Source organism: Flavobacterium sp. GCM10023249 (assembly GCF_042653365.1).
Lineage (GTDB): Bacteria > Bacteroidota > Bacteroidia > Flavobacteriales > Flavobacteriaceae > Flavobacterium.
Genome location: NZ_JBHSHZ010000016.1, coordinates 1 through 435,298, shown reverse-complemented (window position 1 = coordinate 435,298; position 435,298 = coordinate 1). Strand labels below are relative to the sequence as shown.

Sequence of the window (435,298 nt, the reverse complement as noted above, 5' to 3'; positions counted from 1 at the left end):
ATCAGGCGTGCATTCCATTTCATTTTGTCGGGCTTATAAAAACGTGAATATAAGAATTTTATACCGAATTCCCAACCCTGTCAGCGGCGGTTACTGAGCCTTTTGAAGTATCGTGGTGGCTGAGGATCTCGAAGCCACACTAAAGTCAAAAATCTTTCAATCCAACAATCCAATAATCCAACAATCCAAATTTCAATTTTTTCCTCTGTTGCAAGGTTTTTTTATGCCTTTCTTTGAATAGTTGTTAGTACACGGTAAATTAATACATCCACACACTTACAATTTTCAAACGCACAGTAAATTATTCCCTCCGCACGCTTACAATCATCAAACGCACGATACATTATGTCATCCGCACGCTTACCATTACCAAACGCACGATACATTATTACATCCGCACGCTTACAATTATCAAACGCACGATACATTATGGCATCCGCACGCTTACCATTACCATCCGCACGATACATTATGGCATCCGCACGCTTACAATTACCATCCGCACGATACATTATGGCATCCGCACGCTTACCATTACCATCTGCACGATACATTATGGCATCCGCACGCTTACAATTTTCAAACGCACGATACATTATTTTATCCGCACGCTCAATAGTATCAAATGCACGATAAGTTATGGTTTCCGTACTCTACTTTTTAACTCCCATCACTCCCAAATCGCAATCCCCAACCCGATCTCATTGCATACTCCGTCAAAAACAACGAAAGTACGCAGTGAGAGTGATCCGCGTAGCCGAGGAGGAACGACGAGCGGTTCGGGTCACGAAGTGCAGTACTGAGGTAGTTTTTAGGAGTAGACTATGCAGTCTTGACCTTTTGTTTCTTTTGTGTCAAGACAAAAGAAAAGAAAGCACGACGAGCGGTTCGGGTCACGAAGCGCAGTACTGAGGTAGTTTTTAGAATTAGAATAGGCAGTCTTGATCTTTGCCGTGTCTCGTCCCTAGACGAGATTTCTGCCTGTCTCGTCATCAGACGAGATGTCAAGGCAAAAGAAAAGAACATGAAAATAGTTTGTTTTTAGATCCCTATTACGTCATCCCAACGCCGACCTAATAGCATACTCCGTTAAAAACAACGAAAGTACTTAGTGAGAGTGATCCGCGTAGCCGAGGAGGCACGACGAGCGGTTCGGGTCACGAAACGGAGTACTGAGGTAGTTTTTAGGAGTAGACTATGCAGTCTTGATCTTTTGTTTCTTTTGCATCAAGGCAAAAGAAAAGAACATGAAAAATAATTTGTTTCTAGATTTTATTACGTCATCCCTCGGCCACAGATTCGCAGGCGAGGTTCCAATCATTGAAGAATCCGTAAAAAGAAAAGCTGTTTGAGTCTCGTCAGTCATGACGAGATGAGTTCTTTTCTTTTAGGATTCGAAATGAAATTGGACCGCCGAGAATCGAAGCCTTGACCTTTGCCGTGTCTCGTCCCCAGACGAGATTTCTGCCTGTCTCGGCCTCAGACGAGATGTCAAGACAAAAGAAAAGAATAAAAAATGAGTTAGTTTTTAGGAGTAGACTATGCAGTCTTGACCTTTGCTGTGTCTCGTCATCAGAAGAGATGTCAAGACAAAAAAGAAAAGAAAGCACTACGAGCGGTTCGGGTCGCGAAACGTAGTACTGAGTTAGTTTTTAGGAGTAGACTATGCAGTCTTGATCTTTGCTGTGTCTCGGCTTTAGAAGAGATTTCTGCCTGTCTCGTCATCAGACGAGATGTCAAGGCAAAAGAAAAGAAAAGAAGAACATCACGATTCGTTAGGAATTCGAATCAAAATCCATAAGCTCTTTCAAACGCAAACGACACACCTCCCGTAACTCTTCAAAAAACAGGGTAAACTCCTCCTCAAACTCAAGGTAAAATTCCTGTAATTCCACCATAGCATTTTGCATATGTGCACGATGTTTTGTTCGGTAATCCATCTGAAACAGTATCATTTCAAGTCCAGCTAATGAAGCATAACTCACCAGCCAATTCCGAGCAATCATATACGGCATCATATTTTGGGTTTTCTCAGTAAGCAGTTCGTAATGTTGCCGCAAAGATTGGTAAAAACGTTCCGCATACTCTTCCAAAGGTTCGTGATGATAATGACTCCAGTTCTTTGCCAAAAAATGGTCATAGATAATGTCCATAATCACTCCCGAATAATGACCATAACGCTCATGCAATCGGTGCTTGCTCTTTCGGTACGTCGGATGTGCATCGGTAAAGCTGTCAATAGTTCGGTGCAACAAAACACCTTGCTGAATCTCCTTCGGGAACTGAAGGTATTGGTTGCCACGAATGCCATCGGCCATGAAATTGCCAATAGAAATCAACTCGTTTTCCCCGGAAAGGTAGATGTGTGCCAAAAAGTTCATAGGTCGAATATAATCATTTCGTATTGAAATTTGAAATTCATATCATTTTTACTACCTTCCAAATTCATATCTTTGCTAGTAGTAAAAAAACGTATAACTCATAATTTAGAACTCATAATTTAGAATATGACATTAATAAAATCAATTTCAGGAATTCGCGGAACCATCGGTGGAAAAGTAGGAGACAACCTGACTCCTGTTGATGCAGTGAAGTTTGCTTCGGCTTATGGTACTTTTTTAAAACAAAATATTCAGAAAGACCGATTGAAAGTATGTATTGGTCGCGATGCCCGAATCTCAGGCCCTATGATTCATAATCTAGTGGTAAATACCCTTTTAGGTTTAGGAATTGATGTTATCGATTTAGGATTGTCAACAACACCAACTGTCGAAATCGCTGTGCCTTTGGAGCAAGCCGATGGAGGAATCATCTTAACGGCTTCTCATAATCCAAAACAATGGAATGCCTTGAAGCTATTGAATGCCAAAGGGGAATTCCTGAGCGGTGCCGATGGTGCTAAGATATTGGAGATTGCAGAAAATGAAGCTTTCGATTTCGTGGAAGTGGACTTCTTGGGTGAAGTAACAGAAAACGATGCCTACATGGATATCCACATCGATGAAGTGTTGGAATTGCCACTAGTGGATGCCGATTTAGTTAAAAAGAAGAAGTTCAAAGTCGTGGTTGATGGTGTGAATTCATCAGGAGGAATCATCATCCCGAAATTATTGGAACAAATGGGTGTGGAAGTAGTGAAGCTGTACTGCGAACCGAATGGCCATTTCCCACATAACCCGGAACCGTTGAAAGAACATTTGGGCGACATCTGTAAATTGGTAGTGGAAGAAAAAGCCGATTTCGGTATTGTGGTCGATCCGGATGTAGACCGTTTGGCGTTTATTTCTAACGATGGTGAAATGTTCGGAGAAGAATACACTTTAGTAGCAGTAGCCGATTATGTATTAAGTAAAACACCGGGTAATGCCGTTTCAAATATGTCTTCTTCTCGTGCCTTACGCGATATTACCGAAAAACACAACGGTAGTTACCAAGCCAGTGCAGTAGGAGAGGTGAATGTAGTAGAACTGATGAAAGCAAGTAATGCTATCATCGGTGGTGAAGGGAACGGAGGTATCATCTATCCGGAAAGTCACTACGGTCGCGATGCACTTGTTGGGGTAGCTTTGTTCTTAACCTATTTGGCCAACCAAAGTCAATCGGTTGCCGAATTGAGAGCGTCGTATCCTCAGTATTTCATGAGTAAGAATAAAATTGAACTTACTCCACAAATCGATGTCGATGGGGTATTGAAGACTATTTTTGAGAAATACCAAAATGAACAAATCTCTACTATCGATGGTGTGAAAATTGACTTTGCTTCAGAATGGGTTCACCTACGTAAATCCAATACAGAGCCAATTATTCGTATCTATACTGAGGCACCTACACAACAGGCTGCCGATGTATTGGCAGATCGTTTTGTTACCGAATTGAAACAAATAGCAGGTATCTAACATACAATATAATGTAACAATAACCCTGGGTTGATAACTCAGGGTTATTTTTTAAGGAATTATAGAATAAAATGTAACATTTCTGTATTTTTCCGACTTAAAGAGTGCCAACACATCCAATTATGAGTCCAATCCGTCTGTTTTTTTGTACCGCTTTAGCCAGTTCATTGCTGCTTATTTCTTGCGCATCCGTTGAAAAACACAATAAGAGAAGAAGTGAAAAAATTACTGTAGAAAAACTTCAGCATGATATCGACTATGTGGAACGTAAACTCTTCAAACTCCATCCAAGTCTTGATTTGTATATTACAAAAGAACAATTGAGCTTCAAATTCGATAGTATCCGAAATGTAGTCAATAAACCAATGACCAGCAAGGAATTCTATTTTGTAATCAGTCCGGTGATTGCATCTGTCCATCAAGGTCATATGTCAATGATTCCTATGACCAAACGATATTCCAGAAAAGAGCTCAAAAGATTGAAAAAAGCGGGGGAAGCACCTTTGTCGCAATTCAAATACGATTGGGAAAACGAAAAATTGTTTGTCATTAAAAACAATTCTAAGTTTTCAGATATTCAATTGGGTACCGAAATAGTTGCAATCAAAAATATCAAACCACAGGATCTTTACAATAAATACAGACAAAGTATTACTTCTGATGGATACAATACAACTTTTCCAAGGAAATGGTTTTTAAGAAGATTTCCAGTGCTTCTTTCGGATGAAATCGAGAGCAATGACAGCCTTAGATTTGAGTTCAAGTATAAAGATTCTGTATTTTTCAAAATGATCAATCGCAAGAAACCTCAAAAGAAGGAAAGATTGGCATCGGGTAAAGACACACTCAGTAAGTCTGTTCGTAAAGCAAATGCGAAATTGGAACGAAAAAAGAAAAAAATCTTTGGATATGATACTAAAACTAAAGAATATAGTAAGTCATTACAATTTTTAGGAAATGATAAATCAGTGGCGTATCTAAAAATTAACGATTTTACAGACGGGAATTTCCGAAAAGCGTATAAGATACTATTCGACAGTATCAAAAAAAGGGAGAGCGCAACTTTGGTTATTGATTTAAGAGATAATCCAGGTGGGAGGATGAACGAGATTATGAATTTGTATTCGTACCTGACCAATCAAGACTTTATTTTGACACAGCCGGCAATAGTAACCTCTAAAACGAGTATGTGGCAAGCGGGTATTTTTTCTAATATTCCGGTAATTACTTATCCTCTAGCAGGTGTGGCTTATCCTTTTTATATGGGATTCACCTATTTCAAAGTGAAAAAGAAGGATGACGGTACGTATTACAATACAATCAATTCATCGAAATTGCAAAAACCGAACCCCAATAATTTTGGAGGGAAGATTTATGTACTTATTAATGGGGGGAGTTTTTCGGCATCCTGCATTCTGTCCACAGCATTAAAGGCCAATAAGGATATTACTTTTGTTGGCGAAGAAACGGGCGGTGATTTCAATGGAACTGTCGCAGGCTTTATGCCGGTTTTGACGCTACCGAATTCGAAAATCAAATGGCGATTGGGTCTATTGGATATCCGTCCGGTAAATCAAACTAACGTCATTGGTCATGGTATATATCCGGATAAAGAAATAGTAAAAACGATTAACGATATAATAACCAATAAAGATCCTGAATTGGAATGGGTTTTAAAAGAGTTAGGGAAATAATGCAAATAAAAAAAGGGTAAGATTTCTTACCCTTTTTTTATTAATGCTTACCATGTTTTCCATGACCTTTACCATGTTTGTGATGATGGTCGTGGTGGTCATCGTGATCATAATGATGCACTTCGATCACTTTTACTTTTTGAGGTTTCGCTTTTTTGTATTTTTTGTACTTCACTACGTGAATTTGATTTTGTACATACGGACGTTCTCCAACAAAATCTAATTCGATTTGAGCACTTTTTCCTAGGTTAATGCCTACAAAGATTCTTGGTACAGCAGTTCGTACTACCCAGTTTCTTCCGCTTAAGTAAATGTAATTTCTAGAACGTAAATCATAGTACATATTTTCGTCAGGGAAATAGACATATCTTGTTTTTGCACGATACCCGTGAGCCGGTGCCCATGGCGGTGGTCCTTGAGCAAATAGATTATCAGGAACAATCAAAAACAGAAAAGCAGTAATAATAAATGTTCTAATACAATTTTTCATAATTTAATAGGTTAAGGTTATAAAACAGCTAAATATAGTAAATTATTGTGGCTGTTGGTCAAAATTTACCATCCAGTTAATACCGAATTTATCAACAAACATGCCAAAATAAGCACCCCAGAAGGTGTCAGCCAATGGCATGATGATTTTGCCACCAGCTGAAAGACCATTAAATAGACGGTCAGCCTCGTCTTTATTTTCAGTATTAATTGATACCGAAAAATTATTTCCAAAGGTTACCGTACCGCTTCCTTCAGTACTGTCACTAGCCATTAAAACTGTTTCTTTACTGATTGGAAGAGATACGTGCATGATTTTATTCGCCTCTTCTTCTGTTGGTGGAGGGCAATTGTCGTCAGCAGGCATATCTTTGAATCTACCGATAAATGAAAATTCTCCTCCGAAAACCGATTTATAAAAGTTAAATGCTTCTTCTGTATTACCATTAAAAGTTAGATAAACGTTTACAGTTGCCATAATTGATTGTTTTTTATTAGTTTTTTGATTTATTATTTATTCGGTATATTTTTTAAAATTATCTAGAATAGCTTGCCATCCTCCACGCTGTAAATCTACGCTGTGAACATTCTCAGGTTCAAAATTTTCTGTAAGGATTGTCTTTCCATCCAAAACATTAAATTTCACCACTACTTTTCGGCCATCACCATCCATGGTATACGCAATTTTTTGATGTGGAATGATTTCTGTGTAAGTTCCGGTGAAGTCAAAGCTATTGGCACCGTCTTTGGATGCCATAGTTGACTTGAATTGTTGTCCTACTTCAAGATTGTTTTCAGCATTAGGACAATGCCAGTCGTCTGTAGCGAAATTCCAATTAACAATATGTTCAGGATTCGTAAAATAGTCCCATACTTTTTCAACAGGAGCATCTAAAACGGCTCTAACAGAAATGGACTTGGTTTCGGGATTTTCAGCTATTGCTTTCACTTTTTGTAATGCATTAGGAAACATAGTGGTAAAAAAGTCTTCATATTCTTCAACACTTTCTACTTCGACATGTAAAGAAGTGGTGCCGTTTTCCCCAGTTAACACATATTGTTCGATACAACCAGACCATCTTTGAATGTTTTCATTGATGGGTTGTTCTTCATGATTTACAATTTCAGTGATGTGGGAAAAAGCCATGTTTTCAAATGGTTTTTTTGCCACTATTGTAGAAGCCATTCCTGAACCTTTCGGATCTAAAAAATGAATTTTATTACCTACTTCCCAACCGGATATTGCATGACTGCCCTCACAGAAAGCTTCCGTCCAGGTTTCGTAATTATCATCGTCCCAAAGTGAATACCAAACCTTCTCTTTCGGAGCATTGATTTCGACATTAAATTGAAATTTTTTCATAGTTTGTTATTGATTATATTGAATAGTAAGCTTTTTAAGCAGTGTGTTAATTTCGCTTTTTTTGAAAGAAAATGGATGTACACTGTTTTTAAGTGCTTGAAATTTAAAGTCTTAAATTTAGGATAATTTCAGTAATTTTAAGGATTGTTTAGTCATTATTTTAGATTCCATCCGTGTCTGATTAAAACGGTTTTACAACTGTTACAGAATTGGGTTTCTTCATTCAAAACATCTTTTCCTTCGGCATCACGCATAAAGCAATTTTTTATTGGACAATGTGGCAAGCCTTGTGTGTGACCCAATTCATGAATAGCGACTTTAAATAACTTTTCAGTTTTGTTTCCTTTCAATCGGTAGGTTGATGCAATACATGATTTTCCCGGGCGATAACCCAAACCAAAAATACCCCAGTCTGATTTGCCATCTTTGGATGTGCTGATATCTTTGGTGGTAAGACCAATTACCAACTGATTTTGCCCAGCGATATCTGTCAGATAGGCGATTAATGCATCAGCACGTCTGCGGGATTTGTTATGATTCCAGCTGCCTTCCGGAAAAGGGATATTATCAGCAACTTTTACAGAGGAATAAATAGTCTTCAGATTTTTTTGAACCTCATAAAGATATGCTTTTGGAAACGCATCAAAAGGTTGTAAAACAATAGTTACCTTTTCCTTTTTGGGTGAAGGATTTTGATTGCAGCCGGAAAGTAATAACATTCCCAGTAAAAAAAAGAGTGTATATTTCATAGATTAAGAACTACAGGATAACATGGAACAGCCCACTTTTTCTCGTGCCCAATCCGGCCGTTTAGCAAACCACTTTTCATGATGAGGTTGATCGTCATATGGTTTTTGAAGTAATGTAAATAATTCATCAATTAGGTGGTAATTCCCTTTGTCAGCTTCTTCAATAGCTAATTGTGCCATATAATTACGAAGAACATATTTTGGATTTACAGTATCCATTCTTCGTTTTCTCTCAGAATCGTTTGTAGTTTCCTGTTGCAGACAATTGAGATAAGAATGAAGCCATTCTGTCCAATAGATTTGAATTTGATCTTTGATTTCCTCAGGTTTGTAAAAAGCAAATGCTATTTTTTGAAAAGCGGTTGTGGTATCATCTTCTTTTTTTACATCAGATAGCAATCGGAAGAAAAGAGTATAATCTGTTTCTGTAAGTTGTAAAATTTGTACCAATTGATCGATTAAAATAGCGTAATTTTCGGTTCCAATGAAGAGTCCTAATTTCTCTTGCATCATTTTTTGATATTGCAATTCAAAGTCTTTAGGGTATTGTTCTAAAATGCGTTCTAAATCGGCAGTTTCATTGATGATAGGATACAACGCATTGGCTAATTGGTACAAATTCCATAAAGCAATTTCGGGCTGGTTACCATAACGGTATCTTTTATGTTGATTGTCGGTCGTATTCGGAGTCCAATTCGGATTAAAATCTTCCAACCATCCGTACGGACCGTAATCAATGGTAATACCGTGAATGGACATATTATCCGTATTCATCACTCCATGTACAAAACCCACACGTTGCCAATGAACAACCATGTTAAGTGTTGATTGTACTACATTTTCAAAGAAATCGACATACTTCTGTTTGCCTTCAGATTTTATTTCAGGGAAATATTCCTTGATGGTAAAATCAGCTAATAATTGCAAGTTTTTCAAATCATTTCTGGAAGCTAGAATTTCAAAATTTCCAAAACGGATAAATGATGGAGCCACACGACAAACGATGGCGCCTTTTTCATAAGCGGGATTACCATTGTATAGGATATCCCGTAATACTTCATCACCACTCAAAGCAAGTGATAAAGATCGGGTAGAAGGTACACCTAATGCATGCATAGCTTCAGCACACAAGTATTCTCGTATTGATGACCGCAAAACCGCTAATCCATCTGCAGTTCTTGAGTAAGGCGTTTTTCCAGCGCCTTTCAATTGCAATGTGAGATTGTTGCTTTCGAACAAATTGATAGCTCTTCCGTCACCTAATTGTCCGGCCCAAACCCCAAATTGATGTCCGCCATAACACATTGCATAGGGGTGACTGTTTTCATAAACTGTTTTACCCGAAAAAACATTCAGGAAATCTTCACTGTTCAAATCGTCTTCTTTTAATCCAATAATGAACGCTACTTCTTTTGAAGCATGTAGGAGACTTGGTTTTGAAGGTAGGGTAGGAGTTACCAATGAATAACAAGCTTCGAAAACTTTACGGACTTCATTTTTGGTTTCCGGATCGGCAGGAAGGGATTGAGTGAATTTATTTTGGATAGAAAGTTGCATAAATCGGTGTTGCAGATAAATTTGTTATAAAGCTCAAAAATAATGATAAATGAAAGATAGTAACGTTATAAAATTGGTAAAAAATGTATCTTTGACCCAAATTTCAACACAATGATTGCAACAGAAACTAAAACTTCGTTAGAACAGTATTTTCAACAGTTCAGAGAGAATATTATAGGGATTGATCAAGCATTCGAGTCACCTTTCGGTACTAAAAAAATAATTTATACGGATTGGACTGCCTCAGGACGTTTGTATCGACCAATAGAAGAAAAAATGATGAATGAATTTGGTCCTTTTGTTGCTAATACTCACACAGAGACGACGGTTTCAGGAACAGCAATGACGATGGCTTATCATGAAGCACGTCATATCATTAAGCATCATGTCAATGCCAATCAAAATGATGTGTTAATCACAGATGGAACCGGAATGACTGGAGTCGTGAATAAGTTCCAACGTATTTTAGGTTTACGTGTTGCTGAAAATTTAAAAGAATTCACCAATATACCGAAAGAAGTAAAACCAATCGTTTTTATTTCTCACATGGAACACCATTCGAATCAAACCTCTTGGTTGGAAAGTATTGCTGATGTTGTTGTAATTCCAGCCAATGATGAAGGATTGTTTTGTTTGGAAAATTTTAAAAAGTTAGTCAATCAATACCAAGACAGAAGTTTTAAAATCGCTTCGATTACTTCATGTTCAAATGTAACCGGAATTAAAACACCGTATCATGAAGTGGCTAAAATAATGCATCAAAATGGCGGTGTATGTTTCGTAGATTTTGCCTGTTCTGGCCCTTATGTTGATATTAATATGCATCCTGAAGATCCAGAGGCTTATTTGGATGCTATTTTCTTTTCTCCACACAAATTCTTAGGAGGTCCAGGTACTTCGGGAGTGCTTGTGTTCAATAAAAATTTATATAAAAACAATGTGCCGGATTGTCCCGGAGGTGGAACGGTATCATGGACTAATCCTTGGGGTGAACATAAATACATCGACAATATTGAAGATAGGGAAGATGGTGGAACTCCCGGATTTCTACAGGTGATTAAAACAGCTTTGGCTATTCAACTGAAAGAAAAAATGGGCGTTAAAAATATCCTGGAACGTGAACACGAGATTGTAGATTATGTTTTTTCTGAATTATCTCAGGAACAAAATATCAATATTCTTGCCGGTCAACACAAACAAAGATTAGGAGTAATTTCGTTTTACATAGACGATTTACATTACAATCTTGGAGTGAAATTATTGAATGACCGTTTCGGAATTCAAACCCGTGGAGGATGTAGTTGTGCTGGGACTTATGGGCATTATTTACTGCACGTAGATCAAGAAACATCCAACAGTATTACGTGTAACATAGATACGGGGAATTTGGAACAAAAACCGGGATGGATTCGTATGTCAATACATCCTACAACAACCAATTCGGAAATTCAATATGTTTGCGAATCTATTCGAGCGCTGGCTCAGCATCATAAAGAATGGGCAAACGAGTATGATTATAATCCTAAAAGCAATGAATATTTGCACAAACAAGCCAAACTTACCGAAAAAGATCTCGTAAAAAGTTGGTTTACGATATAAAAAAAAGCGCAGGTTGAACTGCGCTTTTTTTATGGAATTATTTTCTATGTTTCCATCTTTTATGTGTCCAAAGATAGTATTCCGGTGCTTCTAATATTTGTTGCTCTACCTTTCGAAGATAGGTTTCAGTGATTTCAAAGTCTGGAATCGATTGCGTGTTTCCATTGGCCAATACATCGAATGAAGCTTCATAATAACCTCTCTTTACTTTTCTGACTTTAAGCTGAATTACATTCATATCAAATTCTTTAGCCAAAGATTCTGCTCCAACGTGAACTGGAGTAGTAATCCCCATAAAGCTAGACCAATAATTTCTTTTGGACAATCTTGGAGTTTGATCACTTGCGAATCCATAAACGCACAATATGTTTTCTTTATGGTTTTTGACAATTGTTGCCTTGGTTTCCTTGGTAGTTACTAATTCGGCTTTGAATTTCGAACGAATGTCACGCACCAATTTATCAAAATGAGGGTTGGCGATTTTTTTGTAAATACCTATTCCTTTGAATTTTACATGTTTATTCATAGATATCACCCATTCGTAACTAGCATAATGCGAAGCCATAAGTGTGATGCTTTTTCCTTCAGATTCTAATTGTTTGTAGACTTCCAGGTTTTTGAACGTAAAACGACGCTCCATTTCTTTTTCGGATATGGTTAACGTTTTAATCATTTCCAAAAACATATCGCACAAATGTTGAAACGATTTTTTTTCTATTACCAATCGTTCTTCTTTACTCAAGTGAGGAAGTGCGATTTCAAGATTTTTTCGCACTGTTTTTTTACGATAACCGATAATATGATAGACGAGAAAGTAAACTACATCTGAAAATAAATAAAAAAGTCGGTAGGGTAGTATCGATATTAGCCAAAGTAGCGGATAAATAATGACAAAAACTAAGAATTGCATTGTTGAAAATTTTGTTACAAATATAGAGTTTTATTCTTGTCTGTGGTTTTATGCCTTTAAAATGGTTTTGCTATCTTTACTCTAAATTAAATTTTATGAATCTTTTTCTGATTGCAATTATTGCAGCTAATGTACTTTATAGCTATAAAGGCTTTAACGATATCTCTTTTTTTCGTAAAAACGAATTTCATACCGGTAGCATTCGTGCAGGGGAACAACATCGAATGTTTACATCGGCATTTCTACATGTTGACTATGTTCATTTGTTTTTCAATATGTTTACGCTTTACATGTTTGCTCCAGTTGTAATCTATGGATTGGGAACTTTTTCGTTTGTGCTGATTTATCTCGGAAGTTTGATTTCAGGCAGTTTGTTGACCATGTATTTTCATCAGAATGATTTTAATTACCGAGCGGTTGGTGCTTCCGGTGCTGTTGTGGGCATTATCTTTAGTTCTATTTTAATAAATGACAGTCTGTTGTTTTTCGGATTCATTCCAGGTAGTATTTACGGAGTAATTTATTTACTATCCTCCATCTACGGAATGAAAGAGAAGAATGATAATATTGGACATACAGCTCATTTCGGTGGAGCCATCGGCGGATATGCTATTACTTTATTTAAAGATCCTTCTTTGTTTGTGGATAATACCTTTATGGTCATTGTATTAGCAATTCCAATTGTTTTTCTTTTTATTTTAGAAAAGGCGGGGAAGCTATAATGGCACAACTTTTGAATACTTTCAAAACAAATTAAAAATAAATAGACTATGAAAAATTTAGTAGCAATCGTAATAACATTTTGTACCATGATGACTTACGCGCAAGATCAAAAATCAGTTCAGATTCCACAAATTAACGTTTCCGGAGAAGGAAAGATAAAAGTTACACCTGATATGGCGACAATCACAATAGGTGTCGAGAATACAGGTAAAGACGCTGCAACAGTGAAAAAAGCGAATGATGAAACTATTGATAAAGTGTTGAAATACATCAAGAAAAACGGTGTTCCTCAGACTGATTTTCAAACTACTCAAGTAAGTTTATATAAAACCTACGATTATGAGAAAAAGAAAAACAATTATGTAGCCAGCCAAACCATCACAGTTACATTAAAAGATATTAAGAAGTATGATGTTTTCATGATGGATATCACAGATACTGGAATTACGAACATTAATGGAGTTGAATTCAAATCTTCGAAATTGGAGCAATACGAAGCGGAAGCACGTAAAAAAGCGATTTTGGTTGCCAAGCAAAAAGCAAATGATTATACTAGCGCATTAGGCCAAAAAGTAGGAAAAGTGTTATTGATAACAGATAATTCAAATACTTATTATCCACATCCGGTAATGTTCAAAGGAGCTAGAGCAGAAGCCATGGATGCTGGTGCTCCAAGAGAAACACTTGCCATCGGCGAAATCGAAATTACAGCAAATGTCAATGTAACATTTGTTTTAGAATAAATGAAACCCCGATTATCGGGGTTTTTTTATGTCTGGTGTTTACGGTTGTACTTCCTTTGTTATATTTGTTGTAAGAATTTACTTTTACAACAATGATTTTAAATAAAGAATCGATAGGTTTAATTTTATCCGGTGGTGGAACAAAAGGATTGGCGCATGCCGGAGTTTTAAAGTTTTTAGAAGAGCAAGGAATTAAACCCGTTCAGATTGCCGGAACCAGTGCTGGAGCGATCGTTGCTGCGTTGTATGCCGGTGGTCAATCTCCCGAAGAAATCTTATCCTTTTTCAAGTCGATTTATTTTTTTAACTGGAAGCATTTTACGTTTAAAAAAGCGGGTATTATCGATTCCGAGGCTTTTCGACTCTATTTCAAAAGTATTTTTGAGGATAAAACATTGGGTGAGTTAAATATCAATGTACATATTACGGCTACTGATTTGGTCAAAGGGAAATTAAAAGTATTTGGTAACGATACAAAAATTGTAGATGCTGTTCTGGCATCGTCCTCCTTTCCCGGAGTTTTGTCGCCTTATGAAATAGATGGTAATTTATACAGTGATGGAGGAATTTTAAACCATTTTCCAACCGATATACTGCAAGGTCGTTGTGATTCCTTGATAGGTGTTTATGTGAGTCCGATTCAAAAGATTGAAGCGAAAGATTTGTCTTCCATCCGATCGGTTACCTCACGTGCTTTTGATTTGCTTTCTGCTAATTCGAATACGCATAAATTCAATATTTGTGATTGGGTCATAGAACCTGAAGAATTGGTCAAATTCGGCACTTTTGAGACCAGTAAGACAAAAATGGATATGATTTATAAGATTGGATATGAAGCTGCCAAGGAATCCTATCAAAACTTAATATAAGTAAAAAAGAAAAGCACTATCGAAATAATTTTAATGTAAAAGATTAGAAATATTTATTCAATTGAATATTTTTTCTGCTATTATTGAAAATCAATTCATAACTTTAATAACAATAAGTGTGAAATTCTGTTTTCCATTTATTTTCTGTTCTCTTTTTGTCCAAAAAAGACTTTATAACAAATTGGAAATACACAAAAACAGATTATCAATGAAAGCGAGCTCACCAGCGTTGGTCCTGTACATTGTATCAGGTTTATTATATTTTATAGCAGTTGTTGAAGGAATTGAAAATTTGACTCTAATAGTAAAGCCAATTATTATACCTTCTATTTTTTTTTATTATTGGCAAGAGAGTAGAGGGAAGATTAGTTTTTGGTCTTCAATGATTTTGCTGTTGTTGTTTGTTTCGGGGATTTTAAATCTTTTTTATGACGAAAGAAGTTTCTTTTTTGTAATACTATCAAACTTTATTGCCTATTGTATTCTTTTGTGTTTTGTTTTTAAAAACATTTTTGAAATTAAATTTCAATTTCCGGATAAAATAAATTTATCCTATATGATTTTGATGTTCTTGTTTTTTTTGAGCTTGTTATATTTTAGCTTGGTTTTAATGTTCGATTTACAACTTGAATTGTATTTACTAATTATTGTTTACGGAATCTCATCAGTAACATTTGGTTCATCAGCTACTATATTGTATACGCTGCAACAAAATCAAACCAATTTTTTTTTGATGATGACGAGTTTTACTTTTATTGTAAGCGATTTGTTTTTTGTAATGTATCATTTCTACAATAACTTTATATTTTTTATGGGTATAAGTATATTGAGTTATGTGGTATCGTTTTATGTTTTGGTGTATTACTTTTTGTTGGCTAAAAAAGATTTTGAGTAGTGAAGAAATAAATAATCTGGACTTAGTGGTTTTAGTAAGGTGGAATAAAAAATGAGAACCTTTAGGTTCGCCTTTATTGTGGGGAGAGCAGGATTACTGCACTTCGTTTCGTGATCCTGAGTAAGGTTTCCTTACTCAAGCTAATTAAAACAAAAAAGCACTCAAGTAAACTTGGTGCTTTTCTTAATTTAATTATCTTGTGGGGAGAGCAGGATTCGAACCTGCGAAGGTTTCCCAACGGATTTACAGTCCGTCCTCGTTGGCCGCTTGAGTATCTCCCCAACTATATTCTCAATAGTTTCGCTCTCAAAGCGGTTGCAAATATAGAATCATTTTTCGGGTTTCCAAACAAAAAATAAAGATAATTTTAAACTTTTTTGTAAGTGATTGGTAGTAAATACAATAAAAAAAGCCCAGCAAACGCTGGGCTTTTAATTTTTAGGATTTTAAAGGCTATTTTGCTAATAATTCTAACACTTTAGCTTTTAATTCGGCACCATAAATATCTCTTGCGACAATATTTCCTTTGGCATCAAGAACAAATGTGGAAGGAATACTTTCAATACCGTACAATTTTGCGATAGGTTCATCCCAGTACATTAAATTCGATACATGATTCCAAGTCAATTTGTCTTTCGCAATGGCTTGTTTCCATTTCGTTGCATCTTTATCCAAAGAAACTCCAATGATGTTCAATCCTTTTGAATGTAACTCGTTATAAAGTGCTACAACATTTGGATTTTCCTTACGACAAGGAGGACACCATGAAGCCCAAAAATCAATAATCGTAACTTTACCTAATGATTGTTGTAATGAGATTACTTTACCTTCAGGATTCTTTGCGCTAAAGTTGGGTGCAGGAGTCTCTTTTAGTTTACTTTTTTTTTTGGACCTGGTTGAGACTCTTGTAATGCTTTCTCGTAATCATCAAGATTTTTTTGAATTCTCTTACCAGTTGAAGTTGATTTTACACTACTGCTAAGGTTTTCAAAATGTTTTTTTGTTTTTGCAATATCAGCTTGTGGTGTTGCAAACAATTCCTGAATGATTAATAATGAAAGGAATGAATCTGGATTATTTTCAACAAACTTTGTTTTTACTGTAGTAAACTCTTCATTTAATTTTTTATAATCATCCGTCAACTTTTTCATTGTAGGAGTATCTTTCTTAGCCATTGCTTCCCCATAAGCCTTTTCGTTATCTTTTTCAAAAGCTGCTACTCTCACTTGGACTTTCATCAAGTCTTTTCTGTATGCATTAAGCTGATCATTAGTGGTACTTCCTGAAATAGTTGCAACACCAAGTGCTAAACTGTCTTTCGTTCCTTTTACATTAATGTTTCCTTTTTCAAGAATTAACATAAATCCACCAATTTGATCAAAACGTACTCTGTGCATTAAAGGCTCTTCTGCTTTTCCTTCAAATTCAAATTTACCATCTTTTACAACCGTTGTATCAACTCCTGTAATACCGGTTGTAGCAGATTCATTTTGTTTTTCTAAATAAACCTTAGTTCCATCAGGCATTCCTTTGATTTCTCCTGAAACTTTATACTTGCTACATGAAGCGGCAAGAACAGAAAGGGCAATAATTGCTAATTTTTTCATCAGTTTTATAATTTTGTTCGCAAAAATAAATGATTTGTTCAGAAATCAAACTACTTTTATACTTTATTTAATACTTGTTTTGTGTGATTCGGGAAAACGCAACATTTCAATTACCACCCAATACTTTTAAAAATACTTTTTGTGTATTCACAGAAGTAAATGTGTCAAATCTACAGGACAGAAGTCCGGATTTTGAGAGTGATTCTGGAAGTAAATATTATTATACAGAACAAGGAATGTACCGTTTGTCGAACCATTGGGGTAGATTAGGCAATTCCAAATGGCGTCTTATTGAAAACGGCGATTCAACGGCTTCAAAAGTAAAACTTGGTTATGCCAATTGGGAAGACTTTTTTCCGGATAACAAATACGAAGCCTTGTATTATGTAACTGTCGATTTTGAAACTCGAACAGTATTGTACCAACATAAATTAAGCAAAAATTATGACGATAAGGCCGTAGTGAGAAACAGCGATGATACAATGAAAAGGGTAAGACAGGCTCGTAACATTTTGCATTTGACAAATTGGGCAAAACATTTTCCAGATTGGGAAATAGAAGTACTCAGAAAAAAAATTGTAACCGATTTAATCTATACCAACAAAACTTTGGATGAAATTAAAAGACAGTATGCATGAGCAGAAATAACGACGAAAATCGAAACAAACACAATAGTAAGTTGCACAAAGCAAAAGCAAAAGCTGCAAAACAAAAAGTTGAGCGCAAGGCTCAACTTAAAGCTATTTTGAAGAAATTTAATGAGAATGAAAATTCTGATTTATAACAGTAATTCAATTCTCCTTTTTTATAATACTTTGCTTTGACATACAAAATCCGATTTTGGCAACTCAGTTTTGGCAATTGCGTTAAAGCCACCTTCAATTTCAGTAAAATTACGGTAACCGCGCGCTTGTAAAATGGAAGCCGCAATCATACTGCGATACCCTCCGGCACAATGTATGTAAAAATGCTCTGAAGGATCAATCTCGTTTATCCAGGTATTGATATAAGCTAAAGGTTTGCTATAGGCTTCATCAAGATGTTCAGCACTATATTCTCCTTCTTTACGGATGTCAATTACTTTGTCTTTTTCAATGTTTAATTCAGCAGCAAATTGCGTAGCCGTGATTCTTTTAACGGCATCCGTTTCTTTTCCAGAGTTTTCCCACGTTGCAAAACCACCTTCTAAATGCCCGAGTACATTGTCAAAACCAACACGGCTTAAACGGGTAATGGTTTCTTCTTCTTTTCCGGCATCACATACAATAAGTAGCGGTTGATTTACATCGGCAATCAATGTGCCAACCCATGGTGCGAAATCACCACCAATGCCAATATTGATTGACTGAGGGATGTGTTTTTTGTAAAATTCGGCAGGATTGCGCGTATCTAGTATCAAGGCATCGGCCGTATCCGCTAGTAGTTCAAAATCATTCGCAGACAACACTTTCATTCCGTTATTTAAAACCGAATCGAAACTGCTGTACCCTTTTTTATTCATGGCTACATTCATACCAAAGTAGGCTGGAGGTGGTGTTAACCCATCCAATACCTCAGTAATGAATTCACTTTCCGTCATGTTGGCTCTTAAAGCGTAATTTTTTTCTTTTTGTTCTCCAATGGTAGAAACGGTTTCTTTACTCATGTTTTTACCACATGCAGAACCTGCTCCATGTGCAGGATATACAATCACTTCATTAGGAAGTGTCATGATTTTGGAACGCAAAGATTGGTATAGAGTAGCTGCCAATTGTTCCTGAGTCATATCAGCGGCTTTTTGTGCCAAATCCGGTCGACCTACATCACCAATAAATAAGGTATCGCCTGAGAAAATGGCATGCTCTTTTCCGTTTTCGTCTAACAATAGGTAGGTAGTACTTTCCATGGTATGCCCTGGAGTGTGAAGTACTTTAATTGTGATATTTCCAATGGTGAAAACTTGATTGTCTGTTGCAATAAGCGCATCGAATTCTGGAGTAGCCGTTGGTCCATACACAATAGGTGCTCCGGTTTTGGTACTCAAATCCAAATGTCCCGAAACGAAATCGGCATGGAAATGAGTTTCAAAGATATATTTCAGTACAACACCATCTCTTTCCAAACGGTCAAGATACGGTTGTACTTCGCGAAGCGGATCAATAATAGCGGCTTCACCATTTGAGGTAATATAATAAGCTCCTTGAGCTAAACATCCTGTATATATTTGTTCTATTAACATACTACTATAATCTATTCTTTGTTTGCAAAAATACTATATAAAAACGTATAAAATTAATGATAATTGTCACTTTATAAAAAGCTCTTTTCCAATTATTAAAATTCCCATAACCAATACAAACCAACCAAAGGCCGATTTTAATTTGCCTCCTTCTACTTTTTTCGAAAGCATAGAACCAATGAGCATTCCAATGATCGCCATAAAAGTAATTGAAAGCAATACTATTAAGTTAATCGTGATGCCGTTGATGATGTCTGCGGAGAAACCAATAAGCGAATTAATGGCGATAATCAATAATGATGTGCCCACTGCTTTTTTCATTGGAATACCTCCAAAGAAAATCAATGCAGGAATAATTAAGAATCCACCTCCAGCACCTAAAAAACCGATGATAAATCCCACCAATAGTCCTATGGCGCCCAGTTTGTAATAATTGATCTCCGTTTTGCAAAGCTCGGTTTTGCGGCTAATCATGGCTTTGGACGCGAGCAGCATTACGACTCCGAACACCAACATAATTAAAAGATCTTTGGTAACTGTAATTGATCCTATTTGAAATAACGAATGAGGTATAGCCGGCAAAATAAATTTTCGTACAGTCAATAAGGAGAGCAAAGAAGGGATAGCGAAATAGAGAGCTTCCTTCAATTTTAAATTTTGAAAAAGGTAGTGTTTGTAGGAACCAATCGCAGCTGTAACACCAACAATGAATAAAGAATAACTGGTTGCTAATTCAGGATTCACTCGGAACAAGTACACTAATATAGGTACTGTAAGAATAGAACCACCGCCACCTATTAGGCCTAAAGTGATTCCGATGGCAACCGCCGCTATGTAACCAATTATTTCCACACGATTTATTTTGATACAAATTTGGGGTTTAATTGGATAGCAGTCAGTAACAAATGTCACACTATTTCAAGAGAGGCAAAATTTCAATATGACTACGGTGCAAATTCACCAAACCGCGTTGCTCCATTTTTTTAAGTAATCGGGAAACAACCTCACGGGAAGTGTTCAGTTCGGAAGCAATTTCCTGATGAGACAATTTAACATCGTTGCAACCGCAAGCTTTTTGATGTCTCTTCAAATAAAATTCCAAGCGCTCGTCCATGGCTTTGAAAGCGATATTATCAATAACCATTAAAACTTCTTCAAAGCGTCTACGATACGTTTCGATCACAAATTCGTACCAAGACCGATGATTGGCCATCCATTTTTCCATGATTTGTAATGGGATCATCACTAATTCTGCATCTTCAACCACTTTAGCCATGATCTGACTGGTTTCTTGTTTCGTAGCGCAAATCATCGAAATGGCACACGCTTGTCCGGGTTGTAGGTAATACATGAAAAACTCGCCTCCATCCTCATCTTCTCGATACACTTTTACCTTACCGTTTAAAATCAAAACCGTATTTTTAATGTATTGCCCGGAGCGAATCATTACTTCACCTGCCTTGACAGAGTGGATACTTGCATTTTTTTCCACTTCTTCAAGGAGTTGTGGACTAAAATTTGGAAAGAGTTGCTTTAGAGTTGCCTTCATGATGCTGCTGAATAATCCCTACAAATATACTATTCTGAAATTGGCTTGCCTTGTTATTGTTTCGTTAAAAATCCTATATTTGGCTAAACAGACTAAAAAACATGACAAATACAACAGGTAGAGAAGCCATTTTTAGGCATTTGGATGGTATTGTATTGATTCCGATTGCCTCTATTTTAAACAAGAAAGGAATTTTGAAGCATCTATTGGATGTGAAAACCACTTCACTTACTTCACTTAGTGAAACTTACAAAGCCAATGAAGGGTATCTGAATGTAGCATTAAGAGCTTTGGCCTCGCAAGGTTTTTTGGAATACCATGTGGATAATGTAGCCAATGAAGTTACCATTTCGATAAATGATTCCAGTGCCTACGCATTTTCTCAATTTTACAACTACGATGGAATCAGTCGATTGCTTTTCACGACCGATGTTTTTACAGCCAACACCATCACTTCAACTTCTATCGGGCAACTGAATCCGGAATTTGAGAATTACAAGAAACAACGCCAGCAGATTTCAGCTATTGACTCTTTTGAAGGCAAAATTCAGTTTCAGATTTTAAAACATATTGAAGGCTATTTGGCCGCTCCATTGATTGTGAACTTGGGAATGACGGGAATGTTTCATAAGTACTTTATGGAAACGTCTTTCAGTGCGGATGAATTTCATAAGGAACCGGAAGCTTTCACGAAAATGCTCGATTTCTTTACTGATTTGGGTTGGTTTACGGAAAGAAACGGTAAATATCAGTTTACTGATGAAGGACTGTTCTTTGCCAAACGTGCTTCCGCTTATGGTGTTACCGTGTCGTATCTTCCCATGTTGAAAAATATTGAAATGCTCCTTTTCGGTAATCCGAATGCTTTACGGGACATTGCAGTCAGCGAAACCGAAATTCACGTCAACCGTGAAATGAATGTATGGGGAAGTGGAGGAGCACACAGTACCTACTTTAAAGTGATCGACGAAATTATTATCGAATTGTTCAATAAACCGATTGCCGAACAACCTAAAGGAATACTAGACATGGGTTGCGGAAACGGGGCTTTTTTACATCACATATTTGATGTAATTGAAAGACAAACTTTACGTGGTAAAATGTTAGAAGAACATCCTTTGTTTTTGGTTGGGGTCGATTACAATCAGGTTGCTTTAAAAGTAACAAGAGCCAATTTAATCAAAGCCGATATTTGGGCCAAAGTGGTTTGGGGTGATATTGGAAATCCCGATCTGCTGGCCCAGGATTTAGCCGATAATTATAAAATTGATTTAAAAGACTTACTCAATGTACGCACCTTTTTGGATCACAACCGTATTTGGTCGACTCCAGACAACCAGCATGGAATTACAAGTCAGTCTACAGGCGCATTTGCATATCGTGGTGTTCGACTATCCAACAATCAGGTGGAAGCGAATTTATTGGAACATTTCCAAAAATGGTCACCATATGTACAACGTTTTGGTTTGCTTTTGATTGAATTGCATACAGTTGACTCCAAAATCACAGCGGCCAATATCGGAAGTACACCGGCAACAGCTTACGACGTCACACACGGATTGTCCGATCAGTATATTCTTGAAATTGATGCTTTTGTGAAAGTGGCAGCATTGGCAGGACTACAATCGGAACCAAAGTACTTCCAACGCTTTCCACATACCGATTATGCAACGGTGAGTATTCATTTGTTAAAAGGGTAGTAGAAGAAAAATTAGATAGGGATAGCCAAATTTTGCATTGCAAATAATCAAAGAAGAATAGTATAATTGGCTATCCCTACACTTAGTATTTAACCTAAATGATTACCATTAGGTTACACTCCAATTTTTTTCTTTGATTATACTATTAAAGTTACGGAATTTAATTGAGATGCAATGTGTTTTTTGTGTAAAAAACTGTATAGCTGTAGTTTAGATGTTTTTAGGTAAAAGTTTACTATCACGAGATATTGTAGTAACTTTGAATCCAAAATCGATACAATGCCAATTAATTTCACCGAATTAAAAATAAGAGTCCAAAAAGTTATTGACAGTATAGTGGCAAAAGAGCAGAAAGCGACGGATTTACGTCTCACTGAAGCCAGAGAATTATTGGAAGAACTTACTGATTTTGCGGATAACGATGAAGATTTGATCGAATTGAGTCGGTACCGTATTTTGTTGGATCAATTAGAACAAAAAAATGGCCAATAACTGTTATTGTGGTTCCGGTATTGCATTTTCAAACTGCTGTGAACCTTTTATATTAGGAAGTGACTTTCCATCAACCGCTGAAAAATTGATGCGTTCGCGTTACTCAGCCTATTGCACTCACAATGCAGCCTATTTGATAGCAACCACACACAGCAGTACCAGAAAAAATCATCATAAAGAAGATATTTTGAGTTTTGCCCTTGAGAATCATTGGGTGAAACTAGAAATTTTAAACACTTCCGAAAAGAAAGTGGAATTCAAAGCCTATTACCTTGACAGTAATTTAAAAGCTCATGTGCATCACGAAAAATCTACCTTCCAAAACGAAGAAGGCAGATGGTTTTATGTGGATGGTGAATGGTTTTGATCGACTAAGTAAATTCTAAAAAGACAACTGCAAACCGGTTAAAATATTCCCTGAAAAGAAGTTGCTATTACTGATAGTCTGATATCCTTTAAGGTTGTATTTTATCATTGGTTCTACATTCAATTTCATCATCTTGTTAATTGTATAATCGAAACCGAAACCAAAATTGATTCCAACAGTAGCATCCAATAGTCCTTTGGTTTTTCCTATTTCATAGTGGTTCCCATTACTGGTAATTGCAGCTACTTTATTTTTATTTAAATACAGAATACTGATGCCTCCAATCGCATTGACACCTATTTTTTTGTCAATGACTTTATATTTAACTTCCAAAGGAACCTCTGCATATGAAATTTCCTGAACTAGCGTCATTTTTTCCGATTGATTGGACTGATTGTAAATTACCATATTCGAGTAACCATTAGTGTAAGATAGGTTCGAATAATCTGTTGTATTCACCGGTACATCTTCAGTTTTAAAATTCAAGTTGGTAAAACCGATACCAATTCTTGAACTTAGTCTTCCTTCGGGCGTATAACACAAATAGGCACCATAACTCCATTGTACTGCAGAAGTTTTCGAATTGTTGTTTAGTCTGGTGTCAATCGTTGAGTTATTTCCTTTTGCAAACGAAAGTGTTGGCGAAACGTAGCCAAATACGCCCAATGGATATACTTTAATTTTCGGCAAAGAATCCTTTTTTTGAGGTTTTACTTCGGCTATTATTTTTTTGGTTTTCTTTTTTTCAACGATAGGTGTAGTAGACAAACTGTCTAATTTTTCTTCTTTCGGTTCCGTATTAGTCAACTGCAAAGTAACCGGATGGGTTTCGTTGTCATTTTTTGTAGCATCAGAAGTGGTATCCGATGAAGTACTTGGAACCGATTTAGTTGTACGCTTTGTAGCTGTTGTTGTAGACACCGCTTTTACCGGTTTGTTTTTTTTAGGCATTTTTTTTCTGACACCTACTTTGGTTTTCGGATGTGAAGTGCTAAACTGGTTCTTGCTATTCGTTGCTCCTGTTGTTCCAGTTACTTTTACTTTCACGGGTGCTTTTACTTTTTTCTTTTTTACCACATAACTATAGGTTTTCACGACTTCGTATTCGTCATACTCCGGAGTAGATTTTACCAATCGTTTTTTCGTAACCGTCACTTTTGTTGCCTCTCTGCTGTAGTAGGTTTTATCCGTTCCAGTTTTCGAAATCGGATGTAAAGAAGTTGTGCCTCCTGACTCTGCAATTCCGGTTTGTTTTTTGGACTTTATTTTCGGATTCTCCTGATCCGGCTGTAAAGTAGTCACTTCTTTTTCCGAAGTAGCCGTTGTTTTACTGTTGGAATTGGCCGTACTACTATTTTTAAGCTCGGTCGAATTGATAGCTTCCTGTTTGTTTTCTATAGTATTTTCAGCAGTGCTTTCCGTTTTCAACTGCTTTTCGTTTTCCGAACTTCCTCTTGTATTGCCTACCTTATTTGAGATGGGATTACTTTGATTGAATTCTGTACTGTAAAGTAAATCGCCCGCTTTTTTATTTCCTGTAATTGCTGGGAAGAAATAATACAAAGCTCCCGACGATAATCCTAAAATTAAAAGTGCAGGAAAAAGCCACACGAACGATCTGCGTTTCTTTTTGGTGTTTAAATCGTTTTCAATTTTAGACCATAACGCATCGCTTGGGCTTTTGTCCAAGTCTTTAAGTTTGTCTTTAAATGCGCTGCCTATATCTTTTTTATTTTCCATGCTGTTTAGTATACGTTGCGGAAGTAATATGGTTGATTTTTTCTTTTAAAATTTGTTTTGCCCTGTGTAAGTTCGATTTAGAAGTGCTCTCACTTATCGATAACATTACTGCAATCTCTTTGTGCGAGTAATCGTCTAATTCATACAAACTAAAAACTAGTCGGTACTGATTGGGTAATTCCTGTATGAGTTGTAAAATACTATCGGCAGGAATATCAAACTCTTCGACAGTTACCGTTGTGTCTTGTGTGTACTCGTCTTTAATGGGTACAAGAAAAAAGCTTTTACGGTACGAACTGATGGCTTTATTGATGACAATACGCTTCATCCAGCCTTCAAAAGAGCCTTTGTTTTCAAACTTTCGTATTCCCGTAAATATATCAATGAAAGCGTTGTGCAGATTGTCTTCCGCTTCCGCTTCATTACTGCAATATTTTAGGCTCAACACAAAAAGAGGCTGTTTGTATAAATGATACAGCTCTTCTTGTGCTTTCCGGTCTTGCTTGATACAATTTTTTATTAGTTTCTCTAAACTCAAAATGGAATAAGGTTTCTATTTGTTGTACCGATAGTTTCATCGGATACAACCAAAAATCGGTTAAAAATAGCGTATTACTCGGGTCTTTATGGTATTCACCACTGGAATTTTTGAACTTGTGTTAGTAATTCCTGTTGAAAAATCGATTATCACAGCGGTTGCACTATCGGCTTCGGTGGCACTCCAATAAGAAGTAGCACTAAAATTACCCAATTGTTGTGCATGTAAATTAGTATACAATGTATTCAATTCGTCAGCTGAAGGTAAAAACCAATCTTTAAACTCACTTGCAGCGATATGGTATAAGGCTTCTTTTGCGGCTACAGTACCATTATTTAGCGGATTGCAGACAGCAGGAGTTGTATAATAATCTACCAAGCTATCATGAAAATTGACAATATTGATACTGTTTTGGAATCCATCTCCTAGGGCACCCGAAGTGCTATTGGGCACCGAAGTGTTACTGCAACCCCATTCAAAAAAATCCAAATCGCTTGATGCAGCTTCCATATACCTCCAACCGAAGCTGTAATAGCCTTTATCATAGAACACAATGCCTCCGGCCGGACCAACATCGCCAATTGCGTAGGTGGTTGTCGTTTCGCAAACTTGGGAAAGTATTCTATTTTTCGGTTCATTGAAAATTACCAGAAAGTCATTACTGATGCCAACTGCACGATCGATATTCCAATAGGTAGCTACGGCAGAAGTTCCTTCAAGATTGATGTTGAGGTGCAGTTCATCGTTCACATACAAAAATGTCCAAGTACCCAAATACCGCTCGTGATTGTAAGTAAAACGCAATGTACCGTCATTATTGGTTTCAAATACGCCTCCGGCATAGGTATTGTCGCCGTTTCGAGTATATGGAACAGTCCAGGCACATTTTGTTGGGCTCGCACCACCACCAAATAATCCGGAATAATACACTAGGATATCTTCGCGTGAACAACTTTCTATGGCCACCTTTAACTCGTCATTATTGTTTACGCTGAATAGCGATCCATCAGCCAGAGTTGTTTGGATGGGATAACTGATACTGATCGCTTGATGATCAGGCAAGCCACCCAAAAACGAACTGAAATCATCATCTCCGGTGAGCGACTTTTCTCCGATAATTTCTTGATTTGAATTGTAGATAAAAACTTTGAACGGGTAGATGAAATCAATACAAGTAATTCTATCCAACGGTTCGTTACTGTCGGTGCTTATTTGCGACAGTAATTCAAACAATTCGGAGTCCTGAGTAATCAACGTTCCAGCTGAAGTTCCCGCTTCAAAAGGTTCAACCTGGCAACTGAAAAACAGTCCGCCAATTAAAAACAATAGGAAATAAAGAGTACGACTCCGATGTTTGAAACTACTTTTATAAGAACAAGTTTCAGTCATTATTTTCATAACTTAGGCTTTAAGGTTATCCTATAGTCAGAAAAAAAACGAAAGGTTGCGTGATTTTTTATTTTTTTTATCAGTTAGTACTAACGCAGTAAAACAAAAGAAATTGTGCCGCTACTTTTTTTTTTGGCGATTCAATAGTGTTCAACCAAAGTGAAGTGTCTGTTTTTTAAAATAATTTTCCCTGTAAAGCCTCCTTTTGTTCTCCACCAAAAACAAATTCCGCAATGCAATCAAACTGTTTACGGTCTGGATTGAAACGTCTCAAAGCAATACGATCACATAAAAAGGTGAGGGAGGGTGGGGCAAATAGAGCATAGGCCTTGGCAATTTGTTCTGGAGAAAGACGGCGTCCGATTGAGATATGGGGTTCACTGCTTTTGATTTCGGTTTTGTAACGAAACTCCTGATGAAACTCTTTCATTATTGTTTTTAGTCCCTCTTTACAGGAATCGTGGGGAGCCAGAAAAAAGGCGCCATTAGGAAAAGTATCGAATCGGTCAAAGTGCGTTGGAATAGCGGTCAGATAGCGGCAAATCGATGAGAGATGGTTTTGAATAGCATTGAATTCAGTGACTGGTAGCTCAAATTCATTCAGTGTGATGTGCGCCACCGAATTTTTGCTATTGTACCATCCGATGGTAGCCGCCAGTTGTTCTTTCATTTGTTGAACAGTACTGATAATTTCAGGAGAAGGATGCAATACGATAGAATACCGTTCAATCATGGGGATAAGCAATTTTGTATTATTCACAAATACCGTCTAGACTGCATGATTCGCCATCAAAGGAAAGCGGTTGCGGATTTTCAGATTTCCAATGACTAAAACGTTCACGAATTACCTGAAGAAAATCGGCTGGTTGTAGTGCGCCACTAAAAGTGATTTTGTTATCGATCAGAAAAAAAGGAACACCGCGTAAACCCATCGATTGCGATTGTCGGATGTCTTGTCGTACTTCTTCAGTATAGGCAGTGCTATTAAGTACTGAATGAGTTTCGGCAATGGGTAAACCTACTTCTAGGGCGATGGCTTCCAATTTGGAAAGCGAACCAATGTCTTCACCGTTACAAAACACGGCTTCAAACAATCGTTGCTCCAAAAGGGAATCCAATTGGAACTGTTTCGAAAACTGCAGTAAACGGTGGGCAGTAAACGTATTGGTCCATTGCATTCGATCCATATCAAATGTTATACCGGAACGAGATGCCACTTGAGCCACATAAGCATTCATTTGTCGCGCTTCTTCTACCGTGATACCTTTATATTCTGCCAATACTTCGTGTGCATTTCTTCCGCTCTTCGGATAAAAATCAGGAGCCAGTTGAAAGCTGTGCCACTCGATGCTAATTTGATCCCGCTCGGGAAACTCCGTCAATGCCATATCGAGATTTTTCTTCCCGATAAAACAAAACGGACATAGCATATCCGACCAAATAGCGATTGTCATTTTAGGTGTCATCGATAGTAGTTTTATGGGTGTAAAGTTCGGAAAATTTATGGCTAGTTGTTCATGGTTTATTGTTTATCGTTTGTTTTTGGGAATTAGAAAAAATTACGGTTTTTCCATATCAAAATTGGAGGTTTTCCCTCATACCGTGTAAGAAAAAGCGTATTATCTTTAATTGATTATTAACAAACTAAAAAACAACCTATTATGAAAAAGTATTTTGCGTTGGCAGTCAGTGCCATCTTCTTACTTGCTGCAACGGTTTCTTGTGAGAAGAACGATATCGAGCAGGAAGGCAGTTCAAAACAGCAAAACCAGAAAGCAACGGTACAAGCTTTAGCACCTTGTGCACCTGTGTATGCTTTGGTGTTATCCGGCTCAAGTGGTTCGCCTGTTCCTGCAGGTTTTGCCTCAACGATCTTTAAAGTGGATTTATGTGCCAGTCCGACAGGCTATAACTTTGTTTCTATGATCAATGTAGGAGGAGTTCCCGTGCGTTCGGTAACCGGATTGTGTGATATGCCCGGTGTTCCCGATTTTGCTTGGGCAGTAACCGGAGTGAATTCCAATTTTCCGAGTAGACTATTGAGAGTACAAATTTCCACCGGAAGTGCGAGCGTAGTTGCCACTACAACCGTTCCGTTACAGGATATCGAAAATTATGGCACTACCGGATTGTTTGTGGCAGTACGAGAAGGTACCTCTCAATTGATGAAAGTGTCTGTTCCAGGTGGTGTATGTAGTGTTTTTGCTCCTGCTGGACCTACACCGCAATACAATGGATTGACCGTAGTGGGGAATAAATTTCACGCCATTTCCGGTAACACCAATCTGATTTGCAATCCAACTTACGGCGATATTTTTGAGTACAACACGGCTGGGGGACCGTATGTAGCGAAGTATTCGTATAAAAATCTAACGGCAAATCCTAGTTGGACCATGAAAGAACTGGGATTCCATTTTGATGCATGCTGCGGTAAACGTTGGACCGTTGGAAGCTCCATGGGGATTATTTCGAACAATACCAATATTACACCTTGTGTATTGCCTAATCCTTCGTTCTTGTTAAATACGAGTACGACAGGTCAGAACTACAGATATATCTATGATTTTATGCAGAAGTTTTAAGTAACACAATTTTGCATGGGTAGCACCCAACCGGACAGGTACTTCATCAGTTCGGTTCGGGTGTTTTTTTATGGATTGCCTTACCAATTACTTTCAACACTACAAAGGGTACCGATTTACATTCGGTTAGTCAATTTAAGAAACATTACACCAGCAATAGAAACCATGACCACCAAAATTAACCAAGAGGCAGTTCTCACTTTTGGACTAAGATTTTGATTTCGTTGTATTTGGTAAAAAGCGTAGCCATTAACGACTAACAGTACCGCACCACAAATACTAACGATAGCCTTGTCGTCACAGGCATATACACCCAACATCATTGCCATGATTAAAAAGGAAAGTCGCATACCGTAGCGTTCCATAAAAGGCAACTGTTTTTTTTCGCTAAGAGGATGCAATTCCGCCAGCAATTGTGCAACGAGTTCTTTCTTTTCGATTTGTGTAACCACAACAATCGACTGTGCAGTTGATGTACCTTTAATTACAAAACTTCCATTGGAATATTTGATAATTTCTTGAATTTCCGATTTTGGGATTCGGATTGCTGGGGTATCTTTTTGCTCCCTCAAAACATAATCGGCATCTACCGTAAGAACATAACTCAATAGCGCTTCTTTCTGTTTTTTTAGATTTTTAGTAATACTGTTGATGAAAGTATACCCCATGACTACTAACGGAAGTACGTAGAAAAGGAAGTTGTCGTTCTGATTGTCCCTATTGATGTATAAAATCACTAGGGCAATACAAGAACTCAACCCCATTATAAGGAGCAATTGGTTGCGCATTTTTGTATGGATTTCAGGGTAACGATCGGGATCAATTTTGAACTGTTGCATAATTATAGAATGGGGGACAATTGTAAGACTAGCATAAAGAAATCCTAGCGTTCGCAAATATAGTAAAAGAAAAAATTGTCAGCTCGTTTTTTAAAATAGAGTACCAATTACGACGATAAAGGTCCATCTGTACCAGTACTGGAAAAGAACGGAGGATTGTCGTTTCTCCATTCGGTATAGTTATCGCTAATGATTTGCAGAAAATCGGTAGGTTGTGCCGCTCCGCTAAAAGTAAATTTATTATCTACTAGAAAAAATGGCAGGCTACGCATTCCAATGGTTAGCGAGTGCCTCATGTCTTTTTTTACGGCATCGGTAAAGTCGTTGCCTTTTAAAACCGAAAACGCATCTTGTACCGGAAGTCCGATTTCTTCCACAATTCGAAGCAGAGTTCGGACATCGCCAATATTTTCTCCATAGCAGAACACCGCTTCAAACAAACGTTGTTCAAGCGAATAGGCAGAGCCTAAAGGTTTCGACCATTGCAGTAAACGATGTGCCTGAAGGGTATCGGCCCATTGCAAACGATCCAAGTCGAACTGTATACCGGCTTGTTGTGCCATTTGAGTAACATACACACTCATTGCTTTGGCCTTGTCTAAGGAAACCCCTTTGTATTCGGCTAAAATTTTAGGTCCATTTTTTTTCGATCTGGGGTGAAAATCGGGCGCTAAAAGATAACTGTGCCATTCGATAGCCAGACTGTCGCGATCGTAAAATTGCAGCAGTGCGCTATCGAGGTTTTTTTTCCCGATGAAACAGAACGGACACATAAGGTCAGTCCAGATATCGATGGTCATCTTTGCACTCATGGGAGTTGGTTTTACTATTTTTTTGGTTGGATGTTCAAGGTGGGGAAACCTTGTTCTTATATAGAGTTGATTTTTTTTGAAAAGGTTGGATGTAGGTCAACATTTTTTTTGCCCGTGCTCCCGAGTGGGAGGAATTTGAATACAAAGTGCTGTATGTTAGTTCAACATCGGTTGGTGGAAGTATTCGAGAAAGTAAAAAAAAAATGTGGCGATTTCATTTTAAAACGAAATCGCCACATTGTATAATGGAATTTGAAATAGACCTATTCCTGATATTCAGCTACCACTTCCGCATCAAATTCCATGTGATCTTCCACTTCCGAAACCACCGGTTTGGAAGCTTTCAATGCGTTGAATTTTTCAATTTGTTCCAATCCGTCTTCCTCACCGCTGAAGTACGGGAAAACATCCATAATAGGAGACTCCGAAATGGCCGGAATCGTATAATCGCCCATGGTGTTTTTCATGGCAAACATTGTATTGTCAAAAGCCTCTTTCACATCATTCGCCTGTACCAGCAAATAAATATTCGTTTTACGTTCTTTGCCACTTTCCTCATCATAAGCAGTTAAGGCCACTTTAGAACGGAACCAACGGTCGGCATTTTCAAACGGATGAATCTCATTGTAATTGGCTACCTTGATGTTGGTTATCTTGAACTCCTCACTGATATAACTCATCATTTCCTGAGTAATTCTAGATTCCGCTTCCGTATAGGATAACGCATCCACCAAATACGGTTCGGTAGTTACCTTTTGGATACCGTTTTCGTCAATTTTTCTGAATTTTACTTTGCATTCATACCACGTTGCACTCATATTTTCACTTTTTAGGGAGGGCAAATGTAAATTTTAATTCAAAAAGAAAAGATTTGTTTTTTAAGTTTTTTTGAATGCCTAACCCTTACAGGGTTTTAAACCTTGAATGGGTTAGGCTTCATTCGATAATTATATTTTCGATGGCTGTAAGATCTTGTTCTTGTTGATGAAAAAAGATAAAGTTTTCTAAACCGTCATAGGTTTTTAAAACAGTTTCTCTATTTAATTTTGTTGGCTTTTTCGAAATAATTGTTGAATAAGAACTCCAAGGGTAATCTACAATACTTGTAACTAATCCATGGTGTACAGGATTGTTATGGATGTAAAACAGTAATTTTTGGAAATAGCTTTCGGAATCGACTAATTTTCTTTCGAATGTTCCTTCAAACAGACATCCTGTTCTACCGTATTTTTTATTGATAGCCTGTGTGTATGCATTGAACAAATGACCAAATTGCCTAGATGGTTGTTTTATTTTGAAATTGTTTCCATCGTTTTCATTTGTGGTATATTTTTCTATTTCCTCTTTGTCTTTGATACGAACTAAAATGTGAAAATGGTTTTTTAGTAGACACCAAGCATAGGTATCTGCGATGGGATTTATGTACTTTGAATACAATCTGAGAAAATAATTATAATTTTCGGTTTCAAAAAAAAGGGTTGCACTGTTGTTGCCCCGATTGTAGATATGGTAAAAGTGACCATATTCTAAAGGTTGTTTTAGGTGTGGCATTGTTTATTACTTTAATCATGGCTAGTATAGGTGCTAATTTACACTTTTTTTGTGTTTTGATATTGGATCTAGTTTCAAATCTTAAAGGATGGCGATCCATTGCCTAACCCTTACAGGGTTTTAAACCCTGAAAGGGTTAGGCTTCATTCAGTTTCGTTAAAAGCGTTTATTTTGAACAGCAATTGGAATTTGATCGGATCGTTTTTGGAAAAGGGGTAGGTTTCGTTCATCACCCGTTTCTCAAATTTTTTCATCAGTTTCAAATCCAAATCGTCCTTGACGGCAAACAGGATGTCATTGTGTGTTTTGCCCATATCGAATTCGACGATAATTTTTCCCGATTTGTTCGATTTTAGAAACAAATCTTCGAATATCGTATTGATTTTGGCCATAATTCGATTCAAATCTTCCACCGAAGTGTTTTCCAACAGCACCTCATCCGAACTCAGTAAAATCACTTTTTCCAGTTTGGTTTCCTTTTTGCCTTTGGGAACCGCACTAATTTCCACACCGTTTTGATAGATGTGTTCCTTTTTGGCTTGCGTACTCGCTTTCCATGGGGCTTCGTCCAACCACATCAATTTCAAGTCGTTGGGTAACAAATTCAAGATGTAATTGTGGTGTTGGGTTTCGACAATCAGTAATGGTTCCTCAATTTCAAAGGAAATGACCGACCAGTAGTACTGCAATTCCGATGGCGTGGCTTTGCGAATCTGAAAGTCGCCCGCAATTTCCTTACGCAATGCGTTCCAGATGATTTCGGAATCCTTTACACTCTGGCACATTTTGCCTTCGATTTCCAAATCGTTAACATGAAACGTAACCTTGCCTTCTTCGATCTTTTGAATCTCGGGATGGTCTTTGAAGCGCATCCACAATACCGGACCCACAATCAAATGGTCTTGCAATAGTGCCGACCCATTGCCTGATAAACACTCCTGAATGCGTTGTTTGGCCAGTTCAATTTTATCCGGATCACAGTAGTGGTATACGATGCCTTCCGGAATGCTGATGGTTTCTTTTTTCTGACCCGCAGCCGAACAGACTGCCAGCAGTACTAGAAAAAGGTGCGCGATTTTCATGAGAGGAAGCTTAGGATACTTACAAAGGTACTGAAAATCAGTTGATAATAGCGGAGTTGGGGAATTATTCTGTAGTGACCCATTGCAATTGAGTGGATGTTTGCGACAGTTCCGTATTCGCTTTACTACAAGTTGTGGTTAGGTACAACGTCTTTGTACTGAAAAGGGCGCTGAAATAAAACGATATCCCTAAAATAAGGAGCAGAAAGCTACCCCAATATAGTGATGATTTTGGGGTGTAAACCTTGGTGATTTATAGGAATAATCCTAACAAATACGATGTGGTTCCTACCCATCTTTGTACTCAACAATAACAAACTACATAAAAAAAAAGTACTATGAAAAAAATTATGTTTACAAAAGCACTATTGCTTTTATGGGGATTTGTCAATGCCCAGTGTTTAATCAATAATGGAAGCTTGAATAGTTCCATCGTTGGAGATGGCTTTAACACCAGCAATCCAACCGTTCCGAACTGGTTGGCAAGCCATGGAGACCCAACTGCTTTGGGAACTGTAGGGGGCAACACATGGGCCTGGATGTGGTCCCACAGCAACAGAGGAGAAGGAATTATGACCAACTACAACTTCCAGTCGGGACAAAATTATGTAATGTCATTCCGAGTAAGAGCCACGACCAACATTGGTAATCCTAACACAACGGTTTTGAACTCGACACTGAATGTGAAAATTACTTCGGGACTTACTTCTGGAAGCACCTATACGATGCCTACGCCCAGCAATGTACAAACCATTTGGAGCAGTACCGTAGCGGCAGTTGGACCCAATTGGCAAACAATCACGGTACCTTTTACCGCAAATAGCAACCAATCCCAATTGTGGTTGCATCCTTTAATGACGGCAAATTCCGGAAGTAACGGCAATGCACAAATCCAAATGGAGGTAGATGATGTAGCCATTTCACCGGCGATCAATCCATCTATGTATTTTCAAAATGCGGCCGGAACCATGAAAACCGACTTCTGTTTAGGAGAAAGTGTGTACATGAATGGGACCAACTCTACAAACGAAACCCATTATTATATCGATATCTCGAGAAGACCTATCGGTTCAACCGCCGCTTTCCAATGGCAAGCACAATTGGGTACCAACGGCTGGACAACAGGCCAAGTAGGCGTTTTGAATTTGTCCAATCTATTCGCAGCACAAAACTATTTTTTTGCCGATGGCTTTGAATACCAAGTAAAATTAGCCGTGGCGAGTGCCTGTATTCCATGGGTGGAAATGACACGAATATTCCGAATTTATACCAATTCTGTTTCTCCTGCTTTTACGTTCACCAGTACTTGTGCTCCCAACGGAACCATTCGAGTAACAGCAACCGCTTCCAACACTGCGCCGGGTATTAGTCAGTGGTGGGCATTAATGGAAACTACGACACCCGGGGCTACCTCAGATGCCGCTACAATAGGCCAAGTGGGTACTGTTTTAATGGGGAATACCGTTACATTTTCAGGATTGAGCCATACCAAAAACTACTACATCAAGCATGGTGTTTTCGGGAACTGTGTGAATTGGACCGAACAACGTACCGCGTTACCACAAACGGCAATGTGGGCCAACTATACCACCAATTTCAACATGGCGCCAAGTGCCAACCTGAACGGAACCGTTACCGTTACGGCGGCAGCGCATAGCAACCCTTTGTTGGTCAACCATCATTGGTCGATTTTTGAAGCACCCAACGGTTCTACTACTGGGAATACCAACGTAAGCGGGAATCCGGATCAGTGTTGTTCGAATGCCAGCGCCACCTTCTCTGCTAATTTGGTAGTCAATCATTGGTATTACATCAAACACGGTATTTGGAACGATTGCATACCATGGAACGAAACCCGCAAAGCCTTCCGTGTAGTTGTACAAGGTTTATTGGCCGATGGGTCTCCGGACTATGCCATTGAAGAATATATGATCGAAGAAAAAACCAAGGAAAGCCGAACTTCCGCATCAGCAACCACAGAAGATATCGTTTTGTATCCGAATCCGGTAGCGGCAGGAGCCACCCTACAATTGACCGTGGGCGAGAGAAAAGTAGCCGATGCTCAGCTAGTGGATTTTCTAGGCAACACCCATAAATTGGCTATAGGAAAGAACGCTACCCAATTGATAAGTATTCCTTTGAACGCGCAGTACAAACCGGGCATCTATACCCTAAGAGTACGTTGTGCCGACGGAGCCGTGATCACCAAAAAGGTAGTGATTGAATAAAATCGTTTTTTTTTCTAAAATCCGTTCAACGTCTGGTACTTTGAACGGATTTTTTTTGGAATAGCTTGTCTATTGCTGGGATACAATCGTTGCGGATTCACGAAGTAAATTCTCGCTATCGGAAAGTGGTTAGTATAAAAAGATGATTTTGTTCATGTTTTTGGTTTTAACGAACCGATGCACAATTGTACAAGGCATTATGGGATTGCATTGCGTTGGCGAATTCTTTGGGCAATGCGAGTTGGGTTTTGCAATAATCGGTTACGGTATACTGTTGGGTTTCGGCATCAAACACTACGACTTCTGTAGTACTCCAATCCGAATTGTACGTCCATATGTTGCCCTCTCGATCGACATACAAATTCCAGTAGTGGTAGTGGCTGAACATCCGGTTCATACTTTGTTGGTACACTAACTTCCCTTTGCGATTGGTAACACCAAAGAACAGCGAGCCATCGACACATTCTTTGAGGTGTAAATAGTTGAAATTTTGGAACATAAAATACCTTCCGGGTTCTTCTACAAATCCGGAACGGATGGATTGTATCGGCTTTTCGGAATAACGGCAAGAAACTAGGGAAAGTAGGAGTAGGAGGCATAGGGTTTTCATGAGTATGGGGTATTGTATTCGGTCGTAAAAATAGAAAAATATATTTTGAAGTGGCTGTAAGTGTCTCAATAAGCCATCACGATTTTTTATCTTTGTGAACAAGGCAATCCCAGTACATATAGTATTACCTTCTAGAACTCTAAGGATGTTATAAACAACAAGCCCCTTAGATTTACCTCTGAGGGGCTTACTTTTAGCTTTTACTTAAAACACAGAGTCTGAAAGCTAAAAAAGTACTACTTAATTAATGCCTGAGCATAGAAAATACAACCTAGGTCATTTTTATAAACGGTCACACCCCCAAGAGGTGTCCACCCTTCTAAAATTGCTTTATTGACCATTTCAACAAATAAATGATCATAATGTGCCTCAATAATTTTGTACTTTTCCATGATTACTTACCTTTTTTTGTGTTAGGATTCATTTGGGTTCCTCTATTCCCTTGGTTCTGGGCATACTGACGATTGACCCCATTAGTCCCTTTGTTGGCGTTTTGCATGTTAGCATTGTTGTTTGGCGGCAACATTTTTTCACTCATAATAATCTTGTTTTAAATTGTTAATAATTAATTATGGGTCAAATCTCGATCAAAAAAAACAGCTGATATAATCTTGAATCATATCAGCTGTTTATAAGTAATAAAAGCGTCGCTTTAAATAACAAGAGCGGTTATTTTAATATTTTTTTGAGAGCAGGAATGTAATTTTCAGAAACTGGAAGATGCCTCACCACAGGCAAATTTTGAACTCCATCAAAAATTTCTACTGCAAGTGTTTCTTTTTTTTTATCAAAACTTTTAATGTGATGCTTGTTTACACGATACGATTTATGAATGGTGACAAACTGCGACTTTTGCAGTCCTATTTCCTCCATTCGCGTAAATGAAAAGTCGATTAACTTTTCTGGTTTTTGATGGGTAAAATGAATCATCTTATTGTTCGACTCCGCCCCATTTTCTTTATCAGAAGATAGATAGACTATACTATTGGTCGCAATTTTTGTTCTACCTTTTTTACCCAAATGCAAATGCACATAATCAATAGCGCCAAAAAACTGAATTTCTTTCAAAAAACGATTCATGGTTTTGATGAAGTCATCACCTGTAAATGGTTTTGTAATATGCTCTACACACAATCCAAACTCTCTTTTTAAGTTTTCAATCTCTTTAATATATTGTGGTACATTACTACTAGCAAATATCACTGGTAACTTTAACACATACGCCACTTCCATACCCGTCATGTACGAATCGCCTAAATTCAAATCCAGCACCAGTACCTCAGGCATCGTTTTTTTTACTTCCTCCATAAAGGTTTTTGCACTGGTACAAGCTGTAACTACCATAGTGCTATCTATGCTTTTTAAGTAATTACAATTGCTTTGCAATTGTTCAGGATTGTCGTCGAGTAAAGCTATTTTCATTAATTTGTCTTTAAAACATTTAATAATTTAGACCAGACATTCTTTTCATTGTATCCAGAAACGCTTGCTTGAATGAATCATCTTTAGCTATTAAGCGATATAAGTCTAATTCATTCTTCCTTTGTTTAGCCATAATATCGTCAAATATTTTCAAATAAGCCAAATCTCTATTACCGGCATCGGGGTTTTTTGCTACTTTGGTTTCATAATCAGGATGAGACATCATCATTTTACTCAAAGAAATAAATTTTACTCTTTGATCTTCTGGTGTAACATCCCAGCCTTGGAACCAGCGCTCGTTAAAGCTTTTAATAATTACATCTAATTCGTCTTCATCTTCACCTGGACCATGAGCTCCTCTTGGATTTGGATTTTGTGGGTCTAATTCTGTTTCAGAATCTTCTAGTTCAATACTGGTATTTAATTTAACGCGTTCCAAACCATAGGTTGATAAATCAACTGTATCTAACAACCCGTCTAATTGTGCCATCGTATCAACGACAATAAGTTTTGGGATTAGAAATTTAAGAAACCAAAACAGCTTTTCCCAACTGATCATTTCATAAGGTAAAATGGCAGCCATTTGTCCATAGATTTTTACAAACTGCTTAGCTTTAATCTTAAAATCGGCTTTGTCTTTATCTTCCAGACCGAGTTCGTTATTAAAACGTTCTGCGGCCACATCAATGATGGGACTCAAAAATTGGGCATCTACTTTGTCGAAGTACTTTTGAACAAAATCGTCTACCTCGTATGCTTCATATACACCAACATCGTCTAAACTACCTTTTAATTCATGCAACACATTCACATCAGTTGCACGACTCAAAGTAGTTGAAGTGTAAAATGGATCAAAGGCCTCTTTAATTTCTTCCGTTGCATTAAAAAAATCCAAAACAAATAAATCTTCAGTTTTCTTTCCATATTTGTTTGCAGAACGATTTAACCTTGATATCGCTTGTACAGCCAGAACGCCTTGTAATTTTTTATCAATATACATTGCGGTCAGCTTAGGTTGATCGAATCCGGTGAGGTATTTGTTAGCTACCACTAAAATACGGTAGTTGTCTTCCTCAAATTTGTCTTTGGTGTCTTTCTCGGCAAATCCATTTAAAACTTCTTCCGAATATTCAATTCCGTTTATCGTTTTCTTACCAGAAAATGCAATGATCACTTCAAATGGATTTCCTTTGGTTTTCAATATGTCTTTAATTGCCAAGTAATAATTAATCGCTGATTCGATACTTTGGGTTACGACCATTGCTTTTGCTTTGCCTTTCAATAGTTTCTTATTGACTACCTGACTCATGAAGTGGTCAATCATAATTTCAGCTTTAGTCCCTATTGTTCTTGGATCCCGTTCTACAAAAGCACGTAATTTTTTTTGTGCTTTGGCCGAATCGAATAAAGGATTGTCTTCAATGGATTTATTAATTTCGTAATAGCTTCTGTAGGTGGTATAATTGGCCAACACATCAAGAATGAAACCTTCTTCAATAGCTTGTTTCATAGAATACAAATGAAAAGGCTTGAAGGAACCGTTTTCCTGTTTATTCCCGAACTTTTCCAGCGTATTGTTTTTTGGGGTAGCTGTAAAAGCAAAATAGGAAGCATTGCCTCGCATTTTACGCGAACGCATAGCTTCTACAATTTTGTCCTGTGCATCTTCCTCTTCTTCTATAGCGTTTTTACCCATAGCGCGATTCATATTGTCGGCTGTAGAACCACCTTGACTTGAATGGGCTTCGTCGATAATGACTGCAAAATTCTTATCACTTAAATCGGCAATACCGTCAATGATAAATGGGAATTTTTGAATGGTCGTGATGATGATTTTCTTGCCATTTTCGAGTGCCTCTTTTAACTCGCGGGAGGAGAAAGCAGGAGCGACAATATTTTTAACCTCTGAGAATTCTTTGATATTATCTCGAAGTTGTTTGTCTAATATTCTACGATCGGTTACTACAATTACCGAATCGAATAGGGGATTGCCTATTCCCTTATTTCCAGGTATGTTTTCGTTTGCAGGATAGGTTTCGATGAGCTGATAGGCCGACCAGGTAATCGAATTGGACTTACCCGAACCAGCAGAATGCTGAATCAAATAAGTTTGCCCTGTACCGGTAGTACTGGCATGGTTTACTAATTTACGTACCACATCCATCTGATGGTAACGTGGAAAGTATAAACTCTTTTTTGCTAAAAGATCATTGTCTTTGCCATCGAAACGGACAAAATGTTGGATAATATTCGCTATACTTTCACGAGTAAAGACTTCATCCCATAAATAAGCCGTTTTATGTCCAAATGGGTTGGGCGGATTCCCTTTTCCGTTATTGTTTCCTAAATTGAACGGCAAGAAAAAGGTAGAACCCCCATCTAATTTAGTGGTCATATAGGCTTCGTCGGTATCTACCGCAAAATGCACGATACAACGGCCGAAATTCAATAACGGTTGCGTTATATCTCTTTTGAATTTGTATTGGTTAATTCCATGAACTTTGGCATTTTGGCCTGTCCAATGGTTTTTTAATTCCATGGTTGCAAAAGGAATCCCGTTGATGAAGAACACCATATCGATTTCCTCTAATGGATTGGAATTGGAATATCGCAACTGACGCGTAACCGAAAACTCGTTTTTCTCAAAATTATCTTTGATTGCCTGACTACTGCTAGCCAACGGAGCAACATAAAATAAGGTAAAATGCGCATCGTCTACTTCCAAACCTTTTTTAAGTAAACGAAGAATGCCATATTTTTTTATTAAACGGTCAAAACGCTCTACTATCTTTAACTTCCAATCGGATTGTTTTTGCAGCTTAGCCAACTCATCCCCCTGAGTAGTTTCTAAGAAATGCCAAAATCGTTCTTCATCCAAGGCATATTTTGCGTTGAAATTGGAAGGATAGCCAATATAATATCCCTTGCCAGAACGGTATAGTTCTGAACGGTCATTTACTTCACCAGCTTGTTTAAGTTCTTCTACACTTGTGCCAGTCAATATTTTTTCTATGGCGGCTTCTAGGGCTTGTTCGTTGGTTAGGCTAGGCATAATTATTTGTCGTTATAATGCATTTTACAAGAATGAATTTTTATTTTTTTGTCAAGTACAGTATAAACAATCCTATCTTTTTTAACAATTCTTTTTGATCCTTGACCGCCACCCAAGTTTTCTGTTAGTCCCATCCCCCCAACAAAAGGAGCATTTCTAATGTCTTCAATCAATTTTTTAATTCTTATTATGTATCTTTTATCGTCATAATACCAAGAAATTATTTCATTAATTGCCCTAGGATCAAATTCGTATTTATCGATTGGGAATACTTTAATGATATTTTCATAAGAATTTAATGGAGTGTCTTCTGTCGTAATACTTTTGATCCAATCAACAAAATTGTGATTAAAAACACTTTCTGCACAAGAAAGATTTATTATATCTTCATGTGATGAACTTTTAGTAACGGTATTAGTAACTTTTAGATTAATCGCATCACTATCCCATAGAGGGAAACCAGTAATGCTGATAGTGGGTACTTCGCAAATATAAGAAATGGCTATACCTTCAGGGGAGGTTGGCTTTCCTAAATGATTATTTGTTTCAAACTGATTTACAATAAACATTTCGGCTTCATTACTATCTTCATCTGCAATAAAAGGATTTTTTGCTATAGATAGCAATAATATTTTAAAACTATTTGTAACCTCTGGATCATTTAAAAAAGAGCTAAAAGTATATCCTGATCCTAAATCTTCTGAATAAAAATTATTGTGAGTTCGTAAAATATTAAAATCATATTCTTTTAACGCTTTCATTGTTTCAATTAGCGTAAATATTTTGTGTTTTGACTCAGCAACAGAAGTACTTTGTGGTAAAACAGACATTTCATTAAAATAAATCTCCATCTTAAATCAGTTTAAAAAGTTGATTGCTCCATTCGTCAAGCATATTTTTGGGATATTCACTTAACTCTCCATTTTTATCTATTTTAATATCAGTTATTTTTGAGTGTTGTTCACTTGCTTCAACAACTTTATCGTAATAAAAAATAGCCACTTTATCATTATCAATATCACCTTCTTTTACAGCAACTCTAATACCATTTAATATATGATCACTATGAGTTTCAACAATTATCTGAACATCATTCATAGCTGTTTTTGCTATCAGTTTTCCTAATTCTGCTTGACCTCGAGGGTGAATATGTGATTCAGGATTTTCAATAATAATTAATTGCCCTGGTTTAGAAGCCAATAAAGTCGTGACTATAGGTAAACCATAAGTAATACCAAAACCAACATTTTCAGGTTTGAATCTATTTGTATTCCCAAAATTGGGTTGTTTAAAAACATACTCAAGTAAAACAAATTCAGATGAAATAGATGTTGTTCTCACATTTACACCAGGTGAAATTTCTCCCATCCATAAATTAATTTGATTAATTAAAGTTCTGTTAACAATATCAGTATTTGTCGTTGTATCCTTCACAATAGTATCCTTGTGCAATAAATTATCAAATAGAACTTCATCATTACTATGAATTTCTATATAATGAGCAGTATACTCACCATTGTTTCCAATGTTATTATCATTTACAACATTAGAATAGCTTTTACTATAAATTGATTTTGGTTCAACTCTATTTGCATTTAAATATTGAAAGTCTTTATTAAGTATTAAACTTCCAATTTTCTCTAATGCGTCATTACTTTCACCATACATGTTTAATTTTGGATTGAAGCTAAAATAATCAGCATCAATTTTGTAATCAAATTCCATTGAAAAAAAATCTGAATCATCAAATTGAATTTCAAAAGACAAATTTTCTCCTTTTTTTGCATATTGATACAATGCGTCTTTTGTTGTTCCAACATTTACATATTCTCCTTGTAAATTTAATTGACCACTTAAAAGACTTTTTGACTGTTTAAGTAACAAAATCGATTGAATAAATGTTGATTTACCCATACCATTTAGTCCTAAATTCAAGTTTAGATTCTTCAGATTAAATCTTTTATTCTTTATAGATTTGAAATTCCTTATTTCTAAAGTTTTTATCATTTTAAGCAGAAGTTATTTGGTTTATAAGTAATTCAATAGTGTTATGTCTTTTAAAAACCCTGTTTTTATCACCAGTAGAACTTGTAACTGAAGTAAAAAACAGGGGATCTTGAGCTAAGCTGTTTTTTAATGCTTTTTTAAATTGAGTTTTTCTTGACTTCAATATTTCTCTTTTTTCATTTGATAATAAAGCAAATTGTGTTGCAATTGCATCAAAAAGAGCTTTATTTATAGGCGGAAGTCGTTTGTAGTTATTATAGACTTTCCTAAATGCTTCTTCGCCAAATATAGCTTTAGATAACTTCATTGCTTCGCTAAAGTCTGATTTAATTTTTTCCAATTCTAAATCAGTTTTTTCGTTAATATTCGCCATAGCTTTACTCATAAAAGTATCTAAATCAGGAGTATACTCAGCATAACCAAATAAATAAAAACATAAAAATCTATTTGCAAAATCACGATCCAACATTCGATGCGATTTTATTTTATTTGCAGTAGCTTTTATAAATTCAGGATTTTTCGCTAATTCTGAAATGAAAATGGCTGGTTTTCCTTGAAATAAAGCATGTCTGATTTCTTGAGGTTCTAACACTAAACCTCCAGTGTTTATTCGTTTAAAAATATTAAATTTTACATCTGTTGGTGTACCCGGCATAATTTTATAAATTACAACCTGAGATTCTTCAATCAGTCTTTGCAAATCTTCACCTAAGTCATCCCAATATTTACCTTCCAAATGAGACAAAAACTCTAGATTAGTTAACTTTAGAGTTTTCGTAACAGCAAAATTCCTTATACTACTTAATCTTTGTAAACCATCTACAACAAGCCAATGATTATTATCTGATGCGTCAAAGAAAAAAGCAGGTAATGGGAACCTAATAAGTATTGATTCAATTAGCCTACTTTGCTTAACAGGATCCCATAAATCATCTTTTCGCTGAAAATATGATTCTGTATTCAGTTCAACAGATCTACTAGCAATTCTTTTTATCAAAGTGTCTAACGATGGTGTCTTTGTTTCTATGTTTATTTTAGTGGGATCAAATGGTTTTTCCATTAACAAAATAGAATCATCATTTATCTCCTCTTCAATAGGCTCTTGTTCTTCAGAAGATATATCTGAATTATTTGGTAGATTTATCAATGTTGGATCTATATTTTCTTCCATCTCTAATTCGGTTTTAAACAAAACTACAATATTAATTTATTTCAAAGTTAACTTAACTTAACAAACCCTCACCTTACCCGTTACCACCGCATCTATCAAACTCACTTTATATTCCTTTAATTTCTCGATTTCCTGCTCTTTGATAGAAACTGCTTGGTCGATTTTTGAGGATTGAATTTCAATATAGGCAACGATTTGTTTCTGTTCTTCAATAGATTGGGGTAAAACTATTTTAAAATCTTTCAACGCTTTATTACTTAATTCCATAAATGTGGTACCTGTCCCTAAACTATTTAAAACCTTTGAACTTATTGAAATTGAATAATAAATAAACAAGTTTATAATATCATTTTTTAACACAATCGATTTACATCCTTGATTCGTACAAAGTGCAGTCCCAGCTATACAAACCTTACCAATCGGTGCCCTCGTAGTTAAAATTATTGATCCCACAGGTACGAGAGAAGTTCCACAACTTTGGTAACCTAATTTAGTTATTGTTCTTTCCGATGAAAAAGCATAAGTTATATCATTTATATCAGTAGGAGTCAACCAATTAATTTCACCATTCCAATAATTTAAAATGCTAGATGAAGGCGTGGCTCCATTTACAATTTTACCCAAGATCTTCAACCTCTTCATCTCCCAATGTTCCGGAATCTGACCAATCCATTCTACGCCTGAGTCTTTGAGTTTGACGGTTGCATCCAAACCTTTGGTTACTGCTTCCTGAATGATTATTTGCTTGCGTTCTTTGAGTAGGGCAATTTGTTGCTCTTTGATGGCAATGGCCTGATCGATTTTAGTGGTTTTGTCGTCTAAAAAGTTAGCGATGGCGTTTTGTTCTTCGAAAGATGGGAAAGGTAATTTTAAAGAACGTAAATCATCTCTAGAAACTTTTAATCGTAAAGTATTATATTTTCCATCTCCTCTATCAATTGCAAGCAATCCCTTTCCAAGACTATACAAAACACCTTGAACCCTTTTACTTCTAAACAAATACTCATAAAATTTGGTAGTGGAAATTTTATATTTCCCAGTATATGTATAATAAACAGGACTTACACAACCAAAATAATTTGAAACACCAACTGCACCAACAATCATATTCATACTATTAAAAACTAGATCGCCGTCATAAGCTAGTTTATATTGGGTAAAATCATCTTTAAATCTGTCTAAATTTGTAGTTTTATCAGAATATAATGTAACTCCCTTATCAATTGAAAGTGATAATCTCTCTATGCTCTTTATAGGGTAATTTTTCTCATTTCGCTCCTTTAAAATATTTTTAAATGATTCAATATTCCAATGTTCTGGAATTCGTCCTAACCATTTTACTCCCGAATCTTTATAGACTTCGTAGCTGTTTTTAGTTTCTACCATCGCCTAAAAATTTAAGATTTCGTGAATTAAACCATCGCTTTGCTTTTCTAAATCTAAAATATCGGCCGTTACTTCCTCTAACGAGCGCAAGGCTTTGTGTTGGTAGAAGTATTTGTTGAAAGAGATTTCGTAGCCAATTTTGGTAGCATCGAGATTGATCCAAGCTTCTGCTACGTGCGGTTGCACTTCTTTTAAGAAATACTCATATATATATTCTTTGAGCGGTACGTTTTCGGTATCACGCAAATCGCTGTCGGTTTCGTAGGTGATGTATTCTCCTTTCTTGCCCCCTTCGACAAGCTCAGGGTGACAAGGGAAATAGCCGTAATTCGGTAAGTCTTCTATAGAACAATCTAATTGGTGTAGCAATTGATCGAGCTTTTCACCGGTTAACTTTACTGTACCTTTAATTACTTTTTCAGCGGTTTCATCGTACCAGCTTACTGCATTTAGAATTTGGTTCTTTTCAGTGGCGCTGAGTTTTATTTTTTCATCTTTTAAAATGTCATCAATTTTAGTTTTAAAAACATTAAAATCGTTGTATTCTTGGTTGCCTAATTTATTGAGTAACATCGTAGCGGTTTCAAATATAGCTAGTTGTTTGATCCAGGCATCCTTTTTCAAAAGCGTTTCTACCTGTTTTTTATTCAAATCAAAGCCTTCTTTTTCTACTAAGCTTAAAATTTCCTTTTTATAGGGTTTTAAATCCTCATAAACCTTTTCTCTATAGTTGTCGTAGACTTGTTGCATAACGTCTTTTAAGCCTTTGTCAAAACGCAAATCAGCAATACGTTCTGCTGTAAACTGCGCTTTTAAACGTTTCGGACGTTCGATAGTTACTTTGTAATACCCAAAATCGGCATTGTCAAATACTTTGGAAGCGATACCGTCTTCAGTAGTCCTTTCTACCGCCGCTAGGTCGGTATAGTTTTTCACGATTTCCATAATATGTTCCGGTGAAAACTCACAGTTTTTATTTCCTAATGCCTTACGAAGTTTACGGTATAGTTGTCCGGCATCGATCAGCTGTACTTTTCCTTTGCGGTTAGCCGCTTTGTTGTTGGATAAAATCCAGATGTAAGTGGTAATACCCGTATTATAAAACAAGTTGTTCGGTAATTGTACGATCGCCTCTAGCCAGTCGTTTTCGATGATGTAACGGCGGATATTACTTTCACCACCTCCGGCATCCCCAGTAAACAATGAACTCCCGTTATGTACCGAAGCAATACGGGAACCTAAATTACTTTGTGAAAGGGGTTTCATTTTGTTGACCATTTCCATCAGGAACAACAACTGACCATCGGAAGAACGCGGAATGGCATCGGCGTCTTCTTCAATGCCCCAATAGTTCTTTAAACGAATTTGGAAACGAGAGTCGATGACCTCTTTTCCGTCTTTGATGTATTTCTGTTCACTCGCCCACGATTTTCCGTACGGAGGATTAGACAACATAAAATCAAAATACTGCCCTGCAAATTCATCGGTAGACAAGGTAGAACCCACACGGATGTTTTCGGGATTGTTCCCTTTAATCATCATATCCGATTTACAGATGGCGTAGGTTTCGTCGTTGATTTCTTTTCCGTACAAATACACATCGGAATTCACGGCTTTGATTTCACCATCGGGATCTACAATGAAGTTTTGGGATTCGGTCAACATCCCACCACTACCACAAGCGGGGTCGTAGATGGTCATTACCGGTGGTAAATTGTTTTTAATCGGGTCGAAAACAATGTGCGTCATCAGGTCGATTACCTCACGTGGGGTAAAGTGCTCTCCGGCTTCCTCATTGTTTTCTTCGTTGAACTTACGGATTAATTCTTCGAAAACATAACCCATTCCTAGGTTCGTAAGTGCCGGTAATTTTTTACCATTGGAATCTAACTTTTCAAAAGGAGTTAAATTAATATCTGGTGAAGTGAATTTGCCCAATACATCGTATAAGACATCTTTACCCGCCATGTGTCTAATTTGTGATTTCAAATTAAACTTGTCGATGATTTCTTTTACATTGGAACTGAATCCGTTTAAATAATCTTCAAAATTAGCCAACAACAATTGTTGCGAGTTGGTAGCGGTATTGTGTAAGCGTTGTAAAGTCCACTCGCTCGTGTTGTAAAATACATAACCCGTTACATCGGTAAATCCTTTGTCGTCCCACTCGGTAAATCCTGCTTCATCGCGTTGAAAGGCCAATTCTTCCAGTACGGCTTCTTTTGTTGGTTCCAATAAGGCATCCAAACGACGTAGTACCACCATGGGCAAAATGACATCTCGGTACTTACCTCGAACGTAAACATCTCGCAAACAGTCGTCTGCAATTGACCAAATAAAGGAAACTAATTTATTGTGAACGGTATGATCCATGTATAATTATGTAATTTGTATATCTTTCAAACATAACCATAAATAAACACTTACACAATCCCCATATCTAGGTATTTTCATGTCTATTTGATTTTCAAAAAACCTGTGGCAAATAAAATTCTCAAAAAAAAGTTGCCACGGATTTCGTGGCAATAATTTTTTCAAAAAAAAAGTTGCCACAGAAAAAAGTGTGGCAAACTATTTGGGATAAAAAATAATTGCCACAAAATTGTAAGCAATGAAAGAAAAAGATTCACTCACAAAAATACTGGGAATATCGCAGGGAGAACTAGCCATAATCCTGGGAGTAACAAGAACACAATGGTCCATGTACGAATTAGGACAAAGAAAGCTGCCGCCGCATGCCGTATTCGAACTGAACAGCCTATTGCACTACATTCAGAAAAATGGTGCCAAAAAAATGCCCGTTCAGGATTTTATGATCGAAGAGGAGCAAGGATTCTATGATTTGCTGCACAAGAAAATGTTGGAAAATGAATTAATAGGAGAAAAGCTGGACAGGAATATAGAAAAAGCACAACTATTATATGATGAAGGGCTAGCCGCATTACGACTTGTGGAATATCTCGAGGCACAACCTGAAAATAAGCGGACAGCCACGATACAGAATGTTATTCAATGCAGAGCGAGGGCCAGGTTGAAAAGAAACCAAAAATTGTTAAAAAAGTACCAACATGATAAAGAATTACTCCAATTGCAAAATACGTTCATTAAAAAAGAAATGAAAAAATTTAAAAAATAAATCACTAATAATCAAGTATTTATAATTTAACACGTACGTTTTTTATGATTTTTTTAAGTTTTTGGCACGCAGTTTGTTTGTAGGAAAAGTAATATTAATCATTTAAAACGAATAGACATGGCTTATTCATTAGACAAGTTGACATCGGCAACAGATTGCGATGTAGTATTAAGTTCAGTTCAAAGAGAAAAAAGGGACTTAGAATTTAAAAAAATTGGGGACGTGAGGTTCACGGAGAATTTTGGTTTTAATTCGGTTGAAGTACAAGCAGAATTACAAGTAATTTTAGCGGAACTAGCCGGATGTGAAATAGCACTGGGAATGCTCGTTCCGGGCAAGAAAAGGGATGCTGAAATTTTGAAAAAAGCCAATCTCGAGCACAGAAAATTTGTGATAGAGCACAAAAAGAGCGGAGTGGCCTTAGTCGAAAAAGAACTGGAATTGGTTTGTATCGACAAAAAGTTGGAAGAGTACAATGCTTTCATCGCGGCGGTGACTGCTCACAAAGCGACTTTGCCGAACTAAGCTTCGCAAGAAAAAAAGAAAAGGGGTTTCATCAGCCCCTTTTTTGGTTGTATTAGGTAAAGCCTAAGCGTGAATCGAAGAAAAAATTAGAAATCAAAAAACGTACGATATGTATTCATTAACCAAAATTAAACAGACATCCGATTGTGATGCAGTATTGAATTGGGCTCAGAAGGAAAGGGCCGTTTTAGCCCAAAAAAAGAGTATAGCAGAAAGAGCAGCGCTTCAGCTCAATACCACTGCAGAAGCCATCGAAGAGCAACTTCAAAGACTGCCAGCCGAGATAGAGGCTACGGAAACCGTTATTGGTTGGCTACCGGATGGACCGTTAAAAGAGGCTGAACTCAAACGTAAATTCCAACTGCAGTACAAAAAGTTCCAGTTGGAATCCCGCAAGGAATCGCAAAGTTTTGTAGCACTAGTAAAAAAAGAAGTGCAAGTACAACTAATTAATAAGAAATTGAAAGAGTACGACGCTTTTATTGCTGCTTTAAATGCGCACAGAGCCACCTTGCCGAACTAAGTTTCGCAAGTAAAAAAGAAAAGGGGTTGCATCAGCCCCTTTTTTTGTGGGGTAATGTTTTGGGAATAAGTAATTATTTTATTTTCACTAGTACACAGATCAACCCTTAATTCATGAATTCCGGGATATAGTTTTTGGTTTTTTATTTACTGAGAGTTTTCTATCCGTCTTTTTGATTAATTTGTAGGAAATAACATCAGCTTTTATATTTTTGCTCAAATTTTAATTTCACTATGCGCCGTTTATTTCTCTTTACGATTTTTTCTACTGTTTTTACTTTTGGTTTGGGGTATGGGCAAGTAAATCATGTCAACTTACATAAACTTAATCCAAATGAATTATTCTCTCTTTTTTGTAAGAATGCAGGTAACGAGAAATATCAAGTAGAGATACTCAAAATCTATATGACAAAGGTGAAAAAAAATATAAAAAAGCCAATTGACATTGCAATTGGTTATTATATGCATTCTACTTTATATAAAGATGAAAGGGCAATCCATTATCTTGATAGCGTTATAAAATATTCAAAAAATACTAATCACGAATATTTTCCTTTAGATGCCTACCGGGAAAAGGCCTATAAATTAAGACAGCTTTATAGATATGATGAAGCCATACAAAATTATATTTTGGCTGAAAATTTAGCCAAGCAAACCAATTTGGATTTTTATTTTAAAATCAGATTGGATATTGCAGAAGTGAAGTCCGAAGAGTTATTACAGGTTGATGAAGCATTAATTCTTTACAGAGAGTGTTTGAAATATTATGAGAAAAAAGATACCAAGAGAATTGATTACTTTTATGGATATAACCAGGTTTTATTTGATATTGCAGATGCACATAAAGCATTGAAAAATAATGATTCTGCAACCTATTACAACCGAAAAGGATTTAACAATTGTGTTCTTACTAAGGATGATTATTACAAATATTTATTTGTGTTAAATGAAGGGGCAAATCTGGTATTAAAAAAGAAGTATAGTACTGCTATTGATAGTATTAATATTGCACTGCCTAAAATGATTGAGTTTAAAAATAAGATTAATATCATAGCAGGTTATTATTATTTGGGTCATGCTTATAGAGGATTAAACAGAAGTGAAAAAGCGATACATAATTTTAAATTACTGGATTCAGCCTATCAAATTGATAAAAAAATTTACCCGGAATTTGTTAGTGGGTACAATTATTTGATTGCACACTACAGAAAAAGTGGTAATAAGGAAATGGAGTTAAAGTATGTCAATCGGTTAATGGCAATTGATAGCTTCTTGTATAAAAGACACAGAAATATTGATAGGGTTATTCGTAAAAACTATGAAATTCCGCATTTGATGGAAGAAAAGGAAAGTAAGATTAACACTCTCGAGAACAAGTATTCTATTGCATTATATGGAATTGTCTTTTTTGTTTTGTCACTCTTGGGGTTATTTTGGTATAACCGTAATCAAAAAAAGATTTATAAAAAGCGCTTTACTACTTTAACATTAAAACTTAATGAACAGGTTTTGTCAACTGAAAACAATGAAGCAAAAAATAATTCTTCATCAAAAGAAACCATAATTGCTGATGAATTAGTCAATTCCATCTTAATGAAACTGGAGCAGTTTGAAAAGAAAAAGGAATTTCTGGATAATTCGGTTAGCATCCAGCAATTGGCAGAGAAGTTTGAGACCAATACTAAGTATCTGTCAAAAATAATCAACGAACAGAAGCAAGTTGGATTTGTCCAATATGTTAATGATTTGCGTATAGAGTATGCCTTAAAAAAACTGCAAAGTAATGCCAAACTGAGAAAGTACACCATAATCGCCTTGGCAAATGAATTCGGATTTAATACGGGAGATGCATTTTCAAGTGCCTTTTTCAGGAAAACAGGGATCAAACCGAGTTTTTATCTCAAAGAATTAAATAATATAAGTGGTTGATTATTAGTGATTAGATGTAAAGGACTTCCCCCGAATTCATGAATTCAGAGAAAGAGACGGTTTTAAACCAAGTAGGTTTTACGAGACAACTTTATATTTGCCCTGAATCTTAAAAACAAACTAGCATGAAAAAACAAACTAAAACAAAATGGGATTTTATTAAAACAACAGTGGTTGAATTGACATCTAAAAATTTACTGATAATAAAAGGTGGAGATAAAGACACAGGAGGAATTGATACAGTTACTGGTACTGATGGAGGAGGAAGTGGAGGAATTCTTAACCAAAATAAACCATAGAATTATATAACGTAATATAAATAACCTTTCATATTAATCTTTATCAAAACTATTAATGAAAAAAATTTTATTCATTCTTTTTGGTACAATTACCTTGAGTTGTAAAACATCTACTAATACAACAAAAAGAGAAAGTAAAATAGAATTTGGAAATTGGTATAAAGAAGATTTTACTTCTTGTGGAATACCTGGGATTTCATTATTCAAAGCGACATCCAAACTTAAAAGTAACAAGAATACAATTGTTGTTGCTGTTTTGGATACTCAGATAGATACAGCTCACGAAGATTTAAAAAAATCTTTATGGACTAATAAAAATGAAGTAGCTGAAAACGGCATTGATGATGATCAGAACGGTTATATTGACGATGTTTATGGTTGGAATTTTTTGGGTACTAAATCTGGCAATTACATTGTTTGGGGAAATTTTGAATATACTAGGATTGTACGCGAGTATGAACCTGTTTTTGGGAATAAAAAGCAAGAAGAAATTTTAAGCAAGGATAAAGACAGATATGAACAATACGTAAGAGCTGTTGATTACCAAAACAAATGGTCAAAATTTTATAAAAGTTATCTAAAATCGATGAAATATAATATTTCATTGTTTAAAAAGACTAAAGATACACTTCGCTACTTCTTTCCAAGAGAAGATTATACTCTGAGCCAATTGGATAGTTTATACAAAAAAAGTAAAGTCAATGATAAATCATATTATGAGCGAAGAGACAGTAATGACCAAGATTTAGGAGCAATGATAAATTCATTCATAGCTAACTTGGAAATTAACGTTAGATCGTATGATGATTTGATTGAACACAATGCTCAGAAAGATTCAATTTTTAACAAAAACTGCAATCCAGACTATAATGAACGATTATTTGTTGATGATAATTCAGATATTTTGACTAGTGGCTATGGGACTAATAAGATAAATGCCAAAATACATGGAATAAGAGTTTTTAATGATCACAGTACTAAGGTTTCCAGTATCATTGCTGCAGAAATAAAAAACGATAAAGGAATTGAAGGATTTAGTGATTCAATCAAGATAATGCCTTTGTCAATATCACCATCAGGAGATGAGCATGATAAAGATATTGCATTAGCTATACGCTACGCTGTTGATAATGGAGCCAAAGTGATTAACATGTCTTTTGCAAAAGAATTTACAATGTATCCGGACTTTACTAAGGAGGCTTTCAAGTATGCTGAAAAACATGATGTTCTTTTAGTACACGCAGCAGGAAATAATGGTTTTGATGCTGATAACAAACAAGTTTATCCAAGTGATTATTTTTATGATAACCAGCCTGAGGTTAGTGCCAACTTTATTAACGTAGGATCCATAAACAAAAACTACGGTGAAAAAATGGTGTCTCGATTCTCGAACTATGGTAAAAAAAATGTGGATTTATTCGCACCAGGAGAAGGTATTTATACGGCCATCCCTGATAACAAGTATGGTTTTGATTCCGGTACCTCACTAGCTGCACCGATGGTTTCGGGAACGGCAGCATTACTTTGGTTGCATTATCCAAAACTAACGGTGCAACAAGTAAAACAGATCATTTTGGAATCGGGAACTAGTCACGATATAGAAGTCATTGTACCGGGAACCAAAGATAAAAAAGTGAAGTTTTCAGAATTGTCCAAAACGGGTAAAGTACTGAATGTGTTCAACGCAATGCAGATGGCTGAGAAAATAAGTAAAACTAAATCATAAAAAATAAGATGAGGTTTAAAATTGCAATTGTATTGTTATTATTTATTTTTTCAGGAACGTGTTTTTCCCAAAATGATTCAGATTTTTCAAAAAAGCCCAAATTCTGGTATCATGAAGATTTTGCAATTAATAATATTCCAGGAATTAGCCTAAATAAAGCAATAAAAAGCAAAAAGAAACTGTCAAAAAAGAGACAAATCATTGTGGCTACTATCGATAACCTCATAGATTCCAATCATGAAGATTTAAAGAAGGCCATTTGGACCAATAAAAAGGAAATACCGGATAATAAAATGGATGATGATCAAAATGGTTATGTTGATGATGTTAAAGGTTGGAATTTCCTAGGAACAAAATCTGGAAATTATATTGTTTGGGGAAATTTCGAATATACAAGAATCATAAGAGAATACGAACCTTTATTTAAGAACAAAAAAATAGAAGAGATCCAAGCTATTGACCTTCCAAAGTATAATGAATACAAGAGAGCATTACTCTTTCAAGAATCAAAATATAAATTTTACAGTGGTTTTTTAAAATCATTAAAGTATTCAAATGATATCTACAGCTTATCTAAAGACACACTCAAATACTTTTTTCCCAGAGAAAATTATAGCATAAAGCAATTGGATAGTCTTTATAATAAGTACAAAACTAATGACAAAACATTCAAGCAACGAAGGGATTCAGAGGATAAAGATCTTGCTTCTTTAATTTTAACCATGAAAATACATCTTGAACTTGATTTAGGTTCTTATGAGAAGTTTATTGATCAATATAAACAAATTGATTCGATTACTAATAAAAACCTAAATACGAAGTACAACGAACGTTTATGGATTGATGGAGGGAATAATGGATTTGAAAAAGGATATGGTAATGGGAATATTACTCCAAAAATTAAAGGAATTCGAACCAATTATGCACATAATACGAAAGTTTCCAGTATCATCGCAGCGAACCGGAAAAACAATATTGGTATAAATGGATTTTCAGATCACATCAAAATAATGCCCCTTTCCGTTTCTCCCTCTGGTGACGAGCACGATAAAGATATTGCCAATGCGATCTATTATGCAGTAGACAACGGTGCCAAAGTGATCAATATGTCCTTTGCAAAGGAATTTTCCTTGCATCCTGAATGGGTTACAGCAGCCATTCAATATGCGGAAAAACACAATGTGTTACTTGTGCATGCGGCCAGTAATGAGGGTAAAGACAACGATACTAATCCATTGTATCCCAACGATTATGTATACGATGACAAACCCGAAATAAGTAACAATTTCATTAGTGTAGGCTCTATTAATAAAAATTACGGAGAGAGAATGGTTTCATCCTTTTCGAATTACGGTAAAGTGAATGTCGACTTGTTTGCGCCTGGGGAGGAAATTTATACGGCAATTCCAGAGAATCAATATGGTTTTGACTCCGGTACCTCACTAGCTGCACCCATGGTTTCGGGAACGGCAGCATTACTTTGGTTGTATTATCCTAAGTTAACAGTGCAAGATGTCAAACACATCATTTTGGAGTCGGGGACAAGTTATGATATAGAAGTCATTGTGCCGGGAACCAAAGATAAAAAAGTGAAGTTTTCAGAATTGTCCAAAACGGGTAAAGTACTGAATGTGTATAATGCGATGCAGATGGCTAAAGAAATGAATAAGAAAATAAATTAAAAGTTCTTTTACAAACATGAAATCAAATATTCAAATAGTACTGTTTTTCATCATCGCAGTCTACAATTGTTACGCTCAAACGACTACAGAAAAAACAAAATTTTGGCACCATGAAGATTATTCAACGACTAACATTCCAGGTATCAGTCTGGATAAGGCCATAAAGAGTGTTAATCGACCGTCTTCAAAAAAACAAATAATCGTGGCAGTAATCGACACACAAATCGATGCACTTCATGAGGACTTAAACACAAGTATTTGGACCAACAAGAAAGAAATTCCCAATAACGGTATTGACGATGATAAAAACGGATTCACGGATGATATTCACGGATGGAACTTTTTAGGAAATAAATCAGGCGGATACACAGTATGGGCTAATTTTGAATACATCAGAATACTCCGTGAGTATGCGCCAATTTTTAAAAATAAGTCAAAAGAGGAAATTCCTGCCGAAAATAAAGTCAAATACGAACAATATTTAAAGGCAATTGATAACGATAAAAAATACACCAAATATTTCAATAGTTACATAAAGTCATTACAATATGACATTTCATTGTATCAAAAGACAAAAGACACGCTGCGCCATTTCTTTCCCAAAGAGAATTATACCTATAAGGAATTGGACAGTTTATACAGAAAATATAAAATAAATAACAAAACGTATAAAGAGCGTAGAGATAGTAATGATCAGGATTTAGGGGCGTTATTAGGTGCCCATCTGTCCAGCCTGGACATAGGATTGGATAGTTATGCAAAATTAACAGATGCGTTGAAACAACACGATTCAACTTTAAATAAAAGTTGTAGCCTTTCTTTCAATGAGAGAAAGAATAGGGATAGCGAAATTTCAAATAGAGGCTATGGCAATAACAAAATACAGGTTGAAATAAAAGGAATACCTATTTTTAGTAATCACTCAACAGAAGTTTCGAGTATAATTGCCGCTAAAAGGGAAAATAATTTAGGCATAAAAGGTTTTTCCGATAACATCAAAATTATGCCTTTGATTGTGTGTCCATCAGGTGATGAACATGATCGAGATATTGCATTGGCAGTCAAATATGCGGTTGATAACGGAGCAAAAGTCATCAATATGTCTTTTGGAAAAGAGCTTTCCCTGTATCCTGAATTGATAACTGAAGCCTTACAATATGCCGAAAAGAAAAATGTACTTATAGTACATGCCTCAGGTAACAATGGAGTGAATATCGATGATTCCTCTTTTTATCCCAACGATTATTATTCAAAAAAAGAGGTTAGTACTAATTTTATCTCTGTCGGTTCCATTAACAAAAACTATGGTGAAAAAATGGTTTCTTCTTTTTCGAATTACGGCAAAGAAAATGTCGATTTATTTGCACCCGGAGAAGGTATCTATATTGCAATGCCCGATAATGAATACAGATTCGATTCCGGTACATCACTAGCAGCACCCATGGTTTCGGGAACAGCGGCATTACTTTGGTTGCATTATCCAAAACTAACGGTACAACAAGTCAAACAGATCATTTTGGAATCGGGAACTAGTCACGATATAGAAGTCATTGTACCGGGAACCAAAGATAAAAAAGTGAAGTTTTCAGAATTGTCCAAAACGGGTAAAGTACTGAATGTGTATAATGCGATGCAGATGGCTAAGGAAATGAATACGAAAATAAATTAAAAGTTCTTTTACAAACATGAAATCAAATATTCAAATAGTACTATTTTTCATGATCGCAGTCTACAATTGTTACGCTCAAACGACTACAGAAAAAACAAAATTTTGGCATCAAGAAGATTATTCAACTACTAGCATTCCAGGTATCAGTCTTGATAAGGCCATAAAGAGTGTTAATCGGCCGTCTTCAAAAAAACAAATAATCGTGGCAGTAATCGACACACAAATCGATGCACTTCATGAGGACTTAAACACAAGTATTTGGACCAACAAGAAAGAAATTCCCAATAACGGGATTGACGATGATAAAAACGGATTCACGGATGACATTCACGGTTGGAACTTTTTAGGAAATAAATCAGGCGGATACACAGTATGGGCTAATTTTGAATACATCAGAATACTCCGTGAGTATGAACCTGTTTTTAGAAATAAAACTGTTGACGAAATTTCAGAAAAAGATAAAACAAAATATAATCAATATTTGTCAGCACTAGAAAATCAAAAAAAATCATCAAAATATTACAATAATTATCTGAAGTCTTTAAAATATAATGCTTCTATATATCAAATAGCAAAAGATACACTCCGCCATTTTTTCCCAAAAGAAAATTACACCTATAACCAATTAGACAGTTTATATCGAAAACATAGGAGTAACGATAAGCCATTTTACGAACGCAGGGATAACAACGATAAGGATTTAGGAGCTTTACTACATTCTTACATTACGAATCTTGATATTAATTTAAAAAGCTACGATGAACTAAGTGATCGTATCAAGTACTACGATTCAATTAGTAACAAAAGTTGTAATCTATTCTATAATGAAAGGAAATTTATAGAAGATGATCAAAAAGGTTACGGTAATAATAAAATACAGATTGAAATAAAAGGGATTCCCACTTTTAGTAATCATTCAACAGAAGTAGCAAGTGTAATAGCTTCCAATAGAAAAAACAATATTGGAATAAAGGGGTTCTCGGATAACATCAAGATTATGCCTTTGACTGTATGTGCATCAGGAGATGAGTATGATAAGGATATTGCCAATGCTATATATTATGCGGTGAATAACGGTGCTAAAGTAATTAATATGTCTTTCGGAAAAGAACTTTCTTTACAACCGGAATTAATTAGCGAAGCCATACAATACGCTGAAAAATACAATGTACTGATTGTACATGGTGCAGGTAATAATGGGAAGAATATCGACAACTCTGCTTACTATCCCAATGATGATACATTAGAAGTCAGTAATAATTTCATTAATGTAGGCTCCATAAACAAAAAATATGGAGATAAAATGGTATCCTCATTTTCCAATTATGGTAAAAATAATGTGGATCTGTTTGCTCCTGGGGAAGATATTTATATTGCAATGCCCGATAATCAATACAGATTCGATTCCGGTACATCGCTAGCTGCACCCATGGTTTCGGGAACGGCGGCATTACTTTGGTTGCATTATCCAAAACTAACGGTACAACAAGTCAAACACATCATTTTGGAGTCGGGGACAAGTTACGATTTAGAAGTCATTGTGCCGGGAACCAAAGATAAAAAAGTGAAGTTTTCAGAATTGTCCAAAACGGGTAAAGTACTGAATGTGTACAGTGCTATGCAGATGGCAGAAAAAATCAATGAAGGCATTCAATAATCTTTGCTAAGATCACTAAAACCCTTAGAAAAAGGACAAGACCAAACCAAAGCGTAAGAATTTATCACTACTTTCGCTTGCCAACTAAAAAACAACAATCGCATGAAAAAGACCCTACTGCTGCTCCTAGTGAGTTGCACCCTAACCGGATGGGCACAAAACATTCCGTTTCCCAAGGAAAAGTTTACCGATAGTACCGCCATTGCCCAAAACATGGTCACACTAGCCGAAAAACTCATTCCGCTGTACCAAAACAAAGACAAAAAGGCCTACCTCGAGAATAGGTTTCGCCTGGAATTTTTGGCCAAAAGTTACCCCGCCATGGAGGCAACGCTCAAAAAATTAGAGATGGAAATGGTGAAGGATAGCGTGCACCTCAGCAGTTTTGGTTTCGGTCAAAGGGTGTATGTAAAAACCAGTAACCAAAAACCCCAAAACCAATCGGAATTCACCACGGCATTCAAAACCTTTTTTGATTCCTATTATGATACCATGGATATGGAAAATCAATGGTACGTTGATGATATGTACAACAGTTGGGTGGATGTGTTCAAAGATCGGTTTGCCAGCCAACTCAAAGCGGCGCAAGCCAAAGATAGTATCAGCATCAACGAAGCCGTAGCCTTGTGTAAATCGTATTCCAATGTACAGGCCTATGGGGGGACTTTAGCATTGGCCAAGCAATGGATCGCCAAAAAAGTAGCCGAGAAGTATGTCATTGATGAGAATATCCTCATTACTTTACCCAACGGAAGTACCATTGCCGGAACCTTGGTGCGCAGCAGCAAAGTCACCACACCCCAACCCGTAGTCATGCTATATAACATTTATGCCGGTATCGAATTGGGACTGTGCAAGGAAATCGCCAGTAGGGGCTATGTAGGCTTTATAGCCAATACCCGAGGGAAACGATTGAGCAATGACCCCATCGAACCTTTCGAGCACGACGGCGACGACGCCTATGCTATTCTCGACTGGGTGAGCCAACAACCGTGGTGCAACGGGAAAATAGGCATGTACGGCGGCAGTTACCTCGGCTTTAGCCAGTGGAGTGCAACCAAAAAGCTACACCCCGCACTCAAAACCATCGTGCCTCAGGTATCCGTGGGTATCGGTATCGACTACCCAATGCACAACGGGGTTTTCATGGGCTATGCCTTGTCGTGGATTCGTTTTGTAATGAACAACAAACTGACCGATGATGCCGATTTCGACAATAGCGAAAAATGGGCTAAGATTTATACGGAGTACTATAAAAAAGGGGCCAGTTTCCGCTCACTCGACAGTATCGAAGGCAGTGTGTCGCCCATCTTCCAACGCTGGTTGGACCACCCGAGTTACGACAGCTATTGGCAGAATATGGTACCCCAAAAAGAAGACTATGCCAAAATCAACATTCCGATACTCACCACAACCGGGTATTACGATGACGACCAATTGGGGGCTTTGTCCTACTACAAAGAATACCAAAAGTGGAACAAAAGCAATAACTATTACCTGTTGATTGGTCCGTACAATCACGGAGGGGCGCAAGCCTATCCCAGAAAAGTATTGGGGGGCTATGAAATCGATGCGGCAGCGCAGATCGATATCAACCAACTGGTGTTTGATTGGTTCGATTATACGCTGAAAGACGGGAAACGCCCGGAATTGCTGAAAGACAAGGTGAACTTTCAAGTGATGGGGAAAAACGAATGGCAACACGCAGCCAGTTTGGAAAAAATGCACAACAGTACACGTACGTTCTATTTGGGTAGCCAAAACAACCAAAAGGTATTGCTCCACCAATTGCCCAAAAAGCGTAGTGCAATTACCCAAACGGTAGATTACAAAGACCGAAGTGAAATCAACATTTACAAAAAAACCGATGTGTGCAATTTCCCGGCGGTAATCAACAAAGAGTTGCTCCTGGAAAAACAATTGATGGTGTTTGAAAGCGAACCGATGGAGGAAGCCATCACGATTAGTGGTGCCTTGGAAGCGGCGTTGAAAGTGCGATGCAACAAAAAAGACATTGACATAGCCTTGCAGTTGTATGAAAAGACCGCCAATAACGACTACTTTGCACTTACGAACAACCTGCAACGCGCCAGTTATGCCAAAGACCGAAGCCAACGCCAATTGTTGCGTCCGAATACGATAGAAACCATCCACATGAAGAATACCTATACCATTTCGAAACAGATTGAAAAGGGGAGTCGTATTGTGATTGTGTTGGGGATGAACAAGAACCCGAACTGGGAAGTGAACTACGGTACCGGAAAGCCGGTGAGTGAGGAAACAATGGCCGATGGGGAAGTGCCATTGGAAATCGAATGGTTCAACGACAGTACGATTACGCTTCCGATTTTGAAATAAGAGGCAACTCCAGGAAGTTTAGGAAGAAGCAAATAGAAAGGGTACCCATCGGTACCCTTTTGTTATTCTTGCGTAGCATAGTCATAAACAATAGTATGCAGTAAGGATCCGCCAACCAGTGTTTTTTGAAAGACCACATTGCCATTGGCATCGTACTGGTAATCAAAAATGTAGTTTTGTGTAGGTACTTCACCGTCCGGCTTATAGGTATAGGTACCCGGATTATTTGGCAATTGCGGTTCGTTAGTGAATTGCGATTGGCGAATGAGTTCCGGAATCTCCGACCATGGCGCCAACCAATCGTGGTGGTACAACGCACGTGGGTGATTGTCATAATTGTCGTAGGTTACGGTGACATCCTTTTTAGAAGTGTCGGCAAAGTCGATTCGTACCGAAGTACAATTGCCGATTTCGTTAAAATAATAACGGAAAACATACTCTAACCCTCCGCTACCATTGGTACATTGTACTATTTTGGTACCATCAGTATTGTGCGTCCAGTTGAACTCCTTACTCAATTGACCATTGTAGAACACTTCTTCTTTGGTCACTTTTCCAAAGCGATGGTAAAGCACATATTCGTAATCGGTTTGTGCCGGATCCGTATAATTGAAATTTCGGATTATTTTTCCGGAAGCATACGTATAGGTGATGGTACGGTTCAAACTGGCATTCGATTCGGTTATATCGATCTTCGAAATTCGGTGTTGACTGTCATAGGTAATAACTTTTTGATGGTTCATAGTCCCGTTTCCGTTCCAACGGGTTATTTTGACAGGCAAATCCTGAGAGGGCGTTGTCGGTTCATCCTCGGAACATCCCACTACTATAAGGAATGTTGCTAACCCTAATAATTTCGTTTTCATTGTCATAGTTGTTTTAATTTGATGAATTCAAAAGTAGTAGGGTAGGCTTCGCGGGTCAAGACGGAAAACCACCAAAATAAAAGTTGGCTGATTTCAGGGAGCTTTACACAAGGCCGTATTGGTAGGCTCTGGCAACGATGCCGGCCGAGTTTTTGGCTTCCAGTTTGCGCAAGAGGTTCTGACGGTAGGTTTCTACAGTATTCACACTCAAAAACAAACGTTCGGCAATTTCCTGGGTAGTGCATTCTGCAACAATCAGTAGCAGCACGTCTTTTTCCCTCGGACTCAATACCGGAATGATCGATGCTTGCGGTGGGGTCACGCCTTGTAGGTCATCAATCAACACGGCTTGTACGGCAGGGGAGTAATAGCGTTGGCCTTCACGGATGGTACGTATGGCAAGGAAAAGCTCGTCCTGATCGGTGTTTTTGAGTAAATACCCTTGTGGATTTTCTTTCAAAACGGTTTTGACCATAGCGGCCTCGTTGTGCATGCTCAATACCATAACGGCAATAGTCGGATGGCTACTGCGTATTTTTTTGAGTAGGCTAATGCCATTGATTCCCGGCATACTGATATCGGTAATGACTAAATCAGGAGCATCGGTTTCCAAACGTTCGAGTGCTACAACAGGATCGGTATACATTGCGGTAAGTGTGGCATCGTTCAGATTTCGAAGCAGCGATTCGAGTCCGTTCAAAAACATGGTATGGTCGTCAACTAAAACTATTTTGTAGGGTGTCATGTGGCGAATGGTATATTGAATTGTACTATGGTTCCGTTACCGGGTGAAGAATCGATCACCAACTCGGAGTGCAGTGCTTTGACACGCTCTCGAATGTTCTGTAAACCAATCCCTTCTGCCTTTTTCGTCGGATCAAAACCGATACCGTTGTCTTCGGCAATGATATTGATATAATCCCCAAAGCTGGTAATGAGTAGCGAAAGGGAAGTGCACTGGGCATGTTTGAGGGTATTGTTGATGATTTCCTGTAAAATGCGGTAGAGCTGACTTTTCTGATGGGTATCCAAACGGTCCAAATCGTTCCCTTCACTACAATACAACTGCAGGCTTGTAGCGGTCTGGCCTTCGTATTTCCGAAGGAGTTCTTCGATGACATGATGGAAGGAGGCCTGGGAAAACTCCGGTGGCATTAGGTTGTGCGACATACGGCGGACTTCATTGTAGGCGTCGTCCAACGAGGCAATCAACGAACTGTTTTTGTCCTGCTGTCCTGAGAAATGTGCCAAGGCCGAAAGCTTGATACCGGCCATAGTTGCCCCTAATCCGTCATGCAATTCCTGAGCGAGTCGTCGTCGTTCCATCAATTGCCCTTCCAGATTGGATTCGGCTTCTTTCAATTGTAAAGCGGTTTTGAATTGTATCTCCTGTTGTTGGTTGAGTAAGGTTTTGGTTTTGTGCTGACGGTACCAATACCAAGCCAATGCTAGGGTAAGAAGTACAACAATAGCCCCCATAAGTAGCATAAGGTTCGATTTTTTGAGCTTCGCTTCATTCAGCTGCTTTTGGTTTTCCAATAGGTTCAGCTTGGCATCCTGACGTTCCAATTCGAATTGGGCTTCGATCTTTTTAACGGCTTCACGGCTGCTTAGGGATTGCAGGGAGTCTTTCAACACCGTATACTGTTGCAGGGCGTTGAAGGCATTGTTCACATCGCCTGTTTTCTGATAGGCTCGGGATAATAGCTGTTGCAATTGGGTTTGGATCTCCAGATGCTTTTCGCTTTGCGCAAGGCGCAGCCCTTCTTTCAAATAACCGATGGCTAGCTGCGGTTGCTGCATTTTCAAGTGCAAATCACCAATGTTGAGGTTCGAATTCATCTCGTTAAAGGTGGATTTGACTTTTTGGTTCAACACAATCACATTCTTGTAATAGTACAATGCCGAATCGTACTGTTTAAATTCCGCATAGGCTTTCCCTAAATTGTTTTGTAAGTTAATGATGTCTTCAGGATCGTCTTGCAATTGTAGGGCTTTTCGATAATTCGTGATGGATTTCGCTTCGTTATTCTGATAGGAGTAAGCATTACCCAACATGGAATAGGCACTCGCCAATAACGAATTTTTAGCGTTTCCTTTTTTATAGTGTACTAGCGCTTGGTTGAAGCATTTGATGGCTTTGTCCAAATCATTTTGACTGCCGTGTACGATACCGATATTCAAGTAATTGGTGCCTAAGCCCACATCGTCATGCACCCCGGAATAATAGGCCAAATTGGAATGCAATAGTTGGTAGGCTTTGTTGCCATTGCCTTCCGCCAATTCAACCAAGGCCAAGTCGTTTTTACCGGAAGCCATCCCGCGTTGGTAATCCAACTTTTGGGACAACTGTAGTACTTTTTGGGCAAACTGTTTGGCTTCGGCATTGTTCACATAGAGCAGTTTGGCACTGATTACCGAATAGATATTCACCAATGTGGTATCAACCGTTTGCTTTTTTCGCGTTTCAGCCTTTGCTTTTAATGCTGCAACGGTATTTTTTTTGAGCGATTCTCGTCTCATATCCTGAGCCATACCAGAAAAGGTGAGTTGTAATGATAGTGCAAAGAGCAGGATTTGGAATCGCATGGTTGTTTTTTATTGGTACGTTACAAAGCTAAAAAAATTACGAAAAGAGTGCCGTTTTTTTAAAAGTGGTACTGAAATAAACTACAACAGCACTGTAAAAGAGTGCTGTTGTAATGGGTTGTTCCGTTTCGGCTTATTTTGAATGCCAACGTTGTGGGGAGAATCCTAGAGTGACTGCACCCCAATTGTGAAAGGACTTGCCTCCTTCAAATTCCCTGCTTCTCCCGGAATGCGAATACCGCAGGTAGAACACATCATAGAGCGTTAGGTTGAATCCGGCATTGATTTCAAACAACATTCTTTTCACATCGGAATGGTCGATCTTGTAAATACTGTTGTCCTTAAAAAGCAAGCCTTCCAAAGTGGCATTGTACCCAACAAAACGCACTGTAGGTTCGGCAAAAAGATTGCAGCGTATTTTTTTGGTTGTTGTTTCGTTTCGTGTAAGGGTTTCCAGATTGGGATACTGGTCTTGCAACAGTGTCGAATTCCAATTCAGGAGATTCAGTTTCAATCCGGCCTGGGCGTGTATCATATAATTACCCAGATCTACTTTTCCAACGCCATGAACCGCCAGCCATTGGAAATCGGAGTTTACCGAGTTTTTGGAAAATAGTGCTTTCTGAAAGCGGGTATTGTAATTGATGATGAAGCTTCCCTTGTAACCAATCTGATTGTTCCAACCTTTCGGTACCGGTCTTTCAGAACCGAACCAATGATTTTCGTGCAAGTACGCCTGTGCATTTCCGGGTAGAGAAGTACCCATGATACCCAATAGTACTTCCGACTGTAGCATTTCGTTGCGCACCAGATGGTAGGAATTGGCCCCGAAATTTACGAAGACCAGAGACGCATAGGGTCTGTCGCCCACCACAACCGCTTCGCTGCCTAAATCTTGAGGAGTATAGGCCGTGGCACCCATGCCGATACGGCTTATTGTAAGGGTATTTTCTCCTCGGTACTTTAGAAAAGGAAGTCCTTTCCCTTTGATTTCCTTGAAAAGCGTTTCCAATTTTAAACCGCCTGTATAATTCTCGTCTTTATTGGCAATGGTAAGGAAATCATTTTCATGGGTGATCAGCACCTGAAATCCTTCTTTGCCTTGAGCCGATAGTTCGAAGCAACCGAAAAGGAACAGTAAGGGTACTACAATTTTTTTCATCATTGGTTTTATTCAAATAAACCTGATAATACCTGCACTCCGAAAACGACTCTGCCGCTTTGCAATTCATGCACACCGAAGGTATTGGTCATCATGGAAAGACGCAAGCGATCCAGTACAGTGACTCCGACGGTAACCTGACCAAATCCGAAATAATTTTTCTGTACTTGCAAACGATCCAAGAAGGCATCGCTACCGGCATAGAGACCCCAATTGGCCGACGTATAAAAAACGAACTCTTTTTTGTCGGTAGCCACACTCAGGTACAACGAACCTCCCAGGCTTCCGTTTCCGGTAGAGGTATCCACATCATTACTGAATTCGGTAATTTCCATCGCTCCCTTGGCATACAAGGTGCTGTATACTTTGAAGAAATCATTGCCGTAATACAAGAAAGGAAGTTCAATGTTCATATAAATGTTACCGCCACCGCTCAATAATCGTTGAAAGGCTTCGGTATCATCGGCTTCTTTCTCATTGTCCGGTTCGTCACTTGCCTCCGTACCCGAATTACTCACTAATGTACCCAAGGATACACGCAAAGGTTTTAGGTAGGCAGCGGTAATTTCCGATTGGATGGTACTACCGGCACTATTCAATTGCAAGGCCGCATTGTTGACAAAGTAAAAATCATTGTCGGGCGACTTGCCATACAAGGTTTCGAAGAAAGCCTCTTTTTTGGTCGGTTTACTATTGTACCATGAAGGGAAAATCCATCTGAAATCTTGACTCTTAAAAGTGCTCAAGCTATCGACATATTTTTGTTGCTCTATGTAAAGACTATCAATACTTTTAGTGAGGCTAGTTAAAACGGCTAAGTTATCTTGATTATCCTCTTTCTTGCTCTCTTTGAATTTTGATTGAATTTGTTGTTCGACTTCATTTTTTTTTCTTTTATAGTAGTTATAGAGAATATTCGATTTGAGATAGTTGATTTCATTGCCACCGTTATTTTTCAACTCACTTACAAAAGGGTTGTCCTTTTCTTTTCCTGTAAAAAGATAGAGGTCGGAAGTGTCAGCGAGTGGTGCTTTGTTTTTGAAAACATCCAATTGTTGGCGTTGGTTGGCATCGAATAGATTTTGTTCAGTTGGCCCTTCCGCCTTTTTTTTAGAAGCCTCGTACGCCTTATCGTAGTCCGCTTTTTTAATTTTTATCAATACGGTTTTCGAATTGTCTTTATAGGGAATCATGGTTTTCTTTTCTCTTACGCTGGGTAATTGTGCGAAAACGGTGAGATGCGCCAATAACAAAAGGAAAAAGATACGGTAATGTCGTTTTGTTTTCATAGTTTTTAATTAGTTGGTTTACGTACTAAATGTAGGAATATTCCCTTTGTTTTCAAATTTTTTTATCTTCAACGGATGGTAAATGAAAACGGCAGTTGGGAGAAACGTTCCAACCTGCCGTTTTTTTTTAAGCGGCTTTCAATCCGTTGATCGATTCAGAAATAGACGTATTCATACTTTGAATGCCATTGTCGATTTGTTCTAAGATGGCTTGATAATCACTAACCATTTTCGACAACTCCGCTTCAAGTCGGGCCACTTCACTGTTGAAATTATTCGCTTTTAGGATGTGTATTGACGATTTGGTTTTCGCAATGGCATCATCATAATATTTACACGCATTGTCTCTTTCTTTTAGAAGTTCTTCACGCAATTCATCGTTGATTTTTTTGAGTTCGTTGGCTACTTCCGACTCCAATGAAAATCGCATTTCATTTTCTGCTTTTCCAATTTCAGACGTCATTTCATGACCTACGGTTTCCAGGTCCTCTTTTTGTTCGTTCAATTGTGTAGAAAGTTCTCTCAGGAAAAATTGTGGGAGCTTCAGTACGATTGCTGTAGTTTCCAATCGGACAACGGGTTTATCAAAAATGATTTCTAAGGTTTTGGAATTGAATTTTGGAATATCCGTTTTGATTTCAATGGTTTTCATGTAGATTTCCGGCTTGTTTCCGTAAACACAAGTCATTCTGGTGGTAACACTCATTCCTCGTACCACAACCTCCGGTTTTTTGAATAAACAAGCGCGAACCATTCGGGTGGCAGGGACATCGAATTTCATCGATTTTAGTTCCATAGTGACTTCCGGTACATCAAAACTGATGGTTTCTTTTTCCATGGAAAATTTCGGGATGTCAAATTGAATGGATGTTTCTTTCCATTTTACGTCAAAGGTAGCATTGATACCGGCCTCCAAACTGCTGGGTTCCGGAGAATCTTCAGAGATTTTTTTGATTTTTGCATTGCCGTTTTCTTGAATTTTGGCAATTTGTTCTTCAAAGCGTTTTTTTACTTCTTCCACTTTTTGTTGGATTCTTTCTTCGTTTGTTTGTGACATGATTGTAGTTTTTAAAAGTTAGGATTAAAATTTTTCACCTTTATAAAAGATAGGGATACACAAGGTGTAAATGATGAGTGCTATGGATGCCAGTGAGGCTACTGGTAGTTCGTTGGCAGTATCTTCCGGCTTGATTGGCGAATGTGTCGCGAGTGCCCAAATGAAAAACCCGATGGTGGAGAAAAAAAGCTGTCCTTTTTTCACCACATTGAATAGTTTGTACAAGTAGAGTGGAGTGATGAATACGAGTACAAGGATGACTGTCCACAAAATAGTCTCGTCATTTTTTATTTTGAAGCCTTCTATAATACCGGCAATGGTGATATAGGCTGTAACAATTTCGGTAGGGATTAATTTCAGTAGTCGTTCTTTGTAATCGTTGGGCGCTTTTACCACTTCAAGCTCCCTAACTTCTTTTTCTGATTTGATTTCTCGTGTCATCGTAGTTTTCGTTTTAAAGTTTGTATTTCAAAATTACTTCGAGACTTCTATGGAGGGTATAGGGGAAACCCTAATGGTGTAGCGTTTTTTCACTAGTCGTTAAATAACAGTGACTTGCCTTCTTTTTATTAAGAAAAAAGTGATATTTTAGCACTAATCCCTCTAGTAGGGAAAGCAGGAACCGGAAATAGGGTTTTCCCTAATGGCTGAAAAGGAAGGAGTAACCAACTTTGTAACGAACTATTAACTAAATATTGTGAACGATGAAAAAAACAGTACTATTGGCACTCCTAACTATGGTAATGGTGGGGTGTAAAGACAAAGAAAACAAGGATGGGGTTACGACAAAACCAGCATCAACAAAGCAAACCCTTACGGAATGTGAGGTTACCAGTTCAGAAGAATTTAAAAACCTACCTGTAGATTGTCAGAACAATGAGTTAATCCGTGGGCTATTATGTGCCGATGAACAAGATAGGGTAGCGTGGTTGCAAACCAATGGTCAGAAGATATGTACGCAAAACCTATACAAATGTATCGAACCGATTCATAGAATTAAGAATGCCGATACCTTTGAAGTATTTGCAGGAGCACATCCAGAAAATAAAGTGAAAATAAAATACTATGAAATTCCATGGAAAAGAATTAAGGAGACTTTGGCCGGCGTAAGCTGTTATGAAGCCTACTTGAGTTTTGACGCTGCAACCGATAAACTGGAATTGAAAAAAGTGAAGGACTTTACTACAGAAACGTCGTGCTATTCGTTACCTTTTTTAATCAGTTTGGAACAACTCTACCAATTGAAGGATACGGATACTCTTTATTTTACCAAAGCGAAAGTGGATGTAACCATCAACCAACAGTCAACAGAAATGGAAAAGATCATTTTCAAAATCGGGAAAGACAATTTAGAAGCGGCTTACTATGATTTATCCGATTTTCCCGGGTTGCTGGGCTATTATTTTCCTATAGGACTTTAAATGTATTGGAATACTGTTTCTTAAAACTATCATCGTATGCTGGATTTTTTTATACAATCGATCAATTGGGTTAAAATGTATGTGTTGTTCACACTGATTTTTGCCTTCACATTGGGGTTTCAAAAGGCGACCTACAAAATTTTGATTACTATACTGATGGTTAGTTTTGCCACTGAACTCATTAATTCAGCATTATTATTTGTAAAAAGACCCATTGGTTTTTCTTCTACAATCAATGTGATTTTGCACCACGGTCTTTGGTTGGTATTGCTCTACAGAAACAGTCAGTCGAAAAAAATGATGGAAATCATAACGCTTGTTTTTATCTGTTTCGCGGCTTTCAATTTGTTTTTTTTGGAAGGTACCGAACAATTCAATTACAATACCTTCATTTTTGGCGCTTTATTGTATATCGGAGCTTTTATTTGGGAAAGTTTTCGCCATCTGAAGCAGGAAAATTTTGATTTTTTTACCGCCAACAAATACCTGTTGCTGGCAGCTCCGGTTTTGTTCTTTTTTGGATTGAGTTTTGTCTTCGGATTCAAAAGTAAAGAACTGGCCACAACGGTGGTTTTCGATCATATCAAGCTCTATCCGCTGATTATGACAGTGGTGAACGCTTTGTATTATACTTTATTGAATAGTTACATCTACAAGGAAAAAAAACGCAAACATGTATAGCATTGCCTTCGGAATCATCATTGGTTTGTTGTTTGTACTTTTATTGGTGCTCTTTTGTATTTTGATAGTGAAACTCTATATCAATAAAGTAAAGAACTATACGAAGCTCATTTACCAAAAAGACATTGATTTCCAAAAGGCACTCAACCAAACCATATTGGAAACACAAGAACAAGTGCTTAATAATATTGCGCAGGATTTGCACGATGATGTGGGGCAACAACTGACGTATATCAACTTCCAACTGGAAAACCTGAAACTGGACAACGCCGAACTGAAAACCTCACTCGATCCGTTATCGCAATCGGTAGGGCAGGTGTCGCATTCCATTCGAAGTATCAGTCATTCCCTAAGCAATCAGTTATTGGTGCAACAAGATTTGATCAAAGCCATTGCCAATGAGGTGAAACGATTACAGAAAAATACCAAAATCCGTATTCAATCGACGATAGAAAACCATTCGGGGAAAGAATATTCAACCAATGAAAAGATAGTGGTATACCGTATTTTTCAGGAGTGCATCAACAACTGTCTCAAACATGCAAAAGCTTCCGACATCGAAGTGAACATCACCACAACACCCCATTTTTCCATGACAGTGAAAGACAACGGAAAGGGATTCGATTACCAGCGGATAGTCAATCATCCGAAAACACTGGGTATTACCAATATGAGCAAACGTGCAGCAATTATCAACTACACGTTTAATGTGAATACCGCCCAAGGCGAGGGCACTACCATACAGCTTGCTGAAAAACCATAAGAGAATGAAAACGAACACCACGATATGCATTATCGACGATCACGCCATCGTACGACAAGGACTCAAAGAATTATTGCACAAACTCAATAACTATGAGGTGATTCATGAATTTGACAATGGCGATGACTTTTTGGAAAGTCTACCTTTGCATCCGCCACCGGATATGTACATCCTCGATTATTCGATGCCGCATAAAAACGGGATAGAAGTGTTGCAGGAATTGGAAAATAAGGAAGGAGAATACAAAGTCTTATTGCTTACCCAACATTTTGATGAGAACATTATCAATGCGGCCTATCATCATGGTGCGCGAGGTTTTTTGCACAAGAACTGTAGCGCTGCCGATTTGCAGTCGGCCATCGATACTATTGTCAAAATAGGCTATAATAATATTACCGATATCCTGAAACGCATCCGGAACTATAACGCGCCAACACCATCGGAAGAAGCTTCCATTGTACTTTCGGATCGAGAGTTGACTTTTTTGGAATTGGTGTGCGATGCCAATGAATTGACCTACGATCAAATGGCGGAGAGGATGCATCTTTCGGTAAAATCCATCGAAGCGTACCGCACTGCTTTGTTTGAACGGTTCAACATCAAATCGAAAGTCGGATTGGTATTGTTTTCCCACAAATACCGACTAACGCCACCGTTTTTGTAATTTTTTTGTATTGAAGGTAGTAAGCATAAAAAAAAGCGGAGAAGTTCTCCGCTTTAGTAAGGTTGTATTACATTGGTGATTTATTCCTATTCGGTAAAGGTTGGATGGCTTTAAAAACGTGACTCAAGTCGTCTGGTTGTAAACCTCCGTTGTTGGAGTGGCACAAGAAACAACTTCCGCCTTTGTTGTAATCCGGTCCGTTTTGAATGTAGGTTTCCATAGTACTGTTGGCCAATTGACTGGTTCCAATAGCAGTTCCGGCTTGCGTGTTTTGTGGTGAATAACTGGTTCCATCCGGTCCGGCGCCACCATCGGTCCAAGTCGCTCCCAAAAATAAGTACCTTTTACGTACGTCATTACCTGGTAGTAATTGTTGAATGGCTGCATTGATGGATAAAATCTCAGTATTCGATGCAGCTGCTGTTGGGTTTTCTGCATTGGGTTGTCCCGAATATGCCACACCCCAAGGTTTGGTTTTGGTCGTGTTACTCGGACTAATGGTATAACCCGGTTTGCTCTTGATGTATTCGGTATTGTTCACTGTATCGGTATAGAACACCATGTGCGAAATATTAGCCGAATCTTTCGGATTGGTATTCAACAACCAATCGTCGCCACCTTGCGCAGGAACCGTAATGGTTTCTTTCTGAGTATTGATGTATTGGTAGGCTAAATTAGGAGCATTTTTATGGTGCTCAAATGTAGCCCAAATCATTTCCGGATGACCTGAAGTACTACCCACAATATGCATTCCGATTAACGCCAATTTCGCTTTGCGTTCGCCTTTTAATGTCCAAATAGAATCTGATTTTGTATAGGTAGGAATAATTGCATCTACGGTAACATAATCGCTTACATTTTTTAACGATTCTGCCAATACCCATGACGTTTTCAATTCAATAGCTAATGCATTCGGATCTTTTAAAACGACTCCGTTGGCTTTGGCATAATTGAAAATACTATCTCTTTCGGCTGCTGTGGTTGGAAATGTTTTTCCACCCATTTTATCATTTTTAACGGCAGTTAAGAATTGCGCATAGACATCATTCACCATAGAGATGTAATAGACTAAATTGCCATTACGATCCATTAATACATCATCGGTAGCCTGACCTTCTTCACTATTTACCATCCTGTCTTTATCAACATTGGCCAAAGCTCTTAATAATTGCCCTTTTTTATGAGGAACTAATTGACGTTCATTATTTTCTTTTGGGGAAACCGTATAGAAGGTTGACGATTCCATCGTAGTGCCGGTTCCTTCCGGTGAGGTAATCCACAAGAACATTTGTGCCGACCATTTGTAGAAATCACAATTGTTGTTGTGTACAAAATCGACACTGTTTGCTGCTTTTACAGCTCCATTTTCTTCGGCTTTTCCGTTGACGAACCAATTGTTGAATTCCGATGCAGAAACGGTACAGGTAGTATCCGCATCCGTTGGGATCATTGCAAATTCTTCACTTTTGGGTGTACAGGATGCTAGGAAAACCATAGTAAGTAGTCCCGTAGCCCACGTTAATTTTGTCTTTTTCATGTTTGTTTTATAGTTTTGATTGTATTACTAACAAATATATTGACCTGAACAGAATGGGGATAGCGTAGAAATACCTGTTTTGAAATAAAAAAACGACGCCTTTTGCTAGGAAATGCATCGTTTATTTTACGAATTGATTCAATGAATGATAAAGGCTACATCGCCACAAAAGTGGCTTGTTCGGCATCGTATTTCATCTGAAAAAGACCTAGATCGCTTAATTTTTTGATGGTATTTTTAACGGTGGTAATTCGACTTTGGTAATTCGCTTGGCCGATAGTGCATAGATTGGAATACGCTTTTTCATAATCGCCATTGGTGTTTAGTGCGGCGGCGATCCGATTGTTGGTACCGCGACCTTGATGACGGATGTCACACACTAATGCACATACTTTTGCCGGTGCACCATGTAAGCCGAATCGCGTATGATAGGACTTCATGTTTTTTTGATAATGTTCTACCGCTGTTTTGACTTGCAATTCGCGATGGGCTAAACTTGTACTTGACCAATGTACCATTCGAGCCGAACAGATTAACTCTTGATTTTCAACTTGGGATAACGAAGGATTAAGGTAATCCATTAAGGCTTGGGTACTACTGTCGCTTTCCAATAGGGTAAGAGTGCCATTGTTGGAACGGTAATGTATTCGGTTGTCTTTCAGTGCCAATTTTGGAAAATACGCCGAAGCATCCGGAAGTAATAGCAATTCTTTCAGGAAAACCACAAAATCACCATTGGGAACATGCGCCGCATATTGCATGAAACCAAAGGTAAATCGTGCTCGATCGTACGTATTCAAACATTTGAAGGAACCTTTACTTTCTGCCATGGCAGTTGGATAAAGGAAATAACTCCAGAAACCATACTGTGGGTAATTTTCCGGCAGATATATTTGACCTTCCGTTTGCAAAATATTGTACAAACCAAAATTACCTTCATACATTGTTGTATATCCAATAGTGAATTTATCTTCGTTACTGGATGTTTTTTTACCATAAAATACTTTTCTGCCACTGGACAAAACAGCACTGGATATTAAAAAATCGATAGCCATAGTAGTAGTTTTTTTGTTGTGTATTAATTTATTCGGAAGTATTGGTTACGGATGATTTACCAAAGCCATAATTAATTCCGAAGAGGGTAAATAGCGTATTGACCTCACCAAAATTTTTGCCGTAGGAACCGGTAAAATAGAGTTCGTCATTGATTTTGTATTGCAAGATACCCACCGTTCTTTGAAAGCGGATATCCGATCTGCCCGAATAATTGCGTTTAAGGTGTTCAATACCTAAGGAAAATTTTTTGATTTTGTATTCCAGTTTCATACCGATATCATAGCCTTTCTCTTTTTCAAAAGTCATGGCAATGGAATCTTTTAGTACATTGTCATTCAGATATCTTCCGGTAAACAGTAGTGAAATTTTATCGTTCAAATTTTCCTCATCCAGTCCCGAAAGATTCACCGTTCCGGTTAACCAAAAACCACTTCTGTTGAAGCGTTTGTTCTCCGATTTGTTGTCTTGGTATGCATCGGAATAAGCAAAAGCGGCATCCAATTGAAAAACGGGTGGTTGTTCTATGATTGTATAGTATTCCAGTAGTTTTTCATCCTTTTCGGTTCTTTTTTCCAATTCCTGTGTCGATAGTGTATAGGCAGCTTTGATTTGAGCTTCGGTAATTGAAAGTTCAGCGGTTAAGTCATTAAGTTGTTGCACCACCGCATCATAATCCGTTTTTATTTTTATCGCTGCATCGAGTTCTTTTTGTATTTGATTTTTCTCGTTTTCGGTAGCTGCAGTAGTCAATTTAATTTTATAATCGGCGATTTTCGAATGAATAGCTTCGATAGGTGTAGTGTTTTTGTACTCTTGTAAAACACTTATCTTGGGTAGTAAATTCGCTTGCTTTACCAATAATTCAGCCGGTGGCTCTCGCAACTCGTTGATTCTTTTATTGTAGGCTTTCAGCGCAGTGGTTATTGCATCGGATTGGCTTTTGGATCGTAGCGTCACAATATTGGTGCGGACTCCAAAAGCCAGATAGTTGGTTTTTTCCAAAAGGGTTCCTGAGGTGGAATCGTTGTAAACTGACGCCAGTGAAATACTCATTTTACGGTAAATACCACTAAAAGCATTGGAATTTCCTTGGGAATCTTTAATATTCAAATATTTGGTAATCGGTGCATGTTGATCAAACAGCCAAAAGGGTGCAATTTCCATGGCAAAATTCTTTGGAAGTATAGAACCATTGTTGGATAAACTCATCAAAGTGGCCGTGAATTCTTTAGGATTCGAAGGTTTTTCTATTAGTGATGGTGAAATGTCCAATAGTTGGAATCCCGGTGCGTTAGGTGTCTTCATGTTTTGAAGTTCGATTGCATTGGAATTTTCGGTTTCCTGAGCCAATGAATGCAAAGAAACAAACATGGCTAAAATCAGATAGGCTATAGGTTTCATGATTGTTGTTGTAAGAAAAAGCGTTTGTCAGTCTGGATTATTCGACCGGTATTGCTTTTGTGTTTGATATCTGTTTCTTTGTGTTTGTACTCTTCATCTTTCAGTCCTCCTTTCAATTTGTAGTTGATGACGAGATCATCATATGCATCATCCCAAAGATCCGGATCTACATATTTCAAGTTGATAACAACATCAACAGCCAATAGGCCATTGCTCAAATCGGACGCCTTGCCAATTAAAAAACTCGGATGGATGTCTGTTGTGTTTTCTTGTTGTTCTTTGGGAACTCGTTTGTTTCCAATGTAAACATCCACTCCGGGAGTGATTAATGCACCGAAAACGGTTAAGATCTCCATCTCTAGAAGAATTGGATTCTCATTGTTTCCTATTTTGTATGTTTCGATATTCATGATTTCAGCTTTAGTTTTTTTGTATTTTAACTTTGGATTTAAGTCATTTGGTGGTTTTCTAACTACCAATAAAATTCATCGGGAAACCCTTTTACCTCATTGAGGTTCAGTTCCAGTTCGGTACCATCTTCCAATCGGGCACCCACTACAAATGCTTCCCACGCACTGATACTCAATTCAGCTTTATTGTTTTTGGCTGTGGCAAACACAATTTCATTGGGAAACGTATCGTGAAGGAAGAAGGCTACATCACCTTGTAATGGTTGGTTAGCATCGGCTGAATAGACGGATAAGCGAATTCTACACAATCCTTCAAACGATTCGGAGGGTTGGTAAGAGGCTTCCAATACCTTGTTTTGCACGATTGATTTTCCGCCCCATCTGCCGAGTTGTAAATCATCGGAGTCTATTATTTTTTTGGATTTGTACAATCGTTTAGTTTCTTCCCGGAACGTCGTGTTGGGCTCATATCCTTCGTTATTTTCTAAGGTTTTTAGTTCGCTACTTTCAAGTGTGCTCACAAGGTTGTTAAGGTTGGTTTCATTGGCCATTTTTTGCACCGTGGTTTTTAAGGAGTAATTTTTTTCATCGATTACTTTATTTTTGGTTTCCAACTCTTCGTTTTTATCGCGTAATTCTTTGTTGCGTTTGCTCATTTCCAAAATATCGGAAAGACTCGTTCTACACCATAAATACAGTAAGCCGGAACCGGTAAGAAAATAAAAAACGATGAGTGCATAGGAAAAAACATAAAAGTTGAAATCGCTTCCAGGATTAAGGCTGTCGGCCATGGATTGAGCGCTTTCGGATAGCCAAGACATCACTGTACGGAATTTGATGAAGGATATCCCCACAATAATTTTAGTAATCCAATCGGAAATTTCTTCCAGATTGGTGTTGTCTGAATAGTTTTTCACAGCAGTGGTCGTACCATTGTCCGATTTGGCAATTACTTTTTCTGATTTTGGAATACCGAATAGGAAACCAATTGCGCCACCTCCAGAAAAACTGGCCACAGCAACCATAAGTAAGGTTAATACTCCGGTTATTCGATTTTCACTTTTAAAGAATAAAAATCCGGTACAAATAACCAGAGTTATGATAATTACAGTGTAAATCAGTAATCGGAAGAAGGCTTGTATATCCTGAAATCCAAAAAAGGTTGATGGTAATTTTGACATGACGTAATGTGTTTATAGGGTATAAAGTTACATTGGTTCTACTGTCTGAGTGGTAGTGAAAACACCTCTTTTAGATAGTGTTTTTCCTCTTACGAAATGAGGTTTTCCCGTAGGTTATATTGTAAAATAGGATTATATTGTGATAAGAGATAATTCTGTGGAGATAAGCATAAAAAAAAGCCAAAGAGATTTACTTCTCTTTGACTTTGTATTTTTTGAGTGATGGGAATTTTATCGTTTGAATTTTGATTTTCGAAAGGAGTCCATCATCTGTTTTCCTTTCGATTCATCGATATAAATCATGTTAACCGATAGGTCTTTGTTGCCAAAAAGGCGGTTAAACATGATGATTTTCATAGTCATATTGTTGGGTAATTCAACCTCCACAGCAAAAGTATGAAAATCCAATCCGTCTATTTTTTCTGTTGATTCTTTCTTTGTGATTTTTGCGCCAGGCATCTGACTTTTAAAAGTGTTATACATCACATCATTTACCGCTTTGCACGATTCGATGTAGTCGCCTTCTTGTGACGGATCAAAAGACTGATAATTGGCTTCAAAATAATGCGCTTTATCATTCTTAAAGACAAAAAGACTTTTTACCTGAGCGGTAATGGTAACTCCGGTTGTGCTCTCAAGAGCATCTTTACCTTTTTGCTCAATTCTGGCCTTTTCTTCTTCGCTCATGGCTTCAAAGCCTTCCGGAATCGATATGGTCCAGTTCAAGTCTTTGTTAAAAATTTCCCTTTCCTTGGCACCTTGTGCATTGGCTCCAATGACTAGTAAGGTTAGAAAGGTTACTATAAGCGATAGTTTTCTTTTCATGGTGTTTGTATAATGTTACTTTTTATCGTTGTATCCTTTTTTCGAGAGGAATATTCACGATACCACAGCCGTCTACCAACCAGGTATCGTTAACGTTTTTCATTTTTAAGTTGAGTTTTAACTCATTGGAATGTTTTCCTCTAAGGGTGATATAACCTGTTTTGGAATCGGTAGATACCACTTCAAATCCTTCTTCCGGATTTTCTTGAGCATCAAAAATAGGATTGAATTTAAGACCTGATTCGGGATTCTTTTGCAATGATTCAGTAATAAGATGCGTTAACGAATCTCTAAATTCTGGAGTGACCAAAGCGTTGGCACTAACCCATTGCAAGGTTTGGGCTTCATCCATGGAAGTGTAAACTTTAGCATATTCATTGACGAAGGCCAAAGCGGTAGTTCCACCGGAAGAACTCATCAATACCGTTTTGGTATCGGGGAGTTGTGGACTTTTCTCATCCAGATCAGAGGCAAATTGGCAGCCAATCGTGAGAAAACCAAGTGTTAAACAAAGTAGTGTTCTTTTCATTAGATTTAGGTTAAGATATTGTTTTTTACTTGTTTGGGGACAAGAGTGACAAATGTAACTAAAAGAAAGTTAATGCAAAATAGTGCGAATGAATAAGTTTAGTATTTCAATTGCTTTTTGGTGGCTTCTTAAAGCTTAGATGTCAGAGATTTACAGAATGGCGATAGTTTTCCGAGGGTATTTAACCATCAATTGCAAAAGTACGAGCTAAAATTATGTACTCTTTTTCTTAATTTTTCTTTTTAGAATCGAAAAATAAACCATTTATAGTACAGAATTCATTTACAAAAAATGCTTGCTTTCGGATGCGTTAGTACAAAGTATAGCTTGACGAATACTTTTTTTAAGGAATGGATTCGGCATAATGCCCATTTTTTCCAATGTAGGTTACTCTTCTGTTGGTTCCTTGTAATGTTGCTTCATAAAAATAAACTCCGGCAGCAGCAATAGCCTCCATAAAACCGGGATAATCCGATTTGCCTTGTTGGTTGTCTCTAATAGCCTGAATAGTCAACGCTTCACTAAACAGCGGTGCAATACTACGTATAGGAATGTTTTCTTGGTGCAGTATGGTTTCGCCTTCAGCAAATCGATAGAGAATTGATCCAGTGGCTGTATCTACAGTATAGGATGCTACACCGATGTTGTTTAATTTTTGTGCAAGATCTGGGTAATTGACTGCGTCATTATAACAATTTTTAATTAGCTCGTTTCGATTCATACAATGAAGTTTTGATTTCAATAAATATACGAAATACGAATGACTTCTTCAATCAAGATGAGTTAGCTATCTTAGTTATTGGCAATATAGTTGGTCACAAATCCCAAATGCAACAACCCACAACCTGTTGCGCAACATAGAAGTACCTCTCTTTGTACTAAGTTCCATACAGGCTCATTTTTTAACACTTTATAAAGTACAATTCCTATTATTCCGACGATTGAAAAAAGGAGCACGTAAAAGGAGAAAAAAATGGAAAAAAAGTTAAAGGAATAATTGGCAGAAGTACTGGTCATCAAAGTTAAAAGAGACGCTATTAGCAAGCTGGTTATCGCAAGTGATAATAGTATTCTAAAGAAAAAACGGAAACCATCAAATGTATTTCCAGTGCTATTGGTTTCCTCCATTATGTATAGATTTGATAGATGTAAAAGTACTAAAAACGAAGAAGAATTTGTATCAAATGCGATAGCTTCTAACAGTTAAAAATGTCTATTATAGTTATGTTGATGCATTTGGTTGGAATTTCAAAGCGTAGTATCTTTATTGAAAAATTGCCCCATGTCAAAGTATCAAGACCATTCCAAACTCTTTTGCCTCGAAGGAGTAAACGATGTAACCGTCAATCGAGAAAGCCCTATTGTCCCTTTTTTAGAAGGTTTAGCCCTTCAGCACGATATTACCAATATTTATAAAACCTGTGATAGCATAGAGGGAGTGGAAGAAAGTTTGAATGCTTTGCTCTATGAAGATCGCAATTTTAGGGATTATACCATTATTTATCTGGTTTTTGCAGGTAGGGATAATGCCATAGTTTTGGACAATTATTATTATACCTTAGAAGAAATTGCTGAAATTTTTGAAGGAAAACTCAAAGGGAAAATTCTTCATTTTGCCAATACGAAACTTTTGGATTTGGATGAAGAACAAGCACAGTTTTTTTTGGATGTAACGGGCGCTAAAGCAGTTTCAGGCTACCGAAAATCGGTGCCGGTTTTAAGTACAGTCATTGATCATCAGTTTTTCAGATTGTGTCAGGAGTATGATGATGTAGTGACCATTGTGGAAGAATTATACGAAAACCACTATGCTTTATGTAAAACGATGGGCTTTACCTTGTATTATTAGTTTCTACAGTCGTGTTAGACTTTTAAAACGTTTGTTTTTTCTCAATTTCTGGTAAAGCGGCATCAATTCTCTCGGCAAGTTCTGGAAGTTTGATCGTGGGAACAGCAGGAAATAGATGGTGTTCCAGATGATAAAACATGCTAAATGTAAGTTTGTTTTTCCAAAAACCTCTTTGTGTTCTGGCTAATTCAGGGCTGTCGTGGGTATCATGATGAACGGTCCAAACCGCAAAAAATGCCATCAAAAATTCCCCAACGAACATGACGATCATGTGATACATCAAAAAGTCAATTTGAAAATACACTACTAAACCTATCAATACAAAGATGGAAAGGAGTTCCAACAGTACATTTCGTTTGTAGTTTTTGTTGCCAAGCTGTAAGGTTACTTTATGAATCAAAAACATATGTACAGGCCCATATAAAATGGCACCATACCAAGTCATTGCAGCCGATTTTCCTTCGTAATCTTCTTCACCAAGACAATATTTATGGTGTCTGATATGATTGAATTTCACCGCATGAATGGATACCATCATGAGAAGACTATTGAGGTAGAGAGACAACCAAGTAAGGAACTTCGAGGTGCCTAGTGAATTATGAAAACCGTTGTGTACTTGACGAAGTGCAGTCAGGAAGAAAAATCCAGAGAAGGGTAGTGCTATTAGGTAATAACCGTAATAGGCTAATGACAGTGAAATAACAAACCAAGGAATAGTTAGGTTGTTTTCAATCAGCATTTCCTTTAGGGTTAAGTTTTTTAGGTCTTTCCATTCCACTTTTCGTAGTATTTCCTGATGCGTCATGTGATGTTTCGTTTTGGGTAAAATTGCGATTCAAATTTCTTTAAAAAAGCTAGATTTTCTTTTTGTTACTCTTCCGATTCTTTTTTTTCTACAATCGAATTGTAATGGGAAAATAACTGTTCGGTTCTTGTTTTGATTAGGTCAAAATAATTGCCAAGGGTAATGTTGGATTGTAGGTTTCCTCCCGAATTGTATTGGGGATTTTGCATAATTTCCTGGAATATTTTTTCACTAGTGCTGTAGTCCTGCCACTTCTTTTGAGCAGTTTCCAAGGCTACTTTATCCGTGTCATTTACTGCATTTCTCAACAGTAGATAATACTTGTCCATTAGTTTTTGGTAAGCCTCTGTCATTTCCAACACCGCGTTATTCATACCTTCGGTGGAAGGATCGTATTCTTGTCTTTTTTGGTTCTTCAGATGAATGGCAAAGGTATCTTTGGCAAATTGGATTTCTTCCTTTGTGAGGTATTCTTTATCCAGTTGTTGCGCAAACTCCACAACCTCTTTTTGTACTTCTTGTACAATTTGGTCATTCCTTGAAACGCTATACATTTTAGCCGTTTCGGAGGGTGATGCTTTAATTTGAGCTTCTTTTCCATTTTTGGTACAACTTAATAGAAAAAAACAAACAAAACCAAGGCAAATGACTTTTTTCATTGGAACAGAGTTAATACCAAAAGACAATTTTAAAAAACAATACTAAAAGAAATACAATGCAACCTAAAAAGAAAATGTTTTTTCCATGCATTCGGTCCATTTCTTGGTAGGAATTCACTTTTGTACCGTCCGGTAATGTCTTTTTTGATTGCCATAAAGCATACCCGATCGGAATTGCAATAAGTCCGCTAAGTACAGCAAGTATATACCCCGCAATTATCCATGGTTTTTGACCGGTTTCCGGTTTTGCCAATAATTCCAATCTTGTTTTTTTCAAGCCTTCCAGCAAATCGGTGTCGATGGATTTTCCTCTTTGAGTCAGAATTTTTTGTGCCAAAGCATAGTCAAATTCGCTCCATTCGTCAGATTTGAGTAGCACTTCGTACAATTCTTCATTGGTAAAACCAAACAAATAATGATCTTCATCAACCTGTTCAATTTCATTTTTAGCCAATTCATCTACGAGTTGGTTTGCTCTTTCAAAATCGGAAGGATGGATCTTAACTTCGTATTGGTGCTGCACGGTATTGCCCGAAAAGGTCGCATCGAATGGGGAAATGTTATCCGCAAGTTGTGATGCAATGTTATTTTGTTCCAATAAAGCAATCAGTTCCTGTGCTTGTTCTAGGGTTGGATATTTTCTAAAAACAGCATAGTTTTCCATGTAATGGTAAAGATTGGGAAAGGTTTATCGTCTCAAAGATACAAAAGAGTAATCGTTACTCGGTAGTAGCGATATAAATCTCGTGTTTGTATTTTGGAGTTGTAATTTTGATTTCTTTGGCTCTGCGTTCTTTCAATGTAATTTTTATTCCTTTTTTATAAATTGTTTCATTTTCGCTCTTGAAAGCTTCCTGGGTCGGATTTTCTTCTTCACAATTTTCGTATTCCATTTCTACGATCATTTTTCCACTCAGTAAATTAAAGTCAACGTTTTTCCAATATTCACAAATTTTGCCTGCGGTACTGGTGTACCCAATCAATAGAAACTCACCGTCCTGATAGCGGTATTTGTCGGTTTGGCTCCATTTCCAGCTACTTCCGCCGCTCTGACTGATAAGTAGCACGCCGTTTTCAATTTTCATTTCTTCGAACGGATCGCCCATCATACCACCATCACGACTACCGAATAAGGCTTGATTGGATTTTTGCCAAAGCACCCATTGTTTGTCTTTTTTCTTATAAATACGGAGTTCTCGAGGGACACCTTCAAAAACGTCTTCATTTTCTTCGGATGGTTCCTTTTCTTCATTCGGAACTTCTTTTTCCACTTTTTGAATGTCAAAGGCCATGACTAATTCATTGATACCGTCTTTGTCCAAATCGCCCGATATCTTTTCGATAAGTGCAAAATTTTTAGGAACGTGAATTTGTTGTGAGAAAGCGGTTCCCAAAGGGAATACTAAGTAGAGTAAGAGTACTGCTTTTTTCATACAGTAAGTAAAAGCATTGATTTTAAAATTGAATTATTTTTTGGTTTCATTTTCTTTTTTCTTTTTCCAAATGAGAATATCCGATTGGGCTTTCTTCCCATATTTTTGAGAATAGCCGAAACCGATGATAATTACCACCAGAAATAGGAAATACTGTGTCATTTTTTCTTTTGATTGAAAGGTGTTTTCACATTAGTTGGTAGTGCAAAAATAATCAAAAGTGTTTGATTTGATGGTCATCTGATAAAAAGAGAAACTATTCACCGAAGGAAATTTTCCAATTTCACTTTTTTTATCACGAAATCGTTTGACCAAACGTCAGTAAGTTGTTGTCGGGGTCCAACAAAGAAAACTCTCGTTGTCTCCAAGGTTTGTTTTCTAAATGACCGGCGGGATGTATTCGTACCTTGTTGTCCAACAAAGTTTGATACCAGGTATCAATGTCCTGGATACGGATATACACCTGACCGTAATTTTCTTTGGGTTCCAGTTCTTTGAACTCGAAAAAATGAATTTGAATGTTGTCTTTCTCAACCATTAAGTAGCCATCATAGTCCGAATCGCCAAATTCTTTGAATCCCAATTGATTCAAATAAAACGCTTTGGTGATGGCTTTATTTCGCATCGGTAATTTTGGATGAATGGCTGTTAGCATGGTAAAGCAATTAAGATATTTTCAAGTACATCCAAATTTACAAAAAAGAGAAGGCAAAAAAAAGCCGAAATCATGTTTCGGCTTTTCTATTTATTCGGTTTTCAAGATAATGTTTCTTCCGTCGGCTGAAAGTAAATTCAATTTGGTTTTGGTGATTTCCAAAAGAGTATATTTTTTATCCGGTTTTCCTTCGGCTTTCGTGGTTAACTCTTTTCCGTCTGCACTCAATGACCACGTTCCAGCAACTTCTCCATTCACATCATTGCGAAGCATGGAACCGTCACTTTTGTATTCTACACGAATTCCTGATATTTGCTCTAATACCATAGTTAATGTGCTCTCTTTTGTTGCTTCATCTGCTCCCATAAATTGCGGGTTTGTAGCCAACATAGTTTTGATTACCGGTTTCATCGCTTCTTTATCAATAAACCATTTGTTTACGATTAAGTTTTTGGATTCTGCCATTTGTGCTGTTGCAGTATTGAATGCAAAAGCAAACAAAAATACGGCAACAAGTTTTTGAATTAGTTTCATGATTGATTTTTTAATTGTTTGCAGTAAGACGAGCAAAAGAGGCTTTTGTTACAATTGATTTAGAATAAAAATTAATAGGAAATCCTTTAGGGTGCATCCCGTCCTATAAATCTTCCATGCCCTAGTAAAAAAGCAATGGCTTTTTTTACATTGTTATCGATGCTTTCTTCTGTTTTCAATGCAGCAATATACCGAACGATTTCTTTTTGTCTGGAAGGTATCAACGCGTTGAACACAGCGAACGCCTCAGGATTTTCATGTAATGCAGTTGTTAATTTAGGGTGGGGCGCAATGGTTCTTTCCGACGGATCGTAAGCAACAGTCATTTGGATGTTTTCCCCAATGCGTTGAGGCGAATCTTTGAGCATAGAGGTATTAATGTAAAGTCGCCATTCGCCTTTAAAAAACATCAAATTTTGTTGGTAAACAACGCCATTTACTGTGCCGTGAATCGGAATAGGACTTTTATTTTTACCCGCTTGTTCAAAAAGGGCAGCAAGAATTTCTTCTGGAACAAAAACAAAAGGATTGATGCCTATTCGTTCAATAGTGGCGGTAAATGGAAACATAGTTTAGCGGTATAGATGTTACCAAATATACAAAACAAATTGTGTCATCATTTCTTCGAATTGTGATTGAGAAACCCTTTACATGAGGGCAAACTAAAACGACTAGTTTAGACTTTTGCCATGCTCCGGACAAAAATCCCAGTTGCCTTTCATTTCTTCTTGATCAATAGGGCAATGTTTGATTGGAAGAACACTAGCAAATGGTAATTTCCATTTCAAAGTAGTCGAGTTCCAATGTAAACTAAAATTGTTTTTTTTGGAGATATCTAAACCGTCTTTGCCGTAAGTCTCGGGCATTTTAAAAACAATGATTTGCATACCTTCCCCAAATTGTCCTAACATTTTGGCTAACATGGGTTCAAGATCGGTGACTATTTTTCTTGTTAAATACGACATATCTTCGTTTTTAAGCGGAAAATGCTTTTTGTTGGAAGAATCCGTAAGTATCATAGTTTCCGAAATTTCACTTTTGGATTTAAATTTAAATAAAGGGAGAGTACTGCCAACTGTATAATCTACAACTGCAAAAATCAAATAATCTTTAGTGCCATTGGTAAGATGATCAACAACATTTGGCGTAAATTTCATTTGTTCACCAATGATTTGCCAAATTTGAGAAGGATACCATATTGCTATTTGTTTCGAAGGTAGTTCACCACCATTTTTGCTACACTCGATAATTAAATCAGATGTATTGATATTCTTAAGATTCTGTGCATTTACTCCTAATGAGAACAATAAAAGTGCAATTAAAAATGAGAAATGTAAGCGCATAAACGTGTAGAGGATAGATAAAAAGAACTTTGGGTTCTTGACTAAAATTAATTAATGGTGCAAAGATACTTTTTTCAATATATTTTCAATCTTTTTTTGAATTGTATTGATGTTGAAAGTATGTTTATTTTATTCCTTCAGAAGTGCTTCCAATTCTTGGTTTTTCGTTTTCAGAAGTCCGGTAGTTTTACTGTTCTCATGAATACTACGTTCTCTTCCTTTCCCCATTTTAATGCCTACGATTTCCGATTCCATTTCCACATAGTCAAGAAACAATAGAAATGCTTTTTCCTGCAAAGCTTTGGCTGCTTTATAATCAGGTATACTTTGTAGTATTGAGGGATCGTTATTTTTTTCAGCAATTTGAACGAACATATTTTGCTCGGTAATTTCAGGATCATATTGTGCCAAAATTTTTCGAGTCAATAGATCAAACTTTTTTCTTTCGATACACGCTTCGATACTGGAGCAAAAACTTATTTCTAAAGTGGTTTGCGCGGTATCACAGTTGCAAGTCGCATTTTGAGCATATCGCACCACTAAAGGCTCTAAAGTAACAATGTCATTGGCACATTCACCCAAATCATTCATCGAAATTTTACTAGCGTTATCTTCCTTTTTCTCAGCTGTTTTAGTGTTATCAGGAGCTGTTGAACTAGCCGCAGATGTTGGGACCACTTTTTCTATTTTTGAAGAAGTGTACTTTGTAGCGGCATACCATCCGATGGCAGTTCCAATCAGCAAACTTGTCAGAATAAGGATAGCGATTCTATATTTCATTTGGGTTTAATTTATATATAAGCAATGATCCGATAGTATTCATCAGTTCGGTGAGTATGAAATTCTCCAGACTTTTGGACCAATTGCGTTAGTTTTAGTATGTTTTCTGAATTTTCACTGGATATAGGAAAACAAATCCATTCTATTTCTTTGTATAATGTCCAACCGGGTGCAATCGGATTAGTAATCATGGCTTCCATGGCATTTTCATAGAAATCAAAATTAAACTGTTCCTCTCCGTTAATCATCAATTGCCTGATTTTGTCATCATAAATCAGTTTGACATCACAACGCGCTATACATTGAGCATTGTCTACCAATAAACGAATGAGCTTCAGCCATTTTGAATTGTTCATGAAGCTAGCCGTATAATTGGTCTGTATGATTTTATCAACTTTAGGATCCGGAATCATTTTATTTTCATCTACTTATTTAGCAATTACGACTCCCAAGATATTCGATGCATCAATGCAACCAATATATCTTGAATCTTCCGAATTATCTCGGTTATCACCCAAAACAAATAGTTTTCCTTGAGGAATTTTCAACGGACCGAAGTTGTCTTTGTTCCAATTCTGTTTGAAAACCGAAGCAATAGTTTTATCGACTTTTACTTTCGGTTCAATTATTCGATCCGCTATTCCGTATTTTTGAGCAACTGCATCTGCTAACGTTGCATTCATCGTGTTGAACCCAATCGATTCAACCCTATTCTCATCAGGGATGTTTTCCTCTTGACGGATTTTTTCATAATCCCGAACCGTTGTTTGGTATAAATGCAGTAAAGTATAGGCTGTATCGGTATTGATTCCGTTCAAATACAACACACCATTTTTGATTTCTATAGTATCATTTTCCATACCGCAAAGTCTATGAATTCGACTGTGTTTGCCTAAGTAGGGATCTTCATGAGAGTAGGCAATAAAATCGCCATTTTTGGGAGTTACCAGGTTAGACACGAAGAATTTGGAACCTATTTTGAGATTGGGTTCGTTGGCCATCGTTGAATTGTTGTACATTTTGAAAATTCCAAAGAAGGAAGTAATACTATACAATGTGAATATAACTCCTGCTACTATAAGTACTTTTTTAACTATTGGATTCATTGTGAATTGGGTGATTATGTACTGCAAACATAAGTAATCAAAAACATCTTTTAAGATTCTAAAAGCGTATTTATTTTAGGATTTGGGATAATTGGGAATAGTTTTGTCTGTAACACTACCGTAATGAATTGAATCTCGTTCAGACATAGGTTGAAAATAACGAAAGCACTCACTTTTTCAACTGTAATTTAGTATTGAAATTTAAATTTTTAGGTGTGGCAAAATTTAATATTAAAAAAAACAGCCACGAAAATTGTGACAAATTTTTCAATTAATTTTTTTTTGCCACGTGAAAAGTAGTGGCAGAATTTTATTTTTATTTTTTTTGCCACACATTAAAGCAATTGAAAAATACTTACTTATAAAAGAAGTAAGGTTGATAGGGTTTTCTTAAAAATTGGATGCCCAATTAAAGTGTAGTGAATTTTTTAGGTAGATTGATCGTTCCAAGTTTTCAAATGCCATTTTCCGTTTTTCTTTTCAAAAATGATATCCGTAAGAATTCCATTGTCAATACCACGAATCTCAATGACTGCGGTATCTTTTGCCTCTTTTGTTTTTTGAGTATATCGATCCAATTCTCGGGTTTGTGCCTCTTTGGGATACGTAAAATCCATCGTAACATATTCCTTTTTGTCTATTGTTTCTTGTATAGGTTCAAAGTCATCGTTAAGGGTCGTGATTTTTAGCGGAAATACGATACGGCTCATTTGGAATACACTATCTTGATTGAATTTTTTTAGAAAATCATCAAAATTTTCATTGATGTTAGTTGCAACTACTGTTGTTTCTTTTAGTTTAGGCACCGTACTATCGATAGTTTCATTTCGACAACCGAAACAAATTGTAAGAAGTAATAGAAGAGGAGTAAAAGCCTTTTTTTTAAAATTAGTCATGGTGCTTATCTTTTGTTCTTTTCCTGTTGCAGTATTTTCTTTATTGTTTTTTGGTAGTCCAATTCCGGATTTTTGGGATTGCCTTCTTCATCTTGACCCCAATACACTATGTCGTCAAACTCTTTGATGCTGTCTCCTTGAATTTTGTAGAAACCGGTCCAATCTCTCCCTGACATCACCGAGCTGTCGATTAAATTATACTCAGGTAAATTTTTAGGGTTTTTGATTTCTTCAAATCCTTTTATTTTCTTCAGTTTGTCTTTTTTCAAATCGACCAAGTACAAATAATAGGTCAGATTGCTTCGTACATCGGAGTCGTTCTCAATGAGAATGTCTTTTACACCATCATTATTGAAATCCTTGAATTGGATTTCGTTAAATCGTCGGAAAATAGAATCTCTATATATTTCTAGGTAGTTGCCGTTTTGTAACTTACTAAGAATAAAAACCGAGTTATTGACTGTTTCATCGTATCCTTTATCATCGTATTTGCTGAGTACTATCTTGAAACCTTCGTTGGGATAAATCGTATCGCAAATAATTTCGGTAGTACCTTCGGTATACTCATCTTTTGAAGGTATTGTAGTGGTCACTTTTTTTATATCTGCTTTGATCGCTTCAATTTGTTTTCGTTGTTTTTCTTTTTCTTGAGATGTGTTCTTGTTTTGACAGCTCAATACAAGTGTAACCATAGCAAACGAATACAGAAAATAGATTTTCATAAGTACATTGAAATTGGTAAGCGTTTAGGATTTAGAAATTTGCTGTATTTTTTGAGTCACTTCCTGAATTCTGTTCAACCAGTAATTTTTAGCATCCTCATTTGAAATAACGCCTGTTTTAGGGCGCAACTCAGCAGGAATTTGGCCGATATAATACCCGTGTTTACTGTATTCCCTATCTAGTTCGCTTTTGGTTAAGGGTTCGGTTCGGTTTCGCCAAAAAGAGAGTTGTTGGTTGTATTCTTCTAGAATTTCCTTCAAATAAAGTAGGAGCATTTCATTGTCTTTTGGGATATAGCCTGGTCCGGTACAACCACAGGAATGAAAGGTAATCCCAACGGTATAAAGCGCTTTTATGTGGTTCCATGCTTTACCATCATCCTTTTTCGGTGATTCGAAAGCCAGTCCCATGTTGGCCATGAGTCCATTACATTCAGGGCATTTGGCTTCTTTGGATGTTTTGGAGTCACGCTGTACATCACCCAATAGCCTGCGTTTAAAAGTCTTTTGACAAGTAAAGCAGGCATAATGAGGTTTGTAGGGATACATGGCATACCAGCACATGAAATGTTATAGTTTATTGTAAAGTGTAAAACCTAAATAGATGTTGTCTTCCGTAGAGGTCCAAATCTGTAATCCGTCTTTGTTTTTATCATAAATACCGTATTTGTATTTATCGCCTTTCACACTGAAATTTTTTCTTGTTTCGTTATTGCTTTCAATGAAAATTAATTCGAATTCGTTATTGTCTTTCGGTACGAAAGTCAGTTTTGAAGTAGTACCATCAGCAAACGTTTCGGTCCATGAGTTTTTGGTTACGACAACACTTACAGTAGTTCCATCATACTCTTTGTAGTAAAATTGGCCTCCTTTGGTAAATGAAGTAAAGTCTTTTTTGGCAATTTTTGAAATGGGTTTCTCCGTTAATTTAACCCAATCACTTTTGTTTTCTTCCAGAACACCAAGTAATTCAGTAAAAGCGGTACAATTTTTTTGCAGTCTATAAAAAATTCGAGTGCTTATCGAATCGGCTTCTGCCTGAGTAGAGACGTTGATTTTTTGAAAGTATTCCACCAAGTGTTTTTGGAAAGTAGCTTCAATTTTCTTTTCTCCTGAAAGATCACTTTTTTTGGAGAGTGTATTGCACATTTCAACACTCAACGAATCAATTTCTTTGATGTTTTGAGCAGAAACCGTAGAGTTGCCAATAAAAATAGTGAGGCATAAGAAGAAAAGTTGTTTCATAAATACATTTTGTTTTAGTGCAATTGACAAGATTATTGTATTGCAGGATTGGGGATTATTTTTGCTAAAGATACTAGTTTTGATGAGATGTGCATTGACAAAAAAAGATTTCCACAGTTTTTTAGTGGCAATGTCTTTGAATGAGTTCTTTTGGGTCATCTATATTGTATATGGCCTTCCATTTTTTTTGGTATTGATAGCCTTTTTGGAGAGCAATATTCCAAAATTCACAGGCTTTTTCTGTATTACCAAGTTCAAAATACGAATTGGCCATATTGTTATACGAATATTTGTCCGTGTCAAAATTTTCATCGAAGGATTGCCCCAGATTAATTTGTAACGCTTTTTCAAAATCGGCTATAGCTCCTTGGTAGTCTTTTGTATAATACTTACAAAGCCCTCGGTTGTTATACGATAATTTATCTTGATCATCCAATGCAATTCCTTTGTTAAAATCAGCAATGGCTTCAGAATACAATCCTTTTCTGAGTTTGACATCTCCTCGATTAATATAGGCACTGGTTGACATAGGATTCATTTCGATGGCTTTGTCGTTGGCTTTAATCGAAAGGTCTAATTTACCCCATTTATCGTACAACAACCCAAAATTGACCATTAAAGTTGCATTGTTATCCAATTCAGACGACTTCTTATAGTTTTTTTCCGCTAATTCGAATCGCTCCGTATTCTCGTAAGCAATACCGAGCCCCATCCAAGCTAGAGCGTTGGTAGAGTCTATTTGAACTGCTACATTTAAATTTTCTATTGCGATATCGTATTTTTTCAAGTGGATATAGCAAGTACCTTTAACCCGATGGTATTTTGATACTTTAGGATTTCGTTTAATGGCTTTATTAGAAAAATCCAAAGCTTTGAGGGCTAATTCTTCGGATAAGGAATTGTGAGTAGTATTGTTCAGAATTTCAAACGCTTCTTCATAGTAGAGTTCCGCTTTTTTATCGCCTTTTTTTTCTTTTTCTTGTCCATAACATAGTGCGGCAAAGAATAGAAAAAGATAGAGGTGTTTCATCAGTTGATTTATTATTTGTTGGAATTGTATCGTTTAGTGAATATGCTTTGGTGTGATTTTCCTAATTTATAAATTCCAAAAGCCGTAAAGAGCACTAAGGCAATATAAATAGAATAAAGAACAGTATATATAGTATTGAAAATATTTTCTTTGATTTCTACGGGAGAGATTGCCGATAATGGAGGATAAATGATCGTGCCTGAATCAGCAGATAATGAATCTGCAAATGATAAAATAGACGGGAAAATTAAAATAAGAATTAAGTTTAGGATTATAAAAATTCCTGAAACAAGACGATAGCTACCCTTTTGTATCATTACCCGTATGGCATAGAAAAAATGCAAACATGCAATACTATAATAGGGAAGTACGTCCATTTTATTGATGATAAAATAAGTGTCATGAATATTGATGTCAAAACTATTTTCAGTTTTAAAATTGGTAAGACCAAAAACAAAATGAAAAGTGATTAGAGTAAGTACTATTGCTGTAAAGAAATAGAGAATTTCTGTTTTCAATTTATTTTTCATAGTATTTTCAACTTCGGTTTAGGTAAAGATAGAATTCTCTCTATGTCATCTAGTTTATAGTATCAACCTATCGTTCTCAAAATTGCCATTCCTTCTTCCCAATTCGTGTGTCCAGAAGCTGCGTTGATGTGCCCGGCATTGCCGATAGTAATGAATTCGCTTCCCCAGCTTTCAGCAAAAAAAATGGCTCTTTCCAAGGAAACCCAAATATCATCTGCGCTAGCCACCACAAACGAAGGGAATGATAATTTTTGCAGCGGAATTGGAGCAAAGCCAGTTGCAGGAAAAGTATAGTGAGGTGCCTCTAAATCACTTGGAGCGACAAGCAAAGCGCCTTTGATTTGTTTTTGATATTTTACTGCCCAATGCGCAATAGCCGAACAACCCAAACTATGTCCAATTAACACCACATTGGATGCATCAAAGGCAGCCACTTTTTGGTCAATAGTGGTAATCCAGGATTCGCAGGAAGGAGCATCCCATTCTTCTTGTTCTATTCGGTGAAAATTATCGCCTGAATTTTCAAAATAGGTTTGCCAGTGTTCCGGTCCGGAATTTCCAAGTCCGGATACAATTAAATAGGTTGTCATTGGTTAATACATTTGATGTTGTAAATAACGGTATTATTCTTGAAATTCCATTCCGAAAATGCTTTTGGGCAATCCGTTATTGAGATTGATTTGTTGTGTCTTTTTTCCGCATTCTGTGTCATTGGTTTGGTGAACAATTAGAAAACCATTTTGCAGTTGTGTTGGCAGTGAACAGTAGTCCAAGATGTAGTAATTTCCAACGTATTGATTTTTAGTATTGAAAATCAATATTCTGTGTGTGGAACGGCACGACATACCCCAAGTCCATACCGAAGTAATTACTTTATAAACGATTCCCTTTTTGGTTTTTACATTTCCAAGATTGGTGAGTTGCGTTTCATTTTTGGTTTTGCCGTCGCATTCCCCAAAAGTATAAGTTTTTCCAATATTGCTTTTGCTTACTACCATTGCAATGTTGTCTTTCTCTGTTTGTGCAACTACTTGTAATGTCAGGAAGAGTAGGAGTAAAGTGGTTTTATAGTTCATGAAATAAGCAGATGTATAATTGTCTTCTTTTTTAACCTTCTTCATTCATTTCAAATTCGTTAAAATCTTTAATTTGGGTCAATTTGTAAAGTTGTTTTCTTTTGATTTTGGTCGTGGTAGTTTCAAAGATCTCATCTCCGCCTTCACTTTCGTCATTCGTATTTACTTTGGTCACTTTCTTTTTGGTTAAAAAATTGATGCTCGTTTCGACATTTACAATTGGGCCATTGTTTTCGCTTTGGTCGTAACCGATCAGTTCAAAATCCGAATTTTGGTAACGGAACGTATATTTCCAGTAACCATATCTTCCGTGTGCATAATGGATGTATAAATTTCCTTTCTCGATACTGACCATCAAATCGGGAGCGAAATATACACCACCGTCCTCGTTTTCAGAAGAAAAGCAGTTGTAATTTTTTACGGCCAATTCATAACCCTTATTCCGATTTAGCAAAACAATTATACCTCTTCGGTTTCGGTCAAGTTTACCTCGGTATTCATCAGTAACGAATTTGGACTGGTCAGTACCCTTTATAATTAACACGCAATCTTTTACACCATCTTTGTTTACATCGCCCAAAATTTTTTCAAAAAGGACAAACCCTTTAGGGATGAAATCAGTTGGATTCTGTTTGTATTCTGTTGTGGTACTGATGGTATCACGTTTCGTTTCTTCTTGGGTAGGAGGTTCAGGCATCGTTTGTGTTGTCGCTTCAGCTTTGGTTTCCTTACAAGCAGTAGTCATAAGAAACAATAGAGCAGCACCAATAAAAAAAGTATATCGTATCATATTTGTAATGTTGTTTAACGGAGGGGTTCGATCAAGTATAGTTTCTTTAGTAATTATTTTTTATTATTCAGTGTCGTTTGTATAAACATTCGGATTGAATAATTCCATGTACAACTCGGGTTGCGGGAGTTTTTGAAAACCGTATTTTTCATAGAGCCAATCGGCTGTGGAAGTTAATAAAATCCAACGTCGTAAACCTTGTAAATTGGGATGTGTCATGACTATATCCATTAGTTTTTTAGAAAGACCTTGGCCACGATATGAATCCAAAACATATATATCTCCCAAGTAGGCAATCGTGGAATAATCGGAAATTACTCTGGCAAAACCAATTTGTTTTCCCTGATGAAACAACCCAAAATTGAGGGAGTGATCTATTGAAGTTTTAACTCTTTCCAATGGAATATGATTGCTCCAACCGGAATGATTGGATAAAAAATCATGTATAGCAATAAGATCGAGTTTGGTTTTATCGGTAGTGATAACGAATTCTTCAAATTGATGTGTTACAATTTCCATGTTAGAGTGTTTTGTTTTGGTCGTTTATGCAATAACGCTGTTCTGCGTGGTTTAGTTGTGCCATTCATGTTCCTTTATAGATTCAAAAATCCACTTCGGAAGTAGATTCGCATCGTGCTTCGGTACTTTTTTCTTAAAGGTGTTTGGTTTTTGGAATAGGCACCGCTGATCCCATAATAGGAATCGCTTTTAAATTCTACATAACCGTAAATGATTTGTTTTTTTGTGCTGTCTGGAATTTCAGAGAGTATGATTTTGGTTTCGGTACAAGGTACTTCCAAACGATCAATCAGATCACTTTTTTCATCGTAGGCATAGGTAGGAAAGTCATCAGAACTTAGCATGTGGTAAAGATGGGCCTGATTGTTTTCGATGGCAATATGAAACCCGGCACTACCAAAAAGACCAAATGCACCATCAATGCCTAGTTTTCCGTCTTTCCAGAAATAAAAGGATTTGAAAAGCATTTTTTTTGACACATCGTTGTTTGAGAAGCTTAATGTATCATTTTCATAGAGTTCACACAAAACAGCATTTTCATAAATCTGCATTACGGATTTCATTGCTTCGAAATCTTCCGAAGCTTTTATATGGATTTCGACCTTTTCTTTTATGCTTGGATCAATGGTTAATCCACCAATTTCTAATGGATTGCTTGTTTGTGAAAAAACGGTCCAAGTAGATAAACAAAGCAATAGGTATTTAATCATAGTTGTAGTAAGAAATAATTGGGGAGTAATTGTAATTCATTGGAAAGTGCAGTTTTAGGCTGTAGTATCAATTCCATAACGAATCGCAGCTTCGAGTACGGTGCTATTGATGTCCTTCAGTGTTTTGAACTTAATGCAATAGCCCGTTACACTTGCTTTGCCTAGCTCTTTACCATAGGTTTCGCTCAAATACTTTTTATCATCAATACCCAGGATATATACTGAAATGCCGGTTTGGTTGGCACTGATTCCAACTTGATAGAACGTTTTGGTTTTTCCGTCGGCATAATGAATCGTTCGGATGCCATAGCCAATATTCGGATTGGAAACTATTTTATTCTCACTGTTCTTACCATCGAAAAACCAAAGCGTAGCATTAGGCATCAATTGAAGAATGCGCTGATGAAGTTCCTGCATTTCACTGCGTTTCGGTTCAGGTTGAGAGGCGATATAGTCTTGGATTTGCTCTTCTGTTGTCATACGGTGGGTTGATAAAGTAAAGATAATGGATTTTACGATTTCAACACGACAAATGCTGTTTGAAGTTATCGATTGAAATGCTATGAGCATAAGGGTAAATTTCTTAGGTGTTTTAATCGTCGAAGTATTCTTTACCGCTACTGTCGAGCCATCCCTTTACTCCGTTGGGTAATTCAAAACGCGCAAAATTGCCTTGAAAATCGCCGAGTGTTTTGTAACGGAATTGGTTTTGCAACGGATATACCATATACAAGTTGTTCTTTTTTAATTGGTAAAAAGGAGGAATATACCGAATTGACTGCAAATTTTGATAATTCGCTAGCTCGTTATTCGTAAAAAATTCATTTTTATAGTCGAGGTTGAGAAAATGGTTCAAATAATTCATGCCATAGGTGCCGTCTTTTTTTAAATAGGTAACAATTGAGTCGTAGAATGGAATTGGATTACTATTTTCAGTTGAATTTGAGGCAGACGAAGTTGGTCTGTACTTTTTTGACGTTACCAAAGTATCCAAGGCTTTAGTATTGATATACATTGCTTGAATATCGGAGGTGTTAATCAAAGGAATTGTGTCAGTCACCGTCGCTTCATTTTCTGAAGAAAAAAAAGGCAGATTCTTTATGGTAAGTTGATGATTCTTTTTTGATTTCGTGAACGACAGTTCATAGTAATAGTTTCTTGAAGTTGCTTCGTACAAATGAGTAAAAGTGTAATTCTTTGCTTTTTTTAACTCCTTTCCAGTCCAATCAATTAATTTAAGATGGTTGTTCTCGATGAGTTGAATGCTTCCGAGATTTATTTTTCCGCTTTTAACTGGAGTTGAATTTAACTTCTGCAAGGCTAAATTGTAGAAATCAATCGATTTTTGAGAATAGCCAATGATTATTTTTCCTAAAGTGATAGAGTCATACTTTTTGGAAATTAGAATTGCATTGTCTTTGTTTTTCAGTAGCACTTTTTTATCGGATAAAGTATCGATTTTGAAATACTCTTCTTGAAGTTCATAAAAAGCATGATTGGAAAAGTTATAAATTTCCAGATTGGTTAATGCGATTTTTTCAGCCTTTAATTGGGGAACATAATCACTATGCAATCCGAACAAGTTGATTTTGTTCTTAGCGGGTATTAGGTATAATTTTTCATGCGCATACGTGTAGATTATCTTCTTTTTGCCGAAGTGTAACAACAAATAAGGTAGGAATTCTTCACATCGGGTATGTATTTGTTTCTTTTCGGTATCATGTTCTTCTGAAAAGATAGCGAAGTAATTCGGGTTGAAGAGGCAAAACTTATAGAGCGTATAGTTGCTTTCGGTTGTATCTTCTTCAGAATAGATAAATTGCTTTTTTCGAAGTGCATCATAATTAAAATTGCCATCGATTTCGTTATAAGAAATGGATTCCTTTTTTTGAGCAAATTGAATCGCATCCTCTTGTGTTATAGGATGTAAAACCGACTTCAATTTAAGCTGTTGCAATGTATAATCGACGTCAATTTGGAGTTGGAAGTACGCATTGTTTTTTTTAAGAATTATTCCTTTAGAGGGATGAATGTACTGTAAATCACCATCAGTAACTTCATACTTTTTTTGCGCAAATGAGATGAAAGAAAAACTAAAAAATAGGAGATAGACGAAAGGTTTCATATCCAATAGGAAATCAAAGAGGTTTGAAGTTATAATTGAGTTGTTGGTTTACATCGTTTATCGCTCGATTATAATGTTCGCTGGGAAAATAGAGTTTACCTACTTCGGATTGAATCGTTTTGGTTATGATTTTAGCGTTTTTACTATCAGAGATGTAACATGCAATTTTTGAAGCCATTTCACGGTTGTTAAATACCGCTTTCTCCTCAAATTCTAAATACACAGGTTGGTCGTTTTCAAAATAGAAAGTCGTAAACCAACCACCACCATTAGTAAAATATTGATTATAAATGATTTTTTCGATTTTCTTTTTCTTTCGATATACCGTAATCGTATTGTTTTCAGAGGATGTTCTATTTGGAATATAGGTCTCTTTAAGAATTGTGGTTTTAAGGTTCGTATCCTTGTCAATTGCAGTAACCAATGTGTTTGTTTTTGTAATCAAATGATCATCAAACAATGCTATTCGTTTGTGTTGAATATCATAAATGACATATTTAAAATCATTTCCCACTTGTACTAAATAGATTCTCTGATTTTGGTAGGCAGCAGGTTTGTAGTGTAAAATGGCATAATGGTTAATTTGGTTTTCTGCCAAACAGTTAGAAATGAGTTGGGTTTCGTCTTGTAACTGTATCGTTATTGGCATCCAATTCAAAAGATTTTCATAGTTACGCAATTCGTTCTCCTTTTCGGTAAGCAAATTTCGGTACAGTACATTTTTTTTGTCTTGCTCAAGATTACCCGTACTTTTCACTAAAATGAAATTGGTCTCTTTTTGATAATAGTAAAAGTTGCCAAGCTCTTTGTTAATTAAGGTTTCCGCTCCCTCGTATTTCTTTTCTTGAAAAAAATGGATGTAGTTTTCGTCTATAATGCTGTATTTTCCTTGAGTTCTAGGCGGATTACGGTCCAATCCGCAACCCGGTATACGGTAACTGTAAAACGTACCGTCTGGGTTTAAAGTAAGGCCATGACCAAACTGAAAACCTTTGCTGGGTGGTTGTAACGTGTATTCTTCCTGTTGGTTCTCCGAATCGATTAAATTAGTACTAATCCACTTTCCTACAAGTTGCTGTGCTTGTAAATTTTGAAGCAAAACCAATGCGATGGTAAGTAGTTGTAGTTTATACATTGTTTTATTTTTATTTACTTAGAGATGAAAAACAATACAAAGGTTGGAATGGAAGCCTAATTTTTGAAAAAACAAATGAATTTAGTAAGACATTCGTACTTCCTGATTGGTTTACGATTATCCATTCCTTGGCAAAAAAGAAAGGGTTTCAACTCTAAGTTTTGACTTTTGCATCCGAAGATACTTCGTTTTTTATTATTATTTCATCAAAGAAAGGAAATAATAGCCATTGTAAAGCCTTTTTGGGGTTATTATTTATCTCGTTACGATTTCGTTTTAATCAATTCCGATTTTGTTTTCTGAGCAATCAATATACAAACTGTTGTTTAGGAAGATTTTGTTTCCCAGCATACCTGTCATACCTGAAAATTGCATCATTGCATATTGAATAGGAGAGTAACCTTCCACATAAGTGACATTCTTTAAGGGTATTTCGCTTTTGTGAAAATGTATTTTTTGGTTACTGTTTGCGGTAAATGTAGACAAAATTTTATCCCATGATTTCGATTTTTCAATTGTGATTTTTGAATTTTTTAGCTTCAAATTCTCCCAAACTTCTTTATTGGTAATTAATTCAAAAGCACTTGTTCCCGAATCAAATAAAAAACTACCTTGTTTACCTTGTACTTCTCCTTCAATAATTATTCTCCTTTTTTTGAATGTAAAATCAGTTAGTTTGTTTTGAAATGTAGCAGGTACTTTGGTTAAATTGAGAACCATATAGTTTTCTTTAAAATTGAGAACTGTTTTTCGTTGGTCCAATACATCAGTTCCCAAAGTACCAATTATGTTTAGCGCTCCCACAGTTTTTTTGATGTCATTTCCTTGATTGTAAATGCTGAATTGATCGGATGAGATTTTAGTTTTTCCTATAGAAAAGGAGGCTTTTGCTACGGTTCCCTTGGTTGTGATAGAAGGAAGGTTTTGTATGGATTGTGAGTATAAAATAGTATACGGCGAACCGGTGTCAAATTGCAAATAGTAGGTCGTAGTATCTTTTTCAAAATGTAGGGGAAGTAATAGCGCCTTCTTTTCCGTACCTTCCCAAATTAATGGAACGATACCACTTTCATTTTCAACGGTTAAATAATTTTCTTTAGGAGTAAATTTTCGGTCAAAATAAAGAGCGCCACCAATTGCGGCTACACCACTAATTGCCAAAAAGGCAAATACAATTTTTCGTATAATTTTCATTGGATTATTTTTTTACAAATTTCCTTTTCAAAAAGGGAAATCTTTGTAAAAAGCATACGCCAATTTTACGTCAATTTACGACAATCCTTATAGGTAATTGATTTTGAAGGCTTTGTGTAAGTCGTTTTGCTGGTTCAAACTTATTCCATTTACTATAAAAGCCACTAAATTTAAAGTAGTTAGTAAAAGTACAGGAATTAAAAATAGAGGAAATTGAAGTGATAGTCCTTTTTGAACAAACGGAATTGCGATTAAAACTAAAGAAATGACAACGGTTAGAAGTATTTGAAAACTTACGATGCATTTTCCCAGTTCTTTATTTTTGGGATCTTTTGTTTTATAGGTTAAAACCAATGGAAATAAAATACTTCCGAAAGGAATAATCAGTCCGGCTAGAGTTGAAAAATTGATCCATTTCGCTCTGTCAACTTTTAGGGTTTCATTGGTGGGAATCAACTTTTCAGGTTCGGTTTCAAAAACTTGCGCTAATGCTTTCAGCGTAAATCCTTTGGGAGTAGTTCCCGCTTCAATCCTTTGAATTGTTCTTAACGAAAGGCCACTCTTTTCTGCAAGCTCGGTTTGTGTTAAATTTCGCTCTTCTCTTAATTGTTGAATTATTGATCTCATATCCGAAGAATCTCCCGTTGATTTTACGATTTAGTTTTCCTTTTTTTGAGGTGTATTGACCATTAAACCCATCATCATAACCAATGCAGACAGAATGATTACTTGTATGATTAGCGATTTATTCACAAGAGAAATGGTTTGTGTTGGTTCGATAGACAAAAAAAGTAAAATGGTAATCAATCCTCTTGGAGCCACAAACAACAAAGGTTGTAAAGGTAGTTTAGACAGTTTTAATTGAATGGCACGAAAAAGGAAAATGAAAATTACAATTCCCAAAGCCCATGAAAGAGTGTCTAGATTCAGGACTTCCGTAGTTTCAATCAAATAACCGAATAACAGAAAGAACAAGGCTCTTACCAAAAAAGCAGCTTCAATGGTAATTTCTCTAAATTTCAATACCTCCTTGTTTAATTCATTAGGTTTGAAATGTTCAATCCATTTGAATTGTTTCAGTTCATCAAGGTTATTTAAGAATAATCCAAAAAGCAATATGAAAATTAATCCCGGCAAATGGTAGATTTTAGAAACGGCATAAATCAAAACGACCAAAAGAATAATGGGAACAAACTTAATATGATGTTCAATTTTACTGAGTAAATACGAAAGCCCAATGGTTGCAATGAAAGAAATAATAGTAATGAAAAGGATTTGCAAAGCAAAATGGCCAAATGATTCGGCATTGATAGTTTCATTAAGAGCAAGAAAGTTAAAAACGAGCACTCCTAAAATATCCGATAGGCTACTTTCGTAAATGATAAATTCTTTGTTGTGGGAAGACAGGTTCCGAACGCTTGGAATCGCAATAGCACTACTGATAACACAAAAAGGAATGGCATTAGTCAAACTGTCTTTAAGGCCGAAGTTTCCGAAATAGGTAAAAGCAAAGGCAAACAGAAAGGCTAAAGCCAGCATGGGTAGAAGAGCGCCCCAAAAAGATTTTTTGATAAGTCCTAGTTTAGAGGCATTGAGTTCGAGTTCGAGTGAACCTTCCAATACAATCAGAATAAGACCGATAGTTCCTAAAACTGGAAGAACACTGGAAAAGTCAGGAAGTTGGATGTTCAACCAATCGGTCATTTGTCGTACTGTCCAACCCAAAATCAGTAATAGAATTACAGATGGGATTTTTGTTTTGGAGGATGTTAAATCGAATACGTATGCAATGAGCAGTAATACGCAAAATGTTATTATGATAGTTGTTGTCATTCGTCCGAATTGTAGGTTTAGGAAATGCTAGTAGATTATGTTGGGTTACCATTGCTACAGCCATATCTGTTATGTCCAATTCTCGTAAATATAGCCTAAAAGAATTCAACTACAAAACGAAGGCTGAAATTAGGTTAGTCCTTCGGCTACATTTCAAAACCAGTAATCGCTGAGTTTGGGTTAGATCGAATCACTATCTATTCAATTCTTTTCTAGTTTCTTTTCCGGTATAATTTCAATTATGTGGTAATTGCATATAATAAAGATCAAATCCTTCCGCCCAGTAATCTTTGGTGATTTCAACTAGTTCAAATCCTTGTTTTTCATAAAATAGGTAAGCCACCTGAGAAGTTCTGACTACTATTTTCTGTATTGTTGGGATCGAATGCAAGTAATCGATGCGATGCTGCATTAATAAAGTGCCCAAAGATTTTCCCTGATAATCCGGGTGAAAAATATCCCAACTGATTTTCCCGATCGTAGTGTTGTCTGCAAAATTAATTCCACCACATCCGACTATTTTCTGATCGTACAATACCACATAATACAATTCCCTTTCATTTTCCAAATACAGGTTTAAATCTTCCTCTTCTTCTACGGCAAAATACTTCGGTATATTCAATCGAATCAAGTTGATGATTTCCTTTTTATCATTCGGTTCGTATTCGCGAATAGTGACTAAATGGTGCATTGGTTTTTATAATTGAGTACGTTTTCTTTTTTCGTGAGAGTGCAATTAAGTAGTAGATTGCTTTTCAAAATGCCATTCCGTTTGTAAGCGAACTCAATAATTCTTTAATTTTTACCAAAGAACTTGTTCCAAAATCCACTTTTGTTTTCCTTTTTACACGGCTGTACAATCTTGGCAATATTCAATTCAGTGTCATTTGTCATTTTGAATATTGCTTTATAGACTGGAATTGCTTGAGGCATGATTTCTTCGGTGGGCTGTAATGGGAAAAAGTTACCTTTAACATCCAAACCAATAGGAAAGCTAGTTCTTTGCACCCATTCTTTTTCTTCGAGTTCAGGAATAATAGTCATTTCCATTTTTTGGTCCAGACTGATTCTGGATTTTTCAATGAACTGTTCCTCCAAATTGTTGCCTCCTATTCTTAAAATGGTATTTCTAAAAAAGTCGATTCCGTTTGCCGGTATGTGTAATAAAAAAAACTGGGTTTTATCTCCTTTTTGGTAGATGTCAAGCACTTTAAAATAACTGTTGGTATTGATGGTATGCAACTTCCATTTTTCAGTGTCAGGATTAACTTTGTATAAGGGAGCAGCTTTGTTCGTTGCAAAAATGAACCTGCAATTTTTGGTTAATTTCCCTGCGTAATCGGAAACATCTACAAAGGTCTGAGAACGAAAAATTTGTCCCACAGCATATTTTTGAATTTCGTTTTGACTCAATTGTGAATCTCTGTAATACATGGTCAATCCCGAAAGTGTCCAATTCGCTATTTCTTCTATTTGTTCGTTTGTAAATTTAAAATCTTCCATTGGCTTTTATATTTGCTAACATTGAACTTTAGTTAATGTTTGATTATTGTTTGGTTATCAAAAGTATAATTTCTTTTCGCCCACATTTTACAAGGTTCAATCCATTCTGGTAAAGGTTGGAATAAAAATCCATGTTTCAAATTTGTATTCAATTCAATCTCTCTAAAGGTATTTATTTTTAGTGTAGAATTCTTTTTTCGTTGTACTGCAGAAACACCGAATTCATCTGATTTTTCATAGATGGTTAGGATATTGCCACAAAATTGAATTTGGGGATAGTTTTCGATATCACTTTCCCGAAAGCTACCAATGAATACAAAGTTCACGTCCGGATTGGCCATAAATGTAGCAACATATTGAGCAATATAGCCGCCTTTGGAAGTTCCCACAACAGTAATATGATTGGGTTGGACTCCTTTTTGTAGCAAACTATCAATTTGGGTTACTATTTTTTCGGCATATTTTTTAACATCGGTGTTTTTCTTTCTTTTTTCACTCAGCACAATAAAACCATCCTTTTTAAAGGAGGTAATGATTTCAAGATATTCCGCTTTGCCGTATTCGGGATGTTTGACATCCAAATCATTTTCTTCTACAAATCTATTGTGGAGAAAAAATAGGTAGTTATTACCGTTGGGATGTGTTTCTTTTTTGGATTGTCCACTACAAAGGATGCAAGTGAAAATGGATAAAATGAGTAAGAGATAGTTGGTTTTTTGCATCGTATTTTGTTGGTAATACATAGTTTTTATTGACATGAAATGGCTTCGGATCTTAAGTAGGTTGCTTCTTCAGTAGTTGAATAATAATACTTAGCGACTTCACATTCACAATTGCCCTTTTTTAAAGTGTAGTTGATAACTCTAGGGCCATGCGTAAAATTGCCTCGTCCCCAATGGATGATTGCAAATCCTTTTTCCTTTAAGATTTCAACCATTACCGCTTTTTCAATGCTATCCTCAGGAATTTCAGTAACAAGATCGTCATAAATGTCTTTCAGTTCGATTGCTCTATTGTTTTTTTGTTCAATCGCCATCGCAACGATTTTTTCCTCAAAGCTTTCGGAAGGATTAGGTTTTTCTTGTTTACAAGACACAAATGCTATCAAAAATAGGAGAGCAATTACTTTCTGCATGATATTTTAGCTAATTCTTGGTACCAACGAACTTATTATTTTTGAATAATTCATTAGTCGTAGCATCAAATATACAAAAGCTTATGCATTGCCTTTTATTTAAAATAATAATAGTAGCATTTTTATTCCTCATGAAATAGTCCAGTCCAATTCATTTGCCCGAGATAACAATTGAAAATGAGTGGTTCTATAGAATTTTAGTCGCCAGATGTAAAATATTCACTAGCCAACTTTGAAAACACTACCGAATCTTCATAACTACCATTATTATAGTAATGTTGTCGTAACAATCCTTCTCTAACAAAATGATGTTGTTCCATGATTTTCAATGACGGAATGTTAGTACTACCAACAAGTGCTTCTATTCGATGCAATTTCAATTCGGTAAAACCATAGTCAATTACAGCATTTACAGCTTCGGTCATAAAACCTTTTCTTTTGTAGTCCTCAATGGTAATATGGTAACCAATTTCAGCACGACGGTGTTCTGCAAACCAATTGTGAAGTCCACATCGTCCGAAAATGGTTTGAGAGGTTTTCTCTTCCAACAGAAAAAGAAGGAAACTACGGTTATAAGAGGCATAACCATTTTTTTGTTTGTATGCTTCCTTTTCGAACTCTTCCTCCGAACGGTGCCCCAATCGTTTTTGAATTTCCTCTTTCGAATAATGGTCAAATAGAGTAGTCATATCCTGAGGGGAATACCCTCTCAAAAAGAGTCTTTCGGTTTCAATGATGACGGGTCTTATTTCCATAGCAATGTTAAATTTAGTAATCCCTATAAACAAAAACACAAAACTCAATAATTATTACTGCAGTTTTGTGTTCTACCATTGTTTTTTGTACTTATCTGAACAAATTCAATTTTGTGGTTTTTCCTACTTTCACTTGAACAATCTTGTGATGACCATTCGAATTTTCCATAAGCACAACAGTATAATTTCCTGGATTCAGATCTTTGAATTTGACTTGCCCTTGATCAAATCGTTGCGTTGCGATAGCATAATTGTCCCAATATAATTCGGTATTTATATCAAAAACGCCAACATGCAGGTTATCTATCGGTTTTCCACCAAGCTCAGTAACTCCATAGGACGATACCACGAGATCTCCAGTGTATTGTATATCGTTGTTGTCACATGATGACCATAAAAGCCCCAATAAGGCTAGAATTCCAATTTTTTTTTTCATTTTCAGGTTTACTCTTTACTAATTTACTTTGTCTTGTCTATCGTTACCTACATAGGAGGTAGCATTGCTTTTAGTCGCGCGGAATAAGGTTTCGCAGCTATTCTAAAAAGCGTGCAAAAGTATGAAATTACTTCAAAAAAAACAGTTGTAATGCCTTTCCTAATTATTTCAACTATACGAAGCCATTGTAAATTATTGGATACCGATTTGAAATTGAAACACTTATGCCTTGTGTTTTTTATAGATTTTGATGGCTACAAATAATTCCATCAAAAATAGGCCAATAGCGATTAAAGCAATTGTCCAAAATGCTGTCGCTGTGTTGGCATTCTTGATTTGGCTATGGGTATCTTCAGGCATATGGATGTAACTCTGATTGTAAAAATAAAAAAACCGAGCGAGGTAAAGGAACGAAAGTATACTCAACGCATTGGTGATTAAGAATACAGTAGTTGAGAATTGATTTTCGTACTTCAATCGCACCATTCGATAGCCATAAAATACGGTATATAGCAAAAGGGTCAACTCCAAAAATCCAATCCAGGTTTCTACATAAAAATAAAGCGATGGGAAATCGATGACCGGATCTCTGAAATCAAAGACCAATTGATAACAGAGGATACTAAATAGTAGAGGAATGAGCAACCATAAGGCTTCTTTTTTGTATTTCATAGGGCAGGGATGTATTGTTTTTATTCTTCTGTTTCTTTATTGATCACAAGAAAATCGAATACTCCGAAGGCGATAAGCCAACCCGATGCGATATAACAAAACAATCGGACATAATCGAATTGGTATTTGGCGATTCCCCAAGTTGGTTTGGGTTCTGTGAATTTCCAGTAAAAGAGAAACAAACCTAAACCAATGGATAAGGTACCTACAACGTAATTCAGAATAATAATGGGAGAGAGTTGTAAAAGCGCTCTGTAAAGTAAGACTGCATTTGCGAGCACGTATACGATTTCAACACAATACAAAAGGGAAAAACCAAATTTTGAAATTAAACTGCAAACATCAATGCTGCAAAATACGATGATAAGGATTCTGGTAATAATCCAGAAGTAGTACGTTTTAGAGAAAATTTCTTTCATTCAATAGTATTTATCGTCCAACGAAATTCAAAAAGTATTTAATGTCCTTCATTTTTTAGATTGGGGAATTAAATAGGTTCTCTTTACAAATATAGTAAAATGGATGTAAGAAAAATCAAATAAACAGAGGGAGTCAACTATCGATGCATAGAAAAAAAAACAATCTCTTTTCGTTGATGCGCGCTCCATCATTCCAACTTTTAGGAGTTAATTTTTAATCGAAATCACGTAAATCTACCTATTTCCCATTTTAAATTTTGCCCTACTATTGTAAGCACTAAAGGACAGTAGGAAGAGGAACAACAAACGAAGCAACTAACTAAAAAATGAAATACAATGTTACAACGTAAAAATCTTGCAGACCAGGCCAATAGTGCCAAAAAGGTACTGACTAGTGATGGTCAGGAAGACCAAGGAATTTTGGAGAACTTGATGTCAGGCTATTCCAAACTCGTGATTGAAGATCCAATCCGTCCATTTTATGTGGATGATTTACAACAAGTAGTCAACAATGTAGATTACGGTATTTTGCAGGCATTGGAAGGCACCTGGGTAAGTTATAATAACAGTGCCCAAAGCCCAAGAAAAATGAACGGTACCGGTATTCACACCACGATTATGCCTTCACCGGGTACAAATACAGGGGAAATACCAGGGAAATACAGTTTCCTTTGTGAAGAGTATATCGAGAAACTAACCTTCGATTTGGTTCCGGGCGGTGTCCGCAATCGTGGAGGCGGAAGCGAACAATTCTGTGGCGCAGTGAAATACGAACAAAGCATTCAAAGTGTGAATGATGTCAATGGCCAATTACAATATACGCCCATTCACGAAGAAAACGGAATGTACTTGTGGTTGAGTGATGTTTTCAATCATGCAGCTACCGACCAATCGATTAAAGAAGACCGAGGGATTCATGCCGTTGCTCCGGATAATCCGAATAAAGATTTATACCCAAGCGGGTATCAGGATGAAACCTTGTTTCTGATTGTCAATGAAAAAGGCGAAAAGGAATATGTTACGCAGGAAAATCTGAACGGAAGACACTATACCGAAATCATTGCGGCCAAAGAATTGAAAAAGGGAGCCGGTCAAACGGGGCCTTACTTTATACCGGATTATTCCATCTCCAGAAGTGGGGTAATTCCACACGGGAGTACCGTAACTTTATTGGGCGATTTGGTACCGGGCAACTCAGGGTATTTGGTCGATGGTGCACCACAATTCCCTCATGGTGATGCCGCTTGGAAATACGATCATCTTTCCATTTCGAGAACAATGGGTGGAGCAGGAGCGAGCGAAACCAATCCGATCAACTTGGATCAAGCGCCACCGGCTTGGGTTTTCGAAACCTTGAACGATCAGAATGACCCGGGTGAGAATAAAATTTACACCCAACGAATACTAGCAAATCCATTGTATCCGTATTCGGTGCGTCCTGATTTGCGTTTGCGTGATGCTTTGGCGGAAGACAAAGTGAAAAATCACGTATTCATTCAGATGTCATCTAAAAATAAAACGGGAGCACAAGGCGGTATTTTAAATGTACCGTTTGTTAATCGCTATGTGCCCACTGTAGAAATGAACATGCGCATGTGGATTGAAACGGTGATTGAAGACGGAAGAGAAGTGCTACAATTGCAATACGAGCAAATCATTTTCTTTGAATTCCATTTTGGTGATGATGGTGGTACTACGAGCTGGCCCCACATTCAAATCAATACCCTTCGTAAAATAGAAGACGTTCCTGCCGATCAAAGGGAATTGATTGAACGACAATTTCCAACGTCGAAAACAAAAGCAGCTGCTTCTGGATGTCCTTATCATAAAGAGTAGTTCAAACTATATCCAATAAAAAACCGCCTCGAAAGGCGGTTTTGGTTTTTGCTTTGCGTAGGACTACCATTTAAAATCACAAGTGCATTTTACTAAATAATCTTATCGCTTTTTAGTTTTTTTATAATGCTATTGGCAGTATCTTCTGCGACAAAGGCAGGACCAAAGCCACTTTGCGACATGAACTTGGATTTCCATACTTCTTTTTGCGTCTTGGTATCAATACCGGTAATCTCATAATTGACATAATTAAGTCCACCACCTGTATTGTTCAAACCATATACCGTTGGTCTGAAGACGAGTATCAAATCCTTGTACTCCTTTTTCAAATTTTCATTAATCATAGCGTTGTAGTCCGTATGATTATTTAGTTGTAGTTCCTTTTCTTGTCGTTCAAATAAGACAAAAGTAACCTTAGTCTGATTTTCCTGAAATTTCTTCTCCAATTTCTCTTTTATTTTGATGACAAAATTCTGAGTCATGGATTTTTCATAAGGGATTAAGATCAAAGCGTTCTTGTAGGGCTCACTAAATAACGAATTGTCTACAACGGATTGGATAGATACACAACTCGAAAGACACAAACTGATAAAAAGGAAAACTAATTTTGTTTTTATTGACATGGTTTTCTGTATTTGGGTTCGATTCCTCCTGAGGGAGGAAAATGGCGGCGCAAAAGTAGTGTTTTAAAGCACTTAAAGCAATTTTTTTAGGGAACCAATCGCAAAGTAGTACTATCTTGTAAACAAGTGTATTGGTTTTTTTTATTGAATTGTAATTGTTATCGTATGCATTCGAATTTGTCGGATAATTGTCAGTATTCATTTAAAAAAGAAAAGGTTTTGCTCGGTGAAAAGGAATCCTAAATGCCTAACTTTTTTAATGTAACAGTAAAGTTTTTTCTTAATCTCTTGTTAAGGAAGAGGTAATATAGCGGCTCTAGTTTTGCAGGAAAATACTTAACTAATAACTACAATTATGAAAAAAACTTCTTTTTTGTTTCTAATCTTTTGTACCACTTTTGTGTTTGGACAAAGTGCTGTGAAGAGTAGATTGACTAAAATTAGTCACACGTACGAAAAGACAAAAGAAATTGAAAATTCAGGAAAAATGGATGCTTCCTTATTTCCTTTTTACCATGGCGTTGCCTCGGGAGATCCTACGACTACCAATGTTATTCTTTGGACCCGTGTTACTCCTAAAAATGATGCGGTTATTCCGGTAGCCTGGAAAGTGGCGCTTGATCCTAAAATGCAGCAAGTGGTACAAAATGGGACCTTTATCACCAACGATAGTAGAGACTACACCGTAAAAGTGGATGTTACCGGATTGCAACCGGGGAAAACCTATTACTATACCTTTACGGCCTTAGGGGTAACTTCACCAACGGGAAGAACCAGAACCGTTCCTACTCAAAATATAGAACAACTTCGTTTTGCCGTAGTGTCGTGTTCCAATTATCAGAATGGTTATTTCAATGTATACGACCGTTTGGCGGAACGTAATGATATTGATGCCGTTATTCATCTTGGGGATTACATTTATGAGTACGAGCAAGGTGGCTTTGGGTACAGTGAGGCTATTGGTCGCGGACATGAACCTCAAAATGAAATTATAACTTTAGACGATTATAGAGTGCGTCATTCGTTTTACAAATTGGATAACGCACTACGAAGAGTACACCAACAACATCCTTTTATCGTGGTTTGGGACGATCATGAGTTTGCTAACGATGCTTATGTTTCCGGAGCAGAAAACCATCAGCCGGACACAGAAGGCGATTGGAATACCCGAAAAAATAATGCCTGGAAAGCTTATTTTGAATGGATGCCGATTCGTGACAACGCCATTCGCCCGAACCAGATTTATAGAAAAATACAGTATGGCAATTTAGTCGATTTGTTATTATTGGATACCCGTATTGAAGGGAGAGATCAACCGGATCAATCTTTTTTGAGAACCGTAAAGAGTAAGGATTTCTCAAAAATGTCGCAAGAACAATCCAATGAATGGTTACTGCGCCACTTTTTGGAGACTACATTCCAAATGAATGAAGAAAATAAAGCATTGACTACAGCTGAATTTGATGCGTTGTATACGAAGTTATTAGGCTATTTGAATAAATACCAGTGGGATGCCAAGCGATTGGAAAACCCAATTTCCGACACCGAATTGCAAGCATTGCGAACTGAGATCTTTGACAAGCTACAAAGAGTTACTATTCAAGACAAGAAAGCCTCTAAAACGCTATTGGGAGAAGCGCAATTTCAATGGTTTACGCAGCAACTGTCTACTTCCAAAGCAAAATGGAAAGTGGTTGGAAATCAGGTTTTAATGATGCCTGTTTTGCCTTTGCAATTGAAAGATACTTGGAACGGGTATACGGAAGAAAGAGAACGTTTGTACAACTATATCAAATCCAATAATGTTAAAAATATTGTAGTCATCACCGGCGATATTCACATGACATTTGTAGCCGATTTACCGGAAACGTTGTTGAAATACAGTTCTTTAATCAAAACCGGTTCAATGGGTGTGGAGTTTGTGGCGCCAAGCGTTACTTCTTCCAATTTGGACGAATTTGTGGGCTTCTCGAGTTCTTTCTTAAATTGGTTGGTGGATACTTTCAATCCGCACATTAAGAAAGCAGATTTGAGCAATCACGGTTATTTTATTTTGGATGTAACCTCGGCAAAGGTACAAGCCGACTGGAATTATGTGGCGACTATAGATAGACCAAGTACCGATCAATTTTTCTCACACGGGTATTATGTTGCCGATGGAACTAAATTTTTAAAGAAAGCCAACAATCCGTCGGTGTTTACCGGAACAGCCAGTGCGCAGGCACCATTGCAAAAAGGATCGAACACAGCAACTTCTAGTTTGGTGGTTTTAGGCAATTACCCTAATCCTTCTGTGGGGGAAACCCATTTGCATTTCGGAGTATCGAATGCTGCTGCTATGCATATCGAATTGTTCAATGAGCAAGGCAAATCAGTTGGCGTATTGGTGCATGACAATGTAGAAGAAGGGGTGTATAATTTGGATTATGACCTGAGCTTCTTACCGAATGGGATCTATTTCCTACATATAGACAATGGTGTGGAAAAGGTGACTAAAAAGATCATCGTTTCAAATACTGGGAAATAATTACACGACACTAGGTGCAATGAACGGTTTGGATTTTTCAAACCGTTTTTTGTAGTATACAACTGGAACTAAGGCTTTTTAGCAGTATAAGTAATTGTTTTTTAAGCATTCGTTAAAGAAATAAACACAATGGCTAAAGCCTTGGATTTATTGAATTATAAGAATTTTACTATAAATTTTTCATAAAAAATGGTTTTTTGGTATGCAAATTGCATGTGGGTAGAAGATTAAATAAACATAAAACTTTTAAAAATGGGAACAAAAAACCAAATTAGTATCGAAATACCACAAGAGGTGGTGGATACAGTAAGAGAAAAATTGCAAGAGTGTAAAACCGCTTTAGCTCCGTACTTGCAAGGATTGACAGCAGAAGAACGCGCTACGATTTTTAAAATGGGGAACAAAACGGTAGCGACGGTGCAAAAAACCAAATCGTATGTAGATACCAATCCCGAGTTTGTACCGGCGTACATGGACAAAACAGAATTTTTAAAAGACGAAGCGTTGGTAAGTCTGTTAAGTCCGATAGCCAATTTAAGTACGCAATTGTCTACCGATGTGAATGATACCATCATGTTAGCCGGAAGTGAAGCCTTACAAGCCTCGTTATTGTACTACGGACAGGTAAAAGAAGCACACAGCAAAGGGATTGTCACCGCAAAACCGATTTATGAGGATTTAAGTCAGCGGTTTGCCAAAAGAACCCGCAGAAGTAGTTCTAATTAACAAGCTCCCGATTGTAATTATCGAAAAAAAAGACTCCAGTATTGGGGTCTTTTTTTGTTTTATACCTAAAAGGGTTTAATTAGAAGCTAAAAGGCTATAATTATAGCCTCCGAGGTATTAATTATAAGCAAAAAGGTATTAATTATAAGCAAAAAGGTATTAATTATAACCTCTGAGGTATTAATTATAAGCAAAAAGGTATTAATTATAATCTCTGAGGTATTAATTATAAGCAAAAAGGTTATAATTATAGTCTCCGAGGTATTAATTATAAGTAAAAAGGGATTAATTATAGTCTCTGAGGTATTACTTATAATCTAAAAGTTACTTTCAAACTCGTATAACACATTTTTATACCGCTGTTTAAAATCCATTCCGTTCTCATATTCAGCGGGGTCTATATAAGTTATGACACCAATATTCGAATTCAAGAATTTTTTTAATCTCAGATAATATTTCGCTTCTGTTTCAGGAGTCCCATTAAGCGTTAAACTAAAGACAATTTGATTATCCTCTGTAATGTTTGCTCCAACCATTATCTGATCCGGATTATCATTCAACTTATTCCAATATAAGGTTTGACTAACGTTAGGTGTATCAATGTAACAGCCAATCATTTCGTCTTCAGATTTGAATTCATAGTACTCATCATCTGGTTTTCCAGTATAATCAAGATTTATCGTTTCATAGTCGGGTATAAATTCGTTAAGTACCGAGTAAATCAACTCTTTCGATTTATAGTCAACAAGGACTTGACAGATTATATCTATAATAAATTCTTCCTTTTTAATTAAGTGCGTATAACATCCCGCCAGTTTTGTGCAGTAGCGGTTGCGTGGAACGATTAGTTCTGGCTAAGATAAGATTTTCAAGATGAAATAGGGTAGAGGTTAAAATTTTAAGGAATACTCAGAATTGGTATATGAAGTAAAGGTGTTTGTTGAGGTGCAGAAATCGAAGATTCAACGAAGTTAAGCAAGTTCAGTAGGACAAATGATAGGATTGTTTGGTAATGAACAAAAAGGTTGAATGTCCAAGAAAAAATAGTGAAATTTGAATATGAAAGGTATTTTTATAGTGTTGGGGATTTATTAAGTGTAGTATAACGTTTCGGTGGCTTTGTGTAGTAGCGGTTTTCCACTCACGAAACTTCAAAAATTTCCCCAAATAACCAAGCCACGCCATTACTTAAAACCGCCGTAATAGAGGTAATTGTCTGTTTTTCAATGATTTTATTATCTTTGTAATTATTCATTATCAAATATATGACAGAAACTTTACTTCATAAACCAGCAATTGAGTTATTAAAATTATTTGGAGCAGGAAATCATAAACCTGGTTCAGGTAGTGCTGCTGCTTTTGAAGGTATGTTAGCGGCTAAACTTTTAATGACTGTAATTTCAGTTACAAAAAGACCCAGGTATCAACCACGTTATGATATTGCATTACCTACCTTGTCAAGTTATTATAAAGAAATTGAAGAAAACATTTTTCCTGAACTTTACGAGTTATTTTCAAAAGATTCATTTGAATTTGATAAAGCTATTCAATTTAGATTGGCTAGACGAAAAGAAAAGGATCTTATAGAGAAAAATTTCTTGAGACGTCAAGAAATGGAGCAAATGAAAGTTGTTATTGATATTCCCATGAGAATAGCTAATCATGCAACAACTTTATGCGAAATGGCAAATTATGTATTTGACAATGCGTTTGAGGATGCTAGAGGCGATTCACATGTTGCATTCAGTGGAGCAGTAGCTGCTTTAGCAGGTTCATTAGCAATTATTAGACTTAATCTTCTTGAGTTTGGTACTGATGATTATAAATATTGTGAAATTATACTCCGTAAACTCCAAGATTTAGACATTACCTATACAAATTATAATAAGCTTGCAACTTCAAAAATTACTGTTTTGCAAAGAGAATACGATGTAAAACTCCCTTTCTACCTCGAATTACATGATTTGATTGATAATTTGAAGTCAAATAAGATTCATAGTGATGAAATGATTGAAGCAGGGATTTCTAAATTGCAAAAGTTAATTTGGAAACATCGCAATTTAATTTGGCCAGATAATCCACCTCAAGATTATAAAGATCTCTTAAATCCAGAGTTAATTTTGAGAGAAGTATTAGGGTATGACTATGTGTGTAGAGAAGAATTTGGAGTTTTAGATGAAAAGAATAATACGAAAGAAATTGCAGGAATAATACATCAAAGTAATCGTTTAGTGGTAGTTTCAAATAAATATCCTGTTCCAGTTCAGAGATTTACTGCAGCTCATGAATTAGCTCATGCTCTTTTCCATTTAGATGATACTCTACACAGAGATAATCTTGAGGATTTTGCTCAAAGTAATGGTACAAAATCTAAAACAGAGAAAGAAGCAGATAGAGGAGCAGTTTTTATTTTGATGCCAAGAAAATTTGTTATTAAAGAATTTACATCCAGATTTGGGATACCTCCTTTTGTAATTGAGGAGAATTCAACATTTAATTTAACTAGAGGGGATATTACTAGTTTAAGAAATGAAGTTAAAACTTTAAGAGGTCTATCGAAGAAACTTGCTGTTTCAGAGTCTTACAACCATATTTATTTTGAATCACTTGCTTCTTTTTTTAATGTTTCAATCGAAGCAATGGCAATTAGGCTTGAAGAGTTAGGACTAGTAAAGTTCTGAAGTAGGTATTATTTTTAACTTAGTGTTGAAAATTATTATCTATAGTATTCTACTGCTTGGCGCAGTAACGAAGCCAGCGAACTGATTAATTTCTGTTAAATATAAAGTTTTTCGTGAAGAAATAATCAGGTTAAGTAAAACTAGCGATTGAGCAAAATGGCTACTATGGACTGGTTTTATTCATCATTCTCCTCGTCTTCATTTTCACTAAAATAATCTTCAATTGTAGCTTTGTCATTCAAAAATTCTCGAACGATTTCATTGTTTTCAATCAGTTCGACAAATTTTTTCTGAGCATCCACAAATTCTTTCATAAGTTCTGACGGATCTGGAAACACAACTGTTAGATCCGACTTTTTGCTCAAGATCTTATAAAGTTCATTATTCTTTTTATCTCCAGCATAATATTTTTCTATGAAATCTGTATCAATTACAGGTTTTTTAAATTTTTTTTCTTTTGGAAATAGTTTCGATGTTTTATTTTCAAATGTCCAATTTGGATGATGAACAAGCATAAATGCTTTTGGATGCTTTAAAAAGTTTGCCCATCGTTTTACCTTTTGTAGTACTCTAAAATGTTTCATGCGATAACTTTCTGGAAGTTGCATAATTTCAAAATACTCGTGAATCATCTCCACTTGTAGATACAAAAGTAAGATGAACGTTGTAAAAGTTAAATTGTAGTCTTCAAATCTTCTATACTGAATTAAAAAATTAAATAATCTATCATTACTTTCATTTAGATTACAAGCAACACAATTATGGCCAGAAGCAAAATTTGAATGTATATTACAAAATAGAGATTCGTATTCCTTATCTTCATCTTCACATAAATTTCCAGACACAAAAGTATCCAAAGCCTCCTCAAATTTAAACCTTAAATTTGTTGTGTCTTTTCCTCTTGGAGCGTAAAATTCTTTGATTAATGCTTTTGTTTTCGGATTCATGATTTTTTAGTAGTTTGTGTGAAAACTTGACCATGACTTGACACCGACTTTAAGAAGCTTGGGATTTCGTGATTGGTTTTGTTTCTGTCAAAATAGAGATTTCCAGCGTAAAATCGGCAACCGGTTTAAACAACTACCCCACTTTCATGAAACCGCTGTTGTGTGCTGTACTTTTATTTGCTTTTCTTTTCCACTTTATCATTAATTGTTTTTAACTGTTTTTCCATTTTTTCTATTTTCATTTTATCTTTTTTATTCTGCTCTTGTAAATTTTTAATTTCAGTTTTAGATAAAAGTCCTCCTATGTATAATGCTAAAACACCCAAAATTGCAAATCCAATATTTATGATATAAGTTGGTTTTTTGAAATCTTTCCATTCTGATTTATCTTTAGAAATGTCATTTATGACCAAAGCAAAAAACATTACAAAGGATAATGAGATGGAAGTTATTCCAAGTAACTCAAAAATATTATCTCTATTCTTGAAAACTTGAACTTCTATTGATAAAAATGTGACAAAAGACGCAAATAAGCCAAATATCGTCAAAAAATCTCTTTTGATTTCTTGTCCTTCTTTTACGACATCTGATTTTAAAGAATTCACAGATGTTTCCAGTTCATCATTTAGCAGAGTTTTTACTTCATCTTTTTGTTGTTCGTTTAACGACATTTTACTCAAAAGAGAGGTCAAAATTTCACTATTACTATCTAATTTATCTTTTGGTTTTTCGTTCATTGTAACATCTTCCGAATTTTCGGAAAATATTTTTTTTTCATCAGTTTCTGTCTTTTTAACTTTTCCCATTTTAAAGTTCGATTTGAGGAAGTAAGACTTTCAGCGCAAACGTATAAATTAATCCAGTACTTTTTCCGACAACTGCCACGCCAGGCACAGTAGGACCACCAATTTGAAATGCGTTGCCAATTTCTTTTTGAAATGGCATATTTATAAAACCGTCAATCAAAATAAACCCAATTGGGTCATTTATTACACCTTGCGCCAATCTTAATTCAAGTGCTTTTTCAATTTGAGTTTTAAGTTGGTCGAAATTTAATACGCTCATTTTTTATTTTTTTTTATACTAGTAAAAGTAGTATTTTTTATTTAGTTCTTTTAAACACGATTTTTTCGGTAGTATAGCACACAATGTTCCCACGCTTTGCGTTCGTGCGGGTTTTCGGAGCACAAAACTGTCAACCTACCACAAAAGCCAAATTGGAAAACTGAACTTGAATGTAAGCACGTCAACCCGCATGACGCAAAACGTGTGTTGGCGGTTCGTTGTTTTCTCTCGGTAGTTGTAGTCCTTGTCATTTTGCTATTGCAGTTTTCAGTTCTTTTCTTTTGGAATTTTATATCTCAATTCTTCTATTTTATCTTTCCAAATAAATTCAGAGTCTTTTCCTGTCTTTAATACTCCTTCATTATTTGTTCTTTGTGTACTTGAAACTAACCAACAACCTTTTCTTGCTCTTGTAATTCCAACATAATGTAAATTTAAGTCTTGTATCCAGTCACCATATACAGGATTTTTAAAGTCGTTGTTTTTGCCAGGTTGTTTGTTTGGAAATACCCATTCGTACAAGTCTAAATTGAAAACAAAATCATATTCAAGTCCTTTTGATTTATGTAAAGTCAAGATATTGACTTCATTTTCATTTGCAGGCTCGTAAGATTTAAGTTCTATCGAATTGTCTAATACAGATTTTAATAGGTCTATGGATTCTTGACTTTTTGAATTAGGAGCAATTACTTTTGCAACATTTATAAATTCGGTAATTAGTTCTTCTTTATTGAATTCTAAAGCTGAAAATATTTTTTCAATTTTTTCTTTTGCATTTTTTAGTTTTTCCAAATCACTATTGTTGAAATTATCATAAGAAGTAAAAACTTCAATGACGTCTATAAATTTAAAGTTTTTATCATAACTAAAATACAACAGATTTGAGAAAATAGATGACCAAACATTGAGGTTCGTGTCAAGTTCATTACTGACAGAAAGTTTATGGGGTTCTTTCAACTCTGCGTTTATTATTTCCCCAGTTCTTGTTGTTCGTGTCAAAATTGCAATTTGGTTACGTTTCTCAATTTTAAAAGCCTCTTGAACAACTTTTATTTTTTTGTCTAACCAATTTGCAATCGCTTGTTCATTACCCTCAACTCTGCTAAAGAAAACGAGATTTTGTTCTGTAGAGATTAATTCTGTTTTAGGATTTAGTAAGTAGTTTGAATAATTAATTATTGACGGGTGGCAACGATGATTTTTGTCTAATTTAAAATACTTGAAGGTTTCATCTTTGGTTAACTCCTCCAAGAATTTCGCGTCCTTACCTGAGAATGCGTAAATAGACTGATTTAAGTCACCAACCGCAATTGCTTTAATATTTAAAAATTTTATTTTCTGAAAAATTTGATGTTGCTCAAATCCTGAATCTTGGTACTCATCAATATAAATGTACTTGTATCTTGCACGAATATAGTTTTGACAAGCAATAGAATTTGTATAAACGTAGTTTGCCATTACACCAATGGTTTCAATAAAAATTATTCCGTTGAGAAAATATGATTTTAATAAATCAATGTTTGCTTCTGACAGTTTTTCAAAAGTTAGATTTCTATTGAACCATTCAAAATTTTCACTTTCATCTTTCGGTAATGAAGAGAATTTTGTGATTTTAATTTGAATTTTAGGAATCCCAAAAAGATGTTTTGCAAAGGGAATTATTATTTCTGAAAGGTTAAATTTATCAATAGTACCAAAAAATGAACTCATTGGGTTTTCACCATTGGAAAGGCTTCTATTTTTTAGTTCCGTGCTTGCCTTGTTGGTGTATGAAATTGCAATTACACCTTGATGTTCAAGCAAGTTTTTTAAATTCCCTTTTATTTTTTCAGATATCACAAATGTTTTACCGCTACCAGGAGCAGCAATAACAACTGAATTACCATCGTAATCAAGAATAAGTTTTTGCTGTTCTGTTGGTTTCATTATTTCTGCATTTCTTCAATTATTTCTTTACATTTAAGCAATGGCATTGCTATTTTATCATCTGCTAGTTTCGCTAGACTTTCTTTATTGCTTCGCAAAAAGTCATACATAAAAGAAGCTTTTCTTTTCTGCATTTCGCTAATAATATCCGCTTCGTCTATATCGCTAAAATGATTTTTCAAATCATCTTTTATTTTCGTCTTAAATAAGTCATTTTCCAAATCCTTGTCTGATAAATAGATTTTATATCGTACAAGGTCTTTAATAATTATTGAAGCTGATTTAGTATTGATTTCAGCTGGATTAGGATTAGCAAAGCCCTGAAGATTGCTTTCATTTTCTTCTAGTAATTTGTCTGTCGTTTCATCTTTCTGAAAATAATCACGACAAATACTGATACAACGTTGAATGCCCGCAAAACGATATTCTTCTTTTTTAGGGATTTTGAAAATATCGTTGTCGGTTCTCAAAACCCATTCTATGTTTAGGCTGTTTAGTATTTTAATAAATGTGGAAAAACCAACCCCGTCAACCATTAAGATGCTAATATTAAGCCTATCTAAATCTACTTTTAGTTGAGTTGATAAGGTTTTATAGAATAATTCTTCGGAAATGCCTTCAACAAGAAAAACCACATCGGAAAAAAATGCTTCAGCCGGAATTATGCTTAACCTATAACCAAAATCTTTAAATGCTTTTTCTATGATTTCTGAACAACCATTTGAAGCGGCTTTAGTTTCTCCATTTTTATTGAATAGTCGGATAAGCGAATTTGGGCTAAATTCTGATGCAATTTGAGGTGAATGAGACGTTAATAAAACTTGACCTTTTATTGATGAGTTTAGATAATCTGCAAGTTTACGTTGTTGATGTGGGTGCAAATGTGCTTCAGGTTCTTCAATGCAAAAGATTGTAACTTCTTTCAGACTGTCTTTAGTCAGTTCATTTCTTGAAGCCCATAATGCAAGATAAATTTGATTTAACCGCCCATCTCCTCCAATTAATACACTTTGTTCATTGCTTTTTGAAGCAATAGAAACACTATTAATGAAATTATCTACATTGGAGGAACTTGCGTCAAATACAATTTTTTGTTTTGTGTGATGGAGCGACAATTTGGATAGTTCGTCATTTATAGTATTGGTAGCAGAAGATATAAAATTCAGTTTAGGTATTTTTTCATCCACATTTTTTAATTGCGATTGAATTTCAGAATAAAGCTTTTCGTCTTGAGTAACCTCGTCTTCTTCTCGATTTTCTTTGGCAATTTGAAATAAGTATCCTTTTTCTCGGTTTATGTAATTGTGTAAGTCTCGTCTGCTACTTATGTACTTTACATTTAATACCTTTCTGTAGTATCTGTCTTCAATTTCTTCAAGTAGGTCTTTTGTCGGTCCTGCAAATAATTTATATGTCTTGACTTTCGTAGTTTTGTCACGAAATGCTTGGTATGCTAAAACAAGTTTGTTGTCGTCACCAATTTTCCCCTTCAATTTTGAAACAACACAATCTTCTGTAACATCGTCAAAGTGTAGTTGAATTGTGAACATATTTGTTTCTTCAAAAGCATAGAAGTCGGTGTCTTTAGGTTCAATATCGTAATCTGATAAGCTTCTATCTAATAATAGTCTAATTGCCCAAAGTAAATTAGTTTTACCAACATCGTTCGCACCAATAATAAGGGATTTTGTAGCAAGATTTATTTTCGCTTTTTTGAAGTTTCTAAATCCTTGAAGTTTTATTGAAGCTAATATCATAATTATTCTTTGTCTTAATTTGTTTTGTCGTGGGTGAACTTTGATTTATGGGTGTCGTCCTATAATGACCGCCAACTTATTTATATCTATGATTTTGTAATGCAAACTTTTAATAAAAATTATGATTTGTATTCAAAATCCATGACAAGTCTTTCAAATATAATTAATTTCGTACAAACTTTACACTGAGTTAGTATACTTAAATGTACTATAATAAACCAAACCTACCCATTTCCTAAACAACATCCTATACGTGTTTCTACCTGTTTTTCAAACAACAAACCCTATCAAAGCGTTATACGCTAACAGGCTTACTACTCTAATTTCAAGAAGTCTAACAGTCTCAAAAACTAACATAGTGTATTGAATGATAGTTAAAAAAAAATAGGTATAAAAAAAGTCCCTGCCATGGGCAGGGACTTTATAACTAAACTTATAATAGTGTATTAAGCTAAAACTACGTTTGTTGCATTTGGACCTTTACGGCCTTCTTCCACGTCAAAACGAACTTCATCATTCTCACGGATCTTATCCGTTAGTCCTGAAACGTGAACAAATATTTCGTTACCACCGTCATTTGGTGTGATAAATCCGAAACCTTTTTCTTCATTGAAGAATTTTACTGTACCTTCTTGCATTGTAAATGTATTAATTTGTGCAAACGTAATCTATTTTTTTTTAAAATACTGATAAATAAGGATTTATTTGGTACTAGTTCCTTTTTGAACAATTCGGTTTTCGGGTGGAGTGGAGGTAGGGTTGCCGTTTGTATCAACAAATCCTGTCAGGTTGTGGAAACCTGACAGGATTATTATTCTTTTTGCGGTGTTTTTGAGCGGTACCTATTTTTTTATGTAGGTGATTATTGGTTTTAATTTTTCAGGATTATCCTTGTACGTAACTATTTGGCCAATATTTTGCAAGGTAAATCCAAGTAATGTTTCATTGGCTTCAGGAATCCTATTTTGTTCTTTTGCACGGATATTTTTATAAATATAAAATGGGGTTTTTATTATCCCCCACGGAACTCCCCACCATCCCAATAAACCAGATAATAGTATCGATTCCTGATTTTTTTTATCCAAACAGTAAGGACAACCAATTATCGGTTCTTGTTTCAAGAAGGAGAAGAAAACAAAACTTTTGACAGTGTACATAATTGTTCCGTTGAGTTTTTCGGTTTTGTCCCCGCACAAAGGACACGGTAAGCTTCTTATGATCTCTGCTAATTCTGTTAATTCTTCGAATGAATATTCCTTATTTTGAGCTTTTGCACCTTCTATAATGGAAAGATCCAAATTTCTCTTTTTAATTTCATTTTCAATTATTTCTAAAACACCAGGTCGTAAACCCGTTGCATTTTCCGTTGCAAATTGAATCAACTGCGCATCCGTTTTTTTGGAATACAATTCCGCTATAGATTTTAAATCAAAAACGTCACTCATACTGTCATTATTTATATATATTATTTATTTGCCAATCCTACAATCGAAGTAGTCTAACAATCTAAGAAGTCTAAGAAATCTAACTGTCTAAGAAGTCTATTTACCTATACAAAAATTCGCAAAGATATTCCCTAGCAACTCGTCGTTACTTACTTCTCCGGTAATTTCACCAAAGTAGTACAAGGCCTGACGGATATCAATCGCCATTAGGTCAGAAGACAAGCCCGATTGCAGTCCCCATTGTACCTTCTGGATTTCTTCCAAGGCTTTGAGTAAGGAGTCGTAGTGGCGTGTATTGGTTACGATGGTTTCGTTATTGCGTAAGGCTCCGGTATTGATGAAGGACAACAATTGGTGCTTTAAGTCGTCGATACCAAGGTTTTGTTTCGCTGAAATCGTTACCAGGTTTACACTCAGGGCTTCCAACTGTTCTTTAATCGCTGCTACATCAGCATCCGATAGCAAGTCAATTTTATTGATGACCACTAATAAAGGTTTTAGTGGGTATTTGTTTTTTACTTTTTCAATTTCGGTAATGTATTCGGCACTTTGCGATTTGAATTTTAGGCTTTCGAATAGGTACAACACGACCTGTGCCTGTTCCATCTTTTCGAAGGTTTTTTGAATACCAATGCTTTCCACCACATCTTTCGTTTCACGGATACCTGCCGTATCGATGAATCGAAAACCGATACCGTCAATCACCAATTCGTCTTCAATGGTATCGCGGGTAGTTCCGGCAATATCACTCACAATGGCACGTTCTTCATTCAATAAGGCATTCAATAAAGTCGATTTCCCTACATTGGGTTCTCCTACAATGGCTACCGGAATTCCATTCTTGATCACATTACCTACGGCAAACGAATCAATTAAACGTTTCAAGACAAACTCAATACGGTTCAATAGTTCTTTGAACTGGGTACGATCGGCAAATTCGACATCTTCTTCCGAAAAGTCCAATTCCAATTCAATCAGCGAAGCGAAGTTCAACAACTCCTGACGTAAATGGGCTATTTCATTGCTAAAGCCACCGCGCATTTGCTGCATGGCGATTTGATGACTCGCTTCGTTATCGGAAGCAATCAAGTCGGCAACCGCTTCCGCTTGGGACAAATCCATTTTACCGTTCAGGAACGAGCGTAAGGTAAATTCACCGGCTTGTGCCATACGACAACCTTTACGCAGTAATAACTGAATGATTTGTTGTTGGATGAAAGTAGAGCCGTGGCACGAAATTTCCACTGTGTTTTCACCCGTATACGAATGGGTTCCTTTGAATAAGGATACCAATACCTGATCCAATACTTTGTCGCCATCGACCACATGGCCCAAATGGAGGGTATGTGATTTCTGCTTCGCTAAATCTTTGTTGTGTATCGATCGGAATACTTCCGACGCAATAGTAATGGCGTCTTTTCCGGATAGTCGGATCACAGCAATAGCTCCAGCCCCCGAAGGAGTAGCCAGGGCAACAATGGTATCATTATGAATCATGTTTCTTCTTGAAAATGGATTGGGCAAAGGTAATGATTAGTTATGAATTATGAGTTATGAGTGATGGCACATAGTCCTTAGCGTTTAGTCCGGAGTACTTAGTGCATAGTACTTAGTGGGTTTTTAGTATTCAAATCGCTTTTAATTGGTATTGGTCGTTTAGGTAGCTGAGTTATGGTTACTGAGCTTGTCGAAGTAGCAAAGCCAAGTGGTACTAATCGCTTTTTAGACAGTACTAATCGCTAAGAACTAAGTGCTCTTTACTTGGTACTTATCACTCAATTAAAGTCACTAAGGACTAAGTACTATGCACTAAAAACTAAAATCACTAAATTAGCAGTAAAATTACTTCTATGAACTATTTACCGTTTTCAGTCGCAGCAATAACCCTAATGGCTTTTACTTTTTGTTCTTCCGATAAAGAAGAACTGAAAACTGTTTACAAGTTGCCTAAAGCACTGGAAGAAGTCTCCGGAATAGAGTGGGTGGACAGCTCGCTTTGGGCTATTGAAGACAGTGGTAATGATAACGACTTGTACCGTTTGGATGCGAATGGTGAGATAGCACACACAATCCGTATTACTGATGCTACGAATGTCGATTGGGAAGATTTGGCTTCCGATGCAACAGGGAATATCTATATTGGAGATTTCGGAAACAACGACAATCTCCGTCAAGATTTATGTATATATAAAGTAAGTAAGGAAACCTTAGGCAATACAACTACAACTGCCGCAGCGAAAACAACGTTCAGTTATCCGGACCAAACGGCTTTTCCTCCTCCAGCCAGTGAACGACTTTTCGATGTAGAAGCTTTTATCGTTTACCAAGATTATTTTTATCTGTTTACCAAAAACAGAAGTACGAATTCGGATGGTAGCGTAACAATATATAAAATTCCCAATCAACCGGGACCTCAAACAGCAGTTGTATTAGGGAAATTGAATAGTTGTACCGACTTTAATACCTGTGCGATTACAGCAGCAGCGATTAGTCCGGACCAACAGAAAGTGGCTATTTTGAGTCACAATAAGTTATGGCTCTTTAAAGACTTTACCTCAGACCAATTTCATGAAGGTACAAAAACCGAATTGTCACTAAACCATTACTCCCAAAAAGAAGCACTGACATTTATCAACAATTCGGTTCTATACATTGCCGACGAGAAAGTGAAAAAATCGGGCGGCAGGGTTTATGAATATACTTTAAAAGAGTAGTGAGTTACTAAGGAGCTAAGGTTTTAAACTCGTAGCAGCTTAGCATCTCAGTCCCTTTTTGTCTCAGATCAAACTAACTGTGCATCAAGGATAATTTCGGTATTCAGTAATTTAGAAATCGGGCATATCTCTTTCGCTTTTTGAGCAGTTTCCTGAAATTCCTCATTACTGATTCCCGGTACACTGCCTCTAAGGGTTAAGTGCATTTGAGTGATGGTACCGTCCTCAAAAGTAATCTTGGCTTCGGTATCCAAATTCTCAGGGGTATAACCTGCACCGCTTAATAAAAAACTCAGCTGCATGGTAAAACATCCTGAATGAGCCGCTGCTACTAATTCTTCTGGATTTGTGCCTATACTTCCGTCTTCAAATCGTGTCTTGAAGGATAATTGGGCGTTGTTTAATGTGGTGCTTTGGGTCGAAATTGTCCCTTTTCCTTCCATTCCGGTGCCTTTCCAATTGGCATTTGCTTTTCGTGTAAATTTCATGATGTGTATGTTTAAGTGATTATTAATTTAGTCCTTAGTTCTTAGCAATTAGTATATCTCATACTTTGCTTTACTCCATTTGTTTCGTTTTCAACGAGACTTGGGTTATAACTTGCAACTCTTTAAAATCCAAAACCTAACCCAAACGCAATCCTATTTCCGTCTGATCCGTTAAAATAGGTGATTCTTGCGGTTACTGCATTTAGTCCGTTCAGCCATAATCCACCACCTACCGAGTGATGCCATTGCTTCGAATCTTCTCCATCTAGCCAAACACGTCCATAGTCATAACCTCCTAAAAGGCCATACTGCATAGGCAATAAACTTTGGCGTATCTTCCCCAATCGTAGCCGTAAATCACTGCTCTGATAAAAGGATTGTTTTCCTAAAAAGCGTTCGGTTCGATAGCCTCTTAAATCATAATCTCCTCCTAATGTTGCGGCTTGGTAAAATTCATAATTGTTGTTGAGTACGGCTTTGGCCTTTACTAAAGTACCGAAAACCAACTCGCCTTTGGGCAATACTTTATGGCTAAAACCATAGGTGCCTTCCAAATAGGGGAAATTGCGATTTTGATAAGTAAGATTGGTTTTCCAACTGGCCAATACCGAGAACGTCATTCCCATAGTCGGATTGGATACATTGTCATAATTCTCAAAAGTGTATTTGAAATCGATTCCGGCAAACTGCTGGTACTCGAATACTTTTGGATTCACCGAACCAGGCATCGCAACAAAACGTCCCGGTGTATCTTCAACTTCTATGTTTTCAAAGGTGGGTTGCACCAGAACAGTACTACCGTTTTTCCCTTTTCGGATGAGCGATGGTGCTATTTTTAACAGTTGTATTTTTACCCGATTGTAATTCATTCCCGTGACATCATCATTGTTGTCGATTGCATTGCCATAACCAAAATAATTGATGCTGAAATTGGGCGTGGTATAACGGGCATCTAGCGCTAAATCCCAATTGCCTAAAATTTTGGCAAAAGTTCCTTTGTAAAACATCTCGAAACCTTCTGTAGCAAAATAATAGTTGCCTTTGAACTGATGGTTTTCCGTATACGGATTGCTATTAAAACCGTAACGAGTATAATTTAAGGTGACACCCAATTTCACACCGTCATCGGGATTGGAACCAATAGAAGGTAAGATCATCAAAGCATTCGGCTTTTTGTTTTTGCTGTAAAATTCGTTGATTTCGTAATTATCAGTCAGTGTCACACACGGATGACCATTTCCGGTCAAGGTAGTTTCTTTTGATTTGAAATCGTAAATACGTATTCTTTTGCCATTGGCAATGGTGTATTTGTCGTGATTTTGACCGCCGATAAGTCGGATAGGGATGAGGTTCGATCCTTTTCCATGCACTTCAAAACTATCTTCATCATCCAAACCATAAATAATGATTTCCTTTGTTTCATCGGCAGAGTAGGTTCTCGAAAACAGTTTTTCCTCTCCGTCTTTTTTAATTCGGAAGCGACTAATTGCCGTTATCCCGTTCTCTTGTCGTTCAATAACGAACTTGTCTTTTTTATCGGTTCCCAACAATAGCACGTTTTGGTTCAGTAGCTCACGGTAATGCAAAGCATAGGCTTCCAAATTTTGAAGACGGTGGCTAAGTTTACTTTTGATTTCAGCCGTAGTCGCATCATTATTCATTTCCTTTGGAAGCAAAGCAAAAGCTTGTGCTATAGCCTCGGGTGTAAGTTGACTAACAATATGCCTTGCTTGTTGTATCCATACGTTAGGATCATTGTTGGTAATGAAAGCGCTATCCATACCATTGGCTTCAAAATTGAACCACTTGGCATTGGGTAGGTTTTTTTTGAACGATTTCATATGACGGGCAGCAGGAACATTGGTAATCAATCCCAATAGGTTACCGTCAATTTTGGCAAAAGCCTGATCTCGGTCACGTGGAATGGGTTGGTAAACTATAGTGTTGCCTTGCTTGAATTCGGCCCAACGCCATTGGTCAGGATGACGGTCCCAATCGCCAATCAACATATCAAAAAGACGCGCTTTAATGTAACTTGCTTCATCCACCCGGTACTTTTCATCTTTTCGCAAATTGGCCATTACTTCATCCGATCCTACGATGGCATCGGGTTTTCCAAAGCTTTCAACATCTTTCTGTGAATCGGTTGGTCGTTCTTCAATCATGTACAATGCATCGCCGAAACCTTCATTGTATTGTCCCAAAGCCGGCTGTTTCGGAACGTAAAACAATTTCGGATTGGAATGAAAAATGCCTACTTTATCAGCTAAAGCGCCAACAATGAATGGGGTATACGGATGGGCCGTGGTATAGTAATCATATATAAAACGTTCGGCTGTGGTATTCTGAAAATCATTTTGAATGTTTTGCTCTTTGAATGCCACCGTTTGCAGAAAACGTTTCGCGCTTTTCTTTAAGGCGCGCATTACATATTCTTTACCGTTTTTATCTTTCAGTCGTAAGGATAATGATTGATGACCGCCTCCAGAGATAGTAGGTTGTAATCCACCGTAAAGCGTATCCAACTGAACGACTTGTGCTTCAACAGGCTTGCTGTAATACTCTCGGTAATGTTTTCCCCATAAAAACCGGTAAAAACCGCTCTTTTGGGTCATTTTTTGGTCATAAATGACGGCATTTACCGTCTTGCTGGTCTGTCCGGTATAGACTAACGGGGTTTCCTTTTTTTCTTTGATAATCTCCTGACGGAAGATTTCTTTTTCAGTAGTTCCTTCTGTACTGTAAAACACAACTTGGGCACTCCCGTTTTCCTTGACATTCAGAACGGCATAACCTTTACCGCCAAAGGAAAAGTTATTGGGATAAATGGCTCTGGCTGCCTCTCGTTTGGAAGCGGAACCACTCACAATCTGTTGGATGCCATCATGAGCAATGTACTGCAAATTATGTTCATGACCCGATACTACGATAATATTGTTTTTGTCCTGAATAATAGGCTTTAAACGATTGACAAATGCGGTATATTGCTTGTTTTGCATATCCTGCGGACTCACACCGGATGTTTTTCGTATCAAATTGACAAAGGAACCTAAGACAGGTAAAGGAATCGGAAAATGGGAAGGATATAATTGTTTTCGGAGTGAAAACTGCCCACCATGCGGACCATTAGTGAGTAAGGGATGATGAATGGCCAATACTAGGGTTTTGTTCTGGTTCTTATTGATCAAGCTTTCCAATTCTCCAAAAAATTGATCCCGGGTTTTAATATCGCAATTGTCATTGATGTAGGGTTGTTTGTCCCAATCTTCCAAGTACCATTGACTATCGATGGCAATTAATACCAAGTTGTCATTGAGTGTAAGACTTTCAATTCCGCAGCCTTTTCCTGGAAGAAAGGCTTTCTTTTGTTTCAAAAAATTGGATACGAATAACTCTTGTTCCTGTAATCCTTTTAAACCGTGATACCAATCGTGATTACCCGGAATGAATACTGTTTTTCCTTTAAAATCCTGTGTAATTTGGAGTTGATTGTTCAATTTGATTTCGGCTTCTTTCCGTTCTTGGGTTGTTTTTTCTACGGGCATGCCCAAAGGATAAATATTGTCTCCAAGGAAGAGTAACGTTGCCTTTTTATCGGCCTTGTCCAGTTTTGCTTTAAGTAGTGATAAAGTTTGCTGCGTTTGTTGGTCATCTGCATTTCCGGCATCACCCACCAAAAACAAAGTATGACTGTTTTTTATCGTGTCTTTTTCTTCTTCTGACTTAGTTGAGGTAGTAGAAGTACCGAATTGTATCGTATGGGTAGCACAGGCATTGAACAGGAATAGTAGGGCGGTATAGCAAAACAGTGTATAATTTTGTTTGATTGATTCGTTTACCCAAAACAATTTCATAATTTAGTAGTATTAAATGATCATTGTATGAATTTTATTCAACACGCAGAAGATTTCGTTTTCAACTTACTCAAAGATAATCTTTCTAATTTATATACTTACCATAATTTTAATCATACGCAAAAAGTAGTAGCCGCTGCTAAATTGCTAATCGAAAAGGAAAATATTCAAGGTAGCGATGCAGAAATAATTCAAGTTGCCGCTTGGTTCCATGACGTTGGTTACACTAAAGGCTGGGAGAAACACGAAGAAAAAAGTGTAACAATTGTTGAACAGTTTTTACGGGAAAATCAAAAAGAACAGGAGTATATCGACAAAGTAATTGGACTTATTCGCGCTACCGAAGTAAACTACGTGCCGCAGAATAGTTCGGAAATGATCATTAAAGATGCCGATTATTGCCATTTTGCAAGTGAAGATTATATTGCTACGAGTCAACTATTGCGCGAAGAATGGAAACTGACGCAAGATAAAGTGGTAACCGATTTGGAATGGCTGTCTGAAAATAGAAGAATTCTAGTGAGTTGCCATCGCTATTTTACTCCCTATGCTAAAACAGAATGGCAAAAAACAAAGGATAAAAATATATTGCAATTGCACAAGGAAATCCAAAAACTGTCAGATAACCCGGAAAATCTTTCCAAAAACAAACTGAAAAAGAAAAAACTGGAAAAGTTGGAACGCCCGGAAAGAGGTATCGATACCATGTTCAGAACGACATTGAATAATCATACTCGGTTGAGTGAAATTGCCGACAGTAAAGCGAATATTCTGCTATCCGTTAATGCAATTATCATTTCAATCGCATTGTCTACATTGATCCCAAAACTAGATAGTCCTGGGAATGTACATTTGATTGTGCCGACATTCATTTTGTTGCTTTTTAGTGTGATATCCATCATTTTTGCCATCATGTCAACCCGTCCGAAAGTAACTAGCGGTACATTTACTCGTCAGGATATCGAAGATAAAAAGGTAAATCTGTTGTTCTTCGGAAACTTTTATAAAATGCCGCTGGAGGAATACCAATGGGCTGTGAACGAACTGATGAAGGATCGTGAGTATCTTTACAATTCCATGATTAAGGATTTGTATTTTCTAGGTTTGGTCTTAAATCGTAAATACAAACTCTTGAGAATTACCTATACGGTTTTCATGATCGGAATCATTTGTTCGGTTTTTGCCTTTATTTGGGCATTCAAAAGATCCGGACTTTAATCCAATAAAACTTTAACACGGATGGCTTTTAATCCGGATACGCCTTGTAAATCTTCAACTTCCAAGTATTCGACCATAGGTTCTAATACTTTCTGGAACTGAAGGTATTCGATGTACTTGGTGTATTCTTTTTCTTCATCGGAATGCGAATAGACTATGGTGATTTTACCTTTCTCGGTAATGCGCTTTTGAGTGTTTTTCTCCAGTGCTTTATCTATTCGTTTTTTCACCACTTCATAACGGGCATTGTAGGATCCATCCACATCAAATCGTTTCTCGTCCATACGAAAACGAATCGTAATCGGGGAACTGAATACTAAAATCAACGAGGTCACTTCAAGCGGATAGGGCAAAGTGTCTTTTAATGCATAATGCTCTCTTTCCATCTCAGCCAGTACTTGAAGTTGCCACAAACGCATATTGTACAAGTAATTCAAATTGAAATTCGACTGTGGTGTAATTGAATTGCCAATGTAAAGATTGTGTTCAACGCCATCGGTGTTAAACCGTTCAAAATAATGTGGAAATATCGCTTGAGCTTCTTTTTGCTTGTTGTCTAAAACGACACTCAACTTTTTATTGATGGCTGTTAAAGTCGAATCAAACTTTTTTCTTTCCTGGTAAAAAGTACCGGTGGTTTCATCAATACTGTCGAAATAATTCGCTACCAATGCATCTTGACTCTCATTTTTAAGAATCGGATGGATTTCAGTTTCAATGTAGCGTTGAATTTGTTGCTCGGTATCGGCTTTTAGGTTGACAAACAAATCATTCAAATAGGTAACCAATTCGAATTTCCGTTGTTCAAGTATAGGTAATTTAGTTCGTTCGTGTAACGCTTCAATAATACTGATTAATGTACTCAGCTGGTTTTTCATATCATCCTGAGCAGCCCTGTTTCTGGTATCTGAAGATTCTTTGATGTCTATTTGTCCATACAACGGGTACACATCCTTGAAGACAATTTCCTTGAAAATATAATCGGGATTGGAATGTTCATTCACGATGTACTTTTTGGCTTCTTTCTGGAATTTCCAATAAACACTCGGATGAATACTGGTGTATTCCTTCTGGATAACGGCTTCTATTTTATTTTGAATTTCCGAATTATAACGATCGATAGTATCCACTATAAAGGGCATTACAATGTCCAGTTTGTTGGCATTGAGGCTGTTCAATTCGGATACTTTTGAGGAAACCAATTCCATGATTCCTAATAAATTGCCGTCTTTTACCACAGGAGCAAATACACAACTCATAACACCTTGTGCCAATAAATGATTGCCAAAGAAGCTGTTTTCCTCGCTTTTGACAAATTCGGTAACATTAGAGATGGCGACATAGTTTTTGTCTTCTATTAATGTTTTGTAAATACCACTACTTAAGGCTTTCTTACATTTCATTTCTGGTGAACCACAAAGTAGAAAACTGTCTACTTTCTTTTCCTTGTCCATAGTACTGAACTTGGTTTCGTCTTGGGCAAAAGTGGTGTAACCAATACGTAAATCGGGTATTTTGTATATGGATTGTAATATGCCTTTCAGAATTTCATTGAAATCTTCATTCTCTTCCTCATCATTCAAACGTAATAAGGTACTTTTAAGATTGGAAACGGCATTTTCGGTAGTTGCATCAAAAAGAACAACAATGCCAAAGCCTTTTAAAATCCAACTTTCTACCGGGAATTTTTCTTTCCAAATGGCAATATTGTCAAAACTGTCCATTAGTAAGGCAATATCTTCGGGAGTTAGTTGTACCGATTTATCCGTTGGCAATATTTCCAGAAAATCAGCATTGTACAATATTCGGTAATGTTTCATAATTCCCTCTGCATCCGGAATATCATAAAACAAAGGTTTGCTGAAATCAAGATGCTGATGATAATACACATTCAAAATAAGACAACAACTCATGATGTAAAATTGTCTGTCGTCTAAATCACGAATGGTTATGTCAAAATCAGTTCCGGCTTCTTTCAATATCTTCTTGAAACGTTCTGTATAGTTGAAGGTGATATTCACAAACGGAATCGTAATTGCTTTAATTTCATTGTGGGTTAAAGCAGTTGGAAACAAATCGGCCATCAAATGCTGAATGAGCTGTTCGTTTTCATGAATCTGACTCATACTGGTAATACCTTCTCTTAATTCAGGGTAAGGCGCCGTCTCAGCAAGCAAAGCTTTGGCATAATTGGAACGGTAATCAACATCCGAATCTGCGATTGATTCTAATGCCTCTAGTACTTTATGAAAGGATATCTTTATTTGAAAAGGATTCTCTGGGAAATTATTAAAATTCATAGCTATAATGAAAAGTAGCTCAAAGTTACTAAATAATCACCGTTAGGAAATTGCTATTTAAGGATAACTTAACTAAAACAGTCAGAACTTCTGCTTTTAAAGGAATTGTTATTCGCCTAAACGGTTACACTTTAAAACAATTACTAAGTTTAAACCAACTAGTATCAAAGTAGTATCAAAGCAGTATTAAAGTAGTATTAAAGTAGTATCAAAGTAGTATCAAAGTAGTATTAAAGTAGTATTAAAGTAGTATTAAAGTAGTATCAAAGTAGTATCAAAGTAGTATCAAAGTAGTATCAAAGTAGTATCAAAGTAGTATTAAAGTAGTATTAAAGTAGTATTAAAGTAGTATTAAAGTAGTATCAAAGTAATATCAAAGTAATATCAAAGTAATATCAACCTAGTATTGGATTATTATGTTTTTAGTTTATACGATTAGTAAACTCCTTGGATTTTGGATGTAAATACACATAGCATCAATGGTTCCAGACCCCGACAGTGCTTAATTCATGTGGCGTGCATCTTTCGATCCTTAATTTCTGCTATCGTTAAATCGAAGTAATCTAACAATCTCAATGCTGCTATTCTAGCAATTGGGCGAGTCTACATTAAAATCCCTCAAAAACACCCAATCCAAATAACGCAAAGTCATACTTTACAGGGTCATTGGCATCCAATAATCGAAGTTGGGTGTCCAATTCCAGCAATGCTTTTGCATCGTTTTGTTTTCGGGTTAACAATCCTAATTTTCGGGCTACATTTCCTGAGTGTACATCCAAAGGACAAGATAGGGAAGAGGCAGGTATGCTTTTCCATATACCAAAATCAACTCCTTTTTGGTCTTGACGACACATCCAACGCAAATACATGTTAATGCGCTTGGCTGCAGATCCTCCTAATGGATCCGGTAAATGCTTCTCTGTGCGAGGTAAATGATCAATTTCGAAAAATGTTTTTTTGAATTCCGAAATACTTTGTTGCATCGAACCTTTGGCATGGTGCTTTGAAAATACAGCCTCAAGTCCACCGTGATGGGTATAAATGTTTTTTAAAGCGCTGATAAAGCCTATAAAATCTTGTCCGTTAAAGGTGCGGTGAACAAAAGAGCGAAGTAATTCCAAATCTTTCTCCGTGTGATTCATAACAAAATCATAAGGCGAATTCCCCATGAGTTCCATCTTCTTTTGGGCGTTCTTGATAATCATCTTCCGATTGCCCCATGCTATTACCGAAGCCAAAAAGCCAGCAATTTCTATATCTTCTTTTAAAGTAAATGAATGAGGTATTTGTATGGGATCGCTCTCAATGAAATTAGGGTTGTTATACAACGCTACCTTCTCGTCAAGAAATTCGTGTAGTTCACTAAACTCCATGAATTATACAGAAACTTTTGTAGGGTTAACCGATTCATTTCGGATATCACCATCCACCATAGTTAGTTTCCTGTCGGCCATGTTCGCTAAATCTTCATTGTGTGTTACAATGACGAAGGTTTGCCCAAACTCATCTCTCAGTTTGAAAAACAGTTGGTGCAGGTTTTCAGCGGTATGAGTGTCTAAATTACCGGAAGGTTCATCGGCAAAAATAACCGCGGGCTTGTTAATCAGAGCACGAGCTACCGCTACACGTTGTTGTTCTCCACCCGAAAGTTCATTGGGTTTGTGGTGAATGCGATGGCCTAAACCTAAATACGTCAATAAACGAATGGCTTCTTCTTCCGTTTCCTTTTTGGGTTTATTGGCAATAAAAGCGGGTATGCACACATTCTCTAAAGCGGTAAACTCGGGTAATAATTGGTGAAATTGAAAAATGAATCCTAAATTGAGATTACGAAACCTTGAAAGTTCCTTGTCATTCATTTTCAATACGTTTTCTCCATTTATCTCAAGTAAAGCATTACTGTTTTTTGAAGGTTTGTCTAGGGTGCCCAAGATTTGCAACAATGTGGTTTTTCCTGCTCCTGATGCGCCAACAATTGAAACTATTTCGCCTTTCTTTATATGAAGATTTACGCCTTTCAATACCTGAAGTTGGTCGTAGTATTTTTGAATATTACTTGCTTTGATCATTCGTGTGAATTTCTACAAAGAAACAAAGATTTTCGGTTTTATAAAATCCGGGAGCGCATAATCTGCGTATATAATGATAAAGTTTCGTTAAGACCGAAACGGCAAGTCGCTAATTTTTTAATTTTGGTAAAAGAGTAATCATGAAAGCATTTTTTTTATCTTTAATATCTCTCATGACAATGAGTTGTGATTCGAAAGCAAAATCTATGGAAAGTATAGAACCTCAAGCTATGGGTATCTCCAATGGAAAAGAAACCGCAATTTTTGCTGGTGGCTGTTTTTGGTGTACCGAAGCTGTTTTTTTGGAATTGAACGGCGTGGAAAGTATTAAACCAGGTTACATTGGTGGCAAATCCAGTAATCCGACTTACGAGGAAGTGTGTTCTGGATATTCCGGTCACGCCGAAGCGGTAAAGATTGTATTTGATCCAACCAAAATAAGTTATGGTGAATTGTTGGAAGTGTTTTTTGCAACACACGATCCAACTACCATCAACCGTCAAGGTGCCGATGTGGGTTCCCAATACCGAAGCGAAGTATTTACTACAAATGCCCAACAAAAGGAATTGGCAACAGCCTATATAAAGTTATTGAACGATGAGAATACCTTTGGTAAGAAGGTAGTTACTAAAGTTAGTGATGCCTCTACTTTTTATGTAGCCGAAGATTACCACCAAAATTATTACAATCAAAATAAAGAAAAATCGTATTGTACTTACGTAATTACTCCGAAAGTAGAAAAAGTACGAAAAGAATTCAAGGACAAACTGAAAAAGTAATTTGGCATCTGTTTTGATACGATATAGGCATAAACTTTAATTTTTTGTGGAATGACAAAAGAAGTACAGGTAGAGGTTTCTGCTTATAAACCTCAGGCAACAACTGGTAAGTTGATTATCAGTTTGCTATTTGATGCATTGGGTATGCTTACGTTTGCAGTTCCCATTGTAGGTGATGCATTTGATGTAATCTGGGCTCCCATTGCTGCTTTCGCTTTATCTATGATGTATAAAGGGAGCGTGGGTAAAATAGGAGGTACCATTGCTTTTATCGAGGAGATAATTATTGGATTAGATTTTGTACCCACTTTTACGCTCACATGGTTGTACGAGTACTTACAAGATAAGAAACATAGTAAATAAAAGAAAAATCCCGAAAATTCGGGATTTTTTTATGTTTTGAATAGGAAGCCTAAGCCCATAGCTTTCAGCATCTTCTTTTCGAACTCCCAAAAGAATTTAAACTGCCCAAATATAAACCCGAAGCCTACCAAAAGAACTTGGTATACAGGCAATACAATTACAATCTTTAGGATAATATACAAGATATAAGGCATACTGTCTTTGGCAATACCAAAGAAATCCAATATAGGTTTAGAAACCATTACACTAGAAGAACCGGTGATGGCAAAAACGACAAAAATGACGGTCAACTGCCAATTCGATGTAATTCCCCAGCGTTGTTTTAATTTGTTCATAAGGCAAATATAAAAATTTACCTTGGTGGTACAATACCGAATAGGTTTTGTTTATAGGTATTTTGAAAGTAAACCATATAATTATAAATCAGATAATTTACTTCATATCCATATCGAATCCTTGGATCATAATTGATCTGCATTTCATAGAGTTTAGAATCATAACGTTGGGGTTGTAAAACTCTTCTGTTCCATTCCTCAACATACCAACGATTTTTATTTTCTAGAAAGATTTCACTATGATAACCTCGAGCAAAAGATCGAGATTGTAACCAATGAGTGAATCCTGGATCAATGATATATACAGAATACTCTATTGCATCGTTGGCAATTTTAACCGTGTCGCCCTTAATGACTTTAGCATTGGCAACTTCGTTGTTTGCGGTGATTTGAGCTTTTGTATTACATGAAACCAAACTCAGTACCACTACCATTAGTATCACTAAAGTTCTCATAATCGTAAAATAGTAAAAAACCACGCTATGAATAGCGTGGTTTGGTTATTATTATTTTCTTCCGAATATACTACTTAAAAGTCCGCCTAAGCCTCCTTTTTTTGTTGCTGCCGCTACGGCATCACCTACACCTAACTGACCATCTCCATCTTGATCCAATACAGATGTTAAAATAGAGCCACCTCCAGAAGGTATTGCAGCTGTTTCCGTGTTGTTTCCGCCAAGCAATCCGCCAAGCAATCCACCTAAATCAGTTCCGTTCTGCACATTAGAGCTTTTGGCTTTGCTTGCAAGAAACGACATTAAAAGTGGAGCTGCTATTTTCAATATCATTCCGATTTTATCAGTACTTACTCCAGTATTTTGACTTAATGCATTTTCAACACTGGTTTGATTTCCTCCCAAAACGTGACCGAGAATCTTGCCTCCATCTTCAACATCAACTCCGCCACCTCCTAGTAATCCTCCTAAATTATCCAATAACCCGCCATCATGCTTTCCGCCCATAAGTGCACCAAGCAATCCTCCGGCTCCTTCTTCTGAAGATGCGTTACTTTGCATTGCATTGACCAATGCAGGTAATGCTGATGTTAAAACAGAAGAAGTTTCAGTTTCCGATGTACCTGCCTGTTGACCTACAGTAGCTACAATTTGTTTGCCTAAATCACTATTTAATAAATCCATTAATCCAGCCATAATTTCTTAATTGTCTTTTAGTTAGTAAGACATAAATGTAAGAAATAATTTTAGATTTCGTGTTTTAATAATGTTATAATTTGCTCGGCCAATTCGGTTCCGATTCTATCTTGAGCTTCAACAGTTGCTGCTCCGATATGAGGAGTCATTGATATTTGTGGATGCATCAAAATCTGTACAGCCGGAGTAGGTTCGTCTTGAAATACATCCAATCCAGCGAAAGCTACTTTTTTACTATCCAATGCTTCAATCAAATCAACTTCATTAATAATTCCACCTCGGGAACAGTTGATAATTCCTACTCCGTCTTTCATGATTTCGAATTCCTTTTTTGCAATTAAATAGCCATCTTGCGAAGGAACATGTAGTGTAATGAAGTCGGAATGTTTCAGTAATTCTTCAACAGGCTCGGTTGAAATCTCTAAATCGATAAATTGATCGTTGTAAAATTCAACGCGTATTTGTGCCTTCCCTACAAAACTGTCGGATGCAATTACTTTCATTCCTAAACCTAAGGCCATTTTGGCAACCGCCTGTCCAATTCTTCCAAAACCAATAATACCAATGGTTTTTCCTCTTAACTCAATTCCGTTAGCATATGCTTTCTTTAAACCGTCAAAATTACTATCGCCTTCCAAAGGCATGTTTCTATTGGAATCATGTAGAAAACGTACTCCACTAAACAAATGAGCAAATACCAATTCCGCTACCGAGTTAGAAGATGAAGCAGGGGTATTGATTACCTGAATGTCTTTTGAAATGGCATAATCTACATCGATATTGTCCATACCTACACCACCACGTCCAATGATTTTTAAAGACGGACAAGCATCGATAATGTCTTTTCTGACCTTAGTGGCACTGCGTACCAATAATACGGCAATCTGATGGGTGTTTATATAGTTGGCTACTTGTTCCTGAGCCACTTTTGTTGTAATAACTTCAAATCCGGCGTTTTCCAAATGCGTAACTCCGCTTTTTGAAATACCGTCGTTTGCTAAAATTTTCATTGTAATTATTTATTTAGGAGCTATTTCCCGCTGTCCACTGTATCTTTTACTTGAGCCATTTTGAGTTCCTCAATAGCTCAAGTAAAAGGATGCCGTTTCCATCGGGGCTAATTATATGTTATTTTCCAATTCTTTCATGACATCAACTAAAACCTGTACACTTTCTAAAGGTAAGGCGTTGTACATCGATGCTCGGTAACCACCAACCGATCGGTGTCCTGTCAATCCGGAGATTCCTGCGGCTTTCCAAAGTTTGTCAAAGGCTTCGGCATGACTTTCGTCATTCAATACAAAAGTTGCATTCATGTTGCTTCTGTCTTCTGTATTGGCGGTTCCTTTGAATAACGGATTTCTGTCGATTTCAGTATAGAGTAAATTGGCTTTAGCTTCATTGATTTTCTCTATAGCTTTAATTCCTCCTAAATTTTTTAACCATTGCAAGGTAAGTAATGAGGCATAGATAGGGAATACCGGTGGAGTATTGTACATACTCTCTTTGTCGATATGTTGTTGGTAATCCAGCATTGAAGGGATATAACGCCCGGTTTTACCCAGAATTTCTTCTTTAACTACAACTAAAGTCGCTCCAGCTGGTCCCATGTTTTTCTGAGCTCCGGCATAAATCAAATCAAATTGAGAAAAATCCATACTTCTTGAAAAGATATCCGAACTCATATCACAAACCACTGGTATATCCAATTTTGGAAATTCTCTCATTTGAGTTCCAAAAATAGTATTGTTGCTTGTACAATGAAAATAATCGGCATCACTAGGTAAGGTATAATTTTTAGGAATGTGATTGTAATTTTCTGCTTTGGAAGAGGCTACTACAACTGTTTCGCCAAAATGTTTTGCTTCTTTAATGGCACCACTTGCCCATGTTCCCGTATCAAGATACGCGGCTTTCCCGTTTTCTTTCATTAAATTGTAGGGAACCATTAAGAATTCTAAGCTTGCACCCCCGTGTAAAAATAAGGCTTGATATCCTTTATTCTCCAATCCTAAAAGTTCAAGAACCAATGCTCTGGCTTCCTCCATCACTGCCACAAAATCTTTGCTTCGGTGGGAAATCTCTAAAATAGATAAATCAAGATTGTTAAAATTGAGAATAGCTTGTGCTGATTTTTCAAAAACTTCCTGTGGAAGAATACATGGACCAGCACTGTAATTGTGTTTTTTCATTGTGTTGTTTGTTGTATTTTAAAAGAAAAACACAAATTTCGTGAAAAGTGTTCAAAAAAAGCCTAATTGTTGTTAACATTAGGCTTTAGTTTATTAACGAAAACGTTTTCGTTTGTTATAAATTCAAAAGAAAATCCAATGTATCGACATTATCTGCATAATCCCAAAGTTTTGGCTTTTGTGTTTGTCCAAAGGCAATGCTATTGCCAATTAAGCCATTTGACACAATACATTGTATCGAATCAACATCGTTTTGCAATCTAGTTTTGACATCTTCAATATTTTCATAGAATTCATAAAAAACCGAAGAAATAGGAGAGGCGTAACTAGTGTCTTCTTTTATGGTAATGAAACCATTATCCAACAACTGATAAAGACTCATTAGAAAAACCGCTTTGTTGTAATCGTAATTGTTGGCGTATTTTTCATATTTGATGATATCCTGATATACAAAAATGGCTTCAAAGAAATTTTTAAAATCGTATCCTTTGGGTACAAATAGTTTGGAAACATTTCGGCAACCTAATCCGAAATAACGGAAAATATCTTCACCCAGATTGGTTAAATCTTCTTTGGTTTCATTTCCGTCTAAAACGGCAACCGAATTCCGATTTTTACGTATAATACTTGGTTTGTCCTTGAAATAATATTCGAAATAACGTGCGGTATTATTACTTCCGGTAGCAATCACAGCATCAAAATTTTCCAGTTTGCCTTCAGTAAATTCAATAAATTGCTTTAATTCAGGTTGTATTTCAATTAGGTAATTGGCTAAAAACGGTAATAAATGCTGATCGTTAGATGAAGTTTTAATAAGCACTTTGTGTCCGCTTATCAAAACGGATAAAAAATCATGAAAACCAACCAATGGAATGTTTCCTGCTAAAATTAATCCAACTGTTTTGACATTTGTTTTTGAAAAATCATAGGGTGCAACCCATGTACTTAAATTAGCTTCTGTTAATGCTTCGGCCCATGAATTGATTGAATAATACACTTGTTCGGGCGTAAACCAACCGTTATGCGACTGTGATAATTCAATCAATGAAACAAAGCGCTCAAAGTATTGATCGTTCTGTTTTACATCGTTAGCTTTTACCGAATTTTCCAATTGAAACTGACGTAAAAACTTTCCTAATTCAATAAAGGCATGTATTTTGTCTTTTTGTAGCATTTGTTTTTTGCGTATGTGTGGTTTACATTGTAATTTTGTGCAAAAATAAGTTTTTTAGCATTAAGCCGTATGCAATATGCTATAACCTTTTTATTTTAAAATCATTTTAACAGCTTATAGCTTATAGCTTAAGGCATAAAGCAGAAACGATATGGCAATTATAATAACAGATGAGTGCATCAATTGTGGTGCTTGCGAACCGGAATGTCCAAATACTGCAATTTATGAAGGCGCTGATGATTGGCGTTGGAAAGACGGTACTTCTTTAAGTGGTAAAATCATTTTACCGGATGGTACCGAAATCGATGCTGATGCAGCGCAAACCCCAGTTTCGGACGATATTTACTATATTGTTCCAGGTAAATGTACCGAATGTAAAGGTTTTCATGAAGAACCACAGTGTGCAGCTGTTTGTCCGGTAGATTGTTGCGTTCCCGATGATAATCATGTTGAGGATGAAGAAACATTACTGAACCGACAGGCATTTTTACATAATGAATAACTCAATGTTGTACCCATTGAGAAAATTTATACGATTGCATTCAATCCTATTCTCCGCAGCAGTGGTTTTAATAGGATTTTTTTATTTCAAAATAATGAATTTGAATAATTATAATTTCTACCCTGGGAAGGTAATTGGATTAGAAAAAATTCATTCAAAAGTTTCAAGTGCTGGAAAAATAAATGGAGGAAGTTATGTGGCTATTAAGAGAGACATTCCTAATGTGGAGTATTATAAAAACAATGATACGATAAGGTACGATCAGGGTGAACTCAGATTAGTTACTAATTTTGAAGTAAACGAGGAAATAATTGTTCTTGAAAATAAACAGAATGATAATAAAACGTACATCTATTCTGTCTTTTACTATTGGATAGATTACTATGAATTGGTTTTTACATTATTTGTATTTCTATTTATTCTAGGATTCATTAAAAATTTTGTCTAACGGGATTTATCTCAATTTGCATTTTTTTGTTTTAATCTTAGATTGATTGTATCACTTTGAGACTTTACAACTTTTAACCTATATTTGCACACTTTTAAAAATCAGAATAATGAAAGCAGGTATCGTAGGATTGCCAAACGTAGGAAAATCCACTCTTTTTAATTGTTTATCTAATGCAAAAGCACAAAGTGCTAACTTCCCGTTTTGTACGATTGAACCTAATATAGGTGTGGTAAACGTTCCAGATCCAAGAATCAACCGTTTGGAAGAATTAGTGAAACCTGAGCGTGTACAGATGGCAACTGTAGATATCGTAGATATTGCAGGATTAGTGAAAGGAGCGAGTAAAGGAGAAGGTTTAGGGAATCAGTTCCTTGGAAATATCCGCGAGTGTAATGCTATTATTCACGTTTTGCGTTGTTTTGATAATGACAATATTGTGCACGTAGATGGGAATGTAAACCCTATTCGCGACAAAGAAACGATTGATATTGAATTGCAGTTGAAAGATTTGGAAACTATTGAAAAACGTTTGGAAAAAGTAAACCGAGCTGCAAAAACCGGTAATAAAGAAGCTCAGGCTGAACAAGCTTTATTGAATAGAATTAAAGATGCATTACTACAAGCTAAATCAGCGCGTACTGTTGTTCCTCAAAACCAAGATGAAGAAGTTTTAATGGAAAGCTTCCAGTTGATTACTGCAAAACCAGTATTGTACGTTTGTAACGTGGATGAAGGTTCGGCTGCAACCGGAAATGCTTATGTGGAGCAGGTTCGTGAATTGGTGAAGGATGAAAATGCTGAAATCATTGTTTTAGCAGTAGGTACTGAAGCAGATATCACAGAATTGGAAACATACGAAGAGCGTCAAATGTTTTTAGAAGATTTAGGTTTAAAAGAACCAGGTTCTTCTGTATTAATTCGTGCAGCTTACAAATTATTAAACCTTCAGACGTATTTTACTGCAGGTGTGAAAGAAGTTCGTGCTTGGACTATCAATATTGGTGATACAGCTCCAAAAGCTGCCGGTGTAATCCATACTGATTTTGAAAAAGGATTTATCCGTGCTGAAGTTATTGCTTTTGAAGATTACTCCAACTTCGGTTCGGAAGCGAAAGTGAAAGAAGCCGGAAAATTAAGAGTAGAAGGAAAAGAATATGTGGTTAAAGATGGAGATGTGATGCACTTCCGATTTAATGTGTAAATCAAACTATTTGATACAAAGATATTTGAGCGAAACCTAGTGGTTTCGCTTTTTTTTGGCTCAATTTTTGATTTTCATTTGTAAACTATTCCCTATGAAATGTCAATTTTTTTTGGTGTTGCTCGTATTGCCTTTTTTGTCTTGTAAAAATTATTTGTCAGAACCGACAGAAAGCTTCGATTTATACTTTGAAAAACCCCAACCTGTAAATGATTCTGAATTGTCTAAAATCCCTTCTAGGTTTTTTGGATCCTACTGTATTAATGAAAATTTTTTCTTGGAGGTTACCAAAGATCAGATTGTAACCAAACATTTTGATACCTACAGATTTCATAAAAACTTGCTGGATTCATTAAAAGTGGAATTCCATGTCACCAAAGATAAATTCATTTCCAAAAATGATGCTGAGTTTCAATTTGATTATAAATTCGTTGGTGATTCTATCGAATTGTCAGATATTAACGTTAATACCCTTTTTGGTTTTTCAGATAGGCAGAAAATGAAAAGAGTTGGGAATTGTCTTATTTTAAATGAAAAGGATTCGGTTTTTTGGAAAGCAAAAATTGTGCGATTTGATAAAAAATCGGTTGCAATCGAATATATAGGTGATTGGAGTGATTTAGATCAATTTGATTCTATAACAAAAGTTAAATCCAAGAAAATTGATTCAACAAAATTCATCCTCTCACCGTCCAGAAGGGAGTTTAAAAAATATTTAGAACTCAGTAAGGAATCGCCATTCCATAAATTTAATAAAGATATATAATGGTCAAAATTAAAAAAGCGGCAAAATTCCTTCTAAAACTAGTATTGGGTTTCGTAGGGTTTCTACTAATTTATATTTTAGGTGCTTTTTTGCTACCTAAAATACCTGTGAATTCAAATATTTCAACCGAAGGAAAAACTATACCAATTTATATACTTTCAAATGGTGTGCATACGGATATTGTTCTTCCAGTGAAAAATGAATTGTACGATTGGAGTCAAAAAGTAAAATTTGAAAACACGATTACGAAAGATTCGACCGCTCAGTGGGTAGCTTTTGGATGGGGAGATAAAGGGTTTTATCTGGAAACACCAACATGGAATGATTTGAAATTTTCAACTGCCTTCAAAGCGGCTTCTGGATTGAGTACTTCGGCAATTCATGCTACATTTTATAAAAGTTTAAAAGAGAATTCAAATTGCAGACGTTTAGTGGTTTCTCAATCGGAATACCTGAAATTAGTTACATTTATTAATGATTCATTTGTAACCGAATCAGAGCAGTATAAGTTTATAAATACGAATGCTGTATATGGTAAAAACGATGCTTTTTATGAAGCAAAAGGAAGTTATAGCTTATTTCATACTTGTAACACTTGGGCTAATAATGCATTAAAAGCGGCCGACCAAAAAGCAGCTTTTTGGACACCTACAGATACCGGTATTTTGGATCATTATAGAAATTAAAAAGCCGCTCATTGAGCGGCTTTTTTTGTCTTTCAAATGGATTAGAATTTAACTCCTAATCGTACAAATCCATAAGTACCATTAGAACCCATTTGTACAGAGTCGAAGTTACCTCCGGTTTCTGTTTCTGTATCTTGAATATCTGGATAAACATTCAACAAGTTGTTAACTCCTAATGTTACATTGAAATTTTTGGTAATTTCTTGATTTATCGAAACGTCGGTAACGATTTTTCCTCCGTAATAATCGATTGTATCTAACCAATCTACTAATTCAACTGCACCAAAACGAGTAAATCTTACGTTAGCATTGAATTTTTTATTGTAGTTATAGTTGAAACTTAAACCAAATTTGCTTTCAGGGGCTGAAGCCAATAAGAAGTTTTGTTCTCTTCTTCCGAATAGTGTTTCTTGATCCAATCCAGTTCCACCACCGATATTACCAATACTCATTTTGTTGATATTACCAATGAAAGAAGTTCCTAGAGAACTGTTCCCGAATTTCTCATCATAGCTTAATACAAAATCAACACCAACAGTTTGAGTATTCAAAGCATTGGCAAAGAATTGTACATTGGCCACATTCTGACCTGGTATACCGCTTCCGTCAAATTGACCAGTTAAAACCACACGGTCTTGAATATCTACAAAATAACCATCAACTGTACCTGTGAATTTTCCTCTTTTGTAAGTGAAACCTAAACTGGCATTAAACGCTTTTTCTTCTTTCAACTCGTCAATTCCGAATGCTTTAGTAATTTCGCTATCGTTCGAAGCTAATAAGGTTTCAGATGGTACTCCACTGATATAGTCTGTGAATTTTAAGTTGTAGTATTTTTGAGCTAATGAAGGAGCTCTAAATCCAGTACTCATTGAATAACGCATTGAAAAATCTTTGGTTAGCTTGATGCGTTGTGCAATTTTAGCATTCCAAGTTGAACCGAAATCGCTATAATTTTCATAACGTACAGCTACTGCTAAATTTACATTATCGTTAAAATCGAATTCAGTATCAACATAGGCAGCAAAGTTGCTTCTTGATTTATCTACTTCATTGTCTGGGCTGTATCCTGGAAATCCTTGAGATCCGCCTGGTCTTGGATCACCGTTACCATCAACAACATAATCCGCTGGATCTGTATCTTCAGTTACTAAATCTCCGTTAACATCGTATAAAGCATAAGAAGCTTCTTCTCCTGCAAAAATTTTAAAGTTTTCGGTACGGTATTCAGCACCAAAAGCAAAGTTCATCCCTTTTAAAACACTATCAAAATTTCTGGTAAAATGTACACCTGTTGTATTTTGTGATAGTGAATGTCCACCAGCATCAAATGAAGTAGGTGAATTTTCTTCTAATGAAGCATTTAAAGTGTTGTGAATATCATATTTGAAATGATTGTTTCCATAAGTATTGTTGAAGTCTACATCCCAATTCGCAATTTTAGTTTTAAAACCAGCAGAAATTGATGCATCGGTTATTTTTGTACCGATTATTGGATCGAAGCCGTTAGGGTAGATCGCTGGAATATTTCTCGGACTGTCTGCAGTTCTTGTAAAAGCATACGCATCAGAATCTCTTAAACCAATACCTCCGAAAGCATAAATACTTGAATTATCGCCTACATTGTAAGAACCGTTCAAAAATACAGTTCCGTTTTTAGCAGCTGCATCTCCAAACTGATTTCTGTAGATATCGTATTTGTCTGAATTGGCTGGTCGATTCGTATGGTCTTTTTTCGATGCGTCTAATGTAGCATTTAAAAAGCCTTTATCGCCTAGCTTGAACCCATAATTACCATTTACCTGAACGGTTTGTCCGTCAAAACCATCCGATTTGATATCGTCGTCACCATAAGGAGTTTTAGAGTTGTATGTTCCATAGGTTACATTTCCATTGAATTCTTCAACATTATCTTTTAATACAATATTGATTACACCGGCAATCGCATCGGAACCATATTGTGCAGAAGCACCGTCTCTTAAGATTTCAATACGTTTAATGGCAGCTGCAGGAATGGCATTCATATCGGTTCCTGTATTACCACGACCTCTTGAACCGAAAAGGTTAACCAATGAAGATTGGTGGCGTCTTTTACCGTTAATTAAAACTAATGTTTGATCTGGTCCTAAACCTCTCAAAGTAGCAGGGTCAACGTGGTCAGCACCATCCGATCCAGATTGTTTACTTGCATTGAATGACGGCGCTAAATACTGAAGCAAAGCATTTACCTCAATTTGTCCCGTTTTAGTAACAACATCCTGCATATTGATTACGTCTACTGCTACAGGTGAGTCAATAATAGTTCGTTTCGTATTTCTTGAACCTACAGCTTGAATTGTAACTTCGTCCAAAAGCACACCGTCTTCTTCCAAACTTACAACTATCGGACTTTGGCTTGCACTAACTTCCATTTTTTTGTACCCCAAAGATGAAATAGTCAAAACAGAGTTGGAATTGGTTACATTGATTTTGAATTTTCCTTCATAATCTGTGGTTGTTCCGTTAGAAGAGCCTTTTTCTACAATATTGGCGCCTACCACTGGCTGACCGTTATTGTCGTTTACCGTTCCGGTAACTAATTTTTGGGAATATCCTATACATACCCCAAAAAATAATAACATAATAGTTAATACTTTTTTCATTGTTTTAGTTCGTTTAATTTGATGCTAATATAAATAAAAATGTAATGTTAATTTTTTGTGAAAATAATATTTATGAGAAATGAAGTGTTAATAAGTACTACTTGCTTCTTTGTCGATAACTTTATGGTTGAGCTATTTTATATCTATTGGATTTACTATATATTAGCGCAAAATCGATAATTTTCAAAATGCTAGAGCAAAATCAATATACCGAAGACAATATCCGTTCTCTCGACTGGAAAGAACATATCCGTATGCGACCGGGGATGTACATCGGAAAATTAGGCGATGGTTCATCACCTGATGATGGTATTTATATTTTATTGAAGGAGGTTCTCGATAACTGTATCGACGAATTCGTAATGGGTGCCGGGAAAACAATCGAAGTTACCGTGAAGGACAAGATGGTAACTGTTCGTGATTATGGTCGTGGTATTCCTTTAGGAAAAGTAGTGGATGTTGTGTCCAAAATGAATACCGGAGGAAAGTATGACTCCAAAGCCTTCAAAAAATCAGTTGGTTTGAATGGGGTAGGTACGAAGGCTGTGAATGCACTTTCAACTTATTTTCGAGTTGAATCGGTACGTGACAATCAGCAAAAAGCGGCTGAATTCTCTGCTGGTAATTTAACTATAGAAGAAGATGTAGTTGAAACAACCAAACGCAAAGGAACTAAAGTTTCTTTCGTAGCCGATGATACGATCTTCAAACACTATAAGTACCGTAACGAGTACATTGTAAAAATGTTGAAAAACTATTGTTACCTGAATACAGGGTTGACAATAATTTATAATGGAGAAAAGTTTTATTCCGATAATGGATTAAAGGATTTATTGGAGGAAACCATTTCAGAAGAAGATATGGTATACCCAATCATTCATCTTTTGGGTGATGACATCGAAATTGCGATGACACACAGTAAAACTCAGTACTCTGAGGAATATTATTCGTTTGTGAATGGTCAGAATACGACCCAGGGAGGTACGCACTTGGGGGCTTTCCGTGAAGCGATTGTTCGAACAATTAAAGAGTTTTACAATAAACCGTTTGAGGCTTCGGATATTCGTAAATCTATTGTTTCCGCGATTTCAGTAAAAGTGGAAGAGCCGGTTTTCGAATCACAAACCAAAACGAAATTAGGTTCTACCGAAATGGGACCTAATGCACCTTCTGTTCGTACGTTTATCAACGATTTTATCAAAACTAAATTAGACAACTTCTTACATAAAAATCCGGAAGTAGCCGATTTACTATTGCGCAAAATCCTTCAAGCAGAACGCGAACGCAAAGAATTGTCAGGTATTCGCAAATTGGCCAAAGAACGTGCTAAGAAAGCAAGTTTACATAATAAAAAGCTTAGAGATTGCCGCGTTCATTTAACTGATGCCAAAAATCCAAGAAGTTTGGAAAGTACCCTTTTTATTACCGAGGGAGATTCGGCATCGGGATCGATTACCAAATCCCGTGATGTGAACACACAGGCGGTTTTCAGTTTGCGTGGTAAGCCTTTGAATTCGTATGGAATGACCAAGAAAATTGTATACGAAAACGAAGAGTTTAACTTGTTACAGGCTGCTTTGGATATCGAAGAAAGTATGGAAGATTTGCGTTACAATAATATCGTAATTGCAACCGATGCCGATGTCGATGGTATGCACATTCGCTTACTTTTGATTACCTTTTTCTTACAGTTTTTTCCGGAACTAATCAAAGAAGGTCATTTGTATATTTTACAAACGCCATTGTTCCGTGTGCGAAACAAAAAAGAAACGATTTACTGCTACAGCGATGAAGAACGTCGTGTCGCCATAGATAAATTAAAACCAAAACCAGAAATCACCCGATTCAAAGGATTGGGAGAAATTTCTCCAGACGAGTTCAAACATTTTATTGGTGACGATATCCGATTGGATCCTGTTATGCTGGATAAAGCGACTTCCATTGAAAAATTATTGGAATTCTACATGGGTAAAAACACACCAGACCGTCAGGAATTCATTATCAATAACCTAAAAGTGGAATTGGATACTGTAGAGGAGTTGACGAGTTAAAATTACTTGATTGGTAATTTCTGAATCGAAATAAATAAACTGAGTACTGTTAACTGAAAAGTGTTAACTGAATTATGAGCGAAGAAAACGAAAATATAAACGAAGAAGAATTAACGCCACAAGAAGAAAATCATGCTGAAGAAATCCCTTCAGTGGATAGTAAATCTTTCGAAGGCGAACACTTTTACGAACACGACGAAGAAAATCCGGATGCTACCATTACGAAAGTAACTGGAATGTATAAAGATTGGTTTCTGGATTATGCATCTTACGTAATCTTGGAACGTGCTGTTCCGGCTATTGAAGACGGATTTAAACCTGTACAACGTCGTATCATGCACTCTATGAAAGAGTTGGATGACGGCCGTTACAATAAAGTGGCAAACGTGGTCGGTCATACCATGCAATACCATCCGCACGGAGATGCCAGTATTGGTGATGCCATGGTGCAAATTGGACAAAAGGATTTATTAATTGATACTCAGGGAAACTGGGGTAATATTTTAACCGGTGACGGAGCAGCTGCATCACGTTACATTGAGGCACGTTTGAGTAAGTTTGCTTTGGAAGTTTTATATTCTCCAAAAATCACCGAATGGGGATTATCCTATGATGGTCGTCGTGCTGAACCAATTAATCTTCCGGTAAAATTTCCTTTGTTATTAGCACAAGGTGGAGAAGGTATTGCAGTTGGTTTATCCACTAAAATTTTACCACACAATTTCAATGAATTGATTGATGCATCGATCAAAATTTTAAAAAATAAACCGTTTACATTATATCCTGATTTTCCTACTGCTGGTATTGCTGATGTTTCCAATTATAATGATGGGTTACGCGGCGGACGAGTGCGTGTGCGTGCCAAAATTTCCCAGTTGGATAAACAGACGTTGGTAATTACTCAAATTCCGTTTTCAACCAATACATCGTCATTGATTGACAGTATTTTGAAAGCGAATGAAAAAGGGAAAATCAAAATCAAGAAAATTGAAGACAATACCGCAGCTGATGTTGAAATTTTAATTCATCTTCCGCCGGGAGTGTCTCCGGATAAAACGATTGATGCTTTATATGCTTTCACAGGTTGTGAAACATCGTTAGCGCCTTTGGGATGTGTTATTGAAGACAACAAGCCATTGTTTATTGGTGTGTCGGATATGTTGAAAATATCGACGAACAGAACAGTTGATTTGTTGCGTCAGGAGTTGGAAATCCAATTGCAGGAATTGGAGACCAAATGGCATTTCTCGACTTTGGAAAAGATATTCATTCGAGAAGAAATGTACATCGATTTCAAACTGTACTCCGATAAAGAATCGTTATTCGAATACATGTACAATCGTTTCGAACCTTTCAAAAAATCATTTGTTAGAGATATAATTGACGAGGATTTGCAGAAACTAACGCAAATTCCAATGATTCGTATTACCCGTTTTGACTCGGATAAAGCGGATGAACAAATTGCTAAACTCGAAGAAGAAATGGAACAAGTGAAACATCATTTGGCTCATTTGATCGAATTTGCAATTGATTATTTTACCAGACTGAAAGAGAAATACGGTAAAGGAAGAGAACGACAAACGGAATTGCGTTCGTTTGATACTATCGAAGCAACCAAAGTTGTTTTGCGTAACACGAAGTTATACGTAAACCGCGAAGAAGGTTTCATTGGAACCGGTTTGAAAAAAGATGAATATGTAGCGGATTGTTCGGATATTGATGATGTGATTGTATTCTTGAGAGATGGTAAAATGGTTGTAACGAAAGTCGACGACAAAAAATTCATTGGTAAAGATATTATCCATATTGCTGTCTTCGACAAGAACGATAAGCGAACCATATACAATATGATTTATCGTGATGGGAAATCAGGTTCGTCGTTTATAAAACGTTTCAATGTTTCAGGTGTGACTCGCGATAAAGCGTATGATTTGACTCAGGAGAAACCGGGTTCTCAAGTATTGTATTTTTCTCATAATCCAAATGGTGAAGCCGAAGTAGTTACCATTTTGCTACGTCAGGTGGGAAGTGTGAAGAAATTGAAATGGGATTTGGATTTTGCCGATATTGCTATCAAAGGTCGTGCTTCTAAAGGAAATACAGTTTCAAAATATCCAATCAAGAAAATTGAACTGAAAGAGAAAGGAATATCGACTTTACGTCCGCGTAAGGTTTGGTTTGATGATACCGTTCAGCGTTTGAATGTGGATGGAAGAGGGGAATTGTTAGGAGAATTCCGACCTAACGATCGTTTGTTAATCATCAATCAATCCGGAAAATTAAAAACTATTATTCCGGAGTTAACGACGCATTTTGATGAGGATATGATTATTCTAGAAAAATGGCATCCTAAAAAACCAATTTCGGCAATTTATTATGATGGTGAAAAAGAACGTTATTTCATTAAACGTTTCTTAGTTGAAAATGAAAATAAAGAGGAAATCTTTATCTCAGAACATGAAAAATCGCAATTGGAAATTGTTTCTACTGACTGGCGTCCTGTAGCAGAATTGGTTTTTGCCAAGAGTAAAGGTGTTCAGAAAGAAAACCAAACGATTGATATGGAGCAGTTTATTGCCGTGAAAGGAATTAAGGCTTTAGGAAATCAATTGACAACAGATAAATTGAAACAGGTGAATTTATTGGAATCACTTCCGTATGAAGAACCAATTGAGGTTATACCTGAAGAAATTGAAGTGAATGAATCCAACTCAGAAGCTGGTACTGATCTAGCAGATTATAATATCAGTCTGGACGATGATGGTCAAATTACACTCAGTTTGGATTAAGTTTTATGAAAAAAGTAACAGTTTCGACTGTTACTTTTTTTATATTTGTTCCACAATATGAAAAAGAAATTAGTTACGGTTATAGTAGTATTCTTGTTCGGCATGTTTATTCTGCCTCAGGATAGCTATGCTTGTACTAAGAAAATGGATTCTACTTTTCATCAATCTATTACTCCAAAAAAGACTGCAGAAAAAAACTGCTGTGCTAAAAATTCTTCTGATGAGGAGAAAGGTTGTACCAAAAATTGTGATAATTCTAAATGTCATTGCAGTGCTTTCGGAAGTTGTTCTTCATTTGTTTTGAAAACGACTGAGAGTTTTACTAGTTTCTTTGTATCTACAGTAGTTAAGAAAGACAACTTTCACTATACTTCCTTGACCAATAAGGTCTTTCTATCGGTTTGGACACCGCCTAAAATAAGCTAAAGATTTACGACTAGCCATAATTGTATACTGTTGGGAAAGATTTTATCACTCTCATTTGCAATTATTTATCTAAATTTATACTAATTATAAGCTTTTATAAAGGCTTTAAATCTTTGACTTATGAAAAAATTAATCCAAAATATAACACTATTATTGAGTGTATCACTATTGTCTGTTGCTTGTGATGCACAAATCAAAAATGCGAAAAGTACGACTGTTACAATCAGTGGAAATTGTGAGATGTGTGAAAAAACAATTGAAAAAGCCGGTACCCTTAAAAAAGTCGCCACTGTAGATTGGAATAAAGACACAAAATTAGCTACAATTAGCTATGATTCTGGAAAAACCAATCCAGATGAAATCCTAAAGAAAATCGCTTTGGCGGGTTATGACAGCGAATCATTTTTGGCTCCAGATCAAACCTATGCAAACTTACCGGAATGTTGTCAATACAAACGAGAGTTTAAAAAAGAATTAGTAAAACCTACTTCAAGTGAAGTCTCACATCAACATGATACGCATACCAATACTTCTGAAGTTAAACAAGAAACCAATCAATTGAGTCAACTTTATGAAAATTACTTTCAACTAAAAGAAGCTTTAGTAAATTCAGATGGCGAAAAAGCTTCTTCACTTTCTAAAGAATTGGTTGCTTCCATCAAAGATGTAAAAATGGAATCGTTAGAAAATGAGGCACACATGGTTTGGATGAAAATCCAAAAGAACCTTACTGAAGATGCTGAACATATTTCTGAAACTAAAGATGTTAAACATCAAAGGGATCATTTTATGACACTTTCTAAAAGCATATATGCCTTAATGAAATCTGATAAATTGAATGAATCGGTTTATTATCAATTTTGTCCGATGGCCAATGACGGTAAGGGAGCGAATTGGTTAAGCAAGGAAAACAACATCAAAAATCCTTATTATGGCTCAATGATGTTAACTTGTGGAAAAACGGTGGAAACGTTGAAATAATGAAAATCTATATTAAGAATATGGTTTGCAGCCGTTGTAAACTGGTGGTTAAGTCCGAGTTGGAAAAACTCGGGCTTCACCTTCTTTCAGTTGAATTGGGCGAAGTAGAAATCATAGGTTCTTTAGACAATACCCAAAAGGAGTTGATCGTAAAACAACTCGATTCATTTGGTTTTGAAATGATAGATGATAAAAAAAGCCGTTTGATTGAACAAATTAAAACAATCATAATCGAATTGGTTCATCACAGCAACTATGAGATGAAGAGTAATTTATCCGATTATATTAGTGAACGACTTTCACTCGATTATAATTATGTGAGTAATCTTTTTTCGGAAGTTGAAGGTATTACTGTAGAGAAGTATTTTATTCTTCAACGTATTGAGAAAGCGAAAGAACTGTTGGTCTACGATGAATTGACTTTGAGTGAAATTGCATATCAACTGAATTATAGTAGTGTAGCGTATCTCAGTAATCAGTTTAAAAAAATTACAGGTTTCACTCCAACGTATTTCAAGCAACTGAAAGAAAAGAAACGGAAACAGATAGAAGAACTATAAAAATTACAATTCATTACCGAAATAGTGTAAAGCATTCTATGTCATCTGTTCGGAACTTTGTCATTACTAATCTTTTAAAATTATCTAATAATGACACACGAATATCAAATAACAGGAATGACATGTTCAAGCTGTGAAGCTAAAGTGAAATCGGCTTTATTTTCGATACCGAACATAACTAATGTAGAAGTTTCAAAAGAAACTAACTCGGCAATAATTTCAATGGACAAACATGTTTCATTAAAAGAATTGCAAAATGCACTGACTGAAAAAGACAGCAAATATCGAATTAATGTTAAAGAACATAGCGAAATAGTTGAACAAACAAAATCTTGGTTGGAAACCTATAAACCAATTGTACTGATTTTTGGATTTATTACAGTCGTTACTTTATTGATTCAATGGCAATCGGGTTTCTTTAATTTTATGGAATGGCTGCGCCATTTTATGGCTGGTTTCTTTTTAGTGTTTTCCTTTTTTAAATTGTTAAATCTGAAAGGATTTGCTGAAAGTTATGTAATGTACGATGTAATTGCACGAAAAATACCAGCTTGGGCCTATGTTTATGCTTTTGTAGAACTAGGTTTGGGTATGGCGTATCTGATTGATTTCAATCCGTTAATCGTCAATTTAATTACTTTTTTAGTAATGTCTATTAGTATTATAGGTGTTTTACAATCGGTTTTGAATAAAAAAAGAATACAATGTGCTTGTTTGGGAGCCGTTTTCAATTTGCCCATGAGTACAATAACCATTATTGAAGATGCATTGATGATAGGCATGAGTGCTTATATGCTACTTCAATTGTTAATTAATTAAAAAATGAGATTATTTATATATAGTATAATTTTCCTATCGATATCAACGGCCTTTGCTCAAAAGGTCGTTCGGTATGATTTATATGTGCGGGATACAATAGTGAATTATGCAGGAAAGGAAAAAAGAGCCATTGCTGTTAATGGTCAGATTCCGATGCCAACATTGACTTTCACTGAAGGTGATATTGCCGAAATATACGTACATAATGAATTGGAGGAAGAAACATCAATGCACTGGCATGGCGTTTTTTTACCCAATAAAGAAGATGGTGTTCCGTATTTGACACAAATGCCGATACAACCTCATAGTACTCATGTTTATCGTTTTCCTGTAATACAAAACGGAACACATTGGTACCATAGTCATTCGGGTTTACAGGAACAAATAGGAATGTATGGTTCATTGATTTTCAATAAAAAAATAGATGATCCAACTTTCCGTAAAGGAATTGATGATTTACCGACCTATCCAGTCATTTTAAGTGAATGGACAACTATCAATCCGAAACAAGTACACCGTATGCTTCATAATGCATCCGATTGGTTTGCTATAAAAAAAGGAAGCACGCAGAGTTATGCTGAAGCAATCAGGGAAGGGCAATTTAAAACAAAACTCACTAATGAAGGGAAGCGAATGTTGGCCATGGATGTGAGTGATGTTTATTATGAAAAGTTCTTCGTGAACGGACAATCAGAAAATCAATTCAAAGATATCAAAGGCGGGGATAAAGTGCGTTTACGTATTTCAAATGGGGGAGCTTCTAGTAATTTTTGGTTAACCTATGCAGGTGGTAAAATTACGGTTGTAGCTAATGACGGTAACGATGTCGAACCGGTTGAAGTTGACCGATTGCTTATTGCAGTATCGGAAACATATGATGTCGTGGTTGAAATTCCGGCAGTAGATACCGCTTTTGAATTTCAAGCCACCCCAGAAGACAGAACGCAATCAGCATCGCTTTTTTTAGGCAATGGAATTAAACAATTGGTTTCACCGCTGCCTAAATTGAATTATTTTGAGGGAATGAAGATGATGAACGATATGATGAAAATGAACGGTGAACTGAACGATATGGGAATGAACATGAGTCTGAATCAAATGGATATGAATGTGGTGATGTATCCTGAAATCACTGGCAATAAAATGGACAAAATGGACGAAAAAACCAACCATTCACAACATCGTTACGAAGCCAATAAATTATCAAACATAGTGACACTCAATTATGCCATGTTGAAATCAACTACTAAAACGGCTTTGCCCTCAAATGCTCCTGTTAAGGAACTTCGTTTTGAACTTACCGGTAATATGAATCGCTATGTATGGAGTTTAGATAATAAAGTGATTTCAGAAACCGATAAAATAAAAGTTAAAAAAGGAGAAATACTACGGATTACACTTTATAATGGTTCGATGATGCGACATCCAATGCATTTACACGGTCATGATTTTCGTTTAATCAACGGTCAGGGCGATTTTGCTCCATTAAAGAATGTGCTAGATATTATGCCAATGGAAACAGATACCATTGAGTTTTTAGCAAATGCAGAAGGGGATTGGTTTTTTCATTGTCATATTTTGTATCATATGATGAGTGGGATGGGCCGCATTTTTTCTTACGAAAATCAAAAACCGAACCCTGAATTACCCAATCCTAAAAAAGCCTATCGAAAGTTAAAGGCTGATGATCGTGAATTTCATTTTATGGCGGAAAATGATTTTGCAACTAATGGAAATGACGGTATGATGATGTTTCAAAATACGCGTTGGAGTTTCGGAACAGAATGGCGACTTGGTTACAACGACATGCATGGCTATGAAACCGAAACACACATAGGAAGATATATTGGTAAAATGCAGTGGTTTATGCCGTTTATAGGATTTGATTGGAGGTATCGAAAAATGGGACATGATGATGTCGAAAAGAATATTTTCGGACAGTACAATACCAAAGATAAACGAGCTGTAGTTAGCGCTGGAGCAAGTTATGTTTTACCAATGCTTGTTACTTTTCAGGGAGAAGTCTTTACAGATGGAACACTTCGTATGCAACTGATGAGAGAAGATATCCCTTTGTCTAAACGATTGCGTATGGCTTTCATGGTGAATACCGACAAAGAATATATGGTTGGAATGAAATATATCCTTAACCGATATTCTGCGCTATCCTCTCATTATGACAGCGATATGGGATTAGGAATTGGACTGACAATGAACTATTAAAAAAAAGCCCTGATAGTCAGGGCTTTTTTTTTAAATATTACTTTGTTTGATTAACAAGAAATTAGCAAGCCATTGGTAAGCTATAAAAGCAATGATGAAAATGCTGGTAAACAAATTATTGGGCATATTAAAAGAAAATGCAGTTAAAACAGCCAAAAGACCTATAGTTCCCAATACAATAGTGACAATAAGTGGTACATATTTATATTTCGAAACGGCAAACATAGAGCCGAAAGGTACCATCATTAAAAATCCAAATCCTGCCAAGATGATAAAGTTTTCATTACCTGTTATAAAATAACTAACAATTCCAATTAGGAAAATGATCAAGCTCACACCTACAAAATTAGAACTTTTCATTTCGTTTTTGTCAAGCATGTATTTGGCGTAAGGATTCATTCGAAATAATAAATTACTTAACGGATTGATTACCCATGTTGAAAAAGCAAATACCGCTAAAACTATGATGATTGGAGTCAAATACGGTTGAAGTGCTGTGTTAGATTGAGCGATTGATCTTAAAGCTTTTTGCAAGAAATAAAAACCGATAATGAAAATCCATTGATTCTTTTGAGTAAGATTTTGCATAAAAAACACATACTTTAAATAGCCTCTATAAATGATATTGTTCGCTTTTAAAGCTTGAATCATTCCGGATTGTGCGTATTCATTGTTTGGATCATTTTTTAAGGATTCTCTAAAATGTTCCAGCGCTTTTTTGTGATTTCCTTTTTCTAATAAACCCCAGCCATAATTGGAATGGGTGTAGGAATTATCAGGATCTTCACGCAAGGCACCTTCAATGGTTTCAAAAGATTCTTCTTTGCGATTTAATTTTAGTAATGCGGTACTTCTAGTATTTAGACCTAAAATATTTTCAGGATCCAATTCTAAGGATTCGTTGGCAAGTTGTAATGCGCCATCATAGTCCTTTTTTAGAAGTCTGAATTGCGCCAATTTCGCTTTAAAATCAGGATCTTGAGGATCAATTTTAATTGCAGTTTGCAATAACGGTTCTACTTCTTCGTATTTTTCAGCAGCCAATTGGATGCAAGCTTTAAAATAATAATAAAACGCGCCGTCAGGGTATAAATGGATTGATTTATCTATTAATTCATTGGCTTCATTGTACTCATCTTGATGAAATTTAATAGCCGACAACAAATAAAACAAATAGGGTTCATCTGCATTTTCAATCAGCAACTGATTAATTTCTTTTTGAGCCAAATCAAATCGTTCGGAATTGATAAGCAATTGTATTTTCTCCAGTTGTTCTGCAAACATCTTATTTCTTTATTTTTAAAAATTTCAAAATCTCATCGTACAATCCTGTTTCATTGGCGTACAACGCATAATTCTTGGCTGTATTAAACCATTCTTGTGTGCTGGGTTTGTGTTTCGAAGCGGCATTCAATAAATCTTTGGTTGTTAATGGCTTTGGAATCCCATCAATGAACGATTCTTCCAGTTTTGCTTCTATAGCAATATCAATAAGCGCTTCAATATCTGCGCCCGAAAAGTGTTCTAGTTTTTTAGAAAGTGTTTGGTAATCTATAGCATCAATCGGTTTGTTCTCCAATTTAATTTTAAGAATCGCTTCTTTGGCTTTTTCATCCGGTGGTGGAATGAAAACGATTCGGTCGAATCGTCCTGGTCTTCTAAATGCAGTATCTAAATTCCAAGGTGTATTGGTAGCACCAATAATGAGAATACCTTCATTATCACTGTTTATTCCATCCAATTCTTGTAAAAACTGATTGATTAAATGACGAGATGACGATTGCTTCATATCGCTTCGACTTGCACCTAAAGCGTCAATTTCATCAAAAAATAAAACGCAAGGTTTGTTTTGACGGGCGATTTCGAATATTCCGTGAAGATTTTTTTCGCTGTTACCAATCCACATATCCAGAATATCGTTTAGGCCTACCGTAAAAAATTTCGATTGAATTTGTCCTGCTGTAGCTTTCGCAATAAATGTTTTTCCACAGCCTGGAGGGCCGTACAATAAAATTCCTCCACCGATTTTTTTGCCGTACGATCGGTACAAATCCTGATGTACTAAAGGTTTAATGATTTTTAAATCAATTTCTTTTTTGACTTGTTCCATACCGCCAACATCGTTAAAATTGATGTCGGAGATTTGTAAAAACTGATTGGAGCTCAAAGTTTGTTTAAAATTAGAGTCGTCATCATCAAAATCATCATCATCATCCAGGTTCAAATCGAAGTTACCCAATCTCAAATTGGAATCGAGTACTTCGTCTTTGTATTCCGGATTGATGTCCAGTGCTCTTTGGTAATAGTGTTGTGCTTTTTGAATGGAATTTTCTTCCAGTAAAATTTTAGACAACAGAATCAAGCTATCGAAATGTTCTTCGGCATCTAAAACATCTTCCAAAATAACCAAAGCTTTAGAAAACTCTTTTTTAGCAAAATAAGTTTGCGCCAAACCAAATTTGTATTGATTTGAATTGGAAAGACGAATTAGTTCAATGAATTGGATTTCGGCTTCATCGTATCTTTTGAGTTTAAGAAGCGAATCGGCCAAATGAAATTTTAACGGAAGATTATCCGGGGAATATTTTAAAGCTTCTAGTAAGCTCTCAATTGTATTATTATCCATTTTGATTGTAAAATATTTAGGCAATATAGTAAAAAAGCCCTGAATTCACAGGGCTTTTTATTAGTTACTTTTGATATGGTGTTTTTTTAATATTTCGTCAAAGACTTTTTCTTTCCCTTCTTTTTTCAAGTTACCGTAAACCACATTAATCAACTTTTCTGCATCCGTTCGGTAAGGCGAATTTTGTTCCACATAAATATTATAGGCTTGACATAAATTGTCGAGTGCTTTTTCGTTATCAGAAAGGTTTACTGCATAAATTTGTCCAATTCCATAAAATACTTCCGGATTTTTAGGGTCAATTTTTGCCATTCTTTCATACGCTTTTATTGCCTTTTTAAACTCTTCTTTGTATTGATAAGCAATGGCAATATTTTGCAGTGGCATCATTCCGTTGGGATTTATTTTTAATGATTTTTCATACGCATCAATTGCTTTGTCAAATTGATTCAGTCTGCGGTAAGTAAGACCAAGATTATCAAAGGCAAAAGCAAAATTAGGATCAAAAACGGTTGCTTTTTTATAATATTCAGCCGCCTTTGCATAATTTTCATTTTGGGATTCCTTCAATCCTAAATTATAATATTTGATGGCTTCCGAATTGGCTCCTTGTGATGATGTATCATAATCGTTGGATGCTAATTTGGCTTTAACTGCTGGGCAATTGTCTACCAAATGGCGTTCCAATTCATAATAAGCCTCTTTGTATTCTTTAGAAGAAGGGTCGAAATTGATGGAAATATCAATTTCCTTTTTGCCATCTACTTTTTTTGCTTTTGCTTCCAAATCTTTAATGTTTCCTAGTTTCGAAGCAAGCATATAGGCACCAACTTTATCGTCGATGCATTTATTCATTGCAGCAGTCATCGAATCTCTTTTGATATCCGTTGGAATAGAATCAATGCATTTGCAAGCATTTTCAGACAATTCTTTCAGCATATTTTCTTTACTGAATTCGATAGGTTTTTCTTCTTGTGCGTAACCCATGTACGACAAGCAAAAAGTGGCAACAATTGCTAACTTTAATTTCATATGCTTTTTTTTAATTGGTGATATCATCGTCAGCCAACTTGCTGTCCATGATTTTGTTATTGTGTAATTGTACAGGGCTTCCTTTTTTCTTCATTCTCAAATTCAAGAACTCCACAAATAAAGAGAAGAAAATGGCAAAATATAAATAACCTTTAGGGATGCTATGTACTTCTGTTCCGCCGAAGAATTTCAATTCAGCTAGGTGAGAACCTTCAGCCAATAACATTACACCGATTAAGATTAAGAATGACAATCCTAAAATTTGAATAGTTGGATGTTCGTTAACGAATTTCGAAACCGGACCAGCAAAGATTAACATGATAACAATTGAAATGATGATCGCACCCACCATGATTTCCAATGCACCAGCAGGACCAAAACCAGTAGGTGGTTCAGCAGAACTTACTAAGCCTACAGCCGTCAAGATACTATCGAAAGAGAATACGATATTCAATAACGCAATTTGAATAATAGCACCAGAAAGAGAATTACTTGCTTTCCCCGCAGTACCTTCTTCTTCACCTTCTAATTTGTGATGAATTTCAGAAACCGATTTATAAAGTAAGAATAATCCACCCGCAAATACGATTAAACTTTGTCCGGAAATTCCACCGGCTACAAATCCCCAATCGAAATCAAAGAATGATTTTTTCAGGCTCATTACCCATGTAATACCGAATAAAAGGATGATTCTGAATGCCATGGCTAATAACAATCCGATTCTTCTCGCTTTAGGTTGGTCTTCAGCTCTTAATTTTCCGGATACGATAGATAGGAAAACGATGTTGTCGATACCTAAAATAATTTCTAAAAAGGTTAATGTCAATAATGCAATCCATGCATCAGGGTTCATTAGAATTTCCATAAGATTTGTTTGAATTTTTAAGTTATACGGAACTACTTAATTTTTGTTACAGTTCCTTTTTGTTTTTTTGCTTCGCCAACAAACGAATATTCAAAAACGTATTGGTTTTTATTGGTTGTCAGTATTTTAATATTGATGGCTTTTTTCTCTTGCCTATTCTTAGGATGCAGTTTTTGCAAAATATATTCACAATCATTAATCCATCGCACACTGGCTGTATCGGTTTTTCCGTTAAACGTTTCGATTTGGATCGAATCATTACGTTCAAAAACCGAAGTCATTTTTTTGCCTTCAATTTCTTGTGTGAACTCAAATTTACCAGTTTTAAAATCGCTGCAGTTGCGTTCTTGTTGATAACAAGAAGCTAGAGAAAGACTGAATAGGAGAAGTGTTTTTTTCATTGTATTTGGAGCTGTTTACGAATGCCAAGCGTTATTTTTGTAATTTATTCAATTCGTCATCGGTGAAATGGCGAACACTTTTCTCTTTAGAGAATTTATCAGCATTGTAATCGTTGGATTTATTTTTAGGGATGGACAAACTATTCCATTCGGATGTTTTTAGCATTTTGGCATAAAAAACAATTTGCCCGATATGGTAAGGATAATGCGCCAATTGTCTGTTAATGGCATCCATGGCAGTTTGGCCTTCATTACGGATATAAATAATTTGCGACAATTGTTCGGGTTGAAGCGAATTGATGGCAGTAAAGAAACAATCCCATCCTTTCTTCCAAAGTTGCAAAAGTTCTTCCTTACTTTCTGAACCTGTTTCAAATTCACCGTCTCGGTTGCGCCATTCTTTTTCACCGTCGGAAGTTAAGAAATCGGTCCAACGAGACAACATATTACCGGCCATGTGTTTGATAATAATTGCGATGCTGTTGGTGTCTTCATTGGCAGAAAAAAAGAGTTGCTCGTCTTCCAGTTGTTCCATTGCTCTTTCCGCAATCGTTTTGTAATACAGCATTTGCTTTTTTACACTTTCCAGGTAAATGGTATTAGTTTCCATCGAATAAGCTTTTCATTATCGTTTTTAAACCTTTAAATATAAGGAATATTGACAGTACACACAACAGTATGCCCAAACTCAAAATAGGGATGTACATAGGATGCTGTTGGTTTTTAAACGACATGTGAATTAGGGAAGGTCCTAAGAATAGGAGCGGTAGAGCGTATCCCATCCATTTTATTCCTTTGTATAGTACTACTTTATTGGTGGACATTTGGATTTTTAGATTATTAGATTGTTGGATTATTAGATTGTTAGACTGTTAGATTATTAGATTGTTAGAAATTTAATCATTATTATAACTTATAACTCATAACTCAAAACTCATAACTCAAAACGAGCTTCGCTCCGTTCGCTTTCGGCTCGGGTCATAACTTATAACTTTCCACTGCTTTTCTAACGCTACCGTGTTCTTTTAGTAATTTTTCAGCTTCTTCGTAGCTAACCGGAATTTCGTCCATGATCATGCGAACGCCTCTGTCGATTAATTTCACATTACTCAATTGCATGTCGACCATTTTATTGCCTTTCACGCGGCCTAATTGGATCATGGAAGCTGTTGAAATCATATTCAATACTAATTTTTGAGCAGTTCCGGCTTTCATGCGGCTACTTCCGGTAACAAATTCAGGGCCAACCACGACTTCGATTGGTAATTGAGCCGTTTGTGCTAGCGGACTACCTTGATTACACGTAATACAACCTGTAGCAATATTATTTTCGTTGCATTTTTCCAATCCACCGATTACATAAGGCGTTGTTCCTGAGGCTGCAATTCCGATGACCATATCATTTTCATTGATATTCCATTCCTGAAGATCTTTCCAGGCTTGTTGTTTGTCGTCTTCGGCGAATTCTACCGCTTTACGGATGGCGGTGTCGCCTCCAGCTATGATTCCGATGACCAAGTCGAAAGGTACACCGAAAGTGGGCGGGCATTCAGAAGCGTCGACAATGCCTAAACGACCTGAAGTTCCTGCACCGATATAAAACAAACGGCCGCCTTTTTTCATTTGATCGACTACTTTAGTCACAACAGCTTCAATTTGCGGTAACGCTTTTTCTACAGCTAATGGAACGGTTTTGTCTTCATTGTTGATGTTCGTCAATAAGTCATGAACCGACATTTGTTCTAAATGCTCGTATTTTGAGGATTGCTCGGTGGTTTTTGTGAAAGACATTGTTTATGTTGTAATGTTATAAAGTTTAAAGTTACAAAGTTTTTGGTTTGCGTGAGGGATAGCAGTGGAAATCCTTTTTCATGAGAAGCGCTAGCGGAGCATGGTAAAAAGATTGCAACGGATAGCCCGACCCTTGTGGTCACGCTCCAATTATTTTACATAAAATACGCCAGTACAATTCCCAAGATGATAGCGGACAGTTTGGCCATGTTGAATTTATGGCCTTCGCTACTTTCGAAGATAATTGTGGACGAAATGTGAAATAAGATACCAATAACAAACGCGGTGATTTCGGTTTGGAATTGAAGAAGATAGTTCGAATCGGTTGAAATTAATGTTCCTAGTGGTGTCATTACAGCAAAGGCCATCATAAAAATGAATCGGGATACTTTGTTCAAGTGCGATTGCATTAAGAAGGTGGTCAAGATGATAGCGATAGGGAAGTGGTGCACTGAAATTCCCCACGCCAAGTGATGGTGCTGGCTTACCGGCATTCCTTCCAATAAGGCGTGCAAGCACAAACTGATGAACAACGCCCATGGGATATGGTTCATTTTGTCGTGACCGTGTACGTGACCGTGTTCGGCACCTTGCGAGAAGTATTCCAAAACAATTTGGAACACAATACCTATCATGATAAAGATGCCTGTATTACTATGATAATGATCAGCACTTTGTGACGTATTGTAAACCGAATATACTTCGGGTAAAAGATGCGAAACGGTTAATGCCAGAAGGAAGGAACCGCTGAACGCCAATACGAGTTTCAGTTTCTTTTTGCTTTTCGGTTGGAAGAAAGTGGCAATCAGATACCCGAATACTACTGATAAAAAAGGAATTATATAGATCATAAAACGAGTTATGAGTTATAAGTTATGAGTTATAAGTTATGAATTATAAGTTGTTAATTATCAATTATCAATTATCAATTATCAATTATCAATTATCAAGTTATTATTTAAAAATCATGATTAGTCTTTCGGAATCGTTTTTATAGAATTTACGCAATTTGTAATCGCCAAAAATATCCAACAGATAAATATCGGCTTTTTCCATCATTTGTTCGAAATCCTGTAAGGTTAACGCTCTTACTTTTTCGGTGAAGTGGAATTTTTGACCGTTATCTTCAAAATCGATTTCTTTGTGAATGTGTCCGTCCTTTACATAACGTTTGATTTTGAAATCGATACCGTCTACCGTTTTTACTTCTTCCGGTACTAAGTTGTCAATGACATAGTTGGCGTTCATAAAATCGATGACACCGAAGCCATATTCAGTTAGGCTTTCCTTGATGGCCAATAAGGTTTTGAAATTGTCTTCCTCATTTTCAAAATAGCCAAAGCTGGTAAACAGATTGAACACCGCATCGTATTTTTCATCGGTGGCTTGGCGCATGTCGTGAACTTTGAAACGAAGCGAATCGTTGCTGGATTTTGATGCTTCGGCGATACTGTTTTCGGATAAGTCGACACCCGTTACATCATACCCTAATTGATTCAGGTAGATGGCATGACGTCCTTTTCCGCAGGCCAAATCCAATATTTTAGCTTCATCCGGAACATTCAGGTATTGCGTAAGATTGTCCATGAACAATTGCGCTTCGGAATCGTCGCGATCCTTATATAATATGTGGTAATACGGAGAGTCGAACCAAGTTTCGAACCAGTTGTTTGCTTGTGAAGAATTGTTTTCTGACATTTATTCTAATTTACATGCAAATTTACAGTAATTTGACAATGAAATTGTAAACTCCAAATAACAAATTTCAAAATCCAAATAAATTAAAGTACTTTTGTGGGCTAAAAAAATAACAAATCCCAAAATCAAAGATAAAAATTCTTCCCTCTTTTTTTGGAATTTAGAAATTGGAATTTAAAGATAATTATGGAACATAATTTCAAAATGATAGCCAAGACCTTATTTGGTTTTGAGGAAATATTAGCCAAAGAATTGCATCAGATGGGTGCTCAAAATGTGGAGATTGGAACCCGTATGGTTAGTTTTGTTGGCGACAAAGGATTTATGTACAAAGCCAATTTGGGATTGCGTACTGCCTTGAAGATTTTAAAACCAATTTACAATTTCAGAGCTTTTAACGAAGCGAGTTTATATAAAGGGATTCAAGGTATTGACTGGTCGAAGTATATGAACCAGAATATGACCTTTGTAATCGATACTACGGTACATTCGGATAATTTTAAGCATTCACAGTTTGTGGCGCAAAAGTGTAAAGATGCGATTGTGGATCAGTTTAAAGCGAAGTTTGGTACGCGTCCGAGTATTGACAAAGACTATCCGGATTTGCGTATCAATGTACATATTGATCGCGATCAGTGTTCGGTATCATTGGATTCTTCGGGGAATTCATTACACCAAAGAGGGTATAAAACCGCTACAAATATTGCTCCAATCAATGAAGTATTGGCTGCAGGAATGTTGTTGTTGTCCGGTTGGGACGGAAGTTGTGATTTTATCGATCCGATGTGCGGTTCCGGAACTATTTTGGCAGAAGCAGCGATGATTGCATGTAATATTCCGCCGAATATTAACCGTAAGGAGTTTGCTTTTGAAAAGTGGAACGATTGGGACAACGATTTGTTTGACCAGATTATGGATTCACTGATGAAGAAAGTGAAAGAGTTTCATTATACGATTACCGGTTATGACAAAGCACCGAGTGCGGTGATGAAAGCGAAAGACAATATCCGCAATGCCAATTTGGATGAATATATCAAAATTAGCGAGCGTAATTTCTTTGATACCGAGAAAGAGAACCAAGGACCGTTGCACATGGTATTCAATCCGCCGTATGGAGAACGTTTGGATATTCATTTGGAGCGTTTTTACAGAGAAATTGGAGACACCTTGAAACAAAGTTACCCGAATACCAATGCTTGGTTTATTACGGCCAACTTAGAAGCATTGAAGTATGTAGGACTGAAGCCTTCCCGTAAGATTAAATTGTTTAACGGTAAGCTGGAAGCCCGTTTGGTGAAGTATGAGATGTATGCAGGGAGTAAGAGAGCGAAGTTTCAGGATGCCAATTCTAAATCAGAGGAATAAATTCCAAATTCCAATGACTAAATTCCAATAACTAAATTCCAAATTCCAAATCAGAGGAATCAAATTAAAATAAATAGATTCCCGCCTGTGCGGGAATGACAAATAATAGATTATGAATAAAAGTACCAAAGCATTTATCTACAATTTGTTAGGTTTTGCAGTATTCTTTTTCCCGTTGCGCTATCTAATTGCAACCTATACCCATTTGGACGGACTGTGGATTCCATTGACCGCTTTAGTAGTGGGTACCATTTTGTCGCCTAAATTTCAAGCGGTTAAGACTAGAGATGGAGAGCGACTTTTTATGAAATGGCTATTTACTAAAGGACTTAAAGAGTTAAAGTAAAGACCAATTACTGATAGGATACGTTTTAAAAGAAAAGCCACATTAGTTGTGGCTTTTTTTGTTATTTCCGAGGCTTACTTTTTTAATCAAGCCTTACTTTGTTTGTTCCAAGGCTTACTTTTTCTGATCAAGGCTTACTTTTTCTGATCAAGGCTTACTTTGTTTGTTCCAAGGCTTACTTTTCTTCATCCAAGCCTTACTTTACTTGTTCCAAGCCATTTTGCCGTTGACCCAAGGCATTTTGCAGTTGGTCCAAGCCATTTTGCCGTTGGTCTAAGCCATTTTGCCGTTGGTCTAAGCCATTTTGCCGTTGACCCAAGGCATTTTGCCGTTGACCTAAGGCATTTTGCCGTTGACCCAAGGCGTTTTGCCGTTGACCCAAGGCGTTTTGCACTCGGTCTAAGCCATTTTGCAGTTGGTCTAAGGCGTTTTTCATTTGACCTAAGCTAATTTTCAGTGGAGCTAAGTAGTATTTTGACTTTCCTAAATCTTATCGGCTTTTTTAGAGTTTCTTATTACAATCGGTTATTTTTTAAGGTAGAGTAGATTAAAACACCCTTTATTCAGTTGTAAGCTTAACTGTTGGTTCAGTTTTACTTTTTTAAACCTGAATGTATCTTTGGTTTCAAAGGTATAGGTTGAACCCAATTTTTCATTTTTGAGGGTTACATCGTAACTGACGATAGTATCAGTATTGTTTTTTGGATGCCAAGCTTTGAGTTCCGTTACGGTTCCCGAAATAATTACTTTCTCGGGAGTTCCAATATTGGCATTGAAAAAGAGTACCGATTTTGAAACTACAAAGCGGGGAATGAAATAGATAGCGGCTGTCACAAAAAAGAAGAAAAGCAGTTCTTTACTCAGTATTCTCCATTTGTATACACCCTCTTTTGGGAAAGCTTTTATAAGGAAAAGCAAAGGGAGAATAAGATAAATGGGCAGGAAAATTCTGTCTACCCAAATGTTTTGTCTCCCATCTTCTCTATACCATAAACTTTCCGGGTATATTACAAAGAAAAAAGACAGGATTATAATTGCCAAAAAAGTGGCAAGAAACCAGTTTAAGGGGTTTTTCATTTTTTCTTTTTCGAGTCGGTTTCCTTGCTGGGTTTCGTGCTCGTTTTTGTTGTCTTTTTATAGATTGGAATCGAATACGTTAGGGTGTAATTCCATCCCACACCGAATTTTCCATCGTAGGTACGATTATAGCCCGGTATATAGAGATTATCGAAATTGTCCGGTTTTTTATCGGTAACCAAATAATTCATACGAACACTGAATCCGGCGTAGAAGTTCTTGAAAAGTTCCGCTTTCATACCCGCTACGACTTCGGTCCAATGAGCAGACAGCCCCTCGTATTTTTTTCCTGCAATGACATCGGAATTAGGAGGGAAGTAGCCCGAAGGATCATAGATTTTATAACTATTAAGTTCTTGGCTAAAAGAGCTCACCCCATAGCGAAATCCCAGGTGGATTGAGTTTTGCATATCGAGCCAGTTTTGGTAGAAGTTCCATTCCGGACCCACTTTCAGGTAGCTTCCTTTCGTTGTAAAATTCAGGCGATCGTCGTCGGTGGTTTTATTTTCGTTCCCTAATTCGGCTGCTAGGTACATTTTTTTGGTTACACGAAAATCGCCCACCAATTCTAGGCCTTTATAGTCTTTATCGTAGAGGCTACGAGCTAATTTGGAAAGATCGGCCCCGATGCGCAAACCGTATTTTTCGGTTTTCACCACCGAATCATTGGCATTGGTTTTCGATTGTTCTTTTTTGGTAACGTCCTGTGCAACACCTGCTACAGTACAAAAAAGGAATAACAGGTTAAAAATAGATTTTGACATGGACTTCATTTTCGTTGGCAATAGTATTGGTTTGTACCGTAATTTCTTCAATCCAGTTGAGCGCGTCCGGGTTGAGTACCATTCCGTTGGGATTGGTGAGTTCGAATACCGTTTTGAATCCGCACGCTCTAGAAATGTACACATCTTCTCGCGTATAATTGATGTCGATACCATCTGTATTAATTAAAGCAGTGTTCGCATTACCCTCATTAATAATGAAAGAATACTTTACGAAATCGGCGGTAGTTTTTAAAGGCAATTGCAGTTTATTTCCGTTGAAGCGATATTTTTCGTCACCGGTAGCATTTTCATTGAAAACGATTCCATTGGCTTCCCCATCGGCAATTACTTTTAGATCGGTTACACTTTTCAAAGCGGTAGGATTGTTATTGTCGTAAAACTCGATGATCATACGAGGTGTGGTAGGCGTACCTTCTTCGCAGATATCGTCTTTTTCACAATTCCATAGCGAGAATATAGTGGTGGCAAAAACAAGAACCAGTAACAACTTTTTCATAAAACTAGATTATCTTTTTTCTAAAAGTACAACATTTTCCACATGATGCGTTTGCGGGAACATATCTACCGGGCGCACTCGAGTTACTTTGTACATTTCATCCATTAGGGCAAGGTCACGCGCTTGTGTTGCCGAGTTACAACTCACATACACCACTTTTTCCGGAGCGATGCTCAAGATTTGTTTTACTACATCAGCGTGCATACCATCGCGGGGTGGATCAGTGATGATGACATCCGGGTGACCGTGAGCAGCGATGAAATCGTCGTTGAACACATTTTTCATGTCTCCTACAAAGAACTCACAATTGGTAATGTTATTGCGTTTTGCATTTTCTTTGGCATCGGCGATCGCTTCAGGAACCGCTTCCACACCGATTACTTTTTTTGCTTTTTTCGAAACGAATTGCGCAATAGTACCTGTTCCGGTGTATAAATCGTAAACTAGCTCGTTCCCTGTTAATCCCGCGAATTCTCTTGTGATAGCGTACAGTTCGTAAGCTTGTTCCGAGTTGGTTTGGTAGAAGGATTTCGCATTGATACTGAAGTTTAGTCCTTCCATTTCTTCCAAAATATAGTCTCTACCTTTGAAAAGGATGATTTCTTGATCGTAGAGTGTATCGTTTGCTTTTTGGTTGATTACGTATTGCAACGAGGTAATTTCAGGAAAACGTTCTGCTAAGAAGTTCATGACCAGTTCGATTTCTTTTTTATTGTTGTCGAAGAATTGGATTAACACCATTAGTTCGCCGGTTGATGCCGTGCGGATCATTAATGTTCTTAGTAAACCTTCGTGGTTTCTCGGATTGAAAAACGACAATCCATTCTCGTTAGCGAAGCTTCTGATTTCGTTACGGATGGCATTGGAAGGATCCTGTTGCAAGTGGCATTTTTGGATGTCCAGGATTTTATCCCACATTTTAGGGATGTGGAAACCTACGGCATTTTTATTGTCCAATTCGGCACCGCTATCTACTTCTTCTTGCGTCATCCAGCGAGAAGACGAGAAACCGAATTCCATTTTATTGCGATAGAAAAATTGTTTTTCAGAGCCAAGGATTGGTTCGAATTCCGGCAATTCGATTTTACCGATACGTTTAAGGTTGTTGAATACCTCTTGGTGTTTGTAATGCAATTGTTGGCTGTAGTTCATGTTTTGCCATTTGCAACCGCCACATACTCCGAAGTGATCACAAACCGGATCTACGCGGTGTTCTGAAAAGCTATGGAATTTGATGGCTTTTCCTTCAAAGTACGATTTGCGTTTTTTAAAGGTTTGTACATCGACTACATCTCCCGGTACTACGTTCGGGATAAATATTACTTGCCCTTCCGGGGCTTTTGCTACTGAAACGCCTTTTGCACCTGCATCAAGGACTTTTACGTTTTCGAATACGACTTTCTTTGTTTGTTTTCTTCCCATGGCGCAAAGATAATAAAATGAAATACTAAAATAAGGATTGCAATTTATAAGAATTTATTCGTAACTTGTAGTAGTAAGGTTGTGGTCTGCTTAAGACAGCCTTAGAGTGCGAAAAATCTTCTGTTATTCGCCATTATTGAGTACTAATTTTTTTTAAATCCATTCGTATGCTACCATTTAAAATTAGTTTTGTTTGTGTCATGGTGTTTGGAAATATGCTTTGGGCACAAGAAAAGAAAATTGAAGGAAAAGTATTGTCTGATGGTTTTCCGGTAAAAGCCATTGAAGTCATTAACAGTCGGAATAAAAACATGGTAAAGACCAATGCCAAGGGAGAATTTAGTATTCAGGCTGCCACCAATGATGAATTGATTGTGTATTCGGAACACTTTCAGTTAAAAAAGGTCAAATTGGATGAAAAAGACTTTGTGTCTACTCCTTTTCGTATTGAATTGGCCAAAAAGACGATTGAGTTGAAAGAAGTTGAAGTTAAGAAAGAAGCCGAACTGAATGTAGATGTGAGTAGTGATGCTTTGTACTATCAAAAAATAGAGAAGGAACAAGCCCGACCTAAACCGATAGGTGTTTACACTGGAGAGACCGTAAATGGAATTGATTTTGTGAAGGTTGGTGAAAAGATATTGGTTTTATTTAAAGACAAAAGTCAGAAGAAGCGTAAGAAAGAGGCGGTAGAAGCATTTCGGAGTCATGTAGCTTCCGATTTTTCGAAGGATTTCTTTATCAATACGTTGCATTTGGAAGAGCGAGAAATCCCCGATTTTATTGATTTCTGTAGTAAAGATTTTGCATCGATTCCTGTTCCTCAAAACAATACTTTGGATGTAATTGCCTTTTTGATTGAAAAAAGGAGCGAGTATAGGAAGTAGTTTTTTCGTTTGGCGTAGCCGTTCAATAGTAATTACTTTGTTTTTATTGGCTATTGGCAATAATGCTAGAAGTGAATTCGTTATTTTTGTTTAAAATTTATACGATGAAGCCAATTATCCAAGCGATTGTACTGTTTGTTATCACCTCAACTTCAGCACAGAATAACATTTTGGAGTTTAAAAATAAGATTTATACCTGTGAAAATAAATGGATTACTTATCCTTTAAAAGACAAAGAGACTTCTTACCTTTTAGGCTATGTTTATATTGACAGGCAGGCAGGTTTTACTTTTCATTTAGAGAAAAGATTTACGATATCTAATGAAGGTAAATTTATACCTGAAGCAAAAGATAATGTAAGCAGAATAATAGCCAGAATAAGTAATTTTAATACTGTTTGTGCCGTAATTCCTAAAGAAAAATTTGCGGAATTAGGAATAACTGAAACTCCTGATTTCATGAAGTCTTATATTAGATCTAATGAAGCTGAGGATTTGGTTTCAAGAGGTTTACATTATAATCATATCGGCGCTAGCTTCATGGCGATACCGCTTTTGGAAAAGGCACAAAAGATTAATCCTTCAACGAAAGGCTTATTGTTTGAATTGGCTTATGCGTATAACGACAGTGAGAATTATAAAAAAGCGATAGAATTACTACATACGGGAATTACTGAAGGAGAAACGAATCCGTTACTTTATAAAGAACTTATTTATGCCTTGGCTAAAGAAGGTCAGTTAGTGGAAGCAGCAGATGCCTTCACTAAGATGAAAAAAATAAAAGATGCTCAATATCTTGAAGAGGCGGCTTATTGTATTATGCAAGGTTATTATGTTAAAAAAGACGCTGAGAAGTTTGAAGAATGGGCAAAGGAAACCATGTCACTTATTACCTCAACAGAGTCTCCTATACTTAAAAATATGGATTTAATGCGTAAAGAATTAAAGCAATGAAAACACATTTAGCATTGCTTCGCGGCATTAATGTTTCCGGGCACAATATGATTAAAATGGACGATCTGAAAGGATTGTTGGAACGCATGGGATTTCAGAATGTGAGAACTTATATCCAATCCGGTAATGTATTTGTGGATAGTGAAGAAGCCCACGGACCGACAGTTGGTTTTCGAATCAAGCAAGAAATTTTCAAAGAATGGGGTTATGATGTTCCGATTATAGTGGTTACTAAAGAAGATTTAGAAGCGTGTCAGCGCAATAATCCGTATTTAAAAGAAAAAGACGCCGATACCAAAAAGCTCTATTTCACTTTTATCTCCAAAGAATTGAACGAGAACAGCATTCACGATTTGAAGATGAGTCAGGTAAAGCCAGATGAAGCCGTGATTGACAAAAACAGAATCTATGTCAAGTATGCAGTAGGAGCAGGGAAGACCCGTTTTGACCAGAAGTATATAGAGAAAAAGCTCAATGTAACGGCAACCATGCGCAATTGGAATACCGTTACCAAGCTTTTAGAAATGTACAACGAAAGCGAATTAGGTTAAGATTGCTATTGGTTGTACCGGATTTGTTAATTGGCCTACAAACTGCAAACTGTCTGTTGGTGCTGTTAAGTCCAGCATTTGTTTGTTGTTTTTCAATTGCAGGCGATTCAGGCAACACGAATCGAATGTTGAAGCAAACAAATCGTATTTGTTAAACAATTCCTCGTATTGCGGATGTTCTTGTTGGTAGTTCCTAATGCATTCCGAAACAAGATTCCAGAATTGCTTTTCCTCCAGCACTTGATGTTCGTCTAAAATAGAAGATAGGAATCGGAAAAAGTGCTGAAAAATGTCGTTTTGAATGCATAGTGTTTTTAACTTTTCAGGCATTTCGATGTGAATGCGTTTTGCTTTTTCCGGCAAAGGCGATTTAGGGTTGAATACCATGACTTCTTCCGTAACATCTTTCATGAATACCAATTGTACCGAATGGTTTTCCAAGGCTAGAATCAGATTTTCGCCGTGCGGCATGAAAACCATTTCATGCGCGTAGAAGCAATGTAATAATGGTGCCAGATAGGCATCCAGATAATCCCTAATCCAATCAGTTGCAGTGCGTTTTGAAGCTTTGATGAGATGTTTTACCAAAGGTTCGCCATTCGCATCTACGTGTAAAAGCGCCGCCATAGTCATGCATTGTTGCTTTTCATTAAGTTTGTTTAATGGACTTTCGCGCCAAAGCGTGGCTAACATTTTGTTGTGCGGAATGGCTCTTCCCAAAGGTTCAAATTGAAGATTGCGGTATCCCAAAGTGGCTATTTCACCCAATAGTGTAAAACCTTTGGATTGAAGGTATGGATCGTTTTCAACAGCATTGGCTACCCATTGTGTAATACTTGGAGTACTTTCCATATAATACGGAGACAAACCCCGCATGAAGCCCATGTTGATAACAGATAGTGCGGTTTTAACGTAACAATTCTTCGGTTTACTACTATTGAAGAAAGTTCTAATCGATTGTTGAGCCGAGTAATAGTCTTTTCCATAACCTAAAGGAATTAAAAAGTGATTCGCGATATCATTGGTGAAAATCAGACTCAGTTTATTGAACCACTGCCAAGGATGCACAGGAAATAGATAATAGTCATTTGCATTACACCCTTTATCGGTAATGATTTTTTGAAATTGATGAAAACTATCCACATCCAATTCCTGACCGATTATTTTTTCATAAGTAATCGAATCAATGGCGCTAAATGTAGCACGACTTTTATGTCCGCCCAACCAGATCAATTGAATTGGCGCATCTGCCTCAGGCGAATAATGAGCAAAGTCCAATGCGTTGAAACCATTTTTACCGCTATTGGCAAGGAAACACGGATGTCCTTCGGTCATAGCATGTTCTATGGTTTGGTAATCGGCGGTAACTAAATCTTCCGAAGAATACTTTGCATTCGCTAATTTATAGGTAGTAGCATAAAGAGTGCTATTGATTTCTTCTAAATAGTTAGGTAACAGCGTATCACTTATATTCAATTGATCTTTAAATTCAACTATAAAATCCAATAGATTCAACGGTAAGTTTTCCCCATTCGAATTCCTTTTTTGAATACTTTGAGTGTCAATACACCAATGATTCAGCGCCTGTAATTTGGCAGAAAAGAAATAACGCGCGTTTTGGTTAGGCGTTTCCAGTTGATATCCTTTTTGCATTTCGTTGTATTCCGGAGTTATTAAAAGTTCGTGAGCGAATTCGGACAATGCCTTACGGATTAAAATACGGTTTGCATGGTTCCAAAATTCCGGGCTAAGATGTTGAATACTCTCTGTTATATGAGGTGTAACTATTGGTTTCATGATTCGATGTGTTGTAATGCTAGGTAATAATTGGTTCGAGTGCAAAATTCAAGGCGTGCTTTTTTATGGGGTAAATCGATATACTTTTGAAACACGAATCCGGCTTTTTGGTTTAAGACATGAATTTTATGATTGCGCGCATCCGGTTCTACGACAATACGTTGTACTGTTGCATCACTAAAGATAAAATCCAGTATCAAGCAAAAGACCGTCCAAGTAAAACCTTTACGAGGGTCGGAGGTAGGAGCTACCAAGATATGCATCCCTCGATCGCCGGGTTCGACGGTGTAGAATGAACCAATCAAGTCGTTTTCTGGAAGATAACTTTCCATAAGGAAAGCACGTTTCCCGTTGTGCCATCCCATGTACACCGTGGTGTGAGATACAATTCTTTCATAGGCTTCTCGCACTTCTTCAATTGAGAAACCATTCATACCCCAATAGACTGCATAGGATTGATTCACCCATTGATGAATTTCGAAGATATCGTTATTCAAATCAAGCAGTCGCAATTCGAAGACACCTAATCCAGGAACAGTTTTTACGAACACCACAGGAGATATTTCGGTTTTTACATCATTTATCATATACTTTCAGTTGGAAGGATTACCGATTTATAAGGCGCTACAGGATTTGACAATCTCCCTTGGAATTGAAGTAGTGCTACCGGATCATCGAGATCGATCATCGTTTTGTTATTGTTCAATTGCAGGCGATTTAAACAGGAGAGTTCGAAATCTGGAGCAAACAAATCGTAACGTTCGAATTTATCGACCAGATGCGGATGCGCTTTTTGATAATCGGAGATGGATAAAGCAACCAGTTCCCAGAAGCGATTTTCATTGTAGCCCGTAGTTGTAACTAAAACAGCCGACATGAATCGGAAGAATCCGTCGAATATATCGATAAAAATTGACAGCAGTTTTACCTCTTCTGGTACTTCGGTATATATTCGGTCGATGTTTTTTGGAATTTCGACTTCAGGATTAAGAATTACCGCTTCTTCAGTAATGTCTTTTAGGAAGGAACGCACCGGAACATGATTTTCCAAACCGATAATTAAGTTTTCGCCATGTGGCATGAACACTAAATCGTATTGATAGAAACAATGCAATAACGGTGTTAAATACACTTTGAAGTATTCATAGAGCCATTCATCAGTGGAGAGTGGGGACGCTTTGATGATTTCCGGTAGTAAAGCATTTCCATCAACATCAATATGCAAGAAAGCAGCCATCGTCATTAATTGTTGTCCGTTTTTTAGGTAAGCCACCGGACTTTCACGCCAGAGAGAAGCGATCATTTTGTTGTAGGGATTGTGTTTTCCGAAGCTTTCAAAATACGGATTGACATAACTCACGGAAGCGACTTCCCCTAACATTCCAAAATTAACTTGTTGCAAGTATATATCATTTACTAAAAGCTGCGCTAACCATTCTGCCATTTCTGGTGCTGTTCCTAGATAATACACAGGAAGACCGCGTAAGAATCCCATATTAAGTATGGAAAGAGAAGTTTTGGTGTATAATTTTTGCGGATGACTTACATTAAAAAGCGTTCGGATTGATTGCTGCGCTTGGTACAAATCGGAACCATACCCCAAACAGATTAATTTGCCTTTCGCGATTTCGGGAGCAAACAAATTGGCCAGTTTGTTGAACCATTGCCAAGGATGCACTGGTATGAAATAATAGTCTTTGGGTTCAGCTCCTTTATTGATTATTATTTGATTGAATTTTTCCCTTGTTGTGGCATCTAGTTCCTGTTGGATTAAAGTATCATAATCCAGTTTTTGAGTTCCGGCATATACTGTTCGATCGCGGTGTCCGGCCAACCAAATGATTTGAAACGGGTTACCGGTTTCGGGAGTGAATGCTTTGTAATCCATGCTATTGAAACCTATGCGACCGTTGTTGGCCACAAAACCAGGGTGGCCTTCCGACATGGCTTGTTCAATCGTTTGAAAATCGGCTTTTGCCAATGCACGTGCTGGTGGATTGTTTTTCACCAATTTGTAAACACTTCCGTAAAGCGTACTGATGATTTCTTCAATATAGGATGGAATTATATCCTCGGATATTCCAATGCTTTTTTTGAATTCCAGGATAAAATCTACAGCATCTATTGTAACTACTACATTGTTTTTCCTTTTGATTATTGAATTTTCATCGATTGCCAAATGATTTAAAGCCAGTAATTGTGCGTTAAAATGGTATTTGATGGATTCGTTATCAGTAATCAGTATATAATTGTTCCAATTTCTGTCTTCTTTTATGATTTTGGGTGCAATTAAAAGCTCGTGAGAGAATTCACAAATGGCTTTTTTTACCAAGAGCAGATTGGCTTTGTTCCAACTCTTCGAGTCGATATGTTGAATTGCTTTTTCGGGAGTTTCTATTTGTTCGTTGTATTGCATACGAGTGTCTTTTACGTTAAATAAATCTACTTTTTTTATAAACTGTTCTCTGGTGCAGAATGCCAGTTTAGCAGTTTTATGAGGGAGTTTTATAATTTGATCCTCAACAAAACCGACTCGGCGACAGATGTCAAACATTTTCTGGTTTCGAATATCGGGTTCGACCACAATTCGTTGTACGGTAAGATCATTGAAGATGAACTTCATAATACTTGAAAAGATATGCCAAGTGAAGTTTTTCCTCGGAATTTCTGCTGGTGCGACAATTACGTGAATACCACAATCATACTCTTTGACTTGATAATAGTTTCCGATACTGTCTTTGCGAGGATCGTAGCGTTCAAGCATGAAAGAAATGGTTCCATTCACCAATCCTATGAACACTTCTGAATGTTGTTGGATGGTTTTGTATTCTTTTTTGATTTCTTCCAGATTTTTACCAAGAAGTCCCCAATATTTCGCATAGTCACGGTTAACCCAATCATGAATTGTTAGAGCGTCTGTTTCAAGTTGTAAGGGACGGAATTCTATAAGTCCAAGCTCTGGAACCGAATAGGTATACACAGTATATCTGTTCTCGTATTGTCCTATTGAATCTTTGTTCATTGTATGTTTATTTCCGGGTTATGATGAAACTAAAATTGGAGTATTTTTGGCTTTCTTCTTGAGAATTATAATTGCTTTTTGTAACCCAATAGTAAGAATGAGAAACAACGGAATTATAAGTAGCACAGTAAAAGCATCGTGTTTCCAAAATCCGAAGACATACATACCCCAATTGATAAGCGTCCACTGAATTACATACATTGATGTTACGTTCTTGCTACAAAAGGTGAATAAACGAAAGACAGGGTTTGTATTTTTTATTGCGGAAACCAATTGATGAACCAAGTAAAGGAAAATTAAATTGACGCCGATTAATACGATACAACCGCCTGGGCCTAAATGATAATAATCTCCGAAGTGGTATTCTGGATTAATGAAATTGAATATTCCGCCAAGAATTAGGAAAACCACTCCAAGAAAGGCCATTTTGTTAAAGAAAATGTTTTGGTTTTGATTGAGTTCTTTAAACCATCTCCCTAAAAACATTCCTATTAAAATGAAAGCGCTCCAAGGAAATACAGGGAAATAAACATTGAACTGGTTGCTAAAAAGCAAGTCAAAGAGATAGCTAATCACAGGAATTGCAACAGTGAAGCCACTGAATTCTTTAGATACAGTAACTACAATCAAAGCGGTTATCAATGGAATCCATTTGTTGTTGCTGTAATGGTTGATTATTGCCATTATGAAAAGTGTTATTCCCGCCAATTGCAAAATATCTCCAAGAAGTAAGAAAAACACTGCCGATTCAAGAGTTTGAGATGTTAATCCATAGGCTTTTACAAATGCAGTGGGCAATCCACCAAAGACATATTCAGGAACGAGAAATTTTAATATATTCATCCCATAGCCAACGCTTAAAATATATACCGCTCTTTTACAGACTGCAGTAAAAGTTTGTCTTCTCGATATAACAAAAGATATTCCCATTGTAATTAAAAACATTGGAGTTCCTCGTCCTAGCCAGAGCGTTATGGTTCCAGCAATTGTTTTGGTTTGTGTAGGAATACTTCCGTAGATAAGCATGGTGTGTATAACTATCATCAAGAGAACACTTAGACCACGAGCAAAGTCGATGGCCTGTATTCTGGAGTTTTTATTTTTTTGAATATTGTCCATTTTTGTTTTAAGAAATGAGTTCGAATGAGTTGGAATTGATTTTTTCAGCTTCTGAAACACCAAACTGTTGAAAAGCAATTCGTTTTTCAATTGGATAATATTCAATTCCTGTGATTTCTTTGATGATATACGAATTGCGATAACACGCCATTCCTAAATCGGGAGTTACAAAACCATGGGTGTGTAATTCGGCATTTTGAACAAAAATTTCATTGGCATTATGATCGATGGAATAGTTGCGATGTGCGGCAAATCGACCTTTGTGATCCCAAACAATTCTTTCAGCAATACCTTGGATGAATTTTGGCATTTCATAACCGTATCCTGTTGCTAAAACAAGCGCTTCTGTAAAGTGACGGTAGTTTTGGTCTTCTTCCACTTGATGCAATTCGATTTCAAAAGTCAGATTGTCTTCATTGTATGCTGTGCCGACACAAGCCGAATTTGTTCTTAGATTTACATCAATAGCAGCAATTACTTTTTTGGAATAAATGGTATCGAATATGTTTTCAATCAGATCTTTATTGATGCCTTTGTACAGTTGTTTTTGTTCAGACAATAATGAATCTCTTTTATCGGCGGGTAACTTATAGAAGTAATCGACATATTCTGGTGACGTCATTTCGAGTGTTAGTTTGCTGTAATCCATCGGGAAAAAGCGGGGAGAACGAGTAATCCAGTTCAATTGGTAGTCATATGTATCGATTTCCTGTAATAAATCATAGAAAATTTCTGCAGCACTTTGACCGCTTCCCAAAACCGTAATTGATTTTTTGGTTTGTAATTGTGCTTTGTGTTGTAAGTACTGTGAGGAATGAATGGCTTTTTCTTTCAAATTTTGACAGGATTTAGGAATATAAGGAGTTGTTCCGGTGCCTAAAACCAATTTTCGAGTTGCATAAATGATTTTAGTTTTATCTTGCGTATCGATTGTTGTGACTAAATAAATCCCGGTAGTTTCATCGTATTCGATATGAGTGACTTCGGTATTGAAAAATACATTCGTAAGTTTACTAATCGCCCATTGGCAATATTGATTGTATTCGTTACGAAGTACTAAAAAGTTCTCACGGATATAGAAAGAGTACATTTTTCCTTGTTCCTTGATGTAATTGAGGAAACTGAATTGGCTTGTTGGGTCAGCCAGAGTAACTAAATCGGCCAGAAAAGGGATTTGCAATGTAGTGTCTTGTAATAGCATGCCGGGATGCCAATTGAATTTTTCACTTTTATCGAAAAAAAGGCCGTTTACCTCTTTTAAAGGTTCGGTAAGACAAGCCAAACTTAGATTGAATGGCCCTACACCAATAGCAATAAAGTCGTATATTTTATTTTGCATGATAATTAGAAATTAGTTTATTAATGAATAGTCTTGTCCGTGTTGAATGATTAGTTCAATAACTTCTTCGATATCCTGCGTTGTAGTGAGTGGATTTAACAAAGTAAATTTTAAGAACACCTCATCTTTTACTTTAGTACTTGTAATTATTGCTTTTCCTTCGTTGAAAATTGCTTTTCGGATATAGCTGTTAAGATTGCAGTATGAAGCGTTATTTCCAGTGTAAGGAGTATATCTAAAAACTACAGCACTTATTTCGGGTTGATGGATGATTTCAAAGTCGTTTCTTTGGTTAAGATACGCTGCTGTGAATTTTGCATTTTCAATTGATTTTTCAAGATAACTACTTAATCCTTTGCTACCTATGATTCGTAAAGTAAACCAAAGCTTTAATGCGTCAAATCGGCGAGTAGTTTGAATTGATTTTTTAACCATATTAGGAATTCCTTCATCTTCTTGTTCTTTTGAATTCAAATAATCTGCGTGGTATTTGATATAATCAACAAAAGATGTATCTCGCATAAAGAAACCGCTTGAGCTTACCGGTTGATAGAATGTTTTATGGTAATCAATAGTGCAAGAATCGGATAGTTCTATGCCTTTGAGTTTTTCCTTGTGCGACTCACTAATTAACAATCCGCCACCATATGCAGCGTCAACATGAAACCATAGCTTGTTTTCTTGTGCAATTTGAGCAATTTCAGTTAACGGATCGATGGAACCAAAATCGGTTGTTCCAGCAGTTCCTACAATAGCAATTGGAATATTTCCTTGTTCTTTAAGTTGATTGATTTTGGCCTTTAAATCAGCGATGCACATTTTGAAATTTTCATCAACAGCAACTGTGACCAAGGCATTTTGACCTAAACCTAGTAGACTAAGGTTTTTTTTCAAACTGAAGTGACTAATTTCAGAACAAAGAATTTTAAATTTCGAAGCCTCATGAGGAAGACCTTCCATTTTGGGATCGATTGCATAATTGCTTTTGATGTAATGGTCTCTAGCTAATAGTAACCCCATCATATTGGATTGTGTTCCACCACTGGTGAAAATGCCGTCACCGTTTTTTGGATAGCCCAAAAGTTCCAAAGTCCAATCGATCAATTTTAATTCAATGAAGGTTCCACCAGCACTTTGGTCCCATGTATCCATTGAAGAGTTTAGTGAAGATATGAATGCTTCTGCAACTAAAGTTGGTATTAGAATAGGGCAGTTTAAATGCGCAATGTATTTTGGATGATGGAAATGAACACAATCATTTAGATATATTTCTTTTAATTCTTCAATTACATAGTCTAATGATTTTCCCTCATCGTTTTTGAAATCTATACGATTAATTCTTTTTTTGAGAATATCCATGGCTATTCCAGTAAATGGAGTATTTCTATCTTGAAGGTTTTTTGAGATCGCCTTGACTGCCTTTTTCATACTTTTTTTATATGCATGAATAGACTTAGTTTCATTGGAAAACAGATGTAAATTATAAATTTCGGTGTCTTTTTCCGTCAGTTTTTTTGGTTTGATTTGCTCCTTAGTGCTCATTTTATTTTTATTTAGATTAATTCTAAAGAATAAGAAAAGGCAAAGCTAAATTCTTAAAAGTGGCGAAACAATACAGTAATGAGGTTAAAATGAACTACCCTAATCAAGGTATGATTGGTGAGGAAAAGACACAGAAAAATTGTGGTTAAACAATTTTTTCTCGGATAGCATAGAGTATGAGTTCTGAAGTTGAATGAATTCCGGTTTTTTTCATGATGTTTTTTCTATGTGTACGAAAGGTGTGGATGCTAATATACATTTGAGCTGCAATTTCATTTGCATCACGTCCAGTGGCAATTTGTTGAAGTATTTCGAATTCTCTTGTGGAAAGTGTATTGTTTTTCTGGATTATGATGTTTTTTTGGAGAAAATCGATACAATAGTATTTTTTGTCAGCATTGATCGTTTTCATCATTTCTAAAATTGAATTTTCAGATGTATTTTTCGATAGGATTGCATCTATTTCTAGGTGGTTACTATTGGTATCTTTATTGAATTCATTATTATCAAAATTCAAACTTAGAACAATCAGTTTAATTAAAGGATGTTTTTTTTTGAAAGATATGATTTCTTTAAATTCTTGATTGTTAATAGTTTCAATACCAATAAATAAATAATTAATTGAGGTTTTTTTTAGTTTATATTCAGCTTGTTGCCAAGTTTCAAATTCTATGATTTTAACTTTGATCAATAATTTTTGTAGGTACGTTTTTAAACCGATTCTGTAGAGATTGGGAGAATCTAGTAAGATTATAGTTTTCAATTTATTTTTATTTAGACTGTGTAAAAATAACTAATTTTATACTTCCGAAAAAATATTAGTGTTTTCGTATAAGATTGAATAAAAAAACCTTCGAAGAAAATACTTTCCGAAGGTGATTCCTATAATGTTTTTTGGTATTAATCCGTCCTACATTCGATGTTTACGTAATCATATGTTGTTTCAATAATTTAATTATTGAAAGATCATTTGAATTGGCATTGGACATGGATTCTTTCTTGGTTTTATTACCTTAAATCTTATTGTTAACCCGTTAAGACGCTGCTGATTTATATTTAAGTACTAAATAATTTAAAAAACCTTTTTATAAAATGATTTCTTTGTTTATTGAATAGCTACTTTTTTGCATTGTTATTTTGGACTTCATCAGTTAAGGTTTTCAAAAAAGCAATCAACTCTGATTTTTCTGTTGCGCTTAAATTCAATGAATCAAAGGGAAGCGTTTGGAATTCAAGTTGTAATCCCAAACCGTTGCCACCGCCTGCATCATAAAAATCAATTACTTCTTCTAGGGTCGTATAGACTCCATTATGCATGTATGGCGCAGTTTTGGCAATATTGCGAAGGGTAGGGGTTTTAAAAAAATACTTCCTATTTTCAGTTTTAAATACCTCATATCTTCCCAAGTCCGAATCAATTTTTGGATGTAATTTGTTTTTTGAATTTGGAACACCAATAAGTTCTATTTCCGATTCGCGGTAACTACCGGGAACTGTTCCATTAAAAAGTGGGGCAAAATGACAGGTGGCACACTTTGCTTTTCCCATAAATAAATTAAAACCATTTATTTCCCTTTGCGTTAAAGTGTTTTCCTTGTTGGATATATTTTTGTCAAATTTAGAGTCGAATGGATTTAACGACAAGATATAGAGAGCTATAGCCGACCTGATAGTATAATCTGTAGGTTGTTGTTTGAATGTTTTTTGAAACATTGTGGAATAGATGGGTGATTTTTTCACATAGTTAACTATTTCATCCTGTGAATTGTGAAATTCATTAGGATTGGTAATTACATCTACAATTTGACCTTCAAGTCCACCTGTCCTGTTATCATAAAAGAAGCCTTTTTGAAGACCGGCATACAGTAAGGTTGGTGCGTTTCGTTTTGTTCCTGGCGACTTGGTTTTTCCGTCGGTAAACGCTAGTTCCGCTTTATGGCAAGAAGCACAGCTTATAGTTTTGTTTTCAGATAAGTTTTTATCATTAAATAATTGTTTACCAAGAGCAATTTTGTCGAAATTCGTTGGGTCATCCTGATCGGTAAAATGTTTGATGTTGAAAGTTTTTTTGTCGAACAATGACACAATATCATATTGAAAGGCTTGTTGAATTTTAAATTGTACTTTCCAATCGATAACAGTTTTGTTCCAAAGCTCTAATGAAAAATGGGTATGATTTTTAATAAATGTAAAACGGTTAAAATTATCAAAATCGGCATCCAATGCCTTTTGGGATGCTTCAATTTCAATTATCCAATTTTGAAAAAGCCTTTTGTCGGTAAAAGACGCTTCAAAAACATAGAGTATTTTTTTTAGCGATTCGTATACGGTTTTGCTGTCTTCCAATGAAGTAAATGCTGCAGTACTGTCAAATCCTGTAATTCCTTTTAAAGCCACTCTGTTTAAGGCATCTCTAATTATCCAAAGTATATGATGATGATCCAATTGAGACAATGAACTATTATTCTTCAACAGTTTTAATCGACCCGATGTAAGCTTGGCCTCTTTTTTTATTTTTTCATAGTCCGGTTTTGCATTATATATCTGTTCCTCCAATACTTGAAATCCAAAGGGATTACTAATTCTGATATTCGTTGCGTCTTCTTCAGTAACTTTGATAATGTTGGGTTGATTGATAGCCTTATAATTACTTTCATCAATAAATGCTAAAATGGGTTCGGCCAATTTGAAATTTTTTTTGGCTTCTTTGTAAAGCATTTTGAATTCCATAATAGAAGAAGCTTTTTCCATTTTTTCGAATGCCAATGAAGATTTATCAAGACAGACTTTATAATGTTTTTCAAGTTGTATAAACGCTTGTCTCGATTCATAAGTATTTTCATTTTTACAACTTGTAACAAGCAGTAAAAGGCTATTTAAAACAATAGCCTTTTTTATGAAACAAAAAATGTTTTTCATTTATCTTTCTAAACCTTTGATTAAGTATAATGTACTTCCTTCTTTATAGGTTGTAGAAGTAACAGCTTTTGGGTCAAAGAAACTATTGTTATTCCAACCATGATTTTGTGTTATGATAAGAAATGACCCATCGATACCAATCTTATCGGATACATCCACCATACCAGTAAATTCCCATGAAGTGGAAGTATTACCATACCCTTTACTTTCAGCCATTGTTTGATCGCATTCTAAAACCACTTTTAAAGCTCCTGTTTTTAAGTTGTACTGGTATAAATATGCATTGTGTGTTTTGTCAGCAGTATCTGGATAACCATTAGGATCTTCCATGATGTATAAGTAATCTTTTGTAGCTACTACATTGTCTGGACTGTGAAATTGCTTCGCTTTTCCCGTTAATTTATCACCATCCAATACACAAGTGATTTTACCGCTTAAAGGGTTATTAGGATCTAAAATCACTTTGTAAATTCTTCCGTAAACGGTTCCTTTTCCAATTAAGTCCGTTTTCTTTCTTCCGGTAACGGCAAAGTAAAATTCACGGTTATTTTCTGGTGATCCTTTTCGGTAATCAATATCTTCTACTCTTGAAAATCCCATGATTCCTTTTGCAGCGGATTCTGCTTCAATTTCATTATATGTTTTTTCATTGTATTCTACGAACGAAATATCATAAGAAGTTCCTTCTACCATATCCATTTCAAAATGTATTGCTGAATTATTTACTTTCAAACCATATAATTTTCCGTTATCTAAATCACCACGATTTCCTACATACATTCCTAATTGTCCTTTGGGTGTGAAATTATCAGCATAATCATCACCAATTAAAACGACTGTTTTATTACTATATGCGTCTTTTCCAAGTGGTACGGCATTTTCAACATCCCATTGACCTAATGCAGGAAGCGTTTTGCCAGTTCCCGCTTCGGTAGTGTTTTTAAACGGATCTGTGGCAAATACATTTTTAGAATTTCCATCCCATTCTCCACCAGAGAGGAATAATGGACCAAAACCATGTTCTTCTGGCGTTACCATAGTTCCAGAACACATTGCAGTGTTAGCTGTACCAGCAGCATTCAAAACATATTCTCCTTTGACAGGTTTGAACGTTTTATCAAAAGTTATGCGAGCTACCGAATAATGTGCTTCAATGTTATTTAAGAGTGAATACGTTCCATCGGAATTCTTGAGTAAACCATTTCCATCTGCCATAGATCCGTACACAAATTCTGGAAAACCCGATAACTTGTCTTCAGAGCTTAAAAGTGAATAAATCTCTAGTTTTTCAAAACCGGATTTTTTACTAATAAACACAGGTGTCTTTGAATGATTTTTTAATTCTACGGGATTTGGAGCTTTGTCTTCGTCAGAGTTGCAGGCAATAAAGGAACCTAATAAAGCCGAACTCAATAAAACTTTTGAAATTTTCATGTATAATTAATTTTGATTGCAATGCAAACTTAGATTGCCTTTGTTACGAAATTCTAACCTAAATATTTTTAAAATTGTAAGAAAAGGTTAACAATTTGATGGAAAGTAAGGAGAATGTAAGGTGAAAGTTGAATTAGTGGTTTTTTGAACTGTTTCAACCCAAAACTTCGAGAATGAATAGAAGATAAAGCGCCAAATTTGTAATTATGGGAGTTGTTATTTGTACTTTTGAAGTAAACTTTATTTCTAATAATTATGACGGATAAAGAAATTAAACGAATTGTTGATTCAGAAGATGATGCTGAAAGAACTTTTGGGCAACGTATTGCAGATAAGGTTGCTACTTTTGGTGGAAGTTGGACCTTTATCATTTCTTTTTTATTCTTTCTATCGCTGTGGATTTTTGCTAATATTTATTTTTTGGCTAACAAAGGATTTGATCCCTATCCATTTATTCTATTGAATTTAATTTTGTCCTGTATTGCTGCACTTCAAGCACCTATTATTATGATGAGTCAAAACAGACAAGAAGAGAAGGATAGAGAAAGAGCCAAGAAAGATTTTCAAATTAATCTCAAGGCAGAGGAAGAGATTCGAATTTTACAAAAGAAACTAGATCATATTTTGGAACATCAGCATCATGAATTAATTAAAATTCAAAAAGAACAACTACAACTTTTGCGTGAAATCAAATCGAATTCGCAAAAAGAGAATTAAGATATAGCTATTTTTTAAGTAATTCTTTTCCACTTCATTTGACCAATTTGAAATTTTGATTTTGGAATTTATATTTTCTACATTTGTAGCAATTAGCGGTTGATTTCTCACCTTAAGAAGGAATTGCGATTTTACCAATCAATAACAAATTATTATCATGGCAGTTTTAGAAAAATTAAGTTCAGCAGAAGCCATTGCATTAGAAGACAAACATGGAGCACACAATTATCATCCGTTACCGGTGGTATTAAACAAAGGGGAAGGTGTTTATGTGTGGGACGTAGAAGGAAAAAAATATTATGATTTCTTGTCGGCTTATTCGGCAGTGAATCAAGGTCATTGTCATCCTAAAATTGTAGGAGCAATGATGGAGCAGGCGCAAACACTTACGCTTACTTCAAGAGCTTTTTACAATGACAAATTAGGTGTTTACGAAAAATTTGTAACCAACTTTTTTGGATTTGATAAAGTTTTGCCTATGAATACAGGTGCTGAAGCTGTTGAAACTGCTTTGAAATTGTGTAGAAAATGGGCGTATGAGAAAAAAGGAATCCAAGAGAATGAAGCTCAGATTATTGTTTGTGAAAATAACTTCCATGGAAGAACGACAACAATTATTTCTTTTTCTAACGACGAAAATGCCCGTAAAAACTTTGGACCTTACACAGCTGGATTTATTAAAATTGCGTACGATGATATTGATGCTTTAGAGAAAGCAATTACATCTTCTCCTACAATTGCAGGTTTCTTAATAGAACCTATTCAAGGTGAAGCTGGAGTTTATGTGCCAACTGAAGGTTATCTGGCAAAAGCAAAAGCATTGTGTGAAAAGCATAATGTTTTGTTTATTGCAGATGAAGTACAAACAGGAATTGCTCGTACAGGAAAATTATTAGCCGTACAACATGAGAATGTACAACCGGATATTTTAATTTTAGGTAAAGCTTTATCAGGTGGTGCTTATCCAGTTTCTGCTGTTTTAGCTAACGATTCCATTATGAATGTTATCAAACCAGGACAGCATGGTTCTACTTTTGGAGGAAACCCTGTTGCAGCAGCAGTAGCAATTGCGGCATTGAATGTGGTTACAGATGAAAAACTGGCTGAAAATGCGGAACGTCTTGGACAGATTTTTAGAAGTGAAATCGGTAAATACATCGAAACATCATCTATTGCAACTTTGGTTCGTGGTAAAGGTTTGTTAAATGCTATTGTTATCAATGATACAGAAGAAAGCGATACAGCTTGGAATATCTGTATGAAATTAGCTGAAAACGGTTTATTAGCAAAACCAACACACGGTAATATCATTCGTTTCGCTCCACCTTTGGTAATGACAGAAGAACAATTATTGGATTGTGTTTCAATCATTATTTCAACGCTAAAGTCATTTGAGAAATAAATAGAAAAACCCCGAGAAATTCTCGGGGTTTTTTATTTGAAGAGTAAACAAGATTAGTTCTTTTGAAACTGTCTCAACATTTCCATTAATTGCTCTTGTTGTTCTACATCTTTTCCAGTAACTTTCATGTAAATGGCATAAACTAACGATAGTATACTTAAGACCAAACTAATGGTGTTTACAGTTTTCCATGTTTTTACATTTTGAATGTCGTAGTTTTCAGGATTTTCATTGTAAGTAGCTTCGTCTTTTTTGGCTAAATGAATTCCGATAAGTGATAAAATAATCCCCAATACACCACTTGTGCAACAGCAACCTACAAAAGAAGTTAGTGCTAAAATCATTGCTGATTGTTCGTTTGGTAATTTTTGTTTTTGCATAGTTCTGATTTAAAAGTTTGTTTGTTTATAAATATATGAAGTGACCATGATTATTGCATTAATAATGGCCAATACAATTATTATTTTATTATAATTTCTCGACTTATCAAAGAAATGAAAACCAATTGCCATAAAAAAAAGCAATAAAGTATAAATAGGTGGGTACATATAAAAAGCCTCTACAAATTTTCCTTGGAAAAGCAAATACAGTGAACGTTGTGTACCACACCCAAAGCATTCCACTCCAAATAGAGTTTTGTTTAGACACGGAATCATATATTGTTCAGCGCTCATAATTTTTAAATTTGACCAATTTTACAAAATATCCTACAAATTAAAAAACCTTTGACGTTAAATTGTATTTTTGAAAAAAAATAACAGTATGAAAAAGGTGATCATTTTTGTTTTAGTGATTTTGGTTATTGGAGTTTTGGTTTGGCAGCAAGCCTCAGAGGAACCTAATACTTGGGTACAAATTATGGGATTCGTACTTTTGTTTTATGGTATGATGCGTTTGAGCAGAAAAGTACCGAGTAAAAATCAAGATAATAAAGAATAATGTTTACAAAAGGAGATAAGGTTTCAGTTTTGGATGACGATATTAATGGTGTCGTTGTGAAAGTATTGGGTAATGAAGTGACAATTGAAACAGAGGAAGGATTTGAATTAACGTTCCAAAAAAAAGAACTTATTTTAATTGAATCTTCAGGAGATTTAATGAACAGCATAGCAAAAACCAATTTTGTATCGATTAAGAAAGAAAAGGAAATTGAAAAGCCTAGAAGTTTTATCAAAGAAAAAAAATCCAAAAAAGAGGATTTTGTTCTTGAAATCGATCTTCATATCGAAAAATTAGTCAAAAATAAAGGCGGAATGAGTAATTATGATATTCTCACCCTTCAAATGGATACTGCCAAAAGACAATTGGAATTTGCTCAAAGAAACCGAATTCCTAAAGTGGTTTTTATCCACGGCGTAGGTGAGGGTGTTTTAAAAGCAGAATTGGACTTCCTTCTTGGTAGATATGATAATATCAGTTTTCAAGATGCTAATTACCAGAAATACGGATTAGGTGCAACCGAAGTCTACTTTATCCAAAAGAAAAGTCTATAAAGAAGTATAATACACTCCAAATTCATAATCTTCACCCGGTTTTGGACTGTAATATTTTACTCCACGTCTAAAAGTAGTATTGAAAAGGTAAATGGTGTGTTTGAAGGTGTTGGGATCAATAGTAGCTTCTGTTTTTACTTTGATGATACCCGAAACATTGGTTTCTCCACTATCTGCAATCCATTCTTCAGATAAAGTTGGATTTGATGGTGGTATAGAGGAACAGAAAAATTCTTCATTCAATCCGCCACTGTAAACTCTATACACCACTCTGTTATTAGTAGAATTGATCAATGCAGTTCTTGGATTATCTACTGGAGTCACTGCGTTTATAAATAAATTGGATTTTACTACATCTAGTAATAAAACTTTATTGGAATTGTATTTGAAAAGCAAATTATTGGAATCGCATTTCAGAACTGCTGATGGAGAAGTGAAGTTAAAAGCCAAATCTGTTACATCAGTTCTGTAATTGCCAAACACATAGTTGTCATAAACCACCTGTTTACCTGGTGCTTGAAAAACAATATTTATAAATGTTATGGCATGGTTGTAACCGATGATTTTTGTCGGAACAACAGTATCATAGATTGGAGTTGATTTGATTTCTACTGTTCCACCGTCCAAACAAATCCATTCTTCAGTAACAGTTTGTGTTGGAGTTCCACAAATAGAAGAAGTTGCAACAGCTTGCGAGTATCTTCTATAGGTGATGGATGTACCACTTTCCACACTATAAGTTTGGGTTTGCGTTTGATTAGCAAATTTACTTTCCGGAGTTGTAAAAATTAAGGTTTCTTTATCGTTGATTTTATATAATGTACTGGTGTCTGTACATTTTTGTACGGTAGCAGTTTCAAAGTTGAAATTTTCAACAATGATATCACCGTCATCACAACCAGTTAATAATAAAACACTTACTAATAAAGCCCAAACGTATTTCATCAGAATCTATTTTTTAACAAAAATACTACTTTTAACTTCTAATAAAAGCTTTGAATGTCATTTTAAGAGAATTTAAACAAAATGCCTATATTTGGATACTAATCAAAAACAAAAAACTCATTTTTTATGATTTCTGAAACGCAAAAAACGAATTTTCCTGCGCTTTATACGTTAATAACGGTTTTCTTCTTTTGGGGATTTATTGCCGCAGGAAACAGTATTTTCATCCCTTTTTGTAAAAGTTATTTTTCGTTGGATCAATTTCAATCTCAATTGGTTGATTTTGCTTTTTACACTGCTTATTATATTGGCGCACTGCTACTTTTTATTTTGGGAGATAGAAGAGGAAAAGACATTGTCGGAACTTGGGGATATAAAAAGAGTATTGTTTACGGATTGTTATTTTCGGCATTAGGAGCTGGAGCTATGATAATTGCTGTAGAAGCTAGTGTATATGCCGGTATGTTATTAGGGCTTTTTATTGTTGCTTTGGGTTTTTCCCTGCAACAAACTGCAGCACAACCTTTTTCTATTTTATTAGGTGATCCTAAAACAGGGGCGAGCCGTGTAAATTTAGGCGGAGGGATTAATTCATTGGGAACAACCATTGGACCAATCGTTATTTCACTAGCTTTGTTTGGAACAGCTGCTTCGGTTACTGAAGAACAAATTAAATTATTGGAACTGAATAAAGTCATCTTTTTGTATGTAGCTGTAGGTTTACTTTTCATTGGTGCTGCTGCTCTGTTTTATTTTTCTAAGAAAGTGCCTTCTGGGATTTCTGATGAACCTATAGAAAAGGCTAATAAAGCGTTACGTACACTTGTGGTAATGACACTTCTATTAGCGGCTTGTTTTACCCCAATTTTTCAGAGCTATAAGAGTGAAGAGTCTAAAAAATTAGAATTACTACTGTCAGAAAAAGCCGAATTTGAAAATAATTTAAAAAATATGGAGATTACTGCTGAGGCGGCTAAAGAAACATTCGATAAGTATGATGCTCAAATCAAAGTAATCAAGGAACCTTTAGAACAAAAACGAATGCTTTGGTTGTCTGGAGCCTTAGTAGTAGTTCTGGGTGGTATTTTCTTCGCGTATGGTTCGGCAAAGAAAAATTCTGAAGGTTGGGGAGCGATGCAATATCCGCAACTGGTTTTGGGTATGTTGGCTATTTTTACTTACGTTGGAGTAGAGGTAGCAATCGGAAGTAATTTAGGAGAATTACTAAAATTAAAAGAATTTGGTGGACTTGAATCTTCAGACATTGCACCTTATATATCAATGTATTGGGGGAGTTTGATGATTGGTCGTTGGGCTGGTGCCATTAGTGTTTTTAATTTAAAAGGCAATAAGAAAATAATTGCGTTAATTGTTATACCGATAATTGCTTTTGCAGTGGTATTAGCAGGTAATATCATTACAGGTAAGAATATGTCACCATTGTATTGGTATATTGTGTGTGTTGCATTGCAGATCATAGCTACTTTTATCAGTAAAGATAAACCGGCAAGAACATTGATGATTTTCGGATTATTTGGATTGGGAGCAATGACTATAGGATTAATGACTACCGGAACTATTGCTATTTATGCCTTCCTGGCTGGTGGCCTTGCATGCAGTATTATGTGGCCAGCAATATTTAGTTTGTCAATTTTAGGTTTAGGGAAATATACGTCACAAGGTTCGGCATTTTTGATTATGATGATTTTAGGTGGTGGTATTATTCCTCCAATTCAAGGTAAATTATCAGACATCATTGGAATTCATCAGTCCTATATTGTTGCCGTTGTATGCTTTTTATACTTGACTTTATTCGCTGTTATAGTGAAAGGGATTCTAAAAAAACAAAATATTGATGTAGATGCAATCGAAGTGGATGCAACGCATTAAAATCTTAAAGAAATATTAATTTAAAGAATCGGAGAAAGGGAATTGAGTACTTTTACTCCGATTCTTATTTTATAGCCATGAAGCAATTTTACTTTGTAGTATTCTATTCATTTTTTAACCTTTCAGGTTATTCACAATCACTAAAAGAAATATACAATAAAAGTGTACAATGTTATCAAAATAAGGATTTTATAGGATTCTTGAATACAACAAAACAATTGGACAGCCTTCGTCCTTCACATCCCACCTATACTTACAATTTGGCCTGTGCTTATGCGTTGAATAATAAAATTGACGAATCTATTACTGCATTAAAAAAATGTATTGTGATGAATAATTCAATTGCATTTGAAAACGAAATTGATTTGGAAAACATAAAAAAGTCTGAGAAGTATGCATCACTTTTGACTTTGCAATCCGAATTGGCCAATCCTGTAATATCTTCGAAAAAAGCTCTGGTTTTATCCGAAAGAGATTTACATCCGGAAGGTTTACTTTACTTAAAAAAATCAAAACAATGGTTGGCAACAAGCATTCGAAATCGCAAGATTGTCAGTTTTGATAGTAAAACGGGAAAATGTAGCGATTGGTTTACTGATGCTAGTTTGTACTCAGTTTTTGCTATAAAAGCGGATAACGATGAAAAATCACTTTGGGTTACTTCTACTGCCATTCCAGAAATGAAAGGTTTCGAAAAAGACATTGAAGGAAAGTCTGTAGTTCTCAAAATTGATATTAAAACCAAAAAAATTGAGCAACGTTTCGAGCTGATTGGAAATCATGTATTTGGAGATTTAGTGATTGATAAAACAGGAAATGTTTTTGTTTCTGATAGTGGAGAGGCCACAATCTTTAAAATTACAAATAATTCAATGGAGGTTTGGCTGGATTTGAAAAAGGAAGCCTTCAATTTACAAGGATTGACTTTCAATGATAAAGAATCGGTACTTTTTGTTGCCGATTATTTGAAAGGAATTTTGAAAATCAATAGGGAAAATCCATCGGATAGAAATTGGCTTGCATTTCCAGAAAATGCGGCCTCAAAAGGTATTGATGGACTTCTTTGGAACAAAAAATCATTGTTCGCGGTACATAATGGAGTGAAACCGATACGAATTGTACAGTATTTACTAAATGATAAAAATGAAATTGCTTCTTTCAGAATAGTTGACAATAACCGCCCCGAATTTGAAGAACCTGCATTGGCTACAATTAATGATAACAAATTGTTTTTCTTCTCTAATGCTCCATGGAAAGCCTATTCTAAAGAAGGTGTTTTAGATGAAACTGTAATCGATTTTCCAACCTTATTTTCATACCAACTACCATAAAATGCAATTCAATAAATACTTTTTTTCTGCTTTTACATCTTTTTTTATCTGGGGTTTTTTCAGTTTAGCGCTTAAACCGCTACATGATTATCCTTCCTTAGATATACTATTTTACAGGGTTTTTTATGCCACCGTTTTATTACTTGTAATTAACTTGTTTTTTAGAAAAGACAAACTGAAGAAAGATTTTAAATTTTTTAAAACTTTTACCCAAAAAGACAAAAGAAAAACAGTTGCATTGACTATTTTAGGTGGATTCTTGCTCACATTTAACTGGTTTTTGTTTATGTATGCCGTAAATCATGTTAGTTTACAATCGGCTTCATTCGCTTATTTAATCTGTCCAATCATTACCACAATTTTAGCCTTTTTTATTCTGAATGAAACGCTGAGTAAGTGGCAATGGTTTTCGGTTTTACTTTGTATTGTCAGTTGTGGTATTTTATCGTATGGTCATGTAGAAGATTTGATTTATAGTTTGGTAATTGCAACCACATTTGCTTTGTATCTTATTAGTCAACGTAAAAACAATCAATTCGATCGTTTTGTGGTTTTGACGGTTCAAATGGTTATTGCTTCCTTAGTATTACTGCCGTTTTTTCCAGTTTATAAAGGAACAACACCTACAGAAGGATTGTTTTATATTTTAATGATTCTAATTGTTGTACTTTTTACAATTATACCTTTATTCCTTAATCTGTTTGCCTTAAAAGGAATGAATTCTTCAACGGTAGGTATTCTAATGTATACTAATCCACTAATCAATTTTATATTGGCAATTTTCTATTTTAATGAAAAAATAAATGCTGCCCAGATGATTGCATATAGCTTAATTATGACTTCCATTATCATTTTTAATGAGAAAATAATTTTCAAGAGAAAGTCGTTGTAGAATTGTCTGATTTCTTGTTATAATTTTGTGTTTTTGTTATTTTGTTGTGAAAAAATATTAATTATCGACATTTACAATCGATTAAGTGTTTGATAAAACCGACGAAATACAACGTTGTGATTTTTTCAAGAGCGTAAGTGTTTTTTTGTTAAATTTCTTTTGGTGAAGTTTATATATTTGCCCTCAATAAACTAAAAACCAATAAATTATGAAAACCAACCAAAAAACTTTATTGTTTTTAAGTGCTGCGGCACTAACTACGTTTTTCGCTTGTACGAAGGACGATTCGGCTCAAGGAGAGCAATCTTCAGTAGTTATTGAACAACCAAAAGGAATTGAAAACGAATGTAGTTATGTTGATGCTTATTGGCCATCATCTGCAGTTTTATCAACTACATTATCTGCGGGGGCAGGAACTTCTTCTGATGTAACTTTGATGGTAAATCAGAATACTGCAATTAAAAATTTCTGGAGAGGAACTTCAGTAGCTGCGCCTACTTTCCGATTTGTTCAAAATGGAACAAACTGGAGTTCAACGTACAATGCAATTTCATATAGTACTGGAAAAATTTACTACGGTGAAGGAATTTTCAGAGATGCTAAATCTAAAGATGCATCGAACTTAATTAATGTGATGATTTTAGCACACGAGTACGGTCATCAATTGCAATATGCTTTTGGATTACCATCAAAAAAAGAAAGCACAGCAAGACCTAATGAATTAGAGGCAGATGGTATGGCTGGATACTATTTAAGAAGAGGTTACGGTAAAACAACTTTCGCATCTATTGCAACAGGTTATGAATTTGCATTTTCAATTGGAGATTACCAGACAACTAGTTCAGGACACCACGGAACTCCTCCACAACGTCGTTCAGCTGTACGTTTAGGATTCTTATTGGCAGATCCTGCAAACGCAAAATTAACAGCTTCTCAGTTTGATTATAATTTCTTCTACTACTATAATGGAGTATTGAATGGAACTTATAGATTGGCAAAACCATCTAATATTTCTGAAGAAACTCACAACTATATCATGTTACACATGGATGAGTTAAGAAGAATTCAATCAGGCCAAATGTCTGATAATGAGTATTTCAACCTTCAATAAGTTGAATTCATTTCTTTGAATTGTAAAAGCCGTCCTTTGGACGGCTTTTTTATTTGAAATAATATTTTTTTAACTGTTCGATTTCTTCGATAAACGAATCAAATTTTTCGTTAGCAACTGAGTGGGTTATTTTCTTATTTTCTATATCAATTTCTCTCATTGAATCTTCAATTAAAATAATCATTTCTCTTACTACATTAGTCTTTTTTCTTCCTAATTGATAACCAGTTATTCCATTCTCATCAAAGGAAATATGTATGGGTTTTGTTTTTTTATTAGAAACAATATAATAATTGAAAAAATTGTACTCGTTTTTTTTGTCAAGTGTCTGGTATACTGATACAATTTCTATAATCTGTTTTATATTTGAGGACTTATTAATTGCTTCACAAATACGTATAGTATGATTTTGTCTTTGAATTGTTTTTAGATTGTATTTTTTTAAATCGATTTGACAAATTGTTTTGAGGTATTGAAGATTTTGTTTTACTTTTTCATCACTCACCATTTCATCATTTATCATATAATGAACTCCATGCTCTAAACTATCGAGTTTGCTTAGTTCTATAGATAAAAAGTTGTCTAAAGTGAACAAGTTTTGTTGAGAATGAACCGATAGAAAACAGTTCGTGAATAGTATAAGAATGATTTTTTTCATGACAGTTTTAATGTATGCCAAAGTTATGATTAATTATTAACGTCTGAAATTGTCATTTTGTCATATTGATTTTGACATATACTGCCAATTTTGATAAAATAAAGACTTGGCACAATCCTTGTCATTTTGCAATCCGTGTGAAGAACACTGCTCACTCGTAGAGGAGTAATCAAAATGAATTAAAGTAAAGGAGAATTATATTATGAGTAAAATTATCGGAATCGATTTAGGTACGACAAACTCTTGTGTTTCGGTTATGGAAGGTGGAGAGCCAGTAGTAATCGCTAATGCAGAAGGTAAAAGAACTACACCATCCGTTATCGCGTTTGTCGAAGGTGGTGAAATTAAAGTAGGTGACCCGGCGAAACGTCAGGCGGTAACAAACCCTACGAAGACTATTGCTTCAATTAAACGTTTCATGGGTAACAAATACACTGAAAGCGCTAAAGAAGCATCAACTGTGGCTTACAAAGTAGTTAAAGGTGATAATGACACACCACGTGTTGATATCGACGGAAGATTATACACTCCACAGGAATTATCAGCTATGACACTTCAAAAAATGAAGAAAACTGCTGAAGATTATTTAGGACACTCAGTAACAGAAGCGGTTATCACTGTTCCTGCTTACTTCAACGATGCACAACGTCAAGCTACTAAAGAAGCGGGTGAAATTGCTGGTCTTAAAGTTATGCGTATCATCAATGAGCCTACTGCAGCGGCATTGGCTTATGGATTAGATAAAGCAGCACATGACAAGAAAATTGCTGTTTACGATTTAGGTGGTGGTACTTTCGATATTTCAATCCTTGAATTGGGTGACGGTGTATTCGAAGTATTGTCTACAAACGGAGATACTCACTTAGGTGGTGATGATTTTGACCAAGTAATCATTGATTGGTTGGCTGATGATTTCAAAGCTGCTGAAGGTGTAGACTTACGTCAGGATCCAATGGCATTACAACGCTTGAAGGAAGCAGCAGAAAAAGCTAAAATTGAACTTTCAGCGTCCGCACAAACAGAAATTAATTTGCCATACGTTACAGCTACAGCATCAGGACCAAAGCACTTGGTACAAACTTTAACTCGTGCTAAATTTGAACAATTAGCAGATACTTTGGTAAAACGTTCTATGGAACCGGTTGCTAAAGCATTAAAAGATGCAGGTTTATCAACTTCTGAAATTGATGAAGTAATTTTAGTTGGAGGTTCTACACGTATCCCGGTAATTCAGGAGCAAGTAGAAAAATTCTTTGGTAAAAAACCATCAAAAGGTGTAAACCCAGATGAAGTAGTAGCTATTGGTGCTGCAATTCAAGGTGGAGTTTTAACAGGTGATGTGAAAGATGTATTGTTATTAGACGTTACACCACTTTCATTAGGTATCGAAACTATGGGAAGTGTAATGACGAAATTAATTGAGTCGAATACAACTATTCCAACAAAAAAATCGCAAGTTTTCTCAACAGCTGTTGATAATCAACCATCAGTAGAAATTCACGTATTACAAGGTGAACGTCCAATGGCAGGTGACAATAAAACAATTGGTCGTTTCCACTTAGACGGTATTCCGCCAGCACCAAGAGGAGTTCCTCAAATCGAAGTAATTTTCGATATCGATGCTAACGGTATTATTCATGTAACTGCAGTTGATAAAGGTACAGGTAAATCTCACGATATTCGTATCGAAGCGTCTTCAGGATTGACACCGGAAGAAATCGAGAAAATGAAAAAAGAAGCGGAATTGAATGCTGAGGCAGATAAATTAGCTAAAGAAAAAGCGGATAAATTAAACGAAGCTGACGGAATGATTTTCCAAACTGAAAAACAATTGAAAGAGTTTGGAGATAAATTATCAGAAGGTAATAAATCTGCGATCGAAGCTGCTTTGAATGAATTGAAAGCTGCTTACGAAACCAAAGAAATTTCAGCGATCACTCCAGCTTTAGATAAAATAAATGAAGCTTGGAAAAATGCTTCAGAGGAAATGTATAAAGCACAAGCGGAAGGTCAAGGACAACCTCAAGGTGAGCCACAAGCTCAAAATGAAGGTGATAATGTTCAAGATGTAGAGTTTGAGGAAGTAAAATAATTAAGCATCAAAACTTAAATGTTATTATAAAACCGGGATTTTTCCCGGTTTTTTTATTAAGAAAAATAGGTTATTTTTGCGACTCCAAATCAATATTTTTATTTAAATGAAAAAAACTTTTTTTTTAGCAGCTGTAGCTTCCCTTTTTCTTGGATGCTCAGGCGGATCAGATGACACTAATCACGGTACCATCTCAATGAAATTTAATGGCGAACAAATCAGTGCAAGAGTGACTTCAGCTACCTTAACGTATATTGATGGTGCAGGCAAAAGGTTTGACATCTCAGCAGAAAACAATTCCAATACATTTCAAATTGCTATTGCAAGTACTTCTATGAATGAGGAATTTAATACTAATGAGTATACAGATGAGAACGCAAATCTAGATGACAATCAGGGATTATTTTATACTTCTTATAAAGTCGGTGGAAATACGTATGGAGAACACATGCCATCTGATGTGTCAATTTATAAAACACAGCAAGATATTAACAATAATGTGATTTCGGGAACCTTTACATCTGTATTGGAGAAAGTAGGAGAATTACAAGATCAAGTCAATACTCCTGATGAAATTGTAATTACTGAAGGAAAATTTAATAATATCAAATACGATGTTATTCAATAATAAAAAAAGCCATTCTGAGGAATGGCTTTTTTTTTATTTTACTGCAATCATGGAGATTTCAATGTTTACATTTTTAGGTAATGTAGCAACCTGGACAGTTTCGCGTGCTGGTGCATTTGATTCATCAAAATACTTTCCGTAAACCGCATTGATTCTGGCAAAATCCCCCATGTTCATGATGAAAATCGTGGTTTTGATTACATGATCAAAAGTCATATCCGCAGCTTCTAAAACCGCCTTCAAATTTTGCATTACTTGTTCGGTTTCTACTTCAATATTGTCTAAAACCAATTCACCATTGGCAGGATTAATGGCAACTTGGCCGGAAGTGTATAAGGTGTTTCCGCTCAAAATCGCCTGACTATATGGACCGATTGGAGCTGGAGCCTTTTCGGTAAAAATTACTTTTTTGCTCATTACTTTTTAATTTTATTTAAGATAGATGTATGTTTTAGTTAAGTGTTCTATCGGGTACACTGCGTTTGTCCCACTTAATATCGCTTAATACGGAAGAACTTATTCCGATGAAGAAATACCATGAAGCTCTGTCACCAAATGGATTCCAATTAAAATCCATTCTCCAGCTCAATAAATCTCTTTGAAATCTTAATTGAGTATAAGTAACTCCTTTTTGTACAAAATCATATCCGGATGAAGCTCCAGCCTTCCATTTTGGGGTAATGTCTACATCTCCGGATAACATTAATGAACTTTGTGTGATTTTGTTTTCTCTTTTGGTGTTGGAATAGGTAAGTGAGTAAGCAAGTCGTAAATCCCAAGGTAATTTTGCATTGTAAAAACCATCGAACTTTTCTTCCTTATCATCATCGTCGAACTGGCTGTTTCTGCGATCACTAAAATCGGTTGTAGTTCCGAATAAATTATCTTCTCGACCTCCATTTCTTAAACCTCTATTATTAAAAGAATTGTCATCTTTTGATTTTTGATTTCTATTGGTAAGCGAATAATTTAAATTGAAATACGCTCTTGTCATTCGGAATAAGCTTCCACCATTGTCAATGTTGAACATTTCCATTAATTCTCCATTCGAATTGATGGCATAAGGATTAAATGAAGCGCCAAAATTCATGTTCATTTTATTTTCAAATAAATCGATTCCACTTTTTACATTCAAATCGGACCATTTGTTTTTTAAAGCGTTCATGTTATAGCTAACATCAAAATTTAAATTTTTAAGTAAGTATATTTTTTTAGGCTCAACTTTTGTGGAGTCTTTATCTCTTACCTTAGCTTCGAACGTATTGTTTAATGAGAAATTGACGATATTACTCATACTATTTGAAGGTCCGCCAAAAATTCCTTTTTCGAATTTGTTGTAACGCGCTATATTACCAGCAGCATCAATAATATAATTATCATAATACCTATCAAATGAAGGAGTGTAACTATAACTAAGAGATGGACTCAATGTATGTCTAATGGCTTGAATTTTATTTTTTTCATTGAATTTGAAAGTTCCATAAATCGTAGTTCCTAATCCTGTTGAAAAATTATAAGTTCTAAAAGCAGCAAATCCATTTTTCTCAACATCTTCAACAGAATTTTCGGTGGTATTGAACCTTTTCTCAATAGTTTTCATGTACCATGTTTCCAGATAATTTGAAGTTGCTGAAACATTAATGTATTTGAAAAGCTTAAAATTGGTTGTTAAAGGAATAGTATGTTGCAAACCATTTTGAGCATTTCTAAACATCTCAGGTTTGAAAAATAAAGAATCAACTGTAGAAATTCTGTTTTCACCACGTACACTATAGTTAAGACTAAGATTTTTTATGATTCCCTTTTTAGTTTGGTTTTTTCCTGCGAAAGGGAAAAAACGATCAACGTTAGCCTGAAATGTTGGCAAAGTCATGTTGATTACGCCTGTGTTTGTATTTTGTGAATGTGTGGCCGTTAAGGAAAGGTTTACTTGTGGAATAACATTAAACGTTTTGGAATAAGAAACAGAAGAGCTTAACGTATTATTCAAAAAGTTAGCATTATTCACTTGATTGAAAGAGCTTTGATAATATTTTTGACTTCCTAAATTTACTGAAGCTGAAAATCTCGAATTAGGTGTGGCTTTTGAATCTGGAGCATGGCTCCATTGAATATTGTAAAGGTTCGTTTTTGCATATCCAGGTAATCCTCTTTCACCTGTGATTTGATTTTCATATCTGAAATTGAAATTTCCTCTGAAACGATATCTTTTGGCATAACTGCTCTCAGCTCGGAAAGCGTAACTACCGTTTGTATAGTAATCACCTAAAAGGGCTAAATCAATTTTGTCACTTATCGCGAAGTAATAACCACCGTTTTGTAGAAAATAACCTTGTTGATTCGTTTGACCAAAAGTGGGAAGTATAATACCTGATGTACTTTCGTTCGTCATCGGAAAGAAAGCAAAAGGAACCCCAATTGGCGTTGGTACATCCGCAATAACTAAATTGGTTAAACCTGCTACGACTTTTTTTCCTGGTACTAATTTGATTTTTCGAGCAAGAAAGTAATATTCCGGATCGTCTAAGTTTTTAGAAGTAGTAAAACGGGCATTTTTGATAAAATATACAGAATCATTTTCTCTTTTAGTAATTTCACCTTTAACTCTGAATTCACCTTGATCAGTTCTAGAGTTCCAAATTAAAGCTTTCTTGGTTTTAAAATTGAATCGAATAGAATCGGGTTCTACAATATTTTGCCCTTGCTTGAATACAGGATATTGAGTAGGACCACCAGCCGAGTCTTTAATTTTACCGGCATAAACTTCATCTTTTTCATAATCAATAACGATGATACCCGACTTCAGTTCAATGTCTTTATAATATACTTCAGCTTCGTCAAAAAGTGTGATTTGCTTCTTTTTTTGATTAATTTTTGCGTACTTCTTGGATTTGTATTTTATTTTTCCATCCAATAAAGGTTTCTTTTTTCTGACAGAATCACTTTTAATTGTGTCTTTACTGCTAACAACATTCTTTAAACCAATATTTAGGCTATCTTTCTGTTTATCAGTAGATATTGAATTGTTTTTTTTAGGTAACTCTTGAGAATAAGTTTTTGAAACACCAAGAGTTAATAAAATTGGTAATAAAACGATATGAAATAAGTTTGTACGCAAAGCTATAAATGCTATTTTTGTAAAAATATGGCTTAATTTTTGAAGTGACAAACTTACATCTATTTTTAAAAATAATTAAGCATTTAATAAAATTATAACCTTTGGGTCTATATAAAAGATATTGATATGAAAATGACAGTAATTAAAAAGGCTTTATCGATTGTATCGCTAATTTTAGTTTCATCCGCTTTTGCACAAACCAATACAAAATTTAAAGTAACGCTTGATGCAGGACATGGTGATCATGATTTTGGAGCAGTTTACCACGGATTTGTTGAAAAAAATATTGCATTAGGAGTTGTGCTTAAACTTGGAAAAATTTTGGAACAAGATCCGTCTATTCAAGTAAATTATACTCGTAAGTCGGATGTGTTTGTAGATTTAGTGGAAAGAGCAAATATTGCCAATAGAGCTGACGCCAATTTATTTGTTTCCATTCACTGTAATGCCAACAAAAACACGGAGGCTTATGGCACAGAAACGTATGTAATGGGACTTTCGAAAAGTGCTTCAAGTTTAGAAGTTGCGAAAAAAGAGAATGCCGTAATTACTTTAGAGGATAACTATAAACAAAAGTATGCAGGATATAACCCGAATTCACCAGAATCTTTAATTAGTGCAACAATAATTCAGGAAGAATATCTTGATCAAAGTATTGAATTTGCACACCGTGTTCAAGATAATTTTGATGTGAAGTTGAACAGAAAAGTGCGCGGTGTTAAACAAGCTCCTTTCATGGTACTGCATAAAGCATTCATGCCGAGAGTTTTGATTGAAATGGGATTTATTTCAAATAAAGATGAAGGTGCTTATTTAAATTCGGAAGAAGGTCAAACAAATGTTGCAAAATCTATCGCAGATGCTATTTTTAGAATGAAAGTAGATCATTTTGGAGGAACTGTGCCAGTATTGGATATTCAGAAATCGGAAAGACCGGTTAAAAAGGATTCGATCAAAAAAGTGGTTGAAAACAAACCGGCAAAAGAAACTCTAGTAGTAAAGGAAACAACCAAAGAAGCAATCAAAGCGGTAGAAAATAAAACTTTGGCAATAAATAAAAACAAACCTGTTTATAAAATTCAGATTAAAGCAAGTAAAAATTTAATTGAATTGAAATCAGAAAATTTTAATGGTTTGGACAATATTTCGATGCTATTAGAAGGTGATTATTACAAATATTTGTATGGAGAAACTAATGACTATGAAGCTTCTAAAAAACTTTTGGCAGTTGCTAAAACAAAGGGATATGATTCTGCATTTATAGTTCCTTTTAAAAACGGAATTAAAATTTCATTGAACGAAGCAGTAAAGAATAAGTAATTGAAAGCTTTAAATTATTAATTTTGCTTAAAACAAGACGATTTTGAAATTAACAAGAGAAATTAAAACCGCAATACTAGTTATTGCGTCACTTTTATTATTTATTTGGGGATACAGCTTTTTAAAAGGAAGCAATCTGTTTAATAATCATAAAAAGTTATTTGTAGAATATGATAATGTTGAAGGTTTGGCACCTGCGGCTCCTGTAACCATAAGTGGTAAAGTTATTGGTAAGGTTAATACCATAACACTAAACCCTAATGGAAAGCTTTTGGTCGAAATGCAAATCAACGAAGAGAGTTTTCCAATTTCAAAATCCAGCATAGCTCAAATTTATGAGCCGGGATTTATCGGAGGTAAACAAATTGCAATTATTCCTAATTTTGAAGATAAAACTTTAGCGGTATCTGGTGATAAACTCTCTGCAGATATAAAGCAAGGACTTACAGCTTCTTTAGGTAATAAACTAGCGCCAACGCAACAAAAAATTGACGGATTGGTAACCAACGCTGATAAATTAATGATTAATGTTAATAGTGTTTTGGATGAGCAAACCAAAGCGAATATCAAAGCTAGTATTAATCAGCTTAGTAAAACATTGACAGAATTAAACAAAGCCACTGCTCAAGTTAATGCGTTGATGACTGAAAATAATCAAAAAATCAGCAATACTTTAACCAATGCTGAAAAAGCATCTGGAAGTATGGCTAAGATTACTTCTGATCTTGAAAAAGCAAAGCTTTCAGAAACAGTGAATAATCTGGAAGCTACTTTAGGAAATGTCAATAAAATGTTGACAGATATGCAATCGGGCAAAGGAACTATGGGGAAATTAATGAAAGATGATGCACTTTATACTAATTTATCCAAAACATCAAAAGAATTGGAGTTATTACTACAAGATGTACGTCTACACCCAACACGCTATGTGAACGTTTCAGTTTTTGGAAAAAAAGAGAAACCTTATAAAGCGCCGGAAGAACAACCTAAATAAGAAGTAAACAGACCAAAACATAACCAAATAAACCAATATGAATTATTTAAGTAGTATCGTATTTTTAATCATTCTTGCTGTAGGAGGAGGTTTCTTTGCTAAAAATGTAAAGAAAATCATCCGCAATATTAAATTAGGAAAACAAGTAAATCGCTCCGATAATTCTTCCGAAAGATGGAAGAATATGGCGCTAGTGGCACTTGGTCAAAAGAAAATGTTTACACGCCCAGTTCCGGCTTTGTTGCATTTTGCATTGTATGCTGCTTTTATGATTACTCAAATTGAATTACTTGAAATTTTAGTTGATGGGGTTTTTGGAACACATCGTTTTTTCAAACCTGCTTTAGGAGGGTTTTATACATTCTTGATTAGTTTTATTGAAGTTTTGTCTTTATTGGCTTTGATTGCAACTGTTGCCTTCTTGTCTAGAAGAAATTTATTGAAATTACCACGTTTAAATAAATCAGAATTATTAGGTTGGCCGATGAAAGACGCGAATTTGATTCTGATCATGGAAATTGTATTAGTTTGCTGTATTTTCACGATGAATGGAACTGATGAAGTGCTTTACAATATGGGGAAATCGCATTTTGAAGGACAAGGCTCTTTTAATTTTGCAGTTTCTCAACATTTAGGACCAGTTTTATTCGGCTCATTAAGTGAAGGAACTTTACACCTGTTAGAAAGAGTAGGATGGTGGGGGCACTTTATGATGGTAATGGCTTTCCTTAATTATTTATATTATTCGAAGCATTTGCATATTATTTTAGCTTTCCCAAATACTTACTTTGCCGATTTGAATCCACTGGGGAAATTTGATAATCTGGAAAGTGTAACAAACGAAGTGAAATTAATGCTAGATCCTAATGCTGATCCTTTTGCTGCAGCTCCAGTAGATGCTGATGCAGTTCCAAGTAAATTTGGTGCTTCGGATGTTCAGGATTTAAACTGGGTACAACTGTTAAATGCCTATACTTGTACAGAATGTGGGCGTTGTACTTCATCATGTCCTGCAAATCAAACTGGAAAAAAATTGTCTCCACGTAAAATTATGATGGATACTCGTGACCGTATGGTGGAAGTAGGGGATAATATGGATAAAAATAAAGGTGTCTTTATCCCTGATGGAAAATCTTTGTTGAACGATTATATCACTCAGGAAGAGCTTTGGGCTTGTACATCATGTAATGCATGTGTGGAAGAATGTCCTGTAAATATCAGCCCGCTTTCCATTATTATGGATATGCGTCGTTACTTAGTAATGGAACAAAGTGCGGCTCCAATGTCATTAAACGCAATGATGACGAATATTGAAAACAATAGTGCACCTTGGCAGTACAGCCAAATGGATAGATTAAACTGGAAAGACGAGCAATAATGAATACACAAGATTTAGATAAGAATTTACTTGCAGCGTCTGAGGATGGTCATGCAATCAGTCCCATCTTGCCTGAAGGAATTAAAAATTATTTAATTGATATTGATGGAACTATCTGTGACGATATTCCCAATGAAGAACCGGAAAGAATGTTGACAGCTGCGGTATATCCGGATGCTTTGGCTACTTTGAATAAATGGTATGATGAAGGACATATTATCTTCTTCTTCACTTCAAGAACAGAAGCGCATAGAGAATATACGGAAATTTGGTTGAAACAACACGGTTTTAAATACCATGGTATGATTATGGGTAAACCACGAGGTGGAAATTACCATTGGATTGACAATCATTTGGTAAAAGCAACCCGATACAGAGGGAAATTTACCGATTTAATCGAAAAACAAGTAACCATCGAAGTCTTTGACGACGAAAACGAGAATAGTTAAACCTAACCAAAGATTAAACATAAATTGTATGTCAGAAAATTTAATAGTGCCTACAATGGCCGAAATGTTAGCTCAGGGAAAACAGCCGGAAGTTTTATTTTGGGTAGGTTGTGCAGGTAGTTTTGATGATAGAGCTAAAAAAATCACTAAAGCATTTGTTCGTATATTGAATAGAGCAAATGTTGAATTTGCAGTATTGGGTACTGAAGAAGGTTGTACTGGTGATCCTGCAAAAAGAGCAGGTAATGAGTTTTTGTTTCAAATGCAGGCTTTCATGAATATTGAAGTACTTAATGCTTATGAAGCTAAAAAAATTGTAACAGCTTGTCCCCATTGTTTTAATACGTTAAAAAATGAATACCCTGAATTGGGTGGAAAGTATGAAGTGGTTCATCATACGGAATTTTTAAAAGAATTATTAGACGCTGGACGCTTAACTATTGAAGGTGGTCAGTTTAAAGGAAAAAAAATAACATTCCATGATCCTTGTTATTTAGGACGTGCCAATAAAGTGTATGAAGCACCACGCGATTTAATTGAAAAATTAGATGCCGAATTGGTAGAAATGAAACGTTCTAAAGCAAACGGTTTGTGCTGCGGAGCCGGTGGAGCGCAAATGTTTAAAGAACCAGAAAACGGTGATAAAGACATCAACGTAGAAAGAACTGAAGATGCACTGGAAACTAAAGCTGAAATTATTGCAGCAGGTTGTCCATTCTGTAATACGATGTTAACAGACGGAACTAAAGCCAAGCATCGTGAACACGATGTCAAAGTACTTGATGTTGCCGAATTGATTGCAAACGCACAAGATTTGTAAAATTTTTACTATTTATAGTTTACAATGCCAGAAGCACATTCTGGCATTTTTGTTTTTTACTTAATTTTCGTCGGTTTAATTTGTTTTTTGTCGATTTAATTGTTTTTTAACAAATTTTACGGTTTTTCATCGGGTAATTTATGAAGTTTGCTATTAAGGATGTAATTTTGAGTAACACAAATTTAAACAAAGGGTTATGAAAAAAAATTACTCATCGAAAATAGCATGCGTGGTATTCGTGCTTTTTTCACAAATGAGCTTTTTCGCTCAAGTTGGGATCGGAACTTCAACACCTTTATCGACACTTCATGTGGAAGGTACTATGAGAGTTTCAAACACTAGCAACACAACATCGACAACCAAGTTAACTGGTACTTGCAGCCAGGGAATTTTGGCTGATGTGAAAATTGGTAAGGGTCTTGCATTGTCATCCAATGAGTTGACTTCTAGTGTGAATACTGCTTTTTATGGAGTAGCTTCAGTTCCAATTATTACACCAGTATCCAATTATACTTTTGATAACCTGAATTTAAATCTTACTGGTGTAAATAGTGACGTGGTTATTTTTAGATTCACCGGAGCTACAGCTAACTTCAGTATTGCAGGAATTGCAGGAGGCTCAACAGGAAGACATGTAATTTTATACAATTCTTCTCCGGTAAATATGAAAATTGATCATTTATTGTCATCAACACCAGCAAATTCAATTGATACTATAGGTACATCAACCTCTACTTCTGGTATTGGTACTGTAGAAATGGTATACGATGGCTCCATTCAAAAATGGATTGTAATAGCAATCAGAGACTAGGTTTTTTTTATATTATTTTCTTTTTAGTTTGTTTATAGGTAGATAAACCATTGCGTCCCCAGCTCAATGGTTTATTTTTTTATGCTAAAAAATATTTAAGATTACTACATTATAATTCTAAAAGGCTATTTTTGTAATTTAGTTGGAAATTATGCTAGTAAACTTTGATACTTTACCCCTAGAATCCCGAATTTGGATTTACCAATCGAATAGAAAATTTACAGACGATGAAGTAGTTGAAATCGATGCTGCTTTACAAGATTTCGTGTCCAATTGGTCGGCACACGGAACGAGCCTTGAAGCTTCTTATGTTATTAAATACAATCGATTTATTATTTTCGCCGTAAACCAGGAAGTACAAGCTGCAACAGGTTGTTCTATTGATAGCTCTGTTCGGTTTATTCAAAATTTAGAGAGCAAATACGAAGTAGATTTATTGGATAAAATGAATGTTACTTTTAAAAATGGTGAATTCATTGCTCACAAAACTTTATTAGAATTTAAGAAAATGGCCAAAGACAAAGCGGTTTCTGGTTCTACCATTGTTTTCAATAATCTAATCAATACCATTCAAGAATTTAACGAATCATGGGAAATTCCAGCTGAAGACAGTTGGCATAGTCGTTTCTTTTAAAATATCATAATGAAAAATACCGGTTTTAAGTTACTTCTGATTTTTGCAATCACTTTTTTTGCTGTCAATTGTTCAGTCAATAAAAAAAGTGGTTTTAAAACTGTAACACCCGTTTCCGAAAATACAATTGTTCAAGAATTTAAAGATCCTTCTTTGGAAGGATTTAACTTGTTTGAAGATACTCCTAGTGAAAAAAAATGGGTAGATAGCATTTACAATTCATTGTCTTTTGATGAAAAATTAGGACAACTCTTTATGGTTGCGGCCTATTCAAATAAGGATACTGTTCATTTTAATGCTATTGATAAACTCGTTAAAAAATATAAAATTGGTGGATTGATTTTCTTTCAAGGTGGTCCGGGACGTCAAGCGAAGTTAACGAATCGTTTTCAAGCTTCTTCGAAAGTCCCTTTGTTTATTGGTAATGATGCGGAGTGGGGTTTAAGTATGCGCTTAGATTCGACCTACAAGTATCCATGGAATATGACTTTGGGTGCTGTTCAGGATATGAAATTGATAGAAGATTTAGGCGGTCAAATGGCCAAAGAAGCCAAACGAATGGGGATTCAATTTAATTTTGCACCAGTTTTGGATATCAATACCAATCCGAATAATCCAATTATTGGTAACCGTTCCTTTGGTGAAAATAAAGAAGAAGTTACGAAAAGAGCGGTTGCTCTAATGAAAGGTATTCAAAATCAAGGCGTTTTTGCGACAGGTAAACATTTTCCGGGTCATGGTGATACAGAAACTGATTCGCATCATACTTTACCAATGGTTAATTTTACTGAAGAACGAATCAATGAAGTGGAACTGTATCCCTATAAAAAAATGTTTCATTTGGGTTTGGCTTCTGTAATGGTTGCGCATTTAAATGTGCCTAGTTTGGAACCAAGAGAAAATTACCCAACATCGATTTCTTACCATGTTGTCAATGATATTTTAAAAGACCAATTGAAATTTAAAGGGCTGATTTTTACCGATGCCTTAAATATGAAGGGTGCAAGTAACTTTAAAAAACCAGGAGAAATTGATTTGGCTGCGTTTCAGGCAGGTAATGATATTATGCTTTTCGCAGAAGATGTTCCAACAGCGATACAAAAATTCACCCAAGCCTATAATGATACTTTAATTACTGACGAACGTATCGAGCATTCCGTTAAAAAGATATTAAAATTCAAATACAAAGCGGGGTTAAATCATTACAAACCGATTGATTTGACCAATATTGCTAAGGATATTAATACGCCTTACAGTAACGGACTTTTGTATAAATTGTATGAAAATGCAGTAACGGTAGTAAAAAACGAACATCACACTTTACCACTGACTAATTTAGCCAAAACTAAGATTGCATATATTAAATTGGGTGATGATTCCGGTAATAAATTTTTGACCACAATCAAAAAATATACTGAAGTAACAGAAGTAGCTCATCAAAATATAGATAGTTTGAACCTTGAGTTGAAAGGCTATGATAAGGTTATCATTGGCTTTCACGTTTCGGACAAAACATGGTGGAAAAAGCATGAATTTTCTGCAAAAGAAATTGAATTAATAGATAAAATTGCTCAGAATCATCATGTAATTTTAAATGTATTTTCAAAACCCTACGCTTTAATGCCTTTGAAAAACATGGACCACATAGAAAGTATTGTGGTTTCCTATCAAAATGGTGAAGTGGCACAGGAAGTTTCTGCTGAGATTTTATTCGGTGCTTTAGGTTCCAAAGGAAAACTCCCGGTTTCTATAAATGATGAGTATAAGGTTGGCCACGGATTGGAAACTCAAAAACTGAATGTTTTAGGTTTTACAAATCCTGAAACAGTGGGTATGAATTCGGAAAAATTGAAGGAAATCGATAAAATCGTTAATCAAGCAATTGTAGATAAAATTGCTCCGGGTGCTCAAGTTTTAGTTGCTAGAAAAGGAAAAGTTATTTATCAAAAGTCTTTTGGATATCATACTTATGGAAAAGATATTAAAGTAAAAAATTCTGATATCTATGATATTGCATCTCTTTCTAAAATTATCGGAACACTCCCAAATGTAATGTTGGATTATGATGATAAAAAAATCACCATGAATACTACTTTGGGTGAAATGGTAAAAAAAGCAAGAGGAACAGATAAAGACTCTATTGTGTTTAAAGATTTATTAACACATTATGCACGTCTTCAAGCCTGGGAACCCTTTTATAAAGCAACTATCGATTCGATTACAAAACAACCTTTAAAAAAATACTATCGTAATACAGCATCTAAAGGTTTCGAAATTCAAGTGTCGGAAAATTTATTTCTCTCTAATTCCTACAAGGATTCCATTGTTGCCAAAATCATGAAAAGTAAATTACTTCCAAAAAAGGAGTACAAATACAGTGATTTTACATTTATCTTGCTGAAAGAATACCTAGAAACGCATCATAACAAATCTTTAGATCAATTGGCTCAGGAAAATTTCTTTTCAAAATTAGGAATGTCGAGTACAACTTACAATCCGTTGCAAAAGTTTGACATGGATGTTATTCCGCCAACTGAAAAAGATACTTATTTTAGACATGACGTGGTCCAAGGATATGTACATGATATGGCAGCTGCTATGCAAGGCGGTGTTGCTGGACATGCTGGATTATTCTCAAACAGTATAGATATTGCTAAAATGATGCAGCTTTTCTTGCAAAAAGGAAATTATGGAGGTGTTCATTATTTTTCTGAACAAACCTTTGATGACTTTAATACATGCCATTTTTGCGTAGAAGGGAATAGGAGAGGCATTGGCTTTGATAAACCACAACTGAAAGGTGATGCACCTACTTGCGGCTGTGCCTCACTTTCAAGTTTCGGTCATACTGGTTTTACAGGTGGAATTGCTTGGGCCGATCCAGAGAAAGAAATTATTTATGTCTTTTTGTCGAATAGAACTTACCCAGATAGTAATGCTGTAAATAAGCTTTCCAAAGAAAATATCCGCGAAAAAATACAACAAATAATCTACGATGCGATTCTAAATTAATACGTTAATTTTAACCAAAAATTAAGTACGAGTTTTTTTTTATTGCCTAAATTCGTAACATGAAAATTGCAATAGTTTGTTACCCAACTTTTGGAGGTAGTGGAGTTGTAGCTACTGAATTAGGCTTAGAATTAGCCCGTCGTGGACATGAAATTCACTTCATTACTTACCGACAACCAGTGCGTTTGGCATTGTTAAATCCGAATGTACATTACCACGAAGTAAACGTTCCTGAATACCCTTTGTTTCATTATCAGCCGTATGAATTGGCTTTGTCCAGTAAATTGGTTGATATGGTGAAGTTATATAAAATCGACTTACTTCATGTGCATTATGCTATTCCGCATGCCTATGCCGGTTATATGGCAAAACAAATGCTGAAAGATGAAGGAATTAGAATACCTATGGTAACTACACTTCACGGAACAGATATAACCTTGGTAGGAAATCATCCATTCTATAAGCCAGCAGTAACTTTTAGTATCAATAAGTCGGATGTGGTAACATCGGTTTCACAAAGTTTGAAAGACGATACAGTTCGTTTGTTTGATTTGAAAAATGAAATTGTAGTAATTCCGAACTTTATCGAAATCGACGAAACCATAAAAGAAAATGTTACATGTAAACGTTCTGTTATGGCGAAATCCGAGGAACGCATTATTACGCACATTAGTAATTTTAGAAAAGTTAAAAATATTCCAGATGTAGTCAAGGTTTTTTATAAAATTCAACAAAAAATTCCAGCTAAATTGATGATGGTTGGTGACGGTCCAGAAAAAAGAGTGGCAGAAGAATTATGTGAAAAATTAGGTATTCAAGATAAAGTAATCTTTTTTGGTAACAGTAATGAAATCAATCAGATTTTAAGTTATTCCGATTTATTTTTGTTGCCTTCCGAAACCGAAAGTTTTGGTTTAGCAGCGTTGGAAGCCATGGCATGTAGTGTTCCTGTTGTTTCGAGTAATACGGGTGGACTTCCTGAAGTAAATATTAATGGAATTTCGGGATATTTAAGTAATGTAGGTGATGTTGAAGATATGGCAGTAAATGCTTTGAAAATACTTACTGATGATGCCATTCTAGCTCAATTTAAAACCAATGCTTTGGAAACTGCGAAACAATTTCAAATTGATAAAATTGTTCCAAAATACGAGGAGGTCTATCATCAGGCACTCAATTCAATAAAAAGTAAAAAGCCTTCTTTTTAGAAGGCTTTTTAATTATTAGAAACGGTATCTGATACCTAAAGCGATATCTGGACCGAAATCATCTTCTAATTTATCACCAAAATAAAATTCAGGTCTAAAGTCTAATGATAATTGGATAGGCACATCAAAATTGTATTCAATTCCGATATCTCCAGCTGCAAAAAGAACAGCTTCACTGTTGCCTTCATATCTATTCCCTCCAATGTAGTAATCATCAGTACTCCATGTACCTATACCAGCCCCAACTCCAGCGTACCAGTTGAAACCTCCATCAATGTTCCAAACCCATTGGTACAAACCTGCTAATTTCAAAGCGTCTACATGATTGCTGGTTCTCCATCCTAAATCAAATTCTAAACGGTTTTTCTTAGATAATCCTCTTTGATATGAAATTTCCCCACCAAATCCGTCATTATCACCCAAACGTAAACCTAAAGCGTTTTTGGAAATGTCTTGTGCTTGTGCACTAAATGCTAAACCTAATAACATAAAGGCAGATAAAAATAATTTTCTCATGATTTTTTTTGTTTAGTTTTCATTAACGAAAGTAAATTTACAAATATTGTTCCCGAATCAAAATTTTATACCGTAAAAAGCAACTGTTTTTATGATATTTAGAGAAAATAAATGCAATTACATATATTTCATGTTGATAATCAAAGGTATAGCATTTTACAGGGATGGTTTTACAAAATTTTAGAGATTTGTTATATTTTTAGAATGTTACAAATTGGTTAAGTTTTCCAACTTTAAACTTTAAAAGATTGATTAGAAATCTTATTTTTGTTTTCAAACAAATAAAATGGCTGGAAATTCATTCGGGACTATATTCAAGATAACCACTTTTGGCGAATCTCACGGGGAAGCTTTGGGTGGAATTATCGATGGTTGTCCTCCGGGTATCGACTTGGACTTTACTGCAATTCAAACAGAAATGCAAAGACGTAAACCAGGTCAGTCAACTATCGTTACACAACGTAAAGAAGAAGACGAAGTACAATTTTTATCAGGAATCTTTGAAGGAAAAACTACCGGTACTCCAATCGGTTTCATTGTTCCCAATACCAATCAGAAATCAGACGATTATTCCCATATTAAAGATACCTATCGCCCCAGTCATGCCGATTATGTCTACGAACAAAAATACGGAATTCGCGATTACCGTGGTGGTGGACGTAGTTCTGCACGTGAAACGGCCAGTAGAGTAGTAGCTGGAGCTATTGCCAAACAGGTAATTCCGAATATAAAAATAACAGCTTTTGTTTCCTCCGTGGGTGAGATTTTTATCGACAAACCGTATCAGGATTTAGATTTTTCAAATATTGAAGCGAATCCGGTGCGTTGTCCTGATTTAGCAGCTGCCGATAAAATGGAGCAATATATTAAGGAGATCAAAAAACAAGGTGATACTGTTGGCGGAACCGTTACGTGTGTCATTCAAAATGTGCCGATTGGATTGGGTGAGCCGGTTTTTGATAAACTGCATGCCGAATTGGGAAAGGCAATGCTTTCCATTAATGCTGTAAAAGGTTTTGAATACGGTGGTGGTTTTTGTAGTGCCAAAATGAAAGGTAGCGATCATAATGATTCTTTTAATGAAGACGGAACCACTAAAACTAACCTTTCAGGTGGAATTCAAGGCGGGATCAGCAATGGAATGGATATTTACTTCCGGGTGGCTTTTAAACCGGTTGCAACACTTTTGCAAAAGCAGGAAGTCTTAAACAATAAAGGAGAACTGATAGAACAACAAGGAAAAGGAAGACACGATCCTTGTGTTGTGCCCAGAGCAGTGCCTATCGTGGAAGCAATGGCAGCTATGGTTATGACCGATTTTTACTTACTAAACAAAATTTACCAAACAAAATAATGAATCATAAAGCCAATTTACCGGAAAAGAAAAAAAACATTTTTTCGAATTTAACTGTACAAATTTTAGTAGCAATGCTTTTGGGAGCAGTGTTAGGAATATTTGTTCATAATAATTATCTGCCAGAAACAGCAAAAGAATTTAGTGGGTATATTAAAATGCTTGCGACAATATTTATTCGTTTGGTACAAATGATTATTGCTCCGCTAGTATTTACCACTTTGGTTGTGGGTATTGCCAAATTGGGTGACATCAAATCTGTGGGGCGAATCGGTGGTAAAGCATTGGGATGGTTTTTTACCGCTTCGTTTATTTCATTATTGATAGGAATGTTCTGGGTTAATCTTTTAGAACCAGGAACTGGATTGAATTTATCGGATGTTGATTTATCAGCCGCTTCAGAAGTGACTGAAAAAACTCAGCATTTTTCTGCTCAGAATTTTGTGGAGCATATTATCCCCAAAAGTGTGGTTGAGGCAATGGCGACTAATGAGATATTACAAATTGTAATTTTCTCTATTTTCTTCGGATTGGCAGCTGCATCTATAGGAGATCACTCTAAATCGGTTATTAATGCATTGGATAAAACTTCACATATCATTTTAAAAATGGTAAACTATGTGATGAAATTTGCTCCTATTGGTGTTTTCGGAGCGATTGCCGGGGTTTTTGCTATTCGTGATTTGGAAGAATTACTGTTTACATATGCCAAATATTTTGGTTCATTCTTGGTAGGAATATCTTCACTTTGGATCGTTTTGCTTTTAATTGGGTTTTTGTTTTTGAAAAACAGAATGATGGTGTTATTGAAGCATATAATTAGTCCATTATTTATTGCATTTGGTACTACAAGCAGTGAAGCGGTTTTTCCTAAATTAACTGAGGAATTAGAACGTTTCGGAGTAAAAGACAAAATTGTATCGTTCATGTTACCTTTAGGTTATTCGTTTAATCTAGACGGAAGTATGATGTACATGACTTTTGCCAGTATTTTTATTGCGCAAGCCTACGGAATTCCTTTAGATCTTGGAACGCAAATGACGATGCTTTTGGTGTTAATGCTAACCAGTAAAGGAATTGCCGGTGTACCAAGAGCGAGTTTGGTTGTGGTTGCTGCAACCTGTGGAATGTTCGATATTCCGGTGGAAGGAATCGCATTAATTTTACCTATTGACCACTTCTGTGATATGTTCAGAAGTGCAACAAATGTTTTAGGAAATGCTTTAGCGACTTCAGTTGTAGGTAAATGGGAAAAAGAATAATGACCAGATATACAAAATAAAAAAGCGACCAATTGGTCGCTTTTTTGTTATAAAAATTTAGCCTTTAATTCGGGTGTGGGATTCATACAAGATTCTTTTTTACCATACCACTTGTATCTGTTTTTAGCAATATAATCATATACAATATCACTGATTTTGGAAGGGAAATACTTGAATATTGAAAGTAAACTGACAAATCCACCAAGTGTACCAGCTATTCTAATCGCTGCAGCCGATTTGTAATAATAAGCTCTTCCGGGTTCATACAATACAATACTATCTATATTTCTCTGGGAAATACCTAAATGTTTGATTATTTTTTGTCCAAGTTCAGATTGTAATGCTACAAATCGGTACAAATCATTTTTGTCATGTTTGATAACATATTGAACGGAGGTATTGCACAAATTGCATACACCATCAAAAAGAATTATTTTTTTATCTTGTGGTATTCCTTCCATATTACTTAGGCTGTATATATTCCAATTGGTCTAAACTTACTTTTGAAGTAAAGATACCATAATTCACTGTAGCTTTATTTTTTTCAATTGTATCAATCGTACCGATTGATTTCCCATCAATCATACGCACTCGATCGCCAACCTTAAGTATTACTTTAGGTTTATTTTCTTCTTCAATTTTAGCTTTTAGTTTCTTCTCTTTCTTTTCCTTGCGAATTTCTTCAACTTTAACTTGAACTTCTTCGATGACTTTTTTAACAATGACTTCTTTCTCTTTCTTCTCTTTTACAGTCAATTTTTTTCGCTTCGAATTTTCAATTTCAACCATTTTTAAAAATTCACCGATTAATTCTTTCTTATTTTTATTATTGAAATATTTCTCGGAGATATCATCGATTTTCTGACCCATATAGACCAAACGCTGATTAGCATCAAACAATTCTTGGTAGCGTTCTAACTTGTCTTGGATTTTAGCATTGATGTTTTCCATCTTTTTGCTTTCTTCTCTAGCCTTGGTTTCTTCTTCTTTTAAATTTTGAGAAGTTTTTTCCAATTTAGAACGTTCCTTTTGAAGATTGGCAATGGTTTTGTCAAAACGTACTTTACCACCTTCAATTTTCTTTTTGGCTCTGTTGATTAAACCATAAGGTATTCCATTCTTTTGCGCTACCTCAAAAGTAAAGGAACTTCCAGCCTGACCAAGAACTAATTTGTACATAGGTTCCAATGATTTTTCGTCGAAAAGCATATTCGCATTCGTTGCAAAGGGCAATTCGTTTGCCAGCATTTTCAGGTTGGAATAGTGTGTTGTAATAATCCCGAAAGCTTCACGATGATAAAACTCTTCAAGAAAAACTTCTGCTAAAGCACCACCCAATTCGGGATCGGATCCAGTACCAAATTCATCAATTAAAAACAACGTTTTATCATTGCACTTCTTGAGAAAGTAGTTCATGTTTTTCAATCGGTAACTATATGTACTTAGATGATTTTCAATGGATTGGTTGTCGCCAATATCTGTCATGATCCGATCAAACAAACAGGTTTCACTTCGTTCATGTACAGGAATTAACATACCCGACTGAAGCATTAATTGCAATAATCCAACCGTTTTCATAGATATGGTTTTTCCACCAGCATTCGGTCCGGAAATCACTACAATTCTGTTCTCAGGATTAAAATCAAAGGTTTGTGGATAGGTAATTTCCTTTTTGATTTTATTGGTCAAATACAAAATAGGATGGTACGCCTCTCGGAAATATATTTTGCGTTCTTCCGTGATAGTTGGCAATAATCCATTTATTTTTCTGGCGTATTTTGCCTTCGCGGAAATCACATCAATATCGCTTAAAAACTCTTGATATTGAATCAATAGGGATAAAAACGGACGAATTGAATTGGTCAAATTCTTTAGAATTTTGATGATTTCTTCACGTTCTTCGTATTCTAAATTAGCCAATTCTCTTGAGTAGCGTAATGTTGCTTCGGGTTCGATGTAGGCAATGCTTCCGGTTTTAGAACTTCCTAAAATAGAACCTTTCACTTTTCTTCTGTACATTGCTAAAACGGCAAGAACGCGTCGGTTTTCTACGACGGTTTCTCTGATTTCATCCAAATAGCCTAAAGAATTATATTGACTCAAAGCCAATCCGAAACTTTGATTTACTTTGCCGCGAATCGCATTCATATTACGACGAATTTCCAGTAAATCAGGAGTCGCATCGTCTTTGATTTCGCCATATTTATCGAGAACTGCATCGATACATTTAGTAATATCTTTTGTGATTTCTATCGCACTTGATTTCAAATGTAAAGCAGGATAATAATCCTGAAATTTCTTTAAAAACTGCAATAAAAGATTCGTGTTTTCAGATATGGAGTGGATTTTTCGAAAACTTGCCAATTCTAAAAAACTATCTTCAATGGCTAAGAATTTAATTTCATTTGTAATGGGTTCAAAACCGTGATTAGGTAAAGCGTTATTGTTGTCAAACGAAGCTCTATATTCTGAGGTTTGTAAAAGAGATTGCATTAACTCCTCTTTGTCTCTTATGGGGGCAATATGCTGTGCTTTTTCATTCCCGATATCGGTGATGCAAAGTTCTGCAATGGTTTCCAGAACAGTTTGAAATTGTAAGTCTTGTAGGGTTTTAGTATGTATTGAAATCATTTTTTAACAGAAAGTGATAAAGTAAGCAAAGTTACAAAGATTCAAAGTAATATATTTGCTTAAAATTCACAGAAAATGCAGATTAATGTACACTCTTCTTGGTACTCTTTTTTCGAAACCGAAATGCAGAAAACTTATTTTAAAGAATTGATGTTAGAGGTTGATGCAGAATACCAGAATACTATTTGTTTTCCGCCGAAAGCATTGATTTTTAATGCATTTAACCAGTTTGAATTAGAGGATTTGAAAGTAGTAATAATTGGACAAGATCCTTATCATGGAGTAGGAGAGGCAAACGGTTTGTGTTTTTCTGTCAATGATGGAGTGGCAATTCCGCCGTCATTGAAAAATATTTTTACAGAAATCAATAGTGAATATGATCGCGTTTTTTTTCCTACATCGGGTAATTTGGAACATTGGGCAAAGCAAGGTGTTTTGTTGTTGAATGCTTCATTGACTGTTCGCAAAGATATGGCTAATAGTCACAAACATTTGAAATGGAATGTATTCACTGACAGTGTCATTCACTACCTTTCCGATACTACTAAAAATGTTGTGTTTTTACTTTGGGGAAGTTTTGCTCAAAAAAAAGGCTCCAAAATTGATCGTGAAAAGCATTTGGTTTTGGAGAGCGGCCATCCTTCACCACTGAGTGCGAATCGGGGTTTTTGGTTTGGGAATGATCATTTTAAACAAACCAATTTTTATTTGGAAGAAAAAGGGAAAATCGGGATTGAGTGGTAATGCTTTAGTGATGAATAACTTATTTAGAAATAAATTGAAAATGAAAATTAAAAAAAATATTTATGCACTACTTTTTTTGGTGATTACATCGGTAAGTTATACCCAACAATTTATTGAAAGTCCGTATCAATCAGATTCCTTATATGCCAAACTAAAGATACGAACTATTAAGGAAAATGTAAGTATGACTTATGGGACTGCTGATATTTCCTACTTTAAAATCACAACCTTTAATGAGCTAGGTCAACCTTTGCTTTTGAAAAAGGTTAATTACAGAACGAATGTTCCGGTTACTAAAATTGGTGAATATAGCTATAATGATAAAAGATGTATACAATTCAATTCATTTGAAAATGGAAATATTGACAGATACACGGTATATAGTTACGATGCAGTATCCGGAAAATTAAGCAAAGAAGAAAGATTCGACTCGAAGCAGCAGAAAGTCAGCGAAACGAACTATTTATTCAACTCAACAGTAGTAGAAAAGACGGATTTCCTCAGTAATCAATTGTTTAAAAAAACAATAAAAACTTACGAACCGAATTGGCTGGAACGAGAAGTAACTCATGTCCAATTTCGAAATGGTGTCGAATCAGATCGCTTTTCAATAATGAGTAAATATGAATGGCAGAAAAATGAAACGGTTTTAGTTGAGTTCAAAACCGGTAAAAAGGTTAACGTAAAAAATAAATACTATTTCGATACCAATAAACTGTTATTGGAAAAGGAATTTTTTGATAAATCCATAAAACAAAAGTATGAGTATTTTTATGAGAAGGATATTAAGGAAAAATTGATTAAGAAAGTATTCCTTGATGAAATAGGCAAAAAGACAGATAGTCTAAAAGCCAGTAGAAAGTTTTATTATTATACGACCAATCAAATTTTTAATAACGGCTATATACTCGGAAAAAATATAGAAGGAAAGTTGCTTTCTAAAGTTGAATGTTTTGATATGGATTATTTTATTTTGGATGGGAAATGCATTATGTATTATCCGAATGGTAAATTAAAATTAGAAGCTTTTTTCAAAATGAATCAATTACAGGGAGAGCTTAAAGGGTACGATCAAAATGGTATTTTAATTCGATTGGAAATCTATGATGCTGGAAAATTAACATCCGGAAAATGTTTAGATGCTTCCGGAAAAGAAGTTGAGTTTACCCTTTTTGAAGTAAATAAAGCGGAATTAGGTGTTGAAAATTAATGGTTTAGAGTTTTTTAAATTAATTATTCAGTGTCAACTGTCCTAAAATGGCTTCACTCATAAATTTTCCTCCAGGATAATAAGCTGTATAATCCAGATTTAGCCAAATCTGACCGTGTTCGTCAATATGGTAATGGATTTCTTTTCCCTTGCTTTCTTCTTTGAATAGAACATCGTGAATCAAATATACTACATTCTCCAAATCTCTTTTGGTTCCTATTAGCATTTCAGGATAGATATGAGCATCGGTATGAATCAAACGAGGAACACCGCCTACAGCCTTAATTCCTGCAGCCATCAAAATAGCATGGTCGTCACAATCGCCGGAAAAATGCTGTAAAGATTCAGATGCCGAAGCGATATAATTGTTACCCAATGGATCGTTAACATAATTCCAATGGGTTTTAATTTCTTTGAAAACGGCAAAACATTGAATAATAGTTCTATAATCACGATAGCCTTTTTTTCCTTTACTATCGGTGAAGTGTTTTGTTGTGGCGTGTAAAGCAAAGTTTCGGACTTTTGGATTTTGAAAATCGATAGCATTAATAACCTTATATTTATTCGGAAAGGGAAGTAATTTGCTAATGATAATATCCTGTGGATAAGGGTTATCACCCATGGTGTACATCATCGAACGGTAATCATCGTATACCCTGTAAAAACTATAGCCACCAAATAAAGTTCCGTACAACAATATTAAGGAGTAGATAAAAACGCCGATAATTAGGTATTTTTTGATTTTACGGAGTAAAAGTTGGTATACAATAAGAATTGCAATGAAAAGTACAATGCGGTCAATTGGTATCTTTAGATCCAATTCTTGTAAATTCTGATGTGCAATTATGAAAGTTGGAATTGCTAACAGAATGTTCAACAAAAAGATAACAACCGTATCCCAAGGTCTTGGTACCGAAAGACGATCTTTATATTTGGCGTATAAATTTTGGAATGTGGTTGTTGTCATTGCTTTTAAAAAGGTAAAAATAACGAATTATTTAACTACCGATTCATAAGGCATTTTATTTTCAATTAAATTTAACGCTAACAATTGCTCCTGTACTTTATTAAATGTGTTTTTATCCAATTGTTTTTGTGACCAACGAGTTAGCTTCAACCATTCTTGAATATCTGTTAGTTCTTGATGATAACGCGAAGCTAAAGTTCTGTCGATACTCGGTATGATTTTAAATTCGGCTGTGGTATTGTTAATGATTTCCAAAATTAATTCTATTGTAGCTGAGTTGTTTTGTAAAAACTCGTTACGTACTGCAATCACAAAACAAGGCCATGGAGTAGGGCAGTCAGCAATTCTTCTGAAAGTACCATTGTCTACCAGTGGTTTGGTCATAAAGCGTTCCCACATGAAATAATCTGCCTTGTTGTTTTTTAATGCTTCCACTGCGCCATCAATTGTATTCACAATCTCAAACTGTAATTCAGATGTATTCCAATTTTGTTGTTGAGCATTCACATAACTCATTAAATGACTACCTGAACCAATTCTTGATATGGCAGATGTAGTTTTTTCTAAATCAGATAATTGCGAATAATTGGAGTTTGCATCAACATGAATTCCCCAAATTAAAGGGGATTGTACGTACACTTGAACAATTGAAGAATCATTTCCCGCTGTAATATCTTTGATGATACCTTCAGTAAGAATAACGGCAATATCTGTTTCATTGTTACGAAGCATTTGACACATTTTACCGGTTCCTTCGGGTACATCTGTCCATTGTAAATCGATACCAACTTGATCAAATTCACCATTTTCTATGCACAAATGCCAAGGTAGGTTAAAATGTTCCGGTACTCCGGCAATTCTCACTGTTTTCATTCCAAACGTATTTTAGTAAATCTATTAATTAATTGGAGGCGTACCAAACACATGGTACTTCATTATTCCAGATAAATTCGTTTTTGAGATTCAATCCAATTTTTTCTAAAATTCTTCTTGAACCCAAATTGTCAATATGTGCTGAAGCATATAAAACATCTACTTTGAGTTCGTTGAATGCGAAGTCGTACCAGGCTTTGGCTGATTCGTAAGCATATCCCTTTCCCCAAAATTCTTCACGAAAACGATACCCGATTTCATAAAAGTTGATATGGTTGTTTTCTTCTTCAGTGATGAATTTTATACCGGACCACCCAATAAATTCTCCGGTTTCTTTAAGTATAACAGCAAAGCGGGCGATACCATTATTTTTGTATTGGTTTTGAAGGTTTTCAATGTAACCGATGCTTTCTTCTAATGTTTTAACAGGATGGTTTCCCAAGTATTGATGTACATTCGGATTACTGTCCAATAAAAACATGCCTTCAGCATCAGTTAGTTCTATAGGTCTTAAAATAAGACGTTCCGTTTCTAATTTGATATTCATTACAATTTATTTTTCAAAAGATACCAATTGTATTCAATATCTTTTGCAATATACTTGTTCTCAAAAGTAAAACCAATGACTTTAAGCAAACTGTTGGATGCAGTATTTTCGCTTTCAGCATAGGCATATATTGTTTTCAATTTCATTTCATTCCATCCGTAGTGAATCCAAAATAATGCGGCTTCTTTAGCATAACCTTTTCGCCAGTAATTTTCTGAGAATCGGTACCCTAAATCATAGAAGTTAGAATGTCCATTTTCTTCAATATCTCTAAATCTTAAACCGGAGAGCCCTATTAATTTGTTGTTTTCCTTTAAAATGACGGCATATCTACCAATACCGTTTTTTGAATATTCATTCCGAGTTTTATCGATCAATGCTTTGGTTTCCGATAATGTTTCTATCGGATTTCTCAAATATCGATTGACATTGGGATTATTATTCATTTCAAAGATATCATCGGCATCCGTAATTTTCAACGGGCGGAGTAATAGTCGGTCGGTTTCAAATAGTAAATCCATTTAAAAATCGGTTGGTGTACTATTCCTAAAATAAGCCAACATTAATACAACAATAAGCATTTCTACGGCTATTAATTTCCAATATTTCACTTCCTTTTTTTGGAAGTAATAATCTGAAAACCATAAAAGTACTGCTATAGTGGGGTATATTAAAAAATAAAGTAAACTCCAGTCAAAACCTTCAGCTGCCATTTGGAGCATAGGAATACAATACAATATTGAAAATACACCTATAATTCCTGATGTTATATTGAATGGAGTATACTTATAATTCATTTATTCCGATAATTTCTTCAATGTATACGCAATAAGAGCGTCAACCGCTTTGTATGGGTCGGCACTAAAAGTACCAGTTGCTCTATTGGCGATAATTGCATTTAATGATAAGGTTTCGTGACCTAAAAGCTTTCCAAGTCCATAAATAGCAGCAGTTTCCATTTCCAAGTTGGTCATTTGAGTGCCGTTGTAATTGAAGGCGTCCATTTTACTGTTCAGTTCTGGATCTTGAATATTCAAACGTAATACACGACCTTGTGGTCCGTAAAAACCTCCTGCCGTTCCTGTGAAACCTTTGTGGATTTCCTCACTTTCGATAAATTTCTCCAATTTTTCAGAGCAAGCAACTACATAAGGTCTTCCTTTACGTAAATCCCAATTGGTTTGTTCTACAAAAGCAGTTTCGATGTCTTTTTCAGAAATGTCGTCAATTAAATATGAACGCAACATATTGTCCAGACCCAATCCGTATTTTGACATTACAAAACTATCACAAGGAATATCTGCTTGCAAAGAACCCGAAGTTCCAATACGAATAATGTTTAGTTTAGTTAAATTTTCTTTGGGTTGGCGTGTCTCAAGGTCAATGTTAACCAAGGCATCCAATTCGTTCATTACAATATCAATATTGTCAGGTCCAATTCCTGTAGACATTACAGTGATTCGTTTCCCTTTTAACGTTCCTGTTTGGGTTTTGAATTCTCTTTTTTGTGTTGAAAACTCAATAGAGTCGAAGAATTGGGTAATTTTCTCTACACGATGTTGGTCACCAACAAAGATAATATCATGTGCAATATGTTCCGGTTTAAGGTTTAAGTGGTATACACTTCCGTCTGGGTTCAGAATTAATTCTGATGATTTAATTTCACTCATTATTGTATGTTTTATCCGCCTACGCGTTTTACTTTAAATCCTTTTTCTTTTAAAATAGTCATAATTTTATCACGGTAATCTCCCTGAATAATGATGCTCCCGTCTTTAAAACTGCCACCAACACTCAACTTGGTTTTGATTTCTTTGGCTAATAGTTTAAAGTCTTCGTCTTCACCTTCGTATCCTTCAATTATGGTGATGGGTTTCCCTTTTCTTTTTTCGTACTTACAAATCATCGGTTCCTTTTGAACATACAATTCGTGTTCAGTTTCTTCAACTTCATCCGGTTCATTGGAAGGAATATGGTCAGGGAATAAATTTTTTAATTGGTCTTGTAAATCCATAGTAGTGTAAAATTACAAAAAAAGAAAAATCCCAAACCCCAAACAAGTTGGAATTTGGAATTTTAAATTATTGGAATTTATTATTTCTTGATCAATCCTAAATCAACCAAACGCTCATACAAGAATTCACCTGCAGTGATATCTTCATACAATTTTGGGTTGTTTTCATCGATACATTTGTCCAAACAGTTTAAAGACATGTCACCAACTGGGTGCATGAAAAACGGAATGGAAAAACGTGAAGTTCCCCACAATTCTCTTGGAGGGTTTACTACTTGATGAATAGTTGATTTTAATTTATTATTGGTGTGACGAGATAACATGTCGCCCACGTTAATTACTAATTCATCCGGCTCAGCAATGGCGTCAATCCATTGTCCGTCGTGATTTTGTACTTGTAACCCTTTTCCTTGCGCACCCATTAATAAAGTGATCAAGTTGATGTCACCATGAGCAGCAGCACGTACGGCACCGTCTTTAGGTTCGTCAGTAATAGGAGGGTAGTGGATTGGTCTTAGGATGCTGTTTCCGTCTTTGATGTATTGATCAAAATAGAACTCGTCTAATCCAATGTAAATAGCCAAAGCTCTTAATACATATACACCGGTTTTTTCCAACATCTGGTAAGCTTCTTTACCTACCTGATTAAATTTTGGTAATTCGGAAACTTCAACATTGGCAGGATATTCTTCTGCATATTTTGAGCCTTCACTCACGTATTGGCCAAAGTGCCAAAACTCTTTTAAGTCACCTGCTGAACGACCTTTAGCATGTTCTTTACCAAAAGAAACATAACCTCTTTGTCCTCCAATACCAGGTATTTCGTATTTCTCTTTCACTTCTAGAGGTAAGTTAAAGAAATTACGAACTTCGCCGTATAAATCCTCAACCAATTTGTCATCTAAAAAGTGACCTTTTAGTGCTACGAAACCAATTTCTTCGTAGGCTTTTCCGATTTCATTTACAAATTTTTGTTTACGTACCGGGTCATCCGATAGGAAATCACGTAAGTCAACACTTGGAATGTTTTGCATTGTACTTAGTTTTTGTTAATAACTTTTTTCAGGATAAAACCTTGATTTGACAAATGTAAATATAAATAAATTATATCTATTTTAAAAGTTATTAACAATGGCAAAAAATATCACAAAACCCGTGTTATCTGTTATTTTTTTTTAATTTTGGGAGCGATTTAAAAACCATACAAAGAATGGACTTCGAAAGAAAGAACTTAACCAACGAGCAGCTTTTAGATTTATATAAAAAGTTACTGAAACCGAGATTGATAGAAGAGAAAATGTTAATTCTTATCCGTCAGGGTAAGGTATCCAAATGGTTCTCCGGAATTGGTCAGGAAGCAATATCTGTAGGTATTACTTCGGTTTTAGATAAAGATGAGTATATTTTACCGATGCACCGTAATTTAGGTGTATTTACAACACGTGATATTCCATTACACCGTTTGTTCTCACAATGGCAAGGGAAAAGAAACGGTTTTACCAAAGGTCGAGACCGAAGCTTTCACTTTGGCACACAAGAATACAAGATTATTGGTATGATTTCACATTTGGGACCTCAAATGGGTATTGCCGATGGTATTGCTTTGGCGAACAAACTTCGTAAAAACGGCAAAGTAACTGCGGTATTTACAGGTGAGGGAGCAACTTCAGAAGGTGATTTTCATGAAGCGTTGAATATTGCTTCGGTTTGGGATTTACCGGTGCTATTTGTGATTGAAAACAATGGTTACGGATTATCAACACCTACTAATGAGCAATACAGATGTAAGCAACTGGCTGACCGAGGTGTGGGCTACGGCATGGAAAGCCATGTAGTAGATGGTAATAATATTTTAGAAGTGTACAATTTGATTGCCGAATTGAAAGCTTCAATGGTAGATAACCCGAGACCTGTTCTTCTAGAATTCATGACATTCCGAATGAGAGGTCACGAAGAGGCGAGTGGTACCAAATATGTTCCGCAGGAATTAATGGATATGTGGGCGGAAAAAGATCCGGTAGAGAATTATAGAAAATATTTAAAACTGACTGCTGTACTTTCGGAAGAGGAAGATGAAGCAATTCGTACTGAAATCAAGAAAGAAATCGATACCGATTGGGCTAAAGTTCAGGAAGAACCTGAAATTGTTGCCGATTTGGATGAAGAATTAAATGACGTTTACCGTCCGTGGGAATACGAACAAATTGATCATTTTGATGAATTGGAAAATATCCGTGTGATTGATGCTATTTCTAATGGTTTACGCCAGTCAATGGAGCGCCATGACAACTTGGTAATCATGGGGCAAGACATTGCAGAATATGGTGGTGCATTCAAAATAACTGATGGTTTCGTAGCGCAGTTTGGAAAAGAACGTGTGCGCAATACACCAATCTGTGAAAGTGCTATTGTATCGGCTGCCAACGGTTTGTCTATCAATGGCTTTAAAGCTGTAGTTGAAATGCAGTTTGCGGATTTCGTTTCAACTGGTTTTAATCCAATTGTCAATCTTTTAGCGAAACAACACTACCGTTGGCAGGAAAACTCCGACGTGGTAGTGCGTATGCCTTGCGGTGGTGGAACACAAGCTGGACCTTTCCACTCACAAACCAATGAAGCTTGGTTTACCAAAACACCGGGATTAAAAGTGGTTTACCCTGCGTTTCCATATGATGCGAAAGGATTATTAAATACTGCTATTAACGATCCTAATCCGGTGATGTTTTTTGAGCACAAACAATTGTACAGAAGTGTATACCAAGATGTGCCCAAAGATTATTACACACTTCCTTTCGGAAAAGCTTCGGTATTAAAAGAAGGAAATGATGTAACGATTATCTCTTTCGGAGCTGGAGTACATTGGGCCTTGGAAACATTGGCCAAAAATCCTGAAATATCAGCAGATCTATTGGATTTAAGAACCTTACAGCCATTGGATACGGAAGCTATTTACGCTTCAGTGAAGAAAACCAATAAAGTAATCATTCTTCAAGAGGACACTTTGTTTGGCGGTGTAGCGAGCGATATTTCTGCGATGATTATGGAAAATTGCTTCGAACACTTAGATGCTCCTGTTCGCAGAGTAGGAAGTTTAGAAAGTGCCATTCCGTTCATGAAATCATTGGAAGACCAATATTTGCCGAAACAACGTTTTGAAACAGAATTATTAGAATTATTAAAATACTAATATTTTATAGTTTATAAAAAAGCCGGAGTAATAGTTCCGGCTTTTTGTTTTAATATGTAAAGGAGATTATATCATTAACACACTTATATTTAACAGATGCTATCTCATTTTGGATTGGCTTGTATATTGATAGAATGCTAAGTAATCAACTACTGTACTGCATCGTCTATACAAATAGGCTTTAAAATTAAACCTTCTATAACTCGAATGATTTTAGTATTTTCTTTTTCTGACCCGATTGTTATTCGAAAAAAATCAGGTGAATTTCTAACTTTACCAATTGTTATCTCTGAATCAGTACATCGCCGTATAAATTCATTCTTTAAACTCTCATTATAAAACCGAATTGGAATAAAATTTCCATGAGATTTAGAAACCTTAACCTCCCCATCCAAAAGCATTTCATTTAAAGTATGATACATTTTTTCACGAGCTTCAATAATTTTTTCAATTCTAGGTTGAATAACTTTCTCAAAATTATTTAGTAAGACTTTGGCAGAAATGATAGTAAAAGGTGAGAACTTGAAGGGAAGATCATCTTTTTTCAATAAGTACTTGATAGCATCTGAACACATGGCATACCCTAATCTAATGGCTGCTGCTCCTAAAGCTTTCGAGAATGTTTTTAAAACAATGACATTGTTATATTTTTGAGTCAAATGTGCGTAGGAATCATTCGCAAATTCGGCATAGGCCTCATCAATTAAAAAAACACTAGAGGGATCGTTAGCTATTTCTGTTTCTACAAATATTGGATCAATTAAAGTTCCTGTTGGATTGTTTGGTGTACAAAACACATAAATTGAATTCTTACCTCTAGGAAACCCCGCATAATCGTATTCTAATTCATGATTAAAATCCCAATTAATATGGTTTAGATTGAACAATTTTGGACAAATATCAAATAGTTCGAAACTTGGATTTGGTGTAACAATTCTATTATAGTGCTTTGAAAGCTCCCCTAAGAATCTCATAATTAACCCGGAAGATCCATTACCCAGAATCAACGAGTCATTAGGAACATTATTCAATTGAGCAAGTAAAGCTATAAGTTCTTGAGACTCTGCAACAGGATATCTGTTCCAGTTAGAAGTTAATAACTCACTAATTACTTCTTCCTTGATACTTTTTGGTAGATCAGACGGGAATTCATTTTTATCTAAAAAAATCATACTATAAATTGAACTATTCTATTTATGGAATATATTTAACATGGAGCGAAAGGTATTATTAGGGTCGAACTTTATTTTACCAGCTGTCATCTCAGTCCATTGGTTTCCAAAGTGTACCGCCCATTCTTCTGGGTTTCCAGGTTTATTAATACTGTCACAAGGATATCTGTTTCCTCCATATTTTAAAGCAATCTGATACAATTGATTGTTTAGTTCACTTAAATAATTTATACGTTCTTTTGTGTTTGGATAGGCATTTCTTAATATTCCAATAAAGTAAAAATCTTCCTCAGGCTTTACAAATAAAGGAGTTTGAATGCTTGACGATTTCATTGGAATAAAAAGCACAGGGCCATCGCTCATATCTTCAGCTTTATGCATCGATTGAAATTCATTCATAAAACCAGAAAATTGTGAAAACGGGATAAAAGTAGCTAACTCTGGATGCGCTGTTTTCCCTTTCTCCTTTTCAGTAATTATTAAGGGTGGCTCTTTGGTTACATAGCTAAAAAAATCTTCTTGATAACTATGTTTTAAACCATGCAAAGGAATTTCTTTTTTTAAAAAAAATTGATCTTCATATTCGTACTGTACCAATTCTACAAAAAAGGTAAACTGCTCTTCTTTTTTGCACTTTTCAGCAAAGTAATCGGATTTTTCTGCAACAACGGTTTGTCTCATTTTCTTTTCAAATTCAACCTTTGTATTGGGAATTAAAAAAGCATGTATGCATTCAAAATCAGGTTCTTTTAGTAGTTGCGTATTTAAATCATGAAACTCCTTAGTAGTATCAATAAGTAATTTTGTAACGTGCATTATTTTTGGAGCACGAATTAATTTCATTTTTACCTTGGTAATTACTCCAAACTGCCCTAATCCAGACCTTACAAGGTTAAAAAGATCACTATTCTCAGTACGCGAACATATTCTAATTTCACCATCGCCTGTAACAACTTCTAACTCAAGAACATTATCTGCCTGGATTCCTGAATCATGACTCATAAAGCCCAATCCTCCAGTTGAAATGGTTCCTCCCACTGTCAATTTTTGCCAATCTGTAAGCGTGGGTGGGGTTGCATTTAGTTTTAACGTTTCTCTTACCAATTTTTCCCAAGTAATACCGCCTTCAACAACAACAGAACCCGTTTTTCCATCAAAATCTATGGAAAGAATCTGATTCATCGTCTTGATATTGATGACAATACCTTGATCTACTAAACACTGACCACTTGCGGAATGAGACATCCCTCTTGTGTTAACTGGAATATCGTTACTATTGCAATAATTTATTATCTTTTGTACATCTTCTGTTGATTTAGGGTTCAAACACCCGACAGAATTTACTGTAATTATTTGTCCAAAATCTGTTTTTACCTTTGCTAAGGCTTCTTCTTCGTTACTAAATTTGCCTTCGAATTTAGGTAACACTTGCTCTGTCATTAACATATTTATTTTGGTATTCTTTCATTATCATTTTCTCAGATTCCGTCAGTTCGTATTTTCCAACATTTAGAAGCTGTTCCAATATTTTAAACTCAACGCTTAATAAACGTTGAAGATCTAATAGCTTTTTATTTAAAGTTGTGGAAGGAATAAATACCTGAACACTCATTTTACCATTGATTCCATTTGTTATTAAAAACTGAAATTGCTTTTTAATTTCCCCTTCTAAAATCCATGTAAAATCAAGGGAATCATCTAAATTATGATTCGTATGGGTTACACTTATTTTTGTTTTTACTCCAGTAGAACTAGTAATTTCATAGCAGCTATCATCAATTACAACCAAATTGGTATGTACAGTCCAATATTTAAGATTAACAGGATTTTTTAAAAATGCTATTAGTCTTGCCTTTTCAGCTAAAACCTCTACGCTAAAAATATTAGTCATGCAATAAGGTTAATGGATAACCAGCATATTCTTTCTCTAACCTTATGGCTTCTCCTTCGATTGTAAAATCTAAATTCAAGGATTCAAGAATGTTTTTGCTTTTCTCAAAATTGAATGTTTTTAGTGCTAATTCTACCGGAATAACTCCGTTATGAGATTCCTGAATTTCACTTAAGCTCAAAAACTTATCCTTTTCATTAGGGTTGATCATTTTTTCACCTTCTATACTAAACCCCAAAATACTATTTAGGAACTTTCTTGCACTTTGAACTTCGGCAACGTTAATTTGAATATTATCAATTCTATCGACATCAATACTCTCTATAACTTCAAAATAATTTGTTTTGTCTAAAGATTTAATATCATCATCGTTTTTCAAGTTAGGATCATCTAAATAGGACTTCATTGTATTGGCTAATCCTGACATATTATCATGTGTAAAAAAACCTTGTTTCTCAGAAGTTTTATCTTCTGTTTCACTTTTTCTTTCTATCAACTCAATGAAAACTCCTGCATATTTATTCGAAATAAAAAATTGTCTCAATCCTGATAACGGATCTCTTAATATTTTATCTGAAGTCATTTCTATTCCTTTAGTAACTAATAGTTCGAAAATATCTTCAATATCATCTACTTCAAAAGCTACATGGTGTATACCTTGTCCAAACTTCTCATAAAACTTATGAAAAATAGACTCCTTAGTTAAGCCTTCAGTTACCACCATAACACCTTTTTCATTATTTGGCCAACCAAGAACATAGTTCAGCATATCATGCTTCCCTTCAGAGGCTGAACCTGCATTAACTAAAATTGTGTTTATTAATTTGTACCCTAGTACATTTTGATGAAAGTCAGAAACAACTTTGGCATTAGGTACAATCAAAGTATAATGATCTATATTAAAACATTGAATTGGTAAATCTAATTTTGGTTTAGTCATTGCAGTTTGTTTTTGAATTTAATTTTAATCTTTTTATATTAGTTTTCGCTTGTTTTCGAATATAACTGACTCCTAACTTTATTGATCATTTGCTCACTTTTTGAAAACCCTTGGGTTATAATCGAAAATTGCCCATTTGACTCAAGCAACACCGTAGGAAATGATCTAACCCCCATTTTTCGAGCAAATTCAAAATCTGATTTCACTAACTCTTTTATTTCATTAGACTCAAATTTTTCTTTAAATACTTCCTTCTTAATTCCAAATTCCTCCACAAAATCTAAGTATGCTTCAACATAATTTGTATTGCTATTATCTAAATAAAAGGCTTTTTGCACTCTCTCATAAAATTCATTTTCCACTTCAGGAGCAAGCGCTCTGATTACGACTACTGCTCTGGAAGGAGGTTCGGTATCAAGGATAAATGAATTATCATACAGTACCTTATTATTGATAGGAAGCCCAGTCATTTTAGCCAGGTTGTCAAAATGTGGTAGTAAATAATCTCTCATGTTACTAATTGGCTCTGTTCCATAAGGTCTAAGCCCGCCTAATACCAATTGAAAGTCTAATTCTCCATCAAACTCTTTTTTCAACTCCTTAATTTCTGAGGAAAATGCCAAACAAGTAGAGCATATTGGGTCTCCTACATAAATCAATTTCCCACTTTTACTATTTGATAATGTAGAGTCAATCTCATCATTGGAGTTGGGAGATATTGTACACATTCCAGTATTCACATCGCACGTAAAACTGTTTTCATAATCTGCTTTTTTTGTATTAGTAGTATTTCCCATAGCTTTTGAAGTTTCATTTTTAATTAGCGAACATCTAAGAATCATAACACAAGCCCCTGCTACAATCCAGAAAAATAATCTCGCTTTCATTTTTTTGTAATCTTTTACTCGTTATTTGGCGAAGTTAAATACAAATAGCATATTTTTGATATGAGTTTCCTATAGTAAACTAGTTTCTTGAAGGAAACTAACTTAACTAACTAAAATGAAAAGAGAAATTATACTAACACAACAGTGTAATCAAGAAATCAGAGCCATTTCAGATACTATGGAAATATTATCAGGTAAATGGAAGATCCAAATAATTGCTACTCTAATTGTTCATGGCAAAATGCGATTCATGGAGTTAAAAAAGACAACAAATGGCATTGGGGCTAAAAAACTATCTAAAGATTTGGAAGAATTAGAAATAAACAAACTCATTACTAGAACAGTAATGAACACTAAACCTATCACTGTAGAATACGAAATCACTCCATATGGAAGAAAAATGGAGCACTTAATTCATAAAATTACGGAATGGGGTTTAAAACATAGGGAACATATAATTAATGAAAATAACGAAATCCTGTAGTGTAATTTCCTGTTCTTGAAATACATTTAATTTTAAAAAACTTAAATAAATCGTTTAGCAGAACACTTTTATTAAGGGGAGCCGCAAATGTAATAAAAAGTATTATTGTATAGATTTGCTCAGAAAGCATTAGTGTTTCGAACAGGATTCCTTTTATTTTTGTGTGTCTTGTTTTTCAATCACTTCCAAAGTTGTTTTATCTTCATAATTCGCTATTGTATCGGTAATGATTTTTTTGATGCGTTTCCTAAAATAGTCCGGTTTAATAACTTCCAAACCACTTCCAAAACCCAATAGGATTCTCTCCAATTCAAAATTGACGATAACAAAAATATGAATGGTTACACTGCCGTCCTCGTGTGTTGCAATCAATCTTTGTGAATGGTGTATGGGTTTGGTAATAACATAAGGTGCATTAATGTGGTCAATCCAAAGTTCGATACGTACAGGTCGCAATCCTTCATTTACGGTAACACCCACTACGTTTTTATAATATTGTTCGGGATTGAAATTGTCCTGAATATAAGGTAAGCTAAAGTCATAATCGATAGCCATAATTCGGTCCAATGCTAAATTGGAAACAGGTAAATTGGGCCTTTTTTTTCCAACTAAAAACCAACGATTATTGAATTCTTTTAAAATAAATGGACAGAAATTAAATGTTTGTTCTTTCTTGGATTTGAATGACTTATAGGTAATTACCAGAACTACTTTTTTAATAATAGCTTGGTAAATTTCATCCAAAAAATGCAAACCTTTCAAATTGTCATTCTTATCCAAATGGATGACAGGTTGGGTATGTGATTTCTCGGCATAAATCTTATCTTCCAATCGTTGTAAAATATCAGATACATCACTAAACAATGAAAAGTCTTTGAACTGTTTGAGCATGGAAACTGTCTCGGTCAACACATTGATGTCGGTATCGGTTAAGGGAATATCCGTAATGGAAAAGTCTTCCTCTGCATAATGATAGAATTTTTTATCGTAGACTTCTATAGGTGCGTTGTAGCCTAATTTTTCGCTTCGCATCATTTGTATGTCCAATTGAATAGTACGTTTACTAACCGAACTTTCTTTTCCTTCGTATTCGAACAATGCATCACTACAGGCGTTCATCAAATCTTGCAATGTCCACCGACGGTATTTGTTCTGTAAACATTTATCAATGGTTTTATAACGAATAAGTGCGTTTTTGTTTTGAGCCATTTGTTATATTTTGGACTTCTTGGATTATTAGAATTAGTGAGCTTTTAGTTGCTTAAATAGGCGATTTCATGCTGAATGTTTTCCCGTGCTTTTGTTTCGTATAAACTCTGAAAGGTTTCGGTTTGAAAAATGAATGGATTGGTTAAGAAGTGAGCTAATGCTTTTTTTCTACCGGGTTTGTACATGAAATCTGGGTAAATACGATATTCCCTTCTGATTTGTTGTGCGTACAACAGATAATCGTCCCACTCTTTGGCCAATATTCTCAAATCGAAATCGATGAGCCATTTTTCATCGTCATTATTACTGCATTGATGGTCTTTTGTAGAGAGAATTAAATTGAAAACACGGTTTTTATCCAACGATGAATCAGTAGGTAGAATACTAATCGCATATTGGGCACTACGCAATTCGTTATTTTTTTTGGTGGTTTTATAGATGTAATCGTGATAGAAAATGGCATACAAGACTTCGTCAGGATGTTGCAGTAAATCGCGATAGTTTTTAAAACATGCTATCATTTCCTGTAAGTGTTTCAGGTTATGATAATAGCGAGATTTTGCGGAATAAGCTTTGTGCAATTCTTTCCACTTTGCTGCAGATTCAGCATCTGAAAAACCAATTTTGGCGAGCAAGTTCAAAAACAATTCCTCTAAATTCATGATTCCTTTTTATCAAAATTACTAAACTTATTTCACTGTTTAAAATTAAGCAATGGTATGCTGAAATTTCGTTGGTTTAAACTTTAAAATATGTACGAATTTTATTGTTATTTTTGAAGCGATTTATTTGTGCAACCTAATACTAAAGTTTTTTTTCAAGCTATATAAGAGTATGAAATCCAATTATTTTCTGCCGATTCTTACCTTGTTTTGTTTCGTAAAAGTATTTTCTCAAGATTTCAAACACTTTACAACAGAAGAAGGACTTCCTAGCAATGAAGTGTACGATGTGTTGCAAGATAAAAAAGGCTCGATTTGGTTGGCTACTGATAGAGGATTGTGCCAATACAACGGTTATGAGTTTAAAAAGTATGCTCCTAAAGACGGCTTAACCGATATTACGATATTTGATTTCTTTCCGCAGAAGAACGGTCAGATTTGGTGTGCAACGTTTAATAAGAAGATTTTTTATTTTGAAAACGGAAGTAATCGCTTCATTCCTTATCTATTCAACAATGTAATTGAAGCTTATATCAGGAAAAATAACAAAATTACCTTTTTTATCAAATCGATAGTAGTGGATAATAACAAGAAAGTGTATTTGTCTAATGGTGCAAATAGGCTGATTAGTATTGATGCAAAAGGAAAATTGACAGAGTATGTTCAATCGAATGGAAAGCAGGAAAAAAAGGGGAGAAGTAACAATGCTCCTTCTTATATTCATAGTCTAAAAGTAGACGAAAACTGTGAAATCTTATACACTTCCATCAATAGATCGGATTTTAAACTTCCTGATGGATCCGGTATACAAAGAAAACTAATGAATATTAAGCCTGAAACTCGGCTACTAATTGCCGATAGTATGGTTCGTGTTTTAAGCAAAAATGGTACATTTTTAGACATCAACATTGGTTCAGATTTGCCTGTTGCCGGCGGAAAATACGACTCCAAGCATTTCTGGGTAGGTTTCCGGAACAATGGCTTAAAAATTTATGATTTTAAAGGAAAATGTACCACTTTCTACTTGCCTCATGCCACTGTTTCTAATGTAACAAAAGACTGCTACGGAGGAGTATGGGTTACTACAACCGACTATGGGGTATATTATTTGCCTCCCAATCCCATCAGGAATTTTAATTTGCAAAATAACGTGATTCAATCGTTAACGAAAGACAAGCGTAATACTTTATATATAGGAACTTATAATGGTGATTTGTACCGAAAGGAATTGAATAAACCCATTATTCGGATACGGAAAGCTTTACAGAGTTTCCCCGCTAATGTTCAGTTTTTCGAAGGTAAAGACGCAGTGGTTTCTTGTAACGGCAGCCGACTTTTTTTTAATGATCAATTAGTGAGTAAAACCACAATACAGGTAACGAAGATGTCTGATGATAATCCTTCTGTTTTAAGCATGTCTCAATTTGGTTATTATTCCATTTGGGAAAAGGACAAATATGATGAGGGAATTATGGACTTCAGGATTCATGACATATCGAAAATTGGTAGTCGGTTTTATTTTGGAACTATAGACGGATTGAAAATAAAGGAAAAGGGTAAAATAATCCAAATGAAAAAGCCATTACTTCAGTACCGCATTGATGATTTGGATTACTCGGAAGCCAATAAAACGCTTTACATAGCAACATTGGGAAAAGGGGTGCTTGTTTATGATTTGGCCAAAGATCAGGTGTATGCAATCGATAAAAGTAAAGGGTTATCGGATGATATTGTTACCGAAGTATATCGTGAAGATCCCAAAACGCTTTGGGCTTGTACTAATTATGGTTTAAGTAGAATACGCTTCAGCAGTCCCACAAAATACACTGTTGATTATATAACTACAGCAAACGGATTGTTGAGCAACCAAATCAAGGATGTCGAGATAATTAAGGATTCTATTTACATTGCAACTACCAAAGGTTTAAGCTCATTATCAAAACAACAGTTTGAACGAATGCAGCTTCAAAAACATTATTTTTTGAGGCTAAAAGAGCTAAAAGTCAATAATACGTTTTATACCATTAGAAACGGACAGCCACTAAAGTTGGATTATGATGAAAATCAACTTGATTTTGGTGTAGAAGCCGTTTCTTTTAGTGGTAGTGAAAAGATCGAATACCGGTACAAATTAGAAGGATTGGACAAAAGCTGGAAAAATACCAAGGAACGAAAAATTTCATATTCCTATATTCCTCCAGGTGATTACAAAATGGTGGTTAAAGTAATGGACGACAACAGAAGTTATTCCAATGAAAGTATTGTAATTCCGATTCATATTTGTAAACCATTCTGGGAAACATTCTGGTTTATTGGATTTATACTGATTCTAGTAGTGACTGTTATTTATTTTTTCTTTAAAATACGAGTACTTTCTTATAATCAAGATATTGTTAGGGAGTTACTACGATTATTGCTGAAAAAAATCAAAATGAAAGACAACTATTTTTCTTTTAGAGAATCAGGAAAAGAAATTAGAATTAAAACCTCCGATATCTTATTCGTACAGTCTTCAGGCAATTATGTCGATATTGTTACCCCATTGAAAACTTATACTGTGCGTAGCAAAATAAGTGATTTTGTGTCACAAGTTCATGATCCTTTGGAATTTTTAAGGATACACCGTTCTTATATTGTTCGTCTGGATAAAATTGAACAAAAAAGTAAAAAAGCGGTTTATATTCTAAATCATGAAATACCAGTAGGTGAAACCTACATTGCCGAATTGGATAAAATTCTTTTTTAATTTTTCTAAAATAATTTCAATGGAGTTAAGTGCATTATTGCTTGTAAATAAATAATTGCAAAAGAATCTTATCCCAAAAAGTCCTGTTGGATCACATTTGAAAAAATACTGTAAGTAAATAAATACAAAATTCGTCACTATTATATAGGGGGTTCGTCACAAAGCTAGTTTTTAAAGGGGTTTATAGCTTGCAATGAAAATACATTTGCGACACAAACTTTAAAACTTTACCTATATGAAAAAAGTCTTTTTGACCCTGTCCATTGTTGTAGGACTTCTGCTGATTTGTATTGTTGGCTGTAGCGAATACGACACAAAAGAAGCTAACGAGGCCAATTTATCGAAAACTGGTCCAATTTCAATTCCATGTCATCCCGTGGTACAAAATTTCCCTTCTTTGGATGCGATCCAGTTGGAACATAAAACATTATACGATGCTTTTATAGCTGGTGCTGAAGAAGAAATCGTATTTGAGAACTATGAAATTGCACACAACAATTTCTATTCATTGCGAAAAAAGGACTATGAAATGACAGAGGGAATTATACCGAATGATCCCTCTTTTGATCCCTTCAATTACACCAGTGATAGTGTTTTGGAAACAATACTGAACAAAGACGGAATGGTGATCATCGCAGGTTACATTTACATTTGGTCTGATGGAACGGTAATCCACAGAGCTCCTTATTCATGTGCCAACTATTACAAATTGTTGGATTATTCTCAATTGATCCAATCACCCTATGCTAGTAATACAACTATCAGAAACTACAAAGTTAATTACGATATTGAAGATCTTGTTGTAGGGTTGGATCCACGTTACGATTTTGCATCACTATCGGAACAAGGTATAAAAGTAGACAACAGAAAGGAAACTCCGGCTAATCTTCAAAAAAACTCTTGTGGACTTGAAGCGGTGATGTCTCACGAAATGACAGCTTATAATCCTGTGAATAAAACGGTAAGATATAAGATTAGCGCTACAACAGCTGCACCCATTGGATTAAACCCAATTAATACCTTCACAATTCCAAATTCAGGTCAATACCAATCTGTAACCATTGTAAACAGTGATGGATACACAGGCTCTTGGGTAGATTTATATGTTGGTCAGTGGTTTGAAGTAGAAATCAATTTCAGTAACTATGCTACGTTAAACGAAGTACCAAAGGTAGAAGCTTACTTGACTTCCATTGTTAATCCAATTAGCTCCAATAGCTGTAGTGACACTTATTTTCAGACTTTCGATATTAAATGCCCGTTATCGCTTTCTCCTAAAATGTTGAACTTTACCACTGGGCTCTATCAGTTTAGTATTGAAGGATTGGATTATTTAGGTGTAACCAATAATTATACTATTACATGGTCTTTCGGTGATGGAACAACACAGGTAACAACGAATTCAGCAGTTGTGAATCACGATTATGACGTACCATGTTATTTAAAAGAGTATCCTGTTAATGCCTATATTACCACCAATACACCTTTATGTACGATTAAATTTGAAACATCGACGACTCTGGGGATTGGAGATCCGTGTAAGCGCGAATCCGCTACATGGAAGAGTCCAAGTAATGATGGAATTCATACCACAATCAACAGCAAAAAAGTAAGATTGGTTCAAAAAATTAAAAAAAGAGCCAGTATACTTGGTGGGGGGACCGTTTTTGTGAATAAGTTCAGATGTAGAGTTCCCAATACAAAAACGGTATATACTTATGGTCCGATTTCTAAAGTTGTTGGAAATACTTGTACAACTTTAAACATTGAATCGTTTATTACTCCAAACCCAAAAAACCGAACTGGAAAGGGGAGATTGAAACAACGATTTGCCAGTTCTGTGCTTTATATGTTAGATTTGAATGCTCCTTATAGTACAAAATTCTCACATACTGACAATTCGAATATTCCTGTATTGACTTACGGATTGACTTGTTCTCAATAATATTGAATTTCTTTATTTGAAAAGCGCCACTATAAAGGGCGCTTTTTTATTATATCTACTTTCGGTGCCGCTTTTGTTGAACCAATCAAGATGTATTTCCACTACGTAAAATAATTGCGTAGCAGGTTATCAACTTTGTAGTATCAAACTGAAAGCATTGTTTATGTCACTAGCCAATATTGTTTCGAAAGCCTACGCCGTATTTGATTATCCAAGACCGGAAAGTATTACTAATGTTTGTACAAAATGTTGTGTAAGTGCAGAAGATGCCCGAAAACTGATTACGCTACCGCTAAAGGAAATTACTCTGGAATTGATTAACGAATACAATGATCATGCGCAGGCAACGAACTATAATATGGAGGAATTCAAATACTTTTTGCCCAGATATCTGGATTTGTTACAGCATTTTCAGTTTTCTTCCGGATTAGATATTTCCCTGAGTCTGAAAAATCTGAATTTTAATAACGAATTGTTTTGGCAGAAAAAGGAAGAAAAAGAAGTGATAGAAGAATTTGCTTCGGCTTTCATAACCAAATGCCTGGCCATACCTTCAATACCGGATGGAGAAGGAATGATTGACCTGTTGAATATGTTTTATACCGCTCAGATTCCGATAGCACCGCTGTTGGATATTTGGAAAACTAATATAAATGAGCATGGCATGGGAATGATTTGTACTCTTTTGCTTTATGATATAAATGAAAAGGGAACGCGTATCTCAGGAGCATTTGTTTCCAGAGAATTATCCGATTTAGTATTGGACTGGATACGATTGAATAAACACGAGTTTATAGCGTTTATTGAAGATTTTATCATGAATTCAAACAACAAAGATAAATTTCAGGAGTTGAGCTATTGCTATGATTTCCTAAAGTATTTTTAAAAAAACTGTAGTACGTAAAATAATTGCGCAACAGTGTTTCAACTTTGTACAATCAAATAAAACGGCTTTGTATTTTGAAGTGAAAAACTTCGGTCGAAGCTCAAAAATGAATAATTTTAACAGTATGAACACACCAATCAACGGTAACGATTTATTAGCCATAGGATACCAACAAGGTGCTCCGTTGGGAATCGCTTTGAACATCAATAAAAAAAGACTGGGGTTTACCCGTGAGCAAATGATAACGCTCTATAAAAATGTATTGGAAACTCCGGAAAATTATCTGGATGATAAAATCTTTGCGAAGTTGGCTTCAGCACTAATTGAAAAAGCCAATGAAAAACCGGAAGACTTCATCAGTTTAAATCAAAATCCGAATGCATATGTACTTTTCGGGGCTGAACATATCGAAGACGGCGCCAAAAAGCAAATGGAAATCGCCATGAAATTACCGGTGACTGTGGCCGGCGCTTTAATGCCCGACGCGCATCAAGGGTACGGATTGCCTATTGGTGGAGTTATAGCGACTAACAATGCCATCATCCCGTATGGTGTGGGTGTGGATATCGGTTGCCGAATGGCCTTGTCTGTTTATGATATTCCGGAAGCTTTTTATTATGAGCAGGAAGCGAAATTCAAACGGGAATTGGTGGCACATACGAAGTTCGGTGCAGGTCATGGATACCACGGTCAATATCGTGCGGATCATGAGGTATTGGAACGTAAAGAGTTTGCCAACCATACTTTCATTAAAGAGTTGAAAGACAAAGCTTGGTCGCAATTGGGAACTTCAGGCGGTGGAAACCATTTCGTGGAATTCGGTATCATGGAGTTTGCTGAAGATGATGCTGCATTGAACATTCCAAAAGGAAAATATGTAGCCTTACTGACGCATTCGGGTTCGCGTGGTTTCGGAGCAACTATTGCCGGACATTATACTAAAATGGCCAAGCAGCTATGTAAACTCCCACACGAAGCACAAAATTTAGCCTACCTGGATTTGAATTCAGAATTAGGTCAGGAATACTGGATTGCCATGAATTTGGCGGGTGATTATGCCTCAGCCTGTCATGAAATCATTCATAACAAAATGGAAAGAGCCTTGGGAGCAACCGTATTGGCTAAAGTGGAAAACCATCATAACTTCGCTTGGAAGGAAATTTGGAATGGGGAAGAAGTGATCGTACACCGTAAGGGAGCAACACCGGCGGGTAAAGGCGTGATGGGGATAATTCCGGGGAGCATGACCGCACCTGGATTTTTAGTCAGAGGTAAAGGTGAGGAGCAAGCCATCAACTCGGCATCTCATGGAGCCGGTCGTCAAATGAGTAGAACCAAAGCCATTCAGAATATTAGACATCACGATATGCAAACGATATTGAAAGACCACGGCGTTACACTCATTGGTGCGGGACTCGATGAAGCACCTATGGCCTACAAAGACATCAATCTAGTGATGGCATCCCAAAAGGAATTGGTAGATCTTGTGGCAAAGTTCACACCAAAAATGGTTCGTATGGCCGATGATGGAAGCAAAGAAGACTAAAAAATAGGAGAGTAGGAAAGTAGTTTTCTAATGGGTTATTTGACAAAGTACTTTACGATTGCTTTGTAGGTGCTTTGACTATGTTTGTAGCAAAAATGGGAAGTAGTCATCTTTGCTACAATTGCATAGTTAGGCAATGTTTTACTTATCTATATAGATTGGGGACATTTCAAGTTCAAAAGTGCTGAAAGCAATTCAAAAAGGGTTAACTTCAACACTACTTTTCAGAGGCATCACATATCAGTAGGACAATACAGCGCCTCTGCTTCTACACAGGTGATTGTTGAGAGAACAATTACCTATGAACCGTTCGGGCAAGGACAAACAATGTATTCGTCATCACCACTGCCATTAATTCTTTTTTGCTCTTCTCTTGTGAGGAGTTGAACATTTTCTAGGTTTAAAATTCTTTCTTTCATAAAGTAAAGGTTTTAGTTTGTATTTAAAAACAACTAACTAATAATCAGTCAATTAAAGGTAATGAAAACTTTTTTTACTTTTTCAGGCGCTGCAAAAATTAACACTTATTCATTTACATTTCATATGAGATATCATTTTAAATTCTATTTTTACAATTGAAGTAAAAACCACCAATAAGCAATGAGAAAACTAGTGTTGTATGCCCTATTGTCATTCATCTCTTGCAAGAATGATGTAACTTCTCCTGTTCAGAAATCCCGCAAATCCACAGCTACGGTTCAGAAGACTGAAACAAAAGAAGTAGCTGCCGACTTTTCCGAAGGCTATGATTTTCTTGAAAAGCTAATTAGGGATGACATAGACGAACAGCAATACGAAGAATTGCAAATCAAAAAAATGCCCTTTTCGGTGCATTATCCCAATGATGGTGATCCGTACACGGTAGCGTTCTCAATAGTACAACGAACCGATCTTAACCAAGATGGCATTATGGACTATATTGTGGACCGAACTTCGGAAGGGATGTTAGGAGGCAATGCTAACTCCAATCAGCAACTTCTTTTTTACATTATGAAAGACCGACTGAATCCAAAAGAAGAGCATACACTTTATGGTTATGCGCCTTTCTCGTATAATGTCATTGACGATTATGAGTTTAAAAACAACAAGTTGGAAGTGAAGGTTTCACAGAATTTCAGAGTATACAATGCGGAGGAATTGGATTCGACCAAACCAACGTTTGTCTACCAAAACAACAACATGTATGAAGCCTCGTATTTGACCAATTGCAAATTGGCTCAATTGAAATCGAAATCCATTTTCAAAGCAATTCCAAAAGGAATTAAACGAAAAAGAACCATTGAAGGCCATAATTACACCGAAGTTTTTTCAGAATCGTATACCCAAAACGATACACTGATTACGGCAGAATTAAGCGGCTGTGACAACCTGCTACTGACATTTGAATCGACATTCAAAGTTGAGGAAGGAAAATGGGAAGATGAAAAGTTCAAGAAAGCAGCTGCTTTACAATTGCTAACTTTCCTCTCAAAAAATACACTATTTAATAAAGAACTGACTTTCGTAACCAACTATTGTAAAGAGCATCCTTTAACCGAAGACTACATCGAACTCAAAAACGGTTATAAGTTCAGAGTATTGGTTGATCAAAATGTAGATCGTTTCAGAGAGATGCGCATCCTGATCAACATCGATAAAATTACCAATCCGAATCAAATCGAAAACTGGGAAATCGTTACCAGAAAGAAATAGTCTTATTTTACAACGACTGCATAAATACTTTCGTGATAAAATTCTTGTGATATTTTAAAATATCACGAAAAAAATATCACAAAACTGTGATAAAAAATGTGTGATAATATATTTTATCACAAAAAAATTATCACACATTTAAAAAAAATAAAACATTTCTTACAGAATGTCACGGTTTTTGTTGAGCAATCATCATGGGAAAAATCAAACACAGAAACAATCATTTACGAGAAGCTTTAGGATTGACTCAGGAAGAGTTGGCCATTCTATTTAATATTCCGATCAGCTTGATAGCAATGTACGAAACCAAGAAGCGTGATTTGCCTTCAAAGGTTAGTTTAGGCATGACATTAATGAACATACATCTATTGGAAAAACAAAAGGGGAAATTCATACATCCAATTTTGAAAGATGAAAATACCAAAATCATTGCACTGTTAGAGCAAGAACTCAAAAAAAATGAATCGCTTCTCTTCAAATGTCAAAAGAAAATAGAAGATATGAAGGCTAAATACGAAAAAGCTATTGCTAATTTTCATTTAAGCGAATATTTTGAGACCAATGTGTTGGAGAACAATAAAGCATCCGTTGAAAATGCGAAGTTCTTAAACATTCTCGCTATGAGTAAGCTCAATCAAAACGGACCTGCAGCACAAAAGAAAGTGATACTCCAATTAGAAACCCTAAAATGGCAGCGTAATCAGTTACAAGAAGAACTCAAAATAGCCCAAAATTTCAAGAAGTAAAATAAAGAATTGATTAGTACGTAAAATAATTGCGCAGTGACTTTTCAACTTTGTACCATCAAAGAGATTAGTATATTTGTGAGTATGGGCAAACAGACCAACAGAGGGAAAGAAGCGAAAGACGATCAATTGTTTGGCGAAACGGTGAAAGCTGTTTTTACCGATGCTTTGCGCGATTTACATTATTTGCTTTCAAGAAAGTATTCCGAAAAAAATGCACTACAAGTGGTGGGTACTCGCTATCGCTTGACACAACGTCAAAATCGTGCGTTGCAATGCATGGGTGCCTCACAGGAACAATTGGATAGTGTAAAAGAGAAAGAATTGACGGTAGATAAGCTAGCTGGACAAGATTTAGTTCTTGACGGATTCAATGTGTTGATTTTGTTGGAGAGTTTGTTTTCGCAGGCGTACCTGTTCAAAGGACTTGATGGCTGTTATCGCGATTTGTCCAGCGTGCACGGAACCTATAAGAAGGTCAGTCAAACTTCTTTGGCACTCGAGGCTGTGTCTCGTTTTTACCAAGAAAATAAAATAAAGAGTATCCTTTGGATATTCGATAAACCGGTATCCAATAGTGGACGGATCAAAAAAATGATCGAAGAATGGGCGGCTTCTGAAAACATGAAGTGGGAAGTGCTTTTGGAAAACAATGCCGATGAAGCAATTATCAAAAGTGGAAAAATCACCGTGACTTCTGATGCGTATATACTTCGGAATTGTAAAAATTGGTTTAATGCCATCGGCTATTTAATTGTGGAAAAACAACTACCGGCAACTATTTTTGAAGTGGAATTATGAAGACAATCGAAACCCCGGAATTGGTCAATGCAATTGTACAACACTTCACGGAAGAATGGTTAGACGAATACGGTTATTGTATTGAATTAAAGTGTTTTACACTGTTTCAATTCAATCTTTTATCAATGTTAATTAAAGGACAGCCGAAAAACCGATTGCCATTGTATACAGAGGAAATTCATATTGATTTGTCGGAGACGATTGCACAGTTTCGAAAGTTATATGCCCAACAGCACGACGTAGACGATTTCAGTAGAGATTATGCAAAATTGCTAATGGAAATGCCTTTTATTCATTGGTTGGCTATAATGGGGCAACGGTTCACCGAATCGAGTGCTACCGATGTCTCTGCGTTGCCTCCTTCACGGGAAACGCTCATCAAAAGTTGTGCAGTAGCGTACAATAACGAAATTACAGTGGCCAGACGGGCTTGGGAAAAACACTTGGGACGAGGGCATACCGATTTCTGGGGAACTATGAAAGGGAATAACTATAAAAAGGAAAAGCAAGTACGTGAGTTGGTGGCACACATCATTGATAATGCCAGTTGGTGGAATGTGTTTTATCACTACAAACACGGTTGGGTGTATGAAATCAGAATCCCCAACGGTAATGGAATACGCTGGAATAGAGAAGGAACAGAATTAATAGGTTTTTTAGAACCGTTTATAGTGCCTTAATTGATAAAAGTGGAATGAAAAAAAAGTAATGGTAAAGGAAAGGCGAATCGGACTCGAACCCATATCTCCACGGACTCCGTGGCACTTTTTCCAATTAAGCGATCATCCTTTCCCGTTTTGCAAATATAGGAATACTATTATTTTATAGTATCTGAATATAATTTTATATTTGTTCACCAATGTCCCCCAAATATGCTTGTAGCCGTCGATGTTCATTATAAGGAAAGTTATGCCAAAACAGTATTGTTATTGTTTGAAAACTGGCAAAGTGAAATACCAATAGAGGTGATAGAAGTGAATATCGATCATGTTGAAGAATACATCCCCGGTGCATTTTACAAAAGAGAATTGCCTTGCATTACCGAAGCATTGAAAAAAATTGATTTGGAACAGGTAACGTTGTTCATTGTTGACGGTTATATTTATGTCGACAATAAAGGAGGATACGGATTGGGTGGTCACTTGTATGCCGCTTTGGGAGAGAGAATTCCGGTAGTTGGCGTGGCCAAAACCCAATTTCAAGCCAATAAGGAAACGGTTGTCGAAGTGTTTCGAGGAGAAAGTAAAAACCCGTTGTATGTATCGGCGATTGGCATGGACAAAGAATGGGTAGCCGAACAGGTTCAGAGTATGCATGGCGAATTCCGATTGCCGTACCTATTGAAACTGATGGATACCAAAACAAAGGAAGAATAAGCAATGAATACTACAAAAGCATTTTTAGATACGATATACCATTTGCGTACCGAAGAGCAGATCATTTTGTATGATAAGCTTATCGAAATACCCAAGCAGGAGGAAGCCGATGCAATGTTATTTTTGGAAACGGAATACGAAAAAGAGGCATTGAATTATCCTTACACAGCTCCGCCATTTAATAGCAAAGCGGCTTTATGGGCTGCTAAAACAGTTTATTTTGCAGCTCAGCTGTTTCTATATCGCGAACACAAATTGGAGGAATTGAAACCGATTTTGCCAAAATATGAAGGTACTATCGATGCTTCTGCTGTACTTTCGGCCGATATCTGTCTTCGTTTTCTTCCGCAGATTTATCATGAAATGAAATTGGTAGATGCTGATGATCCGGTAGTGAATATCTTTTCCGATTACCTGCATCAGTTTCATTATTCGATGATTGGTACAACAACGAACGCAATCGATTCGACCATAGTTTTTACAGATGATTGTCTCAAACAATTGTATTTGGATCGGATCGTAGAAAGAAAAGATAGTCGATTGGCTGCTATTCCGAGAATCAAAGCCGCGTTGTTGCACAGTTTTGGGGATTATCAAAAAGTGTATTGGAAAGAGTTTTAACGTAAACAAAAAAATATAAATGGAACACGATTTTTTTCAATTTATTCAAGAACCTTCAAGGGAAGCTTTTCTGAAATCAAGAGATTTTGTAATCAACCATGAAGAGTATGATCCGTATTCGGATGATTTGGATACTATAGAAGCGTTACTCGACGAGGGTAAATTTGAAGAAGCGGTCGATTACCATAACATCAATGTGCTTTTATGTCCGAAGGCGCATTTGTACAAGAGTTTTGCCTTGAAAAAACTGGGTAGAGAGGACGATGCTCGATCTGAAAGCATATTCGCATTTCGTATTATAGACAATCTGGAACTAACGGGTGACGGTTCTTTAGCATCGCCCTATGTGGTGACTCGTATTTCAGACGAAAGTGATTTTCTAATGCATTTGGAAGAAGGATTCGGTCATCAGTCTTTGGTAAACGACAGCGGGAAGTTTTTAGATAAAATTACAACACAATCGGGTAAAGAAATTCATTTTGACATCACCGATTGTTACAAAAGAATACAATACCTTATAGATTCCGGAAAAATGAAATTACCGTTTAGTGGTGAACAACCGGTAGAGGCAAAACGAGTGAAAAAAAGTTGGTGGAAATTCTGGTAAGCCTATGGTTCAACCGGAAGATATAATAGTAATGAAAATACAAGCATGAATCGCACAGAAAAACTAAACGCAGTACTACAAGACATAAAGGAAACCTTTGTGGGTAAAGATGAAATCATCGACTTACTAGGTATTGGATTATTGGCCAAAGAAAATGCTTTTTTGTTGGGACCTCCGGGAACCGCCAAAAGTGCTATCGTTCGTGCCTTGTCCAATGGAATTGAAGGAGGAAAAAACTTTGAATACTTATTAACCCGCTTTACCGAACCGAATGAAATTTTCGGTCCGTTCGATATCCGTAAATTAAAAGAAGGGGAGTTGATCACGAATACCGAAGGAATGATGCCGGAAGCATCGATGGTATTCTTGGATGAAATTTTCAATGCCAATTCGGCTATTTTGAACAGTTTATTGATGGCATTGAACGAGAAAATTTTCCGTAGAGGTAAAGAAACCAAAAAATTACCGGCACTAATGTTTGTGGGTGCTAGTAATGTACTACCGGAAGATGAAGCCTTGAATGCGTTGTTGGATCGTTTTCTGATTCGTATCCAATGCGATTATGTAAATCCGGATTTATTGCACCAAGTGTTATTGGCGGGTTGGAAATTGGAAGGTAATGCGACTACCAAAAAACCAACAATCACTGCTGATGAAATTCGGGCATTGCAATTAGAATGCCGAAATGTAGATCTTTCACCCATTCGAAACCAGTATGTGGATATCGTTCATAGCTTAAGAAATACCGGGATTAAGGTGTCCGACCGTCGTGCGGTTAAATTGCAAAACTTGATTGCTGCCAGTGCATTGATGTGTGGAAGAACTACTGCTGTTGTATCGGATTTATGGGTATTGAAATACATTTGGGATACCGAAGAACAAATTGAAATTTTGGAAGGAATCATCAACCAAATTATTGAAAAAGACGATTCAGGAAAGGCACATCCTCAGGCGTTGTACAATAAAGCGCCTAATGCCGAAGAAGTAATGAAAGAAGTACAGTATCTCGCAGCCAAATGGCAAGATGAATCGCTTTCTTTTGAAGAGCAAAATGTGATTAAAGACAAGTTGCGTTATGTGCAAACCCGATGCGACTGGGTTAAAAACAATGATCAAAAACAATACATTCAGAAGGAAATAGAAGCCTTATGGCAACAAATCCTTCAAACGGTTTAAAATGTACTATTTATCTCTACCTAAAGAACACAAAGACTATCTGGCCGGCATTCGGCATTGGGACAATCTTAAAGCTACGGTTCATGAAGAATTGATATGGATTAAGGATTTCCAGCCGGAACAAATTCATGCTGCTGAAATTCTTCAAATTCCTTTTCATTCGATGTATGAATTGAAAGACAATTTGTTATTTCCTGTCGGTAGTGTTTTGCCTTCAGGGAAATTACCGTCGGCTTTGCTATGGAGACCCATTCAGAATGTGTTGCCGGTAGAGCTTCCTTCGTTCAACTTTAATTATTTTGGTGTTCAACAAGAGCTGGCCATTCGTTTAAAAGTATCGGATGAATCAAGAGAAGCATTCGGTCTCTTTGTAACGCGAGAGGTGTTTGAAAAGTATATGAATACAGCCCCTGATTTTCGTTTGAAGCCTTTGCAATGGACCATGATGGATGAGGCTGTACTCATCCTGGGAACACCACTGTTGCCATTGCAAGGAGAAACAGTATGGCTTTCACAAGGTTTCTTATTGCCTTCGGGAATGGATTTCAATTATCCGGTGCTTACGCGAACATTACAGCAAAAGTTAAATCCAAATCAGGAAAACTGGATTGTCTTTCATACCGATAGTACGTATTCGGTACTTCCTAAAAACAGTTTTAAACAATTATCAATCAGTTCTTACCGACTGACACTTTCATAATAATGGACTTTAAAAAATATTTTCAATCCTACGATGACTATTTCTGGAAAGCAGAGTTGTATATCGATGACTTCGGTGAATGGAATTACATTTATGAGATTCCTGTCACTCAAGATACCATCGCGTATTCGGATTATATTTTGGAAATCCTGGACTTGTTATCCGTAGATACGATTCCGCCTCTTGGTTCTTTACTTTTAGCCATTATCGCTACCAATCCGGAAAGTGAAAATGGTATTGCTCAAATAGAAACGTTTTTAAATAGAAAGGTTGAAGAATACAATCTAAAGAATTTCAAATATTTAAAAAGTAGAACGATTATTGGTTTTTTAAAACAATTACAAGCGCTTCCCAACGAATATAAAGTAGGAGAGAAACGCATCCTTTTGTTTCAAACTATATTTAATGAGTGTCATAACCGTATATCAGGAGATTCAGCGAAAAAAATGCTGGCTCAGTTTAAAAATTACGAACAACACTTTTTTAAAGAGAATACGCCAATACCTTTCAATCAAGGGAACTTCATCAAAGATTTTAGAACAATCTCGTTGTTAAAAACGACTTTTCCATTAACGCAATCGATTATCAATGCGATGGAAAATCTGCCGCAGGAGGAATTGAACGAAAAATGGAACGAGGAAATTTTAGAGGAAACTTCAACGCTTTCCTCCGAAGAATTCATCGACCAATTAGTGCAGAACGAACAAACCTTTCCGGTAGGAAGTCTAATCAAACGAATTTGGTCGGGTCTAACTATTCCTTTACATCACAATACACCCAGCATGCAGCCTTTGGGCGGGATATCCGATCTAACCAATAAGGGCGATTTTGACAAGTTGCTCATTTCGGAGTTTGCAAATGATGATGATGTCTTTCTGTCGCGAATTGCAAATCATGAAGCCTTGTATATCCAACGAGAAATTCCGCCGCAACCGGATGATTTTAAACGGGTTTTATTAATTGATACGACACTGAGAAATTGGGGAAATCCTAAGAATCTTTCTTTTGCATCAGCACTGGCCGTAGCCAAGCACCCAAAAACTGACATTGATTGTGAAGTGTTTGCCCTTGGGGAAGACTATACAAAAGTATACATTAATTCTATCGCTCAAGTAATTGACGGTTTGGGGAAATTGAATGGTGTGTTGGATTGTGGTGCTGGTTTGGAATCTTTTATTACGGATCATGAAAAAGAAATCAAACATAGAGAACTATTCTTGTTTACGACCGAAGAAAGTCTAAAGCAACTGCCGATGCAACGCGCAATGAATAGTTATGGCGATACGATTAAATATGTATTTATGGCACAAGCCGATGGAATGATTCGCATTTATAAGAGTCAAAACAAAGGCCGCAAACTGCTGCAACAAATGATTTTGCCTTTGGAAGAATTGTGGGCACGAAAACAACAAAAATCGGCTAGTAAAAGCACGGTACTTGCACTTAATCCTTTGCATCCAATACCGTTGCTATACAGTATCGATCGAAATTACCAGGCTGTTTTTCACAACAACGGAATTTACTATGCCTATTTTAATCGAGGTCTATACCGTTTTTCAGAAGAAAAGTTTAAAAAAGGATTGACGAAAGTTGCTTCGGATTTACTTTTTGTAAACGGAAGATTTGCAATGGTAACAGACGCCAAAGGTAGAGATCAACTTTTGATCTACAATTATGAAGAGCCTTTGGAACTTGCCCTGATTGACCTGCAAAGCGGAAATATTATTGAGAAGAAGAAAGTGTTCGATACTAAATTATCCAATCAGAATCTTTTCTTCTTTAATCACAGAGAACGTTTGTATTGCAAAGATGACCAATCGATTTGGGAAATTGATGGAAATTTGAATTTAATGCAAGACAAGACATTCAAGACAAAAGAAGCTTATAACGAGTATGAGGACAGTTTATCGCAATTTGTAATGGAATACCAAAGAAGCAAGCCACGATACAATATCGTCAGGCGTTTGGATAGAATACAATTGTATGACAATGTATTCTATTTTAATTCTTTTATTTTCGATACGAATACGTTGCATTTTCATAAAAATGGATATCCTACTTTGAGTATGATTGCTAATCATGATACTAAATTTGAAATGAAAGTCAATTTGTATCTGAAGCGACCGAGTTTCAAGATGCTTCCGATGATCAAAGCCATTAAGGAAGAAGCTGGACTTAGTTTGCAAAAGGCAAATGAAATTGCGAACGAAGGTTCTGGACTTATCCTTTCGAATATTTCGGAAGTCAAGGCAAAAGCCATAAAAGAAGCAATTGAAAAAACCGGTGCCGTTTGTTTTACCGAAACTATTGGTGCCGAATCGAAAGACGGAAGTACAATTACGAATCAGAATGGTGTATTGGTATTCAAAAGCAGTAATGAAGAGATTCCTGTTTTTTATATTCCTTTTGTGATGAATTGTCAAACCGCAATGGCCAGTGAAAAAGATTTTACCGGAAATCCGTATTTTAAAGAAGAAGGAATTCAGTTGGATTTATCTCCCGAAGTATTCATTCAAAATTATTATAGACCATTCATTTATACCATTATAACGCATGCAACTTAAATTAAAAATACATACCAAATCACACTTTCCGAAACGTGGTATTTTTATCCGTAGTGCTTCGCTGGAACATTGGATAAGTGAAATAGATCGCATGGGTTTTGCTTTGGAACAACTACAAGTGTTTCCTGTGGCGGGTACAATTGCCAATCAGTTATTTGGTGTATTGGTAATGATGGAAGAAGAACAAAACGGAATCGACCTAGGTAAAAATTCGTATTTCCAGATGGTTGAAAATAAAGTATTCATTCCGGAGCGAACCGTATTAGTACCTGAAATGAGCGCAGAAGAATTTTCCACTGTTTTTTCACCGCATTTTCACCTGATGCATCCCGAAATCGGATTGTGCGAACTCGAAGAAGCGATCGATTGGTCTAAATTGCTGCAATTACCAGAAATAAAAGAATGCATCATTACAGCACCATTGCAGTCGGTTAAAATTCCTAAACAGATTACTTCATTGCAAATCAGTATTGATCAGGAAGCTTTGCAAAAGGCCTTAGAAAATCCGCTAACTGAAGAAGAAGCCTTGGAAAACCTGCCTTTTAATATTAAAAAAATCATGGCAGGTAATACCAAAGAAATTGACAAACTGTTGGCGTATTTGGAGAAACATCCTGAGAAAGCATTGCAATTGGGAATACCATTGGATGCAATTGGTTCGTCCAGAGGAGGAAATGACGGTCGTTTTATTTTTAACCGCGGTTGGAATGTCGACGGTTTTAAACTAGACATGGGTGGTATTGCGGAGAAAATTTCTTGGGTAATGTCCAATTATGGCGCTGTTCGTTTTGTGTTCGTAATTCTTTTTATTATGTCATTACGCAGCTGTAATGCTAACAATTTTGGGGAGGGATTGGGCATTTCGATTGGTTTTCTTACTTTGGTAATTTTAGGTGGTTTGTTGTATGCCCACCTTTTCGATTCCCATAATTTCAACACTAGAAGAACCTATGGCAACGGCAATGCTTTAATCGATAACCATCGTTTTGATGCGTTGCACCAACGCTATGAAAAGGTTGCTGAAGACTATTTGGCCAAAGGAGATTATAAAATGGCAGCCCATATTTACTACAAATTATTGAAAAATACGTATAGGGCGGCCACGATACTCGAAGAGGACGGATTGTATCATGAGGCTGCTGTAATGCAGTTGAAATACAACAACAACAAATTCAAAGCGGCTGAGTGTTATGAAAAAGGCTATGCCTTCAAAGAAGCATTAGCATTGTATACTGAACTGAACGAACACGAAAAAGCCGGTGATGTATGGGTTAAGATGGGTAATAGGGAAGAGGCCAATAAAAAGTACCAGTTGGTCGTAGACCAATACCTTTCAGGTGCTAAGTATATCAAAGCGGCATTGCTTTACAAAGAAAAAATGGTATTGATGGATGAGGCACGACAAACCGTACTTAAAGGATGGGACGAACAAAAAGACGCTGCCAATTGTATGAGCTTTTATTTTTCCACTTTCGATGCCATTGAAGAACTTTCCACCGAAATAGAGCGTATTTATGCTGAGAAAATCAATACAAATACGAATACTGTTTATTTACAAGTAATCAAAGGCGAATTTAAAAAACACCATGAATTGGAGCAGGTTACAAAAGAAATCGCCTATGAAATTGTAGCCCAAAAAATAAAGACCAATCCGCAGATAGTTTCGGAATTAGTCACTTTTAACGGCAACAATACCACCATCGTTAAAGATGTGATTCGATACAAACAAAGTCATAAAAAGAAACAATACTAAAAATCCCCAAAGCTTATTTTGAAATGGATTAACTATTTAGCAATTAAATTTTGATTGAAAAACAATACTTTTGTTCCCAAAACCCAAATTTTACTATGAAAAAAATTACACTACTTTTTTTACTCATCTATTCCTTGACAGCTCTTTCACAAGCTGGGACTTTAGACGTGACTTTTAATTTATCTGATTCCGGATTTGGAAATGGTAACACTTCAAATACTGTTATCTATTCTAGTGTGACACAACCGGATGGAAAAATTATTGTTTGTGGAAATTTCACAACGTATATGGGAATTTCCAGAAATAGGATAGCAAGACTTAATTCCGATTTATCATTAGATACAACATTTGATCCCGGTACTGGGGCAAATAATGCCATTCAAACTGTAGTTTTACTTGCTGATAGTAAAATTTTGATTGGGGGAAGTTTTACAACATTCAATGGAACTTCAGTAAACAGAGTAGCACGTCTTAATATTGATGGATCTTTGGATTCTACTTTTATAGTAGGAACAGGTACCAATAATACGGTCAATACTTTGGCAATACAATCCAATGGCAAAATTTTGATGGGTGGTAATTTCACTACTTATAATAGTTTATCACAAAACAGAATTGCCCGATTAAATGCCGACGGAACGTTAGATTCTACTTTTAATGTAGGGACTGGAGCAAATGCCAATATACATTCTATTAAAATACAATCTGATGGAATGGTGTTACTTGCTGGTAGTTTTACTACTTATAATAGCTTGCCACATAATAGAATCGTACGCTTGAATACAAACGGAAGTATTGATTCAGCATTTACAATTGGATCTGGATTTGATGCAACAGCTTATTCAATTGCTGTACAATTGGATGGTAAGATTATTGTAGCAGGAATGTTTTCAGTATACAATGGGACTAATAAAAATAGGATAGTAAGATTAAATTCAAACGGTGATTTGGATAATAGCTTCAATTTCAGTGCCCATAATTTTACCTCTTTAAGTGAAGGGATTCAATTTGTATCACTTCTTCAAAATGGTAAAATTCTTATTGGTAATCGTGATTTGGCTCCAACTAACCAGGAGTCTGGTGTTTTTCGTTTGAATACTGATGGTTCTGTAGATCCTTCATTTACTGTAGGATATGCTGCTTTAAGTATTTTTTATTCTGTTGAACCGCAACTTGATGGAACTATTGTTGTTGTGGGCAGTTTTACGAATTACAATAAAAAAGGTAGAAATTACATTGTACGATTAAATGATGATGGTACTCCCAATACTCCTTATAATCTAGGTACAGGAGCCAATGGAGGTGTAACTGTCATGCAAAAACAAACGGATGGAAAAATTATCATTGGTGGAGGATTCGTTGGTTATAACGGAGTTTTAAATTATAGACTGGCCAGAATTAGTAGTGACGGTACTTTAGATAGCGGTTTTAATACTGATACTGGAGCAGATGGAAATGTTCTTGATTTACAATTGCAATCCGATGGGAAAATAATTATTAGTGGAATGTTCAATAAATACAGAGGAACACAAAGAAATGCTATTGCCCGTTTAAATTCAGACGGATCTTTAGATGCTGGATTCAGTGCTGGATTTGATGCTCTAGACAGAGTTAATGTATTCAAAATTCAATCGGATGGTAAAATAGTTGCTGGTGGTGGTTTTGAATCGTATGGAGCTTATCCATTTAATGGTATAATTCGTTTAAATTCTGACGGATCATTAGATACTAATTTTAATTCTAGTGGTACTGGAGCTAATGGTGTTAATTCTATTTATGGAATGGATATTCAACAAGATGGGAAAATTATTATTGGAGGTGATTTTACAGCTTATAATGGTGTGTCTCGAAACAATATTGCCCGTTTGAATACTGATGGTACATTGGATACTTCTTTCAACTCTGGCAATGGTGGTAATACTACTTCAATTGATGAAATTATAATCCAACCAGATGGGAAAATCTTAATTGCTGGTCCGTTTACATCGTATAACAATTTCCCTATGAATGGTTTAGCCCGTTTAAATACTGACGGATCTTTAGATACAAGTTTTGTTATTGGAACTGGCTTTGACAATCCTGGAGTTTTTAAAATTAAATTGTTATCTAATGGAAAATTACTAATTGGTGGTTCTTTTACAAATTATAATGGTACTCCGGTTAAAAATATAGTTCGTTTAAATTCAGATGGATCATTGGATAATAGTTTTGTTACAGGTTCAGGCGCTGATAATAGGATTTCGGAAATTGAATTGACATCTGATAACAAAATTTTGATTGGAGGTTTATTTACTTCCTATAATGGAGTCGGTAGAAATCGTATTGCATTATTAGATGAACCGACGCTTTCAACTGATAACTACACTACAAATAATTTTAAAATGTATCCTAATCCTGTAAATTACACTATTAATTTTTCATCTGAAAAAAGTATCAATTTTATTGAAATTTATACAATTAATGGTCAAAAACTCATAGATATAAAGCCTAATTCTTTGCAATTTAGTTTAGATGTTTCTCAATTGAGTAAAGGAATTTATTTAGGAACAGTAACTTCGGGAGATGAAAAAACACCAATAAAAATAATCAAAGAATAACACCGATTCAATTAATGATCAGTATTTGAATTATTGGAGTTATTCCTTAGTTAAACAATAAAAAAAATCCCCAAAGTTTCCTACTTTGGGGATTTTTTTTATTGTCTATAATTTACCAGCTACCGGAAGCACCGCCGCCGTTAAAAGTGCCGCCACTTCCTGAACTGCTTGAACTATTGGAGCTACCGGAACTACTAAAACTACCGGAACTACTTCCTGAATTACTATTGAAACTCCCATAACCGCTAGCTCGATTGGAGAAAAAATTAATTGTATTGTTTACTCTGGTTTTGTTGTAAAAATTATTTTGTACACCATTACCGCCAATCGTAGTTCCTCTGTAACCAATCAGTCCTCTGCCTGTCGCCGCTCTTATAAGCGAAACAACGATAAAAATGAATGCTACCAAACAGACTAAAAGTAGCACAATAACTCCTGTATTGTCTTCTTTGGATAGTCCTTCACCGATTGTATAATCTTCTACTTGATTGGTTCCTGAAGTGGACCGACTTTCTACAATAAAATGCGCAAGTGCATCTGAATTCCCTTCATTGGTAAATTCATCTTTCAAAATACCAAATAGGGCTGTGAGCCCATTATTGATTCCTAAAAAATAAGCGTTGGTTTTAAAATAGGGTGTGATTTGCTCATCAATAATCTGTTTTGTTTTGGTATTGCTTACTATAAGTTCTATCCCACGACCGTTTTGAATGCTCATTTTTCGATCATCTATCGCAATTAACATGACAATACCATTATCTTTTCCTTTTTTCCCGATGCCCCATTTTTGGCCAATTTCCTTGGCATAAGTTTCTATATTGTTTCCATGGGTTGAGGAAACTAGCATCACTACAATTTCTGTAGTGGTATTTCGGCAGTAATATTCTAATTTACTTCCTAAAATAGTTCGTTCGTATATGTCGAGCGTGTTCGTACTGTCTATAACGAAAGGAATACGAGCCGGTCTTTCCGGGATTTTAATTTGTCCAATAGCAATTGTACAAACAGCAAGAAGAAAAAAGTAAAGCAAAAGCTTTTTAATCATACGCTTTTCGAAATTTCGTGATCAGTAAAAATTAAGAGTATTCGGTTCAAATGTACTTAGAAGTAGTAAAATAGCCTCATTTTAAAAATATTTATTTGAGTAAAGATCAAAAAAAATCCCCAAAGCCTCATTCCTTGGGGATTTTTTATGTAAGAGTCGCTTCTTAGGCGTCCATAGCACAAAATTGAGCTATAATTTGCTGACAGCTGTCTCCGTGTGTTACTACCAATTGGCCGTCAGGACAAATACAAGCCATTAGATCGTCTCCTTTTCCTTGAATTGATTTTTGCATTTCATTCGAAAGCTTTTGCGCTCCGTTCAGTTTTAAAATGTTTTTTAACATGATTTTTTTTTTTAGTTTGTTATTGAATACAATTCATTTGTAAGAATTGTGCTACTAATGTACTATTTTGGAATGAAATTGCAAATGTGCAATCATAATTTATTGTAAGAATTTTTTTGCTGGTTTAGTAGTAGTGATTCTCATCCAATGCTTTTCGGTGTGGTATCGTTTTTGTGATTATTCTTACATTTTAAAAAATAAATCACAAAAACAGTGATTTTAGTTTCTTTAAAAAAAAATAATCACAGTAAATAGTCATACCAATGATAGAAAAACATCCGTTAAGAGAATTATTAGGAATAACCCAAAATGATCTTTGCCTGTTACTGAAAGTGCATAAGAGCCAGTTGGCCATGTTTGAAATTGGAAAGCGAAATCTGCCAGGTCAAGCCATTACAAAGTTGAGTTCAATTTGTACAGAGTTACTGAATTTAGAAGCAAAACGTCCTATTTTTCCGGAGACGCAAGTGGAAAGTCAGAAAATCAAAAAGTTTTTAGAGAATGAGATTTTTGAGAATAAAAAGAGACAGATGCTGATTGAAAACAAACTCAGAAGAATTAAGACTAAATACGAGAAAGCCATTTCGATTATCCAATTTGCTGATTATTTAGAAAGCCATCCTTCTGACAATTGGAATATGGATATGGAACATGTAGACACATTAAAAAGTCAAGCCATGCATACCCTAAAGAAGAATAGTCATTTGCCTCAAACTAAATTACAAATGGAGCTGGACATCCTTACGCTAAAGCATGAAAGGTTGAAACATGAATTATTCCAACGTGGGAGTATGGATTCGGAACTAGTTCGGTTGGTGGAGTCTAGGTAGTGGTTGAGCGGCTAAAGTTCCTGAAAGTCAAAGAATCGAACAGTCTAATAATCTGGTAATCCCAACTTTATCCCGAAAAGTGCTCTAAATTACTATTTTATGACTATATTTGCCATCGATTGGTTTTCTGCCAGTGCTCGTCCTGATCTGCAATTTGTTATTTAGTTCTCTTCAGTTTTGGCGTTTCAGTTGCCTTATTAGTAATTAATAACAATTCCCTTTATGACTATTTATGTTGGAAAACTGAGCTTTTTAGCTTCAGTACCACAACTGTGCTACCATTCCTTTAGGTATCAGAAGCACCTCTCCACGAAAACAATACTGTTTTCCTCCATTTTGTATATTCAATAAAAGGTATCAGCGCACTGACTCTGTACCCAAGTACACCACTAATCACAATTTTTTTGTTGTATTCGCAAAAAATTGAGCAACGAATTCCAGTTTCGGCTTTCCCTGGTAATTCGCTTGACTTGTTTTTGTATTGCAACTACCTCAATAGGCACCACTTTGTGCCATTCAATGAAACCACTAACGCTACAAATGAGCAACGGTTTCTTGAAGTAACTCAAGTCGATTACGACTTATAATTTTTACACTATGACTTTTAAAAATTTAAATATAATAGATCCGATTCTTAAGGCACTAGAACAGGAAAATTATACAACACCAACACCCATTCAGCAACAAGCGATCCCTTTTGTTTTAAAGGGAAATGATGTAATGGGTTGTGCACAAACAGGAACAGGAAAAACGGCAGCTTTTGCTATTCCAATTCTACAGCAATTGGTGCAAAATCCACAGAAGAAACCCAATGCCATCCGAACGCTTATACTAACTCCAACTAGAGAGTTGGCGATTCAAATCAGTGATAATTTCAATTGTTATGGGAGACATTTAGAGCTAAAACATACTTTAATTTTTGGAGGCGTTTCCCCTTTTCATCAAATTAAAGCCTTACGTAAGGGAACTGATATATTAATTGCAACACCGGGAAGGCTATTGGATTTAATCAGTCAAAAAGAAATTGATCTTTCCCATTTGGAAATTTTTGTACTAGACGAAGCCGATCGTATGTTGGATATGGGATTTGTTCATGATGTGAAAAAAATCGTGAACCTTTTACCTGTCAAACGACAAACTTTGTTTTTCTCGGCCACTATGCCCGATAGTATTAAAAGTTTAGCGGCCAAGATACTTACCAATCCTCAATATGTAAGTGTTAATCCGGTTTCTTCTACTGCAGAATCTGTGGCACAATCGGTCTACTTTGTAGAGAAAAACGATAAAGAACAATTGTTAGCCACAATTTTGGACGACAGCGCAATTTCGCGATCTCTAGTCTTTATCCGTACTAAACATGGTGCAAACAGATTGGTGGAAAAACTAACCAAAAAAGGAATTACTGCTGCAGCCATTCATGGAAATAAATCGCAAAATGCACGTCAGAAAGCATTGGAAGATTTTAAACTGAATTCGTTGAGAGTATTGGTTGCTACCGACATTGCTTCACGTGGGATTGACATTGATGAGTTACCGCATGTGGTCAATTTTGATTTACCCGATGTCCCCGAAACCTATGTACACCGTATTGGTCGTACCGGTCGAGGAGGTAAAAGCGGAACTGCAGTGACGTTTTGTAGCGTTGATGAGAAATCAGACCTAAGAAACATAGAGAAACTAATAGGAGTAAAGCTTAAAGTTTCAGAAGTATAAAAAAAACAGTAGATACAGGGATGTGGAAATTTAATATAAAAAGTATGGCAGATTCATTTTTTAAGAAAGAAAATAGAAAGAAAAAAATCGTAAAGAAAAAGCTAAAAAGTCAAAAAAGAGAAGACCGAAAAGCGAATAATAATAAAGGAAAAGGGTTGGAAAGTATGATCGTTTACGTGGATGAAAACGGACATTTAACCAATACGCCCCCAGCATTTATGAAAACAAATGCAGAGACTGCATCAACAGATGCAGCAAGTCCCAAAATACAGAAGCCAGAAGCGGATCAAGCCTAAGCGTTTAAAAATAGAGGGAACAACTTTGAACTACTGAAATTAGTTCGGAGTACACTACACAACACTTGATGGATTTCAGCAATCTTTCAGGTGTTTTTTTTGCAATAGGTTTGAATTAAAATAGTTTTATCCAATTCAGGATAATTCTTTTTTGACAAAAACACTAGAATATATTTTCTACAGACGAATACAAACCATAAGTATTTTGTATATTCGGGACTCAAAAACAAGTAGTGATCAATGGAAGAGCATCTTAATACCAATCAAAAGCGCAAAACCACTTCTAGCACATCTAAAGTTATACTTTATGTAGCTTTAGTAGTTGGAGGGTTGTTCTTTGTCTTATCTTTTTTCGCTATAACAACGATGTTGTCGAAACCGCAATCGATGGATCTTGGAACAATCAATAAGGAAAAAACGGATGATGTGAAAGTTGCTCCTGAACGTACTATTACATTGTTAGTGGATAATACTAAAGTGATTCGCTATATCGGTACATTTGAGTTTCCAATAGAAAAACCTAAAGAATTTGAATATGGCGAAAATGGAATTCGCAAGGAACTGCTTCGACTGAAGTCTTCTATTACTAAAGAGGGAAAGGACAATAGAGTAGTTTTGATAAAGATGGCTAAGAATGTAGACTATAAAAAAATGGTGGAGATATTGGATGAAATGGCTGTTACCAAAGTACCCACCTATGCTTTAGTAGATATTACACCCGAGGAACAAATCGTGTTGAACACAAAATAAAATTACTTTTCATTTTTCTTAGAGTATATGACTCGAATTTTTCTATTGTTTTGTTGTTTTGGATTATTTTCTGCTTATCGCACTTCGGAATCAGATTACTGTATACCATCACTAGTACAAAAACAAGATCCACAGTACAAAAGAGGCGAAACCCTTTTCAAAAGGAATTGCGCTTCCTGTCATGCCATCAATATGAAACAGGTAATGACAGCACCTGCATTGGCTGGGATTACCAAAAAAAGAAGTATGGATTGGTTGTTTCGTTATACCACAGATAACTTTAAAATGAAACAAATGAACGATCCTATCGCCTTACAACTTTCCAAACAAGGGTGGGCTTTAATGCCTTCTTTTCCTATTTTCTCCAAGCGTGATTTACAGGATCTTTATTACTTTATCGAAAAAAAGGAATTTAATACAACTATCTATCAAACTGAATGAATTATGAGTTTTACTAATCTGGAATGGTTTACCATTTATTTGAGTTTTTTCTTTTGTACATTTTTGTTTTTTTCCAACGCCTGTTATGTTTTTTTTCTAAAGCGGAATCAGGTAGATATTGTCGAAGTTTCGTATTTGGCAAGCATCTGGAAGCCCCTGATGTCTGTTAAACGAAAAGGAATTTCCTATGCTTTGGGATGGATTCCATTAACATCTTATGTCAAGCCCAAAGGAATAGAGGAGGAGAATAATCCGTTATTATTCAAAGTCCTTCTGAATACGTTCGGTGTTTTTCTACTTATTTTTTTGGCTTCAATTACCTATTTATCAGTTAAAGAAGCCTTCACACCTTATATTACGTTGAACTGTAAAATTTACGATTTAATTTTAGGTAACCTGGACGCACAGACTTTCAGAACATTTTATTTGAGTGAAATGCTCATTCAGCCTCACTATTTTGCCATCCTTTTTACGTATTCTTTGTCTTTATTGTTAGTTGGAAATTTGGTGGTTCTTTTTCAAAAAATGAATACCGTTTTGGGGATGATTTCAAGTGTAGCTCTTTTGCTTTATTACACTATGATACTGTACCGACTAAAAGTACTACTGTCATTCAATATTGTGTTGTTTTTCTTGTTGACGCAATTGGTCATTTCTGCCGTGTATTTCGGAATGAGTGTTTTGCTGATAAACAATACACAAAAATCAAATTAATCATTTCATAGAATAAAATTGATTTAAATCAGTTTTTACCCTTAAAAAACAAGTATGCAAACACCAAAACGCTTAGCAATTATTGATGTATTGAGAGGTTGGGCACTTTTAGTGGTCGTTATTTCCAATTATTTGTATTATGCTTATAGTCCGGAAGGCGAAATCAATGGCAAAGGTTTTTGGTCATCGTTAATACAAATTGTTGAAAGCTATTTTTTTTCAGCCAAAGGATGGACTTTACTTTTCGTATTGTTTGGATTCGGATTTGGGGTTATTTACACTAGAATGCAACAAAAATCCTATTTGTTCCTTATCAGAAGATTACTGGTTTTATTGGTTTTCGCCTTTTTCAACAGTTTGCTTTTTGATGGCGATATCTTGAGAGATTATGCCTTTTTGGGCTTACTTTTTCTATTTTTCCTTCATTTCTCTGTCCGTAAATTAGGGATTACTATAGCTGCCTTTGTCTTGATTATTCCTTTTTTAGCCGCAAAAATCAATAGTATTGACAACTCCTATGTAACTGCATTGAGCAATAGTATAGCGCCATTGCGATTCAGTCATCATTGGTTCGACGTATTGCAGTACAATTTTTTAAGTTCGTATTATTTTGAAGTACTCAATTTACACTATTCGGTTACGGCACATTGGGTTATGTTTACTTGTATGCTGATAGGTTTGGCGTTACAAAAGAGTCATTTTTTTGAAAACCTACAGGATAAAAAGTCACTTTTTCGAAAAACAATGATTAGTTCATTAGTACTCACACTTGTTTTGTGGGCCATCCTAATACTTTCCAGTTCATTACAATGGAGTTATTTGAAATATTTTGCGTCCAATTATTGGATAGTTCTCACCACTATGCTATTTACAGCTTCCGGAATAGTCGTATTGTATAGCCATCAGAAATGCCAATTTGTATTCAACGCATTTTCATGGGTAGGAAAAATGACTTTTACGAATTATCTAGTGCAAAATATACTCAGTTTGTTGGTGTTTCAAGGTGTAGGTTTGCGCTTGTTTCATCATATGCCTTTGTACTTTTACTTTGTATTGGCGATAATAGTTTATGTACTTCAAATTCTATTTAGTTATTGGTGGTTGCAATCGCATAGCTACGGTCCTTTTGAATGGTTATGGAGAAAATGTAGTGGTACCTGGAAGACATCGAATACTTTAGTAATGTTACCTATTGCTTCTAAAAATAAAAAGCTTGAAGGGTAAAAAAAGAAGATAGGAGAGAAGTAGTAATTGTAAATCATTTTGTATTGTATGATTATTTTAGATTTTCTTAACATTTCGGTACAATTCTTGCTGCTTATTTCTTACGAACCAATAAACCAAATAGTATGAGCGAAGCAAGAAATGAGTTTGGCAGAAAATCCATAACTCCAAAAACCAAAAAATTACATCCTCGAATAGATTTAACCGCAATGGTAAGTGTATCCTTCTTACTAATTGTCTTTTTTATGTTGACTTCCTTTTTAGCACGAAATAATGCAATGGAATTGGGGATGCCGGATAAGGAAGATGAAATTGATCATTCGACTCACTGCTATTGGGGTTTGACCGATAATCGCACTATGACTTTATTATTGGGTAATGATAACAAAATAGTAAGTTATTTTGGAGATTTTAATGCTCCATTAGAAGGGCCAAATAAATTCAGTTATAATAATAACGATTTGACAAAAGAATTACTATTCAAAAATGAAATGCTTCAAAAATTAAATGGTGATAAAAGTGGCTTAACCGTTATAATTAAATCATCAAAACAATCCACTTATGGTAATTTGGTAAACGTTTTGGATAAATTAGCAATTGCCAGAACACCCACTTACGCAGTAGTTGATATCACTCCCGAAGAAGAAGCGCTGTTAGCTTCTAAATAACATTCAGGCTAAAAATTGCATTGTCTCACAGCCTAAATTAAAAAATTATCCTACATTTGCTACCGAAATGAAAACACAAAACAAACATATGGCTTTACTAAACAGAAGTTTAGACTTACGTTCAGGAGATCAATTTCCTGTGCAACAGGTGACGTTTGTTCGTTTTGATAGGTATCAGATTTGAAATAAATCGGTTTATCCACATAAAAAACAGTAAGCGTCCTCTAAAAAAGGACGCTTTTTTTATGGCTAAAATGCTGAAATGAATTAAAAAAGAATCGCACAAAGTAATAAAATACAAAAAAAAATAGAAAATGTTTCATGTATAAACAAAATAGAAAGTAATCGGTTTTGGATAGTAATCAGATGAGAGACAGCCATTTGAAAAAAACAAATTATCTGTAAGTATACGGACAGGATTTCTTATGCATATAAACGACCGTAAAATACTGTAAATCAGAAAAATAAATTGTAAAAAATAGTTGGAATTTATTTTTTTTTGACTTTATCTTTGCACCGAAATTATTACGAATTGAATTACAATCAACTCCTCAAACATTGGGCAGGAATAGTATAAAAAAATAAAATGAAAGCAGTAGCATCACATTATAAAACACAAAAAAGTATGAAAAATACATTCGTATCAAATGATTGCGATTTCAGACTGAGATTCGACTTAGCAGTTGAATTAAAACAGGTGTACCCATATAGGCAGTAGGATAGCAATATCCCATTGTAATGTATGAAGCACCTTTAACGAGGTGCTTTTTTTATGCTCATTATTTACTGGTTCCGTAACTCAATTGGATAGAGTGACTGCCTTCTAAGCAGTTGGTTACAGGTTCGAATCCTGTCGGAATCACAAGAAGTTCTTTAGAAAGGAACAGGCTTATTGTTGTAATGGTAACATGCCCGACTGTCTCTCGGGTGCCACGGGTTCGATTCCCGTATGAGCCGCAATTAGTACTAAATAATAGGAAAACTATATAGTAAAATAGTAAACAATTAATGTAAAAAAATAATAGTATGAGAACCGATATTTTAAAACGATTTTTAATGAACACAGACGAAACGGGTAGATTTCTAATGAAATCCCGTATTACTGGAATCACCTATTTTGTGGAGCCAATTTATAACGGTAAAACTCCTGAATGGGGTGATGTAGATCCTGCTACAAAAAAAATAACCGGTAACTATGGTTCCAAATACACGGGAGCCATTACCAAAAAAGAATCGCTGATTACCGAAGAGAACGGTTTTCAAAACATTGGATTCTTTAAAGGCAGTCCGTTCGGAGCGATTGATCTACGAGATAAAGAACATCAGAAACGATTAGGATTAGAATAATTTTTAAACAGTGCGCAGAATAATTGCGCACTGGTTTCTGAATCTTTGTTCAGCAATAAGAAAGAACATGAGAACAATTAAAATGTATTGTAAAAAGTGTGGTGTACTATTAACAGATTTACTTTATGAAGTAGATAGTGTTGCATTGCGATTTGAGGACAGAGCCACTATGATTGATAAGAATAAATTTTCAATCTACTCTAATCCATATTCTAAGGATAAAGAATTAATAATTGCAAGGGGTGATTACCACTTTAAAAATCATAAGGATAAGTACAGATTTTCAGGTTGCTGTGGAAGTTCCGGTTCAGATGGTATGAATAAAACATGTTGTAACGGACATGAAGTGGCTACTGAATTTTCAGATTGTTATATGCCACATTATATTTCAGTTACTATTGAAAATGTTCTTATTAAAGACTTTACAGATACTTACGAAGTAAAAACAATTCAATTATAACAATATCAAACAAGTCTTGTTGGGTGTTTCTGTATAGCACTATTGTAGTGAACGTTGCGCAAAGCGTATCATGATTTACTATGCAACTTGATTTGAAGGTTTCGACTATTTTCCAGAAAACAGCCACCATTTCTGTGGGTCGTGGGTTCGAATCCCGCTCCTGGCATTGTCGGGATAGTTCAGTTGGTTAGAACAATAGAATGTTACGCAGGTTCGAATCCTGCTATCGCTTAGGCGGTATAGCTTAGTCTGGTTAAAGCACTACACTTTTATGTAGCCTGAGTTTTCTCCCTCATTAAAAAGAGAAGCAATTTAAAATCTTCGGTTTGGAGTCGGTAGGGTTCAACTTGTTTGATGCTGCACTCTGCAACTGACCTGAAAGATGACTTTGTTTACTGAACCGTTATTTTGCTCTTGTGCTTGATTGATTTCAAAAGAGTGGAACACAAAAAACAGTACAAAACCATTATGATGCTTTAGTAGACATACATCTTTCCGTCCTTTTGAGAGGATTGCAATCCGGAGGTTTTTTATTATTAATAACTAAAAACAAAAATAATGATTCAAAGAATTAGAATAAAAGGATACCAAGTGGGATTGGTATTTAAAAATAGAAAATTGACAACCCTTTTGGAAGAAGGAACTCATTGGATTTATGGATTCAGAGAAGTCGAATATTTTGAAATGAATCAAGCCTTTATACCATCAACCGATTTGAACCTTTTACTTCAAAATGAAACACTACGATCGATGTTGGACGTGATAGAAGTAGCCGATGGTCAAATTGCATTGCAGTTCGTGAATGGTAATTTCAAATCTATCTTGAATATAGGTACACACGCTTTCTGGAAAGGAGTAAATGGGAATACATTTACAGTAATCGATTTGACCAAAGTATACATTACGGAAGCTATTTCTAACTATCTATTGGAATCTAGCCAACTTAGAAGTTTTACAAGACAATTTAAAGTGCAGGATTTCGAAAAAGGAGTATTGTTTGTAGATGGCAAATTTGAAAAAGAAATTGCATCTGGAACCTATTATTTCTGGAACAATATGACTTCAATAGAAGTAAAAACAGTGGATTTGAGACAACAGCAATTGGAAATTTCAGGACAAGAATTATTGACTAAAGATAAAGCAACTTTGAGAATCAATTTTTTTGTGAAATACCAAGTAATCCATGTGGAAAAAGCATTGTTGGAAAACAAAGATTTTGAAAAACAATTGTATGTATTGATGCAATTGGCCTTGAGATCGTTTTTAGGAAGCATTACATTGGATGAATTGTTGCTGAAAAAAGACAGTCTTTCTGAAAATATTTTGTCTGAAGTTGCTGAAAAAATTGCAGCTTTGGGTGTAAAAGCTTCTGATGCGGGTATTAGAGATGTTATATTGCCAGGAGACATGAAAGAAATCATGAATCAGGTGTTGGTTGCAGAGAAAAAAGCACAAGCCAACAGTATCATGAGAAGAGAAGAAACTGCTGCCACAAGAAGTTTGTTAAACACCGCAAAATTGATGGAAGAAAATGATATGCTTTGGAAACTGAAGGAAATGGAATATGTAGAAAAAATAGCCGATAGAATTGGTGAAATTACAATTTCCGGAAGTGGGAATATCATCGGTCAATTGAAAGAGATATTTGTAAAATAGAAGGAAAGTCTCCTTCATTAATGAAATTATAATGAAAACAACAGATAAAATTATTATTATCGATCTTGAGGCTTCCTGTTGGCAAGGTTCCATTCCTCAAGGTCAGGAAAATGAAATTATTGAAATCGGTCTGGCAGTTTTAGATACTGTTAGCGGTGAGATTTCGCAAAATAAGGGAATTTTGGTACAACCACAACGTTCCACAATCAGTCCGTTTTGTACTGAATTGACTACAATCACTCAGGAATTATTAGATGAGAAAGGGATTTCATTTGAAGAAGCTATCGAAAAATTGGTTAATGAATACCGTCCGGATGAATATACTTGGGCAAGTTATGGACAATACGATCTGAATATGCTGAAAAGGCAGTGTAAATCATTCGGAATTCCTTATCCAATGGGCTCTCATCATATCAACGTTAAGACTACCTTCGCTGAAGTATACGGTTTAGAAAAACCAACAGGTATGAATGGTGCTTTGCATATTTTGAATATTCCCTTGGAAGGAACCCATCATAGGGGGGTGGATGATGCCAAAAATATCGCCAAAATTTTAAATTGGATTCTTACCCAATAATTGAAAGCCGCAAAACTTTTTTGCGGCTTTTTAATTATTTACGGCCAAATGTAAACTAGCCGACAAAAGAATACCGCTATCCTATCTAATTTTATACAAAAATTTAATCATGAAAAAGATAGTATTTTTAATCATATCAGCATTCTGCCTGATTTCTTGTGAAGCCGATAGCGATTTATCACTAATACAACCGGTTGTATTGTCAGATGGTGAATTCGAAGCGACATCAGGAATTACAGTTACTGGTTTTGCTAAGATTTATAAGGAAAATAGCGATCGAAAAGTCGTTTTGGAAAACTTTAGTATTTCAGAAGGTCCAGATTTAAAGGTGTATCTATCTACTTCTTCAAGTCCCGAATCTTTTATTAGTTTGGGAGATTTAACATCGGCTACGGAATATTCCATTCCCAAAGGAATTGATTTGTCTGCTTATCCTTATGTACTCATCCATTGCGAACAATACAATCATCTTTACGCAATTGCACAACAGAATTAATAATAAGTTAAGAAATTTCTTAAATCATTAATCAAACCATCCAATTTCAGGATGGTTTCGTATATTTATAAAGTATTAAACTTCAATATATGTATGAAGAACTAAAGTATTGGTATTTACGTGACCATAAATTATTTCGAACGCTCAGTTTTGCTCAAATTAAACAATTGTGCATTATTGTTGGTTTTAAGAAAGCAAAAAAGGGCGAAATAATCTATTTTTCCAATTCAGAAGTACCAAGAATCTTTTTACTAAAAAAAGGCGCCATTAAGATTGTCTCTGTTGATGAAGAAGGCAATGAAAGTATTAAGGATATTATTCAAAAAGGGGATTTATTCGGTGAACTGACTCTTGAAAGTGATATCCAGGTCAATGAATATGCGAAAGCGCTCACCGATGAAGTAGCTATTTGTAGTTTTTTGCTGTCAGATTTTGAACACTTAATGCTAAAACATCCCAACCTTGCATTGTCGTATACGAAGTTTGTTGGATGGAAAATGAAGCGTTTGAAAAATAATTATGCCAACCTGATTTCCAAGGATGCCAAAACTCGATTATTGACATTTATTAAGGAATGGGCAGACAAAGAAGGGGTTTTTACAGATAACCAAGTGAGTATTGAAAATTACCTGACTCAAAACGATATTGCTCAAATTATTTGTACTTCAAGGCAAACCGCCACAGTGTTGTTAAATGAATTGGAAGAAAGTGGCTTAATTCAATACAATAGAAAAGAAATTTTAATTCCCGATTTTCAAAAATTATAAAAAATATAGCGCAGTTGTCGGGTAAATGACAAAACACGATTTCGGAGCGAACTAATTTTACAGTGTTAATTTAAAATCAATCGCAATGAAAAATTTATTGATCTGTTTCTTTTTTAGCGTTTCGATGGTGAGCTTTTCCCAAAGCACACCAAAAAGAGTAGCTAATTATAATCTGGAAAAAAAAGTAGCTTTAAGTGGTTATGATCCGGTGGCTTATTTTAAATCCAATAAAGCTGTAAAAGGTAGTAAAGAAATCAGCAATACACATGAAGGAGTAATCTATTATTTCAGTACCAAAGAAAATGCTGCATTATTTGCTAAAAACCCGATGGCCTATGAACCACAATACGGTGGATGGTGTGCTTTTGCAATGGGTGATTATGGTAAAAAAGTGGAAGTCAATCCGGAAACTTTTAAAATTGTCAATGGTAAATTGTATTTGTTTTACAATGCTTATTTCAACAATACATTAAAGAGTTGGAATAAAGATGAAAAAAATCTGAAAGTGAAAGCAGATGCGAACTGGAAAAAGATAGAGCAACCATGAAAAAGATTTCTTTAGACACTGTGCTGAAATTAGTGGTTGCTATCATTTTATTGCAAACGCTTTATTTCAAATTTACTGCAAAACCGGAATCGGTTTATATTTTTACTACCTTAGGTGCAGAACCTTACGGTAGAATTGGTTCAGGAATTGTAGAATTGATTGCTTCAATACTACTTTTCATAACCAGCACCCGATTATTAGGTGCGTTTATAGCAATGGGAACTATGTTCGTAGCTATACTTTCGCATTGTTTTATTTTGGGTATCGAAATTAATAATGATGGAGGAACACTGTTTGTTTTGGCAGTAATCACTATGGTTTGTAGTAGTGTTTTAATGTATCGATTTAGGAAAGATTGTCACTTTTTAAGATAAAATATATGGATTTCAGTTCGGTTAAAAAGACACTAGAAGAATTACAATGTTTATTGGTTCAGTTGTCAGATTCAGATTATGTTAAACCTATAGCCAATTTAAGTAATGCATCGATTGGCCAACATACCAGACATATTATAGAATTGTTTCAGTGTTTGTTGAATGCCTACGAATCAGGAATCTTGAATTATGATCATCGGGAGCGAAACAAAGCCATTGAAAATTATAAAACAACAGCTTTGTCTGCCTTGGATCAAATTATAGCCGAGTATCCTAAAGAAAATAAAAAGTTGCAACTGCATCAGTATATTGATTGTGAATCAATAGAAATTGACACCAATTATTTTAGAGAAATTGTTTACAATTTGGAGCATTGCATTCATCATCAGGCATTGATTAAAGTTGCTTTATTAGATATTGAGAATGTTGCGATAGATGAAAACTTCGGAGTTGCCCAATCCACTATAGCCTATAAAAAACAATGTGCACAGTAACTTTTGTAACTTCAAATGATCAGTTCATAATCACTTCCAATAGGGATGAGAAAATGGCACGACCAAAAGCGATTGAACCTAAAAATTATCGTATCAATCATAAAAATGTTTTTTTTCCAAAAGACGCTAAAGCGGGTGGTACTTGGTATGCCGTAGATGAAAATGCAAATATTATTGTATTACTGAATGGGGCGCGCGAAAAACATACTCGTAAGGAAAGTTATAAAAAGAGTAGAGGATTGGTGGTTTTGGACTTGATTGGTTCCGATTCTATTTTGAAAGAATGGCAACGAATAGAACTGGATAGTATCGAACCCTTTACTTTGGTTGTTTTTGAAAATCTCAATTTGTTCCAACTCCGATGGGATGGCCAAGAAAAAGAAACGCTGCAGCTGGACGAAAATAAAAATCATATTTGGTCTTCAGCTACTTTATATCCCAAAGAAATTAGAGAATCTCGAGCCAACTGGTTTTCAGAATTCATGTGTACACATGATAGTGTAAACGAGGAGAATATGTATCATTTTCATCGCTATACTCAAGAAAACGATATTCAGAATGGTTTGGTAATCAATAGAGATGATGTATTAAAAACACTTAGTATCACTCAATCTGTTATTGATAAAAACAAAGTAAGTCTTCATCATTATGATTTGGAACAAGACGAAAAATTCACGAATTCATTCATTGTAATTTAATCAATATTTATGCGATTATTTTTCCATAAGTTGACAAACTGGGAATATTGGCCTTTTAAAGTTGTCTATATTCCAATCTATTTTTTGTGGGCGTTTTATGCTGTAAAAGCCAGAACCCTTTTCTTTTTCAATGCCTCTAATCCTGGAATGAGAAACGGTGGTTTTATTATGGATAGTAAAAAAGAAATCTACGATTTGATACCCCAACAATATTATCCCAAAACGGAATTAGTTATTGAAGGTTGTGCATTTGATCAGATTGAGCAACTTATCAAGACTGCAGGCATAAAATTTCCATTAATTGCTAAACCCGATATTGGTCTAAGAGGTTCTGCCGTAAAGAAAATTAATACGCTACATGAATTGAAAGTCTACCATGACAAAGCCAATTTTGATTATCTGATTCAGGATTTAATTCCATATGAAAATGAAATCGGTATTTTTTATGTACGCTATCCAGAACAAACCAAAGGAAAAATCACAGGAATTGTTGCAAAAGAATATCTCATTGTAACCGGAGACGGAAAATCAACTATCGAACAATTACTGAAACAAAATCCAAGATATGAATTACAGTTAAACACCTTATATAAAGAACATAAAGAGGGTTTAAATGAAGTTTTAGATAAAGATGTAAAACGAAACCTAGTTCCATATGGCAACCATTGTCGTGGCGCCAAATTTATAGATGCCAGTCATTTGATTACTCCTAAGTTAGAAGAAGTTATTAATGAAATGTGTCTGCAAATAGATGGATTCTATTTCGGAAGAATGGATTTGATGTATCAATCTATCGAGGAATTGGAAGCAGGGCGTAACTTTTTAATGGTCGAATTGAATGGTGCAGCGAGCGAACCTACTCATATTTACGATCCTAAACATTCGCTTTTTTTCGCATGGAAAGAACTGTACCGACATATTTCCTATATGTTTGAAATTAGCATGGCCAACAATAAAATGGGCATTCCTTTTTTGAATCATAAAGAAGGAATGAAGCAATACAAAATGCATTTGGAGCAAAATGCCAAAATCCTAAATTTCTAATGTGGAAAGCTCTGAAAAATATAGTAATTGGTTTTGCAGTTAGTGGCATAGGTTCGATTCCTTTGGGATACCTGAATCTTATTGGCTTTCAAATTTATATTCAATCCAATACAGAACAATTGTTCTATTATCTTTTAGGTGTATTAGTGGTTGAAGCTATTGTGATATGGGGAACTTTACAATTAGCAGAACGATTGACTTTAAATCCAAAATGGAAATCTAGAATAAATCTGTTTTCGGCCTTTTTTTTGTTTTTTATGGCTTACTATTTCTATTCCTCGGATGTGAAAATTGCAGAGGACACGAATATTAAAAACGGACTATTTCATTTTCCTGTTTTTGTAACAGGACTGTTTTTAAGCGCCTTCAATTTCGCTCAAATTCCGTTTTGGTTGAGTTGGAATTTGTTATTAACGAATGGAAATTACATTGTTACAGAAAAATTTTGGAAAGGTTTGTATCTCATCGGAACTCTTTTGGGGACATTCTCCGGAATGTTATGTTTTATATTGGGCGTTCAAAAAGTAGCTACTTATAATGCCCTAAATTTAAGTACAATTCTGTCATTATTGCCTTTTGTATTTCTATTACTCGCTATATTTCAATTAATTCAATGGTATAGAAAGTTAAAAAACAGAGAAATACCACTGTAATGTATTTCCCTGTTTTTTTATTACTTACGCTTTAAATTGCCAATTGATAAGGGGTAATTTTCTTTTTCCGTTGGTATTCCATAATCCCAGTTGGATACCTCTTAGGTTTTTGGAATGATTAAATAGACCAATTTGAATGCCATTGTGATTTCTAGAAACATTTGATGGCGCTATTTGAATTCCGTTGCCATAATCGGTAATGTTTGCAATTCCTGCAATTGAAACACCATTGTACTTTTGGGTATCAATAACCGAAGCATTTAATGATAAACCATTCAACTGATTCATTGCAGTGATTACACTGATATTCAATCCATTAATTTTAGCGCCACCTAAAAAACCCCCCGAACTAATGTTTAGTCCATTAATTTCAATATAAGTTGCAGCATAATCATCCATAAAGGAAGAATTGCTTATTACGTTGTCATTAATTCCTGCAACCAATCCTTCAAATGGAATAGTAAGTCCTACACTTAATAACATAAGACCATTTGGGCTAGTCTCCAAATTTAAGCCGTTTACTTTCTGATACTTTATGTTCTTGTTTTCATAATGACCAAAACCCATCGTAAAGCCATTCACCCGATTTACTCTTCTTGAAATAGGAGACAAACTAAAAATTTTAATGCTATCATTTCGATCAACATTATCCGATTTCCATTTAAAATAATCGGTAACATTTCTTGTAGTGTTGGTTGCTACCGGAATTAACGTGTCTTGCGCATTGTTATCGATTGAAAAAAGAGTCAGCAATGCGAATAAAAGTAACTTTTTCATAGTTTTTAAATTTTGTTTTGCAGTTCAAAAATATTATGCTATTTGCAATTTTTATTGTGATAAAAAATTAATATTTTTAATATATTTGTGAAAATCGCAAAATGAACCCACAAGAACTATTACTAACGGCTATCCGAAAGCAACTCAAACCACAGCAATCTATAATTGATGAGGTTGCCAGCGTATTAAATATCAGTTATGATGCTTCCCATAGAAGGGTAGCTCTGAAAAGTAAATTTTCGATTGAAGAAACAGTAAATTTATGTCGGCATTATTCAATTGCAATGGATGGTCTTTTTGCTGATGAAAAGAAAGTAATCGTCGAGAAAACACATAGTATTAAATCAGTTAGTGATTTTAAAAACTATTTTGAGCAATCTTCATTTTTTTTGAAAAAATTCTTAAATGAAGAGGCGAATTTATATTATTCGGCCAAAGACATTCCTTTATTTTACACAATTGGAGGAAGTCTTTTGTCCAAATTCAAACTCTATGTTTGGTTGCAATTGTTGAGTAAGGAAGAAAAGCAAACTCCTTTTGATCATTTTATATTAGATGCACAGTTACTGAAAAGTACTTCCCAATTGAAAGCGGTTTATGAAAAAGTAAAGGTTACCGAAGTTTGGAATGACACAACGATTAATAGTTCATTGCAACAGATTTTCTACTTCTTTGAAGCAGGGTTGATTTCCTATGAAACCGCTCTAGCTTTATTAGAAGAGGTACGTAATGTGGTAACTTTAGTGGAAACCAAAACGAACCGTAACGACAATAGTTTTCAATTGTATTACAATGAATTATTGATATTGAACAATACGGTTTTATTAATGTCTGAACACGAAAAATCCTTATTTGTTCCCTATAATATGGTCGGTTATTTTATTACAGAAGATAAAGAAACCTGTATAGAAGCCGAAGGTTTTTTCAAACATCAATGTTACAATTCTAAATTATTACAATCGTCAGGGAAAAGAGATCGCAATCTTTTTTTTAATCGGATGCAATTGAAAATTGATTATTATGTGAATAAAATACAAAGTTTCATAAAAGAATGATGCCTCGATTGAGGCATTATTCTTTAGTATTTTCCACTTAGCAATTCACCTCCAATTGGCGCTTTGGCTTCAATTCCTAATTTCTTCATCATTTCGTAAGTAGTACAAACTGCTGCCGATGTTACCGGAATACCGATTTCCTTTTGAATCAAATCAATCGCTTCTAACGAAGGCATTTGCACACAGGCTGAAGCTACTAATACATCAACCCCAGTTAAATCCAGTCGTTTGTATATTTCCAATAAATTCATTGGATCTTGCGCTGCCACTTCTAAATTATCTGGGATTTCCAATGCAATAGAATCAACTACTTCAAATCCTTGGTGTTCAATATAATCTACTACTAAATCAGTTAACGGGCGCATATAAGGTGTAATCACCGCTACTTTTTTGGCACCTAACACTTTTAATCCATTGATTAAAGCTCCTGCAGAAGTCACGATTGGAGTAGGGAAATCATTTTTAATGGTTTCCTGATGCAAATTCACTTCAGAAACGCAATGATATCCTCGTCCCATGCTCATAATAGCAACCAAACAAGCATAACCCATAACATCAACATGCGCATCGGATAATTCGGTGGCACATTTTAAACTCATAGCATCCATGGCTTCCAATTCTTCTTTGGTAACCTTTTTCATACGCATTCGACTCGAATGGAAGGTAAAACGTTCCGGTAAGATAGTTTCGCGTGAACGGAAAACTGCCGGTATTTCAGTTTCCATTGTTACATTTGACGAAGGTACGATTTGACCTATTCTGTATTTTTTCATTTTATTTTCGTGCAATTACTATTAAATCTGTTGTGTTTGACCCGTCTGGCTCAGGGAATCTTTTCCGTTCTAAAGCTATGATTTTAAAATCATTTGCTAATAAAGCTTCTGATAAATACTCTTCTTGATGGTAATGAATGAAAATTTCATCCCCGGTACTTCCTTTTTTAAGTCCGGATTTGCTATAATCGTCTTCCATTGTACTTAGATACAAAATACCATATGAATTTAAACATTCGGCAGCATCTTTTATCAATTGAATGGCTTCTTCTTTTGAAATATATGGTAATCCGAAACCACAAACTATGCCATCAAATTTCTGATTCAATTGTAAAAAATCGCGACAATCCAATATTTGAAAAGTAGCTGTAGGATTATTTTTTTTGGCCAATTCAATCATGTTCGGCGCTAAATCAGTTCCTAAAACCTCAAAATCGCTTCGTCTTTGTAAAAAATATTTTGTAATGTTGCCCGGACCACAAGCCAATTCTAAAATGGAAGCATTTTCCTTTTCAATGCTATCACAAAACAAGTCGAAAGTATCATTGTACAAATCAAAATTCAAGAAACGATCCTGATATTGATTGGCACATTTATTAAAAACTTCAACTGCTTTTTGTGTTTTGTCCATTTGAAATTATTATATCTCCTTAATTGTGTTTACAATTGTTCCGATGCCTTCCACAGTCGCCTCAACCACATCACCATCGTGCATCCATTCTTGTGGATCGCGACCTGCACCAACTCCAGCCGGTGTCCCGGTTGCAATAATATCTCCTGGTTCCAAAGTAAAAACAATACTCAAATCTTCAATCAAATCGTTGATATTGAATAATAAAAATTGGGTATTTGAATTCTGTTTTTCAATACCATTTAATTTCAGAGATAAATTCAGATTGTGTGGATTTTCAATTTCGTCTTTAGTAACTAAAATCGGTCCCATAGGAGCAAAAGTATCTTGTCCTTTGGAAACGATCCATTGGCCTTCACGACGACAATCTCTTGCTGAAATATCATTGATTACGGTATAACCAAATACATAATCCAAGGCATCTTCTTTGCTTACGTATTTTCCTTTTTTTCCAATAATCACGGCCAATTCCACTTCCCAATCCAATTGCTGTGTAAGCTTCTTATTCTTAATGATATCTGTATTAGTAGCCGTTACCGTTGTTGGAGGTTTTGAAAAAATAATTGGTTTTTGAGGTAGTTTCCCTGTAGTGTCTAAAGTTCTGGCACTTTCTGCAACATGTTCGGTATAATTTAAACCAATTCCGATAATGTTCTTACGAGGTTTCGGAATAGGAGCCAAAAAGGTCACATCATTGACATCATAAGCTATTTCGGCAAATTGCTTTTCGCTGGTTTCTTCAATTAAGTCGTTGATTTCAGCAATCACATCAAAACCCATATCAATTAATTCTAACATCGTTTTGGGTAAAGGAAAATTGGATACATCACCAAAATCTTCCATGTCAATCACTTGATTGTTATGTATAAAACCCAAACGCGGTTCAGAATCTTCAATAGAATAAGTAAGTAATTTCATTTTTTATTTACGATATTTTTATTTTACAATTTGGTATCCGTTATTTTCAGTGTATTCTTTCTCCTGGTACAAACCTAGTTTCTCAATGACTGGTAAATCGTTAAAAGAGAATAAGCAGGCATCTTCGGTTTCGGATAAATTCACGTGTTCATGCCACGCCCACGAAGGTACGCAGAAAATATCACGTTCCTTCCAGTCGAAACGTTTACCATCAATGATCGAATAGCCTTTCCCTTTGGCGCACTGATAAACAAACGATCCGGTGTGTTTGTGTGCTTTAGTATGTTCTCCTGCTCGTAATAATTGCATGGAAGCACCCATTGTCTGCATGACATGACCGCCAGTTAATGGATTCGAATATTGCATGATAATGCCATCAAACGGAGAACCTTCATTGACTTTGGCCGCTTCTAACAACGCTCGATATACGTTTTTCCATGAGTATTTGAACAGTGGAGAATACGGTTTATCCCAAACAGCATCTGCAGGAATTAATCCGGTTCCACCATAGGATAAAGGCAAATGATTGACAGGAGCCTTCAAAGGTTGTTTCCCATCAAAAACAGCATAATCATTAGCTTCCAAAGCATTTACCAAAGGAATGTCCAATCCGTCCTGCCAAACACAGGTTTTACCGTTCTCAGCCACACCGTGTTCGTGCCACGTTGAATTGGGTGTAATCACAAAGTCATTGACTTCAAATGTCACTTTATTCCCATCTACCACGGTATAGCCACCTTCGCCTTCCATAATGAAACGTAGGGCAGAAGCTTTATGGCGGTGAGCCGATGTACTTTCACCTGGCCGTGTAACTTGAATTCCTGTATACAACCAACCCACAGCTGCTGAAACATCTTTACGTTTGTCATTGACTAAATATACCACACGACGGCCGGCTTGTTCAGGTGTGACTAACTCTGAAGATTTTAAAACCAAAGCTCTTAAATCTTCATATTTCCAAAGCATGGGAATAGAAGAAGTACGCGGTTCCCAAGGCTCAATATCGTTAGCAACTGTCCATAATGCTCCAGCACCTAAACCTTCCAGTTCTTTATAGTAAGCTTCGAGTTCGGGAGTGTCTTTTACTCTTGCGCGACCAATTACATCGTCACTATATTTATCTTCCATAGGTTTTTATATAGAGTTAGTGTTATCTAAATTTTTCAGTATCGTATTAATTTGTCTCTGATGACGCATAACATGAACAATGGCATGCTCCATCAGTTGTTCGATATCATAATATTGCCCCCAACTGGTTTTCATTTTGTTGGCTTCTTCATAAATTTCCAAATCAGTATCGCAAATACTTTCAAAAACAAAGACGGTATAAGCAAACATTTTGTCCAAATCATGTTGAAAAGAGATCACATCCGAGTGAAATAGCTTGGCAGGTCGTATTTCGTTATTCCCTTTGGAATTATAAATACTGATTGCGTAACTATAACCTGAATTAACCACATGAGCCAGAATGGTTTGCAATGAACGGCAATTGTCATCACTGGTGTTTGCATCTATAATCCTAATCAGTTTTTCACTACTGACAGTTGCAATACTTTCCTTTAAATGAACAAGCGTATTTTTATAGATAGCTAGCAATGCTGTAACTGCTCCTTTGTTTTTCATGATTATTTTTTTAAGAAATCGTCATGATTATCAATGAATGTAATTTTTCGGGTAGGAGCGACATTCACTCTCAAATCGAAAATATCAAAACGATTGTAATGTCCGAGAATATCATGCATTTGTTTCGGCTGAATACATTTCTGTAAATCGATTTCAGCATACACAATTCCTTCCTCATCGATTAACGGTTCGCCTATAACAGCTCCGTTTGGTCCTATGAATCCTGAAAAAGCTGAATTTTTACGCGTTAACAACTCTTCAATATTCGGAACATCTTCTTTTAATGCTTCCATAATTTCTTTGGAAATAGTTGAACAGGAAACAATGGTAAACAATTTACCTTCAAAAGAATGCGCAGCAGCACGTATTTTAATTGCTTCCGCCATATTATAATCCGGTGGTGCAACAGGTAACGAAATGTAATTTGCTATATGAATCAATTCACCTTGTGAAAGTAATGTAAATCGAGCTAAAGTGTTCGTATTCTCACCACAAGCTAATGTACCGATAGGACCAATTTCTGTATCGTAAACTTTTAATGACGAACCATCTCCTGAAGTCCAGGTTAATTTTTCTGCCCAAGTTGGAACCAGTTTACGGTGTCTTCCGATTAGTTTGCCTTTATTGTCAATGATTAGATTCGTATTGTAAATTTCTCCATAACTGTTACCACGTTCGTTGATTCCAATAACGATATGAATATCATTTTCTTTAGCCGCTTGATACAAACGCAGCATATCAGCATCTTCGGTTGTTACCGAATTTTTATACAATTCTTCATACCATTTACTGCCTTGAACGGGAGTCATAACCCAATTCCAATACGGATAACCGGCAACGAAAACTTCAGGAAAAGCGATTAGTTTCGCTCCGTTAGCAGCAGCATCTTTTACAAATGAAATGGCTTTATCAATCGTTTTTTCCACATTAAGAAAAACCGGTGACGTTTGAACTGTAGCCGCTTTAAATTTTTTAAATTCCATGATTATCTATTCTGTTATAAGAAAATAACTGATTTTTGCTCTCATTTGATCACTAAAGGCTTCCGCAGCAATTGTTTTTCTGTCATCAGCAATTTTTACGTTAACCAAAGTAACTTCTCCTTCTAAAATGGTTTCACCTAGCTGGTTTTTGAATAAAAAGGCGCAAAGTAGGGAAGAGCTTCTCAATTCTTTAACCCATAATTCTTTGATGATCACTTCGCCTAAGCGAGCTGCTTTTTTGAACTGTACTTTCAAATCAACAGTAGGAATTCCGTTAGTTTCATGCATTCTGGAAAAAGGTCGGTCAAGTGCTTCCTCAAACCAATCTTCCACTAATCCGTTTAGCATTTCCAGGAATCTAGGATAGAATACAATTCCTGCAAAATCTATATGTTGGAAACGAATTTTTTCTGTTTTTATAAAATACTTCATGTCTATAAAATTAAGTATTATTTCAATTTAAATCGTTGAATTTTACCGGTTTCGGTTTTGGGCAAAACATCAATAAAATTAATTACTCGAGGGTATTTGTAGGGAGCCGATACTTCTTTGAACCACTGCTGAATGTTTTTTACCAATTCATCGTTGCCTTTTGTTTTATCTTTTAAGACAATATGAGCACAAACCAACATGCCGCGTTCTTCATCCGGTAAACCAACTACGGCACATTCCTGAATGTCTTCGTGTGTTAAAAGTACGCTTTCTACTTCAATAGCAGCAATGTTATAACCTGAAGAGATAATCATATCATCACCTCGGGCAACAAACCAAAAGAAACCCTCTTCATCCTGACGGAATATATCGCCTGTTAAGTTCCAACCATTTTGTACATATTCACGCTGCTTTTCTTCTCGGTTTAAATATTTACAGCCTGTAATACCTCTTACAGCCAATTTCCCAGGCTCGTTTCTTGCAACTTCATTACCTTTATTGTCAATAATTCTAGCTTCATAACCAGTAATTGCAACTCCTGTGGCGCCAGGCTTCATATTGGTATCATTAGAAGAAATAAAAATATGGAGCATTTCTGTGGCACCAATACCATCAATAATTTTCAAGCCTGTTGTATTGTACCAATCTTCCCATACTTTTAGTGGTAAGGTTTCACCTGCGGATACACATTTGCGGAGACTGGATATATCGAAATCCATTGCTTTTGATGCCAAAACACGCCATGCGGTTGGTGCAGTAAAACAGATTGATACTTTATAATCTTGAATGGCTTGCAAAAGTAAATCAGGCGTAGGTTTTTCCATCAAAAAAGTTGATGCACCAAAATACATTGGAAACAAAACCAATCCGCCTAAACCAAAAGTAAATCCCAGAGGCGGACTTCCTGTGAAAACATCATCTCTTGTTGGTTGTAAAGAATATTGCGGAAAGGCTTCGCAGATATTTAGAATGTCTTTGTGATAATGCGCCGTCATTTTTGGTAATCCAGTAGTTCCCGAAGTAAAACCAATTAATGCGACACTATCTGATTTTGTATGAAAGTTCGAAAATGTTGTTGGTTTTGATACCATTAAACTTTCTAATTCCGAATTTCTGTAGTAACAGATTCTCTTGAGAAAAGGAGAATTTACCAATTCCATTTCTTCGGATAACGCACTGTCACACAATACATGGGTGATTTCTGCACAATCAATAATTGTTGTCAATTCTTTGGAACGTAATAAAGGCATTGTAGCGACAACAATTCCACCCGCTTTTAAAATGGCATACCAACAGGCTACCATCATTGGATTATTTGCAGAACGGATCAATACACGATTTCCTGATTTTAAACCTAAATCATTCACTAAAACATGAGCAATCTGATTGGCTTTTTCATACAAATCGTTATACGTCCATTTTTCATCAAATGTTTGAATACAAACAGCATCTCCATTTCCATTTTCAATGTGAACATCCAATAAACGTTCCACACAGTTAAGCATTTCAGGTTGGCTGAATTGTGGTAAATCTAAAAATGTGTAATCCGGTTGTAGGCTTGATTCGGGTAAATTATGGTGAGCGAAATTATCTTCGTAATGTTTCATTTAGTTGGTTGTTGGTCTGTAGTTTAAGCGATATCGTCAGAATGTTTAACGGAAAGAATCGGTTCTGCATAAGAAATGATCCCTTTTTCTTCATAATCATCAAGTAACGTTTTGATTATCTTATAATCAATTGCTTCTAGTATTTCAACAGAGAAAAAAGTATCGTTTAATCCTTCTGACAAGCATTTCAAGTCACGAAGTTCATCTCTTAAAATTTCTTTATTGAAACTTTCATCAGTAATTACTACTTGTACAACTGAGTTGCCTGAATATTCAACTACTTCCCTGAACATCAAGCATCCTTCGCTTTCATCAAATTCAGCATAAAAAATGTCATCAGTGGCAATTAACGGACCATAAAAAGGAATGCTGTCTAATTTATAAATTCCATTTTCTTCATCAAGGGTTTCTGCCCACATTGTTTCTACGGTTTCTTCTTCTAAGACATCGCTATAATATTTAAATAGTACTTTTTTGCTGTTATTATCCATGATTTTACTTCGTAATTATTTTATGACTTTCCGGTTTCAAAGCTTTTTTCATTCCTTCCACCATTTTTCTTTCCGAAGCTTTTAACGGATAAAGATGTGTAGTTCCTGCCATATATTGCTGAGGAATATCTGTTGGTCTGAAGTTTTCGTACGCTTGAGCGTTACGCACAAAGAATGGATCTAGTAACAACGGTCTTCCCAGTGATACTAAATCAGCACGGCCATTTAAAATAATCGTGTTAATTTGGTCGATATCCTGAATATATCCGGCAGTAATAGTTGGAATATGAACTGTATTTCTAACCATATCTGAAAATGGAGTCTGCCACATTCTACCAGTTTGTGGTTTTTGATGGGCAACCGTATTCCCGGTTGAAACACTTATAATATCTGCACCTGCATTCTTGAATGCCTCAGAAATTCTGATAACATCTTCTTCAGAAATACCATTATCAGCCCAATCACATGCAGATATACGCACAGACATTGGTTTGTCTTTAGGAAATACGTTGCGCATTTCAGTAAAAACGCGAATTGGGAATTTTAATCGGTTTTCGATAGAACCTCCAAATTCATCCGTTCTTTTATTGGTTAGTGGCGATAGGAAAGAGGCTAGTAAAAACCCATGATGCGCCTGTAATTCAATCATATCAAATCCGGCTTCATCAGCATTTTTGGTAGCTTGAACAAATTCCGAAGCAATTTGATTCATGTCGGATATAGACATTTCTTTCGGGGTGGCCAGTTTTTCATTGAATGGAATAGGGGAAGCTGAAATCAATTCCCATGGTTTATCAATAGGTTCAGAACTACCTTCCCATGGTTTTTTAATCGCACCTTTTCGTCCTGAATGTCCTAATTGAATTCCAATTTTTGTTTGTGTATTTTTATGAATAAAATCATTTATTTTTTTCCAGCTAACCATTTGATTTTGTGAATACAATCCATTACAACCTAGAGTGATTCTTCCGTTATTTGAAACGGCAGTCATTTCTGCAATAATCAATCCAACTCCACCTAATGCGCGTGTTGTATAATGTGCAAAATGCCAGTCGTTTGGGATGCCATCCTCTGCGGTATATTGTCCCATAGGCGACATCACAATTCTGTTTTGCAATGTTATTTCTCTTAATTTAAAAGGAGTAAAAGCGGCTGGGTTTTTACTGTCAGTTCCAATTTTTGCATTAAATTCTGCCAGTACTTTTTCCGGGAAAGAAGCATCACGAATTGCTAAATTTTCAAATGTAACTTTCTTAGATCTTGTCATGACTCCGAAGGCAAACTGCTGAAAATCATGCTGAACATGTCTATCCATATGCTCAAACCAATCCAAAGAAACATTAGCGGCATGTTGAATCATTTCCACACGGTTTCTTCTGGAATGTTCATATTGTTCAAATGCAGCAGTTGTATTATTTTGATTTTCAACAATAGCATCTGATAGTGCAATGGCACATTCCATGGCCAATTTAGTTCCTGAACCAATTGAAAAATGTGCGGTTGCTTTGGCGTCGCCTAATAAAACAATATTGTCTTTATACCATTTTTGATTGGTTACATGCGGGAATTGACGCCAGTGTGATTTATTGGTAATTAAGGGATGCCCATCCAATTCTACTTTAAAGATATCAGAGATTATTTGGACAGTAGTAGCTTCGTTTTCAACTTCAAATCCAGCTTTTTGCCAAGTTTCCTCTGAACATTCGAAAATCCAGGTACTCATACCAGCTTCGTATTGGTAAGTATGCGCAACGAAAGTGCCAAATTCAGTTGTTCTGAAAAAATAAGTAAAAGCATCTAAAGGCTTTGTGGAACCTAACCAAACAAATCTATTCTTTTGAAGTTTTACAGAAGTTCCAAAATCTGAAGCAAATTGGGTACGTATAGCACTTCCAATCCCATCAGCAGCTACAATTACATCACTATCTTTAAATTGTGACAAATCTTCTCTATTTTGCTCGAAATGAAGATTTACACCTTCTTCTCTACATCTTTGCTGTAATAATTGTAAAAGTGTTTTTCGTGAACATCCACAAAATCCGTTTCCTGAAACACTTACTTTTTCACCATCACGAGCTACGACAATATCGTCCCAATACGCAAATTTACTTCGTATTAATTCATAGGATTGTGTATCACGAGTTAAGAATTCACCTAGAGTTTCATCCGAGAATACGACCCCAAAACCGAAGCTATCATCTGCTTTATTGCGTTCGTAAACATCAATCTGACAGTTTGGAATTGCCTTTTTGGTTAATATGGAAAAGTAGAGTCCGCCGGGACCGCCACCAATTACAGTTATTTTCATATAGTTTTTGCTATCGCTTTTTATGGCGATTTCTTTAATTATTTTTTCATAAAATCGAAAGCACCTTTTCTGAGGTTAATTCCATATTCAAGGTATGCTTTAAGACATGCTAGGAAATTGGACCATCCGAATGAGTTACCTGATAACCATTTTAAACCAGCTTCATCATTGTCCATTTCCTTTTCGGAAATTGAAACTAAAGTTGAATTATTTACGCTTTCAGATAAAGTAATCTCGACTAAAAGTTCTTTTCCTGAATTTTCCCAATAGAAAGAAATGTATTTATCCTTATCAACTTTGTCTACGCGAACAGGGCATTCAAAATCAAACTCAGGGAATTTCCATATCAAATTTTTGCCTTCTTCCATCATCCCGGTACTTTGTGAGATGAAATAATTGGTCATTTTTTCTGGGTTAACAATGGATTCAAATACCTCATGCATTGGTTTTTGAATTTGCATTGCTACATTAATTTCTAACTTTTTAGTTGTCATGATTAGCTTCTTTTGATGGAGAAAATTTCTCCTAATTTGGAATAATTGGATCCCGCCAAACGAGCAACTGGTTTGTAGGTTTCCAGATTAATTCGTGCATTTTCCATTAGTATGGAATCGTCGATATGCATGGTTAAGATTTTGCCAATAATGACAGCGGCACCCCCATTTGTATGATCTTCTAAAAAATAATGATGTACCATTTCACATTCAAAATGTACTAAACTTTCTTTAACTCGATTGGGTTTAATATGAATAGAAGCAATAGGAGTAAGGCCGGCAAGTTCAAATTCGTCTATGTCAGGAGCCACTTGTTGGGAAGTAGTATTCATTTTTTCAACAACTTCTTCCGTTACTAAATTCACCACGAATTGCTTATTTGACAATACATTATTCAATGTGTCTTTGTTTTTATCACCCGTTCTTACAGTAGAAAACATAACATGCGGTGGATCTTCACCGACTGCGTTAAAAAAAGAAAAAGGAGCTAAATTGTTAATGCCGTTCTCGTCTACTGTCGAAATCCATCCAATAGGACGCGGAATTACAGTTCCGGTTAACAGTTTGTATAAAGTGGAAGCATCCGTATTTTGAGTATCGAATTGCATTAGTTGGGTTGGTTGGTTTCTACAAATTAAGTGAAAAAATATCCAATTTGAAATAGATAAATGCCCAACTTATTTTAATTTTACCGAATATCAAAAACATTTACCATGAGTTATTATAAAATTGAAAATCTGGAGCATTATTTTAAAATGTACAAGAAGTCGGTACGCGAACCCCGAAAGTTTTGGGATAAAGTTGCTGATGAAAATTTCACTTGGTATCAAAAATGGGAAAAAGTTTTTGACGTTGACATGCAGGAAGCTCAATTTAAATGGTTTATAGATGCAAAAGTTAACATTACCAAGAATTGCATTGATAGACATTTGGCAAGAAAAGGAGAAAAGACGGCCATCATTTTTGAACCGAATGATCCAAATGAAGAAGCTTTGCATATTTCTTATAATGAATTGTACAGAAGAGTTTCTAAAATGGCCAATGTTTTACGTGACCAAGGTATTAAAAAAGGAGATCGTGTTTGTATTTACTTACCAATGATTCCTGAATTAGCGGTAGCGGTTTTGGCATGTGCACGAATAGGAGCAATACACTCAGTGGTATTCGCTGGGTTTTCGGCGTCGGCAGTTACAGCCAGAGTGAATGATTGTGAATGTAAAATGGTCATTACATCGGATGGCGGATATAGAGGAAATAAAACGATCGATTTGAAAAGTATTGTCGATGAAGCACTTGAAAAATGTCCTACCGTTGAAAGAGTTTTGGTGGTAAAAAGAACCAACCAAGTTATTCAAATGAAGCCAGGAAGAGACATCTGGTTGCAACCTTTATTGGACGAAGCAATTGACAATAATGTTGCTGAAATCATGGATGCTGAAGATCCGTTATTTATTTTATACACTTCGGGATCTACAGGAAAACCAAAAGGAATGCTACATACCACAGCTGGTTATATGGTGTATACAGGCTATACGTTTAAAAATGTATTCAATTATGAAGATAATGATGTTTTCTGGTGTACTGCGGATATCGGATGGATCACAGGTCATTCCTATATATTATACGGCCCGTTATTGAATGGAGCTACAACTGTTATTTTTGAGGGAATACCTTCGTATCCAGACTTTAGTCGTTTTTGGGAAGTGATCGAAAAACATAAAGTAACTCAATTTTATACAGCGCCAACTGCGATTCGTTCTTTGGCTAAAGAAAGTATTGATTATGTTCAAAAATTCCCCATGAAATCATTAAAAGTAATTGGATCGGTTGGAGAACCAATTAATGATGAAGCATGGCATTGGTACAATGATCATGTTGGTGCAAAACGTTGTCCCTTGGTTGATACCTGGTGGCAAACTGAAACTGGTGGAATTATGTTATCGCCAATTCCTTTTGTTACCCCAACGAAACCAACTTACGCTACTTTACCATTACCTGGAATTCAGCCTGTATTAATGGATGAATTACGCAATGAAATTGAAGGTAATCAAGTGGTAGGAAGTTTATGTATTAAGTTTCCTTGGCCGAGTATTGCAAGAACGATTTGGGGAGATCACCAAAGGTATAAAGATACCTATTTTACTGCTTTCCCTGGAAAATATTTCACTGGTGACGGTGCATTACGTGATGAAGTTGGCTATTATAGAATTACCGGTAGGGTAGATGATGTCATAATTGTTTCTGGACATAATTTAGGGACGGCACCAATCGAAGATTCTATTAATGAACATCCAGCCATAGCAGAAAGTGCTATCGTAGGTTTTCCTCATGACATTAAAGGAAATGCACTTTATGGTTTTATAATTTTAAAAGAAACCGGCGAGACAAGAGACAGGGATAATTTATCCAAAGAGATTAATCAAATCATCACAGATCAAATTGGACCAATTGCAAAATTAGATAAAATACAGTTCGTGAATGGTTTACCAAAAACCCGTTCCGGAAAAATTATGCGAAGAATTTTACGTAAGATTGCTGAAGGAGATTATTCGAACTTCGGTGATACGTCAACCCTTTTAAATCCTGAGGTTATAGATGAAATTAAGGATGGTAGAATTTAATTTTTGATTTATATTTGCAAAAAAAATCAATGAAGCCATTTCAATTTATTCTATTCTTAAGCTTATTAATTCTTTTTGTTTCTTGTGATAATGATTCAAATACTAAATCCGATCGGACTATACATATAATAGGTAGTGAACGAAATAGTTCTAACGTTTATATTGCAAAATATTGGAAAGACGGAAAAGTTTTGAATTTGAGTGATGGCTCTAAAAATGAATTTACAACAGATGTCTTTGTGTATGGTAATGATGTCTATGTTGCCGGTTTTGAAAGAAATATAGATGGAACAAATCAAATCGCTAAGTATTGGAAAAATGGAGTTGAAGTATTATTAGGAGACGGAACTTATGATACATCAGCAAGTGCTATAGTTGTAGAAGGTAATGATGTTTATGTTTCGGGTTATAAAAAGATTAATAGCAATAATCCTTCGATTAATAAAGCAATTTATTGGAAAAATGGAGTTGAATATCTGTTAGAAGATGATGGAAATAGTACAACCAGTATATCAATGGTAAAAAAAGGAGAAGATATATTTATTGCAGGTACAGCTATTCAATTTACACCCAACTTAGTTCTTAAGTCAAGATATTGGAAAAACGGCATTTTAGTTAACCTTGAAGGAGATGAAACCAATTTTTCGCAAGCCTTTGGATTAGACATTAATGATAATGGAGATGTATTAGTTTGTGGCCTAACTGGTGATTATGCTAAATACTGGACAAATGGAGTAGGAACAGATTTGGAAAGTGATTATAGAGCTAAAGCAATTACCATAAGTGCTTCTGGAAATGATATACACATTGCTGGAATTGAAACTAAACCAAATACTACTATAGGTATTGCGAAATATTGGAAAAATGGAGTTGGTACTAATTTAACTAATGGAGAAAATTTTGCAGGTATCACTGAATTAAAAGTTTTTGACAATGATGTTTATGTAACTGGATATGAAACCACTCGATCAACGGGATATGAAATAGCCAAGTATTGGAAAAATGGAGTTGAGAAAAAGCTAACTGATGGAACTTCAAATTGCAGAATAAATGGAATTTTCATTCAAAAACTATAAAAAATAAGGGGCCATTTTGGTCCCTTTTTTTAAAATTCTATTTTTGCATAATTATCAAATAAACTATTGACTACTTTTTTACTAAAAAACTTAAAATGAATGATTACAGTACTCTCTTTGAAAGTAGAGCCAACAATTACCATCTTGCTATGCAGGAATACCCTAATGTAAGAAACAATGAGTTTGGCTCATTACTTTCAGGTGTTGATTTTGCCAATATAAATAAGGTCTTAGATATTCCATCGGGGGGAGGCTATCTAAAAAATTATTTACCTAATCACGTTACAGTTGTCTCAACTGATTTTTCAGAAGGTTTCGCAAAAGAGGATATAACACTAGTTACTCCGGAGAAATTTCCTTTTGAATCCGATTCTTTTGATGCCATATTCTCACTTAGTGGTATGCATCATTTGAAAAATGTACCTTTATTTGTAGAAGAATGTTTGAGAGTCCTCAAAAAGGATCGAAATTTTATTTTTGCAGATGTTAAGAAAGGAACTAATGTTGATTTTTTCTTGAATAACTTTTTAAATGAGCACAGTTCATTTGGGCATGAAGGCCTATTCTTCGAAGAAAATTATTTCGAAAAACACAGCCATATACAGAAAAAAATAGTTGATTGTCAGTATAATGAATATCCTTTTTTGTTTACTGATGAATCCGAAATGATTCGTTTTTTCAAACTCTTTTTTGGTTTGGACAAAGCTACTGATACTATTATTGCAGAAGGTGTTCGAGATATTTTGGGAATTGTAAAAAAAGAGAATGGATTAGAAGTTAATTGGGGGTTACTTCGATATACATTGAAAAAATAAGCTCAAGTTATACCCAAGAAACTAGTTTGTTTCTTGGGGTAATTGCATTAACTCACCAAATTCTGTATTAAATCTTTCAATTGAACTTCTTATCAACCCTGCATTCGAGAAAAAAGTAAGCTCGCCGAAAATAATTTTGCCTCCAATCGAGTACAAATCAACACGCATAAAAATAAAGCCTTCCGACAATTTTTTTGCAACTCGAATCATTTCGTCAAAATTTGATGGTTTCTCAAAATGTGCTTCTGAAAAAGCGGCTATATATTTTTCTGGTTCTATTTTATTCCATTCTAAGTCATAAAAACTTTTTCTCAGGTTTTCCTGTTTATTTTTTTGAACAAAAACATATTTGGGTTCACCATGAAAACAGTGAAACTTATAATCAACCAGCGCATCTCTATCAATTTCCGATATATATTTTTCAGCTATAATTCTTGGAGTAAGATTTTTATAAATCAATTCGCGAAATCTGTAATAATAATTATCCTTTAGGAATTGATTCAGTTTTATTTTGGTTTCTTGAAGATTTAACTCATTTTTATTTTTAACTATGATGTTATACCCTGAACCATGAGTGCCTTTAAGCACGAATTGATTGGGTAATTCATCAAAACTGATATCATCTACTTTAGTATAAATTCCGTAGACTTCATTAAGATACTCTTTCCCGATTTTTTCTTCGACATACCTTCTAACGTCATATTTATCAGCAAATTTCCCATAATCTTCCGTGTAGTAATACAATTTCAACCAAAGTGTTTTTTCCATAAACTCCTTTGGATTACGTAAATCAGGTTTTTTGTTGTTTTTTAGGTAATACTGTAAAATTGAAATTTTTTCATCACTACCACCAAAAGATTTAAGCCAACTGATTTGAAGTTTACAGTATTTTCTCTTCAAAATATTCATAAAATGTTTCTCCTATTACTATTATAAACCTAATTTACCACGCATTTTTAAATACGTCATGGCAATACTAAAGGCGTAATTGGCCGAAGTGGTTATATAGGGTGGGAGTATCTTATACGATTCGAAAATTTCCAAAAGAGAATATTGCCTATTATTCTGATCGATAATTTTTCCATGCATCACTTCAATATCCAATAAATCATTCTTAAGACGACCACTGTGTAATTTATGGAGATATTCATTCAAAATTTCAATATCATAATGAATGCGATGACCAATGAGTGTAGCATTTCCTATAAAATTAATTAGAGATTCTATAGCATGAACTTCCTGAAAGGTTAACTCTTTACTCTTTACAATTTCAATTTTATTAAGTTCAATTTCCAACGAATTTTCAAGCATAATTTGACCATGTTCAACCGAAACTGCTCCAATTGAAATGATTCTGTCTTTGGTTGGATTTATCCCGGTTGTTTCAAGATAAATAACCACTTTCCTGTTGGTATGATGCTCAAATTGAGCTGTATAATTTTTCCAAAAATCAGGATATTCCTTACCAATATTTTTAAGCCAATCCAGCATATTATGAAAATTGTGTTAATTGAAAAGTATCTTTGACAATTTCTTCCAAATCTTTTAAAACATGCAAAGATTCTTTGAGTTTATCTTTATCCGCTTTTGATAAATTTTCCACATCAATAAAGATACCAGTATTGTCATTTTTTAAACCTTCTAATGCTCTTAAACGCGAAACAAGTAGAAAAACATCAGCCGCATTAAGGTAAATTTCGGCATTTTGTTTCTCTTTTATAGCCAATTCTTTATACCTAGAAAAGGTATTGTTAATCCCTTTTAAACCATGATGAAAAGCCAACAAACGAGCAATATCTACCAATTGATCAATGGCTTTGGCTTTAACGTTAAATTTTCCATCTTCTTCTTCATTGAACTTTTTGAAGAAATTTAGAGGTGCAGGTTTATTAATCGCATCATTACCTAAGTAATCAAAAAAGAGAATTTTATTTTTAAGATTAAAAATAGTATCTGTTATTTCACTTTCCATGTTTTGATCACCAAAAACAAATTCGAAATCAAAGAAAATAGAGCAGTGCTCATTCGTATATTCTCCAGGAGTATTGATCCAATTTTCGTATTGTTTTACCCATTCGGATAATGATTTACACCAATGATGATTATAGGCATTATGGCCAAACTCACAATGTTTGAATCCAATTTTTTCTAAAATTTCATTAACTCGCTTGGTCATTTGATTAAAATAATCTTTAACATTGCGAACTTTTTGAATATCAACATCCTGATAAATTAAAAAATTGTCATGATCCGTCAGTAGTAATTGTTCTTTTCTTCCTTGACTTCCAATACTAAAGAAACCAAATGGGACAGGAGGTGAGCCCAATTCTAAAATAGCAATTTCGATTGCACGTCTGATAATAGCCAACGTAATTTCACCTGAAACGTTGAAAATATGATTAAGCGGGATGTTCTTGGTTACCGATTGCTGAATAATATCTGCTAATGCAAAGCGTACAGATTTCAATTGCTGAGCTGTCGCAGAACGTTTGATCTCTTTCAATAAAACCCCTGGAGAATTGGCCTGTGCCTGAACCAAATCATTTTGAGTAATTACACCTTTAACGTCGGTGTGCGGAGTACCGTCAATGGTTACGCACAAATGATGCACCTTATGCGAAAGCATAACAAGCTGTGCCTCAGCTAAAGAAATATTTTCAGTAACGGTTATGACCGGAAAAGTCATTATTTTGTCAATATGCGATTGAATTGCTTGTTTTCCTGTAGCCACTTTTAATCTAAAATCGGCATCAGTCACAATTCCCACTAATTTTCCATCTTCTTTTATAAACGCATTATCTAATAAATTATCCGACATAAGTAAAGCAACTTCACGAATGGTTTGATCATGATCTACTATAAGTGGTTTTTTATTGTAGGAAAGAGATTGAAAAAATGATAAATCATTTTGGAATTCTGTCAGTTGTATCGAATCCAAGAGCAATTTATTGGTGACTTTATCCGCAGGATTATTGGAGTTGGATGCAAAACTCTCCAGTAAGAAATTCAAAACCTCTGGATTTTCTGCTACAAATGGTTTAAACACATCAATGGGAATAGCATACAAAATACTTTCCTCATTGGCTTTGGCAGTCATTTGATAGTTATTTTTCGCAAAAAACGGACGTAATCCGAAAACATCACCAACGTAACATTTATTCAAAAGTGTTTCATCAGCATCTGAAATTACTGTCAAATGCACAACGCCAGAATTCATTACATAAAATACATCATGTAAATTATCACTAATTTGAAATAAGGTTTTATTTTTTTCTAAATGAAGAACACGGATTTTTTTTGCAATCACTTTTAGTTCCTCAAAACTCAAAAAACTGAAAGGTTTGAAATCTTTTAAAAAATTAGCAACATTTTCAGAAATAGAATCTTTCATTATAATATCGTTTGTCTTACAAGGGTAAAAGTAAGCACAATATCTGTAAGAAAGAAGTGTAATTAAAAATTTTCTATTTTACATAATATAAATTATAGTTCAAAAATAAAGCCGATAATTAATCGGCCATGCTAAATAATCTTTCTCTGAACTTTTTGCCAATGGCAACCTGCAGATTCTTTTTATATTCTTCTAGTAGCCAATCCCTGTAATTTTTGGTAGAATTGGACAAACATCTACAAAATATTTTCACACGATATGCGGCAGATTCTTCCAAATGTTTCGCTAATCTTTTGGCTTCATTCAAGTCATCAGAATTATCAACGCACATTAACGCATGTTGGTCAATAGATTCATCAATAACCGTTTTGGGACGAAGATTTTTCTTTAAAGCCAATTTAAATGCTTCATCAATATCAAAATCAACTTCTAAAGAATTCTTAAACAACTGACGGATTTCGCTTGGCATTTCGTATTTAAAATGCATTTCTATTTCAGCGTCTTCACGAAGATTTTCCAAATAATATTCAGGTGATTTAAAAATATGCTGCCAATCTACAGGTGCATCCCATAATCCGAATCTTGCTGCATTGTTTCCTAAATCAATTATTGTAAATTCTTTTTTATTCGGTAATAATCTGGAACCACGTCCAATCATTTGAAAATATAGTGTCAACGATTTGGTAGCACGATTTATAATTATCGTTTCCACTGTTGGTTCATCGAAACCGGTCGTTAAAATACCTACAGACGTTAGAATGGCATCCGGTGTATGTTTAAACCATTTCAAAATATCTTTTCGTTCTTCTGCAGATGTTGTATTATCAAGGTGTTTGATAGTATATCCAGCTTCAGTAAATGTATCTAAAACGTACAGAGAAGTATGAATTCCGTTATTGAAAATCAGTGTTTTTTTCCCTTTTGAGACTTCTTCATAAGCATTTAACAACTTGCTCTGCATATCCAATTGAGAATACAATTCATCAGAAGACTTCACTGTATAATCTCCGTTAATTCCAACTTTTAAACTTTGTAAACCAACATCATAACTAAGCGTATTTGCTTTAGCCAAATAACCGTTATCAATTAATTTTTTAATTGGATCTCCAACAATCAATTGCTTGTAGTTTTCATACATTGGCAATTTGATGTTCGAACTCAATGGTGTTGCGGTAACTCCAAGAATAAAGGAATTCTTGAAAAAGGAAAATAATTTACGGAAAGAATTGTAATGTGCTTCATCGATGATCACTAAACCAATATCATCAATCAATAATTTTTCGTCATTCAAACGGTTTTTCAAAGTTTCTACCATGGCAACAAAGCAAGAATATTCGCCTTGATCTGGTAAGTCTTTGATTTTAGAATTGATGATTTTGTTTTTAACACCAAATCCATCCAACATTTTGGAAGTTTGCTTGCAAAGTTCAATTCTATGCGTCAAAACCATCACTTTTTTATTGTGATATTCTAGGTATCTGCGCACTATTTCAGAGAATATTACTGTCTTCCCTCCTCCTGTTGGTAATTGATATAAGAGATGATAATTCGGTTCAACTTCATCCATACGATCAAATATGGCGCTGATATCACGCTTTTGGTAACTGTATAGCTCCTTTCTCCCTTCCGTTATAGTTTCCAAATCCTGATTTGACATCTGTTTTTATCAATTTTTGCAAAAGTACACCTAAAAAACTGTTCTCTAGCACTTTTTAAGATAAAATTTTACTTTATATAATTTTTAACTAATTTGTATGGATTAGTGAAGCTTCTCTTTGTAAAAGATTTCTTTTCTTTGCATAAGAATTTGCACCGAAAATTCGTTTATAAAACTCAATAAAAAACACCCATGATTTCAGTTAAAAATTTTAAAACTCTGGCCCTAATTGAAGGGATTTCGGCTATTTTACTTTTCTTTTTCGCAATGCCGATGAAGTATGCTTTTGATATGCCTGTTTTTGTTCGCTATATTGGTATGGCTCATGGAGTATTATTCACTATCTATATTGTTATGGCAACACTACTTAAATTTATGAATAAATGGGAATGGAAAAAATACGCAATAATTTGTCTAGCTTCGATTCCACCTTTTGGTACATTTTATATTGAGAAGAAATATTTAAGAAATGCTTAAAATTACTGAAAAAATATTCGGTTGGTGCTATAAACTATTAATGAAATTAGGCTTTAATGAGACTATAGCATCTTATTTTAGTTTAGTGGTTAACATTCTAATCTTAAGCTGTATTGCTTATATGATGTATATGGTTTTCCGATTCATTTTGGTAACGGTTATGGCCATTGTTGCTAAGAAATCGAAAACTAAATTTGATGATTTATTAGTTTCTAATGAAACCGCCAAATATATTTCGCATTTAATACCTCTGATTTACATATATAAGTCGGTTCCCATCATTTTAGAAGATTTTACCTCATGGGAAACAATTTTCGGTCGACTTGTTGCAGTCTACATTGTACTATTGGTCATTTGGATTGTTCAATCCATTCTAAGAGCATCTAGAGATCATTTAAAAAGTAAAACGGAATATAGCGACAAACCAATCGATAGTTACGTACAAGTAATTATGATTTTGCTTTGGATTCTGGGAGTGATTGTTATTGTTGCCAAAATCATGGATATTGGTACAGATACATTGGTAAAAACATTAGGAGCTGTCTCTGCTGTTATTATTTTGATATTCAGAGATACAATTTTAGGTTTTGTTGCCAGTGTGCAAGTTTCTATCAACGATATGATTCGAATTGGTGACTGGATTACGATGGACAAATTTGGTGCCGATGGTGATGTTATTGAAATTAATCTAGCAACAGTAAAAGTGCGTAATTTCGACAATACAACTACTACAATTCCTACCTATAGCTTGATTTCAGACAGTTTCAGAAACTGGCGAGGCATGATTAATTCCGATGGAAGAAGAATTAAAAGGCATGTTCTGATTAAAACCAGCTCTATCCGATTTGTTCGAGAAGAAGAACTGGAAGATTTCAAAAAGATTCAACTGATTAGTACTTACATTGAAAAGAAACAAGCGGATATCCGTAAACATAATGAACTCCATGAAATTGATAAATCATTATCCATAAATGGAAGGAATTTAACCAATTTTGGATTGTTCCGAAAATATTTAACTCGTTATCTTGAAAATTATCCAGGGTTGAATAAAGATATGCTTTTACTATGTCGTCATTTGCAACCTACAGCTCATGGAATTCCATTGGAAGTTTACGTATTTTCAAAAGACAAGCGTTTTGAAAATTACGAATATATCATGAGCGATATCTTTGATCATATATTGGCTTCTGTTATCTATTTTGATCTAGAAATTTTCGAAATGCCCTCTAGTAAAAATGCTTTCAGCGAAGCGTAATACTACCTAAAGAATTTATTATTCTCGAAATGTGTATCTAAAAAAAACACCCAATTAGTAGGTGTTCGGTTAAGTCAACTTAAGTGATTATTCCTCGACACTTTTAATTCGGTCTCTAACAAATTCCACTTGAGTTTTTCCATGTGCCACTGGTTTACCATCGGCACCTAAACTCACCATCGTTATTGTATCAATTGTAATGATAGTTTCACGTGTCATCATATTGCGAACTTCACATTTCAATACCAAAGAAGAGTTTCCGAATTTCACTACATCAAGTCCAATTTCGACAATATCACCTTGTTTAGCAGAACTAATGAAATTTATTTCCGACATGTGTTTGGTTACCACACGGGGATTTTCCAGTTGCACAATCGAATATAAAGCAGCTTCTTCGTCAATCCATGCCAATAGTTTTCCTCCAAAAAGTGAATGATTCGGATTTAAATCTTCGGGTTTAACCCATTTTCTTGTGTGAAATCTCATAGTAAGTTGTGTTTATTTATGGTATCGTTTATAATGTCGATGTGATCAAAAGCTAAATTAGGTAACTCATTAATAGAAAACCAATTGACTTCTTTTGCGTCATCTGAAGCTTTAGCTACTGTATTTTCGTTAACTCTACCGAAATAGGCAATGGATACCACATGACTTCTAGGATCTCGAAAAGGTTTTCCGTAGGCTCCAATTTGTTGGAGTTCATTAATTTTAACTTGAGTTTCTTCTTCCAATTCGCGTTTGGCTGCTATTTCCAAATCTTCGTTTTCATCAACAAATCCACCTGGTAATGCCCAACAATCTTTGAAGGGTTCATTTTTGCGTTTGATTAATAACAATTGTTTGGGATGTGTTTCTTTGACTAAAACAACATCAACCGTCACGAAAATTTTAGAGGTATACATAAGTAAGGTTTTCAACACTAAATTACTAATAACTTTCGAAAGAAGTCCCCTATTCCACTCAGAATTTTCGTAAATTTAAGAAAAACAAATACGATGGAAACGCGCGATACACAACTTTTGGATTGGAGAGGCGACGCCTTAGGAACGGTGAACTCTCAATCATCTATAGAAGAAGCTTTTCAAAATCAAACCATTAGACCCATTTTAAAATTGCAAAATGATTTATTGCTTCAGGTATTTATCAATTATGCAATCAAACAGAAAAAAGTTTTCTTTGGATTAACTCCTGAAAAGAAAATCAACTACATTGAAAATGTAATCCAAAAAGATATTAAGTTCCGTAACTCATTAAAAGGAATGATCATCGCTCTTTTTACGGTTGAAGAATATTTGGAATACATAAAAAATTCATCAAATCTTAATAAAAGAATGATGAATTTATTAATTGAACGATTGAAAAGTCAAATACAGCTATTAGTAGAATAGTTGGTATTTAATATATCGGCTCTCCGTTGAGATTGGTTCCGAGTACATCACTCATGTAATCGAAAAAAGGTCGCATTGCAGCAAACGTATTTAAAACTTCTGTTTTAAAATTTACGTCTACTACTTCCTTGTCTGTAAAACGTCTGTATACCAAATATTGTTTTTTACGTATCAAATCGATAGCTGGATGTTCTTTGTCAAAATCTTTTGGTGCGGTTTTCAATTCTGCTCCTTGTAAACTTCCAAAATGTTTTACGAAATTTTCTTCAGCTATAATTGTCCGTATTTCGGAATCATCCAATTCAAATTCCTTTCGAATTCTTTTTAAATCCTCCGCATTGGGTTCCCAAAACCCGCCACCTATGAAGCTAGCTCCAGGTTGTATATGCAAATAATATCCTCCTCTTAAATATGGTTTTGCTCGATCATAACTTACGCTAAAATTGTTTTTGTAGGGAGTTTTGTCTTTAGAAAATCGGATATCTCTATAAATGCGATGAATTTGCATTTTTTCGAGTTTATCCTTTACCGAAAGTTCGTTATTGAGTTCCTGAAAAAAGGCTTTCATAACATTTTGATGTTTTTCAAATCGTTTTTTTTGATCATTAAACCAGTCTCTGTTATTGTTTTGAGCCAATTCTGAGAGAAAATCAAGTTCCGTTTTTGAAATCATTTTTTTATTTTAAAAGTACCAATAATCTATCCGCTCTTCCAAAATTATTTTGCTCTTTCTTTCAAAATGGATACTACATCCTTCAATTTAAATCCTTTAGCTTGTAAAAGTATCAGATAGTGAAATAACAAATCGGCACTTTCATTTAAAAACAGATCGTCATTGTTATCTTTTGCTTCTATAACTACTTCAATGGCTTCTTCTCCTACTTTTTGCGCAATTTTATTGATTCCTTTTTCAAAGAGAGTGGCTACATAACTTTTATCTGAAGTACTGTTTTCCTTGCGGTTCGCAATAGTTGCTTCCAAATTTGATAAAAAACCATAGTTTGCGTCATTCTTTTCTGCCCAACATGTATCAGTTCCTTTATGACAAGTTGGTCCCACTGGTTTTACTTGAAATAAAAATGTATCCTGATCACAATCGAGTTGGTAACTTTTCAATTCCAGAAAATTACCACTCTCCTCTCCTTTTGTCCATAATCGATTTTTAGAGCGAGAATAAAATGTAATTTTTTTGGTTTCCAATGTTTTTGCGAATGATTCTTCATTCATATACCCTAACATCAAAACATTTTTAGTTTCACTATCCTGAACAATAGCAGGTATGAGTTTATTTTCGTTTTTTGTAAAATCAGGTTTCATAATCGCATTTCAATATTTTGTTGTTGTAAAAATCGCTTTAGTTCAATAATATCAATTTCATTGTAATGAAAAACACTTGCAGCCAGAGCGGCATCGGCTTTTCCAATAGTAAATGCATCGGCAAAATGCTCCCTATTTCCAGCACCGCCCGAAGCGATAATTGGAATATTTACTATCTCCGAGAGAGTAGACAATGCCTGATTTGCAAATCCGTTTTTGGTACCGTCATTGTCCATTGAAGTGAATAAAATTTCACCGGCACCACGATTTTCTACTTCTTTGGCCCATTCAAACAAATCCAATTCTGTAGCTACTTTTCCACCCACTAAGTGTACTATCCATTGCGAATCAATTCTTTTGGCATCAATGGCGACAACAATACACTGCGATCCGAATTCGCGGGCTAAATCAGAGATTAATTGCGGATTTTTAACTGCGGATGAGTTGATTGAAATTTTATCGGCACCATTTTGAAGTAACAATCTCACATCTTCAACACTTGAAATACCACCACCAACTGTGAATGGAATAGTTATAGTTCTTGCAATTTCACGGACTAAAGGAATCAAGGTTTTTCTTCGCTCTTCCGTAGCTGAAATGTCTAGGAAAACCAATTCATCGGCACCTGTCTCTGCGTATTTTTTTGCCAGTTCAATGGGGTCGCCAGCATCTTTCAAATCAACAAAATTGACCCCTTTGACGGTTCTCCCATTTTTGATATCCAGACAAGGAATTATTCTTTTGGTTAGCATTGTGTTTAACTATTAATTATAAATTGTTCCAATTGTTGTAAAGAGATATACCCTTCATAAATCGCTTTACCTATTATTGTTCCTTCGCAGCCTAATTCTGCTAATTGTGGTAGTTCATCTAGAGAGGAAATGCCGCCAGAAGCAATCAGTTTGATAGTAGGAACCGTTTTTAAAATTTCTTGGTACAAGTCAAAACTTGGTCCTTGAAGCATTCCGTCTTTAGCAATATCGGTGGAAATGACATACTCAATTCCTTTTTGAGAATACCCATCGATAAAGGCAATTACATCTTCTTTGCTATCCTCCTGCCATCCTGAAACAGCAATTTTTCTATCATTGGCATCGGCACCCAAAATGATTTTACCTGCTCCATACTCTACAATCCAGTCTTGAAAGAGATCAGGGTTCTTCACTGCAATACTTCCGCCAGTGATTTGATTTGCACCATTTTCAAAAGCGATTCGTAAATCATCATTACTTTTTAATCCGCCACCAAAATCAATTTTTAAAGAAGTCTTTGATGCAATTTGATCCAAGATTTTATAATTGACAATTGTATTGGATTTTGCACCGTCTAAATCGACCAAATGCAAGTATTCTATTCCGTGTGCTTCAAACTGTTTGGCAATTTCCAGAGGATTCTCGCTATATATTTTTTGAGTCGCATAATCTCCTTTTGAAAGGCGAACACATTTTCCGTTGATAATATCTATGGCAGGTATAATTCTCATCTTATCTTAATTCTAAAAAGTTTTGTATTATTTTTTCTCCAGCTTTTGCACTCTTTTCGGGATGGAATTGCACCCCGTAAAAATTGTCGCGTTGCATTGCAGAAGCATATTCCAATCCGTAGTGGGTTGTTGCTATGGTATATTCATTTTTTGGAGCATAATAACTATGTACCAAATACATGTATTCCTTTTCTGCAATACCTTTAAACAAAGGAGACTGTAAGCCATATATTGTATTCCAACCCATTTGTGGCACTTTTACATTATCTGAAAACCGTTGAATGTCAACATCGAAAATCCCTAATGCTTCGGTTGTTCCTTCCTCGCTTGATTTGCATAATAATTGCATTCCGAGACAAATACCCAATACAGGCTGTTTGAGTGTAGGAATCAAAACATTCAAACCGGTTTCTTTCAGTTTATCCATTGCACTGCTGGCTTCTCCTACACCAGGAAAAATAACTTTATCCGCATTCTTTATGGTATTCCAGTCGCTGGTTACTTCGGCTTCGTATCCTAAACGTTCCAATGCAAAAAGAACACTTTGAATGTTGCCGGCTCCGTAATCTATGATTGCTATTTTCATTATAACATTCCTTTTGTTGTTGGTAGCAGCATTTTCTCTGTATCTCGTTTTACAGCAGCTTTTATCGCTTTGGCAAAAGCTTTGAAAATAGCTTCAATTTTATGGTGTTCGTTAGTTCCTTCTGCTTTAATATTCAGATTGCATTTGGCTCCATCGGTAAATGATTTGAAAAAGTGGTAGAACATTTCCGTAGGCATTTGACCGATCATTTCACGTTTGAATTCAGCGTTCCAAACCAGCCAGTTTCTTCCTCCGAAATCGATGGCAACTTGCGCTAAACAATCGTCCATAGGCAAGCAAAATCCATATCGTTCGATACCTAATTTTGTGCCTAATGCTTTTGCGAAAACTTCACCTAGAGCAATGGCAGTATCTTCGATGGTGTGGTGTTCGTCTACTTCCAAGTCACCTTCGACTTTGACATTCAGATCAATTTGTCCGTGGCGTGCAATTTGATCCAACATATGATCGAAGAAAGCGATGCCTGTATTTATAGCGCTTTTTCCAGTTCCGTCTAGATTTATATCAATAACAATATCCGTTTCATTGGTTTTTCTTTGAATAGAAGCTGAACGGGATTCTAGTTTTAAAAACTCGTAAATCTTTTCCCAATCGTTGGTTTCCAAAGCAATGTAAGGAGCAAGATCTTCTTGTTTTACCGAAAGTTCACTTGTATCCAAGTTGGTTTTATCATTAATAAATAAAGCTTTAGCGCCAAGGTTTTTAGCCAATTCTACATCGGTTAAGCGATCACCTATTACAAATGAATTTTCAAGATCATAGGCAGAAGAAAAATAATCCGTCAATAAACCAGTACGTGGTTTACGAGTAGGTGCATTTTCATTCGGGAGCGTTTTATCAATAAAAACTTTGTCAAAAACAACCCCTTCGTTTTCGTAGGTTTTCATAATGAAATTATGCACGGGCCAGAACGTATCCTCCGGAAAGCTAGATGTACCCAATCCATCCTGATTTGTAATCATTACCAATTCGAAGTCCAATTCTTTGGCAATTTTACTTAAGTACGAAATGCATTTAGGATAGAAAATCATTTTTTCAAAACTATCAATTTGTACATCAATTGTTTCTTGTATGATGGTTCCGTCTCTATCGATAAATAAAACTTTTTTAGTCATTCTGAATTGATTTTAAAGCGTTTATAAGTTGTGAATTTTCTTCTTCTGTGCCAATGGTTATTCTGATGCAATTATCGCACAGTGGTTGTGTTGATCGGTTTCTTACCACGATACCTTTGTTGAGCAACTGGTTGTATCTTCGATCGGCATCATCCACTTTAACCAATAGAAAATTAGCATCGGATGGAACAACATTATTTACAAAATTTACCTCAAGTAATTGTTTAATTATAACTTCTCTTTGCCTTTTAATTCTAGCAACTTGAGTAATTACTTGTTCATTATTATTTAATTGTTCTAAAGCTTTACTTTGAGTTAAAACATTCACGTTGTATGGTGGTTTTATTTTATTCAGAATAGTAATAATTTCTTCAGAAGCATATAAAACTCCTAAACGAATACCTGCTAAACCGTAAGCTTTAGATAACGTTTGCGCAATAATCAAATTGGGATATTCCTCTATTTTTTTCAACCAACTTTCTTTGTCAGAAAAATCGATATATGCTTCATCCACAACAACCAATCCGTTAAAACCTTTCAGTACAACTTCTATACTCTTTTCTGAAAAAGTATTTCCTGTGGGATTATTAGGAGAGCAAATAAAAATGATTTTAGTATTGGCATCGATTTGACTTAGAATTCCTTCCAAATTGGGTTGCAACTGATTGGTAAGTACTACTTCCCTATTTTCAATTGCATTCAGATTGGCCAAAACATCATACATTCCATAAGTAGGTGGCAACGTAATTATATTATCAACATTCGGTTCACAAAAGGCTCTGAATACCAAATCCAATACTTCATCACTACCATTTCCTAATAGAATTTGACGCTCTGCAATTCCTTTCAGTTCCGCTAGTTTTTTCTTTACAGAAATTTGTTGTGGATCTGGATAACGATTCACACCTGTGTTGTACGGATTTTCATTAGCATCTAAGAAAATCCTACTTTGTTCAAAATCCTTATATTCATCCCGAGCCGAAGAATACGCTTTCATTTGCGCTATGTTTTTTCGGAGTAACTGCTTAATTTCCATTGTTTAGAGCTTTTAAACGAATTGTGACTGCATTTTTGTGCGCTTGCAAACCTTCGGCTTCTGCCATGGTTTCGATTGCTTTGCCTATGTTTTGAATTCCTTTTTCTGTAATTTTTTGAAACGTCACTGCTTTAAGGAAACTATCCAAATTGACACCGCTATAATTTTTAGCATAACCGTTTGTTGGCAATGTGTGATTGGTTCCCGAAGCGTAATCACCTGCGCTTTCCGGAGTATAGTTACCTATAAATACTGAACCTGCGTTGATTATGTTATTGCTAAAGAACTCTTCATTCGTAGATGAAATAATGAAATGTTCCGGAGCATAGTCATTGATAAAATCAATTGCCTCCTGATTGTTTTTCAATAAAATAAGTTTAGAATTATCGATTGCTTTTTGTGCGATTGCCTTTCTTGGCAACTCGTTGATTTGTTTTTCGATTTCCAATTCTACCGATTTCAGTATGGATTTTGAAGTCGTCGTTAAAATCACTTGACTATCTGGACCGTGTTCCGCCTGGCTAAGTAAATCAGAAGCTACAAAAGCGGGATTTGCCGATGCGTCTGCGAAAACCAAGAGTTCACTTGGACCTGCAGGCATGTCAATGGCGACATTGTATTGTGTTGCCCATTGTTTTGCCACGGTTACAAACTGATTTCCGGGTCCGAAAATTTTATACACCTTATCTATCGTTTTCGTGCCGAATGTCATTCCTGCAATAGCTTGGATTCCGCCTACTTTATAGATCGTTGTTACCCCACAAAGATTTGCGGCATAAAGAATTGCGGGATTGATTTTCCCTCTTTTATCTGGAGGTGTACACAATACAATTTCTTTACAACCGGCTAATTTCGCTGGAATGGCAAGCATGAGAACTGTTGAAAATAGTGGTGCTGATCCACCTGGGATGTACAAACCAACCTTTTGAATTGCTCTTTTTTCCTGCCAACAACGCACACCTTCAGTTGTTTCAATTTCGATTTTTGTTGTTTTTTGAGCAGCGTGAAAAGTTTCAATATTTGCTTTTGCTAAGGCGATTGCTTCTTTAAGTTCATTACTTACCAAAGCTTCTGCTTTAGTAATTTCATTCTTAGACACTTTCATGTTTAGCACCGTTACGCCGTCAAAAAAGGAAGTATACTTTGCAATTGCTGTATCACCATTCTTTTGGACTTCTTTGAAAATTGCTTTGACAGTATCTTCGATATCAGCGTAACTTTGAGTTGGTCTAGCCGTAAGTGCTTCCCATTGTTCTTTTTCGGGATATAGGTATTTTTTCATAGCGTTTGAGTTTATAGCACAATTTTTTCGATGGGACAAATTAAGATGCCTTCTGCACCAGCCGATTTGAGTTGGTCGATGACTTCCCAGAATTTTTCTTCATCAATAACCGAGTGCAGGCTACTCCATCCTTCTTCAGCCAAAGGCATTATGGTTGGACTTTTCAAAACAGGCAGAATCTGACTCACTTCCTGTATTTTTTCATTGGGTACATTCATCAAAATGTATTTCGATTTTTTTGCTCTAAGCACCGATTGTATGCGGAACAATAATTTTTGCAAAACTTGATTCACATCCTCTGAGATTAGAGGAGAAACTGCTAATACTGCTTCACTTTTCAGAATCACTTCGACTTCTTTTAGGTTGTTTTTGAACAAAGTGCTACCGCTGGAAACGATATCTACAATTGCATCTGAAAGGCCGATGTTAGGAGCAATTTCTACGGAACCCGATATTTGGTGAATATCAATTGTAACACCTTGAGAGGTAAAATAATCGGTAACTGTTTTGGGGTAAGAAGTCGCTACACGTAAACCATCTAGATCTTTGATGGATTGGTAATTGAACGTTTTAGGGACAGCTACCGACACTTTGCATTTAGAGAAGCCCAACTTTTCGATTACCTGAATGTTTTGCCCTTTTTCGACTAAAAGATTATCTCCTACGATAGCCACATCCACTACTCCATCGATTAGATATTGTGGGATATCCGAGTTGCGTAAGTAATACACTTCCAAGGGAAAATTAGAAGCGGTAGCTTTAAGTTGGTCATTTCCATTGTTGATTGAAATGCCCGAATCTTTGAGGATTTGAATACTTTCCTCGTTGAGACGTCCTGATTTTTGAATTGCAATTTTTAAAATACTCATTGTGTTTGGAATTAAATGAGTATATCAAGAGAAGTAAAAGTTTCAGAAAAGAAAAAACCCGCTTGATATACTCAAACGGGTTTATAGTTTATATGATTTTACACAATATCATCACTACCTCGCTCGAGCGTGGGAAATATGATGATGATGATGTAATTGATTTAAAAACATTTTCTTTTTTTGTTGGCCACAAAGTTATGGCAATTAATTTCGAATACGCAAATAAATTTTAAAAAAAATAAACTATTTCGTTTTTCGGGTTATTCTTTTTCCTCGGCTTCATTAGTCGGAAGTGCTGTTTTTACAGTGCCTTCACGAATTTCATCATGACGTATTTCTCCACCGGAAGTACCCACAGGTCCCGAAAAAACAATGGCTACTACAGCTACTGTAATGACTAAAAAGGAAACCAAAAGAGCTTTATTGTGTTTTTTATAATCTACATAAAGACCTAAAGCCGATGCAAATCCCAATGCATACATTATTTTCATAAAACCTTCTGCAGCTTCTTCGTGTTCTTCTATTAACTCATGAGAGAAACCTGGAAAATCTTCAACAAAATGTTCCGCTTTATCTCCTGTCATCATTGAAACTTTCCCCATGATCATACAAAAGATAAAAATGATGTAGGCGGTATTGATTAATAAGGCATTTCGCTTGAACATTCCGTAAGCAAGAATGGCTATTCCGAAGAATAAACCGATGATTGGGAAATGATTCACAAGCATGTGGTAGTGTGCTTCGTTCATGGTAATTTGGTTTATAGGTTAGTATTGGTTTTAAAAGAATTCCGGTCGGTATTCAAAATGCATGGAGTCATAATGGTGCCAATTGCCACCCCAAATGAATCCGTGCTTTTCAAAAATAGCAATTATTTTTTTAGGAATTCGGTTTTTGTAGGTCAGTTTTACCTCTTCATTAGTGCATTTGCAATCCCATTGCCAATAGTTCGAAAACTTCGTATTGATATCCATAGTCATTCCGAAGCTATGCGTACTTAAGCGGTTGGTTCCTGCAATTTTGCGCCAATTGAAGGTACCGCCAATGTTCGTTATGTAAGGTTTTAGTTCTGGATGTTGTTCCAGTTCGGCGCTTATTTTTTGGATTTTTTTATCGATACCATTTACACTTGTGACTTTAATTTTTTGGTTCACCAATTTAGGGCACCAAACGATTTCCACCAGTTTTTTAGCCACCTCCTCTTTGGAATTTCCGTAGAGTTTTTTGAAGAAAGCCTCATTGCGAATGCGTCCGGCATCATTTGTACCCGGAGTACTGTATTTCCATTTGAATTGGTCTTCGATGTCTGGATTTTCTAACAGTTCTTTGGTTGATTTTACTTTTCCGTCATCATATACGAGCGATGAACCATCGGTAAAGAACAGTTTATTGTCTTTATAGTGTGAAATTGCATTAGGATAGGCTTTCAAGAGTTTTTGTGCTCCCCAAGGAATTTCTTGCGAAGCATTACTGAAGCAGCCGATCAACAATAGAATCAGAATTCTCATTAAAAACGTTTTAAATGCGACTTTTTAAACGTCCATTCCGGTGTAATTAGTGTTTCTCCAAAATTCACATCGTACCATGGACTCTTGCTTGCATTATTAGGATTCTTTAAGATTTGTAGTTCCTGAGCCGGCATATAACTTTGTGCCAGCATCATTACCTTTTTCCCTTGTTTGTTTTGCGCCACATCGACAACGATTACCGCATGACCAGGAAATCCACCTTTAATGAAAACATCACCAATTTGAATTGCATCTACCGACGCAACTGGTTTCAGTTCCTTTTCAAGAGAAGCCGTACCTGCGTATAAGAAAATTTGTTCCAAGTAATTCCAGAATTCTTTGGCCGAATAGTCTGGTTTTGCCTTTTTTACCCAAGACGTTTTGTTTCCTTTGACTGCGATTCGGTAGCCTTCCGCCCATTTGGTATAATCCACTCGGAAGCCATTGGTAAAGTTGAAATGGATTTTATCGTATTGTTTTTGTTTGTATAGATATTCAGCTCTCAATCGCATGACCGCATCGGCGCATTGGTGTAAATCTTTGTTTCCAATGGGCAAATCCACCACGGCGATATAAGCCGCATCGTCTTTGTTATCGCCATCATAATATTTGACCAATGACCCCACTTTTTTTAAAGGAAGATTTCGTAAAAAAGCACCGAAAGAATTGGTGCCTTCATTGGTTCTTTCGAAGCCATTAGGAACACCGAAACGCGTAGCTACGGTATTTCCATTCACTTCGACAGTAGTAGTAGTATTTTCGGAGGTATTATTTCGGTAGGCGTATAAAAATCCTATACTTAAGAGAACCGAAAAGATTAAAAGGTTTTTTGATTTCATTGTTTCTATTTTCTAAAGCGTACTTTTTAATTTCAAGGCTTGCTTTGTCTTTCCCAAGGCTTACTTTGTCTTTCCCAAGGCTTACTTTGTTTGTCCCAAGCTCTACTTCGCTCTTCCCAAGCCTTACTTTGTCTTTCCCAAGGCTTACTTTGTTTGTTCCAAGCTCTACTTCGCTCTTCCCAAGCCTTACTTTGTTTGTTCCGAGGCTTACTTCGCTTCTTCCAAGCCTTACTTCGCTTGTTCCAAGGCTTACTTCGCATCTTCCAAGCCTTACTTTGTTTGATCAAGCCTTACTTTGTTTGATCAAGGCTATATTTTACTTATAATAACCCATTATATTTTCTGGTGAACCATTCAGTAGCCAATACAATGGCTAGCAAAATTAATCCCCAAATCCAATCGATTAGAGGTGAGCGCGTAGTAACCGCTTTTTGGATTGCTTTGTAATTGTCGGCATTTTCGAGATAGCGCATTAAATCGGCTATTTGAGAAGTACCATAGGTTTGCCCATTGGTATTGGAAGCCAGTTGTTTCAGGCGTGCAAAATCGGCATTAACAAATTGTTTTTCCGCATCAAAATCCAGCACTTGAAAGGCGCCAACATATTGGGTATTTGATCCTTTTTCTTTTACGGTAAAGCTATAATTACCTGCTTCCAAATCTTGGAAATCCACTTGAAAATCGTTGCTACCTTTCGAAAAATCGTAGACTTTAAAAGTATTTGTATTTTTATTTTTCAATTGGATAGTAAGCTGTGCATTTTCATCGAACTCATAGTTTTTATTGAAATACTGCGCAGAAATCAAGATATTTTCCCCTGAATTGTAAAAACTTTCGTGATTTACCACTAAGTTTTTCTTTTTGGCATTTGAAGCCAGGAACTGAATGGTTTTGTCTAGGAAAATATCAAATTTTTCAAAGGATTTCGTTTGCAGATGACTTTCCATACGCCATTTCCAGATGTTTTCACCAAAGAGATACGCATTTCGATTGGGTCCATTTTCCGTAAAAGTCAGAAGCGGGTTCTCTGTGGCCACATTTCTGATACGTGCTTGCAAAAGCGTATTTAGATTTCCTTTTGGACGGATAGTTCCGAAAGGATTTTCCAGTGGTGGGAATTGTTCAAAGCCTAGATTATCTATTGCAAAAGCATTAAAATCAGAATTGAAATCGGCCGAATAATCTTCTTTCTGCATTACCATTCTAAATTCAAAATCATTTTGAAAACGATTCAGCAAGTTAAAATCCGTATTCAAACCTGTGATTACAAAAGTGTTAATTTTGAGTTGGTTATTCTGATCAATTATGGATTTGAATTCCGAATTAGGCTGGTACAATATCAAAACGTTATAATCATTTAACGATTTGATTTCGTTAGGTTTAACTATTGTTATTTTACGTTGCACATTAGATCCAATAGCGCGTTTAATCGCACCTAAATCCGGATGGACAATACTTGAGACCAAAGCAATTTCGGAACGTTGATCGATAACTTCAACAGCAAAATTTTTGACATTATTGAAGGTATTTTTTTCTTTTTCGGGAGAAGAGATTACCGCCTTATAAGTATGTACTCCTACCCTGTCGGCATTCAATACAAAGGCAATCTCTTGAGATTTTTTATTGGAAGAAAAAGCAACATTCTGTTTAAAGATAGTTGTTCCGTTTTCCTGAATACTAAAAGTAGCGTTGATGGGTTTATTTCCGTTGTAGTATAAAAAAGCTTCAACGGGGAATTTGTTTTTCAGGAATGCGTATTTATTGGCATTCAGTTGATTGATTTTTAAATCGGTATGTTCAATCGTATCACCGAGTACGACTGGAAAAACGGTAGCATTGGGTTGAATATTGAAAACGTAGTCATTCCCTTGCGTCTGATTACCATCGGTAAGTACAACAACGGGATGGTTTTGGTTTCTGTACAGCTGTTTTAGGTTTTCGAAAACCTTGTAAATATTGGAACGTTTCCCTTTAAAATCGAGTGGTTTATCGGCATTAAACTCTTCATCAAAAGCAAAGAACTGCAATTGGTATTTGTCATTCAATTTCGAATTGTTTTTAAAGGCTTCCGTGATCTCTTTTGCCTTTTGGTCTTGACCTAAGAAAGCAATCGATTCCGAATTATCGACAACAATAGGCAGTGGTGTTTTTTGAATTTCGTAGGTTTTCCTAGAGATGACCGGATTGATGAGTAACAGAAGAATTAGAAAGACCGATAGAAAACGCAAAGAAGCCAAAAACCAGTTCAGTTTAGAATGGTTTTTGGCTTTGTAAAAATATTGCAAATACGACACAATAAGCGCAGTGATTACCGCTAAAAATAAAGTTATTAGTGTCATATTTAGATGTATTTATCGAATCGTTCTTTCCGTGATGTTTTCATTGTATTTTTGGTTGAAAACTTCAACCCTATCCGCATTCAACACACCATTAGCATCAATAACTTTCTCTTTCAACAACCAAGCTATTAGTTTTTCCACATTTTTTTTGGAATTCAAACCAAGACCAGCAAGCACTCTTTGCTTTTCTTTGGATTCTACTTTGGTTTTAAGCGTTAAGAAATTCAAGATAATATAGTCATCTTCAAGATATTGATGCGTTTCGTTGTTGTGAAACTTGTACAATAAAATTTCATTTCCTTCCAAGTCATATAAAGAGTGTTGATCGAAGTCAATTTTTTCATATTTCAACACTTCTTTATTGTCGATTAAGACTTTATCCTTGTCAATTTTAACTTCTTGAGCGAAAGAAGCAGTCGTTAAAAGCAATGCCAGAGCCGTGAAGCCGAATATTTTTTTCATTTTCAGCGCTATTAACTAGGTTAACATTCCTCCGTCAACATTCAATACTTGTCCAGTTACATAAGCACTCATATCCGAAGCAAAGAACACACAAGCATTGGCGATATCTTCTGGTGAACCACCTCTTTTCAAAGGAATAGAATCTCTCCAGCCTTGTACTACATCTTCGTTAAGTTTTGCTGTCATTTCCGTTTCGATAAAACCTGGTGCGATAGCATTGCAACGGATGTTACGAGAACCTAATTCCAACGCAATTGATTTAGTGAAACCGATCATACCTGCTTTAGAAGCGGCATAGTTGGCTTGACCTGCATTTCCTTTCACTCCAACAACCGAGCTCATATTAATGATAGAACCGGCGCGGTTTTTCAACATTGTTTTTTGTACTGCTTTCGTCATGTTGAAAACGGATTTCAAGTTGATATCGATTACAGCATCGAAATCTTCTTCAGACATACGCATTAAAAGGTTGTCTTTAGTTACACCGGCGTTGTTGATTAAAACGTCAACAGTTCCGAATTCAGCCAATACATCCTCGACTAATTTTTGTGCCTCGTTGAAATCGGCAGCATTTGATTTGTATCCTTTTGCTTTAATACCTAAAGCAGTCAATTCATTTTCTAAAGCCATTGCTGATTCAGCAGATGAACTATAAGTAAAAGCTACATTCGCTCCGTTTTTAGCAAAAACTTCGGCAATTCCTCTACCAATTCCTCTACTGGCACCAGTGATAATTGCCACTTTTCCTTCTAATAATTTCATATCTAAATTGTACTATTTTTAATCAAGCCAAATATATCATTATTTTAAAACAAAAAAAATTGATTTTAGAATTAAACCATTTGCAGTATACAAAGTCATAGCGTAAACCAAAACCAACTACCTATGCGACCGATTCACCAATTCTATGTTATTGCAATCCTTTGTTTGTTTGTAAGTTCTTGTTCGACTAGTAATGAAAGCGACTACGAGTCGGTTCCAATAGATAATTATCCCAATGTAACAGCAACATTCGGATCCAATTTGGATTTGGATCATTTATACAATTACGCCAATCAAGCTATACCTAACTATATTACCAAAGATAATAGTGGTTCAAATCCCGTTACCGATAAAGGAGCCACATTAGGTCGCGTTCTTTTTTATGACACACGGCTATCGTCTAACAATACAATTTCGTGTGCCAGTTGCCATCAACAATCCAATGCATTCAGTGATGGCGCTACTGCGAGTACCGGTGTTAATGGTACAACTCCGAGACATTCAATGCGATTGATTAATTCAAGATTTTCAAGAGAATCGAAATTTTTCTGGGATGAAAGAGCACTAACACTTGAAATGCAAACCACTCAGCCGATACAAAATCATATTGAAATGGGTTTTAGTGGTACTGAAGGCGATCAAAACATGACTGATTTAATTAGTAAATTAGAAAGCATTCCCTATTACAAAGAATTGTTTCGATTTACTTACGGTACGGAAGAGATTACGGAAAGTAAAATACAAATTGCGTTAGCACAGTTTGTAAGAAGTATTCAATCTTTCGATTCCAAATACGATATTGGCAGAGCGCAAGTCGCTAATGATGGTCAAGCTTTTCCAAATTTTACTCCACAAGAAAATACGGGAAAGAACTTGTTTTTAACACCTCCTGTTTTTGATGCTACGGGCAACAGAACCAGTGGTGGTTTAGGATGTGCAGGATGCCATGGTGCTCCCGAATTTGATATAGATCCTGCGGCAAGAAATAATGGGATCATTGGAACAATTGCTGGAACCGGTATTGATATTTCCATTACCCGCTCCCCTTCTCTACGTGATTTGGTCAAGTTGGATGGCACTTTAAATGGAAATTTCATGCATACGGCGGGAATATCCAGTTTACAGGCTGCAATTGGGCATTACGGCACCATAAATTTAGCACCTGGCAACACGAATCTAGATCCGAGACTCAGACCTAATGGTTTTGGGCAGCAATTGCATTTGACTGCAAATGAGGTAAATGCAGTTATTGCATTTCTTCGAACATTGTCGGGTTCCAACGTTTACATTGATCCAAAATGGTCTTCACCATTTCCGAATTAATTAAAAAGCGTGAATAAAGCGCTTTTTTTGTTGATAAATACCTTTAAAAATTAAGTAACTTTTTTCATACTCCAAATTCAATAACTATCTTTGCCTTTCTTAAAAATATAAGCACGTAAAATGAAGATTTCATATAACTGGTTAAAGCAATTTATTAAAACAGATTGGGATTCGGAAAAAACCGGAGCAATGTTGACCGACTTAGGTTTAGAAGTAGAAGGCATTGAAAAATACCAATCTATCAAAGGAGGACTTGAAGGAATTGTTGTGGGGCACGTATTGTCTTGCGAACAACATCCCAATGCAGATAAGCTAAAAATCACTAAAGTAGATTTAGGAGATGGTAATCCGATTCAAATTGTGTGTGGTGCTAGTAATGTAGCTGCTGGTCAAAAAGTTCCTGTTGCTACTATTGGTACTAAATTATATGATAAAGAAGGGAACTCTTTTGAAATTAAAAAAGGGAAGATTCGTGGAGAAGAAAGTCATGGAATGATTTGCGCTGAAGACGAAATTGGTCTAGGTGATAGTCATGATGGTATTATGGTTTTGGACGAAGCTTTAGCTCCTGGAACACCCGCTTCAAAAGTTTTCAACATTGAGAATGACGAAGTATTTGAAATTGGTTTAACACCCAACCGTGCCGATGCGATGAGCCATTGGGGCGTTGCGCGTGATTTGCGTGCCGGTATGTTGCAACAAGACGAACATGTAGAGTTGATTACACCATCGGTAAGTTCTTATAAAGTAGAAAAGAGAACCCTTAAAATCGATGTAAAAGTTGAGGACAATAAATTGGTTCCAAGATATTGTGGTGTTACCATTTCGGATATTAAAGTGGGCCCTTCACCTGCTTGGTTACAAAACCGTTTGAAAGCCATTGGTTTAACACCTAAAAATAATGTGGTTGACGTTACTAATTATGTATTGCATGAATTAGGACAGCCATTACATGCTTTTGATGCGTCAAAAATACATGGAAAAATTATCGTTAAGAATGCTGAGGAAGGTACCAAGTTTGTTACTTTGGATGAAGTTGAACGTACATTGAGCACCGAAGACATCATGATTTGTGATGAAAAAGGACCATTGTGTATTGCAGGTGTGATGGGTGGCAAAAATTCTGGGGTAAGTGAAGCTACGACTTCAATATTCTTGGAAAGTGCTTATTTCAATCCGGTATCGGTAAGAAAAACTGCGAAACGTCACGGAATCAATTCAGATGCATCTTTCCGTTTTGAAAGAGGTATTGATCCGAGCATTACAGAATATGCTTTAAAGCGTGCAGCTATCTTAATAAAAGAAGTGGCAGGTGGCGAAATGACATCGGATATTGTGGATGTTTATCCTAAGAAAGTAGAAGATCATCAAGTTTTGTTGAATCTTGAAAAAGTAAACAAATTAATTGGTCAAAACATTCCAGATGATGAAATCAAAAATATCTTGGTTTCATTGGATATCAAAGTAAATAGTATTTCTAAAGTTGGTTTGGGCTTAGTTGTTCCTGCCTACCGTGTGGATGTAACCCGTGAAATTGATGTCATCGAAGAAATTTTACGTGTGTATGGTTATAACAATATTGAGTTTACTCAAAAATTAAACGCCACTACAGCACATTCTGCTAGAACAGAAGATTATAAGATACAAAATATTGTTGCGAATTTATTGACGGCTAATGGTTTCAATGAAATGATGGCCAATTCGTTAACCACTCCTTCTTACGTTGCATTAAGCGATAGCCTTAACGAAAGTAATAATGTTGTTATGCTAAATCCGTTAAGCAACGATTTATCGACAATGCGTCAGTCGTTATTGTTCTCGGCATTGGAAGCGGTTTCGTTCAACATCAACCGTCGTAATGCTGACTTGAAGTTGTTTGAATTTGGAAAAACCTACCATAAATTATTATCAGGATACCAAGAAAACACCCATTTGACGTTAACCGTTACAGGTAATCAAAATGCTGAAAGCTGGACCAATCCTCAAAAACCTTCTGATTTCTTCTTATTTAAAGGCTATGTTTTAGGTATTTTAGAGCGATTGGGCTTGAATAAATCTATAGTGGCTACACCTTTGAAAACAGATGTTTTTGCTGAAGGAATGGTGTATGAATTGGGTAGTTCGACATTAGTAGAATTTGGAACTATCAAAAAAACTGTTTTGAAACATTTTGACATTAAACAAGATGTATTCTTTGCTGACTTCAATTGGAATGCCATATTAAAACACATTTCTGCTAACGGAATCAAGTTTACCGAAATTCCAAAATATCCGGAAGTACGTCGTGATTTGGCTTTATTACTGGATCAGAAAATTGAATTTGCAAAGATTTATGACTTGGCAAAAAATTCCGAGAAGAATTTATTGAAGAAAATTGATTTATTCGATGTTTACCAAGGAAAAAATTTACCGGAAGGTAAAAAATCGTATGCAGTGAGTTTCACATTACAGGATACTTCAAAAACTTTAACGGATTCACAAATTGATAAAGTAATGAGTAAATTAACTCAAACTTTTGAAACAGAATTGGGAGCAAGTTTACGTTAATCGCGAGATTATCACTATACTATAAAAAGGGACAATTGTTGTCCCTTTTTCTTTGTTAAAAATTTTCTTAAGAAAGCGTAATTTGGACTATAATTTGTGGTAATTTTAGTCAACTTAAAAACGAGTTCTATGGATGACAAAATCAAATCACCATTAATTATCGGTTTAGCTATAGTGCTAACTGCTTGGATTTTAGGAGCAGCCTTTAAAAACCGTAATGAAAATCTCGATTCTATTTCAGTTATCGGATTAGGAACGAAAGATTTTGTCTCCGATGAGATACTATGGTCTGGTAGTTTTGCCACCAAAAGTGATGACATCAAGGAAGCTTACAGTAAAATTATCTCTGATCAAAAAATCGTTTCCAATTTCTTTGAGAAGAAAGGATTCAAATCGAATGAATTCACTTTTGGAGCTGTAAATTTTCAAAAAAAATACAGAGAAGTTCGTACCGAAGATCCCAACAATACCTATAACACCAAGTACGAACAAGTATTTGATGGGTATGAAGCTACTCAAACGATAACTTTTTCGGCTAAGAAAAATCAAGATTTAATGAAGCGCATTGAAGATGTTTCGAGTAAAACATCAGAATTGATAAATTCCGGTATTGAATTGACATCCAATTCTGTGCAATATACCTACTCTGAACTACCAAGCTTGAAACACAGTTTGATTGAAAATGCTACTAAAGATGCAAAAGAGAGAGCTGAAAAAATTGTTCGTCAAGGCGATGGAGATTTGGGCAAATTGAAAAATGCAAGTATGGGTGTTTTTCAAATTACCGGGCAAGGCTCGACGCAAGAAGACAGTTATGGCGGCATTAATGATACTTATAGCAAAAATAAAACGGCAAGAATTACTGTCCGACTAGAATATGAACTAGAATAAAATCTCTTAAAAAACTAAAAACAAACTAAAATTTATAATGCAACTTACAAATTATTTAAAAAGTCAGGGGTATGATTTGATTGGTGGTCCGATTCGCAATCATAAACTATTGCAGCTTTGGGTAAAAAAAACGTTTGACGAAGCCGAATTGTATTATTCTAATTTACATCATGCATTCAGTAGTAGTGTAGAATTAAATGAAATTGAAAATCAAGCGTTAACCATTCAAGAAACAACAGTCAATGATTACAACTTCAATATTGGAATAACCGTTTTAGATGATATCTTAAAATCATTGGGAATGGGGAGTTTGGATATTACTTCGCTTATTAAAGGAGGAAAAAAAGTTACGATTAGCTATGATAATTCGGTAACCAAAGAAATTCCTTCAGGAGAAATAGCGAATTATTTCCATAATGCAGATTTCGTGCATCCGAATCCTGATCTATTACGCAATGCCAACAGAAACAACATTTTAGTCATTTCAGGGATTGTATTTGCGAAAAATTTAGTTGTCGAAATTGATACCGAACATGAAATCAATGCGAATTTACTAGCTGGTTTTGCTGCCGCTTCTGACGGTAGAATTAACCTGAGTGTTTCAAGTGACAAACAAATAAAAATGATTTCATCTTCATCGGTTCATTTTCCAATTGCAGTAAAAGCGAACCGCCTTCAGTTTCAAAAAGGAGAATTTATCGGTTTGAAATTAATTACAGACGATAGAAATATATTTTAATAGATAACCCGGGAATTCTCGGGTTTTTTCTTAGAAAACGGTCAATTACTTTCTTAATCTACATTAAGCAAAAGCAGCTAGATTCGAAGTAACTTTGAAGTATCAATTTAAAAGAATACAACAATGGCAACCAAAAAAATTGAATTAGTAGCTGAGCCTAGAACACCCCATTTTGTTGGTGATGGATTTAGAGTACATAATTTTATCCCAAGTGGTTTTCGCTTGGATATGGAACGTATGAGTCCGTTTATCATGTTAGATTACAATTCGAAATACAACTTCCCTCCTTCTGAAATTCCTAAAGGTGTTGGTGTTCATCCCCATCGTGGTTTTGAAACCGTAACAATTGCTTACAAAGGGAAAGTTGCACATCATGACAGTGCCGGCGGTGGTGGAATTATCGGTGAAGGTGATGTACAATGGATGACTGCGGCATCGGGAGTTTTGCATAAAGAATACCATGAAGAAGAGTTCAGTAAAACCGGAGGTGAATTTCAAATGGTTCAACTTTGGGTGAATTTGCCGGCAAAAGACAAAATGAGTCAGCCAAAATACCAAGCCATTGCGAATGCCGAAATGGGTCGCTATGAATTGGCGGAGAACGCTGGTTTCATAGAAGTTATTGCTGGAAATTATCATGATGTTAAAGGTCCGGCATTTACTTTTACACCCGTTCACATGCAAAATGCGAAGCTAAATACAGGTGGAAAAGCCCAATTTAGCTTTCCGGCTCATTACAATACCGCTGTATTGATCATTGAAGGAAGTGCAAAAATCAATAATGAAGAAATTGTGCTTACCGATCATTTTGTTTTGTTTGAAAATGAAGGAGAAGATTTTACGATTGAAGCACTTGAAAATAGTATCATTTTGGTCTTAAGTGGTGAGCCTATCAATGAGCCTATTTTTCCTCACGGTCCTTTTGTTATGAATACCCGAGAAGAAATTATCCAGGCGATTGAAGATTTTAATCAGGGAAAATTTGGTCATTTAGAAGACTGATTCCTAAAGTAAACAACAAAAAAACTAATAAACAAACAATGAAACCAGAATTCGAACCTATTCCTTTGATAAAAAACGAAACGAAGCATCAATTTGAAATCAGTATTGATGAGCATAAAGCTTTAATTGTTTATAAAGAAAGTGCAAACGTAATTACGTTGATCCACACCGAAGCAGCTCCAGAACTTGAAGGAAAAGGAGCTGCAACAGCGGTAATTGAAAAAACATTGGATTATATTAAAAAAGACCAATACAAACTTGTACCGCTTTGTCCTTTGGTATTTGCCTACATTAAAAGACATCCGGAATGGAAAGAAATTGTAGATCCAAACTTTAAAGGATTTGAAAATTGAAATTAATTTTAAGCTAGAACAGATATGTCAAACCTACAATTAATCATTGAAGAACGTTCAGCCGATATTGGTAACTTCATGGTTGGAAGATTACTACCATTTAGAGAAAAGCGTTCGGTCGGTCCATTCACATTTATTGATCATATGGGACCGGCCTATTTGAAAGATTATCAGAATTTAGATGTTCCACCACATCCTCATATTGGGCTTTCTACTCTCACCTATCTATTTGAAGGAAGCATTATGCATAGAGACAGTCTAGGTACCGAAGTGGAAATTCAGCCGGGAGCGGTTAATTGGATGACAGCTGGAAGCGGTATTGTTCATTCTGAAAGAACACCAGAATACCTGAGAACATCAGACAAGTCATTACACGGATTGCAGATTTGGGTTGCACTTCCGAAGGAATTGGAAGAAATAGAACCTAATTTTACCCATGTAGAAAAAGAAGATATTCCCCAATGGGAACAAAATGGTTTGTCTTTTAAATTGATTGCAGGTGAAGCATTTGGTCGAAAATCACCAGTACCAGTGTATAGCCCACTTTATTTTTTGGAAATCAAGAGTAGTTCAAAACAAAAGGTAAGTATTGGCGAGTATTTATATGGAGAAAGTGGGTTGTATATTTTGGAAGGAAGTATCAATGACGGCGAACACAATTATACTTCGAAACAAATTCTTATTGCAAAAGATACAAAACTTTGTGAATTTGAAATGGAAGCAGATTCCGCTGTCTATATTTTTGGTGGTGAAGCTTTTCCAGAAGAACGATTCATTTTTTGGAATTTTGTTTCTTCCAGTAAAGAACGGATTGAAAAAGCAAAATTAGATTGGGAAAACCAAACATTCCCCAAAGTTCCCGGAGAAACTGAATTTGTTCCATTACCAACTCCACCTAAATTCTAATACTATGCAAAAAGTTACAGCAACCATCGGTCAACAAAACTATAAAACAGAAATAAAAAATGCCACACATACGCTCATTGCTGATGAACCTATTGAGGTAGGTGGTCAAGATTTAGGATTTGCACCTCGTGAATTATTAGCTTCTTCTTTAGCAGCTTGTACTTCTATAACTTTGAAGATGTATGCTGAAAGAAAAGGTTGGGATTTAAAAGAAGCCATTGTAGAAGTTACATTCGAATGGAGTAAAGAAGAATCGAAATCAATAATTTCCAGAAGAATTGAATTAAAAGGCACGCTTAATGCTATGCAGAAAGAACGGCTGTTAGTGATAGCCAATTCATGTCCCATTCATAAAATCCTTTCTAATCCATTGGAAATTGCATCAAGTTTAAGCTAACTCATTTTTTAGTTGTATTTATTTAAGTAAAATCTTACAAATTAGTATATTTGCAAAAAAATTAAACTATGAAGCTTAGATTACTTGTAACTACAATTATTTTATCAATCACACAATCAATTACAGCCCAAAAAAACGCAACTATTGTTGGTCTTTATCAAGAAAAGGGAGTTGCAAATGGTGAAAAGACAAGCATTTATATTCTGAAAGACAACACATTTGCGATTACCGGATATGGTACTTTAATTTCAGGAACATGGGCTGTATCGAAAGATAAAATTACACTTACGCCTATTCATCCTCAAACGCGATTTGAGTTATATGGTCGTCACAATCCTAAAGTAAAAAAAGGATGTAAAATTATGTTTCAAAATTTTGAAAAAGCAGAAACATTCGTTGGCTATGAAACCAATAAAGTAATTACATTACAACGCGTGTTCAATACTTCTCCCAATTGTTTGAAATTTCCCAATGTACATAAGTTCAATACAAAAGTTGATTTATTGTCATTTTCTGCCAATGTCACAGGTCTGCCTGAAACCAAAGACGTTATCTATGATTTTAAAATTGACAATGATTTCAATGAATTTATAGCTTATTATGTAGAAATACCTAACTATTACAAACCTGTAGTATTTACAATTAAAAAAGAAGGGTTACAAATGGTTAATGAAAAGGAAATCTTAAAGAAGAGCAATTTTAAGCCAAAAGATTTAACTGATTTGAAAGCAATACAAGAATCTGCTGCAGAGAAATCAATATCCAGAGAAGTATTGTATGTAAATCCTTCTTACAATATTCTCGGTTCAAAAGACATTAATTTAGAAGATTATACTTTCAACGAGAAGAAAAACGAGTTCAATCATAAAATTAACAAAACCGATAAAGAAGCTTTATATCAAGATGTAAGTCTAGTATTTAAATATGAAAAGGTAAAAACGGTAAACGTAATAAAAAGTCCATTTAAAATAAACGAAACCAATTTGTTTACAGCAAAATGCACGGAAAAAGGTAAAGAAATACAATAAAAAAAAATCCCGCTAAAAGGCGGGATTTTTTTTATTATGAGTACATTTTCTTTCTCATTTCCTGAATCTTTTCATCTTCAAGATATTCGTCAAAAGTCATATATCGATCAATTACACCATTAGGTGTAATTTCCAAAATTCGGTTTGCAACAGTTTGAGCAAATTCGTGGTCATGTGTTGTAAATAATACAGAACCTTTGAAATTTTTCAATGAGTTATTGAAAGCGGTAATCGATTCCAAATCCAAGTGATTTGTAGGTTCATCCAACATTAAGACATTAGCACGCAACATCATCATTCTTGACAACATACAACGTACTTTTTCACCTCCCGATAAAACGCGACCTGTTTTTAATGCTTCCTCACCAGAGAAAATCATTTTTCCTAAGAAACCGCGTACATAAACTTCATCGCGCTCTTCCTCTGTTTTAGCCCATTGACGTAACCAATCTACTAAGGTCAAATCATTTTCAAAGAAACTATGGTTATCACCAGGTAAATACGATTGATTAGTAGTAATTCCCCAATCAAAAGTTCCTGAATCCGGTGTTAAGTTGCCATTTAAAACTTCGTAAAAAGCGGTGGTAGCACGTGAATCTCTCGAAAAAACAACAATCTTGTCGCCTTTGGCCATATTTAAGTCCACATTTTTAAACAATACTTCTCCATCAACCGAAGCGGATAAATTCTGAACGTTCAAAATCTGATCTCCTGCTTCACGTTCCTGGTCAAAAATAATGGCAGGATAACGACGGCTTGAAGGCTTGATTTCGCCAATGTTCAATTTCTCAATCATTTTTTTACGAGAAGTAGCTTGTTTTGATTTTGCAACGTTCGCAGAGAAACGACGAATAAACTCTTCCAATTCTGCTTTTTTCTCTTCAGCCTTTTTATTTTGTTGTGCTCTTTGTTTCGCTGCTAACTGAGACGACTCATACCAGAATGTATAGTTACCTGAATAATGGTTGATTTTACCGAAGTCAATATCTGATACGTGAGTACACACTGCATCCAAAAAGTGACGGTCGTGCGAAACCACTAATACCGTATTTTCATAATTTGCCAAGAAATTCTCCAACCAACCGATGGTTTCAAAATCCAAGTCGTTGGTAGGCTCATCCATGATCAATACGTCTGGATTTCCAAATAAAGCCTGAGCCAAAAGGACACGAACTTTTAATTTTCCTTCCATTTCGCTCATTAATGTATAATGATAATCGGCACCGATGCCTAGATTGGATAATAAAGTCGCAGCATCAGAATCAGCATTCCATCCGTTCATTTCTTCAAACTGAACTTGTAGTTCACCTATTCGATCCACTTTGTCATCAGAATAATCTGCATACAAATCATCCATCTCTTTTTTAACTGCGAATAGTGTTTTGTTACCCATTAAAACGGTTTCCAAAACAGTATGCTCATCAAACATATTGTGATTCTGATTCAGAACCGACATACGTTTTCCAGGTTCAAGAATAACACGTCCAGAAGTTGGATCGATATCTCCTGATAATATTTTTAAGAATGTTGATTTTCCTGCACCATTTGCACCAATAATTCCGTAACAGTTACCCTGAGTAAAAGTTACGTTTACTTCATCAAATAAAATTCGTTTACCAAATTGAACCGATAAATTAGAAACTGTAAGCATTTATTTATTTTTTTAAAAGTGTTGCAAAAGTAGTAAAAATAGTGGAGTTTTACTTCAATGAAACAATCAAAATGACAATACCTTTTTCAAACGCTGCTCCTATTCACTTAATTCTGGAAACCTTTGCCTTTTTTATAGGTATCCGCATCTATTATTTTTTACGAAAAGACATCCAAGATCCTATTTCTGATATGAATAGGTTATGGATTATGTTAGGCGCTATGGTTGGTGCACTCATTGGTTCAAGGGTAATTGCACTGTTTGAAAATCCTAATGCAATTATGCACCAAACTTGGGTTAGTTTTTACCAAAACAAAACAGTTGCAGGTGGCTTTTTTGGTGGTTTATTTGGAGTGGAATTATTCAAGAAATTTTTGCATGTTAAAATCGCTTCGGGTGATATTTATGTTATTCCCATATTGATTGCACTTATTATTGGTCGGATTGGTTGTTTTGGAATGGGTATTTTAGAACCAACTTATGGTATCGAAACCACTTTTTTCACCGGAATGGATTTGGGCGATGGCACATTAAGACACCCAGTAGCTTTGTACGAAATTATCACAATGGCATTCCTGACACTTGGTTTTATCATGATAAAAAAATATCCTTTGCAAAACGGAGATCGATTCAAGCTATTTATGATTGCCTATTTTCTGTATCGTTTTGTAGTTGAGTTCATTAAACCCTACCAAGCATTATTTTTAGATTTAAGCATTATACATTGGATTTCGATTTTTATATTTGTTTATTATCATCAATTTTTTATCCGAATTTCTAAATCCTTTTTCAATGCCAAATAGAGACTACATTTATTACGATTATACTAAAAGTTTATGCCCTGAGTGTCTACATCTTGTAGATGCAAAAATCATTTTTCAGGATGATAAAGTTTGGATGCTGAAACATTGTAAAACCCATGGCGATTCTAAAGTAATGATTGCCGATGATGTAGAATATTACCGTCAAATCAGGAACTACAACAAACAATCAGAAATTCCTTTAAAATTCAATACCAAAGTTCATTATGGTTGCCCTTATGATTGTGGCTTGTGTACAGATCATGAACAACATTCTTGTTTATCAATTGTAGAAGTAACGGATCGATGCAACTTGGCTTGTCCTACTTGTTATGCCAGTTCCGGACCGAATTACGGAAACCACAGAACATTGGAAGAAATAGAAAAAATGTTTGATATAATTGTAGCCAATGAAGGCGAACCGGATGTAGTGCAGATATCGGGTGGAGAACCTACTGTTCATCCGCAGTTTTTTGAGATTTTGGATATTGCCAAAAGCAAACCTATCCGACATTTGATGTTGAACACTAACGGAATCCGTATTGCTAAAGATGTGAATTTTGTAGAAAAGTTAGCTTCTTATATGCCCGATTTCGAAATTTATCTTCAGTTTGACAGTTTTAAACCAGAAGTATTAGAAAAATTAAGAGGCGAGGATTTAACCGAAGTCCGTAAAAAAGCCATTGAAAATCTAAATAAATTCAACTTATCCACTACTCTGGTAATTACATTACAAAAAGGAGAAAACGATGATGAAATTGGCAAAATTTTAGAATATGCCGTGCAACAAAAATGTGTTCGTGGTGTAACGTTCCAACCCACACAAGTAGCAGGACGTAATGAAAACTATGACGATAACGCTGGCAGAATTACATTAACTGAAGTCCGTCGAAAAATATACGAGCAATATCCCGTTTTTACTCCACAAGATTTAATTCCGGTACCCTGCAATCCCGATGCTTTATGCATGGCTTATGCATTAAAAATTGATGGAGAAGTGCTTCCTATGACACATTTAATTAATCCTGAAGATTTATTAAACAATTCAAAAAATACCATCGTATTTGAAAACGACGAAAAACTGAAAGATCATATGCTGAATTTATTCAGTACCGGAATTTCAGTCGATTGTGCCGAGGAAGAATTTGGTGAATTAATGTGTTGTTTACCCAGAGTAAAATCGGATTCTTTGCATTATGAAAATCTTTTCCGTATCATTATCATGAATTTCATGGATGCGCAGGATTTTGATGTTCGTGCAGTAAAGAAATCCTGTGTGCATATTGTTGATAAAAGAGGTAAAATGGTGCCATTTGAAACCATGAACTTATTTTATAGAGACAATACAATAGATGAAATCAGAAAAGTGTTAAATTAGACCTATGAAAACATTCTTCCTACAATCAGAAATCTTACTTCAAGTTGGTATGGCTTTGGCAGTCTTAAGTGCGCCACTTTTTCTCGTTGGATTGATTATGATTATTGCTTCTGAAAAGAGCCGAAAAACAGGAATTAAACTCTTAATCGGTTCTATCATTACATTTGTAATTGGTTTTGGAACTTGTTTTGCGAATTTCTCATTAGGCGGAATGCATTAAATTGTCACTATGGAGCTTTTAATACTATTATTAATGATGTTTGCAGGTATTGTATTGCTTGTAAGTCCATTTACTTTTTTAATCGGTTTGTATAAAGTTTTCTTTCAAAAAGAAGACAAAAAATTCGGAATCCAACTACTCACCTATTCAGTAATTGCAATTATAATTGGTTTAGGAACTTGCTTTTCAACAGGACTTCTTTATTGATTTCAACCCATTGCAACTTTAACTGTCCATTAACAGCCTGATATTATTAATAAAAATATATTTGCTCTATCATAATTAGATTAGAATGATTGCCTATTTTAAAAAACTACCATTTCTGTTTACCTTAATAAGTCCATTTCTTCTGACTTCTTGTGCAAGAGTCTTTCAAGATAATGATTATTCAGCTTATTTTGGAGGGGAAATTATTAACCCTAATTCAAAATTGGTTTATCTATGTCGTGACAATGAAGTAATTGACACTATCGAATTAGATAAAAACAATAGATTCTTCACTAAATACGATTCTTTAACTCCGGGAATGTACACTTTCAAACACGATCCGGAATACCAATACATTTATTTTGACAAAAATGACAGTTTGATGATTCGTTTGAACACTCACGAATTTGATAACTCATTAACGTTTTGCGGAAGAGGTGATGAAAAAAACAATTTTTTAATCGAACTTTTTCTTAAAAATGAAAACGATAAGAACACGACTTTTGATATCTACGATTATGATTTGAAAAAATTCGAAGATAAAATAAACGCCGATTTCAAAGAAAAAAATGCGTTTTATGAAAGACGCAAAGAAGACATTAACTGGGATGAAAATTTTGATATTTATGCCAAATCCATGTTGGAAATGCCTTATTTAGCTCAAAAAGAAGTCTATCCGCTAGCGCACAAATTCAGAACCAGTCAGGATGTTTGCAAAAAATTACCTAAAGATTACTATGCTTTCAGAAAAGGTATTGATTTCAATAATGAAAAACTAACCAACTTCGCTCCATTTGTTCGTTATCTAACATCCATGATGAATAATGTAACTTGCAGTAAAGATGGTAATAATAAATCTTTAGAAAATAACATCAAAAAATTGGATGTGGCAGATTCCATATTTACCAATCCAAAAATAAAAAATGCGGTATTGAACAATATTGCCTTCATGTATATGTTGGAAGACCAAAATATGATGAACAATCAGAAATTTTTGGACAAATATTTCAAATTATGTACTGATAAAGAAAAACAAAAAGAAATCAAAAAAATAGCCGAGGCAACACAAACCATGTCTCCCGGCAAACCATTACAAAAAGTACAACTAACTAATCCTAAAGGAGAAAAAGTAAATTTAAGTTTAAAGAAAAATGCTGTGATTTATTTCTGGACTTCAGAGGCAAGATCACACATGGTTTCAGCACATAAACGAGCTAAAGAACTCAAAACCAAGCATCCTGATTGGGATTTTATAGCTGTAAACATTGATGATACTTACGAAACTTGGAGAAAAACTTTAGAAGAATACAATTTGTCCGAAAACGAATTACACGCAGCCGATTTTAAAGAAATAAAAGACAAATGGGTTATTACTAAAATTCACCGTGCGATGCTAATTAACGCTAATGGAACCATTAACAACGGGTTTGTTAGCTTATTTGACGCAAACTTCGAGAGATATTTGAAGTAGAAGTTCCACTTAAAAAAATAAAAAAAAGCGTTCATTTACTGAACGCTTTTTTTATACTTTGTACTATATAATTACTTGTTTCCTTTTTCATAATCGGCAATGAACTGAGCAATTCCGATATCTGTTAATGGGTGTTTTAATAAACCTGTAATGGCAGACAATGGTCCAGTCATAACATCGGCACCAATTTTTGCACAGTTTACAATATGCATGGTGTGACGAACGGATGCAGCCAAAATTTGAGTTTCAAATCCATAGTTGTCATAAATGTCACGAATTTCTTGAATCAAGTTCAAACCGTCTGTAGAAACATCATCCAAACGACCTAAGAAAGGAGAAACATAAGTAGCTCCGGCTTTTGCAGCTAACAAAGCTTGACCTGCCGAAAACACTAAAGTTACATTCGTTCTGATACCACGATCAGAAAAATATTTACAAGCTTTAACACCTTCTTTAGTCATTGGTAATTTCACTACGATTTGTTCATGCAATTCTGCCAATTCCTCTCCTTCTTTAACCATTCCTTCAAAGTCAAGCGCATTTACTTCAGCACTAACATCACCATCAACAATATTACATATGTCAACATAATGCTTCAAAATGTTATTTGTACCAGTAATTCCTTCTTTTGCCATTAATGACGGATTAGTCGTAACTCCATCAAGAATTCCTAAAGCCTGTGCTTCTTTAATCTGATCTAAATTGGCTGTGTCAATAAAAAATTTCATCTGTGTGTATTTAAAATAGTTGTGTTTAACGATTAATATTAATTAATTTGGGCGTGTCCCTTTGGGCCGGGCTATACGCTTTACTCTTTTTATCACTTCCGTGAATAAAAAGGAGTTCCGCTTCTATCCCTCACGCGGACGCAAAATTACAATTTATAATGATTCATCAGCATTTTTTCGTATACTTTATCCGGTAATGCTCTTTTCAAAACAATAGAAAATTTCTGCATGAAAGCACCTACTTTATAATGCACGTTCGGATTTGGAGTTTGAATGATTTTATATATAGCACTAGCCATTTCCTCAGGATTACTGCCACTATCTACATGCGTATTCATTTCATTTAGAGTATTTCCATAAGGAACTTCATAGGCTGATCCTTTGATAACCGGCGCATGATAACGACCCGCTGCAATATTAGTGGCGAAATCACCCGGAGCCACATTCGTGATCTGTATGCCAAATTGTTTGGTTTCCATACGTAAAGCCTCCGTTATCAATTCCAATGCACCTTTCGAAGCAGAATAAATACCTCTGTAAGGTAATCCCATATAACCTGCAATGGAAGTGATATTGATAATTAATCCCGATTTCTGCGATCGCATTTGAGGCAAAACAGCTTTCATCACTTCAATGGGTCCGAACAAATTCGTTTCAAAGTTATTTTTGATTTCTTCTGTTGGAATTTCTTCAATTGGTCCCGTGATTCCAACACCCGCATTGTTGATTACCACATCTATCCTTCCTGATTTTGCAATAATTTGATTTACCGCTTGTTGAATTGTTTCAACATTACGAACGTCTAATGCAAGCAACGGAAACACAGAATTCGTGATTCTTTCTGGGTTACGGCTAGTTCCATAGACTGTAAACCCTTTCTGGTGTAAAAATTCTCCAATTGACTTTCCAATTCCTGACGAACCACCAGTGATTAGTACTACTTTACTCATATTATTATTTATATAATTGAAATTCCCAATCCGGGCTTTTCTGATAATTGAATTTTTCCATTAATGACTTTGCTTCCAGAGGCAATATCATTGGCAATTAAATTAGCGCCATCCAAATCAACATAATCCACTAAAGGTGACAATACTGCTCCTGCAGAAATTCCAATACTCGACTCGGTCATACAACCTACCATAATTTTAAAATCTAACGCTCTAGCTACTTTAATCAATTCCAGTGCCGGTGTTAAACCTCCGCATTTCATCAACTTTATATTAATGCTTCTGTAATGTGATTGCAAAGAAAGTAAATTTCTTACGCTTTGGCAATCTTCATCAGCCATCCAATTCGCATTCAAATCACTATTCAATACGGAATAACTCCCAGTCTTCATTGGCTGTTCTATATAACTAAATCGTTCCGAATCGGTATAATTTTGCAACCAAACACAATGCTCTTTGTTAAAACTCCCGTTGGAATCCAAAGCTAGATTTTGAGGCATTTGCGAAAGTTTCAATATTGCTTTTTCATCAAATCCATTACATTTCACTTTAAATTTGGTCCAATTCGATTTTTCTATCTTCTCAATTTGTTCCGAAACATCAGCAACACTTATGGTTATTGACGAATCTGGCAGTGATTGATACTGAATTGAATTCAACTCCAAAAAACTTTTGTTCTCCAATTTTCCAAATAAATCCCAATAGGCACAATCCAATGCCGAAAGTAAAAACTCTGGCAATTGTATAGTGTTTAAAAAACGATAAAAATCTTGTGGATGTAGTATTTGAAAATTTTCAATTAAAGTTTTACTTGAGGAAAGCTGTTTTTCAAAATCTGAAAGCTTAACGCCATAATAATCGATAGCGGTGCATTCTCCATAACCAGCAATTCCATTGTATACTAATGTTACAATTAAGGCTTCTCTATGAGAATAATTCCCATATGATATCGAAAACGTTTCTTTAAGTTCTAAGGTAACAACCTGCCAGGATAATTGCATTAGGAATAATTTGTCCTAAAAATAAAAAATCCCGAACAAACGGGACTACAAATTCTGAATTACTTTAAGAAAAAAATGGCAAGCGACCTACATCGCACCGCTACAACCACATACCTTTGCTGCGTTCCCACCCTGGAGGAGTCTGCAGGAGCTGGTCGTGTAGGACTTGCCGGTGCAAATATACAATCTTTTTGTATTTTTGCAAGCACATTTGATAATGTAAAACTCCTTTGTATATTGTATTCGAAAAATAATTAATAATGAAAAAATATAACCTACTAGCATTCACTTCGTTAGTCATGCTTTTAACAAATTGTGCCGGTGATAAAAAAAATTTATTTTCAATCGACGACTCCCAATTTAAGTTGTTATACCATCAAGACGACAATGTTTCATTGGTCGTAAAGAATAAAAAAGACAAAACCATTGATTCTATTGTTTACTATAACGGCGATAAAAAAATCGGATCAGTCAAAGGCAATACCACTTTCAATTATAGTTTAAAAGACCAAAAATTTGGTTACCAAAACTTAAAAGCAGTCATTTATTTCGAAGGCGATTCAACAAAAACAGAAAGTAGAATTGAATTGGTTTCCCATATAGAACCAAAATTACTAACCTATACCGTACTTCGTACTTTCCCTCACGACTTAAAAGCTTATACACAAGGCTTGGAATTTTATCGTGATACTTTATTTGAAGGAACTGGAAATGGTGCTGGAAACAGCTCTGGTGTTCGTGGTATTTCCAGTTTAAGAAAAACCGACTACAGAACCGGAAAAGTGCTTAAAAAAGTTGAATTGGGCGCCGATTATTTTGGCGAAGGCATTACGATTTTGAATAATAAAGTATACCAACTGACATGGTTGAACAACGAAGGTTATGTTTATAATGCCGATACTTTCAAAAAAGAGAAAACTTTCAAATACTTCAAAAAAATGGAAGGATGGGGTTTAACCAATGATGGAAAGAACCTATACCAAAGTGACGGTACTGAGAGAATTACGCTTATAAACCCGGAAACATTCCAACCGGTTGATTACATTAATGTATACACTGCCAACAACAAAATTAAAGCCGTTAACGAATTAGAATGGATTGACGGAAAAATATATGCTAATGTGTATCAAATGGATGCTTTAGCTATCATTGATCCAAAATCGGGTGCTGTTGAAGCGGTAATCGATTTGTCAAAATTGAAAGAAAAAGTAACGCAACATCCGGATATTGATGTATTAAACGGAATTGCGTACAACCCAAAAACTAAAACGATTTTTGTAACCGGAAAAAACTGGGATAAAATGTTTGAAATTAAAATCAATCATTAATTTTCATCTTCCCTCCCAACCTTTTCCTAAAAAATGGTCTCTATACAATTATACAGACCATTTTTTATTTTATATACAATGCAAAAATTACAACTTTCCATACCAGAACCCTGCCACGAAAACTGGGCACAAATGACACCAACCGAGAAAGGAATGTTTTGTGCAGCCTGCCAAAAAAATGTTTATGATTTTACCAATTCAACCGACAGAGAAATTATTGGTGCTTATAAAAAGAATCAAAATTTATGCGGTCGATTTCTAACTACTCAATTGGATAGAGAATTGGTACTACCTAAGGAAAGAAAATCGATTTGGTTGGCATCTTTGTTTTTTGGAATGGTTGCTTTATTTGACACCAAAGCAACTGCACAGGAAAAACCGAAAACAGAACAAACAGATACTAAAAATATAAACACTGCGAATGTTCCGACAGAAACCGTAAATCAATCTGAAGAAAAGATGATAACTGGCATTGTATCTGATGCATCGGGCCCAATTCCTGGAGCCAACGTAGTTGTTCAAGGCACCACAAGAGGAGTACAAAGTAATTTTGACGGTACCTATTCTATCCGTGTTAAAGAAGGAGAAAAATTAGTGTATTCTTTTATGGGAATGAAAGATACGTTTAAAACTGTTGGAGCTTCAAACGTAATAAACACGACTTTACAAGACAATAATGTATTTCTTGGTGAAATTATATTTTCAAAGTCAGACTCTCCTAAAAAAAGTGTCTATTATGGAAGATTTCCCCGTTCAGTAGAAACTTGGTTAGAATAAAAAATGAATCATTTATGAAAAGATTACAATTAACCATACCAGAACCCTGCCACGAAAACTGGGCACAAATGACACCAAACGAAAAAGGAAGATTTTGTTCAGCCTGCCAGAAAAATGTGTATGATTTTACCAATTTAACCGACAGAGAAATTATCGGTGCTTATAAAAAGAATCAAAATTTATGCGGTCGATTTCTCACTACTCAATTGGATAGAGACTTGGTACTACCTAAGGAAAGAAAATCGATCTGGTTGGCATCTTTGTTTTTTGGAATGGTTGCTTTATTTGGCACCAAAGCTACTGCACAGGAAAAACCAAAAACAGAACAAACAGATACTAAAAATATAAACACTGCGAATGTTCCGACAGAAAACGTAAATCAATCTGAAGAAAAGATAATAACTGGCATTGTATCTGATGCATCGGGCCCAATTCCTGGAGCCAACGTAGTTGTTCAAGGCACCACAAGAGGAGTACAAAGTAATTTTGACGGCACCTATTCTATCCGTGTTAAAGAAGGAGAAAAATTAGTGTATTCTTTTATGGGAATGAAAGATACGGTTAAAACTGTTGGAGAATCCACTATAATCAACACCACACTTATTGACAATACAACCGGTATGATTTATCAAGTAGGTGGCATCTCTAGTAAAAGAAGAGGTTTCATTGAAAGAGCCTATCGTGTTGTAGAAAGCTGGTTTGAAGAATAAATTATTTCTTGTGGCTTCACTTAAAGCAAAAAAAAAACTAAACCAAATAGCTGTGATTTATTTTCTATTTTAAAAAGAAAATCACAAAATCTGTGATTTTTATTTTATTTTAAAAAAGAAATCACAGGATAAAATTTAGTCTTATTTTTCTTTTAGCAATTACTGTAAATAAAAAAGCAGACTAGATGTCTGCTTTTTATTGATCGATAGATTATTTTTTTGCTTCGTAACGGGAAGATTTCTCGTTATACACATACTTGGTCGCTTTTGTTTTATTTTTCAATAAAAATTCTCCATTAGGCAATAATTGGAATTCGTAACCTTCACTTCTTTTTTTGAATTGGGTTTCGGAAGCGGTTTTCAATTTATCCAAGAAAACGATTTCCTGCACTTCTATTGCTTTTTGCGTATTTCCAATCAATAAAGTTTTAGTAGCCGGATTCCACAATTGGTTTTCAGTAACCGTTGCCGTTTCCTTTTTAAGCTTCGTTTCCGTTTTTACAATTTCATTCCATGTAACACAGTAAAACGTATTGGCTTTCACTTTTACTTGCGCTACTTTTACATTGCTTGGGCTAAAATCAGTACGGCTTTTACTCAACAACATACTGTCTTTGGCTACAACCAAGAACAAATCTTTCTTTTTATTATAAGCTACCGAAGCATCACCTGACTTCGCTAAAACGCTAGCTGTTACTTTAGAAGCAGTTGTTTTCTTTTTCTTCTTTTGTCCGTAAGATAAACTTACCGATAATACCATTAAAAGTAGTGCAATTTTTTTCATTGTTTATAAGTTATTTGGTTTGCCAATATATTAAAAATATCCTACCAAAAAACAAAAATCACGCCAAAAAAAGCGTGATTTAAATTATTCAGTTATTGCGTTCAACAAAAGCTGTGCGGTAGCTTCATTTGTAGCCAAAGGCACATTATGCACATCACAAATTCGGATCAACATATTGATATCCGGCTCATGAGGATGACTACTCATGGGATCTTTAAAAAAGAGTACCATTTTACATTTTCCTTCGGCAACACGAGCAGCAATTTGAGCGTCACCACCTAATGGACCACTCAGCATTTTTTTTACTTTTATGCCCACCACTTCGGCTTTACTACCAGTAGTTCCTGTTGCTACTATCTTAATATTCTCTTTGATTAGAATGTCTATATTTTTATTTAAAAATTGCACCATATCGGCTTTTTTGCCGTCGTGTGCGATTATTGCAATTTCCATGATTATTTATTTAAAACATGATATTCGATGAGACCGTCAATTGGTCTACGTAAAACGTTACCCAATTGGATTCCGTGTTTGTCTAAAACGCTTTGTAATTCTTCTTTTAGGTAAAAAGCAATAGAACCGATGAAATGTACTGGAACTTCTTTGTAATTTTCGAATTGTTTGATATAATTTTCGACAAAAGATTCCATTTCTTCAAAAATGTATTGGCGACAGAATTCGGTGTCTTTGTGTTTGATTAAGAATTTTGCAAAAGTCGCCAAATAAGCGTTAGGATTGGGTTCTTTGTACAAATTATGCTTCACCGGATCCGGTTCTACATTATAGGTTGTTTCAAACTCTTGAGCCAAATCAGCTGGCATTTTATTGAAATAATAGCCTCTCAACAAATGACGTCCGAATCGATTTCCGGAACAATCATCCATGGCAATGTAACCAAGAGACTGCACTTTTTGATGCAAAACATGACCGTCAAAATAACTACAGTTCGAACCAGTACCCAAAATACTAACGATTGCTTTTTCTCCTTTTGGTGTAGTGGCAAAAACGGCGGCATACGTATCTTCATGTACCGTAACTACAGCGTTTGGGAAGTAATCTTGAAAAACTTGAGTCAGAAAATTTTTCATTCTATCCGTACCACATCCGGCACCATAAAAAAACAAACTGGACACTTGGCTTTTGTTGTGTGAAATATCGAAACGATCTTCCAAACGGTTAATAATTTCATCTTTAGACAACACTTCAGGATTTAATCCCAAAGATTGCGTAGTAAACAATACCTTACCGGCATCATCAATGGCAATCCAGTCGGCCTTAGTAGAACCGCTATCAACGAGTAATTTCATTTAAAATTTTGAGTTATAAATTATGAGTTGTGCCATTTAGCCCCGATAGCAGCGGCATCCTTTTTTTAGGATCATTGCGGTTATCGAAATGATTCTAAAAAAAGATACAGCGAATAGCGGGAAATAGCTTCTAATAAAAAATCCCGTTAATACAATTACTAACGGGATTATAAAGATATCAAATTATTTTAAACCAGAAACGTGAACGGCCAAATCGATTAATTTGCTTGAGTAACCGTATTCGTTATCGTACCAAGAAACCAATTTAAAAAATGTTGAATTTAGGCCAATTCCGGCATGAGCATCTACCACTGAAGTACGAGAATCTCCAATAAAATCTTGAGAAACCACGTCGTCTTCAGTAAAGCCAAGAATACCTTTCATTGAAGTTTCAGAAGCGTTTTTAAGCACCTTCATAATTTCTTCGTAAGACGTTTCTTTGGCCAATTTCACTGTTAAATCCACTACAGAAACATCGGCAGTTGGCACACGCATTGACATACCTGTCAATTTACCGTTCAATTCAGGAATTACTTTTCCAACCGCTTTAGCAGCACCGGTCTGCGACGGAATGATGTTTAATAAAGCAGCACGACCACCACGGAAATCCTTACGTGAAGGTCCGTCAACCGTTAATTGGGTTGCAGTTGTAGCATGAATTGTAGTCATTAAACCTTCAACGATTCCGAAATTATCGTTGATTACTTTTGCTAAAGGCGCCAAACAGTTTGTTGTACATGAAGCGTTCGAAACAATAGTATCAGCAGCAGTAGCTTTTTCGTGGTTTACTCCCATTACAAACATTGGAGCATCTGCTGAAGGAGCAGAAATTACCACTTTTTTAGCACCACCTTTGATGTGTGCATTAGCCGTTTCCAAAGTCGTGAAAATACCGGTACATTCTGCCACTACATCCACATCCACTTCAGCATCGTCCCATTTGATTAATGTTGGATCTTTTTCTGCAGTTACACGGATGTATTTATCGTTAACATATAATTTTCCTTCCTTCACTTCTACTTTTCCGTTGAAACGTCCGTGAACCGAGTCATATTTTAATAAATAAGCCAAATGCTCAACATCCAATAAATCGTTGATTGCTGTAACTTCTACATTATCTCTGTTGAATGTTTCTCTAAACACAATTCTTCCAATACGGCCGAAACCGTTAATTCCTAATTTTACTTTCATAGTCATCTTCTTTAGGCTTTAAGCAATTTACTTAAAGTTATTATTTAAATAGATTAATTTTATAATAGTGGGGTTATGTTGTCATTATATCAGAAACCCTCAATAATTCTTCGTCAATTTTAGAGCTTCCTTTTATGGCTTGTTCCAATGGTGTCAAGGCCACTTTATCCTGGTACAAACCTACCATGAAATTCGATTTCCCTTCAAGTATAGACTCAACAGCTTTTACACCCAATCTAGATGCTAAAACACGATCAAAACACGAAGGCGAACCACCGCGTTGCATGTGACCGAGAACGGATACACGAACATCGTATTCCGGTAAGTTTTCTTCTACATATTCTTTAAGTTCGAATACGTTTTTACCAATTTTATCACCTTCGGAAACCACAACAATACTCGAAGATTTTCCAGAAGCTTTACTTTTTTGAAGCGATTCCAATAAACGTTCCAAACCTAAATCTTCTTCAGGTATCAAGATTTCTTCTGCTCCTGCTCCGATGCCTGCATTCAAAGCGATATGGCCTGCATCACGCCCCATAACTTCAACAAAGAATAATCGATTATGAGAACTGGCAGTATCTCGAATTTTATCGATGGCTTCGACTACGGTATTTAAAGCCGTATCGTAACCCAAAGTATGGCTGGTACCGTAGATGTCGTTATCAATAGTTCCAGGGATTCCCATTACTGGATAACCAAATTCATTATTGAAAATTTCAGCACCGGTAAAAGTACCGTCACCACCGATAACCACTAAGGCATCGATTTCTGCATTTACTAAATTTTGATGGGCTTTTTTGCGTCCTTCGGGAGTTTTGAAATCCATTGAACGTGCGGATTTCAGAATGGTTCCGCCTTTATTTACAATATTGTTCACGGAACGAGGTCCCATTTCTTTAAAATCGCCTTCAATCATTCCTTGATAGCCGCGGTATATTCCTATACATTCAACATTGTGATAAGCACATGTACGAACAACCGATCTGATGGCTGCGTTCATTCCTGGAGAATCTCCACCAGAAGTTAGAACACCTATTTTCTTAATAATTTTTGACATCTAAAATTAATTATAACGTAAAATTACTAAAGAAAATCTGTTAAAATTCAAAGATATGTTAAAATATAGACGAGACTGTAAATTTCAAACGTTTTCGTTAATAAGTTTTTAAAAATCAACCTGTTTTAGTTACCATCAGGTGCTTTTTCCTCCTCCTCTTTTGGTTTTTCGGTTGCTTTTTTCTGGCGTTGATCCGTAAATTGAAATCCCTCAGGATAGAGATCCGAATCAGGTATTTCGTCTTTGGACTCTTTTTCTTTTTTCGCTTTTTTGGAGGAGAATACTTTTTGCATTAATTCTTTGAACGTATTGAAATCGACTTCATAAGAAACCCCTAGTCCTTGTGTATACCCAATTCCTTCACCTATATAATTAATGTCGTTCTCTCTATTAAAGAATCTGGCTTTTAATGTTCCATCTTCATTCAAACGCAACTGCACTTCCACATTACCGATAACGGCTGTTTCGGTAACACCACCTACCGGCACACCCACTTGCCCATTGATGGTTAATTTATCACTAATTTGCGTAGAATAAGTTACTCCTACCCTTCCTTCTGATTGGAAATCAGGATTACGTTTATCGGCAGTTACGATGTAGGGAGCTACTTTAAATTTATCATCGCTGCTTGAAAACAAATCTTCAAATAAACTTCCAGCTCTTTCTAATAAATTCCCCGTAATGGCATTTTCAGCCACTCCTTTATCGGTAAGGAAACTACCTGTAGATAATAAATAAATCGCCTGAGTTTGTCTATTGTCTGCATTATTTAACTTGTATTCCAATTCCGATTTCAGCACTGAACTTACCGTAGGGAAATTGATTGAAATATCCGGTGTTGGATTGGCCAATTGATCCGTCAATTTGATCACTACTTCTGTTGGTACCTTTTTATTAATAGAAGGATTATCCAGTAAAACCGCAGGATTTGCTTGTGTAGCGTAAACGGCTTCCATATTCAAAGTAGCATTCAAAGGATCTCCATCCCATGAAATATAACCTCCTTTTTTAACTTCGAATTTTTTGTCAATAATTCCACCGTATTTGAAGTTGTATTCTCCTTTATACACTTGGAAATCTCCCCACATGTTGAATTTACCCAACGTATTGATTTCCATTAGTAAAGAGCCCACTCCGCGTCCTTTCAAACCATGCCCATTACTTTTGTTAATGATTACTTCAATTTCAGCATCAGGTGTAATATCCAATTCAAAATTCAACTCAATTCCATTATATCCTTTTGATTTGATATTTTTTTCTTTTTGTGCAGCCAAACCATTTTTTGTCACAAACTTGATATAATCTTTCTCAGTAGTAGCCTCTGTGTCATTTATAGGTATTTTAATAGAAGTATCCTTCCCTGATTTGGCATTTACGTTAATTACCAAACCGTTAGTAGGTCCTTTTATAGATGCTTCTCCATCGATAAAAGCCGTTCCATAATACAACGCATCATCAGAATCCTTGGTGTCCAAAGCTAACATTCGATCCGAATCAATATTCAAATCCAGATACCAATCGGCAAATTTGTTATGCCTTATAGCGCCTGTGAGTCGGCCTTCGGTATTAAATTTCGAATCATACAAGGCAATATTCCTGAAACTAAACTGATTTTCAGTAACATCAACAATAGAATTTTTGCCAAAATTATAATCTGTATTTAAGTACGGAATTTTCAATCCTGCCTTATTGAGGTACATTCGCCCTGTAATGTCAGGTTCATCGAAATCGCCAGTAAATCTTGCGGTTCCGGATGCCAATCCCCTAATATTCTTTATAATGTCGCCACCCAACGGACTAAATATTCCCAAATTAAAATCCTCCAATCTCAAATCCAGATCCAGTTGTGTGTTTTTACCTTCAACAAATACATTACCTTCTGCTGAAAAGGATTCCAATCCTTCATTACGCAATACTGAATTTACCTTGAAATTTTTAAAATTATCGTCTCCCTTAACGTCAATATTCAGTTTTCCGAGCGCAAAATTATTAATATTCAAACTATCAATTTCAAGAGAAGAAGTAGGTTCATAAACCGATTTTCTTTGTTTGAAATCAACAATTCCATTGACTCTTCCCTTAAAATTTAAACTATCTACCGAAGGTGTAATTTTATCGAGCTGTACATCTTTGAAGGAGAGCTGCACATCTTTATAGGTAGAATCTTTTAGTTTTCCCATAAGCTGTACCAACTGTTCTCCATGCGTCATCGAGATCTTTTCAATAGAAAAATCGGTAAGTTTTTTATTAAATACAATTTTATTGTCTTTTTCTTCTTTTTCGTTGATAAACCATAAGTAATCTTTAAAATTCACTTCCGATTTTTTTACACCAACCACACTATTATTTTCCTCATTGATCGTATGATACAAGTTAAGATTGTAGTAATCTTTTCCCTTTTTTCCACCTTTGAATTCCGTTCTGAAGAACAACGTATCATTCGCTGTAACATTAATCAAACTAAGGTCAGCTACTTTGTAATACTTTGTTTTAATGCTATCCATTTCGATATACGCATTATACAAAGGATTTTTATTATCAATATCGACATTGATATTATCGAATTGGTTCCCATACGCTGAAATGGATGGCGATTTAAAATTTAGTTTAAACATACCATCATTCGAATCAATTTCACCTTTCATATAAGTGTTTTCACCCAAAGAAATTTCAGGATAGAAGACTTCGATAAGTTTACTGTAGACGTTAAAATCAAATTTCACAAATTGCCCTTTACTTACTTTATTCGGTGAATAATTGGCGTATAAACTACCCAAAGAATTTTCAATCAGATCAGGCAATTGTTTGAATTGGAATTTCCCTTCAACTTTCCCTTCAATAATATCAGGCGAATTGATTGTAATGGTTCTAACTCGATTTGCGTCAAAAGATGATTCCACCTGAAAATCATCGAAGAAATACGTCTCTTTACTATTTTCATATGAAGTTTGATTGATATAGACATTACCATAAATGTTGTCTATCGTATTTCCTTGCAAATCCATCACGACGTCTCCTCTAAAAACTGAAACTTCATCAGAAGTATAAATATTCAGTTTTTTTAGGTTTGCATATTCTACCTTAGCATGAAAATCGTATTTGTTTTCTCGCTTACTTAAATCCAAGTTACCATCGAATTCCATGATTAAATTAGGATCGTTGACAACAATATCTCCTTTAAACACGGATTTCATCATAGTTCCGTCCACTGCAATATTTCGGTAATTATACCCATTGTAGTAAACACTTTTCACATCACCTTTGATTTGTGTATCAAGATATTTCTCTTTAAACCCTTTACCATCGGCATCTAAATCCAAATTAACGATTCCAAGATCGTCTCTCTCTAAAAACTTCCCTAAGTCAAAATTATTCAACTTAATATTTCCTTTATAAGTAGCATTATCGATATTATCGATATTTGTCATGCTCAAATCCGACTCAACATTACCCAATGCAGTAATTAAAGAAACATCCGCTTTCACCGTTTTAAGAGTAACTTCAGTTTCACCGGAAAGCGTAAACCGTCCGAATTTTTTAAATGTAGATGGTAAATTATCTCCCAAAACTCTCGGTAGAATTCTGTTTAAATCGTCATAGGTAGAGGAAATATTGGAAAATTTCCCTTTCATGTAAAAATCACCTTTGTTTTTGGTGAACAAATTTTTAAAATCAAAATTTCCGACAATTTCAGAATTGTTTTGATCAACTAAGTAAAGTCTCCTTGCTTTGAAATTATTAAGACTACCGTATAAATTTCCGCGAATATCAAATTGTTGATTTTTCCCAAATTCTCCATAAAACAGATTCAAATCATTGGAAGAAACCTGTGCTTCATCCACCTTTACATCGAAAATCACTTTATTGTTAAAATCTGCGAAATCTTTTCTATCGTATTTTAATTCAACATCTCCTTTCAATAGAGAATTTGAGGTTTTTAAATCCAGGTTGGCTAAGTGAATATTTTTCTTAGTATACGTAAAATCAGAAGTCAAATTATCGACCACCAGACCATGATTGTCAACGAACGCCATTTCATTAATTTTCATAGTTACATCAGGTCCAAGCACTTGAAAATTCGTTGTGTAAGCATTCAGTTTTTTGGCTTCAAACACCAATTGATTTTTCAGATTTTCATCTAAAAACCTAAAATGACTATTGGTGAGATGCATCTCTTTTGCAGTCATTAAGAATTTTTTGCTTTTAGGTTTGCTTGGTTCTCCACTATCAAAAAGTGCCACAAACTTATCTAAGTTCGTGTCTTTTTCTCCCTTATAATTTTTGATATGGAAATCCAAACCATCTAAACGTACTTCTCCAAAATGCAAGTCACCGTCCATTAGTTTTTTTAGGTCGATAAGATTGGTTTTAAGTACATTAATATGAAAAAGAGTGTCTTTTTTGTAATCCTTAATAAGGACTTTTTTAAGCTTTACACCACCGAATACCGTGAAATTTGCTTCTTCAACGGTTATATCCGTTCCAAAATCTTGATTTAATCTCTCTGTAGCATACTGACCCAATTTTGTTTGAACAAACGGCATATTCAAAGCAATGGCTAGCACCAGTAAAAGCAAAATCATTCCAAGTAGGAAATACAAAGCTATTTTCAGGATTTTTTTGAGGCCAGTATTTTTTTTAGTTTCTTCCAAGAGTAATCAAACAAAAGGTAATTAAGCCACTACAGTAAATTCATAAAAAAACTGTAATTTTGGGCTTCGATGTAAAATTATGTATTTTAAGTCGGTTTTTCAAATATAACGCAAATTCTGTGCCTTTATGTCATCACCTATATATATATTAGCTATTGAAAGTTCTTGCGATGATACTGCAGCTGCAGTTTTGCAAGACAATAAAGTCTTGTCGAATGTTGTTGCACGTCAAGAAATTCATGAAGAATTTGGAGGTGTAGTTCCTGAATTGGCCTCTAGAGCTCATCAGCAAAACATCGTACCGGTAATCGATGTGGCTATTAAAAAAGCCGGAATCACGAAAGAACAGTTATCCGCAATAGCTTTTACTCAAGGTCCAGGATTAATGGGATCTTTATTAGTTGGTGGCTCGTTTGCCAAATCTATGGCGATGGCTTTAACCATTCCTTTAATTGCAGTGAATCACATGCATGCACATATTTTAGCTCATTTTATTGATGAAGAAGGATATGATAAACCCAATTTCCCATTTCTTGCCTTAACCATTTCAGGTGGACATACGCAAATTGTAAAAGTCAATAGTTTTTTTGATATGGAAATCATTGGTGAAACAACTGATGATGCAGTAGGCGAAGCATTTGATAAATCTGCGAAAATATTAGGACTTCCCTATCCCGGTGGGCCTTTAATTGATAAATTTGCCAAAGAGGGTAATCCAAAAGCGTATCAGTTTACGAAACCTAAAGTTGATGGCTTAAATTTCAGTTTTAGCGGACTAAAAACACAGATTCTATATTTCATTCAAAAGAATGTTAAAGAAAACCCTGATTTTATTGAAGAAAACAAAGCTGACATTTGTGCTTCTATTCAAAATATTATCATTCAGATCTTGATGGATAAAATTAAAATGGCTGTAGAGCAAACTGGTATAAAAGAGATTGCCATTGGTGGTGGCGTTTCTGCCAACTCGGGTATTCGTGAAACTTTGAAGGCAACCGAACAGAGATACGGATGGAAGACTTTTATACCGAAATTTGAATATACGACCGACAATGCTGCTATGATTGGAATTGTTGGTTATCATAAATTTTTAGAACAACATTTTAGTGATGCTTCAACTGTGTCTAAAGCAAGAATAGAGTTTTAATATGCAATTATTTTACAACCCTGACATTACTGGTGATTCCAAAGAGTTTTCATTTGACAAAGAGGAAAGCAAGCACATCGTTAAAGTGTTACGCAAAAAAGAAGGTGATATTTTACATGTTACCAATGGATTAGGCTTTTTATTTATTACCAAAGTCATTTTAGCTTCGGAAAAAAAATGTACTATTAGCATAACTTCTTTTGAAAAACACAATCCAACCGATTTTTACATACACCTTGCAGTAGCACCAACCAAAATGAACGATCGTTACGAATGGTTTTTGGAAAAAGCTACCGAAATAGGCATTCACGAAATCACTCCTATTATCTGTGATCACTCGGAGAGAACCACCATAAAGACAGAACGTTTTGATAAGATTCTACAATCAGCAATGAAACAATCCAATCAGTTCTATTTACCCCAATTGAATGAACCGATTAGTTTTAAAAATTTTATCAAACAACCACACGACGGAAATTTATACATAGCGCATTGTGAAGAAACATCCAAAAAACTGTTAAAAGAAGAAATTCAGCCCAAACAAAGATATACTTTGCTAATTGGTCCAGAAGGAGATTTTTCCGAAAAGGAAATTCAAATCGCATTGGAAAATAATTTCATTCCGGTATCTTTGGGAAATACAAGGTTACGAACTGAAACTGCAGCAATTGTCGCTTGCCATAGTTTCGTCTATTCAAACGAGTAAAATATGAGAACAATCCTAGCACTATTTCTGTTTACGGTAAGTAATTTCGGTTTTTCACAAGAAATAGCCTTATTAAAATACAACGGAGGTGGTGATTGGTATGCCAACCCTACATCATTACCCAATTTAATAAAGTTCTCCAATTTAAACAATAATACACGTATAAAAAGCAAGAACGCAACTGTTTCTCCAGGTAGCCCGGATATTTTTTCCTATCCTTTTCTACACATGACAGGTCATGGCAATGTTGTATTCAACAATCAAGAAACCGAAAATCTGAGAAATTATCTAACATCAGGAGGTTTTTTACATATTGATGATAATTATGGTATGGATAAATACATCCGAAAAGAAATCAAAAAAATATTCCCCAATAACAATCTAATCGAAATTCCTTCTTCGCATTCTTTATTTCAAAAACCTTATCAATTCCCTAATGGATTACCCAAAATTCATGAACATGAAGGCGGAAGACCACAAGCTTATGGTATTTTTATCGATAATAAACTAGTACTCCTATACACATTCGAATGCGATTTAGGAGATGGTTGGGAAGATGCTGAAGTACACAATGACCCTAGAGAAGTTAGAGAAAAAGCGCTAAAAATGGGCGCTAATATTTTGAACTACGTTTTTAATAATTAATTTACCAATCCGTAACACATAACGTTTACAAAATTTCATCAAAAATATAATTAAGAATATAACTACAAAAAAATTCATATTTGCTAGTTTCAATATTCTTTTTTTATTTTTCTTTCAAATTTTAACCCCAATATTTACGGATAATTCGGTTATGTTATTGATTTTTAACATCTAAAAATTTTTTTTTATGAAATTAAATTTATAGTATTGTTAAATAATTTTGAAAAAAATTACTAATCATTTAACTAAACCAAACAAATTATGAAAAAACTATTATTGTCAGCTTCTGCTGCCTTATTATTATTTTCTTGTCAAAAAGACAACACTTCTGAAGATCAATCTGCAAACGTTGCTGCTCACAGAGGCTGTGCATCACATGCAGTATTAGAACAACAAATTAAAGAAAATCCTCAATTAGCTACTAGAATGGCTGATATAGAGAGATTCACAAACGAAGCAATGAAAACTGGACGTTTAGTTAATGGGAAAATTGAAATTCCAGTTGTGTTCAATGTATTATATAGAACCAGTGCTGAAAACATTTCTTTAGCACAATTACAATCACAAATCGATGTATTAAACAAAGACTTCAATGCTGCTAACTCAGATTATAATACTGCAAACAACCCTTATTCTTCAGTAAGAGCTAATGTTGGTATTTCTTTTGTGCTTGACCAAGTAATCAGAAAATCAACTACAAAATCTTCTTGGGGAACAAGAGATGCGATGAAAAAATCAAAGCAAGGTGGAATTGATCCGACATCTCCAACTACAAAACTTAATTTTTGGGTATGTACAATTGGCGGCGGTATCTTAGGATACGCTCAATTCCCTGGAGGTTCTTCTGCGACAGATGGTGTTGTTTGTGATAGCAAATACACAGGATTATCAGGAACTGCTAACGCTCCATTCAACCTAGGAAGAACAGCTACTCACGAAGTAGGTCACTGGATGAACTTACGTCACATTTGGGGTGATGCTACATGTGGATCTGACTTAGTAGCTGATACTCCAGTTCACAATACAGCTAACTATGGTGTTCCTGAAGTAGGTCATAGATCAACTTGTACTGGCACTCCACTTGAAATGTATATGAACTACATGGATTATACTGACGATAGAGGTATGTACATGTTCTCTTTGGGACAAAAATCAAGAATGGATGCAATCTTCGCTGCAGGAGGTGCTAGAAATTCTTTTGCTCAACCATAATAAACAAAAAACAAATTTACAAAACCCGTCCAAAGGACGGGTTTTGTTGTTTTAAGCATTTACTTTAAATTAAAATCTATTTTTCGGTTAATTCATTGTGATTTATTCATAATGTTCAATTTTTTTTTAAACATAATATATTCACTAACAATACGATAGAATAAAATACAATTTAACAATTAATAAATAATTAATTAAAACTTTGATAATATATCAATAATTATTAGTATTGCATCGGAATAATTCAATTCCAAAGACAAATAATTAATTAAACCAAAAAACCCCAATCATGAAAAAATTATTATTGTCTGCTTCAGCAGCATTATTAATGTTCTCTTGTCAAAAAGATGACAATTCTACAAATCAAGAACAAGCAAACGCTACAGCTCACAGAGGTTGTGCTTCACACGAAGTGTTAGAAAGACAAATGAGAGAAAATCCAGAGTTAGCTTCTAAAATGGCTCAGATTGAAAAATTCTCTAACGAAGCTATGAAGACAGGTCGTTTAGTAAATGGAAAAATAGAAATTCCTGTTGTATTTAACGTATTGTACAGAACTTCTGCTGAAAACATTTCTTTAGCACAATTGCAATCTCAAATCGATGTATTAAACAAAGATTTCAATGCTGCTAACTCTGATTATAATACAGCTAACAACCCTTACTCTACAGTAAGAGCCAATATTGGAATTACTTTCGTACTAGATCAAGTAATCAGAAAATCAACTACAAAATCATCTTGGGGAACTAATGATGTAATGAAAAATGCGAAAAGAGGTGGTATTGCTCCAACTTCTCCAACAACTAAATTAAACATTTGGGTGTGTACAATTGGAGGTGGAATCTTAGGTTATGCGCAATTCCCTGGAGGCTCTTCTGCTACTGATGGTGTTGTTTTAGATTCTAAATACACGGGTAACACAGGTACAGCTACTGCACCATTCAACTTAGGTAGAACAGCAACTCACGAAGTAGGCCACTGGATGAACTTACGTCACATTTGGGGTGATGCTACTTGTGGAAATGACCAAGTTGCGGATACTCCAGTTCACGATACAGCTAACTATGGCGTTCCTGCTGTTGGTCACAGATCTACTTGTACTGGTACTCCACTTGAAATGTACATGAACTACATGGATTACACTGACGATAGAGGTATGTATATGTTCTCTTTAGGACAAAAATCAAGAATGGATGCTATCTTCGCGGCTGGAGGTGCTAGAAATTCTTTTGCTCAACCATAATATTTAGATTACATAATATTAATTTAAACTCACCTTCGGGTGAGTTTTTTTTATTCAAACATCACTGAATCAAATAATTATAAAAAAAAGTATTGATTTTTTGTAAGTATTTATTAACAAATAAAATATTTAAACCCCCTTTAAATACAATAGTTAACAGAGTTATTAACAATTGTAAATAACAGCCTATTTATTTAATCATTACTAAACATTTAATTAAAACTTTGATAATATCATAAATTTATTTAGTATTGCATCGGAAAAATAAAATTTCCAAAAACAAATATTAATCAAACCAAACAAACCCAATTATGAAAAAATTATTATTGTCTGCTTCAGCAGCATTATTAATGTTCTCATGTCAGAAAGATGACAATTCAACAAACCAAGAACAAGCTAGCGCTACTGCACACAGAGGATGTGCTTCTCACGAAGTTTTAGACAGACAAATGAGAGAAAATCCTGCTTTGGCTGGAAGAATGGCAGAAATTGAAAAACTAACTAACGAAGCTATCGCTAATGGAAGATTAGTAAATGGTAAAGTACAAATTCCTGTTGTATTCAACGTTTTGTACAGAACTTCAGCTGAAAACATTTCTTTAGCACAATTACAATCTCAAATCGATGTATTAAACAAAGATTTTAATGCTGCTAACTCTGATTATAATACTGCAAACAACCCTTACTCTTCGGTAAGAGCAAACGTAGGTATTTCTTTCGTACTTGATCAGGTAATCAGAAAATCGACTACAAAAACTTCATGGGGTACTAATGACGCTATGAAGAAATCATCTCAAGGTGGTCTTAACCCAACTTCACCAACTACTAAATTGAACTACTGGGTATGTACAATCGGTGGTGGAATTTTAGGTTATGCTCAATTTCCTGGAGGTTCTTCTGCAACTGATGGAGTTGTAATTGATTCTAAATATACTGGTAACACAGGAACAGCAACTTATCCATTCAACTTAGGTAGAACAGCAACTCACGAAGTAGGTCACTGGATGAACTTACGTCACATCTGGGGTGATGCTACTTGTGGATCTGACTTAGTATCTGATACTCCAGTTCACAATACAGCTAACTATGGTGTTCCTGCAGTAGGTCACAGATCAACTTGTTCTGGCACTCCACTTGAAATGTATATGAACTACATGGATTACACTGATGATAGAGGTATGTATATGTTCTCTAATGGTCAAAAATCAAGAATGAGCGCTATTTTTGCTTCTGGAGGTTCAAGAAATTCTTTTGCTCAACCATAATATATAGCAATAAAAAATAAGTAAAACTCGCCTTTTTGGCGAGTTTTTTTATTGGGTAAGTTTTAGTATTTTTAAAGCCTCAAAATCTATCAAGTAGTGGAAACTAAAACTATTCTTTCTCAAGAAATCCAATCCTTCATTGAGGAATCATTGAGTGTAAACTTTTCAAAATTAGCACTACAAAAAAATCCATTCCCGGAAGTTTCTTGGAATGAAATCTTAACCCAAGTTGCTTCCAAATCCAAAGCAAAAGAAAAATTACCTACCTGGTATAAAACAAAAGGTATTATTTATCCAAGCAAGTTATCAATTGAACAAACATCATCAGAAACAACAGCGAAATACAAAGCTTCCTTGATTTCTGGTACCAATATTATTGATCTCACTGGAGGATTTGGCGTAGATGATTATTATTTTTCAAAGAATTTCAATGAAGTGATTCACTGTGAACTTAAAGAAGAATTGCAAAACATTGTTAGCAACAATATCGAACAATTACAAATTTCAAATATAAAATCATATCATGGTGACAGTACTGAAATTTTACAACATTTAAACCAGCGTTTTGATTGGATTTATATTGATCCTTCCCGCAGAAATGAGGCCAAAGGCAAAGTTTTCATGTTAAAAGATTGCCTCCCAGACGTACCTACAAATCTAAATCTTTACTTTAAGTATACGAATTCAATTTTAATAAAAACTGCACCAATTTTAGATATAGCAGCTGGAATTAACGAATTGAATTACATCAAAGAAATACATGTCGTGGCTGTAAATGGAGAAGTTAAAGAATTATTATGGATCTTGGAAAATAATTATTCCGGTAAAATAACCGTCAAAACTATTAATTTCAACAAAGAAATCGAAGAAGCTTTTCAATTTACTTTAGACGCAGAATTAAAAACACCAGATTATAGCCTACCTAATAGTTATATATATGAACCAAATGCTGCGATTTTAAAATCGGGTGCATTCAATCAAATTGCCATAAATTATAACATTCAAAAACTTCATCAACACTCCCATTTGTACACTTCAAGTAATTTAATTGATTTCCCCGGAAGAAAATTTAAAATCCGCACGGTTTTTGAATATAACAAATCCAACATGAAGACTCACCTACTTGACCAAAAAGCAAACATTACCACTAGAAATTTTCCCGAATCTGTTGAAAACATCAGAAAAAAATGGAAAGTCAAAGATGGTGGAGTACTTTTCGCTTTTTTTACGACCGATTTGAATAACAATAAAATTGTCTTACTTTGCGACAAAATTTAGAAACAATGAAATACAAAATACTTTTCTTTTTAATACTCTTACAATCGATAGCTTTTGCACAAAAACCATGTGAGCTTGCTACTAATATAAAAGATTCTATCGGAACCTATAAGGAAACCAAAAGTTGCTTAGTCTATGAAAAAGTTTTTGGGAATTCTGCTCAATTGATTTTTTTATCATTAGCAAGTGAAAATGACATCCCAGTATTAAAGGTTCAAATCATTCAAAAAAGTAAAGATTTCATTACACCAAAATGCATAGACACCGCATCAAAGCTTTTCTTTCAATTATCAAATGGAAAAGTCTATTCTCTTGTATATGCAGATGAAGGGAAATGTGACAACTTAATCTATAACGAGACTGAAAAGGAAAATAATCGCTTTCTAGAGGCTACCTTTTTCTTTTTAAAGAATGATTTTGAAGATTTAAGAAAACATTCAATTTCTCTAATGAAAATAAACTATTCATCAGGCGCAGTTGATTATGTTCTACCAAAAGAGATTATTTCAGAAAAACTGAATACCACCTTCAAACCCGAGACTTTCTTTAAAGACAATTATGATTGTTTATTTAGTGACAGTGCCAAGTAAAATTTGATATTTTATCTTTCTTGGAGCCTATTAAATTATAGTGCCACCATTCAGAATCAAATGCTTCGAATCCATTTCGGAGCATTATTTTTTTCAAAAGCTTTCTATTCTTAAGAATCTTTCTATCCAATTGATCATAAGCATGTGCGGATTCTGGCCCGAAGTGATCAAAAGCTGTTCCCATAGCTAACTCGTTTCCATTTTCATCTACTAAAGTAATATCAACTGCTCCTCCTCTATTATGTATTGAACCTTTAGCTGGGTTGGCTACATAATTTGGATTGGACACAATAGCCCACATTTTTTTTTGAACATCCAAAGGACGGTAACAATCGTACAACTTAATTTTATAGCCTTTTTTAGCAAAATATTTACTTGCATTTACAAGCGCTTTTACTGTTTTTAAACGAAGATAACATTCATCGCAATCGTATACTTTCGTTTTTAAAAAGTTGTCATTTGTAGCATATTTCATATCAAAAACAACTTCTTTAGTGTAATCTTTAATATTAACAAATGTAGTGTCAGAAACTTCTTGCGCTTGATTTACTTGAAAGAAAAATAAAAAAAGAAGTGGGAAATATAATTTCATCTTTTAGTTTTATTGGAAATATACTTAAAAATAAGGAATAAAAAAAGCCTCACGAATGTGAGGCTTTGTGATCCAATCAGGATTCGAACCTGAGACCTACTGCTTAGAAGGCAGTTGCTCTATCCAGCTGAGCTATTGGACCTCATTTTAGTAAACTAAAACAATTTGTCATCTTAGTCGGGGTGGCAGGATTCGAACCTGCGACCTCCTGGTCCCAAACCAGGCGCGATGACCGGGCTACGCTACACCCCGAAAGCAAAAAAAAGCGGAGAGACAGGGACTCGAACCCTGGCGACGGTTACCCGTCGACAGATTAGCAATCTGCTCCGTTACCACTCCGGCACCTCTCCTATTGCAAAGAACTTGACCTTTTTTGCGGTTGCAAATGTAGCATAACAAAGTATTAATACCAAGTTTTTCAAGCATTTTTTTTACATTTTTTTTACATTAAATTTTTAAAACCTAATAATCAGCACTATAAGAATTCATAAATTTTAAAATCTAAATAATATCTTAATCAAAATCTCTGTTTCCATTAAAATTAGTAAATTCGCAAAACTAAATTATAGAACACAAAATGAAAAAAGTTGTTATTGTTTCAGCTGCTCGTACACCAATAGGTAGTTTCATGGGAGCTTTATCAAGCGTATCTGCTCCACAGTTAGGTGCAACTGCTATTAAAGGAGCTTTAAATAAAATCAATTTAGACCCTGCTTTAGTAAATGAAGTGTATATGGGGAATGTAGTTCAAGCAGGTGTTGGACAAGCCCCAGCAAGACAAGCTGCCCTTTTTGCAGGATTATCCAATGAAGTTGCTTGTACAGCTATAAATAAGGTATGTGCTTCAGGAATGAAAGCTGTTATGTTGGGTGCACAAGCTATTATGTGTGGTGATGCAGAAATCGTTGTAACAGGTGGTATGGAAAACATGAGTTTAATTCCACATTATGTACACATGAGAAATGGCGTAAAATTTGGGCCAACATCTTTTGTAGATGGTATGCAGAAAGACGGACTTGTAGATGTATACGACCAACAAGCCATGGGTGTTTTTGCTGATTTATGCGCAACTGAACACAATATAAGCCGTGAAGAACAAGATAATTTTGCGATTCAATCGTATACACGTTCTGCTAATGCTTGGGATGCTGGCAAATTTGATGCAGAAATTGTTCCTGTCACTATTCCACAAAGAAAAGGCGATCCAATAGTCGTTAATAAAGACGAAGAGTACACTAATGTTAAATTAGATAAAATCCCTACACTTAATGCAGTATTTACAAAGGAAGGAACTGTTACGGCTGCCAACGCCTCAACCATTAATGATGGAGCTGCTGCTTTGGTTTTAATGAGTGAAGAAAAAGCAACTGCCTTAGGATTAAAACCTCTTGCTTATATCAAAGGATATGCAGACGCAGCACAAGAACCAAAATGGTTCACAACAGCACCTGCAAAAGCTTTACCAAAAGCTTTAGACAAAGCTGGAGTTTCGTTAGCTGATGTTGATTTCTTTGAATTTAACGAAGCCTTTTCTGTTGTAGGTTTAGCCAATGCTAAAATTTTAGGGTTAGACAATGAAAAAGTGAATGTAAACGGTGGTGCAGTATCATTAGGCCATCCTCTTGGATGTTCTGGCGCAAGAATCATCGTTACTTTAATCAATGTTTTAGAACAAAACAATGCAAAAATTGGTGCTGCAGCTATCTGTAATGGTGGTGGTGGTGCTTCTGCAATTGTTATAGAAAGAGCTTAAATAAAATTTATAAATCATGGGTTGTAAACAATATAATTACAACTCATGATTCATAACCCCTAATTGTATTCAATGTTTGGTATTTGTAATCTAGCCAATATCCCCTTACGTATTGAACCAAGTGACAGAAGTGAACTCGTTTCACAAGTTCTTTTTGGTGAACATTTCATAATTTTGGAACAGCAACAAAAATGGTCTAAAATCAAATTGGCGTTTGATGATTACGAAGGCTGGATTGACAATAAGCAATACAAATCAATCACAGAAGAACAATACCATCAACTTAGTAAAGACAGTATTATTCTAAATGCGGATTTAATTGAATATGTTACATCTCCAGACAATTTATTAATGCCAATTCCTTTAGGTGCCTCATTATCGTTCTTGAATTATGAAAGCATCAATACGGAAAATCTTTCATTTGAAGGAATTAAAGTAAGTGGTATCAAACCCAAGCAAAGCCTTATTGAAACTGCATTCATGTATTTGAATGCTCCTTATTTATGGGGTGGAAAAACACCATTTGGCATTGACTGTTCTGGTTTTACACAGATGGTCTACAAACTAAATGGTTTTCATTTATTACGAGATGCCTCTCAACAAGCAACTCAAGGTGATGCACTAAGCTTTATCGAAGAAAGTGAGCCAGGAGATTTGGCTTTTTTTGATAACGAAGAAGGAAATATCATTCACGTTGGCATCATCATGGAAAACAACTACATCATTCATGCCAGCGGAAAAGTTAGAATTGATCGGTTAGATCATTTAGGAATTTATAATGCAGAAACAAACAGACATACTCACAAGTTGAGAGTTATCAAAAAAGTTATATAAAAAAAGTCCTGAAATAAATCAGGACTTTTTTATAATCTTCTCTTATTATTTTTTTGCTTTTAATGCTTTTGCTTTATCCGTCATATCCAAAGCGTAGTACATATTTAAAAGCGTACTTTTTATATCCTCATCATTACCGAATAATTCGTTTGCTTTTTCTAAATAAGGAATAGCTGACTTATACATTGCTGCTCGTTTAGCCTTTAAAGCGTCATACTTTTTATTATCCGCATCAGAAGTTCCTAATTTATTCATTGCTTCAACAATTTCTTTTTCTCCATCTAATTTAAGAACAGAAAGATTCATGTAAGCATTTTTATAATTAGGATCGATTTGAATGGCTTTTAAATAATAACCTTCCGCATCAATTTTAGCCTGTTTTTCAGTCGATTGACTAGTAATTACACCTAAGTTATAATATAAATCGGCATTACTCGGATTCTTCGCTAATGCTTCAGATACCAATTTTTTATACATTTCATAATCCTTAGTCTGCAAATACAAATCCGCTTCTGATAAAATCAAAGAAGTATCTTCTGGATTATTTGCTCTTGCTTCTCCCATAGATTTTTTTGCAGCAGCAATATCACCTTTTTGTATATACAATAATGAAATATTTTTCGCAATTTCTCCTCTTTTTGAAGGTACATTCTCTGTTTTTGGCTCATAGTGAGTACCAATTTTCACAGCTTGATCTCTTTGTGCAGCTGTAGGGAAAGTTTGCTCTTGATCATTAGCTTTGAATTTAGCGGTATAATTTGTTGCTTTACCGGAATATTTTACATCTTTTAATTTTTTGTAATAATCCAAAGCCAAATCATAATCCTGTGCATTCAAAGCATAGTTCGCAGCATAATAAAGCATAACCGTGTCTTTTTTGTCAATTGAATACGTTTGATACAATTTCAAAGCACCTGTTTTGAATTTTTTAGCATCAATATCAGCAATTGCACTATTACGAACTGCATCCTTTAATTCTGTCAAAGAAGTTTGAGCTTGAGTAGTATATTTTACTTTTCCTGAATTTTCTTCAGTAAGAATTAAATCACCATAAGCTTTGGCAGCTTCCGATAAATTTTTGTCTGTATCAACTTTCTTTTTAGCCAATTCGAAAGCAGCATTCCCTTTTAAGAAATAATATTGTGCTTTTTGTGCATCATCAGCATTTACAATCATATTATCAATTCCTGCCAAAATTTCTTTAGCTTCGGCTGCATTTCCTGATTTTAAAGATTTTTCAGCCGCTTTTAATTGATCTTTTTGCGCAAAAGTCGCTATCGATGCAAATAAAGCAGTAGCAATTGCTAAATTTTTAATTTTCATTTTTCAATTTTTAAATTATTTATTCTTGGTTTTCATTTTCTACTGAAGTTGTACCTTCAATAGAATCATTAGTATTTTCTTCATTTTCATCACTCTCATCAGATTCCTCTTCACGCATTACTTTACATACAGCAGCAATAGAATCTTTTCCTTTGATATTGATAAGACGAACTCCTTGCGTTGCACGTCCCATAACTCTTAAATCCGATACTTTCATACGAATAGTCAAACCAGATTTATTGATAATCATCAAATCATCTTCATCAGTAACATTGTTAATTGAAATCAACGCTCCTGTTTTTTCTGTGATATTTAATGTTTTAACACCTTTTCCTCCACGGTTAGTAATACGGTATACATCTTCACCATCTTCATCAACCAATTTAGTACGTTTTCCGTAACCATTTTCAGTAACTACTAACAATTGAGTTTCGTTCACATCTTTCGTATCTACAGAAACCATGCCAATTACTTCGTCCTTCTCGTCAGCTAGTGTAATTCCACGTACTCCCGATGCTGTACGTCCCATTGGTCTTGTTTTTCCTTCCTCGAAACGAACTAGTTTACCCGACTTCACAGCTACTAAAACCTGACTTTCACCAGTAGTTAGTTTTGCTTCTAACAATTCGTCACCTTCTTTAATAGTAATTGCGGCAACACCATTTGTTCTTGGGCGAGAATATTGTTCTAAAGAAGTTTTCTTCACTTGACCTTCTTTAGTAACCATAATTACATAATGGTTATTAATATATTCTTGATCTTTCAAATCTTGTGTACAGATGAATGCTTTCACCTTATCATCTTGTTCTATATTGATCAAATTCTGAATCGCTCTTCCTTTTGCCGTTTTACTTCCCTCTGGAATTTCGTAAACACGCATCCAGAAACATTTTCCTTTTTGAGTGAAGAACAACATATATTGGTGATTTGTAGCTACGTACATATGCTCTAAGAAATCAGCATCACGTGTTCCGGCAGATTTTTGACCAACCCCTCCTCTATTCTGTGTTTTATATTCAGAAAGAGAAGTTCGTTTGATATATCCGGCGTGTGAAATAGTAATTACTACTTGTTCATCAGCAATCAAATCTTCTATACTTACATCACCACCTGAATATTCTATTGTTGAACGACGCTCATCTCCGTACTTGTCTTTGATTTCATTCAACTCATCCTTAATCACTTGCATTCTCATCTCTTTACTTGCAAGTAATTCTTTCAAATAGTTGATGGTTTTCATGATTTCATCATACTCAGCACGCAATTTATCTTGCTCAAGACCCGTTAATTGACGTAAACGCATCTCAACAATTGCACGCGCTTGAATTTCAGACAAATTGAAACGTTCGATTAATTTTGCTCTTGCTTCATCCCCATCTTTAGACGCTCTAATTAACGCGATAACTTCATCGATATTATCTGAAGCAATAATCAAACCTTCTAAAATGTGCGCTCTTTCTTCCGCTTTTCTTAGATCAAATTGTGCTCTACGGGTTACTACTTCGTGTCTGTGTTCCACAAAATGATGAATCAAATCTTTTAAATTCAACATTTGTGGACGACCTTTTACCAATGCAATATTATTTACACTAAAAGAAGATTGTAATTGTGTATATTTATAAAGAGTATTTAAAACCACATTAGGAACCGCGTCACGCTTTAAAATATAAACGATACGCATACCATTTCTATCCGATTCATCACGGATAGTAGAAATACCTTCAATCTTTTTATCATTAACTAAATCGGCTGTTTTTTTAATCATTTCAGCCTTATTCACTTGATATGGAATTTCGTTAACTATAATCGCTTCACGCCCGTCAACTTCTTCAAAACCAACTTTAGCACGAATAACTACACGTCCTCGACCAGTTTTAAAAGCCTCACGAACACCATCCATACCATAAATCACACCACCTGTTGGGAAATCTGGAGCTTTGATATGAGTGATTAATTCGTCAATTTCAATATCATTATTGTCAATGTAAGCTAACGTACCATCTACAACTTCAGTTAAGTTATGAGGCGCCATATTGGTAGCCATACCTACTGCAATACCCGAAGCACCATTCACTAACAAGTTAGGAACTTTAGTAGGCATCACTTTAGGTTCTTCCAAAGTATCATCGAAGTTCAACTGGAAATCTACCGTCTCTTTTTCAATATCAGCCAACATCTCTTCAGAGAACTTTTTCATTCTCGCCTCTGTATAACGCATTGCCGCTGGACTATCCCCATCAATCGAACCAAAGTTACCCTGTCCATCCACCATCAAATAACGCAAACTCCAATCCTGAGCCATACGAACCATGGCATCATAAACGGATGAATCTCCATGTGGGTGATATTTACCCAGAACCTCTCCCACGATTCTGGCAGATTTTTTATGAGCTCTATTTGAATATACTCCTAATTCATGCATTCCAAACAATACTCTACGGTGTACTGGTTTCAGACCATCTCTTACATCAGGTAATGCACGCGACACAATAACCGACATCGAATAATCGATGTAAGCTGATTTCATTTCGTCTTCAATGTTAATTGGAATTAACTTTTCTCCTTCAGACATAAGTATTTATGTTATTAATTTATTTATTATACAAAACGCGCTAATATACGTATTTCTGATTTTTTTTTCCGCATACAACACATCTTATTTCAACTTTTTATTAACAATAAAACCTACTGGTTTAGTTAATAAATTAAGGTAATTTTAACTTGCTTTTCAAAATATTTTTCGTCAATTAGCTGTCAGTACTACCATGTCAGGAATGATTTTTGCTTTTCCTTTCATAAATCATTAAATTTACATTCAAATCCTTCTTAAGTTATGGATGATAATTTTTCACCAAGAGTCAGAGATGTAATTACTTACAGCAAAGAAGAGGCCTTACGTTTAGGTCACGACTTTATTGGAACAGAGCATCTGATGCTTGGAATTTTAAGAGATGGAAGCGGAACAGCCATTACTATTCTTAATAATTTGTCAGTTGATTTAGATCATTTACGACGAAAAGTTGAAATTTTAAGCCCTGCAAATCCTAATCCCACAACAGGTAATGATAAGAAAAACTTACATCTTACCCGTCAAGCAGAACGTGCGCTAAAAACTACTTTCTTAGAAGCTAAAGTTTTTCAAAGCAGCACTATCAGTACCGGACATTTGTTATTGTGCATTTTACGCAATGAAAATGATCCGACCACTAAATTATTAAACAAGCTGAAAATCGATTATGATACAGCTAAAGAACAATACTTAACTATGATGCCAAACGAAGAAGATTTTCAAGACAATTTTCCTAAGAACGAGTCTTCATATGGAGATGATTCAGGACAAGATGACAGTTTAAGAGAAGGTAATTTCAACAACCCTGCCAATAAATCCAATAAAAAATCTAAAACTCCAGTTTTAGATAATTTTGGACGTGATTTAACCGAAATGGCAGAGGAAGGAAAACTAGATCCGGTTGTTGGACGCGAAAAAGAAATTGAACGCGTTTCTCAAATCTTGAGCAGAAGAAAGAAAAACAACCCATTACTAATTGGTGAGCCCGGAGTTGGTAAATCTGCAATCGCAGAAGGACTGGCTTTGCGTATCATCCAAAAGAAAGTTTCTAGGATTTTATACAACAAAAGAGTAGTAACACTGGATTTAGCCTCTTTGGTTGCTGGTACAAAATACCGTGGCCAATTCGAAGAGCGTATGAAAGCAGTTATGAATGAATTGGAAAAAAATGACGATATCATTCTTTTCATTGATGAAATTCACACTATTGTTGGTGCAGGTGGAGCAACAGGTTCATTGGACGCGTCAAATATGTTCAAACCGGCGTTGGCCCGTGGCGAAATCCAATGTATTGGTGCTACAACCTTGGACGAATACCGTCAGTATATTGAAAAAGATGGCGCCCTAGAACGTCGTTTCCAAAAAGTGATTGTTGATCCGACTTCTATTGAAGAAACCATCACCATTCTAAACAATGTAAAAGGAAAATACGAAGACCACCACAATGTAATTTACACACAAGAAGCTATTGAAGCATGTGTAAAATTAACTGAACGATACATGTCGGAAAGATTCCTTCCAGACAAAGCAATAGATGCCATGGACGAAGCAGGTTCACGTGTACACATTACCAACATCGATGTTCCGAAGCAAATTTTGGATTTAGAACGTCAATTGGAGGAAGTGCGTGAATTGAAAAATTCTGTTGTTAAAAGACAGAAATATGAAGAGGCTGCAAAACTCCGTGATGACGAAAAACGTTTGGAAAAAGAATTAGCCATTGCACAAGAACAATGGGAAGAAGATTCTAAAAACAATCGTATTCAGGTAACCGAAGACAATGTAGCTGATGTAGTTTCTATGATGACTGGAATACCGGTTAATCGTATCGCTCAAACTGAAAGCAATAAGTTAGCAAAACTACCTGAATTAATTGAAAATAAAGTAATTGGACAAAAAGATGCTGTTCAAAAAATTGCACGTGCCATTCAACGTAATCGTGCTGGATTGAAAGATCCAAACAAACCGATTGGTTCGTTTATTTTCTTAGGTCAGACTGGTGTAGGTAAAACACAATTAGCTAAAGTGTTAGCCAAAGAATTATTTGATTCTGAAGATGCATTGGTTCGTATTGACATGAGTGAATATATGGAAAAATTTGCCATTTCAAGATTAGTTGGAGCGCCTCCGGGATACGTTGGGTATGAAGAAGGTGGGCAATTGACAGAAAAAGTTCGTCGCAAACCTTATTGTGTGGTACTTTTAGATGAAATTGAAAAAGCACATCCAGATGTTTTCAACATGATGTTACAAGTTTTAGATGACGGTTATTTAACAGACAGTTTAGGACGTAAAATCGATTTCAGAAATACAATCATCATCATGACTTCAAATGTAGGTGCCCGTCAATTGAAAGATTTTGGTCAAGGCGTTGGTTTCGGTACTGCTGCTAAAGTGGCTCAAGCTGATGATAATTCGAAAAGTATTATCGAAAATGCATTGAAAAAAGCATTTGCTCCTGAGTTTTTAAATAGAATTGATGACGTAATCGTTTTCAATGTATTGGAAAAAGAAGACATCGATTTAATTATCGAAATCGAATTAAAAAAACTGTATGGTCGCGTTAAAGATCTTGGATATAACTTAAGATTATCCGACGAAGCAAAAGCATTTATTGCCGAAAAAGGATTTGACAAGCAATTTGGAGCAAGACCGCTAAAACGTGCAATCCAAAAATATGTTGAAGATGCTCTAGCTGAAGAAATAATTACTTCCAAAATACATGATGGAGACATCATTGAAATGGATTTAGATCCTGACGCACAAGAGCTTAAGGTAAAAATTAAAAAAGCAGAAAAGCCTACTAATTAGTAGGCTTTTTTATTTAAAATAATATATTATCTTAGTTTCTTGAATATAAAATAAGACTATGCCTCAGAACAAAGTAATTATTGGTAGTGAAGAATGGTGCTCATTCCCCGATTTGAATATTCCATATATTAAAGCAAGGGTGGACTCTGGCGCCAAAACATCATCTCTTCATGCCACTAATATAGTACCTTTTACAAAAAACGGAGAAGATTGGGTGAAATTTGATATCAATCCTCTTCAAAACAATAGCAAATTAGTCAAACATTGTGAAGCAAAACTAGTTGACAAACGCGTTGTCAAAAGTTCAAGTGGTTATCGAGAACAACGCTATGTCATCCAAACTGAATTAAAAATAGGAGAATCGAATTGGCTTATTGAAATGACATTAGCCAATCGTGATTCCATGGGATTCCGCATGCTTTTAGGGCGTGAAGCCATGATTGGAAAATTATTGGTTGACCCAGAAGAAAAATACCTATTAGGACAACCTTCATTTGACGAAATCAAAAATTATTATCACGTTACAAGAGAAACCAAACAAGGTTTACGAATTGCATTATTAGCCAGTAATCCAGAGTTATATAGCAATCGTAGAATTATGGAAGCAGGTGAAATGAGAGGTCACCAAATGGAATTCTTAAACATCAAGGAATGTTATATTAAACTTGATGCCAACACTCCAGAAATACATTACAGAGGTGGTAGGGTTTTAGATAATTTCGATGCAGTTATTCCAAGAATACGTCCGAGCATGACGTTTTACGGCTGTGCTTTAACGAGACAGTTTGAAGCGATGAAAGTTTTTGCTTTGAATTCAGCTGCTGCGATTACACAATCAAGAGATAAATTATTTTCGCTTCAATTGTTATTACGAAATGGTGTTGACATTCCAACAACTGGGTTTGCCAATTCTCCATTAGACACTAATGATTTGATTAAAATGGTAGGTGGTTCTCCCCTAATCATCAAACTTTTGGAAGGAACACAAGGAAAAGGAGTTGTTTTAGCAGAAACCAAAAAAGCAGCCGAATCCGTTATCAATGCTTTCAAAAGTCTAAATGCGAATATCTTAGTTCAAGAATTCATCAAAGAAGCCAACGGAAAAGACTTGCGTTTGTTTGTTGTTGATGGCAAAGTGGTTGCGGCTATGCAACGTGAAGCTGCACCTGGTGAGTTTAGAGCTAACATCCATATGGGTGGAACAGCATCGGTCGTAAAAGTTACAGCCGATGAGAAAAAAATAGCTATAAAAGCTGCCAAAGCGATGGATTTAAAAGTAGCCGGCGTTGATATTATTCGTTCTTCTAAAGGCCCACTTTTACTGGAAGTCAACTCTTCTCCTGGATTAGAAGGTATAGAAGGCGCAACTCACAAAGACATCGCGGGCGAAATGATTAAAGCGATAGAAAAGAATTTTAAAATTAGAGTATGAATCCGTACATAGACATTGTATTGCGAAGCGTAGCCGTCTATTTTTTTATGGTAATCGCCTTACGTGTCTTCGGAAAGAAAGAGTTATCCCAACTCAATACTGCTGATATAATCCTAATTTTATTAATTAGTAATTCTGTTCAGAATGCTATGGTTGGCTCTGATTCTTCATTATTAGGAGGAATCATTGCAGCTTGCGTTTTATTTATCGTCAATTCGGTTTTTAAAAAAATAATGCTAAAATCGTCTTTCGTAAAAGAATTGGTTCAAGACAAACCTGAAATCCTTATTCATAACGGAAAAACTGACTATAAGACATTGGCTCGATTGGGTATAACTTCTGAAGAATTGGATGAAGCGATGCGTGAGCATGGAGTAATGCATCATAATGAGGTAAAACTTGCCATGTTTGAAATTGATGGTAACATTAGCATCATATCAGGAAATGAAAATTTAAAACAAACCAAACACAAAAGAAAGATCCATAAATCTCTTATTTAATTGGTTACATTAAAAAAAAATCTGACTCTATCCGTTTAAAAACTTAATTGATTATCAATTTTATTCTAATCAAACTTTAATCAATACGAAATGAACAAAAACAGACTCGAAGCTTTTAGTGACGGAGTTCTTGCCATTATCATCACAATTATGGTACTAGAACTAAAAATCCCTGACGGGACGAATTTAAAAGCGCTTTTACATTTGTTTCCCATATTCGTTAGTTATATTTTGAGTTTCATTTATGTTGGTATTTACTGGAACAATCACCATCATATGATGCACACCGTTAAAAAAGTTACCGGAAGTATTTTATGGGCCAACCTCCATTTACTTTTCTGGCTTTCTTTAATCCCTTTTGCTACGGCATGGACCGGCGAACATCATTTTGCACCATTTCCTATGTTTTTTTATGGCTTCATACTTCTTATGTGTGGAATTGCATACAACATTCTTCAAAAGCAAATCATCAAAACGCAAGGTGAAAATTCATTACTCGCTAAAGCAATTGGAAAAGATATCAAAGGAAAAATCTCACCTATTTTGTATTGTATAGCCATATTATCGACCTATTTTCATGAAGTATTCTCGGGAATAATTTATATTTTAGTTGCTTTGATGTGGTTAATTCCTGACAAAAGAATAGAAAAAATAATCGATAACGAATAATTTCAGTATTATGGAAATGCGAACACAATGCGAAAAATGTACTACCGAATTAAATCATCAGTCGGAAGCCTACATTTGCAGTTACGAATGTACCTATTGTTCCGATTGTTTTCGTAAATTGAAAGCAGTTTGCCCTAATTGCTCGGGCGAATTAGTTATCCGACCTAAACGCAAACCAACAACCGAATAATATGCCAACAATTTACCATGATTTCTCAATCAATGTTCCTGCAGAGCGAGTTTTTGAAACAGTTTCAACTCCTTATGGATTAGATAATTGGTGGACGCAACGCAGTAGTGGAAAACAGGAAATAGGCTCTGTATTTAACCTCCATTTCTCAGATGAATACAATTGGTTTGCAGAAATTACCATATTAAAACACAATCTGCAGATTGAATTTTCAATAAACAAAGCTATGGAAGAATGGATGCCAACTAGCTTTGGTTTTATATTAACCGAAAAAAAACAAGGTGTCACATCGGTAGAATTATCATAAAGACTGGACAACAGAAAGCAAAGAATTTAAAGTTGCCAGTTATTGCTGGGCCAATTTATTACGCCAAATGAAACAATACTTAGAAGAAGGAATAATAACACCATTTAACGAAAGAAATTAATTATGAACATCATTGCAACTATTATTATCGCTTTTGTAATTTTCATCCATGCTTATATCGTTTGGCTGGAAATGTTTGCTTGGACCACGCGAGCTAAAAAAGTTTTCAGAAGTATTCCCGAACATTTATTTGAACCCACAAAAGTTTTGGCCGCGAATCAAGGATTATACAACGGATTCTTAGCCGCTGGTTTGCTTTGGTCGTTGATAATTCAAGATGAAAATTGGAGTAAAAATGTAGCTTTATTTTTTCTAGGATGCGTTGCAGTTGCTGGCATTTATGGTGCCGTAACCGCTTCAAAAAGAATTTTATATGTTCAGACTGTGCCAGCCGTTTTAGGAATTCTAGCTGTTCTTTTCCTTTAATTTAATTGGAATGTAAATGGTTTCTTCTGAGTCTGGATCCATTGGATCATATTTTCCTTCGGGAATAATTTCAAAATGCGGACGAGAATTATCCAATTCATATACAGATGCAGGAATCCATTCTGAAAATATCTTTTTAAAAAATACAGGAGCTTGTACGATATTTCCTTTATAAGGAAAAACTGCATACAAGCCTCCTGTTAAATTGAATTTTTGTAATTCAGTAGGTAAATTCTCAAAATCTGTAACTTCGACCAAAGCCCATTTAACAAATTGCAACGTTGGATCTTCCATAAAATCATTCGGATACATCTGCAATGAAATACGCTCTCCTCCTACTTTATTCGGTATTTCTTTAACTTTTGGCATAAAACCACCCCACAATTGCGCAGTTTTATTTTCAATAAAAGACATTGTTAGTGAATTCCCAACTAATTTTTTTTCTGCCAAATCTGTTGTCCTAAACTCCATCATAGCTTATAAATTTAACCCAGTTTTACTACATCAATGCTAAAAAAATGAGCCAATTCCGAAGCAAGTTCTTTCGCTTCCCTTTCTGACAATTGTTTTTTTATTATAAAATCCTGATGCAAATAAAACTCAAAATAAACAAACCAACCTGTATTGGTTGTAGCACTATTATAATCAATTCCAATTTTTTTCAATTGATGATAATCAGTTATTCTTTTATGATTGCTATACAGACCTTTCTCTTTTATTTCCAATAATCTCTTCCCATTTTTTCTCCATTCAACGTAAGATTCAAAATTTATTAGCATGAATAGTCCAAAGACAATAAAATAACCAATAAAAAAAGTATACGCAATATTATACCATTTGAGATTAAACAGTAAACCAATAAAAAAAACCAATATAATTAGCGCCCTTACAATTGCACTTGTTAGGTCGAAGGAAAATTTATAAATAAATTTATATTCGTTTTTAATGATAAAAAACGACATAAAAATCTATTCTGAAATTTCAATTTGGAAACTTTCTAGAAATGCAATTGATTTTTCAATATCATAATGCAAAATTCTATCTTCATTCACCAGTGGCACTTCTTCACGATAGGATTTCAAGAACATTTCCAAAAATTCACTTGACTTTAAAGGTCGTCTAAATTCAATAGCTTGCGAAGCATTCATCAATTCAATAGCTAAAATGCGCTCCAGATTCTCCATAATTTTCAAACACTTTGTAGCGGCATTGGCCCCCATAGAGACATGATCTTCCTGTCCGTTACTTGATACTATACTGTCAATACTTGCTGGTGTAGCCAATTGCTTGTTCTGACTTACAATACTAGCTGCTGTATATTGCGGAATCATGAATCCTGAATTCAATCCTGGATCACTTACCAAAAATGCAGGTAATTCACGAAGACCTGAAATTAATTGATAAGTTCTTCTTTCAGAAATGTTACCTAATTCCGCCAATGCCAAACCTAAAAAGTCTAAGGTTAATGCCAATGGCTGACCATGAAAATTACCACCCGATATAATCAAGTCATCTTCATGAAAGATATTTGGGTTATCTGTCACTGAATTGATTTCCGTTTTAAACACTTTTTTCACATAATCAATTGTATCCTTAGATGCTCCATGCACTTGTGGAATACAACGGAACGAATACGGATCCTGAACATGTTTTTTGGGTTGAACGATAATTTCACTACCTTCCAACAATTCCTGAAAACGTTGTGCAGTAACAATCTGTCCTTTATGTGGACGAACCATATGAATCAATTCATTAAATGGCTCAATTCTTCCATCAAAACCTTCAAGAGAAATCGCTCCGATAACATCCGCCAAATACGAATACTTCATTGCTTTTAACAAAGTATAGCACCCGTAAGCACTCATAAACTGAGTTCCATTCAATAATGCCAAGCCTTCTTTTGATTGCAAGACAATAGGCTTCCAACCCATTTTTTCCAATACTTTTGAAGCTGGCTGACGGAAACCATCAACATAAACTTCTCCTTCACCAATCAATGGCAAACACAAATGTGCCAAAGGTGCCAAATCTCCCGAAGCTCCCAAAGAACCTTGCGTATAAACTACCGGTAAAACATCGTTATTGTAGAAATCTATCAATCGCTCAACAGTTTGCAATTGAACTCCAGAATGCCCATAACTCAGTGATTTAATCTTTAAAAGTAACATAATTTTAACCACTTCATGAGGCACTTCATCACCTGTACCACAAGCATGAGATTTCATTAGGTTTTCCTGAAGTTTTGTCAAATTCTCATTGGAAATCTTGATATTATATAAAGACCCGAAACCAGTATTTATTCCGTAAATAGGATCGGTTTGTGATTCCATTTTTTTATCCAGATAAGCACGACATTTTTCAATGTTGATTCGAGCTTCTTCCGATAATTCTAATGTGAAATTTTGAGAAACGATTTCATGAAGTAATTCTAATGAAAACACATCAGAACTGATATAATGTACTGTATCCATCTTGGTTGTTAAATTGGTCTTCAAAATTCCGCAAAAAAGGATTCAAATCAAAATAAATATTAGGAATAAATTAAGATTTAAAAATCTATGTAATCCCTATATTTGATTCTACAAACTCCATTACTATGAAAACTATATTTTATGCATTGTTTGCATTCTTCATTTCATTATCCTGTTTTTCTAAAGAAAAGATTACTGTTTCTGGAAAAATCATTAATACTACCGATAATAAGCTCACAATTCGTGGCGAATCATTTGAAAAGACAATCGTTTTAAAATCGGATGGTGCTTTTTCTGAATCTTTTGAAATTGATTACAGCGGAAGCTATACATTAATGACCAAAGGTGCCAGAATCCCTTTGTATTTAGGTAAAGGTTCTAAATTGACGATCAATGCAGACGAAAAAGATTTTACTAAAACATTACAGTTTTCCGGAACAGGAGCTGTTGAAAATACATTTTGGCAACAAAAAAACGAATCGGTAACTAAAAGCCTTGGCAATCAAACTGACTTTTATTCACTTGAAGAATCCGCTTATATAAACAAAGTAAAAGAATTGAAAGAAAATGTTTTAGCTATATACAATAAAACAAAATTTAATGATAAATTTTTCAAGGAAAATGAATTGAAAAACATCAATTATTTTGAGTTACTTCAGTACTTGATTTATCCGCAATACCATGCACATTATGCTAAAAAAGAGGGTTTTAGAGCCTCTGAATCTTTCCCGAAATTAGATCCATCTTTTGATTTAGACAATAATTCCGAATATTTATTCTCTAATTCCTATAAGCAATTAGTACTCAATAACTTTAGTTATAAAATTAGTAAACTAGCTGGGGAAACTGCAGAATATACCTCCCAATATTCTTTACCCGAATTGAAAAAAATCAAAAGTCCAGCGATAAGAACTGCTATCATTCAGAATTTAGCGTATGAAGTGAGTGCTGGAAATCCTGATGCAGAAAACTTATACAATGAATTATTAACTTTATCTTCAGATACTAAATTCAAAGAAAACTTAACCACCAAATTCAATCAAATCAAAACGTTAACTCCTGGAAAAACATCTCCAGGATTTGATTACGAAAACTTTAAAGGTGGAAAAACTTCATTGGAAAGTTTAAAAGGAAAATATGTTTATATCGATGTGTGGGCTACTTGGTGTGGACCTTGCCGACGTGAAATTCCGTCGCTTCAAAAAGTTGAAGAAGAATACAAAGGAAAAAACATCGAATTTGTAAGTATGTCAATTGATCAGAAAAAAGATTATGACAAATGGCGCAAAATGGTAGAAGAAAAATCTTTGGGCGGTATCCAATTATTTGCTGATAACGATTGGAACTCTCAATTTGTAAAAGAATATGCTATTGAAGGAATACCTAGATTTATACTAATCGATCCAAATGGTAAAATTATTTCGGCTGATGCTCCACGACCTTCTGATCCGAAATTGATAGCAAAGTTTAAAGAATTAGGAATATAAACTTTTATCAATCAAGATTATTTTCAAGGAATTGTAATTAAAATTTAATTGCAATTCCTTGTTTCTTTATAAAAGAATTCATTACTTTGGTTGAAGTAAATGAAAAAAGAAAGCCAAATATTAGTTTCTTTCAAAGTAAATCGCAATGATTTACAGGCTTCTTATGCATTAACAACAACGACCACAACTACAACAACTACTACCCCGCTCGGGGTATAATTTCTACATATTATCCGTTTGCGTACGTGTATTTTTTACACAGCATTTTGTTGTTCATTCAACTCACAATCTCATTACATTTCACCATTTATAATCCTCAATAGTATGTTTTATTGTGTGATTATAGGCTAAAACAATTTCTCATGAAAGTTTTAAAATTTGGAGGCTCCTCAGTAGCTAATCCTCAAAATATCGCAAAATCGGTAGGAATCATTAAAAATGAAGTACATAAAGTAGCAGTTGTAGTTTCTGCATTTGGTGGCGTAACCGATTCATTCGTAGAAGCTATCCGACTAGCAAAATCTAAAGACAAATCATATAGTATAATACTGGAAACTTTAAAAAACAGACATTTAGAAACTCTCTCCCAGCTGGTTCACGACTCTCATCAAAATGAAAGCAATCTGTACATTCAAAAATCCTTTGCTCATATTGAATCACTTTTGGAAGGTTGTTATCTACTAGGAGAATTATCACCTAAAGTTTCCGATACCATTCTGTCGTATGGAGAATTACTCTCATCCAAAATTATTTACGAATATTTAAAAGTAGATAATATCAAAGTAACTTATAAAGACAGTCGGGAACTCATACAAACGAATTCAGATTTTGGTAATGCTAAAGTCAATTTTGAAACAACCAACTATCTTATTCAGTATTATTTTGATAAAAATCAAGCATCTGTAACTGTTTTACCTGGATTTATAGGTCAATCCTCAGAAGAAAATACAACTACTTTAGGAAGAGGCGGTTCGGATTATACTGCCTCAATTATTGCATCAGCTTTGGATGTAAATCAATTGGAGATTTGGACCGATGTAAGCGGTATGTATACTGCTAATCCAAGCATTGTCAAACAAGCTGAACCTATTCTTCAAATTTCATATCAAGAAGCTATGGAATTATCTCATTTTGGTGCTAAAGTTTTATATGCACCTACAATTCAGCCGGTGTTAAACAAAAACATTCCCATATATATCAAGAATACTTTTCATCCGGAAGCTATTGGAACTTGCATCAAAAATGTGGGAGCATCTGATCAAAATCCAGTAAAGGGAATAAGTCATATCGATACTATTGCTTTATTAACGCTCGAAGGCACAGGACTAGTTGGTGTGTCAGGAGCATCAAAGCGATTATTTAGTGCTATTGCCAAAGAAAAAATCAATGTTGTCTTCATCACTCAGGCTTCATCAGAACACTCCATTTGCATTGGATTATCCGAAGAAGATGCTTATAAAGCCAAATTAGCTGTCGATTTGGAATTCCAACATGAAATCAAACAGCAAGTGATTAAGCCGATTGTTATAGAGAAAGAGTTAGCAATCATTGCATTAGTAGGCGAAAATATGAAAAACCATCAGGGATTGAGCGGTAAAATGTTTAGCACTTTAGGAAAAAACAATGTCAATATCAGAGCCATTGCACAAGGTGCTTCTGAGCGAAATATTTCGGCAATCATCGCTAAGAAAGATGTAAAAAAAGCTTTGAATTGTTTACATGAAAGTTTTTTTGAAGATAACATCAAACAATTAAACCTATTTATCTGCGGTGTTGGAAATGTTGGTGGAAAATTTATAGAGCAAATCAATCAACAAAAAAACTATCTTAAGGAACATTTGAAAATAAATATTCGTATTGTCGCCATATCCAATTCAAAACAAATGCATTTTAATGAAGAAGGAATTTGCCTTGACAATTGGAAAGAAGCTATTCAAAATGGAGAAAAATCATGTGTAAAACAATTCATAGCCAAGGCAGAGCAATTGAATCTACGCAACAGTATCTTCGTTGACAATACTGCCGATTCTGAAATCGCAGCAATTTACAATCAATTCTTGCAGCAAAATATTGCCGTAGTAACTTGCAACAAAATCGCCTGTTCTTCTTCCTACGAAAACTACAAGAACCTGAAAAAACTCTCTAAAAAATTCAATGCTCCATTCTTGTTCGAAACTAACGTTGGCGCGGGTTTACCAATTATTGACACACTCAAAAACCTAATTGCTTCTGGTGATAAAGTACATAAGATTCAAGCCGTATTGTCAGGTAGCTTGAATTTTATTTTCAACAATTTCAATACAAATAACTCATTTGAACAAGTTGTTCAGCAAGCAAAACTAGAAGGTTTCACTGAGCCGGATCCGAAGATCGATTTAAGTGGTATCGATGTGATGCGTAAGATTTTAATACTAATTCGCGAAAGTGGTTATCCTATGGAAATTGAAGAAATCCAGAACGAATCCTTCCTTCCTGAAGAATCATTGAATAGCGAATCTGTAGATGCCTTTTTTAAATCATTAATCACATATAATCAACATTTTGAAAGTTTATATCAGGAAGCGGTAAGAAATAATTGCCGACTAAAATATGTTGCAAACTTTGAAAATGGAAAAGCAAAGGTTGGATTACAGCAAATTGATGAACAGCATCCTTTTTACAATTTGGAAGGGAAAGACAATATTGTTCTTTTCTATACTGAACGTTATGCTGAACAACCTTTACTCATAAAAGGTGCAGGTGCTGGTGCAGCAGTAACAGCATCAGGAATTTTTGCTGATGTGATACGAATTGGAAATAATTAAAAGTAAAAAAATGAAAAGTATACATCTATTTTGCCCGGCAACAGTAGCGAATTTATCCTGTGGATTTGATGTTTTAGGTTTATGCCTGGAGACCATCGGTGATGAAATGATTTTACATAAAACGGTAGAAAAAGGCGTTCGAATTACGACAATTACTGGTGCCGATTTACCTACTGCTATTGAAAAAAATGTGGCTGGTGTTGCGGCAATGGCTTTACTAGACGAAATCAATCCAGATTTTGGGTTTGATATCGAAATACATAAAAAAATAAAAGCCGGAAGCGGCATAGGTAGTTCAGCTGCAAGTGCTTCAGGTGTAGTTTTTGGGATGAATGAATTATTAGGCCGACCTTTTTCTAAAAGCCAATTGGTTCAATTCGCCATGAAAGGTGAAGCTTTGGCTAGTGGAAGTGAGCATGCCGATAATGTGGCACCAGCTATTTATGGCGCATTTACTCTTGTTAGAGGGTACAATCCTTTGGATGTCATTCGAATTGAAAGTCCTTCGGAATTATATATAACAGTAATTCATCCACAAATTGAATTGAAAACTTCTGAAATGAGAGCCGTATTACATCCTGATATTCCACTAAAAAAAGCAATCACTCAATGGGGAAATCTGGGTGGATTAATTGCTGGTTTATATACCAATGATTATGGATTGATTCAACGTTCACTCCATGACGAAATTGTGGAACCTTTACGGGGAAAATTTATCCCTAATTTTGAATTGGTGAAGAGTACAGCTATTAAAAATGGTGCACTTGGAGCTGGTATATCCGGATCCGGTCCCTCTATTTTTGCATTATGCGAAGGAAAAGAAATAGCGAATAAAATAGCTCTTGAAGTTGAAAAAATATTTCTAGAATCGTCAATTTTAGTCGAAATTCATGTATCCAAAGTTAATCCGGAAGGCATCAAAATAATCCAATCAAAATTTTAACCATGCACTATCACAGTTTAAACAACAAACACTATAAAGTTACTTTTCGAGAGTCAGTGGAACAAGGACTAGCTCCAGATTCCGGATTATTTTTTCCTGATACAATAACCCCTCTACCCGATTCTTTTTTTGATACAATTGAGAACAGAACGAATGAAGATATCGCCTATGAAGTAATCCATCAATTTACTGGCGAAGAAATTACCGAAACTGGTTTAAGGGAAATACTGAGTGAGACACTATGTTTTGATTTTCCACTGGTTAAAATGGAAGAAAATATTTTTGCCTTGGAATTGTTTCATGGTCCAACACTAGCTTTCAAGGATGTTGGTGCCCGATTCATGTCGAGATGCTTGGCTTATTTCAATAAAGGAACCAATAAAAAAATTACCGTTTTAGTTGCCACTTCTGGGGATACAGGTGGAGCGGTTGCTAATGGTTTTCTTGGTGTAGAGAATACTAATGTAGTCATACTTTATCCCGATTCAATGGTAAGTGATTTTCAAGAACGTCAATTAACCACTTTGGGGCAAAACATTAAAGCTATTGCAGTGAAAGGCACTTTTGATGATTGCCAAGCCATGGTAAAAAAAGCATTTTTGGATAACGATTTAAAAGAATGTCACTTAACATCTGCAAATTCGATCAATATAGCGCGTTGGTTACCGCAAATGTTTTATTTCTTCTTCATGTACAAAGAATTGAAAAAACTCAATAAGCCCATTATTCTTTCTTGTCCAAGCGGGAATTTTGGCAATATTTGTGCTGGAATGATGGCCAAACGTCTCGGGCTTCCTATTGAGCATTTTATTGCTTCAACTAATTCGAATGATACGATTCCTAGATTTATGACTTCCGGAACTTACGAGCCGAAAACTACGGTAGCTACCATTTCAAATGCGATGGATGTGAGTAATCCCAGTAATTTTGTTCGAATAGTCAATCTGTATAACAATGATCTTGTCAAATTGAAAAACGATTTTTCATCTTACACTTTTACAGATACAGCAACTTCAATTGCAATGCAGGAAGTCTTTCAAAAACAAAAATATTGTTTAGACCCACATGGAGCTGTTGGTTATTTAGGTTTAAAAAAGAAATGCAAAGAAAAACCCAATAGCATCGGTGTGTTTCTTGAAACGGCGCATCCCATAAAATTCGAGGAAACGGTCAAAGCGATAATAGGGGTTGATATTTCAATTCCTGTAGAAATCAAAGGAATATTAAATCACGAAAAAGTGAAACAATATTGTGAGAACTACAACGATGTAAAACACATCTTACTAGAGTTCAAAATATAACAAAAAGTACAATTTATGTTGTTCAAAATCTTTAGTAATTCCAAAAAATTAAAGTAATTTAGCGCTCGAAATTAACACAATAAACAAATGAAAAATACAGCATTAACACACATTCACGAAAGTTTAGGAGCAAAAATGGTTCCATTTGCAGGATACAATATGCCTGTACAATATGAAGGCGTAAATATCGAGCATGAGACAGTTCGTAATGGTGTGGGTGTTTTTGATGTGTCACACATGGGGGAATTCATGCTAAAAGGTGAAAATGCTTTGGCTTTAATCCAAAAAGTAACATCAAATGATGCTTCAAAATTAGTTGACGGAAAAGCACAATATTCTTGTTTACCCAATAACGAAGGTGGAATTGTAGATGATTTAATCGTCTATAAAATTGCTGACAATCATTACATGTTGGTAGTGAATGCATCAAATATTGAAAAAGATTGGAATTGGATTGCATCGCATAATGATTTGGGAGTGGATATGGAAAATCTTTCTGACGCTTATTCTTTATTGGCAATTCAAGGACCAAAAGCAGCAGAAGCCATGCAATCATTAACATCTATCGATTTAATAAATATGCCCTATTACTCGTTCCAAATTGGTGAATTTGCGGGTAAAAATGATGTAATTGTGTCTGCGACTGGTTACACTGGTTCAGGAGGATTTGAAATTTATTTCAAAAATGAAGATGCTGCTACTATCTGGAGTCGTGTTTTTGAAGCAGGCGCAGCATTTGGAATCAAACCTATTGGTTTGGCCGCACGTGATACTCTTCGTCTTGAAATGGGATTCTGTTTGTATGGCAATGATATTAATGACACTACTTCACCTTTGGAAGCAGGTTTAGGCTGGATTACTAAATTCGATAAAGAATTTACAAACTCAGCTAATCTTAAAAAGCAAAAAGAAGAAGGTGTAACCCGTAAATTGGTTGCTTTCGAACTAACGGAAAGAGGAATTCCTCGTCATGATTATGAAATTGTTGATGCAGACGGAACTATAATTGGCATCGTAACTTCTGGAACACAATCACCTTCATTGAATAAAGGAATTGGTTTAGGTTATGTTACAACGGCCTTTTCAACTATGGATTCAGAAATTTTCATCCGAATCCGTAAAAATGATGTTGCAGCTAAAGTCGTAAAATTACCTTTCTATAAAAAATAGTGTCTTTTATAAAATAAAAAATCCGCTTTTGAAAGCGGATTTTTTTATTTCTTGACATATTGAATTAAAGCACGAATACACCTCCAATATTGAAAGATCCGAAACTATTTTTAATAGTATAATCAGAGTTTTCCGGCACTTCACTTAAACCTGTCATTCCTTGATAATCAAACAAAATGCTGAATTTTTTAGAAACCTCTAATTTATAACCAATTCCATAGTTTAATCCAATTTGAGTTGAATTTACAAGATCTTTGATATCTACGCCATTCGCTTCAGCCGATGACAAAAAACCAATACTAGGACCAAAATTCAAATTCCATTTTCTAGTACTACCAAAATGCCAATTCGCATTAACGGGAATAGTTACATAATTTAGCTCTTCTTTATAGCCATTGAACTTAGTACCCATTGTTTGAAATAACAATCCTGTGCGCAAACTCCAACGATCATTGTAGAAATAATCTAAATCTGCACCAAAATGTACCGACGTAAGTGAAGAGTTGTCCAAATTATCTTCTCCATAATAATTTGATGCTGAATGACCGATGAATGGGGTTAATTCAACAGTTCCTTTTGCTCTTTTTTGTGAAAACCCGGCAAACCCAATGCTAAGAGCAATGATAACAATAATTTTTCTCATGTAATTTTAATTAAACAGCGGCAAAATTAACCATAAAAAAAACCTTGTCAAATTTTTTTAATTGTCTGAAGTAACATTATTTTTGCATACGAAATTAAACGATTAAAAGTCAAACAATAAGAAATGGGAAGAGCATTTGAATTTAGAAAAGCACGTAAAATGAAACGTTGGTCAGCAATGGCTAAAACCTTTACCAAAATTGGAAAAGACATTGTAATGGCTGTTAAAGAAGGAGGGCCAAATCCTGAAACCAACTCACGTTTGAGAGCCGTAATCCAAAATGCGAAAGCGGCAAACATGCCAAAAGACAATGTTGACCGTGCGATCAAAAAAGCGTCCGATAAAGATACTGCCAATTTTAAAGAAGTTTTATTTGAAGGATATGCTCCACACGGAATTGCAGTATTAATTGAAACTGCTACAGATAACAATAATAGAACAGTAGCAAATATTAGAAGCTATTTCAATAAATGTAACGGAACACTGGGAACTCAAGGTTCTGTAGAATTCATGTTCGATCATACTTGTAATTTTAGAATTCCAGCAGAAGGTCAAGATGTTGAAGAACTTGAATTGGAAATGATTGATTTCGGTGTGGAAGAAATTTTTGCGGATGAAGACGGAATTGTAATGTATGCTCCTTTTGAGAGTTTTGGTGCAATTCAGAAAGAATTAGAAAACCGCGGAATTGAAGTATTATCTTCAGGATTTGAAAGAATTCCTCAAGTAACTAAGGAACTTACTCCAGAACAAATTGCTGATGTAGAAAAACTATTGGAAAAAATCGAGGAAGATGACGATGTAATGAATGTTTTCCATACCATGCAGGAATAACGATTATCAAAATACTTTTAGAAACTCCGGTCTTTACCGGAGTTTTTTTTTATGTCTGTGCGAATTCTGTAACACTTCACAAAAATCATATAAGACATTCCCGTTATAGCCATTCTATATTTGTAATGTATTAATCATTAAAACAATTTTATTATGAAAACTATAATCACGACGCTTGCAATTGTATTCGCATTAACCATTCAAGCACAAAACAAGAATGTACAAACAGAAGTAAAAACAACAATTACCACAATTAAGGATTCAGAAGGAGAAAAAAAACTAATCAAATCGGAGGTAACCAAAGAGGAGCAAAAAGTGGGAGTTGAAGTAGAAAAAGAAAGACCAGGTACCAAAAACATTCCAATGGCCAATAATCCGGTAGAAGTAACGAAAGCAACTGCTATTAATGCTGATGGTAAAACCAAAGTAGTTGATGTTGAACGCTCAACCTACTTGATGAATAACGGAAAACGATACGAGTTACAGTCCGATGAAGGCGGTTATACTATGAAACAATCCGAAGGAAAATTTAATGCTGTTTTGAGAAAAACATCTAATAATAATTATATCTATTACAACAAGAATAAATATGCTCTTGGCTATTTTGATGTTGAGGGAAATTTCATCCTAGAAACTTATAACACAAAATCGGATAAGATAACAGTAGAAAAATATACTATTGCAAAATAGTGAATTTGGTTAGTTGGTTAATAAAAAAAATCCCGCTCGATTGAGCGGGATTTTTTATTATTTAATGTATTCTATTTTTTGTGCTTCTTCTACATTAACGCTATCGAAGAATCCTTGATCATTCATCCACTCATCACTAAATACTTTACTCATGTAACGTGATCCGTGATCTGGAAATATAGCGATAACATTACTGTTTTCATCAAATTCTCCTTCTTCAGCGTATTGCTTAATAGCTTGCATAACGGCTCCTGAAGTATATCCAACGAATAAACCTTCTGTTTTAGCAATTGTACGAGTCATGTGAGCACTTTCCTCATCAGTCACTTTAACAAATTTATCGATCAAATCGAAATCTGTTGCCGTTGGAATTAAATTTTTACCTAAACCTTCAATTCTATAAGGATAAATTTCTTCCGCATCAAACTCTCTAGTTTCGTGGTATTTTTTCAAGACTGAACCATACGCATCAACACCTAAAATTCTGATATTTGGATTTTTCTCTTTTAAAAATTTTGCAGCACCAGATAAAGTACCACCTGTCCCGGTACACGCCACCACATGTGTAACTTTTCCGCTAGTTTGTTCCCAAATTTCAGGACCAGTAGTTTTGTAATGTGCTTCAATATTCAAATCGTTGAAATACTGATTGATATATACAGAACCTTTGGTTTCTTCATGTAGACGTTTTGCTACATTATAATACGAACGCTCATCATCGGCAGATACGTGCGCTGGGCAAACATAAACTTTGGCGCCCATACTACGTAACATATCAATTTTATCAGAAGATGATTTCGAACTTACAGCAAGTATACATTCGTACCCTTTAATAATACTCACCATTGCTAAACTGAAACCGGTGTTACCAGAAGTTGTTTCAATAATAGTATCACCAGGTTTAATAATACCTTGTCTTTCAGCTTCCTCAATAATGTATAATGCGATACGGTCTTTTGTTGAGTGACCCGGATTAAAGGCTTCTACCTTTGCGTAAAAATTTCCTTTAATTTCTTCAGTAATCTTATTGATTTTAATAAGTGGTGTGTTACCTATTAGTTCCAATACATTATTGTAAGCTTGTATATCTTGTCCCATATATTTTTATAATCGAGGCTTTTTTTGGAATTTTGGTAAGTCCAAAACTTTGCAAATCTATAAAAAAAAATTTAATTACTTTTTAATTCCTTCTAAATCTAACAAAAAACTGAACTCTTTAGCCACTTCCTTAAGTGCTTCGAACCTTCCAGAAGCACCTCCATGGCCTGTATCCATATTGGTATCTAAATATAACACATTATTATCAGTTTTCAAAGTCCTAAGTTTCGCTACCCATTTCGCTGGTTCCCAATATTGAACCTGAGAATCATGCAAACCTGTAGTTACCAACATATTCGGATAAGCTTTTTTATCCACATTATCGTATGGTGAATATGATTTCATATAATCGTAATATTCTTTTTCATTCGGATTACCCCATTCGTCGTATTCTCCTGTTGTTAATGGAATAGAGTCATCTAACATAGTCGTTACCACGTCTACGAAAGGCACTGCTGCAATTACACCATGATACAATTCTGGTTTCATATTGATAACCGCTCCCATCAATAAACCTCCTGCCGAACCTCCTTCAGCATACAAATGTTTTTCAGAAGTATATTTATTATCAATTAAAAATTTAGAACAGTCGATGAAATCAGTGAACGTATTAACTTTTTTCAACAACTTCCCATTTTCGTACCATGGTCTTCCTAAATCTTCTCCACCTCTAATATGAGCGATTGCATAAATAAAACCTCGATCCAACAAACTCAAACGTGTTGTCGAGAAAGTACAATCCATAGAATACCCGTATGAACCATAAGCATATTGCAACAATGGATTTTTTCCATTCAATTTGATTCCTTTTTTGTAAACCAAAGAAATAGGCACTTTTGTTCCATCTTGAGCAGTTGCCCAAACTCTTTTTTCCTCATAGTTGTTCTTATCGAACTTTCCACCTAATACTTCTTGTTCTTTCTTCACTTCTTTCGTCTTGTCTTTCATATTGAAATCGATGATAGAAGAAGGTGTCGTAAGCGACTGGTAACCGTAACGTAAAATGGTGGTGTCAAAATCAACATTCGTAGTTGTATAAGCCGTATAAGTTTCACTATCAAAAGGCAAATAATACTCACCTTCCCCACTCCATGGCATGATTCGAAGCTTTGTTAGTCCGTTATCACGCTCCTCAACTACTAAGTAATCTTTAAAAATTTCAATATCTTCCAACAATACATCTTCACGATGCGAGATAACATCTTTCCAATTATCTTTATCAGTAGCCGTTTCTGGAGTTTTCATTAATTTGAAGTTGGTAGCTTTGTCTTTATTGGTCAATACATAAAAACTATCTCCAAAATGAGATATACTGTATTCTAAACCTCTAGTACGTTTTTGGAATACTTTGAATTCACCTTCAGGATTATCCGCAAGTAATGTTCTGTATTCTGTTGTCATTGTACTTTGAGAACCGATAACAATATATTTCTTTGACTTTTCTTTGTAGATAAAAACACTGAAAGTATCATCATTTTCTTCAAATACCAGAACATCATTTTTTGGATCGGTACCTACTTTATGACGGTAAATTTTATTTGAACGTAAAGTTACCGGATCTTTTGTTGTATAAAAAATAGTTTGATTGTCATTAGCCCAAACTGAACCTCCTGTACTATTTTCGATTTTATCAGCCAAGATTTCACCTGTTTCTAAATTTTTAATTTGAATGGTATAAATTCTGCGACTTACAGTATCTACTCCGAACGTGGCGAATTTGTTATTTGGACTTACACTTACGCCACCCAATTGGAAATACGAGTGTCCTTTTGCCAATTCGTTACAGTTGAATAAAACTTCTTCTGAGGCGTCAAGATTTTTGAATTTTCTAGAATAAATTGGATAATCCTGACCTTTTTCGAAACGAGAAATATACCAATATTGATTAAAAAAGTAAGGAACCGATTGATCATCTTCCTTTATTCTTGATTTCATTTCTTCAAATAATGCAGTTCTGAAATCTTTAGTATGAGCAGTCATCTCCTCATAGTATTTGTTTTCGGCGGTTAAGTAATCAATAACTTCTTTGTCTTCCCTTTGATTCAACCAATAGTAGTTATCAATTCGCTTATCTTGGTGTTTTTCAAGAACTTTGGGGACAATTTTAGCTAAAGGCGGTTGGATGTGTTTTGACATTTTTTTTTGAGCAATTACATTGTTAATTGGAAAAGTAAAAATAAGGCTTAAAAAGCTTATTTTAGTTAGGTTTTTCATTTTTGTTTAGTTGTTTATTTGGGTGGCAATTTAGTAATTTTGCAGAATTAATTTAAATCAAATAGAGAAATGTTTGGAGATATTATGGGTATGATGGGAAAACTAAAAGAAACCCAGCAAAAAATTGAAGATACCAAAAAACGACTTGACACCGTTTTAGTCGATGAACAAAGTAATGACGGTTTGTTGAAAGTAACTCTTACAGCCAATAGAACTATTCGCAATGTTTCCATAGACACAAGTTTACTTGAAGACAAAGAGCAATTGGAAGACTATTTGGTATTGGTATTGAACAAAGCCATTGCAAAAGCAACTGCTGTAAACGAAGCTGAACTCGGTGCTGTAGCCAAAGATGGTATGCCGAATATTCCAGGAATGGATGGACTTTTTAAATAAACAACAATCCCACTAGCGTGGGATTTTTTTTGATCTATACTATTTTGAAACTTTTCAAAAAACATAGTATTCATCAATAGTTAAAAAACATTCCCTTACGCATAAACAAATTCACCTAAACACAAAAGTTATTCGCTTATACTTAAACAATTTGAGTAAAATTAAATAAGGTTGTCTTAATTAAGAAAAAAAAGGGAATACAAAAACTTAGCAGCAATCCAAAAAAAACAGTATCCCGAAACAAATCAATTCGGAAGTAAAAATTTTAATATGAAACCGAAGCACTACTATTACATGGAAATCTTAGGAAGAATTTCCAAAACGTATTCGTGCATTACCTGACGGTAGTCTAAGTGGGTTACAATGCGTAATTTACCATGCCCCATTGAACTGATGTGAATACTCTTTTCCTTTAATTTTTCGATGATTGTTTTTTCATCCAGATACGGTTGAATAGAGAAAATCAAGATATTGGTTTCTACGGGTTCTACCGATGCTACCCAAGGCAAACGTTGTAAAATCAAGGCTAACTCTTTGGCTCTTCGGTGATCATCGGCTAAACGCTCGATATGATTGTCCAAGGCATAGATCCCTGCGGCCGCCAAATATCCTGCCTGACGCATTCCTCCGCCTAAAATCTTGCGAATTCGCAAGGCTCTTTTAATAGTTTTCGCATCAGATACCAAAACCGATCCGACCGGCGCTCCTAAACCTTTACTTAAACAAACCGAAATGGAATCGAATAGCTCACCAAACTGTCTAGGAGATTGTCTTTTGGCCACCATTGCATTCCATAAGCGGGCACCATCCAAATGGTATTTCAATTGATTTTGGACACACACTTGTTTGATTTCACGAAGTGTCTCCATATCGTAACATGCACCTCCTCCTTTATTTGTTGTATTTTCTATGCTTACCAGACTGGTTAACGGAGCGTGGAAAAACTCAGGATCATTGATTGCTTTTCGCACCATATCTGCAGTAATCATACCGCGATTACCATTCAACAAACTTAAAGAACAACCACTATTAAAAGCTGCTCCACCTGCTTCATATAAATAAATATGCGACCATTTGTCACAAATAATTTCATCTCCAGGATTTGTATGCAATTTCAAAGCAGCCTGATTGGCCATAGTACCAGAAGGAAAAAACAATGCCGCTTCCATGCCAAACATATTGGCAACTTTAGCTTCTAAAGCATTGATAGTAGGGTCTTGTTTGTAGACATCATCCCCTACTCTTGCCTGAAACATGGCGTGTAACATTTCTTGAGTTGGCTTTGTAACGGTATCACTTACCAAATTTATTTCCATAATTATAAAAGGATTGGTACTTTTGCTTAGCTTTAGCCCCGATGGGAACGGCATCCTTTGCAGCGCAAAGATACAGTGGACAGCGGGAAATAGCTACAAATAAAAACCAAAAATATAAAAATTATATGACAAATGCCGAGCAAATAAAAGGTATTGTAGAACGCCTTGGTGCGTTGAGGAGGTATCTTTGACATTGATGCCAAACTAATCGAAATTGCTAACGAGGAAGAAAAAACCTTTGCGCCAGACTTTTGGAACAACGCGAAAGAAGCTGAAGTGATTGTACGTAATCTCCGATCTAAGAAAAAATGGGTAGAAGATTATGAAAAAGCAGTCAATTTAAGTGACGAATTGCAAATTGCCTACGAGTTTTACAAAGAAGGTAATCTTAGCGAAGAAGAATTGGATAGCCTTTACGATACCTTAAATACGCACATTGAGAATATTGAATTTAAAAACATGCTTTCGGACGAAGGTGACTCTATGAGTGCTGTTTTACAGATTACAGCTGGAGCCGGTGGAACTGAGAGTTGTGATTGGGCAAGTATGTTGATGCGTATGTATTTAATGTGGGGTGAAAAAAATGGCTATAAAGTAAAAGAATTGAACTTTCAGGAAGGAGATGTTGCCGGAATTAAAACGGTAACTTTAGAATTTGAAGGCGATTATTCGTTCGGGTATTTGAAAGGCGAAAACGGGGTGCATCGTTTGGTGCGCATCTCTCCTTTTGACAGTAATGCCAAACGTCATACTTCTTTTGCTTCCGTTTATGTATATCCGTTAGTCGATGACAGTATTGAAATTGAGATCAATCCAGCCGATATTGAAATTACCACATCTCGTTCGAGTGGTGCCGGTGGTCAGAATGTGAATAAAGTAGAAACTAAAGTACAGCTATTCCATAAGCCCACAGGAATTCAGATTCAATGTTCGGAAACCCGTTCGCAACAAGACAACCGACAAAGAGCAATGCAGATGTTACGTTCGCAGTTGTATGAGATTGAACTGAAGAAACAAATGGAGCAGCGTGCTGATATTGAAGCGAGCAAGATGAAAATTGAGTGGGGTTCACAAATTCGAAACTATGTTTTACATCCGTATAAACTAATCAAAGACGTTCGTACCAGTTATGAAACCAGTGATGTTGACGGTGTTTTAAATGGGAATTTAGATGAATTCTTGAAAGCCTATCTAATGATGATGGGGCAAAAAGAAGAATAATCGCAAATGATGAATAAAAAAAGGAGCTAAATGCTCCTTTTTTTTATACTATCTCGAATCGTTACTCTTTTTCACTCATTACAATACGTAACACATACCAGAACAACAACATAATGGAAGAAAACAATTGCAAAGCAGCACCTACATACTGAGTAGTTGCAAATTGTTCTTTAATTTGATGCGTTTGGTATAAAATACTTGCCGAAGCTAAAATTACCATTCCAACCGAAAACCATAGTCCAAGGTTAAATCCAAATAGAATTCCGCCGACAATAGTTCCTAAAGCAACAAAACCACCAACAAGCACGATTGTTCTTAAAAAAGAAAAATCTGTTTTGGTAAATAAAACTACAGCTGTTAAACCTGAAAACATAAATAAGGTAATCATAGCTGCTTGTTGGATCAATTTACCTTCTGTATCATACTGTACAGCAAAACCTAACAATGGTAAAAAAATTAAAGCCTCAAGAATGACATACAATCCTAATCCTAAATACTGTTTCTCTTTGGAAGGATGAAATGCCAATTTATCAGAGAAAGTTGATCCTAACCAAAAAATTCCCAACACCAAAAGCCATATTTTTCCACCAATCATTTGCAAAATAAAAGTTGCCGGTAAAATTTTCAACAAAATCGTCTCAACCACAATAAAAGCTAAGATAGCTAGAGCAACATGTGTATAGGTTTTTTTGAAAAATTCCGCTTGTTGTTCTTGTGAAACATTAGATACTAAATCGTTTTCTGTGTACATAATTCTCTTCTTAAATTTTACCAAAAATAATTAAAAATAACGGCTCGACACAAGTTTTTAAATTTTATGAAATATTTTTTGTTATTTTATTACCTGTTACAATACGATTATTTATGAGAAAAGCCTTCGTTGTTTTTAGTATCACCATTCTAGCTTTAACCGGAATTTTAATGTATGTCAATTGGAAGTTCAGTTTCTTATTACTGATTTTCATACCGTTGATTGCCATGGGATTGTTCGATATGTTTCAATCCAAACAAACCATTAAGCGAAATTTCCCTTTATTGGGCCGAATGCGATACGTATTAGAATCGGTTGGTCCGGAAATGCGTCAGTACTTCATTGAAACAGATACAGAAGGTAAACCTTTTAACCGATTACAACGCAGCTTGGTTTATCAAAGAAGCAAGAAAGAAACATCAACACAACCTTTCGGGACCCAACTCAATGTTTATGATGTTGGTTACGAATGGATCAATCATAGTGTGAGATCCATTCCTTTTAAGGAAGTCGATGAAAATCCGAGAGTAAAAATAGGCTCAACCCAATGTACAAAACCGTATGAAGCCAGCATGTTCAATGTAAGTGCCATGAGCTATGGATCGTTGAGCAAAAACGCAATACTTGCTTTAAACTCAGGGGCAAAACAAGGAGGATTCTTCCACAACACAGGTGAAGGAGGCTTATCCCCTTATCATTTGGAACCGGGCGGAGATGTGGTTTGGAACATTGGAACAGGGTATTTTAGTACTAGAGATGCACAAGGGAATTTTTCAGTGGAAGAATTTAGAAAGAGAGCTACATTGGATAATGTAAAAATGATTGAAATCAAATTTTCACAAGGAGCTAAACCCGGTCACGGCGGTATATTACCCAAAGAAAAAGTAACCGATGAAATTGCAGCAATTCGTTTGGTTGAAAAAGGAAATGACATTGTTTCACCACCCAAACATTCTGCCTTTAATACGCCAAGAGAATTGATGAAGTTTGTTCAATTATTACGGGAGAATTCAGGAGGAAAACCAATTGGAATCAAGATTTGTATTGGTAATAAATCAGAATTCTTATCCATTTGCAAAGCGATGGTCGCAACGAACACCTATTTGGATTTCATAACAGTAGATGGTGGCGAAGGTGGAACGGGTGCGGCACCACCTGAATATTCCGATCATGTAGGAATGCCATTGCGTGATGCATTGGCTTTCGTTTATGATAGTTTGAATGGATTTGGAATAAAAGATCAAATAAAAATCATTGCCAGCGGAAAAGTCATTTCCGGTTTTGACATAATCCGTTGTTTATCTATTGGAGCTGATTTATGCAATTCGGCCCGAGGAATGATGTTTGCTTTAGGATGCATTCAAGCGTTGGAATGTCATTCCAATACTTGTCCAACGGGCGTTGCAACACAAAATCCGAAACTTACCAAAGGATTGGTACCCGAAGAAAAAAGTGTACGTGTAGCTCGATACCAACATGAAACGGTTAAAAGTGCAATGGAACTGATGGCCTCGGCAGGAATTAGTCATCCGGACGGAGTTACAAGAGATGTGGTAAGTACACGTGTAGAACGCAATAAAACCGAAACTTTTGGAGAAACCTTTCCAGAATTGGAAACTGGTTGCTTATTGCATGAAAATTCAGTACCGGACAACTACCGTTATTTTTGGAAAAAAGCCACAGCAGAAAAATTTTAATAAAAAAGGAGTTCATTTAAGAACTCCTTTTTCGTATTGACTCCATTCGAATTTATTATTGTATTTCAATTATGATTCCATTTTAAAATAGTAATCGGCGGAATGTTTACCGCTTCCGAAGAAGAGGAAGAAAATACATACACAAAGTAATAAAAAAGATAAAATTAGATTACCTACATGCATTTCTCCAATAAAATTCACTAAAAAAGCACCTAAAAGTATAGGAAGTTGTGCCATAACGGCCCAGCGGGTTAATAATCCAAAAACAATCATGACTCCTCCCACCATATGCGCAGCCATGACATAATGAACAATTAGCATACCGCCACCTAAATTCTTAATCGGCTCCACCAATTGCGTATAATATTCTGTATTGGTCATGAAAGAAACTCCTTTCCAAAAAAGAAAAATCCCCACTACAATTCTTAAAATATCCAACGGATAGGATGTATGAGCATTAGCCCATTTGTTCAAGCTTTTTACAGTTTCCATACAGTTTAGTTTTTTAAATTAGTTACCTAAAATTACTAAATAGTACAGAAATAACCTACTCAAAATCAATATTTTATAAAAAACTTATCTTTTACTGGCTGTATATCTTCGGTAGCTTTTACTTTTTCTTTGATTGTTTGCCAATCATTAGTCGCTTGCAATCTCACCTGTTTGCCTTTAATCAAAACATCGATGGGCATTTCAAAATTCTTTTCATTAGTTTCCCAACGGTATTGAATACTACCTTTTTCTTTGCGCAATTGCAATTCAGGAATTTGAGTATGTTTTAAGTATTGATTGAAAACCGGAGTTAAATTCAAACCAGATTCTTTGTTGAAAAAATCCACCACTTGTTCGTGTGTAACGATTTGCTTTTTGAATGTTTCAGAGTAATTCAGAATTAAGCTCCACCATTTTGCATCATCGTTAATAATATGACGCATGGTATTTAACATCAACGCACCTTTCGGATACATGTCGCCACTACCCTCTTTATTTACACCATAATGTCCAATAATTGGACGGTCGTTGCTTACATTGTCATGCAATCCACGAGCATATTGCATCGCTTTATCATACCCAAACTGACATTCGATAAACACAATTTCAGAGTATTGAGTAAAGCCTTCATGAATCCACATATCGGCGATATCTTTTGAAGTAACGCTATTTCCAAACCATTCGTGACCACTTTCGTGAATCGTGATGTAATCAAAAAGTAATCCGACACCTGTTTGCGATAAGTCATTACCCAAATACCCTTGCATATAATGATTTCCATAAGCTACAGCACTTTGGTGTTCCATACCTAAATAAGGTGTTTCTACTAATTTGTAACCATCCTCACTAAAAGGATATTTTCCAAATTTCGATTGAAAACAATCCATCATCGGTTTCACTTCTTCAAAATGCTTGCGCGCTTTTTGTTCATTGGCTCTTAGTACATAATAATCCAAGTCCAAACCTTTATGATTGTCGTGAATATGAACATAATCGGCAATATTAATGGTAATATCGTACGTATTGATTGGGTTTTTCACTTCCCAATCCCAACGCGTATAGCCATTTTTCAAATCTTCGCTACCTAAGAAACGGCCATTAGAAACATTCATTAAACCATTTGGAACAGCAACTTTAACAGACGTACCAAAATCCGGTTCGTCACTTTGAGAATCTTTTACAGGAAACCAACAACTTGCGCCAAATCCTTGACAAGCCACACCAATCCAAGGCTTAGCAGAAGTATCTTTTGCAAATACAAATCCGCCATCCCATGGAGCACGTTTAGCAACAACCGGTTTACCCGAATAATAGAAACGGATTTTTTGTGCTGTTCCTTTATTCAACATTTCAGGAAACTGAATAAACGTTGCCAAAAATTCCCTTTTGTACTGTAGTTTTTTATTATTGTACACAATACTGTCAACATTCATATTTTCGAATAAATCAATTTGAATGGTATTGGTATTTTCTATGATTTTGAAGTCGATATCATTATAACCAACGATTGATCTGCCATTAGGATCAATTGTAATGTTCAAATCATAGCGTTGCACATCGAAGTTGGTACGTTCCGGACGTAAACCACCTTGTAAGGTATCTCTTCTCGTAAACACTTCTTTGGCCACCGTAAGTTGTGCCGAAGCAAATTGACAAAATCCTAATAGAATCGTTGCAAATACTAATTTTTTCATAGTTATAAAATAAAAAATCTACCACGTAAAGTTAATGGTAGATTTCGATTTTTTATTTTTTTTAAGAAAAGTTTAATTTTTAATAAATAATTTCACTCTACGAATAAAATAAAAAAATCTACTTCCTAGAGACGGAAGTAGATTTCATTAATTATCTTTTTTAAGATTTATGTTTTCACTAAAATCTTAAACATAAATCTGACAACGAAAAAACTCATTATTATGACTAAAACGTAAAATAACCAATTAGGCATATCATATAGACCGTCTCTTTTATGGAATATGTTATACAGCCATCCAAAAGAATCATTTTTAGGAATCCCATATTCATCAACATCACCAACAAACTTTAAAAAGTATTCCAATGAGAAACCGATGGAAAGACATAATGGAGCAAAGAAAACCGCTAAACTTTTTTTTAAAATAATATCATTCATGTAAAACTACACTTGAATCACTCCTAAATTGAACTGCTTTTCGATTGGTGCATGATTTGCCGCTTCAATTCCCATAGAAATCCAGGTTCTGGTTTCTAAAGGATCAATGATAGCATCAGTCCACAAGCGAGATGCAGCATAATAAGGCGACACCTGCTCGTCGTAACGTGATTTGATTTTATTGAATAATTCCTCTTCTTTTTCGGGAGTAATTTCCTCTCCTTTCGACTTTAGAGAAGCTGCTTCGATCTGCATTAACACTTTAGCAGCTTGCGCACCACCCATTACAGCCAATTCGGCACTTGGCCAAGCAAAAATCAGTCGTGGATCGTAGGCTTTTCCACACATTGCATAATTTCCGGCACCGTAAGAGTTACCAACCACTACCGTGAATTTTGGTACTACAGAATTGGAAACTGCATTCACCATTTTAGCACCATCTTTGATAATTCCGCCGTGTTCCGATTTTGAACCCACCATAAATCCGGTAACATCATGAACGAAAACTAATGGAATTTTCTTTTGGTTACAATTCGCAATAAAACGCGTTGCTTTATCGGCCGAATCCGAATAAATCACACCTCCAAACTGCATTTCGCTTGGTTTTGTCTTCGATCCGGTCGTTTTCACAATTTTACGTTGATTGGCTACGATACCCACAGCCCAACCATCGATACGAGCATATCCCGTAATTAAAGTTTGTCCGTAGCCGGCTTTATATTCATCAAATTCAGAATTATCAACCAAACGTTTGATGATTTCCATCATATCATATTGTTCGGCACGAGATTTTGGTAAAATTCCGAAGATTTCATTTTCATCCAAAGCTGGTTTTTCAGCTTTAATTCTGTTAAAACCTGCCTTTTCATAATCGCCCATTTTACCAACAATGCTTTTGATTCTGTTTAAAGCATCTGCATCATCTTTCGCTTTAAAATCGGTCACACCAGAAATTTCACAATGCGTAGTTGCACCACCCAATGTTTCATTATCAATAGTTTCACCAATAGCTGCTTTCACCAAATAACTTCCAGCCAGGAAAATACTTCCGGTTTTATCCACAATTAGAGCTTCATCACTCATAATAGGCAAATAAGCTCCACCGGCAACACAACTTCCCATTACAGCAGCAATTTGCGTAATTCCCATACTGCTCATGATAGCATTGTTTCTAAAAATTCTTCCGAAGTGTTCTTTATCCGGGAAGATTTCGTCTTGCATTGGTAGATATACCCCTGCAGAATCCACTAAATAAATAATGGGCAATCTATTTTCTATTGCAATTTCTTGCGCTCTTAAATTCTTCTTTGCAGTAATTGGAAACCAAGCACCCGCTTTTACAGTGGCATCATTCGCTACTACGATACATTGTTTCCCTTGAATGTAACCCATTTTAACTACTACTCCACCACTTGGGCATCCACCATGTTCAGCATACATACCATCACCTACGAAAGCGCCAATTTCAATCGAATTTTCATTGTCATCCAATAAATAATCGATACGCTCACGAGCCGTCATTTTTCCTTCGGCATGTAGTTTTTGAATTCTTTTTTCACCTCCACCCAATTTCACTTTAGCAAAACGTTGTCGTAAATCTGATAGTAAAAGTTTGTTATGATCTTCGTTTTTATTGAAGTTTAAGTCCATGTTAGTCGTGTCTATTATTTTTTTGCGACGCTAAAGTACGAAAACGTTTTTTTTTAATTCTTTAAAGTTTTTAACATAACCCATTTTCTTAACCAAGAAAACAAATTGATAACCAAATGTTAAATCTCCTATAACTTTCTGTTTACTAAAAAGAAACTCTTTTGTAAGTTAAACCAACCCACATGAAGGCGTTATTCTTATTTGCATTTCTATCATTCCAACCTATTGCTTTTTCACAGAATTCGGAGGAACTAAAATCGCTTAGAAAAAATCAAGAGGAAGAAATAAAAGACTCCAATGAAAAGAGCTTCACACGCAAAATGAAAATCGGAGATATTTATGAAAAAAATGGATTTTATTCAGATGCATTGAAGTCCTATAATCAGATTTTGGAGAATTATAAAACGAAAAAGAAAGACAGTTTGTATGTCATTGTGAATACTAAAATTGGAACTATTTACAAAAATACAAAGCAGTATAAAAGTGCTGCCGGTTTCTATAATGAAGCCATAACAACATCCAAACAGCTTAAATATAAAATTGGATTAGCAAATTCATTGAGCTTATTGGGTGCCAACTATGAAAAACAAGGGGATTATTTAAAAGCTTTAGCACTCGAAAACAAAAGCCTAACCTATCTTACCCCGAAAAAGCATCCTTTTGAGGTTGCCAATGTATATGAAAATATTGGAAGTATTTATGAAGACTTACTTGAATTGGATAAAGCATCTCTATATTTTCAAAAAGCTTATTCCATTTTTAAAGGAAGTACAACCAAAGAAGAAGCCAACATCTTAAATAATATTGCAGATATACACAGAAAAAAGAAGCAATTGGACGAGGCCATTCGCGTTAACCTACAATCCTTGGATCTTTCAAAAAAACTAAAGGATAACCGTTTACAAGAAAGTGCATATAAAGATCTTGCTAAAATTTATGCCCTCAAAGAAGATTACAAAAGAGCCTATGACAATCGAATTGAAGCAGAAAAATTCAAAGAAGCGGCATTAGTCAATGAAAATAAAAATCAGGTGAATCTTTTATTGACCGATTTAGAAATTGACCGAAAAGAATCACAAATCAAATTATTGGAAGAACAGAACAAATCGAGGGAAATGCAACTATTACTTCTCATTATCATTGCGGCATCTGCTATTATTATACTGTTAGTGGTTTATTTTTCGATGAGAAAGAAAAAAATAGTACAAGAGAAAATTCAGTTGTACCAGCAACAAAAATTGCAAGCTGAATTGGAAAAAAAATGGATGGAAGAAAAAAACCTTCAAAAAAGTCTGGATTTAAAAACAGCAACCTTATCGAATTACAGTTTACACATTGCTCAAAAAAATAAAATCCTTTCAGAACTTTCTTTAAAATTAAAAAACATGGCCGATAGAAAATCTGTCAATCATGATGTTTTAATTAAGGATCTATGTTCTGAAATTGATTTTGTACTGCATCAGGAAAATGAATGGGAAGATTTCAATATATTCTTTGAAGAAATTCATCCGAATTACATCAAAAACTTATCCAATATTGCGCTGGAAGATCTTTCGCCTGCCGAATTGAAATTAGGTATTTTATTGCGTTTGAATTTATCTTCGAAAGAAATAGCAGCCATTTTAAGAGTAACACCGGATAGTGTTCGTGTGGCTCGTCATCGTTTCAGAAAAAAATTACCTATCGATGCGAAGAAAGATCTCATCAATTTTTTATTGGAATTATAGCGTAAAACCGCGTTTGTTTTAGAAAGGTTTCTTCAATGTAAAATTTGAATTAATGTTGCCTTTCAATTACGTCTGAATTTGTCTTTGTTGCCTCTTTGTTGCCTTGTTATTTTCCTTGTAAAGCATTGTTAAATATAGCTTTGTCGATGAAAATTAAAACTTATCAAATGAAAAATTTAACTATTTTAAAACAGCTGTTTGTAACGGTATTGCTACTGTTTTCAATATTCGAAATGGCTGCTCAAAACGGCTCCATTAAAGGAAAAGTAATAGATGAAAATTCCTTTCCATTACCCGGCGCTAAACTCTACATCGAATCAATTAAAAAAGAAGTCTACACCGATTTTGATGGCAGCTTCGTACTTGTATCTATTCCTAAAGGAACATACACTTTAAAAGTTGCTTATTTAGGTTTCACACCTTCTGATACACAGATAGTGATTGAAGAAACCAAAACATTAACCCTTACTATTAGCTTATCGCCAGACACAAAAGAATTAAATGAAATTGAAGTAGAAGGTTTTCGTAACGACGGACAAGCAAAAGCATTAAATACACAAAAAAACAAAGAGAATATCACCACGATTATTTCAACAGATCAAATTACAAAATTTCCCGATTCAAATATTGGAGATGCTGTAAAACGTGTCCCAGGAATTACGATGCAAGTCGATCAGGGAGAGGCCAGAAATATCATTGTTCGAGGCTTGTCTCCTCAATTAAACTCAGTTACTCTAAACGGGAGTCGCATTCCCTCGGCCGAAGGCGATAATAGGAACGTTCAAATGGACTTGATTCCTACCGATATGATTCAAACCGTTGAAGTTAACAAGGCAATTACACCCGATATGGATGCAGATGCTTTGGGCGGTTCGGTAAATCTTATCACCAAAACTTCTCCACAAAAATTTCGCTTATCGACAACATTAGGAAGTGGAATTAGTTATATTACCAATAAACGTATCTTAAACGGTTCTTTTCTTATAGGTGACCGAACTGAAAATGGCAAATTGGGATGGCTTGTTTCTACATCTTTCAACGATCGAATTTTTGGAAGTGATAATATTGAAGCCGAATGGGAAGATGAATTCGAATACAACAACGGTGATCCCGATAATCTGGAAGAAGTTGAAGTAAATCCTTATGCAAAACAAGTCGAAGCCAGAGAATACCGAATTCAGCGTATCAGAAGAAGTATTTCTGCAAATTTTGATTACAAATTAGACAATGCAAATACCTTATATTTTAAATCGATTTACAATTGGCGCGATGATCGTGAAAACCGATTTGCTTTCGGACAGGAAATTTTAGATGGTGAAGCTATCAATACTGGCGACTTTACTGTTGATGGAAATGGTAATTTACTTTCTTTCCCCATTGAAGCTACCAGAGAAAACAAACAAGGAATTGCGGGTGGTCGTAATAAAAGTGCCCGTTTAGAAGACCAACGCATGCAGAATTATAGTATTGGAGGTAATCATTTAATCAATAATCTACAAGTGGATTGGTTAGCATCTTATGCGTATGCTTCTGAGAAAAAAGACCATGAACGATACGTAGCTTACAAAAATGAGTATTCCATTAATTATAATAATGATGCTGAAAAACCTTGGTTTACTCCTAGTAACGAAACTGATGCAGAATATACCAATTTTGAATTTGATGAATTAACCGATGAAACCAATCATACAAATGAAAAAGACATCAATTTAGTAACCAATTTTCAATTGCCACTGTCTTTTATTAAAAGACAAACCGGTAATTTTAAATTCGGTGTTAAAACCCGATTGAAAGACAAAATTAGAAACAATCATTTCACAGAATATAATCCTCTTGGCTCAGAAATGGAAACCTTAGGCGACATTCCAGTTACTAATTATACTGATTCCGATTTCTTAGCAGGAAGTCAATACCAAACCGGATATTTTGCCAATATTGATTTCATCGGAAATTTAGACTTAAACAATACGACACTTTTTGAAGCCGAAGACAAACCTGAAGAATATACAACCGCAAATTTTAGTGTAAAAGAAAATGTATATGCTGGTTATGCTCAATTTAACCAAAAAATCTCGGACAAATGGAGTGTTTTGGCTGGAATCCGAATTGAAAACACCACAATTGAAAGTAAAGGAAATGAAATTATCTTTAATGAAGATGGCGATTTTGAGAGTACAAACGCATTAACCGATAAAAATTCATATACGAATGTATTGCCAAGTATCCATTTTAAATACAATGCGACCAACAACACAATAGTCAGAGCTGCGTGGACCAACACTTTGGCACGAGCGAATTATATAGATTTGGTTCCATATAAAGAAACCAATCGTGAAGAAGAAGAAATTTATTTGGGTAACCCTAATCTGACTCCAACTACTTCAATGAATTTTGATTTCATGGCAGAACATTATTTCAAATCGGTAGGAATACTTTCTGGAGGATTATTTTACAAGAAAATCAATGATTTTATTTATACATTTCAATCCGAAAATACTGATGGATTCGATGTATTCAAGCCAATGAACGGAGATAATGCTTCGGTTCTTGGAGCCGAATTTTCATTCCAAAGACGATTGGATTTTTTACCTGGATTCGCTAAAAATTTCAGTATTTATCTAAATTACACTCATATTACCTCCAAAGCCAAAGGCATCAGAAACGAAGATGGGGAATTGCGTGGCGAGTTGGATTTACCACAAGCCACACCAAACATTTTAAATGGGTCGATTAATTATACTACAAAACGATTCAGTTTGAGATTATCAGGAAATTTTTCAGATGCGTATCTGGATGAATTGGGCGGCCGTGCATTTGAAGACCGTTACTATGACAAACAATTCTTTGTGGATTTCAATGCCAATGTAAATTTCACTAAAAACCTAAGCTGTTTTTTAAATTTGAATAACCTGACCAATCAACCATTACGTTACTATCAGGGAATTTCTTCAAGAGTTTCACAATTGGAATACTATGGAAAAACATTCAATCTCGGCTTAAAATATGACCTTTATTAATTACAAAACAGATAACATGAAACTAAATATATTCCTTTACACAGCCATTATAATTCTTGCTTTGTGTTGCAAAAAAGACAATGCATTGAGCGAAATTAAACCCGATATTATTACAGAAAAAACCATTAATGATACCGATGATCCAGCTATTTGGGTTAATCCTGAAAATCCATCGGAAAGCATCATTTTCGGAACCGACAAAGAAACCAACGGCGCCATATATGCCTTCGATTTGAATGGGAAAATCATCGAAAAGAAAACGATCCGAAATTTACAGCGTCCCAATAATGTTGATTTGGCATATGATTTCAAAATCAATGACACAACAACAGTTACTCTATTGGCGTTTACCGAGAGAGAAAAAAATCAAATTAGGATTTATTCTGTGCCTGACATGAAACCGGTAGATAATGGAGGAATCAAAGTTTTTACTGACGAAGCTAAACCCAATTATAGATTACCAATGGGAATAGCGTTATATCTTTCTCCTATAAACAAAAAGATGTATGCAATCGTTGGAAGAAAAGATGGTCCAAAACAAAACTATCTCTATCAATACGAATTACAAGCAGTTAATAATCAAATCAAAGCTATTTTGGTCCGAAAGTTTGGTAGTTTCAGCGGAAAAAAAGAGATTGAAGCCATCGCTGTAGATAACGAAAATGGCTACATCTATTATTCAGATGAAGAATTTGGAGTGCATAAATACTATGCTGAACCTTCCAAAGGAAATCAAGAAATTTCTCTTTTTGGACAAGATAAATTCTTAACTGACATTGAAGGTATAGCCATTGCAAAGACTTCAGAAAAAGAAGGATATCTTTTGATTTCAGACCAGCAACGAGGAACGTTTAATGTGTTTGACAGAAAAACGAATCAATTCATTAAAGCCATTGATTTGACTACACTTGAAACCGATGGATGCGATGTAACGACAGCTAATTTAGGCAATCAATTTCCAAAAGGAATTTTTGTAGCCATGAACGATTCAAAAGAGTTTTACGTCTATGATTACGGTAAAATCTTGAAAGAAATACAAAAGTAAGTTGTGTTTTAATTTTTTGACAAAGAGGGTTGAATTTCAATCCTCTTTGTTGCTTTACAATAGTTTATGTATTAGATTTACCACTTCTTCACAAATCGATTTTTTTTCAATATTACCAAATTGTTACCTAAATGTTAATAGGAGTTTGATATTAACTTAATAATTTCTTAACATTCGACATCTACTTTTGCACCATTAAAATTAAAACTTATGAACCTAAACAGTATTTTTCAATTTTTAGTACCAAAAGACACTAAATTCTTCCCTTTGTTCGAACAAGCTAGTGGTACTTTAGTAATTTTAGCAGAAACATTGCACGAAGCAGTAAATGCTCCAAAAGAAGAAAGAGAAAATTACTTCAAAAAAATTGAAGAATTAGAAAATAAAATTGAAAATATCACTCATAAAACACAATTGGAATTAAGTAAAAACTTTATTACTCCATTTGACAGAGAAGATATCAATGCTTTAATCCGTTCAATTGATAATGTTGCTGACAACATGCATGGTGCTGCAAGCAGAATGCGCTTGTACCAAGTTGAAAAAATCACAAAATCAATCCGTAAATTAACAGAAATCAATTTAGAGGCGTGTCAGTTAATCAATACTGCAGTGAAAGAATTGAAAGATTTGAAAAATCATGGCTCTATCAAAGCTATTTGCAAAAAAATCAACAAATTAGAAAGCAAAGGTGATGTTGTATTCGATAAAGCAGTTGCTGATATTTTCGAAAACGAATCGGATGCTATCAAAGTGATCAAATACAAAGAGGTTTTATCTGCGCTTGAGATGGCTTCTGACAGATGTAAAGGCGTTTCAAACGTAATCGAACAAATTTCTGTTAAACATTCTTAATATCGATTTTTCGATTGACAACTTATGACTTTACTAATTATTATCATAGTTTTAGCCTTATTATTTGACTATATTAATGGCTTTCACGATGCAGCTAACTCCATTGCTACCATTGTTGCAACTAAGGTGTTAACGCCATTCCAAGCTGTTGTTTGGGCGGCTTTTTTCAACTTTTTAGCCTATTGGGTTTTTGGATTTGGTGTTGCTGATACAGTAGCTAAAACCGCAAGTACTGCTAATATTGATTTGGTGGTTATTTTAGCCGGAATTATTGCTGCTATTATTTGGAATTTATTTACTTGGTGGAAAGGAATTCCTTCTTCATCATCACATACCTTAATTGGTGGATTTGCCGGAGCGGCATTGGCGCATGGTTTTTCAGGAAGAGTTACCGACCCAGAACATACTGGTTTAGCCATTGTTAACTGGTTTAAAGCTACAAAAGAAGGAGAATTATTACCTAGCGGTGTTTTAGTCGTAATTGCTTTTATTGCGTTAGCACCACTCTTAGGTATGCTTATTTCTTACTTGGTTTCGCTTTGGTTTATGTATTCTGCTAAAAAAAGTATTTATCCAAAACTTTTCACTGTTTCTTTCATGATAGCAACTGTAGGGTTTTTATCTACTGTAATGAAAAGTTATGACAAAATTAAAAAACCAAGATTCGAGTCACACTTCTGGAGTGTGGTTGGAGAACCTGAAAACATTAAATGGTTATTGGTAGGATTTATCATTTTCAGCTTAAGTACAATTTGTTTATTATTCAGCAGTTTTTCTGCGGGTAGAGCGGAAACCATATTAAAGAAAACGCAGTTATTATCTTCAGCAGCTTTCAGCTTGGGACATGGTGGTAACGATTCACAAAAAGTAATGGGAATCATTGCTGCTGCTGTTGCGGTTTACATTAATACAAGTGGAATCGACGTAATGTCAATGCCGGATTGGTTACAAGTAGTATTACCATCAGAAAAAAACGGAGTTAAAATTGATGGACAAATGCCAGGATGGATTCCTTTAGCTTGTTATACTGTTATCGGTTTAGGAACTTTAAGTGGTGGATGGAAAATTGTAAAAACAATGGGATCTAAAATCACAAAAGTTACCGCATTCGAAGGTGTAGTAGCAGAATCTGCGGGAGCTTTAACCTTATTCATTACTGAACACTTTAAAATTCCAGTATCAACTACACACACAATTACAGGTTCAATTATTGGTGTTGGCGTTACTAAACGTGTATCAGCAGTTCGCTGGGGTGTAACGGTTAATTTATTGTGGGCTTGGATTTTAACCATTCCAGTTTCAGCATTATTGGCAGGTATATTATACTATTTCCTAAGAATTTTTATCTAAAAACGATATTGTCACAAAAAAGAGGCTAAACTTAGTCTCTTTTTTTTTAAACTTTTTCTCAAAAAAATAACATACATATAAATTACACACAACTTTCACTAAACATTAATTCATTACAACTAACTACTTAAAAATGAAAAAAATAGTTCAATTTTCATTACTACTTTTCTTTCTTCAGGGAATAACGCTTCATGCGCAAATTACAATAACACAAACAAAGAATGATAACGATTTGAAGTTATCTGCTCTACCTTATTACAGTTTTGGTAAAGGCGTAGGCTTGACTTCACCCGATAGTTTATTTCAATTCAATATTCGTTTCCGATTACAAAACAGAGTTACTTATATTGATAATGAGGATGAAAAACCAGCTTATGATGGTCAAATCAGAAGATTACGTCTTCGTTTTGATGGCTATGTTGGTAATCCTAAATTCTTATATGCCATTCAACTTTCATTTGCTCCTGGCGATGTTGGAGAAATTGTTGAAGGAGAAAATATCAATATCATTCGTGACGCAGTAGTCTTCTACAGACCTAATAAAAATTGGAATTTAAGTTTCGGACAAACAAAATTACCAGGAAATAGACAACGTGTGAATTCTTCTGGAGGTTTACAATTAACTGACCGATCGATAAATAACGGTAAATTCACGATTGACCGTGATTTTGGTTTTCAGGTACATAATATGAATGAATTCAAAGATAAATTTTCGTACAACATTAAAGCGGCCGTATCAACGGGAGAAGGTCGAAATATTACCAAAAAAGCGGATGACGGTGTTGCTATTACCGGTAAAATAGAAGTAATGCCTTTAGGTGCATTTTCGAAAGATGGAACCTATTTTGAGGGAGATATTGTACGAGAAAAAAAACCAAAACTACTAATTTCGGGTGCCTTTCAACAAAATAACCATGCCCGAAAAACGCAAGGACAATTAGGTAATTATTTATTTGAAAACAGAACCATGAAATCTGTATTACTAGATGGAATGTTCAAGTACAAAGGTTGGGCTGCCATGGCCAGTTATATGTCAAGAACCACTAATGACAATGCTATCACCATCAACCCTGACGATATCACTGAGAGTAATTATGTTTTTGTAGGTGATGGTTTCGATTATCAACTAAGCTACAACACATTATCCAATTATGAATTCATCGGTCGTTATTCTACCCAGAAAGTTGGAGCCGATATTAAAAATTTAGCGCCGGATTCAAAACAATTAAGCTTTGGAGTAACCAAATACATTTGGGAACACACTTTTAAACTACAAAGTGAAGTTTCTTTTGATAAATTGACTTATTTTGATGGTTCTTCCAAAAACAATTGGTACTTACGTTTTCAGGTCGAAATCGGAATATAAAATAAAATAATCCTGCCTAGGCAGGATTATTTATTAGTAACTGTTGGACAATTTCTTTTCGTTTAATTTTTCCTGTTTCTGTTTCGAGAAATTTTGCTACATAAAAGACGACTTTAGGTCTTTCATATTTATCCAAAGTATCAAAAACACTTTCCTCTAATTTATTCTCAACTCCTTCAACAATTAAAACTACTTTCTCACCCAATTGTTTGTCAGGAATACTATCAATAAAAAAACGATTGCTCATTCTTCCATAAATTTTCTCTTCAATTGTTTCCGGGAAAAGCTTTATTCCTCCGCTATTGATCACATTATCCACTCTGCCTTTCCAAATAAATTCAGTTGGCGAAACAATACACGCTATATCATTAGTTATAATCAAATCGGAATTTAATTTAGGAGCATCTATCACCAGACATTCTCTATTATCCAATGAAATTATTACATCAGGTAAAACCGTAAAAACTTCTACCCCTACTCGCTTTGCAGCAATATGAGTTACTGTTTCAGTCATACTATACGTTTCATAGGCTTCACATTTTTTGGTTTTCAACTTCTCAGCCAAATCAGGATTAACTTTCGCACCACCAATAATCAACTGTTTAATTTGATCAAGCTTATCCAAAGAATTTTCAACTTGTAAAGGAACCATTGCTACAAAATCATAGTACTTTTCATTGTTATCCATCGGATTTGATTTTGGTTCAACCAAATCAATTTCCAATCCTAATACCAAAGCACGAACTAACATCATTTTTCCGGCAATGTATTTCACTGGTAAACAACATAAAGCAGAATTGCCTTCTGATAATCCAAAAAAAACAGCAGATGCCAAAGCAGAGTTTACCATCGCTTGCTTTTTCACATGTAGTCGCTTCGGTTTACCTGTAGTACCTGATGTTTGTACAATTACAAAATCATTATCATCGAACCAATTAAGTAAAAATAAACCGGTTTCTTTCAGAAAGTTTTCATTGCTTTTACTGTATTCCTCAGCTATTTCAAGAAGTTGTTTCCGATTTAAATGAAATGCATTCCATTTGAAATTGGGATGGATACTATGAAAAAGTTCTTTAGTCATTACCACTATATTCTATAGCTTCAATATTGTTAGAGCTGGTCACTTTCCCTGTAAGCTTTTCCTTCCAATTGTTCCAACCGTATTTTTTAGCAAAAACGAACAATAATAAAGGGAAAATTATAAGCACTGGCATCACAACTTCGAAACCAGCACTTGGCTCTGAAATATCTTTAAAAACAGAATGTGTCTGAAAAGCTGTCCAATTGGCTGTAACCAAAAGTGCCATAACTAAATTATTCGCCAAATGAAATCCTAAAGCTAGCTCCAAACCTTCATCCATTAAAGTAATTATTCCAAGGAAAAAACCTGTACCTATATAATAGACAAGGACAATGTAACCTAACTTGTCTATTTCAGGATTACTAATGTGCATCAGTCCAAAAGCTATAGAAGTAAAAAGTAGTGGAAACCATCTATTTTTGGTAACAACTCCTAAACCTTGCATTAAATGTCCACGAAATAAATACTCTTCAAAGCTGGTTTGAAAAGGGATCAGTGCTACTGCCAAAGCGAAAAAAACAATAAACTTTGACAAATCAAAATTCAAAACGTAATCTTCGGGAGAAAGAAAATAACTAATCAATGTTATTACTATTTGAAAAGTACCCCAAATTGAAAAAGCAAAAAAGAAACGTTTCCAATCGATTTTACTTCTAGAAGTTGTAAAACGCACCAAGGTTTCTTTCTGAATGTATTTTACCCATAAAAAAAGCAAGATCAATCCAACCAAAAAAGGTACCATTGAATCAATAAAAAAACTATTAACTCCATTTCTATTAATCTCATCCTGAATAATTTGATTTACATCTAAATTCAGCAATTTGATGGCTAAAAAATTGATAATCATTAAACCGAAGAACAAAAGTGGAAAAGGCAAATAAAGAAAAAATTTGAATTTAGGGGTATTAAACTGATCGATAAACATAGAATAGCAGGTTTAAGTTATTGTAATAAGTAATCAAATACCTAATTTTGTTACAAATTACAAATTAATATAATGATTACAATTTATCATAATGCACGTTGTTCCAAATCGAGAGAAGGCATATGTTTTTTAGACGAATCCAAAAAAGAATTTGAAATTATCAATTATCTTGAAAAATCACCAAAGAAAAGAGAATTAAAATCATTACTAAAAAAACTTAAACTGTCTCCTATTGAATTAATCCGAAAAAAAGAACCAACATGGATAAACCTTTTCAAAGAACGCCAATTAACTGATGACGAGATAATTGAAGCAATGGTACAATATCCAATTCTTATTGAGCGACCAATTGTAGTGAACGGAAACAAAGCAGTAATTGCTCGTCCGACAGAAAAAATCAATGAAATTCTATAACTACCCCATTTAACATTACTTTAGGAAAATAAAAAAAAACGTGGCTTATTTTTGCTTTTGTAAAATCAAGCACATGAAATTTATCCAAAAAGCCTCATTCCTACTAATTTTATTTAGCATAACTTCTGGATTTGGACAACAAAAACAGGAAGGAAAAAAAATTATTCTTACAGGAAAAGTAATTGAGAAATCAACTTCTTCTCCTTTAGATTACGCTACCGTTACAATTATCGGTTTTAATTCCAACCAAGTCGTTTCCGGTGGATTAACCGATGCAAACGGAGAATTTAAAATTGAAATCCGCCCTGGTAAATTCAATATAAAAGTTGAATTTATGTCATTTAAAACCTATGAACTCAAAGAAAAATCAATTTTTGAAGATACAAACCTAGGAACAATTGCATTACAAGAAGATGCAAAAATGATTGACGAAGTAGTCATCAGAGCTGAAAGAACTTCAGTAGACATTAAATTAGACAAAAAAGTATACACTGTTGGAAAAGATATCATGGTTCGAGGTGGTACCGTTAGTGATGTATTGGATAATATTCCCTCTGTTTCGGTGGATGCCGAAGGAACCGTTGCCTTACGTGGTAACGAAAGTGTACGAATTCTAATCGATGGAAAACCATCAAACATGGGAAATATTAATGATGCTTTAAAACTAATTCCTGCCGAAACTATTGATAAAGTAGAAGTTGTTACGAGTCCATCAGCGCGTTATGATGCAGAAGGTGGTGGTGGTATCTTAAATATCATACTTAAGAAAGGAAAAAACCAAGGAATCAATGGAACATTTGTTGTTTCTGCGGGTGAACCTAAAAACTCTGGAATTTCAGCTAATTTGAATTTTAAAGAGAAAAGTGCCAACTTCTTCACAACAATTGGATACAATGACCGCAGTAATCCCGGAAGCACTAAAATTGATCAAACCAATTTTAATCAAAACGAGTTTATCCGCGAAAGAAGAGACAATAACCGTTTTGGAAAAGGTCTAAACGCAAATTTTGGAATTGAACTTTTACTCGACAAATCAACTTCTTGGACTAATTCATTGAATTTTAGATCAAATAAAGGTGGAAATATAGAAAATGTTTTCTATTACAAATACGATCTAAATAAACAATATTTAGAAACCACAAAACGTTTTAACGATCTGAATTCGAGTAATGAAAACGTTGAATATGCCTCTAATTTCATTAAAAACTTCAAAAAAGATGGACATAAATTAACTGCAGATATTTCCATTTCATACAATAATGATGGTGATAATTCAATAATTGATGGGACCAAAATAGACGATAATTCATATATTTCATCAGAGAGAACACGTAAAAATGACAAACAGCAACGTAATTTATTTCAATTGGATTATGTTTTGCCAATTGGAAAAAAATCTAGATTTGAAGCCGGTTTCAGAGGAAATTATGTAAAGTCAATCTCTGATTATCAAGTGCAAGAAAAGGGAGATTCTCCGGACAATCCCTACACAGATGTTGTTGATTTTACCAATACATTCCAATACAATGAAAATGTGACTGCTGCTTACACACAGTACGGTTCAAAAATTAATAAATTTTCCTTTTTATTTGGTTTACGTTATGAAGAATCTAAAATTGACATCAATCAATTAACCGATAATTTATCCAAAACAAAAAAATATGACAATTGGTTTCCAAGCGCATTTCTTACCTATGAAATCAACGATAACAGTAGTATCGCTTTAAACTACAGCAAGCGTATTGCTAGACCGAGAGATCGTTTTATCAATCCGTTTACTTCATACACCAGCAGTGTAAACCTATTTAAAGGGAATCCTGATATCAATCCAGCTTTTACCGATGCCTACGATATTGGTTATTTAAAAAGATGGGATAAATTAACCTTGAATACTTCGTTGTATTATAATCATACTACCGATTCATTTGAGCAAGTGAGAAAAGAAACAGGAGTACTTATTGACGGAATGCCTCAAATTGAAACTACTTTCTTTAATTTAGGAGAAAACAAGCGTATCGGTTTTGAATTCACACTAAATTATAATTTCAAAAAATGGTGGAAACTTAATGGTAATTTTAACTTTTTCAACACTGCTAACTCTGGAAGCTATACTTACACCAATATAAATAACCAAGAAGTTACACAAGACTTCAACAGAAAAACCAACACTTGGTCAAGTCGAATAACCTCTAAAATAACATTGCCTTATAAAATCGACTGGCAGACCAATCTAACGTATAACGGACAGCAAAAAACAGGTCAAAGCACAAATAAAGGAATTGGTGCGGCCAATGTGGCATTCAGTAAAGATATCTTAAAAGACATGGGAACCATTTCATTTAATGTTAATGATGTCTTCAACTCTCGTAAAAGAATTCAGGACACTGAACTTCCAAGTGTAATTTCTCATAGTGAAATGCAATGGAGAAAAAGATCTGTCACTTTTTCTTTTACATATCGATTCAATAAAAAGAAAACAGAGAGAGAACAAAAACCACGTCAAGGTGGAAATGGAAATGGTGATGATGAATTCATTGGTGGATAAAAAAGAATATACATAAAAAAACCTCGACTTTGTCGAGGTTTTTTATTGTAGAAACAAGCTTTAAACTGTAGCTTGTTCTTCGTTTTCTGCAAGTCTTTTGGCTGCTCTTTTTTCTTTGAAAGATTCCCACAAATAACCTCCTACCCAGTAGAATACGAAATTAATTAAGAAAATCATTAACCAAAACCCCATTGTAAGGATGGTTAAGAATAAAAGAAAACCTAAGTACTGTTGAAATTCAAACATATTTTCCGGAATTTTGAATACTTTACAAATGTAGATGTTATTATTCGCTTAAACAATACTAATTTCAATTAATTTTAAACACTAGTACCATTTACGCCATTTAAAATAATAAACCATACCTACAAACAACAAGAACATTCCTCCAAGTACCATAAAATAACCATATTTCCAATGCAACTCCGGCATATTGTCAAAGTTCATTCCGTAAACTCCAACGACAAATGTTAGTGGCATAAAAAAAACGGAAACTACTGTAAGTGTTTTCATCACTTCATTCATTTTATGGCTTTGCATCGAGAAAAATATAGACGAAGCACTATCGAGGTTACTCAAGTCATATTCTATCTGTTCCAAAAGTTCTAATGCCTTTTGATATAATCGTTCATAAAAACTATAATTTTCTTTTTCGATGACATTAAAAACATTATCATCTTTTGTCGTTTTAATGGTGTGTAAAGAATCTCTTAAAGGCACAATGGCTCTTTTCAAAAAATGAAAATTATCCCGATGTTTTTCTATCTGCTCTAAAACTTCCAATTTAGTGCTGGTTTTGGAAAGATTAATTAACTCTTCTACTTTGTCTTCTTCAGCTTCTATGGTAATATAAAAATTTTCCATAACTGCATCCAAAAGCAAATACAATAAATAATCGGTCTTTTTATCTCTAACAATACCGGAATGTGTCCTGATTCGTTCTCTAATGTGAGTAAAAAAATCACTTCTTTTTTCCTGAAATGACACCAAAATACCGTCTTTCAATAAAAAACTGATTTGTTCGGCAATAATATTATCCGAATTTTGAATTGGCAGTAAGGATTTGATATTGAAGAAAAGAATATCGTGGTATTCATCAATCTTTGTTCGCTTTGACGTGTTGAGGATATCTCCTAACATAAAATTATCCACACTAAGAAAGTCACCAATTTCTTTGATAATAGAAACATCGCTCAATCCATGAACATTGAACCAATTGTTTTTATTAAAATCAAATTGATGAATCAACTTCGAAAAATGAGTATCTCCACATTCCGTTAAATCGTTGGTATCATAGACAAACAATTGCATTTCTGTGGGAACATCTTTGTGAATTCCTGTGTATTCTAAAAAAGTAGGAACCACCTTTCTACCTTTCTTATATTTTATTTTTCGCACTTCTACTAAATTTAGTAGTAATATTACAAAACTTTGGGTAAGAAAAAAAGCTGTGAGAATAAATCCTAACAGCTTTCCTGAATTAAATAACTAACTTCTATAGTAAAATTGATTTGTTGTCTTTTTGTAATGCTCTTACAACTTATCAAATTTATTTTTCGTTTTTTTTATATCAGATGATATAAAAATCATATCCTACTCAAATTTAAGAAATTACATTATCATTTTAACATTTTACACCAACTATTTTTACACTTTTCATGTCATACAAAATCGAATTTCTATAAAATTCCAGAAACAATAGTACTTTTACATAAAATTGAATTATGAAGATCCTAATCAAAAATATCAAAGAACTACTACAAATCAGGGAAGCAGCTATTTCTAAAGTTTCAGGAAAAGAAATGGCTATTCTACCCAAAATTGACAATGCCTATGTATTGATAGAAGACAATTTGATTGCCGATTTCGGTTCAATGGATCAATGTCCGCAATTTGAAGTAGATTCTATTATTAACGCCAAAGGAAGAGTGGTTTTACCAACTTGGTGCGATAGTCATACTCATATTGTTTATGCCGGAAATCGTGTTCAGGAATTCGTAGATCGCATCAACGGATTGAGTTACGAAGAAATTGCCAATCGTGGCGGAGGCATTTTGAATTCCGCCAAAAAACTGAATGAAACTTCTGAAGAGGAAATTTATGAGCAATCTAAGATTCGTTTGGAAGAAGTTATGCAACAAGGTACAGGAGCAGTTGAAATCAAATCAGGCTATGGCTTAACTGTTGAAGGAGAATTAAAAATGCTGAGAGTTATCCGCAAACTATCTGAAAACTATCCGATAGCTATTAAGTCGACTTTCTTGGGCGCACATGCTTTTCCAACACAATATAAAGAAAACCATGCTGCTTACATTGATTTGATTATTAATGAAATGTTACCCAAAATAGCGGAAGAGGATTTAGCAGACTATATAGATGCATTTTTAGAAACTGGTTATTTTTCTGTAGAAGAAACTGAAAAAATCATGGAGACAGGAAAAAAATACGGTTTAATCCCTAAAATTCATGTAAATCAATTTACAGCTATCAACGGAATTGAAGCTTGTGTAAAACATAATGCATTAACTGTAGATCATTTAGAAATTGTAACCGACGAAGACATTGAAGTTTTGAAAGGAAGTGCAACCATGCCCGTTGCATTACCAAGCTGCTCTTACTTTATCAGCATTCCTTACACACCAGCTCGTAAGATGATGGAAGCTGGATTACCTTTAGCCTTGGCAACCGATTTTAATCCAGGTACCACACCTTCAGGCAATATGAATTTTGTTGTTGCAACAGCTTGCATCAAAATGAAAATGACACCTGAAGAAGCCATCAATGCAGCAACAATTAACGGAGCATATGCAATGGGACTTTCTGCAACTCATGGAAGTATTACAAAAGGAAAGAAAGCCAATTTGATTATTACAAAACCATTAGTGTCTTACTATCAATTGCCTTATGAATTTGGAAGTAATCTGATTGAAGATGTAATTATTGAAGGAAAGGTGTTATAAATACCTTTCCTTGATTACATTCTGATGATGAATGCAATGACCGGTAACAATATATCCGATTGCTCTTACTGATATTTCCTTACCGTTAGCAATTCCTTTACTTAATAGCATTTCTTCCGAAAAACTTTCAAATAAACAAATTGTCGCCTTTCGAACCATTAAAAACTCCTGAAGTAAATCGGACATACTTCTTCGATTAGCATCCGCTACAGGAACATAATCATTTTCTTCGAAACCAGTTAAGGGAGTTCGATCAAAACGAGCCATTCTAAGCGCTCTGTAAACAAAAATCCGCTCTGCATCTATTATATGCTGTACAATATCTTTAATAGTCCATTTTTCAGGCTGATAACGGTACTCGTATTTATTTTCGGGAACAATATTTTCTATAAAGTTAAAAAAATCATTCATGTTATCTTCCAAGCCATCAACGATGTCAAGAGACTTAACCGCATTGATATACGGTATGTAGTGTTCAGGAAATTCTCCTGGCTGTAAGTTTTTCATAACATAAAGATAAAAAAAAAGACCTTAAAAAAGGCCTTTCATATCTTACATTTCTCTAAAAATGGTGTGCATCAATCTTTTTTTATCGTTGATACTCTCGTCAAGAGAAATCATTGTTTCTGTTCTGTATACTCCTTCGATATCGTCAATCATGTAGATAACATCTTTTGCATGTTTTGTATCTCTAGCTCTAATTTTACAAAAAATATTAAACTTCCCAGTTGTTACGTGTGCAACGGTTACGTAAGGAATTTCATTAATTCTTTCCAAAACAAATTTCGTTTGAGAAGTATTATTTAAGAAAACACCAACATAAGCTATGAATGAATAACCTAATTTTTCATAATCCAATGTCAACGATGAACCTTGAATAATACCTGCATCTTCTAATTTCTTTACACGAACGTGAACGGTTCCTGCTGAAATTAATAGTTTTTTTGCGATATCAGTGAATGGAATTCTTGTGTTATCAATTAACATATCCAGAATCTGGTGATCTACTTCATCTAAACGAAATTTACTCATAACGTATCTCTTTAATTTAACTTTACTATTTATGTTTGTTGTTTGTGCTTTTTTAAAACGTGGCAAAAATACTACATTTTAATTATTCCATTCTCAAATTTAATGTTATCGTTTAAATAAAAATCGGCTCTTTTACCTATTTCTGGAATATTATTCGATGCGTCTGAATATAAACCTTCTTTCCCATCGTATTCCAAATGCCCAATTGTGTTTAGATTTTCATCAACTTCAACAATAAACGCTTCAAACTCAACTTTATTATCTTTAAGAACTTCTTTAAATTGAATGGCAAAATTAGTAATTATTTTTAAAGAATCAACAAAAACACTAAATTTTCTACAAACAATATCGACGAATTTAATATGATTTTGCGGAATTCTTAAATATTCGTTAACATTATTAACTACTATATCGTTTTCGTTTATATAATACAAACTAGTAAGCAAAGCAATAAAAATGAATTTTCTAGTCTCTTCTCTCTGATAATCACCTTGAAAGTGACCGGCCTCAAATAAAATTGTAGGTACATTTAGTGATTGAAACATATCGCCAATACAGTTAATATTATACGAATCATCAAATCGTCCAACCTGATCTGGAATGTGTTTTTGAAGCTCATTATTCATGGCAACTATCACTGAAACTGCCTTTGAACGATTATCATTATAATTTCTTTCTTCATCGTAAGCTGGTGCCAAAAAAGAAACAGTAGCAGGATTTTGAGTATCACCGGCGGCAAAAATAGTACGTTGATCGTGTAAATTATAGCAAAAATCAGGCTGGAAAGCTTCAAAAGTTTTGCGTAATACTTGACTTTCGGGTTGTGACAAATTAACCGAATCACGATTCAAATCTACTTCATTCGCATTAACCCGAGTGTATGCTTCAGCTCCATCTGGATTTAGAATTGGTATGCACAATAAAGTGAATTCGCTTTTAAACTTAATTGCATCAGAAGTGTCTTCTTTTAGGAAATTAAACAAGTCAAATAAAGCCTTTGTAGTTGTTGCTTCATTGCCATGCATTTGAGACCACATAAAAATTTTTGTTTTTCCTTCACCAATACGAACTGCATGAATTGGTTTTCCTTTAACAGATTCACCTATAACAGAAACTTTAAAGTAGTGTTCTAAATCTTTTAATAAAGGTTCGATGTGATTATTGGTAATATACCTTCCTGAAATTGTTTGTTCTTTAAATTGTTTAAAAATTACATTAAAATCCATTCGTATTATCTTTTTACAAATGTAAACAACTTATTTTTTACAATTGTAAACTTAAAAATAGAACTATTTGTTTATTAATGTAAACATAAGATAAGCATTAATAACTAAGCCCCTCATCTCTGCTAATTATTAATTTCTAAGTAATTAATGTAAATACATATATTATTAATTATCAAGCTTTTAAATTAATTTACATAAAGCCATAATTTACATTCAAAACTTTATTCACATTTGTAAAGTTGGTAGTCTTCTTCTTTTTATTTACATTTGTTAACAGGTAATTTAAAGCCTAATTCACAATGGTAAACATCGATGATTTCATTAAAAGATTGGAGCTAATTTTGGAATACTATAGTTTATCAGCTTCTTCATTTGCGGATAGAATAGGAGTGCAACGTTCCAGTTTATCCCACCTCCTTTCAGGTAGAAATAAACCAAGTTTAGATTTAATACTTAAAATTGTAAATGAATTTCCTGAAGTGGATTTGTATTGGATTATTAACGGAGTTGGTAATTTTCCAAAAAATGAGCTTCAAATTGAAAGCGCAATCGAAAAAAAGCCTTCTTCTTTACCTTCTTCAAATTTAGAATCAATTTCCAATGAAATAATCCAACCAATACCCACCGACCTATTTTCTGCTCCCCAAACTGAAATTGAAAATAAGCCCGTGGATGAAAATCAAAAAGAAACAGATTTAAATACGCAAAATTTTGAAAGCATCAAAGTTGATGAAGAAATAGAACAAATTGTAATTTTTTTCAAAAATGGTAGTTTTAAAATTTATAAAAACCAAAGGCCTTACTACAGTTAATACTATACTAAGGCCTTTACACAAAAATTAATAACTAACTAAACTATTTCCTAATTAAGTAAACCGATGAAATTCCGGCTTCTATTCTTGAACTAATAGGTAACACATCTCCATTACTTGTTGGCATTCCGAAAACCAACACCTGTCCTCCTCCACTCAAACGTTCAGCTACATAAATGTATTTTGTTTCTTCATCGTAAGCCACATCTACAGGGTTTCCTAATTTTGAATTTGCTCCGTACACTCTAATTTGATCGTCTGAAGAAATTGTGCCCATATCTGGAGTTTCCATTAGTACATTTGTGAAGTTTTTAATTACTATAACACCTCCATCAGTACTTGATGCAGCACTACCTACATCTGTCAAAACCATTGTGTTATGTTTTTTTGAAAAAGTAATTCCGTGAGTTCTCACCAAACCTTGAATTGTGACTCTTTTAGAAGGTGTTATACTGCCACTTGGATTTGAAAAAAAGTCATTAAATACTACAAGATCACTCGTTAAATCAGCAACAGCATACAAAGTATTTCCATCAATATGAATACCCCAAGTTTTAAAATTTACAGTATAAGAGTTTAATAAGGTAAATCCTGTTGCTGTTTTTTGATAAACAACCAGTTTATTTACATTACCATTCGCTGCATTTTGATCTTGCGTAACAACCACTTTGTCGTTTATGACTGCAATCTCTCTTGGGTTGTTAAAATCAGAAGTACTGGAAAAACTCAGATTCAAATTGTCCTCATTATTTTTTACCGAAGCATTTAATCCAGTATACAATTCCAAACGATTGTTGGTTCGAGAAGCAATAATAAGTTCATCGTTTTCACTGTCGAAATAGGCTCCATCAGCATCCGCACCAGCGACTGTAAACGACTTGGCTTCGGTAGTAGATGATAAATAATTAGTATAAGAAACCTTAGACGAAGTGTTACTGGTTGTAACCAATTTTAATTCATCATTTGAAGAATCATCATCATTTGAACATGATACAGTTAGGAGTCCAATGACTACCACGGAGATAAAAAAGTTTTTCATAGCTTATAGTTTTAGCGTTATAACTACATCTACGAAAAATGTAAATCTTTGGTTTTAAAAAAATGTATTTTTTTTTATTTCGTGAAACTATTTTCTGGAACTTTGCCTATAATCCCATTAAAATAGCCTTCTAAAATTGTAAAATCGACTTCTTTATCACCTGTTGGATACATCGTCGGGAAAACAATTACCTTTTTATTCTTCCAATCAAAACCTATTGGCACAATAGGAACTTCTCCTTTTAAAGCGATATAATAGAATCCCGTTTTCCATTCTGTTACTTTTTTTCGAGTACCTTCTGGGGAAATTGCTAATCTAAAAACTTCTTTTTCATGAAAAATTTTAGCAATCGCATCTACTTTATTTTCATTAGTAAAACGATTTAAAGGTGTACCTCCTACCCATTTGAAATAATAACCAAATGGAAATACAAACAATTCTTTTTTACCTACGAAATTTATTTCCATATCCATACAGCCTCTAGTAAGTAAACCTATATAGAAATCGTGCCAACTTGTATGCGGCACTACTGGTAAAACACATTTTTTTATTGAAGTATCAAATTGACCAACTATTTCCCAGCCCATCAATTTGAAAAAAATAAATTCGTAGAGTTTCTTTTTCATAATAAAAGTTTGCTCAAAAATAGCATTATATTTACGAATAGAAAATTTGATTCATGAATTTCAAGCGCATTTTAAGCTATTTTTATCCAATTACAATTCATCAAACCCTATCCGATATCAATCAAAATTTGGAAATTACCTGGAATAATGGTCAATTGGTTTTGGATTCTAAAAATACCAATTTCTCTTATGGTAGTTTACAACGCGTAATGCGAATTGGTTTGAATCGCATTGGAAAAGACCGAATAACCCAAGCTGAATCAATATTATTACTTGGCGTAGCTGGTGGAAGCGTAATACAAACTCTTCGAAAAGAATACCATTCTAATGGAAAAATAACTGGAGTTGAAATTGACGAAAAAACCATTGCATTGGCCAATACCTATTTTAGTTTGAATACTATATCAAATTTAGAAATCGTAATTAATGATGCATCAGAATACATCAAAACCACATCCGGAAAATTCGATTTGTTGATTATTGATATTTTTCAAGATAAAATAATGCCTGATTTTCTATTCACTGACGAATTCATCACCAACATAAAACGTATTTTAACCAATAATGGTTTTGTATTGTTCAATTCAATTGTAACTCTGAGTGATGACTACGAAAGAAATAAGAAGTTTGAAAAATTATTGCAATCAAAATTCAAAACCGTTATTAAAGTGTCTCGTGTAGAAGGTGATAACGAATTGTTCATTTTTAGCAATGAAAACTACTAATGTTTTAGTGGTCTTCTTTTAATCATTCCGCCTTTGGTATCTTTTACACTATTCATAACAATGAAACAATGTGGGTCAATTTTTTCGATTTCAGTGTTCAATTTGTTAAGTTCCAAACGGGTAATAACGGTATAAATAATTTCGGTTTCTTTCGTTTCCCCTCGTTTTCCAAACCCCCTATGTCCACTGTAAACCGTTACTCCTCTTCCCATTACTTCGATAATCATTTGTCGTATCGTATCGCTATTTGATGAAACAATCGTCACACCTATATATTCATCGATACCTTCAATAATAAAATCCAAAGTTTTAGATGCAGATAAATAGGTAATCATGGAATACAAAGCAATATCAATCCCTAAAAAATAAGCTGCCGAAGAAAATATAAGAATGTTGATCACAATAATAACATCACCAATAGTTGTTCCAAATTTGCGGCTCAAATAAATGGCTAAAACCTCCGTTCCATCAATTACAGCGCCGCCTCTGACTGAAAATCCGATTCCAGCTCCCAAGAAAAAACCACCAAAAATTGCCACCAATAAATTGTCATTTGTGACATTTGGAAAAGTTATTGTTGCCAAACAAAGCGACAAACCTAAAATTGCCAAGGTCGTTTTAAAAGCAAATTGTTTTCCAATAACCTTGTATCCTAATAGAATGAAAGGAAGATTAACTCCTATAATTAACCAATACAACGGAATTTTAGTTATCGCTGAAATTAATAACGAAATACCCGTAGCTCCACCATCGATAAAATTATTTGTAAGCAAAAATGCTTTAAATCCGAAAGAAGCGGAAAAAATACCGATACCAATTAAAACAAAATCTTTTAACCCTCGTTTTAAATTAACAACAAAATCACGTCTTTTTTTGGCAACCTGATATCGTGTTAACTCTTTGTCACCGTTTTTTGAAATAAATCGTAAAATAATCTTGGAAAGGATCGACTTCATATTTTATCTGGTTTTCTATAAAAATACGAAATTCATTTGATATCAAAATTGTGAAATTGTACACTTTTGAATAACTAAAAGAAATGCATTAAATATATTTTGTATTTTTATTTAATCCATTAAAATGAAATTCATCTTTTTCAATTTATTTTTATTCACTTCTGTATTTTCTTTTGGACAAAGTATTGAGAAGAAACCAATTCAAATTCAATTTGAACATTTTATCATTAACAAAGAATCTAAAACCGGCATTCAAAAAGGAAGAAATCCACTTTCTTTACTTGTGTTGGAAGAAAAAGATATTGAAAGTTACAAATCAAAGCAACCAAGCCATTTCGATCCTAAAAATTGCACCTTGAACTATAAAATTTCTCCGGAAGGAAAATTTTATTTTGTAAAAGGGAGTGTTGGTATCAAAAAAAAATCGGTTCCTGAAGAATTAAAAGGCATACCTCAATTTGACTACGAATACTATAATGATTCTACATTGATTGATTTTTTGAACGATAAGTTTTCCAAATTGAATCTCAACTATGTTTTTATCCAAAATGGTACAAAAATGACTGATTTTACTGAATTTTCAGATATTACTTTCGTCCGAAGTTTCTACTTTCAAATCAAATAATTAGAAAAGCTTTCTAGCTTTTTCTAAATCTTCTGGCGTGTCAATTCCTATACTTGCATGTGAAGTTTCAACCATACGTATACGTTTCCCATATTCCAAATAGCGGAGTTGTTCTAGTTTTTCAGAAGCCTCCAGTGACAACATTGGCAAAGTATAAAAATCCATTAACGCTTCTTTTCTGAAGGCATAAATTCCGATATGTTTCATATAGCGCACACCTACATTTTCTTCTCTTGGGTACGGAATCACAGAGCGTGAAAAATACAATGCAAAGCTTTGTTGATCAACAATAACTTTAACATTATTCGGATTTTCTATATCCGTTTTGTCTTTTATTTCAAACATTAACGACGCTAAATCTACTTTTTTATCGATATCATTTCTGAAGACTTCAATCACTTTTTCCAAAGGTTCTTTATCAATGAATGGTTCGTCTCCTTGAACATTAATCACAACATCGACTTCCATATTTAGAACTGCTTCCGCTATACGGTCGCTTCCGCTTTCGTGTTCCTTTATACTCATAATGGCTTTTCCTCCATTGGAAGTAATTTCATTGAAAATCAAATCCGAATCGGTTACCACAAAAACATCGTCAAACAAATATGTTGCAATCGCTGCTTCATATGTTCTCAGAATGACGGTTTTTCCACCCAAATCCTTCATTAGTTTAGCAGGAAAACGAGTTGAAGCATAGCGGGCTGGAATTACGGCAATGATTTTCATTTTATCTAAATTAATTTTTTATTATTTTTTGTGCTTCGCTAATGTTATTTTTATCTGTTGCTTTACAAATATAAAGGCCTGAAGATAAATTTGTTACATAGATAAAATTTTGATTTGAATTAGAAAGCACTAATTGTCCAAGTTCATTAAAAATTTCAATTTTAACTATTTCGGTTTTTGATCTAATTTTTAAAATATCAATTACCGGTGACGGATATAAATTAAATTGATGATTATTATTTGAATTTCTTTTTTTAATTTCTGTTAATGCGGTATTTGTTACTACCGGCAGGTTAAAATCGAAGAAAATGTCCGCCTTATTTTGAAAAACATCTCCAATCACAACATTGTCTTTTGGTTTGATTTTATAAGCTACGAAGCCATGTGAAGCTGGTTCGTTTTCTGCTTCATGCGGTAAATTAATTTTGTCAAAAAAGAATGATACTTTATTTCCGTTTTTAATTTCAACTCTATTATTATGGCTGGAATTTATTAGCTGAAATGTTTCCCAATCCAGTTTGTCTTCTAATGTGTTTTCAATTCTGACATTAATGGCACTTGCCGTACCTTTATTTTGAAAGCGTATCAAATAATGTAGTTCATTTTTGGCTTGATCTATTGTAATACTTTCTCCTTCAAGACACGTTATATCATTAGGGTCAAAAGAACCAATTACAACTTGGTTCAAAATATATAAATTATCATCAGGAGTTGAATCCTCATTCTGTGAATCTATTGAAAGGGAATATACAAGAGAGTCGTTAATCTCCACAGTTGGTGGTGCAGCAATACTAAAACTCAAATTTATTGTCCTTGTTTCAAATGGATTAAGATTGACAAAGTCAAAAGTAAGTGAATTATTCGTTATGGCGTTGGGCGTAATACTGGCTGAATTAAAAGTCAATTTAGAATCATCGAAAACCAATGTGATTTTTCCATTTAACCTCGTGTTACCTACATTGTTAAATACGATTTGATAGCTTGTTTCAAAGCCAGGTCTTGGCTGGTTTAAAGGTACTAAAACCACATTTAAATCATTAACTATTTCACTTGGATACAAGCAAAAATTAGCGACATCAATATTTCCTATACCTACAAACAAAGAATTGTGTGAAACAGGTGCTGAAATATTGAAATTTCTCAATGTTGAAGGAATTGTAGTGGTATAGTTTCCGGGATCAACATAATACTGAAAATATCCTGTTTTTGTTGTAAATGTTGAAATTGTATCGGTACCATTATTTGTAGTAACCTTTAAATTATTGACAGGTATATTACAGTCATCTACATTTAATCCTGCCCTTACAAAACCATTAATTTTGTTAAATGCAGGTCCTAAATTTTTAAAGTAGGTGATTTTATCTGTTTTAACCGTATTCAGATAATTATCATTAACAATTGATGTCAAAATGTCTGTATAACCATCACTATCAATATCATCTAAGAACATTGAATTTATATCAAAACCTGTTTCTGTAAAAAGAATAACTTGTTGGGTAAAAGTTCCTTTACCATCTAAATTTTCATACCAAACGATATTACTATTATGATCAGATCTGCCTACAATATCAACATCCCCATCCGAATCTAAGTCTTTAGCTTGGATTTCTATGGAATACCCTCCAAAACTTGAACTAGGAATTCTTGAGTCAATCACTATTACTGGACCAAAATTTCCGTTACCGTCTAAATTTTCATACCAGACTACCCTATTATTACCATCAAAAGTTGCTTCATGTGCTAAAACAAAATCCAAATCGCCATCTCCATCAAGATCCTCAATACTTAAAGAATGGCCATCATAAAAACTTCCTACAAACGTTTTTTGGGTGAAATTACCAGAACCGTCATTAGCATACCAAGAAACTGTAGCCCCAGCCAGAATTACAATATCATTTTTCCCGTCACTATTAATATCTTTAATATAAAGTTGATCTCCAAAAACACTTATATCAGGTGTTGGAATTGATTGCATTGCAAAGTTTCCCTGCCCTAGATTTTTATACCATGTCAAACTGTTCTCTACACTTCCACCTGTTATTACAAAATCATTATCGCCATCATTATCCAAGTCACCAGTGGCAATGCCAAATAACCCCCTATTAATCGCTATCAAACGTTGTGCACTGAATCTTCCTCTACCATCGAGATTTTCGTACCACACAAACACGCTTTGAGAACTATGATTTTCACCTGAAATAACATCAAGATCACCATCTTGGTCTAAGTCAACGGCAGCAACATCTCCTAAACTGTATAAATCCGCTGATATTAAGTTTTGTAATCCAAAATTACCACGTCCGTCTAAATTTTTATACCATGCAAGTTTTGCATCATTATATGAAATTGAAAGTACATCTTTAATCCCGTCTCCATCAATATCTGCAGTAATCGATTTTTTTGGATTATTAATGCTTCTGGTTAAAATTTTCTCAGGACCAAAGCTTGCTACTCCATTTAAGTTTTCATGTAATACAATTTTATCTTCTATTTGTGAAGCAGAAAGGACATCAATATCATTATCTCCGTCATAGTCATAAGCACAAACCGCTTTAGCACCATTCAACTTATCATTGATAACTGAAATGTTAGAGAAATTTCCTAAGCCATCATTATTTTTAAACCATGAAACTTTATCATCATTATAACACGAAACAACAATGTCCAAATCATTATCATTATCCAAATCTTTTGTAAGCAGATTAGACAAACCAATCCCGTTAGTTACCAATGTCCTGAATAAAGTTAAATTTCCTGTTCCATTATTCTTAAAAATATTTATTTCTTCTATTGAAGTAGTATAACCGGCAGAATTACTAACTATCAAATCTTGGTCATTATCGTTATCAATATCTGAAAAATTCATTGTCCCATAGCCATTATCCCTTCCATTTGTAATAACTTGTGTCGTAAAATTAAGTGATCCGTTATTACTAAATAACTCAATTTTTTGCGCATCATAATTTAAAGAAAAAATGTCAACATCATTATCCCTGTCTATATCTATTGCATAAATTGCTCTTGATCTTGAATATTGTGAAATCGTTCTATTATTAAAAACGTTACCAGTTGTGTTTTCTAACCAACTTAGACCCGAATAATTCCAATTAGTATATGAATACAATATATCCAGATCGTTATCTAAATCAAAATCTGTTATGAAAATATGATGAATTCTATCGGAACTAAAAAGCAATTTTGGCAAAGCGAAATTTCCACGTCCGTTAGTATTTTCTATCCAATGAATCTGGAAATAACTTTGGACAATGACGTCAAAATCACCATCTCTGTCAATATCTGCGAAAGAACAATATGAAACCCCAATATCTCCGATCGTATGCGAAATCATTTGTGAATTATTACCGCCCACATTTTCAAACCACTTTACTTTATAAGCATCTCCTGAAAGTAAATCTTTATCTCCATCCCCATCAATATCAACACTATGGATAGATGTAACACCTTCAGTTGCATTAACGTTTTCCATAATTGATTTTTTAGAAAAGTTTAATTGTGCTTTAATAATATTAAAAGACAATAAAAAAAGAAACAGGATAATTTTTTTCATTCTTAATTTTTTTGCAAATATATGGGACAAGATTTGAAATGGCTCATATTGCCACTGGGTTTATTGAAAAACGATGACTATTTTAATAAATTCTTTAATGTTTAACCGGCACAAAAACTAACTTTGTCGAGTTCTTTTTCTTTAATTCTTTAACTTCTTTTAAAGTAAAAACATCAAAAGTTTTTTCCGGTAAAAACTGATAAACTTCGATTTGACTTGGGCTGTAATCAGTTAAATGCGTCATACATTTATTGTTTTCGACCAATAATACATCACCGTATTTCAATAGAAAACCGGTTTCTTTTTCATCAATAACTACAAAATAGCTTTTGGCACTATCGTATTGATGAAACACAGGTGAAAATTCACCATATTTATAATCGATATCAGCATCTTTAATGGTTTTGAATAAGACAACTGATAAAAAACCAATCACAATTACAATAAGTAAAACAATATATCTAAACTTCATTTTAACTTTTACTACTTATTTTTTAAATTTTCGATATAAATAATACACCAAGAACAGCAAACTTACAACAATAATTAGTGCTACAATCGGTAAAAAAACAGCCAATGAACTTAGCGTCAAAGCAGTTCCTGTTTCTGCTGTAGAAACAACCGAATTCCCTGCACCAGCTGTTTTAACAGATGAAGCCAATCGCGTCATACTCGTCATTCCTTGCATTGCAGTAGCAGTTCCTCCACCGGCAATAATGGCCAATCCCCAGGTTAACATCGGATCAAAATCCAAAATGGTAGATGCCATAATCACTGTTCCGGCAATAGCCGCTAAAGGAGTCGCAATTGTATCTAATAAATTGTCTACAAAGGGAATATAATACGCAAATATTTCGGCTAACATGGCAATGCCTAAAGTAATCATTACCGGTAAGGTACTAACCCATAACCAACTTTCGTTTAGCTCAATTACATCAAAATAAGAAGCAGTACTCAGCACAAACAAAGGCAAAAACACTCTGAATCCTGCCGAAGCAGCCAATCCTACTCCTAAGAAAATGCTTAAAATGGTTTCTGTTGCCATATTCTTAATTTTCTATAAGTATATAAAAATCCTTCAGTAAACTTGCAAATTTCTTCTTGTCCTCTATTCCGGGATACTCTTCTTCAATATATTTATCTGTCATTTCTAAACCAAAAAATGTAGTTTTATTTCCTTTTATTATCTCAAAAACATCTGGACTGCAATGTGAGCATGTTATTATTTGTACCTTTCCATTTCCTAATGGTTTTTTTGTAATATTTAATTCTTTTTTGTCAATATTAAGCTTATCCATTAGAAACAAATCTTCGAGGTATTTGTAATAAACTATCTTTTTCTTTTTTGATTTAATTTCTTCAATGTTGAGCCTTAATTCTCCTTTTTTATCCATGTCAGTAAAGGCTTTAAAAACCTTTCCGTCATTTTGGAAAGCTAAATAATAAGGCGAATTAACATTACCCGCCTTTATACAAAGTGAATTCTTATCTTTTAAACCTAATAATTCTATATAAGGATTTACTTGGTCAATATTCATAATAAATTGAAAATCAGGAATTTTAAAGTCCTGACTTTGAACTGATAGCCCAAATAATAATACAATTATGAAGTGTGATTTTTTCATTAAATAAAATACTCCTCTTTAAACCCTATCAAATACAACTTATCTTTTGCTCTCGTAATTGCTGTATACAACCATCTCACATAATCCCTGTCAATTCCATTGGGCAAATACGGTTGTTCAATAAATACGGTATTCCATTGTCCTCCCTGTGATTTATGACAGGTAATAGCATACGAAAATTTCACCTGCAATGCATTGAAATATTCGTTTTCTTTAACCTTCAGAAACTTGCGGTAAGCAGCAGTTTCATTTTCATAATCTTTCATCACTTCCTGATACAACTGATTAGATTCTTCATAAGTCAATGAAGGCGATTCACTGGTAATCGTATCTAACAATAGTATGGTTTCAAAAGGTCTTTGGTTCGGATAATCGATCATTCGGATGGTAACAACTGCAAATTTGAAACCGTAAATTTCTTTAATATTTCGGATAGATAAAACTTCAATAATATCGCCATTGGCAATAAAACCGGCTTCATCCGTTTCTTTTAACCAAAAATAATTATTTTTCACCACCATTAATAAATCTCCTGCTGAAAGTTCGCTTTCCTTACCTAAGATTTTGGATCTGATTTGCTGATTGTATTGGTTTGCTCTTTTATTGGAACGTACAATAAACGTGGTATCTTCAATAGAGTAATTACTGTAGGATTGATTAATGGCATCTTGAATATCATAACCATCCGTTAAGCGTACAATATCTTTGAATCCTTTTAATTTGAATTGAAAATCGGTTATAAACGAATCTTTTAGTAATTCACGAAGCTCAGTCGCATTGTATAAAATCCCGGAGTTTTCTTCCTGACGCATTACTTCATCCAATTCGATGGAAATCACTTCCTTATCATAATTCATACTTAACGTATCCACATTCAGAGCTGGAGAAATATCCAAATGTACCGGTGGTAACTGCGCAGTATCTCCCAAAAGTAACATTTTACAATCCTTGCCCGAATACACATAGGAAATCAAATCATCCAACAAAGAGCCGTTGGCGTACGTTTTCGATTCGGAATCGGCATCCGAGATCATCGACGATTCATCGACTATAAAAATTGTATTGGTATGCTTGTTGGTTTGCATCGTAAAACTCACGCCTCCACCCTTCCCTTTTTTTGGAAAATAAATCTTTTTGTGAATGGTATGAGCGGGTTTATTAGAATAATTGGCTATTACTTTTGCAGCTCTTCCCGTAGGCGCCAGCAAAACGTACTTTTTTTTGACTTCAATCAGATTGTTGACAATGGTAGATATTACAGTCGTTTTTCCGGTTCCGGCGTACCCTTTCAATACAAAGATTTCGTTAGTATTGGGACTGGAAATGAATTCGGCAATTTTTAAGAAAAAAATATCTTGTTTTACGGTCGGTTGAAAAGGAAAACTCTTTCGTAAAATGGTGTAAAACAGTTGGGAACTCATGGATATTCTTAAAAATTATATTTTTTCAAAGATACATAGTAAAACCGACTCACTTGTGTATAACGCAAAAAATATTGTAGATTTGCTCACTAATGTCAAAATACCGAAATGCATACAGCAAGTACGAACATTCTCGATAAAAAATATTCTAAACTACTCCTTCAGATTTCATTATCAGAAATATCATTTTGCATTGTAGATACATTAACTGATAAAATAGAGACTTTCGGCGATTTACCTCTGGATCAATCGGCAAATTTTGTTGAAATCGAGAATAAAATCATTGATTTCATTAAAAACACAGCTGTTTTGCAGTCTAATTTTGACAATGTTGTCGTGTTATACAACAACAATTTGAACACATTTGTCCCACAGGTTTTATTTGATGAAGCCTATTTAGGAAGTTACCTTCAGTACAATGTAAAAGTTTTCGAAAACGATTTTATCGCCTATGATGAAATTGCCAATTATGAAATGAACAATGTTTATATTCCTTATGCCAATATCAATAATGCTTTAATGGATATTTACGGGAATTTCAATTACAAACATTCGTATTCCATTTTAGTCAAAAAGCTACTTGATTTAAGTAAAAACATCGATGAAACCCAAGCATTTGTACATTGCCAAAAGGATAATTTTCAATTGATTGTCATAAAAAATCAAAAATTACTATTGTTTAATTCTTTTGATTTCAAAAGCAAAGAAGATTTCATTTATTATTTACTTTTCACTTTCGAACAACTTCAATTAAATCCCGAAACTTTACCTTTAAAACTCTTTGGCTCTATCTCTAAAGAACACGATATATACCAAATTGCATACAAATACATTCGTAATGTTTCTTTGTTTATTGATCATAATGATTTGGAACAGAAAATTACACAACAAAATTATTTACAACACTTTATACTGATACACGGATGCGAATAATTTCAGGAAAATACAAAGGAAGACGTATTAATCCGCCTAAAAACTTACCAGTTCGCCCAACGACGGACATGTGTAAAGAAGCGTTGTTCAATATTCTGAATAATAATTTCAATTTTGCAGAATTACGTATTCTGGACTTGTTTGCTGGAACCGGAAGCATCAGCTATGAATTCGCTTCTCGGGGTGCCGAGCCTATTACGAGTGTCGACGGTGACATGGGTTGTGTCACTTTCATAAAAAAAACAGCTAAAGAATTTGACATGGACATTACTGCGATCAAAAGTGATGTTTTCAAATTTCTTGAGAAACACAAAGGCAAATACGATATCATTTTTGCCGATCCTCCTTACGGAATGGAGCAAACCGATTTTGAAAAAATCGTGACTTTACTATTCGAAAATGAAATCCTCAATGAGGAAGGCATGCTGATTGTCGAACATTCCAAATACACTAAATTGGATCAGCTTGAACATTTTTCCTATGCAAAAACCTACGGTGGATCTGTATTTTCTTTCTTCGAAATAGCCATGGAAGATGATGAAGAATATGACGAGGAAGAAATCGATACTCCTTTTGACGATACAGAAGAAGAATAAAAAAAGCGTTACTTAGTAACGCTTTTTTTATTTAAGATTTTATGGGTATTGATTATCGCTTTTTCATTTTTATAATCAATCCAAGCCTGACCTTTCCATTTTCGCATCAATACATCAAAATGACGCATAATAACTAAGTTATAACCTGCTTTGGCTAAACTGCTCAATCGCATTGGAAAAGCACGTAAACTCATCGAAAAACCTGGAGTTACATAACGCATATAATGCCAATACCCTTCGGGCATATACAACATTTCACCGTGTTTTAAATTACACACTAATCCTTTTGCTTTTAGCAACGCAGGAAATTTTTCGAAATCAGGATTGTCAAAATCGATATCTTCTCTCGAAATTAAGGAATGAGGTACTTTATATAGGTAAGGTGTTTGCTCTGGATCAAACAAAATACATTGTTTTTCACCATGAAAATGAAAGTGTAATATATTCGAATAATCAATATCATAGTGAATAAAAACCTTGGCATTTTCACCACCAAAAAATAACATCGGTAATTGTTTAATCAACTTCAAACCAATATTAGGCCATTTGAAATCATCTCTCAATAATGGCACTTCTTTCATCAAGTTGTATAAAAAAATGCGGTAATTAGTCGGCTCTTTTTGAAGTAAATCAATGTAGTCACTCATTTTCATTTTCGCATGAGCTTCATTGAATCCGTCTTTATGGGATACCGGACGGTCATCGTACAAAGGCACAATTTTTTCACCCGCAACGGATTTAATATATTCCAAATTCCATTTTTGGTAGGCTGGCCAATCTTCTGTTAGCTGCTCCACTACAACGGGTTTTTGTTTTTTTACGTAATTCTTATAAAAATCGTCTTTGGAAATGGTTTTAACTCTGGGAATCTCAACTAAATTCAATTTCATATTTCAATACAATAAATTCGAATATACAAAAAAAATGCAGACCTGTAAGCCGGATTCTGTATCTCGTCTTTAAAAAACGAAACCCTTATCATTTATCTAGATCATACATTACTGCATGACTCAAGCTGCCTACCCTTCAGCAACGGACGAGTAGCCCTTAAATGCTGATATACTTGGCATTTCACCGCATAGAGTTTACCTGGTTTCACTACAGCATTACCTGTACATACTTTCTGTTGCACTTGTCCTCGCCTTTCAACGGGCGGGCGTTACCCGCTATGCTACTCTGTGGTGTCCGGACTTTCCTCCCTCCCGTTAAACGAGACGACGATAAGGCGGTCTGCTCGGCAAAAATAGTTTTTTTTCGCTCCTAATCCTACCTTAGTAAGTATTTTCGTAGATTGCAGCAACTATTTATTACTATGAAAAATCTCCTACTACTGTTCTTCCTTTTCATTAGCCTTATTAACAACGCTCAAAAGAAAGAAGAGTATGAAAAATTCGTGGACTCCATGACCCAAATCGGGCAAAGAGAAAAACTGTTTCCGCATTTTCAAAAAAAACTGACTCAAAATCCAAAGAACGAACTAGCAACTAGAATGCTCGCGTATTTACATCTTGAAAACAAAGAGTTCGATATCGCTGAAAAATACTACCGAAAAGCGATTACCATCAATCCCAAATGTGGCGTTTGCTATACTAATATGGGGCAGATATATTCACATAAGAATGATAACACCAAAGCTTCAGAATACTTCGATAAAGGAATTCTCAATGAACCAAACAATCCATTTCTATATAGTAACAGAGCCCAATTCAGATTTTACATTAACGATAAAATCGGAGCCTTGAATGATTATAACAAATCAATAACATTAGGTCCTAACAATGCTGCCTTATATGTGGCAAGAGCTAAATTCAACACAAAAGAAAATTATTTGACGCTGGCTTTGATTGATTATAATAAAGCTATCGAACTAGAACCAAACAATGAGGCACATTATCTGGGAAGATCCGAAATCTTCTTCAATCAGATGAAAAACAAAGAATCTTTCAAAGACATTAATAAAGCCATCGAATTGAACCCAAATCAGGAATCTTCCTATACAGCGAGAGGTACACTTTATTTCTATATGGGTGATTTTGATAAGGCCTATCAAGATTATTCCAAAGCAATAGAATTGCTCCCAAACGGTTACTTTGCATACTATAATCGATCTAAAGTCAAATACAAACTGGAAGACATGAACGGTTCTTGCGATGATTTATCCAAAGCCTTACAACTTATAAAGGAATACGAACCTGAAAATGAATTAATAAAAGAATTGGAAGGTGCAATCGCTAATTACTGTGACGATAGTAAACCCAGCTACTTTTACCAACGTGGAATTGCTTACTATAACTTAGGTAAATTCGATGACGCAGTTACCATATATACTAAAGGATTGGAAAAATTCCCAACAAATGCCATGTGCCTTTCTTTCAGGGGAAATGCCTATTACGAATCTAAAAATTATGAAAAAGCAATAGCCGATTACAATGCTTCAAATACCAACAGAGAGAATCTAATTGCTGATATTGAACAAAACAAAAACAACACGGGTTTAAAAGAATCGCCTGTACAACAATATGCTGATGGGTTTGTTGCAACAAATAATATGAGTGCTGCACAATCGTATTTCGCTTTGGAAAAATTTGATGAAGCGCTTGCAGAAATTGAAAAAGGAATAAAAATAGCACCCGATCTTAAGGAATTCGGACTCGAAAACTACTACAATGTAAGAGGAACTATCTATATGGAACTAGGCGATTATCCAAAAGCAATTGCCGATTTTGATAAATGCCTTCAAATAAAAATGTCGTTACCTGTGGTGTCGGTAAATCGCGCTATCGCCAAAATAAATCTTAAAAAAGGGTATAAAGTAACTAGCCAATACATTAGTGGCGGATACAACGGCAAATTATTCAACGTCAACTGGAATTTCCCTTTAAAAGTGAAAGTGGAAAGCTCCAACGCTAATCTGGTAGCGGCTTTATTGGATTGTAATCAAGCCATCAAAGAAGATCCAAATTTAGGATATGCCTACTATGTTCGAGGTGAAATTAAACGCCTTTTAAATTATGATGATTATTGTGCCGACTTGAAGAAAGCCAAAAACTTAAATTATCCAATCAATCCGCTTCTTATGGATTTCTGTAAATAGAATTGGTTTTGAAGTCTAAATCTTAAAATAGTTTCATCCAAAAAAAACAATAAAAGAACACCCCTATTCCAAAACCAATTCGTTATTGTTATTGTATTGATTGTAAACACTTTATTGTTAATAGTTTTAACAACTATTTTCATCAGAAAAAAATAGAAAATCGTAACTTTATAATCCATACTTATTCTAATTAGCACTATGGCACACACATATAATTATGCAAACGTAATGGTAGCGTTGCAGGAGTTGAAAGAATTGGGTTTTAGTACCGATTTTAATATCGACAATAGCGAATTTAAATCTGCACCTCACAACTTTGAAATTGTACATATTTATCGTCATGAAGGCGATTCCAGTGCTGATGACGAAGCAATCGTATATGGTATTTGTTCTAAAAGCGGAAAATTAAAAGGCGTATTTGTCTCCGGCTTCTCTGCCAACTCCGAATGTGAATCGGCCCGATTCCTAAAAGGTCTTACCATTAAAGCTAGAAAAGGCGGCTTGTAATCCTTCTCCAAAAACTAACAAATTAAGATTTCTTCCATCAACCAAAAGAAAACTTGCTCCTGACAAATAGAAACTTCCTTCTGTCAAGTTGGAATTCGCTCCTGTCAAATGAAATCTTCTCCCTGTCAAATAGAAACTTCTTCCTGACAAAAGACTTTTCACTCCTGTCAAATGAAATCTTCTTCCTGTCAAATAGAAACTTGCTTCTGTCAAATGAAAACTTGCTCCTGTCAAGTTGGAACTCCTTCCTGTCAAAAGACATTTTGCTTTGGCACCGAGACTTCTTGATCTGTACTGTAGGCTACTCTTACACTACTAAGAGCTAAAGACTAAGAACTAAGGACTTTACTTTTTCTCTTTCCGATTTTCTACTTTTAATAGAAGACATTCAACTCCAAAACATTTTAATATTTAAATTTTAAAACTATATTTGCTATCCAATAAAAGCTATGGAACAATTCATCGTATCAGCCCGTAAGTACCGTCCACAAACATTTAAAGATGTTGTTGGACAACAAGCTATTACGAACACTTTATTGAATGCTATTGAAAACAATCACTTAGCACAAGCTTTATTATTCACAGGACCTCGTGGTGTTGGAAAAACAACCTGCGCCCGAATTTTGGCCCGAAAAATCAACCAGGAAGGTTACGACGATCCCAATGAAGATTTCGCATTCAACGTATTCGAATTGGATGCCGCTTCGAACAACTCGGTAGATGACATCCGTAATTTGATCGATCAAGTTCGTATCCCACCACAAACCGGAAAATACAAAGTATATATTATAGATGAGGTGCACATGTTGTCTCAGGCTGCATTCAATGCTTTTCTAAAAACATTGGAAGAACCGCCTCGTCATGCTATATTCATTCTGGCAACTACCGAAAAACATAAAATCATTCCAACGATTTTATCACGTTGTCAGATATTCGATTTCAAAAGAATTACCGTTAAAGATGCTAAAGAACATCTAGCCGACGTAGCACAAAGTCAAGGTGTGGTTTTTGAAGACGATGCGTTGCATATCATTGCTCAAAAAGCAGATGGTGCGATGCGTGATGCGTTATCTATTTTTGACCGCGTGGTTTCGTATTGCGGAAATAACTTAACCCGTGCCGCTGTTACCGAAAACCTAAATGTACTTGATTTTGAATACTACATTAAAGTAACCGACTTAATTCTGGAGAATAAAATCCCTGAATTATTACTGGCATACAACGATATTTTAGCCAAAGGCTTTGATGGTCACCATTTTATTGCTGGTTTAGCATCTCACTTCAGAGATTTATTGGTTTGCAAAAACCCTGCAACTTTAGTGCTTCTCGAAGCCGGTGAACATGCACAAAAATTATACGGTGAACAAGCACAGAAAGCATCACAAGATTTCTTATTGCAAGGAATAGATTTAGCCAACGATTGTGATTTAAAATACAAAGTCTCACAAAACCAGCGACTATTGGTTGAACTTTGTCTGATGCAATTGGCCTCTATCACTTTCGATGGAGAAAAAAAAAAGCTAAGTCCTTTATAATTCCACCAACCTATTATAGAAATTCCGGTTATTCTATTGTAGAAGTTCAACAACCCAAAACGGATATTCCAAAAAGCGTTGAGGTTGTCGAACCTGCAAAAGAAAAGATTCCACAACAAACCGAAATTGTTCCTGAACCTACAAACAGCGTTCCTGAAGTTCAAGAAACAAAACCGGTAGAAGAAAACCAACCGGTAACAACTGGACCAAGAGTTTCAGCGCTTTCCCTTTCAAGTATACGTGTAAAAAAAGAATTGGAAGCACAATTGAATACGGTTCAAAGACATCATGACGATCTTCCCACTGAACCTTTCACCGAAACTCAAATGCAGGAGCAATGGATTAAATATGCCCAGCGTTTAGGAAACAAAGGCTATAAAATTGTGGAGTCACTTTTATTGATCAATGATCCTAAACTGGAAGGAGAAACGATTATACATGAGCTTCCTAATGAAAGTTCTAAAATCGATTTTGAAGGTGAAAAACACGATTTACTAGGTTACTTACGTGGAAAATTACACAACCATAACATTACGATTGAAATCAAAATCAACGAAGGAATCGAAATCAAAAAAGCATTTACAACTCAAGAAAAATACGATCGCTTGAACGAAATGAATCCTGCTTTGGATTTACTCCGTAAAACATTTGATTTGGATATTTAAAACCTAAAAATTGAAAAATTACAATTTAAAAATATGAATTGGATATTTATACTCATTTTAAGTTTCTTTTCTATTACTTTATATTCTCAATCTGTTGATGGAAAAAAAGAACTAATCACAATACATTCGGATGTATACAAAAAAGAACGCAAATTGGCCGTTTTTTTACCTTCCTACTATGAAGAATTTAAAGATGAGACATTTCAAGTCATCTATTTATTAGATGGTCAATGGGAACCTTTATTTAACTATGTAGCTAATTCTGTAAATTATCTTAGATCAATTGGTGAAATGGGCAACACAATAGTTGTGGGCATATATACTGAAGATAGGCCTAAAGAATTTCTTCCCATACCCCAAGACGAAGAGGAAAAACAAAAGTGGGAAAGCAAAAAAAGCTATGGTTACTCCGAATTATTAGACAAACATTTGATAAACGAAGTCTTTCCTCTAATCCAAAAAAAATACAATATAAATCAATATAAAATTGGAATTGGACACTCTTTGGGTGGAACTTATATCGTCAATTCATTTGCTGATGGCAAAAATATTTTTAATTCATTTATTGCAATCAGTCCCAATTTAGAATTTGATAAATATGGAATTCAAAAAAAAATTAAAAATCTAGTAACTACAAAAAAAGAAATCAACTCTTATTTATGTATATCTGTTGGAGATAGTGATGAAACGGAAAAAAAATTCAGCAAGGGAATACAATTACTTGATAGTATAATAACTAGTTCAAATGTTAAAGGATTAAAATACAAATTTGATCGTTTGAAGAATGCCACACACAGCAACTCCATACTAAAAGAATTACCGGAAGCTTTATTGGAATTCTCTAAAATTATAAAAAAACCAAACGATTCTCAATTGGAAGAAATGCTATCAAATACATCCATTCCATTTATAGTATCAATAAAAAATCATTATAAATCCATTTCAAACTGGTTGGGTTATACTTATCTGCCAAGTGAAAATGAAATCAATAGTTTTGCTTATTTTAGTTTAAAAAATAAAAATCCAAAAGAAGGGCTTTCCATAATTAATTGGGCTCTTGAAATTTACCCTAACTCCATCAATTTATATGACAGTAAAGCTGAAATGTTGGAAAATTTGAACCAAAAAAAGGAAGCCATTGAGGCAGCAAAAGTAGGTCTCAAAAAATTAAAAAGTCTAAACCTTCAACAAGAAGACAATGACTACTACAAAGAAATGTTAGAAAAACATCTTCAATAATGAAATTCTATATGTAATTTTTTACTTAAATCTTATCATAATACATTGCCTTCACAATTCCATCTGACAAACCAATCTTAGGAACATAAATTTTGTTGGCTCCACTCCATTTCATTGCATTCAGATAAATTCGTAAAGCATGAATAATGACGTCGGCACGGTCTGTATTCAATGCCAATTCGGCAATACGTTGCTCGTATGTCAATGAATTTAGGTATTGGTATTGTGTATTCAGATAAATGTAAGACAACGGTTTGTCTTGCATTTTTCCTGATAATTTGAAAATTTTATTGATATTCCCACCTGAACCGATGAGCGTTATATCATCATAATCCGCTGTATGGGTTTTAATCCACTTTTCAATTTCAACCCAAACCACTTCATTCACCATATCATTAAGCAAACGAACAGTACCATTTTTGAATGATTTGGAAGCAATCATTTTTCCTTGTGAGAACAATGAAAATTCTGTACTACCACCACCAACATCGACATACAAATAGGTTGCGTCGGTTCGAATGAAATGGTGCAAATCCGAAGCTGCAATTATAGCTGCTTCTTTTTTACCATCAATAATATCGATTTTAATATCTGCTTTTTTCTTAATATAGTCTGCTACTTCCTTTCCATTGTAGGCTTCACGCATGGCGGAAGTTGCGCAAGCCATATACCGTTCTACTTTATAAACACCCATTAACAGTTTGTACGCCTTCATAGCATCTACCATGCGACTGATATTTTCTTCAGAAATTTCACCTACAGTAAAAGCATCCTGTCCCAAACGTATCGGCACACGAAACAACGCACTCTTATTGAATTGCGGTTCTTTTCCTTCCTGTTCAACAATATTCATTACAAGCAAGCGCATGGCATTGGAACCAATATCAATTGCGGCATATTTTTTAATCGTAATCATCCTTAAAGGCAAATTTTGGCTAGGCCAAATAAAATAAATTATACTTTTTCGGTTACTACTTCGATCTTATCACGGTAGTATTTATAGGTTTCTTGTTGTGCTCTGAATATAGGATTATCACCTCTCATTCTGTATTTGTTATCTAACTTTTCAGAATGGAATCGGGCTTTTACATTTCCTTTCCATCCAATTTCGAAAGTTTCAATCAACTCCTTCTTGATATTCTCATCATAAATGGGACAAGTCACTTCAACTCTAGCATCCAGATTTCGGGTCATAAAATCGGCCGAAGAGATATATACCTCCGGATTACCGTCATTACCAAAAATATAGATTCGTGAATGCTCCAAATAGGCATCCACAATAGAAATCGCCTCAATATTCTCACTCATACCTTTCACACCTGGGATTAATGAGCAAATACCTCGAACCACCAATTGAATTTTGACTCCTGCCCTGCTGGCTTCGTACAATTTATCAATCATCTTCGTATCGGACAAACTGTTCATTTTCAATTTAATGTAAGCTTGGCGCCCTAGAGTTGCATTCAATATTTCTCTATCAATAAATTTAATGAACTTTGAACGTGTATAATGTGGTGAAACGATTAAATGTTTGTAACGGTGTACTCTATAATTGATTTGGAAAAATTCAAACACTTTTGCAGCATCTTTCAAAATCTGTTGATGCGCCGTTAATAAGGTAACATCTGTATAGACTTTTGCTGTAGCTTCATTGAAATTACCCGTCGAAATAAATCCGTAACGTTTTAATTTACCATGTTCATCAATTCGATCGATGTAACATAATTTACAATGCACCTTCAATCCCTTCACACCGAAAATCAATTCAATTCCTTCCGTTTGCATCATTTCTGCATACGAAATGTTACTAGCCTCATCAAAACGCGCCTGTAATTCAATTTGCACGGTTACTTTTTTACCATTCTTTGCTGCATTAATCAAAGAACTGATGATCTGAGAGTTTTTTGATAAACGGTATAATGTAATTTTAATTGCTGTTACATGTGGATCCAAAGCTGCTTCACGCAAAAACTTAATGATATACGCATAGGATTGATACGGTGTATTAATTAAAAAATCTCTTTTTTCAATCATTTTTAAAATACTTCCTTCCATTCCTAATCCCACAACCGGTAATGGTGTATTGACTTTATTCAATAAATCATAGCGTCCCAGATTAGGAAAATCCATATAATCCCGGCGGTTATGATAACGACCTCCCGGTATTATACTGTCTTTGGAATCAATACCCATATTTCTCAGGAAAAACTTAAGGGTATCTTTATCGATTGACTGGTCATACACAAATCGTACAGGTTCCCCTAAACGTCTGTCTTTAACACTAGATGAAATTTTTTCAATAAAACTTTTATGTAATTCGCTATCCAACTCCAACTGAGCATCGCGTGTGATTTTAATCATGTGTGCCGAGATACTTTCATAATCGAAAATATTGAAAATCGAATGTAAATTGTAACGAATCACATCATCCAATAATATAATGTATTGCTTGTCTGAATTCGATGGTAATACAACAAAACGATTGATTTCCTTTGGGATCTCAATTACAGCATAGCGTACATCTTTCTTGATTTTGATTTTTTCCAAAATCGAGGAAGATTCTTTAGGTTTCATAACCAACTTGATTGCCAAATAACCCGAAGTATCTTTTAACAATGGAAACTCTTCCAAATCATTCAAGATAATTGTCACTAATTCGGGACTGACTTTTTGAATAAAGAAATCTCGTAAAAAATTTTCCTGTTCTTTATTGATTTCGGTTTCGTTAATGATGAAAATACCTTCTTTTTCAAGTTCTTTTTCAATAACACTCAAAATACGTAAGCTTTCCGATTGTTGTTCGATAACCGTTTCGGTAATGTCTTTGATTAAATCTTGTGGAGTGGTATCTCCAATAATTTTATCGCTTTTTTCACCTGAAATACTTAAACGTCGGATAGCTGCATAACGCACTCTGAAAAATTCATCCAAATTATTCGAAAAGATACCTAAAAAACGTAATCGGTCTAGTAAAGGAACTCTTTCATCTGCTGCTTCTTGTAATACTCTAAAATTGAAGGCTAACCAGCTCTTCTCACGATCAATGTATCTGTTTTCGATGGCTTGCATTTAATCTATATATCTTTCGGAAAAATATATTTAATAACTTTTCCTTTGTTAATGTTTTCCCAAAAAACCTCTTCAAATTGTAAGTATACAAAACCCGAAGTAGGAACATTCTCAATGTATTTATCACCAAATTTATTGACAAAATTTGTAATAGCCTCATTATGTCCAAAAAGAATTAGACTCTGCACTGAATTTTCACATTTTTTTATCTCTTTCTCCAGTTGTGCTTCATCAAAAGTGTACAATTTTTCTTTAAAAATTATTTTTTCGCTGTCCAAACCGGCTTTTTTACAGAAAAGATAGACGGTATCGGTTGCTCGAACTGCTGTACTGCACCAAATAGTAAGATCATTGGGTAGGAAAACTTGGGCAGAACTTCCAATTTTTTGAATATCCGTGGTTCCTCTTTCTGCTAATGGTCTTTTTTTATCATCCAATCCAAAATCCCAACTTGATTTCGCATGTCTAACTAAAATTAGTGATTTCATAGTCTAACGGTATTTAATTATTTTGGTAGTAACCTGATTTTCCAAATGTTAAGTAAATTACAAAAAAATTGTTAATTCAAAGGAAATATTGGTTACTTCATCGAAAATGCCCCTGTAAAGAATTTCCGTAAGAAATATTATTTTACATTTGAATCAGGAAAATACCCAAAGGTTTTCCTCTTAAAGAAGAATAAACAAAAAATACCACTTCAATGTTTGTTCTCCAACTTAAAAGAATAAGTTAAAATACCACTTCAGAATTTATTCTAAACCGATGTAGAAACCATTAAAATTTAGTGGCTTGTTCTATTCGTCGTTATCGCTTTAGCAATTACGGCCGAATTCCTGTCTCTTTTATTTTAACTAAAACTTTTAGCGTATGGAAAGTAGTAATACTCTAATGTTACCGGGAAGAAGTCTGCTCAAAGTGATCCTAACACTTGTAGTTTCACTTTATGCAAATTTATCATTCTCGCAACAGCTTGACTTAAGAACCTGCGGTTATAATTGTACTTCCAACAATTATACGCTGACAGATGTATTCCTAAGCCTTACCGATGTATATGGTGTGCCTATTACAAACACCACTTGTACCATCGGAAATGTTCAACAAGTATATATTTTGTTGAATTATACTTCAAATGCAAACTCCAACATTTATTACACTCGCTTCTTTGCCGATTTGTCTATTGATGGTGTTGTCACTCCTTTGAATGTTTTATTGAACAATAACGGAACGATTGCGCCAGGTGCCGGTCAAGTACATCTGTATGGTCCGTTTAACTGGACTTGTGGTCAGGAATTACTATTAAACAATATTCTTGTAGCATGGAGAACCAGTGCGAATCAAGACCCAGGTCCAAACTATACTTGTAACAGTTATAGCAATTCTCAATGTGACTTTTCTCCAAATATGGTTATATCTAAACCATTAGCGGTACAATTTACATATACAGGATGTACCAATGGAAATCAATCGACTATTCAGTTTACATCAACTACCAATGGAGGTATTCCTCCGTATAGTTATGCATGGGATTTCGATAATAACGGAACAACTGATTCTACTTTTGCAAATCCATCACACACTTATAGTTTACCAGGAAATTACACTGCAAAATTAACCGTAACCGACTCGCAAGATCTCGTTAATTCCTATATGGTTCCGATTGTTTTTCCTTCTGAGATTATACTCTCAGCCAATATCACCAATCTTAGTTGTTCGGGTGGAAATACAGGAGCAATTGATCTTTCAGTTTCAGGAGGAACTGCTCCTTACACTTACTTATGGAGTAACGGCAGTACGAATCAAGATATATCCAATTTGACAGCCGGTAGCTACACTGTGACTGTAAAAGATGCTTTGAACTGTAGTAAATCAGCTACTTATGTTATAGCTGGTGGAGATACCGTACCGCCTGTAGTAACTGCTCCAAACGACATTACTTTAGAAGGTTGTAATGAAAGTGCAATTACTGCTTTACCGTTTAGTGATACTGAAGTAGTAATTACTTTAGCGCAATTACAAGCTTTAGGTGGAAACGCAACCGATAATTCAGGTGGAAGTCTAATAATTAGCTATATAGATGTAAAATCTGGCAGCTGTCCTATTGTGGTTACCAGAACTTTCTATGCGAAAGATGCTTGTAACAATGTAGGTTCGGATGTTCAAATCATTAACATAGAGGATACCATTGCTCCTTCGTTACCCGCTGTGTTACCACAAAACATAACTGTTTCTTGTGATAATGTACCAGCCAATTCGAGTTTAACTGCTAATGACAACTGTAGTGGTGCAATTACAGTACAAGGAGTAGATACCACTTCTAGTACCGCCTGTTCAAGCCAATATAGTATCAGCAGAAAATGGACTTTTAACGATGCTTGTGGAAATACGTCTTCACATACACAAATTATTACTGTTCAAGATACTACAAAACCCGTATTCAACGGTCAACTTCCTGGCGATGTAACGGTACAATGTGATAACGTTCCGGCTCCAGCTATATTGACTGCTTCTGATAATTGTGACAACAGTGTACAAGTCGTATACTCTGAAACTTTTGCAGGACAAGACGATGCATGTTCAGCCAATTACACGATCACCAGAAACTGGTCGGT

423 protein-coding genes, 6 tRNA genes and 2 other RNA genes are annotated in these 435,298 nt (G+C 35.2%); 188 read left to right on the top strand and 243 right to left on the bottom strand.

Going from position 1 to position 435,298, the window contains the following annotated elements:
- The first annotated feature begins 241 nt into the window (after positions 1-241).
- Positions 242-619, top strand: a complete 378-nt coding sequence (locus tag ACFO7M_RS15660) for a hypothetical protein (RefSeq protein ID WP_379736734.1) — start codon at positions 242-244, stop codon at positions 617-619.
- A 1,156-nt stretch (positions 620-1,775) separates the two neighbouring features.
- On the opposite strand, the gene ACFO7M_RS15655 is transcribed toward ACFO7M_RS15660, so the two are convergent.
- Positions 1,776-2,381, bottom strand: coding sequence for an ACP phosphodiesterase (locus ACFO7M_RS15655; protein WP_379736732.1), 606 nt, complete (start codon positions 2,379-2,381; stop codon positions 1,776-1,778).
- 126 nt (positions 2,382-2,507) lie between these two features.
- On the opposite strand from ACFO7M_RS15655, the gene glmM reads away from it, so the two are divergent.
- Positions 2,508-3,896, top strand: coding sequence for a phosphoglucosamine mutase (gene glmM, locus ACFO7M_RS15650; protein WP_379736730.1), 1,389 nt, complete (start codon positions 2,508-2,510; stop codon positions 3,894-3,896).
- A gap of 122 nt (positions 3,897-4,018) precedes the next feature.
- Positions 4,019-5,590 (top strand): S41 family peptidase, encoded by a 1,572-nt coding sequence (locus tag ACFO7M_RS15645; protein ID WP_379736728.1) that lies wholly within the window; start codon positions 4,019-4,021, stop codon positions 5,588-5,590.
- A 40-nt stretch (positions 5,591-5,630) separates the two neighbouring features.
- Here ACFO7M_RS15645 and ACFO7M_RS15640 read toward each other — a convergent pair whose 3' ends face one another.
- From ACFO7M_RS15640 to ACFO7M_RS15620, 5 genes are all read right to left on the bottom strand, one after another.
- Complete coding sequence (locus ACFO7M_RS15640; RefSeq protein WP_379736726.1) at positions 5,631-6,080, bottom strand: hypothetical protein; 450 nt, start codon at positions 6,078-6,080, stop codon at positions 5,631-5,633.
- 42 nt (positions 6,081-6,122) lie between these two features.
- Positions 6,123-6,557, bottom strand: coding sequence for a VOC family protein (locus tag ACFO7M_RS15635; RefSeq protein WP_379712131.1), 435 nt, complete (start codon positions 6,555-6,557; stop codon positions 6,123-6,125).
- A gap of 36 nt (positions 6,558-6,593) precedes the next feature.
- Positions 6,594-7,442 carry an SRPBCC domain-containing protein gene (locus ACFO7M_RS15630; RefSeq protein ID WP_379736725.1) on the bottom strand — a complete coding sequence of 283 codons (849 nt, stop codon included), beginning with the start codon at positions 7,440-7,442 and terminating at the stop codon, positions 6,594-6,596.
- A 155-nt stretch (positions 7,443-7,597) separates the two neighbouring features.
- Positions 7,598-8,191: a matrixin family metalloprotease gene (locus tag ACFO7M_RS15625; RefSeq protein WP_379736724.1), complete on the bottom strand. Its 594-nt coding sequence runs from the start codon at positions 8,189-8,191 to the stop codon at positions 7,598-7,600.
- A gap of 3 nt (positions 8,192-8,194) precedes the next feature.
- Entirely contained in the window at positions 8,195-9,748 is a 1,554-nt protein-coding gene (locus tag ACFO7M_RS15620) for a protein adenylyltransferase SelO (protein ID WP_379736722.1), read from the bottom strand.
- 111 nt (positions 9,749-9,859) lie between these two features.
- Between ACFO7M_RS15620 and ACFO7M_RS15615 the strand changes: the two genes are divergently transcribed.
- Complete coding sequence (locus ACFO7M_RS15615; protein ID WP_379712139.1) at positions 9,860-11,347, top strand: aminotransferase class V-fold PLP-dependent enzyme; 1,488 nt, start codon at positions 9,860-9,862, stop codon at positions 11,345-11,347.
- A 37-nt stretch (positions 11,348-11,384) separates the two neighbouring features.
- On the opposite strand, the gene ACFO7M_RS15610 is transcribed toward ACFO7M_RS15615, so the two are convergent.
- Positions 11,385-12,281: a lysophospholipid acyltransferase family protein gene (locus tag ACFO7M_RS15610; RefSeq protein ID WP_379714980.1), complete on the bottom strand. Its 897-nt coding sequence runs from the start codon at positions 12,279-12,281 to the stop codon at positions 11,385-11,387.
- 71 nt (positions 12,282-12,352) lie between these two features.
- Between ACFO7M_RS15610 and ACFO7M_RS15605 the strand changes: the two genes are divergently transcribed.
- From ACFO7M_RS15605 to ACFO7M_RS15595, 3 genes are all read left to right on the top strand, one after another.
- Positions 12,353-12,979, top strand: a complete 627-nt coding sequence (locus ACFO7M_RS15605; RefSeq protein ID WP_379712141.1) for a rhomboid family intramembrane serine protease — start codon at positions 12,353-12,355, stop codon at positions 12,977-12,979.
- A gap of 48 nt (positions 12,980-13,027) precedes the next feature.
- A complete protein-coding gene (locus ACFO7M_RS15600) occupies positions 13,028-13,723 on the top strand; it encodes an SIMPL domain-containing protein (RefSeq protein WP_379712143.1) in 696 nt (231 codons plus the stop codon).
- A gap of 92 nt (positions 13,724-13,815) precedes the next feature.
- Complete coding sequence (locus ACFO7M_RS15595; protein ID WP_379712145.1) at positions 13,816-14,592, top strand: patatin-like phospholipase family protein; 777 nt, start codon at positions 13,816-13,818, stop codon at positions 14,590-14,592.
- A 1,095-nt stretch (positions 14,593-15,687) separates the two neighbouring features.
- On the opposite strand, the gene ACFO7M_RS15590 is transcribed toward ACFO7M_RS15595, so the two are convergent.
- The 3 genes from ACFO7M_RS15590 to ACFO7M_RS15580 form a co-directional block, all read right to left on the bottom strand.
- A tRNA-Tyr gene (locus tag ACFO7M_RS15590) sits at positions 15,688-15,768 on the bottom strand.
- A 172-nt stretch (positions 15,769-15,940) separates the two neighbouring features.
- Positions 15,941-16,399 carry a peroxiredoxin family protein gene (locus ACFO7M_RS15585; RefSeq protein ID WP_379714982.1) on the bottom strand — a complete coding sequence of 153 codons (459 nt, stop codon included), beginning with the start codon at positions 16,397-16,399 and terminating at the stop codon, positions 15,941-15,943.
- Positions 16,357-17,094 (bottom strand): DUF4369 domain-containing protein, encoded by a 738-nt coding sequence (locus ACFO7M_RS15580; protein ID WP_379712147.1) that lies wholly within the window; start codon positions 17,092-17,094, stop codon positions 16,357-16,359. The genes ACFO7M_RS15585 and ACFO7M_RS15580 overlap by 43 nt, the downstream gene beginning before the upstream one ends.
- 161 nt (positions 17,095-17,255) lie before the next feature.
- Between ACFO7M_RS15580 and ACFO7M_RS15575 the strand changes: the two genes are divergently transcribed.
- Both ACFO7M_RS15575 and ACFO7M_RS15570 read left to right on the top strand, forming a co-directional pair.
- Positions 17,256-17,732, top strand: coding sequence for a hypothetical protein (locus tag ACFO7M_RS15575; RefSeq protein WP_379736720.1), 477 nt, complete (start codon positions 17,256-17,258; stop codon positions 17,730-17,732).
- Positions 17,729-17,878: a hypothetical protein gene (locus tag ACFO7M_RS15570; RefSeq protein WP_379736718.1), complete on the top strand. Its 150-nt coding sequence runs from the start codon at positions 17,729-17,731 to the stop codon at positions 17,876-17,878. The genes ACFO7M_RS15575 and ACFO7M_RS15570 overlap by 4 nt, the downstream gene beginning before the upstream one ends.
- Before the next feature lie 21 nt (positions 17,879-17,899).
- Here ACFO7M_RS15570 and ACFO7M_RS15565 read toward each other — a convergent pair whose 3' ends face one another.
- From ACFO7M_RS15565 to ACFO7M_RS15555, 3 genes are all read right to left on the bottom strand, one after another.
- Positions 17,900-19,312, bottom strand: a complete 1,413-nt coding sequence (locus ACFO7M_RS15565; protein ID WP_379736716.1) for an MBL fold metallo-hydrolase — start codon at positions 19,310-19,312, stop codon at positions 17,900-17,902.
- A gap of 66 nt (positions 19,313-19,378) precedes the next feature.
- Positions 19,379-20,164 (bottom strand): sulfite exporter TauE/SafE family protein, encoded by a 786-nt coding sequence (locus tag ACFO7M_RS15560; RefSeq protein WP_379712155.1) that lies wholly within the window; start codon positions 20,162-20,164, stop codon positions 19,379-19,381.
- A gap of 61 nt (positions 20,165-20,225) precedes the next feature.
- Positions 20,226-20,861, bottom strand: a complete 636-nt coding sequence (locus ACFO7M_RS15555) for a Crp/Fnr family transcriptional regulator (RefSeq protein ID WP_379712157.1) — start codon at positions 20,859-20,861, stop codon at positions 20,226-20,228.
- A 101-nt stretch (positions 20,862-20,962) separates the two neighbouring features.
- On the opposite strand from ACFO7M_RS15555, the gene ACFO7M_RS15550 reads away from it, so the two are divergent.
- The 3 genes from ACFO7M_RS15550 (at position 20,963) to ACFO7M_RS15540 (ending at position 23,420) form a co-directional block, all read left to right on the top strand.
- Positions 20,963-22,561: a class I SAM-dependent methyltransferase gene (locus tag ACFO7M_RS15550; protein WP_379736714.1), complete on the top strand. Its 1,599-nt coding sequence runs from the start codon at positions 20,963-20,965 to the stop codon at positions 22,559-22,561.
- A 279-nt stretch (positions 22,562-22,840) separates the two neighbouring features.
- A complete protein-coding gene (locus ACFO7M_RS15545; protein ID WP_379736712.1) occupies positions 22,841-23,053 on the top strand; it encodes a hypothetical protein in 213 nt (70 codons plus the stop codon).
- Positions 23,043-23,420, top strand: coding sequence for a YchJ family protein (locus ACFO7M_RS15540; protein ID WP_379736710.1), 378 nt, complete (start codon positions 23,043-23,045; stop codon positions 23,418-23,420). Before ACFO7M_RS15545 ends, ACFO7M_RS15540 begins: the two co-directional genes overlap by 11 nt.
- 15 nt (positions 23,421-23,435) lie before the next feature.
- On the opposite strand, the gene ACFO7M_RS15535 is transcribed toward ACFO7M_RS15540, so the two are convergent.
- The 5 genes from ACFO7M_RS15535 to ACFO7M_RS15515 form a co-directional block, all read right to left on the bottom strand.
- Positions 23,436-25,160 carry a hypothetical protein gene (locus ACFO7M_RS15535; protein ID WP_379736709.1) on the bottom strand — a complete coding sequence of 575 codons (1,725 nt, stop codon included), beginning with the start codon at positions 25,158-25,160 and terminating at the stop codon, positions 23,436-23,438.
- Entirely contained in the window at positions 25,150-25,698 is a 549-nt protein-coding gene (locus tag ACFO7M_RS15530; RefSeq protein WP_379712167.1) for an RNA polymerase sigma factor, read from the bottom strand. Before ACFO7M_RS15530 ends, ACFO7M_RS15535 begins: the two co-directional genes overlap by 11 nt.
- Positions 25,699-25,758: 60 nt before the next feature.
- A complete protein-coding gene (locus tag ACFO7M_RS15525; RefSeq protein WP_379736707.1) occupies positions 25,759-27,096 on the bottom strand; it encodes a hypothetical protein in 1,338 nt (445 codons plus the stop codon).
- A gap of 166 nt (positions 27,097-27,262) precedes the next feature.
- Complete coding sequence (locus tag ACFO7M_RS15520) at positions 27,263-27,820, bottom strand: 2'-5' RNA ligase family protein (protein WP_379736705.1); 558 nt, start codon at positions 27,818-27,820, stop codon at positions 27,263-27,265.
- Positions 27,821-27,839: 19 nt separating this feature from the next.
- On the bottom strand, positions 27,840-28,553 hold the full coding sequence (locus tag ACFO7M_RS15515) for a DsbA family oxidoreductase (protein ID WP_379736703.1): 714 nt from the start codon (positions 28,551-28,553) through the stop codon (positions 27,840-27,842).
- Between the two features lie 195 nt (positions 28,554-28,748).
- Between ACFO7M_RS15515 and ACFO7M_RS15510 the strand changes: the two genes are divergently transcribed.
- Positions 28,749-29,669, top strand: a complete 921-nt coding sequence (locus ACFO7M_RS15510; protein ID WP_379736701.1) for a hypothetical protein — start codon at positions 28,749-28,751, stop codon at positions 29,667-29,669.
- 116 nt (positions 29,670-29,785) lie between these two features.
- Here ACFO7M_RS15510 and ACFO7M_RS15505 read toward each other — a convergent pair whose 3' ends face one another.
- The 5 genes from ACFO7M_RS15505 to ACFO7M_RS15485 form a co-directional block, all read right to left on the bottom strand.
- Positions 29,786-30,508, bottom strand: coding sequence for a hypothetical protein (locus tag ACFO7M_RS15505; protein ID WP_379712177.1), 723 nt, complete (start codon positions 30,506-30,508; stop codon positions 29,786-29,788).
- A 107-nt stretch (positions 30,509-30,615) separates the two neighbouring features.
- The gene (locus tag ACFO7M_RS15500) at positions 30,616-31,320 is read right to left on the bottom strand and encodes a DsbA family oxidoreductase (RefSeq protein WP_379736699.1); all 705 of its coding nucleotides are present in this window, start codon (positions 31,318-31,320) and stop codon (positions 30,616-30,618) included.
- A gap of 263 nt (positions 31,321-31,583) precedes the next feature.
- Positions 31,584-32,138, bottom strand: coding sequence for a DUF4494 domain-containing protein (locus ACFO7M_RS15495; protein WP_379712181.1), 555 nt, complete (start codon positions 32,136-32,138; stop codon positions 31,584-31,586).
- A gap of 118 nt (positions 32,139-32,256) precedes the next feature.
- Positions 32,257-32,871 carry a transposase gene (locus ACFO7M_RS15490; RefSeq protein WP_379736697.1) on the bottom strand — a complete coding sequence of 205 codons (615 nt, stop codon included), beginning with the start codon at positions 32,869-32,871 and terminating at the stop codon, positions 32,257-32,259.
- 143 nt (positions 32,872-33,014) lie between these two features.
- On the bottom strand, positions 33,015-33,953 hold the full coding sequence (locus tag ACFO7M_RS15485; RefSeq protein ID WP_379736695.1) for a hypothetical protein: 939 nt from the start codon (positions 33,951-33,953) through the stop codon (positions 33,015-33,017).
- A gap of 338 nt (positions 33,954-34,291) precedes the next feature.
- Here ACFO7M_RS15485 and ACFO7M_RS15480 point away from each other — a divergent pair, with 338 nt between their 5' ends.
- Positions 34,292-36,181 carry a T9SS type A sorting domain-containing protein gene (locus ACFO7M_RS15480; protein ID WP_379736694.1) on the top strand — a complete coding sequence of 630 codons (1,890 nt, stop codon included), beginning with the start codon at positions 34,292-34,294 and terminating at the stop codon, positions 36,179-36,181.
- A gap of 166 nt (positions 36,182-36,347) precedes the next feature.
- Here the strand turns inward: ACFO7M_RS15480 and ACFO7M_RS15475 are convergent, their stop codons facing one another.
- From ACFO7M_RS15475 to ACFO7M_RS15430, 10 genes are all read right to left on the bottom strand, one after another.
- On the bottom strand, positions 36,348-36,791 hold the full coding sequence (locus ACFO7M_RS15475; RefSeq protein WP_379736692.1) for a hypothetical protein: 444 nt from the start codon (positions 36,789-36,791) through the stop codon (positions 36,348-36,350).
- A gap of 236 nt (positions 36,792-37,027) precedes the next feature.
- A complete protein-coding gene (locus tag ACFO7M_RS15470) occupies positions 37,028-37,183 on the bottom strand; it encodes a DUF1737 domain-containing protein (protein WP_379736690.1) in 156 nt (51 codons plus the stop codon).
- A 2-nt stretch (positions 37,184-37,185) separates the two neighbouring features.
- The gene (locus tag ACFO7M_RS15465; protein ID WP_379736689.1) at positions 37,186-37,329 is read right to left on the bottom strand and encodes a hypothetical protein; all 144 of its coding nucleotides are present in this window, start codon (positions 37,327-37,329) and stop codon (positions 37,186-37,188) included.
- Between the two features lie 131 nt (positions 37,330-37,460).
- On the bottom strand, positions 37,461-38,213 hold the full coding sequence (locus ACFO7M_RS15460) for a LytR/AlgR family response regulator transcription factor (RefSeq protein WP_379736687.1): 753 nt from the start codon (positions 38,211-38,213) through the stop codon (positions 37,461-37,463).
- Positions 38,214-38,232: 19 nt separating this feature from the next.
- Positions 38,233-41,265, bottom strand: a complete 3,033-nt coding sequence (locus ACFO7M_RS15455) for a type I restriction endonuclease subunit R (RefSeq protein ID WP_379736685.1) — start codon at positions 41,263-41,265, stop codon at positions 38,233-38,235.
- Between the two features lie 2 nt (positions 41,266-41,267).
- Positions 41,268-42,116 carry a type II toxin-antitoxin system YoeB family toxin gene (locus tag ACFO7M_RS15450; protein WP_379736683.1) on the bottom strand — a complete coding sequence of 283 codons (849 nt, stop codon included), beginning with the start codon at positions 42,114-42,116 and terminating at the stop codon, positions 41,268-41,270.
- A gap of 1 nt (position 42,117) precedes the next feature.
- The gene (locus ACFO7M_RS15445) at positions 42,118-43,200 is read right to left on the bottom strand and encodes an AAA family ATPase (RefSeq protein ID WP_379736681.1); all 1,083 of its coding nucleotides are present in this window, start codon (positions 43,198-43,200) and stop codon (positions 42,118-42,120) included.
- A 73-nt stretch (positions 43,201-43,273) separates the two neighbouring features.
- A complete protein-coding gene (locus ACFO7M_RS15440; protein ID WP_379736680.1) occupies positions 43,274-44,443 on the bottom strand; it encodes a DUF262 domain-containing protein in 1,170 nt (389 codons plus the stop codon).
- Positions 44,444-44,500: 57 nt separating this feature from the next.
- Positions 44,501-45,829: a restriction endonuclease subunit S gene (locus tag ACFO7M_RS15435; RefSeq protein WP_379736678.1), complete on the bottom strand. Its 1,329-nt coding sequence runs from the start codon at positions 45,827-45,829 to the stop codon at positions 44,501-44,503.
- A gap of 3 nt (positions 45,830-45,832) precedes the next feature.
- On the bottom strand, positions 45,833-48,202 hold the full coding sequence (locus ACFO7M_RS15430; RefSeq protein ID WP_379736676.1) for a type I restriction-modification system subunit M: 2,370 nt from the start codon (positions 48,200-48,202) through the stop codon (positions 45,833-45,835).
- Positions 48,203-48,440: 238 nt separating this feature from the next.
- On the opposite strand from ACFO7M_RS15430, the gene ACFO7M_RS15425 reads away from it, so the two are divergent.
- From ACFO7M_RS15425 to ACFO7M_RS15380, 10 genes are all read left to right on the top strand, one after another.
- Entirely contained in the window at positions 48,441-48,965 is a 525-nt protein-coding gene (locus ACFO7M_RS15425; RefSeq protein WP_379736674.1) for a helix-turn-helix domain-containing protein, read from the top strand.
- A gap of 117 nt (positions 48,966-49,082) precedes the next feature.
- Positions 49,083-49,490: a hypothetical protein gene (locus tag ACFO7M_RS15420; protein ID WP_379712221.1), complete on the top strand. Its 408-nt coding sequence runs from the start codon at positions 49,083-49,085 to the stop codon at positions 49,488-49,490.
- A 109-nt stretch (positions 49,491-49,599) separates the two neighbouring features.
- Positions 49,600-50,013, top strand: a complete 414-nt coding sequence (locus tag ACFO7M_RS15415; RefSeq protein ID WP_379736673.1) for a hypothetical protein — start codon at positions 49,600-49,602, stop codon at positions 50,011-50,013.
- A gap of 413 nt (positions 50,014-50,426) precedes the next feature.
- Positions 50,427-51,941 (top strand): helix-turn-helix domain-containing protein, encoded by a 1,515-nt coding sequence (locus ACFO7M_RS15410; RefSeq protein WP_379736671.1) that lies wholly within the window; start codon positions 50,427-50,429, stop codon positions 51,939-51,941.
- Between the two features lie 125 nt (positions 51,942-52,066).
- On the top strand, positions 52,067-52,240 hold the full coding sequence (locus ACFO7M_RS15405; protein WP_379736669.1) for a hypothetical protein: 174 nt from the start codon (positions 52,067-52,069) through the stop codon (positions 52,238-52,240).
- 55 nt (positions 52,241-52,295) lie between these two features.
- On the top strand, positions 52,296-53,966 hold the full coding sequence (locus ACFO7M_RS15400; RefSeq protein ID WP_379736667.1) for a S8 family serine peptidase: 1,671 nt from the start codon (positions 52,296-52,298) through the stop codon (positions 53,964-53,966).
- Between the two features lie 8 nt (positions 53,967-53,974).
- Positions 53,975-55,648, top strand: a complete 1,674-nt coding sequence (locus ACFO7M_RS15395) for a S8 family peptidase (protein ID WP_379736665.1) — start codon at positions 53,975-53,977, stop codon at positions 55,646-55,648.
- 16 nt (positions 55,649-55,664) lie between these two features.
- Positions 55,665-57,317 carry a S8 family serine peptidase gene (locus ACFO7M_RS15390; RefSeq protein ID WP_379736663.1) on the top strand — a complete coding sequence of 551 codons (1,653 nt, stop codon included), beginning with the start codon at positions 55,665-55,667 and terminating at the stop codon, positions 57,315-57,317.
- 16 nt (positions 57,318-57,333) lie between these two features.
- Entirely contained in the window at positions 57,334-58,974 is a 1,641-nt protein-coding gene (locus ACFO7M_RS15385) for a S8 family serine peptidase (protein ID WP_379736661.1), read from the top strand.
- Between the two features lie 102 nt (positions 58,975-59,076).
- Entirely contained in the window at positions 59,077-61,332 is a 2,256-nt protein-coding gene (locus ACFO7M_RS15380) for a CocE/NonD family hydrolase (protein WP_379736659.1), read from the top strand.
- A gap of 62 nt (positions 61,333-61,394) precedes the next feature.
- Here the strand turns inward: ACFO7M_RS15380 and ACFO7M_RS15375 are convergent, their stop codons facing one another.
- The 7 genes from ACFO7M_RS15375 to ACFO7M_RS15345 form a co-directional block, all read right to left on the bottom strand.
- A complete protein-coding gene (locus ACFO7M_RS15375; protein WP_379736657.1) occupies positions 61,395-62,198 on the bottom strand; it encodes a hypothetical protein in 804 nt (267 codons plus the stop codon).
- A gap of 103 nt (positions 62,199-62,301) precedes the next feature.
- Entirely contained in the window at positions 62,302-62,943 is a 642-nt protein-coding gene (locus ACFO7M_RS15370; RefSeq protein WP_379712231.1) for a response regulator, read from the bottom strand.
- Positions 62,940-64,787, bottom strand: coding sequence for a tetratricopeptide repeat protein (locus ACFO7M_RS15365; protein ID WP_379736655.1), 1,848 nt, complete (start codon positions 64,785-64,787; stop codon positions 62,940-62,942). Before ACFO7M_RS15365 ends, ACFO7M_RS15370 begins: the two co-directional genes overlap by 4 nt.
- A gap of 133 nt (positions 64,788-64,920) precedes the next feature.
- Positions 64,921-65,952 carry a lipid A-modifier LpxR family protein gene (locus ACFO7M_RS15360; protein ID WP_379736654.1) on the bottom strand — a complete coding sequence of 344 codons (1,032 nt, stop codon included), beginning with the start codon at positions 65,950-65,952 and terminating at the stop codon, positions 64,921-64,923.
- A gap of 5 nt (positions 65,953-65,957) precedes the next feature.
- Complete coding sequence (locus ACFO7M_RS15355) at positions 65,958-67,238, bottom strand: hypothetical protein (RefSeq protein ID WP_379712237.1); 1,281 nt, start codon at positions 67,236-67,238, stop codon at positions 65,958-65,960.
- Positions 67,239-67,365: 127 nt separating this feature from the next.
- Positions 67,366-68,295 carry a hypothetical protein gene (locus ACFO7M_RS15350; protein ID WP_379736653.1) on the bottom strand — a complete coding sequence of 310 codons (930 nt, stop codon included), beginning with the start codon at positions 68,293-68,295 and terminating at the stop codon, positions 67,366-67,368.
- A gap of 24 nt (positions 68,296-68,319) precedes the next feature.
- Complete coding sequence (locus tag ACFO7M_RS15345) at positions 68,320-68,736, bottom strand: hypothetical protein (RefSeq protein ID WP_379736651.1); 417 nt, start codon at positions 68,734-68,736, stop codon at positions 68,320-68,322.
- Between the two features lie 263 nt (positions 68,737-68,999).
- On the opposite strand from ACFO7M_RS15345, the gene ACFO7M_RS15340 reads away from it, so the two are divergent.
- The 4 genes from ACFO7M_RS15340 to ACFO7M_RS15325 are packed head-to-tail and all read left to right on the top strand — an operon-like array spanning position 69,000 to position 71,824.
- On the top strand, positions 69,000-69,716 hold the full coding sequence (locus tag ACFO7M_RS15340; RefSeq protein ID WP_379736649.1) for a hypothetical protein: 717 nt from the start codon (positions 69,000-69,002) through the stop codon (positions 69,714-69,716).
- A gap of 36 nt (positions 69,717-69,752) precedes the next feature.
- A complete protein-coding gene (locus ACFO7M_RS15335; protein WP_379736647.1) occupies positions 69,753-70,397 on the top strand; it encodes a hypothetical protein in 645 nt (214 codons plus the stop codon).
- Positions 70,390-71,160: a sensor histidine kinase gene (locus tag ACFO7M_RS15330; protein WP_379736645.1), complete on the top strand. Its 771-nt coding sequence runs from the start codon at positions 70,390-70,392 to the stop codon at positions 71,158-71,160. The genes ACFO7M_RS15335 and ACFO7M_RS15330 overlap by 8 nt, the downstream gene beginning before the upstream one ends.
- A 4-nt stretch (positions 71,161-71,164) precedes the next feature.
- On the top strand, positions 71,165-71,824 hold the full coding sequence (locus ACFO7M_RS15325; RefSeq protein WP_379736644.1) for a response regulator: 660 nt from the start codon (positions 71,165-71,167) through the stop codon (positions 71,822-71,824).
- 67 nt (positions 71,825-71,891) lie between these two features.
- Here the strand turns inward: ACFO7M_RS15325 and ACFO7M_RS15320 are convergent, their stop codons facing one another.
- From ACFO7M_RS15320 to ACFO7M_RS15285, 8 genes are all read right to left on the bottom strand, one after another.
- A complete protein-coding gene (locus ACFO7M_RS15320; RefSeq protein WP_379736642.1) occupies positions 71,892-73,361 on the bottom strand; it encodes a hypothetical protein in 1,470 nt (489 codons plus the stop codon).
- A gap of 155 nt (positions 73,362-73,516) precedes the next feature.
- Entirely contained in the window at positions 73,517-74,416 is a 900-nt protein-coding gene (locus ACFO7M_RS15315) for a hypothetical protein (protein WP_379712253.1), read from the bottom strand.
- A gap of 28 nt (positions 74,417-74,444) precedes the next feature.
- Positions 74,445-75,818 (bottom strand): hypothetical protein, encoded by a 1,374-nt coding sequence (locus tag ACFO7M_RS15310; RefSeq protein ID WP_379736640.1) that lies wholly within the window; start codon positions 75,816-75,818, stop codon positions 74,445-74,447.
- On the bottom strand, positions 75,815-76,228 hold the full coding sequence (locus ACFO7M_RS15305; RefSeq protein ID WP_379736639.1) for a hypothetical protein: 414 nt from the start codon (positions 76,226-76,228) through the stop codon (positions 75,815-75,817). The genes ACFO7M_RS15310 and ACFO7M_RS15305 overlap by 4 nt, the downstream gene beginning before the upstream one ends.
- A 62-nt stretch (positions 76,229-76,290) precedes the next feature.
- The gene (locus ACFO7M_RS15300; protein WP_379736637.1) at positions 76,291-77,409 is read right to left on the bottom strand and encodes a pYEATS domain-containing protein; all 1,119 of its coding nucleotides are present in this window, start codon (positions 77,407-77,409) and stop codon (positions 76,291-76,293) included.
- A gap of 231 nt (positions 77,410-77,640) precedes the next feature.
- A complete protein-coding gene (locus ACFO7M_RS15295; protein WP_379712261.1) occupies positions 77,641-78,234 on the bottom strand; it encodes a hypothetical protein in 594 nt (197 codons plus the stop codon).
- A gap of 22 nt (positions 78,235-78,256) precedes the next feature.
- Positions 78,257-78,763: a hypothetical protein gene (locus ACFO7M_RS15290; RefSeq protein WP_379712263.1), complete on the bottom strand. Its 507-nt coding sequence runs from the start codon at positions 78,761-78,763 to the stop codon at positions 78,257-78,259.
- Between the two features lie 343 nt (positions 78,764-79,106).
- Positions 79,107-79,484: a DUF1398 family protein gene (locus ACFO7M_RS15285; RefSeq protein WP_379736635.1), complete on the bottom strand. Its 378-nt coding sequence runs from the start codon at positions 79,482-79,484 to the stop codon at positions 79,107-79,109.
- A 561-nt stretch (positions 79,485-80,045) separates the two neighbouring features.
- On the opposite strand from ACFO7M_RS15285, the gene ACFO7M_RS15280 reads away from it, so the two are divergent.
- Positions 80,046-80,612: a DUF6642 family protein gene (locus ACFO7M_RS15280; RefSeq protein ID WP_379736634.1), complete on the top strand. Its 567-nt coding sequence runs from the start codon at positions 80,046-80,048 to the stop codon at positions 80,610-80,612.
- Positions 80,613-80,634: 22 nt separating this feature from the next.
- Here the strand turns inward: ACFO7M_RS15280 and ACFO7M_RS15275 are convergent, their stop codons facing one another.
- The 37 genes from ACFO7M_RS15275 to ACFO7M_RS15095 form a co-directional block, all read right to left on the bottom strand.
- Complete coding sequence (locus ACFO7M_RS15275; protein WP_379712269.1) at positions 80,635-81,417, bottom strand: fatty acid desaturase family protein; 783 nt, start codon at positions 81,415-81,417, stop codon at positions 80,635-80,637.
- Positions 81,418-81,482: 65 nt separating this feature from the next.
- A complete protein-coding gene (locus ACFO7M_RS15270) occupies positions 81,483-82,076 on the bottom strand; it encodes a lysozyme inhibitor LprI family protein (RefSeq protein WP_379736633.1) in 594 nt (197 codons plus the stop codon).
- A gap of 10 nt (positions 82,077-82,086) precedes the next feature.
- A complete protein-coding gene (locus ACFO7M_RS15265; RefSeq protein ID WP_379736631.1) occupies positions 82,087-82,740 on the bottom strand; it encodes a hypothetical protein in 654 nt (217 codons plus the stop codon).
- Between the two features lie 55 nt (positions 82,741-82,795).
- Positions 82,796-83,509 carry a hypothetical protein gene (locus tag ACFO7M_RS15260; protein WP_379736630.1) on the bottom strand — a complete coding sequence of 238 codons (714 nt, stop codon included), beginning with the start codon at positions 83,507-83,509 and terminating at the stop codon, positions 82,796-82,798.
- Positions 83,510-83,542: 33 nt separating this feature from the next.
- Complete coding sequence (locus tag ACFO7M_RS15255) at positions 83,543-83,671, bottom strand: hypothetical protein (RefSeq protein ID WP_379712277.1); 129 nt, start codon at positions 83,669-83,671, stop codon at positions 83,543-83,545.
- Between the two features lie 133 nt (positions 83,672-83,804).
- Positions 83,805-84,164, bottom strand: coding sequence for a bleomycin resistance protein (locus ACFO7M_RS15250; protein ID WP_379736628.1), 360 nt, complete (start codon positions 84,162-84,164; stop codon positions 83,805-83,807).
- 90 nt (positions 84,165-84,254) lie between these two features.
- Positions 84,255-84,698, bottom strand: a complete 444-nt coding sequence (locus tag ACFO7M_RS15245; protein WP_379712281.1) for a hypothetical protein — start codon at positions 84,696-84,698, stop codon at positions 84,255-84,257.
- 86 nt (positions 84,699-84,784) lie between these two features.
- A complete protein-coding gene (locus tag ACFO7M_RS15240) occupies positions 84,785-85,267 on the bottom strand; it encodes a YdeI/OmpD-associated family protein (protein ID WP_379736627.1) in 483 nt (160 codons plus the stop codon).
- Between the two features lie 102 nt (positions 85,268-85,369).
- Positions 85,370-86,041 (bottom strand): hypothetical protein, encoded by a 672-nt coding sequence (locus ACFO7M_RS15235; RefSeq protein ID WP_379712285.1) that lies wholly within the window; start codon positions 86,039-86,041, stop codon positions 85,370-85,372.
- Positions 86,042-86,170: 129 nt separating this feature from the next.
- Positions 86,171-86,821, bottom strand: coding sequence for a hypothetical protein (locus tag ACFO7M_RS15230; protein ID WP_379712286.1), 651 nt, complete (start codon positions 86,819-86,821; stop codon positions 86,171-86,173).
- A gap of 11 nt (positions 86,822-86,832) precedes the next feature.
- A complete protein-coding gene (locus ACFO7M_RS15225; RefSeq protein WP_379712287.1) occupies positions 86,833-87,234 on the bottom strand; it encodes a hypothetical protein in 402 nt (133 codons plus the stop codon).
- A 15-nt stretch (positions 87,235-87,249) separates the two neighbouring features.
- Positions 87,250-87,927 (bottom strand): signal peptidase I, encoded by a 678-nt coding sequence (gene lepB / locus ACFO7M_RS15220; RefSeq protein WP_379736626.1) that lies wholly within the window; start codon positions 87,925-87,927, stop codon positions 87,250-87,252.
- 428 nt (positions 87,928-88,355) lie between these two features.
- Entirely contained in the window at positions 88,356-88,823 is a 468-nt protein-coding gene (locus ACFO7M_RS15215; RefSeq protein WP_379736625.1) for a DUF4348 domain-containing protein, read from the bottom strand.
- 5 nt (positions 88,824-88,828) lie between these two features.
- Positions 88,829-89,545, bottom strand: a complete 717-nt coding sequence (locus tag ACFO7M_RS15210) for an XAC2610-related protein (protein WP_379736624.1) — start codon at positions 89,543-89,545, stop codon at positions 88,829-88,831.
- 24 nt (positions 89,546-89,569) lie between these two features.
- Positions 89,570-90,109 carry a hypothetical protein gene (locus tag ACFO7M_RS15205; protein ID WP_379736623.1) on the bottom strand — a complete coding sequence of 180 codons (540 nt, stop codon included), beginning with the start codon at positions 90,107-90,109 and terminating at the stop codon, positions 89,570-89,572.
- A 6-nt stretch (positions 90,110-90,115) separates the two neighbouring features.
- A complete protein-coding gene (locus ACFO7M_RS15200; RefSeq protein WP_379736621.1) occupies positions 90,116-90,790 on the bottom strand; it encodes a hypothetical protein in 675 nt (224 codons plus the stop codon).
- A gap of 121 nt (positions 90,791-90,911) precedes the next feature.
- The gene (locus tag ACFO7M_RS15195; protein ID WP_379736619.1) at positions 90,912-91,820 is read right to left on the bottom strand and encodes a tetratricopeptide repeat protein; all 909 of its coding nucleotides are present in this window, start codon (positions 91,818-91,820) and stop codon (positions 90,912-90,914) included.
- An 11-nt stretch (positions 91,821-91,831) separates the two neighbouring features.
- Entirely contained in the window at positions 91,832-92,350 is a 519-nt protein-coding gene (locus ACFO7M_RS15190; RefSeq protein WP_379736617.1) for a hypothetical protein, read from the bottom strand.
- A gap of 62 nt (positions 92,351-92,412) precedes the next feature.
- Entirely contained in the window at positions 92,413-92,940 is a 528-nt protein-coding gene (locus ACFO7M_RS15185) for an RBBP9/YdeN family alpha/beta hydrolase (RefSeq protein ID WP_379736616.1), read from the bottom strand.
- Positions 92,941-92,973: 33 nt separating this feature from the next.
- Positions 92,974-93,471: a hypothetical protein gene (locus tag ACFO7M_RS15180; RefSeq protein ID WP_379736614.1), complete on the bottom strand. Its 498-nt coding sequence runs from the start codon at positions 93,469-93,471 to the stop codon at positions 92,974-92,976.
- Complete coding sequence (locus tag ACFO7M_RS15175; protein ID WP_379736612.1) at positions 93,458-94,216, bottom strand: hypothetical protein; 759 nt, start codon at positions 94,214-94,216, stop codon at positions 93,458-93,460. The genes ACFO7M_RS15180 and ACFO7M_RS15175 overlap by 14 nt, the downstream gene beginning before the upstream one ends.
- Positions 94,217-94,279: 63 nt before the next feature.
- The gene (locus ACFO7M_RS15170) at positions 94,280-94,735 is read right to left on the bottom strand and encodes a GNAT family N-acetyltransferase (RefSeq protein ID WP_379736610.1); all 456 of its coding nucleotides are present in this window, start codon (positions 94,733-94,735) and stop codon (positions 94,280-94,282) included.
- A gap of 74 nt (positions 94,736-94,809) precedes the next feature.
- Complete coding sequence (locus ACFO7M_RS15165) at positions 94,810-95,445, bottom strand: hypothetical protein (protein WP_379736608.1); 636 nt, start codon at positions 95,443-95,445, stop codon at positions 94,810-94,812.
- A gap of 54 nt (positions 95,446-95,499) precedes the next feature.
- Positions 95,500-96,015: a DUF1801 domain-containing protein gene (locus tag ACFO7M_RS15160; RefSeq protein WP_379736606.1), complete on the bottom strand. Its 516-nt coding sequence runs from the start codon at positions 96,013-96,015 to the stop codon at positions 95,500-95,502.
- Positions 96,016-96,037: 22 nt separating this feature from the next.
- On the bottom strand, positions 96,038-97,570 hold the full coding sequence (locus ACFO7M_RS15155) for a hypothetical protein (protein WP_379736604.1): 1,533 nt from the start codon (positions 97,568-97,570) through the stop codon (positions 96,038-96,040).
- A gap of 13 nt (positions 97,571-97,583) precedes the next feature.
- Entirely contained in the window at positions 97,584-98,705 is a 1,122-nt protein-coding gene (locus ACFO7M_RS15150) for a hypothetical protein (protein WP_379736603.1), read from the bottom strand.
- A gap of 276 nt (positions 98,706-98,981) precedes the next feature.
- Entirely contained in the window at positions 98,982-99,899 is a 918-nt protein-coding gene (locus tag ACFO7M_RS15145) for a hypothetical protein (RefSeq protein WP_379736602.1), read from the bottom strand.
- An 87-nt stretch (positions 99,900-99,986) separates the two neighbouring features.
- Positions 99,987-100,526 (bottom strand): helix-turn-helix domain-containing protein, encoded by a 540-nt coding sequence (locus ACFO7M_RS15140; RefSeq protein WP_379736600.1) that lies wholly within the window; start codon positions 100,524-100,526, stop codon positions 99,987-99,989.
- Positions 100,527-100,556: 30 nt separating this feature from the next.
- Complete coding sequence (locus ACFO7M_RS15135; RefSeq protein WP_379736599.1) at positions 100,557-101,732, bottom strand: sodium:proton antiporter; 1,176 nt, start codon at positions 101,730-101,732, stop codon at positions 100,557-100,559.
- Positions 101,733-101,967: 235 nt separating this feature from the next.
- Positions 101,968-102,423, bottom strand: a complete 456-nt coding sequence (locus ACFO7M_RS15130; protein ID WP_379736597.1) for a GNAT family N-acetyltransferase — start codon at positions 102,421-102,423, stop codon at positions 101,968-101,970.
- A gap of 104 nt (positions 102,424-102,527) precedes the next feature.
- Positions 102,528-103,235 (bottom strand): hypothetical protein, encoded by a 708-nt coding sequence (locus ACFO7M_RS15125; protein ID WP_379736595.1) that lies wholly within the window; start codon positions 103,233-103,235, stop codon positions 102,528-102,530.
- A gap of 32 nt (positions 103,236-103,267) precedes the next feature.
- Positions 103,268-103,993 (bottom strand): dienelactone hydrolase family protein, encoded by a 726-nt coding sequence (locus ACFO7M_RS15120; RefSeq protein WP_379736593.1) that lies wholly within the window; start codon positions 103,991-103,993, stop codon positions 103,268-103,270.
- On the bottom strand, positions 103,984-104,370 hold the full coding sequence (locus tag ACFO7M_RS15115) for a hypothetical protein (protein WP_379736592.1): 387 nt from the start codon (positions 104,368-104,370) through the stop codon (positions 103,984-103,986). The genes ACFO7M_RS15120 and ACFO7M_RS15115 overlap by 10 nt, the downstream gene beginning before the upstream one ends.
- 197 nt (positions 104,371-104,567) lie before the next feature.
- Positions 104,568-105,125, bottom strand: a complete 558-nt coding sequence (locus tag ACFO7M_RS15110) for a GNAT family N-acetyltransferase (RefSeq protein ID WP_379736590.1) — start codon at positions 105,123-105,125, stop codon at positions 104,568-104,570.
- A gap of 91 nt (positions 105,126-105,216) precedes the next feature.
- On the bottom strand, positions 105,217-105,561 hold the full coding sequence (locus ACFO7M_RS15105; RefSeq protein WP_379736588.1) for a hypothetical protein: 345 nt from the start codon (positions 105,559-105,561) through the stop codon (positions 105,217-105,219).
- Between the two features lie 222 nt (positions 105,562-105,783).
- On the bottom strand, positions 105,784-106,233 hold the full coding sequence (locus ACFO7M_RS15100) for a hypothetical protein (RefSeq protein WP_379736586.1): 450 nt from the start codon (positions 106,231-106,233) through the stop codon (positions 105,784-105,786).
- A 20-nt stretch (positions 106,234-106,253) separates the two neighbouring features.
- On the bottom strand, positions 106,254-106,652 hold the full coding sequence (locus ACFO7M_RS15095) for a hypothetical protein (protein ID WP_379736584.1): 399 nt from the start codon (positions 106,650-106,652) through the stop codon (positions 106,254-106,256).
- 336 nt (positions 106,653-106,988) lie between these two features.
- On the opposite strand from ACFO7M_RS15095, the gene ACFO7M_RS15090 reads away from it, so the two are divergent.
- Complete coding sequence (locus tag ACFO7M_RS15090; RefSeq protein WP_379736582.1) at positions 106,989-108,488, top strand: peroxidase, FMP-type; 1,500 nt, start codon at positions 106,989-106,991, stop codon at positions 108,486-108,488.
- Between the two features lie 92 nt (positions 108,489-108,580).
- Here ACFO7M_RS15090 and ACFO7M_RS15085 read toward each other — a convergent pair whose 3' ends face one another.
- A complete protein-coding gene (locus ACFO7M_RS15085; protein WP_379736581.1) occupies positions 108,581-109,111 on the bottom strand; it encodes a hypothetical protein in 531 nt (176 codons plus the stop codon).
- Between the two features lie 355 nt (positions 109,112-109,466).
- Between ACFO7M_RS15085 and ACFO7M_RS15080 the strand changes: the two genes are divergently transcribed.
- Together ACFO7M_RS15080 and ACFO7M_RS15075 are read left to right on the top strand one after the other, a co-directional pair.
- Positions 109,467-111,638, top strand: a complete 2,172-nt coding sequence (locus tag ACFO7M_RS15080; RefSeq protein ID WP_379736579.1) for an alkaline phosphatase D family protein — start codon at positions 109,467-109,469, stop codon at positions 111,636-111,638.
- Positions 111,639-111,890: 252 nt separating this feature from the next.
- Positions 111,891-112,364, top strand: a complete 474-nt coding sequence (locus tag ACFO7M_RS15075; protein WP_379712345.1) for a hypothetical protein — start codon at positions 111,891-111,893, stop codon at positions 112,362-112,364.
- Between the two features lie 317 nt (positions 112,365-112,681).
- Here the strand turns inward: ACFO7M_RS15075 and ACFO7M_RS15070 are convergent, their stop codons facing one another.
- Positions 112,682-113,089, bottom strand: a complete 408-nt coding sequence (locus tag ACFO7M_RS15070; RefSeq protein ID WP_379736577.1) for a hypothetical protein — start codon at positions 113,087-113,089, stop codon at positions 112,682-112,684.
- A gap of 540 nt (positions 113,090-113,629) precedes the next feature.
- On the opposite strand from ACFO7M_RS15070, the gene ACFO7M_RS15065 reads away from it, so the two are divergent.
- On the top strand, positions 113,630-115,045 hold the full coding sequence (locus ACFO7M_RS15065) for a cyclodeaminase/cyclohydrolase family protein (RefSeq protein WP_379736576.1): 1,416 nt from the start codon (positions 113,630-113,632) through the stop codon (positions 115,043-115,045).
- 176 nt (positions 115,046-115,221) lie between these two features.
- Here the strand turns inward: ACFO7M_RS15065 and ACFO7M_RS15060 are convergent, their stop codons facing one another.
- From ACFO7M_RS15060 to mnmE, 8 genes are all read right to left on the bottom strand, one after another.
- Positions 115,222-115,992: a hypothetical protein gene (locus ACFO7M_RS15060; RefSeq protein WP_379736574.1), complete on the bottom strand. Its 771-nt coding sequence runs from the start codon at positions 115,990-115,992 to the stop codon at positions 115,222-115,224.
- A 173-nt stretch (positions 115,993-116,165) separates the two neighbouring features.
- On the bottom strand, positions 116,166-116,798 hold the full coding sequence (locus ACFO7M_RS15055; protein ID WP_379736573.1) for a hypothetical protein: 633 nt from the start codon (positions 116,796-116,798) through the stop codon (positions 116,166-116,168).
- 1 nt (position 116,799) lies between these two features.
- Positions 116,800-117,057 (bottom strand): hypothetical protein, encoded by a 258-nt coding sequence (locus ACFO7M_RS15050; protein WP_379736571.1) that lies wholly within the window; start codon positions 117,055-117,057, stop codon positions 116,800-116,802.
- Positions 117,058-117,324: 267 nt separating this feature from the next.
- The gene (locus ACFO7M_RS15045) at positions 117,325-118,983 is read right to left on the bottom strand and encodes a UvrD-helicase domain-containing protein (protein ID WP_379736570.1); all 1,659 of its coding nucleotides are present in this window, start codon (positions 118,981-118,983) and stop codon (positions 117,325-117,327) included.
- A complete protein-coding gene (locus ACFO7M_RS15040) occupies positions 118,983-120,740 on the bottom strand; it encodes an ATP-dependent nuclease (protein ID WP_379736568.1) in 1,758 nt (585 codons plus the stop codon). Before ACFO7M_RS15040 ends, ACFO7M_RS15045 begins: the two co-directional genes overlap by 1 nt.
- Positions 120,741-121,186: 446 nt before the next feature.
- Complete coding sequence (locus tag ACFO7M_RS15035; RefSeq protein ID WP_379736566.1) at positions 121,187-121,378, bottom strand: cold-shock protein; 192 nt, start codon at positions 121,376-121,378, stop codon at positions 121,187-121,189.
- A 204-nt stretch (positions 121,379-121,582) separates the two neighbouring features.
- Positions 121,583-122,185: a hypothetical protein gene (locus ACFO7M_RS15030; RefSeq protein WP_379736564.1), complete on the bottom strand. Its 603-nt coding sequence runs from the start codon at positions 122,183-122,185 to the stop codon at positions 121,583-121,585.
- 96 nt (positions 122,186-122,281) lie between these two features.
- Positions 122,282-123,682, bottom strand: a complete 1,401-nt coding sequence (gene mnmE / locus ACFO7M_RS15025) for a tRNA uridine-5-carboxymethylaminomethyl(34) synthesis GTPase MnmE (protein ID WP_379736563.1) — start codon at positions 123,680-123,682, stop codon at positions 122,282-122,284.
- Between the two features lie 353 nt (positions 123,683-124,035).
- On the opposite strand from mnmE, the gene ACFO7M_RS15020 reads away from it, so the two are divergent.
- Positions 124,036-124,899 (top strand): hypothetical protein, encoded by an 864-nt coding sequence (locus ACFO7M_RS15020; RefSeq protein ID WP_379736561.1) that lies wholly within the window; start codon positions 124,036-124,038, stop codon positions 124,897-124,899.
- 68 nt (positions 124,900-124,967) lie between these two features.
- Here ACFO7M_RS15020 and ACFO7M_RS15015 read toward each other — a convergent pair whose 3' ends face one another.
- Entirely contained in the window at positions 124,968-125,387 is a 420-nt protein-coding gene (locus ACFO7M_RS15015; RefSeq protein ID WP_379712373.1) for an OsmC family protein, read from the bottom strand.
- 122 nt (positions 125,388-125,509) lie between these two features.
- Positions 125,510-129,241, bottom strand: a complete 3,732-nt coding sequence (locus ACFO7M_RS15010) for a metallophosphoesterase (RefSeq protein ID WP_379736559.1) — start codon at positions 129,239-129,241, stop codon at positions 125,510-125,512.
- Positions 129,242-129,268: 27 nt separating this feature from the next.
- Between ACFO7M_RS15010 and ACFO7M_RS15005 the strand changes: the two genes are divergently transcribed.
- A complete protein-coding gene (locus ACFO7M_RS15005) occupies positions 129,269-130,459 on the top strand; it encodes a Pycsar system effector family protein (RefSeq protein ID WP_379712377.1) in 1,191 nt (396 codons plus the stop codon).
- Here the strand turns inward: ACFO7M_RS15005 and ACFO7M_RS15000 are convergent.
- From ACFO7M_RS15000 to ACFO7M_RS14990, 3 genes are all read right to left on the bottom strand, one after another.
- Positions 130,456-132,759 (bottom strand): GAF domain-containing protein, encoded by a 2,304-nt coding sequence (locus ACFO7M_RS15000; RefSeq protein ID WP_379736558.1) that lies wholly within the window; start codon positions 132,757-132,759, stop codon positions 130,456-130,458. The genes ACFO7M_RS15005 and ACFO7M_RS15000 overlap by 4 nt on opposite strands.
- Before the next feature lie 608 nt (positions 132,760-133,367).
- Entirely contained in the window at positions 133,368-134,132 is a 765-nt protein-coding gene (locus ACFO7M_RS14995) for a TIGR02757 family protein (protein WP_379736556.1), read from the bottom strand.
- 3 nt (positions 134,133-134,135) lie between these two features.
- Positions 134,136-134,828 (bottom strand): ABC transporter ATP-binding protein, encoded by a 693-nt coding sequence (locus ACFO7M_RS14990; RefSeq protein WP_379736555.1) that lies wholly within the window; start codon positions 134,826-134,828, stop codon positions 134,136-134,138.
- 206 nt (positions 134,829-135,034) lie between these two features.
- Between ACFO7M_RS14990 and msrA the strand changes: the two genes are divergently transcribed.
- Together msrA and ACFO7M_RS14980 are read left to right on the top strand one after the other, a co-directional pair.
- Positions 135,035-135,607 carry a peptide-methionine (S)-S-oxide reductase MsrA gene (gene msrA, locus ACFO7M_RS14985; protein ID WP_379712385.1) on the top strand — a complete coding sequence of 191 codons (573 nt, stop codon included), beginning with the start codon at positions 135,035-135,037 and terminating at the stop codon, positions 135,605-135,607.
- A 51-nt stretch (positions 135,608-135,658) separates the two neighbouring features.
- On the top strand, positions 135,659-135,970 hold the full coding sequence (locus tag ACFO7M_RS14980) for a hypothetical protein (RefSeq protein WP_379712387.1): 312 nt from the start codon (positions 135,659-135,661) through the stop codon (positions 135,968-135,970).
- A 29-nt stretch (positions 135,971-135,999) separates the two neighbouring features.
- On the opposite strand, the gene ACFO7M_RS14975 is transcribed toward ACFO7M_RS14980, so the two are convergent.
- The 6 genes from ACFO7M_RS14975 to ACFO7M_RS14950 form a co-directional block, all read right to left on the bottom strand.
- A complete protein-coding gene (locus tag ACFO7M_RS14975; protein WP_379712389.1) occupies positions 136,000-136,305 on the bottom strand; it encodes a DUF6787 family protein in 306 nt (101 codons plus the stop codon).
- Between the two features lie 17 nt (positions 136,306-136,322).
- Positions 136,323-136,760: a DUF6146 family protein gene (locus tag ACFO7M_RS14970; protein ID WP_379712391.1), complete on the bottom strand. Its 438-nt coding sequence runs from the start codon at positions 136,758-136,760 to the stop codon at positions 136,323-136,325.
- A 51-nt stretch (positions 136,761-136,811) separates the two neighbouring features.
- Positions 136,812-137,456, bottom strand: a complete 645-nt coding sequence (locus ACFO7M_RS14965) for a DUF937 domain-containing protein (protein ID WP_379712393.1) — start codon at positions 137,454-137,456, stop codon at positions 136,812-136,814.
- Positions 137,457-137,506: 50 nt separating this feature from the next.
- A complete protein-coding gene (locus tag ACFO7M_RS14960; protein ID WP_379712395.1) occupies positions 137,507-138,466 on the bottom strand; it encodes a D-2-hydroxyacid dehydrogenase in 960 nt (319 codons plus the stop codon).
- A gap of 111 nt (positions 138,467-138,577) precedes the next feature.
- Positions 138,578-139,648 carry a 3-phosphoserine/phosphohydroxythreonine transaminase gene (gene serC / locus ACFO7M_RS14955; RefSeq protein WP_379736553.1) on the bottom strand — a complete coding sequence of 357 codons (1,071 nt, stop codon included), beginning with the start codon at positions 139,646-139,648 and terminating at the stop codon, positions 138,578-138,580.
- A 115-nt stretch (positions 139,649-139,763) separates the two neighbouring features.
- Positions 139,764-140,822: an acyl-CoA reductase gene (locus tag ACFO7M_RS14950; protein ID WP_379736552.1), complete on the bottom strand. Its 1,059-nt coding sequence runs from the start codon at positions 140,820-140,822 to the stop codon at positions 139,764-139,766.
- A 151-nt stretch (positions 140,823-140,973) separates the two neighbouring features.
- Between ACFO7M_RS14950 and ACFO7M_RS14945 the strand changes: the two genes are divergently transcribed.
- The 5 genes from ACFO7M_RS14945 to ACFO7M_RS14925 all read left to right on the top strand — a co-directional run bounded on the left by ACFO7M_RS14945 (position 140,974) and on the right by ACFO7M_RS14925 (position 144,428).
- Complete coding sequence (locus tag ACFO7M_RS14945; protein WP_379712401.1) at positions 140,974-141,324, top strand: 4Fe-4S dicluster domain-containing protein; 351 nt, start codon at positions 140,974-140,976, stop codon at positions 141,322-141,324.
- A 34-nt stretch (positions 141,325-141,358) separates the two neighbouring features.
- Complete coding sequence (locus ACFO7M_RS14940; RefSeq protein WP_379736551.1) at positions 141,359-141,772, top strand: hypothetical protein; 414 nt, start codon at positions 141,359-141,361, stop codon at positions 141,770-141,772.
- Between the two features lie 109 nt (positions 141,773-141,881).
- Positions 141,882-142,976, top strand: a complete 1,095-nt coding sequence (gene ychF / locus ACFO7M_RS14935) for a redox-regulated ATPase YchF (protein ID WP_379712405.1) — start codon at positions 141,882-141,884, stop codon at positions 142,974-142,976.
- A gap of 94 nt (positions 142,977-143,070) precedes the next feature.
- The gene (locus tag ACFO7M_RS14930; protein ID WP_379736549.1) at positions 143,071-143,742 is read left to right on the top strand and encodes a hypothetical protein; all 672 of its coding nucleotides are present in this window, start codon (positions 143,071-143,073) and stop codon (positions 143,740-143,742) included.
- An 8-nt stretch (positions 143,743-143,750) separates the two neighbouring features.
- Positions 143,751-144,428, top strand: coding sequence for a TIGR02117 family protein (locus tag ACFO7M_RS14925; protein ID WP_379736742.1), 678 nt, complete (start codon positions 143,751-143,753; stop codon positions 144,426-144,428).
- Between the two features lie 41 nt (positions 144,429-144,469).
- Here ACFO7M_RS14925 and ACFO7M_RS14920 read toward each other — a convergent pair whose 3' ends face one another.
- Positions 144,470-147,070 (bottom strand): TonB-dependent receptor, encoded by a 2,601-nt coding sequence (locus tag ACFO7M_RS14920; RefSeq protein WP_379712411.1) that lies wholly within the window; start codon positions 147,068-147,070, stop codon positions 144,470-144,472.
- A 188-nt stretch (positions 147,071-147,258) separates the two neighbouring features.
- Here ACFO7M_RS14920 and ACFO7M_RS14915 point away from each other — a divergent pair, with 188 nt between their 5' ends.
- From ACFO7M_RS14915 to ACFO7M_RS14885, 7 genes are all read left to right on the top strand, one after another.
- Positions 147,259-149,121 carry a DNA topoisomerase IV subunit B gene (locus ACFO7M_RS14915; RefSeq protein WP_379736548.1) on the top strand — a complete coding sequence of 621 codons (1,863 nt, stop codon included), beginning with the start codon at positions 147,259-147,261 and terminating at the stop codon, positions 149,119-149,121.
- Between the two features lie 74 nt (positions 149,122-149,195).
- Positions 149,196-151,910 carry a DNA gyrase/topoisomerase IV subunit A gene (locus tag ACFO7M_RS14910; RefSeq protein ID WP_379712415.1) on the top strand — a complete coding sequence of 905 codons (2,715 nt, stop codon included), beginning with the start codon at positions 149,196-149,198 and terminating at the stop codon, positions 151,908-151,910.
- A 57-nt stretch (positions 151,911-151,967) separates the two neighbouring features.
- Positions 151,968-152,336, top strand: a complete 369-nt coding sequence (locus ACFO7M_RS14905; RefSeq protein ID WP_379736546.1) for a hypothetical protein — start codon at positions 151,968-151,970, stop codon at positions 152,334-152,336.
- A 120-nt stretch (positions 152,337-152,456) separates the two neighbouring features.
- Complete coding sequence (locus ACFO7M_RS14900; protein ID WP_379736545.1) at positions 152,457-153,317, top strand: DUF3347 domain-containing protein; 861 nt, start codon at positions 152,457-152,459, stop codon at positions 153,315-153,317.
- Positions 153,317-153,877, top strand: a complete 561-nt coding sequence (locus tag ACFO7M_RS14895) for a helix-turn-helix domain-containing protein (RefSeq protein WP_379736543.1) — start codon at positions 153,317-153,319, stop codon at positions 153,875-153,877. Before ACFO7M_RS14900 ends, ACFO7M_RS14895 begins: the two co-directional genes overlap by 1 nt.
- A 90-nt stretch (positions 153,878-153,967) precedes the next feature.
- A complete protein-coding gene (locus ACFO7M_RS14890) occupies positions 153,968-154,696 on the top strand; it encodes a heavy-metal-associated domain-containing protein (protein WP_379736541.1) in 729 nt (242 codons plus the stop codon).
- Positions 154,697-154,699: 3 nt separating this feature from the next.
- Positions 154,700-156,919, top strand: coding sequence for a multicopper oxidase family protein (locus ACFO7M_RS14885; RefSeq protein WP_379736539.1), 2,220 nt, complete (start codon positions 154,700-154,702; stop codon positions 156,917-156,919).
- Between the two features lie 30 nt (positions 156,920-156,949).
- Here the strand turns inward: ACFO7M_RS14885 and ACFO7M_RS14880 are convergent, their stop codons facing one another.
- From ACFO7M_RS14880 to ACFO7M_RS14835, 10 genes are all read right to left on the bottom strand, one after another.
- The gene (locus ACFO7M_RS14880) at positions 156,950-158,203 is read right to left on the bottom strand and encodes a tetratricopeptide repeat protein (protein WP_379736537.1); all 1,254 of its coding nucleotides are present in this window, start codon (positions 158,201-158,203) and stop codon (positions 156,950-156,952) included.
- 1 nt (position 158,204) lies between these two features.
- Complete coding sequence (locus ACFO7M_RS14875; RefSeq protein WP_379736535.1) at positions 158,205-159,545, bottom strand: AAA family ATPase; 1,341 nt, start codon at positions 159,543-159,545, stop codon at positions 158,205-158,207.
- Between the two features lie 60 nt (positions 159,546-159,605).
- Positions 159,606-160,577 (bottom strand): tetratricopeptide repeat protein, encoded by a 972-nt coding sequence (locus tag ACFO7M_RS14870; protein WP_379736533.1) that lies wholly within the window; start codon positions 160,575-160,577, stop codon positions 159,606-159,608.
- 10 nt (positions 160,578-160,587) lie between these two features.
- Positions 160,588-161,442, bottom strand: coding sequence for a TerC family protein (locus tag ACFO7M_RS14865; RefSeq protein ID WP_379736531.1), 855 nt, complete (start codon positions 161,440-161,442; stop codon positions 160,588-160,590).
- A gap of 32 nt (positions 161,443-161,474) precedes the next feature.
- Positions 161,475-161,843, bottom strand: a complete 369-nt coding sequence (locus ACFO7M_RS14860) for a DNA topoisomerase IV (RefSeq protein WP_379736530.1) — start codon at positions 161,841-161,843, stop codon at positions 161,475-161,477.
- A 31-nt stretch (positions 161,844-161,874) separates the two neighbouring features.
- Positions 161,875-162,453 (bottom strand): DUF1572 family protein, encoded by a 579-nt coding sequence (locus ACFO7M_RS14855; protein ID WP_379712437.1) that lies wholly within the window; start codon positions 162,451-162,453, stop codon positions 161,875-161,877.
- The gene (locus ACFO7M_RS14850) at positions 162,443-162,625 is read right to left on the bottom strand and encodes a DUF6095 family protein (protein ID WP_379736740.1); all 183 of its coding nucleotides are present in this window, start codon (positions 162,623-162,625) and stop codon (positions 162,443-162,445) included. Before ACFO7M_RS14850 ends, ACFO7M_RS14855 begins: the two co-directional genes overlap by 11 nt.
- Positions 162,626-162,821: 196 nt before the next feature.
- Positions 162,822-163,634 (bottom strand): N-acetylmuramic acid 6-phosphate etherase, encoded by an 813-nt coding sequence (gene murQ / locus ACFO7M_RS14845; RefSeq protein WP_379736529.1) that lies wholly within the window; start codon positions 163,632-163,634, stop codon positions 162,822-162,824.
- 155 nt (positions 163,635-163,789) lie between these two features.
- Complete coding sequence (locus tag ACFO7M_RS14840; RefSeq protein WP_379736527.1) at positions 163,790-164,485, bottom strand: ZIP family metal transporter; 696 nt, start codon at positions 164,483-164,485, stop codon at positions 163,790-163,792.
- A gap of 103 nt (positions 164,486-164,588) precedes the next feature.
- On the bottom strand, positions 164,589-165,332 hold the full coding sequence (locus tag ACFO7M_RS14835) for an SAM-dependent methyltransferase (RefSeq protein ID WP_379736525.1): 744 nt from the start codon (positions 165,330-165,332) through the stop codon (positions 164,589-164,591).
- A gap of 186 nt (positions 165,333-165,518) precedes the next feature.
- On the opposite strand from ACFO7M_RS14835, the gene ACFO7M_RS14830 reads away from it, so the two are divergent.
- Both ACFO7M_RS14830 and ACFO7M_RS14825 read left to right on the top strand, forming a co-directional pair.
- A complete protein-coding gene (locus ACFO7M_RS14830) occupies positions 165,519-166,697 on the top strand; it encodes a THUMP domain-containing class I SAM-dependent RNA methyltransferase (RefSeq protein ID WP_379736523.1) in 1,179 nt (392 codons plus the stop codon).
- Between the two features lie 112 nt (positions 166,698-166,809).
- Positions 166,810-167,043, top strand: a complete 234-nt coding sequence (locus ACFO7M_RS14825) for a hypothetical protein (RefSeq protein WP_379736521.1) — start codon at positions 166,810-166,812, stop codon at positions 167,041-167,043.
- 196 nt (positions 167,044-167,239) lie between these two features.
- Here ACFO7M_RS14825 and ACFO7M_RS14820 read toward each other — a convergent pair whose 3' ends face one another.
- The 5 genes from ACFO7M_RS14820 to rlmD all read right to left on the bottom strand — a co-directional run bounded on the left by ACFO7M_RS14820 (position 167,240) and on the right by rlmD (position 170,823).
- Positions 167,240-167,479, bottom strand: coding sequence for a hypothetical protein (locus tag ACFO7M_RS14820; RefSeq protein ID WP_379736519.1), 240 nt, complete (start codon positions 167,477-167,479; stop codon positions 167,240-167,242).
- 89 nt (positions 167,480-167,568) lie between these two features.
- On the bottom strand, positions 167,569-168,120 hold the full coding sequence (locus ACFO7M_RS14815; RefSeq protein ID WP_379736517.1) for a hypothetical protein: 552 nt from the start codon (positions 168,118-168,120) through the stop codon (positions 167,569-167,571).
- A complete protein-coding gene (locus ACFO7M_RS14810; RefSeq protein ID WP_379736515.1) occupies positions 168,117-168,893 on the bottom strand; it encodes a DUF6048 family protein in 777 nt (258 codons plus the stop codon). Before ACFO7M_RS14810 ends, ACFO7M_RS14815 begins: the two co-directional genes overlap by 4 nt.
- Complete coding sequence (locus ACFO7M_RS14805) at positions 168,865-169,401, bottom strand: DUF6452 family protein (protein ID WP_379736513.1); 537 nt, start codon at positions 169,399-169,401, stop codon at positions 168,865-168,867. The genes ACFO7M_RS14810 and ACFO7M_RS14805 overlap by 29 nt, the downstream gene beginning before the upstream one ends.
- A 9-nt stretch (positions 169,402-169,410) precedes the next feature.
- Positions 169,411-170,823: a 23S rRNA (uracil(1939)-C(5))-methyltransferase RlmD gene (rlmD, locus tag ACFO7M_RS14800; protein ID WP_379736511.1), complete on the bottom strand. Its 1,413-nt coding sequence runs from the start codon at positions 170,821-170,823 to the stop codon at positions 169,411-169,413.
- Positions 170,824-170,990: 167 nt separating this feature from the next.
- On the opposite strand from rlmD, the gene ACFO7M_RS14795 reads away from it, so the two are divergent.
- The 3 genes from ACFO7M_RS14795 to ACFO7M_RS14785 all read left to right on the top strand — a co-directional run bounded on the left by ACFO7M_RS14795 (position 170,991) and on the right by ACFO7M_RS14785 (position 173,214).
- Complete coding sequence (locus ACFO7M_RS14795; RefSeq protein ID WP_379736509.1) at positions 170,991-171,710, top strand: hypothetical protein; 720 nt, start codon at positions 170,991-170,993, stop codon at positions 171,708-171,710.
- A 104-nt stretch (positions 171,711-171,814) separates the two neighbouring features.
- Positions 171,815-172,663 (top strand): tetratricopeptide repeat protein, encoded by an 849-nt coding sequence (locus tag ACFO7M_RS14790; RefSeq protein ID WP_379736508.1) that lies wholly within the window; start codon positions 171,815-171,817, stop codon positions 172,661-172,663.
- Complete coding sequence (locus tag ACFO7M_RS14785; RefSeq protein ID WP_379736506.1) at positions 172,660-173,214, top strand: DUF1697 domain-containing protein; 555 nt, start codon at positions 172,660-172,662, stop codon at positions 173,212-173,214. The genes ACFO7M_RS14790 and ACFO7M_RS14785 overlap by 4 nt, the downstream gene beginning before the upstream one ends.
- On the opposite strand, the gene ACFO7M_RS14780 is transcribed toward ACFO7M_RS14785, so the two are convergent.
- From ACFO7M_RS14780 to ACFO7M_RS14740, 9 genes are all read right to left on the bottom strand, one after another.
- Positions 173,206-175,011, bottom strand: coding sequence for an IucA/IucC family protein (locus ACFO7M_RS14780; protein ID WP_379736505.1), 1,806 nt, complete (start codon positions 175,009-175,011; stop codon positions 173,206-173,208). The two genes, ACFO7M_RS14785 and ACFO7M_RS14780, sit on opposite strands and share 9 nt — an antisense overlap.
- Positions 175,008-175,598, bottom strand: coding sequence for a GNAT family N-acetyltransferase (locus ACFO7M_RS14775; protein ID WP_379736503.1), 591 nt, complete (start codon positions 175,596-175,598; stop codon positions 175,008-175,010). The genes ACFO7M_RS14780 and ACFO7M_RS14775 overlap by 4 nt, the downstream gene beginning before the upstream one ends.
- The gene (locus tag ACFO7M_RS14770; protein ID WP_379736501.1) at positions 175,595-178,033 is read right to left on the bottom strand and encodes a GNAT family N-acetyltransferase; all 2,439 of its coding nucleotides are present in this window, start codon (positions 178,031-178,033) and stop codon (positions 175,595-175,597) included. The genes ACFO7M_RS14775 and ACFO7M_RS14770 overlap by 4 nt, the downstream gene beginning before the upstream one ends.
- An 18-nt stretch (positions 178,034-178,051) precedes the next feature.
- Positions 178,052-179,152, bottom strand: coding sequence for a heparan-alpha-glucosaminide N-acetyltransferase domain-containing protein (locus tag ACFO7M_RS14765; protein WP_379736499.1), 1,101 nt, complete (start codon positions 179,150-179,152; stop codon positions 178,052-178,054).
- A gap of 7 nt (positions 179,153-179,159) precedes the next feature.
- On the bottom strand, positions 179,160-180,491 hold the full coding sequence (locus ACFO7M_RS14760) for a lysine N(6)-hydroxylase/L-ornithine N(5)-oxygenase family protein (protein ID WP_379736498.1): 1,332 nt from the start codon (positions 180,489-180,491) through the stop codon (positions 179,160-179,162).
- 12 nt (positions 180,492-180,503) lie between these two features.
- Positions 180,504-182,033 (bottom strand): pyridoxal phosphate-dependent decarboxylase family protein, encoded by a 1,530-nt coding sequence (locus tag ACFO7M_RS14755; RefSeq protein ID WP_379736496.1) that lies wholly within the window; start codon positions 182,031-182,033, stop codon positions 180,504-180,506.
- 145 nt (positions 182,034-182,178) lie between these two features.
- Positions 182,179-182,796, bottom strand: a complete 618-nt coding sequence (locus ACFO7M_RS14750) for a response regulator transcription factor (RefSeq protein WP_379736494.1) — start codon at positions 182,794-182,796, stop codon at positions 182,179-182,181.
- 353 nt (positions 182,797-183,149) lie between these two features.
- Positions 183,150-184,784 carry a cytochrome-c peroxidase gene (locus tag ACFO7M_RS14745; RefSeq protein ID WP_379736492.1) on the bottom strand — a complete coding sequence of 545 codons (1,635 nt, stop codon included), beginning with the start codon at positions 184,782-184,784 and terminating at the stop codon, positions 183,150-183,152.
- Positions 184,785-184,952: 168 nt separating this feature from the next.
- Complete coding sequence (locus ACFO7M_RS14740; RefSeq protein ID WP_379736491.1) at positions 184,953-186,386, bottom strand: alkaline phosphatase PhoX; 1,434 nt, start codon at positions 186,384-186,386, stop codon at positions 184,953-184,955.
- A gap of 255 nt (positions 186,387-186,641) precedes the next feature.
- Between ACFO7M_RS14740 and ACFO7M_RS14735 the strand changes: the two genes are divergently transcribed.
- Positions 186,642-187,103: a DUF1003 domain-containing protein gene (locus ACFO7M_RS14735; RefSeq protein ID WP_379736490.1), complete on the top strand. Its 462-nt coding sequence runs from the start codon at positions 186,642-186,644 to the stop codon at positions 187,101-187,103.
- A 157-nt stretch (positions 187,104-187,260) separates the two neighbouring features.
- Positions 187,261-188,505 (top strand): ornithine--oxo-acid transaminase, encoded by a 1,245-nt coding sequence (gene rocD / locus ACFO7M_RS14730; protein ID WP_379736489.1) that lies wholly within the window; start codon positions 187,261-187,263, stop codon positions 188,503-188,505.
- Positions 188,506-188,558: 53 nt separating this feature from the next.
- Here rocD and ACFO7M_RS14725 read toward each other — a convergent pair whose 3' ends face one another.
- A complete protein-coding gene (locus ACFO7M_RS14725) occupies positions 188,559-188,885 on the bottom strand; it encodes a CCC motif membrane protein (protein WP_379712487.1) in 327 nt (108 codons plus the stop codon).
- Between the two features lie 9 nt (positions 188,886-188,894).
- Positions 188,895-189,161: a DUF2752 domain-containing protein gene (locus ACFO7M_RS14720; RefSeq protein ID WP_379736738.1), complete on the bottom strand. Its 267-nt coding sequence runs from the start codon at positions 189,159-189,161 to the stop codon at positions 188,895-188,897.
- A 106-nt stretch (positions 189,162-189,267) separates the two neighbouring features.
- On the opposite strand from ACFO7M_RS14720, the gene ACFO7M_RS14715 reads away from it, so the two are divergent.
- Both ACFO7M_RS14715 and ACFO7M_RS14710 read left to right on the top strand, forming a co-directional pair.
- Positions 189,268-189,444 carry a hypothetical protein gene (locus ACFO7M_RS14715; protein WP_379712491.1) on the top strand — a complete coding sequence of 59 codons (177 nt, stop codon included), beginning with the start codon at positions 189,268-189,270 and terminating at the stop codon, positions 189,442-189,444.
- On the top strand, positions 189,444-189,998 hold the full coding sequence (locus tag ACFO7M_RS14710; RefSeq protein ID WP_379712493.1) for a Smr/MutS family protein: 555 nt from the start codon (positions 189,444-189,446) through the stop codon (positions 189,996-189,998). The genes ACFO7M_RS14715 and ACFO7M_RS14710 overlap by 1 nt, the downstream gene beginning before the upstream one ends.
- Here the strand turns inward: ACFO7M_RS14710 and ACFO7M_RS14705 are convergent.
- The gene (locus tag ACFO7M_RS14705; protein ID WP_379736487.1) at positions 189,993-190,943 is read right to left on the bottom strand and encodes a hypothetical protein; all 951 of its coding nucleotides are present in this window, start codon (positions 190,941-190,943) and stop codon (positions 189,993-189,995) included. The genes ACFO7M_RS14710 and ACFO7M_RS14705 overlap by 6 nt on opposite strands.
- A gap of 126 nt (positions 190,944-191,069) precedes the next feature.
- Between ACFO7M_RS14705 and ACFO7M_RS14700 the strand changes: the two genes are divergently transcribed.
- From ACFO7M_RS14700 to ACFO7M_RS14685, 4 genes are all read left to right on the top strand, one after another.
- A complete protein-coding gene (locus ACFO7M_RS14700) occupies positions 191,070-192,833 on the top strand; it encodes an MFS transporter (RefSeq protein WP_379736485.1) in 1,764 nt (587 codons plus the stop codon).
- A 77-nt stretch (positions 192,834-192,910) separates the two neighbouring features.
- A complete protein-coding gene (locus tag ACFO7M_RS14695) occupies positions 192,911-194,164 on the top strand; it encodes a TPR end-of-group domain-containing protein (RefSeq protein ID WP_379736483.1) in 1,254 nt (417 codons plus the stop codon).
- A gap of 1 nt (position 194,165) precedes the next feature.
- On the top strand, positions 194,166-195,056 hold the full coding sequence (locus ACFO7M_RS14690) for an EamA family transporter (protein WP_379736481.1): 891 nt from the start codon (positions 194,166-194,168) through the stop codon (positions 195,054-195,056).
- Positions 195,057-195,264: 208 nt separating this feature from the next.
- The gene (locus ACFO7M_RS14685) at positions 195,265-196,167 is read left to right on the top strand and encodes a metalloprotease (protein ID WP_379736480.1); all 903 of its coding nucleotides are present in this window, start codon (positions 195,265-195,267) and stop codon (positions 196,165-196,167) included.
- Positions 196,168-196,216: 49 nt separating this feature from the next.
- Here ACFO7M_RS14685 and ACFO7M_RS14680 read toward each other — a convergent pair whose 3' ends face one another.
- On the bottom strand, positions 196,217-196,825 hold the full coding sequence (locus ACFO7M_RS14680) for a hypothetical protein (protein ID WP_379736478.1): 609 nt from the start codon (positions 196,823-196,825) through the stop codon (positions 196,217-196,219).
- Positions 196,826-197,027: 202 nt separating this feature from the next.
- Between ACFO7M_RS14680 and dnaK the strand changes: the two genes are divergently transcribed.
- Both dnaK and ACFO7M_RS14670 read left to right on the top strand, forming a co-directional pair.
- Complete coding sequence (gene dnaK, locus ACFO7M_RS14675) at positions 197,028-198,917, top strand: molecular chaperone DnaK (RefSeq protein ID WP_379736477.1); 1,890 nt, start codon at positions 197,028-197,030, stop codon at positions 198,915-198,917.
- 106 nt (positions 198,918-199,023) lie between these two features.
- Positions 199,024-199,545, top strand: coding sequence for a hypothetical protein (locus ACFO7M_RS14670; protein WP_379712509.1), 522 nt, complete (start codon positions 199,024-199,026; stop codon positions 199,543-199,545).
- Positions 199,546-199,578: 33 nt separating this feature from the next.
- Here ACFO7M_RS14670 and ACFO7M_RS14665 read toward each other — a convergent pair whose 3' ends face one another.
- Both ACFO7M_RS14665 and ACFO7M_RS14660 read right to left on the bottom strand, forming a co-directional pair.
- A complete protein-coding gene (locus ACFO7M_RS14665; RefSeq protein ID WP_379712511.1) occupies positions 199,579-199,962 on the bottom strand; it encodes a RidA family protein in 384 nt (127 codons plus the stop codon).
- Between the two features lie 34 nt (positions 199,963-199,996).
- A complete protein-coding gene (locus tag ACFO7M_RS14660) occupies positions 199,997-202,714 on the bottom strand; it encodes a putative LPS assembly protein LptD (protein WP_379736475.1) in 2,718 nt (905 codons plus the stop codon).
- A gap of 81 nt (positions 202,715-202,795) precedes the next feature.
- Between ACFO7M_RS14660 and ACFO7M_RS14655 the strand changes: the two genes are divergently transcribed.
- The 9 genes from ACFO7M_RS14655 (at position 202,796) to bshA (ending at position 213,289) form a co-directional block, all read left to right on the top strand.
- Positions 202,796-203,983, top strand: coding sequence for an N-acetylmuramoyl-L-alanine amidase family protein (locus ACFO7M_RS14655; protein ID WP_417384829.1), 1,188 nt, complete (start codon positions 202,796-202,798; stop codon positions 203,981-203,983).
- Positions 203,984-204,026: 43 nt separating this feature from the next.
- Entirely contained in the window at positions 204,027-204,977 is a 951-nt protein-coding gene (locus ACFO7M_RS14650; RefSeq protein WP_379736471.1) for an MlaD family protein, read from the top strand.
- 37 nt (positions 204,978-205,014) lie between these two features.
- Entirely contained in the window at positions 205,015-206,355 is a 1,341-nt protein-coding gene (locus ACFO7M_RS14645) for a 4Fe-4S dicluster domain-containing protein (protein WP_379712519.1), read from the top strand.
- Complete coding sequence (locus ACFO7M_RS14640; protein WP_379712521.1) at positions 206,355-206,804, top strand: phosphoheptose isomerase; 450 nt, start codon at positions 206,355-206,357, stop codon at positions 206,802-206,804. The genes ACFO7M_RS14645 and ACFO7M_RS14640 overlap by 1 nt, the downstream gene beginning before the upstream one ends.
- A 28-nt stretch (positions 206,805-206,832) precedes the next feature.
- Entirely contained in the window at positions 206,833-207,624 is a 792-nt protein-coding gene (locus tag ACFO7M_RS14635) for a (Fe-S)-binding protein (RefSeq protein ID WP_379712523.1), read from the top strand.
- Positions 207,625-207,820: 196 nt separating this feature from the next.
- The gene (locus tag ACFO7M_RS14630; protein ID WP_379712525.1) at positions 207,821-208,435 is read left to right on the top strand and encodes a hypothetical protein; all 615 of its coding nucleotides are present in this window, start codon (positions 207,821-207,823) and stop codon (positions 208,433-208,435) included.
- A gap of 151 nt (positions 208,436-208,586) precedes the next feature.
- Positions 208,587-209,069 (top strand): ABC transporter ATPase, encoded by a 483-nt coding sequence (locus ACFO7M_RS14625; RefSeq protein WP_379736469.1) that lies wholly within the window; start codon positions 208,587-208,589, stop codon positions 209,067-209,069.
- A 9-nt stretch (positions 209,070-209,078) separates the two neighbouring features.
- Positions 209,079-212,081: a glycoside hydrolase family 3 N-terminal domain-containing protein gene (locus tag ACFO7M_RS14620; RefSeq protein ID WP_379736467.1), complete on the top strand. Its 3,003-nt coding sequence runs from the start codon at positions 209,079-209,081 to the stop codon at positions 212,079-212,081.
- Between the two features lie 59 nt (positions 212,082-212,140).
- A complete protein-coding gene (gene bshA, locus ACFO7M_RS14615) occupies positions 212,141-213,289 on the top strand; it encodes an N-acetyl-alpha-D-glucosaminyl L-malate synthase BshA (protein WP_379712531.1) in 1,149 nt (382 codons plus the stop codon).
- Positions 213,290-213,304: 15 nt separating this feature from the next.
- Here bshA and ACFO7M_RS14610 read toward each other — a convergent pair whose 3' ends face one another.
- Positions 213,305-213,805, bottom strand: coding sequence for a hypothetical protein (locus tag ACFO7M_RS14610; RefSeq protein WP_379712533.1), 501 nt, complete (start codon positions 213,803-213,805; stop codon positions 213,305-213,307).
- 286 nt (positions 213,806-214,091) lie between these two features.
- Between ACFO7M_RS14610 and aroC the strand changes: the two genes are divergently transcribed.
- Both aroC and ACFO7M_RS14600 read left to right on the top strand, forming a co-directional pair.
- Entirely contained in the window at positions 214,092-215,159 is a 1,068-nt protein-coding gene (gene aroC / locus ACFO7M_RS14605) for a chorismate synthase (RefSeq protein WP_379712535.1), read from the top strand.
- On the top strand, positions 215,159-216,421 hold the full coding sequence (locus ACFO7M_RS14600) for a dicarboxylate/amino acid:cation symporter (RefSeq protein ID WP_379712537.1): 1,263 nt from the start codon (positions 215,159-215,161) through the stop codon (positions 216,419-216,421). Before aroC ends, ACFO7M_RS14600 begins: the two co-directional genes overlap by 1 nt.
- A gap of 47 nt (positions 216,422-216,468) precedes the next feature.
- Here ACFO7M_RS14600 and ACFO7M_RS14595 read toward each other — a convergent pair whose 3' ends face one another.
- Together ACFO7M_RS14595 and ACFO7M_RS14590 are read right to left on the bottom strand one after the other, a co-directional pair.
- A complete protein-coding gene (locus ACFO7M_RS14595; protein WP_379712539.1) occupies positions 216,469-216,882 on the bottom strand; it encodes a thiol-disulfide oxidoreductase DCC family protein in 414 nt (137 codons plus the stop codon).
- Between the two features lies 1 nt (position 216,883).
- Complete coding sequence (locus ACFO7M_RS14590) at positions 216,884-219,052, bottom strand: endonuclease MutS2 (protein WP_379736465.1); 2,169 nt, start codon at positions 219,050-219,052, stop codon at positions 216,884-216,886.
- A 75-nt stretch (positions 219,053-219,127) separates the two neighbouring features.
- On the opposite strand from ACFO7M_RS14590, the gene ACFO7M_RS14585 reads away from it, so the two are divergent.
- A complete protein-coding gene (locus ACFO7M_RS14585; protein WP_379736464.1) occupies positions 219,128-219,796 on the top strand; it encodes a uracil-DNA glycosylase in 669 nt (222 codons plus the stop codon).
- 40 nt (positions 219,797-219,836) lie between these two features.
- Positions 219,837-221,006: a toxin-antitoxin system YwqK family antitoxin gene (locus ACFO7M_RS14580; protein ID WP_379736463.1), complete on the top strand. Its 1,170-nt coding sequence runs from the start codon at positions 219,837-219,839 to the stop codon at positions 221,004-221,006.
- A 19-nt stretch (positions 221,007-221,025) separates the two neighbouring features.
- Here ACFO7M_RS14580 and ACFO7M_RS14575 read toward each other — a convergent pair whose 3' ends face one another.
- The 8 genes from ACFO7M_RS14575 to ACFO7M_RS14540 form a co-directional block, all read right to left on the bottom strand.
- Positions 221,026-221,973 (bottom strand): transglutaminase, encoded by a 948-nt coding sequence (locus ACFO7M_RS14575; protein WP_379712547.1) that lies wholly within the window; start codon positions 221,971-221,973, stop codon positions 221,026-221,028.
- A gap of 27 nt (positions 221,974-222,000) precedes the next feature.
- A complete protein-coding gene (locus tag ACFO7M_RS14570) occupies positions 222,001-222,846 on the bottom strand; it encodes a substrate-binding domain-containing protein (protein WP_379736462.1) in 846 nt (281 codons plus the stop codon).
- A gap of 28 nt (positions 222,847-222,874) precedes the next feature.
- Positions 222,875-223,393: a GNAT family N-acetyltransferase gene (locus ACFO7M_RS14565; RefSeq protein WP_379712551.1), complete on the bottom strand. Its 519-nt coding sequence runs from the start codon at positions 223,391-223,393 to the stop codon at positions 222,875-222,877.
- Entirely contained in the window at positions 223,393-223,914 is a 522-nt protein-coding gene (locus ACFO7M_RS14560; RefSeq protein ID WP_379712553.1) for a GNAT family N-acetyltransferase, read from the bottom strand. Before ACFO7M_RS14560 ends, ACFO7M_RS14565 begins: the two co-directional genes overlap by 1 nt.
- Complete coding sequence (locus ACFO7M_RS14555) at positions 223,915-224,190, bottom strand: hypothetical protein (RefSeq protein WP_379712555.1); 276 nt, start codon at positions 224,188-224,190, stop codon at positions 223,915-223,917. It abuts the gene before it with no gap.
- Positions 224,191-225,063 carry a nucleoside phosphorylase gene (locus ACFO7M_RS14550; protein ID WP_379736460.1) on the bottom strand — a complete coding sequence of 291 codons (873 nt, stop codon included), beginning with the start codon at positions 225,061-225,063 and terminating at the stop codon, positions 224,191-224,193.
- Positions 225,064-225,074: 11 nt separating this feature from the next.
- Positions 225,075-225,407, bottom strand: coding sequence for a translation initiation factor (locus ACFO7M_RS14545; protein ID WP_379712559.1), 333 nt, complete (start codon positions 225,405-225,407; stop codon positions 225,075-225,077).
- An 80-nt stretch (positions 225,408-225,487) separates the two neighbouring features.
- Positions 225,488-226,441, bottom strand: a complete 954-nt coding sequence (locus tag ACFO7M_RS14540) for an isopenicillin N synthase family dioxygenase (RefSeq protein WP_379712561.1) — start codon at positions 226,439-226,441, stop codon at positions 225,488-225,490.
- Between the two features lie 176 nt (positions 226,442-226,617).
- Here ACFO7M_RS14540 and ACFO7M_RS14535 point away from each other — a divergent pair, with 176 nt between their 5' ends.
- A complete protein-coding gene (locus ACFO7M_RS14535; RefSeq protein ID WP_379736458.1) occupies positions 226,618-228,594 on the top strand; it encodes an alpha-ketoacid dehydrogenase subunit alpha/beta in 1,977 nt (658 codons plus the stop codon).
- 149 nt (positions 228,595-228,743) lie between these two features.
- Here ACFO7M_RS14535 and ACFO7M_RS14530 read toward each other — a convergent pair whose 3' ends face one another.
- Genes ACFO7M_RS14530 through ACFO7M_RS14510 form a run of 5 tightly spaced genes read right to left on the bottom strand, consistent with a single transcriptional unit; the run spans position 228,744 to position 233,484 of the window.
- Entirely contained in the window at positions 228,744-229,766 is a 1,023-nt protein-coding gene (locus tag ACFO7M_RS14530; protein ID WP_379736456.1) for a pyridoxal phosphate-dependent aminotransferase, read from the bottom strand.
- An 18-nt stretch (positions 229,767-229,784) separates the two neighbouring features.
- Positions 229,785-231,206 carry an FAD-binding protein gene (locus tag ACFO7M_RS14525; RefSeq protein ID WP_379736454.1) on the bottom strand — a complete coding sequence of 474 codons (1,422 nt, stop codon included), beginning with the start codon at positions 231,204-231,206 and terminating at the stop codon, positions 229,785-229,787.
- Complete coding sequence (locus tag ACFO7M_RS14520) at positions 231,184-231,657, bottom strand: hypothetical protein (RefSeq protein WP_379736452.1); 474 nt, start codon at positions 231,655-231,657, stop codon at positions 231,184-231,186. Before ACFO7M_RS14520 ends, ACFO7M_RS14525 begins: the two co-directional genes overlap by 23 nt.
- Positions 231,650-232,597 (bottom strand): VOC family protein, encoded by a 948-nt coding sequence (locus tag ACFO7M_RS14515; RefSeq protein ID WP_379712571.1) that lies wholly within the window; start codon positions 232,595-232,597, stop codon positions 231,650-231,652. Before ACFO7M_RS14515 ends, ACFO7M_RS14520 begins: the two co-directional genes overlap by 8 nt.
- 38 nt (positions 232,598-232,635) lie before the next feature.
- Positions 232,636-233,484: a DsbA family protein gene (locus ACFO7M_RS14510; protein WP_379736450.1), complete on the bottom strand. Its 849-nt coding sequence runs from the start codon at positions 233,482-233,484 to the stop codon at positions 232,636-232,638.
- Positions 233,485-233,599: 115 nt separating this feature from the next.
- Between ACFO7M_RS14510 and ACFO7M_RS14505 the strand changes: the two genes are divergently transcribed.
- Positions 233,600-233,968 carry a winged helix-turn-helix transcriptional regulator gene (locus ACFO7M_RS14505; protein ID WP_379712574.1) on the top strand — a complete coding sequence of 123 codons (369 nt, stop codon included), beginning with the start codon at positions 233,600-233,602 and terminating at the stop codon, positions 233,966-233,968.
- A 153-nt stretch (positions 233,969-234,121) separates the two neighbouring features.
- Here ACFO7M_RS14505 and ACFO7M_RS14500 read toward each other — a convergent pair whose 3' ends face one another.
- Both ACFO7M_RS14500 and ACFO7M_RS14495 read right to left on the bottom strand, forming a co-directional pair.
- Complete coding sequence (locus ACFO7M_RS14500) at positions 234,122-235,177, bottom strand: helix-turn-helix transcriptional regulator (RefSeq protein WP_379736448.1); 1,056 nt, start codon at positions 235,175-235,177, stop codon at positions 234,122-234,124.
- A 44-nt stretch (positions 235,178-235,221) separates the two neighbouring features.
- Positions 235,222-235,839 (bottom strand): hypothetical protein, encoded by a 618-nt coding sequence (locus ACFO7M_RS14495; RefSeq protein WP_379736446.1) that lies wholly within the window; start codon positions 235,837-235,839, stop codon positions 235,222-235,224.
- Positions 235,840-236,011: 172 nt separating this feature from the next.
- Here ACFO7M_RS14495 and ACFO7M_RS14490 point away from each other — a divergent pair, with 172 nt between their 5' ends.
- The 16 genes from ACFO7M_RS14490 (at position 236,012) to ACFO7M_RS14415 (ending at position 257,595) form a co-directional block, all read left to right on the top strand.
- Complete coding sequence (locus ACFO7M_RS14490; protein WP_379736444.1) at positions 236,012-238,585, top strand: ligand-binding sensor domain-containing protein; 2,574 nt, start codon at positions 236,012-236,014, stop codon at positions 238,583-238,585.
- A gap of 235 nt (positions 238,586-238,820) precedes the next feature.
- Positions 238,821-240,530: a hypothetical protein gene (locus ACFO7M_RS14485; protein WP_379736442.1), complete on the top strand. Its 1,710-nt coding sequence runs from the start codon at positions 238,821-238,823 to the stop codon at positions 240,528-240,530.
- 163 nt (positions 240,531-240,693) lie between these two features.
- On the top strand, positions 240,694-241,416 hold the full coding sequence (locus ACFO7M_RS14480; RefSeq protein WP_379736440.1) for a hypothetical protein: 723 nt from the start codon (positions 240,694-240,696) through the stop codon (positions 241,414-241,416).
- Between the two features lie 124 nt (positions 241,417-241,540).
- Positions 241,541-242,962 (top strand): RtcB family protein, encoded by a 1,422-nt coding sequence (locus ACFO7M_RS14475; RefSeq protein ID WP_379736736.1) that lies wholly within the window; start codon positions 241,541-241,543, stop codon positions 242,960-242,962.
- A gap of 600 nt (positions 242,963-243,562) precedes the next feature.
- Positions 243,563-244,654, top strand: coding sequence for a hypothetical protein (locus ACFO7M_RS14470; protein WP_379736438.1), 1,092 nt, complete (start codon positions 243,563-243,565; stop codon positions 244,652-244,654).
- A gap of 194 nt (positions 244,655-244,848) precedes the next feature.
- The gene (locus tag ACFO7M_RS14465) at positions 244,849-245,400 is read left to right on the top strand and encodes a hypothetical protein (RefSeq protein ID WP_379736437.1); all 552 of its coding nucleotides are present in this window, start codon (positions 244,849-244,851) and stop codon (positions 245,398-245,400) included.
- 36 nt (positions 245,401-245,436) lie between these two features.
- A complete protein-coding gene (locus tag ACFO7M_RS14460; RefSeq protein WP_379736435.1) occupies positions 245,437-246,201 on the top strand; it encodes a DUF434 domain-containing protein in 765 nt (254 codons plus the stop codon).
- Positions 246,198-246,881 (top strand): hypothetical protein, encoded by a 684-nt coding sequence (locus tag ACFO7M_RS14455; RefSeq protein ID WP_379712598.1) that lies wholly within the window; start codon positions 246,198-246,200, stop codon positions 246,879-246,881. The genes ACFO7M_RS14460 and ACFO7M_RS14455 overlap by 4 nt, the downstream gene beginning before the upstream one ends.
- Positions 246,882-247,073: 192 nt before the next feature.
- Entirely contained in the window at positions 247,074-247,577 is a 504-nt protein-coding gene (locus tag ACFO7M_RS14450; protein WP_379712600.1) for an endonuclease V, read from the top strand.
- Positions 247,578-247,580: 3 nt separating this feature from the next.
- On the top strand, positions 247,581-248,198 hold the full coding sequence (locus ACFO7M_RS14445; RefSeq protein ID WP_379736433.1) for a hypothetical protein: 618 nt from the start codon (positions 247,581-247,583) through the stop codon (positions 248,196-248,198).
- A gap of 19 nt (positions 248,199-248,217) precedes the next feature.
- Positions 248,218-248,805, top strand: a complete 588-nt coding sequence (locus ACFO7M_RS14440) for a hypothetical protein (protein ID WP_379736432.1) — start codon at positions 248,218-248,220, stop codon at positions 248,803-248,805.
- Between the two features lie 45 nt (positions 248,806-248,850).
- Positions 248,851-249,981 carry an AAA family ATPase gene (locus ACFO7M_RS14435; protein ID WP_379712606.1) on the top strand — a complete coding sequence of 377 codons (1,131 nt, stop codon included), beginning with the start codon at positions 248,851-248,853 and terminating at the stop codon, positions 249,979-249,981.
- A 1-nt stretch (position 249,982) separates the two neighbouring features.
- Positions 249,983-250,681: a hypothetical protein gene (locus ACFO7M_RS14430; RefSeq protein ID WP_379736430.1), complete on the top strand. Its 699-nt coding sequence runs from the start codon at positions 249,983-249,985 to the stop codon at positions 250,679-250,681.
- 2 nt (positions 250,682-250,683) lie between these two features.
- Positions 250,684-253,245, top strand: a complete 2,562-nt coding sequence (locus tag ACFO7M_RS14425) for a hypothetical protein (RefSeq protein WP_379736429.1) — start codon at positions 250,684-250,686, stop codon at positions 253,243-253,245.
- Positions 253,235-254,998 (top strand): hypothetical protein, encoded by a 1,764-nt coding sequence (locus tag ACFO7M_RS14420; protein ID WP_379736427.1) that lies wholly within the window; start codon positions 253,235-253,237, stop codon positions 254,996-254,998. The genes ACFO7M_RS14425 and ACFO7M_RS14420 overlap by 11 nt, the downstream gene beginning before the upstream one ends.
- 95 nt (positions 254,999-255,093) lie before the next feature.
- Positions 255,094-257,595: a T9SS type A sorting domain-containing protein gene (locus ACFO7M_RS14415; protein WP_379712614.1), complete on the top strand. Its 2,502-nt coding sequence runs from the start codon at positions 255,094-255,096 to the stop codon at positions 257,593-257,595.
- Between the two features lie 112 nt (positions 257,596-257,707).
- On the opposite strand, the gene ACFO7M_RS14410 is transcribed toward ACFO7M_RS14415, so the two are convergent.
- Together ACFO7M_RS14410 and ACFO7M_RS14405 are read right to left on the bottom strand one after the other, a co-directional pair.
- On the bottom strand, positions 257,708-258,640 hold the full coding sequence (locus ACFO7M_RS14410; protein WP_379736426.1) for a TPM domain-containing protein: 933 nt from the start codon (positions 258,638-258,640) through the stop codon (positions 257,708-257,710).
- Positions 258,641-258,803: 163 nt separating this feature from the next.
- Positions 258,804-258,983 (bottom strand): hypothetical protein, encoded by a 180-nt coding sequence (locus ACFO7M_RS14405; RefSeq protein ID WP_379712618.1) that lies wholly within the window; start codon positions 258,981-258,983, stop codon positions 258,804-258,806.
- Between the two features lie 263 nt (positions 258,984-259,246).
- On the opposite strand from ACFO7M_RS14405, the gene ACFO7M_RS14400 reads away from it, so the two are divergent.
- The 22 genes from ACFO7M_RS14400 to ACFO7M_RS14295 all read left to right on the top strand — a co-directional run bounded on the left by ACFO7M_RS14400 (position 259,247) and on the right by ACFO7M_RS14295 (position 274,732).
- Complete coding sequence (locus ACFO7M_RS14400) at positions 259,247-259,813, top strand: helix-turn-helix domain-containing protein (protein WP_379736424.1); 567 nt, start codon at positions 259,247-259,249, stop codon at positions 259,811-259,813.
- A 597-nt stretch (positions 259,814-260,410) separates the two neighbouring features.
- Positions 260,411-261,526: a DEAD/DEAH box helicase gene (locus ACFO7M_RS14395; RefSeq protein WP_379712624.1), complete on the top strand. Its 1,116-nt coding sequence runs from the start codon at positions 260,411-260,413 to the stop codon at positions 261,524-261,526.
- Between the two features lie 44 nt (positions 261,527-261,570).
- Positions 261,571-261,822 (top strand): hypothetical protein, encoded by a 252-nt coding sequence (locus tag ACFO7M_RS14390; RefSeq protein WP_379712626.1) that lies wholly within the window; start codon positions 261,571-261,573, stop codon positions 261,820-261,822.
- A 240-nt stretch (positions 261,823-262,062) separates the two neighbouring features.
- Complete coding sequence (locus ACFO7M_RS14385; protein WP_379736422.1) at positions 262,063-262,572, top strand: ExbD/TolR family protein; 510 nt, start codon at positions 262,063-262,065, stop codon at positions 262,570-262,572.
- 27 nt (positions 262,573-262,599) lie between these two features.
- Positions 262,600-263,013: a c-type cytochrome gene (locus tag ACFO7M_RS14380; RefSeq protein ID WP_379736420.1), complete on the top strand. Its 414-nt coding sequence runs from the start codon at positions 262,600-262,602 to the stop codon at positions 263,011-263,013.
- A 159-nt stretch (positions 263,014-263,172) separates the two neighbouring features.
- A complete protein-coding gene (locus ACFO7M_RS14375) occupies positions 263,173-263,727 on the top strand; it encodes a hypothetical protein (protein ID WP_379736418.1) in 555 nt (184 codons plus the stop codon).
- 54 nt (positions 263,728-263,781) lie between these two features.
- Entirely contained in the window at positions 263,782-264,951 is a 1,170-nt protein-coding gene (locus ACFO7M_RS14370) for a DUF418 domain-containing protein (protein ID WP_379736417.1), read from the top strand.
- Positions 264,952-265,076: 125 nt separating this feature from the next.
- The gene (locus ACFO7M_RS14365) at positions 265,077-265,619 is read left to right on the top strand and encodes an ExbD/TolR family protein (RefSeq protein WP_379736415.1); all 543 of its coding nucleotides are present in this window, start codon (positions 265,077-265,079) and stop codon (positions 265,617-265,619) included.
- A gap of 788 nt (positions 265,620-266,407) precedes the next feature.
- Positions 266,408-266,481 (top strand) — tRNA-Arg (locus tag ACFO7M_RS14360).
- Positions 266,482-266,505: 24 nt separating this feature from the next.
- Positions 266,506-266,576: transfer RNA gene (locus ACFO7M_RS14355), tRNA-Asp, on the top strand.
- Positions 266,577-266,675: 99 nt separating this feature from the next.
- Positions 266,676-266,966: a hypothetical protein gene (locus ACFO7M_RS14350; protein ID WP_379736413.1), complete on the top strand. Its 291-nt coding sequence runs from the start codon at positions 266,676-266,678 to the stop codon at positions 266,964-266,966.
- A gap of 10 nt (positions 266,967-266,976) precedes the next feature.
- A complete protein-coding gene (locus tag ACFO7M_RS14345) occupies positions 266,977-267,426 on the top strand; it encodes a hypothetical protein (protein ID WP_379736411.1) in 450 nt (149 codons plus the stop codon).
- A 558-nt stretch (positions 267,427-267,984) separates the two neighbouring features.
- A complete protein-coding gene (locus tag ACFO7M_RS14340; protein ID WP_379736409.1) occupies positions 267,985-269,082 on the top strand; it encodes a slipin family protein in 1,098 nt (365 codons plus the stop codon).
- 31 nt (positions 269,083-269,113) lie between these two features.
- Positions 269,114-269,659, top strand: a complete 546-nt coding sequence (locus tag ACFO7M_RS14335) for an exonuclease domain-containing protein (RefSeq protein ID WP_379736408.1) — start codon at positions 269,114-269,116, stop codon at positions 269,657-269,659.
- Positions 269,660-269,768: 109 nt separating this feature from the next.
- Positions 269,769-270,155 (top strand): DM13 domain-containing protein, encoded by a 387-nt coding sequence (locus ACFO7M_RS14330; RefSeq protein WP_379736406.1) that lies wholly within the window; start codon positions 269,769-269,771, stop codon positions 270,153-270,155.
- Positions 270,156-270,244: 89 nt separating this feature from the next.
- Positions 270,245-270,922: a Crp/Fnr family transcriptional regulator gene (locus ACFO7M_RS14325; RefSeq protein WP_379712648.1), complete on the top strand. Its 678-nt coding sequence runs from the start codon at positions 270,245-270,247 to the stop codon at positions 270,920-270,922.
- Positions 270,923-271,007: 85 nt separating this feature from the next.
- A complete protein-coding gene (locus ACFO7M_RS14320) occupies positions 271,008-271,469 on the top strand; it encodes a YHS domain-containing (seleno)protein (protein ID WP_379712650.1) in 462 nt (153 codons plus the stop codon).
- On the top strand, positions 271,466-271,843 hold the full coding sequence (locus ACFO7M_RS14315) for a DoxX family protein (RefSeq protein WP_379712652.1): 378 nt from the start codon (positions 271,466-271,468) through the stop codon (positions 271,841-271,843). The genes ACFO7M_RS14320 and ACFO7M_RS14315 overlap by 4 nt, the downstream gene beginning before the upstream one ends.
- A gap of 5 nt (positions 271,844-271,848) precedes the next feature.
- Positions 271,849-272,337 carry a DinB family protein gene (locus ACFO7M_RS14310; protein WP_379712654.1) on the top strand — a complete coding sequence of 163 codons (489 nt, stop codon included), beginning with the start codon at positions 271,849-271,851 and terminating at the stop codon, positions 272,335-272,337.
- Positions 272,325-273,035, top strand: a complete 711-nt coding sequence (locus ACFO7M_RS14305) for an NRDE family protein (protein WP_379736404.1) — start codon at positions 272,325-272,327, stop codon at positions 273,033-273,035. The genes ACFO7M_RS14310 and ACFO7M_RS14305 overlap by 13 nt, the downstream gene beginning before the upstream one ends.
- Before the next feature lie 9 nt (positions 273,036-273,044).
- Positions 273,045-274,079 (top strand): D-alanine--D-alanine ligase, encoded by a 1,035-nt coding sequence (locus ACFO7M_RS14300; protein WP_379712658.1) that lies wholly within the window; start codon positions 273,045-273,047, stop codon positions 274,077-274,079.
- Entirely contained in the window at positions 274,079-274,732 is a 654-nt protein-coding gene (locus tag ACFO7M_RS14295; protein ID WP_379712660.1) for a hypothetical protein, read from the top strand. The genes ACFO7M_RS14300 and ACFO7M_RS14295 overlap by 1 nt, the downstream gene beginning before the upstream one ends.
- Before the next feature lie 24 nt (positions 274,733-274,756).
- On the opposite strand, the gene ACFO7M_RS14290 is transcribed toward ACFO7M_RS14295, so the two are convergent.
- Positions 274,757-275,509 carry an LA_2272 family surface repeat-containing protein gene (locus ACFO7M_RS14290; protein ID WP_379712662.1) on the bottom strand — a complete coding sequence of 251 codons (753 nt, stop codon included), beginning with the start codon at positions 275,507-275,509 and terminating at the stop codon, positions 274,757-274,759.
- Positions 275,510-275,610: 101 nt separating this feature from the next.
- Here ACFO7M_RS14290 and ACFO7M_RS14285 point away from each other — a divergent pair, with 101 nt between their 5' ends.
- On the top strand, positions 275,611-276,564 hold the full coding sequence (locus ACFO7M_RS14285; RefSeq protein ID WP_379736402.1) for a hypothetical protein: 954 nt from the start codon (positions 275,611-275,613) through the stop codon (positions 276,562-276,564).
- 23 nt (positions 276,565-276,587) lie between these two features.
- Here ACFO7M_RS14285 and ACFO7M_RS14280 read toward each other — a convergent pair whose 3' ends face one another.
- From ACFO7M_RS14280 to ACFO7M_RS14225, 12 genes are read right to left on the bottom strand one after another with little or no spacing between them, the layout of a single operon-like run.
- The gene (locus ACFO7M_RS14280; RefSeq protein WP_317245447.1) at positions 276,588-277,337 is read right to left on the bottom strand and encodes an Asp/Glu racemase; all 750 of its coding nucleotides are present in this window, start codon (positions 277,335-277,337) and stop codon (positions 276,588-276,590) included.
- A 1-nt stretch (position 277,338) separates the two neighbouring features.
- On the bottom strand, positions 277,339-277,968 hold the full coding sequence (locus ACFO7M_RS14275; RefSeq protein WP_379712666.1) for a class I SAM-dependent methyltransferase: 630 nt from the start codon (positions 277,966-277,968) through the stop codon (positions 277,339-277,341).
- Between the two features lie 9 nt (positions 277,969-277,977).
- Positions 277,978-278,886 carry a fumarylacetoacetate hydrolase family protein gene (locus ACFO7M_RS14270; RefSeq protein WP_379736400.1) on the bottom strand — a complete coding sequence of 303 codons (909 nt, stop codon included), beginning with the start codon at positions 278,884-278,886 and terminating at the stop codon, positions 277,978-277,980.
- Positions 278,887-278,904: 18 nt separating this feature from the next.
- Positions 278,905-280,014, bottom strand: coding sequence for a cupin domain-containing protein (locus ACFO7M_RS14265; protein ID WP_379712670.1), 1,110 nt, complete (start codon positions 280,012-280,014; stop codon positions 278,905-278,907).
- A 6-nt stretch (positions 280,015-280,020) separates the two neighbouring features.
- Entirely contained in the window at positions 280,021-280,509 is a 489-nt protein-coding gene (locus ACFO7M_RS14260) for a DinB family protein (protein ID WP_379736398.1), read from the bottom strand.
- A 2-nt stretch (positions 280,510-280,511) separates the two neighbouring features.
- Entirely contained in the window at positions 280,512-281,492 is a 981-nt protein-coding gene (locus ACFO7M_RS14255; protein WP_379736396.1) for a carbon-nitrogen hydrolase family protein, read from the bottom strand.
- 6 nt (positions 281,493-281,498) lie between these two features.
- Positions 281,499-281,924 carry an acyl-CoA thioesterase gene (locus tag ACFO7M_RS14250; protein ID WP_379712676.1) on the bottom strand — a complete coding sequence of 142 codons (426 nt, stop codon included), beginning with the start codon at positions 281,922-281,924 and terminating at the stop codon, positions 281,499-281,501.
- 17 nt (positions 281,925-281,941) lie between these two features.
- The gene (locus ACFO7M_RS14245) at positions 281,942-283,531 is read right to left on the bottom strand and encodes an AMP-binding protein (RefSeq protein ID WP_379736394.1); all 1,590 of its coding nucleotides are present in this window, start codon (positions 283,529-283,531) and stop codon (positions 281,942-281,944) included.
- Positions 283,532-283,554: 23 nt separating this feature from the next.
- The gene (locus ACFO7M_RS14240; RefSeq protein WP_379712680.1) at positions 283,555-284,022 is read right to left on the bottom strand and encodes a DUF4265 domain-containing protein; all 468 of its coding nucleotides are present in this window, start codon (positions 284,020-284,022) and stop codon (positions 283,555-283,557) included.
- Between the two features lie 4 nt (positions 284,023-284,026).
- Positions 284,027-286,330: an FAD-dependent monooxygenase gene (locus ACFO7M_RS14235; protein ID WP_379736392.1), complete on the bottom strand. Its 2,304-nt coding sequence runs from the start codon at positions 286,328-286,330 to the stop codon at positions 284,027-284,029.
- 38 nt (positions 286,331-286,368) lie between these two features.
- Positions 286,369-286,824 carry an SRPBCC domain-containing protein gene (locus ACFO7M_RS14230; protein ID WP_379736390.1) on the bottom strand — a complete coding sequence of 152 codons (456 nt, stop codon included), beginning with the start codon at positions 286,822-286,824 and terminating at the stop codon, positions 286,369-286,371.
- A 2-nt stretch (positions 286,825-286,826) separates the two neighbouring features.
- A complete protein-coding gene (locus ACFO7M_RS14225) occupies positions 286,827-287,432 on the bottom strand; it encodes a flavin reductase family protein (RefSeq protein ID WP_379712686.1) in 606 nt (201 codons plus the stop codon).
- Positions 287,433-287,537: 105 nt separating this feature from the next.
- Between ACFO7M_RS14225 and acs the strand changes: the two genes are divergently transcribed.
- From acs to ACFO7M_RS14210, 3 genes are all read left to right on the top strand, one after another.
- Positions 287,538-289,445 (top strand): acetate--CoA ligase, encoded by a 1,908-nt coding sequence (acs, locus tag ACFO7M_RS14220; protein ID WP_379736389.1) that lies wholly within the window; start codon positions 287,538-287,540, stop codon positions 289,443-289,445.
- A gap of 29 nt (positions 289,446-289,474) precedes the next feature.
- Positions 289,475-290,521, top strand: coding sequence for a hypothetical protein (locus ACFO7M_RS14215; RefSeq protein WP_379736387.1), 1,047 nt, complete (start codon positions 289,475-289,477; stop codon positions 290,519-290,521).
- Positions 290,522-290,616: 95 nt separating this feature from the next.
- Positions 290,617-291,336: a class I SAM-dependent methyltransferase gene (locus ACFO7M_RS14210; protein ID WP_379736385.1), complete on the top strand. Its 720-nt coding sequence runs from the start codon at positions 290,617-290,619 to the stop codon at positions 291,334-291,336.
- A gap of 21 nt (positions 291,337-291,357) precedes the next feature.
- Here the strand turns inward: ACFO7M_RS14210 and ACFO7M_RS14205 are convergent, their stop codons facing one another.
- The 4 genes from ACFO7M_RS14205 to ACFO7M_RS14190 form a co-directional block, all read right to left on the bottom strand.
- Positions 291,358-292,245: an ATP-grasp fold amidoligase family protein gene (locus ACFO7M_RS14205; protein WP_379736383.1), complete on the bottom strand. Its 888-nt coding sequence runs from the start codon at positions 292,243-292,245 to the stop codon at positions 291,358-291,360.
- A gap of 21 nt (positions 292,246-292,266) precedes the next feature.
- A complete protein-coding gene (locus tag ACFO7M_RS14200) occupies positions 292,267-292,827 on the bottom strand; it encodes an exonuclease domain-containing protein (RefSeq protein WP_379712695.1) in 561 nt (186 codons plus the stop codon).
- Position 292,828: 1 nt separating this feature from the next.
- Positions 292,829-294,727: a DUF294 nucleotidyltransferase-like domain-containing protein gene (locus ACFO7M_RS14195; RefSeq protein ID WP_379736381.1), complete on the bottom strand. Its 1,899-nt coding sequence runs from the start codon at positions 294,725-294,727 to the stop codon at positions 292,829-292,831.
- A 118-nt stretch (positions 294,728-294,845) separates the two neighbouring features.
- Positions 294,846-296,384 carry a DEAD/DEAH box helicase gene (locus ACFO7M_RS14190; protein WP_379736379.1) on the bottom strand — a complete coding sequence of 513 codons (1,539 nt, stop codon included), beginning with the start codon at positions 296,382-296,384 and terminating at the stop codon, positions 294,846-294,848.
- Between the two features lie 192 nt (positions 296,385-296,576).
- Between ACFO7M_RS14190 and ACFO7M_RS14185 the strand changes: the two genes are divergently transcribed.
- Positions 296,577-296,861 carry a DUF3817 domain-containing protein gene (locus tag ACFO7M_RS14185; RefSeq protein ID WP_379712701.1) on the top strand — a complete coding sequence of 95 codons (285 nt, stop codon included), beginning with the start codon at positions 296,577-296,579 and terminating at the stop codon, positions 296,859-296,861.
- Complete coding sequence (locus tag ACFO7M_RS14180; protein WP_379736377.1) at positions 296,854-298,116, top strand: mechanosensitive ion channel family protein; 1,263 nt, start codon at positions 296,854-296,856, stop codon at positions 298,114-298,116. Before ACFO7M_RS14185 ends, ACFO7M_RS14180 begins: the two co-directional genes overlap by 8 nt.
- A gap of 87 nt (positions 298,117-298,203) precedes the next feature.
- Here the strand turns inward: ACFO7M_RS14180 and ACFO7M_RS14175 are convergent, their stop codons facing one another.
- The gene (locus tag ACFO7M_RS14175) at positions 298,204-298,602 is read right to left on the bottom strand and encodes an acyl-CoA thioesterase (RefSeq protein ID WP_379712705.1); all 399 of its coding nucleotides are present in this window, start codon (positions 298,600-298,602) and stop codon (positions 298,204-298,206) included.
- Entirely contained in the window at positions 298,599-299,018 is a 420-nt protein-coding gene (locus ACFO7M_RS14170; protein WP_379736376.1) for an NUDIX domain-containing protein, read from the bottom strand. Before ACFO7M_RS14170 ends, ACFO7M_RS14175 begins: the two co-directional genes overlap by 4 nt.
- Positions 299,019-299,111: 93 nt before the next feature.
- On the opposite strand from ACFO7M_RS14170, the gene ACFO7M_RS14165 reads away from it, so the two are divergent.
- On the top strand, positions 299,112-299,504 hold the full coding sequence (locus ACFO7M_RS14165) for a glyoxalase (RefSeq protein WP_379736374.1): 393 nt from the start codon (positions 299,112-299,114) through the stop codon (positions 299,502-299,504).
- Between the two features lie 7 nt (positions 299,505-299,511).
- Here the strand turns inward: ACFO7M_RS14165 and ACFO7M_RS14160 are convergent, their stop codons facing one another.
- From ACFO7M_RS14160 to fabG, 16 genes are all read right to left on the bottom strand, one after another.
- Positions 299,512-300,177: a DUF2461 domain-containing protein gene (locus ACFO7M_RS14160; protein ID WP_379736372.1), complete on the bottom strand. Its 666-nt coding sequence runs from the start codon at positions 300,175-300,177 to the stop codon at positions 299,512-299,514.
- A 44-nt stretch (positions 300,178-300,221) separates the two neighbouring features.
- Entirely contained in the window at positions 300,222-300,821 is a 600-nt protein-coding gene (gene hisIE / locus ACFO7M_RS14155; protein WP_379736370.1) for a bifunctional phosphoribosyl-AMP cyclohydrolase/phosphoribosyl-ATP diphosphatase HisIE, read from the bottom strand.
- A complete protein-coding gene (gene hisF / locus ACFO7M_RS14150; RefSeq protein WP_379736368.1) occupies positions 300,818-301,573 on the bottom strand; it encodes an imidazole glycerol phosphate synthase subunit HisF in 756 nt (251 codons plus the stop codon). The genes hisIE and hisF overlap by 4 nt, the downstream gene beginning before the upstream one ends.
- Positions 301,574-301,578: 5 nt before the next feature.
- Positions 301,579-302,304, bottom strand: coding sequence for a 1-(5-phosphoribosyl)-5-[(5-phosphoribosylamino)methylideneamino]imidazole-4-carboxamide isomerase (hisA, locus tag ACFO7M_RS14145; protein WP_379736366.1), 726 nt, complete (start codon positions 302,302-302,304; stop codon positions 301,579-301,581).
- Position 302,305: 1 nt separating this feature from the next.
- The gene (hisH, locus tag ACFO7M_RS14140) at positions 302,306-302,890 is read right to left on the bottom strand and encodes an imidazole glycerol phosphate synthase subunit HisH (protein WP_379736364.1); all 585 of its coding nucleotides are present in this window, start codon (positions 302,888-302,890) and stop codon (positions 302,306-302,308) included.
- A complete protein-coding gene (hisB, locus tag ACFO7M_RS14135; protein WP_379736362.1) occupies positions 302,890-304,026 on the bottom strand; it encodes a bifunctional histidinol-phosphatase/imidazoleglycerol-phosphate dehydratase HisB in 1,137 nt (378 codons plus the stop codon). Before hisB ends, hisH begins: the two co-directional genes overlap by 1 nt.
- Positions 304,019-305,062, bottom strand: a complete 1,044-nt coding sequence (hisC, locus tag ACFO7M_RS14130; RefSeq protein WP_379736360.1) for a histidinol-phosphate transaminase — start codon at positions 305,060-305,062, stop codon at positions 304,019-304,021. Before hisC ends, hisB begins: the two co-directional genes overlap by 8 nt.
- A complete protein-coding gene (gene hisD, locus ACFO7M_RS14125) occupies positions 305,052-306,344 on the bottom strand; it encodes a histidinol dehydrogenase (protein WP_379736358.1) in 1,293 nt (430 codons plus the stop codon). Before hisD ends, hisC begins: the two co-directional genes overlap by 11 nt.
- Positions 306,345-306,355: 11 nt before the next feature.
- The gene (gene hisG, locus ACFO7M_RS14120) at positions 306,356-307,213 is read right to left on the bottom strand and encodes an ATP phosphoribosyltransferase (RefSeq protein WP_379712727.1); all 858 of its coding nucleotides are present in this window, start codon (positions 307,211-307,213) and stop codon (positions 306,356-306,358) included.
- Positions 307,214-307,473: 260 nt separating this feature from the next.
- Complete coding sequence (locus tag ACFO7M_RS14115; protein WP_379736357.1) at positions 307,474-307,962, bottom strand: hypothetical protein; 489 nt, start codon at positions 307,960-307,962, stop codon at positions 307,474-307,476.
- Positions 307,963-307,992: 30 nt separating this feature from the next.
- Positions 307,993-308,721, bottom strand: a complete 729-nt coding sequence (locus ACFO7M_RS14110; RefSeq protein WP_379736356.1) for a M15 family metallopeptidase — start codon at positions 308,719-308,721, stop codon at positions 307,993-307,995.
- A complete protein-coding gene (locus ACFO7M_RS14105; protein ID WP_379736354.1) occupies positions 308,721-309,560 on the bottom strand; it encodes a DUF4846 domain-containing protein in 840 nt (279 codons plus the stop codon). Before ACFO7M_RS14105 ends, ACFO7M_RS14110 begins: the two co-directional genes overlap by 1 nt.
- A 32-nt stretch (positions 309,561-309,592) precedes the next feature.
- On the bottom strand, positions 309,593-309,847 hold the full coding sequence (locus tag ACFO7M_RS14100) for a hypothetical protein (protein WP_379736352.1): 255 nt from the start codon (positions 309,845-309,847) through the stop codon (positions 309,593-309,595).
- A 33-nt stretch (positions 309,848-309,880) separates the two neighbouring features.
- Positions 309,881-311,899: a hypothetical protein gene (locus ACFO7M_RS14095; RefSeq protein WP_379736350.1), complete on the bottom strand. Its 2,019-nt coding sequence runs from the start codon at positions 311,897-311,899 to the stop codon at positions 309,881-309,883.
- A gap of 12 nt (positions 311,900-311,911) precedes the next feature.
- The gene (locus tag ACFO7M_RS14090) at positions 311,912-312,361 is read right to left on the bottom strand and encodes a hypothetical protein (RefSeq protein ID WP_379712739.1); all 450 of its coding nucleotides are present in this window, start codon (positions 312,359-312,361) and stop codon (positions 311,912-311,914) included.
- 15 nt (positions 312,362-312,376) lie between these two features.
- Positions 312,377-313,123: a 3-oxoacyl-[acyl-carrier-protein] reductase gene (gene fabG / locus ACFO7M_RS14085; RefSeq protein ID WP_379712741.1), complete on the bottom strand. Its 747-nt coding sequence runs from the start codon at positions 313,121-313,123 to the stop codon at positions 312,377-312,379.
- 123 nt (positions 313,124-313,246) lie between these two features.
- Between fabG and ACFO7M_RS14080 the strand changes: the two genes are divergently transcribed.
- The 9 genes from ACFO7M_RS14080 (at position 313,247) to ACFO7M_RS14040 (ending at position 322,309) form a co-directional block, all read left to right on the top strand.
- A complete protein-coding gene (locus ACFO7M_RS14080) occupies positions 313,247-314,446 on the top strand; it encodes a cytochrome-c peroxidase (RefSeq protein WP_379736348.1) in 1,200 nt (399 codons plus the stop codon).
- Positions 314,447-314,566: 120 nt separating this feature from the next.
- Positions 314,567-316,993: a phenylalanine--tRNA ligase subunit beta gene (gene pheT / locus ACFO7M_RS14075; RefSeq protein ID WP_379736346.1), complete on the top strand. Its 2,427-nt coding sequence runs from the start codon at positions 314,567-314,569 to the stop codon at positions 316,991-316,993.
- A 129-nt stretch (positions 316,994-317,122) separates the two neighbouring features.
- Positions 317,123-317,884, top strand: coding sequence for an SIMPL domain-containing protein (locus tag ACFO7M_RS14070; RefSeq protein ID WP_379736344.1), 762 nt, complete (start codon positions 317,123-317,125; stop codon positions 317,882-317,884).
- Positions 317,885-317,921: 37 nt separating this feature from the next.
- A complete protein-coding gene (locus tag ACFO7M_RS14065) occupies positions 317,922-318,623 on the top strand; it encodes a hypothetical protein (RefSeq protein ID WP_379736343.1) in 702 nt (233 codons plus the stop codon).
- Between the two features lie 123 nt (positions 318,624-318,746).
- On the top strand, positions 318,747-319,625 hold the full coding sequence (locus tag ACFO7M_RS14060; RefSeq protein WP_379736341.1) for a pirin family protein: 879 nt from the start codon (positions 318,747-318,749) through the stop codon (positions 319,623-319,625).
- A gap of 38 nt (positions 319,626-319,663) precedes the next feature.
- Complete coding sequence (locus tag ACFO7M_RS14055) at positions 319,664-319,978, top strand: GNAT family N-acetyltransferase (protein WP_379736339.1); 315 nt, start codon at positions 319,664-319,666, stop codon at positions 319,976-319,978.
- 24 nt (positions 319,979-320,002) lie between these two features.
- On the top strand, positions 320,003-320,884 hold the full coding sequence (locus ACFO7M_RS14050) for a pirin family protein (RefSeq protein ID WP_379736337.1): 882 nt from the start codon (positions 320,003-320,005) through the stop codon (positions 320,882-320,884).
- 4 nt (positions 320,885-320,888) lie between these two features.
- On the top strand, positions 320,889-321,281 hold the full coding sequence (locus ACFO7M_RS14045; RefSeq protein ID WP_379712757.1) for an OsmC family protein: 393 nt from the start codon (positions 320,889-320,891) through the stop codon (positions 321,279-321,281).
- 68 nt (positions 321,282-321,349) lie between these two features.
- Entirely contained in the window at positions 321,350-322,309 is a 960-nt protein-coding gene (locus tag ACFO7M_RS14040) for a hypothetical protein (protein ID WP_379712759.1), read from the top strand.
- Between the two features lie 34 nt (positions 322,310-322,343).
- Here ACFO7M_RS14040 and ACFO7M_RS14035 read toward each other — a convergent pair whose 3' ends face one another.
- Positions 322,344-323,960 (bottom strand): ABC-F family ATP-binding cassette domain-containing protein, encoded by a 1,617-nt coding sequence (locus ACFO7M_RS14035; RefSeq protein ID WP_379712761.1) that lies wholly within the window; start codon positions 323,958-323,960, stop codon positions 322,344-322,346.
- Positions 323,961-324,031: 71 nt separating this feature from the next.
- Between ACFO7M_RS14035 and ACFO7M_RS14030 the strand changes: the two genes are divergently transcribed.
- The 5 genes from ACFO7M_RS14030 (at position 324,032) to ACFO7M_RS14010 (ending at position 328,036) form a co-directional block, all read left to right on the top strand.
- Entirely contained in the window at positions 324,032-324,763 is a 732-nt protein-coding gene (locus ACFO7M_RS14030) for a prolipoprotein diacylglyceryl transferase family protein (RefSeq protein WP_379736335.1), read from the top strand.
- Positions 324,753-326,138: a radical SAM protein gene (locus tag ACFO7M_RS14025; protein WP_379736333.1), complete on the top strand. Its 1,386-nt coding sequence runs from the start codon at positions 324,753-324,755 to the stop codon at positions 326,136-326,138. The genes ACFO7M_RS14030 and ACFO7M_RS14025 overlap by 11 nt, the downstream gene beginning before the upstream one ends.
- A gap of 4 nt (positions 326,139-326,142) precedes the next feature.
- Positions 326,143-326,358, top strand: coding sequence for a hypothetical protein (locus ACFO7M_RS14020; RefSeq protein ID WP_379712768.1), 216 nt, complete (start codon positions 326,143-326,145; stop codon positions 326,356-326,358).
- A gap of 9 nt (positions 326,359-326,367) precedes the next feature.
- The gene (locus ACFO7M_RS14015; protein ID WP_379736331.1) at positions 326,368-326,565 is read left to right on the top strand and encodes a hypothetical protein; all 198 of its coding nucleotides are present in this window, start codon (positions 326,368-326,370) and stop codon (positions 326,563-326,565) included.
- 85 nt (positions 326,566-326,650) lie between these two features.
- Entirely contained in the window at positions 326,651-328,036 is a 1,386-nt protein-coding gene (locus tag ACFO7M_RS14010; protein ID WP_379736329.1) for a thioredoxin-like domain-containing protein, read from the top strand.
- A 71-nt stretch (positions 328,037-328,107) separates the two neighbouring features.
- Here ACFO7M_RS14010 and fsa read toward each other — a convergent pair whose 3' ends face one another.
- From fsa to ffs, 4 genes are all read right to left on the bottom strand, one after another.
- Complete coding sequence (fsa, locus tag ACFO7M_RS14005) at positions 328,108-328,764, bottom strand: fructose-6-phosphate aldolase (protein ID WP_379736327.1); 657 nt, start codon at positions 328,762-328,764, stop codon at positions 328,108-328,110.
- 146 nt (positions 328,765-328,910) lie between these two features.
- Positions 328,911-329,714: an SDR family oxidoreductase gene (locus tag ACFO7M_RS14000; protein WP_379736325.1), complete on the bottom strand. Its 804-nt coding sequence runs from the start codon at positions 329,712-329,714 to the stop codon at positions 328,911-328,913.
- Positions 329,715-329,722: 8 nt separating this feature from the next.
- Complete coding sequence (locus tag ACFO7M_RS13995; RefSeq protein ID WP_379736323.1) at positions 329,723-330,715, bottom strand: enolase C-terminal domain-like protein; 993 nt, start codon at positions 330,713-330,715, stop codon at positions 329,723-329,725.
- A gap of 73 nt (positions 330,716-330,788) precedes the next feature.
- An RNA gene (gene ffs / locus ACFO7M_RS13990) (signal recognition particle sRNA small type) lies at positions 330,789-330,887 on the bottom strand.
- 88 nt (positions 330,888-330,975) lie between these two features.
- On the opposite strand from ffs, the gene ACFO7M_RS13985 reads away from it, so the two are divergent.
- The 3 genes from ACFO7M_RS13985 (at position 330,976) to ACFO7M_RS13975 (ending at position 333,530) form a co-directional block, all read left to right on the top strand.
- Positions 330,976-332,043 (top strand): glutaminyl-peptide cyclotransferase, encoded by a 1,068-nt coding sequence (locus tag ACFO7M_RS13985; RefSeq protein WP_379712780.1) that lies wholly within the window; start codon positions 330,976-330,978, stop codon positions 332,041-332,043.
- A gap of 78 nt (positions 332,044-332,121) precedes the next feature.
- On the top strand, positions 332,122-332,820 hold the full coding sequence (locus ACFO7M_RS13980) for a carboxypeptidase-like regulatory domain-containing protein (RefSeq protein ID WP_379736321.1): 699 nt from the start codon (positions 332,122-332,124) through the stop codon (positions 332,818-332,820).
- A gap of 14 nt (positions 332,821-332,834) precedes the next feature.
- Complete coding sequence (locus tag ACFO7M_RS13975; RefSeq protein ID WP_379736319.1) at positions 332,835-333,530, top strand: carboxypeptidase-like regulatory domain-containing protein; 696 nt, start codon at positions 332,835-332,837, stop codon at positions 333,528-333,530.
- A gap of 211 nt (positions 333,531-333,741) precedes the next feature.
- Here ACFO7M_RS13975 and ACFO7M_RS13970 read toward each other — a convergent pair whose 3' ends face one another.
- The 6 genes from ACFO7M_RS13970 to ACFO7M_RS13945 all read right to left on the bottom strand — a co-directional run bounded on the left by ACFO7M_RS13970 (position 333,742) and on the right by ACFO7M_RS13945 (position 342,473).
- On the bottom strand, positions 333,742-334,314 hold the full coding sequence (locus ACFO7M_RS13970) for a hypothetical protein (RefSeq protein WP_379736317.1): 573 nt from the start codon (positions 334,312-334,314) through the stop codon (positions 333,742-333,744).
- A gap of 84 nt (positions 334,315-334,398) precedes the next feature.
- A complete protein-coding gene (locus tag ACFO7M_RS13965) occupies positions 334,399-334,767 on the bottom strand; it encodes a methylglyoxal synthase (protein WP_379712788.1) in 369 nt (122 codons plus the stop codon).
- A 2-nt stretch (positions 334,768-334,769) separates the two neighbouring features.
- Positions 334,770-335,621, bottom strand: coding sequence for a BadF/BadG/BcrA/BcrD ATPase family protein (locus ACFO7M_RS13960; RefSeq protein ID WP_379736315.1), 852 nt, complete (start codon positions 335,619-335,621; stop codon positions 334,770-334,772).
- 183 nt (positions 335,622-335,804) lie between these two features.
- Positions 335,805-336,812 (bottom strand): type I glyceraldehyde-3-phosphate dehydrogenase, encoded by a 1,008-nt coding sequence (gene gap, locus ACFO7M_RS13955; protein ID WP_379736313.1) that lies wholly within the window; start codon positions 336,810-336,812, stop codon positions 335,805-335,807.
- A gap of 73 nt (positions 336,813-336,885) precedes the next feature.
- Positions 336,886-337,872: a 6-phosphofructokinase gene (pfkA, locus tag ACFO7M_RS13950; protein WP_379712794.1), complete on the bottom strand. Its 987-nt coding sequence runs from the start codon at positions 337,870-337,872 to the stop codon at positions 336,886-336,888.
- A 125-nt stretch (positions 337,873-337,997) separates the two neighbouring features.
- A complete protein-coding gene (locus ACFO7M_RS13945; RefSeq protein WP_379736311.1) occupies positions 337,998-342,473 on the bottom strand; it encodes a translocation/assembly module TamB domain-containing protein in 4,476 nt (1,491 codons plus the stop codon).
- A 178-nt stretch (positions 342,474-342,651) separates the two neighbouring features.
- On the opposite strand from ACFO7M_RS13945, the gene tsaD reads away from it, so the two are divergent.
- The 8 genes from tsaD (at position 342,652) to ACFO7M_RS13905 (ending at position 350,610) form a co-directional block, all read left to right on the top strand.
- Positions 342,652-343,671: a tRNA (adenosine(37)-N6)-threonylcarbamoyltransferase complex transferase subunit TsaD gene (tsaD, locus tag ACFO7M_RS13940; protein WP_379736310.1), complete on the top strand. Its 1,020-nt coding sequence runs from the start codon at positions 342,652-342,654 to the stop codon at positions 343,669-343,671.
- A gap of 1 nt (position 343,672) precedes the next feature.
- Positions 343,673-344,377 (top strand): 16S rRNA (uracil(1498)-N(3))-methyltransferase, encoded by a 705-nt coding sequence (locus ACFO7M_RS13935; protein ID WP_379736308.1) that lies wholly within the window; start codon positions 343,673-343,675, stop codon positions 344,375-344,377.
- Between the two features lie 3 nt (positions 344,378-344,380).
- Positions 344,381-345,022: a DUF4159 domain-containing protein gene (locus ACFO7M_RS13930; protein WP_379712802.1), complete on the top strand. Its 642-nt coding sequence runs from the start codon at positions 344,381-344,383 to the stop codon at positions 345,020-345,022.
- Between the two features lie 261 nt (positions 345,023-345,283).
- The gene (locus tag ACFO7M_RS13925; protein WP_379712804.1) at positions 345,284-346,234 is read left to right on the top strand and encodes a zinc metalloprotease; all 951 of its coding nucleotides are present in this window, start codon (positions 345,284-345,286) and stop codon (positions 346,232-346,234) included.
- Positions 346,235-346,523: 289 nt separating this feature from the next.
- A complete protein-coding gene (locus ACFO7M_RS13920) occupies positions 346,524-347,477 on the top strand; it encodes a zinc metalloprotease (protein ID WP_379736307.1) in 954 nt (317 codons plus the stop codon).
- Between the two features lie 311 nt (positions 347,478-347,788).
- Positions 347,789-348,742 carry a zinc metalloprotease gene (locus ACFO7M_RS13915; RefSeq protein WP_379712808.1) on the top strand — a complete coding sequence of 318 codons (954 nt, stop codon included), beginning with the start codon at positions 347,789-347,791 and terminating at the stop codon, positions 348,740-348,742.
- A 96-nt stretch (positions 348,743-348,838) separates the two neighbouring features.
- Positions 348,839-350,020 carry a THUMP-like domain-containing protein gene (locus tag ACFO7M_RS13910; protein ID WP_379736305.1) on the top strand — a complete coding sequence of 394 codons (1,182 nt, stop codon included), beginning with the start codon at positions 348,839-348,841 and terminating at the stop codon, positions 350,018-350,020.
- Positions 350,021-350,025: 5 nt separating this feature from the next.
- Positions 350,026-350,610 carry a hypothetical protein gene (locus ACFO7M_RS13905; RefSeq protein WP_379712812.1) on the top strand — a complete coding sequence of 195 codons (585 nt, stop codon included), beginning with the start codon at positions 350,026-350,028 and terminating at the stop codon, positions 350,608-350,610.
- On the opposite strand, the gene ddpX is transcribed toward ACFO7M_RS13905, so the two are convergent.
- The 4 genes from ddpX to ACFO7M_RS13885 all read right to left on the bottom strand — a co-directional run bounded on the left by ddpX (position 350,591) and on the right by ACFO7M_RS13885 (position 351,552).
- Positions 350,591-351,202 carry a D-alanyl-D-alanine dipeptidase gene (gene ddpX, locus ACFO7M_RS13900; RefSeq protein ID WP_379712814.1) on the bottom strand — a complete coding sequence of 204 codons (612 nt, stop codon included), beginning with the start codon at positions 351,200-351,202 and terminating at the stop codon, positions 350,591-350,593. The two genes, ACFO7M_RS13905 and ddpX, sit on opposite strands and share 20 nt — an antisense overlap.
- 68 nt (positions 351,203-351,270) lie before the next feature.
- Positions 351,271-351,344, bottom strand: a tRNA-Arg gene (locus tag ACFO7M_RS13895).
- A 35-nt stretch (positions 351,345-351,379) separates the two neighbouring features.
- Positions 351,380-351,454: transfer RNA gene (locus ACFO7M_RS13890), tRNA-Pro, on the bottom strand.
- A gap of 14 nt (positions 351,455-351,468) precedes the next feature.
- A tRNA-Ser gene (locus ACFO7M_RS13885) sits at positions 351,469-351,552 on the bottom strand.
- 227 nt (positions 351,553-351,779) lie between these two features.
- Between ACFO7M_RS13885 and ACFO7M_RS13880 the strand changes: the two genes are divergently transcribed.
- Both ACFO7M_RS13880 and ACFO7M_RS13875 read left to right on the top strand, forming a co-directional pair.
- Positions 351,780-352,955 carry an acetyl-CoA C-acyltransferase gene (locus tag ACFO7M_RS13880; RefSeq protein WP_379736303.1) on the top strand — a complete coding sequence of 392 codons (1,176 nt, stop codon included), beginning with the start codon at positions 351,780-351,782 and terminating at the stop codon, positions 352,953-352,955.
- A 72-nt stretch (positions 352,956-353,027) separates the two neighbouring features.
- Positions 353,028-353,789 carry an NlpC/P60 family protein gene (locus ACFO7M_RS13875; protein WP_379712818.1) on the top strand — a complete coding sequence of 254 codons (762 nt, stop codon included), beginning with the start codon at positions 353,028-353,030 and terminating at the stop codon, positions 353,787-353,789.
- Positions 353,790-353,834: 45 nt separating this feature from the next.
- On the opposite strand, the gene ACFO7M_RS13870 is transcribed toward ACFO7M_RS13875, so the two are convergent.
- On the bottom strand, positions 353,835-355,112 hold the full coding sequence (locus ACFO7M_RS13870; protein WP_379712820.1) for a hypothetical protein: 1,278 nt from the start codon (positions 355,110-355,112) through the stop codon (positions 353,835-353,837).
- Between the two features lie 19 nt (positions 355,113-355,131).
- Positions 355,132-357,684: a DNA gyrase subunit A gene (gene gyrA, locus ACFO7M_RS13865; RefSeq protein WP_379736301.1), complete on the bottom strand. Its 2,553-nt coding sequence runs from the start codon at positions 357,682-357,684 to the stop codon at positions 355,132-355,134.
- A gap of 261 nt (positions 357,685-357,945) precedes the next feature.
- On the opposite strand from gyrA, the gene ACFO7M_RS13860 reads away from it, so the two are divergent.
- The 7 genes from ACFO7M_RS13860 (at position 357,946) to ACFO7M_RS13830 (ending at position 364,076) form a co-directional block, all read left to right on the top strand.
- Positions 357,946-360,492 carry an ATP-dependent Clp protease ATP-binding subunit gene (locus ACFO7M_RS13860; RefSeq protein ID WP_379712824.1) on the top strand — a complete coding sequence of 849 codons (2,547 nt, stop codon included), beginning with the start codon at positions 357,946-357,948 and terminating at the stop codon, positions 360,490-360,492.
- Between the two features lie 58 nt (positions 360,493-360,550).
- Positions 360,551-361,924, top strand: coding sequence for a 30S ribosomal protein S6--L-glutamate ligase (rimK, locus tag ACFO7M_RS13855; protein ID WP_379712826.1), 1,374 nt, complete (start codon positions 360,551-360,553; stop codon positions 361,922-361,924).
- Positions 361,921-362,424 (top strand): DUF421 domain-containing protein, encoded by a 504-nt coding sequence (locus ACFO7M_RS13850; protein ID WP_379736300.1) that lies wholly within the window; start codon positions 361,921-361,923, stop codon positions 362,422-362,424. The genes rimK and ACFO7M_RS13850 overlap by 4 nt, the downstream gene beginning before the upstream one ends.
- A 90-nt stretch (positions 362,425-362,514) precedes the next feature.
- Positions 362,515-363,093, top strand: coding sequence for a TMEM175 family protein (locus tag ACFO7M_RS13845; protein ID WP_379736298.1), 579 nt, complete (start codon positions 362,515-362,517; stop codon positions 363,091-363,093).
- A gap of 10 nt (positions 363,094-363,103) precedes the next feature.
- Entirely contained in the window at positions 363,104-363,283 is a 180-nt protein-coding gene (locus ACFO7M_RS13840; protein ID WP_379736296.1) for a DUF1272 domain-containing protein, read from the top strand.
- Position 363,284: 1 nt separating this feature from the next.
- A complete protein-coding gene (locus tag ACFO7M_RS13835; RefSeq protein ID WP_379736294.1) occupies positions 363,285-363,590 on the top strand; it encodes a hypothetical protein in 306 nt (101 codons plus the stop codon).
- A 123-nt stretch (positions 363,591-363,713) separates the two neighbouring features.
- Positions 363,714-364,076, top strand: a complete 363-nt coding sequence (locus ACFO7M_RS13830) for a DUF1304 domain-containing protein (RefSeq protein WP_379736292.1) — start codon at positions 363,714-363,716, stop codon at positions 364,074-364,076.
- On the opposite strand, the gene ACFO7M_RS13825 is transcribed toward ACFO7M_RS13830, so the two are convergent.
- The 3 genes from ACFO7M_RS13825 to hutH form a co-directional block, all read right to left on the bottom strand.
- The gene (locus tag ACFO7M_RS13825; RefSeq protein WP_379736291.1) at positions 364,056-364,550 is read right to left on the bottom strand and encodes a GyrI-like domain-containing protein; all 495 of its coding nucleotides are present in this window, start codon (positions 364,548-364,550) and stop codon (positions 364,056-364,058) included. The genes ACFO7M_RS13830 and ACFO7M_RS13825 overlap by 21 nt on opposite strands.
- Positions 364,551-364,561: 11 nt before the next feature.
- Positions 364,562-364,855, bottom strand: a complete 294-nt coding sequence (locus ACFO7M_RS13820) for a hypothetical protein (protein WP_379736289.1) — start codon at positions 364,853-364,855, stop codon at positions 364,562-364,564.
- A gap of 189 nt (positions 364,856-365,044) precedes the next feature.
- Positions 365,045-366,547: a histidine ammonia-lyase gene (gene hutH, locus ACFO7M_RS13815; RefSeq protein WP_379712842.1), complete on the bottom strand. Its 1,503-nt coding sequence runs from the start codon at positions 366,545-366,547 to the stop codon at positions 365,045-365,047.
- 125 nt (positions 366,548-366,672) lie between these two features.
- Here hutH and ACFO7M_RS13810 point away from each other — a divergent pair, with 125 nt between their 5' ends.
- The 5 genes from ACFO7M_RS13810 (at position 366,673) to gcvT (ending at position 374,252) form a co-directional block, all read left to right on the top strand.
- Positions 366,673-368,034, top strand: coding sequence for a TlpA family protein disulfide reductase (locus ACFO7M_RS13810; protein ID WP_379736287.1), 1,362 nt, complete (start codon positions 366,673-366,675; stop codon positions 368,032-368,034).
- Positions 368,035-368,396: 362 nt separating this feature from the next.
- Complete coding sequence (gene thrA, locus ACFO7M_RS13805; RefSeq protein WP_379736285.1) at positions 368,397-370,838, top strand: bifunctional aspartate kinase/homoserine dehydrogenase I; 2,442 nt, start codon at positions 368,397-368,399, stop codon at positions 370,836-370,838.
- Positions 370,839-370,848: 10 nt separating this feature from the next.
- Complete coding sequence (locus ACFO7M_RS13800) at positions 370,849-371,781, top strand: homoserine kinase (protein WP_379736283.1); 933 nt, start codon at positions 370,849-370,851, stop codon at positions 371,779-371,781.
- Positions 371,782-371,783: 2 nt separating this feature from the next.
- Positions 371,784-373,082: a threonine synthase gene (gene thrC, locus ACFO7M_RS13795; RefSeq protein WP_379736281.1), complete on the top strand. Its 1,299-nt coding sequence runs from the start codon at positions 371,784-371,786 to the stop codon at positions 373,080-373,082.
- A gap of 87 nt (positions 373,083-373,169) precedes the next feature.
- Positions 373,170-374,252, top strand: a complete 1,083-nt coding sequence (gene gcvT / locus ACFO7M_RS13790; RefSeq protein WP_379736279.1) for a glycine cleavage system aminomethyltransferase GcvT — start codon at positions 373,170-373,172, stop codon at positions 374,250-374,252.
- Between the two features lie 64 nt (positions 374,253-374,316).
- On the opposite strand, the gene ACFO7M_RS13785 is transcribed toward gcvT, so the two are convergent.
- The gene (locus ACFO7M_RS13785; RefSeq protein WP_379736277.1) at positions 374,317-374,895 is read right to left on the bottom strand and encodes an outer membrane beta-barrel protein; all 579 of its coding nucleotides are present in this window, start codon (positions 374,893-374,895) and stop codon (positions 374,317-374,319) included.
- Between the two features lie 123 nt (positions 374,896-375,018).
- On the opposite strand from ACFO7M_RS13785, the gene ACFO7M_RS13780 reads away from it, so the two are divergent.
- Positions 375,019-375,729, top strand: coding sequence for a YebC/PmpR family DNA-binding transcriptional regulator (locus ACFO7M_RS13780; protein WP_379712856.1), 711 nt, complete (start codon positions 375,019-375,021; stop codon positions 375,727-375,729).
- A gap of 153 nt (positions 375,730-375,882) precedes the next feature.
- Positions 375,883-376,419, top strand: coding sequence for a hypothetical protein (locus ACFO7M_RS13775; protein WP_379712858.1), 537 nt, complete (start codon positions 375,883-375,885; stop codon positions 376,417-376,419).
- Between the two features lie 57 nt (positions 376,420-376,476).
- Here ACFO7M_RS13775 and ACFO7M_RS13770 read toward each other — a convergent pair whose 3' ends face one another.
- The gene (locus ACFO7M_RS13770; RefSeq protein WP_379712860.1) at positions 376,477-377,517 is read right to left on the bottom strand and encodes a PLP-dependent cysteine synthase family protein; all 1,041 of its coding nucleotides are present in this window, start codon (positions 377,515-377,517) and stop codon (positions 376,477-376,479) included.
- Positions 377,518-377,592: 75 nt separating this feature from the next.
- Positions 377,593-379,653 carry a S9 family peptidase gene (locus ACFO7M_RS13765; RefSeq protein WP_379712862.1) on the bottom strand — a complete coding sequence of 687 codons (2,061 nt, stop codon included), beginning with the start codon at positions 379,651-379,653 and terminating at the stop codon, positions 377,593-377,595.
- A 147-nt stretch (positions 379,654-379,800) separates the two neighbouring features.
- Here ACFO7M_RS13765 and ACFO7M_RS13760 point away from each other — a divergent pair, with 147 nt between their 5' ends.
- The gene (locus ACFO7M_RS13760; protein WP_379712864.1) at positions 379,801-380,127 is read left to right on the top strand and encodes a YbaB/EbfC family nucleoid-associated protein; all 327 of its coding nucleotides are present in this window, start codon (positions 379,801-379,803) and stop codon (positions 380,125-380,127) included.
- A gap of 290 nt (positions 380,128-380,417) precedes the next feature.
- Here ACFO7M_RS13760 and ACFO7M_RS13755 read toward each other — a convergent pair whose 3' ends face one another.
- Entirely contained in the window at positions 380,418-381,443 is a 1,026-nt protein-coding gene (locus ACFO7M_RS13755) for a threonine aldolase family protein (protein ID WP_379736276.1), read from the bottom strand.
- Positions 381,444-381,568: 125 nt separating this feature from the next.
- On the opposite strand from ACFO7M_RS13755, the gene prfB reads away from it, so the two are divergent.
- A protein-coding gene (prfB, locus tag ACFO7M_RS13750) for a peptide chain release factor 2 (RefSeq protein ID WP_379712868.1) occupies positions 381,569-382,664 on the top strand; the annotation gives its coding sequence in 2 pieces (ribosomal slippage) (positions 381,569-381,631 and positions 381,633-382,664; 1,095 coding nt in all).
- Between the two features lie 61 nt (positions 382,665-382,725).
- Here prfB and ACFO7M_RS13745 read toward each other — a convergent pair.
- Positions 382,726-383,415: a Bax inhibitor-1 family protein gene (locus tag ACFO7M_RS13745; RefSeq protein WP_379736274.1), complete on the bottom strand. Its 690-nt coding sequence runs from the start codon at positions 383,413-383,415 to the stop codon at positions 382,726-382,728.
- A gap of 113 nt (positions 383,416-383,528) precedes the next feature.
- On the opposite strand from ACFO7M_RS13745, the gene ACFO7M_RS13740 reads away from it, so the two are divergent.
- On the top strand, positions 383,529-385,112 hold the full coding sequence (locus ACFO7M_RS13740; protein ID WP_379736272.1) for an FMN-binding glutamate synthase family protein: 1,584 nt from the start codon (positions 383,529-383,531) through the stop codon (positions 385,110-385,112).
- Positions 385,113-385,181: 69 nt separating this feature from the next.
- On the opposite strand, the gene ACFO7M_RS13735 is transcribed toward ACFO7M_RS13740, so the two are convergent.
- The 4 genes from ACFO7M_RS13735 to ACFO7M_RS13720 all read right to left on the bottom strand — a co-directional run bounded on the left by ACFO7M_RS13735 (position 385,182) and on the right by ACFO7M_RS13720 (position 389,385).
- Positions 385,182-385,604, bottom strand: coding sequence for a DoxX family protein (locus ACFO7M_RS13735; protein WP_379712874.1), 423 nt, complete (start codon positions 385,602-385,604; stop codon positions 385,182-385,184).
- Between the two features lie 65 nt (positions 385,605-385,669).
- A complete protein-coding gene (locus ACFO7M_RS13730; protein ID WP_379736270.1) occupies positions 385,670-387,298 on the bottom strand; it encodes a M1 family metallopeptidase in 1,629 nt (542 codons plus the stop codon).
- Positions 387,299-387,465: 167 nt separating this feature from the next.
- Positions 387,466-387,735 carry a hypothetical protein gene (locus tag ACFO7M_RS13725; protein ID WP_379736269.1) on the bottom strand — a complete coding sequence of 90 codons (270 nt, stop codon included), beginning with the start codon at positions 387,733-387,735 and terminating at the stop codon, positions 387,466-387,468.
- Between the two features lie 6 nt (positions 387,736-387,741).
- Positions 387,742-389,385: an acyl-CoA carboxylase subunit beta gene (locus ACFO7M_RS13720; protein WP_379736267.1), complete on the bottom strand. Its 1,644-nt coding sequence runs from the start codon at positions 389,383-389,385 to the stop codon at positions 387,742-387,744.
- Positions 389,386-389,567: 182 nt separating this feature from the next.
- Between ACFO7M_RS13720 and ACFO7M_RS13715 the strand changes: the two genes are divergently transcribed.
- The 6 genes from ACFO7M_RS13715 to ACFO7M_RS13690 all read left to right on the top strand — a co-directional run bounded on the left by ACFO7M_RS13715 (position 389,568) and on the right by ACFO7M_RS13690 (position 398,745).
- Positions 389,568-391,112, top strand: coding sequence for a tetratricopeptide repeat protein (locus tag ACFO7M_RS13715; protein WP_379736265.1), 1,545 nt, complete (start codon positions 389,568-389,570; stop codon positions 391,110-391,112).
- 167 nt (positions 391,113-391,279) lie between these two features.
- Complete coding sequence (locus ACFO7M_RS13710; RefSeq protein WP_379736263.1) at positions 391,280-394,129, top strand: TonB-dependent receptor; 2,850 nt, start codon at positions 391,280-391,282, stop codon at positions 394,127-394,129.
- A gap of 16 nt (positions 394,130-394,145) precedes the next feature.
- Positions 394,146-395,174 carry a phytase gene (locus ACFO7M_RS13705; RefSeq protein ID WP_379736262.1) on the top strand — a complete coding sequence of 343 codons (1,029 nt, stop codon included), beginning with the start codon at positions 394,146-394,148 and terminating at the stop codon, positions 395,172-395,174.
- Positions 395,175-395,384: 210 nt separating this feature from the next.
- A complete protein-coding gene (locus ACFO7M_RS13700) occupies positions 395,385-396,029 on the top strand; it encodes a DUF47 domain-containing protein (protein ID WP_379712886.1) in 645 nt (214 codons plus the stop codon).
- Between the two features lie 24 nt (positions 396,030-396,053).
- On the top strand, positions 396,054-397,379 hold the full coding sequence (locus ACFO7M_RS13695) for an inorganic phosphate transporter (RefSeq protein ID WP_379736260.1): 1,326 nt from the start codon (positions 396,054-396,056) through the stop codon (positions 397,377-397,379).
- A gap of 133 nt (positions 397,380-397,512) precedes the next feature.
- Positions 397,513-398,745, top strand: coding sequence for a porin (locus ACFO7M_RS13690; protein WP_379736258.1), 1,233 nt, complete (start codon positions 397,513-397,515; stop codon positions 398,743-398,745).
- A gap of 16 nt (positions 398,746-398,761) precedes the next feature.
- Here the strand turns inward: ACFO7M_RS13690 and ACFO7M_RS13685 are convergent, their stop codons facing one another.
- The gene (locus ACFO7M_RS13685) at positions 398,762-399,826 is read right to left on the bottom strand and encodes an AMP-binding protein (RefSeq protein ID WP_379736256.1); all 1,065 of its coding nucleotides are present in this window, start codon (positions 399,824-399,826) and stop codon (positions 398,762-398,764) included.
- Complete coding sequence (locus tag ACFO7M_RS13680; RefSeq protein WP_379736254.1) at positions 399,819-400,751, bottom strand: CPBP family intramembrane glutamic endopeptidase; 933 nt, start codon at positions 400,749-400,751, stop codon at positions 399,819-399,821. Before ACFO7M_RS13680 ends, ACFO7M_RS13685 begins: the two co-directional genes overlap by 8 nt.
- 72 nt (positions 400,752-400,823) lie before the next feature.
- Between ACFO7M_RS13680 and arsC the strand changes: the two genes are divergently transcribed.
- Together arsC and ACFO7M_RS13670 are read left to right on the top strand one after the other, a co-directional pair.
- On the top strand, positions 400,824-401,165 hold the full coding sequence (gene arsC, locus ACFO7M_RS13675) for an arsenate reductase (glutaredoxin) (RefSeq protein ID WP_379736250.1): 342 nt from the start codon (positions 400,824-400,826) through the stop codon (positions 401,163-401,165).
- 73 nt (positions 401,166-401,238) lie between these two features.
- On the top strand, positions 401,239-403,710 hold the full coding sequence (locus ACFO7M_RS13670; protein WP_379736248.1) for a TonB-dependent receptor domain-containing protein: 2,472 nt from the start codon (positions 401,239-401,241) through the stop codon (positions 403,708-403,710).
- A 60-nt stretch (positions 403,711-403,770) separates the two neighbouring features.
- Here ACFO7M_RS13670 and ACFO7M_RS13665 read toward each other — a convergent pair whose 3' ends face one another.
- On the bottom strand, positions 403,771-403,956 hold the full coding sequence (locus ACFO7M_RS13665) for a hypothetical protein (protein WP_379712900.1): 186 nt from the start codon (positions 403,954-403,956) through the stop codon (positions 403,771-403,773).
- A gap of 81 nt (positions 403,957-404,037) precedes the next feature.
- On the bottom strand, positions 404,038-405,108 hold the full coding sequence (gene corA, locus ACFO7M_RS13660) for a magnesium/cobalt transporter CorA (protein ID WP_379712902.1): 1,071 nt from the start codon (positions 405,106-405,108) through the stop codon (positions 404,038-404,040).
- Positions 405,109-405,434: 326 nt separating this feature from the next.
- Between corA and hutI the strand changes: the two genes are divergently transcribed.
- Positions 405,435-406,670 (top strand): imidazolonepropionase, encoded by a 1,236-nt coding sequence (hutI, locus tag ACFO7M_RS13655; RefSeq protein ID WP_379736246.1) that lies wholly within the window; start codon positions 405,435-405,437, stop codon positions 406,668-406,670.
- On the opposite strand, the gene ACFO7M_RS13650 is transcribed toward hutI, so the two are convergent.
- The 3 genes from ACFO7M_RS13650 to ACFO7M_RS13640 all read right to left on the bottom strand — a co-directional run bounded on the left by ACFO7M_RS13650 (position 406,665) and on the right by ACFO7M_RS13640 (position 408,928).
- On the bottom strand, positions 406,665-407,177 hold the full coding sequence (locus ACFO7M_RS13650) for a DinB family protein (RefSeq protein ID WP_379736245.1): 513 nt from the start codon (positions 407,175-407,177) through the stop codon (positions 406,665-406,667). The two genes, hutI and ACFO7M_RS13650, sit on opposite strands and share 6 nt — an antisense overlap.
- 45 nt (positions 407,178-407,222) lie before the next feature.
- Positions 407,223-407,702 (bottom strand): Lrp/AsnC family transcriptional regulator, encoded by a 480-nt coding sequence (locus ACFO7M_RS13645; RefSeq protein ID WP_129435333.1) that lies wholly within the window; start codon positions 407,700-407,702, stop codon positions 407,223-407,225.
- 71 nt (positions 407,703-407,773) lie between these two features.
- The gene (locus ACFO7M_RS13640; RefSeq protein WP_379712908.1) at positions 407,774-408,928 is read right to left on the bottom strand and encodes a M14 family metallopeptidase; all 1,155 of its coding nucleotides are present in this window, start codon (positions 408,926-408,928) and stop codon (positions 407,774-407,776) included.
- Positions 408,929-409,227: 299 nt separating this feature from the next.
- On the opposite strand from ACFO7M_RS13640, the gene ACFO7M_RS13635 reads away from it, so the two are divergent.
- The gene (locus tag ACFO7M_RS13635; protein ID WP_379736243.1) at positions 409,228-409,740 is read left to right on the top strand and encodes a helix-turn-helix domain-containing protein; all 513 of its coding nucleotides are present in this window, start codon (positions 409,228-409,230) and stop codon (positions 409,738-409,740) included.
- A 43-nt stretch (positions 409,741-409,783) separates the two neighbouring features.
- On the opposite strand, the gene ACFO7M_RS13630 is transcribed toward ACFO7M_RS13635, so the two are convergent.
- Positions 409,784-410,779: a hypothetical protein gene (locus tag ACFO7M_RS13630; RefSeq protein WP_379712912.1), complete on the bottom strand. Its 996-nt coding sequence runs from the start codon at positions 410,777-410,779 to the stop codon at positions 409,784-409,786.
- Positions 410,780-410,853: 74 nt separating this feature from the next.
- Positions 410,854-411,405: a 1-acyl-sn-glycerol-3-phosphate acyltransferase gene (locus tag ACFO7M_RS13625; RefSeq protein WP_379736241.1), complete on the bottom strand. Its 552-nt coding sequence runs from the start codon at positions 411,403-411,405 to the stop codon at positions 410,854-410,856.
- A 53-nt stretch (positions 411,406-411,458) separates the two neighbouring features.
- On the opposite strand from ACFO7M_RS13625, the gene ACFO7M_RS13620 reads away from it, so the two are divergent.
- Positions 411,459-412,130: a spermidine synthase gene (locus ACFO7M_RS13620; RefSeq protein ID WP_379736239.1), complete on the top strand. Its 672-nt coding sequence runs from the start codon at positions 411,459-411,461 to the stop codon at positions 412,128-412,130.
- Here the strand turns inward: ACFO7M_RS13620 and ACFO7M_RS13615 are convergent.
- The gene (locus ACFO7M_RS13615; RefSeq protein ID WP_379736237.1) at positions 412,127-413,086 is read right to left on the bottom strand and encodes a YitT family protein; all 960 of its coding nucleotides are present in this window, start codon (positions 413,084-413,086) and stop codon (positions 412,127-412,129) included. The two genes, ACFO7M_RS13620 and ACFO7M_RS13615, sit on opposite strands and share 4 nt — an antisense overlap.
- Positions 413,087-413,210: 124 nt before the next feature.
- Between ACFO7M_RS13615 and ACFO7M_RS13610 the strand changes: the two genes are divergently transcribed.
- On the top strand, positions 413,211-413,711 hold the full coding sequence (locus tag ACFO7M_RS13610) for a hypothetical protein (protein WP_379736236.1): 501 nt from the start codon (positions 413,211-413,213) through the stop codon (positions 413,709-413,711).
- Here the strand turns inward: ACFO7M_RS13610 and kdsB are convergent, their stop codons facing one another.
- The 6 genes from kdsB to ACFO7M_RS13580 all read right to left on the bottom strand — a co-directional run bounded on the left by kdsB (position 413,712) and on the right by ACFO7M_RS13580 (position 421,051).
- On the bottom strand, positions 413,712-414,437 hold the full coding sequence (gene kdsB / locus ACFO7M_RS13605; RefSeq protein WP_379736235.1) for a 3-deoxy-manno-octulosonate cytidylyltransferase: 726 nt from the start codon (positions 414,435-414,437) through the stop codon (positions 413,712-413,714).
- Between the two features lie 10 nt (positions 414,438-414,447).
- On the bottom strand, positions 414,448-418,005 hold the full coding sequence (locus tag ACFO7M_RS13600) for a T9SS type A sorting domain-containing protein (RefSeq protein ID WP_379736234.1): 3,558 nt from the start codon (positions 418,003-418,005) through the stop codon (positions 414,448-414,450).
- 94 nt (positions 418,006-418,099) lie between these two features.
- Entirely contained in the window at positions 418,100-418,477 is a 378-nt protein-coding gene (locus ACFO7M_RS13595) for a hypothetical protein (RefSeq protein ID WP_379736232.1), read from the bottom strand.
- 15 nt (positions 418,478-418,492) lie between these two features.
- Entirely contained in the window at positions 418,493-419,050 is a 558-nt protein-coding gene (locus tag ACFO7M_RS13590) for a DUF4126 domain-containing protein (RefSeq protein WP_379736230.1), read from the bottom strand.
- Positions 419,051-419,054: 4 nt separating this feature from the next.
- The gene (locus ACFO7M_RS13585; RefSeq protein ID WP_379736228.1) at positions 419,055-419,630 is read right to left on the bottom strand and encodes a hypothetical protein; all 576 of its coding nucleotides are present in this window, start codon (positions 419,628-419,630) and stop codon (positions 419,055-419,057) included.
- Positions 419,630-421,051 carry an ATP-dependent DNA helicase gene (locus ACFO7M_RS13580; protein ID WP_379736226.1) on the bottom strand — a complete coding sequence of 474 codons (1,422 nt, stop codon included), beginning with the start codon at positions 421,049-421,051 and terminating at the stop codon, positions 419,630-419,632. The genes ACFO7M_RS13585 and ACFO7M_RS13580 overlap by 1 nt, the downstream gene beginning before the upstream one ends.
- A 108-nt stretch (positions 421,052-421,159) precedes the next feature.
- Here ACFO7M_RS13580 and ACFO7M_RS13575 point away from each other — a divergent pair, with 108 nt between their 5' ends.
- Together ACFO7M_RS13575 and rsmD are read left to right on the top strand one after the other, a co-directional pair.
- Entirely contained in the window at positions 421,160-421,984 is an 825-nt protein-coding gene (locus ACFO7M_RS13575; RefSeq protein ID WP_379736225.1) for a DUF3822 family protein, read from the top strand.
- Entirely contained in the window at positions 421,975-422,580 is a 606-nt protein-coding gene (gene rsmD / locus ACFO7M_RS13570; protein WP_379736223.1) for a 16S rRNA (guanine(966)-N(2))-methyltransferase RsmD, read from the top strand. The genes ACFO7M_RS13575 and rsmD overlap by 10 nt, the downstream gene beginning before the upstream one ends.
- An 8-nt stretch (positions 422,581-422,588) precedes the next feature.
- Here rsmD and ACFO7M_RS13565 read toward each other — a convergent pair whose 3' ends face one another.
- Positions 422,589-423,470 (bottom strand): cupin-like domain-containing protein, encoded by an 882-nt coding sequence (locus tag ACFO7M_RS13565; RefSeq protein WP_379736222.1) that lies wholly within the window; start codon positions 423,468-423,470, stop codon positions 422,589-422,591.
- Between the two features lie 29 nt (positions 423,471-423,499).
- Positions 423,500-423,817: RNase P RNA component class A (gene rnpB / locus ACFO7M_RS13560), an RNA gene on the bottom strand.
- A 75-nt stretch (positions 423,818-423,892) separates the two neighbouring features.
- Here rnpB and ACFO7M_RS13555 point away from each other — a divergent pair.
- Positions 423,893-425,674, top strand: coding sequence for a tetratricopeptide repeat protein (locus ACFO7M_RS13555; protein WP_379736220.1), 1,782 nt, complete (start codon positions 423,893-423,895; stop codon positions 425,672-425,674).
- A gap of 198 nt (positions 425,675-425,872) precedes the next feature.
- A complete protein-coding gene (locus ACFO7M_RS13550) occupies positions 425,873-426,181 on the top strand; it encodes a hypothetical protein (RefSeq protein ID WP_379712948.1) in 309 nt (102 codons plus the stop codon).
- Here the strand turns inward: ACFO7M_RS13550 and ACFO7M_RS13545 are convergent.
- Positions 426,140-426,436, bottom strand: a complete 297-nt coding sequence (locus tag ACFO7M_RS13545; RefSeq protein ID WP_379736218.1) for a hypothetical protein — start codon at positions 426,434-426,436, stop codon at positions 426,140-426,142. The two genes, ACFO7M_RS13550 and ACFO7M_RS13545, sit on opposite strands and share 42 nt — an antisense overlap.
- A gap of 194 nt (positions 426,437-426,630) precedes the next feature.
- Between ACFO7M_RS13545 and dnaX the strand changes: the two genes are divergently transcribed.
- From dnaX to ACFO7M_RS13530, 3 genes are read left to right on the top strand one after another with little or no spacing between them, the layout of a single operon-like run.
- Positions 426,631-427,716, top strand: coding sequence for a DNA polymerase III subunit gamma/tau (dnaX, locus tag ACFO7M_RS13540; protein WP_379712952.1), 1,086 nt, complete (start codon positions 426,631-426,633; stop codon positions 427,714-427,716).
- A complete protein-coding gene (locus tag ACFO7M_RS13535) occupies positions 427,653-428,381 on the top strand; it encodes a DNA polymerase III subunit gamma/tau (RefSeq protein ID WP_379712954.1) in 729 nt (242 codons plus the stop codon). Before dnaX ends, ACFO7M_RS13535 begins: the two co-directional genes overlap by 64 nt.
- 33 nt (positions 428,382-428,414) lie before the next feature.
- A complete protein-coding gene (locus tag ACFO7M_RS13530) occupies positions 428,415-429,620 on the top strand; it encodes an alpha/beta hydrolase-fold protein (protein WP_379736216.1) in 1,206 nt (401 codons plus the stop codon).
- Between the two features lie 25 nt (positions 429,621-429,645).
- Here ACFO7M_RS13530 and ACFO7M_RS13525 read toward each other — a convergent pair whose 3' ends face one another.
- From ACFO7M_RS13525 to ACFO7M_RS13515, 3 genes are read right to left on the bottom strand one after another with little or no spacing between them, the layout of a single operon-like run.
- On the bottom strand, positions 429,646-430,536 hold the full coding sequence (locus ACFO7M_RS13525) for a Ppx/GppA phosphatase family protein (protein ID WP_379712956.1): 891 nt from the start codon (positions 430,534-430,536) through the stop codon (positions 429,646-429,648).
- 38 nt (positions 430,537-430,574) lie between these two features.
- Complete coding sequence (gene ppk1 / locus ACFO7M_RS13520; RefSeq protein WP_379712958.1) at positions 430,575-432,689, bottom strand: polyphosphate kinase 1; 2,115 nt, start codon at positions 432,687-432,689, stop codon at positions 430,575-430,577.
- A 5-nt stretch (positions 432,690-432,694) separates the two neighbouring features.
- Entirely contained in the window at positions 432,695-433,177 is a 483-nt protein-coding gene (locus ACFO7M_RS13515) for a SixA phosphatase family protein (protein ID WP_379736215.1), read from the bottom strand.
- A gap of 379 nt (positions 433,178-433,556) precedes the next feature.
- Between ACFO7M_RS13515 and ACFO7M_RS13510 the strand changes: the two genes are divergently transcribed.
- A partial coding sequence (locus ACFO7M_RS13510) for a PKD domain-containing protein (protein ID WP_379736213.1) occupies positions 433,557-435,298 on the top strand: 1,742 nt, incomplete at its 3' end.

Coding starts and splice junctions, on each gene's coding strand:
- ACFO7M_RS14775 (WP_379736503.1), bottom strand. CDS start 175,598: ATGATAAATGATGTAAAAACCGAAATATCTCCTGTGGTGTTCGTAAAA.
- ACFO7M_RS14770 (WP_379736501.1), bottom strand. CDS start 178,033: ATGAACAAAGATTCAATAGGACAATACGAGAACAGATATACTGTGTAT.
- ACFO7M_RS15500 (WP_379736699.1), bottom strand. CDS start 31,320: ATGAGTGCAAAGATGACCATCGATATCTGGACTGACCTTATGTGTCCG.
- ACFO7M_RS13515 (WP_379736215.1), bottom strand. CDS start 433,177: ATGAAATCACTAATTTTAGTTAGACATGCGAAATCAAGTTGGGATTTT.
- ACFO7M_RS13595 (WP_379736232.1), bottom strand. CDS start 418,477: ATGAAGTTTAGATATATTGTTTTACTTATTGTAATTGTGATTGGTTTT.
- ACFO7M_RS14965 (WP_379712393.1), bottom strand. CDS start 137,456: ATGGCTGGATTAATGGATTTATTAAATAGTGATTTAGGCAAACAAATT.
- ACFO7M_RS13715 (WP_379736265.1), top strand. CDS start 389,568: ATGAAGGCGTTATTCTTATTTGCATTTCTATCATTCCAACCTATTGCT.
- ACFO7M_RS13980 (WP_379736321.1), top strand. CDS start 332,122: ATGCAAAAATTACAACTTTCCATACCAGAACCCTGCCACGAAAACTGG.
- ACFO7M_RS14320 (WP_379712650.1), top strand. CDS start 271,008: ATGAAAAATTTATTGATCTGTTTCTTTTTTAGCGTTTCGATGGTGAGC.
- ACFO7M_RS14285 (WP_379736402.1), top strand. CDS start 275,611: ATGAACCCACAAGAACTATTACTAACGGCTATCCGAAAGCAACTCAAA.
- ACFO7M_RS14520 (WP_379736452.1), bottom strand. CDS start 231,657: ATGACTAATATTTTTAGCGTAGAGGTTTTAGCTGAAAAGGCAAGACTA.
- ACFO7M_RS15460 (WP_379736687.1), bottom strand. CDS start 38,213: ATGAAAATAGCTTTACTCGACGACAATCCTGAACAATTGCAAAGCAAT.
- ACFO7M_RS13525 (WP_379712956.1), bottom strand. CDS start 430,536: ATGATTACGATTAAAAAATATGCCGCAATTGATATTGGTTCCAATGCC.
- ACFO7M_RS14550 (WP_379736460.1), bottom strand. CDS start 225,063: ATGAGTGAAATTAAATCATCAGAATTAATTCTGAACCCAGACGGAAGT.
- ychF (WP_379712405.1), top strand. CDS start 141,882: ATGAAAGCAGGTATCGTAGGATTGCCAAACGTAGGAAAATCCACTCTT.
- ACFO7M_RS14055 (WP_379736339.1), top strand. CDS start 319,664: ATGAAACCAGAATTCGAACCTATTCCTTTGATAAAAAACGAAACGAAG.
- acs (WP_379736389.1), top strand. CDS start 287,538: ATGAGTTATTATAAAATTGAAAATCTGGAGCATTATTTTAAAATGTAC.
- ACFO7M_RS15330 (WP_379736645.1), top strand. CDS start 70,390: ATGTATAGCATTGCCTTCGGAATCATCATTGGTTTGTTGTTTGTACTT.
- ACFO7M_RS15555 (WP_379712157.1), bottom strand. CDS start 20,861: ATGAAGGCAACTCTAAAGCAACTCTTTCCAAATTTTAGTCCACAACTC.
- ACFO7M_RS15230 (WP_379712286.1), bottom strand. CDS start 86,821: ATGAAATATAGAATCGCTATCCTTATTCTGACAAGTTTGCTGATTGGA.
- ACFO7M_RS15255 (WP_379712277.1), bottom strand. CDS start 83,671: ATGACACAGTATTTCCTATTTCTGGTGGTAATTATCATCGGTTTCGGC.
- ACFO7M_RS13680 (WP_379736254.1), bottom strand. CDS start 400,751: ATGTTTATCGATCAGTTTAATACCCCTAAATTCAAATTTTTTCTTTAT.
- ACFO7M_RS14975 (WP_379712389.1), bottom strand. CDS start 136,305: ATGAACAAATTAAAACAACGCTGGGGAATTACATCGAATTGGCAGTTG.
- ACFO7M_RS13575 (WP_379736225.1), top strand. CDS start 421,160: ATGCATACAGCAAGTACGAACATTCTCGATAAAAAATATTCTAAACTA.
- ACFO7M_RS14255 (WP_379736396.1), bottom strand. CDS start 281,492: ATGGAATTTAAAAAATTTAAAGCGGCTACAGTTCAAACGTCACCGGTT.
- ACFO7M_RS13930 (WP_379712802.1), top strand. CDS start 344,381: ATGAGAACAATCCTAGCACTATTTCTGTTTACGGTAAGTAATTTCGGT.
- ACFO7M_RS14065 (WP_379736343.1), top strand. CDS start 317,922: ATGCAACTTACAAATTATTTAAAAAGTCAGGGGTATGATTTGATTGGT.
- ACFO7M_RS14890 (WP_379736541.1), top strand. CDS start 153,968: ATGACACACGAATATCAAATAACAGGAATGACATGTTCAAGCTGTGAA.
- ACFO7M_RS15380 (WP_379736659.1), top strand. CDS start 59,077: ATGAAAAAGACCCTACTGCTGCTCCTAGTGAGTTGCACCCTAACCGGA.
- ACFO7M_RS15175 (WP_379736612.1), bottom strand. CDS start 94,216: ATGATACGATATACTTTTTTTATTGGTGCTGCTCTATTGTTTCTTATG.
- ACFO7M_RS14180 (WP_379736377.1), top strand. CDS start 296,854: ATGCTTAAAATTACTGAAAAAATATTCGGTTGGTGCTATAAACTATTA.
- bshA (WP_379712531.1), top strand. CDS start 212,141: ATGAAAATTGCAATAGTTTGTTACCCAACTTTTGGAGGTAGTGGAGTT.
- ACFO7M_RS14865 (WP_379736531.1), bottom strand. CDS start 161,442: ATGGAAATTCTAATGAACCCTGATGCATGGATTGCATTATTGACATTA.
- rocD (WP_379736489.1), top strand. CDS start 187,261: ATGGCAGTTTTAGAAAAATTAAGTTCAGCAGAAGCCATTGCATTAGAA.
- ACFO7M_RS14715 (WP_379712491.1), top strand. CDS start 189,268: ATGAAAAAGGTGATCATTTTTGTTTTAGTGATTTTGGTTATTGGAGTT.
- ACFO7M_RS15355 (WP_379712237.1), bottom strand. CDS start 67,238: ATGAAAACAAAACGACATTACCGTATCTTTTTCCTTTTGTTATTGGCG.
- ACFO7M_RS14635 (WP_379712523.1), top strand. CDS start 206,833: ATGTCAGAAAATTTAATAGTGCCTACAATGGCCGAAATGTTAGCTCAG.
- ACFO7M_RS14260 (WP_379736398.1), bottom strand. CDS start 280,509: ATGAAAAACAAAGGAGCAGTTACAGCATTGCTAGCTATCTATAAAAAT.
- ACFO7M_RS15600 (WP_379712143.1), top strand. CDS start 13,028: ATGAAAAATTTAGTAGCAATCGTAATAACATTTTGTACCATGATGACT.
- ACFO7M_RS14095 (WP_379736350.1), bottom strand. CDS start 311,899: ATGACACTAATAACTTTATTTTTAGCGGTAATCACTGCGCTTATTGTG.
- ACFO7M_RS15620 (WP_379736722.1), bottom strand. CDS start 9,748: ATGCAACTTTCTATCCAAAATAAATTCACTCAATCCCTTCCTGCCGAT.
- ACFO7M_RS13905 (WP_379712812.1), top strand. CDS start 350,026: ATGAAATACAAAATACTTTTCTTTTTAATACTCTTACAATCGATAGCT.
- ACFO7M_RS13960 (WP_379736315.1), bottom strand. CDS start 335,621: ATGAAATTACTCGTTGATAGCGGTTCTACTAAGGCCGACTGGATTGCC.
- fsa (WP_379736327.1), bottom strand. CDS start 328,764: ATGAAATTTTTTATTGACACAGCCAATTTAGATCAGATTAAAGAAGCA.
- ACFO7M_RS13935 (WP_379736308.1), top strand. CDS start 343,673: ATGCAATTATTTTACAACCCTGACATTACTGGTGATTCCAAAGAGTTT.
- ACFO7M_RS15415 (WP_379736673.1), top strand. CDS start 49,600: ATGTATTCATTAACCAAAATTAAACAGACATCCGATTGTGATGCAGTA.
- ACFO7M_RS13755 (WP_379736276.1), bottom strand. CDS start 381,443: ATGGAAATAAATTTGGTAAGTGATACCGTTACAAAGCCAACTCAAGAA.
- ACFO7M_RS13585 (WP_379736228.1), bottom strand. CDS start 419,630: ATGAAAAAATCACACTTCATAATTGTATTATTATTTGGGCTATCAGTT.
- ACFO7M_RS14990 (WP_379736555.1), bottom strand. CDS start 134,828: ATGATCAAAGCAAGTAATATTCAAAAATACTACGACCAACTTCAGGTA.
- ACFO7M_RS15250 (WP_379736628.1), bottom strand. CDS start 84,164: ATGCTAACAGCCATTCATCCAAAATTACCGATGCGAAATAAAGCCATC.
- ACFO7M_RS15155 (WP_379736604.1), bottom strand. CDS start 97,570: ATGAAACCTTTCGTCTATCTCCTATTTTTTAGTTTTTCTTTCATCTCA.
- ACFO7M_RS14425 (WP_379736429.1), top strand. CDS start 250,684: ATGGACTTTAAAAAATATTTTCAATCCTACGATGACTATTTCTGGAAA.
- ACFO7M_RS13920 (WP_379736307.1), top strand. CDS start 346,524: ATGAAAAAATTATTATTGTCTGCTTCAGCAGCATTATTAATGTTCTCT.
- rsmD (WP_379736223.1), top strand. CDS start 421,975: ATGCGAATAATTTCAGGAAAATACAAAGGAAGACGTATTAATCCGCCT.
- ACFO7M_RS15165 (WP_379736608.1), bottom strand. CDS start 95,445: ATGATTAAATACCTATTGCTTTGTTTATCTACTTGGACCGTTTTTTCA.
- kdsB (WP_379736235.1), bottom strand. CDS start 414,437: ATGAAAATCATTGCCGTAATTCCAGCCCGCTATGCTTCAACTCGTTTT.
- ACFO7M_RS13620 (WP_379736239.1), top strand. CDS start 411,459: ATGAATTTCAAGCGCATTTTAAGCTATTTTTATCCAATTACAATTCAT.
- hisA (WP_379736366.1), bottom strand. CDS start 302,304: ATGAGAATTATACCTGCCATAGATATTATCAACGGAAAATGTGTTCGC.
- ACFO7M_RS15480 (WP_379736694.1), top strand. CDS start 34,292: ATGAAAAAAATTATGTTTACAAAAGCACTATTGCTTTTATGGGGATTT.
- ACFO7M_RS15395 (WP_379736665.1), top strand. CDS start 53,975: ATGAGGTTTAAAATTGCAATTGTATTGTTATTATTTATTTTTTCAGGA.
- thrA (WP_379736285.1), top strand. CDS start 368,397: ATGAAAGTTTTAAAATTTGGAGGCTCCTCAGTAGCTAATCCTCAAAAT.
- rlmD (WP_379736511.1), bottom strand. CDS start 170,823: ATGGGAAGAAAACAAACAAAGAAAGTCGTATTCGAAAACGTAAAAGTC.
- ACFO7M_RS14490 (WP_379736444.1), top strand. CDS start 236,012: ATGAAATCCAATTATTTTCTGCCGATTCTTACCTTGTTTTGTTTCGTA.
- ACFO7M_RS14680 (WP_379736478.1), bottom strand. CDS start 196,825: ATGAAAAAAATCATTCTTATACTATTCACGAACTGTTTTCTATCGGTT.
- ACFO7M_RS13925 (WP_379712804.1), top strand. CDS start 345,284: ATGAAAAAACTATTATTGTCAGCTTCTGCTGCCTTATTATTATTTTCT.
- ACFO7M_RS15275 (WP_379712269.1), bottom strand. CDS start 81,417: ATGACGCATCAGGAAATACTACGAAAAGTGGAATGGAAAGACCTAAAA.
- hutI (WP_379736246.1), top strand. CDS start 405,435: ATGAAGATCCTAATCAAAAATATCAAAGAACTACTACAAATCAGGGAA.
- ACFO7M_RS15520 (WP_379736705.1), bottom strand. CDS start 27,820: ATGATTGAACGGTATTCTATCGTATTGCATCCTTCTCCTGAAATTATC.
- hisF (WP_379736368.1), bottom strand. CDS start 301,573: ATGCTAACCAAAAGAATAATTCCTTGTCTGGATATCAAAAATGGGAGA.
- ACFO7M_RS14225 (WP_379712686.1), bottom strand. CDS start 287,432: ATGCAATTCGATACTCAAAATACGGATGCTTCCACTTTATACAAACTG.
- ACFO7M_RS13835 (WP_379736294.1), top strand. CDS start 363,285: ATGCCAACAATTTACCATGATTTCTCAATCAATGTTCCTGCAGAGCGA.
- rimK (WP_379712826.1), top strand. CDS start 360,551: ATGCCTCAGAACAAAGTAATTATTGGTAGTGAAGAATGGTGCTCATTC.
- ACFO7M_RS15635 (WP_379712131.1), bottom strand. CDS start 6,557: ATGGCAACTGTAAACGTTTATCTAACTTTTAATGGTAATACAGAAGAA.
- ACFO7M_RS13775 (WP_379712858.1), top strand. CDS start 375,883: ATGAAAACTATAATCACGACGCTTGCAATTGTATTCGCATTAACCATT.
- ACFO7M_RS15200 (WP_379736621.1), bottom strand. CDS start 90,790: ATGAAACAACTTTTCTTCTTATGCCTCACTATTTTTATTGGCAACTCT.
- ACFO7M_RS14165 (WP_379736374.1), top strand. CDS start 299,112: ATGGAAACGCGCGATACACAACTTTTGGATTGGAGAGGCGACGCCTTA.
- ACFO7M_RS13565 (WP_379736222.1), bottom strand. CDS start 423,470: ATGAAATTGAATTTAGTTGAGATTCCCAGAGTTAAAACCATTTCCAAA.
- ACFO7M_RS13650 (WP_379736245.1), bottom strand. CDS start 407,177: ATGAAAAACTTACAGCCAGGAGAATTTCCTGAACACTACATACCGTAT.
- ACFO7M_RS14050 (WP_379736337.1), top strand. CDS start 320,003: ATGTCAAACCTACAATTAATCATTGAAGAACGTTCAGCCGATATTGGT.
- ACFO7M_RS14200 (WP_379712695.1), bottom strand. CDS start 292,827: ATGCTGGATTGGCTTAAAAATATTGGTAAGGAATATCCTGATTTTTGG.
- ACFO7M_RS14455 (WP_379712598.1), top strand. CDS start 246,198: ATGAAGACAATCGAAACCCCGGAATTGGTCAATGCAATTGTACAACAC.
- ACFO7M_RS14745 (WP_379736492.1), bottom strand. CDS start 184,784: ATGGAAAAAGCTTCTTCTATTATGGAATTCAAAATGCTTTACAAAGAA.
- ACFO7M_RS14430 (WP_379736430.1), top strand. CDS start 249,983: ATGTACTATTTATCTCTACCTAAAGAACACAAAGACTATCTGGCCGGC.
- glmM (WP_379736730.1), top strand. CDS start 2,508: ATGACATTAATAAAATCAATTTCAGGAATTCGCGGAACCATCGGTGGA.
- ACFO7M_RS14895 (WP_379736543.1), top strand. CDS start 153,317: ATGAAAATCTATATTAAGAATATGGTTTGCAGCCGTTGTAAACTGGTG.
- ACFO7M_RS13875 (WP_379712818.1), top strand. CDS start 353,028: ATGTTTGGTATTTGTAATCTAGCCAATATCCCCTTACGTATTGAACCA.
- ACFO7M_RS14860 (WP_379736530.1), bottom strand. CDS start 161,843: ATGAAAAAAACACTTCTCCTATTCAGTCTTTCTCTAGCTTCTTGTTAT.
- ACFO7M_RS13975 (WP_379736319.1), top strand. CDS start 332,835: ATGAAAAGATTACAATTAACCATACCAGAACCCTGCCACGAAAACTGG.
- ACFO7M_RS15190 (WP_379736617.1), bottom strand. CDS start 92,350: ATGAAAAATAAATTGAAAACAGAAATTCTCTATTTCTTTACAGCAATA.
- ACFO7M_RS14295 (WP_379712660.1), top strand. CDS start 274,079: ATGTGGAAAGCTCTGAAAAATATAGTAATTGGTTTTGCAGTTAGTGGC.
- hisH (WP_379736364.1), bottom strand. CDS start 302,890: ATGAAAATAGCAATCATAGATTACGGAGCCGGCAACATTCAAAGTGTT.
- ACFO7M_RS15285 (WP_379736635.1), bottom strand. CDS start 79,484: ATGAATCGAAACGAGCTAATTAAAAATTGTTATAATGACGCAGTCAAT.
- ACFO7M_RS14235 (WP_379736392.1), bottom strand. CDS start 286,330: ATGAAAATAACTGTAATTGGTGGCGGTCCCGGCGGACTCTACTTTTCC.
- ACFO7M_RS14670 (WP_379712509.1), top strand. CDS start 199,024: ATGAAAAAAACTTTTTTTTTAGCAGCTGTAGCTTCCCTTTTTCTTGGA.
- ACFO7M_RS14525 (WP_379736454.1), bottom strand. CDS start 231,206: ATGACAGAGCAAGTGTTACCTAAATTCGAAGGCAAATTTAGTAACGAA.
- ACFO7M_RS14830 (WP_379736523.1), top strand. CDS start 165,519: ATGGAACATAATTTCAAAATGATAGCCAAGACCTTATTTGGTTTTGAG.
- ACFO7M_RS14380 (WP_379736420.1), top strand. CDS start 262,600: ATGACTCGAATTTTTCTATTGTTTTGTTGTTTTGGATTATTTTCTGCT.
- ACFO7M_RS15090 (WP_379736582.1), top strand. CDS start 106,989: ATGTTACAACGTAAAAATCTTGCAGACCAGGCCAATAGTGCCAAAAAG.
- ACFO7M_RS13880 (WP_379736303.1), top strand. CDS start 351,780: ATGAAAAAAGTTGTTATTGTTTCAGCTGCTCGTACACCAATAGGTAGT.
- ACFO7M_RS14190 (WP_379736379.1), bottom strand. CDS start 296,384: ATGTCAAATCAGGATTTGGAAACTATAACGGAAGGGAGAAAGGAGCTA.
- ACFO7M_RS14710 (WP_379712493.1), top strand. CDS start 189,444: ATGTTTACAAAAGGAGATAAGGTTTCAGTTTTGGATGACGATATTAAT.
- ACFO7M_RS14780 (WP_379736505.1), bottom strand. CDS start 175,011: ATGAAACCAATAGTTACACCTCATATAACAGAGAGTATTCAACATCTT.
- ACFO7M_RS14820 (WP_379736519.1), bottom strand. CDS start 167,479: ATGAAAAACGCCTTAGACCAACTGCAAAATGGCTTAGACCGAGTGCAA.
- ACFO7M_RS13850 (WP_379736300.1), top strand. CDS start 361,921: ATGAATCCGTACATAGACATTGTATTGCGAAGCGTAGCCGTCTATTTT.
- ACFO7M_RS14315 (WP_379712652.1), top strand. CDS start 271,466: ATGAAAAAGATTTCTTTAGACACTGTGCTGAAATTAGTGGTTGCTATC.
- ACFO7M_RS14265 (WP_379712670.1), bottom strand. CDS start 280,014: ATGGAAGATAAATATAGTGACGATGTAATTGGTCGCGCAAGAGTAAAA.
- ACFO7M_RS15485 (WP_379736695.1), bottom strand. CDS start 33,953: ATGAAAATCGCGCACCTTTTTCTAGTACTGCTGGCAGTCTGTTCGGCT.
- ACFO7M_RS15525 (WP_379736707.1), bottom strand. CDS start 27,096: ATGAAAATAATGACTGAAACTTGTTCTTATAAAAGTAGTTTCAAACAT.
- ACFO7M_RS14640 (WP_379712521.1), top strand. CDS start 206,355: ATGAATACACAAGATTTAGATAAGAATTTACTTGCAGCGTCTGAGGAT.
- ACFO7M_RS15210 (WP_379736624.1), bottom strand. CDS start 89,545: ATGAAAATCTATTTTCTGTATTCGTTTGCTATGGTTACACTTGTATTG.
- ACFO7M_RS15510 (WP_379736701.1), top strand. CDS start 28,749: ATGAAAAAGTATTTTGCGTTGGCAGTCAGTGCCATCTTCTTACTTGCT.
- serC (WP_379736553.1), bottom strand. CDS start 139,648: ATGAAAAAACACAATTACAGTGCTGGTCCATGTATTCTTCCACAGGAA.
- ddpX (WP_379712814.1), bottom strand. CDS start 351,202: ATGAAATTATATTTCCCACTTCTTTTTTTATTTTTCTTTCAAGTAAAT.
- ACFO7M_RS14240 (WP_379712680.1), bottom strand. CDS start 284,022: ATGGATAATAACAGCAAAAAAGTACTATTTAAATATTATAGCGATGTC.
- ACFO7M_RS14580 (WP_379736463.1), top strand. CDS start 219,837: ATGAAAATTAAAAAAAATATTTATGCACTACTTTTTTTGGTGATTACA.
- ACFO7M_RS14735 (WP_379736490.1), top strand. CDS start 186,642: ATGACGGATAAAGAAATTAAACGAATTGTTGATTCAGAAGATGATGCT.
- ACFO7M_RS14250 (WP_379712676.1), bottom strand. CDS start 281,924: ATGAAGTATTTTATAAAAACAGAAAAAATTCGTTTCCAACATATAGAT.
- ACFO7M_RS15405 (WP_379736669.1), top strand. CDS start 52,067: ATGAAAAAACAAACTAAAACAAAATGGGATTTTATTAAAACAACAGTG.
- ACFO7M_RS14040 (WP_379712759.1), top strand. CDS start 321,350: ATGAAGCTTAGATTACTTGTAACTACAATTATTTTATCAATCACACAA.
- ACFO7M_RS15535 (WP_379736709.1), bottom strand. CDS start 25,160: ATGGAAAATAAAAAAGATATAGGCAGCGCATTTAAAGACAAACTTAAA.
- ACFO7M_RS13770 (WP_379712860.1), bottom strand. CDS start 377,517: ATGGGACAAGATATACAAGCTTACAATAATGTATTGGAACTAATAGGT.
- murQ (WP_379736529.1), bottom strand. CDS start 163,634: ATGTCTTTCACAAAAACCACCGAGCAATCCTCAAAATACGAGCATTTA.
- ACFO7M_RS13610 (WP_379736236.1), top strand. CDS start 413,211: ATGAAATTCATCTTTTTCAATTTATTTTTATTCACTTCTGTATTTTCT.
- gap (WP_379736313.1), bottom strand. CDS start 336,812: ATGAAAGTAAAATTAGGAATTAACGGTTTCGGCCGTATTGGAAGAATT.
- ACFO7M_RS14720 (WP_379736738.1), bottom strand. CDS start 189,161: ATGATTCCGTGTCTAAACAAAACTCTATTTGGAGTGGAATGCTTTGGG.
- ACFO7M_RS13800 (WP_379736283.1), top strand. CDS start 370,849: ATGAAAAGTATACATCTATTTTGCCCGGCAACAGTAGCGAATTTATCC.
- ACFO7M_RS15040 (WP_379736568.1), bottom strand. CDS start 120,740: ATGATATTAGCTTCAATAAAACTTCAAGGATTTAGAAACTTCAAAAAA.
- ACFO7M_RS14290 (WP_379712662.1), bottom strand. CDS start 275,509: ATGAAAAAGTTACTTTTATTCGCATTGCTGACTCTTTTTTCAATCGAT.
- ACFO7M_RS15565 (WP_379736716.1), bottom strand. CDS start 19,312: ATGTTAATAGAACAAATATATACAGGATGTTTAGCTCAAGGAGCTTAT.
- ACFO7M_RS13985 (WP_379712780.1), top strand. CDS start 330,976: ATGAAAAAATATAACCTACTAGCATTCACTTCGTTAGTCATGCTTTTA.
- ACFO7M_RS15545 (WP_379736712.1), top strand. CDS start 22,841: ATGCCAATTAATTTCACCGAATTAAAAATAAGAGTCCAAAAAGTTATT.
- ACFO7M_RS15240 (WP_379736627.1), bottom strand. CDS start 85,267: ATGTTTCCATTTACCGCCACTATTGAACGAATAGGCATCAATCCTTTT.
- ACFO7M_RS14565 (WP_379712551.1), bottom strand. CDS start 223,393: ATGAATATCAAATTAGAAACGGAACGTCTTATTTTAAGACCTATAGAA.
- ACFO7M_RS13840 (WP_379736296.1), top strand. CDS start 363,104: ATGGAAATGCGAACACAATGCGAAAAATGTACTACCGAATTAAATCAT.
- ACFO7M_RS15470 (WP_379736690.1), bottom strand. CDS start 37,183: ATGGAAAAGTACAAAATTATTGAGGCACATTATGATCATTTATTTGTT.
- ACFO7M_RS14495 (WP_379736446.1), bottom strand. CDS start 235,839: ATGAATTTAGAGGAATTGTTTTTGAACTTGCTCGCCAAAATTGGTTTT.
- ACFO7M_RS14960 (WP_379712395.1), bottom strand. CDS start 138,466: ATGAAAATTTTAGCAAACGACGGTATTTCAAAAAGCGGAGTTACGCAT.
- ACFO7M_RS15005 (WP_379712377.1), top strand. CDS start 129,269: ATGAATTTTATTCAACACGCAGAAGATTTCGTTTTCAACTTACTCAAA.
- ACFO7M_RS14980 (WP_379712387.1), top strand. CDS start 135,659: ATGACAAAAGAAGTACAGGTAGAGGTTTCTGCTTATAAACCTCAGGCA.
- ACFO7M_RS15045 (WP_379736570.1), bottom strand. CDS start 118,983: ATGAAACCAACAGAACAGCAAAAACTTATTCTTGATTACGATGGTAAT.
- ACFO7M_RS15435 (WP_379736678.1), bottom strand. CDS start 45,829: ATGGTAGAAACTAAAAACAGCTACGAAGTCTATAAAGATTCGGGAGTA.
- ACFO7M_RS14930 (WP_379736549.1), top strand. CDS start 143,071: ATGAAATGTCAATTTTTTTTGGTGTTGCTCGTATTGCCTTTTTTGTCT.
- ACFO7M_RS15340 (WP_379736649.1), top strand. CDS start 69,000: ATGAAAAAAACAGTACTATTGGCACTCCTAACTATGGTAATGGTGGGG.
- ACFO7M_RS15425 (WP_379736674.1), top strand. CDS start 48,441: ATGAAAGAAAAAGATTCACTCACAAAAATACTGGGAATATCGCAGGGA.
- ACFO7M_RS13645 (WP_129435333.1), bottom strand. CDS start 407,702: ATGAGTAAATTTCGTTTAGATGAAGTAGATCACCAGATTCTGGATATG.
- ACFO7M_RS15100 (WP_379736586.1), bottom strand. CDS start 106,233: ATGAAATACAAAAAAGAAGCCTTATGGTTGCTCATTCCTCTACTATTT.
- ACFO7M_RS14850 (WP_379736740.1), bottom strand. CDS start 162,625: ATGGGATACGCTCTACCGCTCCTATTCTTAGGACCTTCCCTAATTCAC.
- ACFO7M_RS15605 (WP_379712141.1), top strand. CDS start 12,353: ATGAATCTTTTTCTGATTGCAATTATTGCAGCTAATGTACTTTATAGC.
- ACFO7M_RS15180 (WP_379736614.1), bottom strand. CDS start 93,471: ATGAAGAAGGTTAAAAAAGAAGACAATTATACATCTGCTTATTTCATG.
- hisB (WP_379736362.1), bottom strand. CDS start 304,026: ATGACTAAAAAAGTTTTATTTATCGATAGAGACGGAACCATCATACAA.
- ACFO7M_RS14655 (WP_417384829.1), top strand. CDS start 202,796: ATGACAGTAATTAAAAAGGCTTTATCGATTGTATCGCTAATTTTAGTT.
- hisG (WP_379712727.1), bottom strand. CDS start 307,213: ATGAGTATTTTAAAAATTGCAATTCAAAAATCAGGACGTCTCAACGAG.
- ACFO7M_RS13640 (WP_379712908.1), bottom strand. CDS start 408,928: ATGGATTTTAATGTAATTTTTAAACAATTTAAAGAACAAACAATTTCA.
- ACFO7M_RS15495 (WP_379712181.1), bottom strand. CDS start 32,138: ATGAGTGCAACGTGGTATGAATGCAAAGTAAAATTCAGAAAAATTGAC.
- ACFO7M_RS14760 (WP_379736498.1), bottom strand. CDS start 180,491: ATGCAAAATAAAATATACGACTTTATTGCTATTGGTGTAGGGCCATTC.
- ACFO7M_RS15140 (WP_379736600.1), bottom strand. CDS start 100,526: ATGAGATCAATAATTCAACAATTAAGAGAAGAGCGAAATTTAACACAA.
- ACFO7M_RS15195 (WP_379736619.1), bottom strand. CDS start 91,820: ATGAAACACCTCTATCTTTTTCTATTCTTTGCCGCACTATGTTATGGA.
- ACFO7M_RS15035 (WP_379736566.1), bottom strand. CDS start 121,378: ATGCAAGAAGGTACAGTAAAATTCTTCAATGAAGAAAAAGGTTTCGGA.
- ACFO7M_RS14475 (WP_379736736.1), top strand. CDS start 241,541: ATGAACACACCAATCAACGGTAACGATTTATTAGCCATAGGATACCAA.
- ACFO7M_RS15365 (WP_379736655.1), bottom strand. CDS start 64,787: ATGCGATTCCAAATCCTGCTCTTTGCACTATCATTACAACTCACCTTT.
- ACFO7M_RS15020 (WP_379736561.1), top strand. CDS start 124,036: ATGAACTATTTACCGTTTTCAGTCGCAGCAATAACCCTAATGGCTTTT.
- ACFO7M_RS14010 (WP_379736329.1), top strand. CDS start 326,651: ATGATTGCCTATTTTAAAAAACTACCATTTCTGTTTACCTTAATAAGT.
- pheT (WP_379736346.1), top strand. CDS start 314,567: ATGAAGATTTCATATAACTGGTTAAAGCAATTTATTAAAACAGATTGG.
- ACFO7M_RS15490 (WP_379736697.1), bottom strand. CDS start 32,871: ATGCCACACCTAAAACAACCTTTAGAATATGGTCACTTTTACCATATC.
- ACFO7M_RS14160 (WP_379736372.1), bottom strand. CDS start 300,177: ATGATTTCAAAAACGGAACTTGATTTTCTCTCAGAATTGGCTCAAAAC.
- ACFO7M_RS14270 (WP_379736400.1), bottom strand. CDS start 278,886: ATGAAATTACTTACTTATTCTATTGAAGATTCTGAACCGCGTTTGGGT.
- ACFO7M_RS15245 (WP_379712281.1), bottom strand. CDS start 84,698: ATGAAACTAATTCAAAAACTTGTTGCCGTATTTTTGTTTGCTTTTGCA.
- ACFO7M_RS13710 (WP_379736263.1), top strand. CDS start 391,280: ATGAAAAATTTAACTATTTTAAAACAGCTGTTTGTAACGGTATTGCTA.
- ACFO7M_RS15350 (WP_379736653.1), bottom strand. CDS start 68,295: ATGTCACAAACAAACGAAGAAAGAATCCAACAAAAAGTGGAAGAAGTA.
- ACFO7M_RS14910 (WP_379712415.1), top strand. CDS start 149,196: ATGAGCGAAGAAAACGAAAATATAAACGAAGAAGAATTAACGCCACAA.
- ACFO7M_RS13820 (WP_379736289.1), bottom strand. CDS start 364,855: ATGCTAATAAATTTTGAATCTTACGTTGAATGGAGAAAAAATGGGAAG.
- ACFO7M_RS13725 (WP_379736269.1), bottom strand. CDS start 387,735: ATGAATGATATTATTTTAAAAAAAAGTTTAGCGGTTTTCTTTGCTCCA.
- ACFO7M_RS14480 (WP_379736440.1), top strand. CDS start 240,694: ATGTCACTAGCCAATATTGTTTCGAAAGCCTACGCCGTATTTGATTAT.
- ACFO7M_RS14020 (WP_379712768.1), top strand. CDS start 326,143: ATGAAAACATTCTTCCTACAATCAGAAATCTTACTTCAAGTTGGTATG.
- ppk1 (WP_379712958.1), bottom strand. CDS start 432,689: ATGCAAGCCATCGAAAACAGATACATTGATCGTGAGAAGAGCTGGTTA.
- ACFO7M_RS14335 (WP_379736408.1), top strand. CDS start 269,114: ATGAAAACAACAGATAAAATTATTATTATCGATCTTGAGGCTTCCTGT.
- hisD (WP_379736358.1), bottom strand. CDS start 306,344: ATGAAAAAATACCTATATCCCGAAAAAGAACAATGGGAAGCACTTACG.
- ACFO7M_RS14420 (WP_379736427.1), top strand. CDS start 253,235: ATGCAACTTAAATTAAAAATACATACCAAATCACACTTTCCGAAACGT.
- ACFO7M_RS14410 (WP_379736426.1), bottom strand. CDS start 258,640: ATGATTAAAAAGCTTTTGCTTTACTTTTTTCTTCTTGCTGTTTGTACA.
- ACFO7M_RS15225 (WP_379712287.1), bottom strand. CDS start 87,234: ATGATTCCGGATCCTAAAGTTGATAAAATCATACAGACCAATTATACG.
- gyrA (WP_379736301.1), bottom strand. CDS start 357,684: ATGTCTGAAGGAGAAAAGTTAATTCCAATTAACATTGAAGACGAAATG.
- ACFO7M_RS15185 (WP_379736616.1), bottom strand. CDS start 92,940: ATGACAACCTATTTAATTGTATCCGGACTTGGAAATTCCGGACCGGAA.
- ACFO7M_RS14110 (WP_379736356.1), bottom strand. CDS start 308,721: ATGAGAATTCTGATTCTATTGTTGATCGGCTGCTTCAGTAATGCTTCG.
- ACFO7M_RS14415 (WP_379712614.1), top strand. CDS start 255,094: ATGAAAAAAATTACACTACTTTTTTTACTCATCTATTCCTTGACAGCT.
- ACFO7M_RS14575 (WP_379712547.1), bottom strand. CDS start 221,973: ATGACAACAACCACATTCCAAAATTTATACGCCAAATATAAAGATCGT.
- ACFO7M_RS15010 (WP_379736559.1), bottom strand. CDS start 129,241: ATGAAATTGTTTTGGGTAAACGAATCAATCAAACAAAATTATACACTG.
- ACFO7M_RS14885 (WP_379736539.1), top strand. CDS start 154,700: ATGAGATTATTTATATATAGTATAATTTTCCTATCGATATCAACGGCC.
- ACFO7M_RS13630 (WP_379712912.1), bottom strand. CDS start 410,779: ATGAAAAACTTTTTTATCTCCGTGGTAGTCATTGGACTCCTAACTGTA.
- ACFO7M_RS14515 (WP_379712571.1), bottom strand. CDS start 232,597: ATGACTAAACCAAAATTAGATTTACCAATTCAATGTTTTAATATAGAT.
- ACFO7M_RS14555 (WP_379712555.1), bottom strand. CDS start 224,190: ATGAATTATAAGTATACTCCATTCAATATAACATCAGGAATTATAGGT.
- ACFO7M_RS15475 (WP_379736692.1), bottom strand. CDS start 36,791: ATGAAAACCCTATGCCTCCTACTCCTACTTTCCCTAGTTTCTTGCCGT.
- ACFO7M_RS15360 (WP_379736654.1), bottom strand. CDS start 65,952: ATGATGAAAAAAATTGTAGTACCCTTACTGTTCCTTTTCGGTTGCTTC.
- dnaX (WP_379712952.1), top strand. CDS start 426,631: ATGGAACAATTCATCGTATCAGCCCGTAAGTACCGTCCACAAACATTT.
- arsC (WP_379736250.1), top strand. CDS start 400,824: ATGATTACAATTTATCATAATGCACGTTGTTCCAAATCGAGAGAAGGC.
- ACFO7M_RS15515 (WP_379736703.1), bottom strand. CDS start 28,553: ATGACACCTAAAATGACAATCGCTATTTGGTCGGATATGCTATGTCCG.
- ACFO7M_RS15630 (WP_379736725.1), bottom strand. CDS start 7,442: ATGAAAAAATTTCAATTTAATGTCGAAATCAATGCTCCGAAAGAGAAG.
- ACFO7M_RS14440 (WP_379736432.1), top strand. CDS start 248,218: ATGGAACACGATTTTTTTCAATTTATTCAAGAACCTTCAAGGGAAGCT.
- ACFO7M_RS13670 (WP_379736248.1), top strand. CDS start 401,239: ATGAAATTTATCCAAAAAGCCTCATTCCTACTAATTTTATTTAGCATA.
- ACFO7M_RS15075 (WP_379712345.1), top strand. CDS start 111,891: ATGGGAACAAAAAACCAAATTAGTATCGAAATACCACAAGAGGTGGTG.
- ACFO7M_RS14815 (WP_379736517.1), bottom strand. CDS start 168,120: ATGAAAAACCCCTTAAACTGGTTTCTTGCCACTTTTTTGGCAATTATA.
- ACFO7M_RS15335 (WP_379736647.1), top strand. CDS start 69,753: ATGCTGGATTTTTTTATACAATCGATCAATTGGGTTAAAATGTATGTG.
- ACFO7M_RS13635 (WP_379736243.1), top strand. CDS start 409,228: ATGGTAAACATCGATGATTTCATTAAAAGATTGGAGCTAATTTTGGAA.
- ACFO7M_RS13720 (WP_379736267.1), bottom strand. CDS start 389,385: ATGGACTTAAACTTCAATAAAAACGAAGATCATAACAAACTTTTACTA.
- ACFO7M_RS14060 (WP_379736341.1), top strand. CDS start 318,747: ATGGCAACCAAAAAAATTGAATTAGTAGCTGAGCCTAGAACACCCCAT.
- ACFO7M_RS14540 (WP_379712561.1), bottom strand. CDS start 226,441: ATGCAAAACATTCCAAGTGTTGACTTACGTGATTTCCTATCGGATGAC.
- ACFO7M_RS15030 (WP_379736564.1), bottom strand. CDS start 122,185: ATGAGTGACGTTTTTGATTTAAAATCTATAGCGGAATTGTATTCCAAA.
- ACFO7M_RS14390 (WP_379712626.1), top strand. CDS start 261,571: ATGGCAGATTCATTTTTTAAGAAAGAAAATAGAAAGAAAAAAATCGTA.
- ACFO7M_RS15455 (WP_379736685.1), bottom strand. CDS start 41,265: ATGCCTAGCCTAACCAACGAACAAGCCCTAGAAGCCGCCATAGAAAAA.
- ACFO7M_RS15300 (WP_379736637.1), bottom strand. CDS start 77,409: ATGTCAAAATTACCATCAACCTTTTTTGGATTTCAGGATATACAAGCC.
- ACFO7M_RS14620 (WP_379736467.1), top strand. CDS start 209,079: ATGAAAAATACCGGTTTTAAGTTACTTCTGATTTTTGCAATCACTTTT.
- ACFO7M_RS14810 (WP_379736515.1), bottom strand. CDS start 168,893: ATGAAGTCCATGTCAAAATCTATTTTTAACCTGTTATTCCTTTTTTGT.
- ACFO7M_RS15065 (WP_379736576.1), top strand. CDS start 113,630: ATGACAGAAACTTTACTTCATAAACCAGCAATTGAGTTATTAAAATTA.
- ACFO7M_RS14645 (WP_379712519.1), top strand. CDS start 205,015: ATGAATTATTTAAGTAGTATCGTATTTTTAATCATTCTTGCTGTAGGA.
- ACFO7M_RS14350 (WP_379736413.1), top strand. CDS start 266,676: ATGAACACAGACGAAACGGGTAGATTTCTAATGAAATCCCGTATTACT.
- ACFO7M_RS15295 (WP_379712261.1), bottom strand. CDS start 78,234: ATGAAAAGAAAACTATCGCTTATAGTAACCTTTCTAACCTTACTAGTC.
- fabG (WP_379712741.1), bottom strand. CDS start 313,123: ATGAAATTATTAGAAGGAAAAGTGGCAATTATCACTGGTGCCAGTAGA.
- ACFO7M_RS13700 (WP_379712886.1), top strand. CDS start 395,385: ATGAACCTAAACAGTATTTTTCAATTTTTAGTACCAAAAGACACTAAA.
- ACFO7M_RS13965 (WP_379712788.1), bottom strand. CDS start 334,767: ATGGAAATTGCAATAATCGCACACGACGGCAAAAAAGCCGATATGGTG.
- ACFO7M_RS13685 (WP_379736256.1), bottom strand. CDS start 399,826: ATGACTAAAGAACTTTTTCATAGTATCCATCCCAATTTCAAATGGAAT.
- ACFO7M_RS14755 (WP_379736496.1), bottom strand. CDS start 182,033: ATGAGCACTAAGGAGCAAATCAAACCAAAAAAACTGACGGAAAAAGAC.
- ACFO7M_RS13690 (WP_379736258.1), top strand. CDS start 397,513: ATGAAAAAAATAGTTCAATTTTCATTACTACTTTTCTTTCTTCAGGGA.
- ACFO7M_RS14835 (WP_379736525.1), bottom strand. CDS start 165,332: ATGTCAGAAAACAATTCTTCACAAGCAAACAACTGGTTCGAAACTTGG.
- ACFO7M_RS14025 (WP_379736333.1), top strand. CDS start 324,753: ATGCCAAATAGAGACTACATTTATTACGATTATACTAAAAGTTTATGC.
- ACFO7M_RS13995 (WP_379736323.1), bottom strand. CDS start 330,715: ATGCAATTATCCTGGCAGGTTGTTACCTTAGAACTTAAAGAAACGTTT.
- ACFO7M_RS15050 (WP_379736571.1), bottom strand. CDS start 117,057: ATGAGCGTATTAAATTTCGACCAACTTAAAACTCAAATTGAAAAAGCA.
- ACFO7M_RS14505 (WP_379712574.1), top strand. CDS start 233,600: ATGAAAAGAGAAATTATACTAACACAACAGTGTAATCAAGAAATCAGA.
- ACFO7M_RS14690 (WP_379736481.1), top strand. CDS start 194,166: ATGCAATTCAATAAATACTTTTTTTCTGCTTTTACATCTTTTTTTATC.
- ACFO7M_RS14995 (WP_379736556.1), bottom strand. CDS start 134,132: ATGGAGTTTAGTGAACTACACGAATTTCTTGACGAGAAGGTAGCGTTG.
- ACFO7M_RS14665 (WP_379712511.1), bottom strand. CDS start 199,962: ATGAGCAAAAAAGTAATTTTTACCGAAAAGGCTCCAGCTCCAATCGGT.
- ACFO7M_RS15105 (WP_379736588.1), bottom strand. CDS start 105,561: ATGAAAAAAAAAATTGGAATTCTAGCCTTATTGGGGCTTTTATGGTCA.
- lepB (WP_379736626.1), bottom strand. CDS start 87,927: ATGAATCCAATAGTTAAAAAAGTACTTATAGTAGCAGGAGTTATATTC.
- ACFO7M_RS14045 (WP_379712757.1), top strand. CDS start 320,889: ATGCAAAAAGTTACAGCAACCATCGGTCAACAAAACTATAAAACAGAA.
- ACFO7M_RS14510 (WP_379736450.1), bottom strand. CDS start 233,484: ATGAAAGCGAGATTATTTTTCTGGATTGTAGCAGGGGCTTGTGTTATG.
- ACFO7M_RS14395 (WP_379712624.1), top strand. CDS start 260,411: ATGACTTTTAAAAATTTAAATATAATAGATCCGATTCTTAAGGCACTA.
- ACFO7M_RS13625 (WP_379736241.1), bottom strand. CDS start 411,405: ATGAAAAAGAAACTCTACGAATTTATTTTTTTCAAATTGATGGGCTGG.
- ACFO7M_RS13555 (WP_379736220.1), top strand. CDS start 423,893: ATGAAAAATCTCCTACTACTGTTCTTCCTTTTCATTAGCCTTATTAAC.
- ACFO7M_RS15640 (WP_379736726.1), bottom strand. CDS start 6,080: ATGAAAAATTGTATTAGAACATTTATTATTACTGCTTTTCTGTTTTTG.
- ACFO7M_RS14855 (WP_379712437.1), bottom strand. CDS start 162,453: ATGGAAACTAATACCATTTACCTGGAAAGTGTAAAAAAGCAAATGCTG.
- ACFO7M_RS15260 (WP_379736630.1), bottom strand. CDS start 83,509: ATGAAAAAAGCAGTACTCTTACTCTACTTAGTATTCCCTTTGGGAACC.
- ACFO7M_RS15570 (WP_379736718.1), top strand. CDS start 17,729: ATGAGCAGAAATAACGACGAAAATCGAAACAAACACAATAGTAAGTTG.
- ACFO7M_RS14705 (WP_379736487.1), bottom strand. CDS start 190,943: ATGAAATACGTTTGGGCTTTATTAGTAAGTGTTTTATTATTAACTGGT.
- ACFO7M_RS14595 (WP_379712539.1), bottom strand. CDS start 216,882: ATGGAAGGAATACCACAAGATAAAAAAATAATTCTTTTTGATGGTGTA.
- ACFO7M_RS14570 (WP_379736462.1), bottom strand. CDS start 222,846: ATGAAAACAGTGAGAATTGCCGGAGTACCGGAACATTTTAACCTACCT.
- ACFO7M_RS15205 (WP_379736623.1), bottom strand. CDS start 90,109: ATGTGCTGGTATGCCATGTATCCCTACAAACCTCATTATGCCTGCTTT.
- ACFO7M_RS14330 (WP_379736406.1), top strand. CDS start 269,769: ATGAAAAAGATAGTATTTTTAATCATATCAGCATTCTGCCTGATTTCT.
- ACFO7M_RS13695 (WP_379736260.1), top strand. CDS start 396,054: ATGACTTTACTAATTATTATCATAGTTTTAGCCTTATTATTTGACTAT.
- ACFO7M_RS15160 (WP_379736606.1), bottom strand. CDS start 96,015: ATGCTCATAGCATTTCAATCGATAACTTCAAACAGCATTTGTCGTGTT.
- ACFO7M_RS14230 (WP_379736390.1), bottom strand. CDS start 286,824: ATGACAACTAAAAAGTTAGAAATTAATGTAGCAATGCAAATTCAAAAA.
- msrA (WP_379712385.1), top strand. CDS start 135,035: ATGGAAAGTATAGAACCTCAAGCTATGGGTATCTCCAATGGAAAAGAA.
- ACFO7M_RS15170 (WP_379736610.1), bottom strand. CDS start 94,735: ATGGAAATTGTAACACATCAATTTGAAGAATTCGTTATCACTACCGAT.
- ACFO7M_RS14470 (WP_379736438.1), top strand. CDS start 243,563: ATGAGAAAACTAGTGTTGTATGCCCTATTGTCATTCATCTCTTGCAAG.
- ACFO7M_RS14445 (WP_379736433.1), top strand. CDS start 247,581: ATGAATACTACAAAAGCATTTTTAGATACGATATACCATTTGCGTACC.
- ACFO7M_RS13870 (WP_379712820.1), bottom strand. CDS start 355,112: ATGAAAATTAAAAATTTAGCAATTGCTACTGCTTTATTTGCATCGATA.
- ACFO7M_RS15120 (WP_379736593.1), bottom strand. CDS start 103,993: ATGTCAATAAAAACTATGTATTACCAACAAAATACGATGCAAAAAACC.
- ACFO7M_RS14275 (WP_379712666.1), bottom strand. CDS start 277,968: ATGGACAAAACACAAAAAGCAGTTGAAGTTTTTAATAAATGTGCCAAT.
- pfkA (WP_379712794.1), bottom strand. CDS start 337,872: ATGTCAAAAATTATTAAGAAAATAGGTGTTCTAACTTCTGGTGGAGAT.
- ACFO7M_RS15290 (WP_379712263.1), bottom strand. CDS start 78,763: ATGAAAAGAACACTACTTTGTTTAACACTTGGTTTTCTCACGATTGGC.
- ACFO7M_RS13735 (WP_379712874.1), bottom strand. CDS start 385,604: ATGGAAACTGTAAAAAGCTTGAACAAATGGGCTAATGCTCATACATCC.
- ACFO7M_RS14970 (WP_379712391.1), bottom strand. CDS start 136,760: ATGAGAACTTTAGTGATACTAATGGTAGTGGTACTGAGTTTGGTTTCA.
- ACFO7M_RS13745 (WP_379736274.1), bottom strand. CDS start 383,415: ATGTACACAGAAAACGATTTAGTATCTAATGTTTCACAAGAACAACAA.
- hisC (WP_379736360.1), bottom strand. CDS start 305,062: ATGGAAATTAAGCAGTTACTCCGAAAAAACATAGCGCAAATGAAAGCG.
- ACFO7M_RS14560 (WP_379712553.1), bottom strand. CDS start 223,914: ATGGATTTACTATTTGAAACCGACCGACTATTACTCCGCCCGTTGAAA.
- ACFO7M_RS14825 (WP_379736521.1), top strand. CDS start 166,810: ATGAATAAAAGTACCAAAGCATTTATCTACAATTTGTTAGGTTTTGCA.
- hisIE (WP_379736370.1), bottom strand. CDS start 300,821: ATGAAACCTGATTTTACAAAAAACGAAAATAAACTCATACCTGCTATT.
- ACFO7M_RS14105 (WP_379736354.1), bottom strand. CDS start 309,560: ATGAAATCAAAAAACCTTTTAATCTTTTCGGTTCTCTTAAGTATAGGA.
- thrC (WP_379736281.1), top strand. CDS start 371,784: ATGCACTATCACAGTTTAAACAACAAACACTATAAAGTTACTTTTCGA.
- ACFO7M_RS15085 (WP_379736581.1), bottom strand. CDS start 109,111: ATGTCAATAAAAACAAAATTAGTTTTCCTTTTTATCAGTTTGTGTCTT.
- ACFO7M_RS14765 (WP_379736499.1), bottom strand. CDS start 179,152: ATGGACAATATTCAAAAAAATAAAAACTCCAGAATACAGGCCATCGAC.
- ACFO7M_RS14305 (WP_379736404.1), top strand. CDS start 272,325: ATGTGCACAGTAACTTTTGTAACTTCAAATGATCAGTTCATAATCACT.
- ACFO7M_RS13780 (WP_379712856.1), top strand. CDS start 375,019: ATGGGAAGAGCATTTGAATTTAGAAAAGCACGTAAAATGAAACGTTGG.
- ACFO7M_RS15390 (WP_379736663.1), top strand. CDS start 55,665: ATGAAATCAAATATTCAAATAGTACTGTTTTTCATCATCGCAGTCTAC.
- ACFO7M_RS15060 (WP_379736574.1), bottom strand. CDS start 115,992: ATGAATCCGAAAACAAAAGCATTAATCAAAGAATTTTACGCTCCAAGA.
- ACFO7M_RS14530 (WP_379736456.1), bottom strand. CDS start 229,766: ATGATTTTTTTAGATAAAAATGAATTCCCGTCTGATCTACCAAAAAGT.
- ACFO7M_RS15465 (WP_379736689.1), bottom strand. CDS start 37,329: ATGAGTGAAAAAATGTTGCCGCCAAACAACAATGCTAACATGCAAAAC.
- ACFO7M_RS14900 (WP_379736545.1), top strand. CDS start 152,457: ATGAAAAAATTAATCCAAAATATAACACTATTATTGAGTGTATCACTA.
- ACFO7M_RS14500 (WP_379736448.1), bottom strand. CDS start 235,177: ATGGCTCAAAACAAAAACGCACTTATTCGTTATAAAACCATTGATAAA.
- ACFO7M_RS15215 (WP_379736625.1), bottom strand. CDS start 88,823: ATGACTAATTTTAAAAAAAAGGCTTTTACTCCTCTTCTATTACTTCTT.
- ACFO7M_RS13825 (WP_379736291.1), bottom strand. CDS start 364,550: ATGATGGAGTTTAGGACAACAGATTTGGCAGAAAAAAAATTAGTTGGG.
- ACFO7M_RS14310 (WP_379712654.1), top strand. CDS start 271,849: ATGGATTTCAGTTCGGTTAAAAAGACACTAGAAGAATTACAATGTTTA.
- ACFO7M_RS14465 (WP_379736437.1), top strand. CDS start 244,849: ATGGGAAAAATCAAACACAGAAACAATCATTTACGAGAAGCTTTAGGA.
- ACFO7M_RS14920 (WP_379712411.1), bottom strand. CDS start 147,070: ATGAAAAAAGTATTAACTATTATGTTATTATTTTTTGGGGTATGTATA.
- ACFO7M_RS15310 (WP_379736640.1), bottom strand. CDS start 75,818: ATGAAACCTATAGCCTATCTGATTTTAGCCATGTTTGTTTCTTTGCAT.
- ACFO7M_RS15325 (WP_379736644.1), top strand. CDS start 71,165: ATGAAAACGAACACCACGATATGCATTATCGACGATCACGCCATCGTA.
- ACFO7M_RS15615 (WP_379712139.1), top strand. CDS start 9,860: ATGATTGCAACAGAAACTAAAACTTCGTTAGAACAGTATTTTCAACAG.
- ACFO7M_RS14365 (WP_379736415.1), top strand. CDS start 265,077: ATGAGCGAAGCAAGAAATGAGTTTGGCAGAAAATCCATAACTCCAAAA.
- ACFO7M_RS14585 (WP_379736464.1), top strand. CDS start 219,128: ATGCAGATTAATGTACACTCTTCTTGGTACTCTTTTTTCGAAACCGAA.
- ACFO7M_RS14170 (WP_379736376.1), bottom strand. CDS start 299,018: ATGTATACCTCTAAAATTTTCGTGACGGTTGATGTTGTTTTAGTCAAA.
- gcvT (WP_379736279.1), top strand. CDS start 373,170: ATGAAAAATACAGCATTAACACACATTCACGAAAGTTTAGGAGCAAAA.
- ACFO7M_RS14115 (WP_379736357.1), bottom strand. CDS start 307,962: ATGAACGAAGCACACTACCACATGCTTGTGAATCATTTCCCAATCATC.
- ACFO7M_RS14215 (WP_379736387.1), top strand. CDS start 289,475: ATGAAGCCATTTCAATTTATTCTATTCTTAAGCTTATTAATTCTTTTT.
- ACFO7M_RS13785 (WP_379736277.1), bottom strand. CDS start 374,895: ATGAGAAAAATTATTGTTATCATTGCTCTTAGCATTGGGTTTGCCGGG.
- ACFO7M_RS14375 (WP_379736418.1), top strand. CDS start 263,173: ATGTCTGTTAAACGAAAAGGAATTTCCTATGCTTTGGGATGGATTCCA.
- ACFO7M_RS13760 (WP_379712864.1), top strand. CDS start 379,801: ATGTTTGGAGATATTATGGGTATGATGGGAAAACTAAAAGAAACCCAG.
- ACFO7M_RS15125 (WP_379736595.1), bottom strand. CDS start 103,235: ATGGAAGATTTTAAATTTACAAACGAACAAATAGAAGAAATAGCGAAT.
- ACFO7M_RS14245 (WP_379736394.1), bottom strand. CDS start 283,531: ATGAAACATTACGAAGATAATTTCGCTCACCATAATTTACCCGAATCA.
- ACFO7M_RS14070 (WP_379736344.1), top strand. CDS start 317,123: ATGGATGACAAAATCAAATCACCATTAATTATCGGTTTAGCTATAGTG.
- ACFO7M_RS15550 (WP_379736714.1), top strand. CDS start 20,963: ATGACAAATACAACAGGTAGAGAAGCCATTTTTAGGCATTTGGATGGT.
- ACFO7M_RS15505 (WP_379712177.1), bottom strand. CDS start 30,508: ATGCAACAGTTCAAAATTGATCCCGATCGTTACCCTGAAATCCATACA.
- ACFO7M_RS14435 (WP_379712606.1), top strand. CDS start 248,851: ATGAATCGCACAGAAAAACTAAACGCAGTACTACAAGACATAAAGGAA.
- ACFO7M_RS15055 (WP_379736573.1), bottom strand. CDS start 116,798: ATGGGAAAAGTTAAAAAGACAGAAACTGATGAAAAAAAAATATTTTCC.
- ACFO7M_RS14035 (WP_379712761.1), bottom strand. CDS start 323,960: ATGCTTACAGTTTCTAATTTATCGGTTCAATTTGGTAAACGAATTTTA.
- ACFO7M_RS13600 (WP_379736234.1), bottom strand. CDS start 418,005: ATGAAAAAAATTATCCTGTTTCTTTTTTTATTGTCTTTTAATATTATT.
- ACFO7M_RS15095 (WP_379736584.1), bottom strand. CDS start 106,652: ATGAAAGAAATTTTCTCTAAAACGTACTACTTCTGGATTATTACCAGA.
- ACFO7M_RS14210 (WP_379736385.1), top strand. CDS start 290,617: ATGAATGATTACAGTACTCTCTTTGAAAGTAGAGCCAACAATTACCAT.
- ACFO7M_RS15110 (WP_379736590.1), bottom strand. CDS start 105,125: ATGGAAATAAGACCCGTCATCATTGAAACCGAAAGACTCTTTTTGAGA.
- ACFO7M_RS14905 (WP_379736546.1), top strand. CDS start 151,968: ATGAAAAAGAAATTAGTTACGGTTATAGTAGTATTCTTGTTCGGCATG.
- ACFO7M_RS13860 (WP_379712824.1), top strand. CDS start 357,946: ATGGATGATAATTTTTCACCAAGAGTCAGAGATGTAATTACTTACAGC.
- ACFO7M_RS14535 (WP_379736458.1), top strand. CDS start 226,618: ATGGACTTCGAAAGAAAGAACTTAACCAACGAGCAGCTTTTAGATTTA.
- ACFO7M_RS13830 (WP_379736292.1), top strand. CDS start 363,714: ATGAACATCATTGCAACTATTATTATCGCTTTTGTAATTTTCATCCAT.
- ACFO7M_RS14030 (WP_379736335.1), top strand. CDS start 324,032: ATGACAATACCTTTTTCAAACGCTGCTCCTATTCACTTAATTCTGGAA.
- ACFO7M_RS14340 (WP_379736409.1), top strand. CDS start 267,985: ATGATTCAAAGAATTAGAATAAAAGGATACCAAGTGGGATTGGTATTT.
- ACFO7M_RS15145 (WP_379736602.1), bottom strand. CDS start 99,899: ATGAAAATTATACGAAAAATTGTATTTGCCTTTTTGGCAATTAGTGGT.
- ACFO7M_RS15345 (WP_379736651.1), bottom strand. CDS start 68,736: ATGACACGAGAAATCAAATCAGAAAAAGAAGTTAGGGAGCTTGAAGTG.
- ACFO7M_RS14590 (WP_379736465.1), bottom strand. CDS start 219,052: ATGATTTCAATACATACTAAAACCCTACAAGACTTACAATTTCAAACT.
- ACFO7M_RS13730 (WP_379736270.1), bottom strand. CDS start 387,298: ATGAAAAAATTAGTATTTGCAACGATTCTATTAGGATTTTGTCAATTT.
- ACFO7M_RS14090 (WP_379712739.1), bottom strand. CDS start 312,361: ATGAAAAAAATATTCGGCTTCACGGCTCTGGCATTGCTTTTAACGACT.
- ACFO7M_RS14695 (WP_379736483.1), top strand. CDS start 192,911: ATGAAGCAATTTTACTTTGTAGTATTCTATTCATTTTTTAACCTTTCA.
- ACFO7M_RS15420 (WP_379712221.1), top strand. CDS start 49,083: ATGGCTTATTCATTAGACAAGTTGACATCGGCAACAGATTGCGATGTA.
- ACFO7M_RS15280 (WP_379736634.1), top strand. CDS start 80,046: ATGTCAAAGTATCAAGACCATTCCAAACTCTTTTGCCTCGAAGGAGTA.
- aroC (WP_379712535.1), top strand. CDS start 214,092: ATGGCTGGAAATTCATTCGGGACTATATTCAAGATAACCACTTTTGGC.
- ACFO7M_RS14740 (WP_379736491.1), bottom strand. CDS start 186,386: ATGAAAATTTCAAAAGTTTTATTGAGTTCGGCTTTATTAGGTTCCTTT.
- ACFO7M_RS15385 (WP_379736661.1), top strand. CDS start 57,334: ATGAAATCAAATATTCAAATAGTACTATTTTTCATGATCGCAGTCTAC.
- ACFO7M_RS15595 (WP_379712145.1), top strand. CDS start 13,816: ATGATTTTAAATAAAGAATCGATAGGTTTAATTTTATCCGGTGGTGGA.
- ACFO7M_RS15315 (WP_379712253.1), bottom strand. CDS start 74,416: ATGGCTATCGATTTTTTAATATCCAGTGCTGTTTTGTCCAGTGGCAGA.
- ACFO7M_RS13615 (WP_379736237.1), bottom strand. CDS start 413,086: ATGAAGTCGATCCTTTCCAAGATTATTTTACGATTTATTTCAAAAAAC.
- ACFO7M_RS15015 (WP_379712373.1), bottom strand. CDS start 125,387: ATGAAATTTACACGAAAAGCAAATGCCAATTGGAAAGGCACCGGAATG.
- ACFO7M_RS14385 (WP_379736422.1), top strand. CDS start 262,063: ATGGAAGAGCATCTTAATACCAATCAAAAGCGCAAAACCACTTCTAGC.
- ACFO7M_RS14880 (WP_379736537.1), bottom strand. CDS start 158,203: ATGTTTGCAGAACAACTGGAGAAAATACAATTGCTTATCAATTCCGAA.
- ACFO7M_RS15305 (WP_379736639.1), bottom strand. CDS start 76,228: ATGAATATCGAAACATACAAAATAGGAAACAATGAGAATCCAATTCTT.
- ACFO7M_RS15265 (WP_379736631.1), bottom strand. CDS start 82,740: ATGGAAAACTATGCTGTTTTTAGAAAATATCCAACCCTAGAACAAGCA.
- ACFO7M_RS15580 (WP_379712147.1), bottom strand. CDS start 17,094: ATGAAAAAATTAGCAATTATTGCCCTTTCTGTTCTTGCCGCTTCATGT.
- ACFO7M_RS15000 (WP_379736558.1), bottom strand. CDS start 132,759: ATGAATTTTAATAATTTCCCAGAGAATCCTTTTCAAATAAAGATATCC.
- ACFO7M_RS13530 (WP_379736216.1), top strand. CDS start 428,415: ATGAATTGGATATTTATACTCATTTTAAGTTTCTTTTCTATTACTTTA.
- ACFO7M_RS13665 (WP_379712900.1), bottom strand. CDS start 403,956: ATGTTTGAATTTCAACAGTACTTAGGTTTTCTTTTATTCTTAACCATC.
- ACFO7M_RS14185 (WP_379712701.1), top strand. CDS start 296,577: ATGATTTCAGTTAAAAATTTTAAAACTCTGGCCCTAATTGAAGGGATT.
- ACFO7M_RS15430 (WP_379736676.1), bottom strand. CDS start 48,202: ATGGATCATACCGTTCACAATAAATTAGTTTCCTTTATTTGGTCAATT.
- ACFO7M_RS15270 (WP_379736633.1), bottom strand. CDS start 82,076: ATGAAAAAAGTCATTTGCCTTGGTTTTGTTTGTTTTTTTCTATTAAGT.
- ACFO7M_RS13705 (WP_379736262.1), top strand. CDS start 394,146: ATGAAACTAAATATATTCCTTTACACAGCCATTATAATTCTTGCTTTG.
- ACFO7M_RS13765 (WP_379712862.1), bottom strand. CDS start 379,653: ATGTCAAAACACATCCAACCGCCTTTAGCTAAAATTGTCCCCAAAGTT.
- ACFO7M_RS15370 (WP_379712231.1), bottom strand. CDS start 62,943: ATGACACCCTACAAAATAGTTTTAGTTGACGACCATACCATGTTTTTG.
- ACFO7M_RS13740 (WP_379736272.1), top strand. CDS start 383,529: ATGAGAAAAGCCTTCGTTGTTTTTAGTATCACCATTCTAGCTTTAACC.
- hutH (WP_379712842.1), bottom strand. CDS start 366,547: ATGGATACAGTACATTATATCAGTTCTGATGTGTTTTCATTAGAATTA.
- ACFO7M_RS14325 (WP_379712648.1), top strand. CDS start 270,245: ATGTATGAAGAACTAAAGTATTGGTATTTACGTGACCATAAATTATTT.
- ACFO7M_RS15375 (WP_379736657.1), bottom strand. CDS start 62,198: ATGAAAACGAAATTATTAGGGTTAGCAACATTCCTTATAGTAGTGGGA.
- ACFO7M_RS15450 (WP_379736683.1), bottom strand. CDS start 42,116: ATGGAGATTTATTTTAATGAAATGTCTGTTTTACCACAAAGTACTTCT.
- ACFO7M_RS15655 (WP_379736732.1), bottom strand. CDS start 2,381: ATGAACTTTTTGGCACACATCTACCTTTCCGGGGAAAACGAGTTGATT.
- ACFO7M_RS13550 (WP_379712948.1), top strand. CDS start 425,873: ATGGCACACACATATAATTATGCAAACGTAATGGTAGCGTTGCAGGAG.
- ACFO7M_RS15235 (WP_379712285.1), bottom strand. CDS start 86,041: ATGCGCTTACATTTCTCATTTTTAATTGCACTTTTATTGTTCTCATTA.
- ACFO7M_RS14485 (WP_379736442.1), top strand. CDS start 238,821: ATGAAAAAAGTCTTTTTGACCCTGTCCATTGTTGTAGGACTTCTGCTG.
- ACFO7M_RS15115 (WP_379736592.1), bottom strand. CDS start 104,370: ATGCAGAAAGTAATTGCTCTCCTATTTTTGATAGCATTTGTGTCTTGT.
- ACFO7M_RS13915 (WP_379712808.1), top strand. CDS start 347,789: ATGAAAAAATTATTATTGTCTGCTTCAGCAGCATTATTAATGTTCTCA.
- ACFO7M_RS14400 (WP_379736424.1), top strand. CDS start 259,247: ATGATAGAAAAACATCCGTTAAGAGAATTATTAGGAATAACCCAAAAT.
- ACFO7M_RS14725 (WP_379712487.1), bottom strand. CDS start 188,885: ATGCAAAAACAAAAATTACCAAACGAACAATCAGCAATGATTTTAGCA.
- ACFO7M_RS13970 (WP_379736317.1), bottom strand. CDS start 334,314: ATGAAAAAAATTGCACTACTTTTAATGGTATTATCGGTAAGTTTATCT.
- ACFO7M_RS14450 (WP_379712600.1), top strand. CDS start 247,074: ATGCTTGTAGCCGTCGATGTTCATTATAAGGAAAGTTATGCCAAAACA.
- ACFO7M_RS15150 (WP_379736603.1), bottom strand. CDS start 98,705: ATGTATAAACTACAACTACTTACCATCGCATTGGTTTTGCTTCAAAAT.
- ACFO7M_RS14600 (WP_379712537.1), top strand. CDS start 215,159: ATGAATCATAAAGCCAATTTACCGGAAAAGAAAAAAAACATTTTTTCG.
- ACFO7M_RS14840 (WP_379736527.1), bottom strand. CDS start 164,485: ATGATCTATATAATTCCTTTTTTATCAGTAGTATTCGGGTATCTGATT.
- ACFO7M_RS14195 (WP_379736381.1), bottom strand. CDS start 294,727: ATGAAAGATTCTATTTCTGAAAATGTTGCTAATTTTTTAAAAGATTTC.
- mnmE (WP_379736563.1), bottom strand. CDS start 123,682: ATGATTCATAATGATACCATTGTTGCCCTGGCTACTCCTTCGGGGGCT.
- ACFO7M_RS14685 (WP_379736480.1), top strand. CDS start 195,265: ATGAAAACCAACCAAAAAACTTTATTGTTTTTAAGTGCTGCGGCACTA.
- ACFO7M_RS15400 (WP_379736667.1), top strand. CDS start 52,296: ATGAAAAAAATTTTATTCATTCTTTTTGGTACAATTACCTTGAGTTGT.
- ACFO7M_RS14405 (WP_379712618.1), bottom strand. CDS start 258,983: ATGTTAAAAAACATTTTAAAACTGAACGGAGCGCAAAAGCTTTCGAAT.
- ACFO7M_RS14790 (WP_379736508.1), top strand. CDS start 171,815: ATGAAGCCAATTATCCAAGCGATTGTACTGTTTGTTATCACCTCAACT.
- ACFO7M_RS14700 (WP_379736485.1), top strand. CDS start 191,070: ATGATTTCTGAAACGCAAAAAACGAATTTTCCTGCGCTTTATACGTTA.
- ACFO7M_RS14610 (WP_379712533.1), bottom strand. CDS start 213,805: ATGAGAAAATTATTTTTATCTGCCTTTATGTTATTAGGTTTAGCATTT.
- ACFO7M_RS14300 (WP_379712658.1), top strand. CDS start 273,045: ATGCGATTATTTTTCCATAAGTTGACAAACTGGGAATATTGGCCTTTT.
- ACFO7M_RS14545 (WP_379712559.1), bottom strand. CDS start 225,407: ATGGATTTACAAGACCAATTAAAAAATTTATTCCCTGACCATATTCCT.
- ACFO7M_RS13590 (WP_379736230.1), bottom strand. CDS start 419,050: ATGGCAACAGAAACCATTTTAAGCATTTTCTTAGGAGTAGGATTGGCT.
- ACFO7M_RS15540 (WP_379736710.1), top strand. CDS start 23,043: ATGGCCAATAACTGTTATTGTGGTTCCGGTATTGCATTTTCAAACTGC.
- ACFO7M_RS14625 (WP_379736469.1), top strand. CDS start 208,587: ATGCTAGTAAACTTTGATACTTTACCCCTAGAATCCCGAATTTGGATT.
- ACFO7M_RS14175 (WP_379712705.1), bottom strand. CDS start 298,602: ATGAGATTTCACACAAGAAAATGGGTTAAACCCGAAGATTTAAATCCG.
- ACFO7M_RS15625 (WP_379736724.1), bottom strand. CDS start 8,191: ATGAAATATACACTCTTTTTTTTACTGGGAATGTTATTACTTTCCGGC.
- ACFO7M_RS14870 (WP_379736533.1), bottom strand. CDS start 160,577: ATGAAATTAAAGTTAGCAATTGTTGCCACTTTTTGCTTGTCGTACATG.
- ACFO7M_RS14950 (WP_379736552.1), bottom strand. CDS start 140,822: ATGCTACAAAAAGACAAAATACATGCCTTTATTGAATTAGGAAAGTTT.
- ACFO7M_RS13845 (WP_379736298.1), top strand. CDS start 362,515: ATGAACAAAAACAGACTCGAAGCTTTTAGTGACGGAGTTCTTGCCATT.
- ACFO7M_RS14805 (WP_379736513.1), bottom strand. CDS start 169,401: ATGAAAAAGTTGTTACTGGTTCTTGTTTTTGCCACCACTATATTCTCG.
- ACFO7M_RS14915 (WP_379736548.1), top strand. CDS start 147,259: ATGCTAGAGCAAAATCAATATACCGAAGACAATATCCGTTCTCTCGAC.
- ACFO7M_RS13810 (WP_379736287.1), top strand. CDS start 366,673: ATGAAAACTATATTTTATGCATTGTTTGCATTCTTCATTTCATTATCC.
- ACFO7M_RS15135 (WP_379736599.1), bottom strand. CDS start 101,732: ATGACAACAACTATCATAATAACATTTTGCGTATTACTGCTCATTGCA.
- ACFO7M_RS15320 (WP_379736642.1), bottom strand. CDS start 73,361: ATGAAAAAGACAAAATTAACGTGGGCTACGGGACTACTTACTATGGTT.
- ACFO7M_RS14875 (WP_379736535.1), bottom strand. CDS start 159,545: ATGGATAATAATACAATTGAGAGCTTACTAGAAGCTTTAAAATATTCC.
- dnaK (WP_379736477.1), top strand. CDS start 197,028: ATGAGTAAAATTATCGGAATCGATTTAGGTACGACAAACTCTTGTGTT.
- ACFO7M_RS14630 (WP_379712525.1), top strand. CDS start 207,821: ATGAAAAAAAATTACTCATCGAAAATAGCATGCGTGGTATTCGTGCTT.
- ACFO7M_RS15130 (WP_379736597.1), bottom strand. CDS start 102,423: ATGCACCATTTAGTCACTATTCGCGAATACGAACCGAATGATAAAAAG.
- ACFO7M_RS13580 (WP_379736226.1), bottom strand. CDS start 421,051: ATGAGTTCCCAACTGTTTTACACCATTTTACGAAAGAGTTTTCCTTTT.
- ACFO7M_RS14000 (WP_379736325.1), bottom strand. CDS start 329,714: ATGAGTAAAGTAGTACTAATCACTGGTGGTTCGTCAGGAATTGGAAAG.
- ACFO7M_RS15440 (WP_379736680.1), bottom strand. CDS start 44,443: ATGGAAGAAAATATAGATCCAACATTGATAAATCTACCAAATAATTCA.
- ACFO7M_RS14785 (WP_379736506.1), top strand. CDS start 172,660: ATGAAAACACATTTAGCATTGCTTCGCGGCATTAATGTTTCCGGGCAC.
- ACFO7M_RS14080 (WP_379736348.1), top strand. CDS start 313,247: ATGCGACCGATTCACCAATTCTATGTTATTGCAATCCTTTGTTTGTTT.
- tsaD (WP_379736310.1), top strand. CDS start 342,652: ATGTCATCACCTATATATATATTAGCTATTGAAAGTTCTTGCGATGAT.
- ACFO7M_RS14205 (WP_379736383.1), bottom strand. CDS start 292,245: ATGAATATTTTGAAGAGAAAATACTGTAAACTTCAAATCAGTTGGCTT.
- ACFO7M_RS14370 (WP_379736417.1), top strand. CDS start 263,782: ATGCAAACACCAAAACGCTTAGCAATTATTGATGTATTGAGAGGTTGG.
- ACFO7M_RS14795 (WP_379736509.1), top strand. CDS start 170,991: ATGCTACCATTTAAAATTAGTTTTGTTTGTGTCATGGTGTTTGGAAAT.
- ACFO7M_RS14945 (WP_379712401.1), top strand. CDS start 140,974: ATGGCAATTATAATAACAGATGAGTGCATCAATTGTGGTGCTTGCGAA.
- ACFO7M_RS14280 (WP_317245447.1), bottom strand. CDS start 277,337: ATGAAAAAATACAGAATAGGTCAAATCGTACCTTCGTCAAATGTAACA.
- ACFO7M_RS15080 (WP_379736579.1), top strand. CDS start 109,467: ATGAAAAAAACTTCTTTTTTGTTTCTAATCTTTTGTACCACTTTTGTG.
- ACFO7M_RS15645 (WP_379736728.1), top strand. CDS start 4,019: ATGAGTCCAATCCGTCTGTTTTTTTGTACCGCTTTAGCCAGTTCATTG.
- ACFO7M_RS14015 (WP_379736331.1), top strand. CDS start 326,368: ATGGAGCTTTTAATACTATTATTAATGATGTTTGCAGGTATTGTATTG.